The following is a 399,486-nucleotide window of genomic DNA, read 5'->3' as shown; positions in this document are numbered from 1 at the left end:
CCGCGGCGTGCTGATCCGCGATTACTAGCGATTCCGGCTTCATGTAGGCGAGTTGCAGCCTACAATCCGAACTGAGAGAAGCTTTAAGAGATTAGCTTAGCCTCGCGACTTCGCGACTCGTTGTACTTCCCATTGTAGCACGTGTGTAGCCCAGGTCATAAGGGGCATGATGATTTGACGTCATCCCCACCTTCCTCCGGTTTGTCACCGGCAGTCTCGCTAGAGTGCCCAACTAAATGATGGCAACTAACAATAAGGGTTGCGCTCGTTGCGGGACTTAACCCAACATCTCACGACACGAGCTGACGACAACCATGCACCACCTGTCACTTTGCCCCCGAAGGGGAAGCTCTATCTCTAGAGTGGTCAAAGGATGTCAAGACCTGGTAAGGTTCTTCGCGTTGCTTCGAATTAAACCACATGCTCCACCGCTTGTGCGGGCCCCCGTCAATTCCTTTGAGTTTCAACCTTGCGGTCGTACTCCCCAGGCGGAGTGCTTAATGCGTTAGCTGCAGCACTGAAGGGCGGAAACCCTCCAACACTTAGCACTCATCGTTTACGGCGTGGACTACCAGGGTATCTAATCCTGTTTGCTCCCCACGCTTTCGAGCCTCAGCGTCAGTTACAGACCAGAGAGCCGCCTTCGCCACTGGTGTTCCTCCATATATCTACGCATTTCACCGCTACACATGGAATTCCACTCTCCTCTTCTGCACTCAAGTTTCCCAGTTTCCAATGACCCTCCCCGGTTGAGCCGGGGGCTTTCACATCAGACTTAAGAAACCGCCTGCGCTCGCTTTACGCCCAATAAATCCGGACAACGCTTGCCACCTACGTATTACCGCGGCTGCTGGCACGTAGTTAGCCGTGGCTTTCTGGTTAGATACCGTCAAGGGGTGAACTTTTTACTCTCACCCTTGTTCTTCTCTAACAACAGAGTTTTACGATCCGAAAACCTTCTTCACTCACGCGGCGTTGCTCGGTCAGACTTTCGTCCATTGCCGAAGATTCCCTACTGCTGCCTCCCGTAGGAGTTTGGGCCGTGTCTCAGTCCCAATGTGGCCGATCACCCTCTCAGGTCGGCTATGCATCGTTGCCTTGGTGAGCCGTTACCTCACCAACTAGCTAATGCACCGCGGGTCCATCCTCGAGTGACGCAAAAGCGCCTTTCAAAAGAAAACCATGCGGTTTTCTTTGTTATGCGGTATTAGCACCTGTTTCCAAGTGTTATCCCCCGCTCGAGGGTAGGTTACCCACGTGTTACTCACCCGTTCGCCACTCCTTTTCTTCCGGTGGAGCAAGCTCCGGTGGAAGAAAAAGCGTTCGACTTGCATGTATTAGGCACGCCGCCAGCGTTCGTCCTGAGCCAGGATCAAACTCTCATAAAAAGTGTTTGAAACAGTCTTGCGACTGTTAAGCTCAATTTAAAAATTGATTCGCTAGCAATTGCTTGCTATGTTGTTTGCTTCTATAATAGAAGCGCCCTACACATTTGGTTTGTTTTATTCGTTCAGTTTTCAAAGGTCTACTTGATAAAATCAACTGTTTCTTGTTGCATCAGCAACTTTTAAATCTTATCAGGTTGCCAGCTCAATGTCAACAACTTTCTAAACTTTTTTTTGATGAAGATTTTTTAGATTTGTTTGAGTCATTCAGATGCGACTTTGATAGAATAACTGATTTACAGTCATCTGTCAACGACTTTTTTATCAATTTGAAATTGTTTTTATTTTTTCGAACAATGAATAATATAGCAGTTTTAAAGCGGTTGGTCAATGAAAAAGAAGAAAAAAATTTCTGCTTTTTCCAAACCCGATATATATATGTTACATAACTATTTTTGTTCGTTTTTAGTTTGATATAGGGTTGTTTATTTAAAGGTATGGGTATTTTTTTCGCAATTCGTAATCTTGATTTTTCCTAAACTCATAAAGCGTATTTTCGCCTTCAATCTATTTCTCTGGTAAAATAGATACAAGAATATATTTTTATTATGGAGGTCATTATATGAAAGTATTAGTTGCTGATGATGATAAAGAGATTGTAGAACTATTAAGTATTTACTTGCATAACGAAGGTTATGAAGTCGTAAAAGCTTATGATGGAAAGGATGCACTGAGCAAACTGAGGACATCTTCAGATATTGAATTGCTTATTTTAGATATTATGATGCCAGTAATGGATGGTATGCAGGTTGTAAAGGAATTGCGTAAAGAGTCGCAAATTCCAATAATCATGCTAACTGCAAAAACAACCGATATGGATAAAATTAAGGGATTAGTAGCTGGTGCAGATGACTATGTAACTAAACCATTCAATCCATTGGAAGTTATGGCTCGTGTAAAATCATTGTTGCGCCGAACAAAAATGCAAGTAGCTGAAGATCAACCCGACATCTTAGAGATCCAATCATTGATCATCAATAAAGATTCACATGAAGTTAAAACTGTGGATGGCAAAGAAATTCAATTGACTGCTTTAGAATTTGGGATTCTTTATTTGTTAGCCAGTCATCCAAACCGTGTATTTAGTGCTGATGAAATCTTTGAACGTGTTTGGAAGCAAGAAAGCATAGTTTCTGCAAAAACCGTTATGGTTCATGTAAGTCATTTACGTGATAAGATTGAAGAGGCAACCGATGGTGAAAAAGTCATTCAAACCGTTTGGGGAGTCGGATACAAGATTGATGCAAAATAAGGTAGAAAAAAAACGGAGAGTTACTCTTACTTCAAAGGAAATTAGCGAGCTAATTGCTGAGGGCATCGTCACTATTATCATTTTACTTCTATTAAATGTTGCTATTATGGTCGTTCTTACTCAAATGATTGAAAATTCACCCAATTTGAGTGATGCTATTTACAATTCACGAAATATCTTTGCACAAAATTTCAATACCGATATTTTTTTAAGTGCTCGAAACTTTCTTTTTCCGTTTTTTTTCGTGGTTGATGCACTAGTTGTGTTTTGGCGACTGATTCGCCGTTATCGCCAAATGCAGTTAAGACATATCATTAATGAGCTGCATTATATAGCTAATGGAAATTACGATTACCGAATTCCTTTTGAATTGCGCGGTGATTTGAGTAAAGTCGTTGCTAGCATTAATGGCTTGGTTGATAGCACTGTAGCTGCAATTGAAGATGAACGTGAAATTGAAAAATCAAAAGATGAACTGATAACTAATGTCAGTCATGACATAAGAACACCTTTAACTTCCATTATAGGTTATCTTGGTCTCATTGAAGATGGACAATATCAATCAAAAGAAGAAGTTCTCAAATATACGCATATCGCCTATATTAAGGCAAAACAGATGAAGTCACTCGTTGATGACCTATTTGAATATACCAAAGTTCGTCAACCTACTGTTCCTGTCAATGCTATGTCTTTTGACATGGTGCAATTGTTAGAACAACTGGCCGCTGATTTCGAACTAGAAGCTAATAAAAAAAATATACAGATATCTGTAGAAACTTCAGAAAATAGTTTAATTATGGACGGTGATACTGAAAAACTCGTTCGCGTATTTAATAATCTTATCACTAATGCGCTTAAGTACGGTGGTCGTGCTACACGAATTGTAATGCAACTTGAAAAGGCAAATACCGAGGCTATTATAACAGTTAAAAACAATGGTATTCCTATTCCGCGTGAATCTTTGGATCAATTATTTGATCGGTTTTACCGTGTCGATGAGTCCCGATCACAAGAAATTAGTGGTACTGGTTTAGGGTTGGCTATTTCTCAAAATATTGTTAATTTGCATGGTGGTTACATTTATGCTCAATCTAATAAACAATGGACATCCTTCATTATTCATTTGCCTTTGAAAGCTAATCTAGCAAAATAACTTAAAAATTAAAGAACATTGACTTTAATTTTCTTTTTGCTTATACTGTTTATATTCATATCAATGCAGGAAACCAAGTACATAAGTTTGTCTTTTTAGAGAGTTGGTGGACGGTGTAAACCAACAGACAGCTTAAAGAAATCCAGTTTCGGAATCTGTGCTTTTTGAAAGAAAAGCCGGTAGACAGTCGATACTTGTCAAACTAAGGAGCAACCTTTTGGGTTGAACTCGGGTGGTACCGCGAAATAACACACTATTTCGTCCCAAGATTTATGGGATGGAATGGTGTGTTTTATTTTATCTAAGGAGGAAAAAAACATGTTAGATGTAAAAATGATTCGTCACAATTTTGAAGAAGTTAAAGAAAAATTGGCAACCCGCGGGGTAAAAAGTGATATACTGGAACGCTTTATTGATCTAGACGGACTTCGTCGCCAATTGTTAGTAAAAACTGAAGAATTGAAAAAGTATCGCAATGACGTATCTGGTGACATTGCCAAATTAAAACGTGAAAAATTAGATGCTGATAACAAAATTGCTGAAATGAAAGAAGTCGGCATTAAAATAAAAGAGCTAGATGAAGAAGTTGCAGAAATTGATGCACAATTAACTGAAATAGCCACTACATTGCCCAACTTACCACATACTTCTGTTCCAGTCGGAGAAGATGAAGATGATAATGTCGAAGTACGTCGTTGGAGTGTACCACGACAATTTGATTTTGAACCAAAGCCGCACTGGGAAGTTGCAGAAGGGTTAGATATACTAGATTTTGAGCGTGGTGCAAAAGTTTCTGGAAGTCGCTTTGTTTATTACAAGGGTTTAGGCGCACGATTAGAGCGTGCTGTTTATAATTTTATGTTGGATGAACATGTTTATGAACAAGGTTATACAGAGATGATTACGCCATACTTAGTCAATAGCGAGGCAATGTTTGGTACTGGTCAATTCCCTAAATTTAAAGAAGATGTCTTTCAGATTGAAGATCGTGACCTTACATTAATACCTACAGCGGAAGTGCCGTTGACAAATTATTACAGTCATGAAATTTTGGATGGTAAAGAGTTGCCTATTTATTTCACAGCATTATCTCCTTCATTTCGTTCAGAAGCCGGAAGTGCAGGCAGAGATACCCGTGGGTTAATTCGTTTGCATCAATTTCACAAAGTAGAGATGGTAAAATTCAGCGATAAAGAACATTCTTATGACGAGCTCGAAAAAATGACTCACGATGCCGAAATTCTTTTACAGAAACTAAATTTGCCGTATCGAGTGGTCGCACTTTCTACTGGTGATATGGGTTTTTCGGCTGCTAAAACTTATGATTTGGAAGTTTGGGTCCCTGCTCAAAATACGTACCGAGAAATTAGTTCATGTTCAAATTGTGAAGATTTCCAGGCAAGACGTGCAATGATCCGTTATCGTGATGAAGACGGAAAGGTTCAATATACACATACTTTAAATGGTTCTGGTTTAGCCGTTGGTCGTACTGTTACAGCCATCTTAGAAAATTATCAAAATGAAGATGGTTCTGTTACTATTCCTGAAGTTCTGGTACCATATATGGGAAATTTGGAAGCTATCAAGTAATAGACGCAACGAAGAAAATTTAGGATGGGAGCGGCGGCCATCTTTGAATTCATTTATATATAAAAAGAGGGAAGAATTCCAGGAATTCTTCCCTCTTTTTTTCACATTTTTTATTGTTCTACAGAGTAATTTGGTGCTTCTTTAGTAATTTGAACATCGTGAGGATGCGACTCTTTTAATCCGTTTCCACTCATCTGAACAAACTGCGCTTTATCTCTCAGTTCTTTCAAATTTGGTGCCCCAACGTATCCCATGCCTGATTTTAATCCACCAATCATTTGGAAAATAATATCAGAAACACTTCCTTTGTAAGCAACACGTCCCTCAATTCCTTCAGGAACCAACTTATTTGCTTCGTTTACACCACTCTGGAAATAGCGATCACTTGAGCCTTTTTCCATTGCCCCTAATGAGCCCATTCCACGATACGTTTTGAAACGACGTCCTTGATAGATTTCAAATTCCCCCGGGGATTCATCCGTACCAGCCAACATTGAACCTAGCATTACTGCATGTCCACCGGCAGCTAACGCTTTAGCAATATCTCCTGAATACTTGATACCACCGTCGGCAATAATCGCTTTTCCATACTGTCTAGCGACAGATGCAGCATCATAAATGGCCGTAAGTTGAGGAACTCCCACACCTGCTACCACACGTGTAGTACAAATAGAACCAGGACCTATCCCCACCTTTACTACATCCACACCAGCATCATAGAGTGCTTTGGCTCCTTCTGCAGTTGCAATGTTACCTGCAATTAATGTTGCATCTGGAAAATTTGATCGAATCTCTTCAATTTTGCGAAGAACACCCGCGCTATGCCCATGGGCAGTATCAATAACAATCCCATCTACTCCAGCTTCCAGTAAAGCTTCTGTACGTTCAAAGGTATCACTTGTTACACCAACCGCTGCCGCTACTAGCAAACGTCCGTGTTCATCTTTGGCTGCATTCGGAAACTCTATTACTTTTTCAATATCTTTAATAGTAATTAGTCCACTTAAACGACCTTCATCATCGACAATCGGTAATTTTTCAATTTTATGCTTTTGTAAGATTTTTTCTGCATCCTTTAGAGAAGTTCCGATCGGTGCAACCACTAAATTTTCTTTAGTCATAACTTCTGCAATTGACGTTTGAAAATTAGTAACAAAGCGCATATCCCGATTTGTAATAATTCCAACTAATTTCCGATTCTCTAAAGTTTCAACCACGGGTACACCACTAATGCGATAACGACTCATTAGGTCTTCTGCATCTTGAACTTTATGGTCAGGTGTTAAGAAAAATGGGTCAATAATTACGCCACTTTCTGAACGTTTTACCTTACGAACTTCATCTGCTTGGGCAGCAATACTCATGTTTTTGTGAACAACACCTAGTCCACCCTGACGTGCCATTGCAATTGCCATCTTACCATCTGTAACAGTGTCCATACTTGCACTCATCAAAGGAATATTCAATTTAATATTTTTTGCTAGTTGTACACTCATGTCTACTTCATTTGGCAGTACATGACTTTCCGCTGGAATTAATAGGACATCATCAAAGGTTAGACCTTTTTTTGCAAATTTCGTTTCCCAATTAGACATTGTTCGTAACCGCTCCTCTAAATTATTTTTACTGATTAAATTAACAGATGGCTTTAAGGAAGTCAACAACCTCTAGATAAATCCTCATCTAACCTTCACTTTTGGTCCATATAGCTAATTATTCTTACATCAAAATAGCTTCATGCGTCAACTTTTTAAACTACTGCTACTTACTTTCAATGTTACTAATTAAATAATGCCGTGCTTGGTTAGAAAAATCAGCTAAACGTAAATTGACAAAATGTTTACCTAGTTAATAAATACCTTTATCTACATATTTCATCATAAACTTAGGTTTATAAGTCCCAATTTTTTGTTTTTTTCAAGGGTTATCGTAAATATACAATTCTTCATCTGAATATAGCTTTTGACCATTTCTATTTTGATAACTATTAGGAGTCTATATTTTTGATTCCTTTTCCATTATCCTCATCTATAAATAGCATACCCTTCCCTAAAAAATAGTGCATACGATATTTTTATAAATTACTTACTTCTTCTAAAACAGTGATTAAAAGTACATGCATAATATTATTTTTTTACGCACATATGTTCTTTTATTTTAATTATTATTTTTTAACAACCTCTGTTGTGAACGATTTACTAAAAAATTTAGTTATTCATGTTACTGCCCTGAACAATACTTTTCAACAAGAAAAAAGCTCGTTTAAAATAGTCATTTTAATTAGTATGCTAAGTAATTTTACAAATATCGATGTTATTTGTGATTATCTAATCTCTTTTTAGTTAGTTTAGGTTTTTATCACTACAAATAACCATTATGAAGTATTTCTGAAAATTTTCATTTGTATAAAACAACTGATCAAGCTAAAAAAACTCAAACTGTGCACGAAATATACCTGTCACTCATCATTACTACTAATAGTATTTTGCTCTGCTCCCCCAGACTGCGTTTGAATTTTAAAAATAGAATATAATGTAAATTATCAATTAAATAAAAAAACACGATCTCCCCAGTTTGGAAGATCGCATTCTTTTATTTTTGTGGTCTTGGTCCAGCTAAACTGCTGACAATACCAAAACGTTTTTTTAAGAAGTAGCGAGCAGCTAGAGCTATACCACCTAACACAGCTAATACAAGTGGATCGATAATCGGATTTAAAGATGACGGTAAGAAGACTGCTCCATTGAAAATTAAAAACCAGACTAATGTCATGGATCCTAAAATCAGAATAGTTTTCCATGTCTTAGGTTTTTTAGACTTATCTGCTCCAGGTTGTTCATATTGATAAACAAACAGATACATGAAATAAAATACTAACCCACCAGTTGCTGATGCGACAACTAGGGCTGTTAGACCGTAAGTAGCTGTTTGTGTTCCACGTGAAACAAACAGAGCCATAGCTCCTGATATAAGCGCCAATAGACCAAATAGAAACATAAAATTGTCTAACCACATTAAAACAGGTTTTGTTGCTAATTCATTTTTGACTGGTTTATTAACGATAGCCTCCAAGCGTTCTGAGACCGTGCCGAAAAGTTGGCGTGCTGTTTTTCCAGTTTTCTGTTCAGCAACTAGAGTTGGTAACATATCGTACAGTGCTTCCTCTTGTTGCTCTATTGTAAAATTTGCTGCTTCTAATGATTTTTTTAAATCAAAGATATATTGCTGATTGCGTTTCGTCAGATGTGATTCTAGCTCACGATTTTCTGTCGCTAGCTCCTGCAACTTTTCTGGTTCCATCTTCTTACCCCTTTCGGCTTAAACATTGAAACGGAATAACATAACGTCGCCATCCTGTACGACATAATCTTTTCCTTCTAATCGAACACGTCCGGCTTCCTTAGCAGTATTCATACTTCCGTATTTATCTAGGTCTTCAAAAGAGACCGTTTCAGCTCTTATGAACCCTCTTTCAAAATCAGTATGAATAATACCAGCTGCTTGTGGAGCTTTCATTCCCTTACGGAAAGTCCAAGCCCTGACTTCTTGCTCGCCAGCTGTGAAATAAGTTGCCAGTCCCAACAGATCGTAAGCAGTCCGAATTAGCTGATCCAAACCTGATTCTTCAACTCCCATTGCTTCTAAGAACTCTTCTTTGTCTTCATCATCTAATTCAGAAATCTGCTCCTCTGCTTCAGCACTAATTATAATTACTTGAGAATTTTCAGTTGTTGCAAAATTGCGTACTTCCTGAACGTAATGGTTTTTATCAGGATCTGCAACTGTTTCTTCATCAACATTCGCTACATACAAAACTGGTTTACTAGTTAGCAAAAACAGACCTTTAACAAGGTGCTGTTCTTCATCATTGAATTCAATCGTACGTGCTGATTTTCCTTCTTCTAAAACAGGTTTGATTTTATCCAGTATGGCTAGTTCAGCTACTGCATTTTTTTCTTTAGTTTTAGCAACCTTTGCAACTCGTGCATAACGTTTGTTTATAGAATCTAAATCAGCTAGCACAAGCTCCAAGTTGATTGTTTCAATATCCTCTATTGGATCTACCCGTCCTTCAACATGAGTGATGTTCTCATTGTCAAAACAGCGTACCACATGACATATCGCATCTACTTGACGAATATGGCTCAAAAACTGGTTGCCCAGCCCTTCTCCCTTGCTAGCACCTTTAACTATTCCAGCAATATCAGTAAATTCAAAAGTAGTTGGTACTGTTTTCTTAGGCTTTACTAGTTCTGTTAATCTTTCTAAACGCCAATCCGGTACTTCAACCATCCCTACGTTGGGGTCAATTGTTGCAAAGGGATAATTGGCTGCTTCAGCTCCTGCTTTCGTGATTGCATTAAATAAAGTTGACTTTCCAACATTGGGTAAGCCAACGATTCCGGCTGTTAAGGCCATTCTTTTCATCTCTTTCTATATAAGATAAGTATTGCTTTATTTCTAGCTTACTTTCTTTTCAAGTATTTTTTTCATTTTTTTCTCAAAATCACGACGAGTCATCATCACAACGTGACCACAATTAACACATTTAATTTTAATATCTGCTCCCATGCGCACAATTTCCCAACGATTAGTTTGGCAAGCATGCGGCTTTTTCATTTCAACAATATCACCTAAATCATACATAGTATTCCTCCTATGCTTCATCAAAATGAATACTTAAAATGTCTAAGATTCGTGTCAAATCATCCGGTGACAAGTACTCAATTTCAATTTTTCCCTTGCCATCCTTTTCAACGATTTCAACACTAGTTCCGAATTTATCCATTAAGCGATCTTCACTTTCTCTTAGATAATACGGTTTTTCCTTGGACAAACGAGGGCCCTTTTTCTTCTCTTTTGTTTTGCCCTCATTGTATTCTGTTACTATTTGTTCTAGTTGACGAACAGTTAAACTTTCTTTCACTGCACGATTAGCCAATTTCAATATTTGATCTTTTTTCTTTAATCCTAGAAGAGTTCTAGCTTGTCCCATTGAAAGGCGCTCATCCTGAACCATCTCTTTTACTAGTTTTGGCAGCGTCAATAAACGTAGATAATTGGCGATATAAGGACGACTCTTTCCTAATCGCACAGCAACATCTGCTTGTGTCAATTTTAAGTTCTTCATCAGCATATCGTAGGCTTCTGCTTCTTCTAAAGGATTCAGATCTTCACGTTGCAAATTTTCCAATACGGCAATTTGCATCATGGCCTCTTCATCAAATTCACGAACAATGGCTGGAATGTTTTCTTTACCTGCTAATTTTGAAGCACGAAAACGGCGTTCACCTGCAATTAATTCATAACCCTTTACTGCTGATTTTCTAACAATAATTGGTTGGAATACACCAGACTGCTCAATCGAATTAGCTAACTCCTGCAGTGATGTCTCATCAAATGACTTCCGCGGTTGATAAGGATTTGGACGTAATTCGCTGAGGGGAATTTCGATAATTTGATCATTTTTCATGTCAACCTCTTCAATTTCTGATAGGTCTTGAAATAACGCATCAATCCCTCGACCTAAACCTTTATTTTTGCTCACGATCTAACACTTCCTTTGCTAGCGTCTGATACACTTCCGCACCTTTTGAACGTGGGTCATAGTCAATAATCGGTTTGCCATGACTTGGTGCTTCAGACAACCGAACATTACGTGGGATAATCGTATCGTAAACTTTCTCTTGGAAATAGCGGCGAACCTCTTCCACTACCTCCGCACCTAAGTTAGTTCGAGCATCATACATGGTTAACAATACACCTTCAATCTCAAGTTCCGGATTAAAGTGTTTTTGAACAAGCCGAACTGTATTTAATAGTTGACTTAGTCCCTCTAATGCATAGTACTCACACTGAACTGGGATCAAAATTGCATCACTGGCTGTAAAAGCATTGATAGTTAAATGACCCAGCGACGGTGGACAGTCAATTAAGATAAAATCATAATCATCACTAACGTCTTTAAGTGCTCCTTTTAAGCGAGACTCTCTTGCCATCATGGAGGTCAATTCAATTTCTGCCCCAGCTAGTTGAAGAGTTGCCGGAACAATAGACAAGTTTTCTCTTTCAGTTTGGATGATTGTTTCCTTAATTGGAACTTCATTAACTAAGACATCGTAAATATCTTCTTTCACGTCTGGCTTTCTAATTCCCAGCCCGCTGGTTGCGTTACCTTGCGCATCGCTATCAATTAAAAGGACTTTTTTTCCAATGAAGGCTAAACAAGCTCCTAAATTAACAGTAGTAGTAGTCTTGCCGACACCGCCTTTTTGATTTGCGACAGAAATAATGCGTGCCATGTACTTTCCTCCTATTTCAATGGTTGCTTATTAGGCATTCCCGGTTTTCGCGGATACTTCTTGGGTGTTTCCTTTTTCTTTTGTATAGTCAAAATATAACGACTACCCCCATCTTTAGGCAAAGAAACATCTTGTTCATAAACTAATTTTCCACCTAAAACAGCAATTGCTTTTTTCGCTTCCTCAAGCTCTTCCTCGCTTTTGGCTGCTTTTAACGCAAAAAAATATCCCTGTTTTTTAACTAAAGGAAGACAAAGTTCAGCCAAGACATTTAGGCGTGCTACAGCACGAGCAGTGACAAAATCAAAAGATTCCCTCAACATCTCTTTTTGAGCAAATGTTTCCGCACGATCATGATATAAAAAAACATCCTCTAATCCAAGTTTCTCTACTAATTCGGTAAGGAAAGTGATTCTTTTATTTAAGGAATCTACGATAGTAACTTGCAATTGCGGACAAACAATTTTCAAAGGAATGCTTGGAAAACCCGCACCTGCTCCCACATCACATAATGATCCGTCAGCTTGAAATTCTTCAGAAAAAAGTAAAGTCAAAGAATCGTAAAAATGTTTTAAATACACTTCTTCTTTTTCCGTAATTGCTGTCAAATTCATTTTTTGATTCCACTCAACAAGGAGTCTATAATAAGCGGAAAATTGCTCCATTTGTGCACTGTTTACTTCCAGGCCATGTTTAGCTAATTCTGCTTGAAATTCTTCTGGCTTCATAGAAAATCCTCTCATATTGTGAAACAGATAAAATGTTTCACAGACTAACCTCTACTTTAACGCAAAATCCCTTTTGATGCAATGCCTTAGCTACGTTTCACAGATTGAATAAAGAAAGTTTTAACCACAAAACAACTAAGCTAGACTTATATAAAAATTCTTTATCTAACTTATCAAAATAAAGCATTAGTACTAATGTGTTCCCTACCGTAAAATGACTATGTAACTAAATATAAAGAAGTGAGGGTACTATTTATGACTGAACGATTAACCGGACACACATTATTGATTGGTTTAATGGCCTATCCAATTCGTCACAGCATGTCTCCTACAATGCATAATGAAGCATTTGCTAAACTAGGTCTTGACTATGCTTACTTAGCTTTTGAGGTTGAAAACGAGCAGCTAAAAGATGCTGTTCAAGGTATCCGTGCTTTAGGTTTGCGTGGTTCGAATGTCTCCATGCCTAACAAACAAGAAATTATCCAATATCTAGATGAAGTTTCTCCCGAAGCCCAACTAATTGGTGCAGTAAATACTGTAACTAATAAAGACGCCAAAGGGTACTTAGTAGGATATAATACTGATGGTATTGGTGCAATGGAAGCCTTGAAAGATGAAGACGTCGAAGTGAAAGATGCTATCATCACTTTGACAGGTGCTGGGGGAGCCGGAACTGCAGTAGCTGTCCAAGCCGCTTTTGAAGGAGCTAAAGAAGTTCGCATCTTCAATGTGAACGATGGTGTTTTTGAGAACGCTAAAGAAACAGCAAAGAAAATTAATGAACACACTCAATGTATTGCAACTGCAACTGACTTGGTCGATCAAGATGCATTCAAAAAGTCTATTGCCGAAAGCTCTATTTACATTGATGCAACTGGCGCCGGAATGAAACCGTTAGAGGACGTTAGCCTAATTGAAGATCCAACAATGATCAGACCAGATTTAGTAATTTTTGATGTGGTATACTCTCCAAGAGAAACAAAATTATTGAAATTTGCTAAAGAACATGGTGCTAAAAAAGCAATTAATGGTTTAGGAATGATGCTTTATCAAGGAGCTGCAGCCTTCAAATTGTTTACAGATGAAGATATGCCTGTCGCTTATATTAAAAACTTACTTTTTAATGAATAAATAACTCTAATTAGCTTTAAGTGCACAGGAATGATGATTCTTGTGTACTTTTTTATCTTTCGCAAAATAAAAATTTCCAACTTTTTTTGCATAAATATACATAATTGTTTTAATGGTCAACCCCCTGTTGTATAACAAATCTTTCGAATTGAGTTTGCCATATCAAAGTTACATAATTTTATACTTACACTCTTTTTATTCCCCTAAAAAATTTCACGATATTATCAATCAAGTACCGACAAAAGACAATTAATATAGTAGTCTCTACTTTTTTATACAAAAAAAGCCTGTCTAGCGTTATTTTGTATAAGCAAATGTTTCACATGAAACACTTTCTAATCTATATTGTTTAATACAAAATTACTAAACAGAGAACTACAGTTCAATTTTGCGAATAATAAGGCATGTGGTATATTGTTGATTTTTACTACAAGATGCTTTTCTATTAAAAACGATAAATTTCCACATATCACAGGTACAAGGAAGAGTAATTAATTAAGTAAATTGGAATTTTAAAATACAAACACTCACTACAACTTTACTACTTGAATAGCTAACAGATAATCTTCATTCCTCATGAACCCGTTCGAAGATACCCGCAAATACCGATATATAATACTTTTTTACATATTTTAATCAATCATCGTCATCCTTTCTAAAGTTAGTCCAGAAGCACCTTTGAAAAACCGGTTTTAAAATAACTCCAAACATGCATTAACATGCATTTAAATAACATTAAAACACAATATTTTCTTTGTGCTAAACTACTGAAAAATTATTGCGATTTAAGTGTTTAATAAGGCCTTCACATAAAAATCAATAGTTTTTAATTAATACTCTCGTACCAATAATTCAAACGCGCAGTTCATAATGTTAATCTTTAGTCAACTCAAGCTTTTTGATTTGAAATAATGATTAGATTAAAATTCAACTAAACTTTTTCGCTTTTTACACAATTTTTGTTTAGTGATCCTATTTTCTTTCTAATTCAACAGAAGTCTTACTATTTCTTATAATAACAAAAGATTTTAGCCTCTGTAATATATAAAATTCAAAAGAAGAATTCCTGCACAAATAACTGCTAGAAAACTCAAGCTTTAGTAACAAATGAAAGAAAAAGGTATTGTGTAAAAAAAAAATTAAGCACAGCAATTTGCTGTTACCTGAATATTCGTACCAGTAAAACTTTATCTTTTTTTTAAAATTCATTTTTAATGTTTCATGTGAAACAATTGAAGGTTTAGATAAAAGTTTAAATAACGCACTAGTTAGTGTTAAAGAACAAAAAAGTTTTGAATCACTCTCGTTTTATTCAATGATTTTTTTTATTTTGAATGCATTAGTCGTTTCTTTTGATTCTTCTTGATCGGACAAATCAAATAATATATGTTCACCCTTGACAGGGTCTTCTACAATTACTAATTTACCTGCTGACTTACGCTGATCTTTTACAATTTGGGCCTCTTTAATCAGCTCTTTAGGATCTTTTTTAGCTGCTATTGCATTTCCTAAATTAAAAAAAACAGTCTCTTCCATACACTATTCCTCCTCTGTATACTTAACATTATCAAAATATCAGCTACCTTTTTACTTAATATTCATCTTCCTTAACAAAATAGTGTCCGCTCAATATATCTATTATAACCTTTTAATTTGTGCTGATGCCAATTCAAGTCTTACCAGTAAAAGATTTATTTTGATCACTTAAATTTACAGAATAGGCATCCTTATTGTTCTCAAAAAAACTTAAGAATCAATCTTAGGCTTTTATACAAAAATAGAAAAGCTAGAAACTTCGATAAAAGATTTCTAGCTTTAGATTTTAGCTGCCCTTACAGACCTCTCCATTTGAAAAAATCTCTTACAATAGAAAATCATGCATTAAAAATCTTCTTAATCAGAACCATCGAGCATACTTTCTCCTTGTAACTGTTTATCGTAATTTTTTGCTGGAACAATGAGCCAATTTATAATGGCACACAAGATAATACCGAGTCCTGCAATGACAAATACATTTTCTACACCAATGCGATCTGCTATTGGGCCTGTGAAAATTAAACCCAATGATGCTAATAAACTCAATAAAGCCATCACTACACCCATGATTCTTCCAATCTGATTGACTGGAAAGCTCTGCTGGATCATAGCCATTAATAAGGAATCAAAAAATGGAGCAGCTATACCTGTAAAAGCACTCAAAATCATAAACCAAACCAATCCCGATTGATTTGACGGCAACAGACCACCAGCTGCGAACGTGATACCAATCACTAGATAAGAAATTAGTAAAGGCTTCATTCGATCCTTCCAGTTTCCAAACACGCCAATAATTGATCCGCCCACCAACATGCCAACTGAATAAATCATTTGAACCAATCCTGCGTTGCTGACCGTCCCATCAAAATAGCCCATGGTCATTAAAGGATACATGCTGGCTGCTGGCATAATGAAAATGGAAGACAAAGCGCCAATCAGCACAATGATCCATAAGCCATTTTTACTTCGAAGGTCTTTGATCCCTTGTTTCGTCTCTTCAAGCGCAAGCGTATTCCCAGAATGCTCCGAGGTCTTCGGTATTTTTACAAAAATCAATAACAGCAGACCTAATAATGCACCTAAAACGTCCAAAAGTAACAATAGATGCAATGGCATGAGCGCAAAAAGAAACGCCCCAATTCCTGGAGCAATGATTCGATTGGCGGATTGAACCATGCCTAATTGCCCATTCACTTTTGTCAATTCTTTTCTTGGCGCAAGGGTTGGTAGAATGGCTAGAATCGTCGGTGTTTGAAACGTTTGAGTTACCGCTCGGACAAATAGAGAGATAAAAATCAGCCAAAATGGGAATGTTCCTGTAACGATTCCTGTAACAGATAGAATAATCGCAAATAAAGCCGCAATTAAATCCGGAATAATCAACAGTCCCTTTTTATTCAAGCGATCCACATAGGGGCCTACGAAAGGACTCAAGACAATCATAGGCAGCATACCTAATAATGTCGCAAAGCTTAGCATCGTTGCAGACCTGGTTTGTTCAGTTAGATACCAGATGATTGCATACTGAACGGTCATACTCGTGATACCCGTTAAAAATTGACTCATTAAAAATAAATGAATATTTAAGAGCCATTGACGCTTCGTGTTACTTTTTTTCAAGGTGAAACCCTCCTAAAATTAAAAATCGGATTCGCCTTCACGCAAGTGTTATCAACGGTTCGATTGAAACCGTTAGTTATGGATGTCTAAAAGAGAGTAGTCAAATAAAGCACACAAAAAGCTAGGATCTCTCCTAGCCCTCAATGGTATTATTCAACTGACACTCGATATAAGCAAGTTCATATGAATGATGATTGAGAATGTAAGAATATCTATAGACACGCCAAATAAACGCTTGCTTATCGGCTATTAAATTCATCTAGTTAGACATTGTTACGCTCAAAAATACAACCCCGTTCATCTAATAAACTTTGCTCAACTCTTAAATTCTTCTCAGTAAATATACTATATTTTCTTTATTAATGTCAAGGTGCGTTATTTAGACTCTCAACTTTCTATGATTTTTAAAGTTTCTCACCGATTTTTACTAGTATTCAACCAAACTTCTCTTTGAATATTTTAGTTATTTATTGAATCCCGTAATTTACTAAGAAAGAGAACGTATCCTCGCATTATTCTCACTCTTTCTAATTTAAAGCACATCATTTACTTTGAATTGAAACCTTTCATATTTTATAACAAATAATACCCTCAGAATTTGATACATAAAACTCTTCAATCGCATATTTCATTTTCAAATAAAAATAGATTTTCAATGTCGTTCCTTAACTAAAAGAAATATCCGTCATTCCATTAGCTTTCAGAAGGTATGACTTGCGATAAAAAATAAACAGAGAAAAAAACTAGAAACCTCGATAAAAGGCTTCTAGCTTTAGATTTTATTTTTATCCAATAGACCTTTTTATATACAACGATGTTATTTAATAGATCCAAGTAGGTATTTTTATCAAGCTATTTCAATCTTTATGCGGTTATAAAATCCCGATAAACGCACATAACTCCACCTAACATCACTGACCATCAACGCCAATATCCATGTCCTCTAATTGTCCTATCTTATAGTATTTTATGTGCCAATACTATCAAACTATTATGAACTCAAACAAAAAATGTAGTGATCTTGTCCAAAAAACATTGAAAATTGTATTCTTCATGAAAAGCTACGTTTAGGCATCCGAGATAAAAATTTTAGTAAAAGTATAGTCTTTGTAATGCTGTTTTGAAAAGTGAAACCCAATACTTGTATAAATCATATGCTAACAACGTGAGGAAGAAAGTAGCAAATCACTTTTCAGACATGAAGATTATCAAAGTACATGACTTTAGAAAAACGAATACATCGCTTCTTCTTGAAAGTGGTGCTACTATCAAAGACATATCTCAATGACTTGACCACGAGCCCACAAAAATAACGACCAACATCTACATTATAGTAACTCAGACCAAGCAAGATGAAATGTCCGCTAATCTTGCTAAATATATGGTTTTTTAAAACGTATGGCATTCAATCACTTTTGAGTGTTTCACATGGAACACAGGAATAGCTTGGTATCAAGTTATTCAGGCTTTTACTTTAGCTATTTTCCCTTGTTCAATGTAGACCATTAATATACTAATATCTGCGGGATTTACGCCACTTATTCGACTAGCTTGTGCTATTGTTCTAGGTTGAATTTTTTTCAATTTTTGACGAGCTTCTGTTGCTAGACCATTAATTGCTTCATAATCAATTCGGTCAGGAATTTTTTTGGCTTCCAGACGTTTTAACTTTTCTACCTTTTCCATTGCTTTTTTAATATAACCTTCGTATTTAATTTGAATTTCTACCTGCTCAACTTCTTTAGCAGTTAATCCATCGTTAGAAGGTATAAATTGCAGAACTTCATGATAAGTGATTTCTGGACGTTTCAAAAAATCAGCTGCTAGAACACCATCTTTTAATTCAGCACTACTCTTTCCGCGTAAAAAGCTTTGAACCTCTGGTGTTGGTTTAATACGAATCTTTTGCAAACGACTAATTTCTTTTTCAACATTTGCTTTTTTGACTAAATATCGTTGGTGTTGCTCCTCATTAACCAGTCCAAATTTATATCCAAATTCTGTTAAACGAAGGTCAGCATTATCATGCCGCAATATCAAACGATATTCTGCTCTTGATGTTAATAAACGGTAAGGTTCGTTCGTACCTTTGGTTACTAGATCATCGATCATTACGCCAATATACCCATCACTACGCTTCATGATAAATGGTTCTTTGCTTTGGATTTTTAAAGCTGCGTTAATTCCTGCAATCAATCCTTGTCCAGCAGCTTCCTCATAGCCGCTGGTACCATTAGTTTGTCCAGCAGTATAAAGGTTTGCAACAACTTTTGTTTCTAATGTTGGTCGCAATTGATGAGGTGCAACCATGTCGTATTCAATTGCATAACCTGTACGCATCATTTCAGCCTGTTCCAGGCCTTCAATTGAATGCAAGACATCATTTTGTACATCTTCAGGTAATGAAGTTGAAAGTCCTTGCACGTATACTTCTTCTGTATGCAATCCTTCTGGCTCTAAAAATAATTGGTGACGGTTTTTATCAGAAAAACGAACAATTTTATCCTCGATAGAAGGGCAATATCGAGCACCTACCCCTTCCACTATTCCTGTAAACATTGGTGCTCGATAAAGATTTGCTTGAATAATTTCATGACTTTTAGGATTAGTATAAGTTAACCAACAAGGTACTTGATCTTGGTTATATGATTCATCTGGCGTTTCATAACTAAAATGATTAGGCGCTTCGTCTCCTGGTTGTATTTCAGTTTTAGTGTAGTCAATGGAACCTGATTTCACCCGAGGAGGTGTCCCTGTTTTGAAACGATGAATTTCAAAACCTAATTCCTTTAAACTATCCGCTAGCTTAATTGACGGTTGTGAATTATTGGGTCCAGAAGAATATTTCAATTCACCAATAATAATTTCACCTCGCAGGGCTGTTCCAGCTGTAATAATGACTGCTTTAGCAGAATGTATTGCACCAGTGGCTGTCACTATTCCTTTACAAATTCCATCCTCCACTACTAAGCGATCAACCACACCTTGTTTCAGAGTTAAATTTTTTTCTTTTTCAATAGTATGTTTCATTTCTTCAGCATATGCATGTTTGTCTGCTTGAGCTCTTAAAGCACGCACTGCTGGACCTTTGCCAGTATTTAGCATGCGCATTTGAATGTATGTTTTATCAATGTTTTTACCCATTTCTCCGCCTAATGCATCAATTTCACGGACAACAACTCCTTTAGCAGGACCTCCAATAGATGGATTACAAGGCATAAAAGCTACCATTTCCAAATTAATTGTAATTAACAGAGTTTTTGATCCCATACGAGAAGCAGCTAATGCTGCTTCCGAGCCAGCATGACCAGCTCCTACTACTATTACATCATAAGCTTCTGCTTGATATTCCATATCTCTCTCCTTTATTTTCCTAAACAGAATTGACTAAACAATTGAGTAATTAACTCATCTTGAACACTATCTCCGACAATCTCACCTAAATAGTCCCAACAACGCGTCATATCAATTTGAATAAGATCGACGGGCATACCAGCCTCAATTCCACTTTGAACCTCTTTAAGAGCCTGTGAGGCGTTCTCCAGCAGTGCAATGTGCCGAGTATTAGAGACATATGTTGCGTCTTTCTCACCAGTTTTTCCACCAAAAAACAAGGCAGCAATTGCTTCTTCTAATTGATCCAAACCATCTTGCTTTAAAACAGATATTGCCAATAATTCATCTTCTTCAGTTAGCCGTTTTAATTCATCACGCTCCAATTTAGAAGGAATATCTGTTTTGTTCAACAATATAATCCGTTTTAAATCTTGAGTAGTCTCCAGCAGCTTGTAATCTTCTGATGTCAGATACTCACCTTGGTTTAATACCAGCAAGATCAAGTCTGCTTCGCTTAACGCTTTACGGCTTCGCTCCACTCCAATACGTTCAACAATATCTTCTGTTTCACGAATCCCCGCTGTATCAACTAATTTAAGCGGTACACCACGGACATTGACATATTCTTCGATCACATCCCTGGTAGTTCCTGCAACGTCGGTAACAATTGCTTTTTCCTCATGCAACAAGTAATTCAATAAACTTGATTTGCCCACATTTGGACGTCCAATGATCGCCGTGCTTAATCCTTCTCGTAATATTTTTCCTTGTTTAGCATTAAGCAGTAATGCATCAAGTTGCTGACCTACTTGAGCCGCTTTTTCTACTAATAATCGCGCAGTCAATTCTTCAACATCATCATATTCAGGATAATCTATATTTACTTCAACCTGAGCTAAGGTTTCAAGGATTTCTTGACGCAATTGACGAATTAATCTAGATAAATTACCATCTAATTGATTAATAGCAACATTCATCGCCCTATCTGTTTTTGCACGGATCAAGTCCATGACTGCCTCAGCTTGAGATAAGTCTACTCTTCCATTTAGAAATGCGCGTTTGGTAAATTCTCCTGGTTCCGCCAAACGAGCTCCTTCACGCAGCATTAACTGCAGCAATTCATTAACTACCACAATACCTCCATGACAGTTAATTTCTACAACGTCTTCTCTAGTGAAAGTTTTTGGGGCTCGCATAACACTAACCATAACTTCATCAATCAGTTGTTGATTATTCGGGTCCACAATATGTCCATAGTGGAGAGTATGACTAGCTACTTTCTTCAGTGTCTTTTTACCACTCTGAAATACTTTATCGGCAATCTCCACTGCTTGATCGCCACTTAAACGAACAATGCTGATAGCCCCTTCCCCAGGAGGGGTAGAAATAGCTGCAATTGTGTCAAATTCCAAGATCTCTGCCACAAAAAATCCTCCTTAAATACACAAAAAAAGTGCCCACTCCACCCCTTTATATAGGGGTGGACTTAGCACTTTGACTGCTGTCTCTTTATACTTGTGCTAGATTAGCACATTTTATTTTCTTTTTCAAGTTGAAAAAACCCCCGCCACGACGAGGGTCATATCAAAGTAGACACAATTCTGTCGTATACCTTGATAAGAATGATTTCTACCACAATATACTTGCTTTCCAGTTCTTTGTCAATCAGTTCTGAAGGATTTAAATGAGAAACTGTTGAAATCATCTCTTTTAAGTCACAAAAAAACCGTATCACAGGGACACGGTTATCTATTATTTATTAAAAGTATTTTTTTGCAGGTTCTACCACCAGATAGCGATAAGGCTCTTCACCTTCAGAATGTGTCTTGATGTACTCATCATAACTTAATGCTGAGTGGATCATCTTGCGTTCAAAAGCCGGCATTGGTTCTAAAAATACTGGTCGTCCCGTTTCTTTGACTTTTTCTGCAGTACGTTTAGCTAATCTAACAAGTACTTCTTCACGTTTTTGGCGGTAATTGCCTACATTAACTACCACTGATAGTTTATTTTTTGCTACTCGATGAACAAATACCTGTGCTAAATACTGCAAAGCATTTAATATTTTTCCATGTTTACCAATTAACATCCCTTGCTTATCTGTTTCCAAGTTTAAAATCATTAAGCCATTGTCTCCACGATCAACCTTGACTAAAGCAGGAACCCCCATTTCTTTAGTTACCTCAGTTAAGTAAACAGCTAATTGTTTTAAAGCTTCCTCATTATCTAATTCCGTTAGAGTATCAGATAAATCGACTTCAGCAATTTTTTCTCTCACTACTGTTTCTGTCACAACTTCTTCTACAGCTTCGCTGATTTCTTCAGAAACAGTTGGTTCAATAGAAACTTGCGCATTCTTTTTACCAATTCCTAAAAAACCTTTTTTTCCTTCACCCAAGATGTTGATCTCTACTTCATCTTTTGTTAACCCTAGAACATCTAATCCATGCTTGATTGCTTCGTCAATCGTTGCACCTTCATAAACAGGCATTCACCATTACCTCCTTGTTCTATTTCTTGGCCATGTATCAAACTATTTTCTGATATAAAGGCTCTATTTCTTACGTTTTTTCTTCTTAGGATTCTTTGCCCTTTCCAATGCTCGCTCACGCTGACGAATCCGTTGTGCTTCTTCTGCTCTTTCCTGACGAATTTTAAACGGGTTGTTTAAAAGTAGTGTCTGTACCGTTTGGAAAGCATTTGATACCACCCAATAAAGTGATAATCCACTAGCCAAATTCATTCCCATAACAAAAATCATTACTGGCATGAAGAAATTCATAATTTTAGTCGTCGGATTCGATTCCAGTTGACTCATACTTGACAAGTACGTACTAGCAAAAGTAAAAATAGCCGCTAAAATAGGCAAAATAAAGTATGGATCTGGACGGCTCAAATCTAACCACATAAACTGCCCTTGTCTTAGTGCTGGGATACGCAAGATTGATTGATATAAGGCAATCATTACTGGCATCTGAACTAACAGCGGTAGACACCCTGCATAAGGATTTACATTGTGTTCAGCGTACAGTTTTTTTGTTTCTGCTTGAAGTTTGGCTTGTGTCTCTTGATCACGAGATGCGTATTTTTGTTGAAGCGCTTTGATTTTTGGTTGCAAATCTTGCGTTTTACGCATGCTTTTAGTCTGGAAGTGCATCAATGGCATTAAGATAACCCGAATAATCAGAGTAAATAATATAATACCAATCCCGACATTGCCAAAGGATAACCCCTTAATCGCCTCACCAAAATAATAGATAATGTAACGACTCCAAATGCCGGTACTCGTTGAATCTACGTCACCGGTACCACAGGCAGATAGCAAAACTACCAGCGAAAGTAATCCTGCCATTAAAAGTATTCGATTGTATTTCTTCACTTAATTCTGTTCCCTTCCTCATTCAATATTTTTGCTAACTTTAGTACGTGTATCAAATTAGAGCGCACTTCTTCATAGGAAAGACTTTTTATTGCTGGGCGAGCAATGACTATAAAATCAAGTCTAGGATCAATTGTTGGCGATAATTCTTGCAGAACTGCTCGAATAAGCCGCTTTACACGATTCCTGTTCACAGCATTCCCTACTTTTTTACCTACAGAAAGTCCCACTCTAAAATGGGTTTGATCAGAAGGTTCTAATCGATAAACTACAAATTTGCGATTGGCAAAGGAAGTTCCCTCCTGAAAAACTCTTTGAAATTCTTTCTCTTTTTTTACACGGTATGCTTTTTTCATTCAGCTTCCTTCGTTTCTTTAAATCTATACTTATCAATAATACCATACTTCAAATTAAGGATTCACCTCATTTAAATGAAAAAAGAAAAATAGATCCTTTTGCATAAAAAAAGCTCCACGAACAAGTTCGGCTTTTTCGCTTAAGATCGATAAAGCTAGTTCGTGAAGCTAGACATCTTTAAACTTACTATGTATTTAGAAGTTTATTCGGCCATTTTCATTAAAAAGAAAAAACCACTGGACCGGCAGTGGTTTAAGCAGAAAGTACTTTTCTTCCTTTACGGCGACGGCTAGCTAAAACACGGCGGCCATTTTTTGTGCTCATACGTTTGCGGAAACCATGAACTTTCTGACGTTTACGTTTATTAGGTTGATAAGTTCTTTTCATCTATTCCACCTCCATTACCAACGATACATAGACATACTTTAGTAGTATAACGACTTACATAGTAGTTTGTCAATCAGAAAAAAATAAAAAAATATTTAGTTTATCCACATTTTTTGGGGATAAGTTCTCATTGGTTGGGGATAATTTTTTCTCAAAAATATACCCTCCAGTTTTTTCTCGAATTTTTCCCCAGAATATTAAATGATGAATAAGTTTTCCACACGGTGGATAAGTGTTGTGCATAACTCCTTTAAACTTTATAAAATCAGCCTTTGTTTTCTATTCATTTTGTGGAAATACTCGTGGATAATTTTGAAATCTTTGCCTTATCCACATTCCTGTGGATATTTTTTTTCAACAAAGAGGATATCTTTTCTATTAGTTATACACGTTGTGGAAAATGAGAAGAAAAAAACGCCACAGTTTTTGCCTGTGGAAAACTTTCGTAAAAAATGATAAAGTAAGACTATCTGAATTTTATTAAAGTAGGAGGCGAATTATTTGACCTCATTAGAAGATATCTGGCAGGAATTAAAAGATAGCTACAAGAAAGAATTAAATCCTGCTAGCTACGATGCTTGGGTCGACACTGCCAAGCCTTTGTCTTTTAACAACAATCAAATAACCATTGAAGTCACCAGTGATTTGCATAAAAAGTACTGGGAAAAACATTTAGCTGCAAGAATTGTTGAAATCGGCTTTAAATTAACAGGGGATGAGATTATGCCGGCATTTGTCACTCCAGACGAAGCTCCGGTCTTTATACCTGTGACAAAACCGGCCACACCCGCAGTTGAAGTAACAAAAAAGGCCATGCTCAATCCTAAATATACCTTTGACACCTTCGTAATTGGTAAAGGAAACCAGATGGCTCATGCCGCTGCACTTGTAGTTGCTGAAGAACCAGGATCTATTTATAATCCTTTGTTCTTCTATGGAGGGGTTGGATTAGGAAAAACTCATTTGATGCATGCGATTGGTCATCAAATGCTCTCCATTAATCCACAGGCAAAGGTTAAGTATGTCTCAAGCGAAACCTTCGCTAATGATTTCATTAACTCAATCAAAAACAAAATTTCTGAAGAATTTCGGCAAGAATATCGAAATGTTGATTTGTTGCTAGTTGATGACATTCAGTTTTTTGCGGAAAAAGAAGCTACTCAAGAGGAATTCTTTCATACCTTTGAGAATTTATACAATGATAATAAACAAATCGTTTTAACTAGCGATCGTTTACCGAATGAGATACCAAAACTCCAAGAACGTTTGGTGTCGCGTTTTGCTTGGGGATTGTCAGTTGACATTACTCCACCAGACCTCGAAACACGAACAGCCATTTTACGGAAAAAGGCACAAGCAGAAAATCTTGAGATTCCTGATGATACGTTGAGCTATATTGCAGGACAAATTGATTCGAATATTCGTGAGTTAGAAGGGGCACTTGTTCGCGTACAAGCTTTTGCGACCATGAATAATGCAGATATAACTACAAGCATAGCAGCTGACGCACTGAAAAGCTTAAAAGGTACTGGCAACACGCAGTTGTCCATCACGCAAATCCAAGAAGAAGTTGCTAAATACTACCATATTCAAGTAAAAGATCTAAAAGGAAAAAAACGAGTAAAAGCCATTGTTGTACCTCGACAAATAGCTATGTATCTTTCGCGAGAAATGACCGATAGTTCGCTACCTAAAATTGGTGCAGAATTTGGCGGGAAAGATCATACGACTGTCATCCATGCTCATGAAAAAATTGCTCAATTAATAAAAAATGATACCAGTATTCAGCAAGAAGTAGCTGAAATCAAAAATTTGTTATTGAACTAGTCTGTGGAAAAACCTTGTAAAAAAAGAGAGAGTTTTCCACACCTTTTCCACAAGCAAGAAAGCCAGAAATAAAAGCTTTTCGTCTGTTTTCCACAAGATCCACAGCACCTACTACTTTTATTACTTAGTACTATAAATAAATATATATAAAAAGGAGTTTCCTTATGAAATTTACAATTAATCGCTCACGCTTTATACAAGAACTAGCAACTGTCCAAAGAGCCATTTCTACCAAAACAACTATTCCTATTTTAACTGGTGTAAAAATTGTTTTAACTGATGAAGGTTTGAACTTAACAGGGAGCAATGCAGATATCTCTATTGAAACCTTTTTAGCAGCCGATGATGAAAAAGCTCAGATTCAGATTGAATCGACGGGAATGATTGTTTTACAAGCGCGTTTCTTCAGTGAAATTATCCGTCGTTTACCTGAAAATACATTTACTTTAGAAGTGTTGGACAACTACCAGGTATCTATTACTTCTGGAGCAGCTGAATTTACGGTCAACGGATTGGATGCAGATAATTATCCACATTTGCCGATTGTGGAAGAACAAAATCAATTAAAATTACCTGTCCACATGTTAACAAAATTAATTGGCGAAACGGTCTTTGCTGTTTCTCAACATGAAAGCCGTCCGATTTTAACCGGTGTTCATTTCATGTTAGCTAATAATCAATTATTATCTGTTGCAACAGACTCGCATCGAATGAGTCAAAGAATTGTACCTGTTGAAAATGCAACTAGTGATTTTGATATCGTTATTCCTGGTAAAAGTTTAGTCGAACTTTCACGCTCATTAACGGACGAGGAAGCAGAAGTGGAAATTAGTATTATGGAAAATCAAGTACTTTTCAAAACGCCGACTATGTATTTTTACTCTCGTTTGTTAGAAGGAAACTATCCGGATACTAACCGTTTAATTCCGACCAGTTTTAATACAGAAATTACTTTTTCAGTTCCAACGCTATTAGCTGCTATCGAACGAGCATCTTTATTGTCACACGAAGGAAGAAATAATATTGTTCGTTTAGCGATTGAATCTGATTCTGTAATTCTCTATGGGAATTCACCAGAGATTGGTAAGGTAGAAGAAGAGCTTGCTTATGAGAAGGTAACAGGAGATCCATTAGAAATATCCTTCAATCCTGATTATATGAAAGACGCGTTGCGAGCGTTTGGTGACATGAGTATGACTATTCGGTTTATTTCACCAATTCGACCATTTACTTTAGAACCAAGTGAAGGCGAAGTATCATTTATTCAATTAATTACTCCTGTACGTACAAACTAAATTGAAAAGTTTCATAATTCTTTTTGAAAAATTTAGAAAGAACTAAAATGAGTGTAAAAGGTCTTAAAATCGATTTTAAGACCTTTTTTTCTTTTTGGACTAAAACTTTAAAATTAGAACAAAGCTTCTTAAAACGGAAAATACAACGAGTTCATTTGTTTTCTGACTAAAAAAAGAGTATAATATAGTAGTGTCTCTGAAATGAAAATGAGGGATGAAATGTGAAACAACAAATAGTTTTAAAAACTGAGTATATGACGCTCGGCCAGTTACTTAAAGAGATAAACTTAATCTCTAGTGGTGGGCAAGCTAAATGGTATTTAGCGGAGCAAACTGTATTCGTAGATGGTGAACCGGAGAATCGCCGTGGACGGAAACTCTATCCAGGCATGATGGTCGAGATACCTGAGATGGGTACTTTTTTTATGGCTAAAAATGGGAATACTGAAGATGAAATTGAATAAGCTTCAGCTAAAAAATTATCGGAATTATCAAGAGTTATTTTTGGAATTTCCTAATAGTCTAAATGTTTTTTTAGGCGAAAATGCACAGGGAAAGACCAATTTGTTAGAGAGTATCTATGTACTAGCCTTAACAAGGAGTCACCGTACCAACACCGAAAACGAGTTGATTGGCTGGCACGAAGAGTTTGCACAGATAAAAGGTCGTATATCTAAGGGAACTAGTGAGACAGAATTAGAGCTGTTGCTAACAAAAAAAGGTAGGAAATCAAAAGTCAATCACATTGAACAGAAACGATTAAGCAGCTACATAGGCCAACTGAATGTCATCTTATTTGCACCTGAAGACCTTTCACTAGTGAAGGGAAGTCCCCAACAAAGACGCCGTTTTATCGATATGGAATTAGGTCAGATTAGTCCGCTCTATCTTTATGACTTAGCACAATATCAAAAGACGTTGAAACAGCGAAATCTCTATCTTAAACAATTAGCCGAAAAGAAACAGAAGGATGAAATATATCTTGATGTACTGACTGAACAGTTGGTTGAATTTGGAAGCAAGGTGTTAACTAATCGTTTGCAATTTATTAAACGATTGGAACGTTGGTCGAATGAATTGCATACGCGAATAACTAATCAAAGAGAACATTTAGAGATTGAGTATGTAAGCAGCTTCTTACTTGAAAGTGGGCAATCAGACGACATCCAAAAGATATTTTACGGTGAATTGCAGAGAAACCGCAAGCGAGAAATTTTTAGAGGGACAACCTTAATTGGTCCTCATCGAGATGACTTGCGCTTTTTAGTTAACGGACAGAATGTTCAGACTTATGGTTCACAAGGACAACAGCGGACAACTGCTTTAAGTGTTAAATTAGCAGAGATAGACTTAATGAAAGAAGAAACGGGAGAATATCCTTTGTTGCTTTTGGATGATGTGATGAGCGAATTGGATGATAATCGTCAAATACACTTATTAGAAACGATTGAAGACAAGGTTCAAACTTTTTTGACAACCACCACCTTAGAACACGTAAAAGGAAAGATGACGGTACATCCGGATATCTTTTATGTCCAGCAAGGACAGATAGAAAGGAAAGAAACCTAAATGACAGAAGAAGAAAAGAGTTTACGAGAACGAGCTCAGGAATATGATGCTAGTCAAATTCAAGTACTCGAAGGTTTAGAAGCCGTTCGTAAACGTCCTGGGATGTACATTGGTTCCACAAGTACAGAAGGATTGCATCACTTAGTTTGGGAAATTGTTGATAATTCAATCGACGAAGCATTAGCTGGATTTGCTACTAGCATTTGTGTAATGGTTGAAAAGGACAATAGTATCACTGTTAGTGATGATGGACGAGGAATCCCGGTAGATATTCAAGCTAAAACAGGACGTCCAGCTCTCGAAACCGTGTATACAGTTTTGCATGCCGGAGGAAAATTTGGCGGCGGCGGGTACAAGGTTTCTGGTGGTCTGCATGGTGTAGGGGCTTCGGTGGTTAATGCCTTGTCCAGCAGTTTGGATGTACGAGTTTTCAAGAATGGTAAAATTTATTACCAAGAATATCGTCGTGGTGCTGTAGTGGATGATTTAAAAATTATCGGCGACACAGAAAAGCATGGAACGACTGTTCACTTTGTACCAGATACAGAAATCTTTACAGAAGATACGGAATTTAATTTTGAAAAATTGGCAACAAGAGTACGCGAGTTGGCGTTTCTAAATCGTGGATTAAAAATTTCAATTGAAGATTTGCGTCCAGAAAAGCCAATTTTAAGAGAATATTTTTACGAAGGCGGAATCAAGAGCTACGTTGAGCACTTGAATGCCAACAAAGCTGTTTTATTTGAAGAACCAGTTTTTGTTGAAGGAGAACAGCAAGATATTACTGTAGAAGTTGCTATGCAGTATACCGATGGCTACCACACGAATATCTTGAGTTTTGCGAACAATATTCACACGTACGAAGGCGGAACGCATGAATTTGGGTTCAAAACAGCTTTGACCCGTGTAATTAATGACTATGCTCGGAAACAAAAAATTATGAAAGATAACGATGAAAATCTTTCTGGTGAAGATGTTCGTGAAGGATTAACGGCAGTTATTTCAATCAAGCACCCAGAACCGCAGTTTGAAGGACAAACCAAGACAAAATTAGGAAACTCAGAGGTACGTACGGTAACAGATCGTTTATTCTCAGAAAGTCTATCAAAGTTCTTAATGGAGAATCCATCCGTAGGCCGTCAAATTGTTGAAAAGGGAATGCTGGCTGCTAAAGCAAGATTGGCTGCTAAACGCGCTCGAGAGGTAACACGTCGAAAAGGTGCGCTAGAGATCAGCAATCTTCCAGGTAAATTAGCCGATTGTTCTAGTAATGATCCAGAACGCTGTGAATTATTCATCGTTGAGGGGGATTCTGCTGGAGGATCTGCAAAACAAGGGCGAAGCCGAGAGTTCCAAGCAATTTTACCAATCCGTGGGAAAATCCTAAATGTCGAAAAAGCTTCGATGGATAAGATCCTAGCCAATGAAGAGATCCGTTCGTTATTTACAGCAATGGGGACAGGATTTGGTGCTGATTTTGATGTATCGAAAGCCCGCTATCACAAGTTAGTTATTATGACTGATGCCGATGTCGATGGTGCTCACATTCGTACGTTATTGTTAACTCTGTTCTATCGTTACATGCGTCCAATTGTTGAAGCAGGTTATGTGTATATTGCTCAACCACCGTTATACGGAATTAAGCAAGGTAAGAACATTACGTATATTCAACCAGGAAAAAATGCTGAGGAAGAGCTGCAGCTAAAATTATCTGAACTTCCTGCTTCGCCAAAAGCGAATATTCAACGTTACAAAGGGTTAGGTGAAATGGATGATCATCAATTGTGGGAAACAACAATGGATCCAGATAATCGTTTAATGTTGCGGGTTAGTGTAGATGATGCAATTGAAGCAGACCAAGTATTTGAAATGCTTATGGGTGATCGTGTAGAACCACGTCGAGCATTTATTGAAGAAAACGCTCATTACGTTAAGAACTTAGATATTTAGTGAGGAGGATCGATTTGGAAGATAGAAGAGAAAATATCCATGATGTCAATCTGACCAGTGAAATGCGAGAATCCTTCATCGACTACGCCATGAGTGTTATTGTGGCTCGGGCTTTGCCGGACGTTCGTGATGGCTTAAAACCTGTTCACCGAAGAATTTTATATGGAATGAATGAACTGGGGGTAACTCCAGATAAACCTCATAAAAAATCCGCTCGTATTGTAGGGGATGTGATGGGTAAATATCATCCTCATGGTGATAGTGCGATTTATGAATCAATGGTTCGGATGGCACAACCTTTCAGCTATCGTAATATGCTGGTAGATGGTCACGGGAACTTTGGTTCGGTCGATGGTGACGGTGCCGCGGCAATGCGGTATACAGAAGCAAGACTTAGCAAAATTGCTATGGAAATGCTACGGGATATTAATAAGGATACAGTAGATTATCACGGAAACTATGATGATAGTGAACAAGAACCAGATGTTTTGCCTGCTCGTTTCCCTAATTTACTTGTTAACGGTGCTACTGGTATCGCAGTTGGTATGGCGACTAATATTCCTCCACACAATTTAAGAGAAGTAATCGAGGCAATTGGCTTATTGATGGATAATCCTGATGTAACTACTCAAGAATTGATGGAAGCTATTCCTGGACCTGACTTCCCAACCGGTGGTTTAGTTATGGGTAAATCGGGTATCCGTCGAGCATATGAAACTGGAAAAGGTTCGATTACGGTTCGAGCTAAGATCGAAATTGAAGAGCAAAAAAATGGAAAAGAACGCATCATTGTGACTGAGTTGCCATACATGGTTAACAAAGCTAAATTAATTGAGCGTATTTCCGAACTTCACCGTGATAAGCGAATTGAAGGAATTACTGATTTACGAGACGAAACTTCTCGGGAAGGCATGCGGGTAGTTATCGAGGTCCGTCGTGATGTTAGTGCGTCAGTTATTTTGAATAACTTATACAAATTGACTTCATTGCAAACGTCTTTTAGTTTCAACATGCTGGCAATAGAAAATGGTGTCCCACGTATTCTGAATTTGAAACAAATTTTAGAAAACTATGTGGCGCATCAAAAAATTGTCATTACCAGACGAACTAAATTCGAGAAACGTAAAGCAGAAGCTCGTGCGCACATTTTGGAAGGTTTACGGATAGCTTTAGATCACATTGATGAAATCATTGCGATCATCCGAGGATCAGAATCCGATGAGATAGCCAAGAGCACGTTAATCGAGCGTTTTGAATTATCCGATCGACAAGCACAAGCAATCTTAGACATGCGTCTACGTCGTCTGACAGGCTTAGAGCGAGAGAAAATTGAAAATGAATACCAAGAGCTTCTAAAATTTATAGAGGACTTAGATGACATCCTAGCACGTCCTGAGCGAGTGATAGAAATCATTCGAACTGAATTAGAAGAAGTATCTTCTAAATTCGGTGATCCTCGTAGAACAGAACTACTGGTAGGTGAGGTGTTAAGCCTAGAAGATGAAGATCTAATTGAAGAAGAGGATATTGTTATCACTTTAACGAATAACGGCTATATTAAGCGAGTGGTCTCTAGCGAATTTAGAGCACAACGTCGTGGTGGTCGGGGCGTTCAAGGAATGGGAATTCACGATGATGATTTCGTTAAAAATCTGATTTCATGTTCGACGCACGATACATTGCTATTCTTTACTAACACAGGAAGAGTTTATCGTGCTAAAGGTTACGAAATTCCAGAATACGGTCGAACAGCTAAGGGAATTCCGATTATTAATCTGCTGGGCATTGATTCTAGTGAAACAATCCAAGCAGTCATTGCGGTTACTGGAGAAGCATCGGATGGACAATTTTTATTCTTCGTTACGAAGAATGGAATTGTTAAGCGAACAACTGTTACAGCTTTCTCTAATATTCGCAGTAATGGTTTAATTGCTATTGGTCTGAAGGAAAATGACGAGTTAGTTAATGTTCTATTCACAGAAGGCGAGGAAACAATTATTTTGGGAACTCACAATGGCTATTCAGTTACTTTTGCTGAAAAAGCTGTTCGTGACATGGGCCGTACAGCTAGCGGAGTACGAGGTGTACGTTTGCGAGAAGACGACTATGTCATTGGATCCGCTGTGTTGAAAGAAGATCAAGAAGTTCTAGTAATTACTGAAAAAGGCTACGGTAAACGAACTAAAGCAGCGGACTATCCTGTGAAAGGCCGAGGCGGTAAGGGTATTAAGACGGCTAATATCACTAATAAAAATGGTCAGCTTGCTGGTCTTGCTACGGTTAATGGTGATGAAGATATCCTGTTGATTACTGACAAAGGTGTCATTATTCGATTTAACGTGGCAAGTGTCTCTCAAACAGGCCGGGCAACTTTAGGTGTCCGCTTAATGAAGATGGAAGATAATACTAAGGTTGTTACTATGGCAGTTGTTGAAAATGAAGCTGAAGAAGCTGAGGACGAAACAGTTGATGTTGTAGAAACAAATACCGAAGAAACAAATGAATAAATTTCGAAAGACTGAGAATTTTCTCAGTCTTTTTACGTACTTTATGGTAAGTAACAAAGAGATTAAAAGAAACAATTGATTTTTGCTGGACGATTATGTATAATGATTATTTGTGAGTAGTCTATATTTTTTAGATCGCTCTCCTTGCTCTTAGCAAACTAAGAGCCTTATAGTCCATAGGGAGGTGAAAAATCAATGGAAAATACGAAGTATGAAATCACATACATCATTCGTCCCAACATTGATGAAGAAGCAAAATCTGCTTTAGTAGAACGTTTCGATACAATTTTGAAAGATAATGGTGCAGAAATTATCGATTCAAAAGATTGGGAAAAACGCCGTTTCGCATATGAAATGAACGGATTCCGTGAAGGTGTCTACCATATCGTCAATGCAACTGCTCCAGCATCAGCCGGTGCAATCAACGAATTTGATCGTCTAGCAAAAATCAACGACGATATCGTTCGTCACATGATCGTAAAGATTGAGGAGTAATTGTTTCACGTGAAACAATTGACGAGAAAGGAGCTGGCTTTACTTGATTAACAATGTTGTATTAGTTGGTCGCTTAACAAAAGATCCAGATTTACGTTATACTGCAAGTGGTACTGCAGTTGCTACTTTTACTTTGGCGGTGAATCGTAATTTTACCAATCAAAGTGGAAATCGCGAAGCAGATTTTATCAATTGTGTTATTTGGCGTAAATCAGCAGAAACACTAGCAAACTATGCTCGCAAAGGAACTCTATTAGGTGTTACTGGACGTATCCAGACACGTAACTATGAAAACCAGCAAGGGCAAAGAGTATACGTTACTGAAGTAGTTGCGGATAATTTCCAACTGCTTGAATCACGTAATGCAAGTGAACAGCGTCAACAAAGTCCTAACTTTGAGGGCGGTGGAGCGCAAGGATCCAATAATAGCTTTGACAACAACTTTGAACAATCTTCTCCGTCAGCTAAAAACACGATGCCTGACTTCGATCGTGATTCGGATCCATTTAGTGGATCTTCGATCGACATTTCAGATGATGATTTACCATTCTAACAATTGATAGGAGGGAAACGGAATGGCACAACAAAGAAGAGGTCGTAAACGTCGCAAAGTAGATTACATTGCAGCAAACCATATTGAATATATTGATTATAAAGATATCGAATTACTGAAACGCTTCATCAGTGAACGTGGTAAAATTTTACCTCGTCGTGTAACAGGTACAAGCGCTAAAAACCAACGCAAAATCACTGTAGCAGTTAAACGCGCACGTATCATGGGATTATTACCATTTGTTTCAGAAGAATCATAATTTAAAGACTTCCTTTGGGAGTCTTTTTTTGTTTCACGTGAAACATTCAGGAATTCGCTTGCTGGCAGTGATTGTGATAAAATTAAGTCTGTCAGGAGGAACATAGATGAGAAAGAACACGAAGTTTACGTTGTCTCTTTTCTTCTTTTTTTTATTATTGTTGATTCAACTAATGGCAATCTTTTTCTTGCCTCTTAATTATGTATCTGCTGCTATTGTTGTTTTTATCGATTTGCTATTGCTGGTTCAAATAGTATTGCAGCATCGTCGGTTACAAATTAGCAATCATCAGAAAATTATGCAAGCTTCCAGAGTAGCAGAAAAAGCTCTGGATTACGTATCAGAGGATATGCCCGTGGGGGTTGTGTCCTGGGGGACGGATTATCAGTTTGTTTGGATGAATCCTTACATTACGGATAAGGTTAAGAATCTCTCCTTTGCGGATCAACAAGACATGATTAATGAGTTAATTCAGCGAGATGAAAGAGGGAAGAATGTTTATAAGATTAAGGATACCTTGTATCATTTTCAACTGAATAAAGAGAAGCAGTTGGTCTATCTAATCGACATTACGAAAGAAGTCGAACTTGAAACGAAAGAACAAAATCTGCAAGCAGCCGTAGGACTTTTGTCAGTAGATAATTATGATGATGTAATTGATCGAAAGGATGACAAGGAAATCTCTTACTTGGATTCATTTATCACAACAGTCATTTCAGACTGGATGGATTCGTATCAAATATTTTACAAACGTATCAATGCGGAACGTTTTTTCTTTTTAGCCCGCTATGAGGACTTGGAAACGATGATTGATAATAACTTTGACTTGTTGGAAAAAATTCGTGTAGCTGCTGAAAAAGAAGGTGTTTTGATCACTATAAGCATGGGAATTAGTTATGGTAATCAATCATTGGAAGTTATTGGTGATACGGCACAGAATAATTTGGATATTGCATTAGTACGTGGTGGAGACCAAGTTGTCTTGAAAGATGCTGAGGAAAATGCGAAACCAGTATTCTACGGTGGAAATTCAACAAGTGCTGCTAAACGCACTCGAGTACGCTCTCGAGCCATGTCGACAGCATTAAGAAATGTTTTCAATGAAACGGGCAATGTATATGTGATGGGCCATCGTTTTCCAGACATGGATGCTATCGGAGCATCTTTTGGTGTTTCTTGTTTAGCTCGTTTCCATAATAAGAAGGTTCGAGTGGTTATTGATGAACAGGAGACCATTCCTGATGTAGATCGTTGTTTAGAAGAGATTCACAAAGATGGTGAATTAGAGGATTTGCTAATTTCACCTGCTGAGGCGATTAAACAGCGCAAAGCGGGTGATTTACTAGTAATGGTGGACTATCATCGTCCCTCTTTATCCATCTCACAAGATCTGTATGAGCAATTTGATAATGTTGTAATTATTGATCATCATCGACGTGGGGAAGAGTTTCCCAGTAAGCCATTACTAACTTACATTGAGTCTTCGGCTTCTTCAGCATCAGAGTTAGTTGCGGAATTGGTTCAATTTGAAAGTAAAGAAAATCGAAAAATGACAAAGATGGAAGCAACTCTATTATTAGCAGGAATAACCGTGGATACGAAGAATTTTTCTATTCGAACAACGTCACGTACTTTCGATGTTGCCAGCTATTTGAAGACTTGTGGAGCCGATGCTTCTTTAGTACAATATATTTTAAGTACAGATATTAAGTCTTATCTTGAAATTAGTCAGCTGGTTGGCGAAAGTGAATATGTGCGGGAAGACATTGTAATAACTGCTGGAAGTGAGACCAAAAAATATGATAGTGTGACTGCTGCCAAAACGGCGGATACTTTATTATCGATGGTAGATATAACGGCTGCTTTTGTTATTATCAAACGAAATGATGGTGTAATTGCTATCAGTGCTCGTAGTACTGGGACTATAAACGTCCAAAGGATTATGGAAGCAATGGGTGGTGGCGGTCATTTCACTAATGCAGCTGTTCAGTTAACGGATACAACAGTGGCTAAAGCGAGACAGCAGCTTTTAGCAACAATTAATGAACAATTGTAGGGAGGAGAAGAATAATGAAAGTAATTTTCTTAGAAGATGTAAAAGGAAAAGGAAAAAAAGGGGAAGTAAAAGAAGTTCCCACAGGTTATGCTCAAAACTATCTGCTTAAAAATAATTTGGCTAAAGAAGCGAATAAAAGCAGTATCTCGGCATTGTCAGCTCAAAAGAAAGCCCAAGCAAAGAAAGATGCTGAAGTATTAGCTGAGGCAGAAAAGTTGAAAGAATTTTTAGCTAAAGAGGATACAGTGGTGGAGTTGAAGGCCAAAGCTGGTGAAGATAGTCGCCTATTTGGTTCCATCCCATCAAAACAAATTGCTGAAGGCTTGAAAAAACAATATGACTTGAAATTGGATAAACGAAAAATTGAATTAGACAATCCGATCCGAACATTAGGATATACTAAGGTTCCTGTAAAGCTTCATACTGAGGTAAATGGAATAATCAAAGTTCACGTTAGTGAGGAATAGATGAGGCTGAGACGTATTTGTCTCAGCCTTTATTGTATTTCTCAGTTTTATTTTGTAAAATAGGTGGACGAAGAATTTTAGGAGCGAAAAACATGAGTGAAATGTTACAAGATCGGATCCCGCCACAAAGTGTTGAGGCAGAACAAGCAACATTAGGCTCGATATTTTTAGATACAGATGCATTAATTACTGCGATGGAATTTATACAACCAGAGGATTTCTATCGCCGTGGTCATCAGGTTATCTTCCAAACGATGATAAAATTGAACGACCGCAATGAAGCAATTGACGTAGTGACGGTCAAAGAGCTTTTGGAACAAGAGCATCTATTAGAAGATGCAGGTGGTTTAAGCTATTTGTCTGAATTGGCTTTAAGCGTACCAACGGCGGCTAACGTTGGCTATTATGCGAAGATTGTTGAAGAAAAATCTTTGTTGCGCAATTTAATTCAGGCCGCTACCAACATTGTTACTGAAGGTTTTGAACAGGGAGATGATGTTCAAAATATCTTAGATACCGCTGAGCGCAGTATTATGGAAGTTTCTGAGCGACGAAATAAGAGTGGTTTTTTGTCGATTGCTGAAGTGTTAAATACCGCAATCGAAAACATTGATCAGCTGGCCCGGAACGATGAAGAGATTACTGGAATTCCCACAGGTTATGCGGCATTAGATAAAATGACTGCTGGATTACAGGCAGAAGAACTAATTATCTTAGCGGCTCGCCCTGCGGTGGGTAAGACTGCCTTTGCTCTAAATATCGCCCAAAATATTGGTACGAAAACGGATCGTTCTGTTGCTATTTTCAGTTTGGAAATGGGAGCTGAGTCACTGGTTAATCGGATGCTTTGTGCAGAAGGGTCAATCGAAGCCAGTCATTTGCGAACGGGCCAATTATCAGAAGAAGAATGGCAAAATTTGATTGTAGCGATGGGCAGCTTGTCTCGAGCAAATATTTTTATTGATGATACACCAGGTATTAAGATATCGGAAATACGCGCGAAATGTCACAAGTTGGCAAAAGAGAAGGGGAACTTAGGATTAATTCTAATCGACTACCTGCAGCTGATTGAAGGAACTGGACGAGAAAATCGGCAACAAGAAGTTTCGGAAATTTCCCGACAATTGAAAAAGCTGGCCAAAGAATTGAAAGTACCAATCATTGCTTTATCACAGCTTTCCCGTGGTGTTGAGCAACGTCAAGATAAGCGACCAGTACTAAGTGATATCCGGGAATCTGGTTCGATTGAACAGGATGCGGATATTGTGGCTTTCCTGTATCGTGATGACTACTATGAACGTGAAGGTGACGAGGAAGAGGATATGAGCGCCAATCGTAATGTGATTGAGGTTATTATTGAAAAAAACCGGAGTGGAGCTCGTGGTACTGTGGAACTGCTGTTTATCAAAGAATACAATAAATTTTCGTCGCTTTCACCAAGAGATGAATTTTAAAGCACCTGTCGAAAAACAGGTGCTTTATTTTTTATGTTCTTCTAATTCGTTAGATAAATTATCCAATTCGGACTGCTTTTGTGAAAGGACTTTTTGATCTTCACGAATCATAGCTTTAATCTCTGATTTGGTTGGTTTAAAAAGAGTGTTAATCCCAACTGCTATCGTAGTGCCAATAAAGGTATCAATGATTCGACTGAGAGCAAAACCAAAGGATTCACCATAAGAAACGCTGAGTGAAATGAGTATAGTGGCTGATATGGCCGCAACTATTCCACTGTGCTCATGCAGCAACTCGCAAATCAGTACCACCAAAACAATGAAAAATGGCAGTAAAAAAATTTCGATATCGAAATTTGCATGATCAATTTCGGTAATAAAAAAATAGAGAAGAGCCATTCCCCCTCCAATTATATTACCAGCGATGGTGTTTCTTCCTGTTTTAATTGTAGCATGCAAATCGCTAGACATTAAAGGAGCCACTGCGGATAATGAGGCCACAATAGGAGCACCACGATCGCTAAAATGAAAGATAATAATACATAAGGCAACAGACACTGCAATTTTTACTGCTCGAATCAAGGTATATTTATGAATAGTTTTCATGGTTATCCTCCTCCACTATTATTGTGACAAGGTTAAGAAAAATTGGCAAGTAAAGCCCTTTATCTGGAAAAATGTTCGTGATTTGGCGATAAATAATAAAATAGAAATTTTAATATTCGAATTTACATTGAAAAATACCCCGTTTATTGGTACAATGGTTCAGGATTAAAAAAATTAAAACGAGGTGTTCAGATGTCATCTGTAGTAGTGGTAGGCACGCAATGGGGCGATGAAGGAAAAGGAAAGATTACTGATTTCTTAAGTGAAAATGCTGAAGTCATTGCTCGCTATCAAGGTGGAGACAACGCAGGACATACCATCAAATTTGATAATGAAACATACAAATTACACTTGATTCCTTCTGGTATTTTCTACAAAGAAAAAATTAGCGTAATCGGTAATGGTGTGGTAGTCAATCCAAAATCTTTGGTTGAGGAATTGGCTTATTTACATGAACGAGGAGTTACAACGGAAAATTTACGTATTTCTGACCGTGCTCATGTGATTTTGCCTTACCATATCAAGTTGGATCAATTGCAAGAGGATGCTAAGGGCGAGAATAAGATTGGTACAACCATTAAAGGTATCGGGCCAGCGTACATGGATAAAGCTGCTCGTGTGGGGATTCGAATCGCTGATCTTTTAGATAAAGAGATTTTTGAGGATCGCTTAACCATTAACTTAGAAGAGAAAAACCGCCAGTTTGTGAAAATGTTTGATTCTGAACCAATCGATTTTGATTCTATTTTTGAAGAGTACTATGAATATGGTCAACAAATTAAACAATATGTAACGGATACTTCGGTTATCCTGAATGATGCACTTGATCAAGGCAAACGCGTCCTTTTTGAAGGGGCACAAGGGGTTATGCTAGATATTGATCAAGGAACCTATCCATTTGTTACTTCATCTAATCCCGTGGCCGGTGGTGTAACCATAGGAAGCGGTGTTGGACCAGCAAAAATTGATAAAGTCGTGGGTGTATGCAAAGCTTATACTTCTCGTGTAGGTGATGGACCGTTCCCGACTGAATTATTTGACGAAGTTGGGGGACAAATCCGTGAGGTCGGCCGTGAGTACGGGACAACGACTGGACGACCTAGACGTGTCGGCTGGTTCGATTCAGTTGTTATGCGTCATTCGAAACGAGTTTCAGGAATTACTAATCTATCTTTGAATTCAATCGATGTTTTGAGCGGATTGGAAACTGTAAAGATTTGTACAGCATACGAACTGGATGGTGAATTAATTTATCATTATCCTGCAAGCTTGAAGGAATTGAATCGCTGCAAACCCGTCTATGAAGAGTTGCCAGGCTGGAGCGAAGATATTACAGGCTGCCGCGATTTGGCTGAATTGCCAGAGAACGCTCGCAATTATGTTCGTCGTGTTTCAGAATTAGTTGGTGTTCGTATTTCTACGTTCTCTGTGGGACCAGATCGTACACAAACCAATATTCTTGAGAGTGTTTGGGCGCAAATTTAAGGGTTCTATTGGAACAAACAACTAGTTATTTAGTATAATAAAACTTACTAAAGGTGTTAGGAGGATAAATAATGTATCAGATTCTAACCGATTCCTGTTGTGATGTTCCTTATAAGTTATTGAAGGAATTAAATGTTGATTTTATTTCAATGTATATTGATGTTAATGGACAAGAGATCGCTGATGACTTAGGTAAAAGTTTTGATATCAATGCCTTTTATCAGGAAATTGCAGAAGGTGCATTGCCTACAACCTCTCAGGTAAATGTAGGAAGGTATACTGAATTTTTTAAACAGTATGCACAGCAGAATATTCCAGTTTTGTATGTTTGCTTTTCATCAGGATTGAGCGGTTCTTATCAAAGTGCTCTACAGGCTGTTGAAATTGTTAAAGAAGATTTTCCTGAAGCTGAAATTCATGTGTTTGATTCCTTGGCTGCCAGTGGTGGTGAAGGTCTGATGGTATATGAAGCTGCTCAGAAGCAGCAGGAAGGCCTGTCTCTAGCAGAATTATTAGCTTGGCTTGAAAAAAATCGTCTGACTTATCAGCATTGGGTAACCGTAAATGATTTAAATCATTTACAACGGGGAGGAAGACTTTCCAAAACTAGTGCAGCAATTGGCGGCTTGATGAATATCAAACCAATTATTGACGTGGATACACAAGGCAAACTGCGAACGCTGGAAAAAATTCGAGGACGCAAAAAAGCTTTGCAGCACATTGCTGACAAAATTGTTGAGAATACAGGTACTCCCAATGAGCAGGTTATTTTCATCAATTCCAGTGGTGATTATGATAGTGCTAAGGAAGTGAAACGGCGAATTGAAGAGCAAATTCAGCCTAAAGCAATTGAAATTTTTCCATTGGGTCCAACAATTACCAGCCATACTGGTCTAGGGTGTATCGTTGCATTCACTAGAGGGCCGCTTCGACAATAGTTAATAACTTTGGCTTCACAAATGTCTTGATTACTCAAGAATTTGTGAAGCTTTTTCTACGTTTGAAAATTCGCGAACGATTCGGCTGATTTGATTGCGATAATTACTTTGCAGTAGATTGTCGCGTTGAACTAAAGAAATCAAAAAATCTGGCTGCGGCTGATCTTCAATCGGTATGCTAATTAAATGATCATCGGTATTAATCGCTAATTCAACTAAAAAACCAATTCCCACTTGTTCTCGGATCATCCCTTTCAGAATATTCAAATTACTGCTTTGGTAGATAATTTTTGGTTCAAAATGTGCTTGCTGACTGAATTTTTCAAAAGCGACTGGGTGGACATAGTGTTCATTCAATAGAACAAAAGACTCGTGTTCCAATTCGCTAAAGGCAACACTTTTGCGCTGAGCTAACGGATGCTCAGGACTAACGATAATTGTGAAATTCTTTTTAATCAGCAATTCGCTGTAAAGCTCGGGATCACGAATCGGTTCGGTGGAACCTAGCAGGGCCATGTCAATTTTTCCTCGTTTCAGCAACATATATAAATCCTTCGATCCGCCATCAATTAAATTCACATGTTCCATCAAATCATTTTTGAAGAGAAAGGATGAAAGCTTAGGAAAGTAATAATTGCCAATAATCGGCGGTAAACCAAATGCTACTGTTTCCTCTTTCAACCGATCAATTTCTCGAATCGCTACAGAGAGTTCCTTTAACATATTGCTGACATGTTTCGATAAAACCATTCCAGCTTTAGTAATGATTATGGAGCGGTGGGATTGATCTCGCAGGATTAATTCTGTACCTAGTTCCTTTTCTAATCGTTTAACGGCATAGGTGACTGTTGGCTGACTTACATGGAATGCTTTAGCAACTTTGGTAAAGCTTTTGTCATGGACTAAACGTTGGAAGTATTCTAAGTCTTTAAGATTCATCGTAAACTCCTTTAGTCATATAAATATTATTTATCATAATCCTAATTTTTGACTATGACAAGTCAGAGGGTGTACCTTGTTAATGTAATCAATAAAGATGCCGCTTCGAATCAGTCAATTCGTTTTTGAGCAAGAATTGAAACGACACAGGATACAAACTACAAGGAGGAATTCAGTTATGAAAGGGATCGAAATTTTAAACAACCCATTTTTGAATAAAGGAACGGCCTTTACCAAAGAAGAAAGAAAACAATATAGTCTAGAAGGTATGCTGCCTTCACAAGTTCAAACACTAGAACAACAATCTGTACAAGCATATGGCCAATATTTGAGCAAAACTACTGATCTTGAAAAACGTATTTTCTTGATGAATATTTTCAATACAAACCGTACCTTGTTCTACAAATTAATGAGTCAACACGTGGTTGAATTTATGCCAATTGTATATGATCCAACAGTGGCAGATTCAATTGAACAATACAATGAATTGTTTGTAGAACCTCAAGATGCTGCGTTCTTATCTATCGATGATCCAGAAGCAATTAAAGCAAGCTTGCAAAATGCAGCAGCTGGACGGGATATTCGTTTGATCGTTGCTACGGATGCAGAAGGTATTTTAGGTATTGGCGATTGGGGCGTTAACGGGGTTGACATCGCAATTGGTAAATTGATGGTCTATACTGCTGCTGCTGGGATTGACCCATCACAAGTATTGCCGGTATCAATTGATGCGGGTACTAATAACCAAGAATTAATTAATGATCCATTGTACCTAGGCAACCGCCATGAACGTGTAAGAGGCGACCGTTACTATGATTTCATTGATCAATTTGTGAATGCAACTCAAGAATTATTCCCTAAAGTATTGCTGCACTGGGAAGACTTCGGTCGTTCAAATGCTGCGAATATTTTGGAAAAATATGAAGATAAAATTACTACCTTCAACGATGATATCCAAGGAACAGGTATCGTGGTATTAGCCGGTGTGCTGGGTGCCTTGAATATTTCAGGTGAAGATTTAACTAAGCAAACCGTCATGACCTTTGGTGCTGGTACTGCGGGTGTGGGTATTGCGAACCAATTACTAGATGAAATGACTCGTCAGGGCTTATCAGAAGAAGAAGCTCGGAAACAATTCTACATGGTAGATAAACAAGGTGTTTTGTTTGAAGATACGGAAGAATTGACTAACGGACAAAAACCATTTACTCATCAACGTAGTGAATTTGCCAATGCAGATGAACTAACTAATTTAGCAGCAGCAGTTAAAGCTATCCATCCAACGATCATCATTGGAACCTCAACACAACCAGGTGCTTTTACTGAAGAAATCGTGAAAGAAATTGCGGCTCATACTGAACGCCCAATTATTTTCCCATTGTCTAACCCAACTAAATTGGCTGAAGCAACTGCAGAAGATTTGATTCATTGGACGGATGGTAAAGTCTTAGTTGGTACTGGTATCCCAGCAGCTGATGTAGAATACAACGGCGTAACTTACCAAATTGGTCAAGCCAACAATGCGTTAATGTATCCAGGCTTAGGACTTGGGATCATCGCTTCTACTGCATCTCGTTTAACCGGTGAAGTACTATCACAAGCTAGTCATGCGTTAGGTGGAATTGTTGATACGACAAAACTAGGCGCTGCAGTCTTGCCTCCAGTATCTAAGTTAACGGAGTTCTCACAAACAATTGCTGAAGTGGTAGGTCAAAGTATCTTGGATCAAAAATTAAATAAAGAAGAAATCAAAGACATTAAACAAGCAGTCGAAGACATGAAATGGTACCCAGAATACCACTCACTAGACGCTGAATAATCATTAAGAGGGGGAACCAAAGATGATCTTCTTTCAATCGATTCAAAGCGTTATTAGTATCATTCTGATGATTGCTTTGGGGTATATCTTGAAGGGCCAGGGATGGTTTGACGAAAAGTTTAGCGGAAGTATTTCATCCTTAATTACGAAGGTTGCTTTACCAGCTTCGATTTTCGTTTCAGTTTTGAAAAATTTGACAAAGGGAACATTGTTTCAATTGTCTGGTAGTTTGATTTATCCAGTGGGTGGCGTCGTGATTTCCTATATCATTGCTTATCTATTAGTGAAGATATTGAAGATTCGCCCCGGTCGACGCGGGATTTTTATGAATGCTGTGGTTAATGCCAATACAATCTTTATTGGTCTGCCATTAAACATTGCCTTGTTTGGTGACAAAGCGTTGCCTTACTTCCTGGTATACTATGTAACTAATACAGTATCTACTTGGGCTTTCGGAGTATTCCTAATCTCCAACGATGACCCAACTAAGGTAAAAGGAGAAAACAAAGCCAAGTTAAATTGGAAAAAATTGTTGCCACCGCCATTACTTGGTTTTATTGTTGCCATCATCTTCTTGTTAGTGGGGATTCCAGTACCAACATTTGTTAATTCTACGTTGACTTATGTGGGGAGTATCGTGACACCATTGTCATTGATCTATATTGGGATTGTATTGTATGATGCTGGACTAAAAAGTATTCGCTTCGACCGCGATACTGTGGTAGCTTTACTGGGTCGGTTTGTCTTATCACCAGCAATTTTGATTGGGTTATTGGTTGTCGGTCAAAATGTTTTCGGTGCAAACTTAAATCCATTATTGCAACAAACCTTAATCGTTCAATCGGCTACTCCAATGCTAGCTGTTTTGCCTATCTTGGCTAATGAAGCTCATGGTGACGTTAAATACGCAACCAACTTGGTTACGACAAGTACGCTTCTTTTCGTGATTGTCGTACCAATCTTGATGCAGATTGTACAATTTATTTAACACAAAAAAGGAAAGCTCAAGGCGAGCTTTCCTTTTTTAGTTACCTGTAAACAGGTGTTTTAATTTTTCTTGTACATCTTTGTTTTCCAAGAATTCGTCGTAAGTAGTTTCGCTGCGATCAACTACGCCGTTCTCAGAAATAGCAATGATGCGATTAGCAATTGTTTGAATAAATTGATGGTCATGAGAGGCAAACAGCATTGCACCCTTATAAGCGACCAAGCCTTCATTTAAAGCTGAAATAGATTCCAAGTCTAAATGATTAGTAGGATCATCTAAAACTAAGACGTTGGCTTTAGACAGCATCAGTTTAGACAGCATACAACGAACCTTCTCGCCACCGGAAAGTACATTGACAGGTTTCATTACTTCGTCACCTGAAAACAGCATACGGCCTAGGAAACTGCGCAGGAAGGTATTGTCATCTTCTTCTTTGCTAGCATATTGACGCAACCAATCTAAAATCGGTAATTCACTGTCAAATTCTTTGCTGGTGTCTTTTGGCAGGTAAGCCTGACTGGTAGTGACACCCCAGCGAACCGTACCGGTATCCGGCTTCAGATCACCCATAATTACGCGGAATAAAGTAGTCGTAACAATGTCGTTTTCGGCAATGAAGGCTACTTTGTCTTCGCGATTTAAGATGAAAGAGATATCATCTAGTATTTTCTTGCCATCAATCGTTACACTAACGTTTTCCACCTGCAGCAGGTCGTTTCCGATTTCGCGATCCGGTTTGAATTGCACGAATGGGTAACGGCGAGAAGAAGGCTGAATATCATCCAAAGTGATTTTATCCAACATTTTCTTCCGGGAAGTTGCTTGCTTAGATTTTGATGCATTCGCACTAAAACGGGCAATAAAGTCTTGCAGCTCTTTGATCTTTTCTTCTTTTTTAGCATTTGAGTCAGATTTTAGCCTAGAAGCCAATTGACTGGATTCCAACCAGAAATCATAATTGCCGACATACAGTTTAATTTTTCCAAAATCCAGATCGGCCATATGCGTACACACTTTGTTTAAGAAGTGGCGGTCATGGGAAACAACGATCACGGTATTGTCAAAATTAATCAGGAACTCTTCCAGCCAGTTAATTGATTGGATGTCCAAGCCGTTGGTAGGCTCATCTAACAGCAATACATCTGGTTTGCCGAAGAGTGATTGGGCCAACAGGACTTTAATTTTTTGGCCGGCAGTTAATTCACTCATTTTTTGCTGATGCAGTTCTTCCGGAATATTCAGTCCCTGGAGCAATACTGCAGCTTCAGGTTCTGCTTCCCAGCCACCTAGCTCAGCAAATTCACCTTCTAGTTCAGCTGCTCGGATACCATCTTCATCTGAAAAATCTTCCTTCATATAGACAGCATCTTTTTCTTTCATTACTTGATACAAACGTTCGTGGCCCATAATGACTGTTTCAATGACTGGAACATCTTCATAGTCAAAGTGATTTTGCTTTAACACAGCTAAGCGCTCGTTAGGGCCTAGAATGATTGAACCAGTGGACGGTTGGATTTCACCAGACAAAATCTTTAAGAAGGTCGATTTGCCGGCACCGTTCGCACCGATCAATCCGTAACAGTTGCCAGGGGTAAATTTAATATTTACGTCATCAAATAGTTTACGGTCAGAAAAATGTAAACTAACATCACTTACAGTAATCAATAGTATTCCTCGCTTTTCTTTATTGGCGTAAGCCTCTTTTGCATTATAACGAGGGGTTAAGGAAGTTTCAAGTTAATAACTGTTAATTTACTTGTGTTTTAAAATACGTTAGACTTAGATGGGAAGGAGTGAGGGTGAAATGATTGGGATAATTGTCGTTGCGCATGATCATTTAGCAGAAGGTTTGGTAGAGACAGCACAAGCAATTATGGGACAACAACAGTACGTAGATACCATCGCTGTGGAGGCTCAAGCAAAAAATCTCCAAGAGGTGTTTAATTATAAAGCGAAACAAATGCTAAAGGAAGTCGATGAAATTGTTTGGCTGGTGGACATCTTTGGTGGTACACCATTTCGCCATTCAAGCCAATGTGTTGTCAACAATGAGAACCAGCATTTAGTAACCGGTATGAATCTCCCCATGCTGCTGCAGGCGTTAACTAATCGAAATCTGCCAGCTAAAATTCTGACTAAGCAGTTAGAAGATGAAAGTAAGGAAGCAATTCGACGGATGTAAAAGCTTTGGCTGTTCGCCAAGGCTTTTTTGCTGCATATAATCAAAAAAACATGCATTTATTTTTCTATAAAGGAAAAGTAAAAGGCATGTTTTTTTATAGAAGTAAAAGGCTGATAAAAAAGAAAATACGCCCTAACTATTCGATCACTACTGATTATTAAAATTGCTTATTCGAGCATAAAAGAGTATATAGATAGAAAAAATAAAATAAATAGCGTTTACAAGCTCGTTATCGCGTGATATACTCATTTACGAGTAGAAATGAGTTTTATATCGTGCTCGAATATGAGGAGGTCGAACGATGACTGTGTTGCTTGAATCGAGAGTCTTAAGTTTAGTCAAGCCTGAAGTGATTGAAGAGGTTACGAAGGAAAGAGAAGTGAAAAAGGGCTGGGTGGCAATTGAGCCGACCTACGCTAGTATCTGCCATGCGGATTTGAGATATTTTGCCGGCTTGCGGCGACCAGAGGCATTAGCTAAGAAATTGCCAATGGCTTTATTGCATGAAGGAATTGGTGTGGTAAAGGAATCAGGTTCACCAGATTTCAAAAAAGGTGATCGGGTTGTGGTAGTGCCGAATATTCCTGGTACAGTTCTTCATTCAGAAGTGAAACAAAAAGCGAATGTTCCGCCAAACTATTCTAAAGGTAATGCTTTTTTAGGCAGCGGCTATGATGGAATGGCTCAAAGTATCTTAGTTCACCCAGCAGAGTGTCTGGTTCGGATACCTGATGAAATTCCAGCAGAAATTGCTGTGCTCTCTGAATTATCTTCTGTTTCTCACCACGCAATTAGTCATGTGAAGGACAAGTTGGTAAAAGAGGACACTCGAGTTGCCCTATTTGGAGATGGCCCCGTGGGTTACTTCACAGCGGTTATGTTGAGATATTTATATTGTGTTAAAGCAGATCGTTTCATGGTGTTTGGTGCTGCGGAAGATAAGCTGGCAAACTTTGATTTTGCCCGAACAGCCAATGTTTTAACCTATGATTTTGAGAACGAGCCAGAGAAATTTGATGTGGTGATTGAGTGTACCGGGGGGCGTTTTAGTGAGAGTGCCATTAATCAGGCGATTATGATTGCTGATTCGTTAGCAGATATCATTATTATGGGTGTAACCGAGGAATTGGTTCCGATTAATACCCGTGACATTTTAGAAAAAGGAATTACTATTCATGGCAGTAGTCGTTCATCAACGGTAGATTTTGCGGCGGTAGTTGAAGGCATGAGAAATGCGGACTATCGGGAAGCCTTGCGAAAAATTTTACCACAAAAAATTAAAGAGGTTTCTAATGGTGAGGATTTCCGCCAGTTGATGGAGAAATTTGTTGAAAATCCAGGATGGAATAAGACAGTCATGCATTTTAATTGGTAGACATAAAAAGAAAGGCGGGAAACGATGGCAGGAATTCTATTAGTCACACATGGAGAAATGGCCAACGGTATTATGGACAGTCTGTCACTCATCATGGGTGAACAGGAAAATTATTTGACCATGGGCTTAAAGCATGGCGATGACATTGGCGAATTCAACGAACAAATTCAAAAGGGAATTGTTCAATTAGATCAAGGCAATGGGGTACTAGTACTGGTGGATCTTTTTTCTGCCAGTCCATATAATCAGGCAGCGATGTGTTACAGTCAGCTGCAAGGAGCACATCAATATCGCTTGATTTCTGGTGTGAATCTGCCCATGGTGGTGGAGGCTTTCAATCAGCGCTTGATTGGTTCAGATCTGGAAACGATGTACCAAGCAGCGATGCAAACGGGACAAGAGGGCATCAAAGAGTTTTTTGAAGAAATGGAAAAAATCAATCAGAGGAGCGTTTAAAAATGGGAGAAATTGTATTAGCAAGAATCGATGATCGTTTAATTCATGGACAGGTAATGACGGCCTGGCTGCAGTTTACCGGCGGCAATCATATTGTGATCGTAGATGATGCCACAGCAGGCGATGAATTTACGAAATCAATTATGTCGATGGCTGTTCCAAACGGCATCAAGCTATCTATTTTAGGAATTGCTGACGGATCAGCATTATTAAAGAATGTTCCAGATAATGAAAAAATTATTATTTTAGCTAAAGAGCCACAAACGTATTTACAACTTATCGAAAATGGTGTGGAGCTGAATGAAGTTATTATCGGCGGTATGGGTGCTAGAAAAGACCGCAAAAGCTTCTACAAAAATATTTCAGCTACTGAAGAAGAAAAAGAAACCTTTAGAAAAATCGTTGCAAACGGTGTCAAAATGAAAATTCATGTAATTCCAGATCAAGGTTCACAAGCAATTGATAATCTATTATAAGAAGGAAGTGGAAAAATGAAAATCAACTTAGTTCAGGCGATTTTAATTGGGGTTGTTTATTATTTGGGTATTAATGGAACACCTTGGCTTTCGCTTGTGGGTACGCATGGTTGGATGCGGCCTTTAGTAAATGGAACGGTTGTTGGACTTATTTTAGGCGATCCAGTTCAAGGGTGTATCATTGGAGCGGCAATTAATCTGCCGTATTTAGCTTTTATCTCTGCCGGCGGAACAGTAGCAATGGACCCGGCTTTGGCAGGAACACTGGGAACCGCTTTGGCAATGGCTGCTAATGTTGAACCCTCTGTAGCAACAACACTTGCTGTGCCGTTAGGTTTGTTGGGTACGTTGGTATGGGTAGCTCATATGACTGTCGATATTACATTCGTCCACATGGCGGATAAAGCAGCAGAAGAAGGAAAAATTGATCGAATCAACTGGCTGCATATTGTTCCACCGCAATTGTTCTTAGTATTAATTACTGTAGTACCTGTTGCTGCAGCCGCGTATTTAGGTGCAGATGCAGTAGAAGGTGTTGTTGATGCTTTAGGTGGTAAACCATTAGCTGTCTTATCAGCAATTGGCGGAATCTTACCAGCTCTAGGGATTGCCATGAACCTGCGGGCAATGAATGGTAAAGGAACTTTGTTGTTCTTTGTACTCGGCTTTATGTTAGCTGTTTATTCAGGCTTACCATCTGTTCCAATTGCCATTTTCGCTTTAGTAATTGGCTATGTATTTACTGAGTTGTATCTAAAAGATAAAAATGGAGGTATGGCTTGATGGAACAAACTACAGTTGAACAACCAAAATTACTTTCTAAAAAGGATGTTGTAAAAGCCTTTTGGCGTTGGACCTTTTTCTCTCATGCCAACTATAACTATGAACGTTTGCAGGCGACAGGGGTCGTTCATGCTTTTAGCCCTATTCTGAAAAAGCTGTATGGCAAAGACGAAGATGAAATGAAAGCTGCGTTAGATCGTCACATGCAATTCTTTAATACAGAGCCTTCCTTTGGCGGACCAGTTTTATCAATGGTTATTGCCATGGAAGAAGAGCGGGCAAGTGGTGCGGATATCAGTGACCAAACCATCAACGGCTTGAAAACAGGCTTGATGGGACCCTTAGCTGGGATTGGTGATACCTTATGGCAAGGTACTTTGATTCCCATTTTACTTTCCTTCACTTTACCTTTTGGAGCACAAGGAAATATCTTCATGGGCCCAGTTCTTTTCTTCGCCTTGCATTGGATCATTATGACCGTACTGGCTTACTTCCTATGGATTCAAGGCTATGAACAAGGAAAAGAAGGGATTCAGAAACTAATGGCTGGCGGACGATTGTCCTATATCATGACCCTTTCGCAAACCTTGGGAGCCATCGTAATTGGCTCATTAGCAGCCAACTTTGTTAAAATTGCTACACCATTGCAGGTTCATTTGAGCGGCAAAGAATCTTTATCCATTCAAACAGATGTATTGGACAGTCTAGTAAAGGGAATCTTGCCTTTAGGTGTAACTCTGTTGACTTACTATCTGTTAAAGGTTAAAAAGTTTACACCAACGAAGGTTTTAGTGATTCAAATTATTGGCGGAGCTATCTTAGCAGCGCTAGGCTTAGTGGTTAACTCTCTTTAATCTTAATATTTAGTTATCAATGAGCAGTAACAAAGGGAATCGTAGGAACAAGCGACTTTAACCGATTCGTTGCACATTCCTCCTTAGTATCAGCGAAGAAGCTAACATGCGAATAGTTAAAACTACTGGAGTCGGCAGATTTTTATCTGTCGGCTTTATTTGTTTAGTAGTCTAGAGAGTGCTTACGAAACGTCTGACTATTTTCGTTTATTTCTTTTTCGATTCTTTTTCCCTTTGCTGCCTTTACTGGCCTTTCTTACGGCCTTTTCCACCTCAAGATTACGGTCATTTTTCGACTGGTTGTTGAGAAAATTGTCGTTTTTTAATTTTTTCATTCGATCCATTGGTTGTTTTACTGGCTTATTCTTCAGTTTAATTGGATCATTTTCTTGTGCTTGTTCCTCAACCGGATATTGACGGATGTCGTTTGGTGAAGACTCATTTCTTTTTTTATTCGATCCGGTAGATTTGACCAGTGTATCAATATTACTAAGGATATTTTCTGATTTTTCTGGAGCAGTTTTTTTAGATTTGTGCTGAAAATCTTCATCATTTCGAATATCAAAATCACGAGAACGTTCATCAATGGCAAAATCTAGCCAAACCACTTTGGTAAACTGACGCAAGCCATCTTTTTGAAAAACAGTCAACTCACCTAAGATGTTTAGAAGAGCCATATGTTTTTTAGGCGAATGCAGACAGACGACATTGCTCAAGCTCCAATTGTGCATCTTACCTGTTTCATCCAAGAAGGAGGCCTTCAAATTCCGCTTTCTATCGACTGCTTGCTCGCCAGAAATCAAAGCCGGACGTAAAGGCTCTATGAGCAAGCGAGCTTCTTCGGTAAGCTGGTCAAATTCTTGTTGGTTTTTGTATAGGTGATTGATGACAGTAGTCCATTCTTCTTCTGTTTCAAAATAGTCTTGGAAGTAAATACATAAATGACGAACGGAGGCAGGAACTTTGCCAGTTAAAAATAATTCACGAATTTGTTTTTTCGCAATAAAGGATAGATTAAGAGGACTAAAAGCGTTGCGTATCATGATCGCAACGGCATATTGAATAAATTCAGCGGTTTTGTTTGTTTCAAATAAAAAACTTTCTAACCGTTTTGTGAGCGTATCGTGTTTTTTTAGAGTGAAAACCTGTCTCTTTCCGAAAGGTTGTGCTAGTTTGGTCATATGTGATTTTTCTGTCATGTGTACATCTCCTTATGATTGTTCAATGAATTTACTTTTCAGTGTATTGAATAATTGATCGAATAATTCATTTGCTTAATCGATCGTAAGCGCTTTGATGATTAATTTTATTAAATAATACCGTAAATAAACCAGTTTTTCAATAATTTATTTTATTTAATAATTGTTCTATTTTGTTGTGAATATAAAAATTGCTATGATTGTTAAAATATTTTAATAGCTGAATAGCCAAGTATTTTTTCGGATAAAACCTAGTAAGATGCTTGTAACTAGAAAAAAGCGAAATATAAATGTCGTTATTTTAAGAAATTAATTTTGGGATTTTGAATTAAAATATTGTTTCGTTGAAGAGAATTTTTTTGTTTTGACTGGTGGAATATTGGGCTAATTTGTGCAGAATTTATATGAGAGGAGTGTCGGGAGGAAAAGGAGCAACATGAAAACAATAAAAGTATTAATTTTTCGAGAAATTAATTTTATAATACAAAAAACCTGGCCAGTTTAACTAGCCAGGTTTGATTATTCTATTGTTCCCGCAAGAGTTCACTTAAAGCAGGCATATCGTGAACTTGATATTTTTCTTGGAAAGCTTGGATTTCTTCTGCTGAAAATTTATCAGGATCCAGCTGTAATTCCTCTACTGGCAAGGGACGAGCATTTTTGATTTTTACATCGATAACGACAGGTCGTTTACTGTCTTTAGCTGCATCAAAGGCATGTTGCAATTGACTGTATTCAGTAACGGTAAAACCGTCAGCTCCCATAGCTTCAGCAGCTTTGCCAAAGTCAGCGCCACCCAAGAAAACACCAAATTTCTTTTGTTCTGTATCCTCTTGTTCCGCTTCAATAAAACCAAATGATTCATTGGAGAAGACCACGTTAATGATTGGTAGCTCGTATTTTACTTGGGTCATAATGTCTTGCATCACCATTGCAAAACCACCATCACCACTAAAAGTAAAGACTTGGCGTTCTGGAAAGCTTAATTTTGCTGCAATCCCGCCAGGTACACCATTACCCATGGTAGCGAACCAGCCTGAAGTAGTGTGTAATTGTTTACCTGTCGTTTCTAAATGACGAATAGCGTTAATGGTAGTATTGCCAACATCTGTAACGAATACAGCATCTTCTTCCGCAATTCGGTTAATCTCTTTAAAGACGGGTTCTGGACGCAAAGGCGTTTGTTCATCAGTATAGAAACTTCTGCGCCAGTTGTGCCAATTTTGACTGTTGGTTTGATTGGCTTCTAACCAATGGTCAGCTGGGCGACTCTGGCCCAGTTCCACCATTCTGCGCAAAGCAGTGTTTGCATCACCTAAAATGGCTACATCTGTATGATGGCGACGACCTAACTTAGCCATATCGATATCCACTTGAATGAATTTAGCTTCTGGGTTAAAGAAGGAAGCTGCAAATGGAAAATCACTGCCGACGAAAACAATTAAATCGGCCACAGCCAAAGCTTCATTTGCTGGCTTAGTGGCTACACGAGCCGCAAAACCTAAAAAATTTTCATAAGTATCAGGAATGATCCCTTTGGCTAAAACAGCTGCTGCAACCGGCATAGAGAAATGTTCAGCAAAGGCTTTGATTTCTTCAAAACCGCCGCGGGTTCCTTGACCCACATAAAGAACAGGTTGTTTCGCCGCTTCAATAAGAGGAATAGCAGCTTGTAAATCTTCCTCTGCTGGCATAATAACTCCTGTGCGATGATTCTTAGCAGTTGCGATTTCTTGTTCTTCAATTTCGGCAAAGCCAAAATCAACAGGAATAGTTACAACTGCAACTCCTTTATGTTCATAAGCTGCCTTAATTGCTTCATCGACTAAATGAGGCAAGCTTTCAGGAGTCATCGCAGTCCGGTTGTAAATGCTGACATCAGCAAACATCGGATTTTCGTTTAATTCTTGAAAAACGTCATAGTTCATAACAGTAGACGCAACTTGACCTAGTAAGGCAACTACGGGAACATGATCCATTTTCGCATCATATAGACCGTTGATTAGATGGCTTGCTCCAGGACCAGCTGAACCGAATACGGCACCCACTTTACCTGTCAATTTTGCATCTGCAGCAGCAGCCAGTGCGCCAACTTCTTCGTGGCGAACTTGAATATATTTGACACTTTCTTTTTCTTTGTATAAGGCATCCATAGTTGAGTTGAAAGAACCGCCAGGGATTCCATAAATATGATCGACACCCCAAGCTTCGAACACTTTGACCATTGCAGTAGCAGCATTAATTTTTGTCATGATTCTCACTCGCTTTCATAATAACTAACAAGACAAGTATAACGCTTTTAACAAAACCAACCAAAGAATGTGTTTGGCCAAAGCCTTAATTTGAGGGCAGGTTTATCTTGTGATAAACTGAAAGGGCATAAAAACGCTCTAGGAGGTTACTATGACAGAATGGTTGGTGTCTTTGTCTGCTTGGCAGCAGGCATTGGTTGGGACATTGTTTACTTGGGGAATGACTGCTTTAGGGGCAGCCATGGTTTTTTTCTTTAAAAATATTAATCGTAATGTGCTAAATACCATGTTGGGTTTTGCTTCAGGTGTCATGATTGCGGCCAGTTTTTGGTCGTTACTAGATCCGGCGATTGAAGCGGCTGAGGAGAATGGCTCGATTCCTTGGCTAGTAGTGAGCGTTGGCTTTGGCCTAGGCGGTCTTTTTTTATACATTGCTGATAAAACGATTCCACACATGCACTTTGGTCCAAATAAGGAAAAAGAAGGCTTACCCAGCCACTTGAAACGGACAATTTTGCTCGTATTTTCGATTACCTTACATAATATTCCAGAAGGATTAGCAGTTGGCGTAGCCTTCGGCGCAGCCAGCGAGGCAGCTAATCCAACAGCAGCAGTTTTGGCTGCTATCTCTGTATCTTTAGGGATTGGTATTCAAAATTTTCCCGAAGGTGCAGCAGTTTCCATCCCCTTGCGGCAAGAGGGGCTGAGCCGTTGGAAATCCTTTGTTTATGGACAGGCTTCAGGGATTGTCGAGCCGATTGCAGCAGTGATTGGCGCACTTTTAGTGATGCGGGTTCAGCCGTTACTGCCTTATGCACTCGCTTTTGCAGCAGGGGCAATGATCTATGTTGTTATTGAAGAGTTGATTCCGGAAGCGCAGGCGACAACAGACAGTAAACATCATTTTGGAGTTTTTGGAGCAATGTCAGGCTTTATTATTATGATGATTTTGGATGTTGCATTAGGTTAAACAGGAATGACCCTTATTTTATAAATGTTCTTGTTTAGCAAGGATATCAAGAATAGAAAGTTCTTTACTTCTTAAGAAAGCAGGGTGTTTCTTAATTATTATCGGATAATTTCTTGAAAATGTTCATCTTTTGTTGCAATAGATCACGGGAAGTGTTATGATAACTCTTGTAATACTTTTGATATGTGACTATTTGTTTATCTATAATTTTTTGATACAACACTTCTTTCTACACATCATTTTTTATTACAAATAAACACACTTGATGTGTATTTGGAGGTACTTAATATGAATAACGGTACAGTAAAATGGTTTAACGCAGACAAAGGTTTTGGATTTATCACTAGCGAAGATGGAAATGACGTATTTGCTCATTTTTCAGCTATCCAAGGCGACGGCTTCAAAACTTTAGAAGAAGGCCAAGCAGTTTCTTTCGACATTGAAGAAGGACAACGTGGACCTCAAGCAACTAACATTGTTAAAGCTTAATCACTTATAACAGTCAAGAGTATAGGCAGAATGCCTGTACTCTTTTTTTGTTTTTTAAAACCAGTTTAACTATATGTAAACGGCGACCTTTAAACATCTTGTGTATTCACTACGCTTTTGATTGAAAAATACTGGTTTAATATCTGTAAGAATGATGTGAATAAATAGGAGATGCGTTATAATCTATTTAATAAGACTTTCACATGCAAGGTTCTTTCCCTGTTTTTAAAGACCTGCAGCCTCGAATAAGCAAAATTCCTTTTTTACATAATCGATTTTAATGTTTTCTGCTATACATAAATGGACTTACAGAGCGTTGTCTAGCCGAGACAATTGTCTGTCAGAGTAAAACTACTTCTAATATAGATAGGAGCAAAGAGCCTTGAAAACATTGTTGTCAAACTCCGCAAATCGTCAGGTATTGATTATTGAACAGCTTAAATATTCCGATGAATGGGTACCTGTTAAGCAGATCGTAGAAAGTATCGATGCCAGTCCGAAAACAATTATTAGAGACTGTGAAGATATCGAAGAACGCTGGGGACATATTGTTAGTATCCAGAGAAGTGCTTCTTCCGCTCTTCATCTAACGGAGAAAAAAGGACATACAGTATCGGAAATCTTTTCTGAAATGATTCAAGAATCAGTAGCTTTCCAACTATTGGAGAAGATCATTTTTTTTCCTGGAAAAAGTCGTCTAGAATTACAGGAAGAGCTGTTTATCAGTTCAGCTAATTTGTACCGCCAGATTATCAAAATGAATGAAGTGCTTGCTTCGTTTGGTGTGTATATTGATCGGACCAAGGTTTGTTTAACAGGAGAAAATGAGATTCAAACGCGCATTTTTTTAGCTATTTATTTTTCAGAAGCCTATGATTACAATAATTGGCCGTTTCCAATGGTTGAACGAGCAAAGGTGGAACAGCTGGTTGAGAAGATGACCTCCATCTACCCACAAGAATTGAGTCTGCCTTTTCTGATTGGCGCAACCATCTTGAGACAAAATCAAGGGTTTGTGGTTTCTGATTCGCACATGAAAAAGAAGGAATACCACTTGGATGTTTATCATTTTTTTCTCCTGAATATCCAAGAAGTCCTACCAGAATTGGTTCAAAAGGAGTTGTATTTAGACTTTGCCAGCACTATTTTATGGCGTGATTTTTCATGGGATAATCGAGAAGAGGAGCTTCGGATTGAAAAGTTCTGTAAAGAGTCAATCCAACTGGTAGCTGAGGTATTAAATTTAAAAAATTCAGAAGCCAATCAGCAAAAGTGTATCTATGTGCTCAAAAGTTTTTATTGTTTGTTCAAAACTTATCCGCACAAGAATTATTTGATTTATAATCGTTGCTGGAGCGCCAGTAAAACGATCCATAAACGTTTTGCTGTATTCAACAAAGTATTGGAAAAAAATTTAAGAGATCTTGAAACCCATACGAAGATTCCCTGGTATTCCGTCTATTATGTATTTATTCTTTTTGAATTATTTATCGCTTGGGAAAACCTCCCTCAACAGCTTTATGCCTTGAGACAACCGGTTTCAGTTGAAATAGCTAGTAATCGTGGACTGGATCATGCACATTTACTCGGCTATTGTGTGGAGCGAAATTTGAACGATAAAGTACTGGTGAATATTAACCCTACGCTGATTAAGAGTGAAATAAGAGAGAGTCATCACGCTGATTTTGATCTTTGTGTAACGAATTTTTTGGCAAAAAGTGTCCCTAAGGAAAAATTGTTTATTGTAGAGGATATTCCTTCGGCTAAAAATTTAACCTCTTTGCAAGACTTAATTGAGAAGCATCGAATGGAAATGGTAATTGAACAACTCGCTTATCTAGAATAACAACGAAAAGAAGCCAACTCACCTGTTCCTGTTTTTAGGTGGGTTGACTTCTTTTTTTAAGGATATGTTAAAGTGTGTCTGTCTCGGGATTTTTAAGATCTGCGCCGATTACTGCGCTTAGTTAACCAGTTAACAATAAAATATGCAATTGCTAAAGGAATCCCAATGCGAAAGACTAAAGACAATACTCCAGAAATCAGTGGGCCGATAATTTGCAATGCCAGACTAGCGACTAGAAAAAAGCCGATGACCATTAAAATACGTACAGGAGTTGAATATGTTTTCATAAGTTCTTCCTTCTTCCTTTGTGTTCTTGATTATGCACAAAGTATAACAAAGGTTTTTATTGAAAACGTCCAACTTAAGACGTATTTATCGATTGGCTATTAGTAGGAGAAATTTATGGGAACGAAGCTATCCTAAGACAGATAAATATGCTAGAGTGTTAATTGAATGAATAAATGATGAGGTGAAAAGTATGTTAGAGGCAATCATTTTTGATATGGATGGGGTATTGGTAGATTCTGAATATACCTATTTTGAAAGTAAATCGACGATCTTAGAGGAAGCTGGGCATCCGGTAGAAGAGAGTTATCATTATCAGTTCATGGGAACAACCGGTGAATACATGTGGCAAAAGATGAAGGAAGAGTTCTCTTTGCCGTTAACTGCGAGTGACTACGTTGGAAAAATGAATCAATTGCGTGAAAAAATGGTTGCGACGGATGGCGTACGTCCGATTGAGGGAGCACCAGCCTTTGTTAAAAGACTGCATGAAGCAGGGTTACCTCTGGGTGTAGCCTCTTCATCGACTTTAAAGGAAATCAAAACCAACCTGCAAGCTTTAGGAATCGCGGACTGCTTCCAAATCGTTATGAGCAGCGAAGAAGTTCCAAATTCCAAACCAGCTCCTGATGTCTATTTAGAAGTTGCTCATCGCATGGGCGTAGAACCGAATAATTGTTTGGGAATTGAAGATACTAAAAATGGCAGTACAGCGGTTCACCGGGCAGGAATGGTCTGTCTAGGCTTCCACAATCCGATCTATCCGAAGCAGGACTTGCAAAAAGCGGATCGAATTGTTGAAACCTTTGAAGGACTAGATCGGGAAGCTTTGGAAAAAATCTATCAGGAAGTAAAAGGGGAGAAAGATGCAGGCAGTCATTAATCAGCAGGAATTTATTACCGAGGGCGGCTGTAATGCTTGTGGGTTTCAAAGCTGCGTCACGTACACGCTGCGATTAGAAAACGAAAAGACTCTTTTATTGGATGAGTACGACAATCCTTCGTTGATTACAGCATTAGCTCTGGAAAATGGCTGGCGGCAAGAGTATGTAACAATAGGTATTGGTGAGGATGTTTTGGTTTTCAAAAAGTCGGATCAGCAGGTTGAGGTTCATGAGACAGGCTCCATGATCACCTATCAAAAGGCTGGACACCGCTGTTCGATTCCGAAATGTGCAGCAGTTAAAGAAGAAGGATTTCAACAGGTGAATCAAGTGCTGCTGGAAATCTTCTCACTGGAAGCTTATGAATTTTTAGAAGCAGTCAACTAGAAAAGGCCGAAACCTTTGACGAATAATCAAGGGTTTCGGCCTTATTTTTGTGTCTTCAGTTTATCTTTGCAAATCTTCCCAAGTCCAGTCAGTTACATCAATTAGGTCTTTTCCTTCCGCTCGGATGTAATCATGATGACGTTGCAAAATTTCATCCATTTCTTCTGAGAAGTCGGCAGCTTTTTCGCCATAAGCGGCATTAGCTGCGGCTTGTGCTAAGTGGAAACGGTCCATTTCGCTGTAAACGCGCATGTCAAATGGTGTAGTAATGTCACCATTTTCACGATAGCCATGAATATACAAATGATGATTATGACGATCAAAGAAGAAATCACGAATCATGTTTTCATAGCCATGGAAAGCAAAGACGATCGGTTTATCCTTAGTAAACAAGTCATCGAATTCTTCATCACTTAACCCACGAGGGTCATTATCAGGATGACGCAATTTCAAAATGTCGACCACATTGATAAAACGAATCTTCATTTCTGGATAATGCTTATTTAGAATGCTGACAGCAGCTAAAGCTTCCAGATTTGGTTCAGTTCCGGCAGCAGCAATAACGATGTCTGGTTCGCTGTCACCGTCTGTGCTGGCCCAGTCAATTACTTTTAAGCCTTTATCCACTAATTCCTCTGCTTCTTCAACCGAATAGAACTGAGGACGCGGATGCTTACTAGAAACGATTAAGTTAATCACTTGTTCTTCCTGCAAGGCTTTATCCATCACTGCCATTAAAGTATTGGCATCAGCAGGCAAATATTCACGAATAAATTCGGGCTTTTTCTCAGCCAAGTGAGACAAAACACCCGGATCTTGGTGAGTGTAGCCATTATGGTCTTGCTGGAAGACCGTGGATGTTGAAATCAGATTCAAAGATGGATAATGCTTACGCCAAGGCTGATCGCTGGCTTTGCGCATCCATTTGAAATGCTGCGTCAGCATGGAATCTACTACCCGCAGGAAGGATTCGTAGCTGGCGAAGAATCCGTGACGACCAGTTAATACGTAGCCTTCCAAGAAACCTTCGGCCTGATGTTCTGATAATTGACCATCAATTACCCGACCAACAGAAGACTGCCATTCGTCTGAGCTCAACTTAGGTTCCAGCCATTGACGATTGGTTACTTCAAACACTTTGTTCAAGCGGTTGGATTTGGTTTCGTCTGGTCCAAAAATTCGGAAGTTGTCAGGGTTGTTTTTTATGATATCCCTAGCGTGACCACCGAAGACGATCATATCTTGTGCTGTAACAGCACCTGGATGTGAAGTATCTACAGCTAATGCACGCCAATCTGGCATATTCAAAGGCTTAGGATCAATTCCGCCATTGGTAATGGGATTGCTGGACATCCGTTTGATTCCCTTTGGTGAAATTTCACGAATTGAATCTATCACTGTTCCATTTTCATCAAACAATTCTTCTGGATGGTAAGATTTCAACCATTTAACCAGTTTATCGGCATGTTCCATGTGATCGGCATCTACCGGAATAGGTACTTGATGGGCCCGGAAGGTACCTTCAATTTTTTCGCCATCCCAGCTTTCAGGACCGGTCCAGCCTTTTGGTGTCCGGAAAATGATGACCGGCCATTGCGGCATGGTTGCATCTTCAGCTTTACCTTGACGAGCTTTTGTTTGAATCGCCTTAATTTCTTCAATTACTTTATCCAAGGTTTCCGCCATGATTGGATGAACCTTCTCAGGATCGGTTCCTTCAACAAAATAAGGTTTCCAGCCCATTCCCTCAAAGTATTTCACTAAGTCTTCGTTGCTTTTACGGGAAAGAATGGTAGGATTAGAAATTTTTCCGCCATTTAGATAAAGAATGGGTAAAACAGCCCCATCATTGACCGGGTTAATGAATACATTAGAAAACCAACTGCCAGCTAATGGGCCAGTTTCTGATTCGCCATCCCCGACAACAGTTGCTGCAATGACATCAGGATTATCTAAGATCGCTCCGGTTGCATGAGAGATTGAGTAGCCTAATTCGCCGCCTTCATGAATAGAACCCGGTGTTTCCGGTGCTGCATGAGAGGCAATCCCACCAGGAAATGAGAACATTTTAAATAAGCGTTTTAAGCCGGCTTCGTCTTGAGTAACTTCGGGATAAATTTCAGAATAGCTGCCATCTAAGTAAGAGTTAGAGACCATTACTTGGCCGCCATGTCCGGGACCTTCAATGTAGAACATGTTCAAATCATACTTATTAATGACCCGATTTAAATGAGCATAAATGAAGTTTTGGCCGGCAATGGTGCCCCAGTGTCCGATTGGATGAGCTTTAATGTCTTCTTTTTGAATGGAGCGCTTTAATAAAGGATTATCCTTTAAATAAATTTGGGCGACAGAAATATAATTGGCCGCACGCCACCAAGCGTTGAGTCGGTCGAGATATTCTTTGGAATCTACGTTTACTGTCATGAGTAAAAGCTCCTTTTTTAGTATTTTTTACTATAATATAGCCACTTTCACTATAGCGCGATCGCAAAAAAATGTAAAACAATCAGTCTCTTATTGCAGCATAGTATAGTTAAATAATGAGACTGTTTCATGGAAAAAATAGGAAGTCAGAGTACCAAGTTGCATAAAGGGTTGCCAAAAAAGTATATTGAAGAGATCAGCAGCTCTGATTTAGTCGATTTGTTTATAAAAGAACAAACAGATGGCAAAGGAGGCTAAGGATAAAGGTCTCATGTTGCATAAAAAACACTGAATCTTTTGGGAACAACGCTGGTAGCAATGTAAGCGATTTTATAATAAATTGTAATTGTGAGAGGGATGGCTATGAACTTAGAAAAACGAACGAATCAAATTTTTATGGAACTCATCAATAATCCACAGCTGGCTAGTAAAGCGCTGTGTGAGAAGTTTGATCTTTCCCGTGGACAATTGAATTACGCATTAAAGAAAATCAATGATTCGCTGCAAGATGAAAAATTAGCAGAGATCAAGCGAACGAAGAATGGTCGCTTTATTATTCCAAATGAGACGTTGTCCTATTTTAAAGGTGGTGATGAAACGCTGGGAGAACCACAGGAGAATTATGTGTTTTCCGGCAAGGAACGTGTCTATCTAATTGAATTGATGCTTATAAGTAAAGAAGATTATCTCTCGCTGAATCATTTTATTGATGACTTGCAGGTAAGCCGCAACACGATTTTGCGCGATTTAAAAGAAACCAATCAGGACGTCACACGGCATGATTTAGCCTTAAAGTACACGCGGCAAAAAGGCTACTTCATCGACGGAGATGAATGGAACAAAAGGCAGTTGTTATCGGATGTTTTAGGTCACTTGGCTGAGATGTATAACGGCATTAATTTCATCATTCAGTTTGCTAATCTGGAGGTAGAAATGATTGAAACCTTTCGCAAAAGGGTGGAGATGATTGAACAGGATTTAGAGGTTCGTTTCACTGATGAGCGTTTGAAGATTTTGCCGCTGCTGATCATTTTACTGATTCGACGAGCGCAAAAGGGCAAGATGATTTCCTACAGCTTTAAGGTGAATTATCGGGAGCTGGCAGATACGAAGGAATACTTGGCTGCTGACCGGGTAGTATGGGATGTAGATGGCTTAAGTGAGAACGAACGAGTGTATCTTACAATGCTGCTTTTAACGACAAATCTTTCCCGGGGCGACATCCTTTCTTTAAAGGAAATCAACAAGATGAAGGAAGCGTTGGAAGGGGTCATCGCCAACTTTGAAAAAATTGCTGGCGTGAGCTTAGAAGATAAGGAAAAACTGCTGGACCGTCTGCTGGTTCATATGCGGCCAGCCTATTATCGGATTAAGTATCATTTGAACCTGCAAACGAAATATTATCAGGAAAATAAGGATGCCAATTTATTTTCCCTGGTATATCTAGTTAAGGAAGCCAGTGGACCGTTAGAGGAGTTCTTTGGTCAGAAAATTCCAGATGCTGAACTATTCTTTATCTCCTTGTTTATCGGCAGTCACATTGTAGAAAGTACGAAAATTATTCATCCAGAAAATCGTAAAAAAGGTATTATCGTATGTCCCAATGGAGTCTCGATTGCTGTTCTATTGGAAAATACGTTGCGAAACTTGTTGCCGGAAATTGATTTTGTCGCTTTGATGTCGGCCCGAGAATTCTATCAGCAAGATTATGAGGTGGACTTCATTTTCTCAGCCGTCCCTTTAAAAACGGAGAAAAAGGTATTTGTCGTCAACAGCTTTTTAACCGAACCAGAGAAAAAGCAGCTGCGGGAACGGGTGCTGCGATCAACGGCTGCGATTCAGCCAGGAGTGGTCACTCCTGAGAAGGTGTTATCGATGGTGAAAAAATATGCGACTGTTACAGATGAAGATCAGCTGTATAGCGAATTGCTGAATTTATTCACCCCAAAGGAATCGAAAATACTGACGAAAAAAAAGCCGCATTTAATTGATTTATTGAAAGGTGAAACAATTCGAATTTTCGAAGAACCAACCGAATGGCTGACAGTTTTGGATGAACTGGCAGTACCTTTAGAAAAACACAAAGTAATCACCAAGAATTATATTGAAGCCTTGAAAAAAGAAATGCCAACCTTGCCAGCGTACACAGTTTTACGTAACCGCATCGTATTGCCACATACGGTTCCAGAGGCTGGCGCAATCGGTGTAGGTATCAGTTTAGGTATCTTGAAGCATGCACTGATCGCAGATGACGGCAGCCGAATCAAGACAGTTGTACTGTTGGGATCAAATGATAAGGATGAACACATTGATCTGATTTTTGAATTAATGAGCTTGGCAGGGGCAAAACAACTTGATCAACTTGAACAAGCTAAGAATGAAAAAGAAGTACGGGAAGCTTTAGCGAGCTTCAATAAAGATTATTGGAGGTAATGAAATGACGGCGGAAACCAAACTAAGCGGGTATTTGAAAACACCCCTGATTTTTGTACAGGAAGTTTACGATTCGCGGGATGAACTGTTGGAACAGGTTTCTCAGCGAGCACTTAATCTAGGGTGGGTTCGAGAAGACTTTCTGTCACGGATTAAAGAAAGAGAGGAGACCTTTCCAACAGGTATTCAGCTGCAAAATCTAGGTGCAGCGATCCCTCATACGGATTCGGAATGTGTCTTGAAGGAGTTTGTGGCAGTAGTAACCAATGAACGTCCGGTTGTTTTTAACAGCATGGAGGATAAAGAGGTGCAGGTAAAGGCGGATATTGTGTTTGTCTTAGGACTGAATCAGCCTCATGCACAATTGGAAATGCTGCAGTCGTTAATGGGGCTCTTACAAAATGAAACCCTGTTGTCAGAAATGTTATTGGCGTCAAACGAAGTATCACTATTGGAAGTCATTCAAAAAAATAATTTATAGGATAGGGGAAAATACAATGAAAAGAAAAGTAAAAGTATTAGTCGCATGTGGAGCAGGAATTGCAACATCAACAGTAGTTATGAAAAAGGTAGAGGACTTGTTTGCCCGCAATCAGATCCCGGTAGAAATTATGCAAATTAAAATCGCGGAAGCATCAGCAAAACAGGATGAAGCGGATATTTTGATCTCAACAACGATGCTGCCAACGGAATACAAGATTCCAGCGATCAAAGCGATGGCCTTCTTAACTGGCATTAACACGGAAAAAGTTGAGAATGAAATTTTGGAAGCTGTGAATTCATTAGATTAATAGGGTAATAGCTGAAGGTAAATAGGAATGATTTTTACTGAAGAATTATTCCTTAATATATTTAAGGAGGATTTAATTGAATGGATAGCTTAACAAACGTTGTACAAAGTATTTTGAACATGGGTTCAAGTGTTGTGCTGCCGATTATCATGTTTATTGTGGGGATTGTCTTTCGAGTTCCACTGAAAAAAGCCATTATTTCAGGTCTTACGGTTGGTATTGGGATGATTGGGATTAACTTAGTCATTAATTTATTAACAACAAGTGTTGGTCCTGCAGCACAGGCAATGGTTGAACGGTTTGGGCTAAACTTAACAATCATCGACGCAGGCTGGCCAACAGTCGCAGCTGGTACTTGGGCGCAACCAATCGCAGCTGTGATGATTCCAATTATTTTGATAGTGAACCTGATCATGTTAGCAATGAACTGGACAAAGACACTGAATATCGATATTTGGAACTATTGGCACATGAGTGCGGCTGCAGCAACCGGTTACATTGTAACAAATAATTTTCTTTTTGGCATCATCTGCGGCATTATTTATACCGTATTTGTGCAAATTATTGCTGATAAGACTGCACCAAAAATGCAAGAATACTACGGATTAGAAGGTGTCAGCTTACCAACCGGATCAGCTCAGGGCTATGCAGTTTTGGCGATTCCCATCGGATGGCTGATTGATCGTATTCCAGGAATCAACAAATTAGATGTTAAGCCAGAAACAATTCAAAAACGTTTTGGTATTTTCGGCGAACCAATGATTATGGGAATTATTATCGGGGTATTTTTAGGTTTGCTGGGTGGTTATGATATTGCTGGGATTCTTCAAATTGGGATGACCATGGGTGGTGTGATGTTCCTGATGCCGCGGATGGTGAAAATCTTGATGGAAGGATTAATTCCAATTCAAGAAAGTGCTCAAAAAATGTTGCAAAGTCGTTATGGCGATCGGGAAATTTACTTAGGAATGGATGCGGCTTTAGCAACAGGCTCTCCAGCTGCATTATCAACAGGACTGTTGATGGTGCCAATCACGTTGTTCTTAGCGGTTATTTTGCCAGGAAACCGCGTATTACCGTTTGGTGACTTGGCAACGATTCCTTTCTTTGCGGCCTTGGTTGTACCTAGTCGTAAAGGGAACATTTTGCACTCGGTTTTATCTCTAACTGTCGTAATTGCACTTGCGCTATTGATGGCGACTGACTTTGCCCCAACCTTAACGACGATGGCCGAAGGGATTGTTGAATTCCCAGAAGGTGCTGCTCAAATCAGTAATTTGGATACCGGCGGAAATATCTTGAACTGGATTTTCTTAAAATTGGCACAGTTAGTCAACTCAATCATGTAGGAGGGTTTTATAGTAATGAATAAAATGATGAAAGGTGTCTCAAAGCAGGCACCTGGTTACGATCAAATGGCATTTATCGACTTAGAAATACCAGAAGCAACTGCTGACAAGGTATTGATCAAAGTTGCGTACACCGGCATTTGTGGATCAGATATCCATACCTTTAAAGGTGAATACAAAAATCCAACAACTCCAGTTGTCTTGGGACATGAATTTTCCGGACAAGTCGTTGCAGTGGGTAATCAAGTAAAAAAGGTAAAAGTGGGAGATCGCGTAACCAGTGAAACGACTTTTACTGTCTGCAACGAATGCGACTATTGTAAGGAAAAACAATACAATCTGTGTCCCCACCGTAAAGGGATCGGTACGCAGCAAAATGGCAGCATGGCTAATTATGTTTTAGCTAGAGAAGAAAGCATTCATTTACTGCCGGATGAATTGAGTTATGAGGGGGCGGCTATGAGTGAACCGCTAGCTTGCTGCGTCCATGCCATGTATCAAAAAAGCCGTTTGGAATTGCAGGATAAAATTATCATTATGGGCCCTGGCCCAATCGGTTTATTCCTGTTGCAAATCGCTAAAGATATCGGTGCCTTCGTCATCATGACGGGGATTACCAAAGATGCGCATCGACTTGAGCTGGCAAAAAAAATGGGGGCTGATGTCGTTGTCGATACAATGAAAGAAAATCTAGCCGAGGTTGTTGAGGAAGTCACTGATGGCTATGGTGTTGATAAGGTTTATGATGCTTCAGGAGCCTTGCCGGCTGTTAATGCCAGTTTACCGCTGATGCGCAAGCAAGGAATTTTCGTTCAAGTCGGTCTATTCAGAGATAAAATGAATGAACTGGATTTAGAAACAATTATTCAACGAGAAATTGAGTATGTGGGCAGCCGCTCACAAAATCCTTACGACTGGCCGATTGCGATTCATCTGTTAGCCAAAGGAGCTATCCATATCGATGAAATGATTACTAAAAAATATCCGTTGGAAGAATGGCGTACCGCCTTTGATAAAGTCATGGAGGGCAATGAGATCAAGGTTATGATCGAGTCCAATCCGGATGAGTTTTAAGTAAAATAAGAAGATGATTCAAAATGCCGCCGGGTGTTTTGGGTCATCTTTTTTTGTGAAAATGAGTGTAAAATCAATCAGCTGATCGGTGATTAAATTGAATGATACCGTTTACTAAAATTGGATTTAAGGTTAGACTAGTTGGAAAATGACTTAGGCAGGTGAGTTTAAATGGAATTAGATAATCGCAATGTACAGCTGCTGCAGCTGATTTCTTCCAGTGTACAGATTACGTCCAAAGAGCTGATGGAGAAAAATAAGTTAACTCGGAATCAATTGGATTATTCGATTAAGAAAATCAATGAGTTTTTGAAGGACAATACCTATGAACCGATTATTCGTTCCCGCAAAGGCCATTTTGTGGTTGATGCTAAAGTGGTGGATGATTTTTCTGGTCTAGCGAATAGTGAGAGCCGCTTAAAGGCAACGGAAAGCAGTTTTTTAGATGAAGAATATCGACTGTTAGTGATTTTACTGCTGGTTTTTTCGTCAGATTATTTATCGTTGTATCATTTTTCCGACACATTGGAGGTCAGCAAAAATACGATTGTTTCAGATATTAAGAAGCTGAAGGAATTTTTAGGTAAGCACCGAATTACGATCGAGTATTCTCGTAAAAAAGGATATTATTTTAAGGGAAATGAAGAAATTATTCGCGGTGTGATTCTCTCTATCACAGATAAGGTGATGGAGTCAATTTACAATACGGTGATTTTCCATAAGTATTTGCTGATTTCGGAACAGGAAATTGAAGAAAAACGCAAGTTGATCCGTATGATTGAATCGGAACTGCAGGTACATTATACGGACAACCGGATTCAGACCGCGCCGTATTTTTTGAATTTGCTGACAAAGCGTGTGCGAAATGGACACTTATTGGATCAGCGCTTTGGATCCATTGCTAGAGAGGTAATGGATACTAAGGAGTATGCAGCCATCGTAAAGGTACTGGCTGGGCGCTATGAATTGCCAAAAAGTTACAGTGAGCACTTGTATTTGTGTCTATTTATTCTTTCTTTAAAGGTTACTGATTTAAGCAATATGTTTTCGTTAAACACGGATGCGTTGCGCAGCCATATAACAGATTTTATCGAATTGTTGGAAAAAAATATTGTAATTCAGCTAAATGATAAAGCACAATTGATTGAAAATCTAGCGTTGCATCTGGCACCGGCCTATTATCGGATTAAATATGGTTTGACTAGTGACTATACGATAACAGATTTTGTGAAGACTCAGTTGGATCCTTTATTTTTTATGGTGAAAACTTCAATCGCACCATTAGAGGAATTTTTCCAAGAACGGATTCCTAACGATGAGGTTTATTTAATCACCATGTTTGTGGGAGCTTACATGCAAAAGGAAAAGCCGATTAACGAAAGTAAAACAACGGTTAATGCGATGGTTGTTTGTCCGAATGGTATTATCAGTTCGAAGCTTTTGGAGAATACGTTGGATAATTGGTTTCCTATGATCCGTTTTCTACCAGCTTGCTCAATTCGAGAATTCTACCAACAAGAGAATGAATTGGATGTTCAGTTGATCTTTTCCACGACACCATTGACAACAGAATTGCCGGTGATTGTGGTGGGGAATGACTTATCGACTATGAATAAGAATTTGATCGTCAACGAAGTGATTCAGTTGATTTACAAAATTGACAGCTACAAGCTGCAACCGGATTATACCTTGGCAATTGTTAAGAAGTATGTTGAGCTGTCGCCGGAAATTGAAGAACGAATTCGTAAAGAGCTGCTGATATCCTACAACTCAATCTTCCAAATTCAGGATCAGGAAGTGCTGACAAACCAGAACAAACTACACCTTAGTGATGTTATAACATCGGAAAGTATCGTTTTGCTAGATGGCGAGGAAAGCTGGGAAAGTGTCTTACAGAAAACGACCCAAAACCTAATTGATCGTGATATTGTGGAGCCTCGCTACTTAACGAGTTTACGGGAGCAGTTTCCGGTAGTTGCGCCGAATATTTTACTGGGAAATAGTATCGTTATTCCTCATACTGTTCCAGAAAACGGTACGAAAAGCTTAGGTATGTGCTTTACCAAGGTCAAGCAGGGTTTTCAAAGTGAGGATCAGTGTTTCTATTATGTAGTGGTTATCTCAGCAGTTGATAGAAAGCAGCATATTCAGCCAATGATGGAGCTTTTGAAGATAGCCAGTGATAAAAAAATGCTAGAAAAATTGGCAGCCGCTGACAATAAAGCAGAAATTTTGGCTGTTGTTTCCGCTGTAAAAAAATAGGAAAGCCTCCTCTGAGAACAAAAAATTAGAGGAGCTTTCCTATTTTTTACTAGAATAATCTTTGTTAAATCAACGTTTTCAGCAATTCATACAAGTAATGCTGAATTTGTTGAGTAAAAAGTAATTCCAAAACAAATTCAAAAGAAACCGTTTCCGTGCTATCTTTTCATTAGCAAGACAAGTAAGGAGGAGATAGCGTGCTAAAAAAAGAACTTTTATTTTATAAACTGGTCCCTGATGATTACGAAACACTGGTTCGTTTTCTTGGGGGGAGAATGGAGGAGCTGGGATATGTAAAGGCTAGTTATGTACCCGCAGTCGTTGAGAGGGAAAAAGAATTTCCTACGGGATTAAGCATGGGGAATTATGGAATTGCCATTCCTCATACGGATCGAGAGCATGTGAATCAATCAGTATTGGCGATTGCAACCTTGAAGAAACCGATATATGTCTGCTCTATGATCGATCCAACCAAGGAAGTGGAAGTATCGTTGGTGATCCTGATGGCAGTGGAAGATCCTGATGGTCAGGTAAAAATGCTTAGCAAGCTAATGGGTCTTTTCCAAGACGTGGAGACCCTGAAACAATTGGAGCAATCCAACTCATGTGAAGAAATGTATCGTATTTTATCAAAATTAGAATTAGAAGTCGTTTAAAACAGACAGGAGGAAAAATAATGAAACAGTACAATGTATTATCCGTTTGCGGATCAGGCACAGTCACATCATCAATGGTGGCAGAAAAATTAAGAGAAGCGTTAGAAGAGAAAGGTTATCGTATCACGACAACTGAAGCACGACCAACCGAAGCATTGCAGCTGGCTCAAGGCGGAACCTTTGATTTTATTACCTACACTAGCCCATTACCAGAAGGAGAATATGGTGTCCCCGTGGTTAATGCGATTGGTTTTCTAACTGGCTTTGGCGATGAAGAATTTCTAGAAGAAATTGACGGTGTTTTAGCAGAGCTAGATAAGCAGTAACAGGCATAGGGGGAGACAAAAATGAAGCACTACAAAGTCTTATCGGTGTGTGGATCAGGTACAGTTACTTCGTCAATGGTTGCAGAGAAGCTGCGGGAATCGTCAGAAGAAATGGGATATTTCATTACAACAATGGAAGCACGGCCAACTGAAGCGCTGCAATTAGCTCAAGGAGGAATGTTTGATTTTATCACCTATACCAGTCCATTGCCAGAAGGAGATTATGGAGTGCCAATAGTGAATGCCATGGGATTTTTAACTGGCTTTGTTGATGAATTTTTGGAGGAAGTAGCAGGAGTTCTGGCAGAGTTGGAAAAAAATAAAAACGCGTAAAGGAGTAGTGAGATGTTAGAAACGTTAAAAAATGTGTTTGATACGTTTGGTTCGGCGGTATTTGTACCAGTCATGATTTTTGTTGTTGCAAAGGTTTTGAAGGTTAAAACACAAAAAGCCTTCCTGTCTGGTTTATACGCTGGTGTCGGATTGATGGGCTTTACATTGATTTTGAACTCATATACACCGATTATTTCAGAAGTTGTTCAGCAAATGGTGGATCAGACGGGAATTAATTTACCTGCCTTTGATGTCGGCTGGCAAGCAACCGCATTAGTCGCTTATTCAACAGAAGCGGGCATGATTTACTTAGTGATTGCTTTGGTCTTACAAACCGTTTTATTCTTGGTGAAATGGACCAACGTATTCCAACCATCGGATTTATGGAATAACTATTCTTACATGGTTTGGGGCTCAATGGTTTATCTGGCCACTCGCAACATGATTTTAGCTGTTGGTTTGATGTGTTTACTAAATATGTATAGCCTGCTTCTATCAGAAATGCTGGCGCGAAGATGGTCAACCTATTATAACTATCCTAATTGCACCATCATTGCAATGCACAATATTGAACCAGGTATTTTCGCCTTAATCATGGACCCGGTTTGGAATATGATTGGTTTACACAAGGTACGAATGAATCCGCAAGGGCTGCAAAAGAAACTTGGTTTTTTGGGAGAACCCATTTCGTTAGGTTTGTTTTTAGGGTTATTCTTAGGAATTTTAGGAAATTTCAGCCAATTAGGCAGTTTAGAATCTTGGGGCCAAATTACACAGGTAGGAATTGCTACAAGTGCAGTAATGGCAATTTTTCCGAAAGTAGCGGGAATCTTTGCGCAAGCCTTTAACCCAATTTCACAGGCTGCCAGCAAAAATGTTCGCGGTAACAATAAGGAACGTGAATGGTACCTTGGAGTGAATGATGCAACTGGTTATGGGGAACCAGCGACCTTGATTTCTGGAATTATTTTAATCCCAATTATGGTAGCCTTGGCGATGATTTTACCAGGCAATCAAACCTTGCCAGTAGTTGATTTATTAGCAATTCCGTACATGGTTCAGGCGTTAGTTTGTTTAACTAACGGAAATATTGCAAAAACCTTATTGAATGGTGCTATTTGGTTCAGCTTAGGTTTGTACATGTGTACCTATACAGCACCAATGTTTACAGAAATTGCTCAGACAGTTGGAGTTACTTTACCAGCGGGTGCATTGATGGTAACCAGCTTCAATATTTTAGGAAAACCGATTTTTGGCTTGATTTTCTTAGCGTTCTTAAGTCAAAATCCAATCTTCATTGGTTTAACCATTGTGGCATACTTTGTTGTTTACTTCTTGTTCCGTAAAAATAAGGAAGCTTTTTACGATTACCTTGAACGGGCAGCAGCAAAAAATAATGGGGAACAACCTTCAGGTGAAACAAAAGTAGCATAGGAGATGAAAGCATGGCAAAGCAAATGGAGGCAAGTGTTTTAGTGGCACCAGGAATTTTGGAATATAAAAAAGTGGGAGTTCCAGCCATTAGCGAGAATGAAGTCTTAATTAAAGTAGCTTACGCGGGAATCTGTGGGTCAGATGTGCCCCGCGCAAACTTAGAAAACGGTGCAAGAATATACCCAATCATTTTAGGTCATGAATTTAGCGGTACGGTTGATAAAGTGGGATCAAACGTAACAAAAATCAAGATCGGCGATAAGGTAGCCGTTGCACCATTAATCCCAGATCCTAATTCTGAATATACAAAAGAAGGAAATTATGGGCTTAGTGATAATTATAACATAATTGGTACTGGGAGTAATGGAGCTTTCAGCGAATACGTAGCGGTGCCTGAAGATCATGCAGTAGTCATGCCTGAGGAATTAGATTTACTTTCAGCAGCTGGTGTGGAGCCGGCGACAATCAGCTGGCATGCTTTGCGTCGTGCACAGATTGAGGTAGGAGACATTGTAGCTGTTTTAGGTTGTGGACCGATCGGCCAGTTTGCTATTCAAATTGCTAAAATATTTGGTGCGAAAACCGTGATTGCTGTGGATATTTTTGATGACAAATTAACTTTGGCCAAAGAATTGGGTGCAGATATTACAATCAACAGTAAATCGATTGATTTAGAGCAAGTCATCAAAGAACTAACTGGACTAGGTGTTGACGTAGTGATTGAGACTGCCGGCAGCAAGTTCACGCAAAAACAGTCATTGCTGATTACCCGCAAACATGGTCGGATTGTCTTTGTGGGCATTTCTCATCAGGATTTGCCGTTGTCAGAGGTAGAAGCAGAGCGAATTATGCGGGCTGAGCTGACAGTTACTGGATCATGGAATTCTTATACGGCCCCTTATCCTGGTCGAGCTTGGGAAGCCACCTTGGATGAAATGTCTAAAGGACGTATCAAATTCAAAGAAATGATTTCACATGAAATCTCTTTAAAAGAGCTGCCGGAAGTATTACCGAAGATGTTCAAACGAGAATTAAACTACAACAAGATTGTGGTAGCTGTTCATCCGGAATAAAAAGGAGTATCGATTATGTTAGAGCAATTAAAAGAAGAAGTTTTTCAAGCAAATTTAGAGCTGCCCAAACACGGGTTGATTAAATATACTTGGGGCAATGTCAGTGCGTTTGATAAAGAAACCGAATATTTTGTAATTAAACCAAGTGGTGTTAGTTACGAAAACATGACGGCTGACGACATGGTAGTAGTAGATTTAGAGAACAATGTAATTGAAGGAAAACTGAACCCTTCATCAGACACCCCAACACATGCTGTATTGTACAAAGCTTTCCCTGAAATTGGTGGAATTGTGCATACCCATTCTACTTGGGCAACAATTTGGGCGCAATCTGGATTGGATTGTCCCGCGATGGGCACCACGCATGCAGATACCTTTTATGGTTCAGTTCCTTGTACCCGTTTGCTAACTCAAGAGGAAATAGATGAGGGCTATGAGCATGAAACCGGCAATGTGATTGTCGAAACCTTCAGTCAGAGAGGCATTCAACCAATGGAGATTCCCGGCGTTTTGCTGCATGGACATGGTCCGTTTACTTGGGGCAAAGATGCCAGCAGTGCGGTAATGAATGCGGTAGTTTTGGATGAGGTATGTAAGCTGAATTTGTTTACTCGTCAATTGAATACCTATGCGGAGAATTTGCCGCAACGAGTTTTAGATAAGCATTATTTACGCAAACACGGTGCGAATGCTTATTACGGTCAGTAAGCAACTGCGAGTAACCAGCTCAAGGAGTTGGTTATTCGTCTTTTAAGATTTTTAATGAATAGGAGGGCTACACATGTTAAGTGAACTGTTTACGTTGATTGGCTTCGCTTTTTTTATCAAAATCTTTTTTGATGGTGCTAAGAAAATTATTATCGGTAGCAATGGAGACATTGTCAAAAACAAGACCTACATTATTCACGGGGTTTTAGGCTTTGCCTTTATTATCGTTAGTCGTCTGCTGCTATTGGTTTTATAGGAGGTAGAAAAAGTGAAAATTCACAATATCTTAACAGCGCCTTTTATTCAAGAAATGTGCGAAGCCACCAATCAGCTGTGGCGTTATGGCTGGGCTGAGCGTAATGGTGGAAATATCAGCTATCGGATACCTGCTGAGGAGGTCCGCTATTACTTGTCTTTGGAGCGAAAATTTCCGGTTACGCCGTTGTCTTTTCAGATTCCTGAACTAGCTGGAGAAATCTTCTTAGTTTCGGGGTCAGGCAAGTATTTTAAAAATGTACAGCATAATTCAGCGGATAGTTTGGCTTTGATCCGTATTTCAGAAAATGGTGATAGCTATGAATTATTGTGGGGGCTGGAAAACGGCGATGTGCCGACAAGTGAACTGGCTTCTCATTTGAAATGCCATCAGGTTCGCCTAGCTCAAGATTCGCAGCACCGAGTCATTTTACATACCCATGCCTCGGCTATTTCAGCGATGACCTTTGTCCATCCTTTAGAGGATCGAGCATTTACTAAAACCTTGTGGCAAATGATTACGGAATGTCTGGTAGTTTTCCCGGATGGAGTCGCTGTTTTGCCGTGGATGGTAGCAGGAACCAATGAACTAGGAGAGGCTTCGGCTGCAAAAATGGTAGATTGCCGTATTGTAGTGTGGCCCCATCATGGCATTATGAGTGCTGGTCAATCGATGGATGATGCTTTTGGGTTAATTGAAACAGCCGAAAAAGCAGCTGGGATCTATTTGAAAATCAGCTCGACTAATCAACCAGTGCTGCAAAAAATCACGGATCAGCAATTATGGGATTTGGCCGAGGCCTTTCAAGTTGTACCAAAGGCGGGTGTGTTGGAGGAAAAGGAGCATGACTAAAATTGTAGTGGTAGGGGATCCCTTTGTACCAGCGGAAAGCTTAGTAAGGGTTGCTCAAAAGTTAGACCTCCAGCGGCCCAGCGAAATCAGTGCTTTTGACTGGTATCCTGAATATTCCCGAGAAGCATTTCGTCAGATTGTTAAACAAATTGAACATGAAGGTCCCAATGAATTTCCATTGCCGGAAGGATTGGTAGATGCGATGAAAACGGCAGAGATTCTGCTGGTTCATATTGCGCCAGTTTCTCAAGTGATGCTGCAGGCAGCCGACAATTTACAATTAATCGGGACCTGTCGTGGTGGATTGGAACACATTGATCTGATTGAATGGGGAAAGCATCCCGACGTACAGCTGATTCACGTCATTCGTAATGCTGAGCCAGTGGCGGATTTTACGATTGGATTGATGTACAGTGTGGTGCGAAATATCGCCCGTTCCTTCAAAGAAGTTCAAAATGGTAACTGGCCGCAACATTTTCCCAATGATCCCTACAAAACCTCGCTGTCTAATTTAACAGTTGGACTGATTGGATTGGGCCACATTGGCAAGCGGGTAGTAAAGAAGCTTAATGGCTTAGGTATTCCAGTGATTGCTTACGATGCCTTCGCTGATCAACAAAAGCTGCAAGCTACTGGATACAATCTTCAGCTGACGGATATCAAAACAGTTTTCCGTCAAGCCGATATCGTGTCCTTACATTTGCGAGTGGTACCAGAGACGATAAACCTGATCGATCAGCAGCTCCTGCAGTTAATGAAGCCTAGCGCTTATTTGATCAATACCGCTCGACCAGATATTTTGAACAAGCAGGACTTTTATGATATTTTGGCAACGAAGAAAATTGCAGGTGCCGGAGTTGATGTTGTATGGGAGGAACCGATTTTCCCCAACGATCCATTGTTAAGCTTAGACAATCTAATTATCACCTCTCACATAGCAGGAGACACGATTGATGCCATCGAACGTTCCCCCGATTTATTGCAGCAGGAGCTGAACCATTACCTGCAAACAGGCAATTCTGAACTAAGTATTCCCCATCAAAATCAATAATCTAGTGAAAAACACCTCTTGATGTCAATAAATATTAAGAGGTGTTTCTTTGACCTCCCCACTCTTTTTTCACAAATTCACGAATTAGTTCACGTTTTTTTATCCATCACAAAAAAAGACCGTATTAATTTTGTGATCAAAGGGTTTTATACTTTGGGTGTATTAGAAATAGGAGGAACGGGCTATGACAGATTGGTTAAACATTGCAGGAAAAAAAGTAATTGTGACTGGTGGTTCGTCAGGAATCGGCGCAAGTATCGTGGCAGAATTGTTGGAGGTTGGGGTACAGGTTGCCAACTTTGACTTAAGAGAAGGCAGACAGCAGCATGAGAATCTTCGCTTTTTCGCCACTGACATTTCATCGAGAGAACAGGTGGAAGCAAATGTAGCGAAAGTAGTGGCAGAATTTGGAACGATTGACGGATTGGTGAACAATGCAGGAATCAATGTTCCAAGATTATTGGTGGATAGTAAACAACCGCATGGTGAGTTTGAATTGTCTGATGGTGTTTTCGATAAGATTTTTGCAATTAATCAAAAAGGCCTCTTCTTAATGAGTCAAGCAGTTGCTAGAATAATGGTAGGAAAGAAACAAGGTGTCATCATCAATATGTCTTCTGAAAGTGGGCTGGAAGGTTCTGAAGGACAGAGTGCCTATGCAGCAACCAAGGCAGCTGTTAACAGCTATACCCGTTCTTGGGCGAAGGAACTAGGAAAGCAAGGGATTCGGGTTGTCGGAATTGCTCCAGGAATCATGGAGGAAACGGGCTTACGAACGATCGAGTATGAAACTGCCCTAGCTTACACTCGCGGAATTACAGTTGATGATTTACGCCAAAACTATAGTAAAACCACTACCATTCCTTTAGGCAGAAGCGGCAAATTAAGTGAAGTAGCAGATTTAGTGTGCTACTACCTATCGGATCGGGCAAGTTATATCACTGGTGTTACAACCAATGTCGCAGGTGGTAAAACAAGAGGTTAAGGTGAAAGCGGGGTAATAAGATGGCGTTGGTGAATCGTTGGTATCAAGTATTGCAGCATTTTATTACTCAGGATCGGCTGACTCTGGAAGAGTTGGAGCTGATTACCGATACAACTTCACAAACAGTCAAAAAGACCATTCAACTGCTAAATGAACAGATGGAGCATGTGGCTAAAATAGTCGAAGCCTCTGGCGTTTATCAGTTAAAGGTGATTGATTCAAAGCAATTTGAGGCAGTCATGAATGGCAGCTTGAAGCAGCAGATGGATTTCAATTCCAGCAGTAAACGCATGGCCGTATTGATTGACTGTTTTATGAAACGACGGGATTACGTGGTAATTGATGATCTGTCTGAATTATTGGGGGTTAGTCGGTCAACAGTAAATAAGGACCTGCGGAATTTGAAACAGCTGCTGCAGGAATTTGATGTTTCGCTGATTGGAACCCCAAATAAGGGTTTGCTGCTGCAAGGGCAGGAAGAGAATTTACGGATGCTGTATTTGTACCATGCCTATGACTACTTGGAATATACCAGCTTAAGTGAAACGATTTTATTACTAATCGAAGAAATAGCCATAACCAAAAAACTGGATTTTCGGACTGCTGGCTTGTGGCAAAAAGTAATTGGTTTAACCTTGGATCGGATTCAAGAGGGGAGAACGTTGCCGGCAGCGGTTCCGTATTACGTAAACTATTTTGCGGAAGATGTGCAGGTTGAAGAGTTGCGGGTGACGATTGAGGAAAGCTACAGTGTCACATTGAGTCAGTTTGAATTTGATTTTCTGTGTTTTCCGTTAACTATTTTCAACAACAATGTGGTAGATGAACAAATAGCAGAAAATCCGATTGTTCGACAACTGTTTCAGACGATGATGGCAGCTATTCATGAAGCAGTAATTATCACAATTGACGAAGACGAGCTATTCAGAAATTTGCGGGCTCATTTTATGTTTTTAGTGAACCGAATTATTTTTCGTGTTCAGGCCTATGATATATTCGGTCATGATTTTCGAAATAAGCATGCTTTTGCTTATGAGCTAGCGGATATCGGAATTCGTTCGTTGGCAGACTTTTTACACAAGCCGCAGCGTACGGCAGAAATTTCCTATCTGGCAATTTATTTTGAATTGGCCTTGAAGGCAGATACTAGCGGGAATTTTAAAGAGATTGCGATTGTCTGCAATACCGGAAAGGGAACGGCTTTAATGCTGAAGCGTCAGCTAGGCAATGTATTGGGCCCTAATATTCGTATTGCTCATTATTCTGAGGAAGAATATCAAACCAAAGATCTAAATCGTTATTTTGCTATATTTACAACGATCCCGTTGAAGGAAACTAAAGTTCCGACGACATTAATTAAGCTGACGGATCTTTTTAATGACAATTGGCTTTTAGGCGAGTGGAAACGAATCATGGCTTCAAAGGCAGCTTCATTCGAAAATGTTCACTTCAGCTTTGCAGCATTAGATAGTCAGAAATCTTATGAAGAGAATCTGTTGACAATGCTAAATCAGCTTGAGCTGGAACGCTGGATTGATGCATCCTTTAAAGAATACATCCTGCAGAAATCGCAGGAGGAATCAGCAGTCATTGAAAATGGGATTGCTTTCCCTCATGGAATTAATAATCAAAGTGATCAGATTATTGCTTTTATTGGTTCGTATCCTGAGAAACCATCCATTGAAGAAATTGAATTAGTCTTTTTAGTCGCCATTCCAGTCAATTTGACGATGGAGGCTGAGGATGAGCTGTTAAGTTTTTACGACACCATTTTTACCATTTCTTCCAGTCCGAACCTGCGCAAAAAGGTGAAGGAAGTTACTTCTAAGGAAGAATACACGCAGTTATTAACGAAAGGAGAAGTCTAAGATGAATATCTTTTTTCTAGGTGCTATTGCTCTTGTTGCTTACATTATTCAGACGTTTTTAGGCTTAAAACAAATAAAAAATTTCAATACCGTATATGGTCGGATGCGCCGAAAAGGCAAGGTGGCTATCGGTAGAAGACCTGGAAAGATTGCTTCAGGAACACTTATTCTGTTTGCGGTAGATGCTGCGGGAAAAATTGGTGAGTCAGAAATGATGCAGGGAACTTCGATCCTAGCGCGATTCAAGCCCAAGATGCAATTTGTTGGACTGGATATCCACGAGCTGGCTGAAGATCATCCTGTTTTATTGAAGGAAAATAAATTGACCCGTCAAGCGGTATTGAATGCGCAAAAAGTTTATTTGGAAGTGGAAAAAGGCAATTATCAAGAAAGTCAGCCAGTCTCACCGGCTATGAATGTGGGGCTGCAATTATCAATGCTAAAACAATCAATTCAAACAAAATTTACTAAAGGGAGTGTCTAAAAATGGATTTTCTAATTAAATTCGCAGAAGGCTTTATGGGTCTTTTTCAAACAGGTGCTGAAACATTTATCAGCTGGATGACAGGAATTGTTCCAGTTGTATTACTTTTGATGGTGGCAATGAATACCTTGATTGCCTTTTTAGGGGAGGAGCGAGTAACGAAAGTAGCGCAAGCTTCTTCTAAAAATCCGTTGACCCGTTACTTAATTTTACCGTTTTTGTCAGCCTTCATGCTGGGAAATCCGATGTCCTTTACCATGGCGCGTTTCTTGCCGGAGTACTATAAACCAAGCTATTATGCTTCTCAAGCACAGTTCTGCCACACTAGTAACGGCGTATTTCCTCATATTAATCCAGGTGAGCTGTTTGTTTGGATGGGGATCGCTCAAGGAATTACAGCACTCGGTCTAAATTCAATGGAACTGGCCATTCGTTACATGCTGGTAGGGATTGTCATGAACTTTATCGGTGGTTGGGTAACAGACTTTACGACAGCCTTTGTTTGTAAGCAGCAAGGTGTTGAATTGAGTAAAGACGTTCGGACAGTAGAGTAGAGGAGGAAAAATGATGACTTACAAAAGTATTAAGATTGTTAAAGGCAACGGTGGGTTTGGCGGACCATTAGTCATTACTCCGACAGAAGAAAAACACAAGTTTATTTACGTAACTGGCGGCGGTGAAAAACCGGCGATTGTTGATAAAATTGCAGAATTAACCGGAATGGAACCAGTCAATGGCTTTAAAACCTCTATTCCTGATGAAGAAATTGCTTTAGCAATTATCGATTGCGGCGGAACCTTGCGCTGCGGGATTTATCCTAAGAAAAACATTCCTACAGTAAATATTGTTCCAACTGGCAAAAGTGGTCCTTTGGCACAATACATTACAGAAGAAATTTATGTTTCAGCAGTTGGTGTAGATCAAATTATGCTGGCAGACGAAGGTGAAGCAGCCGCTGCACCGACAGAAGCACCAAAAGAAGCACCAAAAGAAGAAAAGAAATACAAGTATTCTACTGATAAAAAGATTACCGAACAACGGGCGGAGCAGCAAAGTTTTATTGCTAAAATTGGGATGGGTGCCGGAAAAGTTGTAGCTACCTTTAACCAGTCTGCTCGTGAGGGCGTTCAAACGATGATCAACACGGTCATTCCTTTTATGGCTTTTGTATCCTTGTTGATTGGGATTATCCAAGGCTCCGGAATCGGAACGGTTTTTGCCAACATGATGAAGCCCTTGGCAGGCAATGTAATTGGTCTGATCATTATCGGTTTTATCTGTTCACTGCCATTCCTGTCACCATTGTTAGGACCAGGAGCAGTTATCAGTCAGATTTTAGGAACCTTGATCGGGGTAGAAATTGGGAAAGGAAACATTCCTCCGCAATTAGCGTTACCAGCCTTGTTTGCGATCAATACCCAAAATGCGGCTGACTTTATTCCGGTTGGTTTAGGTTTAGAGGAAGCTGAAGCGGAAACAGTTGAAGTTGGTGTACCCTCTGTCTTGTATTCTCGTTTCTTAAATGGTGTACCGCGGGTTGTTGTAGCTTGGCTGGCAAGTTTTGGTATGTACAGTTAAACTAGTAGGTAAAAGTAGTTGTTGGGAGAGATGATAAAATGATTTTTGAGACGCAAGTGACTAATATTGGACCGGAAGCTGAAATGTTCCAAGCCGAAAACATGTTGATATTTTTCGGCGATGAAGCACCAGATACGCTGGCAGATTACTGCTACAATATAGAGCTAAAGGCTTCAACCGATGAGATTCTTCCGGGTATGACTTTTTCGTTTGATGACCAGGCGTACCAAATCACTGCTGTTGGGGATGTTGTGAAGAAAAACCTAGATGATTTAGGCCACATTACCCTGCGTTTTGATGGGTCAACGGAAGCAGAATTACCAGGCACCCTTTATGTAGAAGCAAAAGAAATGCCGACGATTCAAGTCGGAACGAACATTAGTATTCAGTAAAAAGTGTTGCAAGCTCCCTCAGCTTTGAGACGATTGGCTGAGGATTCGCGAAAACGGATACTTGCTCCACACCTTAAAAAAATACCTTCTTGGAAAAGCTTTGCATTTTTGTTTAAGAAATGTAAGACTTGAACCAAGAAGGTATTTTTTATGAGGAGGAAAGTGCAAAATGAAGGTATTAATCATGCCTGACTCTTTTAAAGGGAGTCTATCGGCACCAGAGGTTGCAGCTGCTGTTCAAAAAGGGTTGACCAGAGTATGGTCAGAGGCAGAATATCTTACGTTACCTGTTGGTGATGGTGGAGAAGGTACCTTGGATGCTCTAATCAGCAGCTTGAATCTAAAGACTGCTGAGATTGAAGTGACGGGGCCATTTGGCGATAAAATTGTGATGCGCTATGGTTTTAAGGGACAGCAAGCCTTTTTTGAAATGGCTGATTTGGTTGGTCTGCCTCAAATACCTGCTGAGCAGCGGTTCCCTTTACGTTTACAGACGAACGGGTTAGGAGAACTATTGGTTTATCTAGTGCAGCAGAACTTTACAGAGATTGGGATTGGTGTGGGGGGAAGTGCCAATGTTGATGGCGGGATTGGCTTTGCTGCTGGACTAGGCTATCGTTTCTTAGATGAAGAGGGCAAAGAGCTATTGCCAATTGGCGAAAATTTGGCTAAGGTTGCCAAAATTGACGACGAGGGTGTTTTTTCTGAGCTAAATCAGGCAACGGTCAAAATTATTAATGATGTAAAGAATCCTCTTTGCGGTGAACAGGGGGCGGCTGCTGTTTTTGGTCCCCAAAAAGGATTGCGGGAAGAAGAAATAAAAGTAACCGATGAAGCCTTGCAGAGCTTTTATCAATTGGCAGCACCAGAAGTCTTGGCGTTGTCAGGGGCTGGTGCTGGCGGTGGTATCGCTGCTGGCGTGGTAGCTTTTGCTCAAGGCCAGATTGTATCAGGGATCGGTTATGTTTTGGATTTGATGGATTTTGAAGAGACCGTAAAGGACGCTGATTTAGTTATCGTTGGTGAGGGTCGTATGGATCAACAAAGTCTTTCTGGTAAAGCGCCGGTAGGAATTGCTCAGCGAGTACCAAAGGAAATTCCGGTGATTGCTCTGTGTGGAAGTGTGGACAAAGGATTGACCAATACTGCAGCGGCTGGGATCACAGCGGCGTTTCCTATTTTGCATCAGCCAGAGGAATTGTCAGCAGCTTTAGCAGATACTGAAGCTAATCTAATTCGAACGGCAGAAAGTGTCGCTAGTTTTTATCAAAAATTAGTTGAAAAATACTAAGCAATCGTTGAAGCGAAGGTTGCAATTCAAAGAAAGTAGGCGGAATTCATGCAAGTACGGCTTGCAAAAAATCCTCGTTATCAAAAACACTTTTTGATGGATCAAGCAGCAATTGCTGATTATGTAGTCAATGAACTACAGCTGTTTCCTTCAATTGAAGAGCTGAGCGTGGCTGAAATTGGTGACGGAAATATTAATTATGTCTTTCGAATTATGAATCAGAGAACTGGGGAAAGTGTGGTTATTAAACAGGCAGACAAGCTGCTGCGCTCTTCTGGCCGGCCGCTATCAATTGATCGCAGCCGGATTGAAGCAGAAATTTTGCTTTGGCAAAATGAGTTGGCGCCAGATTATGTGCCAAAGGTTTACCATTTTGATCCACAAATGTATGCTTTAATTATGGAAGATATTTCCACGTACCACAATATGCGCTATCAGCTGATTGATCAGCAGGTTTTTCCTCATTTCAGCGAAGAGATATCTGATTATCTAGCAGAGACCCTATTGCCGACGACTGACCTGATTTTAGCGCGGGATGTAAAAAAGCAAAAGGTACGGGATTTTATTAATAGTGAGATGTCGGACATTAGTGAGGATTTGGTCTTTACCGAGCCGTATAATAACTATAAGCAGCGAAATATCATCACCCCTGGTAATCAGGAATTCGTGGCGGAAAACTTGTATCAAAATGCTCCGCTGCAATCCGAGGTAGCTTGGCTGAGGAACAATTTCATGAACAATGCTCAGGCTTTGATCCACGGGGATTTGCATACCGGCTCTATCTTTATTAATCAGACGGGATTAAAGGTCATTGATCCTGAGTTTGCATTTTATGGTCCGATTGGCTATGATATCGGCAATGTGTTGGCTCATTTGTATTTTCCAATGGTCGAAAATATGTTAAAAAAACAGTCCAACAAGGCTTTTGATCAATGGAGCCAGTCGGCTATTCAAGAAGTTTATGACAAAACCAGAGCAAAATTCGAAGCGATTTATGATCAGCAGGTTCATTGTTCCTTGTACCGCAATGAAGCGTTTGAACAAAGTATGCTGGATGCCATTTTTGCCGATGCTTTAGGCTACGCTGGAACTGAAATTATCCGGCGAGTGGTTGGTGACTCAAAGGTAAAAGAATTGAGCCTGCTAACACAGACAGAAGCCCAGCTGAAAATTGAGCGCTTATTGATCAAAATTGGGATTCAATTGATTATTGATCGCCGGAAGATCACCAGCGGCCAGCAATTAATCAAACATGTGAACGAATTAAAGGAGCGATAAGTCAAATGGAACGACAAGATACAGAGATGCCTACGTTATTGCAATACGAGAACGTGGCTTGGTATGAAGCAGGCAAGGTCCGAATTTTGGACCGCCGCATCTACCCAACTCGCGTAGAATTTGTGGAATGTACCACTTATCAGGAGGTAGCTCAGGCGATTACCGATATGGTAACGCAAAGTGCCGGACCGTATACAGCTGCGGGAATGGGCATGGCTTTAGCTAGTAATCAAAGTAAGGACTTAGCTCCTGAGGAACAAATTGCTTATTTGCAGGAAGCCTCCGAAACCATTGCAACAGCTCGTCCGACTACTGCGAATCGCATGCGATTAATCACGGAAAAATGTTTACGGGTAGCGGAAGCAGCCCTAACTATTGGGCATGACCCTACTGAGTCTATCAAGCAAAATACGATTGATTCTCTAAATCGTCGGTATTTTACTATGAGCAAGGTAGCAAAATATTTAATCGACAAAATTCCTGACGAGGGTACGGTACTCACCCAATGCTTTGGTGAAACAATTATCGGAACTCTATTACGGGAAGCTAAGCAGCAGGGCAAACAGCTGCGTTTTTTCTGTGCTGAAACGCGACCTTATTTACAAGGGGCGCGCCTAACTGCCAGCTGTTGTGCTGAAATGGGCTTTGAAACGACTGTTGTTTCTGACAATATGATTGCCTATCTTATGACCCATGAAAAAATTGATATTTATACTTCTGCAGCTGATACGATTGCTCAAGACGGTTACATAGCCAATAAAGTGGGGACGTATCAGATTGCGCTGTTGGCTAATCGCTTTGGGATTCCCTATTTTGTGACGGGGATTCCTGATGCGGATAAAAAGACGCGCGAAAGCATTAAAATCGAAATGCGGAACCCGGAGCAGGTACTGGAAATGAATGGTATCAAGCATACTTTGCCTGGTGTTATAGCGATTTATCCTTCCTTTGATGTGACGCCGCCAGAATTAATTGGTGGAATTGTTACCGATCGCGGCATCTTTTCGCCTTATGATTTAGCCAGCTACATGAAAGTGAACCCAGAAAATACATTTTATTAAGGATGAGAAAAAATGAATTATTTAAAAGAACGGGAAGCGATTGTTGAATACGGCAAGAAGCTGATTACTGAAGGGTTAACGTCAGGTACTGGCGGCAACATCAGTCTCTTTTTAAGAGAGGAAGGTGTTATGCTGATCAGCCCTAGCGGCATTCCCTACTTTGATACCAAAATGGAAGATATTGTCGTGATGGATTTAGAAGGGACTATCGTTGAGGGCGACCGCAAGCCTTCGAGTGAATACGACTTGCATGCTATTTTTTACCGCAATCGTCCAGATGTTAATAGTGTGGTTCACACGCATTCTGAATATGCCACCACTTTTGCTTGTTTGCAGCAGGAAATTGAACCGCTGCATTACATCATCGGCTCGATTGGAGAAAAGGTTCGTTGTTGTGAGTATTGCACCTTTGGCAGCTATGAATTAGCCGAAGAAGCCTATAACAAAATTGGTAAAGATAAAGGAATTTTGTTAGGAAATCATGGTGTTTTGACGATTGGCAGTACGTTGTCTCAGGCTTTTGAAATCGCTAAAGATATTGAATTTATCGCAAAATTAAATTACCGTGCGCGCTGTATTGGCACCCCTGTTTTATTGAACAAGGAACAGCTGGCGGAAGCAGTGGAAAAATTCGGCACATACGGGCAGCAGTAAGAAAAGCACTTCTTAAAAGCAGGACTCTCATTAACAGAGTATTTTTGTTAATGAGGGTCTTTTTTCTATCATTTATTAAACATAAAATAACGTTGTTTGGACGTTGGGAACTGATGGAGGGTTTGCTAAAAAATCAGCAAACCAATCAGAGCGCTTACATTTTTGCACAAATATGTGGCAATAATCTCTACTTATCAAGAATTGTTGCCGCCTATATACTTTGTTTAGACGAGGGGATAAGAACATGAAAGATCGAACGATTAACATTCTAAAGCTTTTTATAACTACTGACTATCCTTTGGACTTGCCAGCACTGGAGGAGAAATTCCACATCAGTGCTCGCACCATTCGCAATGAATTGAAGGAAATCAATGCCTTTTTAGTACAGAAAAAATTTCCTGAAATTGAAAATGTTCGCAAAAAAGGATACCAGCTGGTTCTGTCAGCTGATCAGCGAAAGCAATTGAACGAATTTACTAAGAAGGTGGGAACCCCCGAGTATCTGGAAAGAGAAAATCGGATTTTTGATTTGATTTTAGCTTTTTCCTTAGGCCAACGCCCGGTTTTTCTCTATCAAAAGGAAGAGGAGTATCTCATCTCTAAAAGTACCTTGGATGAAGACATGCGGCGGGTTCGAACGACGTTGCAAACCTACGGAATTGAAGTATTAAGCATTGCTAAGCAGGGAATTGTGCTTCGTGGAGCGGAACGGTCCATCCGCACGATGATCTATGACATCATTAACGACACGGTTGGGGTGATTGATCCAGAGAAGGAACATTTATCCTCGTTAAATCGTTCGATTCTTGACCAGTATATTCCGCTGTCGCTTTTGCAGAAGCTGGATCAGCTGTACGACCAATCTATCTCATCGGTTGAAGACAATATCTACCGAAATCAGTTAATTGTTTTTACCGCTGTGTGGCTCAGCCGCTTTCTAAGGCAGGATATGATTGCCAGTACCGCTTGGGAAGTTGTAGATACACCACAAAGTGAAATTCGTGATTATGTGAATGCGATCTGTAATAAATTTGTAATTCATCCGCCGGAAATTGAAATTAAGTACATTGTGTTTATGCTGAATACCTTCAACTCGCGGGATATGAACAATTCTATCGAATGGGTGCAGGCTCAACTGCTATCGATTCAACTGATCAAATTTGTTGAAACGCAAACCAAAATTCCTTTTTCTCGCAAGGAGGAAGTCCTGCAGGAAGGCCTGTATAAGCACATCGCCGGATTAATTAATCGGGTAAAAAGCGATGTTCAAATTGTGAATCCCTTAAAAGAAAATATTCAAAAGAACTACGGCAATATTTACACAGCTATTCAGCAATTCACACCAGAAATTGAGAAATGGACCGGGAAAAAATTAAGTGAAGATGAAATCGCTTTTCTAACCATTCATTTTTCTACCTCGGTTAGTGCGATTAATCAGGATCTTCATTACGTCTACAAAGCGGTGGTGATTTGCAACCACGGAATGGCAACGGGAAAACTGCTGTCGGAAAACTTAAAGGAGCTTTTCAATATTGAAGTATTAGCAGTATTAAGCTCTCGAGAGATCGACTTGATCGATAAGCTGGATGTGGATCTAGTATTTTCCACCGTTCATGTTTCTTACGATAAGAAGCCGCTGCTAGAGCTGGACCCGATTATCAAGGAAGAAAGCAAGAAGAGGATTCAGCAATTTTTAACGGAGAACAGCAAATATAAACGTTTGATTAACAACAGCAACGATTCTACTCACTTGTTTTACACCTTGATTGACATTATTGAACGAAGCCAAGGTCAGGTGAATGGTGAAATTTATAAAGAATTGGAAATAATTTTTGATCAAAATCATTTAGTGATCAATAAAAAGGAGATTCAGCCAATGTTGAAAGATGTGTTAAAGGACAGTGCCATTCTGTTGAAGCAGCCTGTTCACGATTGGGAGGAAGCAATTGAGAATGTAGCTGAGCCTCTATTGAAGGAAGCAGTGATTGAAAAAAGTTATGTGGAGGCCATGATTCAATCGGTCAAGGAGTTCGGACCTTATATTGTGATAGGCAAGCATATCGCGTTAGCCCATGCTCGACCGGAAGATGGTGTAAATCGCTTGGGTCTTAGTGTAGCCACACTAGAAACACCAGTGGAATTTGGCAACGACAGCAATGATCCAGTCAAAATCGTTTTTTGTCTGGCGGCAGTGGATTCCTTCTCCCACTTAAATATCATGAAAAGCTTGGTGGAGTTAATTAACGACGAGGATAAGATTGATCGATTAAGCGAGTTCACCGACGTAGAAGAGTTTAAAGCAGTGTTGTTCAGTGAAGCAGGGAAATAATTTAAAAAATAGAATGGAGCGAAAATGATTATGGGTAAAAGAGTAGAGATTTTATTTGTTTGTGGTGCGGGGCTGGGCAGCAGCTTTGCGGCTCAAATGGCAGCGGAGGATGTTTTAAATGCACACAATGTCGATGCAAAATTGGATCATGTAGATATTTCAACGGCTGCTTCGGTTCAGCCGGATGTAATTATTACTGCCACTAATTTCCAATCACAGTTTGAAAAGTTTTCGATTGATGAAAGCAAAACGGCAATTGTTTTCTTAAAGAATATCGTCTCAAAAGCAGAAATCGAAGAAAAATTATTACCAGTTTTAGCAGAAAAAGGCGCTTTGTAAAAAATTAGCATAAAGGAGACAAAACAATGGGTGTAGTGAATTTTATTATTCAAAATATTTTGACACAGGCCTCAATCACAATTGCGTTAATTGCCATGTTGGGTTTGGTCCTGCAAAAGAAATCCGTGGGACAAGTCATTTCGGGTACCTTGAAAACCTTGCTGGGCTTCCAGGTGTTAAGTGCCGGCTCCAGTATTATCGTGGGCAGTTTAACCTACTTCGGTGAAATCTTCACAGCCGGCTTCAATATGCAGGGGATTATTCCTTCCATTGAAGCAATTAATGGACAGGCGATGAACGAATTAGGTTTAGGTCGCGATATTGCGTTAACCTTTTTAGCCATTTTTGTTTTTAATATTGTCATTGCTCGCTTCACTAAATGGAAATATATTTTCTTAACTGGTCAGGCAATTTTATGGATGGCTACGATGACAACTGTCTTTGGTTATTTCTCTGGTCTGCGGGGAATCGTGTTGATTCTAGTCGGCGGATTTGTTGGTGCTGTCTTTGCCGTTGCTATGCCGGCAATTGCTCAGCCGATTATTCGTAAGATTACTGGTTCCAATGATATTGCCTTAGGTCACTTTTGTACGATTGGTTACATGTTTGAAGCTGGGGTTGCTTACATTTTCGGTGAAAAAGGCGAAAACAAAAAATCAATCGAAGACATCAATCTGCCAAAATCCTTTGAATTCTTGCAAGATACTTATCTATCGGTGATGGTAGTCATGGTGCCGTTGTACATTATCACTGCTGCCTTCGCTGGAGCAGGAGCTGTAGACACTGGTTCTCAACATTACTTGATGTACGCGTTCTTGCAAGCAATCCAGTTCGTCGTTGGGGTTTATGTCCTGCTATCTGGCGTCCGTCTGTTATTAGGAGAAATCGTGCCAGCCTTCCGCGGAATCGCTATGAAGCTTGTGCCGAATGCAGTGCCAGCCCTAGATTGTCCGGTATTCTTCCCATACTCACCAAACGCAGTTATTTTAGGCTTCATTACAACAACGATTGGTACGATTATCGCCATGTTTGTTTTACCGATGTTCGGTTTAGCTATGATTCTGCCAGGAATGTTAACGAACTTCTTTGCTGGTGGTACCGCCGGAATCTTCGGAAATGCAGTTGGTGGACGACGAGGTGCAATTATCGGTGGGATCGCTCACGGGTTCTTTATCACCTTATTGCCAGCTTTATTAGTAACAATTTTCAATCAAATGGGCTTCGTCAATGCCACCGCAACCGATGTTGATACTGTTACGGTCGCTCTATTGTACGCATGGATCTTAAGCCCCATCTTAAAAGCCTTTTAGGCTGGAAAGGAGTACCTTATGTTTGGCTTTTTCAAAAAGAAAGAAAAGAAAGCAGCTGAGGTAGTAGAAACAGCTTTGACTGAAGAGGAAAAGCAAGCCTTAACAGTCAAGCTTCAGGAATTAGCCGCTCAAATTGAAGCGGCTGATCCAGCAGAAAAAGAAGAGCTGGCTCAATTACATGAACAGCTGGGTCTCACCTATGCAGAATTAGAAGAGACAGAGCAGGCCATCAAAGAATTAGAAACCAGTCTCGAGTACAAACTCACCATCAAGGACGGCTACAAAAAGTTAATGAGTCTCTACAACGCCAAGCGAGCTGAAGCTGCCCGCAACGGCGACGATGCAGGGATTGATTATTATATGGGCAAGATGGACGACATGCGCCAGATTGCCAAGAAGGTCACCATTAGCGGATAAAAAAGAAAAGAAGGTATTGTATACATGTATAAAACACTTAAAGAAGTCACTCAAACTGCCACAGAATTAAACATGACCATTGGCGCCTTTAACACTCATAATTTGGAAATGCTGCCGGAAATGATTCGGGCCGCTAAAGAAATGGGCGCACCGATTATTATCCAAACCAGTATCGATACAGCCAAGTACATCGGGTATAAGGTCATGGTGGCTGTGGTCAAGGAAATTGCAGAGGATGAAATGGTAGATGTCTGCCTGCATTTGGATCATGCACGAGACTTTGACGAAATCAAAGCGGCCATCGATGCCGGTTACTCTAGCGTAATGTACGATGGCTCCCATTTACCCTTTAAAGAAAATATTGCCAAAACCAAAGCCGTTGTTGAATATGCCCATGCCCATGGTGCTTCAGTGGAGGGGGAATTAGGCACCATCGGCGGAACCGAAGAAGGAATTTCAGTTGCAGAAGACGATAAGGTTTATACGAAACCTGCCGATGCAGTAGAATTTGTCGAACAAACCGGTGTAGATGCACTAGCAATTGCCATTGGAACCAACCATGGTCAATTCAAATCCAAAACGGAAGTCAATATTCCTTTATTAAAAGAAATCCATGCAGTTGTCGATATTCCATTAGTCGTACATGGCGGTACTGGAGTAAAAGAAGAAGATTACCCTGAACTAATCAACCACGGCATTCGCAAGTTTAATGTCGGAACCGAATTGCTGGTAAATTGGACCAAAACTGCGAAAGAATCCTTTGCAGAAACCGAAGTCAACAAATCTCTGCGCCATAATGTAATCCCGGCAAATATCAAGGTAAAAGAAATTGTTAAACACAAAATCGGACTTTTTATGAACGTAGACAGTCCGCTAACCTTGAAAAAATAAGATGAAAAAATACCTGATCTTACTGGCAGGGAGTCCAGCAACCGGCAAAACCTATTTAATTAATGAAATCAAAAAGGTGCTGCCGGAGCTGTTCGTCATTACCCCAGATGAAGGCAAAGAGATTCTAGCAGATTCAGTTGGGTTTAACAGCCTAGCAGAAAAAGCGGCATTAGAACAAAAAGTCTGGAAGTTTTATTATGGGGTATTGGATTTATATATGAAAGCAGGCAAACGGGTAATCCTTTCAGAGTATCCCTTCAGTCAAAAGCAGGCGCCTAACTTGCAGGCGTTAGCAGAGAAACATGACTATCATATCATTACCATTCGTTTAGTGGCTGATTTCGACGTTCTTTGGCAGCGGCGAAAGGTAAGAGATGTGGCGGATGATCGTCATTTAAGCCACATTATGACCCACTACCATTTTGGCGATCAGCTTGCCGAACGTACTCAAGCGGACGCATTGATTACCGAAGAAGCCTTTCGCCAGATAATCAGCGATCGGCGCTACCACCAATTTCAATTAGGGGAATTAGTCGAGTTTGATGTTTCAGACTATGAAAAAGTAGATTATCAACCATTTATTCAAGCGTTGAAGAAACGGATTGAGGAAGATCGATAAGGAATATCTAAAGTCTTTCATCATCAACGGCTCTTACTTTGAGCAGCTGTCTTAGCTTGTATACGATAGTATGATTGTTGGCTTAAAAAAGGCAACCGGCCAAGAACAAAAGGATATGGATTACCGTCACGCGAATATGGAATAAGCAAAGCAGCAGCAGGTCCCTAAAAAAGTCGGGAACATGCTGCTGTTTTTATTCATCTGGGTTATCGGAAAGCATGCGATGGGCAATGACGTCAGTAGTGATCAAATCAGTAATTAAATGATTCTTGCAGGCATAGTAAACCCCAGACCACTTGTCTTCGTGATGGGCGATAGCTACTACTTGGGGAATTTTTTTCAAATCTTCAATTCCCACCCCAATGACATTGTTATTAATATCATGATTAACTTCCTTGCCTTCTCGATCAAAGAAACGGGAATTCACATCGCCGACTACCCCCAGTTTTTCTAACTCAAGAATATCTTCCTTAGTTATATACCCAATCTCCTCCATCGTATTTACATGGTAAGGCGAGGAGATACTTACGATGGCTAAAGAGACATTTTTTGCCTCTTCTAAAATCCCCTTGATGTAAATATTATTTTCAAATTCCTTTCGCATCAAAGGATTAGAAACCAGTGCTGGTGTATACAAATACTTTGACGTACTGCGTGTTTTTCTAGCAAATTCATAACAAAGCTGATTAGAGTGAATATCAAAATGATCTGTTCCCATCCCACCGATCAAAGGAATAAAGACCTTGTCAGGATAATTCTCAAAAGGAAACTGGGTAACTAGGCTCTTGATTGATTTACCCCAGGATACCCCGATCGAATCCGCTTTTTCAATGTTATTTTTAATTGAAATCGCTGCAGTCTGACCCAAGACCTTCTCCACTTCTGAAAAGGATAAGTTACTTGTATCAATAACCACAGCGGAATTTAAGCTAAACTCTTTTTCTAATTTATTTTCCAGATCAATGGAATAGACATCTTCGCTGTTAATAAAAAATTCTATAAAACCCTTATTACGGGCGGCAATCAGCCATTTTGAAATAAGAGAGCGTGAAACACCTAGCTTTTTCGCTATCTGCACCTGCGTTAAGCCCTCTTTGTAGTAAAGTGTGGCAACCTTCAGCATATTTCTTTCCTCGGATGTACTCATAGCTCTCCTCCTCCACGCACATTCTATTTCGTTTTGCGTACTGTTAAGACAGTACCATTTTAAACCATTTTGCCGCAAAAAAAAAGTGAAAATATCATTTGACATTTTTTGTGTCACTTGATATATTGTTCTCGAAAGTATCATTCGACACATATTGTGTCATATGATACGAAAACTCGCGCGAGTGTCATATTCCAAATTTTAGGAGGAAGGTCATGGATTTTTTAGTAAAACTATCAGACGGTTTCATCGGAATGTTTCAGGCAGGAGCTGAAACATTTGTGGGGTTCCTAACCGGGATTATCCCACTGCTTATTACGTTAATTTTGTTTGTAAACGCTTTGATCAAGATTATCGGTGAAGAAAGAGTTTTCGGCTTTATGCAAGTTTGTACCAAGTTTATTGTTTTGCGCTACACCTTGATTCCGTTTCTCGCTTGTTTCTTTTTAACCAATCCGATGTGTTATACCTTTGGACGATTCTTAAAGGAAGAGCACAAGGCAGCTTACTATGACTCAACCGTATCAATGGTTCACCCAATTGTTGGTCTTTTTCCTCATGCGAATGCCGCGGAATTATTTGTTTATTTAGGAGTTGCTGCTGGTTTTGAAAAGGTCGGTAACCAGAGTGAATTGGCTCTTCGTTATCTCTTAGCTGGTTTTGTCGTCATCCTGATTCGGGGAATTGTTACGGAACGAATTGCTGCTATTTTAGCTAGTCGCGACAAGAAGAAAGCAGTAAATGCTTAACGAACGGAGGGAAAAGGATGAGTAAAACAGTAATTGTTCATAAAGGAAAAGGTGGATGGGGTGGTCCATTAACCTTGGTACCAGATGCGAAAAAACGATACGTCATTAGTGTAACTGGCGGTGGTATCCACCCCGTAGCCGAAAAAATTGCTCAATTAACCGGAACAACAGCAGTAGATGCGTTTAAGAACCCGGTAGAAAAAGAAGAAACCTTAGCAGCAGTGATCGACTGTGGAGGAACGGCTCGCTGCGGTACCTATCCACGGATGCGTATTCCAACAGTCAATGTGAAGCTGCAGGCACCTTCTGGACCACTAGCGAAATTCATGACTGAAGATATTTTTGTTTCAGGAACAACAGTAAATGATTTGGAATTAATCAATGGGAATTCCAGCAGTTTAGAAGAAACTGTTGTTCAAGAAATTAAAGAAGAACCAATTGTTAGAGAGATGGAAGAAGCGACACCGGAAGCAGCTGCGACAGCATCGGAAGAAAGCTACGAAAATAAAAAAGGGTTCATTGGACTGATTGATAAAATAGGCCGGGCAGCTGGGAGCTTTATCAATATTATGTATCAGGCGGGACGTGAAACGATCGAAACGGTTATGACCAATATTTTACCGTTTATGGCCTTTGTCGCGACCTTAATTGGGATCATCAATTATACCGGTATCGGTGATTTGATCGCAAAAGTCTTGTCACCGTTAGCTGGAAGTCTGATTGGCTTGGTAATTTTAGGCTTAATTACCAGCCTGCCATTTCTGTCGCCGCTATTGGCACCAGGAGCCGTGATTGCTTCAGTGATCGGGTTATTAATCGGTACAGAAATTGCAAACGGAACCATTCCGGCCCATTATGCATTACCAGCATTATTTGCTATCAATTCACAGGTTGGCTGTGACTTTGCACCAGTAGGGATGACCCTTGGCGAGGCTGATCCGGCAACGATTTCCTCTGGTGTACCATCGATTCTTTTCTCACGGGTGTTAACCGGCCCATTGGCAGTTGTGGTTGCTTACTTTATGTCATTCGGACTGTAAAAATAATTTAAGAGGTGAAGGGTAAATGATTCCTGAAAAAATTAAGTTTGGCTGCTTACTCGAAAAGGGAGTAGCCGAGGTGAAAGAAATGAAATTGCCAGAGCTCAAGGAGGATGAGCTTCTTGTGAAGCAGGAAGCCTGCAACATCTGTACAACCGATTACCAGCAATGGTTGGGACTGCGGGAGCATCAAGGCTATCCTATGGCAGGTGGACATGAATGTTCAGGAACAGTGATTGCTAAAGGAGCTGCTGTTGGCGACACTTACGAAGTTGGCGATAAAGTCAGCGTCGTTTATGACTATTGCGGTTATTGTGATGAATGTAAACACGGCGAGGTAACCAGCTGTGAAAACATTAAGCAGTTTGGTAAAAATTACTCAGAGGACTATTACGGGATCTTTGGCTTTGCCAACTACTTTATTCGTAAGGCAAAAAGCTTCGTGAAAATGAATCCAGACTTGCCTGCTTCAGAAGCAGCCTTCGTTGAGCCTTTATCATCTGTGATTCAAAATATGAAGAAGCTGCGGGTGAAATCCGGTACCGATACCGTAGTTGTCATTGGTGCAGGAACCATGGGACTGCTAAATGCGGAAACAGCACGGGCGTTTGGCGCTCGGGTAATTGTTTCTGAATTAATGGAGAAGAAGCTGCAGGCAGCACAAGCGATGGGCTTTGAAACCATCAACCCTAAAGAAGTAGATGCAGTTGCTAAGGTAAAGGAATTAACCAATGGCAAGGGAGCCGATATCGTAGTTGTAGCGGTAGGTGCCACTGCAGCAAACAATCAGGCCTTGGAAATGGTGAAGCCAAAGGACGGCAAAATATCTATGTACGCCGCCGGCTATCCAGCACCGGAGATGGATGTTGATCCTAACAAGATCCATTACATGCGCTTAGAATTAATCGGAACCTATGGATCAACCTTGGAAGATTTTTCTGATGCGGCTGAAATGCTGAACACAGGTCGGGTAAATGTTTCCAAATTGGTAGAAACGCACATTCCATTGGCGGAAATTCAAGCGGCCTTTGAGGCGGCAAGTACACCAGGTAACTTCCGAGTGTCAGTCACATTAAATGAAGATAGGAGTTAAGGAAATGGCAAAATGTGTAGCAATCGCAGACCTTTTCATCGATCAGGAAATGATGGAAAAGGGACTCACCCTGTTAGAAGAAAAAGGAATTACTGTTGTTGTCAAAAATTGGCAGCATGAGGATTTGGAGGCTCTGCAAAAGGACAATATTACGCTGGAAAAACAAGGCAGTGAAGCTGTTGATTTGCCAGAGGAATTACTAGCGGATATTGAAGAATATGATTATATCATTACGCAATTTGCTCCGATTGGCAAAAAAGTTATTGACCGAGCAAAAAAACTGAAATTTATCGGTGTTTTGCGAGCAGGGATTGAAAACGTCAACCGCAGCTATGCTGAAGCCAAAGGAATCACAGTCTTTAATACACCTGGTCGCAGCGAAACCAGCGTTTCAGAATACGCTGTCGGATTGATGCTGTCAGAAATCCGCAATATTGCTCGAGCAGACCGCAAGCTGCGCAATGGCGAGTGGGAAAAATACTATCCCAACGGTGTATTGGCACCAGAATTGAAAGAGTCAGTAGTTGGTTTAATCGGCTATGGGGCAATTGGACAGAAGGTAGCTAATTTAGTTCGGCCCTTTGGTGGTAAAATTATCTTCTTTGACGACTATTTCACTGGAGACACACCAGATACTCAAGTTTCCTTAGAAGAATTAGTCACTCAAGCCGACATTATTTCCATGCATTACCGACTGACACCAGAAACTAAGAACATGTTGAATCGCGAGTACTTCAAAAAGATGAAGTCTACCGCTGTAGTTATTAACAGTGCTCGTTCAGGGCTAATTAATGAACAAGATTTAATTGAAGCCCTGCAAAACAAAGAAATTACTGGAGCAGCAGTGGATGTCTTTGAGCAAGAGCCGCTGCCAGCTGACCATCCTTATTTAACGCTGGAAAATGTGACCATCACGCCACATATCGCAGGATCAACGATTGGCAATTTCGCCAATTCACCAAAGATCTTAGCGAACCGTATGGTGAAGGAGTACCTGCCAGCCGCTGTGATAGTAAACTAAATCATTCATAATAGGAGAACACAATGATCGATCTTCGCTTGGTATTCATAATTATCGCTTTACTACTGTTAAATCTCGCTACCTCAATGAGTCATGCCAGCTATTATCGGAAGACACTGCGAAGCATGATGGAACGAAATGAAGAAGGTTTTCTTGGTGTAGGTATGGCCAACAGCAAATTAAAGGCACGCATGATTACCTTGATGCTGGCAGACAAGAACGGTGTAATTACTGAATGCCAAGTGATGTCAGGTCTAACCGTTTTCGCCAAATTTAAAACCTGTCATGAATTAACCGGCTGCAGTATTCAAAACCTGTCAGCAGAAATTCAAACGAGTAAATACAAAGCATCTATCGAAGAAGCTATCAAACTAATCCAAATTGAAATGGACAATAAAAAATCGGAGGGAACAACATGACACTGTATGGAGAACTGTTAAAACGTCAACAAGAAGGAAACCCAATTCGCGTCGGAGTAATCGGGGCTGGGCAAATGGGCCGAGGCATGATCGCCCAAATTGCGACGATACCTGGCATGATCGTAACTGGAGTCAGCGATCTGTTCGTAGAAAATGCTGAAAAAGCCAAAGAAGCCTATTTAGCCTCTTCAGAAGAAAAAAATGATTTGCTGGTATCGGCGGATTTTAAGGAGATTATTCACTCTGACTTAAACGAAGTAATTGTTGATGCTACTGGTGTTCCTGAGGTGGGCGCAAAAATTGCGCTGGAAACCTTAATTGCCAAAAAACATTTAGTCCTATTAAATGTTGAAATCGATATTACCATTGGACCATTGATGCATAAATTATATGACTCAGCTGGTCTCGTTTATACTGGCTCTGATGGAGATGAACCAGCAGCGACAACTGAATTATTTGAATTCGCAAAATCAATGGGAATGGAAGTTTTAGTTGCCGGAAAAGGCAAAAACAATAAGCTGAAAACAACTGCCAATCCTGATACAGCCGCTGAAGAAGCCGCCGGCAAGCATATGGCAGCTCACATGCTGGCAGCCTTCCAGGATGGAACGAAAACAATGGCTGAGATGAACCTGCTGTCCAATGCTATCGGCTATATTCCTGATAAAGTTGGGATGCATGGCTTATCTGGTGATGTGGATTCAGTGATTAAGGATCTTGATTTGAAGGAAAAGGGCGGCGTCCTTTCACAATACGGGGTAGTAGAATATGTGGATGGCTTAGCACCTGGTGTCTTTGTCATCGTTAAGGGACAAAATGCTGATGTGACTGGTGAATTGAACTATCTGATGAAAAAAGGCGACCGAGAGCATCACATTCTGTACCGACCATATCATTTAGCCAGCTTAGAAACACCCATTACTATTGCTAAAGCCGTTCTGCAGCAGGATCATGCCATCATTCCAATGGGGGCACCAATTTCAGAAACTGTGGCCGTCACTAAAAAAGCGATCAAAGCTGGTGAAAAATTGGACGGTATCGGTGGTTACTGTGTTCGAGGCGTTTTAGAAACACATGCCGACATGGACGCACAAGGACATATTCCAATCGGTTTAATTTCGGGTGAGGTTGTAGCTAAACGCGACATCCAGCCAGAAACCTTCATTACAGAAGACGATGTAGAATTGGATCAAAGTACCTCAGTGTGGCAATTACGCAAGCTGCAGGATGATACTTTTAAAGGAGCTTAAGCATGCATCAAACAAAAATTACTGAAATTGGATCGATTGTCGAAGATTTTGCTGAAGAATTTCTGCTAGTGCTGTTTGGCCCGGAAGCGACAGCAGAGTTGCGCGACATTTGTGTCATTCACGAGACGGATCAACGCCCGGTGGATGCCTTAAAAAAAGGTGGCAAGCTGACCATTGGCTCACAGGAATACACCATTTTGGAGGTGGGCAGCGAAGCCAATCCTAATTACCAAGCACTGGGACATATTTCGATTTATTTTAGAGATGGCGCAAACAATGAAATTTTGCCAGGTGCGATTTTGGTTGAACCAAAAGTATTTCCTAAGCTGCAGGTGGGAGACGTCATTACATTTAATTAGCTGATGAGGTAAATCCTGAATCTCATATAAGGAGAAACTAGCGATGGATATAATAGAAGAAAAAAATATTGTCAAAATGGCCTGCTTATATTATGAGGAGGGATTGACCCAGGCTCAGATCGCCAAGCAGGTAGGAGTTTCTCGATCTCTGGTATCTAAATTACTGCTGGATGCTCGCGAAGAAGGCATTGTAGAAATTACCATTAACAGCAAAAACGCCTATACTTCGATGCTGGAAAGAAAGCTGGAAAAGAAATACGGTTTGGCAGCGGCCGTTATCATCGATTCCAAGGATCTTACGATTGAAGAAATCGAAAAAATGACTGCAAAAGCTGCTGCTTACTATTTAAATAAGCAAATGAAGCAGGCTAAAAGTGTCGGGATTTCTTGGGGCAAGGCAATTAGAAGAATGGTAGACTATTTTCCTTACAGCAATCATTCCGCCCTTTCAGTTGTCCCGTTAATCGGCGGCATGGGAGATGATTTCGTCAACATTCACTCTAATCAGTTAAGTCATGATTTGGCTAAAAAGGTTCGCGGCAAGTCAAAATATCTCTATGCCCCCGCGCTATTGGCAAACGAACAGCTGGCAGATGCTTTAAAAAGCAACCAAGCGATTGAATCAGTATTAAGCGATGGTTTAAACGTAGATATCGCAGTTGTTGGAATCGGTAGTCCTTACAAGCGAAGTACAATGGAAGAAATCGGCTATCTTTCCCAAGAAGATATCGAAGAACTCCGCAACAGCCAAATCGTTGGTGATATCAATTCTCGTTTTTACAATGCACGAGGAGAAGAGGCTGCCTGCAAAATCAACCGAAGCATCATCGGAGTGAACTTGCCCGCTATTAAGCAGGTTCCCCAGGTATTAACGATTGCTGCTGATGACCAGCGGATAGAAGCAATTAAAGTAGCCGTAGAAAATCAGCTAGTCAACGTACTAGTAACTACCGATGCGATTGCTTCACAATTATTGGATGACGAATAGAAATATTCTAAAAGAGCATTCCTGCTCCTAAAGCAGGGATGCTCTTTTCATATAAAAATGACAAAATTAACCGATTCTCATCGTAATTATTCAATTAACTCATCGTTTTTTAACTAAAGACCAGCTATAAATAATCAATGTGTAAACGCTCACAATGAAGGGAATAATGAAGAAGAAGATCGGCTCTAAAAGGCTTGAAAATTTTCAAATCATTTCTACTATTCACAGTAAAGGAATCAAAGCAATTCAAGTGAATAAATGATCAATCTTTTTAAAGAAACTAAAAAAAGTGATCTTTATAGTCAGTAATACTTTTAGTTTTAGTTATTTAATAAATGATTCGATTTCCATATTATATAATGGATAAAGCAAAACAAAATGGATTAAAGTGGATTGTATCAAGCTTTATCACCTTTTCTATAAGGTTTTTGGCAATAGTAACATATGTTCCAATCGATATAGAAAGTTCAAAAAAATAAAAGAAAGCGTTGACATGTGTTTGGCCCGTGTTATACTAAGGTTGTCTTAAGGCATATGACAGTTTAGTTGTCATATGACAACAATATGGAGGGGTTCACAATGACACTTTATGGAAAGCTTTTGGAGAGAGAAAGAAACAATGACCCAATTAAAGTCGGAGTAATTGGTGCAGGACAAATGGGATTTGGAATGATTGCACAAATTTCGACTATTCCTGGTATGGCAGTGACTGGAGTCAGCGACATCAATATTGATGGCGCAAAGCGAGCAGCGGATGCCTATAATGCAAGTGCGGAGAAGAAAGTCGACATCTTAACCAGTTCAGATTTTAAAGAAATTATTCATTCAGATAAAGTAGAAGTCATCGTAGATGCAACGGGTGTACCAGAGGTCGGCGCTCAAATTTCCTTAGAGACATTGTTAGCTAAAAAGCATTTAGTGTTACTGAACGTGGAAGTGGATATTACCATTGGCCCTCTAATGAAGAAAATGTATGATTCAGCGAACTTGATTTATACCGGATCTGATGGCGATGAGCCAGCAGCAACGACTGAGCTGTTCGAATTCGCTAAAAGTATGGGGATGGAAGTCTTAGTTGCTGGTAAAGGGAAGAACAACAAATTAAAGGTTGGCGCAAATCCCGATACTGCTCAAGCTGAAGCAGATGAGAAGAACATGTCCAGTCATATGCTGGCAGCCTTCCAGGATGGAACCAAGACCATGGCAGAAATGAACTTATTGTCTAATGCGATCGGCTTTGTTCCTGACAAAGTAGGAATGCATGGAATCAGCGGCGATGTAGATTCAGTAATTAAGGATCTAGATACGAAGGAAAATGGCGGTATCTTAGACAAATATGGTGTTGTAGAATACGTAGATGGTTTAGCACCTGGGGTATTTGTCATTGTAAAAGGCCAAAACGAAGGTGTACAGCACGAGTTAAGCTATTTAATGAAGAAGGGCGATCGCGATCATCATATCCTGTACCGTCCATACCATTTAGCTAGCTTAGAAACACCAATCACTATTGCGAAGGCAGTCTTAAACCATGATCATGCGATTGTTCCATTGGGGGCACCAATCTCTGAAACAGTAGCAGTAGCGAAGAAAGACATTAAAAAAGGTGAAAAAATCGATGGCATCGGCGGCTACTGTGTTCGCGGTGTTCTGGAAACCCACGAAGACATGGCTAAAAATGGCAATGTGCCAATCGGTTTAGTTGGTGGTTCATCTGTTGCAAAACGCGACATTAAGGATGGAACCTTCTTAACCTATGACGATATCGAAATCGACGAATCAACTACGGTTTATCGTTTACGTAAATTACAAGATTCTACGTTTGGCGAGTAAGCAACAACAATAAAGCAGATGGGGGGACGCCCTTGTCTGCTTTTGGAAAGGAAGAGCCTTATGGGTGGATTTGTTATACTTTTAGCTATATTGATGATGCTGCAAAGTGTTTTTAGTGTTGTTCAAGTCAAATACTATCAAAGCTTTATCCGTAAAATTACGACTGAACAGGCCGGCACGGACTATGATTTTTATACAGAAGTAGTGAAGGGCCGAATGCTGCGAACGATCGTAGCGGTCGTAATCGACAAAAACGGAAAAGTCGTTCAGTGCTATTGCTGCAGTGGGTTAACGATCTTTGCCAAGTTCAAAGAGGACCCCGCTTACCAAGGCATGCACTTAGAAGAATTTTACAGCAAGAAGCTGCAAGAAAATCAATTATCGAAGATTGAAGAAGCATTGTCAAAAATCTACTCACGGAAATTGGAAGCGGTTACCTAAAAGGAGGACATTACTATGAAATACATTGAATGGGCAGGAAAAAACTTTATTGGTTTGTTTGAAGCAGGCGGCGAACAATTTATGGGCTATATGACCGGGATTGTTCCACTATTAATTGTACTATTAACCTTTACTTATTCAGTTATTGCATTTATCGGGGAAGAACGTGTTGACCGAGCAATCCGCTATTGTTCTAAATATATGATCTTGCGCTATTCATTGATGCCGATTTTAGCTGTTTTAATGCTGACTAACCCAATGGCTTATACCTTTGGAAAATTCGTTAAGGAAGAAGAAAAACCAGCATTTTATGATGCAGCAGTATCCTTTGTTCATCCCGTTACCGGCTTGTTCCCTTATGCTAATGCAGGTGAATTATTTGTTTACCTTGGAATTGCCAATGGGGTAATGGAAGCCGGCTACAGCCAATCAAGCTTAGCCGTTCGTTACTTCTTAGTTGGGGTAGTGGTTATCTTGATGCGGGGAATTGTCACTGAGCGTTTGACCAAGTTTATGATGGCCAAAGAAGCTAAAAAAGCACAAGCATAAGAAGGAGGAAGCGGCATGTATAAAACAGTCTTTGTAAAACCGGGAAATAAAGGTTGGGGTGTTGGATTAACCTTAGTACCATCAGAGAAAAAGAATAAAGTTGTCTCAGTTACCGGCGGCGGCATCCATCCGGTAGCACAGCAGATCGCAAACTTAACAGGCTGTGAAGCTTGTGACGGCTTTAAAAATGCAATTCCCGAGGATGAAACCCTTTGTGCAGTTATTGACTGCGGCGGAACTGCACGGATCGGAGTTTATCCGATGAAACGTATCCCAACCGTGGATATTTTACCGTCCTCACCATCAGGACCTTTAGCAAAACATATTACTGAAGATATCTTCGTTTCTGGTGTACGCCCAGAAGATGTAACCTTAGTAGAAAATGCAGACTTAGAAGACCGCCAAATGGCAAGTATCGATCATGCCCATGCAACGGGCGCAGACTCTGCAGCAGCAACCGAAGCAATTATCACTAAGCAAGACGAAGGACGCGAATCAGAAGAAGAGTTCCGGGAAAGATATTCGAAAATCAAAGAAGAACACAAGCAGGAAGTAGCGAAAAAAGACAGCTTCTTAGTTAGCTTCTCTCGGGGAATCGGGAGTATTATGGGAACCTTCTACCAATCTGGTCGTGATGCAGTGGACATGCTATTGAAAAATATCATTCCATTTATGGCCTTTATCAGTATGATGGTAGGGATCATTAATTACACAGGTGTCGGCGACTGGCTGGCAAATGTTTTGTCTCCACTAGCAGGCTCACTGCCAGGAATGATTGCCTTATCGCTAATTTGTACGATTCCGATTTTGTCGCCAATCTTAGGCCCAGGTGCGGTAATTTCACAGGTAATCGGGGTGCTGATTGGTACACAAATTGCGAACGGCTCTATTCCAGTGCAATATGCATTGCCTGCCCTGTTTGCGATTAATGGACATGCTGGTTGTGACTTCATTCCGGTTGGTTTATCATTAGGAGAGGCGAAACCTGAAACCGTAGCCATCGGTGTTCCAGCGATTTTATACGGCCGGATGTTAACGGGATTCACCGCAGTAATCTTGGCTTGGCTGGCAAGTTTCGGTATGTATTAAAAAGAGATTGAATGGGAGCGAATAACTAAATGGTAAAAACGAAGATTATAGAAATTGGCAGCATGGTACCAGCTTTTGAAGAAGAACAGTTAATTATTCTTTTTGGTCCAAAAGCAACGGCTGAATTAAGAGATATCTGTTTGATTCATGACTTTGAAGATGCACCAAAGGATGCTTTAAAAGTTGGAGGCAAAATAAAATTCGGAGATCAAGAATTTACAATTGATGAAGTTGGCTCTCAAGCGAACGCAAATTTTGAAGAATTAGGTCATATTTCCATCTACTTCCGCAACGAAGTCGGGGATGTTCTACCAGGCGCAATCATTGTAAGCCCTGGTGGATTTCCAAAATTTGAAGTTGGCGATACAATTGAAGTATTGTAATTAAACGCGACCTCCCTTACACTCTAAGGGAGGCTTTTTTTTCAATATCCAGCTTCACAAAATAGGAAAAGCTTGCGAAGCTTTTACGGCGAGGGGCGTTTAGGATGGAAAAGGGTAAAAATAATAATCGAGACTTAGTAAAAGTAGCAACCATGTACCATAAGGAAAACATGAAGCAGTCGGATATTGCAAAGCGCTTGGGGATTTCACGATCATTGGTTTCCAAATATCTGATTGATGCAAAAAATCAAGGAATTGTGGAAATTTACATCAAAAGCGAAAGCGCTTACTCCGTTGAGCTAGAGCTTCAGCTGGAGCAGCTTTTCGGATTAACCAAAGCAGTGGTTCTAGATACCAGCACCCTGAGAGAAAATGAAATCGAAAAAATCATTATCCAAACAGCGATTACCGCCTATAAGAGGGACATCGCCAAAGCTGAAAAGATCGGCTTGTCATGGGGGAAAATTTTACGTCGATTTGTTGATGAATATCCTTACGAAAATCATCCGGACGCGAGTATCATTCCTTTGATTGGGGGGATGGGTTCTGATTATGTCGATATCCATTCCAATCAATTGGCCTACGATCTAGCCAGAAAGCTGCGAGCCAAGTGCAAATTCTTATACGCTCCGGCTTTGGTGGACAATCCGCTGATTAAGGACAATTTAATTAACAATGTAGCCATCAAAGATGTACTGGAAGCCGGCAGAAGTGTCGATATGGCAATTGTTGGTTTAGCTTCACCGTTCTCTGACAGCAACACTATGACCGAAATTGGGTATATCAATGAAGAAGATATTCGGATACTTGCTGATGCTCAGGTGGTTGGAGATATTAATTCCAAATTCTTTGATGCAGAAGGAAAAGAGGTTGCGTGTACGATCAACGAGAACGTCATTGGCGTTAGCTTGGAAAGTATTCGCAATATTCCTAAAGTCGCGACTATTTGTTACGAAGATACCAAGAAGGAAACATTGTATGTGGCGATGAAATCTAAGGTCTTCAACTGTGTGACCGTGACCGACGCATTAGCAGAGTATTTAATTAATCGGATACAGCAAGAAGGAAATTAAATAGTAAAAACCTCATTATCAGCAGAAGACCGCTGTGTAGTGAGGTTTTTAATTTATTATAGAAAAATTTTAAGAGACTAAGAGATGTTTCAATTGCAGCAGTTCATCTTCCGTGAAGGACAATTCTCGGAGGTAGTTGCCGATTGTCCCGTAGGCAGCATGAAATTTTTGATGAAACTGTTCCATGATTTCAGGGTAAGAGTGGTAAACATTCAGCAGTTGTTTATTCTGTAAAATGCGGGAATCATGCTTAATGTAGGTATAAGAAACCTGATAATCAGCAATAATCTCTTCAATTAATACCCCTTGCAGCAATAAAATCAAGTAAATAACAACGCCGGTACGGTCCTTCCCAGCACTGCAATGAATGACTAGCGGATAATGCTCTTTTTGCAGCAACAAACGAAACAGCCGGCCAATTTCCGTTCTCCCACCTTCAACATACTCCAAATAGCGTTCACTCATAAAGTAAGGATCAGTTGTTTGAGTGCTTAATTCAGCCGCTCGACCACGATCCTGTTGGCCGCTGAGGTTAATGGAATAATAATGGTTTATTTCATCTTTATAAGGATTGGATTCTCGTTCTAATTCAGCAGGTGCCCGCAAATCAATAATGGTTTGAAGGTTCAGCTTTTGCATAAGCTGCTGATCAGCAGGAGTGGGACCAAAGAGCATACTAGAACGATAAATGACCCCCTCTAGCGTTTGTTTTCCAAGAGCTGTATTGTATCCACCGACATCTCTAAAATTGACAATCTCCTCAAACTTGATTCGATTTCCCATATCATTCCCCCTTGCTGGAAGCTTAACATAGAACAATATTTGTTGAAAACGTTTTTTACATAATGTTTACAATCCTTTACTTAAACCTTACCTAGAGTTAACCATGAATTGAAATGAGTCCGCTAGAATAGGTGATGCTAGAAAGCAATTAATTTAAGGGGGCTATTTAAGTGAAAAGGTTTAAAAAAGTATTGTTTTTAAGTTTGGCAGTTGTTGCGTTGGCTGCATGCGGGTCGAATCCAGCCGCTAATACGAAGGAAAGCTCGTCAAAAGCTGGAAATTCGTCGGAATCCACTGATCAAAAAGCGAAGTCTGATACCGGTGAGTTCACCTTATATACCTCCCAACCAGAAGAAGATGTTGCAAAGCTGGTGGAGACATTTAATGAAGAATATCCTGACATCAAGGTAAATGTTTTTCGTTCAGGAACAGAAGAAGTTATTTCTAAAGTTTTAGCTGAAAAACAAACCGGCAAAATTCAAGCAGATGCGTTGCTGGTATCGGACAGCTTTACTTTTGAAAATCTAGCAGAGGAAGATTTATTGCAACCCTATGAATCAAAAGAGTCGGCAGAAATTCCGGAAGAGTACGTGGACGATGAAAATTTATATACAGGAACGAAATTAATCGTAACTGGCTTAGCTGTAAATACTGACATGGTAGATGCAAATGATATTAAGGGTTTCGCTGATATGACAAACAAACAAGTAAAAGGCCAAACCATGATTCCAAGTCCGCTGTATTCAGGAGCAGCTTCCCTAAATTTATCGATTTTGACGCAGCAGGAAAAGATCGGCTGGGACTTTTATAAAGCATTAAAAGACAATGAAGTATTTGTAGGGCAAGGAAACGGAACGGTTCGTGATGCATTGATTAATGGTGAACAAGGCATCGGGATGCTGGTTGACTATATGGCTAATCGTGCGAAGCAAGACGGAGCACCAATAGAGTTTGTTTATCCAGAAGAAGGTGCACTCTATGTAACTGAACCAATCGGTATTATTAAGGATACGGCCAACGCTGCGCCTGCAGAAACGTTTGTTGATTTCGTTCTTTCAAAAGAAGGCCAAACGGCTGCTTCTAAAATGGGCTATACTCCAGTACGCCAAGGTGTAGCTGCACCAGAAGGGTTAAAAGGAGTCGAAGATATTGACCCGATGCCTTTCGATGAAACCAAAGTTTTGGAAAATCGAGATGCCGATAAAGAAAAATTTGCAGAACTATTTGGTCAAAATTAAGGAAAGATAAGGAGTTTTTCATATGTCCAAACCTATAAAGGGATTCCATTCTCTGCTCTTTTTTCTGATAGGTTTGTGTGTATTTATTTTGCCGCTATTCACGTTGTTTAAAATGGCGTTTGAAGCTGAGGGTTCACTGAACCTTCAGAATTTCAACGCCGTTTTTCATTCCGTCAGAACGGTCGGAGCGATCAAAAATACACTCATTATTGCTGTGGCTTCAACAATTATATCCGGTCTGTTTGGTGGGATAATGGCAGTAATCGTTGCTTATACCAACATTCAAATGAAACGGTTAATTGAAACGATGGTTATTTTACCTTACTTGATTCCAGGCTATGTAGTGACGTTGTCTTGGACTTCGTTATTCTCAGCAAACGGGCCGATTAATCATTTATTACTAGAGTTATCGCTGTCCAAGATTAATATGTATTCAATCGGCGGAATTATTTTTGTGATGGGGCTCAGTAATGCTGCCTTGGTTTATTTGAATCTAGTAGATATTTTACGCAAGATTCCCCGAGAACAAGAATGGGCGTCTCTGATCTCCGGCTATTCGGTAAAAGCGACACTGAGAAATATCAATTTGCGCAGTGTGCTGTCGCCAATCATTAGTGGGATTGTTTTAGCTTTTTTGAGTTCAATAGATAATTTTGCCATTCCGGTTACGCTGGGAAGCTCCGCAGGGATTCAAGTATTAAGCACGTATATTTATGAAAAGGCAATCGGTTTTGGTCCCAATAGCTTTAATGAAGCTGCGGTGTTATCCATCATTTTAGCTAGCTTATCCTTTGTGACCTTGTTTATTCAGTGGCTGTTACTGAGAAGGACAAAAAGTTTAGAGACGGCCTCGCTGAACCATGAACCTCGCATATTATTATCAGAAGGAAAACGAAAAGCTTTGCAGTTTGGTCTGCTGTTGCTACTGTTTTGTATTAACATTGTTCCACTGATTTTTATGATGCTATCCTCTTTCCATTCGGGATACGTGAAATCCATTTTTGATATTTCGCATATGAGTCTGAAAAACTATCGGTTTATTTTAACCGCCCCAAGTATGTATCAGGGCTTTATTACCAGCTTTACGATCACGATTGCAGCTATCATTCTCTGTGTTCTTTTAGGTGTGTGGGTGATGCATTACAAGCAGCGGATAAATGCTAAGGCAACATTGCCTATTGAGCTGGGAGCCTCACTAACCTATTCAACGCCCGGAATTGTCCTAGCTTTGAGTATGATTTTTTACTGGAATCAGGTTCCGAATGTTTACGGTACGTTGAAAATCTTGCTGATTGCCTACGTAACTCGCTATGCCTTACTGCTGCTGCGGGGAAGTAATACCGCCTTTTTAGCTGTCGATAGTGAGTTGGAGGAGGCCGCATTAGTTTCTGGCTCTAATCATTGGGAAAAATGGCGGCGAATTCTGTTGCCTATGATTAAACATCAATTGTTTGCCAGTTCATTTTTGATGTTCGTCGGAGCGTTTACCGAGCTGACTCTGTCTTCTTTGCTGGCAGCAGCAGGAACAAAAACGGTTGGTTTGACTATTTTTAATTTACAAACGAGTGGAGACAACAGCCTGGCTCAGGCTTATTCAGTAATAGTAACCTTGTTTATCTTAGTAATTCTAAGTATTCGTTCCAGTTTGGAGAAAAAAGGGAGGGTAACGAATGACTAAGTTGATTGTAGAAAAATTGTCCAAAATTTATTCGACAGCTGCCGCATTAGAATCTATTGATTTAGCGATCGATCAAAATGAATTTATCGCAATTTTAGGACCTTCAGGTTGTGGGAAGACAACGTTGTTACGTTGTATCGCGGGTTTTGTCGAACCTACCAGTGGTTCTATTCAGTTCAATGAGCAGGCCTTTTATCAAAATGGTCGCCAAATCCCTGTAAATGAGCGGGAACTTGGGATGGTCTTCCAACAATTTGCCCTGTGGCCACACATGAATGTGCTGCAGCATTTGTTGTATCCTCTAAACAGCAGCAAGCACAAGCAGCTGCTGTCACAAAAGGAAAAAGAAGAGCGTATTGCTGAAATTTTAACTCTAGTAGAATTAACGAACTTTAAGGAACGGTTTCCCAATGAATTATCCGGTGGACAGAAGCAGCGGGTGGCTTTAGCCAGAGCAATCGTTTCAAAGCCGCAGTTGCTATTGATGGATGAGCCGTTAAGTGCACTAGATGCTCATCTGAAGGAAACCATGATCCGCGAAATCAAGAAAATCCATCAAGCAACCCAAGCTACTATTCTATATGTCACACACGACCAGAAGGAAGCAATGGCTTTGGCTGATCGAATCATTGTAATGAATCAAGGGAAGATTGAACAATTTGATACGCCTTATAATCTCTATCATTATCCGGCCTCTGAATTTGTTGCTGACTTTGTCGGCAAAGCCCAGCTCATCCAAGGAAATTGGCAAGGGTCACAGTTCTTTCCTGCGGGCACCGATACTGAATTTTTCTGGACAGGCCAGGAGGTGCACCCGCATTTCAGGCAGCAGCAAACCTATCCTGTTCATCCTGAAGATTTTGTCCTCTCAGCAGATCAGGGACTAACGGTTCAAGTAATCGACAAACAATTTTTAGGACGAGAAACACAATACACCGTTCAACTGCAGCAGCAGGAAATGGTCATTTTGTCTCAAGATGCCCAAGCAGCCGAAATTGGGGACCAAGTAAGGATCAATCGGAAAGGCTATCAACTATGCGGTTAATGTGTTCAGAAAAGAACTCAAGTAGTTTCCGTATCCTTCAATTCACTGATTTACATTTGCGAACCTGGCCGCTGGACGAAGCGGATCAGCAGACTTTGCAAATGATTCAAGCGATGAGTAAGAAAGAACAGCCTGATTTAATTTTGTTTACCGGTGATATTGTTTGGAGCACTATTGCCGGCGCTCCCTTGGCCATATTTCAAGAGTTTATTGATTTTTGCAATACTTTAGAATTTCCGATTGCTCTAACTTATGGCAATCATGATTCCAATCACCCGGCTATTACGCGAGGAATGCTGCGACAAAAAGAAATGGACATCAAATCTTTGGCTGAAAAAAAGTGTTCGTTGATTGCTAATGATCGGGAGAGCTATGTATTGGAGATTTACAATTCAAACCAACTGCAGATTGAACATCTTTTGTTTATTATTGATTCTGGTGAATATACCGACAGCCCCTACAGCCGGTATGATTGGATCCTGCCCGAGCAAATCGAGTGGTTTAAAACAACAGCTCGTTACTATCATAAACATAGCGCAGTAAAGAGTGCGTATAGTTTTTTGCACATTCCTTTGCAGGAGTTTATGGAGGCTTACCAAGTAAATCGTCCGATAAATAGTGTAGTGGGCGAGTTGCGAGTCGATAGTCCGGAGATCAATACTGGTTTCTTTGCCGCATTGTTGTTTGATCCTATAACTAAAGGAGTCTTTGCGGGTCATAACCATGATAATAATTTTCAGACGAATTATTTAGGATTAGAAGTCGTATTTGGACAAGTTTCAGGCTATGGAGCGATTAGTCAAAACAGAAGGGGCGCTCGTTTAATTGTTTTGGAGGAACAGCAGCTTCAGACCTCGATTCTATATGGTGAGAATTATTTTTAAGACGGGATAAAAAAACGAAGCGAAAACCACCTATCAATGTGGTATCGCTTCGTTTAATTTATTTTACGGATGAGCAGCCAAGAAATTCTCGACAGTCTCTTTGTATTTAGTTGGGTCTTTCGACATGGCTTGTGCATGTCCAGCCCCGGCGACAACATATTTTTCCTTTGGTGCGTCGGTGGCTGCATAGACCTCATCCAGCATATAAAATGGCACGAAGTCATCCTTGTCACCATGAATAAATAGCATTGGAGTTGTATTTTTCTTCAATTGTTTCACAGCATCTGCTTCGCCAAAGAAGTAGCCAGCGCGCACCTTAGTCACTAGACTGGTTACTGGAATTAACGGAAATGAGGGCAGGTTGAACATTTCCTTCAACTGGTAGCTTAGTTCATCCTTAGCAGAAGTATAGCCGCAATCCTCAATGATCGCTTTCACATTCTCCGGTAATTTTTCGCCGCTGGTCATCATAACGGTGGCAGCACCCATACTAACACCATGTAAGACGATCGATTCATCTGAGTTAGTCTTCTTCAATACTTCTTGAATCCACTTCACGTAATCCTTGCGTTCATCCCAACCGAATCCGATATAGTCGCCTTCACTGGACCCGTGACCTCGAGCATCTGGCACTAGCACGTTGTAGCCTAAGCTATGGTAAAGATCGGCATACTCAGCCATGTCCTCAGCTTTGCCCATATACCCATGAGCCAAAATCGCCGTCTTCTTTTCATCGTTGTCTGCAGGTAAATAGATCGCTGATAAGTCAAGACCATCGCCCGAAGTCAGTTTCCAGGTTGTCCGATTATTCTTATCGGTAAACCAAGATTCTGCTTGGAGCAGTTCTTCAGTTTTCTCACTGCTGCCATCTCCTAAAAAGCTCTTTTCAGCCGGAACGACAGCGTAATTGTAAAAATAATTACCAGCAAATACCAAGCCAATGATCAAAACGATCACAACACCAATTAAAATTTTCATACTTTTTTTCACAAAACTGCTCCTTATCTTTTCTTTCGTTCAAGCTTTTCAGCCTGTGTTCTTCACTTCGATAGCTTGTCTACTTGTTAATTATACTTGAGAATAGGAGGGACTGCCAAATGCAGAATTAGAGCTGCCTCCAAAATAAGGGAAACAAATTTATCAATGGTCTTCGGATGTCTGCCATCCAACGAAGCAGGCAGGCATGAAGAGAGCTTTAATCCAAAAAATGTGCCAAAAGCTGGACTGACACCTCTTGCAGTATAGTGAATAGTTGGGCTGCTGACAAGAGGCGGTTAGCAATAGTTAAAAATAACTAATTATACGCAAATAGATCAAGGCTATTGCTGGAAAACATGCTACAATCTGTTCTGGAAAGGACGAATGTACATATGAAACTTACTTTAGTAATTGATCTTCTAGAAAATGAATGGAACATAGTAGAACCCAATAAGCTTGTTTCACCGGAGCCGCTGATTTTTGCGACCTTCTTGATTCATAAGAAGCGGTTGACTGCTGACTCAAACAATCAGCCCCAGCTGGGTCGTAACGATGAACGAGAGTTGAAGAAAATTCTTAAGCTGCTGCGTACGAATCATCGTGAATATTTGCAGGCGCTGGATCAGGATATCCTGCTTTCAAATAATGAACACCTTTTTCAACAGCAGCTATTGATGCAGGCGATGCTCAGTGAATTACGTAAGCTGGAGGCTCCCGATGAACTGAAACTGATTCGTTTGGAGCTGACAGGCAGCTGGCCTTTGTATCAAACTGAAGAAGGATTGCTGGATTTATATTAGCCAGCTTTTGTTTGGTCAATACCTTTCATTAACGTTTTTTGGAGATTTCTTTTACAATGAAAGAAAGAGCTAGTGAAAGGAAGGAACAAAAATGGTATTAGAATATTTTGATGGACAAGAAAATTTTTTCAACGACTATAAAAAAGCCGTAAAAGAGGAAGACTTTGACGAACAAACCGTGATTGATGATGTAATGGCGCAGCTAAGCCTGCCTGCTGAGGATGGCAGGTTAAGCTATACGCTTTCCGGCAGCAAAACAAAAAGCAGCCGTCCATCAAGCTTCCCCTTTAGAAAAGAATTAGTTGCTCGTGATCCTGAGGCAACCGTTGACACCCTCTACTTTTATGAGGGCGAACCTTACGAATTTGATTTGCAAGAAGACGAACAACCGTAGCATCCGACAGTTTCTGTGAAAGCAGAGGCTGTTTTTTTTGAGTCGTTTTAGCAGACAAATTTCCAGGACTTTTATAGGCTAGGGGATGAGTTGATGCACCTGTTTTGCAGCAGGTGCATCACAACTGGTGGACAGATGTACTCGTGCCATTACTGGGCTTTGTCATTACCATTTTCTTACTGATTAAGTTCGATTGGGCGGCTCAGTTTACCCAAATGGTTAACGGTCAACGTCACCTTAATCTGTTGGCGATTGGAGCAATGATAATGGGCTTTATCATTATGCCGGCACTGTTGTATTGGTGGAACAAAAAAAGCTTAAGGTCGCGGCCTTAAGCTTTTTACTCTAATAAATTAACCCAGTAACAATGGCACTCAGAAAGCTGACCAAGGTAGCACTCAGCAAAATCTTTAAGCCATTTTTAGCAACCAGATTCCCTTTTTCTTCATTCAAGCCCTTCATTGCACCTGAAATGATGCCGATGGAAGAAAAGTTAGCAAAGGAAACCAAGAAAACTGAGACAATCGCAGTCGTCCGTCCGCTAAAATCCCAAGAACCCTTTGCCAGCTCAGTCATCGCCACAAACTCATTGGTCACCAATTTAGTAGCCATTAAGCTGCCAGCAGAAACAGCTTCATCCCATGGAATTCCCGTAATAAAAGCAAAGGGTGCAAAAATGTATCCCAAAATCTCTTGGAAGGTCAGTCCAGTTATTTTGCTAAAAATAAAGTTGATCATGGCAATCAATGCGACGAAACCAATCAGCATAGCAGCAACGGTAATAGCCACATGGAATCCATCTAAAATGTATTCTCCCAGCATTTGAAAGAAGGTTTGCTGGTCGTCTTCCGCAATCAACAGCTCGTCCTCTTGCTGATCCAATTGATAAGGATTGACCAAGGACGAAATGATAAAGCCGCCGAAGAGGTTCAACACTAGCGCAGTAATCACATAGCGAGGTTCTAGTAGCGCCATGTAAGAGCCCACGATCGACATCGAGACTGTCGACATCGCAGAAATACTCATCGTTGTTAATCGCTTTTCTGACAGGAAAGGCAGCTCCTTTTTAATCGAGATAAACACTTCTGACTGACCCAAAATAGCTGAGGCAATCCCATTGTAGGACTCAAGCTTCCCTAAGCCGTTAATCTTGCTTAGACCCAAGCCCACCCATTTCATAAAAAACGGCAGGATTTTGATGTAGCGCAGAATTCCAATAATGGCTGAAATAAAAACGATCGGCATCAGTACGGTCAAAAAGAACGGCGCACTGCCCTTGTTGGCAATTCCGCCAAAAACAAAGGTTACTCCGGAGTGAGCAAACGTTAATAAAGCCGCAAATACATTCGCTAAGCCACCGACTAAGGTAGTTCCGAAGGTTGTTCGCAGCAGAAGAAAGCCTAATAAAAATTGCAATACCAGCATCACGATCAATGGCCGCAGCTGAATTCCTTTGCGATTCGTGCTGATTCCATAGCTTAAGCCCAGCACCAATAAAAGACCGATAATCCCCATGATAAATGACAAAAAATCTCCCCCTAAAAATATAATCTGTGACAGATTACGACTTTTTGAAGCGAAAAGCGAGGCAAAACCCTCCAACTGGGCATTTTTTTAGCAAGATATTATATAGAAAGCACTAACAAATTAAGGTTTCTCTTGCGTAAAAATCCGTGGATAGGGTAAACTATGTATGCTTTTACCAAATGACGTAAAAAGGGGCACCATCATGGATAAAGATAAGAAACATGTGCGGCTGCCGCGCTATCAGCAGGTTGCGGTCGAGATTGCCGAACGAATTGCTGATCAGCGCTATGGGGTGGGCCAGAAAATTCACGCCCGTTCCACCTTGGCGAGCAACTTCAATGTATCCCCAGAAACAGCCCGCAAAGCGATCAATGTGCTAGTAGATTTAGAAATAATGGAGGTTCGTCACGGCAGTGGTGCGTACGTTCTTTCTCGTGAGAAGGCCCAAGCCTATTTAGAAAAATACAAAGATGTTCAATCCATTCAGGAAATCAAAAAGGAAATATTGGACAGTGTCGAGCAGCAAAAGCAGGAGCTGGAAAACTTCTCCCATTTGCTGGATCAGCTGGTTTCTCAAACCAAACGGGTGCATAATTTCGCGCCGTTTATTCCTTATGAGTTGAAGTTGACAGAAGAGGCCCAGCATTTGAATGCAACGGTTAACGAATTAAATCTTTGGCATGAAACTGGAGCAACCATCATCGCTATTCAAGATGAAGACGAGTTGCTTCTATCCCCAGGCCCCTACGCGAAGCTGACGAACGGCTGCACCTTGTTCTTTGTTAGCACTGAATTAGGCTTTCAACGAATGCAAAATCTTTTTTATCCTGATCAGCTGCCAGAAATCGAATAATTGACGCCAGCCCTTCAATTGAATTTGTTTAATTGAGGGGCTTTACACGTGCTTTCTGAAAATTTACACTTTCTCTTTGACAAAAGTGACCACATGGTGTTACCATATGGTGGTCACTTTTTTTAAAGGAGGAAGTTGTTTGAGTAAAGTTAAGGTAGAACATTTAACCAAAATATTCGGCAAGCGGCAGCAGCAAGCCCTAGCCATGATGAAAGAAAATAAAAGCAAAACGGAAATCTTGAAGAAAACCGGCGCAACCGTTGGGGTTTATGATGCCAGCTTTGAGGTCAACGAAGGGGAAATATTCGTAGTTATGGGTCTTTCCGGTAGTGGGAAGTCTACAATGATCCGTTTATTAAATCGTTTAATCGATCCAACATCCGGTGAGATTTTTATTGATGGACAAGACATAGCCAAAATGAATAAAGAAGAACTAAGAGAGGTTCGCCGCCATAAAATCAATATGGTCTTTCAAAATTTTGGACTCTTTCCTCACCGTACCATTTTAGAAAATGCGGAATACGGCTTAGAAGTTCGCGGCGTACCAAAGGAAGAACGCCAAAAATTAGCAGAGCAGGCCTTGGATAATTCCGGATTGCTCTCATTTAAAGATCAATACCCAAATCAACTATCCGGTGGGATGCAGCAGCGGGTTGGATTAGCGCGGGCTTTAGCCAATGATCCAGAGATTTTGTTGATGGATGAAGCTTTCTCAGCGCTTGACCCATTGATTCGCCGCGAAATGCAGGATGAATTATTGGATCTGCAATCGAATGTGCAAAAAACGATCATCTTTATTACCCATGATTTGAATGAAGCACTGCGCATCGGTGATCGCATTGCCTTGATGAAGGATGGCGAAATTATGCAAATTGGTACCGGGGAAGAAATTCTGACCAATCCAGCGAACCAATATGTTCGCGATTTCGTTGAAGATGTCGATCGTTCCAAGGTACTAACGGCAGCCAATATCATGGTGCCAGCCTTTACAACGAATATCGAAATCGATGGACCAAACGTAGCCTTGAACCGGATGCGTAAAGAAGAAGTCAGCATGCTTTTAGCTGTTGACCGCAAACGGATGCTGAAGGGCAGCCTGACAGCCGACAAAGCGCTGGAAGCACGGCAAAAGAATTTATCCTTGAAGGATGTTATTGATAAGAATGTACGCACTATTCCAAAAGATATGCTGGTAACAGACATCTTTAATCTGATTTTCGACTCTCCAACACCATTAGCAGTAGTTGAGAACAACCGTTTAGAAGGTGTAGTTATCCGCGGCAGTGTGCTGGAAGCACTAGCGGAAACAACCGATGAACAGACAGAGGAATTGGAAGGAGTGACTGCAAATGACTAATTTCCTACAACAAAGCTTACCAATTGCTGACTGGGTTGAATCCTTTACTGATTGGCTGACCAGTACCTTTGCAGGACTATTTTCTGCCCTGCAGCACGGTGGACAATTCGTCATGGATGGCATGACCGGCATTTTAACGTCTATCCCAGCTTTGCTTTTAATTGCTGTAATTACCGTTGCGGCCTTCTTTATCTCAAATAAAAAATGGGGGCTGACCTCGTTTACCTTGATTGGCTTGTTGTTTATTTACAATCAAGGCTTATGGACAGACTTGATGAGTACGGTCACTCTAGTTATTTTGTCTAGTGTCATTTCGATCGTAATTGGGGTGCCATTGGGAATTCTGATGGCTAAAAATGAAACAGCGAAGACGATTATTACACCGATTCTGGACTTTATGCAGACCATGCCTGGTTTCGTGTACTTGATTCCAGCGGTAGCCTTCTTTGGTATCGGAATGGTACCGGGGGTATTCGCCTCAGTCATTTTCGCATTACCACCAACTGTTCGTTTTACGAACTTAGGAATTCGTCAAATTCCAAAAGAACTGGTAGAAGCCTCTGATTCATTTGGTGGGACAGCTAGTCAAAAATTGTTCAAGCTAGAATTACCATTAGCGAAAAGCACAATCTTGGCGGGTGTAAATCAAACCACTATGCTTGCTTTATCAATGGTAGTAATTGCTTCAATGATCGGTGCACCCGGTCTAGGACGTGGCGTTTTGTCAGCCTTGCAACGTGCACAGGTTGGTAACGGCTTTGTGAATGGGTTGGCTTTGGTTATCCTAGCGATTATCATTGACCGCTTTACCCAAAACATCAACAAGCCTAAGCAGCAAAAAGCCAAACAAACTGCTGGCAGCAAGAAAAAAACCGGCATTTTGATAGCCGCTGCAGCGGTAGTCGTAATTATTGGTTCAGTTGCTTTTGGCGGATCAAAGGATGCAACTAAGGGCACTGTTAATTTATCCTATGTAGAATGGGATACAGAGGTCGCTTCCACTCACGTAGTCGGTGAAGTCTTAAAAGACATGGGCTACCAAGTGAACCTGACACCACTGGACAATGCGATTATGTGGGAATCAGTTGCTAAAGGCGAAACCGATGGAATGGTAGCAGCCTGGCTGCCAAACACCCATAAAGCACAATATGCTCAATACAAGGATCAAGTAGATGATCTAGGTGTGAACCTTGAAGGCGCTAAGCTGGGCTTAGTCGTTCCAGACTACATGGATGTTAATTCTATTGAAGACTTAACCGACCAAGCCAACAAAACCATCACAGGTATCGAACCTGGTGCAGGAGTAGTAAATGCAGCAGAGAAAGCATTAACAGATTATCCTAATCTAGCTGATTGGAAGGTTGCTACTTCTTCTTCTGGAGCGATGACTGTAGCGTTAGGTCAAGCGATTAAGAACAAACAGCCGATCGTGATTACTGGCTGGTCTCCACATTGGATGTTTGCCAAATATGGGTTGAAATATTTGGAAGATCCGAAGGGTTCAATGGGCCAAGCAGAATCCATTCATACGATTGCTCGCCAAGGGTTAAAGGATGACGAACCAGAGGTCTACAACGTGTTGAATAATTTCAATTGGACCAAGGATGACATGGAAAGTGTCATGCTGGCGATCAACGAAGGTCAAGATCCGACAGATGCAGCCAAGGATTGGATTGCTGCTCACCCTGAGCAAGTAGCTGATTGGAAAAAATAAGAAGGATCAGTAGTTGATTTACTAAAAAAAGAAAGGCTCTCTTTGAATTCTGATATTCAAAGAGAGTTTTTTTGTACGCTATGAAAATCACCTGCTATGCAGGTGGTTCAGGAGAGCTTCCAGCGTGGTAGTAAAAAAAACTAGAATGTTAAACTGATGCTGGTTTCCCGCCCGCTTCGCAAACAATTAGGAGGTACCCTTATGAAAAAGGCCAAAGAAAGTTTATCACATACCAGTTGGAGGTGTAAGCACCACGTTGTATTTGCCCCAAAGTATAGAAGGCAGATTACCCATGGAAAATACAAACAAAGCATTGGCGAGATTATTCGAGAATTATGCGAACGAAAGGGAGCAGAAATTCTCGAAGCAAATGCTTGTAAAGACCACATCCACCTGCTAGTTAGCATCCCGCCCAAAATAAGTATTTCTCAATTTATGGGTTATTTGAAAAGAAAAAGTAGTTTGATAATTTTCGATCGTCATTCTAATCTAAAATATCGTTATGGGAATCGAAAATTCTGGTGTCGGTTACTATGTGGACACAGTAGGACGAAATAAGGAGAAGATAGCAGAATATATTCGTAATCAATTACGAGATGATTATGCAGCAGATCAGCTAACATTATTTGAAGAATATGATCCGTTTACAGGAGAAAAAACAAAAAGAAATAACCCGAGATTCTTATAGAATCAGTGGGAAATAGTGGTGCGGGAGGAAGCTCCTTCAGAAGGCCTTTTAGGACATGGTCGGTAGAAGAGGCCTTCAGCCGAAGAGCAAACCACCCGTTACCACGGATAGTTTTGATTTTACAAGAAGAATCTTTTTCGTGTTCAATAACCCGTGTCAAAATCCATTTTCGATTAACTTAAGACAATAGAGCCCTAATTCAAATTGATAGATCTGAATTAGGGTAATTTAACATAGAAAGAAAACGTCAGTGAAATTTTAAAAGATGAACTTTTACATTTCATTTTTAATAAATGTCACACAAACCGATTGTGTGACACTCTCAAGGCTGATATAGAATATTTAGTTGACATTGCAAACTAAATATTCTATATTACTTAAAAGGAGTGATAGTGTGGAAATAAAAAAATTCGTAGATCAATTTCGTTCGTTTAATAGATTTTATGCAAATCTGTTGAGTCGATTTGACAAAACTCTTTATGGGACAATTTTTTCGTTAGTCGAGTCAAATGTGGTAACGGAAATATTTGAAAATGGACCAATAAGTTCAAAGTCAATTGTGGAAAGCTTAGATATTAATAAAAGTCAGTTAAGTAAGTTGTTGTCTAAACTTGAAAAAGAAGGTGTCCTTTGTCGTATTGATAATGTAGAGGATAATCGCTCCCAATTATTAAAGTTAACACCCAAAGGAAAAGAGATGCATCTAAAACAAGTTTCATTTGTCCAAAAAGAATTAGTTAAAGAAATGAATACTTACACTGCTCAGGAAAGAGATATTTTAAGTTCAACCATGACTAGTTTTGTGAATACCATAAAAAAGAATCAGTCTGTTAAACTTAGAAAAGCAGTTTTAAAAGATATGGGATTTATTGCAGATCTGCATTGTAAGATATACACGAGAATGGGATATAAGGAAAATTTTCAAAAATATGTTTTTTTGTCCCTTGCTAAATATATGGAAGACCATTTGAATGGAGTTAGTTGGATAGCAAATGTAAATGGTGTTGATGTAGGTAGCATTTCTTTAGTTCCTTCAGACGAAGGCTGGCAAGTTAGGTGGTTTGTAATCGATACTAACTATCAAGGGTATGGAATTGGGAAGAAACTTGTAAATGTTCTGATGGAATATGCTGGAGAAAATAATATAGATCATATGCATTTATGGACTGTCGGGGAATTAGGTGCAGCCAGATCGCTTTACGATAGAGCTGGGTTTAAACTTGTGAACTCTAAGAAGAACAAAGAGTGGAAAGATTCTACCATAATTGAAGAGAAGTGGGAATTTTAATGAAATAGCAGTTTTAATGTATAATAGATAATTTATCAGTAAATGTCACAGAATCCGATTGTGTGACATTAGCAAAATCAGCTCTGTTCCTTGCGGTTTTAGAGGGGATTCATTTTCCTTAAAGCCGCTTTTTTATTTATACGTTTTGAAGGCAACATCGTCTATTTTATAGTAGGATTGTGTTACATTCGCTTAGAGGCTAAAAAGCTGTTTGAAGTTTAGATATGTGCTCTTTTTTCTGTGTAGAATCAGAAGTAGAACCGGCTTAAAAACGAACAATGCTTAATTCTTTAAGGATTGGATTGCTGCTCACCCTGAGCAAGTAGCTGAGTGGAAGAAATAAGTATTACAAGAAATAAGAAAAATCAGTAGTTGATTTACTGAAAAAGAAAGGCTCTCTTTGAATTCTGATATTCAAGGAGAGCTTTTTTTTAACTATTGAAAGTAGGTGTTTTGAGGTATTCGAAAGTAGGAAAAGGTCAAGTTTTTATATCCTACAGTAAGGCTGCAACCCCCTTATCCTGCGCGGGATAGGGATATACAAGAAGCCATCACATTTACACAAAGCGCCACCTATTGAATAAAGGGAAGGTGCTTTGATTGTGATAGCGCACTGTTTGCCGGTTAGCGAAAAGACTAAATAATTGGGAAAGGAATAAGACATATAAGTGTCCTATTCCAATGTTATAATAGTTTGGAGGTGAGCGTATGAAAATAGACCGACTGATCGGTATCATTACAATTCTTTTGCAAAAGGAAAAAGTAACAACAGCACAATTAGCAGAGCGATTTGAAGTGTCATGCAGGACTATCCAGCGTGATATTGATAACATCTGTAAAGCCGGTATCCCTATTGTATCTATGCAAGGATATGGTGGAGGGATTTCTATTGCAGAGGGCTATAAAATTAATAAAACAATACTGACAGAAAAAGAATTGAGTGCAATTTTTATGGGACTAAAGAGTATTGATAGCATCTCAAAAGATACTTATTCTCAAAATCTCATGGAAAAACTCACTAATGAAAGAAGCACGATCCTCTCTGACCAAAATAGAGTACTTATTCATTTATCTTCCTTTCATCAAGAGAGCCTAACTGAAAAAATTGATGTGATAAAACAGGCTATTAGCAATAGAGAACTAATTTCTTTTCAATACTATTCTGAAAAGGGGGAGAGCCAACGTGTTATTGAACCCTACTACATTATGTTCAGATGGCTTGCATGGTATGTTTACGGATACTGCCTTGCTAAGCAAGATTATAGACTTTTCAAATTAAATCGATTGAGCGAATTACAAAATGCACAAACAAATTATGAGGAAAGGTTTATCTCAGAAAAACAACTCAATTTTGACGATTATATTTGGATTGATGATATAAAGTTAATCGCTCTTTTTGACACTAGCGTAAAATATAGACTGATCGATGAATATGGTCCTGAATGTATAACATTCGATAAACAATCCGGTAAGTTGCGGTTTGAGAACGTTTTTACCAACCGCAACCATTTAACCCAATGGATATTAAGCTATGGGGATGCCGTAAGGGTTATAGAACCTCTTGAACTAATTGATGAGGTTTGCAAAAATGCAAAAAACATTTTAGTTCACTATGAGTAATACGACATACAGTTGTCGTATTGCATGTGTTAGGTTAAATAAAGAGGAGGAGGAATTCATTATGAAAAAAGAAGTATCTATGTTTGATAGGCCAGAGAAACTTGCTGGATATGATATTGAGCAATACGTGGCATTTTGCGGCAACTTGTCTTGGTATGATTTTGTTACATCCATTCCACAGTCGGTGTTTATTGTTACGGGCTGGAAATCCAACGGTAAGGAAAATGCTTGTCTGCACTCTTGGTCTAGTTTTATGGGAAGTGGCTTGGACAACTTTATCTGTGTGCTAGGAAAAGTCGATAAAGAAGGACATATGTATCAATCACTAAAAGAAACAGGAGTATGTGTCTTAAACTTTCCCTCAAAAGAAATCTATGATCGCTGTATTAAAACGATTGGGAATAATCAGTTTGAAACAGATGAAATCACTGCTTCTGGTTTAACTGCGGAAAAAGCGTCAAAAGTCAATGCACCACAAATCAAAGAGTGCTTTTTGAATATCGAATGTGAATACTTATGGGAACAGGAGCTTTTTGCTGGGAGTAAAGAAGTGGTAATTGCAGTAAGAGCTGTCAATATTAGCATGGCTAACGAATACTCCGACCAAACCAAACTCGGAAGGTATGGGAAGAACGGCTATTTGTACTACATTGACCAGCCTACTAACCCAGAAACGGGAGAGATTACAACGACAATTAATTACGGAACAGTGGAACCGGGCGAACCCCTTCAATGGATTACGCATTAGCGTTAATTAGCCGGCTGGTAGAAGGAGAGTCTTCCAGTTGAAAAGCATTTCATATGCGAGCAACCTGACACCTAAGGCCAAGTTGGCATGTTGTTGGCCGAAAAGGGCAGTACCACAGCTTTGCCGCTAGTCTATTGTTCGTCTTTTTCCACTGGACCAAGGATGATATAGAAAGTATCCTGCTGGCGATCAACGAAGGACTGGATTGCTGCTCACCCTGAGCAAGTAGTTGAGTGGGAGAAATAAGCATTACAAGAAATAAGAAGAATCAGTAGTTGATTTACCGAAAAAAGAAAGGCTCTCTTTGAATTCTGATATTCAAAGAGAGTTTTTTTGACTATCGAAAGTATGTGTTTTGAGGTGTTCGAAAGTCTTACAAGGTCAGATTTTTGAGCAGGTTCTTTTCTTAAAATGAACCCCAATAATATCAAACAATCCTTCAGAGACTAAAATGAAAGCAAGGATAGCACCGATGGCAAGTAGTAGCGGGAAAATAGAAGTAGTACTATCACAAAAGAAGTTATAGTAAGAATACTTATGGAATAGCAGCGAGATCGCCATCTATGGATATCGGTTGGAAAATGGAAAGATAATTTTGTAAACTAGTTATGAAAGGCAACCTTATCAACATTTTAAAAATCATATGCTATAACGAACGTGCGAAGAGAAAAAATTGATCTGTGCTACGGCACACAAAAGCACTACTCGGCTAGGAGTAGTGCTTTTTTTCGCTTTAAACAAGATAGTTACTGGAATTAATTAAAAGAAAATTGTTAAAAACGGCGTATTCAGCAAAATAGAAAACTTCCTCAAAAGTAAGACAGCCCAGTGAAGTATCTTTCCAATTGTAGTTAATTTAGTTGGAACCCTTGTTCCTTTAAAAATTCCGCGATCTCGGGTCTTCTGATAGTTTCAAAATAATCAATATTACTGTCAAGCCATGATGTTTGTTTTTGGTTATTTTCTCTGGAACTATAATATTTCCTAGATATTTTTTCATAGTCACTTAAATCAACAAATTGTTCTTTAGGATAATAATTTTCACTAATTTGATTTTTTTCTAACAGTCTAGGTTTGACTTGATTTTTACTGGAGGGAAACCCTACTGTTAATCCAAATAAAGGAAGTGTATATTTTGGCAATTTTAACAATTGTGAAACTTTTCGTACATCATTACGAATACCGCCAATATAACAAATACCTAAATCCATGGATTCGGCAGCTATTGCCATATTTTGAGCCGCAATTGATGTATCAACTATACTTACAATTAGAGATTCCATGTTAGTTAATCCGTCTAATGATTTGTTATTCTCGATTAACAAGTTTGATTGTCTATATAGATCAGCTACAAATACAAAAAAAGTTCCTGTATTTTTTACGTAGGATGAACTTTCAGTTATTTCAGATAGTTTTTCCCTTAATACTTTATCAGTAATTTCTAAAATTGAAAAAGCTTGAACAAAATGGGAAGACGACGCACTACGCGCTGCAGTTATCAATGTTGTTCTGATTTCTGGAGATAGCGGAATGTTTTTAAAATCTCTGACAGAAACGTGGTCTTCCATTTTTTTTATACAATTATTCATTAAAAAATTCCTCCTTGATATTTACATCAAGTATACAGCCGAAGTATTATTAGGACAATACTGTCAAAAAAGATACCTGAAAGGAGCTTAAAAATGAGAAAGACATATGAACAGATGATTGAGTGTAATTGCGATATGGCAAATACTTTAGCTATTGTGAGTGGCAAATGGAAACTATTGATTCTTTATCATTTATTAAATAAAGAACACAGATTTAATGAGTTACACCGATTATTAAATCGAATTACAGCTCACACTCTAAGTAAAGAGCTAAAAGAATTAATAGGTGATGGATTAATAGAAAAAACGACATATAATATCATTCCACCAAAGACTATTTATAATATATCTGATAAAGGTAAAGAGCTAGAAATCGTTCTCGTGGAAATGAAAAAATTCGGACACAGACACCCATTAAAGATTAGTGATGATATATATAACAGCAGAAACGTTCCAGAAGACGATCAGTAAAGCGTAATATAAGTAGAAAAAACGGTTGTTCTTGATTAGCATGTATGGTATAGAAAAACGATTAAGTAGATACCCTCAACTTTATTCTAGAATCGGATTTGCACAATCTAAGTGAAGATGAAACACATCATATTATTGAATATAAGTGGTCTGGTCTTAGAATGGATCTTAAACTTGAAGAACTTTCAGATTACGAAGCTATAACTAACATCATAAAAATCACGAAAGGTAACTTTGGATTGCTACACCAATTATTTTTTCAAATCCATCGGATATTGAAGATTGATGAATTAAACACCATTACCATGGATGTAGTAGAAGCAACAAGAGATACCTCAGTCATTAGCTTGTAAGGCCGTCATTTATATTTAAAGAAAACCGCCATTTAAATCTAAAAGTAACAAAGCCGCTTTTTTATTTATACGTTTTGAAGGCAACATAATCTATCTTATAGTAGGATTGTGTTACATTCGCTTGGAGGCTAAAAAGCTGTTTGAATTCTGGATTACTGCTCACTCTGAACAAGTAGCTTAGTGAAAGAAATAATTAAAATACCACAATATATAAGATGTTTTATTTGTAAAAAATAAGAAGAATCGGCAGTTGCTTGTGTACGTTTTTGCTGAAAAAGGAAAATCTCTCTTTGGACTTTGATAGTCAAAGAGAGATTTTTTTGTTGTTTTTTAATGGAAAAGCTTTTTTGCTAAAAGCAACGTTAATATTTATACGGTTTATAGAAAATCTTTTTAAAGCTTTTGTATCAGCGTTTTTAGTGTTGGACTTCTCAATTTTACTTCGTGGTATGAAAAAAACCACGACGTTGATCGGCTGCTATCGTCGTTTTTTTAAGTGAAGCTGAATAAAGTCATCTAAATTGTAGTATGTTTTTTTAGTCAGGTCAACAGTTTTATTTATAAAATACCTATTTTTTTATAAATATTGAAATGAATTAGTCAAAATAGATGACCTAACAGGAGGGGGAACTGGTTTATCACCCGTCAGTTCCGCCGTCAAAAAGAAAGGAAGATGCTAGCAGTGAGCAAACGAGGCGAAAACATTTATAAACGTAAGGATAAACGTTGGGAAGGTCGTTATCGCAAAGGCCGAACCATTGATGGCAGGATTCAATATGGATCAATTTACGGGGAGACCTATCAAGAAGTGAAGGAAAAGCTTTATCCCTATAAAATCAAATACCAAACGATCATTCAGTTGCAGGGGGTTGGCAGTATCCCATTGTCAGAATGGGTTGCTGTTTGGCTAGCTGAGTTTCAAAGCAAATGGAAACCAGCAACCTATGCGAACTATCACCACAAGTTGACCAAATACGTTTTAACGAAAATCGGCAATCAACCCCTGAACAAATTAACACAAGAAAGCCTGCAACAGCTGGTTGATCAGCTGCAGAGCGAGCCGCTGAGCCCTTCAACCATCGAAGTCATAGTTCGTATTTTAAGCAATTGTCTGAATCAGGCGGTCCAAAAAGATTTGCTGCGCAGCAACCCCTGTCAACAGGTCCAGCTGCCGCGCAAATCTCAAAGTAAGGTTCATGCTCTAACTAAAAAGGAGCAAAAAAGTCTGGAGTGTGAAGCAAAAAAAGTTCCCGCAGCACAAGGATTACCGATACTTTTGGCTTTGCAAACCGGCATGCGGATTGGTGAAATAGCCGCTTTACAATGGAAGGATATCGATTTCGACAGCAATCTAATCCATGTAGGACATACCTATCAACGGGTGGCTGCTTTCACAGATGAAGGCCCAAAGAGCCAGCTTGTTTACGGCGAAGCTAAGACCCGTTCATCTAAACGGGTGATCCCTATCACAGATAAGCTGAAGAAGGTTTTGTTGAAAGCACAGAAACAGACGAATCATCATTTTGTCTTCTCGGTCAATGGTCATCCCTGTGAGCCGCGCCTGCTAACTCGCTATTTCCATCAACTCCGAGGGAAAGCAAGGTTGAATCAGATTCACTTTCATCAGCTGCGCCACACCTTTGCTACTCGGTGTATTGAAGCGAGGGCGGATATCGCCTCGGTAAGTGCCTTATTAGGTCATGCATCTGCCAAGATGACGCTGGATATCTATACTGATGCGATGCTCGAGCAGCGGGTTCATGCGATTCATTTAATGGCTGCCGCCTAGTAAACCGTTTTCAAAAAAACTATTCCCCGATAGGTCTCCCCTTTTTTGCTTTCTCTAGGTAAACGCTTGCAAAATTATGTAAACTAAATTAGAAACGAATCTGCTCGTTTTTCTAGTAATTTTTCTCCCTCAACAAACCTGTCACAAAATAAAAGCCGTCAAAAATGGTCAACAACCAATCTAAAGCCACCCGCAGCAAGCCTTTATTTCCCTTCCCTAGTCTTTTTCAAACTAGGAAGCGAATGAAGGAGATCTGCCGGTTTATTTCACTATTTTATTATAAATGAGCGTTATTTAAAAGCATGAAGATTCTCTTGCTTTGCACTTAAGTATTTCGCAAAAAGCACGAGCTAAAACGGCTAGATAACATTCACCAGAGCCACTGCTGGCGAATTGTTTATAAATCTAAATATGAAGTGAAGGGGCTGGTTGATGAAAAGACACTGTAGGCACCAAAAAAATGGGGGAGTTAGCGAATTTCGCTAAAGATTTTAAATGAGACTGTTTCAAAAAAAGGAGAGAAATCATTGAAAAAGACGAAACTTATTAGTTCACTTGTCGTATCTGCTACTTTGGGTTCTGTAGCTGCAGCTCCAATTGTCAGCCAGGCAGCTGAAGCAACTGACAATACGGAGAAAACACAAAAAAGCTTTGACGAAACCAAATTTGTCGAGCTAGAGCAAGCAGCCAAAGACCGAGTAGAACAGGCTAAGTCTGACTTAGCCACAGCCCAAGAAGCTTTAGCCAAATTGGAAAAAGAAACACCAGAGCAATTAGCAGCAGGCAAACAAGCCATCGAAGATAAAAAGGCTGAAATGCCAGCAGCCAAAGAAGCATTAGCAGCAGCGAAAGAAGCAGTGGCAGCTGAAGAAGAAAAAATGGAAGCCGCTCAGAAAAAATACGATGAAATCGTCGCTATGGCTCAAAATGAAATTGATACTTCACAAAAGCTGATTGACGAAAAACAAGCTATCGCTGACGAAGCGAAAGAAGCAGTCGATGCTGCGCAAGCTGAATTGGATGAAGCAATTGCTGACTGGAACGCTGAACAAGAAAAGCAGCAACCAGCTATCGATGAAGCGAAGCAAGCGATTGCCGATGCTGAGGCGAAGTTACAAGCGGCTAAAGAAGCGTTCAATGCTTCAGAAACAGCTATTCAAGAAGCAAATCTTGCATTGGAAGCAGTTATCGCGAATATTAACGATCAAGACAACGTAATTGCACAAGCAAATGCCGAAAAAGATGCTGCTCAAGCCGCAGTTGTTCAAGCACAGGTCAACGCAGCAGATGCAGTGAATAACCTTAATATCTTGGCCGCTGAATTGCCAGCAGCGCAAGCAGCTTATGATACTGCACAAGCCGAGTTAGCATCTATGACACCAATGCTGGACAATGAAATTGCTACATCTCTAGCAGCAATTGTTGCTCAAGCAGAAATTATTAAAAGTCTTGATCCAACAGACCCAGCCAATGCTGCAGCGATCGCAGCAGCGCAAGCAGAAATTGCTAATCAGCAAGAATTTTTAGACTATTCTCAAAGGGAAAAAGACACTCTTACTAATGCAGTAGCAGCTGCCCAAACACAACTAAACAACACCGCAGCTGCCTATGCCGCTGCTGAAGCTGCTATCGGTACAACTGAGGCTGAATTGCAAAATACCTTAGCTGCTCAAGAGCAAACTAATCAATTAACTGACGAAAAAATTGCTGAAGCCCAAGCAATTATCGACCAAGCCACTGAATTGATCACTGAAGCCGAAACAGCTGTTCAAGAAGCAAACTTGAATCAAGAAGACAAACTTGCTGAAATGAATGCTGCTGAGTTAGAGCAAGCAGAGGTAAATACAGTATCTCAAGCCATCATCGATGAAGCCCAAGCAGCCATTGATGCAAAACAACCAGCAATTGATGAAGCTGAAACAGCTCTACAAGAAGCAAACCTTGCTTTGGAAGCTGCCCAAGCAGAAGTAGACACCGTTACTGCTGAACAGCAACCATTTATTGATTTTGCAAAGGAAACAATCAAGGAAGCTGAAGCAGAATTACAAGTTCAAAAAGATGCCTTGACAGCTGTTCAAGCTGCTGAAGCAGAAGCACAAAAAACCGTTGATGAGTTAAAAGCAGCTATTGCAGATGCGAAGCAAGCCTACGAAGAGTTAGTAAAATCAACTACAGCAGCGATTTCAGATGCTAAAAATGCAGTCAAAGAAGAAACAGCTGCAGTCAAAGCTGCGGAAGACCGCTTAGCCGGTTTGCGCGCAGGTGCTGCCGATGCCAAAGCCGGCAATAAGAAAGCCGACGTTTCGGGCGAAAGCGAAAGCTATCAATTAGGTTACGCTGACGGCTACGCGTCAATCATTGCTCCAGATACTGTAGATGTCGACAAAGCAGAAGATGCTGCTGATGAAGCGGTCGACAAAGCAGTGAACAAAACTACTGGAACCGTTCAAACGGCTGCTGCTGTTAAAACAGTACCAGCAACAGCTGGCGGAACTTCAGACAAACAATACCCACAGACCGGTTCTGCAGAAACACTTGCAGCTTCACTAATCGGATTAGGATTAGTTTCCGCTACCGGTGCCGCAATGCTGCGTAAGAAATACCGCGTGTAAAGCACTCCAGAAGCGCACTGAAAGCCAGTCTTTTAGTGCGTTTCTCTATACATAGTGACGCAGAAAGGAATGTTTTTCGTGTCTTCGTTAGAAATCAAACTGGCCGATGGGGAAGTCTACATCATGAGCGGCGGCAAGCTGAAAAAACGACCGCCCGTCACTGCTCAGGACACTTTGGACAAGTCGGCCATTCAGTCAAAAATCGAAGCCCTCGACTTTTCCAATGAAATGACTAAAAATGCTTACCTCTATCGCCTGCAGGAATGCAAAACCGAAAGCGAACTCAACGATCTGATCGAAGTTATCGCGGTTGGCGAAGAACAGCTTTACTCAATTCAAACCGATCTCTTCCAGCTTTTGGAAAAATATGCCTGGCGCATTCAAGAGCTCCATTACCTGTCACTAATGCGCAAAAAGAGTCTGATCGAAGAATTGATCACCTGTGAATTGCAAGACGAGATGGAAGAATTATACCTCAAAGCCGTGGTGGAAGAAGAAGTTCTCAAAATCAGCCATGAACTCTAATAATGTGTTGGCTGGTTCAGTTAGGATAAACGAAAATAGTTGAACCGCATTACAATACGAAAGCCAACCCTATTGCGACTAGGATTGGCTTTTTTTGTTCACTGTAACCATAAATGTGTGGATGAAACGGACTAGTTACGCTATCGATTGTTGTCTTTGTCCTGCTAATGAGTAGTATGTCATTTTTATTGGTAAGAAATTGACTTTTAGAGCATCCAATCTACTATCGCTAATCGGTTATTTTCATCTCAAAATGCTCTGACAACCAAGTATACGTATTATTGGTAAATCGATCGATTTCTGCCAACTTTTTTTCTGTAAGGTGATCAAAATCGTCTTCGTCCGACAGTTTTCCTAAATATAGATCATTTACATCGACGAATACGCCTACACCATCAGGAAAAAGCCAATATTTGGTTAAAATCACATAACTTTGAGAAATTTCTCCCAACTCATCAGATAAACCACTTGAAGGACTAGCATTAATAACTATCCCCGTTTTTACATCGCCGATATTATTTTGTTGGTATAGGGTTAGGAAAGAGCCACTCTCTTTCATTTTCTGCATTGTTACGCTCTCGAGTAAATTACCTGTAACCCGCACAGCGGTAACCCGTTCTGTCTCAAATCCGTTCGCTTTGTCATACATATGCTTTTTCCCGTCATTGACTATTGGAAATTGGGTAATGCTATTTTTTATCATTAATAAATTGTTGACTGGATCATAATTTTTAGTTGCGATGAGAGTGGTTTCGTTCAAGTGATTTTCTATACTTGAAAAATCGTTTAGTTGAAGAGTATACCCATTGCCAAAATTAAGATTCCCTCCATTAAAGCTAAGATCATATTTTTCAACTCTCTGATAGTCAGGCGGGAATTGAATCGATAGGTTTTGTTTGAATATAGGAATTTCTGTGAAGGGTTGATCTGCTTCAATCTGATCAAGTTTTTTTTGTGAAATAGCTACGATCCCTTCAGACACCTTCATAGCGACCATAGCTGCCAAGAAGGGACTTGCAGCCGCTAAGCCAATGGCGATAATTCCCAATAGAATCATCTTTCTAAGCTTTTTTTCTTGTAGAATTTTTAATTTGGGTTTTTCAAAAAGTTGATCATACTTTTCTGAAAAATTATTCTTTTTGTCCAGATGCGTGGTCTCCTTACTTAACTGCTCCTTTTTCTATCACAGTTTCTTCTAATTCATCTTTCAAATATCTATTATAATCGGTAACAATGGATTCACTCAATTCAATAAGTATCTTGTCTAGTTCTTTTTGCGTAGTAGTAAGTTCGCTACTATCAATTGCTGTTTGTTCGAATGCCGCTCTTCTTTCTAAAGTATTCGAAAAAGCAGGCAAACTTCGGTACAGAAAGTTATCATATAGGACAATATCTTTAGGTTTATCCATCAAATATCTAAATATCTCTTTACTTGCCGTAAGAGCAGAGTCTAAATACTGCTGCTCATTTTCTATCCCAGTCATTGCTTTTTCAGCTATTCTGATTTGCGATTTTGCTTCTCCCAATGTTTCCTTGAAAATTTTTAGATCCCGATTGCTCAAGTTATGCTCTTCCTGAAAAGCATGAACTGCCAGTAACTGTGCAGCCTTCAGTTTTGAACGTTTCACTAATTCAAAGCTGATAACAAGCAAAGCGACAACTAAAATTATTACTAAAATATAGAAATACATCTTTTTACTCTCCTGACAGAAAACTTTCTCATTACGGAGAAAATTCAGTTAATTCGGTTCATTTTTTAGTTGTATAGATAACAATGCAATCCTGTAAGAAATCATCCTCACCCTGCCCCAAACTGATACTATCATAATAAACAGCATCGTATTTTTGAGCTACTTTTACTCCAATTCGCTGAGAAATATCTTTGGTATCTAAGAAATCTGACAAACCATGGATCGTATCAATGCTAAAGCAATAAATATTAATACGTTTTAAGTAATCTTCTTGAATCTCCTTTGCAAAATCCCAAAATAGATATTCAAACAAATGAAGATATTCAGGATTTCTCGTTTGTTCAGGAGTTGATAGAAAGGGTGATATCTCGTGAAGATTTGTTTCGCCATAGGTTTCATAGATCATATCAGATACATGTTGTATTTTCACTAGATATTCTTTATACATCTTTGTTCCTCGTAATACTAAAACTAGTTCGCCAACCCATCCCAATACTAAAAGAAAGATCGCAATCCACCAGGCTAAACCGTAATTAAAAAAAGAAAATCCTTTAACCTTGATTAAATAAAGGCTATAGATAGAGACTAATAAGATAAACAGCAAGGTTGATAATCGTGTTAACTGAAGAAATCTTTTTCTAATTCTTTCGTGTTTTTGCATCCGGAATATACTGCTATTTAAGTCTTTTATTGCATCCTCATATGTGATCATTTCACAAAACCCCTCTAATGTTAGATAGATCCAGTATATCCTAAATATTTTTTTTAAGGTAGACGAGTTTTCAAATTTGTGAAAAATCGTTTCATTTAGAAATATGAATGGCTTGTTTCTCTGTCTTTATTGCTTCGAGTTCCAAGCGTGCATTAAAATTTAGAGTTTTCTCTTGCCAGATATTTAGTTTGCGTCATTGCGAATTTACCGCTGATCGATAGAGGAATTTCAGTGATAAATGAAATTTAGCGATACCGTTTTTATAATTATGAGTGAAAAAGAATTCAAAAAGGCGTTTCTATAAAGCGAGGATAGTTGAAGCAGACTGAACCTTAAAATATCGGGTATGACGATTACCTCTGCTTCTATGAATAAAGGAACTAACGGTAGCTGAATCATGAACGGTAGTTATCTCTTGAGAGATGGTGCTTACGAAGAGGAAGTATTATTTTTTTGTAGATTGCCCACTAAAAGAGGGGGAGGGTATTTTTTGTAGATATCGTTCTATAAGTAATGGAAATAGAACGATGAATTATCATGATTCGCAAAGTATATAGATTGCACTTAGGTGTTAAATATTGCGAAATTTTATTTCGGTTTAATGAATTTTAGAAAATGATGTTTTATTGAACAATTAATCCACGAAATAATTTTATTTCTTTGTTATTCTTTGTTGAAAAAACAATTGACAATGTGAATGAAATATCTTAGTCTTCTCTAGACTAAGATATTTCAAACCTTATTTTAAGCTATTTTTAATTTTTCACTGATGATTGTATACGATAAATAGTGTTTTGGCAACAAAAAATCCGGAAAAACATTACTTTTCTGTATTTGAAAAAGTAATTTAAGTCACAATATCTTTATTTCGGATTAAATTCCGTTTGGAATCCGTTTTTTTTATCCGTCAAATAAGCCGTCAGAAAGGAAAGAGTTCAAATTGAGAATCGGAGAAAATATCTATAAAAGGAAAGATGGCCGATGGGAAGGTCGGTACGTGAAGGGCAGAAAGGAAAATGGTAAAACTAAGTTTGGTTATGTATATGCTAGTACACTAAATGATGTCCGAAATAAACTGTATCCATTAAAGGCAAAGTATCATAATTTGAGGGAAGAACAAGGTGAAACTATTTTATCTTTCCAAGAATGGGGAGAATACTGGCTAGCCACTATAAAGAGAGAAGTTAAAGAATCCACATACTCAAATTATTTATATAAATTGCATCATTATGTTACACCAGTTATAGGAACAAAATCTATGAATGAATTAACAACTGAGACAGGGCACGTATTACTGAAGGATTTGGAAGAAAAAGGTTTAAAGGACTCTACCATTGAAGCTATTTTTAGAATAACCATTCAATGCCTAGACTATGCACAAAAAAGAAAGATAATTAAGAGCAATTCATTTAAGCTTTTGAAAATAAATAAGCAGAAGAAAACAAAAAGAAAATCCCTCACACGAAATGAGCAACGAAGTTTGGAGGAACAAGCACTAAAAGAGAAGAATGGAAATGGAATTCCAACTATTTTAGCTTTGCATACAGGTTTAAGAATTGGAGAAATTTCTGCTCTTAAATGGGAAGATATCGATTTTGAGTCTAATGTGATCCACGTAAGACATACTTACCAACGTATCCTATCAAATCAAGAAGAACGTAAAACGACTCTTGTCTACACAAATTCTAAAACCGAAAATTCAGCACGAGTTGTGCCTATGACTAAGAAGCTTAAAACCATATTAAAGAACCACAAAAAAGAAGCATCAGGTCCCTATGTTTTTTCATGTAAATCGCTTCCTAAAGAACCAAGATTATTAACGTATCATTTTCATAAAATCACTAAGAAAGTACAGTTATCCCATGTTCATTTTCATCAATTGCGTCATACCTTTGCTACACGGTGTATTGAAATGAAGGGAGATATCTCAAGTATAAGCGCCTTATTAGGACACAGTTCAACACAATTGACTCTTGATACTTATGTGGATGCGCTGTTAGAGCAACGAGTGAAAGTAATTAGCCAAATGGAAAAAGCAATCAGATAAATCGTTTTCAAAAAAATTGAAGACATTTTCTGGGGGCTTTTTTTTCTTTTTTTTCGGTACTATTCATTTTAAATTCCAGATTTAGCAAACAATTGGATAACTGGAATAGGCTCTTTTTTTTATCTCAAAAATTTAAAAGCCGTCAAAAGCCGTCATAATTGGTCTAGATCAACTTGTCTGCTAGGAGTTGTTGGTTTTATCTTAGTCTAGAGAAGACTAAGATATCTGGCTGGAAAATTGTGAACTTAATTCCAAGGTAACGAATATGAAATTACTTATATTTTATCACGTTGTGTTTTGTTATAAAAAAGATATCCACTCTTATTAAAAAAGGGTTAGATATAAATGTGTATATTCAAAGGATAGAAAGAGGAGAAAAAAATGACTAAAAGAAAATTATTTACAGGTGTCATGAGTGCAGTAATGTTAGTAGGAGTAGTTGTTTCTTCAACAATTTATGCAGATGCAGCAACTTATTCAGGCCAATCGAATGGTTCTGTCAGCTTTAAAGCTGGGGATCTAGTTCTTCCGCCAACCACAGGACCAACTACACCACCTGCATCTGATTTTGGGTTGCTTTACATTCCGGGAGAATTCAATTTTGAAGAAACCTCAGTTCCTTCTTCAACAGTAACTGCCAATACGTTTATCAATATTGATACGAATTGGGAAGGAAGTCCTGCTGCGAATACTGGTGGAACAGGAGGGTCTAATCCAGCAACTAAACATGTGGGTATTGGTGATGTGAGAGGTACAAATGCAGGCTGGAAGCTAGAAGCAAAGCTGACAAATGATCTGATTGATACTGGAGCAAGCAAAACGTTAACTGGAGCAACTATTGAAATGTCACAAACGCTAAAAGAAATTACCAATCCTGCAACGGGAACACTTGGTACAGTTGTTTCTACCGGTTTAGCACCTACTGTTGCTGCAACGGTATCTATTGGTAGTGGTTCAACTACCTCTATCATGAATGCTCCTGCGACAAAAGGACAAGGTTATTGGAATGGGGAATTTACAAACATTCGATTAAAAATTCCAGCTGCGGCTATGAACACTGTTGCTGCAGGTGAACAATATGAAGGTACTGTTGATTGGACATTAACAGATGCTCCATAAAGGAAATGAATAAATTTTAACAAAAAAGATGGATGAAGATGTAAACATCTTCATCCATCTTTTGTAAGGAGCCCCTATGAGAGCAACTAGATGTAAACGACTATTTACCTTTTTTTTAATACTAGAGTCCTTATTTTTCTCAACAATCTCTTTCGCAACGGAAGATAGAGATGTTTCAGAAACAGAGAAAAGAGCCGGTTTTACTGTTCAGCCTGTGTTACCAGAAAATCAAATTAATTCTGAAGTCAGTTACTTTCATTTACCTATTCAGCGGGGAGAAAACCAAGTCGTATCCGTGAAATTAATGAATAATACTGACAAAGAGGAGCGATACCGTGTGCAAGTCGTTCCTGCAGCAACGAATAAAAATGGAATGATCACATATAATGAAATTGATAAATCGGTGGATTCAAGTATGGAAATATCGATTAAAGAAATAGTAAAACCTAAAGAGAGTGAAATAACTGTGCCCGCTTACGGTACAGTCGAGGCAGCTTTAGAAATTGTGCCACCTGCTGAAAAATTTTCTGGAATCCTTCTTGGGGGTATTTATATCACACCGCCATCAAAAGAAAATACTGATAAATCACAAGGTGTATCTGTTACAAATACTTACGGCTATTCAATTGGTATAGTACTAACGGAAGATCTCGCGACCCCTATTTTTGGAGAGACTGATTTACACTTATTAGATGTTTCTCCTGAGATTGATTACGGAAGTAAAATAGTCGAAGCTGTCATTCAGAACCCTTACCCAGAAGCAATGGAGCAATTAACAGTAGAAGGAAGGATCGTTCAAAAAGGGAAAGATAAAACGATTATAAACAATACTTTAAAAGATGTACGGATAGCTCCCAATTCGGTATTTCCTTTTCAACTTGATTGGGGAATGAATCAGGTTACACCTGGAGACTATACGTTCAAAGGAGCTATAAAAGGAAAAGATAAGGATTGGACGTTTGAAAAGAATTTTACAATCAGTGGAAAAACAGCTGAAAAAATGAACAAACAAACTACATTCAAGATTTTCATTCCTGATTGGTGGCTCTCAGCTTTCTATTTGATAGGTGTATTAACCTGTGTCGTTCTTCTATTATTAATTCTTCGGATAATACAAAGAAGAAAGGAGAAGAAAAAATGACAAAGAGACTGTTTGCATTGTCAGTAATCTGTATGATAATTTTTGTGCAGAATAGCACTGTAGAAGCCTCCAGCTTTGAAGAAGAGACTTCTGTTGGTGTTAGTTTCATCAAGGAGAAAGAAGTACTTCCAACTACTATTGATCAAGAAGCCATAAAAAAAATAGATAAGCAAAGTATCAAAACTCCTGTTTATTCTGGAACAACTACCAGTGGAAAAGTGCTTCCAAAAACGAATGAAATTATTGGGCAAGGGCTTAAGATGCTGGGGGCCAGTTTACTATTTATTACCGTACTTATCCATTCTTTCAATCGTAGGAGGGAAAACTATGTACAGTAAAACAAAAACAATAGTGTGCTTACTAATTACACTTTGTATCAGTGTAGGAGGTTTAGTTTTCACAACAGTAGAAGCGTATGCAGATTATACTGTAAATGGAAACTATTACGGCACAATTTATCCTAGACCTATACAATTCGAGTTTGTAGATCAAAATGGGAATGATTTTTCAGAGAATCTCACACTCAGTGTGCCGGTAACAATTTTAAAGAGGAATGAAAAAATTGATACTGTGAATGATTCTATAATGGCTACTTATCCAGGACCTAGTACGGTGTCAAAAATAGGTGGCACCAATAAATTTGTATACGGAAACTCATTGTCAAATTATTTTTTTAGGCTGTATGCAAATGTGTATATATACACTCCTCCTAGGATTGGGTTTACGGATGAAGAATGGGAAACATTATGGTATGGACCAACAAGTATCCAAATTACTTCACCCATTTCTTATGTAAAGGAATGGCGTTTAGAAGCTCCCCCGGGCTCAGGGTTACCTGAGAAAAACACTGTACAATATAATCTGAATGGCACTTTAGGGACTCATGTTCTGTCAACTAATACCAATCAAAGCACGTCATCACCCAATATCTTTGTAAAAAACAGTGATGATACCTTCGCAATTACTAGTGGAGTAGAAATTCTAAACACTTATGCTTCACATCGCGCCGATCCAACTACTGCCACGCTGATAAAAAATATTTGTACGACGGGCGGCTCATCTAGTGTTCTTAGATACTATGCCTATTATCAACAAATCAAAGAAGTATTTGAAAATACTTCCGGTGGACAAATTACACCGCCTGCAGGCTATACACAAGAGAAGTTGACAGATATTACGTCGGATCCTTTTACTTATACTATGCCGAATGGCAGCTCTTTACCACAAAGCTATGTTAACGACGGGAAGTTATATACTTACAAAGGTTGGTACAAAGGAACTGGAAATCAACCTGCGATAAATACAAGTTACCCACCAGCAATTACCATAAATGCCGAAATGGATGAGGAAAAAGATGAAATTCATATTGTTTACGACGAACAAAATTTATACCAAGTAGTCGAAGAATACATCGATACAAACGGTTCATCAATTGAAGCTGCTTGGAATATGACTACAGATGTCGGGAGTGGTGATACATTCACCGCTGCACCAGATTCTACCAAAACGGATAGTAATAATGTGGTATGGGAGTACCAAGGATGGAAACTAAGCTCAGAATTGATGGATGAAGTTAGAATTACTCCCGTTTCTCAAGTAATCTCATCTGATACTAACCTGCAATATGTCTATAGTAAAAAGCAACATACGAAAACTGAAAAATACGTAGATGAGGCCGATGGGAATACGCTAATTTCTCTTAATCCGAACCCTGCCACGGGAACGGTAGACGACAACGAGGCATTCACCGCTACACCCGATGAAACGATTGTGGACAGCACTGGTAAAGGCTGGGTCTATGTAGGCTGGGAGAATAGTACTCACGACCCTGGAGTAGTCAAAACTGGACCGGTATCCATTACTAATGTTAAAGAAAATATAGAGGTAAAGTATCACTACAGACAACAAGATACGACAGCAGCGATGGATTTGGCGCCGGGATCTCAAATCGTACAAACGGGTGACACAGTTTATTGGACATCAAAGATTACAAACACAGGTACTTCACAGCTGAACAATATCGTATTGAAATCAACAAATAATTGGTCAAGTAATTTATCAGGACCAACGAGTATTACTGTCACATCACCAGGAGGTTCTGTCCAGTCGTTTACAGAAAACTTAGTCACCGGTATTCCATTATCCAACATAGCTGTACCTGCTGGTGGAAGCAACAATTATGTGGAAGTAACATTTTCTAATACCATAACAGGAGGCTCTGCAAATCAAGTCTTACCAGCTGAAATTGACCTGTCAGCTAATATACCTTCAGCTATTCAAGCAGATAGTTTTGTACGTGTGGATGATATTAACGAACCCAATTTGAAACCAACAGGAAACTCAGGTTTTATTAATTTACCGGATTTTCGATTTGGAACGGTTTCAATTAGTCCTTTTGCTGAGAAGCACAATCTAGATGCTTCACAGTATTCAGGTGGGTATAATCCGTATATTCGCTTCAAAAGTTTAGAAAATCTAGCTAGCTCAAGAGAAGTTTCAGTTAAAATCAGTCAATTTCAAAATAATACAGGCACTGAAGTTCTTCCAGTATCCACAACCATTATGTTAAAAAATGGAACCCAAAAGAAAATTCAAAATTACAACAAGCCTAACGAAAACCTTTCAATGATGGATACGATCGCTACAAGGTCAATTGATACTTCAAATACAGATGTTTTTGTTTCATCTGCAAACAATCCAGGAATCTTTCAACTAGACTATAATCTTATGGACGTTGAATTACAAATACCCGGAAATGCTGGAAAGAAAGATGTCTCATATGAAGCCGTGATGGATTGGACTTTAACTATCGCACCGTAAAATAAGTTAAGGAGGTGCTCTATGTATGAGTATGTATGGTTAACATCTGGAATTAGCGGCATTATGCTATTTCTGTTTTTGTTTTTTCTAATTAAGGACCTAGCTTTTCATGAAAAAATGAGCAAAAAGAAGTGGTACTATCTTTTGCCAAATTGGTTACTGTTTACATTGACTCTTTGTTGGGGAGCCTTATCCATTCTTCTATACTTCAATATTCAAACACAACTCGGAGGGTAATTTCAATGGATGGTTATCTTAGTCAAAAAGGAGGCTGCCACAGGAGTGACTTGATTCATGTTTATGTTAATAAAAGGAGAATGATATGCAACCAATTTTAATACTGACTAAAAATCTAATTGTTGAACAGCCCCTGCAAAATGATTTGCAGCAGCTAGGGTATGAAGTCTTTTGCACGAAAGAACTGTTAAATAAAATAAGAATAAGTGTGAATGCACCTTACTTATTTCAACCGTATCCTATCATCATATTGAGTGGAACACTATCTAATTTTGAAATTAAAGAATTTATCCAATTTCTGAATAATGAGAATCAAATTGTTCTAAGAAAATTTCTACAGACACCTACTCTTGAGGAAGAAAATCAATTGGAAGAACTAGGAATAGATGATTGGTTTGATGCGGATCAGTCTCTAGATAGTTTACGTGAGAAATTAGGCACACATTTAAATCAACTGATGATCAATAGCAAATTGCGCGGGGAAAATTATCAGGAGTGCGGAATAGCAGAACGGCTTGAATCATTTGACAAACAACTAACCAAAAAAGAGCGGGCTCTTTTTAATCATCTCATGAAATCAAAGAATAATATTCTGTCACGTGCAGAATTATGCTCATATCTATGGCAAGATAAGCCGAACAATTCTCATTTATCCCAGCTTTCTTTAATGGTTCAACATATTAAAAGAAAATTACGAGATTGTGGTATCAATGATATCCGGATTGAAACTTCTTGGGGAAAAGGATATCAATTACATTCCACCTTCGAATATGCCCAGATAATCGAAATTCGAGAGCAGTAGACAGGAGTAGGGGCTTTCTGCATGGGAAGCCTCTTTTTGAAACTTTAGCTCCAAATAACTACGACTAAATAAAACTTCTAATTCCATTTATTCAATTATCAAAGATCGCAGTCCACCAACATACCGGCAGAAAAAAGCTGAATTTCATCCTTAATTATGTAGAACCTTTCTACTCAAAGCAGAGGTGCTGCGCGCATAACACCTCAGTAAGCACCGTTTAAGACGGTGACTGTGAGTAGAGCTTGGTACTATTTTTTGTTGTGTCGATCAAGGGTAATGATCAAGGTCGCAAAGGCAATTGCCAATGTCAACGCCTGATACACAGTCATGGCGGAAGTTCCTTTCCTAGGATGAACATGTCAGCATCACTCCTTTCTTAGAGTTCAGCCACCGCCATAAACACTGCTAAGTCATGCATCACCTCCTTTGTGACACTCAAGGTTAGGTGAGGGACTTAGCGTTTTTTCTTTTTCCCTTTTTTCTTCTTGGCTTCATGAAAGGCTCGGACTCGGTCTACTTGTGCCTTTCGCGAATTCATAGGCTTTTGGACTGTGGGACTATCGACTGATGGTGACGTTGATTCATTGGTTAGAGCTTCTAACTGCTGTGCTGAGTTGCTTGGTACAATACCAGTACTCTTGGCTTTTTCAACGACAGCTGCTAATGACTCAGAATTTGATACAGGAACAGTTAACGATGCTGCAGTTTCGGCAGGCTTCTGCTCGATTGATTTAACAGTTTCTACGGCTGCTATAGTTTTTGGTGCAACGATTTCTTCTGGAAGTACTTTTTGTACTGCAATTTCTTTTTCTTCATTAACGACTGGTTTTACAGAGACTTGGGTTGCTTCTTCAGCTACAATATGAGCTGAAAAGATATTGCTTGGATCAGCGATATAAGCTTCTGGTGTTGGCTTCGATAAATCAAAAATCGGTGTTTCAATAGTTTCAACGAATTTCGCAGAAACTACCTTAGTGAATTGTCGGATTCCGTCTTTCTGAAATAGATTTAACGTGGTGATTGTTTCTAATGCTGTTTTGATTTCCTCTGGACTCTTCGTTGGATCTGGATCATTGTAGCCCCAGCGATGGGTTCTTCCTGCGGAATTTTCAAATACGGCTGCTAGTTTAAACATAGTTTTTCTCTCCTTTAATTTTTTTATCTTTATATAGTAGTTTTATTTCAGGAACTTTCTAAAGTATCCTGTTCATTTCCTTCAACAGTTGATGGGACGACTTCCATTAATTCTGTAGTAACATGTGCAGGTGGAAAGCACCGAGCTGACAGGATTTCCCACTCTGTTTCCTCAAAATATTCTCTAAAAAAATAAAAGTAACGGCGCAAGGCACGAGTAATCCGATTGTTGGCAAAAAGATGCTTAACTAAATCCTGCAGGAATAATTCAAAATCGGTTTCGCCTAACATATGGCGAACTTTCATAGCAAGTAATAGTTGAATCGTCACAGAACTATCTTGGGTTTCTTGATAGTAATGAACAATTTGTTCTTCTAGTTTGTTGCTTTTTAAATGAAATAACTGGTATTGAGTGAATGGTTGTTCAGTCATCGGTAATTTCCTCCTTCAGCTCCCGCGGCGTTTTAGCCGCGGGGCATACTTATGTTTAAAATAGCGGGGTTTCTTTGGTAGTAACGAATTCTGCACTTTCCACTGAGAAGAACTGGCGGATGCCATCCTTCTTGAAGAGGTTTAGAGCAGTTAGTTCTTCTAAGCTTGCTTTGACTTCTGCTGGAGTCTTAGTAGTATCCGGTTCGTTATAGCTCCAGGTGTGCTTTTTGTCCGCTTCGGTTTTGAAGCGAGCGATCAGTTTTGTTTCGGGCATAGCTTCCTCCTTGGGTTTATTTAGTGACACGAGTTTGATTAGTAACAATGATGCTGTCTAGGCTGCTGCCATCTCCTGCTAAGTCAGCCATGACTTCGCCTAACTTTGTAATGTCTGATTCTGCTGGGTTTGTGACGATATTGCTGAAGTTCACTTTCTTTTGTTTGTCTTCGCCTGCTTGTTCGATTTGTACCTGTAATTTAGTGCCTAGCTGTTGGATCATTTGGTTTCCTCCTGTGAGATAATTTTTTGTTCCGGCCGGTGACTAAACAATAAACCAAAGGAAATAAAGAACAAACTGCCAATCTTCAGTGAACCCTAGGCAATGTTCACTGGTGTTTTCAGAAAAACCTTGATTTAATCGCATAGTAAAATTTACCTTATTGAATATTCTAGGGGATTCACTGAACATTGTATTTTCGCTGAAAAAGTCCTCTAAAGCCCTACCCAGCAAGGATTCCCATGAACAAGGCATCTAAGTTAACAGCAAGTACCTCACAAAAAATAACTTGTAGCTCTAATCGGAAGAGAGAATAAAATAGAGTTTCTTCTATATAAAAAGGCAAAAAAGAAGCTTCCATACGATGCCGACAATCGTATGGAAGCTTCAATCATTATGTTAGACAAGAAGCCCAGAGAAGTCCTCCAGCTCTCGATACCAATGCAAATGTTCCTCTTGCTTGTACTGATTCGCAAACTCACCTGGCGTTAACAGCCATTTCTGCAAAATCCCTTGCCTGCTTAAGGTTTGACCAAACGGTGTGGCTGGAAGAGCTACATAGTTAAGCGGCTGCCCATTTGTTAGTAAGCGTAACGAATAATCTTGGCGATAGGTAGCTAGGGAATACACCGCTTTACAAGCTAGACGAATAAAGGATTGTTTTATGATCGGAATATCCAACGTTAAGCCATTGGTTAGCAGCACAGAACACCACCCATTCTCCTCCACTACTTGAAAAATAGAGAAAGGATTCAACCAAATAGCTTCTTCCGGTTTAGTCACTGGAAACAACGCAAAATGGGCATTCACAATCGGCACCTTTTGCGAAGGAAATCCTGCTAAGGATTTGCAGGTTTGCCGCATTAAGTGGTAGTCCATCAAGCGATGCGTCGCAAAGAATTTCTCAATCATGTCTAACGGCTTCTCCTCTGCCAAATAGGGGAGGTGATTTTGTAACACAAGTGTGCCTTTCTTCCCTGGAACCGGACACACCAAGGTAATTTCTTCCATATTCAAATAATTAAACACGGAAGCTGTTTCTAGAAAAAATTCCCAATCCTCCGATCGTTCTTCAGTCAACACTCTTCCTTCAAAAATTCGCTTCTTACTCATGACAATCACTCCGATCAACAGGTATGTAATTCTTTATAGATAAATCTAAGCTGTTGCTAAACAGGGGGAAGGCGGCACAAATCTGTTCGCCATAAAAGCTGGAGAGGAACAATACTTGTCTAAGGCTCGAGGACAAACAAGGACGCTTCGTCCTCTATCAAACTTACCCCAGTCTCTTAGTAGAAGATGATCCAATCGTGGATCAAAAAGCGCCAACATCGTCAGATTACCAGAGGCCTTCAATAACGCTGTTATTCCATCTGAATCAAAAGTACTAGCTTTTTCAGTTTGATCTAATCCATTCTGCCAATGGTTGTATAGATAATGCTCACGTAGAAAATTTTTTTCAAATCCTCGGTGCAGGTGCAGTTTATTCATCAAATCCCTCCACTTCCTTTATTTAACAACGATTATAGACCACTGAAAATCCCTTGCATAGAGCAAAAAAATTTAATAACAGCAGAAAATTTCGCAAAACTCAAAACAAAATCGCGACTTTTTGCGTATAGGGAAACTTAAAAAAGGAAAGAGATGAACAGATTTTAAACTGTTATATAAAAGGTGACTAGAGAGGAATGTAGTCCAAATAGAATAAATCAAAGGAGAAGACAAAAGACTTGTCAATAAAGCAATGAAGGGAGTTGTCTAGCGGAAAGAGAAAGAGAGAGTTTGTAATTTAATCGGTGGTTTTCGTCAAATTCTATTAGATAGATACATTATTTTAAGAAAAGACAGAAATTTAGAGAGCTTAAAATTGAAACAACGAACTTCTTTCAGAAATTTTCTGTTTCACCATTATTAATCATAACTTTTGTTATTAAAATCAACTACCCGATAAGGAGACTGGAAACATCTTTTTAAAAGTCGGAGTGAAGCATTAATGGCGTAGTGTCGAACAATAAGATGGGAAATACAATAAAAATAAGCCTCTGAGAGGCGAATACGTTTAGTAAGAGGTGCTGGTTTTTTGATAATAAAAAAATAATTTTTGATTGTTCGCTTGCATAAAGAATGAATGATCGATTATTTTAAAATAAGGTAAAACTTCCTGTTTATCTTAAAAACATGAACTTTACTACTTTTAGTTGAAGAACAATAAATGATCGTCGGTGTTAAAATTCATATCTCATAAAAATTATAAGATATTATGATTAAAAAGCAATACTAGGTTTGAAAGTAGTGAAAATTATTTTTTATTACTAAACTTATTAGGGAGAAGCTTAATTAAAACTATTGTTGCCAACAGGAACTATGTTTTTTCGCGCCGTCATTTTAAATCGTCAAACACTAATTTTGGGAGGTTATTTTATGTGTCGAAAAGGTCAAAATATTTATTACCGAAAGGATGAGCGTTGGGAAGGCCGGTATCATAAAGGACGTAAAGCCAACGGTCGGATTAAGTATGGCTATGTCTATGGGAAATCCTTCGAAGACGTTCAAGAAAAATTGCGTCCCTTAAAAAAAAGTGGGGAAATTACCTTAAAACTTTACGGACAAAGTGTCGTGACCTTCAATGAATGGAGTCGTCAATGGCTAAATGAATTGCAAGCTACATTGAAACCAGCAACTTATGCTGGTTATCTGCATAAGTTGAAGAAGTATTTATGGAAGTCTTTGGGAGAACTACCCCTGTATCAACTGGATGCGAAAGCGGTTCGTGCCGCAGTGGACTCTTGGAAATTAGAAGGGCTAGCCTGCAGCAGCATCAAGGTCTTTTTTCGCTTATTAAACCAAGCGATGACGTGTGCGATCAAGCAAGGCCTCATTGAAAAGAATCCCTGTGAAGCAGTGGATCTGCCGAAAGTGATAAAAGAAAGAGTCCGAGCATTGTCTTTAAGAGAACAAAGAGAACTGGAAAAGGTGGTGGAGGAAGACCAAGATCCTCGGTCAAAGACCGTCAATTTGGCGTTGAGAACGGGTATGCGGATTGGTGAAATAGCCGCACTGAAATGGGAGGCAGTTGACTTGGAACGACGATTGATCCACATCAATCAGACCTATCAGCGCATCTGTTATGGCAATGGTGAGAAGTCTAAGCTGCAGCTGGGACCGCCGAAGAGTCAAACCTCTAAACGAGTGATTCCTATGTCCGATAAAGTCCATGCTTTACTGAAAACCTTACAGAAAAAAGTCGTGTCTGACTTTGTTTTTACGACCAAAGGCAAGCCTTGTGAGCCGCGATTACTGACGAATCATTTCCATCGACTACTTAAAAAAGCCCAACTGACAGGTATTCATTTCCATCAATTGCGTCATACCTTTGCGACTCGTTGCCTAGAGGCGAATGAAAAAGTTCTGATTGTCAGTCAACTGTTGGGCCATTACTCGGCACAACTAACCAGCGACGTTTACTATGATGCTCAATTAAAGGAACGGATGAGTGTCGTCCAATCGATGGATAAGCGAGTAGGATAAGAAAGCCTTCTCAAAAAAAGTCGATTGTATTCTTTAGCCCTCCTTTTTTTTGCTTTTTTCCAAGTAAACGCTTTCTGTAAAAGTAACTATAATTTCTCTCTCTTTTCCGCCAAATTTCCATATTTTGCTTCGTATCTGGCTTTTCTATCTAGATATCTATGTTATTTAAAAGGAAATGGTCATTTTTTTCGCCGTCAGACAGAATCGTCAGCGAAAATGAACGCTATCGGGACAGTATTTTCAAACCAAGTCGTGTTTTTAAGATAAACAGGAAGTTCAATGCACCACCTTCTTTCTATTATAGCATTCATAAACGGTATCAATCAGTTATCAATGGGAGCGCCATTTGATATAAAAAAATTATTACTAATAAAGGAGAGAAAAGGTTATGAAAAAGAAAGTATGGGCAGGATTACTAGCAAGTGCAAGTGTGTTAGGTGTTTGTATTGCGGGAGGAACAGCTTTAGCGGCAGAGGTAGATACCCATGATACGAATGTTGGTATTGGTTTCTCGGGACATACCACACCACCAGGAACAGACGATTTGACTCTAAAATGGGCACCAATCAGTTTTGACTTTGGTAGTTCTAACACAGTCAATGCGGCAGCACAAGCATTCAATGAAGATACGGGTGCGAAAAAATATGTGGTGGTTAGTGATGCACGTACAACAGGGTCAGATGAGTGGAAATTAACAGCTGAGTTATCACAATTAACCAGTGGTTCTTCTACACTGACTGGAGCAACCTTAAGCTTTGATTCCGTGAAAAAAGGCTATGTAGGAACGGCTGCCCCAGAAACAGCAGGCTCAATCATTACACCAACAGCAGCACATACGGCAACTGTTGCGGCGGCTAGCCAAACCTTAACACCTGGCGCAACTGCAGTGGTTGTAATGTCAGATGCCTCCGTTTCTTACAAAGGCGATACTGCGATGGAAATGGACAACATTAAATTGAATGTACCTGGCGGCGTAGCAGTAGAAGGAAAACAATACAGCGGCAAACTGACTTGGTCATTAAATGATGCCATCTAACAAAAAATGAAAAACGAAGGAGGAGCAGGAGATCGTCTCCTCTCCCTCTTTTTTTCCTGTAGGAGGAACCAGTCATGAAACAAATCTATAAACTTCTTCTCAGCTTCATCCTCCTAAGGTTCATCGGATGGATTGTCCCTTTGCAGGCTCAAGCAGACGAAACCGGCGACACACCCGCAGGCTTTACGGTGGAGAGTGTAATTCCGGAAAACCAAGTGGATGTCACGAAAAGCTATTACTATTTGCAAGTAGAACCAGAGATAGAACAAGTTATACAAGTCAAAGTCCGCAGCAAGCAAGAAGAGCCGGTCACCATAAAATTGGCGGTTCATGATGCGATTAGCAGTTCAGTTGGGGCGATTAATTATGCCGAAGCCAAACCCAAGTTGGATGCAAGCTTAAAGAAGCCCATCACTGAACTGGTGAAGCTTAACAACGATCTAAAGGAAATCACTGTCGCGAACTTTGAAGAAAAAATCGTGGAGTACACCATCAAAACACCAAAAGAACCATTTGCTGGTGTGAAATTGGGCTCCTTACGCTTTGTGAAAAAAGACGATACCGAAGCAGATAAGCAGCAATCCGGTGTAGTTCCTGAGTATGCCTATGTGATTGCGATGATGCTGACCGAAGATCGAGCGACCTTTAATCATGGGGCCGATCTAAAACTAAAGGCTGTTGATTTGAAGCTATCCAACGGACGAAAAGTTGTGGCGGCTAATCTTCAAAACGACCAGCCCAAAGTTTTGCAGGAGCTAAAGCTTCAAGGCCAAGTGGAACGAAAAGGTGAAAACGACGTCTTGGAAGAATACGAGATGGAAGATTTCTCCGTCGCACCGAATTCGAATTTTGATTTTGAGATTCCGTTAGGCTTGGAAAGCTTTCGACCAGGGACCTATGTGTTTACTGGTGAGGGGCAAGGCGATGGTCGAACTTGGAAGTGGGAGCAGGAGTTTACCATCGGACAGGCTAAAGCGGACAAAGTGAATCAAGAGGCAGCTTATCAATTACGCGTGCCTGAATGGGTGCCGTGGGTAGCAGCAGGATTAGTGCTTGCCTTAGCAGGAATAATTGGCGGCTTAGTTTACCGCCAGAAGCAATGGAACAAAGGGAGGAAGTGAGGGATGTGAAAGTTAAAAACTGTTTTGTATGGTTCACCATACTACTTGGTTTATCCTTCCCCAGCACCACATCTGCACAAACGCAGGAAAAAGCAACCAGTGTTGGCATCGGCTTTCGTACAGAGCAGCCAAAGCCGACACCAACACGAACTGATCCAAAACCGTCTGATCCAGCGCCAATCAACAACGTATTGCCGACGACCCTTGGACAGACTAGATATTACACACAATCCGATCAACCGCAGACAGCCAGTAAAGGAACCTTGCCGAAAACCGGAGAACAGCGGCAGGCAGTTTTCCTTCGATTGATTGGACTCGGCTGTATTACCAGTTGCTTCTGGTTGTTTCTCTTTACTCGTCTGAGAGAGGAGGAGCAAGAGAATGAAGAAAACGACACGACTGCTCTTTAGCCTCTTACTGGTAGTCCAACTGTTTCCAACTTCCCCGATCTTTGCGGAAACTGTTCAGGATGTCCCAGTCGGTGAAACCACGATTTCTTCAAAGGCCGAAGATCCATTGAAGGAGTATAAAGAAAATGCTCAAAACCAAGTTCCTATTGTGGAGAGTGTGGGTTCACAGGATGTGCCAGAAAAAACAAGCGAAACAGCCACTTCCCCAACAGAGTTAGAAGAAACAACAGGTGATTCCCTAACACCTACTAGTGAATCAAGCGAAGAGCAACCGGAAATGACCAATCAGCGGATTGAACCGCATGGCGGTATCATGCCGCTGGCTGGAAATATATTAAGAGAAGGATTACCAGGTGATCCACTTCCTTATGATATTGATAAGAATTTTGCGGATGCGATTCGGAGTATTTATCTAGCTGCACCCAATCCTATGACGGATGATTTTATGGAGAGCTTGACGTATTTGAATGTTTCAAGCAAAAACCTTACAAGTCTTAAAGGGATTGAGTATGCGACGAATTTGACTACTTTAAAATGTGAGTTCAATCAGCTAAGCGAATTGGATGTGAGCAGCAATACCGCATTAGTGAGTTTAAATTGTTATGACAATCAGCTAATCAAACTGAATGTGAGTAGCAATCCAGCAATGGAGGAATTAATATGTCAAAACAATCAGCTAAGCGAATTGGATGTGAGCAGCAGTCCCGCATTAGTGTTTTTGTATTGTAATACGAATCAGTTAAGCGAGTTGGATGTGAGTGGCAATCCAGCAATGAAAGAATTAACATGTCAAAACAACCAGCTAAGCGAATTGGATGTGAGCAGCAATTCAGTATTAAAGTATTTAAATTGTACTGCTAATGAGCTAACCGAACTGGATGTGAGTAGCAATATCGCATTGATATCATTAGAATGTAGTGCTAATGAGCTAACCGAACTGGATGTGAGTAGCAATACCGCATTAAATGATTTATCTTGTGCTGCTAATGAGCTAACCGAACTGGATGTGAGTAGTAATTCAGCATTAACATATTTAGCATGTCTGTCCAACAAACTAAGTGAATTGGATGTCAGTAACAATACATTTTTAAATACTTTAAACTGTTCTAGCAACTGCATTAGCGACATCAGTTCTGCCAACGGCTTAACTGCGTTAGCTTACCTTGATGCATCCAAACAAAAAATTACTATCTCTGTTCCTCCAGTAACCTCGACTGATGAAGCTACAGTAGATGTACTAAAAACAACTGCGCAAACTGGTCTAACTGCTACCAATGTGGATATTTTCCCATCTCCAGCAAGCATTCTCCCCAATGCTAGTAATGGAGATATAATCGAATTAACAGGAGTGACCAGAGATTCGTTAAGTGACAAGTTAATTAAGTTCGAATATGCTAGCTCTGCATTAAAAGAAGGTGCCAATTCTTATACGACTAAGGTTTTTTCAGGGACAATCACTTTTTCTGTAGTCAGTGAACTAAAAAATGATCTACAAGTTAGCTCAAATAAGACAAAAAATGGTGAAGAGCTGAATTGGACTTGGACGATTACAGGACTGACTCAAAAAAAGGCGGAGGATATCAAAGTGACCTTGACCTTACCTAATTACATTACCGGAGATATCTCAGATATTGTGATCACTAAAGGTGCAAGTAGTGTGCCAGGTGATATGAATCATCTGAATGGTACAACAAGTTTAGGTGATTTGGATGAGGGTGAATCAATAGTGATTACCTTTAAATCAATTGCCAGAGGTGATCCTGATTCATGGTACGAAGCTGTAGGTCGATTAGACTGGTCAGATACGACACCGTCGAGTCCGCATTCTAATGAATCGAAGCAGCAATTTAAAATTTTTGATGACGAACAAACCGATACACCTAAGGATTCGCAAGACATGGGGATTTTATCTGTTCCGATCTACTTTAATTTCGGTACACAAGACATTCACTCTACTTTGCAAACCTATTCGCTGCATTCACTGGATTATCAGTCCAATACCAATGTAGGAACGGATGGGTTCTACACACGAGTTAAGGATGAGCGGTCTTCGAATACAGGCTGGGAGTTAACGGCCAGTCTGTCGGAATTTGTGGATAAAGCGGGCAGCGGGATGCCGAATGGGAGTGGGACTTCGTTGAAATTGGACAATATGTTTATTGAGAAAGTGACCAATCGGGATACTCCACAAGAAGGCATTGATCCGTCACCCTCGGGTACACCGAGTACGGTGAAAACAACCGAGACTTTAGTGGCTGGTGATGCTGCGAAGACACTGGTTGATGCAGGAGCTTCTGAAGGGGATGGAACCTGGCAGCTGCGGATGCCGTTTAATAATCTTTCGTTGAATGTTCCTGCGAATGCTGGGAAAAAGGGAACGGTCTATAAAGCTAAGTTGACCTGGTCACTGAATAGTACCCCTTAATGAGAGGAGAATGTACATGACCATACCAATGTGGTTAGGCGTATTCGGCTTTCTAGCGATTGCTGGGCTGGTGAGTTTTTTGATCTTTTTTATCAAAGACAGCCGGTTGCGGATGGAGTATGAGAAGAAATCAACTGTGCTATTAGCAGATTGCGGTTTATTGTTTGTCATGCTGCTGGCGATTGCGGCGGCGATCTTCTTATACCTTGATTGGCAAGCGCAGTTAAACTACTTTTTATCTTAAGTGTACGAGGGGAGGCTTGCTCTCCCCTTAGTTTTCAAATGAAGAACGAAAGGAAGTGAGTCGATGCGCCCACTGTTACTTTTAACCAAGAACTTATTGATAGAACAACGTATGCAGGAGCAGCTGCACTATTTGAACTATGAAGTTTTCTGCTCCGTTGAATTGGTGAAGCAATTAAAAACCAGTCTGAATCGGCTGCAAACGACTCAGAGCTACCAAGGGATTATTTTTAGTGAGACCTTATCCGACGAAGAGATTCGGAAGCTGCTGGTATTTCTCGACAATAAGGAAATCGTCTTGTTTCGTAAGTTTGGCCATTTGCCTTCTGTTGAAGAGAAGGAGTCCTTATCGAAATTAGGCATGGACAGCTGGATTTATGACGGTCAGCCGGCTGATTTCTTGCGGGAGCATTTGGCTGAGACTCTGAGGAGAAGTCAAAAGAAAGAAAACAAAAATGTAGTCTTTCTTTATCAAAAGGAAAGTTCTCCTCAGACTCTCTCGGATTTCAAAGCTGGCTTAACCAAGAAAGAATGTAAAGCCTTTGACTGCTTGCTGGGCAGTGAAGGCGGCACGATTTCTCGTGAAGAACTGTGTAACTATCTATGGGGAAGTGGACCCAGTAATTCACGGATGTCTCAAATGTCTGTGTTAATGAAACGATTAAAGAAAAAGCTGCATACTGCTGGTTTTCAAGAAGAATTAATTGAAACCGTTTGGGGTTATGGCTATAAGCTGTCACCTAAGCTTTTACAATTTTATGCACAGGAAGTAGTGGAATGACTTTTCTCAGGAGAGGTCATTCTTTTTTTGCGATAGAAGGATAAAATATATTTATTGAAAAAAATCGATAAGTTAGAGAACGGTTTCGATAGGCACGGATTTTTTTTGTAAGTATTTGTTAGTAATGAAAACTTGACTACCTGACTACCTTTTTTACTTAGAAAGTAGCTGGGTATTTTCTTTTCTTCTGTAAAATCACTAGCAGGCTTCGAAAGGAACTCGGATAACTGAAGTTTGTGAATAGCTCTACTAGCAAACGAATTTCAATGTTAAAATGATATTAAGTAAGAATGAGGAAATTCGGTGAAATAGTAGGGGGAGAATGTCATGAAGGTTTCTAGGATTAATCGAGTCGAAGCTGAATTAGATTATTTAACCGAACAAGCAATGAAAGACATAGATTTTGAAAATGAAGTAACAGCAGAAAAATTGGCAAAGGATTTGAATCTATCTAGAGATAATGTCAGTCGGGATCTGAACTCCCTTGTTAGGGAGAAAAAAGCAGTTAAGAAAAAGGGGAAGCCTGTTCTATTTTTTTCATCAAAGGTATTGGAAAGAGAGCTCTCGATAAAGATTTCTACTTATGTGGTAGACAGTTTTGATGAATTATATAAGAAGGATAAAGAGAGTCATTCAAGTGATCATTTTTCATTAATTGGTTCAGAAGGTAGTCTTAAAGACCTGATAGAAATAGCTCAATCAGCTATGGTATATCCACCTCATGGGCTGCCGACCTTAATTAAAGGTGAGACCGGGGTTGGTAAGTCACTATTTGTAGAAGCTATGTATAATTTTGGACAAACGGAAGGCATTCTTTCGAAAGATTCTCCCTTAATCATCTTTAACTGTGCGGATTATGCGGATAATCCACAGCTGTTGATGTCCCAGCTGTTTGGGCACGTAAAGGGTTCCTATACAGGGGCGGAAGTTGAAAAGAGCGGATTAGTAGAAAAAGCAGAAAACGGGATTCTATTTCTAGATGAAATTCATAGATTGCCTAAAGAAGGACAAGAGATGTTGTTTCTTCTTATGGATAAAGGCGTGTATAGAAAAATGGGAGATTCCAACAGATATCAAGAATCAAACATTTTGATTATTGGTGCAACAACGGAGAATGATGACTCTTTGCTCCCGACCTTTTTGAGAAGAATCCCGCTAACAATAGAGTTGCCACCTTTGAAGAGTAGAAAGCTTTCCGAAAGATTGGAATTGATCAATCATATTTTTGATTTAGAAAGCAGGCGGTTGAAAAAGAGTGTAGTCGTACAAAAAGAAGTGATCAAAGCTCTTTTGACCTATGAGTGCAAAGGCAACATCGGACAATTAAAAAGTGATATTCAAGTGATTTGTGCTAAAGCTTTCTATAAGTCAATGCAGCTTGGTTCTGAGTGTGTTTCTGTAAAGGTATCGTATTTGGCATCATCCATCTATGAAAGCTTATTTGACATGAATAATCGAAAAGAGATAGATGATCTATTGGGTTTTTTTAGTGTGAATGAATTTAAATTCCCTCAGAATATTGGAAATGAGAATGTTCTAGAACTCAGCAAAGACGAGTTTGATTCTGAGGCACTTTATGAAAAGGTAACGTCTTTATGGAATGAATGGTCATCCTCTGATTTGGGAATAGAAGAAATGAACAAAGAATTGAATTCTGTATTGGAAAATTATACGTACAACAAGACTATGGAAGTTAGCATGATTGTACAGAATCAAATTTTGGATAACCAAATAGTAGGCAAATTGAGAAGCATTTTAAAGAAATATTTTTTGACAATGAATTCAAAAGAAATAGAAAAAAGTTGTCGAATAATAGCGATACATTTGCAGCATGTTATTAACCATCATCAGGAAAGATCTAGAAATGAGATAAGCTTTGATTTAGAAATGAAAGAGTCTTTTGCCTCCTTTGAAAATAGAGGAGAGGTAGAGATTCAGGCAGCAAGAGAGATATTAGATTCGTTATCAGCGGCTTATTCAGTACCTTTTACTTACATGGATTTTCTCTATATTGTTAATTATTTATCGATTATCCAGAGAAAGAAGCAAGATAAAGTTGGGCTTATCGTGATTATGCACGGAAAGTCTACAGCTTCGAGCATGGCTGAATTTGCGAATCGTTTGTTAGAGATTGATTTTATTAAATCAGTGGATATGGATTTGCATGATCAAATGCAGCATGTTTTGCAACAAACCATTGATAAAGTAAAAGAGGTTGATGAAGGCAAGGGAGTCGTCATTTTAGCAGATATGGGGTCAATTTTAAATTTTGAAAAGAAAATAAGAAAAGAGACCAATGTGGAGGTGTATACCGTTGATTTGGTAAGCACGCCAATTCTATTGGAGCTAGCGGTGAAATCTCATGGACACAACATGGATGCAGAAGAATTGTTCCACTATGCAGAAAAACTAAAAATTCAGTACTATCGAAACAAAGAAAAAGATACCAGCATTCAAAAGGATCACCTTAGTTATTTTGATAAAGTTCTTGTGAGGAATATTGATAACTCATTAATGTTTCTTAGTGCAATTAAAGCGTACGAGGTATTAAAACCGATCTTAAGCAAACTCAGTATAAGGTATAACTTTGTGTTGGATGACGATATTTTAGTCAAATTCATGTTCCATGGCGCAAGTATGCTAGAAAGGTGTTTAACTGAAGATTATCTGCCCTATAAAAATTATCAACGCCAATTTGACTTATACCCCAATTTTTCGAAAGAGTTAAAAAAAGAGTTCTTCAAAGTTGAACAACATTTTGGTATAAAGATCCCAGAGGAAGAAATAGCTTCTATATTAGATATTTTTATTGTACAGTCAGATGGTCAATTAGAAAAACACACATTTAACACACGTGATAAATAGCCCGACATTTTATTTTAAATGTGTGTTGATAAAAAAAGAGACAGGATAGAAAGGTAGATGAGACACTGTTTCATCTGCCTTTCTTTTTTTTGGCACGGTAATTGCTCTATTTAGGATGAAGGGTAGTGCCATAGCTGAAAGGAGGAAAAAATGAGTAATAGCGATTTTGCTTCAGTAGGAACGGTTAGATGTGATGACAGACTGATTCATGGCCAGATTATTTATAAATGGCTCAAGTTTCTAAATTTGTCAGAAATTACAATCGTATCAGACATCGTTACACAAAGCATTGATAGTCAGCGATTGATTTTACTTTCCATTCCTAAGGGAGTCAAAGTTAATTTTTGTTTAGTCAATGATTTTGTTAAGAACGTGAAAAACGAACAGTATATCAACAGCTTAGTTTTAGTTGAAAATATCAATGTTTGCTGGCAAATCACAAGTTTAGGGGTAGTAATAAAAGAATTAATCGTTGGTAGAATTCCTTCGGCAGTAGGTAGATCAAAAGTAGCAAATAATGTTTTCTTAGATGCGAATGACTTGAATAAGATCATAGAAATCATTGAAAAAGGCAGCCATGTAATTATACAAGATGTTCCAGACAGAGAAATTATTGATGTAGAAAAAGAGATTATGTGTATCAAAGAAAAAATAAACCGAGACAATTAGGAGGAAATTAAGTGAAGATTACAGATGTGACCGTTTATACAGTAAAACCGAGATGGGTTTTTTTGAAATTATCAACTGATGCAGGTATCGATGGCTGGGGGGAAGTTGTTTCAGGAGCTAAGACTGAAACAGTTGTAGCGGGTGTTTATGAACTGGGGAAAAGAATCATTGGAAGAGACCCCTTCGAGATCGAACGACTATTTCAAGAACTTCATCGATCGTTTTATCGCGGCGGTCCTGTAAATGGCACGGTAATTTCTGGTCTCGAAATTGCTATGTGGGATATCAAAGGGAAGGCCTTGAACGTTCCAGTGTACGAGCTCTTAGGGGGAGCTGCAAAGGATCGTATTAAAGTATATTCCTGGATTGGCGGGGATCGCCCAGAGGATGTCGCGAAGCAAGCCAAAGAACGTTTGGATAAAGGATTTACTGCAATTAAAATGAATGCGACCGGTGAATTGCATTACATCGACTCCTATAAACGGATTAAAGAAGTTGTGGAACGTGTAGCATCGATTCGAGAAGTTTGTGGGGATGAAATGGAAATTGGCATCGATTTTCACGGCCGTGTCCATAAAGGCTTTGCTAAAGGTCTGGCTAAGGCATTGGAACCGTATCATCCGATGTTCCTAGAAGAAGTGGTGCTTCCAGAGAATGAAGAAGCATTTGATGATATTGCTCAGCATACTACAACGCCTTTAGCAACAGGTGAACGCTTGTATACCCGTTGGCAATATAAAAATCTGTTCAAGCAAGGTGCTGTAGATATTATTCAGCCAGACGTTATTTTATGTGGTGGTATTCTCGAAATGAGAAAAATTATTGCAATGGCTGAAGCCTACGACATGGCAGCTGCTCCTCACGCTCCTTATGGACCAGTCGCATTGGCTGCCACACTTCAAGTGGATGTTTGTAGTCCGAATGTGTTTATTCAGGAGCAAAGTCTTGGAATTCATTACAATCGTGGATTTGACTTATTAGATTTTGTGAAGAATAAGGAAATGTTTGAGTACAAAGATAGCTTTGTTGAAATTCCCAAACTGCCAGGCTTAGGAATTATCATGGATGAGGAGAAAGTGAAGGAAGTTGCTGAGGAAGGACTTCAATGGTCCAACCCATCGTGGAAAACCTATGATGGATCAATTTCGGAATGGTAATACAAAATTGGGAGGTAAATAAATATGGGTGTTAGTAGTTTACAAGCAATAATTATTGCTGTATGGGTAGGATTAGTAATGTCGAGATCTCTTTTTGGTGCAGCTACACTAAGCCTTAGGTTCTCACCAATGATGACGGGATTAATAGTTGGTATTGTATTTGGAGATGTACCTTCTGCATTAAAGATTACGGCAGCAATTCAATTGATCTATATGGGTGTCTTCGCTCCGGGGGGTCAGATGCCGACAGAACCCTGTATTGCTGCAGCAATCGCTGTGCCAGTAGCATTGTTAAGTAACTTGGAACCAGAAGCAGCAATTGCAATTGCAGTTCCAGTGGGGCTTTTAGGTGGATACTTATACCAATTTAGAATTTTCTTGAATTCATTTTTGAATCGCTACACCGATAGAGGAGTAGAGAGAGTAAGTGAGAGTGAAATAACCCGAGGTGCAATTATCTTCCCTATCACCGTTTCGATGTTGTTGTTTGTTCCGTTCATGTTTATCACGTTGAAATTCGGGGCACCAGTTATAGCTAATTTTGTGCAGGCTAACTCAAGTACCATGATTTTCCACATTCTAAGTGTAATTGGCGGTGGATTAGTCGCAATTGGTATTGCTACAACCGTTTATGTTATTGGTAAGAAAACTTACTTACCATTTTTCTTAGCGGGCTATTTCTTAGCTGTTGTAACGAAGGATGTCGGATTAACGATGTTAACATTTGCAATTATCGGAACGATTATGGCTGCTGTCTGCCTTATAATTAAAAATGAAGCAATCTCAGAATCGGAAGGAGATGCCTAGTATGGAAATGAATAAAACAACTGAAAATCCGACAAAGCAAGCGTATGAAGTAACAAAAAAGGATGTCAGGCTTGCGTGGTTTAGATGGTACTTTTCAAATGCGATTTCTCATTCTTTTGATCGATATTTAGGACCAGCATTATTATGGGCATTGTTGCCTATGCTGAAAAAAATCTATCCAGATGAGGCAGAGAGACGGGCTGCTTATGAACGGCATGCCATGTTCTATAACACCCAAGTTTCTTGGGGTGGAGGTACGATCTTAGGTATCGTCGCTTCTATTGAAAATAAAAGAGCCCAAGATGTTGCTGAAGGGAAAGATAAAGAGGAAATAAATGAGTTAAGTGAATTGATTCTGAATACTAAAACCGGGCTAATGGGTGCATTGGCTGGTGTCGGAGATTCCATTGACTCAGGAACAATTCTTTATATTTTTATTGCTATTTGTTTACCTTGGGCACAAAAAGGAATGTTCATTGGAGCATTACTCCCATGCTTGTTGATGGCGTCTTATCAAGCGATTAGCGGACTCTATTTTTCTTATCTAGGTTTTAATCTTGGCCGATCTGCGGCAGCCGAAATTGTTGGAAGCCGTAAAATGAAAGGTATCATTGAGGGTCTATCCATGTTAGGTTTATTCATGATGGGCGTACTTGGTGCAAGTTACGTAAAAGTAGAATCACTACTGAAATTTACTATTTCTGGAAAAGAATTCGTACTTCAAGATATTTTTAACCAAATTTTACCAGGAATGTTACCTCTTGTAGTTATTGGAGCGGTATATCTCTATTTCATAAAAAAAGATATGCAAGTAACGAAAGCATTACTCGGGTTGACTATTATTTTAGGTCTTTTAGCAGCCATTGGATTGTTATAAAAGGAAAGGTGATACAGTATGGGTAAAGTAGTCTTAGCACGAGTGGATGAACGATTGATCCACGGCCAAGTAATGACACAATTGTCGAAAAAATCAGGAGCAAATGCCATATTCGTAGTAGACGATCAAACGATGAACGATGACTTCCTGAAACAAATTTTTTTAAGTTCTGGAACAAGAACAGGATTGAAAATTAAAATCTTCAGCGAGGACAGCTTAATAACCTACTGGAAGGAAACTAATTTTGAGAAATTTAATGTAATCCTGTTAGCTAGAACGATTGAAACTTTTTATAAGCTTATTCAAGCAGGCGTTGTAATTCCTTCACTCAATTTAGGGGCTGTTTCAAAGAAGAGTGGTACGGTTTCGGTTATCAAGACGGTTTCTATTACTCATGATCAGTTTGGATTATTGAAGGAATTAGCGGAAAAGCATCAGGTTGAAAGCTATTTTCAAGCAATTCCTTCCACAAAACGTGTATCGATGAAAGATGCTGAAAAAGCAATGAAAGGATAATTTTATGATATCTGTACTAGTAGTGACTCATGATGGGTTCGGAAACGGCATAAAAAAAACTGTAGAGGCTATCTTAGGTCCCCAAGAGCAATTCGATATTAAGGAATTCGATGAGACTCAAAGTGTGGAATCCTTTAGTGAAGAAATAGAAAGTATAATCAATGCCATGTATACCGATTTAGGGATGATGATATTTGTTGACTTATTGGGGGCTACACCAGCAAATGTTACAGCATCACTCTTGTCTAAAGATTTGGTCAAACATAAAAAGCTCTCTATCATTACTGGTGTTAACATTCCAACATTATTTGAATCACTACTAGGCAGAGAATCAGAGGATGATTTATCTTTACTCACAGAGAATGCTATCTCAAAAGGAAAAGAGGGCATTTTGAACATGGTGGACTTGTTACGATAAAAAAGTTTTAGAATTAGGAGAGGTGAATCGCTTGATTGGTGTTTTAATTGTAAGTCATAGCAACTTGTCCAAAGGGTTACGAGATAGTGTTGAGATGATTATGGGAGAAAACGATAAATTTGATGTATTAGGATTTTATGAAGATGAGAGTTTTGAAACATTAAAAGAAGATTTCTATCAAAAGGTTGTGGACTTAGATTCTGGTGAGGGAGTTTTGGTTTTCGTAGATTTGCTTGGGGCAACACCTTATAACGTTGCTGCAATGTGCTTTAAAGAATTGCAAAGTGAAAATCACAACATCAGAGTTGTCTCAGGTGTAAATCTGGCAATGGTTATTGAATCTTTAGGTGCACGCTCACAATCCGATTGCACGCTAGACTTTATTTATCAGAATGCGATTGATAGCGGAGTTGAGAATATTAAGGAAATGACGAATGTCGTTAATACCGGATACTAGATCGAAAAAGATAAGGAAGGTGTTCAATAATGAAGTGGGGATTCCGATGGTATGGAGAAAATGATGATTCAATCCCATTAAAGAATATTAAGCAGATTGCAGGGATGAATGGAATCATTGGTACCTTACTAAGCAAGATGCCAGGAGATGTCTGGGAAATTTCAGAAATACAAGCTTTAAAGGATTCGATCGAAAAAGAAAATTTAGAGCTGCTAGGTATTGAAAGTGTGGCGATTCATGATTCAATTAAAGCAGGGACAGCTGAACGGGATCATTACATCGAAAATTATATTCAAACAATTAAAAATTTATCAACATGTGAGGTCAAACTCATTTGTTATAGTTTTAAGCCGATTTTTGGCTGGGCGAAGACAGAGCTTTCTCATGAAAATGCCGATGGAAGCTTTTCGATGTTATACGATCAATCTGTTATAAAAAACATGGTTCCTCAAGATATGTATACTCTAATTCACAGTCAGTCAAGAGGCTTTCGATTGCCTGGTTGGGAAAAAGACCGTCTTGATAAATTCAATAATTTGGAAAAATTATATGAAGGGCTAACAGAGGAAGGTCTATATGAAAATCTCAAATACTTTTTATTGAAAATCATCCCTGTTTGCGAAGAAATGGATGTAAAGATGGCCATTCATCCTGATGATCCACCATGGAAGCTTTTTGATTACCCACGAATCACCAAAAATTTAGTTGATTTGAAGAGAATTATAGAGAGTGTGGATTCGCCATACAATGGTATCACTTTCTGTACAGGCTCTTTGGGAGCTTCGCCTTCGAATGATTTAATTGATATGATTGATAAAATTGGCCATCGAATTAATTTTGTTCATTTTAGAAATGTTGAGTATCTAGAGGAAGGCAAATTTAGAGAATGTGCTCATTTAAGTTCTGATGGCTCTTTGGATATGTATAAAATCATGGAAGCGCTTGTTGAGAAAGGTTTCAATGGCCCTATACGTCCAGACCACGGGAGAACTGTTTGGGGAGAAGTATCCATGCCAGGTTATGGATTATATGATCGCGCTATGGGTCATTCATATGCGCTGGGACTATATGAAGCAATCACGAAAAGCAAGCAGAGCTAAACTAAAATTTAAAAGCAGAAAGTGAGAAAAAATGTTCGCAGATATGGCGCATAAACTATATAAAGAGATTGAAGAAGCGAAGTTTTTACCTCTGTATACAGTGAACGATTTTAAATATCTGGATATACTAGAAGAAATTTTAATTGAGAACAATTGCCCTTTCATCGAAATCGCCTTTAGGAATGCTAATGCAGCTGCGGCAATAAAAAAACTGGCTGCCTCAGAAAAATTAATTGTCGGCGCAGGGACGGTTCGGACGGTGAAGGAAGCAACAATTGCAGTAGAGAATGGCGCTAAATTCATCGTATCACCGGCAATTGATCCAGAGGTTATTGAGTATTGCATTGAAAAGAAAATCCCTGTTTTTCCAGGTGTAGCAACACCTGGTGATATCCAAAGAGCTTCAAAGTATGGGATTAAGGTTGTCAAATTTTTTCCAGCAGATATTTACGGCGGGTTGAAAGCGATTCAATCATTGAGTGGACCATTTTATGATGTTAAGTTCTTACCAACCGGTGGTATTGATCAAGATAATTATGTTGACTATTTGAATCATGACCATGTAATAGCGGTAGGTGGATCATTTATCATTTCAGAGAAAGTGATAAAAAAAGACAATGGTAAAACGGCGAGTAAGATTTTAAAATTTCTTGTAAAGAATGCTGGTTAGTTCTAACAGGGATCTGCTAAAGATCTAATCAATGTTCATTAAATTGTAGAATCGCTTTTTAAGGCTAAAAGTATTTCTAGAAATTCGAATGAAACAAATGTATTAGAGATTGTCGAGCGCTACAAGTATTGCTTTCAAAAGAACCAATCTTTTTAACATGGGGCAATCGGACTTCAATGTTTCAGAATAGTTATAAAGGGATCAACCATCAGAGCGTGGATTGATCTCTTTTTGCATGATAGTAAGTTGTACTATTTCCTCTCTGCAAGTCGGCTTATAAACCACTTGTACAAGTGGTTCAACACGGCATTTTTTCACGCTTGGCTAAAAATATATACAAAAAGGAATCATCTACTTATTGCGTGGGTTTCTATTGTTTAGATTGACGTTGGTAGTATTGGATCATCAAGAAATAAGAAAAGTAAAGGACAACTATTGCTTTAAAAATTTGGGTTTTAGTTGTCTTTTTTCATCTTCAATTATCTATCTATTCAACAAGACTCTATTTTAGCTTAGATGTTTGTCTATTTTTTGATAAAATTAGAATATATAAGGTAGTCAGGTATAAAATATAATTATCACTATACTAGAAACGGAGCGAAAAGCGATGACTATGCTAAGTTCACTAATAGGAAAGAGCATCATACTCCTTCTTCAATCATTTCTTAGCTCACGTAAGGAGAAGCGATTCGGCTACCTGCTTCCAATAGTTTTTCTGTTATTAGCTGTGCTCCGGCAACTGTCACGGCTTAGTTTTTTGGGCTATCTTTTTGTGTTTGATTTGCTCTTTCCAGCATTCTTATGGCTTGAATATATCGTTGTTTCAGTATTCGTAGGTAAAAGAGAGCCGAAGCGGGTTTCTAAAAAGCTCTTAGCTGCAATCGCTCTTTCTTTCGTGCTGCTTCTTTCCGGTGTTTACTTATATGGAATGTTTTCGGTGATCAAAACTCATCAAATGATTATAAAGCAAGCGCAAAGTTATCCTGAAAAGGAAATCAATTCTCATGATGGCAAGTATCTGTTGAAGACTCGCGTAACAAAAGAGAAATCTGGTACCTATGCGACGTTTAGTATTTTTGATCCTGTATCTGGAGAAGAACTATACCAATGCCCCAAGCACTACCGGACGATGGATTTGAAAAAAATTGATTGGATGGATGATGCCTCGTACACTATTGAGATTTTCTCGGGTGACATAGGTACTGAGCGTTACTACTTTGATGCGAATACGTGGGAGCCAGCAGAAAAGAAAGTGATAAATAATGAATAGAAACAACATATCGTTTTTGTGGAAGCATAGTAATTCTTGATGTATTAGAAAGAGCAGAAGGGCGAGGAATAAGAAGAATATCAATACATAAGTTGGCTAGTTGTAAGAAGATAAATCTTACAAACGTGGGTCATTTCGAAGTAGTTGCTGAAATAACGATCAAAATCGTTAAAGGGCATAACATGAGGCTAGTTTAATAGGATATAGATAGATAAGAACGTAAAACCGTTTTTAAATCGAAAAACAAGCTGAAAATATGATACAATGTACTCGAAAGAACGAGATTTCGTTTTTTAGGAGGATAATTATGCTTATAGATGTCAAAATGAAAAATTTTTTATCGTACGGAGATGAAGAATCTTTCAGTATGGAAACTGGAGAAAGATTAAGAAAATACAATGAGACACATACGTTCTTTGCTGGGAAGACTCATCTATTAAAAAATGCTATTCTGTTTGGGTCTAATGCTTCTGGTAAAACAAATTTATTTGCTGCTCTAAAACGAATGAAGCACATGGTGATGGTACCAACTAACAAAATTGGAGACCAACTGGCGTATTCTCCGTGTAAAGTAATGTCTCCAAGTATGGATAGTACAACTTTTGAAGTGTCCTTTTATAAAGGAAGAATGTACAACTATTCTCTATCGTACAATAAAAATAAATTTTTAAGTGAAAAGTTGAAATATAAAAGTGGTAATAAGTATATAACCTATTTTGAAAGAGACGAAACAGGCTATTCGATTTTGCCAAAAGGTTTAAGGAAAATTGCAAAAGAAACGAGGGAGAACTCTTTGTTTCTATTCAATCTTCAAAATAAGAACGATGAATTTGCGGAAGATGTTTTTAGATGGTTTGATTCAGATTTACTTTTCTTTAGTCATGACATTCCAGATGAATATCTTGAGAATATTGAAAACGATGTAGAGGCTAAATCAGCCTTGTTAAGTTTTTTGGCTTTTTCAGATACAAATATCGTTGGTATTGATATCAACGATGACATACATGAATTAACCCCAGCAATGAAAAAGATGATGGAATTTCTCGAGGAAGAACTAGAAAGAAAACAAACAATTGAGAATGAGATAATAGCCAAAAAATTATATACGATCTATAAAAAATATGATAAACGGAATAAAGTGATAGGGAGGAGTAAGATTAGTCTTGGAGCTGAATCTAGAGGAAATCAAAAATTAATTTCTATCGCTCTTACTTTGGTCAATAATTTAGGCAAAGGTAAAGTTATCTTAATTGATGAATTTGATGATTCATTACACTTGCAGCTTGCTAGAGCATTGGTAAGAATTTTCAACACAAAAAGTAATGATAATCAGTTTATATTGTCTTCACATGAATTACAGCTTCTTGACTCAGATCTTCGTAAAGATCAAATTTGGTTAGTTGAAAAAGATTTCAGGGGGCTTAGCCACTTATATTCCATCTTTGATTTTAAAGAAATGACTGGCTCGTCAAGGGATGATATTTCTTTTTTCTCAAGATATATGAAAGGACAGTTCGGCGCTTTACCAAGTATCGACTACGAAGGTATGATGAGTGCATTAAACTGTCAAAAGAGCAATCAGGATGGGTAGAAAATCCAAGAATAAGCCATTGAGAAAAGAAATAAGAATTTATTGCGAAGGAACAACTGAAAAAATTTATTTCGATTTATTAAAGCAAAAATATCGGTTACCGAATATTAAAGTGAAGACCAAAGGTGATGTAGGTCAATCAGTTGAATTAGTGAATCACGTCCTTAGAACCTTAAGTAAAACGAGTTCATCGGATAGAAAAAAATTAGACAAATTGATTGTAGTTTTTGATAAGGATGAAGAATCTTGGGAATCTATAGAAAAAGCTTTTGCATTAGCTAATGCAAACAATATAGAGGTTTGTTTTTCTAATGAGTGTTTCGAAATATGGTTGTTAGCTCATTTTGAGGAGATTCAGAAAAATAAGAAATGGACAAGAAAATTGCTCTATTCAAGACTTACGCAGGTACTTGAAGTGAACTCTTATGAAAGTGAAAAAGCAAACAAAAAAACCATTCAAAAAATTTTCGCTGAGATTGATGCTACAGATTCACACTGTAACAATTTTAGTAATGATTTCAGAAAAAGGAATTATTGTGATATGCAAAAGACTATTGTAGAAGTTTTTGAAAATAACGTCTAATGAGGGCAGGTTTATTCGAAATAGCACTTGATCATGACACCTAATTTTAAAGGTCGTTAGATTTGCCCCCTTTTTTTCAACTCTTTGACTATTATTTATTTGCGATGTGGATACCTTTATGACAAATGGTGATATCCTTTCATTAAGAGAAGTAGTAGAAGAATCCGTAGATATGATGGAGTTGAGCAACTATCGCTTACTTACGTACTAGAAAGACATTAGAAGGTAAAAAAGTTAGTTATTGTGGTTGGATGAATAGGATTTCTTTGGTGGTGAGACCGAGTCGCTCAAACAAATTGTTGATCATTCTTTAGTTAAAGGGTCACCCCCCTCTAACAAGAAATGAATTGTACGGGAGAAGTGTATAATGCTAACTTTTTAGAAAAAGATTTAGCATTAAAATGATCGAAATCCGACTGTGAAAAGGTAATTTTGCCGAGTGTATGAAAGTTTGTATTGGAGGTTAGTGATTCGTTGATTGAGACATTTGTAAAAATATTGCAAAAAGAAAAAGATTATCAGATGATCATGAATTCTTTATGTTATACAGATTATATAGATGATTGGCAATTCGTTTTTTTTAGAGAGAGCAATGGTGTTCCTTTGCCGAAGAATCTCTTTTTTCAGCAAGGCAAACTTTTGACAATGGGAATCAATGGACATAGTAATATTAGTTTTCTTAATAAAGAGCAAGCTTTAGCGTTAAGCTCGGAAAATACAAGTCAATTTGCTTTCGCTAATTGTATTGACTTTGATACTAATGTAGTAAGTAACATGGAAAAATTATTTTCAACTAAATGCATTGATCAGGATAAAAATACCTATCTTTTTTTAAGAAAGCTTATGAAACAAAATAGTGGAGATAGTAGGGATTATAGTTGTATCCCTTATGGCTGGGAAAATTGCACCAAGATTGATAATCCCAAAATATTAGAAGGTATGATAAGTTCATTGCGCTCATTTTTTTGTATATGAGTTTTGATTCAGTAGAAGAATTTGATAGTTATTTTAATTCTCCAATTAGGCCAGAGAGTCTAAATAGGATTAATAATAAAACAGATGATTTCCTACACTTAATGTTTGAAATGAAAAAAAAGATTGAAGTGGGAGAAATCGAAATGGTACAGCGGCCAATCCATGCTTTACTTTTACAGGTTGTAATAATCAAGTTTTCAACCAAAAAAGGTATAAAATATAAATTAGATCAATTGTTTGATTGCTTCATAAATCAAATGGGTAAGTTTATGGAAAGAGAGCTGGCAATTTGTTACTTGTATTTAAAAAATGATAAAAGAACTGAAAAATTCTTTGGTAAAGTACAAAAAAATTCTAAGGACATTCTTCAGGTAATTGAAGGAATGTCTTGGGACTTAGCTCATATTCGGCATTTAGAAGACTCGATGAGACATTCTGTTTATGATGAAGCTAGTTTTGAAATTCATTCTTTAGCAACTTATGATAATGGATTAAAAGACATGCTGTCAGTATATCCTGTGGAGTCCTTGTCATTTCGTAAAAACTCTTTAAATGTAATTTTTACCTATGAGTTTGAAAAATTTATTGAGGAAATCGATTTTTCTAATTATTGGGACAGAAGAAAACCGGAAAAGAGACTCTTGATTTATAAAAAAACAGATTTTTCTTATCTGATCAAGGAAAAACAAAGAGAACTATTAAACATTATAAAATAGGAAAGCAGTCATTAAAAAGTGAAGGTTACTTCAGTTAAATAAAAACTCTGTTTCCAGCGATATACTTATATGCAAAATAACTTAAGCTCATCAAGGGGCGTAGGTTATTTTTTTTGTACAGTTGCCTCTTAAGGGGATCTTTATGAATAGCTGTGATACTCATTTATAGGTTGTAGAAATGGTAAAGATTCCCTTTCCAAGTGCATCTTCATGATTTTCTCGCTAATGGATAATAAAATATTTCAATAAAAAGTGAAAAACAGTGTATTTTTTTGTTTTATCCAACGAATCAATGAAGTATAATTACTCACGTGTTCTTTTTTTCTAATAAGTAACAAACTTTGAGGAAATGATAGTAGATTTGATGATTCTATACAGCGAAGACAAAATTTCTCATCACGAGAATAGAGCTGTCTTCAAGGATTACATACACGTTGAATAAAAAAAGCAGATGAACTAGGCCAATCAACAAGTACATATCGCTTCACTTTATGGTTCATCCGCAACAAGGAGATTGATGAATGGTCACGGATTTAAATAAAACAAAACCAAGCAACGAAGAACTGATTGCATTAATTCAGGAGGAGGCTGCTAAACTAGGGCGAACACCCCTCCAACGAGAGTTTCCATATAGAGAATTAGTACGCTGGCGATTTGGTTCATGGACCGCCTTTCTGCGACAGGTCGGTATGGAGCCGCCTTCCCGCAAAAGAGATATCAGCGCTGAAGAGTTAATCCAACGGGTCCAAGAAAGGGCTGCTGAATTAGGGCGAACCCCTTTTAAGAAAGAGTTTGAACTGAGTCATTTCGCCAATCGGCAATTTGGTACCTGGAGTAAGTTTATAAACAGTGCGGGATTAGAGCTGGCAGAAAATCCAAGGAGCAGAAGAGCAATTACCAATGAAGAGCTGATCGGATTGATTCAACAGGAAACCGCTAAATTAAGTCGGGTCCCTATGAGTACCGAGTTCGAGTATCGTATTTTAGTCAGGGATCGATTTGGCTCTTGGAAAGAATTCATGGATCAGGCTGGACTAGAGATGAGTAAGCTTAAAACGGGTGTAACCAATGAAGAGCTGATCGCATTAGTCCAACAGGAGGCTGCTGAAAAGGGGCGAACCCCTCTAAAGAAAGAATTCAAGTATGGTGGACTAATCACTACTAGATTTGGCAATTGGGGCAAGTTTTTGCAGCAGGCTGGTCTGGAAGCAGGAACACTAGCTATGAGCAGAAGAAAGATAAGCAATGAACAGCTGATCAAAATGATTCATGAAAAAACGGAGGAGCTAGGACGAACCCCCTTCGTAAAAGAATTTGAGTATTCATCATTAGTGGCAGGCAGATTTGGTAACTGGGGCAATTTTCTATCGGCTGCAAAGCTCGAACCATCAGAGCCTAGATGGTATAGCATTCCGGTAACGGATGAGGAACTGATTGAATTAGTGCAAAAAAAAGCGGCAGAATTGGGTCGATCCCCCAAAGCGGCAGAGTTTCATTACGGACCTTTAGCCAAAAGCAGATTTCGTGGTTGGAAAAACTTCTTAAAAAGTGCTGGATTGGATCCTAAAACACCACACAACTATAAATTCAGTGACGTAACGAATGACAGGTTAATCGAACTGGTTCAACTGCAAGCTGAAAAGTTAGATCGAACACCTGTGAAGAATCAGTTTGAGTATGGGACGTTAGCTGCAAAGCGCTATGGTACGTGGACAGGTTTCCTGAAAAGTGCTGGCTTAGAGCCGGTAAAACCCGGAAAACCAGGGGAACCTGTCGGGCCTAGAAGGAAGATCACGAATGAACAATTGATCGAACGAGTCAGAGAGCAGGCCGAACAAATGGGCCGAACACCACGTATGAGAGAGTTTGAATATGGATCATTAGTAGCAAAGAGATTTGGCGGCTGGAAGAATTTTTTACAAAATGCCAGGATGGAGCCGCATACACCGATTCATAATGTAACCAACAAAGAGCTGATCCAGCTTGTCCAGCAACAGGAGATTGATTCAGATCAAGAACCAACTGCCGAAGACTTTAAGTATAGTTCCACAGCTATCCATCGCTATGGCAGCTGGGAAAATTTTTTAGAAGCTGCGGGTCTTGGACCGCATAGACACAAGCGACTTAAAAAACGCCTCAGCAATAATCACCTGATTGCATTAGTGCAAAAACAAGCAGAGGAGTTAGGAAGAACGCCGAAGTTTAAAGAGTTCAAGCACAGCGGAACAATTGTGAAAAGGTATGGCACCTGGAACAGCTTTTTGGAAATAGCGGATTTAAAGCCGCGTAAAGGCAGAAATTTGAGAAGGCGCATAAGCAATGAGCAGCTGATTGAATTAGTACAAAAACAAGCAGAAGAATCCGGCCGAACACCAAGGGCTATTAATTTTAAGCATTACGGGATTGCGCAAGTCAGATATGGCAGTTGGAACAACTTTTTGGAAAGCGCTGGACTAGAGCCGGTGCGCTCCTTGCACGATAAGCGATACCTAAGCGACGAGGAGCTGATCGAGCTAGTACAAAAACAGGCGAAAGAACAAGGGGAAACGCCTACGTTAGCAGAGTTTGAATACAGAAGAACGGTGAAAGCTAGATATGGAAGATGGGGCAAGTTCTTAGAAAGTGCCGGCTTGGAGCCGCGAATAGGGAAATCACATAAGAGAGACATAAGTAATGAAGACCTGATTGAACGGGTACACAAGCGAGCGGAAGAATTAGGGAGAACACCCGGACTCAACGAGTTTGACCAGGGTAGACGCGCATCCACTAGGTTCGGCACCTGGAACAACTTTTTGGAAAGTGCCGGCTTAAGGCCGCGTCGAATTAAGCAAGATGTGGAGGATATATCTAATGAAGAGCTGATCGAGTTGGTACGAAAGCAGGCGAAAGAGCAAGGGGAAACACCAACAGTCAGAGAGTTTAGATATAGAAGCACAGTAACAGTCAGATATGGCAGCTGGAGCAACTTTTTGGAAAGTGCTGGTTTAGAGCCACGGCGACGCGAAGGAGCTAAGCAAAAGAAAAGTAATGAAGAGCTGATCGAATTAGTCCAAAAACAAGCGAAACAATCCGGACGACCGCCCACGTCCAACGAGTTTTATTATAGCGACCTTGCGAAAAAAAGATATGGTGGTTGGAAGAACTTTTTGGAAAGTGCTGGTCTAGACTATCAAAGTTCCCAGCAAAATAAGCGTCGCATAAGTAATGAGCAATTGATTGAATTAGTGCAAAAGCAAGCCAAAGAGTCAGGGGAAACGCCAACGTTCAAAACCTTTGACTATGGGTATCTTGTGACCAAAAGATATGGCAGCTGGGAAAAATTCTTGGCAAACGCCGGCTTAGAATTAAAAAGAGCCAAAGATTATCATCAATCTATCAGCAACGAACAGTTGATTGCCCTCGTACAAAAACAAGCGGAAGAATTGGACCGAACGCCGACGTACAATGAATTTGACTATGGGTCTCTGGCAGCAAACAGATATGGTAAGTGGAGCAAATTTTTAGAAAGTGCTGGCTTAGAATTAAGAAGATCCAAACTGAATGATGCGCGTATCACCAACGAGCAGCTGATTGAGTTAGTGCAAAAACAAGCGAAAGAGTTAGGGAAAAGGCCAATGTCCAAAGAGTTTGCTTATGGCTACCTGGTGAGAGAAAGATTTGGCAGCTGGAAGAATTTTTTGAAAAGCGCTGGCTTAGAATGGCAAAAGCCCAAACAATATACCAAACCTATCAGCAATGAGCAGCTAATTGCCTTCGTGCAAAAACAAGCGAAAGAATTGGGCCGAACGCCGACGTACGATGAATTCGACTATAGAAGCCTGGCGATTGGCAGATATGGTCGCTGGAATGAATTTATAGAAAGTGCCGGCCTAGAATCGAGAAGACACAAAAAATCTGATGCGAATATCAGCAACAAACAATTGATTGCCTTCGTGCGAAAAAAAGCAAAAGAATTGGGGAGAAACCCGACAGTCAAAGAATTTGAATATAGTAAACAGGCGTCTATGATTAATGGTAGTTGGAACAACTTTTTGTATAAAGCGGGTCTGAGGGATGAGAAACCTCAGGGAAATACCTCATTTGGAGAATGGTTGAAGCAAACGTTGAAGTGATAAGGTTGTCTATCTAAAACGGAATAGTATACTGTGGTTGGACTCCTTATACTTTTCTTTAGTCTTAAGCATAAATATGGTGAATTCCCATGGTATCCGCTATGATAAACATACAGTAAGATTATTCCTTAGGGGAGTAACCAACAACAAATGTTGTAATAATGCCAACAGTAAGTTAGTCGCAAGGCTTTCTGGTATTATTTTAAATGGTGAGACCTAAGACAAGTTCGCTTGTCTTAGGTCTCATTTTTTTATAGGAAAAATTACTGAAAAAACTAAAGGGAGCATCGTGATTGGCACAAGAAATCTATCAAAAAAAATTAAGTGATGTATTAACGGAAAATCAAACCTCGGAACAGGGCTTAACCACCTCAGAAGCGCAGCAGCGTTTAACAGAAAATGGTCCGAACCAGCTGAAGGAAGCCCCACGAAAATCCAGCTTTAAGTTGTTTTTGGAAACCTTCAAGGATGCGATGGTAGTTGTGCTGCTGATTGTTGCCACGGTGCAGCTGGTGATGGGGGCTTATGTTGAATCGATCGTCATTTTCGCGGTCTTGCTGCTGAATTCGGTAGTCAGTGTCATTCAAACGAAAAAGGCGGAAGGTTCGCTGGCTGCTTTGAAGAATCTGTCCGCACCGGATGCCAATGTAATTCGTGATGGTGCGGAGCAATCAATTTTAGCTAAGGACTTGGTAGTAGGCGATATTGTCCTTTTGGAAGCTGGAGATTACGTACCAGCGGATGGTCGTTTGCTGGAAGAAGGCTCCTTGAAGGTTGATGAGGGGATGCTGACTGGGGAATCTACACCGGCAGAAAAAGAAGTTCAGCTGATTGACGCAACGGTTCCGATTGGTGATCGTTTGAATATGGTTTACAGCGGAACAATTGTGACTTATGGTCGTGGGAAATTTGTTGTAACAGCGACGGGGAACAATACAGCCATTGGTGAGGTTGCTGATTTGCTGGAAACAACCGTTGAACAGAAGACTCCGTTACAGCGGGGCTTGGATCGCTTTAGTAAGAAATTGAGTTTGGCGATTCTAGGCTTGTCGCTAATCATCCTAGGAGTACAGGTAGCTCGAATCTTTATGGGGGATGGTACGGGTGATTTAACCGCCGACCTAGTCAATGCCTTTATGTTTGCGATTGCTGTTGCAGTTGCTGCAATTCCAGAGGCTTTGCAGTCGATTGTGACGATTGTTTTATCTTTGGGAACGAAGAAAATGGCCCGCGAGCATGCAATTATCCGCAAGTTGCCAGCCGTTGAAACGTTAGGCTCAACGAGTGTCATCTGTACGGATAAAACCGGTACGCTGACACAAAATCGGATGACAGTGGTGGATTACTTTTTACCGAATGGTCAAAGTGGCAAATTCTCGCAAACACCAGACAGCTGGACGAAGGACGAACGACGTTTAGTTGAGATTAGTGTCTTAGCCAATGATGCGGCAATTGCAGAAGATGGCGCGAAGCTTGGTGATCCAACAGAGGTTGCGTTGATCGATTTTAGTAATAAACAGGAGCAGCCTTACAAGGAACTTCGTCAAAAATATCCACGATTAAACGAGCTTCCCTTTGACTCTGATCGGAAATTAATGTCCACACAGCATGAAATTGATGGGGAGAAGCTGCTGTTAACCAAGGGCGGACCAGATATTGTCATTAACCGCAGCAGTCATATTTTGCTTGATGGCGAAGTGGTTCCTATGACAGAGGAGCACAAGCAGCTGATTCAGCAGCAGAACGAAGCTTTCTCAGAACGAGCTTTACGGGTTTTGGCCTTTGCTTACAAGTCATTAGCGGATCATGATTTAGAGTTTGAAGACGAACAAGAGTTAGTTTTTGTGGGGCTGTTAGCGATGATTGATCCTCCCCGTGAGGAAGTTTTCCAAGCCGTTAGTGATGCTAGAAACGCCGGCATGAAAACCGTGATGATCACTGGCGACCACAAAACGACCGCCGTGGCGATTGCTAAAGAGATCGGAATTTTTGCTGAGGGGGATCAGGCGTTAACGGGAACCGAGCTGGATCAATTAAGTGAGTTAGAATTAAAGGAACGCTTGGAAAAAATTACTGTTTACGCTCGAGTTTCACCAGAGAATAAAATCCGAATCATCCGTGCTTGGCAAAACAAAGGCAAGATCTCTGCCATGACTGGTGACGGTGTGAATGATGCACCAGCCTTGAAGCAAGCCGATATTGGGATTGCCATGGGTACCGGAACTGACGTAGCGAAGGATGCTGCGGCGATGGTGCTAACCGATGACAACTTTGCCTCAATTATTAGTGCTGTAAAGGTTGGGCGTAACGTTTATGACAACATCAAGAAGGCGATTGCCTACTTGTTTGCCGGTAACTTAGGGGCGATTATTGCGATTGTGTTTGCTCTAGTTATGGGTTGGAATAATCCCTTTACTGCTTTGCAGCTGTTGTTCATTAACCTAGTGAATGACTCACTGCCAGCAATTGCTTTAGGAACAGAGAAGCCAGAACCGACGATCATGCAGCGGGCACCTCGTGATCCTGATCAAGGAATTTTCACTGGCAAGACTTTAAGCTCAGTAACTTATCGCGGCATTCTGATTGCAGCTGCTGTGATTTTTGCCCAATGGCTAGGCATGCAGGAATCAGTAGAAATTGGTGTTGCTATGGCCTTCTCTACCTTGATTTGGAGCCGGACCTTGCAGACCTTGCCAGCTCGTTCTAATACCCAGACTTCTTGGCAAGCTGGATTCTTAGAAAACAAACTGGTTTGGTTGGCGATTGTCGTATGTGGGGCTTTGTATAGTGTCACGTTGATTCCAGGCGTACGCGAAATCTTTGCCATTCCTCAAAACTTTACTTTAAGTCATGTTGGTTTGAGTATGTTGTTAGCCCTAGCAGCGGTACTTTTGATGGAGATTACTAAGCTGATCCTGTTGAAGGTGCAAAAAGATCCAGCCAAGGTTGGCAAGACTGCCGATGTTAAAGGGTAAGTGAATCTAGTAAAATTAGAAACAACCAAATAGGAATCAGGGGTCTCCTGGTTCCTATTTGTCTACAGTCTGAGATCCCCACGTTGATGGGGATTTTCTTTTGCTTAATGTTCCTGTGGAGGCAAGGTTTGCATAAGCGCGTAAAAGTGTTCTGGCTTGCCAATGCTGAAATAGTCATACCATGCTTCCACAGTATTCTCTTGAAAAACATCCAGTCGCTCGATCAATTGCTTTGCCCACAGCAAACCTCCAGTAGAACTTGCTGTAATGAGGTTGTTGTCTGCTACAGAAGGCTGATCTACATAGAATTCTTGTCCTTTATAGCTAGGAACAAACATGTCAAGAAATCCTGGACCATTACTGGTATGGGGCCGATTATCTAATAGTCCAGCATTGGCTAGAGCAACGGTAGCTCCACAAATTGCGCCGACTGTCGCACCCAAGGAAAGAAGCTCACTTGTTTTTTCGATAATTGCGCTATGCTTCGGATCACTCCAAGTATCTGCTCCCGGCAGCAATAGCACACTGGTCTCGTCCATGGAAATATCTTCAATCAGGCAATCAGGTACAATAGTCATTCCACCCATTGTTTTCACGGGTTCTCTGGAATAGCCGACTGTTTTGAGGGATACAGGCTGTGCATCCTTCTTAAAAAAGCGAGCGGAATTCAACTCGGCAGTAACATACCCCAATTCCCAGTCTGCTAAAGTATCAAGAATATAAACATAAATGGTAGTCATAAATTTCCTCCGATTTCCTTTTTATACCCTTAGTATACCTGGCAATTGTTGACACCTGTATGGCAACAATTCTACAATGGAAAAAAGAAATTTCGGAAGGCGGTTCTTAGATGAAGGTTGATCGGCTGGTTAGTATGATTATGATACTCCTAGAAAAAGAGCGGGTTGGGGCGCAGGAGCTGGCGGAAATGTTTGAAGTATCACCCCGGACTATTTATCGTGACATTGATTCCATCAACATGGCGGGGATTCCAATTCGCTCAACTTCAGGAGTCGGTGGCGGCTTTGAAATCATGCAGAATTATAAGCTGGATAAGAAGGTTTTTTCCACAACGGATCTTTCTACCATTTTGATGGGGCTGTCCAGTGTTTCCAACATGGTACGCGGGGAGGAGCTGGTCAATGCGCTTGCAAAGGTAAAGAGCTTTGTTCCAGCTGAGCAGGCGAAGGATATAGAGGTAAAAGCCAATCAGCTGCATATTGATTTGAGTCCTTGGATGGGGAATCGCAATATACAAGCGTATTTGGAATTGATCCAAAAGGCTTTGCTGAAAAGCCAGCTGCTTTCCTTTGAATACGCTGACAGCCACGGAAATAAAACCAGTCGAATCGTCGAACCCTATCAGCTAGTATTGAAGGGTGGACACTGGTATTGGCAAGGGTATTGTCACGAGCGAAAGGATTACCGTTTATTCAAGCTAACCCGCATGACGAACTTGCAATTATTGGAAAAAACGTTCGTTCCACGGGAATATCAAAAGCCCCAGTTAGAATTTAATGATGTTTTGGCCACGATACAGGTGGAAATTACGCTGCGTGTTCATCGATCTGTGATGGATCAGGTACTTGAGTATTGTGCGTATGAGAACTTCTCACCGGATGGCGAAGAGTATTATATCGCTCGTTTTCCGTTTATCGAAAATGACTACAGCTACAATATCCTGCTTAGTTTTGGGAATAGATGTGAGTGTTTAGAGCCAAAGCACATTCGAGAGGGAATGCGACGACGGGTGCAGGAGATGGTTGAGTTGTATGGGGATAAAGCTGAATAACCTCTGAAAATATTCAGTGGTAATCCTTGAAAGTTAACAAAAAACCGTATATATTTAAGGTGCAAGGTAAGTTAAAACTTATCAAAAAAGACGTGACTGTAATCACGTCTTGGGAATATAGTCAGCTACCTACTTAGAAGTAGGCAATGCTCTTCATTTCCAATACAATTGCTATATTAGAATGATTTGCATCAGTTTTGCAGACGTGTGCAAATCAATTCCGCAAAAATACTCATTTTAGTTAATGGGTATTTTTTTGTCCTTCAGTTTGGCTAATTCGTGTGCTTGTCATAAATCCTCCCAATCAATATCGTCAACGGCGGTAACGCCACTACCGTCCTTTTCACGAGCTCTAACGGTACCTAAAGTACCCGTTTGCTCAAGGAAGAGTGTTTCTTGAATAGATTTCCAATCAGATAAACTCACTAAAACGGCATTGTTGCCAGCAGCCTCATCAATAATTTCGACAATCATACGGATTTCATTTACTTCCTGTATAAGCTGTTCAAGATTATTTTGTGCTATAGCGGAAGTTACTGTTTTTTTAATCATCGCAGCCGATCCTTTCCTGTTAAATACATTATACCTTGTTTAGCCGATCTTGCTGCACAAAAACAGGAACCAGTCACACTGATTCCTGTCTCTTTGCTAGTCGTATTTTTCGCAGTGATTCGACTCATTTTTCCTGTTTTTAGAAAAACGAATCTCTTTATAAAGAGTTAGCTAGCTTATGCTAAGGAATCATCAACACCTTCAATTCCTCTCCATTCATCGCTAGCTGGAAAGCTTCCTCCCATTGATCCAAGGGCAATGTTTTGGTCACAATTGGTGTGAGATCGACCTTCTGCTCCTGAAGCCAAGCCAGAGATTGCTTCCAGGAAGTTGGCTTCTGAGTCCGAGAACCAATATACTCAAGCTCTTTATGAATCAACAAACTCATATTGATTTCGTTCATATCTTTGGCAAATAAACCTTCCTGAATTAAACGACCTTTTTTCTTCAAAATTTTCATCGCCTGCAGGACAGCGATTGGACTGCCTGAGCATTCGAAGACTTGGTCAACGCCATGTTTGTCAGTGTGTTCGCTGATATAGGTTTCCAAATCTTGCTGCTGACTATCTATAATGTGCTGAACACCTATTTGAGAAGCCAAGCTGAGTCGTTTTTGGTCTTTGGTAATCCCGATGAGAAAGACCTCGGCATCTAATGAGACCAGTACAGCAGCTAATAACATCCCAATCGGTCCTGGACCAAAAACAGCAATCTTTTCGCCTGGAATAATAGTAGATTTCTCCATCACCGCATGGACACAGCAGGACAAGGGTTCCATCATAGCAGCCACCTTTGTATCAATTTCTGGGGGGACTAGGTGACAGCGAGCAGCTTTGACAATAACATATTCGGCGAAGCTGCCATCCACCTGAGTACCGATTCCTTTTCGCTGGCTGCACAGGTTGTATTCTTCGGCTAAACAGTACTCACATTTTTCACAAACTTCAAAAGTGGTCTCACTAACTAATCGGTCTCCCTGTTTAAATGCTGTTACATTTTCTCCAACCTCGACCACCTCTCCCACAAACTCATGACCTAGAGTTAAAGGGATCTGTTTGTTATATTCTCCCTTGAGTGCATGGATGTCTGACCCGCATATACCGGTGGCAAGTACCCGAATCTTCAGTTCCCCTTTAGTAGGAGATATTTCGTTTAAATCAACAATTTCCATGTTTCCATAGCCTGGTTTTATTTTTCTCAATGCTTTCATATAAATAACATCCTTAATTTATTGTAGAGGGACATGTGTTATTCTATAGAGAGAAGCATTCATTGGTTTCAGCCTAACATGGCTGGCTTTTTTTGACAATAATTGTTCTAGTACAATTTTTTTGGACGCGCAGTAAAAAGGATTGGTCTTGTGAATAATCTGGGGAAAAATATAATGAGAAGTGTAGAGGTGATAGGTGTGAATCGAAGAATCAATAAAATTTTATTGGATATTTTGCATGAGAAGAAGCAAACATTGCACAGTTACGCGAGTTTATTCAAAGTTTCCGAGCAAACGATTCGTAATGACATCAAGGAAATCAATTTTCAATTAGAGAAGGACAATGATGCCCGCATCATTTTTGATGAAGGAGGGCATTTGCAGATTTCAAAGGAGGTTGATCTGAACGAACTGCTGAAAACGTACGGTTCCTTTCAGGATTATCATTTATCTCAGGATGAGCGGCGGACGATTTTAGCTTTGTTGCTGGTTACCAGCAAGGACTATGTAACCACGTATTATTTATCAGAATATGTTTTGGTCAGTCGTAATACATTGGTCAGCGACATTGAAGAGCTGAAGCTGTGGTTTGAACGGAATAACCTCACTTTATACTCGGCAGTCGGTAAGGGCTACAAGGTTAAGGGTGATGAACAAAGGATTCGGACAGCTATGACTAAGCTGATTATCTTTAATGGATTGTTTGACAATGACTATGATTATGCCTTTAGCAGTGAGAATAATATTTTCCAAAATCTTCTGCTGGATATCATTGACAAGCAAACCCGTTATCGTGAAGTAGGGCAGCTATTGTTGGAGGTGGAAAAGCATGAGGGCGTGGAGCTATCAGACTTTTCTTATCAGGAAGTGGTTTGTTACCTGTTGATTATGTTGGAACGTTTGCAGCTGGGGTTCCAGATTGCTGATTCCAACGAACTGCACCGCTTAAGAGAGAGCTCGAAGTACGGCTTTGCTCAGGCGATTAGTAGGAAGCTAAGTGAACATTATGCAACGACAATTAATGAAGGGGAGACCGACTATTTAGTCTCAATTCTTCGCAGCAAAAGTTACATCAAGAACAACAGTCGTAAGATCGATTCGATTGAAATGCAAATTTTAATTAATGAGTTTATTTTCAATTTAACCAAAGAGCTGGGTATTAAGTATTATTTGAACAGCGATTTGTTCGAATTATTGGAAAATCACCTCAAATTACTGATTTACCGTATCAAATTAAACAGCAGCGTGAAAAATGCTCTATATGATGAAGTTTATCACTCCTACACCGATATTTTTCCGCTGGTAAAAAAGCACCTGCAAAAAATTGAAGAGTATTTAGGCAAAGAGGTAACCGACGATGAATTGTCTTTCATTGTCATGTATGTCATGGCGATTCTGGAAAATACGATCAACTCTACGTTTCAAGGTCCGATTCGGATTCGTTTGGTTTGCAACTCTGGCAGCGGAACGGCCCAGCTAATCAAAGTGAAATTATTGGCGGCCTTTCCTCATTTGGAAATTGTCTCAGTGGATTCTTCCCACACGCTGCAGAAGATTCAGCCGGAAAATCAAGACCTGATTGTTTCCACGGTTCCTTTGCAGTTTAAAAAGTCGCCAGTAGTCTTGGTTCACCCGATTTTAACGGAAGAAGATATCGTATCAATACAAAAAGCAATTTATAAAATTAAACCGCAACAATTTATTGATCAGAATTATTTGATTACTAAGGAAGAGAAATTGATACAAAGTTTTTTACCGGTGATTGAGAAGTATGTAGATGAAGAAAATCAGCAAAACTTTCTGCGGGATTTGGAACAGTTTTACCGTTTGAACGAGCAGATGACCATGGATCCTCAAGAAGTAGTGCGGCTATCTTCAATCTTGCGTTTGGACCATATTGTGTTGGATCAAACAGCAACAAATTGGCAGAAAGCGGTAAGCCAGGCAGGAGAGATTTTGCAGAAGGATCACTACATTGATCCCGAATATATTGAGGGAATGATCGATATTATTGAGGGAAATGATCCATATATCGTCATCTCACCGGGGGTTGCGATTCCTCATGCGGAGGCCGCCCAGGGAGCACGACGAATTGGTGCCAGCTTATTGCGCTTGAAGGAAGCAGTTTGTTTTAACCACAAGCAAAACGATCCGGTGAAATATGTGATTGCTTTTAGTTTGCCAGAAGGAAAATCAATAGGCACTTGTTTGTATTATTTTACTGAAATACTGGCAACTGAGAACTTTTTAGAACGAATGGATCAATGCCAAACGCCAGAAGAAATCATGCTTGAACTAAAAAAAATGGAAGACAAAGTGATGGGATTCTCTTATGAAAAAAATATTATGTGATGAAAAGCAAAAGTATCTTTATTGTACTTTTGATGAAACCGACAAAGAAATGCTATTAAAAAAAATGAGCGACGTGTTGTACGATCACGGGTTCGTTAAAGCCAGCTATCAGGAAGCAGTGATTGAACGAGAGAAAAAATTCCCTACCGGACTGCCTACAGCTGGAATCTGTGTTGCAATACCTCATACAGATTCAGATCATGTAGAAAAGGAAGGCTTCTTAGTTGGGGTATTGAAGCAGCCAGTGACTTTTGAAATCATGGCCAGTAATCATGAGTATGTAGATGTCGAGCTAGTGTTCATGTTAGCGATTAAAGAACCCGAACAACAGCTGGTTATGCTGCAGCGGCTGATTGCTTTATGTCAAGATGAGAAGAATTTACACCTGTTGAAGCAAGGGAAACAAGTAGATGAAGTAGAGCAATTGTTAGAGACAATTAATTAGGGTTGTTACTAAGAATAAAAATGCCAGTCCAACTTTTCGCAGCAGACTAAGTACGAAGTGATCACTACAAATTTAGCTAAACAATAAAACGAACCACATAGTTGGATGGTACACGGCATGAAAATAGGACTATTTTTTGGAACAAAAAATAATTCATTAATAGGAATAAGGATGCCAGTCCAACTTTTCGCAGCAGACTAAGTACGAAGTGATCACTACAAATTTAACTAAACAATAAAACGAACCACATAGTTGGATGGTACACGGCATGAAAATAGGACTATTTTTTGGAACAAAAAATAATTCATTAATAGGAATAAGGGGATGAATGAAATGCTAGATATTATCAAAGGCGGGGTTAACTATATTTTGGATTTAGGAGCAGCGGCAATGCTGCCGATTATTTTAACAGTTTTTGGGGTTGTGCTAGGCCAAAAGCTGAGCCGATCGTTTCGAGCAGGTTTAACAGTTGGTATTGGATTCACTGGGTTGAATCTAGTTATTGGCTTGCTATCCGATTCGGTTGGTCAAGCCTCAACAGCTATGATTGAACGATTGGGCTTGCACTTAGATATTTTGGACGTTGGTTGGCCGATCGGGGCGGCGATCACCTTTGCGACACCGATTGCGGTTTTGCTAATTCCAACCATTTTTATCTTTAATATGGTGCTGCTGCGTTTTAATCTAACGAAAACAATGGACGTGGATATTTGGAATTATTGGCATTTGATTTTCCCTGGAGCAATGATTTATTATGCAACAGATTCGATTGTTATTGCCGTTGTTTGTGCATTGATTAATACGTTCGTCATCTTCAAGCTGGCTGACTGGACAGCACCAGCAGTGGAGCATTTCTACGGCTTACCTGGAATCTCGCTGCCGCATGGTGAGACGGTCAATTTTGCACCGATCACATACGCGTTAAATCGGGTATGGGATAAGATTCCTGGTATTAACAAAATTGATATTAATGCGGATAACTTGAAGGATAAATTAGGTATCTTCGGCGAACCGATGATGATCGGCTTGATTCTAGGGGTTGGTATGGGCTTCTTGGCTGGGTATGATTCACAGGCAATTATTCAATTAGGGATTCAAATGTCAGCGGTTATGATTTTGATGCCAAGAATGGTAGCGCTTCTAATGGAAGGCTTGTCTCCAATTGCGGAAGCAGCAAAATCCTTCATTCAAAAACGTTTCCCAGGAAAAGAAGTATATATCGGTTTGGATGCAGCGGTTGTTACGGCTCACCCAGCGATTATCACTGTTGCTTTGATTATGGTTCCAATCACTATTTTGTTAGCAGCTACTTTACCATACAACCGGTTGTTGCCATTTGCTGATTTAGCTGTATTGCCGTTTACTGTCATTTGGTCAATTGCCGCTTCCAAAGGAAATATTTTCCGCGGCTTGTTAAATGCGATTGTCTCTGTTTGTATCGTCTTCTTCATTGCGACTAACCTAGGTGCTTTGACTACAACAATGGCTCACGCAGTAGGCTTTGCCTTCCCAGAAGGAGCAACCATGATTTCAGGGATTGATATGAGCAGTCACATTACCTTGTGGATTATGCTGAAATTAATTGATCCATCCAATGTACCTGCTTTTGCTGCGGGTGTGATTGCTCTGGTAATGTATGGAGGACTTTGGTTCTGGACAAGAAATGATATCAAAAAACAATTCAACATTGAACCAGATAAAAAGAATGTAGAAGGAGTCGAGACAAATGAATAAAAAACATGTATTAATTGCTTGTGGAACTGGGGTAGCAACATCAACAGTGGTTTGTATGCGGGTGAAAGAAGAATTAGAGAAAAATAATATCACAGCAACTGTTGAACAATGTAAGGTAGCTGAACTGCCATCAAAAATTGGCAATGCCGATCTAGTGGTAACCACGACTTCTTATGAAAGCAACGACATTCCGGTTATTCGTGCCTTATCCTTTTTGACCGGTGTTGGCATGGATGAAGACATTAAAAAGATTATTGAAATTTTGCAATAAGGACGTGGACCTAGTGGAAAATATGCAGGGAAAAGTTGCGGTTGTTACTGGAGCGGCTAAAGGAATCGGGCGATCTATTGCGGAAAAATTTGCGCAGACCGGTGCACATGCTGTTATTGTTGATTTCGATCAAGAGGCTGGCGAAGCGACTGCTGAGCAATTAAGTCAAGAGTATGCGCAAGCATTGTTTGTCAAAGCAGATGTGTCTGCTGCAGAAGATTTACAGCAGGTAAGAGAGCAGGTTTTTGCGGAATTTGGGCGAATAGATGTGTTGGTTATTAATGCTGGGATCAGTTATCGTCATTCAGTTGAAGAGATTAGTATCGAAGAGTGGCAGCGAGTTCTTCACATCAATCTGGATGGTTCCTTTTATACCATCAAAGTTTTTTATGAAGACTTCCTGTCTAATCAAGGCAAGATTATTTTCGTCACTTCTGGATCGGCTATCACTGGAACAGGTGGAGGGGCTCACTACGCCTCTTCCAAGGCCGGTCAGCATGGTTTGATGCGCACCATTTCAAAAGAGCTGGGACCAAAGGGCGTCAATGTGAATGCCATCGCACCAAGGGTAATTCAAACAGAGATTTTGGATCATTTGTATCCCGACGAGGCTAGTCGAGCTGAGCTGTTGAAGAAGATCCCGATTTCACGCATTGGACTGCCGGAGGATATTGCCAATCTGGCTCTGTTTTTAGCCAGTCCAGAGAGCTCATATATCCATGGGCAGATCATTTTAGCCGATGGCGGCAGAACATATTAATGGAAAAGGAAGAATATGCATGAAGAATATTTTAGTAGCAGCTGGAACCTCCGATAACAAACGCAACTTTGCGGTCAATTTTATCCAAGACTATTTGACTCAAAAGGGTATAGAAGCAACGGTTACCGGAAAAAGTATTTATGAAGTAGAAGCACTAGACCCTTCAACTGATGCTGTGGTCGTAATTGGTCAGCCTAAATTTGCCATTGATGTGCCCAAAGTAGACGGGACTCCTTTTATTACTAAATTTGGGATGGAAACTTGTTGTGATCAGTTGATTGCGGCAATCCAGTAATAGATAGAAAGCATTCTGCAGATAAAGCCATTGAATCCAAACGATAGTAGACTGTCTTTCTAGTCAGCTCTACTGCGTGGATTCAATGGCTTCCTCTTGTCACTTTCAATATGCTACGTAACATATGTCACTAGACAATCTCAAAACAGAACATACTGTAAACATTTACATTGGCGTCATAATAGCGTTGACAGCAGACTAAATCCGACCTACTATTAACTTGTAACATATGTCACGATATATCACATATGTTCGAAAATGCACAAAGTTGGTAAATGCTGCTTAGTAAAAAGTTTTTTGGGGGTAGGACATGAGTTATTCAGATGATCGAAGGCTGTTGACGGAAATGGCATCAATGTATTACGAAGAAGGAGCCAAACAGTCTGAGGTAGCCAAACGGTTTAACATCAGCCGCTCGCTGGTTTCTAAATATTTAGCGAAGGCTCGTGGTTTGGGATTAGTAGAGATCATTATTCATGACGATATGGCTCATCCTTACCGAGGATTAGAAGAAAAAATTGCTGAAAAATTTAAGTTGCAGGAAGTCATTTGTATTGCCCCTACTGGTGTTGAGATGTTAAGTAAGCGCATTGGAATAACGGCCGCAAAATACCTGGCAAGAATTTTACAGCCTAATCAAACGGTAGGTGTGTCAGCAGGTACAGTGGTTCACGAAGCAGCCATGAACTTCTCACCCAAGAGTCAATTGGAGTCAGTGAAATTTGTTCCATTGGTTGGTGGATTGGGCCAGCAGCACATGGCCTTACAAGCGAATGTTGTCTGTGAATTGTTCGCTAAGAAGTGTGATGGTATCGCAGTTGAACTGCATGCACCGATTACAGTAGATTCTGCAGAAGCCAAGCAAGTATTCATGGAACAGTCTTTTATCAAACAAGTATTCGAGGAAGCGAAGGAAGTCGATGTTGCCTTGGTGGGTATTGGCGGTTTGCCAGCTTACTCGACCATGACTAAAACGTATTTGCTGGCTGATTCGGATCAGCTGCAGATAGAGCTGTCGGATCGCAAAGTGGCTGGAGATATTTGTTATAACTTTATTGATGAGTCAGGAAATTTAGCTGCTTGTACTTGGAATAACCGGGTACTGGCACTTGATTTGAAAGAGTTGAAAAAGATTCCGATTCGCATTGGTGTTTCGGGTGGAAAAGAAAAAATCGGCGGTATCCAAGCAGCTTTAAAGGGCGGATTGGTAAATGTACTGATTACCGACGAAGAAACAGCAAAAACTTTACTTAAGTAGAAATACAAAGAAGTCCACTTTGATTTTACTGGAATCAGTGAAATTGGTGATAGATGAATCAAGAAAAGGAGCGTAAATTATGTCAGAGACAAGTAAAATGTCCGTACCGAATCGTGCAGGTTTGACTGACGAAGATCTCAAAAAAGTATTCAGAACAATGTGGGAAATTCGTTACTTCGATGAAAAGGTGGATCAATTGTTTGCAAAAGGGTTAATTCACGGAACAACTCACTTAGCAGTTGGGCAGGAGTCATCCTCAGCTGGGAGCGGGGCAGTATTACGTAAAACCGACTGGATTACCGCAACACACCGAGGACATGGTCAAACGATCGCTAAAGGGTGCAACATCAACGAAATGATGGCAGAACTTTTCGGTCGAACAACTGGCACAAACAACGGCAAAGGCGGATCAATGCATATCGCTGATTTAGATACAGGAAACTTGGGCGCCAACGGAATTGTTGGTGGCGGCTTCCCAATTGCTACCGGTGCTGCCTTAACAGCTAAGATGAAGGGGCAAGACAACGTAGCCTTGGCTTATGCTGGCGATGGCTCTACCAATGAAGGAAGCTTCCATGAAGCAGTAAACTTAGCAGCCATCTGGGATTTACCAGTTGTCTATTTTATTGAAAATAACCAATACGGCATGAGCGGTCCATTCAAAACGATGATGAAGGTTGATAAATTATCTGATCGATCAAAAGCTTATGGTATTGAGGGGATCACAATTGATGGCAACGACCTAATCGAAGTGATCAACACAACTTATGATGCAGTAGAAAAGGCTCGTCGTGGAGAAGGACCAACCTTGATCGAAGCCATGACGTATCGTTGGAAGGGTCATTCAAAATCAGATGCTAAGAAATACCGTACTAAGGAAGAAGAAGAAGATTGGCGCAAAAACCGTGATCCAATCAAGCTGGCAAAGGACAAATTTGTTGCCGCTGGAGTGTTCACCGAAGAAGAAGCTGAAGCGATTCGCGTTGAATCCAAACAAGCAATCGAAGACGCGGTAAAATTCGCTGAAGAAAGCCCAATGCCAGAACTCGAAAGTATGTACGAGGATGTTTATTCGGATTAATCGTGCGTTTTTGAAATCAAAAGCTACGAGCTAAATGGAATTACGGGCTATTTAGTGGAATGGTACACGTATTGAAAATCAAACTAATTTTTTCACAGAAAAATTAATACCTAATTATTGAAATAGGGTGCCAGTTCTACTATTCGCAGTAAACACTCGTTCGAGAAGAATCAAAAGTTACGAGCAAAATGAGAATACGGGTTGCTTAGTGGAATGGTATACGGCGTTAAAATCAGACTCATTTTTCAGAGAAAAATGATTACCTTAGTATTAACAAGGATGCCAGTTTCACTTTTTGCAGTAAACACTCGTTCGAGAAGAATCAAAAGCTACGAGCTAAATGGAATTACGGGCTATTTAGTGGAATGGTATACGGCGTTAAAATCAGACTCATTTTTCAGAGAAAAATGATTACCTTAGTATTAACAAGGATGCCAGTTTCACTTTTTGCAGTAAACACTCGTTCGAGAAGAATCAAAAGCTACGAGCTAAATGGAATTACGGGCTATTTAGTGGAATGGTATACGGCGTTAAAATCAGACTCATTTTTCAGAGAAAAATGATTACCTTAGTATTAACAAGGAGGAGCAAGTTGATGAGAGAAATCACTTATTCAGAAGCAGTAAGAGAAGCAATGTCTGAAGCGATGCGAGAAAACGAAGACGTTTTCTTGATGGGCGAAGATATTGGAATATATGGCGGGGCTTTTGGGGTTAGCCGAGGAATGTACGAAGAGTTTGGGGAAGAACGAGTTCGTTCAACACCGATTGCTGAGTCCGTTATTGCGGGAGCTTCTGTGGGGGCAGCCATGACGGGGATGCGCCCGATCTTTGAAATTCAGTTTTCGGATTTTATTACGATTGCTTTGGACCAAATTGTTAACCAAGCAGCCAAAATTCGTTACATGTACGGTGGTAAAGCGAAGATTCCTTTGGTTATGCGTACACCAGGCGGATCGGGAACAGGAGCAGCTGCTCAGCATTCCCAAAGCTTAGAGAACTGGACAGCTCATATCCCAGGATTGAAAGTTATCCAACCAGCAACTGCTTACGATGCGAAAGGGCTATTGCATGCGGCGATTGAAGATGATAATCCTGTGATGTTCTACGAGCATAAACTGTGCTATCGAACTACTTCTGATGTACCTGAAGGCAAATACACAATTCCAATCGGGGTAGCAGATGTGAAACGTGAGGGAGCCGATATTTCCGTCGTAGCAACAGGAATCATGGTTCATAAAGCATTGGAAGCAGCGGATATTTTAGCTGAAGAAGGTATCGATATTGAAGTAGTTGATCCAAGAACATTGGTACCGTTAGATAAAGAGACTATCGTGGCTTCTGTGATGAAAACTGGTAAAGCGGTCGTAGTTACTGAAGCAGTGAAACGCAGTGGGTTCAGTGCTGAGTTAGCCAGTGTGATTGCTGAAGGCGAATCCTTTGATTTCTTGGATGCACCGATTATTCGTTTGGCCGGCAAAGAAATTCCAATGCCATATCATCCTGAACTAGAGAAAAAAGCCGTGCCGCAGGTGGAAGATATTGTTGAAGCTTGCCGCGGATTAATGTAGGAAGGGAGAAAAACTATGGCACATGAAGTACTAATGCCCAAATTAAGTTCAACGATGGATGTGGGAACCATCACCACTTGGCTGAAGGACGAAGGCGATTCGGTTGAAGTGGGCGAAGCGATTTTCGAAGTGATGACCGATAAGATTGCCATCGAAGTAGAAGCTTACGATGAAGGTATTCTATTGAAGAAATATATTGGCGACGATGAAAGTGCGCCGGTTAACTCCGTCATTGCCTATATTGGTGAAGCTGGTGAAGAAGTACCTGATGAAATGCCAGGTGCTGAAGCAGCAGCAATCGAAGAAACAGCGACAGAACCAGAAAAAGTGGAAGAAAAAGCAGTTGAAGCAGCACCAGTTGCTGCTAAAAATATTCGTGCGACTCCTGCAGCTCGTCGAATTGCCCGAGAAAAAGGAATCGATTTACAAAAAGTAGCGGGTTCTGGTCCAAAAGGCCGTATCCAGGCACAAGATGTTGCTAAGTATCAAGAAAAACCAGCAGTACCAGAAGCATCTGCTGAGACAAGCAGTGGTGAGTTGATTCCATGGAGTGGTATGCGCAAAGTGATTGCAGATCGTATGCTTAACAGTAAAACTACGATTCCACATGTCACCATGAATGCAGAAGTAGATATGACGAAGCTGAAAGAATTACGGGGGCAATTATTACCGATGGTGGAAGAACAAACCGGTAACCGTATTTCCTTCTTAGAAATTATCATCAAAGCTTCAATGGTTGCCCTGAAATCGTACCCTGAATTCAATGCTCATGGTTTGGATGAAGGTATCCAGCGATTTGACGAAGTAAATATGGGCGTAGCAGTAGCTGTTTCTGAAGGTTTAGTGGTTCCAGTGGTGAAAAATGCCAGCCGTATGGGCCTAAGCGAGTTAACTAAATCCGTCAAAGAAGTAACACAAAAAGCTCGCGACGGTCAGTTATTACCACAAGAAATGAGCGGCGGTACCTTTACAGTCAGCTCATTAGGTCGCAGTAAAGTTCAGACCTTCAATCCAATTATCAATGCACCAGAAGTAGCGATTCTAGGAGTTGGCGGAATGTACGACAAGCTTGCTTTAGATGCTTCCGGTGAAGTGAAGACCATTTCTGCCTTGAATCTTTCACTATCCTTTGACCATCGTGTCGCTGACGGCGCACCAGCGGCAGCTTTCTTGAGCATGATTGTAGAGATGCTGGAAAATCCGATGAGCCTATTGTTATAGGAAAGAAGACGACATTATGTGAATACGAGGAGTAAGCTATGACGAAAAAAACAGATACAGTAGTAATCGGAGCTGGTCCTGGCGGCTATGTCGCTGCGATTCGCGCCGCACAAATGGGACAGAAGGTAACCGTTGTCGAAGCGGAGCATGTCGGCGGTGTATGTTTGAATGTCGGATGTATTCCATCCAAAGCCCTGATCACAGCTGGTCACCGTTACCAAGAAGCGCAGCATTCCGACTTTTTAGGCTTGAAGACCAAGGAAGTAACCTTGGATTTTGAGAAAACCCAAAAATGGAAAAACGAAAAAGTCGTCAAAACCTTGACCACAGGTGTGGCGATGCTGTTGAAGAAAAACGGCGTAGAAACGATTGATGGCCGGGCTCGATTTGTCGGTAAAAATACCCTTGAGATCGAAACGAAAAAAGGCAAAGAAAAACTGGACTTCAAGCATACGATTATTGCTACCGGCAGTCGTCCCATCGAAATTCCTGGCTTCAAATTTGGTGGTCGGATTCTGGATTCGACTGGTGGGCTGAATCTGAAAGAAATTCCGAAGCGCTTTGCGATTATCGGCGGCGGAATTGTAGGCTCTGAATTAGGTGGAGCATATGCCAACCTTGGCTCAGAAGTAACGATCATTGAAGGCACCCCAAGTATTTTGCCTAATTTCGAAGCAGATATTCAGCAAATGGTTACTAAGAAATTCAAGCAAAACGGTATCCAGGTTCACACGGGCGCCAAAGCGAAAAGAGCCATTGAAAAAGATAACAGTGTGGTTGTTGAGTTTGAGGTTAAGGGGAAGACGGAAACGGTTGAGGTCGATTATGTTATGGTAACGGTTGGCCGCAGACCAAACACGGATGATCTTGGCTTAGACAAAGCAGGCGTTCAAGTTACCGAACGTAATTTAGTGAAGGTGGATGAACAATACCGTACTACCCAAAAGAACATTTTTGCAATTGGAGATATTGTTCCCGGTTTAGCCTTGGCTCACAAAGCCAGCTATGAAGCGAAGATTGCGGCAGAAGTCATCGGCGGCAAAAACGTTGCCAAGGATTACCGGGCAATTCCGTCCATCTGCTTTACCGATCCAGAAATTGCGACTGTCGGTTATACCTTAGCCGAAGCCAAAGAACAAGGCATCAAAGCTAAATCTGTCAACTTCCCAATGCAGGCCAATGGTCGAGCGTTGTCCTTGAATGCAACGGAAGGATTTGTTCGCTTAGTCTTTGAAAAAGATACCGAGCTGGTTCTAGGTGCTCAAATCATTGGAGTAAACGCCAGCGATCTGATTGCCGAAGTAACCTTGGCAATCGAATCCTTCTTAACCTTGGAGGATATTGCTTTAACTATTCATGGACATCCAACCCTATCAGAAATGGTAATGGATGCTACTGAAGTTGGTTTAGGATTGCCGATTCACATGTAGAATACAAAAGAGCGTGGACACTGGTTCATGCTCTTTTTTTCCGCCTTGTATTGTTACAGCAATTTTGGAATAATTGTGGGAAATAGGGAAATAGGGAAATAGGGAAATAGGGAAATAGGGAAATAGGGAAATAGGGAAATAGGGAAATGAGGAAAAGGAGAAAATCCATGAAAATACGGGAAGACTATACCTGTCCTTTAGAGATCACCCACGATTTAATCAAGGGGAAATGGAAGCCAATCATTTTATGGCAGCTAAGCAAAAAAAACCACTCCCTCTCAGAATTAAAACAAGAGATTCAAGGAATCAGTGAAAAAATGCTGCTGGAACAGTTAGCAGAGTTGCAGGCTTATCGATTTATCGATAAGCAAAGCTTTGATGGCTATCCTCTTAAGGTGTTGTATTTTCTAAAAGAGCGAGGGCAGAAAATGTTAACGGCCTTGACGATCATGCAAGAAATAGGCACAGAATTGTTAGAAGAGATCCCCACAAAAAAGTAGGTACTGTACGGCTGGTAAGTCTCATGCTATTCTCAAAATAAAAATGGAGGAAACAGAATGCGACGAATGATTGAAAAGCTGGTGAAAGAACAGGGTACTTGTTTTCTAGGTTCCATTACAGAAGAGGGCTACCCAATGATTCGAGCCATGCTTCAGCCGATTAAAAATAGAAGAAAACTGTTTTTATCTTCACACGAATACTTCTTCCAACAAGGTGCAGCAATGGATTAAAAACGAAAAAGCTTGTCTTTATGTTTGTAATCCAATGACCTTTGAAGGTGTGTCGCTTTTGGGCGAAATGGACGTCTTGATGAAAGATGAAGAGAAGCGTCCGTTTTGGAAAGAAGAGTATCGAATCTATTATGCCAATGGCGAAGGCATGTCCGATTTTACGATTTTGAAATTCCGGGCTATCAAAGGAGAATACTATCAAAACTTCTCCGTTGAAATCTTCGATTATTAGGTGAATACACGAAAACATCTTCGATTTTAAGTTGAAAAGGAAAAATCATTTTAATTTTTGAAATTAAAAAGGGAATGACTAGCAATTTCGATTGCCGGGTCATTCCCTCTTTGCGTCTATTTTTGATTCAATTCTAGGTCTTTTTGGATGGTTGCATCAATGCCTTTAATGACGGTTGAAATGAAGGCATTATTTTCTAATTCGACAATACCGGCTACGGTTGTTCCACCTGGTGAGCTGACCCGGTCGATGAGAGTCCAAGGATTTTCTCCACTGGATGCTAGCATTTCAGCACTTCCCAGAATTGCCTGGGTAGCCATTTCGAGAGCAATGTCCTTTGGCATACCATTCTTAACCGCTGCTCGAGCAATCGAGTCGATGAATAGGAAAGCGTAGGCAGGTGAACTGCCGGCAATAGCGGTGAAGATAGAGAAATAATGTTCATCCAGCGGCCAAGCTTTTCCAATCGCATTGAACAAAGCAATCACTTTGTCAACGTCTTCCTTTGCGGCATATGGATTCCCGCAAACAGCAGCAGCCCCTTGACCTACCATCGCATTTACATTCGGCATCACCCGAACAATGCGAATCGGCTGATCCGTTTCAAATACGTCATAAATAGCTTCTGTACTTGTTCCGGCAGCAATTGAAACAACCAAGGGCTGGTTAGTCAAAATTTCTTCTTTGGCTTCCAACAGTGCGCCTTTGATTACATTCGGTTTCACTGCTAGGATGACCATATCAACTGCTTGGATCAATTCCTGGGGATCAGCCACAGCATGAGCCCCTAATTTTTCACAAAAGGCCTGAACCTTTTCTGTCGCAATATCATAAAGATATAAATCCTCTGCTTTACTAAAGCCGTTATCCACGACGCCTTGAGCGATCGCAGAAGCCATATTTCCAGCACCGATAAATCCAATTTTCATAAGTAATCCCTCCAAAAAGTGTTTGATTCAAATATTCCATGTTATACTGATAGAGCTATTATAAAGTCTTTTGATCCGAAGAGAAATAGTGTAGATAAAGTAAAAAGTGTTTGATTATAAGGTGGTGTAACCATGGCGTATTTCAATGAAGCTCATTATGAGGCGTTTTATCAATTTTTAGTAACCTTAGATTGTTACCTGCATGATAATAGAGCAATGGCCAAGGAAGTGTCTGACTTTGCTGATAATCCTAAGCGGGAAATTGCGGCGTTCGTTTCTCAGTATTCCCAAGGAGAAATCGAGGTTCCGCAAGGCTATACTCGGATTTTATATATTTTAGAAGGAGCTGCTCAGGTAGAAATCGATGGTATCGAGCACACCTATCAAGCAGGACATTTGTTTTTGAGCAATTCTCGTACGAAAATAACTTATAGAGAAAGTAAGGATACAGCAGTTGTTTGCTTCTATTTTAAAGACAGCTATTTTACCGATTCCCTGTTGACACAATTTGTCGAAGAACAGCGGCTCTATCGTTTTTTTGTTGAAGCGATTAGTGAAGAGTTCCAGCAGATCAGCCGCTATTTGATTTTTCATTTTGATCAGCTGACCGATGTTCATGTCTATTCGCTCCTGCTGTTGAAGCAGGTAGTTAAGATGTCTTATTTCAATAATAAAGTGACGAAGGCCGCCTTTGTTTTGTTGATTGTTGAGATCAGTCAGGGAGCAGACCAAGCCATCGTGAGAAAGGATCATTATGTTGCCAATGATCAGCTGATTGAAGAGGTGCTAGCTTATATAGATACGATGATTCGGGTCGTGAAGCTGGAGGAAACGGCGGCGTATTTCCATTTTCATCCGAATTATCTATCTGCTTTATTAAAGGAGAAAACTGGGCAGACCTTTACTGAGATTGTTTTACAAAAAAGGCTTCTGCTGGCACAGAAAAACTTGGCCCAAACCAATCTGTCTGTACAAGAAATTGTGGAACATCTAGGCTATAAGGACAAAGCCTTCTTTTATAAAAAATTCAAACAAGTGGTGGGGATGACACCTCGTATGTACCGAATAAAGTGCAAAGAACAGGAGGAAGCATAAATGTACGAAGAAATTTTCCAAGAGCTTCATTTAAGTGTGATTGAACTGCCCATTGAATGGGCGGCAGAAATTCCTGTGTATTCCGGCTATCTAAAGGAGCTGCCTTTTATTACAGGGGAAGGCCATTCGAAAAAGGAACTGTATCGGCAACTGATTCAGCAGTATCAAACGTATCGGGCGGAGCAGGAGGAAGAAGAGGATGAGGAGACGTTACTGAGTGCTAAAGACTTTCTGCGCTATTACGACGGTGAAACACCAGATGATTTCTCTTGGTTCAAGCAGGAGGAAAATGAATGACCACGATTCAATTATATGTTCATGAAACACCAACACTAACCTTTGAAAAAGCCAGCTTACCCTTATTAGGAGAGCTGTTAACAGTTGAAGTAAACAAAACCTTCCGTTTAGCTGAACGAGAAGAGCTATTTCAAGAATTAGAAAGTATCTGTGTAGAGCTGCTACAGCAAGGGCGTGAGCTTTTGGAAAGTATTGGTGAAGCTGAAGATTTTATCGATTTCGTCTATGTAAATTACGAAAATCGGCTTTCTTCACCGACCTTGGATCAATTGCTTCACTTTCCTTTTCAGCAGGTTCAAGCTATTTTGGAAGAGGTATTTAGTGAAGTAGTGGATGAGGTAGCAGATAAATTTTTTGAAGAACTGAGTAATCGTTTAGAAGAGACTACCGATGATGAGCTGGTAATGGAGGCACATGTTGGTGAAAACGAATTGCAGCTGGAGGTTTTTCTACCACGTACTTTTACTGAGACAATCCTTCTAAAAGATTTGATGAATGATTATCAAGGTATGTTAGAAGAAGTTACTCGCTGGTTTTTAGAAGAATTAATGTAAGCGAATGGTTGGACAAGGTAGGTATTTTTTATAAGCAAGCAGAATCTATGATAAATCAGTTTTACAGATTACCTATCAGTGATAGGAGCCATGGAAAGGGAGAAGATCGATGACCAGTATGGAGAAAGTCAATCAGTTCCGAGATGAGCGCAACTGGCGCCAGTTTCACAATGAAAAAGATTTAGCTTTATCTATTTCATTGGAGGCTGCTGAATTATTGGAACTGTTTCAATGGAAAACCTCCGAGGAGGCACGCAAAAAACCTGAACGTTTAAAGGAAGAGTTAGCAGATGTACTAATTTATTCTTATATGTTAGCTGATAATTTAGATTTTGATATTGATGAGATTATTACGGAGAAATTAGCTAAGAATGCACTAAAATATCCAATTTCCAAAAGTAAAAGCAGTAAACAAAAATACAATGAACTAAAGCAGTAGATGTTAGTTTGTTCGATGGTCGCAGGGAGTCCGGCTATCGAACAGACTGGGATCTGCTGATTTTTTTGTTTCAGTTTTTATTGAATGATCACTTATTCGTATAACAAGAATTCCATTATGATTGGCATGTAATATTTCAAAAATGGCGGTTTGGTAAATAATTTAGACTTTTTACACAAGTGAAATTTACAAAAATATAAAAACCTGATACTCTCAAATTGCAGGATAATTTAAAAGGGGGAGATAGGAATGGACTTTCGCGATATTCTTAGTACAGGTAATAAACGGAAGCTAAAATTGGTTGAACTCTTATATTATAAGCGAGATGGACTGCCCAGTGATCAGCTGCTGAGTGAACTGAATTGTTCACTGCCAATATTGTTAGAGGATGTCAGAATAATCAATGAACGTTTGGGCTATTTTCATATTGACAAGTATAAAGGACTTTATCGTTTAACGATGAAGGATAGGGTTAGTATCGGTAATTTGTACGCAGATATGCTTATCCGATCGCAGGAATTTCAGATTATTGAGCAGTTACTGTATGAGGAATGCGACAATATCACAACTTTAGCAGAACGACTGTATCTAAGTGTGTCAAATACACAACGTTACTTGAAAAAGGTAAAGTATACACTGGAAAAGGCAGGAATGTATCTTCAATACCGTCCTTTAAGGATTGAAGGAAAAGAAAGTGTCATAAGACATTTTTACTATCGCTATTTTATTGAAAAGCAAAATGCCTTTGAGAATATTTTGCCTATGCTGAAGGATTACCAATTCAATGCTATCGAGCAGTTCGTGGTTGAGTTCATTGAAGAAAACAACCTGTATAAAAAATATATCTTTCAAAAGCGCCTGATTTATACGATTTATGTCAGTTTATGGCGTATAAAGAATCGCCATGCGTATCCACCATCAGAGTTACGTAAAACAGGTTTTGTTGTTCCAGCTAAGCCATACTATGATGCGCTGAGCAAGACAGCCTATGAGTTATTCCGCATACGAATGACTGATGAAATTATGCAAGATTGTATGTGGCTGGTATATGCGGATGTGGTTGTTTTTAGTAATGAGCATCGAAAGCTAGCATTGTCTGACAACTTACTTTATCAGGATTTGTACGCCAAACATTATGAGTTGGCTGAAAGCTTTAACGAGCTGTCAGGTGGGAAAATGAGCAAGCAGCGGTTAATTAATATGGCTTCCGTATTATCGAATGACCATTATCTCTATGATCAAGCCGGTTCATTTATCTCGATTTTGCGTCGAAGCCGGGATACTTTCCTTGAGATGACAGCGATCATGTATCAAAAACCAATTGAGCGAGTGTCCAACATTGTTCAGGATTTTGTAGATAAATATAAAATGTATCGCGAAAAAGATTTTATCATGAATTATATCTATCTGCTTTTGACAGCAGAAGTAGATAGCTTACAGATGCTAGTCGAACAAGATCAGACCATTCGACTCCTGCTCTTATCCGATTTGACGCCGACAGAAGAATCGTTTTTAGCCAAGCATATCCGACGAATTGTTCATGGTAATTTTGACATTTCATACTTTGAGAACGTGGTCGATCATAAGCATGGAATGTACGAAGAAATGTTTCAATATGATGGACTGATTACTACGGGGTCAGTGGAGGGGATTCCTGATGATTTCCCGGTTATTGTAATGGACCCATATGTTACGCCAAAGGCTTTAGTAGTCATCCAAAATTTAGTAAATGATCTCTCCCTGGAAAAAGAATTAGGGAAGAAAATCGAATAAGGCCAGCAGCTTTTGCTGACTTTATTCATGTAATTCTAAAGGCAAGCCGTCAGGGTCGAAGAAGAAGGTCATTTTTTCACCAGTAAATGCATCGATGCGGATGGGTTCACAGGCGACTCCGCAGCTTTCTAAGTAAGCGATCGTTTCTTCAATGGCATCTGTTTTAAAAGCTAAATGACGTAAACCGCTAGCCTCAGGATAGCTTGGGCGTTTTGGTGGACCTTGCAGAGCAAAGATTTCCAATTCAGCACCATTAGCCAGCTGCAAATCCAATTTATAGTCCTGACGTTCCTCTCGATAGTTTTCTCTTAAGATGGGAAGCTTCAGAATATTCACGTAAAAGTTGCGAGCTTTTTGGTAATCAGAAACAATTATCGCAATATGATGGATTGTGGAAAATGTTGGCTCTTGCATAAAAAGCTCCTTTCTATGTGGTAAGGATAGCACAGCTTTTAGGATAAATCTGCTGAGATACCTGTTAGAATGAAAAAAACTATGCTATACTTTAACCACAATTTCATAAATAGAAACATTTGGGGTGCTGCAAAGCTGAGATTATACCCATGGAACCTGAAACAGTTAGAACTGGCGCAGGGAAATGTCATACAACCATGAATCTCGCCCGTCCATTTATTTGGTCGGGCTTTTTTTAAGACTCCTCTTGCTTCTATTTAGTGAGGAGTCTTTTTTGTTTTTGAAGATAAGGAAGGATGTTGAAGGTTGCAAAGAGAGAAGCTGCAGAAAATGATGTTGTTGGCAATGATGATTGCTCTAGATGTAGTTTTGTCGCCACTTTTCCGAGTAGAGGGGATGGCGCCGATGTCGAGTGTGATGAATGTGCTGGCAGGGGGATTACTAGGGCCTTTATATGGAACCTTGATGGCACTGTGCTGTGGAATTATCCGAATGTTGTTGTTGGGAATTCCACCATTGGCATTAACAGGTGCCGTTTTTGGGGCATTTTTAGCTGGACTATTGTATCGAATGACCAATAATTTATACGGAGCTATTTTGGGAGAAATTATCGGAACGGGAATTATTGGTTCGTTACTATCGTATCCAGTAATGGTCTTGTTTACCGGAAGTCAGCAGGGAATGTACTGGCTGATTTACACCCCTAGATTTGTCGGGGCTACCTTGATTGGATCGCTGGTCGCCTACTTTGTATGGAAGCTTTTGTATCGGGTGCCTGTATTTAAAAGATGTCAGCAATTATTTTTGAGGAGTGAGCAAGCATGAACGGATTATCTGAAATGGTCAAAACAATATTTCCTTTAGCAACATCACCGTTGGTTCAGTGCATTACCAATGAAATTACCTGTGAGTCAATGGCAAATGCTTTATTATACATCGGTGCTAAACCGGTAATGGCAGATGATGCCCGTGAATTTCCAGCCTTTTTCCAGCAAACAGACAGTTTATTGTTGAATTTAGGTCATATTTCGCCACAGCGAGAAGCCAATATTTTAGAAGCCAGCCGTTTTGCTGAGGAGAATCATAAGCCGACGGTGATTGATGTGGTTGGCTTGGCAGCCAGTCCTTTGCGAGCAGAGCTGACTCAGCAATTAATGAAAAAGCAGCCTGAGGTAGTGAAGGGGAATATCTCTGAGATGCGGGCATTATGTATGTTGGAAAGCCATGGACGAGGGGTTGACGGGAGTTCGTTGGATCAATCGGAAGCAGCGCTAAAAGAATTAACAGCAGCGCTGGAAGTCTTAGCCGCCGAGTATCCACACACGACTTTTCTTGCTACAGGCGCAGTAGATGTGGTTGTAAATCAGACGACTAATTGTTTGCTGCAAAATGGTGTGTCTGAGCTTGACTGTTTTACCGGAACTGGAGATATCGTGGGGGCTTTAATTGCGGCATTATTAGGGATAGGATTAGAAGCTTTTCCGGCGGTTGCAGCAGCAGTAAGTTATTTTAATTGCTGCGGTGAAAAGGCGAAGGAGCTGGTGCCAGAGGGCTTGGCTGATTTTCGTCAAGCCACATTGAACCAATTGTCACTATTGATGAATCAGGAATGGTACAAACAAGTGAAGGGGATAATACGATGAAAAAAGAGCTGCTAACACTCTATCTAGTTACTGGACGTTATGATTTCACAGAGGAACAGTTTTTAACTATCATTGAAGAGGCTTGCCAGAATGGAGTGACCCTTGTTCAGCTGCGGGAGAAGGAATTATCTACGTACGACTTTTATCAACTAGCTTTAAAGGTAAAAGAAGTTACGTCACGCTATCGTGTTCCTTTGATTATCAACGATCGCTTAGATATCTGTTTAGCTGTCGATGCCGATGGATTGCACATTGGGGATGACGAGCTTCCTGTGTCGGTAGCGCGCTATTTATTGGGACCAGATAAGTTTCTAGGGGTATCAGCTAAGACACTGGAACGAAGCCTAGAAGCCCAGTCAGAAGGGGCTGACTATTTAGGAGTTGGAGCAATCTTTCCTACACAGACGAAAGATTCTCAATTGACACCCATTGTTACGTTAAAAGAGATTACGAAGTCAACGGCTTTGCCAGTAGTAGCCATTGGCGGGATTAACTTAGAAAATCTTTCAGCGCTGACTGATTCAGGGATTGCTGGTATATCAATAGTCAGCGAGATTATGAAAGCAAACAATGTCCCTCAAAGGGTTCAGCAGCTGCGAACTGCGGCGGAGGCATTATAAATTAGGAGGATGTCTCATGATTAGTTATCAAAAGGATCAAGTATTCCAACAAGTAGATGAAAATACTGAGCGCTGTGTAGTAACGCATAGTGAGGAAATAATGGCTGTTCGCGTTCGTTTTACGGAAGTTGCTGAGGAGACTGCCTTGCACAGTCATCCTGAAGAACAGGTAACATATATCGTAAAAGGAAAATTCCAATTTTTTGAAGAGAATCAAGAATATTTAGTAGGTCCTGGCGATTTCCTCCGATTTGAATCGGATGTTCGTCATGGATGTATTCCATTAGAAGCTGGATCAGAATTAATCGATACCTTTACACCGATTCGCAAAGATTTTTTGTAAAACTATTAAACACAAAGCAGTGAAAAAGACGATTTTATTTGTCTTTTTCACTGCTTTTTTTCAGATACTTCATCATAAAATACGTAGAACGTACCAGTGAATAACTGCAATTTGTTTATATTTGGTCTGAAAACGTATTCAAAAGGATGCGAATTTTTATTAGACTATGGATACACAAAGGGGGAGTAAATCGTGTTGATGGAGCAGCAAAGAAAACAAATTGTAGAGTACGGTAAACGACTGATTACTAGTGGGTTAACTAAGGGTACAGGAGGGAATATCAGTATTTATGATCCAGAGTTGGATTTAATGGCCATCAGTCCAAGCGGCATTGATTATTTTGAAACTTTGCCAGAAGATGTGGTGGTGGCAAAACTATCTGGTGAAGTTGTTGACAGCGAGCGCAAGCCATCTAGTGAACTAGACATGCATCGCATTTACTACATGCGACGACCAGATATACGTTCTGTGGTTCATACACACTCACCATTTAGTACAACGATGGCTACGTTACGTTGGGATTTGCCAGCGTCCAACTATTATATTGCTATCGCAGGTGGTAAGGATATTCGTTGTGCTGATTATGCATCCTTTGGAACGTGGGAGCTGGCAGAAAATTCTTATCAAGCAATGGAAGATCGTTATGCATGCTTTTTAGCTAATCATGGATTGCTAACAGCTTCCTACGATTTGCCAAATGCTTTTTCAATTGCTGAAGAAACAGAACGAATGGCAGAAGTCTATTGGCGAACAAAATCAGTGGGCGTACCAGTAATTTTGGAAGATGATGAAGTAGCATTCATGCTGGAAAAATTTAAGTCTTACGGTCAAAAATAGTGTAGTTAGGTGGAGGATGAGTTTGAGCTTAAATAAGATTTTGAGAGAAGATCTGATTGATTTATCTGTAGAAGCAACTAGTCGGACAGATCTATTTATGCATATATCTGATCATTTGTTCAACAAAGGATATGTTGTAAAAGAATATGGGCAGCAGCTTCAAAAGAGAGAAGATTCTTTTCCTACTGGTTTAGCGACGAAAACAGTTGAAGTAGCTATTCCTCATACAGATGCGTTGTTTGTCAAAGAACCTTTTATTTATGTCTTGAAGCCAGCGGAAAAAATTGTTTTTCACCAAATGGGAACTTTCCCAGAAGACAAAGTTCTCGTCTATCCAGAGTTAATTTTTATTTTAGGATTCAGTAAAAACGATATGCAATTATCATTGTTGCAAACATTGATGAAGATTTTTAATAATGAGGCTGCCATGGATCAGTTGATGAAGGCAGATACTGAAAAGGAACTGTTTGAACTGCTAAGTAAACAAATTGGGTGTATCGGAGGAGAAGTAAAATGAAAACATTAAATATTGTCTCAGTGTGTGGGTCAGGGACTGTAACGAGTTCCATGATTGCCAACAAGGTAAAGGATTTGTTGGAGGACAATGGATTCAATGCAAAAACGGTAGAGGTGAATCCAGGGGGTGTAGATGGAGTGTTAAGCAGCGGATCATACGATATGATTGTTCACACTAGTCCGTTAATCAGCACTTATGATATTCCAACGATTAATGCGGTGGGATTTTTAACCGGGATGGGAGAAGAAGAGTTTATCGAAGAGTTGTTAGCTACTGCTAAAGATTTAGTGGGATAAGGGGGATAATTATGTTACAGGTATTATCAAATATTATGGACGCCTTTGGTGCATCGATTGTTGTTCCATTTGTGATTTTTATCATTGCAATGTTCTTAAAGGTAAAACCGAAACGAGCTTTTCAAGCTGCGTTGAATGCAGGAATTGGTTTGACAGGATTTAATATGCTGATTGGCGCGTATACCCCTATCGTTACGCCAGTAGTTAATAGAATGGTCGAGCATACAGGAGTGAACCTACGGATTCTAGATACGGGGTGGCAAGCAACGAGTGTAGTGGCTTATTCCACTCAAGTAGGAATGATCTTTTTAGGTTTTGGCCTGTTAGTCCAAGTACTTCTATTCTTATTAAAATTTACCAATATTTTTATGGCTTCTGATTTATGGAATAACTATTCATTTATGCTTTGGGGTTCTATGCTATATATCGTAACAAATAATTTAATCCTATCCATTGGATTAATGTTATTAGCGAATCTATTTACATTACTATTCACTGAGGTATTAGCAAAACGATGGAGTAATTACTATGGCTATCCAGGCACCACTATTGCAGCCCCCCATGATGTGACACAGGTTCCTTATGCAATTGTAATGGACTGGATTTTGAATAAGCTTGGAGCGAATAAAATAAAATGGAATCCTGAAAATGTTCAAAAACGTTTAGGATTTCTAGGTGAACCAGTAACACTGGGACTGGTTTTAGGTTTGCTGCTGGGCTTGGCAGGGAATTTTATGCGTTTGAGCGATCTGGCAGCCTGGGGTGAAATTGCTAGTGTAGGAATAGCAACAGCTGCTATTATGGCAATTTTTCCAAAAATTGCTGGTATCTTTGCTTCAGCATTTACCAGTATTACCGATGCGACCAAGAAATCTGCGAAGAGTTCTGGCAAAGGCAGAGAATGGTATTTGGCTATCAATGACGCAGCTGGTTATGGAGAACCAGCTACTCTTCTAACTGGTTTATTGTTAATTCCAATTATCTTGATATTGGCTATTGCATTGCCTGGGAATGAGACCTTGCCAATGGTAGATTTAATCGCCATTCCGTATATTATTCAACCGATTATCGCGATTTCAAAAGGGAATATCTTTAAATCCTTGATTTCTGGAACCATCATTCTATCTGTTAATTTATATATCATTACTGCGGTTGCACCGATATTTACTGAAGTGGCCAAAAGTGTCGGGGTGTCTATCCCTGAAGGCGCGTTATTGATTGCTAGTTTTGTTGTGTTAGGAAATTATTTCTTGGGTTCACTGTTCTTGATTTTCTTAACTCAAAATCCTTTGTTTATCGGTTTGACAGTTGTGGTGTATGTTCTTTTGTTTATCCTAGTAAAAACGAAAAAGGAAAGCATTACAGACTATCTAGAACGAGCGGGTGAACTAAACGAAACAGAAAAGCTTGACACTAAACAAGAAATATAAAGGAGCTTGTGATATGAAAGTCGTTGTAATTGGAGATGCCCTGGTTAAAAGTGAAACATTGATTGAAGCAGTTAAAGAGATGGCGTTTGCTAAAGATCAAGCATTAGATATTGTTGTATATGAATGGCATTCTGAATTAAGTAAAGATGAATTTCAAGAACACATTTTGGCAATTGAACGTGGCGGCCCTGAAGCAGTAGAAATTCCAGAAGGCATATTAGCGGATTTACCTGAAGCTGATTATCTATTTTGCCATTATGCACCAATATCTAAAGCGATGCTTGAAGCGGGGAAAAAGCTCAAGCTGATTGGTACCTGTCGAGGTGGCATCGAGAATGTTCATGTAGAGACAGTCAGAGAGTTGAAGTTGCCCTTTCTACATGTAATTCGCAATGCTGAGCCAGTGGCCGATTTCACGGTTGGTTTGATGTATGCAGAAACCCGGAATATCGCACGAGCACATGCAGCGATCAAGAATGGCAAGTGGGAAAAAAGTTTTGCCAATGATCCTTACAAAACGATTTTGCCTAACTTAACGGTTGGGATTGTAGGTGTGGGGTATATCGGAAAACAAGTCATAGAGAGATTAAACGGGTTAAAGGTTCCAGTAATCGTCTATGATCCCTTTGTAGATCAGCAGCGAGTTCAATCAGAGGGATTAATTGTGAAGTTTGTTTTAGACCTTGCAGAATTGTTCCAGCAAGCAGATATTATCTCCCTTCATATGCGAGTGACAGAAGAGACAAAAGAGATGGTGAATCAACATTATTTGAAATTAATGAAGCCTGGCAGTTATCTGATTAATACAGCACGGGCAGATTTGGTTTGCAAAGACGATTTGATAAAGGTATTAGCAGAAAAGAAAATTGCTGGAGCTGCCTTGGATGTTAGTTGGACTGAACCAATTACGGCTGATGATCCACTATTAAAATTGGATAATGTCACGTTAACGCCACATATTGCGGGAGATACAATAGATGCGATACCCCGATCTCCCTTTTTATTAAAAAAAGTCGTTAATGATTATTTAGCTAAAGGATATAGTGATATGGAAGTGCGATAAATGATAAGCTAGGATAGAGTCTATTGACTTTATCCCAGCTTGTTATTGTTTTTGGAGGCGATACGTGATGAAAGATGAAACACTTGATATGTTAGCTGAAATTGTTCGTTCACCAGGTATTGGCTTGGGTAGTTTGCAGAAAAAGCTAGTCTTAGATACAGGAAAAAGTGAAACAATATTAAAGAAAATTAATGTGCTGTTAGAGGAGCATGGATACCCGCCGATTGTCAGGAAAAACAAACGGTTATGGGTCAGCTTAGATTTAGAAGAATTAGAACAACTGGAGCATTCGGTGGAAACGGAACAGCTCTATGCATTGAGTCGGAAAACCCGGTTAATCTTAATGGCATTGATTATTTTTACACAAAAATACACTTCCTTGAACGTATTAGCAAATCAGTTGCATGTAAGTAAAAATACTGTCGTTAATGATTTGGCCTTAATTAAGGAGCAACTAGTAAAAGAAGATATTCAAGTAGGGTATTCTAGAAAAACAGGCTATCATTTTTTAGGGAAAGAGATTGCTATTCGAATTATGCTGATTCGACAGCTCCATTTATTGATTGACGGAAAAGCGCAGGAAAAATTGTTGGTAACATATACCACTATTGAATTGACTGAAATATACCAAGAAAAAGAAAAACTGCTTAAGCTGGAAAGGTTGCTGCACACGCAATTTTCAAATCGACAATTGAAGCTGCTTTGTTTACTAATCCCTCTGTTAAGAGTACGATGTTTAAACTATCAGGAAATTTCAACTGGAGAATATCGAGCAATTATCCAAATTATAGCTGCCTCAGATTATCAAAGGATTACTCAAGCGATGGCTGGTGCGAATCTTTGCAATGAAGCATCTAAGAAGGAAAAAGCTTTTTTAGTCATTCAATTATTAAGTGCGAATGTTATCAAAAGTCGCGGAGAGAAAATGCCCCAGCTAGGTGAAGTGATTGATGCGGTAATTGAACGCTTTGAAAGACGGTCAGTAATCTTTTTCGAAGATCGAAAAAGACTGAAACAAATGCTTTATCAGCATCTTGGACCAGCTATCTATCGAATAAAGTATGGAATTCCTTATGAAGATCATGACATCGAACCAATAATTAAGGAATATCAAGCTGTTTTCCCCATGGCCAAACAAGCGTTGCGTCCCCTTGAAAATTACTACCAAATTCAATTTACTGAGATAGAAACGGTTTATGTTGGATTGATTTTCCAAAGTTTTTTAACTAAAGGATACTTAATGGAGCAGCAACAAAGAGTTCGAGCAATCGTCGTATGTGAGAATGGTGTATCTGTTTCAAACTTGCTTTACCAGACACTTGGTCAATGTTTTCCCATGATTGATTTTGTCTGCAATATTTCGGCCCGTGAATTTTATGAAAATCCTTTAGTTTATGAAGACATTGAAGTTGTTTTCTCCACCATTTATTTACGAACGACTAAGAAAATCTTTGTAGTGTCCCCCTTACTTACGCAAGAGGATCGGCAGCGTTTAATACGCATGGTTAATAAAGAGCTCTACAATAGAGAGCAAGGGATAAGCGTGGAAGACATTTTAAACCTAGTTAAGAAAGAAGTTCGTTTGCCGGATGAAGAGAAACTGAGAAGCCGATTGAATGAGTATTTCAATTTGCCAAAGAAACAAGAACAGTTAATCTTGGATTCAAAATTCCATCGTTTATTACCAGAGGAACGGATTAAGGTATCGAAGCGGCAATTTTCATTTAATGAAGCAATTCAATGTGTTGCTGAACCTTTGCTTAAGAGTCGTTTTATTGAACAAGCCTTTGTTGATAAGATTATTGAAAAATATGATGAACGGTTCCCCTATTTTGTCATCGCTCCAGGTGTAGCAATTCCTCATGCTGGCTTTAATGATGGCGTAAATGAGCTGGGATTTAGTTTGCTAAAGCTGGATTACCCAGTACGATTTTCGAATAAACTCTCTGCTAAGGTTCTGCTGATGATTGCACCAGTTGATAATTATCTTCACCAGACGGCAGTACAAGCTTTTTATAACTGTATGTTGAAGGAAGAATATCGGCAAGAACTATTTGGTTTGCAAACGGCAACGGAGATCAAACAATTTTTCCTAAAGAACATTCAGTAGGGAATAAATACTTGTCTAGAATCGGACAAACAAAAAAGACTTTGCCAGCATTTCTTCTGCTGGTTTTTGGGGTTAAAAGCCTTATAGCCCATTGTTCTGGCAATTGTAGCGTATAATGATTTTACACCAACGGCTTGCAAAGGAGTAAAATTATGTTAGAAAAAAAGGTTATCAACACAGGTGGAAAATCGCGAACCTGGCTGTCTATTATTGAACCAACGGAAGAACAAATTCAGCAATACACGGTCCAGTTCGATTTGCCAAAAGATATTTTTACGTTGCATCCTTTTACGGAAGAGGTCTCAAGAGCAGAAACACTTTCATCAAATGAGCTGGGGAGCTGTGTCAGTCTGGTATTGGTCAGCTATCAGGTTGAAAAAGATGCTTCCAATTCGGTGGAGGGCGCATTGCTGCCGATCTCTTTTTTATTCTCCGATGAGCTGATAATTACGGTGTCTTCTGGAAACTTTGAACGATTGAAGATCCAACGGATGTTTGAGGAGTGTGAAGGTGAAGTAGCTCCATTTATTATTTCCTATCTCCTTTACACCTATCACAATTATTTAGTCGCATTAAATAAACAAAAACGAATGATTGACGAAGTGAATGATGTATCAAAAAATAGTACAGAAAAAGAGAATTTAATCCTGCTGCGAGATATTGAAAAAAATCTCGTTTACCTGGAGCATACTCTAGATGATCAGAAGCAGACAACGGATCATCTTTTAGAAAACGAACAGATTATCAATCAGATTTCTAAAGATGTATTGAACGATGTCCGGATTAGCTGTCGGAGGGTAGAAAAACTGGTTCATTTGTATCGAGGCTTGGTTGATTCAACTAGCGGCATGGTTTCAGCGTTAATGGATAATACGTTAAATCACCTGATGAAATATTTGGATTCGGCAGCGTTAATTATATCCATTCCAACATTAATTTTCAGCTTGTGGGGAATTAATACGGGGGGATTACTTTGGAAGGATTCAATTTTAGGATCATTAGGCGTGGTTTTACTGGCAGTAATCGTTACAGTCATTGGCGTCATATTATTGCGACGTAAAGATTATATGGGCTAAGTTCAAAAATTTTTTTAAGTAAAAAAGAGAAACTTTATTTGGTAAAACAAGGATAACGTATTGTGGTAAGATGAAAGTGAGAAACAAAACAGGGGGAGTTTACTATGCTGTGGTTAGCTGTCGGCTCATTAATCATTTTTTTTCTTATCCTTATTTTTGTGCAGGGTAAAAAAATCCAACTAGCAGATATTTCTTTTTCTAGAAAGGTAATTGCACAAAGGCAAGATGGATTGACTCGGATGTTTCTTTTCTTTACCAAACTTGGAAAAGCTTTACCCACTATTTTTCTTTGTTTATTGCTGGTTCTTTTTACACGAACCCGGGAAGCAGTTGCCTTAAATGTAGGGATTACCATTATGCTAACGACTGGACTTACTTATATAATTAAGCGAATTTTCAAACGTGAACGCCCCAGAGAAAATCGCTTAGTGGAAGAGCAAGATCATAGCTTTCCTAGCGGACACGCTTCTACAGCAGCGGCTTTTTACATGGGATTATTTCTTAATGGTTATTTATATGCGGGTGAATTTTGGTGGTTGGTTATTCCCGCTCTAGTCATAAGTTTTCTAATTGGCTTTAGTCGAGTATATCTGGGTATTCATTATTTCACTGATATTTTAGGTGGTTGGTTTTTAGGTCTTGCGATAGTCTTTTTGGTTCCGCTCTTGATGAATTAGTTTATCTAAAACTCTTTAGCAGCAATAGGTAATCCTTTTGTGAGAAGGGTTTAAGTGTTTAGAATAGATTCTTTCTACTTATAACAGAAGTAGAGGAATCTTTTTTTATTGCAAAGTATATCTTTTAAAATAGCTGGGAAATAAATCCAGCTTTTTTTCTTAAGGACAAGCACTTTTGACATTATTCAGTCGAGTTATCTTAATTGCAGCATAGAAGAAACTATCAAAAAAGTTGTTTGATTTTTAGCTGCAGAGAACGCTCTGCAGTAGCAGTGTAAAGATGTAGCCACAATAGCATAAAAGGCATTCGGATACACTTTTATCATCCGTGATCAAAAATGAAGAGCCTAACGAATCAAAGAGATCTCAGGATTTGCTTTTGAAGGTTTGCTAGTTTTTTTGACTGTTAAAATGACTCAATAACGATTCCAAAATGTAACTCTCTACGTTAGAGGAAGTCTCCTTTTTCAATTGGCAGATGGTGACTGTCCAAGGAATCGGGTCTTTCATAGGAATCATGACAATGTCATCGAATGGATATTGAGAAGCAATTGGTTTAGGCAACAAAGTAAACAATTCGCGATTAATTCGGGTGGAATTCAATAAAAAGTCCCAGGACCAAGATTGCAAGGAGACGGATAAACTCACATGGTGTCGCTCAAAGGCTTGTTTGACATAATGATGTATCATAAAAGATTCATCGAAGATAGCCATTTTTTCTTTATGCAAGTCTTGCCAAGTGATCCGTTTCTTTTTGGCCAAATGATTTTTTTTCGAAACGAAGACGGCTAGCTCAGAACTCTGAATCGTATAAGAATCAATGAGATTTTTATGAATACGTTCTGGTTTTAATAACACAGCAAGATCAACGTTGCCAATCAATAATTCTTCTCTCAATTGATGGGCTCCTAATTCTTTGATGATAAACTTGATATCAGGATTTTCTAAAATGATATCTGGTAGAAAATCTGAAAAAACGGCAGAAATGACTAATGGCGGAATACCAATGGTGATTTCTCCTTTTAGATTCACTTTTAGGTTATGTAAATTCTTTAGCATCGTATCATACTTTTCAATTACTTCTAAAGCATCTCGGTAATAAACTTCTCCTGAGTAGGTCAAACCTGAAAGCTTTCCATTTTTCCGAGTAAATAGCTTCACATCCTGATTTTTTTCAAAATCATTAATCATATAGCTTAAGGCAGGTTGAGAAATATAGAGTTCCTCTGCGGTGTGACTTAAGTTGAAATTATTGTCAATAATCGATATAAAATAACGAAGGTGCTTGATGTCCAATAGTTTTCTCCTTAACTGGAATTTACTAACATACTAAAATATCTTGAGAGAAAAAGTCAAATAACCGACTATAAAATTTTTTTATACCTTCCCAAAAAATTAGTATTTTCTTTTTCAACGAAAAAATCGTAAGCTATGCACGAGAAAGAAAACGTTTTCTTTGATAAAAATAGATTGGGAGATTGTTAATGGAAAAAGAGATTGTCATTACTACTGCATTACGAACACCGATTGGCTCTTTTGGCGGAGTGTTTAAAACAGTTTCTGCCGTAGATTTGGGAGTGACAGTAGTTCAAGGCTTGATGAAAAAAGCGGGCATAGACCCAGAGATAGTGGATGAAGTGATTTTTGGTAATGTACTTCATGCTGGATTAGGACAAAATATTGCTCGACAAGTTGCTGTTCATGCAGGGATTCCAGTAGAGAAGCCAGCATTCACAGTGGATATGGTTTGTGGTTCTGGCTTAAAAACGATCGAACTAGCGGTTCAAAGTATTCTTTGCGGTGACGCTGAAATTGTCGTAGCTGGCGGAACTGAAAATATGAGTCAAACAGCTTATGTGTTGAAGGATTATCGATGGGGCGGACGCTTAGGCGATGGAAAAGTGATCGATACATTAGTGAACGATGGCCTAACTGACAGCTTTAATCAATACCACATGGGAGTAACTGCCGAAAATATTGCCAAGCAATTCGGCATTACACGTGAAAAACAAGATGCGTTTGCTTTGCAAAGTCAAATGCGGGCAAGTGCAGCAGCACAAACAGGTAAATTTTCAGCAGAAATTGTGCCGGTAAAGGTACCACAACGCAGAAAAGAGGACTTAATCGTTTCAAAGGATGAATACATTAAGCCGGAAACCACTTTGGAGAAACTTGGTAAATTGCGTCCAGCTTTCATAAAAGAAGAAGGAACTGTAACCGCTGGTAATGCATCGGGAATTAATGATGGGGCTGCTGCAGTATTGGTGATGACGAGAGAAAAAGCAGAAAGCTTAGGATTACCAATTTTAGGAACAGTAAAAGCGTATGCGAGTGCTGGCGTTGCACCAGAAATTATGGGGACAGGACCGATTCCAGCAACGAAAAAAGCATTGGAAAAGGCAAGCTGGACGGTGGAAGATTTAGAACTAGTAGAAGCCAATGAAGCTTTTGCATCACAGGCAATTTCAGTAGTGGAGGAGCTAGGTTTAAATCCTGATTTAGTCAATGTCAACGGCGGTGCGATTGCCTTGGGACATCCGATCGGCTGCAGTGGTGCCCGTATCTTGGTTACCTTGTTGCACGAAATGGAAAAACGAGAAGCAAAACGAGGGCTGGCTACGCTGTGTATCGGTGGCGGTCAAGGAACTTCTTTGCTGATTGAAAGATAAAGGAGAGTTTAAAATGGACAAAATTGTTGCTTTGGATCAGGCAATAGATATGGTTCAAGATGGACAAACCATTATGGTCGGCGGTTTCATGGCCAATGGGACACCTGAACGAATCATTGATGCCCTTGTTGAAAAAGGAGTTAAAAATTTAACCTTGATTTGTAATGATACTGGCTTTGTTGATCGCGGCGTAGGAAAAATGGTCGTGAAAAAGCAGTTTTCTAAAATTATTGCTTCACATGTTGGTTTAAATCGAGAAACTGGACGTCAAATGAATGAAGCGGAGACCGTTGTTGATCTGGTCCCTCAAGGAACTTTGGCAGAAAGTATTCGCGCCGGCGGCTTTGGTTTGGGCGGTTTTTTAACACCGACAGGTATTGGCACGTTAGTAGAAGAAGGAAAACAAAAAATCACAGTAGATGGCAAAGAATATCTTTTAGAAAAACCGTTGAAGGCTGATGTAGCATTAATTTTAGCAAATGTTGCTGACGAATCAGGGAATTTGCAATATGCAGGTTCTGAGAATAATTTTAATCAATTGATGGCAGCCAATGCAGATGTTACGATCGTTGAGGCGAGAAAAATTGTACCGTGTGGAACACTGAATCCTAATATGGTTCACACACCAAATGTATTTGTTAATTACATTGTGGAAAGCGAGGTGCAGTAAGGATGAAAGAGCTAAGCAAAGAAGAAATGCAGGAACGAATCGCCCAAAGAGTAGCGCAAGAGCTGCCAAATCAATCTTTAGTGAATTTAGGCATCGGTTTACCAACAAAAGTGGTGAATTATTTGCCAGAAGGAGTCACAGTGACACTTCAATCTGAAAATGGTTTTATCGGATTAGGAAAACTAGGAGATACCGTAGATCCTACAATCGTCAATGCCGGAGGACAACCAGTATCCATCAATCAAGATGGAGCATTTTTTGATAGCGCTACCTCTTTTGGTATCATCCGTGGAGGACACGTTGATGCGACTGTATTAGGTGCTTTACAAATTGATGAGAAAGGCAATATTGCGAATTATCTGATTCCAGGGAAAATGGTACCAGGAATGGGAGGAGCAATGGATTTGTTAGTCGGTGCAAAAAAAGTCATTGTGGCAATGGAGCATACAAACAGGGGCAAGTGGAAAATTTTAAATCAGTGCTCTTTGCCGCTGACCGCAGTCAATGTAGTTGATACGATTGTGACTGAAATGGGCGTTTTTTCTGTGACAGATGAAGGCATTGTTGTGGAAGAAATTCATCCAGATTTTACCTTTGAGGAAGTTCAAGCAGCAACAGAAGCGAAGTTAATTAACAAATAAAATAAGAGGAGAATGACTAATGACAGAACAACAAGTAGTTTTTATTACTGGAGCAGCAAGCGGGATTGGAAGACAAATCGGAGAGACTTTTCTAAAAGAAGGCAAAGCAGTCGTGTTTTCTGATGTAAACGAGCAAGCCTTAAATGAAACTGTTGCGAATTATCGAAAAGCTGGCTTGGAGGCTCATGGAGTCGTTTGTGATGTGACGAAAGAAGAAGCTATCAATTCAGCCATTGATGAAACAGTTGAAAAATATGGCCGCTTGGATATTTTAGTCAACAATGCTGGATTGCAGCATGTAGCAATGATTGAAGACTTTCCAACTGAAAAATATGAATTTATGCTGCGCATCATGTTGATTGCACCATTTATTGCTATTAAACGAGCTCTTCCAATCATGAAGGCACAAGGTTTTGGACGAGTGATCAATATGGCTTCCATTAACGGAGTTATTGGATTTGCTGGAAAATCGGCTTACAATTCTGCCAAACATGGACTGATTGGATTGACTAAAGTTGCTGCCTTAGAAGCTGCGGACAGTGGAGTGACAGTAAACGCGATTTGTCCAGGCTATGTTGATACACCATTGGTTCGAGGACAATTTGATGACTTGTCGAAAACTCGCAACATCCCATTAGAAAGAGTATTGGAAGAAGTTTTATACCCATTAGTTCCACAAAAACGATTGATTGATGTACAAGAAATTGCTGACTATGTTTCCTTCCTGTCCTGTGAAAAGGCTAAAGGTGTGACTGGACAAGCTGTTCTTTTGGATGGCGGCTATACAGCACAATAAGCAAAGTGACTGCTGCTGCTTTCAGTTCAGCAGCAGATTTAAAGGAGCGTATGTATGAATTTACTTGCATCTTTTGGCGTTTTATTAGGTGTCGTCGCGATCATTTATTTTTCTTTGAAAGAAATTAGTATTTTAGTCGCAGCACCTTTAGCCACTGCAATTGTGGTTTTATTGAACAGCATGCCATTGATCGAGTCACTTTTGGGAAATGGCGCTAATAATTACATGGGTGCTTTATCGACTTATATACTAAACTATTTTTCTATCTTTCTGCTAGGGTCGATTTTGGCAAAATTGATGGAAAGCAGTGGGGCAACGATTTCGATTGCAGAGTTTATTTTGCAAAAAGTGGGCTACGATAATCCGTATCGTGTGCTGATTGCGATTGCCTTGATTAGTGGAATTCTGACTTATGGCGGAATTAGTCTTTTTGTTGTCATGTTTGCGGTTTTGCCGTTGGCACGCTCGTTGTTTAAAAAATTGGATCTTGCTTGGAATTTGATCCAAGTACCTTTGTGGTTGGGTATTGCGACCATTACTATGACTGTGCTTCCAGGAACACCGGCGATTCAAAATGTTATTCCGATTCAATACTTAGATACTTCTTTGACGGCAGCTAGTATTCCTAGTTTGTTGGGAAGTTTAGGCTGTGTGATTTTTGGTTTGTTTTACATGAAGCGTTGCTTAAATAGAAGCTTAGCAGCTGGAGAAAACTATAGTACGTATACGACTGGTGCAGGCGAGCAAACAGTGGAGAAGAATTTGCCACCATTTATGGTTAGTATTACGCCGTTACTTTTGTTGATTATTATTGCTATCGGAGGAAGTGTCTTCGGTAATGACTTGGTGAAAAAAAATATTATTTATGTGGCTATGTTGGCAGGGATTCTATCGGCACTGCTGCTGTTTTATCGGTACATTGAAAATAAAATTAGTGCAGTCAGTGTCGGAGCCAGTGGTGCGATCGGGCCAATTTTTTCTACTGCTTCAGCGGTTGCTTTTGGCGCAGTAGTGATGATTGCACCAGGTTTTGAAATTTTTTCTGAATTGATTTTGAATATTCCGGGAAACCCATTAATTAGTCTAACTGTTTTGACCTCAACTATGTCGGCGATTACCGGCTCTTCGTCTGGCGCTTTAGGTATTGTGATGCCGAACTTCGCTCAATATTATTTGGATAAAGGGGTAAATCCAGAGATGATTCACCGCGTGGCGGCAGTCGCTTCGAATATTCTGACGATTGTTCCGCAAAGTGGTGTCCTACTAACTTTCTTAAGTTTGACTGGGTTAAATCACAAAACTGGGTTCAAACAAACTTTTATTACAGTCGCTGGTGGTACGCTGATTGCTGAGATTATTATTATCGCTGTGGGTTCATTTATTTATTGAAAAAAGCATAGGGATCAAAATCACTTTTACGATTTTGATCCCTATTTTTGCTTACAATTTCATTCGTAACCGTAAGATAGATAAGTGATTAGGAGGTAGTATTACCTATTGTAAAAAGGATGTCTCACCAATTTGACTAAATACGTCCAAATTATCGACTACATCTGCTACTCGAGCCCCTAATTGCTGCCCGAATCAAAAGACGATAAGCAGCTGTCTATACTTACAATACTTCGAACTTAAAGGAACTGAGTTTCGATGCTTCTCGACGTCAATCAAACTCCTAATATTTTCAGCGAGTGTAGAAAGACTGATTTGTGGTACAAGACCAGATTCTTTTAACGCACTTTGATGGGGGAGAAAACGGGAACCTGCGATAGACTAGGAAACAACCAGAAGTAGAAAAATAAATCTTCAGCAGTTAAAATGATGGTTTGCAGAATTGTCATCGAAGAAAAGAAGACTATCCACAGAAGCATTCCGCGTGCGTATTATTAATAGTAAACTACTGATTTTCTTTTGTGCTATTTAAAGCAGCTGCTAATTTACGGTTGGTATAGTTAGAATAGAAATAAAAGCCGATCAAATGACCAATCAAAGTAAGCAGCAAGACAGGGAAGAAAAATGATCGGATTTGGCTAAATAGCTCGACAGAATAAAGATAAACAACGGCGAAGCCGCAAAGCGTATTAAAAAGAGTGCTAAGCAAAATAGTTGTTCGTGCTTTGAAAATGGAATACTCCCATAAGTATGGATAAACAACACCAAAAACTAATCCAAATAAACTGCCAATGGCTAACAAGCGCCAAATAAAGGAAACGGGCACGGTTGGTTGATTAGTGAAAAACAACGTGAGAAAAGCGATCCAAACAGTGCTGCCAAATGCAGCCTGCATAAAATTATTTTTTAAGTGTTTGATCATTGTAATTGCTCCTTAACTAGTTTGGCATAATGACGACTGACAATATATGTCTGCTGATTTTTTGTGAATACTTCTAACCGGGCATGCTGGCCAGCCGAGAATGCAGAGATCTGCTGAATATTTAGAATGGTTGAATTATTAATGCGATAAAAGCCGGATGATTCCAGATAGGTAAGTTCCTTTAATTTCTTTTGCAGCCAAAGAACATCGCCAGAAAGCATTTGAATTTTGCTCATATGTCCCATGGTTTCAATCGCTTCTATCTCCTGCAAAGCTACCAACAGAGTTCGCTGATTGGATGGTTGAATAGCTTGCAAGGTCGCAGCTTGCATCCACTGACTTTGCCAGCGGGTCACTATTTCATGATTGATGGGATGACTAATAATGTCGATGCAGTCTTTTCCCTTTTGGTTATTCCAGATAATATTGAGTTTCATGTGCTCCTCCTTCTGAGATAAGCATAGCAAGTCTGCCTATTTAGCAATAGTACTATTTGTTTTGTTGCAAAGGAAGCAGTGTTTGTTGCAAAAAGCAGAGAAAAGAAGAAAAAAATCGATGCTTTTATACGAAACAGTCAAAGCGTCTTTTCACTATTGAGGTCTATCATTCCAATAATAGTTTGTCTACAGATTAATTTTCCAGAGCACCGTCTATTAGGGAATGATCTGCAGGCAGCTGTTTCAAACGGACTACTATTTTTCGTTTCGCGGAATCTTGTGCTGTGGACGTGGATTGGAAGGAAGCACTGAAAAGTCAGCGAATAAAAGAGAACTATGTTGAAATAACTTAAAATAGAAAGCCAAAGAAGAGTTAGCGGAAAAATGCTAGCTCTTCTTTTTTATGGAAAAAGAGCATTGGAGTGCAAGCCGAGGGGGAGATTATTGGGTATGATAAAAGAAAAAGCAGGTGATGAAATGACTTGGAAGAAATGTTTTCCGGCTAAGACTCAGCCAACTAAGGAGCAAATAGCTGCCTTCATTGATAATCCCCTTTGGATTCAATTCAACGATTATCTTCAGCAGGCCTATGAAGTAGAACCTAAGTATAGTTACAGTGGTTGTTCCATGCAGGCGGGCTGGAATATAAAGTATGTCAAATCTGGAAAGTCTTTATGTACGCTTTATCCAATGGAGGGCTATTTTATCTCATTAGTAGTAATTGGGAAAAAGGAGATGGCGTCAGCTGAGGAGCTAATGCCGCTAGTATCTCCTTATGTTCAAAAAGTATTTACAGGAGCCAAAGTAGGGCAGGGTCAAAAATGGTTAATGCTGGACATGAAAGAGGTGGCAGTTCTAGAAGATACGCTGAAGCTGATAGCTTTGCGTCAGGAGCCGCAGCATCAAATAGAATGGAGGATAAACAATGACGAGGATTAGCAAAATCATGGTGAAGCAGCTGCCGGAAATGCAACTACTTTCTCTTCGACGAACGATTCATTTCTTTGAGGAGTACTCGGACTTTGTGGGAGAAGCTGTGACGGAGATTTCTAAACTAATTGCTGAAGCCGACAGCTTTCCTAGTAGTGGCCCGATTGTTTGCTTTCACACGATTGATTTAGAGGAGCTAGACGTTGAAATTGGTTTTCAAGTGGCTGAAAGGATTGCGGGGACAGATAGGATTACAAGTGCCAGCTTGTCAGCTCGGACAATTGTTGCAGCTATTGACTTAGGTCCTTATGAGCAGTCAGATCCTGTAGTGGAGGAATTGATGAGCTGGATACCTGCTCATGGATATCAGCCAGCTGGTGGCATATACTATTACTACCTGAATGACAATGACCGGCCTGAATCGGAGCTTTTGACCGAAATGTATATTCCTATTACACAATAGAAAGAAAAGATAAATCCCTCTGTAATAAAGAAAGAGAGGATTTGTCTTTTTGCTATCTATTCTAAAGTGAAATCTATTTTACCGCTGAATGAACAGTTGCCTTAGTTTTCTCCTACTGAAAATTCTTTTTTTGCTAACAACCCATCAATAAGCTTCTGATGGGTTGTTTTATTGTCTTCCATGTAGGACGCCATTAATTCGACTGTTTCAATAGAAGTTTGAGAGGTAATTGGTAATAAATGGCCCTTTTTATCAATTTCCATAAGATAATCAGCATCTGTTAAGAGTACTTCTTTAGGAATTTTCACATAGAGCTGACCTGCGGAATCAAGTTGAGTTTCGCAGTGGTCCACTTTAGCAGCTAGAGTAAATTGATTTTTTAAGTAGAATAGATTCGCTGCATATACACGCGTGGTAGAAGCAAGATAAGTAATTTCTTTTTCAGTTTTTTCATAAACGGTTAGATACTCTTCATTAGGTGTCCAACCTTCTTGGGATAAATATTCATTATAATGATCGGCTTGTTTAGTCAAATACTGACCATATATCACATGAACCAAAAGAAGAATAATGGCGCCAATAATGATTCGTTGATAAATCCTTCCAGCTCTCAAATTTTTCGAGAGGTGATTTGTCATCTTATGATCCTCTCTCAGCAATTGATCCAGTGAAATATCCAACAGGTCGCTAAGTTGAACAATGGTTGTCAGATCTGGATAATTCCTCCCCACCTCCCAACCAGAAATTGTTGACCGTGAGACGTGCAATCGTTCAGCCAATTCTTCTTGGGTCCACTTTTTCTCGGTTCGTTTCTCTTTAATTTTTTCACCAATAATCATTTTCTCACTCCTCAATGTTAGTGTAGATAAAAAAGGAGAAAGATACTAGATGAATTATGTGTCTGAGGGAAAAAAAGCTGACACGTATCGTATCATTGCCAATAATCAACGAAAATAGCGAAGCACCTGCTTAATAAAGCAAGTTGCTTCGCTGGTTATGCTTTAGCCTTAAGATCAAAAGGACGAGTGCACCTTAGCTTAGCCGGTTAAAAGGCTTGAAGAAGCAGTAAGCTTGAAACTAAAATTGACAGGCATAGAACGAAAGAGCCCAGTAGAAAAAAGGCTTTTGGTTGTTTAGTAGCAGCCTGACTGGACGTCGGTTGGTCAAGGAAATACTATGAATATTAAAGCTGACTAGCACGTATCGCTCATTTTTTCTTAGCCGATCCCTGTTACAAAATAGAATAATTTATCGGCATAGGTTGGATCCTTCAGATCAGTTTTAATCGTCTGATTCAACAATTCCAAATTATCTGTCACAATACCATCCACTCCATAAAACATCATCCGAGTCATGGTGTCCTCGTCATTCACTGTCCAAGCAAAAACATCTTTGCCATCATCATGGGCAGCATCAATAAAGTTGCGATTCAAGGTGGTGTATTCCATCGTAAAAAAATCCACTTTGGAAATCGGAGGACCGACAATATTGAAAGGCATGATATAGCCAACATAAAATTCCGGTGCCTTTTCCTTCAATTGCGTGGCAACATTAAAATCTAGTGTCTGTAAAATAGAATGATGATCTAAAATCGCCTGCTTGTATTTTTCAATAAAACGATCTACCATATCAGGACTGTCCTGAGGAGTTGCCTTGATCTCGATCATCAAAGGTTGATTGATTGCTTCAGCCTCTGCCATATAATCGTCAAAAGAAACCAGTGGAGCACTTTGACCATTTTCTTTTACCTCAAGTTTTTCTAGTTCATTTAAAGTCAGTTGATTGGGCCGCTTGTTGACACCTGTCAAGGCTTGCAAATTAAAATCATGCATGACGACAAATTGCTTATCCTTGGTTTCTTGAACATCCATCTCAACATAAGAAGGGTGCAATTTCGCAGTTTTGCGCAGTGCAGTTAAACTGTTCTGGACGCCATTACCGTCAGAAACACCACGATGGGAAACTGTTTGAGGCGCCTTTAAGGAATAATTGCTAAGGTAGTTAGTATTGTAAGTACCAACACCGATTCCAAAGAGTACAGCCACAACAACAAATAAAGAAACTTTCCCAAAAGACCAGACTTCCTTAGGTGTATCCTGTTGAAACCAGTCAGGCAGCGTGTTTAGCAAATTGTTGTCATCCATGTAGGAAATTGTAATGTAAAAAATACCAACTGTTGAAAGAACAATATTCGCCAAGAAAATAAATTGCATTACTGTCATGGCAACCACTGCACTAGGTAGAGCATATTCAGGCAATTTCATCTCAATTAGGCTTAATACTAAGAAGACGGCACCATAACTAAGTGAGGCCAAAAGTACAACAGATGCACTAATCAAAAGGAATTGTCCCAAGATCCTCAGGAAATTCCAACCCTTAGTAGCCTCCCAGCTTTCCTTAACGGCTTGCTTAAACCGGCGATCTCTCAGAATCATTTCCGGTAAAGCAAAAATGAAACGAATTGAAAAGTAGATCAAGACTAGATAAGCTACTACTACTGAAGCAATGATGGCCACTCGATTAGCAAAAATATAATCTAAAATGAAGGCGGGAATTTTTACCTTCGCCAGCAAATCCGAATTAAAGTTCAATCCACTAAAGGGTAAAATCAACAGGAAATACACTAAGAAAAATAAGATTGTGGATACCCGAATTTTTTTTAGCTGAATTAAAGTACCGGTTAAAAGCTGCCTCAAGGAAATGGGTTCTTTCTTTTTAATAAAGAAAACACTAATCAGCAAAAAGGTAAATTCGAAAAATACCCCAATCAAAATCGCCAACAAGACGGCAATCAAGGAAACCAATACTCCCGGATGATCTCGAAAAATAATTCCCAAAGAATCATACGATAAATAATCAATGTGCCCGCGCCTTAAAATAAACTTAATTAGGCTGGTTAAAAAGGGCAAAAGTACAAACAGCATAAAGCCGTGCAGCAGCAGAACATCCCGAAAATAGGCCGTCGTATTGCGTAGAAAACGAAATAAGTGCAGAAAACTATTCTTTACATAAACCATTCAAACATCTCCAATTGTCATAAATCCAATCCATATTCTACTAGAATCCGTAGAACAAGTCCTCTTATTATAGCAAGGAATTCGATTTTTATTGAATATTTTACTTTGAGGAACGAAATCAGTTGACAACTGTTCGGTACCGAACTATAATGAAGAACGTTAAATAGTTCGGCACCGAACTAAAAAGGAAAGAGGAATCTATTATGAGTCAATTTACCGATAATTTAATGAAACAGATGCGTTTTATTAGTTCAGCAAGTAATGCCTTCATGGGTCAAAGAAAACAACACTTAACTGGACAGCTACGGGTTTTAGCTATTTTAGAAAAAGAAGATGGATTAATCCAAAGCCAGCTGGCTGAAATTTTAGATTTGCGTCCCAGCTCGCTAGCAGAGCTGTTGAAGAAAATGGAAAAAAGTGGCGATGTTGTTCGCAAAGAAGAAGAACAGGATCGCCGTTTGAAACGGGTCTTTTTAACTGATCAAGGCAGAGAAAAAATTTCTAGTTTAGCAGGCAGTGGTAAAGATCAAAGCGAAGATTTCTTTGCTGGTCTAACTGAGGAGGAAAAACAGCAGTTCAGCGAGTATTTACAGAAGATTGCAGCTGGCTGGGATAAAAAGTTTCAAGAACAAGCCGAGCGCTTTGTTGACCCTATGGACCGTTTGCGGCAAATGCAGGATTTCCGGGAACAGTTTGGTGATTTTGATGGTGACTGGCGCAATTTATCACGGGACGATCGTCGCAAATTCCGTGATGAGATGCGTAAGGAAATGCGAAACAATCCGTTTTGTGGGGGACGTCGCGGTGGATTCCCTAATGGTTTTCCACGAGGAGGCAAGCCTGAGTTTCCACAAGATTTCTGGGGCGGCGGCTTTGGTGGCGGCCCTCGTGGACCGAAGCCTTTTGACGAAGACCATCGTACAGATGAAAACGACGAATGGAAAGATTTTTAGTAGAGAAGACTTCTGGTGAATGGCTCAGAAGAGGAGGATTCAAGATGGATCGAAGGATTGAAGAGGTAACGGAAATGACGGGGAAACCCGCCTTTAAATTAAGAGATTTTATTCGCTTAATTAACAGTGTCAACCCTAAAAAGTTTTTATTCTTTTTGGGCATTGGCTTAAGCTTAGTCACGAGTGGTGCCAGCTTAATTGTACCGCAGCTGACTAAAGGACTGATTGATACTAGTGAGTTGGCCCGAATTGACAGTAAGATGCTGGTTGTATTGATCTTAGCCTTTGCTGCGCAATTGGGATTTGGAACGATTGGCGGTTTTTTATTGCGTTATGTTGGTGAAAGTGCTGTAAAGACTTTGCGAGAAAGACTGTGGAGTCATCTATTGAAATTACCAGTGGGCTATTTTGATGATCATAAATCTGGTGAAAGCAGTTCACGGTTAGTCAATGATACATCGGTAATTAAAGAATTGGTGACTTCTCAATTTCCTAACTTTATTACCGGAGCCATTCAATTAGTTGGATCCATGATTATTTTGTTTGTAATGGATTGGAAAATGGCAGCCTTGATGTTTTTGGCGGTACCAGTGATGGTTTTAATTATGCTGCCAATTGGTCGAATCATGATGAAAATAGGCAAGCAGCTTCAGTCAGCTACGGCAGATTTTAATGCTGAAGCTAGCGAAAAGCTGTCAGAAATCCGTTTGATTAAATCCAGTAATGGTGAAGAATTTGAGAAACGCAGTGGTGGCGAGTTTATCAATCGTATTTTTCGCCTTGGGGTAAAAGACGCTAAGGTAGAAGCTGTGTTGCAGCCAATCATGATGACTGCAATGTTGGGTTTATTCGTCGGAATTCTTGGCTATGGTGCGGTTCGGGTCCAAGCTGGTACTTTAAGCAGCGGTGAATTAGTAGCTTTCCTTTTATACTTGTTCAATATCATTATGCCAGCAGCCACATTTGCTACCTTCTTTTCACAGGTACAAAAAGCTATGGGTGCTACAGAACGGATTGAACAAATTCTAGAAACGTCAGTTGAACCAGTAGGTCAAGGCAAAGAAATCGTTGTTGCAGGAAAAAACATTGGGGCTGAAAACCTCTCCTTTGGTTATACTGCTGAACGTCCTGTTTTATCTAACGTTTCTTTTGAAGCCAAACCTAATACGGTGATTGCTTTTGCTGGACCAAGTGGGGGCGGAAAATCCACGATCTTTGCTTTGCTGGAACGTTTTTATCAACCAACCAGCGGGAAAGTGCTGATTGATGGTCAGGATATTCAGGAGCTTGATTTGACTCATTGGCGTTCTCAAATAGGGTACGTCTCTCAAGACAGCGCTGTTTTTGCGGGGAGTATCCGTGACAATCTGCAGTATGGATTAGAACGAACCTTGACCGATGAAGAATTGTGGCACGGCTTGTCTTTGGCTTATGCAGACCAATTTGTACGAGACTTTCCAGAGCAGCTGGAAACTGAGTTAGGAGAACGAGGCGTCAAACTATCTGGTGGTCAGAAACAACGGATCGCCATAGCTCGGGCTTTTTTGCGAGATCCCAATGTATTAATGCTAGATGAAGCTACTGCCAGCTTAGATTCCCAGTCTGAGGAAAAGGTACAACGAGCACTGGAACAACTGATGGAGGGACGAACAACATTAGTGATTGCTCATCGTCTTTCTACTATTGTAGATGCTGATCAGATTTACTTCATCGAAAAAGGTGAGGTTACCGGACATGGCTCTCATAGTGAATTGATGCAAACCCATCCGTTGTATGCTGAGTATGTAAAAGAACAAGTAGTGAACTAAACAAAAAGACCATCGTTTTCCCGTAGGGAGCGAAGGTCTTTTAAGCTGTAATCAAACACTTACAATAATATACAGAAATAACCCGCTAATACCTAGTAGCGCAATGCCAGCATAAATTAGAAATTTGTACTCTGTATTTTTCCACCCCTGCAGGCCTAAAATCAGACACAACAGCGGTAAAATTAAAACGGCAATATTTTTGGAAAGTGTGTAGTTGACGGAACCATCTGCTGCCCATTGCATCGGAACAGAGGTCGGTAAAAAGTACCAGAAGGTTCCTGCGAGAATCAACGTGCCAAGAATAATCAGAGCAAAGATCGTTCTATAGTTGGGATTCATGTCCTAAGCCTCCAATTGAATTATTTTGTGTTGATCCTATAGAAGCAAGCATAATAAAGGAGTATCCTTGATTCGACCATCCTTTTTTTGCTAGGATCAAAAATACTGCCAGCGAGCAAACGATGGTCTATCAGCCACTGGAAATCCCCTGCAGCAGAAGCTGCATTAAGCTCTGGGAAAGACCGAAAATGTCCCTACTTAAAAAAATGATAGGTGAAACCGAGAACGGTAAAAAAACTATCGTGGTTTGAAGACATCAAAGGTGGATCCAATAATCACCGCTTTAGTTAAAAGCAAACTTAGCAGCTAATGATTTGAGTCAGCATTTCCTTAAAATCGAAGGGAAATTAAAAAGAATAGCTTCGATTTTAAGGTTTTCAACTGCTTCAGCCTTTGATTTTAAAGGTAGTTAAAATTGTGAGAAGATCAAATCATTAACACCAATAAAATTGAGTACATATAGAAAAAGCACCAGACCGTTTATAATAGTTGAGAAGAGGATCAGAGCATAGCGAATCGAAATATAGTGATAAGCCGGATTTGTTTGGATTTTGGCCGAGCGTTTTCCCTGATAGCTGAAGCTCATAACTAAAAGAATCAACGTGAACAGCACTTGGAAGACAATACCCAGTAGGTAAACACCGCTAAAGGGCAGGCGTAATTGCAGGAAATAGACAGCCGCAGTGATCAGATCAATCACGATCGCTAAAATAGGCATTCTGGAAACCTCGTTTCGTAAGTATTGACTCACAATATAGCATAAAAAGGCCGAAAAAAATACGAACAGAATTGTTCTCCTGTTTAAAGCTTAGAACTTATCCTGTGGATAAGTTGTGAATAAAATTCAGGGTTGCATCTCTTATCCTAGAATCAAAGATAATTCAACAGAAAAACTTTGATTCTAGGTCAAATTCAGCTTCTATATGTAGTTTTGCACATGTGGATAGAGAGAAAATGAGGAGGGATAGTGTGGATAGATAAGGTATTTTCCACAAGTTATTCACAGGTTATCCACAGTCGGTGGATAACCTGTGAATAAAAGGAAATCGCTTTGAATAACATACGAACGTTCCGAAGGCAAAAGCTCCAATAAATTTTTAGTATCCAATAAATTTTATCACCTAAGTGAAAATACAAATAAAGCCAATGCTAAGGCTGCTGCACCAAAAAGGCTAAATAGAACAATCAGCAAAGTTCGACCAGTTTTGTTAGGTATAGTAGTAGAAAGCTTAATGCCGCCAACAGAAAGCAGGACAATCAATCCAAACAAACTCATGCTAATGAGCGGGAAAAGTCCAACTTCCATTGAAAAATAAGCACCGACAAAAGGGAACAGACACTGAACCCCAATCAAAAATAAGATCAGGAAACTCACCAGCAGCAGATATTTAACGGTCTTATTTTTTATCGTCATGGCCGCTGCACCACCAATAAGACTTAGAACAACCGTTACGATCCCAAATAAGATTAATGAAGCAACAATTGCCAAAAGAACGAAGAGAATCAACGGCATTAGAACGAGTATGACATGAAACATCGAATCCACTCCTAGCTGAAAGATTTGTTAATAAAGATAGGTAAGCAGCAAAATAATCAGGAATCCAATGAAAAAGGGTGGGATATACTTGAGAATGAAATGGCTAAATTTTTTGCCAGCCTGTCGTTCAAGCTCATACTTTGGATCAGTGCTGTCTTTAATAAATTCATGGGGGAACCGAGCAAGAAAAAGTCCTTTGGTGATCCTTGTTAAAATAGCTAAGAGCAAGAGAATTCCCGTACAGGCAAGGCCTGCAAATACAATTTGTTGAATTGAATAGATATCCATGCTAATCACTATCCTTTATGTAGGTGAGAGATAAATGAGTTCTTTACTGATAGTATAAGAGAATAGTTGGTGAATGTATAGAGCGGGGGCGACTTTACCCGCCAGAAGATGTGGACTGCTTTTAGAAATAAGACTACTGAAAAAAACGATCTCTTTTTTAAGGCTTTGAAGTAGGGAGACTAAAGAGTGTAAAAGAGATTCTGAAATGAGAATCTAACATAAAAAAACCGATGTTGCTTTACCTGAAAAGGAATGCCTATAATAAAATGAATAGTTAGTGTCACGTAGAAGGAGGGACTGTGTTGGAGAATAATTTTTATGATCAGTTCATTAAGCGATTTGCGGCTGCTGGAAAAGAACGATCTGATTTAAATGCTGCTTATGTAATTGGTTCTCGCGCAAGAAAAGAGCATCCAGCCGATCAGTGGTCTGACTTGGATATTTTGCTGTACACGGATCAGCCAGAGTATTATTTGGAAGCAGCCGACTTTGTCTCTTCTTTTGGAACCATTTGGAGTTCTTTTTCTACTAAAACCTTAGGCAATGATGCGGAACGATTAATTCTTTTTGAAGGTGGTTATCAGGTAGATCTAGTGGTAAAAACGGCTGTAGAATTTGAACGCTACATTACCGAAGGGAAAGTTCCCTGGCTGTTTAAACGGGGAACACAAATAATTGTAGATAATACAGGGACAGCGGCTAAGCTTTTGCCAGAAAAAACAGTACTGCCGGAAAAGCAGCCGCTTAACCAGCAGAACTTCGATCAGGTTAATCAAATGTTTTGGTTTGTAACGATGTATATCGCTAAGCAATTGCTGCGAAAAGAGAATTGGTCGGCTAAGGTTCGTGAAATGGAATACAAAATGATTCTTTTGCAGGTAATTGAATGGTATGAACAGTCGTTACATGGTTTGGAGTACGATACTTGGCACGGTGGTCGGTTTCTTGAAAAGTGGGTCGAGCCAGACCTTTATCAGGCCATTGCTGGTACGTATGGAAATTTTGAATTGGCTAGTCTTTGGCAGGCTTTGATAGAATCTATGGAGTTGTTTACCCAACTGACACAGGCAATCTGTGCGAGAGAACAGCTGACTCTGGATAGTAATTTAGGTGAAAACATAACGAATTGGATAAATGGAAAAAGAGCAAAATAATTAGAAGGCTTCCTGATCAATCAAAATCAGGGAGCCTTTTTCTGAAACAGATTCCAAATACTGAAACGCATTCCTGTGTAAGCGTTATCCATATGATTTACAAAGTTTCTTCCCTATAATGAATCCATCAAAGACAAAAAAGGAGACAGTGAAATGAAAGCGAAGATAATGGATACCATGCAGAAATTTTCCAAGGCGATGTTTGTGCCCGTCTTGATTTTGCCAATTGCTGGTTTGTTAATCGCAATTGGGAATGTATTTACTAATCCGCGATTGATTGAGCAATTTTCATTTTTAGATAATCCAATCACGATGGGATTCGGCAGTATTTTATCAGCTTCTTTATTACCAATTTTAACGAATTTAGGTATTATATTTTGTGTCGGAATTGCCTTAGGTTTAGCTAATAAGAAAAAAGCAGAGGCAGCCTTTACTGCTTTATTGGGTTACCTAGTGTTTTTGTATGCTATGAATAAATTTATGGAGCTGCGAGGCATGCTGGTGGAACCAGATGTATTGCAAGGCTCTGGACAAGCGATGGTCTTAGGAATACAAGTGCTGGATATGGGGGTTTTTCTAGGAATCATTTTGGGGATTGTGGTGGCCTTAATCCATAATCGCTTTATTGATACGAAATTTAATAATGCTTTTCAGGTATACGGCGGTGCTCGTTTTGTCTTTATCGTATTGATTCCAATTTTAGTTTTGTCAGCGATTGCACTTTCTTTTATCTGGCCGATAATTCAGCAAGGAATTGACAGTTTAGGCGGAGTGATCAAAGAAACTGGCAATTTCGGAATCTTCTTATACGGTTCTTTGGAACGCTTGCTGATTCCAACAGGCTTGCATCACTTGATTTATACGCCGTTTTTGTACACTTCATTAGGTGGAGTAGCAGAAGTTGGAGGGCAGGTTTTCGAAGGTGCCCGCAACATTTACTTTGCAGAAATCGCGGATCCGGCTGTTCGGGTACTATCTGGCAGTGTGATTTGGGATGCTCGCGGAATTTCTAAAATGTTTGGTTTGATTGGTGCGTGTTTAGCAATGTATCAAACAGCCAAGCCTGAAAATAAGACGAAGGTGAAAGCAATTTTGATTCCAGCAGTAGTTACTTCCTTCGTGGCTGGAGTTACAGAACCGATTGAATTCTCCTTTATGTTTGTTGCACCGATTTTGTTTGTGATCCATTCGGCTTTAAGCGGATTAAGTATGGTAGTACTAAACATTTTTGGTTCACGAGCAATTGGTCCCAACGGCTTTATTGATTTCTTGCTTTACAATTTACCGTTGGGAGTAGAGAAGACCCGCTGGCCAATTTATATTGCGGTTGGCATTGCGTTCTTCTTTATCTACTATTTCACTTTCCGTTTGTTGATTACTAAGCTGAACTTGAAAACAGTTGGTCGAGAAGACACTGGAAAAGAAACGAAGCTGTATTCGAAAAAAGAGTACAACGAAAAAAATGCGGCAGTTCCAGCTGGGGTATCCGCTGTTGCATTAGAAGCCGCCGATACAGGAATCTCAGCAACGATCGTTGAAGGCCTAGGCGGTGAAGCCAATATTAAAACCATTGATAATTGCTACACTCGATTACGTTTGAAGCTGCAAAATCCTGAACTGGTAGATGAAGCCTTATTAAAGGATCAAACCAGTGCTAAGGGTGTCATCAAAAATGGTGAAAATGTTCATGTGGTTTATGGATTGACCGTAGCGCAAGTGCGAGAAGACTTAGAGAAATATTTAGGCAGAGACCCAGAAGGAGACGAATAAATGATGAATAAATTTTCAGTAGTAATTGCCGGTGGCGGCAGCACCTTTACACCTGGTATTGTGATGATGTTACTAGACAACAGTGATCGTTTTCCATTGAGAAAGCTGAAGCTGTACGATAATGATGGTGATCGTCAAGGGATTTTAGGTGAAGCCTTGACGATTCTCTTAAAGGAGCAGGCACCAGAAATAGAGTTTTCTTATACTACCGATCCTGAAGAGGCCTTTAGCGACATCGATTTCTGTATGGCTCACATTCGTGTCGGAAAATATGCTATGCGGGAAAAAGATGAAAAGGTGCCATTGAAGCATGGTGTCTTTGGCCAAGAAACCTGCGGACCTGGTGGGATTGCTTATGGCATGCGCAGTATTACCGGCATGCTGGAGATCATTGATTATATGGAAAAATATTCACCTGAGGCTTGGATGCTGAACTATTCCAATCCAGCAGCGATTGTAGCAGAAGCCTGTCGTGTCCTGCGTCCTGCTTCTAAAGTCCTGAATATCTGTGATATGCCAGTAGGAACGCTGCGCCGAATGTCGCAAATTGTCGGTAAAAAGCCAGAAGAATTAGAAGTTCGCTATTTCGGGCTGAATCACTTTGGCTGGTGGACCAGTGTGAAGGACATAGAAGGAAATGAGTATTTGGATCAAATTCGCGAGTATGTCGCTGAAAATGGGTACTTGACTCAGATTGAAGTAGACACGCAGCACACGGATCCAAGTTGGCAAGAAACGCACAAAAAGGCTAAAGATATATTGGCTGTGGCACCGGAATATTTACCAAATACCTATTTGAAATACTACCTATATCCTGATTACGTAACGGATCATATGCAGGAGCATCCTGAATATACTCGGGCTAACGAAGTCATGACAGGTCGGGAGAAAACTGTTTTTGATCATGCAAAAAACATTATTGAGAATGGCTCAGCAAAAGGAATTGCTTTTGATATCGATGCGCATGCGTCGTTTATTGTAGACTTAGCGCGAGCAATCGCCTACAATACTCATGAACGGATGGTTATGATCGTTGAAAATAATGGGGCAATTGCCAACTTTCCAGACGATGCAATGGTAGAAGTACCATGTATTGTAGGCGTGGATGGACCTGAGCCGTTGACACAGGGCTATATTCCAGCCTTCCAACAAGCATTAATGTTCCAACAGGTTACGGTGGAAAAATTAGTGGTTGAGGCGTATGTAGAAAAAAGCTATCAGAAAATGTGGCAGGCCTTAACGTTGTCTAAGACCGTACCAAGTGCTCAGGTTGCTAAAGAATTACTGGACGATCTCATTATTGAAAATGGCGATTTTTGGCCAGAATTAAAATAGAAGCGAAAAAGGCACGCCGCGGGCTGCCTTTTTTGAGATTGAAGGGTGAGCAAAGTGACAAAGGCTTTTTTAGGAATTGATGTAGGAACAACGGCAATTAAGTTAGGAATAATTGCTGAAAACCAACTGCTTTATCAGACGGCGATTAACTTGAAAACCTATGTAGAAGGACCGATAAAATACCAACAGTCGGCTGAGCTGGAGCAGGCGTTTGTTCAGGGGATTAAAGAGATTCCCACTGAGCTGCGGCAACAGGTTGGAATAATCAGCTTTAGTACAGCAATGCACAGTGTCATGCCGGTAGTGGATGGTGTGAAGGGAAAGATTTTTATCTGGTCTGACGAACAGGCCAGTCAGGTGATCGAGGAATTTAAGCACACTGACTTGGCGAAGCATTTTTATCAAAGAACGGGTACACCCATTCATCCTATGTCACCGTTTGCCAAAATCCTATACTTTGGTCAACAAAAAAGCTACCCGAAAAATGTTCATTGGTGGGGGATTAAGGAGCTGTTGATGGAATACTTTACGGGAAAAGCTCGAGTGGACTATTCCATCGCCTCGGCCACTGGCTTGTTTAATTTGGAAACCCAAAAATGGGATTCGGAAATATTGGCGTATCTAGAGGTAGCTCCAAAGCAATTGGCAGAACTGACGGACACAACGGCGGCCTTTCCTATTCATTCAGCAGCTGCAGCTAATTTAGGTTTGCCTGCTGAAGCAAAAGTTATTGCAGGAGCCAGTGACGGCTGCTTGACAGCCTATGCCAGCTTTTATCGTACCGGGAATACCAGCAGCTTAACCATTGGAACCAGCACGGCTGTCCGCAATATTACCGAGCAAGCTCATTTTGATGAGGAAAAGCAGAATTTCTGTTATTATCTGGATCGCAAGCATTATGTAATTGGTGCACCGTCTAATAATGGCGGCTGTGTTTTAGCTTGGGCATCTCAAGCCATCGGTGAGTCAGCTACTTTTTATCAACAGCTGCCGGAGACTTTGGCAGCAGCACCTCTTGGGGCAAAAGGTTTGCGCTTTTTCCCTTATTTGAATGGGGAACGTGCTCCTTTTTGGTCGTCGAATAAAAAGGCTGAATTTAAACATTTGACGATTGAACATACGAAGGCCGATATGATACGTGGTGTGTTAGAGGGCATGCTGATGAATGTTCGTATCCTAACTGGTATGGTAGGTGCCCGTGGTGCTTTATCAGTTAGCGGCGGATTTTTCCAAACGGCAGCTTTAACTCAGCTGACTGCGGATCTTTTAGGTCTGTCTTGTATGTATGCGGAAGAAAACGAACCCCTTTTTGGTTTGTATTATTTGATTCAGCAACCCGAGCGGATAGTAGAGGCTGGCAAGACCTTTGTGCCAGATGAGTCTCGTGCTAAGGAGTATCAGATGCTTGCAAAGGAATATTTTAAGGAGTAAAAGCAAAAACTTCCTACTGTCTTGGGGGTTCTTTCTGAAGTTGTGTACCAAAACTTCAGAAGGAACCTCTTGGGACAGCAGGAAGTTTTTTTAATAAACCAGCTCTACTTTATCATTCATAATTTCATTTACTCGATTGATGAAGTAGTCTCGTGACATGTCTTGTCCGTTATAGACATGCAGCATGTGCTGATTAGCTAATTCATCTGTATAATCCTTTAAAGCATAAACTTCATAAGTTTGATAGTTATCACCGATATAGGTAATGGTTGGCCAAAAAGTGACATCTTGGAAGCTGACCTCTTCCGTGGCTTTGTTATAGCTGATTTTCCCACGGGCCATCCCTCCTAGCATTTGGTCACTTTCGTTTTGAGAAGAAAGAAAATTACCTAAGGAATAGATTACCAAGGTTTCATTGCCGCTGCTGCCAGAGATATAATCCATCGGTTGAATTACGTGAGGGTGTCCGCCAATAATTACGTCTGCGCCTGCATCACTTAAAAGTTGTGCCAAGCGTTCTTGTTCGGCATCTTGAACAGACTGATACTCTTGGCCCCAGTGCATGCTGACTATTTGGACATCGCTGATTTGATTCAGCTCCTCCATGTCTGCTTTCATTGTTTCATCATCAATAAGATTCACCAAGTATTCTTTGCCTAAGGGCAGCGCATAGCCGTTCAAGCCATAAGTATAGGTGGTAAACCCAACTTTTACTCCGTTTATTTCTTTTACCTTCAAGCGGCTGTCCCGTGCCGATCGCTGCGAGCCGGTGACCGTCATATCCGGATAATTCTGTTCTATATAATTCAACTGACTGACAACACCGTTTTCACCGCGATCCATTGAATGGTTAGAAGCCGTTGCCAGCCAGTTAAAACCTGCGCCATGAACGGCATCCAAGATTTCTGTAGGACCATTAAAGGATGGATAGCCGGATAAACCTAGTGCTTCGCCGCCACAAATTGTTTCCTGATTAATGTAGGAAATATCAGCCTCACTGGTTAAATAGCGGGTTGGTTCGTACATATAATCGAAACGGTAAGTTCCGTCTGCGTTCTGATTGTTTTTATAAATAAAATCGTTAATCAAATTGTCCCCAACTGCTGAGAAGGATATTTCTACGGGTTTTCCGTCACTTCTACTGTCAATCTGCAAGTCTCTTTTTTCAACCTTGCCTTTGGAACACCCAGCCAAAACAATCACTAAGACAATAAATGCCAACAACTTTTTCATTTGCCAAAAACTCCTTGTTTTTTAATTAACCCAACTTCTCATTCCTGAACAAATTCCTGAACGATATATTCTAATAACAGCATCAACTTCCCAAAAAAACTGTTGTATTTTATATTTTGACTATCTAACGGTCGCTCATCTGCTACCTCAAAGCTGATAGTAGCCAATTGTTCTGCTCGTGAATGTAAATTGCCAGTAAAAAGAATATTGGGAATATTCCTTTCCTGACAGAAGGTCATCTTCTCAATCACCTTTTGAGTTTCACCTGATTTGGAAATACTGATGAGCATGCTGATATTATCGGTATTGTTGCTGATGATCCCCGAAGAATCCCCTGCACTGACAAACAATGTTTTGATCCCATTAACCAGCAGCTTCTTATGTAAGTAATCGGCAATAATACTAGAAAAGCCAGTGGCGTAGATAGTCACAAATTTATCCTTATTAAGGGCGTAAATTTCCTTCATTACGCGGATGGAAGGTTCGATCTTCTTAGTATCAATATTAAAGTCGATGGTCGCTGAAACGCCTTGGCTGCTGGGACGAAACTGATTTTTGAGAAAATAGAACAGCTCCAGATAGCCAGAAAATTCCAATTTTTGTGCCAAACGGACAATCGCTGCTGGTGAAGTGAATAAGCGTTGAGCCAGTTCACGTAAGGAAATTCCTTCCAACTGATCTACATGGCTGATCAAGTATTCAAGTATTTCCTGCTCATTGGCCGAAAGCTTTTTCCCCTTCATAATAAGGTCTAAATCCATCTTGCCCCAACTCCCTTAAAAATAAGTATAGCATAACAAGTATTATTGAATAGTAAAAAATAAGGGATCATCTGTGGATAAGAAGGATTAATTTTTTCTTAAGAAATGCCGAGACTAGCGTTATAGATAGGGCAAACTAGAGAGAAGGCGGAGGAGGAATTCCAATGATGGACTTGAAATTTGTATCTGAGAAGAAGCAGCTGCGTAAACAGCTGAAACGAAATACAGAACTGCTGACCGCGCTGCAGAGGGGAGAATAGCATGTCAAAAAAGCAACGTCCACCTACTTTTGGGAAAAATTACCGAGCTGTTTCATTCGTATACAACAGTTCTGCGAATTTTTGCACTCTTCGCAGCTGTTGGCTTCACAGCATCGCTTCTTATTCGGGCAACCATGAAACATTTAGGGAAGAAAAAGGCTGCTCAGAGCAATGAACTTCATAGAGTAGCAATGCATAAAGGAAAACAGTAGAAGGAGAGGCCTCAGAGTAAAATCTGTGGTCTTTTTTTAGGGATGAGAGTCCTAAATTCTTCAGAAACAAATTAGAAGAGAGTAAATTCAGGCTAAAAGTTACAAAATACGAAAGGAATATATTCATTTTATAAAAAATCTGAAATCTGTTTATTTTGCGTTATATTTTGTACTCAAATAAAATGGACTAAAAATTTCTGGTAAGATTATACCTAAAAAAATTGAAAACGAATAATTTTCATGTAAAATATAAATGGGAGAGAAAAAATGGAAATTGGAAAGAGGTTAATTATGAAAAAGAAAATGGTTTGTATTTTTTTTGCCACAGTAACAATGTTAAGTCTAACAGCCTGTACAGGCAACCCAAGAAGGGCATCTAGGCCCAAGCCAACGGAAGAAACTTCATCGACTGTTGTTGAGTCCACAAAGGAAACATCAAGCTCAGAATTACTAGAATCATCTAGTTCAGAGCTGCCAGAGACTGGAACTACCAGTTCATTTGGAAATTCTAGTAATTTCTCCCTAATGGTGGAAGCTGCCCAGTCGCAAGTTCCAAGTTTGATGCAGCAAGTAGGAGGCATGTATTCAGATATTGCTATTTCTGAGGGAGAAAATAGTACGCTTATCTATACGTATACCTTTGCGCAAGATCCAGGAGTTGAGGTTGATGGCGAAGCATTAAAGCCAACAATGGTAAAAGGATTGAAACCAGTAATTGATGGAATGAAGGGTATGTTCCCAGATGTCAAAGTGCAAGTAATTTATCTGAGACCTGATGGATCAGAGCTTGTGAACTTTGTTATTACTCAAGAGGATACCAATCAGCTAGCCGATGAGCCAGCATAAAGCAACTTTCTTAAATTGAGTCATACCAGATAGGAAAAGCCAGCAATATACAATAACCAGACAGATTTTCTGTCTGGTTATTTATTGTATCTAGACTACTTGTTTAAAGCTGGTTTACTTCTTTCATTAAAAAAAGTTTGTCGGATAAAACAGCTCAAATTTGAGCTAGTCGCTTATTAACTACCTGTTTATCCCATCTGCGGATAAAACAGTGAACAAAGCGAATGCAGGATAAGTCCTAGTAAAAGCATTGCAGGCATCCAAGGCAAAAGCATCATCAGCATTGCAGGTATAAGCAATCCGATAATCGCAGAACCTGCCGCAAGATTGAGTGTTGCTGAAATAATAATTTTCCAAGCTCTATTCAATTTAGTACCTTCCCAAATTAACGGATAAAGAAGCGTGAGTACACTACTAGCAATCATTCCGCAAACTACGGTTGTTAGCAGAATTCCCAACAGTTGGTCTGTTCCCCTTACTAGCACCATAATTCCCGTTAACCAACCAAATATACCTAACGCTGCCTGTCCAAATTTCACACTGTTTTTTTTCATAATGAATTCCTCCAAATAAGTTTTTCTTTTGATTGAATTTAGAATAGCACGGGAAATTTTATGAAAATATCTATTTTTGATTTGTTGCAAGATTTGATACGTTTGTTGCAAGTAAAAGTAATGCGTTTTTTTAATACTTTAAGGGGTCTATTTGATAGATTTTTATTAGATAATTAGGTTATTTAAACAAAAAGATAAGGAAATTCATTGACAAAGGTTAGGTACCTAAGTATAATTCGATTTATCAAAGGTTAGGTACCTAAGTAAATAAGGAGGAATCACTATGAGTGAGTATACAAAAGAATTATTGCAGCGGTTGTCCTATGTTGGTCAGGCTAGTCGTCGAGTGATGGATGCTGGAAAATGTGAGAAAAAAGCCCCTACACAACAGCTTATTTTAGATATTTTGGCAGAGGAAAATGGATTAACTTCAGGTGTTTTGGCAGAAATACTGGATGTTCGACCAAGCTCATTAACGGAAGTGTTAAACAAATTAGCAAGACGTGGGGAAATTGAACGACGCGAGGATGAAACAGACAAACGGATTAAGCGTGTGTATATCACAGACGAAGGTCGTAAGAAGGTCAGTCCTTCGAAGCAAAAAGAAGAACGATCAGAAAATTTCTTTGCTGGTCTAACGGTAGAGGAACAACATACATTGGATCAATTGTTGAATAAAGTAATTACTGGTTGGAGTGAAGAGTTTGGTGATGGTCCTGATTTCCCAAACAATCCTTTTGATGCCATTGAAGCCTTAAAAGAAATTCGGGTGCAGTTTGATCCAATGATGAATGATTTCGGCCGCATGACGCCCCATGAACGACGTAAATTGAAACGGGCGTGGAAAGAAAAAATGCGCAATGAATTTCGGGGTCGGGGTTTTGGTCCTAATCACTTTGGACCTTGGGACAATGATCCAAGAAACAATGCTTCTGACGATCAAGCCCCTCATGAAAATGATTGGGAAAACTGGTAAAAAGCAAGGAGGTTTAGTGGATGGAGATAAGAATTGCTGAACATTTTAGTAAAGAACATTTTGGTGCCGTGAAATTGCGAAAACAAGTACTCGGCAGCAAAATCGATTATAAACAAGAAGAAAAGTTGATTGTTTTTGTAGCAATTGAAAATGGGGAAGTCGTCGGTACAGCTTCTGTCCAGCTGTACCGCTGGCGGGTCGCCCGTGTGCGGCAGGTCGCTGTGTTACCAGAATATCAAGGCCAATCTATCGGTGATCAGCTGATGGCCAGTTGTGAAGCTTTTGCCAAGGCACACAATCATCCGAGATTGGTATTAACAGCTCGCAAGGTTTCAAGCTTGTTCTATTTGAAGAGAGATTACCATATTTTTCTATTTTCTTTCAAGCGACAAGCGATTGATTTCTTTTGGATGACGAAACGACTTGATACGCTGGAAACAATTGAAGCTTAAGGATTATTTGACTGTCAGTAAAGAATTATTCGTGCCCCTCCCAGTATTTGATCAGGAATAAAGGATATGAATGTCGATTTTTTCCGCACCCAACGATTCAAAAGCGGATTGTTTTCAACCAGAGGGCTTCGCGCTGAAAATCAAAGGTATCTTTTAGAATAAGCAGCGATTTTACTATCGGAGTAGGAGGAATTAATGATGAAAGAATTATTTGCACCAAAAAGAGAACAGCTTAAAGAAAACAAGCTGACGTTTAAAGAATTGGAAAAATTGAGGATCGAACTTGAGGCCAAATCTTGGCTCTTTGCCACCTCAATCGGATTGGTGAAATCCAATCGAGAGTATGACTTTGGATAAGAAAACATAGCGATTCGTCCAGACTTGTAAAGGTGATGGAGGGGTTGCTTTTTATTTTTTCGTACTGAAATTAATTTTCAAAGGCAAGACATCCCTATTCATCGATTTAAAGGGGCTTAAAAGTAATATGAGTTGAAATAAGTCCATATCCCATAGTAAAATCACGCAACCTTTTTTGATCTGTTTTTTTTAGTTCATCGAGGATGTACAGATATAACAGTCTATTTTCTTTCGGAAAACTCATAGGTACCATAAATTCTCATTATAGCTCTTATAAATGCGCGCACAAACACTCAGCTCATCAGAACCCTCATGCAGCATTTTTGCACTCTCCAAAAGGGTTTCCTTGTACTTTGCCGGCTGATTTGAGAGATCTTCGTTGTATGATTTATCAATCAATTCGAATAGTTTACTGTCTTTCAAATAAAAAACTTCCTTCCCAGAATTTATTTTTGACGTATACTTAGCAAGCCGCCAACAAGAGAATTGTCCCACCGATCTAAGCTTTCATTCCACGATTGGACCCAATTAACGGTACAAGTATATTTTCCGCAGTTCACTCCATTGCTACAATAGATACCACCAATGATTTTTTGTGTTTCACGGATAGTTAATTTGTGTACTTTTTTCATAGATACTCACTTTCTTTCCTGCTAGTTTTTTGATACAAGCTGATTATACGGCTTAATGTTTCCGTATAGTTAAAATAATCCTGAACCTATGAAGAATCAATCGTGAATAGTTTTTCGAATGATTGTACTTCCTGATAAATGAGTAAGATCCTTTCGGTAGATTTAGGTATAGGATGATTGATGATATAATTGTCTTGATCGATCACTGACAAGTTGCTTATCTAAAAGTGAAAGAGGAGTAGTATGAGAAAAAGGAATGGATTAATAGTTGTTGGTTTTATCGTATTTTTATTTATACTTTTTGGAATGAGCAGTATTGGAAAAGATTCTTCTGTGCCAGCCCCTAACCGATCATCTGGGTCTTCTTCAAGTAGCAGTGCTAATGGCCAGCCAGTTGAAAGCAGTTCTACATTGTCAGAAGAGAGTAGTTCTTTAGAAGGCTATTATTGGGAGGGTTACCTAGATCAGCGGGAAAAATTTCAGAATCCTTTAGAGGAAAAGGAGTACAAGGATATTCTATTTTCTAGTGAGTTAACGGATGCGATAGCAGGATCAGGGTATATGTGGTATAGAGTAGATGACGTGGTTACTGAGATTCCGGATGGTAGTTATGTGAAGGTTACTTATGAAGGACCTATATTGGAGGTATATCCAGCTATTTTTGCTAAGGTTGTAAAAGTAGAAATACTAGAATAAAAGACTGAAAAGCTGATCGTGCACTAGATCCAGCTTTTCAGTCTTTTTTGAATTTAACCAGCTAATAGGATACAACATAGTATTGAAATTTTTGGTATTGGCCGGTTGTTTCCCAAGTTTGGGAAGAAGCAGTAGATCAAAAAAACTATGTTATATGATAGAAGTAGAAAGATCTTCTACTAGGGAGAGCAAGAAGTCTCTTATAAAGAATTTTTGGATGTGAATTATGAAGAAAAAGGCAGTCGTTTACTGTGTTACTGGGCCTCACATACAATTAGCTGCAGTATCAATCGCTTCAGTTGTACACAATTATGAGGGGAAAGAACCTCTGGATATACTAGTTGTTGTTAGTGAGCTGGGAAACCAAGAAATAATAAAACTGAAAAGTATCGCTAAATTTTATGGAGAGAAAAACGTATCTATTAGTATCTGGTATCCCCCTGAAATAGTAACAGGAATAAAAAATTATAATAATTCGCGGTTTCCAGAAGTCACATTGTGGCGATTATTTCTGCCTTCATATTTCAGCAGCTACGACAGTATTCTGTATTTAGATAATGATACGATTGTTTATGATGATGCCACTACTTTTTTTGAGCTTATATCCGAAGAAAAGGCGATTGCTGCAGTTCGAGATTTTTATTTTACGGTTATTAGCGATAAAGAGGATAGTGCAGAGCATTTCGGTGTTCAGACGATGAAGAACTATTTTAATTCCGGGTTTATCCTTTTTAATGTTGCTAAGTTCAACGAGTTGATCACTCCTGAAGAAATTTTAAGTCTGATAAACAAAAACGAGTTCCTTTATTTAGATCAAACAATCCTAAATATTCTTTGTGAAAAAAGTGTTCGCTTATTGCCTTATGAGTATAACTATCAAAAAAACGATCGTTGGTTATTTAATTGGGCCCAAAGTACAAATCCAAACAAATTCTTAGAAATACATAGGGCTAGAGAACAGGTAAAAGTAAGACATTTTGTTGAATTTGAAAAACATTCGATGCCATGGGAGCATCTTTCTGCACTGGATCAGTGGGAAAGAGATTTTTGGGATTATTTGTATACAATAAAGAAAATGGATGAGGGGACAAATAAGTCAAACCTCTGAGCTGATTAGGGAGAAAGCATGAGAACGATTGAAATCACCCCGGAAATTAGGAATTATTTTAAGAGAGAAGAAATATTTTTTTCAGTATATAAGCAGGAAGGTCTGGCAGATAGTCATTATTTAACAATTGATGAGGCTTTTTTTATGGAGAGTAATTGTATTTATACAGTGAATTCATTTGATAAAACATTACCAACTATGGGAATATACAGTTATTCCTCGAGTATGTTTCCTTCAAAAACTATCATTGGACGGTATTGTTCAATTGCTTCGAATGTTAAACTGATGTCCGCACAGCATCCACTTACTCGATTTACCACGTCGCCTGTAACTATCCCTAGAGAAATTATTGGTCAATCTTGGAATTTTGACCAAAAAGCTCAAGTCGGTGGCTTTTCTCAAACATCCTTTGATCAACAAAAAAGTAACGAAACAGGAGTAACTATCGAGAACGATGTTTGGATTGGGCAAGATGTATTATTGAAGTCAGGGATTTGCATTGGAACTGGCTCAGTAGTTGCGGCTGGTTCTGTAGTAACCAAAGATGTCCCTCCATATGCAATTGTTGGAGGAGTTCCAGCTAAAATTATTCGTTATCGGTTTAGCGATGATATCTGTCACGCTCTATTGAAGTTAAGATGGTGGGAATATCCTGTCTGGAATTGCTCAGCTATTTCTGGGGATGAGCCCATTGAGTGGTTTATTGAAAAAATTTCAACCTGGGTATGTCGAGAATCAATCGAAACGATTAAACCAAGGCGTGTTGATTCGGTAGATTTGATTGGTTTAGGTCAGAGACGTTAGAAGCGAGAAGGATTTTTTTCGGACAAATGCAATCGAGTTGTTCAAAATTAAAGGAGGAAAGTAATGAACAAATTAAAAAAAATTAGTGCGGTATTTCTACTTAGTTCTATTTGTTTTATAGGCACAACTAACGTGAATGCGAAATCAGTGGACATAGCCAAAACATCTATTATTGAATATCAATATCCTGGTTTAAGTTATGGTACAACTACTAGTGTGAACGAATACGGAACTATTATTTATGATTCATCCTTATTAGGAGAAGACTATCAATTAGCTGTAAAAGAAGCTGCACAATCTTGGAATCAAGCAGTAGGAAGAATGGTGATAGTTGAAAAATCTATTGTAAATGCAACAGACAGTCAAATTGATTTGGTTTTGCAGTCAACTGAAGAAGATTCTTATGCAGATATGGGATATTCTGGAATAGGTTGGGGAAATAGTATTAGTAGAATATTTTTAAATACCATAGCTTTAAGTGATTCTTTATCTGGAAAAGGAACTGCAGGCTATGTACAGTTAGTCTCAACTGTCAGGCACGAAATGGGCCATATTTTAGGATTACAACATGATAATGGGGCAGTCATGGCTGATTTGTATGACGCTGAAACTAATAACAATCAGGAAATGTTGGTTGCAGCACAAAAAACTGCAGATTCAATTTCTAAAGGAATACTTCCTGCTGTCCCGCTATTTAATAAATATGCAATACTTAATATTCTTAATAATAGATCCCAAATTTATTATTTGAATAACCATCGCTCTAATCAAATTGCATCAATTTTTTTGGATTCCCCAGGTGGAAAAATTTCTGGAGTTACCTTTATTAACCTAACTTGTGAAATAGTAAGAAACTATAACTTATATAAACTATCCTTGTCTCCCGCTGATCCTTACATAGGAACTACTTTTAGTAGAGACTTCATGAATAAGACTGTTACAGTAACTGAAGATATTGTATCTGTTTACGGAAACCATTATTATCTATTTGAAGTAGATGGGGAAGAATACATTGTTAATAGTCGTGCTTTTGAATAAAGAATAACCTTTTCTCATCTGTGCATTTTCAGTTGATTTTTATAACATATGTTTGCGTGCTCCCCTAGCATGCTGTATCTGAACAAACTAAACACAAAGAGCAAAGCCTACTCAATCTGAGTAAGGCTTTTTCTGGAGACGTAGAACATTTTTTACTAAACAAAGGATGCTTTAAGATAAATTTCTCTGGGTTCAGGATGGTTTTTCACGCGAATAAACTAGCTGTGATAAAGTACTTTTGTGCTAAAATAACTTGAAGGAGCATACCGAAATATGCAAAACGTTAAAGAATTAAGTGCTAAAGAAATCAGAGAAATAACTGGTGGAAAATACTACGGCAACGGTCTATCCTGCGGGAAACATTCGTGCTCAGTAGATTGGGGCAAAGCGATTGGAATTATCGGGAATAATGCCGCAGCAAATTGGGCTACAGGTGGAGCTGCTGGATGGAACAAAGGATAGCTGTGTGTAATTGAGATGGTTATTTTTTATAGGGATTTTAAGTGATAAAACAGTCAGTTAGAAGGAAGTGAAAGAGTATGAGCAAATTGAAATGGTTCTCAGGCGGAAAAGATCGAGGAGAACAAGCACTAGCTATCATTACTGACTTATTGAATGAATTGGCTAACAATTCATTCAATAAGTCCCTGCAGCAGGTGTTAGGGACCTATAAAGAAGAGTTAACCAAAAAAGAATCCTCTGTGCCCTTCATTTTGAGTCGGATGAATCTAGATATTTCAAATGCACTTAAAGAAGATGGAGTTGCTTTATCGGCGAGTCAATCGAGCAAGCTGAAAAAATTATCTTCTCTATCAAACATTAGATATGGCTATTAATAAATTAGAGCTGCTAATCAGCATAAAAGCTAAACCTGAAGAAAAGAGGTTTAGCTTTTTTGTGATGTCAGCAACGAAGAATATCTTTGTTTGCAACTGTAGATGTATGTTTTTAGAACTAAATCTACTATGATTAGACGGAGTAGATTTAGTATTGGTTTGGTGAAGGGACGACAGTGATACACGACTTTTTGCTAGGAAAGTTCTTTATTTTCTAAGGGATCAATTGGATAATAAAGTTGTCGACTATTTTATTTTAATAAAATGAGCTTGATACTTTGTAGAATCAAAGATAGTACATGTTTTATGCAAAGGTAAGGCCTCTTTAGTATAAGCAAAATGAGTAACCTCAAGAAGAGGAGAGTTCAGTGAAACCTTAAGATAATTGTGCAGTTTTTCATCAGCAAGAATTGCATGTACGATTTGTTGGCTATAAACTAGGGAAAAATTCCGTTCATCCTCGATGTATTTCATTTTTGATCCTGTAAGATTGGTTATAGTAAAATCGGGAAAGTATTTTGTTGGCATATAGCCATATTCGAAGCAATAAGGTTCCTCATCCGCAAACAGAATCCTTTCGTAATAAAAAAGGGGGTCCTTTTCTTCTAGATCCAACTCTTTTGCTAATTGATTTGATGCGAAAATCAACTCAAATTTAAGAACCCGGGCTGAGGGAACTTTCTGAATGCTGAGCATTTCCTCAGAAAAGGAACGAATTTTTGAAGAACGATCCAATGTTGTTTTTACAGGAGAGTAGGTCACATGACTGCCGCTTCCCTGTATTTTTTTTACATAATCATTCTCAGCTAGCAGCTGCATCGCCTGGCGAATGGTCACTCTGGAGACATTGTACTTTTTTCCTAATTTTGCCTCTGTCGGTAAAATATCTCCCTTTGAAAAAATCCCCTCTTCAATTTGTTTACATAGATCATTAAAAATAGATTTATAGAGTGCTTCTGAAGTCATTGGTATCAACCCTTTCTTACTTTGTTAAGATGAATAGAGGGATCAAATAAGCAATTATAGGAAAATTTGTCTCATTTCTTTACAATTTGTATTATACCAAAAAAATTTATTGTATCAAAATGACCGTGACCTATTGTTATCGTTTTCACAGGGTGCTATATTTCAGGTGAAATCAAAAGAAGGAGGAAGTTTATGAATATCATTTATATTCATACCCACGATACAGGGCGGGTGATAAGTTCTTACGGTTATGGCGTGCATACGCCAAACTATCAGAGCCTATGTGAAGAGTCTCTTTTATTCCAAAATGCTTTCAGCGTTGCACCGACCTGTTCACCTAGTCGTGCGGGTTTGTTGACAGGGGTATTTCCTCATCAAAATGGCATGCTGGGACTTGCTCAGAGAGGCTTTAGCTTAGATACGGAGCTGCATCTCGCACATTTGTTAGCGGAAAATGGGTATCGTACAGCACTATGCGGCGTACAACATGAGATCGGCTACTATACAAGTCATGAAATGGCCATCGGTTCGTTGGGTTACCAAGAGGATTTGAGTGGGGATCATTCGAAATACTCTGAGAAGGATTTAATTTACTGGGATGAAGCCAATGCGGATAACTTGGTGAACTGGCTTGCTGCATATGACTCTGAAAAACCATTCTTCGTTTCTTATGGGATGCATGCAACACACCGAGCATTTCCAGATGAGATACACGAAGGGGAGGATCCTAATTACACCCAGCCACCCATTAATATTCCTAACAACGAACTGACACGAGAAGATTATGCCCGCTTTAAAACGAGTTTGAGAACGGCGGATGAAAATGTTGGAGCAGTAATAGAAGCGCTTAAGAAAAACGGCTTGTATGATGAAACAATTATTCTTTTAACTACCGATCATGGGCTGGCTTATCCGTTTGAAAAATGTACATTGAATGATAGTGGAGTGGGCGTGCTGTTAGCTATGCGTGTGCCTGATTCTAAACAGAGAATGAAGAGCTTTGACGGCCTGATTTCTCATATTGATGTACTGCCAACGTTATGTGACTTGATTGGTCTGGATAAGCCCGAATATTTAGAAGGAGAGAGCTTTGCTCCATTATTTACAGGAGAGGACTACGAGGGAGACGATGCTGTTTTTTCAGAGATTAACTTCCATACGTCTTATGAACCCGTTCGTTCTGTAAGAACAAAGAGATATAAATACATTCGTTTTTTCGATACAGAGTACCTGAAGGTCAATCGATCGAATATAGATAGCTCCCCAGTGAAAGAGTTTTATGCTGAGAATGGATTGGACGAAGTAACCAAAGACACAGAATGCCTGTACGATCTTTATTACGACGTTTATGAAAAAAATAATTTAGCAAAAGATGAGCAGCACAAAAATGAATTGCTCAAGATGAGAAAACTGTTGAAGGATTTTATGGTCCGTACGAATGATCCGCTTCTAAAAGGACCAATTGAAGTACAAAAAGAATGGAGAGTGAACAAACGAGAAGCTTATTCAGCGGGATCAAAAAATGCAAATGATTATGATAGTTTCGGGGGTTAGAAAAGGGGGAGTTATATGAGAGCAATAGTTTTTGTAGGTCATGGAGATCTGCCTAAAGGGATGAAGCATTCTATTGAGATGATCACTGGCATGAAAGAACATATCTTTGTAGTTTCGTTGTTGCCAGAAGATGGGAAAGAGGAATTTCAAAACAAATTAGCCACTCTAGATTCTCAATTGACAGAGTATACAGAAATACTGGTTTTTGCTGATTTACTTGGTGGATCACCTTGTAACGGGGTTGTTGAGAGATACTTTGACAATGAAAAAGTGCAAATAGCAGCGGGAATGAATCTTCCAATGGCGGTTACGGCTGTACTAGGAGATTTACCCATTGAACAGATTATTCAAGAAGGCAAGACTGGAATTAGTAATGTAAAAAATCCTCAGCAAACAGGACCAGTTCAAACAGAAAGACACCTTACTCAGTCAGCTCGGGCGAAAAGCGGAGAACCGTTTGAAGTTAAGAATGTCCGAATTGATGCACGGGGTATTCATGGTCAGGTTGCTACTGCTTGGACGCCTAAACTAAACATTGATCGAATTATGGTGATTGATGATTGTGCGGTGAAGGACGAGATGCAGAAGATGGCGTTAAAAATGGCTAAGCCGAATTCAGTGAAGCTGTCGATCTTATCTTCTAAAAAAGCGGTGGAGCGTTTGAGCAATAAGGATTCTTATCCTGGAGAAAAGTTATTGGTGATCCTTCAACGGGTTGAAACCTTGAAGAAGTTAGCGGAGCTGGGGTATCGCTTTGCTGATGTAAATGTGGGAAATGTACCTAACCGTCCAGGAACTACTTCTTATCGGAAGACCGTGCACCTGACGGAAGAAGAAGTAGCGATTATTAAAACGTTGATCCATGATGGCACGCATTTTACTGCTCAAATGGTTCCCAATGATGCGAAGGTCGATTTTGATGAAATTATCAATAAATAAAAAGGGATAACAGGAGGAGAAAAAATGGCATTATGGCAAGCACTTTTAATTGGGTTATTTGCTTATCTTGGACGTAATCAGGTACCGTGGTTGTTTGGTACAACGGGTGGATGGTATGGGATTGGCCGTCCGTTGGTAGCAGGACTGATTTGTGGGGTGATTTTGGGTGATGTGAAAGCTGGGGTACTTTGCGGGGTAGCCGTTCAAGCCATTTTTATTGGACAGATCACACCTGGCGGAGCAGTACCTTCTGATTTGAATCTTGCAGGCTTCATTGGGATTCCACTAGCGATAGCAGCTGGCGGTAGTGCTGAGACAGCAGTGGCTTTTGCTGTTCCACTAGGGGCACTGGGTGTAGCTTTACACAATTTTACTATGACTATCCAAGCGGCATTTTCTCATAGAGCAGACCGCTGTGCGGAGCAGGCTGATGCACGTGGGGTTCGCATCTCTAATATTATGGGAACATCGGTGTCCTTTGCTGAACGGTTTCTAATTGTATCTTTGACTTGTTACTTTGGCGCACCATTTGCTGAAAAATTATTGAATTCGCTGCCAGAGCTTGTTCTAAACTTTTTGCAAATTGGTGGACGTATGCTGCCGGCACTAGGTTTTGCCATTTTGTTGAAGCAAATTGTTGAGGAGAAGTGGATGATTTTCCTATTCATTTTTGGTTGGGTGTTTGCCTCGTCTTTCCAACTTACAACAACAGCATTAGTTTTTATAGCAATCGCAATTTCCTTAATCTATGTGATGGCTAGATACAACAAAAATGATAGCGGGACACAATCGACTTCGGCAGCCATGAATGATTCATTGCCGTTTTATCAAGACGAGGAGGGAAATTATGAAGACTAATGTGAAACTATCAAAAAAAGATGTGTCGGTTGCTTCATGGCGTTGGATGTTCTTTGCTCTAAGCTCTCATAACTATGAACGTATGATGGGAACTGGTTTTGCTCATTCACTTTCGGGGTCGTTGGAGAAATTGTACAAGGATGACAAGGATGGGCTGCGGACGGCACTTAAGAGGAATTTGGCATTCTTTAATACTGAACCGCAACTCGGTGCAATCATTCCAGGAATTTCGTTGGCATTGGAAGAAACGTATGCGAACGATGATTCCTTTGATGAAGACATTTTAACGAGTACAAAAAATGCGCTAATGGGTCCTTTGGCAGGAATCGGAGACTCAATTTTAGTTGGAACCTTGAACCCTATTTTACTGAGTATTGGAATCGGTTTGTCGGCTAATGGTTCTGCTGTAGGCCCTTTGACCTTCTTAATTTCTTGGTTAGCGATCGTCGTCACGATGAAGTATTGGCTATTTGTAAAGGGCTACTCATTAGGATTGGACGCAGTGAAGGTGCTGACTAATGAAGCAATGAAGGTCAAAATTACTACGGCTTTGACCATGATCGGGTTAATCGTAATTGGTGGAGTTGCTTCTAGCACGATTCAAGCACCTATTGCTTTTCAATACGTATCCGGCGACATGACGATCAACATTCAAGAGATCCTTGATAAAATCATGCCCAATTTAATGCCGTTAATCGTCGCACTTGTCAGCTATTTATTAGTTGATAAAAAAGGCTGGTCAACCAATAAATTGTTAGTGGGTATTTTAGTATTTGCTGCTGCCATGGTTGCGCTAGGTATTATGTAGGAGAAAGAGGATAACGAATGGACTATCAAGATTATATTACTGATTTGCACTTGAATCTTCATCCTGATCAAATTGAGCGATTGCCCAAGTGGTATGAACATAGTAAACGCGTAGTAGACTTCTTTACTCTCGCTTATTATCCGTATCATATGGTGCAGTGTCCTGGAGGCTTCAAGGCAGAAGAAGAGATTGATTCTGAGCTGATGAAAGAGCAATGGGATTTTATCAAGGACTGTCTGGGGACTAAAAATAAAACAGAAAATTATATCAGCTTTATTGGTTATGAATGGCAGGGAACTGGAGAAGATGGCGATCATAACATTTATTTTAAGAACGACCAGCAGGCGAATATCCAGTTATCCCCACGTTACCAGGATCTGGTAAAACTTTTTCAGGCTCAAGCGGTGATTGGTATTCCTCACCACTTAGCTTATTCATTAGGAAATCGCGGTAAAAATTGGCAGACACATGATGAGCATTTTTCTCCATTTGTAGAAGTCTATTCGCACCACGGCAGTTCTGAAGGAGACAGGACGAATCTAACGATGGAACGCCATATTCATATGGGACCGAGAATAGAAGACACATCGGTGGTCTCAGGCTTGAAGCAGGGCCAACATTTTGGCATCATTGCTTCTGGCGATAACCATGAAGTACCGGCAATGGTAAAAAATGGCAGAGCAGGTGTTTGGGCGGCAGAATATTCAAAAGAAGCGATCTGGGAGGCCTTTACTGAGAGAAGAACCTATGGATTTACAGATTCGAAAATTAGTGTCTGGATGCAATGTGACGATCATCCAATGGGAAGTATTTTTACTACTGATCAGAAAGAGCTGGCTCTGGACATTGCCACAGTAGCGAATGGAAAAATCGAACGAGTAGAGTTATACAAAAATGGGGAATTGGATCAGATTCATCTAGGAAAGCCAGCAACCCAGACTGATACTAATACTCCGGTTAGAGTGAAGTTTCGCCTGGAATGCGGTTGGGGACCCAATATCAAATTTTTCCCTGAATTTAATGAAAAGATTTGGCAGGGAGAACTTACGGTCGATGGCGACGTAATCTCTGTTGAGCAAGTCTATAGCAGTTTTGATAATTCGTATGAAATGCTTAATAAGCAGAAAGTCGCTTTTCAAGCAAAATCACAAAAAAATGGCGGCGATCATTGGATGAGAGATGCGGCCATGCGTAATGAAGGGTTTATCTTTGAAATTGAAGCACTCCCTTCGGCTAAGATGAGCTTAACAATCAATGGACGACAAGAAGACTATCTAATCTCTGACTTGCTTCGTACCAGTCATTTAATTGTTTTTGAAGATGAAGCGAAAGAATTGCTGAAGGAACGTGTTGGATTAGAGAAGTACTATCGTAGCGACAGTTGGTATCACAATGCGTACAAAGTAAAACTTTACCAAGCCGCTACTGAAGAACAATATGCAATCACGGATCAATTTGTAGTACCGATAAATAAAGAAGAAACCAGTTATTTTGCAAAAGTTGTTCAAAGCGATGGGCAGGTTGCCTGGGGATCACCGATCTGGATTTCCAAAGTGTAACAGGTACATTCAATTGTGAGCTACAAATAAGATGAGGCAGATTATTTATTAATAGTTAAGGTGAGGGTGCTGCACGGAACGGTGAGTACCTTTGCCTGTTTTTACAACCTTAGGGAGAATCGTACAGTCGAGTATGGAAAAGAATTAACTAGGAAGTTAGACAAGGGGAAACAAGATGAAGCACATTTCAGTTCTGATAAAGCCTGCATCATCCTTATGCAACCTGCGCTGCAGCTATTGTTTTTATGCTAATATTAGTTCGTTAAGAGAAGTACGCTCTTACGGAAGAATGAAGACGGATGTTACAGAAAGTATGATCAAAAACATCTTTGTTGATTTGGAAAATGGGGATTCTTTATCTTTGGCTTTTCAAGGAGGCGAACCCACACTGGCAGGCTTGGAGTACTTTAAGAATGTTGTGGCATTAGTGAATGCACAGGAAAAAAGAGTACAAGTTAACTATGCGATACAGACGAATGGCGTCATCATCAATCGTCAGTGGTGTCATTTTTTGAAAGAAAATAATTTTCTGGTGGGTTTATCGATTGATGGTCATCCGCTTTATCATGATATGAATCGAGTAGATCCGCGTGGACGTGGAACCTTCAGAAAGGTTATGCAGACTAAGGAACTATTCGATGAATATGGGATTGAGTACAACATCTTATGTGTATTAACGAAATCTTTGGCTAGAGAACCTCAAAAAGTTTTCCAGTTTATCAAAGAACAAACGATTAGTTTTATCCAGTTCATTCCTTGTTTAGATGATCTGAATGCGACGAAGAGAAGCACGTATGCTTTGACACCAGAAAGCTTTGCCGATTTCTATCAACAGCTTCTGTGTTTATGGTTGAAAGAATTAGAACAGGGCCATTATATTAGCATTAAGCTGTTCGACGATATTGTTAACCTGCTAGCAAGAAGTCAAGTAACGGCCTGTGGGATACTAGGAAATTGCCAGGTGCAGTATGTAATAGAAGCAGATGGCAGTGTTTACCCGTGTGATTTCTATGTATTAGATGAGTATCGAATGGGCTATATTCAAGAAAGCACATTACGAGAGTTGTTTGAAAAGGGCATCGCGCGCGAATTTTTATGTTCCCGAACAACGTTGCCGCAAAAATGCACTACCTGCCCTTTTAAGGATCTTTGTCGTGGCGGCTGCAAGCGAATGAAGGATGCAATGTATGTAGATGAAAGAACAGATTTTTGCGGTTATCAGGCTTTATTAAAAAGCTTTATTCCGCAGATTCCTAAAATAATGAAGTTAGTGGAAGGTGCTAAGCTATGATCGTTGGGTTGCTCTATTTCATTGTGATTATACTAGCCAATACAGTCGGGGCCATTTCTGGAATGGGCGGCGGTGTCATCATTAAGCCCGTCTTTGACTTTATTGGGGCTGATTCGGTAGCAACGATATCGTTCTATTCGACTGTTGCGGTATTCACCATGTCATTGGTCTCTACATTCCGACAGATAGGGAGCGGCGTCAAATTCAACTGGAGTTTGATTGGATGGATATCTGGTGGAGCAATCATTGGTGGTGTTCTAGGGAATTTAACTTTTGAATTTTTCCTGCAAATCTTTGCAGATGAAGCACTAGTAAAATTGATCCAGATTATCTTGACGATTGTGACGTTAGTTCTAGCATTTTTGTACACGAAGTACGATTGGAAAAATTTCGAATTTTCTGGTGTTTTATGGTATTTAGCTTGTGGGCTGATTTTAGGATTTTTAGCCAGTCTGCTAGGGATTGGCGGCGGCCCAATCAATGTAGCCCTCTTGATGCTGCTATTTTCATTGCCAATCAAAGATGCGACGCTTTATTCTATCGCCACAATCTTCTTTTCTCAACTGTCTAAGCTTGTGACAATTGCGGTTACTTCTGGATTTGCCCGCTATGATTTATCCATGCTGGCTTTTCTTGTCCCAGCAGCAATTATCGGAGGGCTATTAGGAAGTAAAGTTCGCACTATCCTATCACCAGAAAAAGTGACCTTGGTTTTTCAAGGAGTGATCATTTTAGTCTTGTTGATCAACTGTTACAATGGATGGCAAATTATTCATTCAATTTCTATGTGAGTATCCTAGTGATCAGTGATGTGACAGTCATGGATCGTGATAGGATTTAAGAGGTGGATCGTAACGTAATTTATTAGGCTCCTTCCGAGGACTTTATAAATAGCTCAATGATTCTCTTAAAATCCTCCTGAACCTGCAGAGGCGTTTTTCGAGGCGTCTCTTTAATCCACTGTTTGATATATTTTTCAAATCCTCCAAAGCTGAAAAGCAGCGTATTAGCGATTGTCATTTCTCCGAACTGCTCGAAGATTTCTGCTTTCTTCTTTTCGTAAATCAAAAGTATTTCTTCATACAGTCTGTCGGTTAATAAGTAAAGAAGGTTATTTCTTACCAATAACTCGATAAATAGAGCATGCTCTTCAGCCGTTGAGAACACCAATAGGACGATAGTTTCAAAGCTCAAATTTGTCGCTTCATTGATTCTTGAAATGTATGCTGCAACGATAACCTCAACTTCTACTACCAACACCTCGATTTTAGAATCAAAATTTCTATAGAAGGTTTTTCTAGAAACTTCCGCCTGATCTACTATTTCCTTAACAGATATCTTCTCAAATTCTTTATTGCGCATGTTGTCAATTAACGAAACAAGAATTTGATTTTTAGAATAGTCTGATTTCGCATTTCCTTTATTCTTCATTGGAGCCTCCTTTTAGCCTGCTAAAGTAGACACAAAATAAGCAATATGTATCTATTTCCCAATTTCCTTGAACTCACCATAAGGATACTTTATCATAATAGACACACTTGAGTCTATTTAGAGGGGGGAATACTATGTTAAGTAATTATTTGTGGTTGCCAATTTTGTTTGTCATTCATGATTTTGAAGAAATCATTACGGTTCCAAAGTGGGTGATGACTCATAAGGAACAAGTCTTTTCTAAAAAAAGACCGCTTTTTGGAGGAGTTACGGACGGCTCAGTACTGGCAATCGGAGTAGTAGAAGAACTTTTGATATTGGTTGGTGTTTCATTGTATAGCTCTTATGCAGGCACTAATTCATTGTATTTTTATGTGATGATTGTTTATACTTTGCATCTGGTCGCTCATTTGGTTTTTTGCCTGCAGTATCATACTTATGTACCGGGAGTAGTTACAGCAGTCATGCAACTTCCTTTTTTATTCGTAAGTATTCATCAATTATTTCTAGCTATCGAACCCACACTATTTTCTGTGTTCTGCAATTCTTTTCTTCTGTTTTGTCTGCTGCTTTTAAATGTTTTGGTACTCCATAAAACAATGGATAAACTAGCAAGGCGTTTATTTCTGATTTTATAACTACTTATAAGAATCTTGCAGCTACGATTTTAGATGCAGGATTCTTTTTTGTATCACACGCGTTTACCCTCTGAAAGACAATTTCCATGTTCCGATTATGACCCCACAAAAAATGAGACCGGCCAATAAAGCCGATCTCCCTCCATAAAAAGACACTTACTCTTGATTTAACAAGATATCTTTTATCTTCTGCCAATAACTTTTCTTGCCGACAACTAAGGACAGGTCGCCAGTCAATCCATAACGAGTGATTGCCTGATCTTCGATGGAGAGTTGTCCCTCCACCTGATAGAAGGCGCCGTCTTTTGTCAGATCGCTGGTTTCCGCAATTCGCGTTAGTGTGCCATCGATACTTTTTTCAGAAACCCCTTTTTTATCTAACTTAAAGTGAACAGGCATCCCTATTTTGACATGACTCATTTGGTTCGCAGGAATTTGAGCAGTAAAAGCCATCGAGTCTTTTGGCTGATTTGGGTACAGCTCTGCCACCAGACTTCCCTTTGGCAGCTCAGAGATATTTTTACTTTCTTCGTTTAAGTGAAGAACACCATCTGAGGGAGCCAGCAATTGACTGTTTTTTAATTGCTCGTTTAGGGATTGCAGGCTGCTGTTGTTGTGAGCAATTGTTTCGGTAATTTCTGATAGTTTTTGCTTTGTCTCAGAGATAGCCTGCTCTTTGCTTTGGGTATTCTTAGTGGCTTGTCCATTGATCTCGTGTTCAGCCGATGGAGGTGCTGCTAACTTTCCTTGTTCTAGCTGCAGCTGTTCGATTTCATTTTTGAGCTGACTTAGCTGTGTATCGATTGTGCTTAAGATATTGGCCTTCTGCTCTTCCTTTTGTTCATCAGGACTAGCAGCCAGCTGTGCCTGCCAAGTCTGATATTTAGACGTGATGTCTGAAGGAAAGCCTGCCAAAGCTTGCTGGCCGGCCCAAGCAGATCGAACCTGCTGCCATTGGCTTTGTTCAGCTTGTCGTTTAGCCAATTGATCCGTCAACTGAGTATTGGTTTTGTTGAAGGCATCCTGTTGCTGCTGCTGATTGGTTCGCAGCTGTTGATTGCTTTCCTGAATTTCTTCCTTTGCTGCTAAATAGGCATTTACCCGATTGGCATAACCGTAAGAATCTTCTGCCGTAAATAGATTTTTTTCCTGATTCAGACTGTCAATAAAGGTGTAAATCGCTTGCTGCTGCTCCTGTAAGGAAGTATTTTGCTGCTCCAGCTGCTGTTTTTCGATCTCGATCCCGGTTATATCAAAGGACAGCAGCAGCTCGCCTTTTTTGACTTCTTTATTTTCAGCTAAATGATTTTCTTTTATTTTTGCATTTATTGGTGTTTGCAGCTTCTTTGTTTCTAAGGAGGTAATCCGAGCCTTGGTGCGGATGACTACCTCGGTCTTGCCAAGAAACAAAAACAAGCTGCCTAATACTAAGACCCCAATTACTGGATAGAGAACCCAGCGATAGAAGGTAGAGTGGTGTTGGGCATAGACGGTGGAATGATCCAACCATTGATTGTTTTGCATCACAGAGTCCTCCTATATTTCCCACAAGCCTTGATACATTCCATGATTGCAGCGTAATTCTTCATGGGTTCCTTGTTCCACCAGCCGTCCTTTATGCATAACCAGGATTTGTTCACAGGCTTTAGCTAAGGATAGGTGATGGGCAATGAATAGAATTGTTTTATCCTCCAGCTGCAGTAAGCTTTGCATAATAGCATGCTCTAATAAGGTGTCCAATCCGCTGGTGGCTTCATCTAAAATCAGAATATCTGCATCCTGCAGCAGTGCTCGAGCAATCGCTAAACGTTGGCGTTGGCCACCAGATAAGTTCGCGCCGCCTTCCTCTAATAGAGTCTCAAAGCGTAAAGGCTGCTGATCGATAAAGGAAGTGAGCTGGACCTGCTCACATACTGCTAAAATTCGCTCAAAAGGCGGCAAAGATGCTAAGCCAAAGGTAAGATTTTCCAGGATTGTTCCGCTGAAGAAAAAAGACTCCTGGGGAACGTAGGTCACTCGCTGCCGTAGTTCTTGCGACTGAATATCCAGAATATTGACGTTGCCAAAACGAATCTGCCCCTCACTAGGAGCATAGAAATTAACCAGCAGCTTCGCTAAGGTTGATTTTCCTGAACCGCTGACACCAACAATCGCAATTTTACTATTGGGTGGAATAGTGCAGGTAATATCTATTAAGGTAGGCAGCTTCATCGTGTAGGAGAAAGAAAGCTGGTCTAGCTGAATTCCTTGCTGGAAGATAGTAGAAGAGAAGTGTTTCGCAGCACCTTGTTCTTCCTTTTCAGAAGAAATAGCAAAGATTTCGTTCAACCGTTTGTTGGCAACCTGAGCTGTTTGCATTTTCACCTGCAGATTAATGATATTTTGCAGCGGATCAGTAAAAAAGACCAGTAGTGCGTTGTATGTAATCAACTGACCAATACTAATTGAGCCATCGATAACGTAGTAAGACCCTAGCCACAAAATCAAGGCACTGCTCACCAACTGGATGGCTTGCTTGATTCCTTGTTGAACATTATCTAAAGTGACCGTCTTAAAGGAGGACTTCATCAATTGGATAAACTCCCGATCCACCCGATTATAGACTTTTTCTTCGCCGTTGTAGGCTTTAATCGTTTCAATCCCCTTTAAACTTTCAATAATACTGGAATTCAAAACTGCACCAGCCGACATTTCTGCCTGATTCGCCTTCTCGTAGCTGTGGACAAAGGCTAAGATCGCAGCCAAATAAAAAGGAAGAGAGGCCAAGGTTATCAAAAAAAGCGGTCCGTTTTGAATCGCTAAGGTCGTTCCTACAATGAAAACCATCCCGATATCCAAAAATACTGATAATGTGGCACTGGCAAGCGCATCGATAATTTTATTTGCATCTAAAAAGCGAGAAATAATTTCCCCTGATTTCCGAGTAGCAAAAAAACTCATCGGTAAAGTCAGCACATGCTTAAAATAGCGGAGCATAACTGCCATACTCATTCGCTGCCCTAAAATCACCAACAGATAATTACGGCTGTACTCAAACAATACTTTAAACAAGTACACAGCGATTAATCCTGCTGAGACGATATTTAAGGTAGACATTGCTTGATTCGGAATAAAGAAATCAAGTATTCCTTGAAAATAATAAGAGCTGGCAATACCAAACAAGGTAATAAATAAGGCTGCTAGAACAATATGAAAAATAAGTCCTCTTTGCTGCCACAAAACCGGGAGAAAAGAGGTCAGGCCAGCGACTTTTTCTTTGCTCGGCTGATACTCTGCTGCTGGAGTCATTAGCAAAAGTACTCCAGTCCACTCATGGTCGAAATCGGTAATCTTCTTTTTAAGCTTTCCTTGACCAGGATCAGCAATGAGTAAGGTATCCCCTTTTACGCCGTATACGACAACATAGTGCATATATGTATCATCAATAATCACATGAGCAATTAAGGGAAAAGGCAGCTCTTTTTCCTGCCACACGCCTTGATCAGCTTGAATCGCTTGGCAGTCGAAATTCAGCTGCTCAATGCACTTTTTCAAGCCAAAGGCGGAGGTTCCTTCTAAATCGGTTCCCGACAGCTCCCGCAGCTTATGGATCGGTATTTCGGTTTTGTATTGCTTTAGAATCATAGCGATGCAAGCAACGCCACAATCCTTTTCATCCTGTTGAGGAATAAATGAGATAGCAGTCATTTGAACAAGGCTTACTCCCTTCAATAAGTTACTTCATTTTTTCTAACCGTTCCTTTAGCTTCTTAGCTTTACCTAAAGCAAAGGTACGGCTTAACTCAGCATTGAAATGAATTGTACGGTTAGCAAAATCTATTTCTCGAGCCTTTGTTAAATTCACCAAACAAGAACGGCTGGCACGAAACAATGCGGGATAAGCTTTCTCCAAATCCTGCAGCTTGCCGTAGAATTCATAGTGGCCATTCACAGTGTACAAAACCACACGATGAGGAATAGTTGAAGGCTCTAGGAACAAAACCTCAGCCAAATTAAGGTTGAAGGTCTGAGTACCAATAGAAAAGGTAAAATTCTGACCCTGATCATTCTTAGCTGTCGCAATTCGCTCTTGAGCTACTGACAACAGCTCCATAATCTCCGTCCGATAATCCTCCAATGGTTGGTCCTTAGTAATGAAGCCTAATGCCTCCACTCGCCTTTTTAAAGTAAGGGGAGCCAGCTCCTCGTGAGTTGTAATAAAAATAATTTTCGCCTGTGCATCAGCATTACGAATGGTTTCGGCCAAGTCGATGCCATCAATCGTATGGTTCAAATCGATATCTAAAAAATAAACCCCGTTTTTTGGTTGAAATTGCTGCAGGTATTTCTTTACCTCCAGCGGATTCTGAGTCTTTAAGACTACCTCAAAGGGATCATTGTGAAACAACAAATAGTTTTGGATGATCGTATCCAGCTGCTGCAGCTGAATCAGTTGATCCTCACAAATAATAATTGGATAGCTCATGCAGCTACTTCCTTTCAAAAACGGTAATAATTTGAGTTGAGAAGGTATGTTCATCCTTTTCATACTGCACGTATAAGTTTGGATACTTTGTTTTAAGTTCTTGGATGTTTGAGAGCCCTAAGCCTAAATGATCTTGCTTGGAAGAAAATCCAGGCTGCATCAGCTGAGGAATACTTGCATCGGATTCCTGATACGTATTCTGTACCAAACATTCCAGCTGCTGATTGTCCTGGTAAAGCAAAATGGAAAGCGCAGGTTTTTCAAGCCCTCGGGCCGCTTCAATCGCATTGTCCAGTGTAATTCCTAGAATACGAATAAAATCAAATACTGGAATCGGCAGCTCTTCAATCTCTTGTCGACATTCCAAAGTACAAGCAATCTGATGCTCTTGAATGACCGACAGTTTACTAATTAGCAGACTCTTCAGATACGTGTTTTTTACGTTTTTCAAGTCATTATAGGACCAAGCAATTGAAGCAAAATACTTATCCGAATAATTCTCCAAGCTAATTACTTGTTGCAGCAGCTCCGTGTCCTGACTTGCGACAGAAGATTCTTTCAAGCTCAAGATTAGATTTTTATAGTCATGCTGAAACTTGCGCATTTTTTGCTGATTTTCTTCTAATTGATCGGCGTATTCCTTAAGATCGGTTAGCTGCTGCTTGAATAATTGCTGCTCGAAGGTTTCCTTTTGGCGAGCTGTTTCGCGAGCAAAAACAATAAGCAGGAAAATGGTCTGAACCACTAAGAAAATGACCAAACCGACAACAAACCGATCAAAGGCTTCATAATAATGAGCGGCGTAAGTAATCAGTAAAGCTACTAAAAATAAATACCCTAAGAGAATGGAAGAAAACTGAGAACTGTATTTCTTGAGCAATCGTTCTGCTGAAAAGCGGTAAAGGGCAAAGAGAAGCACTAGTAAGGCAAGAATATCAAGAAAAATCTCTCCTATCACCAATGTCCAGCCCTTTACTCCTGAAAACGAAATGAATGGAATTATTCCAGCAGAAACTAGGAGTGGAACAAAGTAGCTGAGCAGCATACTCAAAATGATTGTATTCAAAAGAATATAGTTTGTTTTGTTCTTCGATTTTAGCAGGTAGTAGCATCCAACGATTGTTAGTACATCAGAAAAATCACTGAATACTTCTACTAAAAAGGTAATTGGCAAAAGAACCAGTAACAAGATCATCTTTTTCCTAAGGGGTATTCCACGATATAGGCTGAAAAAGATGCCATAAAAATAGAACGAAGATAAAAACATCCGTAAAATGTACGCTTTCGTATCAATTTGTACCATTTGATTCACCTCTTGAATATGAGTATATCAGAGGCAGTAAAATCTAACACTTTCTAAAAAATGACCATAAACATTGTGCAGGATTACCCGAGCTTTTACCGAATTGTCCACGGTTTCCCCCTTGTACTTGCTTTAGTTGCTTTTCCGATAATTGTTGAACGTTCATAAGCTCACTCCTTTCATTGATTGAAATTAGTATGTCATAAAGCATTCCTGTATATAAAAATATGTCCTGAAGGTAGCCAAATGTTGTCTTGAACGTTTGATGAAGCAGAAAATAATCGTTTAGGATGAAAAAATATAGGTTCAGGATGTTTTTCTCAAGCTTCAAAAGAAAAGAAGTACGATGGAGGTACCAGATAAGGGGAGGTGAGAATATGGACAAGTATACACAATTATCTGCTGTGCAATTACGAGCAACTGTCGGTGGAAAAAGAACCTGGAAAAACTTTGTTAGCTACATGGGCAGCTATTACAAAGGATTGTGGGACGGCTTAGTCGGTTAAGTTTCCCAACAAGTAATTAAATCAAAAAAGGAGTGAAGAAGAGATGAACTATCAAGTACTTAATGAAAAGGATCTTCAAGCAATTACTGGTGGCGGTCAATACGATAAGACGGGTTACAAGATTGGAAAAACAGTAGGCACGATCGTAAGAAAAGGATTTGAAATCTGGAGTATTTTTAAATAATTTTCGCTTCCCCACATACTTAAACCCTAGGCAGACAATTCCCCAAGCTCTCCGTTGTCTGTCTAGAGTTTGAGCAGGACGAGCGTTTAGAAAGAGAAAACCAATGAAAAAAAGCCGCTATCTATTCGTTATCATCCAGTTTCTTTTTGCACTTATTCCCCAAATTTGGATTTATCTTTTTATTACTAAAATGGGCTACAGCTTTACCTATGGACTTAGCTCATTCTTTGCTGCTGTGATTCTAATAAATCTCTACTTGGCGATCTATTTTTTTGAACAGATAACAGCTATAAAATTAACTATTAGAGGGATTCGCTTGAAGCAGCTGCTTTATTATACTTTTTTAGCAGTAGGGTTAAAGATTCTTTTTGGTCTTCTGGCGTATTGGGCTGGTTACACAACACCAGACAATGAAGAGGCAATTCAAGGATTGTTAGGAGAAATGCCCAAAGTAATTTTTACACTATTTGCCGTAATCAGCGGTCCTATTTTAGAAGAGTTGGCTGCTCGAGGATTCATCATGGGATACATATTTAAGCAGCATAAACCACTGGGCTTTTTAGTAAGTGTTGTCCTATTTACTGCGCTTCATCGCCCAACTAGTCTAGGCCAAGTACTGATCTACTTAGGTCCATCAATAGCCTTTTGCTGGATTTATTACGCCAGTGATCGACTGGAATATTCTATTGCTGCGCATGTTATAAACAACTTGCTTGTTTTACTATAGCTCTTAGACATGAATGGCTAAAAGATAGAGAGGAGGAATTCAGATGTTTTTATTGAGAATTCTGCTATTGATTGTACTGATTGGATTAATTGTCTATATCAACAATAAAAAGCAGACTCTGCCACGAAATTATCGCTGGCTGCTTATCGCCGCTATTATTTGTATCATCATTATAGAAATTGTCACCAGCTCTGTTGCTACCAGCTTTTTACAGGGATTAATGGACGGTCTAACTCAGTAAAGAGGGAAGAAAGGTGAGGCACAATTTTATACCAAAAGATTCAGAAATACGCCACAGGAATAGTCACTTTTTTCGGGATGGTGATTATTTCACAGGTGCCGGATATGGTTGCTTTACGCGCAAAAACAACTCTTAAGGATTTGCTGGTACCGCTAATCGCTGCTTCACTTCTATGGATAATGATCCTCGTATGCCAAAGTCTTGGAATTTTTCAGCTCAGAGATTGGCGAGTTCATTTGTCTGATATAAAGCTAGTCCTAATCGGGTTTCTGATTTTTATCCTCGTAAAAGCAGCCGGTGGGGCACTTCTGTTTCTACTGGGGGAGACAACGACTCATAATCAGCAGCTGGTGGAAAGTGCTTATGCTGCTCATCCCGTTTGGCTTCAATTTTTACTGATCGCAATTGTGGGTCCGATTATGGAAGAATTTATCTTTCGAGGGTTTCTGATTCATTACTATTTTTCTGCTAATTATAAGGTGGGGATAGTAGTTAGTAGTTTGCTTTTCGGTCTGTTCCATCAACCAACTGATTTAGTCAGCTTACTTATTTATGCATCAGGTGGTTTAGTACTGGGGATAATCTATCAAAGAACGAAAAGGATTGAGATTGTTATTCTTATCCATTGCTTGAATAATTCACTGATGTTTCTTCCTTACTTGTTTGGATGGTAAAGGAATAATAGAAAGGTGAGTATCGTGAAAAAATGTTGCTCACTTTAGTAATGAGTAATGTTTTGACACTAACTAAAACAGCTTTGGAAGATTCTGATACCCAGAAAGATATAGTACTATGTAGTATTTTAGAAAGAATCAAAATGAGTGCTCTTGAGGGGGAGTTCTTTTATGATTACGAGAAAGAATTTCAATCAGCAGTTAGTAGATTTACGATTAGAAATGGATTTTCTACTCCCAAAGTGTTATTGGACTTGCTCTCTGTGATACATATGCCGAAAGCTTGGTCAGGGTTATAATCAAAAAGCTTTAAAACGTGTCTGGTAGGTGAACGGCGTTTTAAAGCTTTTTTTTTGAATTAATCTTTTTTTAGAAATAACTTATCAACTATAAAGATCTATTTTCACCTAACAGACCTTTAACTAAACAGCCGCTTTCCTGCGTAATTGACGTTTAGGGAAAACAATCAAAAAGACCATGTAGCAAACAGATAAAAGAGAGACTGCCCAGATGTTTTGCTGTAAAGAACCGCTCATAGATAATGAGGCCAAGATATTGAATGCTGCATGGAAACCGATGACTAAATAAAGTGAGCCAGTTGAATAATACATAAGCGAAAATACACCACCTAATAATAAAGCATTAATGATTTGCAGAATAATCAATATCGATGCTGTATCTGGATTCAATCCGCTAGCGATATGCAAAATACCGAAGATACTGCTAGAAAACAGCAAGTAAAACGTTGGACTTTTGTCTTTCAAAAAATAGAAAAAGATTCCCCGAAAAAGTGTTTCTTCTACAAAACCTACCAAAAGCATCTGAAGCCCAATCAATAAAATTGTTGAAGCCGATAAGGAACGATTGAAGCCCAAAATCACTGGTTGAATAAATACGATCAGTGCGATGAAGCCTATCCAATAGATGGGCACAGTCCCTTTTTTAAAGCCAAACGGTTTCAAGCTAAGCTCTTTCTTTTTCATATAAAAAATTAAAAAGAGAGCGTACAATGCAAACGCCGCTATTTGAGACAGAATAATTCCGTTAGTATCCATTGCTAAAATCACACTTGTTGCTGAAAACAAGCTGATAACCAGTGTTAATCCGATTGCTAAACCTACCAATTTAAAATATGTTTTACTCATTTTGTTCCTCCTGTAATTCGTTTTTTACACTATAGCATGGGCTTCTTAGTGAAATTCCGCTATAATTCCTGTATACAGGAATTATGAAATGGAGATAGTTATGTACGGCGAAATCATCAAGCAAATTCGGAAAGCAAAAGGATTTACGCAAAAAGAAGTTTATACCGGCATCGTTTCAAAAACCTTCTATAGTGATTTTGAGGCAGGAAAATATTCTGTGGAAATTACTAAGTTTGAAGGGTTCATCAAAAATTTGGGGATTACCTATCAAGAATTCGAGTATTTCAAGAAGCAATCACAAGAAGATGAAGCGAAAGTTTTAGAAGATAAAATTGATCGGCTTTATAAAAACGGCAAATTTGAGGCACTTTATGATATTTACGAAGAACATAAGCAGCACCAAGCGATCGAGCTGCGCTATTTAGCGCTTCAGGCCTACCTCTTAGTACTAATTACCAACACCAATTTTTACAAATTTTCCCGAGAACCCTTTAATGAAATTCTGGCTGAATTAGAAAATGCCAAGATGTGGACAATGAAAGAAATCAAGCTGAGCAAGCTGGTATTGTTGTCACTTTCTGAAAAGGACAAAGAAAAAGCTGCCGCGATCTGCCAGCGGATTGGGCAGGAATTGGAGAAATATCAGTCATTTGACAGCAAAGTTTACTATGAGGAAATGGGCGATTTGTATTTCAACAGAGTCCAAAGCTTGTTAATCACCAATGATGTTCCAACTGCTCAAACAGTTTTCAATGAGTACCAGCAAACGATCCAGCAGTCAGATAACCTGCATTTATTGATCCAGTTGAAGTTCAGTGAGAATCTGTTGCAGCTTTATGTAGATTATCCGGTTTATCAGCCTAAAATGAAAACCTTGCTGCAGCACTTAAGTGAGACCGCAACTTCGGAAACACATTTTTATGGAATCATTTTCCAGATTCATCAGGAAAAAGCTAAAAGTTATTATGCACGTTATCGGAAAAAGTAGGTCGTATGAAAAGTATCGCTTTATTATAAAAGATTTGTTAAAGTAACATGTCATAAAGATAGTACGAAATAAGCTGAGCGGATACAGGTCTAACAGCACCTCCCTTTTAGGCAACTGCCAAAGAACGTTGCTGCATTTCTTGATAGGCAGTTTCTCTGTATTGCTCGCGGTTAGTGCTCATCAAAAGGTTTTTTTAGCTCACGGATGTTGAAAGGGTGTTTAGAGGACTTTTTAAGATGTTTTTTGTGACTATCCCTTGGTTATTCTTTCGTTATTTTTGAGCATTCAATCAGTCAATATCTTCTTGACAACTACTGAACATGAATGCTAATCTTTTTGGTAGTCGAAAGCGTTTTATTTTCATTAAAAAACGCTGATAAAAACATGAAGATATGAGGTGAGAAAATGATCTTGAACGTTGATTTCAATAAAACCATTCGTTATTGCTGAACAAGCACTGAAATCTTAGCGTGCTCTAAGTCAGTATGTAAAGAAGCATTTTCTCATTTTATTCTATCCGATAGATAAACCGTTATTCTCGGGGGATTTCTTGCGCCCATTTTTTCTAATGTCTTGTTTTTGGTGACGTTCCGTGAATGCTGGCTTTTTTTGATGTGTTCGAAAACCGTTTCTACTGAACGGCTTCGTCCACTGACTGGTTATTGAGAATAGATGAGAAAGCATGCTGTTGATTTTTGGGATGCTTTTTTCGTGCGCCAATAGGCTCTTAGAAAAGTAGATATTCTTGTGAATCAATATACTATGCTTCAGTCAGAGTTGTTTTTTTGTAATCAACCAATCTTTTAAATTACTTTACTAAGAATGAAAAATCAGAGGAGATGTTAGTGTTGAAAAAGTCAGTTTGGAAATATTTAGCTGTATCATTTTGTATGCTTGTACTATTAGCCGGTTGTGGTGGTTCTGGAGGGGATAAAACCGATGGCAGCAAAGATGCAGCGTCTGCTAAAAAAGACGAGCTTCGTATTGCCGTGTCTGCGAATCCACCTTCTTTAGATGCTCAGATCGCAAACTCTAATATTACAGCCCAAATCGGGTACCACATTTTTGAACCGTTATTTGCGATGGATGGGAATTTTGAACCCCAGCCAGTACTTGCTGATTCGTATGAAGTAAGCGAGGATGGCAAAGTGTACACGATCAAACTTTTGAAGGGTGTTAAATTCCATAATGGCAAAGAAATGACTGCGGATGATGTAGTGGCATCACTAAGTCGTTGGGTGAAAGACTCACAAAAAGCAAGCACCTTGATTGGTGGATCGACATTTGAAAAAGTAGATGATTACACAGTGAAGATGACTGCCAATGAAGCGTCATCGGATGTGATTACTGTGCTTGCGAATCCAATTATGTTTGCGGCTATTTACCCTGCCGAAATCGTAGAAAAAGCAGGCGAAAAAGGTATCAGTGAATACATTGGAACCGGTCCTTATAAATTAGCCGACTGGAAGCAGGATCAATACATTGAATTGGAAAAATTTGATGATTACAAAGTCAGAGAGAATGCAACTACTGGTTTAGCTGGCAAAAAGACAGCAGCTACCGATAAGCTTGTTTTTGACATTGTAACCGATGCATCAACGCGAATTGCCGGTGCTAAGAACGGACAGTATGACATTGTAGAGGAAGTTCCTCAAGATAATTATGAAGAGTTAGAAAAAGCATCTAACCTAAAACTAGATGTTACTAAAGGCGGAACTCTGAACCTGTTCCTTAACACTACAGTAGGAATCATGGAAAAACAAGATATGAGACAGGCTGTATTGGCAGCACTTAATATGGATGATATTTTGCTTGCCAGCTATGGAAACAAGAAGCTCTTTGAAGAAAATCCAGGCTGGTTTAATCCAGAGGATACCCAATGGGGAAGCGAAGCAGGGAAAGAATACTACAATCAAAATGACCCGGATAAAGCAAAAGAGCTATTGAAAAAAGCTGGATACAACAATGAAAAATTGGTACTTGTAACGACACCAGACTATCCAGAAATGTACAATGCTACACTAGTCGTACAAGAGCAGCTTAAAAAAGTGGGAATCAATGCCGAAGTTGAAAGCTATGACTTCAGTACATTTATGGAGCACCGAGCAGATCCTAACCAATGCAGTATGTTTATCACCAGCAACAGCTACAATGTTCTTCCGATTCAATTAACGGTACTAGACAAGACGTGGGCTGGGATGGACCGACCAGAGGTTACTGACGGAATTAAAGCAATGCGCTCAGCCAATTCCCAAGAGGAAGCAAAAGCAGCATGGGATGATCTACAAGGGTTTATCTATGAATATGGCGGCGCAACTGTCCTTGGTCACTTCACTGGGGTGAATGCGGTTAGCAATAATGTAGACGGCTACGAATATATGAGATTCCCAATCTTCTGGAATGCAACAGTCTCAGAATAAGCGATCGACGCGGTGAGCTGCTACGGCGGCTCGCCGTTTTTTAACAGAAGTATAGATAGGAGCACATTATGGTTTCTTATATAGTAAAACGAATATTGTCATTGATTCCGGTCTTGTTTATCGTATCAATTATTGCCTTTCTGATCGTTTATCTCATACCAGGTGGGCCCGCTACGGCCATTCTAGGGATGGAAGCGAGTCCTGAACAGATTAGTCAAATGAATGCACAGATGGGCTTTGATCGGCCATTCCTCGTTCAATACGTGGATTGGTTAGGAGGCATTGTGCAAGGGAATTGGGGCGAATCGTTCTTTTTACGGCAATCGGTACTTTCTGCAATTGGCGAATATTTTGGACCAACACTTAGTTTAGCTATTTTTGCTCAAATTTTAGCCGTTATCATTGCCATGCCTCTTGGAATATTGGCTGCTTATAAACGGGGAACGGTCATAGATGTGGTCTCAGTATCTGTGTCGCTTTTAGGTTCAGCTCTGCCCGGATTTTTGCTGAGTATGTTTTTAATGCTGGCCTTTAGTGTGTACAATCAGTGGTTTCCAGTTGCGGGTTATGCGGATCTTTCGGCAGGAATTGGCGAGCACTTGAAATACTTATTTCTTCCAGCTTTATCACTTGGTATCGTGCAAGCAGCGTATCTAACCCGGATGATAAGATCCTCGTTGCTAGAGGTCCTACATAAGAGTTTTATTCAAACTGCTCGTGCAAAGGGATTAAAAGAGAAGCGGGTCATCTTAACCTATGGATTGAAGAATGCGGCGCCTGTCATCTTGACAGCGATCGGACAGTCTTTCGGCAGTCTAATAACTGGAACAATCGTTACAGAAACCCTTTTTAATATTCCAGGACTGGGAATGCTCACAATGTCTGCCATCAATCGTCGGGATGTCTTTGTGATCCAAGGAGTCGTTTTATTTGTGACTTTATTATATGTATTCGTTAATTTGATCGTCGATGTGCTGTATGGATTTGTTGATCCAAGGCTGCAGCCGGGACGGAAGTAGGAGGTGAGAGCATGTTTTTAACAAGAAAAAGTATGTCTGAAGCAGGTATAGCGATTGTTAAGGAACAAAAGCAACTTCGCAAGGAAAAATTACTCACGAATCCAGCTCTCATCATTGGACTGATTGGTTTTGCGGCCATTTTTGCAGCGGCGATGATTATTCCCATCATTAATACGACCGATCCTAATGCCATGGCAGTGACGGAACGTTTTAATGCTCCCAGCGCTGCTCATAGATTTGGTACGGATGAATTCGGTAGAGATATTTTGATCCGCTTAATGTATGGAGCCAGAGTTTCCCTGTGGGTAGGAGGTTCTGTAGCAGTATTTTCTTGTGTGATTGGCACGATTATTGGAATATATGCCAGCTACTTTAAGCTGTTGGATCATATTCTGATGAGAATTTGCGATGCGCTGATTGCGATTCCCGGGATTCTGTTGGCCATTTCTCTGATTACGACTTTCGGCACCTCAAGCTGGAATGTGGTCTGGGCACTGACCATCGTATATACACCAAGTGTCGCTCGTACCGTTCGAGCCAGCGCGCTGGTTATTAAAGAACAGCCCTATATAGAGGCCGCTAAGGTACAAGGCTTCAGCAATTTTAAAATTCTATGGAAACTAATTTTGCCAGGGGTTATTTCGCCGCTGACAGTTCAAGCTTCCTTCATTTTTGCTCAAGCGATCATTGCCGAAGCCTCACTAAGCTTCTTAGGGGCAGGTATACCAGCACCTGCGGCAAGCTGGGGCAATATGTTACAGGATAGCAAGCTGGTCTTCTCCAAAGCTCCTTGGACTATGATTGCTCCAGGATTGGCAGTCATCATTTGTGTGCTGAGCCTAAACCTTCTAGGTGATGGGATTAGAGATTACCTTGATCCAAGGGTAAAAGGAGGGAACAAAAAATAGTGAATAAGCCAGCTGATAAAGCAACTAAAATACTAGAAATCAAGCAACTCAAAGTAAAGTTCCCGATTCATAAAAAGTGGCTTCCAGCAGTAGATGAAGTGGATTTAACGATTCATGCTGGAGAGATTATTGGCATCGTTGGCGAATCAGGTTCAGGAAAAAGTGTGATGTCCCAATCGATTTTGCGGCTGAGAGATCATGATACAGCAGTACAATATGAAGGCGAGATTCTCTTTGAAGGCAATGATTTATTGCAGAACTCACTGTCTCAGCTTAGAGAGATTCGTGGAAACGACATCTCCATTATTTTTCAAGATCCATTGAACTCATTAAGTCCGGTGCATACGGTTGAAAAGCAGTTAAGTGAAGTGATTACGCTGCATAAGCAGGTATCCAAGGATGAAGCCAAAAAGCGCAGTATTGAAATGCTAAATTTAACTGGGATTCCTGATCCGGCAGCCTGTTTAAAAAAATATCCCTTTGAGTTGTCCGGCGGCATGCAGCAACGAGTAATGATTGCCATGGCCCTTGCCTGCGAACCAAAGTTGTTGATTGCAGACGAACCAACGACTGCCTTGGATGTAACGATCCAAGAACAAATTCTGCGGTTAATTAAAGAGTTGAACGAAAATCTGGGAATGTCGGTACTTTTTATTACCCACGATATGGGGGTTGTGTCCGAGCTCTGCCATCGGATTAAAGTAATGTATCTAGGGCAAATTGTCGAGGATGCCGCAACAGAAGAACTATTTGCAGAACCCTTGCATCCTTATACAGAGGGCCTAATTTCATGTATTCCTCATCTGGAAACAAAACGTGGAGAACCTCTTCCAACCATACCAGGAACGGTTCCGTCACTTTCAGAGATACCAAAAGGCTGTCACTTTTGTACCCGCTGCAAATATGCCGATGAACGTTGCTTCCAAGAACAACCGCCGATGATCGAAGCGCGGCCAGATCACTTTGTAAAGTGCTGGAGATATGACGAAGCTGCTAATGTAGGGGAGGGGTAGTGATGGATAATCATTTAGTAGAGATTAAAAACCTTCAAAAATCATTTCCTGTACGAAGACAAAAGGCTGCCCTTTTTGGTCCGAAAGAACAAATGCTGGCAGTGGATAACTTATCCTTCCACATAAAAGAAGGTGAAACCTACGGACTAGTAGGTGAATCAGGCTGCGGAAAAACAACGACCGGGCGAATGATTGTTGGGCTGGAAAAGCCCAGCAACGGTTCGATCATTTATGAAGGAAAAGACCTAGGCACACTTAATGACAAAGAATTTTTCCCATTGAGAAAAGATTTACAGATGGTCTTTCAGAATACCTTGTCAGCACTAAATCCAAGACAAAGAATCGGCAGTATTCTCGAGGATATTTTGAAAGTACATGGCGTATCGGATGCTGCTGAACGGCGAGATCAAGTGGTTGAAGTTTTGGAGAAAGTTGGTTTGTCTGAATATCATTATTTCAGATTCCCTCATGAATTATCCGGTGGACAAGTCCAACGATTGGGAATTGCCAGTGCCCTAGTGATCAAACCGCGATTGATTATCTGTGACGAACCAGTATCTGCGCTGGATGTTTCCATTCAGGCACAAATCTTAAATACTTTGATGGAATTACAGCAGGATCTAAACTTAAGCTTACTCTTTATTTCTCATGATATCGGAGTAATTCGCTATATCTCCGATCGAATCGGAGTAATGTATCTTGGGACTTTAGTAGAAGAAGCCGACACTGACGAACTCTTTAACAATCCTCTTCATCCTTATACCAAGGGGCTGTTTGCTTCTGTGCCAGATCCTTATATTCGAAAAGAGGAAACCCCTGACTTTAGTGGAGAACAGCCAGTTAGAACAAGTGATTTTAAGGGCTGTGCATTCTACAACAGATGTCCTTTTGCGATGGATAAATGTGTTGAGGAGGCACCGGAGTTTTTGGAGGTGTCTTCGGGACATAGGGTTGCTTGTTATTTGTATGAGGGTGAGTGAGGTATAGAAGTTTGATGTTTTGTTGAATGGTAGTTGAGTTAACTATAATGATGCTGTGAGATGTGAGAATTATGGAATCACTGCTTTAGCAGCAAACTAGATTAAACAAAAATACACTAATTTTCTACTGGAGACATTAACATGGTATAATACAAACGAAAAGAGGAGTTGCGACAACAACTCCTCGAGTGTAGACCCGTTTCAGAATGGTGGCTACAAATAATTTTATAGCTTGACCACCTAAAAACTCAGCGAAGAAGTGATTAGGTGGTTATTTTTTTTGGTTATGATTGTTTATCAGTAGTATCCATGTTGATAGCGTAATCATATGTTGCAACATTTGAGAGAAATGTGAATTGAGTAATGATATAATAATCATTGGACAGTAAAGGAATTATTTTAATGACGGTGGCTATCTTTTCGGAAGTGAGGTGGTTCGTATGAACATACTCCGAAAATCTGAAGAAAGGAGCAGCCTTTTGTCAGCATATGAGACAATTCAGGTCATTCTAGGCTTTGGTATGTTTACCATTGCCTTGGTTAGCTTGATTGTTAAGTTGCTAAACAACGACAAAAAATAGCCGTCACTTTAGCGGAGCCGACTATTTTTTGAATTTAAAGATTTAGTTTTCTGCCACCGTCTTTAACGGTGCTGTCTAAAGGGAGGTTGTTGACGCAACTTCCCTTTTCGTACTCATTATAGCATATATCCTCTATTTTTGGTGCTAAAAGTGTATCATGAAAATAAGACGTACAAACAGGGCAGTGGGAACAAGTGTAAATTCCACTACTTGTATAATGGTCAGGAAAAATTTTTCCAAGAGTTTAGGTATACTCTTCTGAGAATGCAATCACAATAAAATTTTATAGATGTTATGACTTAATGTATGTAGTTTTTTATAGTTCTAAGTTTATGATGAAAGAATAGCAATTAGGGAGAATGAATATGAAAAGATTTTTTATTTCTTTGCTACTTTTGATAGCTCTCACAGCTTGTAATAATCGTATTGATGACAGAGAAAACACAAACCTGGAAAGAGAATTTTCCAATTCTTCCAGTAACAAAACATTCATAAGCAGCAGTCAAAGTGATTCAGAAGATAATATTATTATCAACGCAAAACAAGAGCCTGATCAGATTGATCGGAGCACTATTGCTGCGAATGATTTTTGGGAGCATGTTTATCAGGACAACAGATTCTCGTGTCCTTTTGATGATTTCATTATTAATATTTATGAGAGGCAAGATACTACAGATGACTTTGCAACTTGGTATCGTAAAAATCCTGATGATACTTATGTTGACTTAGGTAATTTAAATTATCAAGTTCTTTCAACCCCTAGTTGGTTTGAATTATTTGAAGAAAGTAGTCGAGGAACAGAAACGTTCAACTCGTGGATACACAGAGTATATGACGTTCAATATTCGCAACTAAATTTTGAGGAATGGTATGAAGATAATCCGACACCTGAAAATATTTCGAGGTATCCATAGGTAGTTACTATTTGGTAAACGAACAGCATACATTTTAGTATGCTGTTTTATCTATAAGTAGTTATATTCAATATGGAAAAATATAAGCCAAAGAGAATGTACTGGTCAGGTATGTTTAATTTTCAACTTAAGTATGGTACTGGTGCTCGACATTATAATCAATTGAAATTACAGTAGCTCTAGCAATACAACAAATCCAGAAATCACGGGTTTTAAAAGCTTACTCTGGACTCTTAATTTTCGATAATTAATAAGAAGAAAAAACCAAGGAACCTAAAAAACTGATGATTATTGAAAGTAAGATAATTATATATGCATATTTTCTCAAATCTTACAAACGAATGTTTGCTCATTTAATGCTATAGTTTTAAGAGGGTTGCTTATAATACTCAATTACATCATTAACAATACTTTCAACTTGTTTTTCATATTCAGGAGAAGGTATCAGAGGAACTCCCATCATTAAAGGGTCATCTCCATAAGTTGATATACGCTTTTGATACTCTTCTATATCTGTAAAAGCCAATTTTGTATCTCCGTCATAATAGGAGAAATAAAAGGTAAATTGTTCATTTTTGTAGTCAGCAAAATCAACTTTATAATAGCTATCAGAAAGAACATTGATTGTTTGACCAGTTTTCTCTTTAAATGACTCCTCAAGAATTTGTCTAACGTCTTGTGACTCAATATTTTGAGCAGTTGGCACATAAAACCATTGGTTGGAAGAGGGTTTAAAAGTTTCCAGATCTCCATTATTGTAATTTATCAGATTAACACTAACACTGTTATTCATGTATGAAAAATAGTAGATTTCTTCTCGTCTAAAAGAAACGTAAGAAGCTAACCCTTTGGAATTTTCCAGCACATAAGCTTCACTATGGTCTTGTTTATCAAATTTATTAGTTTCTCTAATGTTGAAATATGGAGCAGTCTCAAGTAAATCTCTTTCTGTCTTTTTTTCAGAAATATCATTTGCTGCAATTGCAACACATAGTGTCATAATACCAACAAAAGATTTAGTAATAAAACTGATCATTGGTTCATTCAGTTTAAAAAAAGTATTTAGGCCAATATTCCACATCCTCTTAATCACTATTGAAAGAATTAAGATAAAGACTAGATAAAATACTAAAATAGAAACGACTTTCAAAGTACATCTCCCCCTTAACTATCTAAAGAAAATTTGCATTTTTACTTAAAACTAAGACCAGTATCATCACTGTAAATATTGTTCTTCTAAAAGCTCAGATTCTGAATCAAAGAATTTTTTATAATATAAATCAAAGACCTCAAGATTTCTGTCGTTAGATGTCTTTATCGAATATAGATTTATTGCTTTAGATAATGCATATGAAATTTCACGGTGTAAAGTGGCGTTAAAATTATTTCTAGAAATATTTGGAATAATTATGTCGTTGTAGCTATTAATAGCGATGTCTTCAATGTCAATCCCAAAGATAACTGGAAAAAGTTTAAAGCCAAAATTTTTTATTAAGATATTTTTTACATAAAATCGCAAGTCTTTATTACGGAATATTTTAGGGAATTGATAGCTTACCATATCTTCATAATTATCAGATTCATTAATAAACCGTATGAATCGTCCATCCTCAGAATAAACAACATTATATTTTCTTTTTGATATCGTAATTGAGTCACTATATTCACTGGAAATACCACAAATGTTTTGTATATCGATATATGATATATGTTGATATAGTTCTGTTGATTCAAGGATATATTCATCCATATCTTCAACCAAGGGATTAATATCAAAGCGATCTGGATGATAAAATATTTTAATTGTTTCATGTTCTACATGAGTAAGAGCGTTCTCAAAATCATCGTCAGAATATATTAAAGCTTCTTCCATATTGGTGCCTGTGATAAGAGGTACCTCGATAAAATTTATTGTTCCATTTTCAAGAATATCCAATGCACTTGTATTTTCATCGACTACACTTAGATGAATGTCGCCATTTATGTCATTTTTTACCACATAGCAAGTTTCATCGTGAAGTTCTTTTAGTGAAGTGAATACTTTGGGTGCAGATGATTTAAACTTAACATGTAGAGAAATATCAGTAAGATAGTTACTTAGATTTGAATAGCTACTTAATTTAGTCTTATCAGAGGCTTTAATCATTTCTGGACATTCTATTTCAAAAATGCGATGTTCCTTCCCATCAAGGACATTACAAATTATTATGATGTTAGTTCTTAAAAAGTTTTCTGTTATAAAATCTTCAAGTGACTTTAGAGTAGGGAAGACAGTCTTGACTTGATCTAAGTCTAAGATTATTTCTGTTCCGTGATTCTTTGGAGACTCCGTTCTAGTTAACTCAATATATTCACTATTTCTATTGAGGGATATTTCAATAGTTTGGTTTTTATAGATATAGTTACTTATGATTTTGACGTTTTCAGAGAGCATGAAACATGCTAAGAAACCAATGCCATAATTACCAATGGGTTTTACACCAGTATCTGAGTAAAAAAAATCATCAGATTTATAATACGATACACCTATGTTTAAGAAATAGTTTTTAATTATATCCTCACTCATTCCGGAACCATTATCACGAAGAGTAAACTTTTGTATATCTTCATCCCAAAAAATGGTGATCTTTGGCTGATAATCATCGTAAGAATTTCCATTATAATAAGATTCAGCAACTCTACAGGCATCAAACGAATTTTGTAATAATTCTCTAATGCCATACTCTTTACTTCCGTATATGTTCTCGCCCATAAGCAGTTCAGTCACAGCTTTATAATCTAATTTGAGTTTGAAATCAGCTACATTGAAGCCATCAGTTTTTATCGCATTTCTTATTCTTTGATCAAAATTCAATTGGTACTTTTCTTCTGCAAACATCCTCGAACAAAATTCAATCGAAAGCTCTAGCTGCTCTTCTACATAATTAATGTAGGAGAGTATTTGCCTGTATAAGTCGGCGTCATCAGTATGACCGTCAAAAAAAATGCGATATTTATTTGTTCGAGTATTCAGCTCAACTTTTTTATGATTGGTAATTATATGATGTTTGCGCCATTCAGTAATGCTTCTTCTAGGAAGATTCAATAAATTCTGAATAATAACAGGTGCTCTCCTATCGTCTATATCCAGTAAATCAGCTAACCTTAAAATTGTGGCAATGTATTGACCATTTATTATTTCTTTCCCTATCATCTGTCTATTTGTCAACTTATCTTTGATCCACTCAAGACTTTCATTGTGCGCTTCATTAATAAGACTTAATAGGTCTAAAAAGTTATGTTCTGTATGGTGAACAGAGAAAATCTTCTTATTTTCTTTACTTAAATGTTCAGTTATTATGTCTCTTGAACGTTTTGCGTGCTCAGGCCTTAAACACTCTTCCAGTGCAGAACCTTCGTCTTGTAGTCTTTCCAAAACCTTATCAAATTTTCTAGTACCAATGATCAACTCGCCATTTTTTATAGAAGCAATTTCTTCATCGCTTGCAAACATCCCAAGATCATGAGTCAAAGCAGAAGCTATTAACAATGTTAGTTCTAAATCACTTAGCTCTGAATACTTATCTACCAATGAATCCATTATTTCTAATACATTTTCAGAGTGGGTTATGTCATGCAATGTGTAATTTGGAAAAATATTTTGGAGCCTCCCTAACAAATTACTACTCATGTCATATATCATTTTAATATTTTCAATGTAGAATTTTGATGAGTCTGTATTTCTTTTTTCTAATTCATTGTATATTTCTGACTTATTTAGAGTCATTGGCTCACCTCGAATATTATTTTGTAGTACATGCTTAAAAAATTGGCTTTATGTCAAATACTTAAACAACTTCGTATCCACAGCCTCCGCCAATCGCAAATCCATCTCCACAACGTTCTGCGCTTTACCTTCTTGAGTAGGCTTGGAAAGCTGCTTAATCGTATCCTGAATAGGGGATGCTTCACCAAGATAATAAAATTCCTTGCCCTCATCATCGGACTTTTTCACAAATAGGTGGATGGTCCAACTTTTAGCATCCTGCAGGGCTTTTACTTCAGGAGAAGCCAATGTTCTAGGTGATTTGGTGAACCAGCGCATAGTGGCTTCATCAATCAGTTCATCCTCATAAGCCATCTGGGCGCCTTTAAAATCTTCACCTTTTTGTAAGGTGATAAAGATGATGAATTTCCCATCCTTATAAGTATAGCCACCAATATTTTGATCCACCATCTGCTCATGCCAGTTCAACATCCTAAGCACATCACGGCGACGATACTTCGCATAGCGAGTCAGAGCTTGATCAGTTGCGAAATCCTCCGATTTATAGAAACTAGCTGTGAGTAAGTCTTCCAGAAGTTTTCTAAAGTAGTCTTTTTGTAGGGCCTGTTGAAAAGCTGGGGATAACTGAATCAGTTGCGAATTATCCACAGAAATAAGTTCAGCACCACTATAAGTTTTCTTTTGTCCACCTGTGTAAAACTCTAGAGAAAGAGTTCTTAGGACAGATTGGATTGTCTCATCATCATCAGGCAGTTGACTTTTTGTGAATGTGTCCTTAACTTCTTTAAAAGTTAATCCACATTTTTCTTTAAGTAGCTTAGAAAGTAGGATAATTTCATGCTGACGAATGCCAGGTAGAATCTCTCTAGATAGGAACATTAAAAATTTATTCTCTTGCTCTGCTAACGTATCTTCATTGTCTTTGACCTTAGCTAAAAATGTATAATATGAATCAAACTTGTTCGCAATCAACATTGGATCAAGTACCTGCTGCTGCATGAAGTCAGTTAGGTAAGGGATTCGATTCAAACGATTCTTGAAGGAGGAGTAGATTTGTTTCAGTTCTTTCATTGAATCCAGCGCTGCATCATCAATTGATTTGAAGATTCGTTCCTTCGCCACTTCTTCAAAGTTAATCGTCGAAAGTCCACTGATATAATTAGTATCAAAGGTATCTTTTCGAAGGTTGTCCTTATTCCGAGTGATGTCCCCAGAAAGAGCCATCGGAATCATATAGTTATTCTTATAGTTCCCGATAAAATCAATGATTGTCACAAATTCCTTGGAATCATCCTTTCGCAAACCACGCCCCAACTGCTGAACGAAAATAATACTAGATTGAGTATTCCGTAGCATTACCACCTGATTAATTTTTGGAATATCGATTCCTTCGTTAAAAATATCTACAGTGAAAATGTAATTGAGTTCACCAGATTCCAACCGTTCAATCTGAGCTTCCCGTTCATCAATCGAGTGTTCACCGGTTAGATAGGTACTAGGAATTTCACGCTGATTGAAGCGTTCGGATAATTCCCGAGCTTCTTCCTTACGACTGCAGAACACTAGTCCCTTAGGATCATTTCCCGAACAGCCGTAGTAATGAATCTTTTCAATCAAAAATTTCACCCGATCATCCATGGTTAAATACTTCAAATCAGTTGTTTCTGAGATAACTACATCTTCTTTCTCAAAATCAGTGACACCGAAATAATGGAAAGGGCATAGCAGATCCTCTTCCAAAGCTTCCTGCAGACGAATTTCATAAGCAATATTGTAGTCAAACAACTCGAAAATATTGAAATTATCTGTCCGTTCAGGAGTGGCAGTCATTCCTAATAAGAACTTAGGTGTAAAATAATTCAGTGTTTGCAGGTAGGATTGAGCCCCAGCCTTGTGGACCTCATCGATCAAAATGTAGTCAAAATAATCCTGCTCAAATAATTCCTGATAAGCCGGTTTAGAAATAGTTTGAATGGTCGCAAACAAATACTTCGCATCCGTATCCTTTTGACTACCAGAGAGAATCCCGAATTGGTCGGAAGGCTCTCCCAGGACTTTTTCAAAGGATTCTTTGGTTTTATTCAAAATCTGCTCGCGATGGACAATGAATAGCATTCGCTTTGGTTGTACATTTGCTACATCGAAAGCCGCTAAATAAGTTTTCCCGGTGCCTGTAGCAGAAATGACTAATCCTTTCTTTGCTCCGGTTTCTCGTAGTTCCTTTAAGTTTTTCAACGCCACTTTTTGCATTCGATTAGCCATAACATATTGAGAAGCAACCTCAGCTACATTAACAGCATTCGCCAATTTCTGATTGTTTACAACTGGTTCATAATTTGCTCTATACTCAGTTACCCATTCTGGTGTTAAAGCTTCCGCCTGCTCCCACTCAGAGGTCAAATGATTTTGAATTTGATGAATTACTTCACCATGCTCATAGGAAGTCAATCGAATATTCCACTCGTAATTCAGTTTCAACGCACTCATAGTTAAATTCGAGCTGCCGATAATAAACGAATGATAATCCTTCTGAGAGAACAGATATCCTTTGGAATGGAAGCCGGATTTAGCTGAAATACGAACTTCCAGATTAGGAATAGCCAAAAGAGCTTTAAACATATCCGGATGATTAAAACCCAGATAAGTCGAGGTCAACAAACGACCAGAAATCCCACGATCAGCCAGATCAGAAAGATGAGACTTCAACGCATTCAATCCATCTTGTGTCACAAACGCTACCGAGAAGAAAAAGTCCTCACAGGTATCAATCTCTTCCTGCAACACATTTAGCAAAAACTCTTTTTCTTTTGGACGATTAATAATCAGTTTTGGATCATAGTGAGAGCCTTCAATCTCTTTGTTCATAAAGGCCTTTTTAAGGGACTGCTCTAAAACATCCATGGGAAACTCCTCTATAATTTATTAGTTTTTAACTTCTCAACGGTTGGAATATCGGCCGGAGCCCATTCCAATGAATCCAATGCTTCAACTGGTAACCACTTGATAGCTACATGCTCAGTTAGTTTCGGCTGACCTTCCTGAAGGTGGCAGATGAAGGTCGTTAGATGAACAATACCAAAATCATATTCGTATTTAGTTGACTCAAACATCTTATCCTCAACTGTAACAGTGATCAATAACTCTTCTCTTAATTCTCGTTTTAGTGCTTCGATCGGTGTTTCGTCCGCTTCAACCTTACCTCCAGGGAACTCCCAGAAATTAGCCAAAGACTTTTCCGACCCACGTTGGGCACATAATATTTTTCCATTGTCGACGATGATTGCGCCGACTACTTCAATTGTTTTTTTCATGATGAACTTCTTTCTATAATTAGTATATATAGTCAATTATAGAGGATTTTTGGAGAGATTGCAGCAAGGTGGAGATTATGATGGTTTCAGGGTCGTTTGTGATGGATTGCTCATTATTATTATATTAGATAAGTATAATGAATTGAGGTGTATTTTTTTATATTGATTAAAAACTTCATGTGTCGTTAAATTTTATGATCGGATTTTTTTGTTTTTAGTATAATAATGAACTGCTGCAAAACCCCAAAAATAGAGTTTAGGATATCCATCTAGTCGAATTTGTACTAAGTCTATCATTACTAATTTAATTTTTTGAAGAAGAGACAAACATTTTTAAATTAGTATTTGCTAGAGGCCATGACTTGGTTAACGCAAGTACAAAAGAGACTGATAAAAAATCTGAGTTTTTTTGTGAAATAACTAGCTTACGGTGATTCATCGGTGAGGGAAATTGAGAGTATTCAAAACAATTATTATATATTGTAGAAAGAAGGAGAAAAATGTATCTAAAAAGTTTATCTGTTAGAAATTACAGGAAATTTGGTGACACCTTACAAAGAATTGAATTTGCCCATGATGCTTGGGAGAATGAAACAACTGCAGAGGGAAATGAAAGTCTCGAACAAGAGATGATCACAGAAAAATATATATCAAAAAGTTCTACATTAATGGTTGGTAAAAATAATTCTGGTAAAACGACAGTTCTATCCTTAATGAAGTGTCTAAAGGATAAAAAATGTGGCTCATTAGATGTTTTCAAATGTACAGATTTTAATTTGAATTATTTACGTAGATGGTACCGTGATAATATTTTTCTAAAGAGTTCAGATACCATTAAGAATATTGCCTCTGAAGAATTACCAATTTTGGAGTTCAATTTAGAAATAGGTATTGATAACAAAGATGATGTAATTGGAAAATTCGAAGATATATTGATTTTGAGAGATATTAATGAAAAGGCTTTAGAAGAAAACATACAAAAAGAGAAATGTGATGTGGCAGATGTAAATATAGGTATAAGATACGAAGTCAATAATAAGACCAAATTTTTAGAATCTCTATCGAAATTGAACAAGGATAAGACAATAAAATTGTCACAACTAGAATTATCTGAAACGGAAATCAAAGAAATCTTTCCGGCAGTGTTAGTTGAGGCTGATACGGTATCTTTAAATAAATTGAGAGAATTGAAAGATAGTCACACTTCAGTCAAACAGTTCATTGAATATTACGATGAACAACGTTTTAGAAATTATCTGCAGCATTTTTGTGGAAAATATTACATTTTGAATTTTTATCCCGATGGAAATAGTGAACCAGCTAAAGATTTTTCATTATCCTCATTACTAAAAGTTAAAACGATTGATGCTAACACTGTTAAAGACGGAAAAACGTTATCAAATGCATATAATAAAATTGTTACAGCATACATCAAAAATCATAAAACCGAGGATATAGACGATTTTATCGATAAGTTGAATTACCAAGTAAAGAATACTGTGGACGAAAAGATAACAAAAATTTTACAAGATGCTATTACAAGCATTGAATCAGCTAAAAACTTGAAGATGAATTTGAAGCCGGACATTAACTTACAAACTATATTTAATCACAGTATTATTTATGAATACCAAGAAGATGGTAATTATATTCCAGAAAACCAATTTGGATTGGGCTACACTAACTTGATGGTTATAATTTCGGAAATTGTCGATTATATAGAATTGTATGGTAAAGAAGATATCAATGGTGCAATTAATATTTTATGTATCGAAGAACCTGAGTCATTTATGCATCCTCAAATGCAAGAATTATTTATTAAAAATATTTCCAAAGCGATAGCTAAACTTTTAGGGAATAAAGGTGAAGATAAATTAGATATATTCCAAATAATCATTACTACGCACTCATCAGCTATCTTGAATAGTAAAATTCACTCTGGAAACACTTTAGATAATATTGTTTATTTGGGCTATGATGAGAACAATGCAATTGTCACGCACAATATTAAAGATAAGGAATTAATATCAAAGGGGAAGATGTCCTCAGGAGTTTTTGAATATATAAAAAAATATCTAAGACTAGAAGCTACTGATATTTTCTTTGCAGATGCAGTAGTGTTAGTTGAAGGTGTGTCTGAAGAAACTTATATAAGGTACCTCGTAGATAATGATGAGATCTTAAATAAAGAGCATATAAAGATTTATAGAATTGATGGAGCATACGCACATCAGTTTACCTCTTTATTGGATTTACTCAAAATAAAAACAATTATTTTCACAGATCTGGATTTAAAGAGAAGCGCTGAAGAAAAGATCGTTAAAATTAGTGATGATGACGAGAATGATACACTACCTAAGCCAATAAGTGACTTAAGTGAAAGAGGACTCTCTGAGAGGTACATTACTACAAATGGCTCTCTACGGACATTCATATCTGAAAAGACAGATTTAAATAATGAAAAAGATAAGATGAAGAAAATGAATCAATTTATTGTAGATAATATTGACGAGAATGAATTTCTAGAAATAGATTACAAAGGTATCTCATTATTTACACAAGGAAAAATAAATGGAAATTTTGCAACAAGCTTTGAGGAAGCTGTTGTATTAACAAATTGTGTGGATAACAATGGTGATTATCAAAATAAAAAATCATTAATCGATCTTTTAAAACACGTTCATCCGAGAACGAGATATTTCAATAACATTGATGAGAACTCCGATATAGCAAAAAATTCATATATGTACCAAATCAAATTATCAGATGAAAAATCTAAGTTTTCAACAGGACTAATTTTTCTTAGTATAAAAGACTCTGACTCTGACTCTGACTCTGACTCTGACTCTGATTTTGATTTTGAAATTAAAACCCCTGATTATATTGAGAAGGGTCTCCAAAAACTTAGAGATAACTTTTCGGAGGTGACTAATGGACAAGAAAATTAATGAGGAATTTAAGCAGCAAGAAATAGAAATACAAAACCAAATAAACGAATGTATAGAGAACTTCAAGAATTTCTATTTTGATGCTGGAGCTGGAGCTGGTAAGACCTATGCATTACAGAAGTCAATTGAATACATTTTGGAGAATAAAACTGAAATATTAGTAAATGTGAGCCAAAAAATTCTATGTATAACTTATACAAATGCTGCCAAAAATGAAATTTTGGATAGAATAGGGAATAATACGCTTGTAGCAGTGTCAACTATCCATGATTTTTTATGGAGTTTTATTGGTCATCAACAACCTTTATTAATCAAAGAACATAAAAAGAAAATTGAGCAAGAAATAAAAAAAATAGAATCTGATTTATCAGATATTTCTTTCTACAATCAACTTGAAGATCAAGAGGATTTTATTCGAAAAGTTTCAAAACCAGAATTTCTCGATGTATTTTACAAGTATTATAGTGAATCTGCTAGCAACTTTAAAAAAGAAATAGAGAAAACCGGAATGATCAACGAACATGAAACAGCAAAGATACTTCGTAATGTCGCCAACTTTAAGAAAGTTGTAACATCATTAGTTAATTGGGAGGAACTTCAAATCGCATTAGCTAAGATATCTGCGAAAGAAAAGATTAAGATTCGCTATAAGCCAACTCGTAATAGAGATAAACTTAGTCGATTTGTAATTAGTCATGATACATTACTAGATTATGCTTTCTCTATTATTACGAACAACATTCTACTCAAAAGACTATTTTCGGATAAATATCCCTATGTTTTAGTTGATGAATATCAAGATACTCATAAAGAAGTGATAGATATCTTCGATGATATTTTGAATTATTCAGAAGCAAGGCATAAAAACTTTTTAATAGGATATTTTGGGGATCACATGCAAAATATTTATAGTAGCGGGATAGGAAAACTAGATGATAATGAAGATTTTGTTCCAATAAGAAAGATATACAATCGGAGGTCCGCTTCACAAATTGTTGAGCTCATTGAAAAAGTTCGAAATGATGATTTTGGTCAAGTTAGTATTTATAAAAATTTTGACGATGGTCATTATCAGTTTTATCATTGTAAATCTGAATTAGACCTTTCTAATTTTGTAGTAAAGGAAAAGATAAATAATAACTGCGCATGTCTACTTTTAAAAAATGAAGCCATTGCTAAGGAAAGAAAGTTCAGCAATTTGTGGAACACGATTAGAACTTTCCCGAGGTTTAACGGAGGCAACTATGATAATATTAGCTCAGAATTTTTAACAAGTAATCTGCAAAATATGGGCTGGTTTTTAAGGGAAATCTATACTTTTATCGACTTTATAATGAAAGTAAAAAATGACCAATCTACTGTGAGGATGATCACAAATTTCATAGATAATTCCCAAACAATAACTTATGGTGTTTTTAGTCAGTTAATTACTAAAGTCAAATCAATCAACTCTTTAAAACTAGGTGACTATATTGAAGAGTTTTGCAAAATCAAGATTTGCCGAAAGGAAAACATAGATAACCCACTGGTGATTGATTCTATTTTGAAAAATGTTTTCTCAACTGATATTACAGGTGATTACATGCAACAAATAAAGAATCAGGCTTATGACTACTTTCATTTTACCTCAACTAGTAATGCAGATGCAGATGTAGATGAAGAAAATGAACCTGAAAAAGATATAGATAGTATGGCATCTTTTTTTGAATTGGACATTGAAGAATTTTTCTGCTGGTACAAATATATTCAAGATGATGGAAAAGAACGTGGTACAAACTATTATACGCTGCATAGTTCAAAAGGATTAGAATTTGATAATGTAGTAGTGGTTATTGAAAACCAATTTGCTAAAAAAAGTGACTATTTTCAATATTTTTTCAATAATTACGGAACCTCAGTTTTAACAGGTGATGAGCTGAAAAGGTTTAACGATGTTAGAAATCTATTTTACGTTGCTTGCTCAAGGGCACGAAAAAAATTATATGTCATTTATTTGTCTGGTGAATTAGGGGAGAAAGAGCGTAACAGTCTAGAGAGTATTTTTGGAGAAATATTTCTTATTGATGAGAAAATATTGTCTGAAAACTAAATTAATAAGTCACTATAGAAGGATTCAGGATACTATATCCTTCTATTCGTTTACTTTGGTATCTGTATAATGTTGGAGCTTTGTAAAGACTATTTTCTTAAAAGGGGAATGCTTTGAAACAAAGTTCAAAAAATGTTGAACGGTCAGTTATGGAACCATCATTTTGATATAATCAGTGCAATGTTTTTAAAGCTATCATAACGAAAATTGTGACCGACTGTTGGTACTTACTACTTACTCGGCAAATGATAAAGATGTTCGTGACGAACTGCATTCTTCGGCGATTCAATACATGATCGGAGACGGTCCTATTACAAATATTGGAACTATCATCGAAAGCAAGGATTACGAATGTTACAAAGCAGTTCATCCTGCAGTTAAGCCGTTCAAATATGCCCAAGCGAAGAAGCGTGAATGGCGAAAGATATTAGGTGATAAAGTAGTTCCGTTGGAGGATGAGTTAAGATAAAAATTTTAAGAGTTATACCGTCAAGGCCAAATCGAAATAAGATTTGGTCTTTTATTTTGGTATGATAATGATCAAATATGTACCGTTTATGAATAATATTTATTTTTATAGGTAGAATCCAGTTATAATGATAGTTATGGCAATTTGCAATTACGTTAGAATTCTTATAGAGATTCCTATTCCGATAGGGCTGATAGGTTTCCGTAATTAATTGTGAGGGTTTAAACAAAAAAGGTGAAGATGTAAATATTTGAGTTTCTGTCGTTTTTAAACGTAAATTTAGGATAAAGGGTGTTGGTATGGAAAATCTGAGGGCATTTAGAGAATATTATATAAGTGTAGCACATGAAGTAGGTGAGATGAGTACTTATGAAGCTGAAAATGATAAGAAGTATTTTCATGAGAATATTTGTAAAGAAATTGATTTTTTTGATGAAACAAGTGCACTGTTTGCCTATTTAAATAGACATAATTTAGATAGAGATGGTTTGGAATCTCTATGTTTTCCATTTGGAATAAATAGTAGTCAATTCAAAGCAGTTGAACAAACATTTTTGAAGCAAGTTACCTTGATCCAAGGTCCTCCAGGAACAGGAAAAACTCAGACGATTTTGAATATTATTGCAAATGCTGTAATCCACAATAAGAGTGTAGCAGTCGTCTCTCCGAACAATTCTGCTACAGATAATGTTTTCGAAAAACTTGAAGAGTATAATTTTTCATTCATAGCTGCAAATGTAGGCAATGTAAACAAAAGGAATTCCTTTTTTGATAATGTACCTGCCATTCCAGAAGTAATTTCAAGTTGGAGCCTTGATAGGGAAGAACTTCTGTCTAAGAAAACAAAATTGGATGAAAAGGTTCGAACGTTGAAAGAGTATCTAGATGTAAGAAATGAGCTAAGTGTTTTAAAGCATCAACTAAGAGAATGGGAACAAGAGAAAAAATACTTTGACCAATATTTTAATAAAGAACTAAAAGGTAAGTTACTTGAGGAGGTTAATTTAAAAAGGATCAATCTAATAAAATTTGATGAACATAGACAAATAAAACTAATTACTGATTTGACGATGAATGAGCTTAACAATCCTTCTATTGGAAAAAAGATAGAAACCTTTTTTAAATATGGAATCTATAATTTTAAGATGTTCAAATCTGAGGAAAAAATCCAAGCTTTGATTGATAAGCTTGAGGATAACTATTACGAAACGAAAATTAGAGTAATAAGTTTGGAAATAATTAAGAAAGAGAAAATACTAGAATCTGGGAACTATAAACAATTAATGGAAGATGTTGAAAAGTTATCAATAGAAGTTTTTCAAGCAGTTTTAGCACAAAGATATACTTTTGAAGGTGAAAGGGCCACTAAAAAAAAGCTATTTCATGATCATAAATCATTTGTAGGTGATTTCCCGGTTACTTTAAGTACAAATGATGCAATTTGTACAAACATTCAGAAAGGAGAAAAGTTTGATTATGTGATAATGGATGAAGCATCAATGGGGGGAATTATGCCTAGTATTTTTCCGTTAAGCGTGGCAAAAAATATTGTCATAGTGGGAGATGCTAAGCAATTACCTAATATTGTTGGCATAAAAAGAGAAGATGTAAAAATAGAGGTTGCAAATAATGACTATGATTATTTCGAACACAGTATTTTATCCTCGATGGAAAAGGTATTTAAAGAAGATCTACCTTCCACCTTACTTAGAGAACATTATCGGTGTAATCCTATGATAATAAATTTTTGTAATAAAGAGTTTTATAATGAGGAATTGATAATCATGAAAGAAGCAAGAAATGAAAAATCACTTGTCTTACTTGAAACTTCATACGGGAATCATATGAAGTTTGATTATGATAATAGGGTTTTCAATCAAAGAGAGATTGACTCCATCTTATCTGAAGAATTCAAAAACAATTGTCCTATGATTACGAAAATGAAAAAAACAGCGATAATTACTCCTTTTAGAAGACAAGTAGAAAAAACTCGAAACACAATAAATAAACGAAACAATACTACTAATGCTGATGTGCAAACTGTTCATAAGTATCAGGGACGGTCTTGTGATGCGGTCATCTTTTCAACTGTTTTGGACAATAAGGGGAGTAAAAGAAATTTTGAGTTTGTAGAAAATGAGAATCTCGTCAATGTTGCTGTTTCAAGAGCTAAAGAGTTATTTGTTTTAAACAGTTCTGTTGAAAAATTCAATAAGAGAAATAATTGTATTGCCAGTCTGATTCGCTATATTAGATATTACGGTGATTATTCTCTTGAGTATAAAAGTGGCGTACGCTCTATTTTTGATTTACTAACTAAAGACTTTCAAGAAGAGCTAGAATCTAGAAGGAAAAAATATGAAGTTAATCATTCAAAGTTTGATTCGGAAAATCTTATGATGGATTTAATAGTGAATACCTTAAAAGAAGAAAAATATCATTCGATAGCATGTGCTACGGAATATTCAATAAAAAAATTAGGTAAGGATTTTAGTGTTTTAAATCAAGAAGAAAATCAATACGTCAAAAATGGCGCGAGATTAGATTTTTTATTTTATTTCAAAAGTGGCAATGAACCGATAGGAGCAATAGAAGTTGACGGACATACTTATCACTCAAGACCAATACAACAAAAAAAAGATATGCTGAAGGATGAAATTTTATCGAAAATAGGTATCCCTTTAGAACGCTTTTCTACAACAGAGAGTGAAGAGGAGAAAAAGTTACGTCAATTTTTAGATAGGCTTATTTATTCAATAGTGTAACCAGTTGAACAACCGATGCACGGTAACGCGCGATATTTAAAATTAAAGTTTGCCTTTCAAAAGACGAAAGATTGGCTTCTCAGTGCTGTATACATTGAGCATAACCTAAGCTACTTGAGTTTGAAATAGTCGTTAACGATTTCTTTTCGGGTGAGAAGAAATCGTTTTTTATTGTATAAATACAGATAAACAGAGAGTGTAAATATTGCCTGAAATATCCCTCTGCTTTCTTGAAGCTATATGTTATCTTCAGCTTCTTTCAAAAGTTCCTCCACAATAGTATTTTCCTTCAACTCAATCCCTGCCGTAGTATATCTCGCCTTTATGTCCTGCTTATCCCATTTTTTTGGCATTGATGTTTTTGATAATTTACTATCTTCCTCTATGGTAATGCATGCTACATAGTAATACTTTTCTAATAAATCCTTAACATGTTTTTTAGTGAGTGTTCCTTTCGCAGCTTTAGCTTTCAGAGGTTTTAGAATGTATTCATTCTTTGGTACCATGTGCTCATATCTAAAAGGTGTTTTTGAGTTGATTCGATGATTTACACCAAATTGATCAATAAGATCTCTGGCCGCGTCACTAATATAATCAGCGGTCATTCTGTGATCAAAACCATTGTGTGGTAGTTTTTTCAATTTTTTTAAATTGTCCTTACAATTTTTCGTTACCTTTCTAAACCCAATATGACTAATGAATTCGTGATCCTTATGAGACTTTAGCCAAATATCAGCGCAATCCTTGCTCTCTCTTTTTTTAATGCAGTCATAAGTTCTATATCTGGATACAAGTTCATAGTATAGCAGTGTCGACATTTCTTCTAAATCAATACTTCTCATATAAATACTCCTTTAATTTAGTAGCCTCGAAATTCTAATCATTCATTGATACATGCACCACAAGTAAATTGCGTTACAATAATTATTCGAATGAATTCTTAAGGTACACTTAGGCTTACAATTCTACATGCAAAAAAGATAATTCAAGCTTAATTTGGTAAAGGTTAACGGGCTATTCATTAAGAATCCAATTTTAAATATTTTTCTTTTATATAAGCAGCTCTTTTTTCAATATCAGGATAAATATTTCCTTGATTGATTCCAAACTCGTCTAGCTGGTTTCGAATATGTTCTTTATTGGAATAAGGAATTATGAACTGAACCGGTTGTTTTTCGGTTTTAAATCCAAATTTTTGATCCAATCGACGTTCATATCTATCATGCTCATTTTCAATTTCTGATTTAAAAGCTTCGGAAGATGTAAAACCATAGCTAATGAAAGCACCTGACTGATTCATTATCCGATCGTTATTTTTTAAAGGGAGACATATCATGAATTCAAATAGATCACTTGGGTCCAATACATTTGAAAAATAGAGTCCCGATTTTCTTGCTTCATGGATAAGTTTCTTTACGTGGTCGGACTGGTTAAATTCAATAATCCTCTCGTACTTAGGTTTTTTATCTTTGAATTTCTTTGCTAAAGCATAAATTTCTGATTTTAAATCATAGGGTAGAAATGCTAAGGAATTTTGAATTTCAACTGTATCGCTTGAAAAATTTTTAATTGCTTTTTTGTGGGCAGAAAAAACGATGATTTCTCCGTCCTTATTCACTGAATTTGGATCTGTGTTGTTAGTAGCAAAAAACAATGCTGATAGTGGGTTTGATGAAATGTCTAACAATCTTGTTGGTAAGCTAAAATGTTGCATCTCTGTCAATATTTCTAAGTGTTTCTTCGAATGGCTGAAATTTTTTGGACTTATAGTCTGCAATTCGTAATATAATTGATCCTCATTTATATAATATTCTTTAGTTCTCATTATTGACGGAACTGACCTGTAATCGGCATCCTCATGTCCTCTAAAATAATAGCTTCTATCATTTTGATCATCAAGCTTTGTTAATGAATTTTTACTTAGAGATTCTATTGCTTTTTCTATCGAATCAATTATTTGGACATTATTTTTTTTTGATATTAAGTATTTATCCTCTCGTCGAAAATCCCTATTATCGATTTCTTCTTGTAAAGAAGGGTCGGTTTTGTAGAGAATATTTAACATATCACTAATCGTGGATTTCTCTTTTTTTAGTTGTTTGGACTGGGTTATAAACTCTTTTCTAAGATGATCAATAATTGTTGGGTTTATGTTACCATTATCAGGAATTGCTTTACTTGCTTCATATTCATAATACAGTTTCTCAATATCTATAAGTTGGTCCAATTTACGAACACTAGATCTTTGTGTTTTCACTTGATTCTCTCCTTTATTACACGAAACATCAACAAATGTATTTGCGATCATTTTACATATGTTATTCAGACCAAACTTGTACTGCTGAGTATTTTATTAAAATTTTGCTGCTATAAAATACTAACCAACGAAGAGACAGAATTCCAATATTAACGCATGACTCCTAAAAGCATATTTTGTAATCTTATTACACTATACTTTATTTAAGTTCTTAAACACAATACCCTTGGTTTATTTTTATGCTCTAAAATATTTACTTTAAGCAGTATTATATAAAATTATGAAACAGTATGCTTCATAAAATGTAAATCCCCATAGTGATTAATAATGAATTTGAGCTATCATATTGCTTCTAAAAACAAGTTCAAATCTAAAACAATGGAATGTAAATGAGAAACTCCTAGGTTGATTGCGCCTTCGGTTTTTTATCCCAATCTAAAACAATGGAATACAAACCAGCATTATTCGAATCACACGATCGTTACCTCAATCCAAACTAACCACACCACTAAAAAATCCATCCACATCAAAAACACACGCCTCAGAATCCCCACTCTGAAGCGTGTGTCTCTTATCCTATTCCCCTACATACCCCGTCAACAAATCAACATACAAATCAATAAACTTCAGATACACATCTTTATTCACATATTCATCTACCTGATGGGCCATCTTGGTTTCACCAGGACCGAACATGATGAATGGGAAGTTCGCTGACTTGTCTCTTAAAAAGTTTGAGGCATCAGTTACACCGGGTGAAGCGGCGGTTTGGATTTCTTGGTTCAAGTGTTCTTGGCCTAGTTTGGCTGCGAGTGCTGATAATTTTGATTCTTTTGCGGCTAAGACACTAGGCAAGGACATGTAGATGTCCAAAGTTAACTTGGCTCCGGTTTTGTTTTGGTCTGCCACGAGCTTTTCAAGGTCTTTGGCTACTTCGTCGTTATCGAATTCTGGAATGGTGCGGATGTTCATTTCCAGCACGGCTTCTTCGGGAATCGAATTGACTTGATTACCGCCTTGGAAGATGGTGGTGTTCATGACTAAATCGCCCATAATGGCATTGGTTCTATCGGTAGTGCGGAAGAAGTTGTTGGCTTCGTGAACGAATTCGATCAATGGATCAATGGCGTTGTAACCAAGCTGAGGCATTGAGCTGTGGGCAGCTTTGCCTTTTGATTGAATGCGTGCGTCCATTGAGCCTTTGTGAGAATAGATAATCGTGTCTTGGGATGGTTCTGCAATTACTAAGGCATCAACGTCTTTCATAAAACCATCTTTGTAGAAGTGGTAAGCACCTTGGCCGCCGACTTCTTCACCAGTTGTTGCCATCAGGCGAATGGTGCCTTTTTTCAACAGCTTTTGTTCATGAATTTCGATCATAGCAATAACTAAAGCGGCTAAGCCGGATTTCATATCGGCTGATCCACGGCCGTAAAGGTTGCCGTCTCGTTCGGTTAATTGGAAAGGATCAGAGGCCCAGTTGGATTTGTCGCCGGCTGAGACGACATCCATATGACCGGATACACCAATTACTGGTGCCCCTTGGCCGATTTCAGCCACAAGGTTTGCTCGGGTGTCGGTTAATTTAATCATTTTGGCCTCAATTGAATGGGCCTTAAATAGGTCAATTAAGTATTCCGCTACGGTTACTTCATGGTCGTTCACGGATTGGATCGCAACCAAATCAGCTAAAATTTTTACTTTTTCTTCATTATTCATCATTTTGCTTCCTCCATCTTTCTTGGGATAATTACTACAACTGAGACAATCGCTAACAGACAAAATAGAATATTAACAAACAAACCGCTGGTTGCGCCAGCAGCGAAGCTTGCGCTTTGGCTAAGGCCGCTGTAAATCGAAGAAGAAATTGCTACGCCTAAGGCACCGCCTAGAGAGCTGGCCATTTTGTAAATTCCAGAGGCAACGCCGGCTTTTTCCAGCGGCACACTGGAAATGGCGGTATCAGTAGAAGGGGTGGCATAGATACCTAGACCGGTTCCGAAGAAGGAATAGCCGATAAAGACTAGTACTAAATAGGCAGTGCCTTGTACAAAGGTCAAAGACATTAGCAACACACCAAGGCCGGATAATAATGCTCCCCAAATCATTGGTTTTTTGGCACCGATGTTTTGCAGCAGCTTTTCACCGATCCGAATCGTGACTAGGACAGTGATCAGGTAACCAATGGATAAAAGGCCCGTTTTGGCGGCTGAGAGTCCTCTTCCTTGTTGAACGTAGGAGTTGATAATGATCAAGGTTCCGGCAACTGCGTTCAGTAAGAAATTGGAAATAGTTGCACCTAGATATCCTTTATTTTCAAATAAGGAGAAATCAACAAAGCTGTTGTCTCGGCTGCGTTCGATTCGATAAAACAAGAACGTTCCTATCAATACAACGGCAATTAATCCAAGCGTGATAGGATTTCCCCAGCCTAATTCGGTTCCTTTTGAGACTACGACATTCAATGACAACATCGAGATAACAAACAAAACCAGACCTAAACTGTCAAAGGCTTGCTTCTTGTTATCGGTTGAAACGGATTCTGGGGTTCCCAGCATCAGGATTGCGCTAAGGATCGAGATCACAATCGAGAACACGAAGACATAGCGCCAGCCTAGAGAGCTGTCGACTGCTCCTCCGAAGAATGAACAGAGACCTGAGCCGCCCCAAGAACCGATGGACCAATAGCTAAGTGCGCGTTGGCGATCTTTTCCATGGTAGTAGGATTTTACGATAGCCATGGTGGCTGGCATGATGCAGGCAGCAGAGAAGCCTTGCAGTACCCGGCCAACTAAGAACATAGCGGCATTGCCGGTCAGAATGAGGGCTAAAGAGCCTAGAATATTTAATAAAATGCCTAAATAGGTAACCTTCACTCGGCCGAATTTGTCAGCGAATCCGCCGGCAACGACGATGAAAATACCAGAGATTAATCCGGTAATGGAAACACCGATGCTTAAGATACCGGAGGAGATGCCCAAATCTGATTGGACATCTGGTGCCATGTTCAACAGCGATTGGGCGAACAGCCAGTAGGTTAATACACTGAAAACAATCCCGATTAATAAGCGATTGTTTCCTCTAAACGATCCTTCTTGAGTCACACTTTCGGTTCTCATTTCGCCACTCCTTCAAACAAATAGGCTAAAACGGCACTAGCCATTGATTTTGCAGCAATTGGCAAGCAGTCTTCGTCAATCTGAAAGTTCGGATTGTGGTGAGGGTAAATTGGTGTGCCTTTTTCATGAGCACCGACAAAGAAAAAGCAGCTTGGTCGTTCCAGTGCGTAATAAGAGAAATCTTCTGAAGCAGTTTGTGGCCCAGAATCTTCTACGCCTTCTACTTCCGGAATCTTCGCTTCAGTTACGGCATTTTTTACCAATTGAGTCATTTTTGGATCATTCATGCAGACAGGATAATCGTTTAAATAATTCAGCTCATAGGTAATGTTGAAGGCTTGGCAAATGCCATCGAGAATTTGCTTGAATTCTTTTTCGATCACCGGACGTAAGTTTTCATTCATCATGCGGACGTCTCCCTGCAATTCGACGGTTTCCTTAATGACGTTCGCAGAGCCTTTGCCATCAAAGGAACCAATTGTCACGGTAGCATTGTCAAACGGACTAATCCGTCGGCTGACAATGGTTTGAACCGAAGTAACAAATTGAGCAGCAGCGACAATCGCATCGTTGGCATCTTGAGGTGCTGAGCCGTGTCCGCCTTTACCGTGCATTTTAATTGAGAAGGTGGCCCGACCTGTGTGAACCGCTCCTTCATGGTAAAAGACCTTGCCTACATCCATCGTACTCATAACGTGAATGCCTAATACGTTGTCAATACCGTCCAAACAGCCGGCCTTAATCATGGTTTGTGCGCCACCGGGTGGTACTTCTTCTGCTGGTTGGTGAAGAATCCGGATGGTGCCAGGCAGTTCATCCTTAAATTCGATTAACGTATCGGCTAAAATCATCATGTAGGCGGTGTGACCATCGTGGCCGCAAGCATGCATGACACCGGGTATCTTTGAAGCAAAGGGAAGATTGGTTTCTTCTTGAATAGGCAAGGCATCAAAATCGGCCCGAATGGCTAAGTGCTTTCCTGGCTTGCCTCCTGTGATGTCTACCCAAATTCCATTTCCGCCACCAACCTGAGTATGGATCTCACAATCCTTGCCTTGGTAAAATTCAGCAATGGTTTGTGCTGTTTTTGTTTCGTGGAAAGAGAGCTCTGGGTATTGATGGAAATGGCGTCGCAGCTGGATCATTTCATCCTTACGTTCATTAATCCGCTGGAAAATTTTTTCTTTTAGTTGAGTCATTGTTCTTGCTCCTTTCTCTGATCACTTTGAATTTTAGAAGATATCGTTAGTTTTACAAGGGAGTATTTTTCAACTATTCAAACTATTCTTTTAATTGTCAATTTAAGAAAGAAAAGGATAGTAAAACGAACAATATTTTCAATAAAATGATAAACTAGGTGAAATAGGAGGGCTTATGGAGACCAAAACAACTTATTCTATCCGTTATCAACGACTGGCAGCGGCGGATCATTATTTCGCTGACTGTTTTACACTGCTGATGCCGTTAAAAGGGGAAATGATGATCGAAGACGATGGACAGCCGGTTCAGCTGCATGCCGGCACAATATATTGTGTCAATTTGCATCATTTGCTCTCAATTGTGTCTGCGGAGGAAGACAATGTTGTGCTTCTTCTGCGGATTGACTCGATTTATTTTGCCTCGCAGTATCCGGCCTTCTTCAACAGTCTGTTTGCTTGTCCCTTTGAGCATAATCTGCAGGGAAAGCAGCAGGCAGTCGCTGAATTGAAAGCTGTGATGACCGAACTGTGTATCAATGAATTCAATACCCAAGCGGAACACACGATTTATGAAACGATCAAATTAGAGATGATCTTGTTGTTGCTGGTGCAGCATTTTATGACTAGCAAGCACCAAGGAACCGTTCATTCTGACAAGCATCAAATAAAAGAAATTATTGAATTTATTGCTGAGAATTGTACTAAGGGAATCACAGTGAAGCAGATCGCGGATCATTTCTTTTTTGCTGAATCGACTCTGTCGAAGCTCTTTAAGGAAGAAACCGGCGAGTATTTGTCTCAATATTTGAAAAAAATCCAGCTGCGCAAAAGTATGGATGATTTGACCCATTCCAAGAAAAGTATCGAACAAATTGCACTGGACAACGGGTTTAAAAGCGCAAAGGTTTATCGCGACCAATTTAAGCGATTATACACGATGACTCCAACTGCCTACCGCAACAAGGGCGATCTGGAGGAACATCCTGTAAGAATGGCGTTGAATCCTGCGATGGACCTGACGTCTGGACAAATTATTCAGCTGCTGTACAGTGTGCTGCAGGAAAGTCCGTCGGAACATGCACCTACTCATTTGTTCCGGCAAACAAAGGAGCTGTTGATTCAGGAGGTCTCAGAAATCAGACCTCGCTCGGCTGCCAAGGTGATCATTCAAATTGGCAATCTAACTGATCTGGCTAAGCAGAATATTCAAGCAGAGCTGCTGGAATTAAAGCAGATTCATGCATTGGATTCTATCAGCTGCTTCCATCTTTTTCCTGAGCTGCCGCTTAGCTATACCTTAGCCAAGCAGGCCAAGCTGAATTCTTTTCCAGCCTTTGCTGAGCTGGATCAGGCAATGGAGTTCATTTGTCAAAACAACTTGCAGCTGATGCTGACGCTGTCTAAAGAACGCTATGACAAATACGGCCCTCTGATCTATCTGCAGGTCATGCAGCGAATGATTAATAAATTTGGCCAGCAGATTTTTTCGTTGCTGTCGGTTAATTTCGAGTGGAGCGCCAAATATAGCGAACAGGAACAAGCCCACTATTTCGCACTGCGGAAAAAAATCCAAAGCTTCTCAGCACAGTTTCGAGTAGGCTTTTGTTTTCCTTTGCCTGATCCTTATGAAGAAGAGGCTGTTCGGCAAACGGCTCAAGTATTTTTAAAGCAGATGGCCGGTCAGGCTGATTTCGTTACCTTTACGGTGGAGCCGAATGTTGTGCTGCATCAAAAGCACGACTTTTCAGAAGAAACCGCCTTTTACCACCAGTACGTTCAAGCCAAAACCCGATTTGTTTTGCAACTGCTGAAGGAAGCGAAAATGAATGTGCCGCTTTATTTAATGGAATGGAACACTCTGACGGGTACGACAATCAACTTCAATGGGTTGTTCTTTCGTGGAGCGCTGATTGTACAGGAATTGCTGCAGCTGGATCAATTAGTGGATGGCTACGGCTTTTGGCTGGATTTCTACCTCCATGAACAGAACCGGAATTTCGGTTCGACCGACAGCTCCGGATTGGATCTTTTTCACTTTCACGGCCATCGCCGACCGTCCTTTTTCTGCTTACAGCTGACACGGCGGGTGACCGGCACCATTTTGTCCGAAGGGCCAGAGCATCTTCTAACCAAACAGGGGAGAAAATACCAGCTGCTAGTATGGAATACTAACTATTTCGATCCGCAGCTGTCTTCAGAAGAAGCGTTTTTAGCCAGCCAATCACTGGATCTCAGTGTACAGCTTCGGCAGGTGCTGAACGGCCGCTTTCAAGTAAAACGATTGGTTTTGGATCGAAATCATGGAGCTCTCTTTTATGCCTATTCAAAATTCCAAGAAGCCCAGGAGCTGGACGAGGAAACGGAAGCTTATATTCACAAGACAAATAAACCAAGCTTGCGCGTTTTTGACACCAAGATTACCGATACCTTTTCCTATTCCTTCCACTTGGATACAAACGCAGTGGTTCTCTTTGAATTTACACCGATTGTTTATTTGAACTAGGGTGTGTCTGAAAATTCAATAGAGATAGGGTAAGCTCTGATAAAAACGATTGAAGCAGGGTAATTAATGACACAGCCACGATGATATGAATTGAATGATGAGCAATGGGATCAGATTGTTGGATAAACTCACGATGCTGTTGCGATGATCCCAATGCTGGACCAATTTAAAATTGTAGTAACCCATATTTTGGGCGATAAAGCCTACGGATCAGAAACGATTCGTGACTGGATTTCTGCACAAGGCGGCGCCTATACAATCCTCTCAACAGAAAATGTCGAGAATCCGTGGAAAGTAGATTGGTTCTTGTACAAAGAGCCCCATTTAATAGAGTGCTTTTTCAACAAGATAAAACACTCTACTAAATGGCGTTACACGGTATGATAAATTGGCAAAGTCGTTTTTATCGTTTGTTTATGTGGCTGTCCTCTTTAAATTAACTCAGTAACAAGTTTTCAGACACGTTCGGTTTGTTGATCTTGGATAAGTCGTCCTAGATTCAGTATAAAAGACTTTTTTGTACATCAATAGTCATAGAACAAGGAAGTATACCGATTTGAATCTTTGAAATACTAATGAGATATTATATACTTAATAAATGCGTATTGAATGGAATGACTTAATTTTTAGGGAGGGACTGCATGGCGCAGCTTGAAATAATTTTTTTAGGAAACTTCTTTAACTTAATGCTAATTAACTTTTTTTCTTTGTTTCTAACCAATATGTTTTTAGGGCAAGTGTTTCTTTGGAAAAAACATAAGTGGCATTTCTTTTGTAACAGTCTGTTATTCTCTCTCCTAATTTTTTTAGTTTCTCTGCTGGACCTGAGTGATCGAAATCAGGTTGGCTTTTTAATATACAGTATTATTTTAGCTATGCAATTTATCAGTGGTTATTTATTGATCCGTTCATTTTATCCAATGATAAATTATGCTCAGAATGTAATGATTCAAACAATTTCAGCTGCTATTTTAGCTGTTTTCGAGTATGTACTACTAAGTCTCTTTCTTGGATATATCCAAAGTTTGCCTCGATTAGCGATTCTGTTCGTAAGTATTCCGATATCTTTCGTTCAAGTAGGAGCGGCAACTCTTTTTTGTTATATGGCACGAAGAAGTCAGGTGTTAATGGCAGTCAAAGGGATTCTAGACTATCCCACATTTATGTTGCTATTTGCCGGTTCATTTTACTTTAGTGACCTAATTGTCTATTTTCGCTTTTTTTTAAACAATGATGATCGACAGGTTAATTCATGGTTGTTATCATTAGCCTATTTGATTCTATTAATTATTTTTGGACTATGGAATCTCACAATTGACCAGAAAAAGAAATGGGAAAATACCCAGCTTATGCTAATTCAACAGCAAAATTATCTGAGACAAATGGAAGAGGTTCAAAAGGAAATCAAAAGCGTTCACCATGATTATAAAAACATGCTTGCTGGTATTTATATGCATGCGAGCGAAGGAAATACTAAGGAAATTCAAAAATTTTTAACAGACAAATTTTTTCAACTTGATCATCGAATAGAAGAAAAATTAAAATGTCAGAATCAGTTATTGCTTATTGAGAACCCGGAGATTAAAGGATTACTAATTAGCAAACTAGCAAAAGCAGAGTCACAAGGAATTACTATACAGCTAGAGATATCGGATATCTTTAGAAATTTACCAATGGATGTTAGCGATCTGTTAAGGATTTTGGGTATCTTTTTGGATAATGCTATCGAAGCTGTAGCTGATCTTACCCAATCCATGAAGAAGATATCGATAGTGGTTATGCAAGACGATAAATATGTTGTTATCCGTATAAAAAATCCAAATGAACTTAAGATTTTGTTGCATGAGTTGATGCAGCCGAATTTTTCAACGAAAGGAAAAAATCGTGGGTTTGGACTTGCAAATGTTAGAAAGATATTGGTGAAATACCCCCACATTTTAAATGATATAGATACACAAAATGATCAATTTATTCAAACATTAACGATCAAAAAGGAGTGATCGTCTGTGGTTCCAATTTATATTTGTGAAGATCAGTCGGAAATATTGAAACAACTAGAAAAGAATATTCGAAATGTTAGTATGATCGAAGAATTTGATTTTGCTATCGCATTGGTGACAACATCTCCTGAAGAGTTACTTCGTTGTTTGAAAGAACAACGAACTCAAGGTATTTATTTTTTAGATATTGAATTTCCCAAAGAATCGATGAATGGCTTTGAATTAGGGAAAGAGATTCGAAAGTTAGATTCTAGAGGATTTTTGATTTATGTTACTACTCATAGTGAATTATTACCGGAAACTTTTACTTATCAATTGGAAGCACTAGATTATATTTTAAAGGATGATCCGGCCCAATTGATGCATCGTATCAGAAAGGCGCTGTTAACGATTCAAGGTTTATTAAATAATGAGTCATCTGAAGTGAAAGAACTATTTACTGTGGAGAGTGCCGCGCGTATCTTACATATACCAGTAGACACAATTGACTATTTTGAGACTACGTACAAAAAGCATAATGTCGCATTAATCACTTCTAATCAATATATTGAGTTTCATGGGAACTTGACTCAAATTGAGAAACGTTTATCTCCCAATTTCATCCGAACTCATCAATCTTATTTAGTTAATCGATCAAAGATACAAACTATTGATAAAAGGCATCGCACGGTATTGCTAAAAAATGGCAGCACCTGTTTGGTTTCTCGCAGTAAGATAAAAGAGCTTAAACAGCTTTATTAACCGAATAGGACAGAAAAAGTACTAAATAGTTTATAATTCTCATTCTTTTCATTTTATTGGTTATAGTAATAAAAAATGTGAAAAGGAAGATGATGATGGCTAAAGAAATCAAGATTTTAGAAAATTTGAAAGAGTTAGGTTTTCAACCAGTCAGTAATACAGCGATTTTGGTGAAGTACGATGCACCTAATTTAAGTGCAAAAATTGTTGATTTTTTCAATTTTGAGTATTATGTTTTACAGATTTGTGCGACTGAATTAGTACTAATCCCATTTAGTAAGATGACTGGTTTGCTAAAAAAAGAGGTGACATTAGAGATCCCATTAGTTACCATCTCATCAGTTGAAGTTGAGACTAAAGGTTTAGATTATAAAATCACCATTCGTTCTCAGGAAGGGGATATCCGACTAACAACGCAGCAAAAAGAGTTGGCGGATTTTCGTATAAGCAGCAGTTATGCAAACGATAGTTTTTTAAGCCTTGGATCAAAGAACTGGCATAAAGAAAATCTTGAAAATACGTTAAGTAAACTGAAAGAAATCTAAGTAATAAACCAATTTTTTATAGACAATCGCTCTCTCCAACAGAATTTTATGCTGGAGAGGGTTTCTTTTTTATAAACGATCACTAGGACAGGTCTGAAAACTTGTTACTGAATCAAATGGAAGATGGCAGCCACATAAACAAACGATAAAAACGACTTTGCCAATTTATCATACCGTGTAGTGACACGACGAAAGTGTTTTATCTTGTTGAAAAAGCACTCTGCGAAATGCCACTCTTTGTACAAGAACCAATCTACTTTTCGTTATGTATGGCTAGACGTGAAGGCGCAGCAAAGCCGATATTCAATTGTCAATGGACACAGGAGACAACCTGCGAATGGGCCCGATTCGCAAGCGTCAATTTTGATTGCTTCGTCATGGATCATGATCGTCTAGCCAGTGATTAACCACAGCGACAATCACCCCAACCAGAATTGGAGCTAAAATATACTGCACAAGAGGATGCATATTCATCACCTCCTTTCAGTGCTTGATCATGACCCAGACAAAGTTTATCTACCTACGCTGGTAAATGATCAGATAATCAAGAAGGGGTGTCAGGCGGATCTTTTCGCTTCTGACGCTCTTTTTCTTTGGCTTTCCTCCGCTTTCTCCGCAGGATCATTTCCTTCACTACATCGTAAGGACTTCCAGCAGGAGAAGAAGCAGTTGTTTCTTTCTCTAAACTGGCCTTCAATTCAACAGAAGGACAGTTGGTAGCAGTGCCCTCCACAGCCACACACTTTTCAGAGACAGCACGCAGAGTATCGTGTACCTCACTTCTGATTGTTGAATCTAAGGATACTTCTGGAACTTTAGGTGCTTCCTGCCAGGTACAGCGAAGTGCTGTCAGCTGCTCCGGTTTTTCACCTCCTTCAGGTTTATCTTCTGGAGCAGGTCCTCCAAACAGTTCATCGCCTTCGAAGATCGGCGTTTCAATCGTTTCGACATATTTTGCTTTTACGAGTTCTCTAAATAAGCCCACACCGTCTTTTTCAAAGAGGTTCAAGCTGGTTAATAAGGCCAGCGTTTCTTTGATCTCTTCCGGACTTTTCGCGGTATCAGGATCTTTAAAAGAAAAATTGTGCTTCTTGCCTTCACTAGTTAAGAAGGTGGAAACTAGTCTGATCATTTTATTCTTCCTTTCATTCATTTATTTGCGTAGGTGAGACAGACTGTAAGTATCATTTTCAGGTGGCTTCAGTGTCAGCTTCTATATGGAACAGCTTGGCAATTTGTATCTTGATAAAAGACTTGGCAGCTTTAAGAAAATTGCGGACAGGATCGAGTTTTAAACCCAATATCCGCAATTCACTGGTTTCAAAATAATCGGCAAAATACCAAAAGAAACGCTTCATGGTTTTCGTTGCTTTGGTATTCATAAATAAGTAACGAACTAAATCCTGCAATACCAGAGCGAACTCCTTTGCCCCAAGTTGATAACGTACACGTAAAGCAAGTAGTAGTTTGATGGTCATGGTGCCATTTTGGGTCTCCTGATAGTATTCCATGAGTCTTTGCTCGATGGTTTCGAGTTTGAGATGAAACAGTTGTTGGTGCGTAAAGGGTTGCTCTGACATTGTGATTCTCTCCTTGTAGTAGTTTTTTTACTTTAGGCGGGAATAGGTTCATTAAAGAAACTAGCCCAGATCCAGCTTAAGTATAGTAGCGAGAGAAGAGCGGCACGTCTGCCGCAGCTTCTCAGGAATTGATTAACGTGTAACAGGTTCTTCTTCAAAGATCGTTGTTTCAATCGTTTCAACATATTTTGCACTAACAACCGTTTCAAATAAACGAATGCCATCTTTCTGGAACAAATTCAATTGAGCCAAATCTCCTAATAGCCCTTTAATCTGTGAGGGAGTCTTAGTAGTATCTGGATTACTCAAGCTCCACGTCTGCGATTTGCCTGCACCATTTCTAAAAATAGAAACTAATTTAACGACTCGATTCATCCTTATTCAACCTCCTTCGTAATACGCGATTGGACAGTCATGATCACACTATCTAATGAGCTGCCTTGCTGGGATAGCTCTGCCATGATCTCTCCTAATTTCACCACATCTGCTTCTGGCGGATTATCAATCACGTTTGAAAAGTTCACTTTCTTCTGTTTGTCTTCCCCTGCTTGTTCGATTTGTACCTGTAATTTTGTGCCCAATTTCTGAATCATTTTTCAAATTCCTCCGTTTTCTGTTTTTGGTTTGTAATTTTTGTTGTTTCTTTTGTTTCCCGGCCGGTGACTAAAAGATAAAGCATTTTTTTCAAAAAGAAAAATGAGCTAATTTGTAAAAATACCCGCTACTTTGCAAGCGAAAAATAGAGAAGGCTGTTAAATCAACCTTTCCAAATTTCTCCTTGCAAAGTAGCGGGGGATTAGGAAATTTTTCTTTGCAAGAAGAAAAACATAAAAAAAGCCCTTGTATTCGGCAGAAATGCCTAGAATACAAGGGTTCAAACAGTTTTAGTAAGTTAAGTTTTTCTCATTTTATTTTAATAATTTAGAGAGGGTATCGTAGGATAAGGCGCCAGATTGTATTACTTTGCTGACGTTTAACACGTTTTTCAAGAATCGTTCATTATCATAATGGCGTTCAAAGGCTCCTAAAGGCAGAGTGAACTCTTGTAAGAGCGGCTTCTGACAGATGGAACGAATGAAAGGTGTATCTGGTAGAGACAGATAGTCTAAAGGAGTCTGTCCAGCCCCTTCTCTATGCAAGCGATCCTGACGATAAGCAGCCAAAATAGCCAATGCATTCGTCGCATGATGCTCAACGGTGCGTTTCCCGGTCTGAGTACAATAGATTATCCCACTCATCATTTTTATCTCGGTACAGGCTTTCGTTGTCTGAATTTCTTTAATTTCGACTGGATTGATCCAAACGGCATGCTGAGTGGAGCCGCCAAAGGGAAACAAGCAAGTCGTGGAGCTAACCATTGGAAACAATTTTTTACCAAAGCAGTTAAAGCGTTTAAGAGTTTGTGATAGGCAGGCGTAATCCAAAAACTTTTCTTCCTGAACATGTTTCTTCAAAGTAGGTAAGGTTTTTTTGGTGTAATGAACGCCTTTATCACGGTAAATAATCAGTGTCTCATCATGATCTGGAATCGGCAGAACCATGGAGAGGAGCTGCTTGTCCTGTGGTGAATCGGAGGTGTCTTTCTTCCAAATCCTTTCCCATTGACTTGAAAAAATTTCGGAATCTAACATAATAACGTTTTCAATTCTTTCTGCAACTATACTACTTTCACTTTTCATTCATTTCGTTCTCCTTTTTGTGCCAATGCCACCTAGACACTGTGGAAATATTCTGAAAATGACACACTGGCTGCCTCCTTTTAAGGCCTTTAAAAGCGGCGGCTCTTCCTAGCCTACAGAAAGATGATTAGGGGGACCCTCTTCAATAACTAAACACTATAAACATGTAGGGGAAGTTTACTATGTATCTTTTGCTCATTTCGAAGTATTTCCATACCAATAGCATTGACGAAATCATTCAGCCAAGCTAATAATCACTCTGATATCGAAATAATTATTATGATGGCCTGATACCAGTTTACTATATTAGGAAAGATTTTTCCTGATATAACTAAAATTTATTTTTCGAGCAAATTAGTTTATGTTTTTTCTTAATAAAAATTATGTTATAATTGTTTTTCCAAGATAGGCTATTTTCCACTTAAGATTAAGGTTTATTAATGGATTTGTCAGAAAAAGGTCAAAAGAAATGGGTATTATAACAGGTGTTATTCTAAAAAGTGAATTTAAAGTAATTTTCTTGGTCTTACCTAGACTAGGTAGATTCCTTTAGGTTGAGGTTATATATTTTATTTCGTTGCATCCAATATTTATTTTCATTATAAGATAAGTAGAATAAATACGCAATATCTTTTAAAAAAATAACTAAAATGATAAATTGCATTTTCCTTCTATAATAGGACGCAATTTTCACCGGAATTAGGCATAAAAAAGTGGGAAAATTGAATGGTTCCAGAGACCGTCAAATTTTCCGTCAGACAGAAGGGACGAGAATAGATGCGCAGAGGCGAAAATATTTATTACCGGAAAGACAAACGCTGGGAGGGGAGATACCCCAGAGGCAAAAAAGCTAATGGTAAAACTAAGTATGGTTCAGTGTACGGCAAGACATTACAAGAAGTTCGTGAAAAGTTATATCCATTGAAATTGAAATATCAAATTTGTCAATCTACCCAAGGAGAATCAGCGATGTCATTGAATGAATGGGGGTATCGTTGGCTAAAGGAGGTTCAATCAGGGATTAAACAATCGACTTATGCAAACTACGAACATAAATTAGTTCATTATGTTTTGTCGACTATAGGCAAATACGGATTGAATGAATTGGATGAAGATGTCGCAGAAAAATTATTGGTTTCATTAGTAGAGCAGACTTTGAATCCATCGACGATCCAAGTAATCTTTCGCATTACAAAACAGTGTGTGAATGAAGCGATCCGAAAAAAATTAATCAAAGAAAATCCTTTTGTATTGATTCAATTGCCCAAGGTTTTGAAAAACAAAAATCAGGCACTAACTAAGCAAGAGCAAAAACAGTTGGAAACAGTGGCTTTAAAAGAAGAGAATGGCAAGGGATTACCTACTATACTGGCTCTTCGGGCAGGCATGCGAATTGGTGAGATTTCGGCTTTGATGTGGAAAGATATTGATTTTGACACGAATATGATCCATGTTAAATCCACTTTCCAACGTGTGCTTGGCTTGTACAATGGGAAGAGAACAGAGTTAATTTATTCCAGTTCTAAAACAACCTCTTCAATGCGTTCAATTCCAATGAGCCAGACCTTAAAGCAGCTGTTACTGTACCAAAAAGAACAGTCTTCTGGGGATTTTGTCCTTTGTAGAGAAAGTAAACCATTAGAACCAAGGCTTTTAACTGCACATTTTCATAAAATTCGTGAGAAAGCTGGATTAATCCAAACACACTTCCATCAATTACGACATACTTTTGCGACGCGTTGCCTAGAGAGCCAAGGTGATATTGTGAGTGTCAGTGCTTTAATGGGACACAGCTCGACTCAAATGACATTGGATACATATGCCAGTGCATTAGTTGAACAAAAGATACAAGTCGTCACACAAATGGAAAAAACAATAGTGTAAAACGTTTTCAAAAATGTCAAATACGTTTTTGGAGGGGTTTTTTTATTTTTTTGTTCACTGAGTAACTACTCAGTTATTAAAAGGTTTTAAAAGATTTCCAAGGATTTTTAAGCTTTTTTTATTTTAAGCACTACAAATGTTATTTAATAAAAAAAGTTTCACATAATCATTTCTGCCAATTTTCCACCTGTTTTTAGACCTATACACCGTCTTATACCGTCGCAAGATGATTCCTTTTTGTTGTTATGACGGGGTTTTTAGACGTTTTCCTAGTCTAGGTAAGACCAAGATGAAGCAAACGGCACATTTGCTTGTTAAAAGTATAGAGGAATAAACAATATTTATCAAAGTATAGATAAATTGATAGAGGAATAGCATAGAGGAGGAAAGCCATATGTTCGGTTTTGGCAAGCAAAAGAGGGACGCCTATCAGGAATCAACCCAAGATGATTACTATTACGATGAATACGACAACGAAGGATATGAAGAAGACTACGGGTATGACTCGTATCAAAATGAAGGCTATGAACAGCGTCCAATGGATAACTATAGTGAGTACGATCGTGAAGAGCGACGATCTAGACGCCGAACGGCGGCACCTGTTGAAGAACGACAGGATGCCAGATACGAAGAGGACATGGAGTCCTTTCCAGCACAAAAAACTGAAAAAGAATCTCGGAAAGAACCAGATACTCAGCTGCAACAAGAAGTGGAACGCTTGGAAGAAACAGTTGCTCAGTTAAAGCATCAACTGGAAGTCAAACAAGCTGAAATGACTGGGATGGCTGCTACCTTAACAGAAAAGGATCAAGCACTTCAGGAGTATCAGACCAAGGCGGATCAACAATTAGAAGCTTTACGTGAAGAAAAAGAAGATGAGCAGAAGAAACTGCAGGCAGAAAAAGATCGTCAGATTCAAGAATTGACAGATCAAGTGGCCCAGATGAACAAGGAGCTGCAAGACGATCGAACCAATCAAACCGAAGCCTTAGTGCAAGCGCAACGACAAATTGAGTCACTGAAACAAACACAAAAAGAAAACGAAGAAATGAAGGCAGAATTGGCAACGATCCTGATCGAAACGAAAAAACAGGAACGGGCGACGTTGGAACGAGCAGAATACGAAGCCAAAGGGATTCGCAGCCAGGCTGAACAGGAAGCACATCAGGTGATTCACGATGCTTCCTTAGAGTTACGCGTAATGAAACAGGAAATAAGAAATTACCGAAAACGTCTGCGTTCGGTGCAAGAAGAAACGACCCAGTTTTTTGTACGTTTGTTAGCGACAAGCGACAACTTATTGGATGACGAATAGAAGAGGGGATGATTTTTGGTGAAGCAAGCACAGAATCAACTTGCCCTATATCCCACTCCAGCTCCGCTTATGCAGGAGGAGTTGCTCAAACAGCCAGTATTGGAAGAAATTGAACGTGCTTGTGAGTACCTATATGCGCCCCACGGCACCTTAAACGAAGACCAGCGAAAGAAAATTTATCAGCACTTTGAACAATTATTTCATTTCATGAACAGCAGCTATCATGTGGAGCTGTTGTTGCCAACTGGCTATTTTGACTGGTCTGGGTTCTGGCAGTCGCTGCATCAATTTTTTCCACAATTTGCTTGGATTAAAGCGCAAACGGAAGAACCAAAATATGGACGACGGATCTATCGCTTTGACTTCATTCCGTTGACCTTTCGCGAAGTTGGTTTTCCATTTGCGATCCACTTGGAGGACAGTCTGATGCAACAATTTCCATTGTCTGCCGAAGAAGCTTTGGAACGGGCGGAACAGTTATTACTGGAATTAGCTGGTCAACACTTGTCAGATGTGCCGCCTAAGTCGAAGGAAGCACCAGAAAAGCTCGCGACCGTTCCAGTTAAACAAGCAGAAGAACAGGTCAAGGAAGCGGAAGTATCTGTTGCAAGAGTCCAACAAGAAGACGTGAAACAGGAGAGTCAAAGCAAAGCCCGTTTGCGAGCTGTAAATCAAAAACTAGAGATGGTGATTGAAAAATTGGAGTTATCCATGCTCTACAGCGGGATTCAATATTTTGAACGGGAAAACAAAGAAGAGAACGATTGGGATAAACGAATCAAGATCAGTTTGCGGGAATATACGTACCTGTTTCAGAAGGCACGCTTTTTGGAGCAGATGTGGAACCTCAATGGCGAACTAGTAAATAAAACCGAAAAAATGACTGTATCTGGCAACAAGCTGGTGTATGAACGGGATCAAGTCAAACAAATCAAGGCCAATCTTTCAACCAGAGACATTCACTTTGTTTTATATGAATGCCAAGTAATTGAATCCCGAGCAAAGGTACATGCCCAGCCGTGGTTTAGAAAACCTTATGTCAAGTTGATGAAGATGGATTATGACAATTTATTGAGTAAATCTGCTTACTTTGATCTTTTGCAAGGAGAAAGTGCCTTGTTGGAACGAATGGTACGCGAACAAAAAGATGCACCAGTCAAAGAAGCTCAGGAGGTTGGCTGAGGTCGCAGATTCTCTCCTTTTTATCACTGGACACTTCCAGCAAAGGCTGGAGTTATCTTTGTCCTATGCTATCTGATTTTTTTCAGTTCTTTCCGTATGTACCACTGGATGTATCCAAAGTATTCAGTCAGTGGCGAATCAATGAATCCAACATTTAAGGAGCAGGAGGTGATTCAGATCATATCACATCGTAAACCCAAACGCTTTGATGTCGTGGTGCTGCATCCGCCAGAAAATCCAGAGGGTCTTTATTTGAAACGAATCATTGGACTGCCCAATGAACGAATTACTTATCGGGATGGGCAATTATACGTAAATAAGAAACTTGTTTCGGATGAATTTGCTAAAGAAACGGAAGACTTTGACTGGAAGGAGTTCTCCAGAGACAAGATTCCAGAAGGCTATTACTTTATTTTAGGTGATAATCGCGCCATTTCTAAAGATAGCCGCCATTTCGGTTTGATTACCGAAAAACAAATTTTAGGCGTCGTCAAAGAAGGAGTACGAATTGAATGAAGACATTGCAGGAAAAACTTGAATGGTACACCTTCTGGTATTGGGTCTATTGGCTTTTTTCATTGATAGTACTGCTAGGTGTGTTGATACTAGGCATTTTTTTCTATTTTACTGATTTTCAAGAAGTAGTCACAGTCAGCCAACTCTTCCTTTTGATGCTGCTGATGGTCTTGGCTTTGTATTTGCGAGTGACCGCATTGCATTACCACACGATTCTATTGAAACTGAAGCAGTCAGCAGCCAGACCAAGAAGACCGAGGGAACGTCCTCAGCCACGGCCGCAGAATAGGCGGAAGCAAGATGAAGGTTAAAGTCCTGATGGTAGGTGTACTTATTGCTGGAGGATTGGTAGTTGGTTACCAATCACAGGGAAAACAAACGGTATCCGCTGAAACTAAAGAGACGATTTCTTCTCAACAAGAAGCAACACCAATGCTAGAAAGTAGTTCAACCACTGCTAACCAAGCAAGTGAGGTACTTGAAGATGTAGAGTCCACAATGACTAAAGAATCGTTTTCTTCTATAGAAGAAAGCAAGAGTAGTGAAGCTATTGCTTCAACTGCATCAACTATTAAACAGAGTGAATCAGAAGAAACAACAGCAGAGTCGACAACAGAATCTACTGTTCCTGCCTCGGAAATTCCAGCAGCAGTTACGGTTCAAACAACCTTGCCAGCAGCGAAGGTGGAAGAAAACTATCAGTTCTCCGTGGTAAAAAATCAAACGACGGAAGAGTTTATCCAATCTATTGGAAAAGATGCTCAAGAAATTGCTTGGAATGAGGGAATTTATGCTTCAGTCATGATTGCACAAGCAATTTTAGAAACAGGTTCGGGCAATAGCAAATTGGCTCGACCTCCTCATCATAATTTATTTGGAATTAAAGGAAGTTATCACGGGAAAAAAGTGTCGTTTAACACGCAAGAGGATAAAGGAAATGGTCAGTTGTACACGATTCAGTCCGCTTTCCGTCAATATCCTAGCTACAAAGAATCATTGGAGGATTATGCAGCCTTATTGAAAAAAGGATTATGCGGCAATCCAAGTTTTTATCAAGGAACTTGGAAAGACTATGCAGGAACCTATCAGGAAGCTACAAAAGTACTAACAGGGAAATATGCGACAGATACTTCTTACGACAAGAAACTGAATGCATTAATTGAGACCTATCAATTGACCTCCTTTGATCAGCAACTTGAAGAAGAACACATGGAAAAAGAAAAGCTGGCGAATGTCATTGAGAACCAGCCAGAAGTACAACCGGTCAATGAAAACTCAACTGACACTAGTTCAACCAACGAGTCAAAAAAATCAGAAAGCACGACCTATCAAACAACACAAAAGGTACAACAAATCCAGCCGATTCCTCAACGCCCAGCAAAACAGGTAGCGGGAAATCGAATCGCGCAATGAAAGAAGGGGAATAATGTCGAGACCACGTGACTATCGAGATCGAGAATACCATTTCGATGAAGAACCACCTTATCGAGAACATCCCCCTTCCAATCGGCGACCAGATAGAAGGGATTCTTACGAAGACCGGCGGTATCGAGACAGTGTTCGTGAATCAGTTCCTCGGCCAAAATCCAATCGAGGGGAACGAGATTATTCTCCGCGTTACCGTGAATCAGTGAGTAGAGAGCGATATGGACAAAGATATCCACCAGATCCGCAATACAGGGAGCAGCATCGTCCGAAACGACCAATGAGACCTGTTGCTCCGCCATATCGTAATTCACAGCCATTGCAACAAGCTAAAAAATCAACGAATAGGAAGATTTTTCTATTCATTTACAACTTGTTTTTTTACACGCTGACGATTGGTATTTTGCTGAGTTCGCTGATGTTTGCCTTTAGTGAGAAGTCTGATGCAGCTATTTTTGGCTATCGGTTCTATCAAGTGTTGACCGATTCCATGGCTCCCCAGCCGGATTCACCTTCAAAAGGATTCTATTCTGGGGACATTGTCCTGGTGAAAATGGCAGATGGCAGTCAGGTGAAGGAAGGAGATATTGTAACCTTTCAGGTAGGCGAAGGAGATCGCTACTTAACGCATCGAATGATCGAACGCCTAGAAGAGCTTAACGGTAAACCAGGGGATTACATTGTGACCAAGGGAGATGCCAATAATACCGCTGATCCACCGATTGAGGCCAGTCGTATTTACGGCAAAGTCACTTTTGTGATCCCTAAAATGGGCAGTGTTTTAAACTTCGTTCAAGAAAATCTGTGGCTGTGTCTCGTATGTATACTATCGACTTTTGGCTTCTTCTTAGTGCTCAAAGCGTACTTTTTACAACCGGAATCGGTCAATAATTCAAGCAAAAGAAATGGTTATCCAAAAAGGATATAACCGCTTGTTTCACAAGTGTTTATATAAAAAAAAGAAAAAAGGATGTATAGGAGGAAAAGAAATGAAAAAGAACAACAAGAAGAAAAAGCTGATGGCTGCCGCAGCAGCTTTAGCGTTAATCGCAGCCATCTCCGGGACGTTTGCCTGGATTACTGCGCAGGACCAACGGATCAATAGAGCCGAATCGGCGGCGGTAGATGACAACAGCGTAACGATTGTGGAAAAATGGGAACCAAAACCCTTGGTTCCAGGAACAGAAGCAACAAAAGAAGTAAAAGTTACGAATACTGGTACTGCCAATGTGTACGTTCGGGTCTCTTATGAAGAAGTGTTGAAGCATTTGACAGAAAAGGGTGCTGTAAAATATGATCCTTCAACTGTTTCAGGTGCGAAATACACCAATGTTGCCAATGATCCTGGTTTGGCAAAAAATATGCCAGTGAGTGTAAACGGCACCCAACTTTTAAGTCCTGCAGGTGGATTTGTGGAAGTTCCGGCGGGCCAAATTACTGGATTAGAAGCTGATACGAAGTTGGTTGTTAAAGGAGGAAAAACCGTTCATCCGACGACTGGTGTAGTGACGAAAAGCTATGAAGCGAAAATGGTCCATGAATATGCACCAGGTAAATACCAATCCATGAAATTTGCTATTAGTGACGATTATCTAAATGAAACAAGCTTAGATGCGAAGGATTGGACCTTTACGGTTTCTAGCCTACAATACGGCTACTACGAAAACGGCTATAAAAATACGGTAGTGAACTGGGCGAAATCTTCACTACCAGATGAAGCAGGTACAGTAACTGGCAATGCCATATTGGGAACAAACGGCTCACGTCATGGCGTGAACTACGACTATCGACTTGCGGCATTAGGCTTAACGGCTATCCCAGGCGAAACTCCTGCAACGGCTGCGGTTCAAATTCCGACAGCTGCTGGCGAAAAAAATGTCCAAGCAGATACGAATGGTTTAGGAAAAACTAGTATTCATATCAAGTATAACGGCTCAGTAGTCGATGGTACTGGCTTAGCTGCCGCAACGGATAACTGGATTTACAACAAAGAAGATGGCTGGTTCTACTACACCCAACCATTATTGGCAGGTCAAACAACAGCGAACTTGTTAGACAGTTTGGTATTCGACAGTACAATGGGTGTTGAGTATACCAATGCATCGTATGATTTAGTGGTGAAAATGGAAGCTGTTCAAGGAACTAAGGAAGCACTTACGGATAGTACTGGCTGGGGCATTACGTTGGACCCGACTACCAAACCAGAAACCAAAGCAATTTACGATAAATTAACCAACTAATCGGTAGGAATGAATATCCATGAGAAAGGGAGGAGTGGAGACGATTGCGCAAGTTTAGACTAGTACTCTGCAGTTGGCTGTGCTTGTGGTTTTTCTTTGCAAGCACACCCGCTGCTGCGGCTGCCGATGCACTCCCTCCCGGCATGGTGATTGGTGATTCTGAGGGGCTGTATGCCACATCAGATGGCGAATATTACATTGACTTAGTCGATCTCCTACCGGGAGAAAAATATGAAAAAGAAATTACGATCCGCAGCTTGGACTTAGAGGAGCCTTTTTCATTGGGGTTACTGGTGGAAGAGGTGGAGAGTAAAGGTTCGATTGATTGGAAGCAGCACATTGAGGTACGACTGGTATTGGATGGGAAGGAAATCTATCAGGGACCACTATTAGGTGATGGACGTTTTGATTGGACACAAACGCCATTGGAATTAGGGGGTTGTGACTATGGAACAGACAAGGTCTTAAAAGCTACCTTTACTGTAGATTCCGGTTTAACCAATGAGGATTACAAGGATAATAGTCATTTGTATTTTTATTGGACGTTTGTTGGAACTAAGGATCAGCCGATCAAACCGACTGACCCAACCGAACCGACAAAGCCGACCGAACCAACAAAACCGCAAGAGCCAATAGCACCTGGTTCGTCAAACTCAGAGGAGTTGCCAAAGACAGGAACAGAACCAACTGTCGAGGACAACGGGAAACGTCTTCCGCAAACAGGCGAACAATTGGTGTATCAATTTCTTTCCGGGTTATTGTTGGTATTGATTGCTTTGTTTCTATGGCGAAAACGACGAGAGGAGGAGCAGGAATGAGTCAAAAAGAGAAGCTGCGTCACTTATTCCGCATCTTTGTTCGAAGCAAGAGCTTGTTTGCCTGCTTTTCCCTGTTGTTGAGTCTGCTTTTAGTCGTTGGTAGTACGTATGCTTGGATTACCTCTTCGGATGAACGGATTAATCAGGCAGAAAAGAATACCCGCAGGCTTTCTGCAGTCATTGAAGAAGACTTCACAGAGGTGTTTCATTGGGCACCAGGAACGGAACAAGAAAAGAATATACGCGTCAAGAATAATGGTGAGTTTCCTGCAATTGTTCGTGTATCTTTAAAAGAGTTTTTCTTGGGATTTGAAACGGATGTTACAGACAATCATGGTATTGGTGATGGCAATGGGAATCTGAAAATTTACGGGCAATCCAGTACAACACCAGTTGATGTAAAAAATACGTCAACCTGGGTAATCGGAAATACCTATGGAAGAAATGCCACTACGTATTATAAAGCAAATTTAGCGCTTTTGGATCAAAGCTATGCGTATAAAGGCACTCGCACCAAACCATTACCAGCGATTGTATTGAATTTCCAGGCAGGAAAGGTGTTTGATCAAATCGCACCACCTAGTGCTAGTGAGAAAGATTACTGGTATTACGAGGATGGGTACTTTTACTATTCTGAAACATTGCCACCTAATGACGTGACTGAAAACCTGCTGGATAGTGTTTCATTGGATGCTGCTTATGCTAACCGCTATAAAGGCGCGTTGTATAAGCTGGTTCCAGAAATGGATGCGCATGATCAGTCTCAATCGTTGTTTTCAGATTGGGGTATTCCAGCGGGAAGTCCTATTCGTACGATGTACACACTTTATTAATCGAGGAGGAACGAGATGAATTTGCACAAGAAAGTAAAACGAGGAATGTTTTATCTCATCGTTGCTGTCTGCTCAATCCTCCTGTTGATTGGTGGTGGTTATTGGGTGTACGCGGCGATGACAGCGACAGACAGGAAGGAAAATGATTTTCAGATCGGACAAGTGGAAACGGAAATCATCGAGGTGTTTGATGATACCCGTACCGAAGTAAAGCTGGACGAAGTGGTTCAGAAAGATGTCCTGATCAAAAATACCGGAACTATCAACCAATTTATTCGTGTCATGGTACTTGCAGAAGTACGGGCACCCATTACAGGAGATCCAGTGAATCAACAGGTTCTTCCTTTGCTTATTGGGACGGACTTGCTTCTGGAGAACGGTGCAACTGCGGACTGGACTAATGGTCAAGACGGTTATTACTATTACAAAAAAGAAGCAGTAGAACCGAACAAAAAAACGAGTAAGTTGTTTGAATCAGTCAGGCTTTCGGATCAATTGGCTGCACGGTATCAACAAGCAGAACTGTCGATTACCTTGAAAGTCGAAACAATCAATTGTTCAGAATTTTCTTACCGTGATGCTTGGTGGCAAGGCACTACACCTGCTCAAGCGCCTCTAAAGGATGTTGATGATCATTTAAACGGAATGACTGACAATTAGGGATACAGACATTCTGTGTCCCTTTACTTAAAAGAATCAACACTCATGAGATGAGTGTTTTATGACTAAAGCATTGATTTGATGAGGGCTGAAAAAAAGGAGTCGATAAGAATGAAAAAGAATCTACCAAACCGATGGTTCAATAAGCGGTGGCTAAAAATTGCAGGAGTGGGTTGTTTAGCTATGCTTGTAATAGTGAGCATCGTTATGAATTTCAACACAGTTCAACAAAAAGACAGCGTAGCAGCGCACCCTACTAATAAAATTAAGCTGGATGAAGGCACCTCTAATGAATATGAAATACCCGAAGATGCAACAAGGCTGACAGAGGATCGCTTAATTAGTGATGTATCTTTTAATGGCTATAAACAAAATGATGGCTTTCTGCTAAATCCAACAAAGATCAATGTCAAGGCTTTCAGCACGGTACAACCTAAACAACATTATGGATTCTCTGAGAAAACAGATAAGGGTCGAGTGCTGGCAGCTGGTCTGGTATCAACGTGGGGATCCGGGGCTTCTTATCCATTCTCCACGACATTCTTATTTTTGTTAGATGAGAATAACAATCTACTTGACAGTCGTCAATTGGAAGGTACGTCGATAAATCAAAACACTGGTGGTTATAATACTGAAATTACGTATTTACAAAAAAAGCCAGATGGAACCTTCCTCATTTTGTCAGGAAATAAAACTGTCACTGTCAAATTGAATGCAGCTGAGACAAGCATTGCATCAGTCACACATGGTTCTTTAGCCTTTACAGGCACGGCTCCGAATGAAATGCATTACAATTCTGTTCAAATTGGTCTTGATAATAAGATTTATTACTCAGGACATTGGCTTCAAACGGAGGAAACAACAAGTACTATAAACAATGGAAGAATGATGGGCATTTTAAATAGCAACGGAAATGAGGAAAGGCGAGTAAGACTGAAGTATACAGCAGGTTCGTCTATTTTCCCTGATTCTAACTATATACGAATTCAACAATTATCAGGTATGAAAAAATCACCGAATAATCAAGAATTACTTGGTTTAATGACCTATACGGCATCTAGCGGGACGGAATATAGCAAAATAGTTGCTTGGGATGCTAGTGGAAATATGCTAAGGCAATACGTTCCTGCTGTAGGATCAGTGGTGATTAAGCCGCTAAACAAAATTTCTTCTACTGATGAAAGGTATTTTCTGGTAAAGGCTAGTTCAAAAAGTGAGATTGTCAAGTATACTGCTGCAACAGGATATTTTACAAAATTAGCTGAGTTTCCAGCAAAAACAGATATGCAGATTATTCGCCTAGGGGATGGATCGTATAGTGCTATTGGATATTTAGCTACTGTTACAGGCGTATTTTCGCCTTTTGATGAGTTTCTAAAAGCTGATTCAACGTTTGTAGCCAATCTTTCAAGCAGCTTCGCTATTAATTCTGTCGTTGGTATGGAAACTGGACTAAACAGAACTTTGGATATAAGGACTGCTACTTTTCTAGATAACTCACGGTACTTTTTTAGTGGAACTTTTTATGAATTGAATGCAAGCAGTATTCCAGCCACAAGTTTCATTGATAGCTTTTCAACTGCTTTAGGAGCTAACGCTGCTTGGACCAATAAATCACCTGGGGCAACACAAGGAGAACATAATATTTTCGGTATTTTGGAGACGAAACAAGATCATAAACCAGCGATGTATGCGCCAGACAACATTATTTACAATGTTGAAGATCGAACCTTGAATCAAGCAAGTACTGTAAATACCCAGTACAAGTGGACTGTACGAGATAACTGGTTAATCACAGGAACGAAGAATGGCGCATTAACTAGTCCGACGAGTATCAGAGTTTATGATGTTTATGACACTGAATTAAGCTTGAGCCCACAACCTAATTCATTACATTATAGTCGGATAAATCGAAATCCCTTAAATCTGACTAAAGCAATGGAATGGACAAAGTTGGGATTTAATGAAAGTAACTCAGGCCCACAACAGGTGACCTATTTCGTCACTGATACTCAACGGCAGACGACAACTCGATCGCGATGGATAAATAAAATTACCGATGAAACGCGTAAAACAGATGAGTATGCTCTAGACGCTCGGAATTTCCATGTGCCCTTGGATGGAATAGGAAGTACCATTCCCGATGAAGCAACGTTCAAAAAATTCGCTAAAACAATGGCTTGGAACTTAAAGAAGCATGAAATAGGCGACGGTGACCAAGGGTATGGGGTGGATGAAGATGGGACAGATGGCTCCAAGCTATCGGGGAAGGTTACAGTAGACGCTGCTCAGCTGAAAGCTCTGCGCGAAGCAACCGTTGCGAAACCCTATCCTGTAGATGTCATTTATCGACCAGCATCTGGAGTCAAGATTACGAACCGGGTTTGGGTATTCGCTACAGTGAAAAATACCTTGCCAAACAGTAAAACAACCCCTGCAGTGGGTCCAGATAAAACAAATGGTGTGGTTTATTATGCAGATGATTATGCTATGCCGTTTCGTCTGCGTCATGGACACACGGACGACGACGTGAGAACTCGTGGTAATATTCGCGTCTATGATTATTATGATTATACGCATGAAACAGCTGCTGAGCTGCCGACTTTAGCAGATATGAGTAAGCCATCTGATCGTCAAAAGCTGAAAATTCAAAATATCAATCAGGTAAGGAATGCACCGCAGCCTGGAATAATTTCCCCACCAGTTAAAGTGAGCTACGCTTGGGAAAAAAATACGGATAATCATCATACCAAAGGGGTAAATACGATAGGTTCGTTAGATATCAATTTATTCAGTGACGTGCTGCTCCATGTTCGGCAGATCATTCGAGACCCATCTGACGAAATTGTGGTACCTGACGAAGGATATCTTACGATTAGAAACACGGTGAATAGAGGTGGTCTCATTGTTGATCCGGATTATCACTCACAGGTAGTTGTGAAGTCTGGGAAAACAGAGAATACGCTAGACTTTACTACTTTTGCGGTAGAAACAGATCATCTAAAAAATGCTTCAGAGGAAGTCAATTTAAGTGCAGTGATACCAGAATTTTATCAATACGAGGGTTTTCGTATGACAGATCAGGCAGCTGATCCAAATGGTACTTCTCACAAGACGGGAACACCGTCAGCAACGTCTGGAAAAATTTCATTGAATCGTTCAACGATTGATAATAAAGAAGAATTCTGGCTGACTATTTATCTGAAACCAGTGAAAGAAAGCGGAAAGAGTACCAACAAAACTCCACAACCGTATAGTTGGGACTACAAACATAACGATTTAGGAAAGATTCAGCCTAAATAAGGGAAGGAAGAAATAGTTAGTGATTTATCTCTTATTTCTCGTGTTCGGACTAATTTTGTTGGTTCACAGCTATTTGATGGTAACAATTCTCCGTACGCAAAAAGTACAGACAAGTTTGTTAAAACAGATAACACGCGATAAAGGACGAAGTCAAAATCAAACAAGCACGAAAAAGACAGGACCATATCCAATCAATCATCCTAAAATTCAAAGAGAAAGAGGTCGCAAACGATGAATCTTGGCTACGCACGCGGCTATCAAATTACGCAACAATTGGATATGCTGGAGGATTACCCAGTGGATGAACTCTTTTCCGATGGGCATCAAGAAGTGGAAGCATTAACTTCACCCACGAGTGAATTTCAGGCATTACTAAACTTTGCCCAGCCAGGCGATCATCTAGTCATTTCCTCGTGGGAAGTCATTTCACGAGACTATCGACAATTGTTAGCTTGCTTAGATCAATTGGAAGGTTCAGAAATTACTTTGGATGTTCTGAATTTGCCTCAATTAAGTATTGAAGAGTGGCGTCAGATTTTCCGCTGGTCTTTGCGCAACGATCGCTTATTGCATCCTTTTTTAGTCAAAGCTGGCAAAGAACGGAACCGCAGTAAGGGTGCATATTCTTTATTTAGCAAAGAACCTGAGGCCCGCAAGCTCTATCGGGAAATCATTTGGCTGCTGGTAGAAAAGAATTCAGTCCGCCAAGTAGCTCAACAGAAACGGGTACCGATTGAAACAGCCTACCGTATCCAACAGGAATTGCGGCAGCTTCAATTAGCAATCGTCTTAGTGATCTGTTTCCTGTTGGCGATTTTTAGTATCAAGCTGGCAGAATCCTATTTTGATCAGTTATGGATTCAAATTGCGATTTGTATTGTTGTGACATTGATTATTTTATGGAATGTGCTGATTGATACGGAAGAATCAGAGGCGAAATCGTCCAACAAAGAGAAGAAAGTATCAAAAACCTAAAGAGAAGGTGAATCCCTATGAAACATGTACTTATTTTAACCAAAAATCCCCTGACAGAGGAAGCCATTGTCAATAAATTACAGCGAATGAACTGCGAGATTCTTTGCTCGACGGATCTATTAAATCACCTGCAAAAAGGCACGATCAATCCTTTTGTTTTTTATTTCCGCTGGGTGATATTAAGTGAAAGTCTTTGTCATACAGAAGTAGAGCAACTCCTGAACCTACTGCAGAATCAACCGCTGACGGTGCTGCGAGTTGTCGAGAATTTTCCTAACGAAGAGGAACAAAATTACTGGAATGAATTGGGTCTTGCAGATTGGCTGCATAAAGACATAGGCTACGAAGACTTACGAGAGAAAGTCAATGAATTGTTGCAACAGCAGCAACAAAAAGAATTCGCCGATCAACAAATTCTTTCGTTCCCTTATGCAGAAGAGCAGACGGAGCCAACCGAATGGAAGCTGTTGTGGAAGAGCCTGTCTAAAACTGAAAAAAAAGTGTTTGAGAGCCTCATTAATGCGTATACAAAGACCGAGGCGTTGTCCCGAAAAGAGCTGTGTGATCAATTATGGAGCGATGGAGATACCGCTTCTAATATGAGTCAACTGTCCTGTTTGATCAATAAACTGAAACGTAAATTTGAGCAGCATGGACTGACAGGAGAAACCATCACCACTTTATGGGGAAGAGGCTACCGATTCAGTGATGAATTGTATGAATATTGGTTAAAGGGTGCGCAACAACAAGAAAATTTGAAGTATGCGATGAATTAAAAAAGGCAGCAGTGCCTAATTAACATGAAAAGTTTTAGAGATGATTCACTATAATTATCTTTTATTATAGTTGGGACGAGTGATACATACGTATGATGCAGTACTATTTTATGCGTTATATGTCGATCAATGGGAGTGAATACATGAAATTTTTTAAAATTTTGATTTAAATGATAAATTCACTATGTAGGATAAAATCAGTAGGGAATAAAGATCAAAAAAGGAGAAGTAAATGAAAAAATTTATTGGAATGATATTGGTTCTAATGGTTTTACTTACCGGATGTGGTGGAGCAACAGCCGACAAGCAAGAAAAGGAAGAAAAACCAGCTAAGACTGCAGAAGCTGAAAAAAAGGGAAGTACTCAGGCTAAAAAGAGTGCTAAAGAAACAGAAGAACGTCTGTCATTTCCTCTGAGTACCAGCCAAAATGATACTAGCGAATTTGTAAAAGAAGATGAAATTACCAAGGATACATTTAAGCCGAAAGCTTATTTTCATTTAGGAAGTGATCTGGAAGTTGGTAATCCTCAGTGGATTTATTTTGATACGGAGGAGAATAAGCCAAAAAAATACACAAAAACAGGTGGATTGCTTGGATCAAAAGCAGCTATTGAAGAACTGGAGGCCATCCCTTCATCTTATATGTTTTTAGTAAACGATAAAAAGGAAGGTTTTGGGGGATACATCTACATGTATGATGTAAAAGCGGAGAATGACTTTGAGAAAAACTTCCCTGAATACGATGGTCTGTACATGACAAAAGGTAATGTGGAAATTAGCAAGAAACTTCCGGATTTGAAGGATCAGTTTAACTGGGAAGTAAAAGATATTGATAGTGGAGAAGGCAAGGTAGATGGCGTTCCTTATAAGTATGCGTACATCAACTTTACAGGGGAATATAGTACAGATGATGCAAAAATGTATATTGTTTTCGAGATAGATGAGGAAACAAAAGTATTTGTAGAAGTAACGGATTATGGTGGAAAGATGAAAGTAAATAATAATGTAGAAAAAGCAGTAGAACGATTTACAGATGGCTTTGAGCTTGTCCAATAATAATATAATATAACCTGAAAATTCGTTTTATTAGAGAATGTTTAAAGGGATGAAGAAATTTTTGATAGTAAGGCATTCGTGTTGCACAAAGAAGTTGTCAGAACAAACAACAACTTCTTTGTGCAAAAAAAATTTCTAAAAGCTGCCTCAGATGAACAAATGTAATATCCATTCAAGTAAAATAGTTCCAAAATAACGGCAAGTATAAATGAAAGGATAAAACAAGAATGAAAAAACGACTAATTATTCTAAGCGGCCTGTGCCTAATTATTTTAAGTGGATGTGGGAAGGAAGAAAAATCAGCAGCAAGTAAAAATAGCTATAGTGTGCAAAGTGTTTCAAAAGAGTCTTATCAAGAGACAACAGAGGACACACGTCAAGTTGTGGAAGATTCTATTGCTAGAGAGCAGGAAAAAGAAGCAAAAAAGAAAGAAAAAGAACAAAAATCATCAGAAGGGCAAGTGATGACTTATTCGGAAACAGACGAAGGAATGATTGTTAGTGTTTATTTGGGAGAGAAAAAAGACGTGAAAATTCCGAAAATGGTGAGAGGAAAACCAGTCATCGGGATAAATGGTTCGTTTAAAGGGCAATCCAGAATAAGAAGTGTAGAAATTCCAGAAACGGTTCGTTTTATAGGAAAAGAATCATTTATGTATTGCGACAATCTGGAAACCGTAACCATAAAGGGCGAAGGGTTGGAAGAAATAGATGAATGGGCCTTTTATTATTGTGAATCGTTAAAGAAAATTAACTTGCCGGATACTGTGACTAAAATAGAAATGGTAGCGTTTGAGGGATGCCAAGCGTTACAAGAGATTAAGTTGCCAGCCAATATGAAAGAAGTAGGTGAAGGTATTTTTGGAGAAACAGGGCTGGAAAAGGTAGATATTCCTGATGGCGTAACCAAAATTCATAATATGGCATTTTATAAATGTACTTCGCTAGAAGAAGTCACTATTCCAGAGTCCGTAACGGATATTCATGGTGGGAGCAATGGCAGCTTTATAGACAGTCCTAATGTGACTATCGTGACACCAAAAGGTTCGTATGCTGAAACGTACGCTAAAGAAGAAGGAATACCGGTAAAACATTAAGGGATGGAAGCTGTAAAAAATAAGTATAGAGACTGTCTGATTGCGTAGCCTAACATGGGTAAACACTAATTTAGTGCAAGTATACCATGATACAAAATTTCTAAAGTAACATCAGAATTGGTAGGCGACATCTAAGACTCACAGAAATAGCTAAAAGGAATTTTGTTTGTTAATCTCCTGGTGAAAATTGGATGTCAGAAAAGAAAAAGCCAATGATTTTGACTATAAGTATGTAGTGGTTACTACTGATGCAGAAAACATAGATCGAAAAAAATTTTTATTGTATCAGTGAGTGATATGGTTCGAGTGAAGCACGAAGTATTTGCCATCAGTAAGGACTTTGATAAGGACAAGGAAATGAAAAATATCAACTAGGCACCTTCGTTGAAAAATATGACAAAAAAATTCGGCACCGATCTGAAAAAAGTGACAGGCGATGATTAAAGCAATTCAAGTTCTCTTATCGTTTTCAATTATCGGATATTATTTGTGTTGTGGTTTTTAGTCGTCCGAAAAGGACTGGGATACAAAAAGATGGAACGAGAAGAAAGTAAAATTAGGGTGAAGTGGTACACAGAAAAGAAGTATTGAGATACTTCATCTAAAAGAAACTAATCGCAATGCCCATTGTTATTAGTTTCTGTCTTATATTCAAATATAGTGATTAGGATTTGTTCTGTTATTTCGTCGATTATAAATTAGTCTAATTCCACCGTAAAAAGGCAGCATTTTCTCCGCTGATGACAAGGATAGAAATATTCAGCTGAATCAATCCTTTCAACAACACATGATGCTGTTCTTGTATATGTTTGAATAATAGAAACAGCTTTGAAAATACCTCAATATAATGGATGGAATATGCTTATAGGTTATAGTTTTACACAAAAATAAAATAGAATTAGTTATAGAAAAGACCACAGGGCATTACACAGGATTGAAACGACTTGCTTGATCTGACACAGGAATTAAAACTTTGTACGGGTTATCACTCCTATGAGGGCGTCTAATTTGGACTTGTTTTAGTTGAATACAAACTGATATAGGAGAGATTATAGTGATTGTATTATGGAATTGACATAAAGATTTAAGGAGAACCATGTGGATAAACAAATAGAAAAATATTCAACATTAAAATTACTGGTTTTACATCTGGTCCCTGGAGTTATGATTACTTTTATGTATGCAATACTCGTTCCTTACGTACTTAGTGAAGGTTTTCCAAATGATTTTGCTATGTCAATTACAGATATTATGGGTGTGATGTTGTTGGAAATAGGTTATTTGCTGTATATCACAAAAAAAGAAACAAGAACTTACAACATAAAAACACAATTGTTTTATCTTGAAAAAACGAGAGTTAAAGAGTATTTCATTTTCCTGCTAATTGTATCAGTGTGGGCATTAGATATTAGCATGTTGTTAGGACCAATTGAAGAGCTGATAAAAAATAGTTTTTTTTCATTCGTACCGACAGAATATATAATGGGCTCTTATCATGTTTATGACTTCTCTAAAGATAAAGTGATGATGACTGCTGTAATTGGAATAATAGCTAACGGAATTATTGCACCTATTAGTGAAGAACTTTATTTTCGTGGATATTTATTGCCTCACATACAGCTAACTGATTTTAAATCAGCTCTACTAAGTTCTGTTTTATTTTCTGCTTATCATTTTTACTCACCATGGTACTTTTTTAGTAGAGTACTAATGATGATACCATTATATTATTGGGTAATAAAAAGAAGAAATATCCGGTTCTCCATATTCGCGCACCTTATTGCAAATATGATAACTTCTACTGTCTTTCTAACTCATGTATTACATTGAAAAAATCTAAACTAATATTAATTATTTGCCGATATTGGTAATAAATACCGATTTGTTTTGATTATTTTTTATCTTTCGGGTTAGTTGATGCGAAAGTTATGTAAGTTAATTTTGTGATATTTAATGCAAAAGGGATTCTATAACTATTGGTTTAAATGATAGCCATACTATATGGGCTAAAACCAGTAGTGAATAAAAACCAAATGAAAAGATTATGGATAAAAAGGAGAAGAAAATAAGAAAGTTTATCGGAATGGCCTTGGTCCTAATAGCTTTGCTTGTAAGATGTGGCGGAACAGTTCTGTTCTTTGTTGAGGTCGGAGGTGCGTAGCTCAAAAGGTCATAATAAGTAGAGCAATCGTGCGAGTGGTACTTATTGATGAAATTGTTTTGCATTTATAACATGATGTAGTCAGTTAAAAACTACGAAACAAAAGAGGAATGTTATGATTTTGAAAAATGTAATAAGAAGGGAAAAGAAAGTGATAGTTGTTATTGCTGCAATAGTGTTATGCATCGTTATTGTTGTATGTATTATTCTGCCACCTAGCACAGGTAAGACGGAGCCATATCTAGATGACGATGAAAACGTGATTGCTGGTAGCATATCAGAAAAAATATCCGTAGATATCAACGGAACCTCTCTTGGAATGTTTATCATGGCAAAGGATAATACCAAACCAGTTCTTTTGTTTTTAGGCGGTGGGCCCGGTATACCAGAATATTTTCTAGAACAAAGCTATCCAAGTAAACTTGAAGATGAATTTGTGGTCTGTTACTTAGATTATCGAGGAACCGCACTTTCGTATGACCCAGAGCTTACTACTGAAACTATGACAACAGAGCAATATGTATCTGATGCAGCCCAAGTGACAAAATACCTATCTGAACGATTTGGACAAGAAAAAATATATTTAATGGGGCATTCATTTGGTACATATATTGGCTTAAAAGTTGTACACCAATATCCTAATATGTATCACGCATATATAGCAATGTCTCAGATCACCAATTCGCCGAAATCAGAGAAGTTGGCATATAGCTATATGCGGGAGCAATACGAGATTGCTGGAAACACAAAGATGGTTCAGAAGTTTGACGATTATCCAATTCTGACATCAGAAAAAGCCTATGAACGTTATACCGCCTCATCATTACGTGATACTGCGATGCACGAGCTTGGTGTAGGAACTATGCGTAATATGAAATCCGTCATATCAGGAATTTTCTTTCCTAGCTTGCGTTGTACTGCTTATACGCAAGCAGAACGTATTAATATTTGGAAAGGAAAGGATTTTTCTCAATCAACGCCTATTTTTGAGGAAAGTAGGCAATATGACTCATTTAATGAGGTTTCCTCCATTGAAGTACCAATTTACTTTTTCGCAGGAATTCATGATTATACTGTTTGTTATTCTCTACAGCAAGAATATTATGAGAAGATAAATGCACCGATTAAAGCATTTTATACTTTTCATAATTCTGCGCACAGCCCATTATTTGAGGAATCAGAGAAAGCACTCGCCATCCTGGCACAGAATGTTTTAACTAGAAAAACGACATTATCAGACCAACCTAGATAGAACTAAAAACTAAAGTAAAAAGCATGCGAGCATCTCGAGCCGATTTAACTCAAGGTGCGTGTTGCAACTTCTGGATAAAATTCCACCACTTATGCAGCCATATGTGACGCTCACGAAAATAACAGCTTTTTCAATTTTTAAATGTTGTTTTTAGTGATCTGAAAAAGACAGAATACAGAAGGAAAACGGACTATCGTGAAGTTGGTATACGAACAAATATTATATTGGGAATAGTGATCCGAGGCCCACAGGGATAAATTCTGAGAAAAATTTGTTGCAAAACAATCAATATATTGTTCAATGATCTCTTTGGATTGCTCTTGGGCTGATAGGTTATGTATAGAAAAAGTTAAATGAAGAAAGCAGGTAAGTACTTGATTCAGGATAAAGAAGTTTCCTCAGTTGAGTTTTTGTGGATGGGATTGTACGCATTTGCAGGATTTAGTTTGGAATTGATTCTTAGTTTCGTTACAAATGACCTGGGGCTTGCTACACTGAGTGTATCAATGAATGCGCTGCTTACTGCCTGTCTTTGGTTTTGTTTGGTTATTAATCACTCACTCTAAAAAAACAGTTGGTTTTGATCCTCTGGCGAATCGACAAACGATTGAAAAAAGAGCTCTTTATGTTTCTCTGCTGTCGTATCTCATGATTATTATTGTTTCTACCATAGGATTTGGAGGATTTAAACCTTTAGTAGAATTTAATGGAAGCTTGAATAGGAGTATTCTTGCTCTTTTCTCTCGGATCGTTTATTATTTTGCTGAAACAGCGTTGATTGTATTGACGATTATTTTTGGTCAAGAATTTTGTGAGCGGCAATTTTCTATTCGTACTAATATTCCCGGTGGAAGATTTTTTCTTGCGTTAACTTGGGGATTGATGCACTTTCTTTTGCAAGGCGTTGCAGGCAGTTTTTATACGATTTTCTTTTCTATTGTTTCGGGAATCATTTTCATCTTTTTTAGAAAAAATTCGTTTATCAGCTATTTGGTTATTTCTGTTGCGTTTATTTTGTAGGGTATGGATGAATTTAAAAAAGGAGAAATATGTGTGGAGATAAATAAAGTAGAACAACTTACTGATAATCACAATCAATTACTATTGCTCGCTGATCCCAATCAACTGCTAGTGGATGATTATGCTCAGAGAGGAATAGTTTATGAAGCAACTGAAGATGAAACATTAGTTGGTATCATGGTCTTATTACCTACTCGACCAGAAACTATTGAATTGGTGAATATTGCTGTTGCTGAACCCTTTCAAGGCAAAGGGATTGCTCAGGAAATGATTGCATTTGCTTTGGAAATAGTTAAAAAAAATGGCTTTCAAACCATAGAGGTTGGAACAGGGAGTATTGGCTTTGAGCAACTATACCTCTACCAAAAATGTGGGTTTCGAATGGTTGCTATTGATCGGGATTTTTTTGTCAGACATTACGAAGAACCAATTATTATTGAAAACGGTATGGTACTTCAAGATATGGTGAGGTTAAGCCAAGACTTATAAGGTAGTTCTTGGATACAGGCGATCTAGTGCTATTTTATAAATAAGTCCGTTAATAGTGTGCTAATGTTAATAGAATAACTCAGAAACTTATTGCTGCTAAAATTGACAAAAACGGTGAATGCGTACGCAGAGTGTACTTTTTTAGAAAATTTGGCTGCTATTTAAGTAAAGTCATGGAAGACAGTCGTTTCTGAAAAGATGTTTTTGATTTAAACTTATTCATAGTGATACTTTCATCGGTTTTGGATAAGTCATCTAGTTTAAAAAAGAGCAAAACAGCAAATTTGTAAAATAAGCGTTTTCAGCGTATAACCGACGTAGAAACGCTTATTTTTTTTGCACCAAAAAAGACTTTATTACAGGAAAAAGGAGAATGATCGGTCATGGAAAAAGAATACAATGTTGTGTTTATCGGCAGCGGTCATGCGGCTTGGCATGCAGCAATGACCTTGCGGGAAGCAAACAAAACAGTAGCGATTATTGAAAAAGAAAAGATCGCAGGGACATGTACCAACTTTGGATGTAATCCGAAGATTTTACTCGATTCACCTTTTGAATTAATTGAACGTTTGGAGCTGTACAAGGGTATTGGTATTAACGAAGTGCCGCAGGTTCAATGGAGGGATCTGATGAACTATAAGCATGGCGTCATTGATCCGCTAACAGAGCTGATGGAACAAACCTTCAAAAAAGCGCAAATTGATATTTACAAAGGCAGCGGAAAATTCATAGATGCCCACGCTATTCAGGTCAATGATGAAGTAATCAAAGGTGAAACCATCGTGATTGCTACTGGTCAACGCTCCAATCGTTTGCCGATTCCTGGGAAGGATTATTTGCATACGAGTCAGGACTTTTTAGATTCGATTGAGATGCCAAAGAGAATTGTCTTTATCGGTGCCGGGCTGATTTCCTTGGAATTTGTTTCAATGGCAGCGAAGATGGGCAGTGAAATTCATGTAGTCGAATTTTCAGACAAGGCGCTGCCGGCTTATTACGACAAATATGCTGAAAAAATTGTTGAAGGCTTGAAGCAAGAACAGGTACAGTTTCATTTTAATACGGAAGTCGTTGAAGTGACGAAGGATGAAACAGAGTACCGTGTCAAAACGAAAAATGGTCAAATTATCAAGACGGATTATGTCTTGGATGCGACCGGCAGAATTCCGAATGTGGAAGATCTGGGCTTAGAAGATATTGGTGTCATTTTTAATAAAAAAGGGATCGAAGTCGATGACTATTTGCGTACCTCTGTACCGAATATTTATGCTAGCGGAGACGTGATTGACAAAGCCATTCCACGCTTGACTCCAACTGCTACCTTTGAATCGAATTACTTAGCCGGCCAGTTTTTAGGCCATACAGAAAAGATTGCGTACCCTGTAATTCCTTCTGTAATATACACTTTGCCGCGTATCGCTCAAGTAGGCGTTAGTCAAAAAGAAGCACAGGAATCAGACCGTTATCATACTGCAACCTTGGCTTACGGCAAGATGTTTGTGTTTGAAACCAAAAACGAAACAGAAGCCGAAGCAACAATTGTATTAGATGAAGAAAACTATTTAGTAGGTGCGGATTTGTACAGCAACGATGCCGCGGATTTAATCAACTTATTTACTTTAGTGATTAATCAACGAATGACTGCTTCACAGCTGAATCAGATGATCTTTGCCTTTCCGACAGTGTCCATTGCTTTGATTCAACTGATGGTGCCAATGCTTCATCAGTAATAATGATTATGAGCGCAGAACGGCATCCTGTGCTCTTTTTTTGTATCTATTTCAGGATTGAACTGAAAGAACTCAGTATATAATAATGAACCACAAAAACATTTAGCCAATTGAACAGAGAAATGTCGGCGATTGTAGTGGAGAAAGAAGGATGAGAGAAAGAAGGATGAGAGAAAGATCCAATGTTTCGACGCATAATGAGGCATACAGACAATTTCTGTTTAAAAGGGGATGAAGAGTGGACTAAAATGCAAGGAATAGTAAATAAAGGAAAAGAGGCATCTGCAAATGAAAAACTTGCAGATGCCTCTTTTGCATGTAGACAAAAAAGTCAAACAGTAAATGACTTAGTTCTGTCGAAAAATAACTTTCATCAATTTTTTTGCTATACCTAATAAAAATTATGTTTTTATAGGCCGATAGAAATATATAATGTATAGGAACGTTAGTATTGTTCGTAAGTTTAGAAAATCGTTAGAAAAATGTTCTTAGTTAGAAAAATTGTTTTTATTTCTTAGTCTAATGAAGACTAAGAGATTCTTTTGTTAAGATAGCTGTATTTTTTAATTTGTTGTTTATTAACAATTCTAATTATAGATTACGAAGAATAAATACGCAATATATTTTAAAAAAATAATTAAAATGACTTCTTGTTTCGTTCTCGTAACGATCGAAGCTGGATGATGTGCTGAAAAAAGTCGGAATAAAAGGCAGTTCTATTTACCGTCAAAAAATCCGTCACTATATAGAAAGGAATTGATAGTATGCGTAGAGGTGAAAATATTTATTGGCGTAAAGACAAACGCTGGGAGGGGAGATATCCCAAAGGAAAAAAAGCGAATGGAACAACAAAGTATGGTTCGGTATATGGCAAATCGCTGCGGGAAGTACGAGAAAAGCTTTATCCCTTGAAAGTAAAATATCAGATGATTCAACAGGATCAGGGAGAGTCCGCTATCTCTTTACGAGAATGGGTTTATCGATGGCTTCACGGTGTCCAACCAACAATTAAGCAATCGACCTATGCAAATTATGAACATAAATTGGTTCATTATGTTTTGCCAGAGATTGGAGAGTATGGGTTAAATGAACTGAATGAGCAAGCTGCAGGAGAGCTGCTGGAATCTTTGCAGCTAAAAAAATTGAAGCCCTCCACTATTCAGGTCATCTTTCGGATTACAACTCAGTGTATAAATTTTGCCATTCGCAAAAAGATGATGAAGGAGAATCCATTTAAGTTGATACAGCTGCCGAAAGTGGTAAAGAAGAGGAATCAGGCACTTACTAGACAAGAGCAAAAACGCTTAGAGGCAGCAGTGACAAGTGAAGAAAATGGGAACGGACTGCCTGTTTTGTTGGCTCTTTATGCGGGATTACGGATTGGAGAGATAGCAGCACTTGCTTGGAAAGACATTGATTTTGAAAACAATTTGATCCATGTTCATTCGACGTTTCAACGAGTTTTTGGCGTTGTAGCAGGTAAGAAAACGGAGTTGATTTATACTAGTTCTAAAACAACTTCCTCGATTCGATCTATCCCGATGAGCAAGAGACTCAAGCAAGTTTTGATACGTCAAAGAAAAAAAGCAACGGGCGAATTTGTTGTATCTAAGAGAGAGCAGCCTTTAGAACCACGGCTTTTGACGTATCATTTTCATCGGATCAGAGAGAAAGCGAAGTTAAAAACTACCCATTTTCATCAGCTTCGTCATACCTTTGCGACGCGCTGCTTGGAAAGTAAAGGGGATATTGTGAGTGTTAGTGCGATAATGGGGCATGGATCGACACAGATGACCCTAGATACTTATGCGAGTTCTTTGATGGAGCAACAATTCCATGTTGTTGCGCAAATGGAGAAAGCAGTCGTGTAAAACGCTTTCAAAAAAAACGATTCTCACGCTTTGGAGGAGTTTTTTTGCCTTTTTAATAGTAAGCGCTTACTGTGAAGAGCGGTAAGTTAGTCAGCACTTTTTTCTTTATTTTGGTAGTGAATCAAGTGATCGAGAGGTTGCTTTTGCTGCTTACAAACGCTTATTCCGTCAAAGGCCGTCAAAGGACAGTCTTTTTTTATTGTCTGAATAGGCTTCTCAAAAGCTTTCTTAGTCTTCATTAGACCAAGAAAAAAGAGGAATTTTTTGTGCTTTCTAAAAGTATAGATGAAATCAATCAAATATTCAAAATTCAAACTTATGAACTAGGCAAATAGAGGAGGAGTAGGCATGTTCGGGTTCGGAAAACAAAAGAAGGATGTATATCAGGAATCAAACCAAGATGATTATTATTACGACGAATACGACAACGAAGGATATGAAAAGAATTACGGCTATGAGCCGTATCAAGAGGAAGGCTACGAACGTCCGACGGAGAATTACAGCGAGTATGATCGTGGAGATCGCCGATCCAGACGGCGAATGGCAGCGCCTATGGATGAACGTGCTAGATATGAAGAAGATGCTGAGCCATTCCAGGCATCAAAAACAGAAGAGGATTCTAGGCAGCAGCAAGAGTCCCTGTTGCAGCAAGAAGTCGACCGTTTGAAGGAAACAGTTGCCCAACTAAAACATCAGCTGGAAGTGAAGCAAGCGGAAATGACTACGATGGCAACAACTTTGACTGAAAAAGAACAAAGCCTTCAGGAGCAGAAGGCCCAATCAGAGCAACAAATACAAGTGCTGCAAACAAAAAATCAACAGAAAATACAGGAGCAGCTGGCGGATAAGGATCAACAAATCAAAGAGTTAAAGGAACAAGCTTCTCAACTGAAAGGTGACTTACAAAGAGATCAAACCAGTCAAAGCGAGGCCTTGGCTCAAGCCCAACGGCAGATTGAGGCATTGAAACAAACGAAAAGAGAGAACGAAGAAATGAAGGCGGAACTGGCTACGATCCTGATTGATACAAAAAAACAGGAGCGAGCTATTTTAGAACGAGCAGAGTATGAAGCCAAAGGCATTCGCAGTCAAGCCGAACAGGAGGCTCATCAGGTCATTCATGATGCTTCGTTGGAGCTGCGAGTAATGAAGCAGGAAATTAAAAATTATCGTAAACGGTTGCGTTCGGTACAAGAAGAAACGACCCAATTTTTTGTACGTTTGTTGGCAACGAGCGACAACTTATTGGATGACGAATAGAAGAGGGGTGTCTTTTGGTGAAGCAATCTCAGAATCAACTCGCCTTGTACCCTACACCAGCTCCTACCATGCAGGAGGAATTGATGACACAGCCTCTGCTAGAGGAAATCGAACGAGCTTGTGAGTATCTGTATGCGCCGCATGGAACGTTGAGCGAAGAGCAGCGGAAAAAGATTTACCAGCATTTTGAACAATTATTTCGTCTGATGAACAGCAGCTATCACATTGAATTATTAATGGTGCCGGGAACATTGAATCTAACTGCTTTTTGGCAGTCGTTGCATCAGTTTTTTCCTCAATTTGCTTGGCTGAAGGGGCAAACAGAAGAGCCTAAGTACGGAAGACAGGTCTATCGATTTGACTTTGTTCCATTAGTTTTTAGAGAATCTGGCTTCCCGTTTGCGATTCATTTAGAAGATAGTCTGATGCAACAATTTCCAGCAGCAGATGATGGAGCGTTGGAGAGAGCAGAACAGCTGTTGCTTGAGTTAGCAGAACAACATTTTTCTGAAGGTATTGTGAAGGAACCGCGATTAACTTCGATCGAGGAAACGAAAACCCCAGCACAAGAATCTGCGGTATCCGTAGATCGAGTGCAGAAAGAAGAAGTGAAACAAGAAAGTCAAAGCAAAGCACGTCTTCGAGCAGTCAACCAAAAGCTGGAGCTGGTGATTGAAAAACTGGAGCTTTCAATGCTTTATAGCGGCATTCAGTATTTTGATCAGGAGAGCAAGGAAGAAAGCGATTGGGACAGACGAATCAAAATCAGCCTTCGTGAGTATACTTACCTGCTCCAGAAAGCGCGTTTTTTGGAACAAATGTGGCACTTGAATGGTGAGTTGGTGAATAAAACTGAAAAGATGACGGTAACTGGCAATAAGTTAGTTTATGAGCGAGATCAGGTGAAACAAATTAAGGACAATTTGTCTGCTCGTGATATTCACTTTGTACTGTATGAGTGCCAGGTGATTGAGTCTCGAGCGAAAGTACATGCTCGGCCTTGGTTCAGAAAGCCTTATGTGAAATTGATGAAGATGGACTATGACAACTTATTAAGCAAGTCGGCTTACTTTGATTTACTGCAGGGGGAAAGCGCCTTGTTGGAAAGAATGGTGCGGGAACAACGGGACACACCGGTCAAAGAAGCTCAGGAGGTTGGTTGAGGTCGCAGACGATGGAATCAATTACCAGTTATTTCAAAACTAATTGGCGCCTTTATCCTGACGTACTTATTGTTTTTAGGCTTATTTCGCGGCTATTACTGGCTTTATCCCAAATATTTTGTTAGCGGCGAGTCCATGAATCCGACCTTCTGGGAACAAGAAATTGTTCAAGTGAAGGCACATCACGATCCAAAACGCTTCGATGTCGTGGTCCTCCATCCACCAGATGATCCGCAAAGCTTGTACCTTAAGCGTGTGATTGGATTACCGGAAGAGCGAATCGACTATCAGAATGGTTGTTTGTTTGTAAATGGGAGACCGATTAAGGATACCTTTGCTGATCAGACCGAAGATTTTGTTTGGACGCAGATTACTAGCAAGCCAATTCCCAAAGGTTATTACTTCGTATTAGGGGACAACCGAATGATCTCGAAGGATAGCCGCAGCTTTGGGCTGGTTTCGGAAAAACAAATTTTAGGCATCGTCAAAGAGGGGAACACAAATAAATGAAGACACTGCAAGAAAAAATCGAATGGTACACCTTTTGGTATTGGGTTTATTGGCTCTTCTCTTTGGTCATACTACTGGGAGTACTGATACTGGGCATTTTTTTCTATTTTACTGATTTTCAAGAGGTTGTGACAGTGAGTCAATTGTTTCTTTTGATGTTGCTGATGGTATTAGCGATATATCTGAAAATGACTGCTTTGCACTATCACAATGTTCTTATGAAGTTGAAGCAAGCGGCAGCTCGATCAAAAAGGCCAAGAGGACGCCCGCAGGAAAGGCGGAAGCAAGATGTTAAGTAAATTCTTGCTGGGCTGTCTGGTTCTAGGTGGAGGTCTAATTACTAGTTATCAAGTACAAGTGAAACCATCTGTTTTAGCTGAAACGAAGGAGTCAATAGTTTCTCAACAGGAAATGACTTCAAGTGTAGCAGCTAGTTCTACTGGTAGCAGCATGGAAAGTGAAGAGTCAACTATACCTTCAGAATCTTCTTTCCTAGAAGAAATCACGAGTAATGAAACAGGACATTCGGCTTCGTCGGTGACTGAATTCGTTGAACCAATAAAGGCAACAGAGGAAGCAACAGAAGGTTCCGCAGAAAAAGCTATTGTTTTTGAAGCAACCGTGCCGGAAGTAGTTTCTCAGGTCCAAACCCCTGTGCCGGCTGCGAAAGCAGAGGAAAATTATCAGTTTTCGGTAGTAAAGAATCAAACCACCGAAGCATTTATACAAACAATCGGAGCCGATGCTCAGACGATTGCCTGGAATGAAGGACTCTATGCCTCGGTAATGATCGCTCAAGCAATTCTGGAAACGGGGTCGGGCAACAGTCAGCTAGCACAACCGCCGCATCATAATTTGTTTGGTATTAAAGGGAGCTATCAAGGAAAAAATGTGTCATTCAATACCCAAGAAGACAAAGGAAACGGTCAGTTGTATACGATCCAATCCGCTTTCCGACAGTATCCTGGCTACAGAGAATCCTTAGAAGATTATGCAGCTTTGTTGAAGAAAGGTATTTCGAGTCATGCTGGTTTTTATCAAGCAACTTGGAAAGAAAAGGCGCCAACCTATCAAGCAGCAACTAAAGCATTAACAGGAAAATATGCCACAGATACTTCCTATGACAAAAAGCTGAATGCATTGATCAAAACTTATGGCTTGGATGCTTGGGATCAAGAACCGAAGAAGGAAACTATTGAACCCTCTGTTGAAGGTCAAGCCGCTACTGTCGATTCAACTACCGATTTCGGTGAAGATAAGCAATCAATTACTTTCAATTCTGAAGCACTCGAAAAACAAGTGAAGATAAATAAAACGAAGCAAAGTGTGCAAAAAATTCCTGAAGCAGCACAACGACCTGCCAAGCAGTTAGCTGGCAATCGAACCACACAATGAAAGGAGGGGAACCATGACGAGATCGCGGGAATATCGGCAACGAAATGATGATTTCGATCAGCAACCACCTTATCGTGGGCGTGCCCCCTCAAACCGGCGACCACCGCAGAGATACGACGATTGGGAGGAGGAACGATCTGTTCGGTACCGAGAATCTAATCGTCCACCACAACAACGAGGGTACGATCCGCACTACGATCACCCGCCACAGCGTTCGCGTGATTCAAGAGAGGGGCACTATCAGAGGCCATTACCTAATAATCAAAGAATGGCAAGGCCGGAAGCATCATATGGTGGTGAGAATCGGGAGTGGATGCCACCACCACGACAACGTCCCCCTCGGCCAGTGTCCGGTTATGGAACACAACCATTACAGCAAGCGAAGCAGTCGACCAATCGAAAAATCTTTCTATTTGTCTATAACTTGTTTTTCTACACGTTAACGATTGGGATCTTGCTTAGCTCCTTGATGTTTGCTTTCAGTGAGAAATCTGATGCCGCGATAATGGGGCATCGTTTTTATCAGGTTTTAACCGATTCCATGGCACCGCAGCCGGATTCTCCTTCGGGCGGATTTTATGCGGGGGACATTGTATTGGTAAAAATGATCGATGGCTCACAGGCAAAACCTGGGGATATCGTTACTTTCCAAGTTGGTGAAGGCGATCGTTACCTTACCCATAGAATGGTGGAACGGTTGGATCAATTGAATGGACAAGCAGGGGATTATATTGTCACCAAAGGAGATGCCAATAAAAGCAATGATCCGCCGATTCTTGCTGAACGTGTGCGAGGAAAAGTGATGTTCGTTGTCCCTAAAATGGGTAGTTTCTTGAACTTCATTCAAGAGAATCTCTGGCTATGTATTGTGTGTGTGTTGTCGACCTTTGGCTTCTTTCTAGTGCTGAAAGCTTATTTTCTGCAACCAGAACCAGCTAAACGACCAATGAAAAGAAATGGGTATCCAACTGGGTATAACCGCTCGTAAGTTTGAGTGTTTATATAAAAAAGAATAAAAGGATGTATAGGAGGAAAAAGGAATGAAGAAGAACAGCAAAAAGAAAAAGCTGATGGCTGCAGCGGCAGCTTTGGCGTTAATCGCAGCCATCTCAGGGACGTTTGCCTGGATTACTGCACAGGACCAACGGATCAACCGAGCAGAATCAGCAGCGGTCAATGATGACAGCGTGGTATTGAAGGAACAATGGGAACCAATGCCATTAGTTGCAGGGACGGAAGCGAAGAAAGAAGTATCCGTTTCTAATACTGGGAATGCCAGTGTATTTGTACGGATTTCTTATGAAGAAGTACTGAAGCATTTAACTGAAAAAGGGGATGTTAAGTATGATGCAGTAACTGTAGCTAATGCAAAATATACCCATGTGACTAATGATCCTGGTTTAGGCAAACACATGCCAGTGAACGCCAACGCAGCATCAATGTTTAATGATGGGTATGAAATTGTTCCAACCGCACAAGTGACTGGTTTGACTGCACAAGACACTAATGTGAAATTCTTAGCTAAAGGTGGAAAAGTAACGGATCCATTGACGGGATCTATCAGCAATAACTTAGAAACAAAAATAGTTCATGAGTACTACTCCGATCCTTCCAACGCTGGTTTGAATCCTGGAGATGTAGGATTTGATGCAACAAAAAATAAATACCAAGCAATGACTTGCGATATTAATGTAACCAATGAAAACGGCAGTAATGATGGAATGGATTGGGATTTCACAGTATCAAACGTGAAATACGGCTACTACGAAAATGGCTACAAACATACCGTAGCGAACTGGGCAAAATCTACTTTACCAGATGAAGCAGGAGCTGCTTCTGGGAATGCTTTGCTAGGAACTAACGGTGTACGTTACAGCGTAGACTACAACTACACGAATACAGCAGCTGGTTTGGGTGCTGGATTTACGATTCCTGGACCAACTCCAGCAACCGTTGCCGACCAAAAACCAATTGCTTCAACTACTAATTACGGCTTACAAGCAGATACGACTGGTTTAGGTAAAAACCATATCCGTGTAGGCTATGGTGCAGACATCACGGATGTTGGGACTTTAGCAAACAGCAAATGGGTATACAACGAAGAAGATGGCTGGTTCTACTACACTGTTCCGTTGAAATCTGGTGAAACAACTCCAGACCTATTGAAGAAATTGGTCTTCGAAAGTGCATTAGGTGTTGAATACACGAATGCTTCCTTCGATTTAGTTGTGAAAATGGAAGCTGTACAGGCAACTAAAGATGCCTTAACAGACAGTGCCGGCTGGAACTTAGGTAATGGTGCTGCACCAACAGGTGACACCGCAGCAATCGTGACTAAACTAGTTGCTGGTATTTAACTTGATGAGCTTTTAAGCAAGGAGGGAGTGAATGAACATGCGCAGAATACTTATTGGAATACTCAGTCTCTTCATTCTGTTCAGCGGTTCTCTAGCTGCTGAGGCAGCCAAAACACTTCCTCCTGGCTTGGTGATTGGTGATTCTGAAGGCATGTATGCTACTTCCGAGGGAGACTATTACATTGATTTAATGGGTATTCTCCCAGGAGAGGTGTATGAAAAGGAAATTACCATCCGCGGCTTAGACCTGGAAGACCCCTTTTCTCTAGGCCTGTTAGTGGAAGAAGTGGGCTCTAACGGATCTATTTTTTGGAAAGAGCATATCACCTTAACCCTCATTTTGGATGAAAAAGAAATCTATCAAGGACCTATTTTAGGCGATGGCAGTTTTGATTGGTCAAAAACCCCGTTGGAACTGGGCGTATGCAAGTACGGAACAGATAAACTATTGTTAGCACGCTTCACGATGGATGCACATCTTACCAATGAAGATTTGCGGGAACAAAGTAAGCTGGAGTTTTATTGGACCTTTGTGGGTACTAGGGATCAACCGAAAGAACCAACGAAGCCAACAGAACCCACAACACCAACACAAACGTCTGAATCGACAATCCCAAGTTCGCCTGGCGGATCAGGTAATTTACCATCCACTGGTCAAGGAATACCTTCTAACCGGAAGCTGTTGCCGCAAACCGGTGAGCAAATAGTTTATATGTTCTTAAGTGGTTTATTACTGGTAATGATCGCGTTGTTCTTATGGAAAAAACGGCAAGAGGAGGAGCAGGAATGAACCAAAAAGAAAAACGGCAACATCTTTTTCGTGTATTTCTCAAAAGCAAGCTGCTTTTTGCCTGCTTCTCGCTTGCTTTGAGTCTACTTTTGATTGTAGGCAGTACGTATGCTTGGATTACATCCGCAGATGAACGAGTGAACCGCGCCAACGCAAATCACAAAACCTTGTCTGCAATGATTGAGGAAGACTTTAATCGAGTTTACGATTGGGCACCCGGAGTAACGAAAACAAAAAAGATAAAGGTAACCAATAATGGAGAGATTCCGACAATTGTTCGTTTATCTTTGACGGAATTCTTTGTCAGTTTTGAAGTAGATACTTCAGATAATCATCGTCTGGATGCCAATCCACAAAACAATCTGAATGGTAATGGGAATCTGAAAATTTTTGACAGCTTTACAACTCTGATTGATGTAAAAAGAACTGAAACATGGGTAGTGGGTAACACTTATGAAGTAAATTCCAATACTTACTACAAGGCAAATACGGCGTTAATCGATCAACCTTATGCATATGGTGGAGCGCGTACGCTGCCTCTATCCGCATTTAAATTGAACTTTACTGCGAATAAGGTTTTTGATACACCGGGTGCAACGAGTGGGAAAGACAACTATTGGTATTACGAAGATGGGTATTTTTACTACTCAGAAATTCTGCAGCCAAAGGAATCCACTACTGATCTGATGGAAAGTGTTTCACTGAATGCAGGATATGCCAATCAATACAAAGGGGCATTGTATAAGCTGGTTCCGGAAATGGAAGCCCATGATCTTTCTAAGGATTTGATTGCTGATTGGGGAATCAATCCTGCAAGTGATCATGCCTACAATCTTTATAAAGATAAATTAGCCAAGTAAAGGAGGAGCAAGATGAAGCAGCGAAGAAAAGCTCGTCGCACGTTATACCTTGTTATTGCATTCAGCTGTCTCCTCCTACTAATTGGTGGAAGTTATCTAGTGTATGCAGCAATGACAGCAACGGATCGCGAAGAAAACGATTTTCGCGTTGGTCAGGTAGAAACAAAGATCATAGAAGATTTCGAATTCCGAACGGAAATACCTAAAGATGTTTCGATAAAAAAAGAAGTCTCAATCAAAAATACCGGAACTATTAATCAGTTCATTCGAGTAATGGTTTCTCCACAGGTACAAGCAGAAATAGCTGGTGATATCCAAAACAAGCAGATTCTACCATTGAAAATTGGAACAGATTTGATTCTAGAAGAAATGACTGCATCGGATTGGCTAGATGGTGGAGACGGTTATTACTATTACATTAAGGAAGCCGTTAAACCTGGAAAAGAAACCAGCGAGTTATTCAAGAAAGTAAAGCTTTCAGATCAATTAAGAGATCAGTACCACGGTTCCAAATTGATGATCATTTTGAAGGCCGAAACGATTAATTGTGCAGAGTTTGCTTACCGTGATTCATGGTGGCAAGGAAACACACCCACCACAGGTTCACTAAAAGATGTAGATGATGCACTAAAAACAAAGGTTGATAAATAGGGATACAGTTTTCTGTGTCCCTTCATACAAAAGTGCAGCACTCATGAGATGAGTGTTTTATCAAGTAGAACATTGATTTGATAAGTGTTGAAGGGAAAGGGATTGATAAGAAATGAAAAATAGGGCGAAAAAAAGAACGAATTATCATTCTCGAATTGTTTTGGGAGTTTTGGTAGCAATGATGGCTCTAGCTGGACTGTTTGCATTTTTTATTAGTAAAGATGCGCCTAAAAAAGAAACGATCGAAGCCTCTGAAGTAGTAACTGCTGGAGATTTCCGATTAACGGCAGACAATCGATGGGATGGGACTGATAAAAAAAGCTATGCTGAGTTGAAATGGGATGATGTTCCTGATTTGAGTTCAGAAGGGTATCGCCTGTATCAATCAGAGGATGGAACTACTTGGGATATGCGTTCTACTAGGTATGGGGATGCGATTAAGGTGTTGAATATTTATCCGGATATTTATCCTAATAATATTCGGAATTGGATGAACGATCCAACTGTAGGTATGGGATTAATTGATGTTACACCGGTTTCCCTCACAGATTTTAACAATAATTCTAAAACTGATCCCACCGGTTTTTTAAAAAATGTCCAGGGAGAGTATCAATATGATGTTGTTTTTGTGGGAACAGCTGATGCTAATAATAATATATCTTTTAATAAAGAAGCTGTGGATAGACTTATTGAGTTTATTGAAGCGGGAAGAGGTTTGCTGGTTGGTCATGATGTTCTATCTGGTAATACAAGGGGGTGGATGGGATTAACTGCCGATTTGACTAAAAATAATCGTTTAGCTCCCTATTTAGGAATTGGACTCAGAAATCAAGCGGTCCTAGGAGAAAATTTTCCTTTTTCTGAGAAAGTAGTCGTTAGAAATAACGGGTATCTGATGAAATATCCTCACGAACTAGAAAATGATATGGAACTTAGTATTCCAACAACCCATTCTTTTGGGCAAGTTGCTGGGAGTTCACACAAAGGGACTGTCTGGTTAAGCTTTAAGGATCCATATGTTAACGGAGGTGGTACTTTCTATGATTCACCCACTTCTACAACCAATTTCTATTTAGTAACAAACGGAAATGCGGGGATGATTCAAACAGGACATATGAACGGGAGTTCAACTGTTGATGAACGAAAAATAATTGCCAATACTTTATACAACTTGGCACAGATTACATTGGAATCCAAAGCCAATGATTATACTGTGCTAGATAATGAAAAACCTGAAAAACCAAAATTTGTCATTCGATGTGGAGACGAAAAAAACGTAAATGTTCAAGTGGATGCTACGGACAAAGGAAAAGAATATCAATGGTACATTGAAGCAAATACGAAAAGTAGTGGAGTAAAAACTTCAGATAAAGTAAAAGAAACGGTTACTAGTAACATTGCAGGCTATTTCTATGAAGTTTCAAACTCTTCTGTTTCGACTTTAGCCGCCCAAGTAGAATCTAAAAAGGATGCTTTTGGCCGAATAGATCCCAGTGAATTCGATTTATATGTAGCTCCAAATGATGACTCAGTGAAGTATGAAACGGCAACAAGTTTTACACTATCAGAGAAAAATACTTCTGGAAAATATGTCCATGTACTTGCAGTAGATCGTGCCAACAATGTGGGAACTGTTTCCAGCCAGCAAATCAAAGATATGATTCAACCAGTTGACTTTGAAATCGAACGAACTGGTAATGAAGCAAAATTAGTGGAGATGGCTGTCGATCCTACAATGGATAACAAGATGAAATCAATTGAAGTTCAAATTCCGAAAAATACAGAGATCAAAGATTTCTCTTCGCTAGCTTTGCCAACGGATTGGTATTCTTTCGAGAACAGTGAAACTACGGACTACTACTCCTTCAGCTTTGCGATGGAAACAAATAATAGTGCAGCAACTATTCAAACATTTCTTGAAGGGTTACGATTTACGATAAAAAGTCCTGTCAATTCTTCTGGAAATATTAAAATAATTCTCCATGAAGAAGCTTATACGTATTGGATTGATCCTAGTGGAAAGCGGCATTACTATGCATTTATTCCTGAGGTGCATACTTGGATGGAGGCCTATAATCGAGCCAAAACGATGTCTTATCGCGGGTTAACAGGCTATCTTGCTACTTTGTCCTCAGAACAAGAACATGATTTTGTTTATGATAACATCGGAAAAACCTTTGGCTGGTTGGGAGGTACTAGGCTGAGAATGACCACACCTACAGCTAAACGGATTGATGATGAATCCTATCTCTCTCCTAATATCGCTCACTACACTTTTGCAGCTGGTACAGCAAGTGATTGGTATTGGGCGAATGGGCCGGAGAAAGGGTTGGTTTTCTTTGATAAAGTAAGATTTACTGAAGGTGGGAAATCTCCTGTAGGTACGTATAATGGATTCAATAATGTAGATAATAATCCGGGAACTCCCAGAACTGAACCAAATAGTGGGGGAACAGGAGAATACGTCTTGCAGTTTGCCCAAGCAAACGAGACAAAGTATTGGAATGACATACCGCATGATGGAACTAATCATGTTGCCGGCTTCTATATCGAATTCTCTGAATATGGTGGTCAAACAGAAGGGGACGAAATTACAGATGTTTGCTGGAATGCAGCAATTCCACAAAAAATCTCTTTAAAAGCTTATGATGAGCAAGGGACGGCTTTAACTGATGGAGATATTATTTTTGATCAGCGATTGAGACTTGAACAAGCGGTCACTGTTCAACCAAAAAGCTTAGAATTTTATAGTTTTATTGAAGCACAGGAACTAGATAATACACCTAGAGGGTTGAACTATACGGTTTCTAAAACATACCAAGAAGGAAAACTTATATACTCCTTGCGCAAAGCTATTTTACATGTTCGTCAGGTAATTAATGGTCCACTGAACGAACTAGTTGTTCCTAGTGAAGGCTATGTTACGGTACAGAACAATTTGTACAATAGCGGATCACCTAGCTTGGATGCCAATTATAAAGCAGATATGACTGTTCCTTCAGGAAAACAGGGCGACAATCCTAATTTTAGCAACTGGGTCATTTCTACGAATCACCTGACGAGTGTTCAAGATGAGGTTCATTTATCTGTTACTGTTCCGGAGTTTTATCAGTATGAGGGCTTCTATTTAACGGATGAGGCCAGTGATCCAAATGGTGCAAGTCATGTTAGCAATAGTTCAAAAACGACTGGAATTGTATCGTTGGGGCGTGGAACCATTGATGCTCAAAAAGAATTTTGGCTGACGTTGTATCTTAAACCGACGGAAGAAAATCAAGGAAAGCCTCAGCCCTATAGTTGGGATTATAGCCATAATGACTTAGGAAAAATTAAAACCAAATAAGTGAAAGAGGCGAGGCATAGAATGGTCTATCTGTTATTACTTATCTTAGGCCTGATCGTATTAGTCCAAAGCTATTTATTGTTCTCGCTGATGAAAGATCAACGAGACTTGCAAGGGAAAGTTAATCGACTATTAAGAAAACAGCCACGGTCAGCAACGACTGTGGGGAAAACTCCAATAGAAAGAGGAAGGACACGATGAATCTTGGCTATGCACGTGGGTACCAGATTACCCAACAACTGGATATGCTGGAAGACTATCCGGTGGACGAACTCTTTTCTGACGGGCATCAAGAGGTCGAAGCCCTAGATTCGCCAACAAGTGAGTTTCAGGCGCTGTTGAATTTTGCTCAACCTGGAGATCATTTGATTGTTGCTTCATGGGAAGTAATTTCCAGAGATTACCGTCAGTTATTGGCCTGTCTTGGTCAGCTGGAAACCTTAGAAATGACCTTAGATGTGTTGAACTTACCGCAGTTGAGCATTAAAGAGTGGCGACAGATTTTTCGCTGGTCACTGAAGAATGATCGTTTGCTGCATCCGGTCCTAGTTAAGGCGGGCAAGGAACGCGACCGCAGCAAGGATGCGTATTCTTTGTTTAGTAAAGAACCGGAGGCACGCAAATTGTATCGTGAGATTATCTGGCTGCTGGTGGAAAAAAATTCTGTTCGAAAAGTGGCTCAGCAGAAGCGGATACCGATTGAAACAGCTTATCGTATCCAGCAGGAATTAAAACAGATTCAACTAGCGATCATCCTAGTTATTTGTTTCCTACTGGCGATTTTTAGTATTAAATTAGCAGAATCGTATTTTGATCAGCTATGGATACAAATTGCTATTTGTGTAGTTGTGACGTTGGTTATTTTGTGGAATGTCTTAATCGATACTGAAGAAATTGAAGACAAACCACCAATTAAAGAGAAAAAAACTTCAAAAACCTAAAGAGAAGGTGAATCCAATGCAACATGTACTTATTTTGACGAAAAACTCATTGGCAGAAGAAACTATAATTAGTAAATTACAACGGATGAATTGTGAAATTTTGTGTTCGACCGATATGCTTTATCGACTGCAGCAAGGCTCCGTTAGCCCTTTTTTATCTTATTTTCAATGGGTTATCTTAAGTGAAAGTCTTTGTCATTCAGAGGTTGAGCAAATTCTAGGTCTGCTGAAAAACCATCAGTTGATGATTTTACGGATGGTGGAGAATTATCCTAATGAAGAAGAACAAGCTTATTGGCAAGAGCAAGGAATTTCGGAATGGCTGGGCAAAGACATCAGCTACGAAACCTTACGGGAAAAAGTAAATGAATTAAATAAACAGCTGGAATCAAAAGCGTCTGTAGGAAATCAAATTCTTTCTTTTCCTCACCAGAGCGAGCTAGTTGAACAGAATGATTTGAAGCTGCTGCTGAAGAGTTTCTCGAAGACCGAACTAAAAGTGTTTGAACACTTGATTGAAGCCTATCCGAGGAGTGGAGTGCTTTCCCGCAAAGAATTGTGTGAACATCTTTGGCGAGATGGCGACACCCCATCAAATATGAGTCAATTGTCTTGTCTAATTAACAAACTAAAACGCAAATTTGAATTGCATGGGATTTCTGGTGAAACGATCACTACACTCTGGGGAAGAGGTTATAAATTAAGTAGTGGCTTTTATGACTATTGGCTGCTAGGATCACAGCAACTAGAAAATTTACGCTACGCAACGATTTAAGGCTGTGGGACGCTCAATCTACATTTGATTGAGCTTCTTTTCTAATTAGTGAATATGTAACATATACATAGCATGTCTTTTTATTTTCAGTCGTTATTGGTTATCCTACCCAATAATTTGTGCGAAGTGGAAAGAGTAAATAGACGTTTGTTCAAAATGGAACTGTTTTACAACGGGGTAATCAAACAACTGCCGATTTTTGAGTTTGCTTATTAACTTTTCAGCGGATTCCATGTATAGTAACAGTATTAAAGGATACAAAGGAGTCCCTCCATGAAAAAACGCGAATTCATTGTGCAAGATTTGCTTAGTAAAATATATCAAGAAGAGTTTAAAAACGGTAAGCTGCCGAATCAGCGGGATTTAGCACAGATTTATGGAGTGTCGCGCTTTACTATTCAGCAAGCCGTAAAAAATTTGGAGGAAATCGGGATTGTGCGGGTAGTTCAAGGCTCGGGGATCTTTGTCCATGAGAAATGGGTCAAGAATCCGTTGATTTTTAACTCGTTGACTCGGACACCCTATGATCGAATTGACTCTAAAATGATTGAGTTGAAAAGGGCACCAGCAACCTTGGAGGAGCAAAAAATTTTCCAGATTGATGCAGAAGATGAAATCTGGACTTTTGAGCGGATTCGAATTGTCAATTATAAGATTGAGCAGCTGGAAATCTCTAAGCTGCCGGTTTCAATGTTTCCTGAGTTTTCCCAAGAGGCTGTGGAGCATTCGATTCAAAATTACGTAGAAAAACAAGGATATCGTATCTCTCATTACATCACCAGCTATGATCCGATTACTACCAATAAGGAACAGTCGCGCCTGCTTTTATGCAAGCGCGGAACACCAGCGATGCAGATCACGAATCGGGCAATCTTAGAAGATGGTCAGGTCTACGAATACAGCAGTATTATTGCGATTGATTACTCAGTGACCTATATCCGACCTTTTGACCGGGAAATTCATCGTTCACGAATAGACTAAACCTCACGAATCTCAAGTCATTTACTTGAGATTCGTGAGGTTCCTTTTTGTTATGGCGTTACAATTGTTCCGTCAGGTGTCCGGCTTTGTGTCCATTCATGAGGACGGTAAACGACTGGGTGCTCTTCAGCTAATTCTTCATTAAAGGTTACACCGATTCCGCTTTGTTCAATCGGGTAGAAGAATCCTTTTTCTGGTGCTGGAATATTGCCGAACAGGTTGCGAGTATTTTCGGGAATATCAATGTTTTCCTGAATCGCTGCATTGTGCAGGTGAATGTTCAAATGAGTATTCACCGCTAAACCAACTGGGCTGATATCGGATGGCGTATGCCAAGCAATTCGGACGCCCATTGCCTCACAGAAATGAGCCAGTTTCAATGCGGGTGTAATCCCGCCAATTTGAGAAACGTGTGCCCGCATAAAGTCGATTTGACGGTTACGTACAAGTTCTTTCCATTCCATCGGGTTGTTGAACAGCTCGCCAGTAGCAATTGGCGTTGCCGATTGGTTGCGTAATTGAGCCAACCATTCATTTTGATTTGGCGGTAAAATATCCTCTAAAAAGAATAGATTGTATGGCTCAGTTGCTTTAGCAAATTGAATCGCTTGATTCGGATGCAGACGTTCGTGCACATCATGCAGCATTTGAAACTGATTGCCATATTTTTCTTTCACAGCTTTAAACATTTTTAAGGTTGTTTGCATATAATCCTCTTGGTCGAAGTAAGAACCTTTAATTGGCTGCTCTGGTGTTTGAAGATTCTCAGGATTGCCGCCGTAGAATCCTAATTGACAACGGATATAACGATAACCTTCTGCTAGAAATTTATCGATTTCTCCATAAAGATCGTCCAAATTGTCTGCAACTGCATGAGTATAAGCAGGAATAGCAGTACGAGCTTTTCCACCTAATAGTTGGTACAATGGCATATCAGCCAATTTGCCTTTGATATCCCACAAAGCCATATCCACACCAGAGATTGCATTGTTGGTGATAGGCCCATTGCGCCAGTAAGAATTCACGTTCATTACTTGCCAGATGTCTTCGATTTGGTTGGCATCGCGACCGATTAGCAGCGGCTTCAAGTATTCTTCTACCACTGTTTGAACGGCTAACGGTCGGAACTGAAAGGTACCGCAGCCAAGGCCTGATACCCCTTTGTCGGTTTCAACTTTGACCACTAATAGATTGTGGCGATCTGGTTTGATTGCAAAGCTTTTTATATCAGTAATAATAGTTGGTGTCATTTTAATCACTCCAATTTTGTAATACGAATCATTTCCACACTCATTGAAACATGGATACCCAAGCGGTGTCAATTTGGTCTAAAAAATACCAGCTTGACAGTATAAAACCAGTCCAATTTTTCTTAAAAATATTTTGAAACGTTGACATATAGCGGTTTCTGATATAAAAATAGTAAAAAGGACTGGTTTTACAAGTTGGGAATACCATGCTACTATGTGAGGGTGAAAACGGAATCACAATTCTCAGGCGAAGTTGACTAGTCCGAGCCTGAATCACTTGTTCCGTAAGAACTAAGGAGGGCTACTAAAAATGAAACATGAAGATATTGCAAAACAGATTATAAAAGATGTCGGCGGAGCAGATAACATCAATAATGCTTGGCATTGTATGACCCGCTTACGCTTTAACCTAAAGGATGAGAAGAAGGTCGATTATGCGGCTTTAGAAAAGATTCCTAAAGTAGTAGGAACCAAATATCAAAGTGATCAATTACAGGTAGTTATTGGAACGGACGTAGCTGATTACTTTGCACCGCTTGCTAAAGAATTAGGCTTGGATGAGAATAGCCAGCAAGAAAATACTGAGAAAAAAGGCGCAGTTTCCTTGTTTATGGATACTGTATCAGGGGTATTCGGACCAATCGTGCCTGCGATTGCCGGTGCTGGAATGATCAAAGGATTGATGGCAGGGTTAGTTGCGTTAAATGTCATCTCGAACCAAACAGATACTTATTTAGTGATTGATATGATTGCCAGCGGCGTATTTACATTCTTGCCATTTTTCGTTGCCGCTTCTGCTGCCCGAATTTTCAAAACGAACCAATATTTGGCGATTGCGATTGCAGCAACTTTACAGTTTCCAACGATGACTAATGCGGTCGCTGAAGGAAATGTTTCAGCTTTCCAATTATTCGGGTTAGTCCCAGTTCCGGTCTTTAACTATGCAGGAACAGTTATTCCGATTATCTTTGCAGTGTTGGCTTTAAGCTACATTTATCGTTGGGTAGACAAGATCTTGCCACAAGTTTTACGAACGGTATTTACCCCAACAATTTCCTTGTTCGTGGCTGGTTTAGTTACGTTAACAGTTATTGGACCAATTAGTATCCATTTAGGAAATCTGTTGGCTGCAGGTGTTGCTGGTCTGTTCACGATTTCACCAGTGTTAGCAGGGATTGTCGTAGGTGCGATTCGACCAATTGCCATCTTTACTGGTTTACACCATGCCATGACACCAATTGCTTTGCAGAACTTTGCGAACCAAGGTTATGATATGTTAATGCCTATGATGTTTATGGCAAATATGGCGATTACTGGTGCCACAGCAGCTATTTATACAAAAGTAAAAACCAAAGAAGAAAAATCAATCGTTTTATCTTCTGCAGTATCAGGAATTTTAGGAATTACCGAGCCAGCTCTATTCGGTATTTTATCAAAATACAAAAAAGCCTTTATCGCGGCCACTATCGGAAGCTCAGTTGCATCAGCATTTATCAGCTTCTTCGGGGTTCGGATTTATGGCTACATTTTATCAAGTATTTTCAGCTTGCCAGCTTATATTGGGCAATATTTCATCTTTGCAGTGTTAGGAATCATCATTGCATTGGTTCTGTCTTTTGCCCTAACTTACATGATGGTACCAAAGGAAATGGATGAAGATGCTGAGTTAACCAATGAAGTTGATCTACATGCCGTTTCAAAAGGTGCATATGTTCCTTTAGAAGATGTACCAGATGAAGTTTTTTCAACTAAAATGATGGGTGAAGGTTTTGCTATTAAGTCAACTGATGGTGCGGTGTTCTCACCAGTTTCCGGTACAGTGACTACCGTTTTTCCTTCAAAACATGCAATTGGAATCAAAACCAGCAATGGTGTAGAGGTTTTAGTTCACATGGGAATTGATACAGTTGCTTTAAATGGTCAAGGCTTTGAGGTATTTGTCAAAGAAGGCGACCAAGTATCGGTTGAAACAAAACTGGCACAAATGGATTTAGATTATATTCGCAATCAAGGAAAAGAAACAATGATCATTGTTGTGATTACCAATATGGATCGTGTCCTGTCATTTTCAGGTATGCGGGATCTAGAAGGCCAACATCCAGCAGGAACTTTGTTGGAACGGGCAGTTCTTAATTAATAGACTGGAGACGTTTGAGTATGAAACGAGTAGAAATTTTATCACGTTTAGAAAAAGCTGGAGTCATTGCTGTCGTACGAGGAAAAGATCAGGCTGAAGCTGTAAAAGCTAGTCATGCGATTATTGAAGGTGGCGTAATCGGAATCGAAGTAACATTCACGGTGCCGAACGCTCAAGCAGCAATTCAGGAGTTAGCGGATGCGTATCGTGGACAAGAGGTTGTGATCGGAGCAGGAACAGTATTGGATGTTGTGACTGCCCGTTTGGCTATCATGGCGGGGGCGGAATTTATTGTCAGCCCTAGCTTTAACGCTGAAACTGCTGAGCTATGCAACCTTTACCAAATTCCATATCTGCCAGGCTGTATGACGATTACTGAAATGCAAACAGCTTTAAAGAGCGGTGCGGACATTATTAAGCTGTTCCCAGGTAGTGCTTATGGTCCAAGTATTGTGTCAGCAGTCAAAGCACCATTGCCGCATATTAACCTGATGCCAACAGGCGGCGTTAGTCTGGAAAATATGGCTACCTGGTTTGAAGCTGGTGTAGTGGCTGTGGGAGTTGGCGGCAATTTGTTGGCACCAGCAGCTGAAGGTGACTTTGCCAAGGTAACGGAGATTGCTCAGCAATATGCTGCAAAGCTGGCTGAAATTAGAGGAATTACTCATGGCTAGAATCGTTTGTCTAGGGGAAATTATGATGCGCTTATCCGCTGAGGTCGGCACACGCTTGAATCAAACCAATCAGCTAGATGTTTTCTATGGTGGTGGTGAGGCAAACGTAGCCGTTTCTCTGGCAAACTATGGTCATCACGTCCAATATGCCAGCAAGGTAGCAGATAATGCCTTCGGACAAGCTGTAGAAAGGCATTTGCACAGCTCCGGTGTTGCTACTGACTTTTTATTAAAAGGATCTGGTCGGCTGGGTACTTATTATGTGGAGCAAGGGATTGGTCAGAAGGCGACTAAAGTAGTGTACGATCGTCAAGGTTCAGCTTTTGCTTTGATGGATAAACTTGAATGGGCTGTGCATGATTTGTTTGCGGATGCGGATGTCTTCCATGTTTCAGGCATTACACCAGCTCTTTCTGAAGACTGGAGCAAGTTGACAATTCAATTGATGCAAGCAGCTAAAGCAGCCGATTGTAAGGTCAGCTTTGACAGCAATTATCGTCAAACATTGTGGACACAACAAGCAGCAGGTGAGTTTTTACAAAAGGCTTTGCCTTATGTAGATTATTGCTCAACTGGCCACATGGATGCGATTCATTTGTTGGGAATTGAAGAGAAAACAGAAGCTGATGTAACACACTATTATCAAGCGATGCAAAAGCTTTTCCCAAACATCGAAGTCTTCTTTTCGACTAAGCGGACAGTTCATTCGACTAGTGTAAATGAATTACAGGGAAACTTGTGGATCAAGGACCAGTGTTACACGTCGAAAAACTATGTCATTGATCCTATTGTTGATCGAATCGGTGGTGGAGATGCCTTTACTGGTGGAATCCTTCACGGTCTATTAACCGAAATGAATCCGCAGGAAACGATTGAGTTTGCGACGGCTGCTGCTGTCCTGAAGCACTTTATTAAAGGTGATTGCAACCAGTACAGTGAAGATGAAGTACGACAGTTTATGAACAGCGAAAGTGCGAAGATTAGTAGATAAAAAAACAGCAACCAGTTACTTTCGATTGAGAGTAACTGGTTGCTGTTTTTAGTAACAAATCTTGCAAGGTGTAAGATTGCCTACGCTATCAAGTGAGACTTCTTCAACCGAATTGGCATTGCTTAAGCCTCGGCAGCCTGAATTTGAATGGTATTTCGTTCCAGATTGAGGTGCAATGAAAACCGTTTGAACCTGTGGCTGCGCTTGAGCTTGAGCAGCCGCTTGTTGGGCTTCTGCTTCGGCCTGCTGTTGGGCAGCGAGAGCTGCTTGTTGCTGGGCCGCAGCCGCCTCTTGAGCGATTCGTTCTTGCTCCGCTTTTTGTGCTGCTTCCCGAGCTTGTTGTTGTTCTAAAGCAACGCGCTCTGCTTCAGCCTTTTGCTGTTCTTCAATCTTTTGCGCCTCTTCAGCTTTTCGTTGTTCCTCGGCTATTTTTTTCTGTTCTTCTTTTCTTTTAGCCTCCGCTTGTTTTTCTGCTTCCAGTTTTGCTTTGCTAGAGGAAGCGGTGGTCTTTTTGCTTTCTTTGGTTGTTTGACTAGTTGATTCTGAAGTGGAAGAATCACTTGTTTCTTTTGTACTTTTATCCACTGCGGCTATCTGTTCCTTAGTTGCAGAATTCTCGCTGGCAGGAAGCATTGCGAAACCAGCGATGGTTACCGCAAAGGCAACAGCTGCGGTGACAATTGCTTTTTTAGCCTTACGATTATCTTTTTTTATCAGGAATAAAATCATCGCACCAACTGCTCCGATAAAAGCAGCTAGACCTGCTAATATGATAAAGACACTCCCTAAAGCGAAACACAATCCAATCAGAATAACTCCTGCAACTATTTTCCCCGTATTCTTTTTCATCTTCTTTCCTTTCTTTGAACAAAAATTCTCGTTAAATAGTTCAGCATTTCCCCAAATGCGTACTTAGTAAAATAATACTATATTTAATAATAAAAGATAAAGTAGAATTTGTTTAAGCAAATAACGGATTGGGATTATTTAGAAGTTAAGACTAAGAAAGAAATGAAATTATTAAGCATGACTTTTAGATGAAAATCACTAATTCTTAGCTGATTTATTTGTTTGAATTGCCAGGAATCATTAAGAATTCGGGATTTTTTTATGATCTTTTTGAATGAACTGCTTTTATAGGCTGATTTTATGGCATACTAATCAGAAAATGTCGCAGAGGAGAGACAAAGATGACGAAGCTATTGATTGTAGATGATGAGGCAGATATTCGGGAGCTGGAAAGAATGCTGCTGACATCTTATGTAGATGAAATTATTGAGGCGGAAAATGGCCAAGAAGCTTTGTCTATGATGGATCAAGAGGTGGCTCTGATTATTATGGATTATATGATGCCTAAGATGAACGGTGTGGATGCGGTAAAGAAAATCCGCAAGTCGTATTCTGTTCCAATTCTTTTTATCTCTGCCAAGGGTCAAGAATACGATAAAATTGTCGGCTACTCTGCGGGGGCAGATGATTATTTAGTTAAACCCTTTTCTCCTCAGGAATTGCAGTTGAAGGTTCAGGCAATGCTGCGGCGTTACTTAAATTATAGTAGTTCGCAAACTCAAACGAATCAGTCAATTAATATTCGAGATATGGTATTGCATCCGAAAACACGCAAGGTTATTTTGGCTGATCAGGAAGTTACCTTAACAGGAAAAGAATTTGATATTCTACAGCTGCTGGCAGAGTCGCCAGCACATGTTTTTTCAGCGGAAGCGATCTATGAGGCTGTGTGGCAGGAACCCTATTTTTACAGTTCCAGCAGTACGATTATGACTCATATAAAAAAACTGCGGCAAAAAATTGAAAAGGACCCGAAAAAACCTCAGTATATTTTAACCGTGTGGGGAGTGGGGTATAAGATTGAACAATAAAAAAACCACCTTTCCTAAAGAAATTTTTCGCTATCTGATTCTAAGTATCTTGAGCGGTGCAATCCTATTCTTCTTGCTGTTTTTAAGCAATCAAGCGTTGTACCACCAGGTGATTCAACCACAAATGGAAAAGAAGGATTTTTCAGAAGCGACCACCGAGTTTCAAGAATTTGTAAGTCAGCAGGAGGCGGACAGCTTAGGCCGGTTTACTTGGCAATCCTCAGACGGAACGGTCTTTTACTTGCGCAATGACTCCGAAAATAGAAATGAACCGAAATTCCATAAAGAACCAGCAGGGCCAATGGAGGAGCGGCGGCCATTAGGGACAGAAAAATCCGCTGCAATTACTTATTCGGATGGGGAAACAAAAACCACCTTTTTAGTAGTTGAGAATCGTTGGCCGATGTATATCGGGATTGTAGCAGCAGTAGTTTTGGGGCTGCTCTTTGCGATCGTCTTGTTTTATCACCAATTATTGAATAAGGCGAAATACATGCACCAAATTGAAAAGGGAACAATTATTTTGGAGGCGGGTGATCTGGACTATCGAATTGCCGAAGAAGGGCATGATGAACTGACACAGATTGCGGCCAGCATTAATCGAATGAGTGAATCTCTTAGCGAGAAGATCGTTCTGGAAGCGAAAGCTACCCAAGCGTCACGAGAAATTATCAGTGACCTAAGTCATGATATCCGTACTCCGCTTACCATTTTAAGCGGTTATCTGCCGGTGCTGCTAGAAACCGACTTAACTGAAGAGCAGCGAAAATATTTGAATTTGATTCATAAAAAGACCCAACAGATGAATACTCGGGTGAATGATCTGCTGGAGTATGCAACGATTTTTTCTGGTCAACGTCCATTAGAGCTGCAAACGATCGACAGTCGAATGCTGTTTGAACAATTCATTACGGAGCTGCTGCCGATTGCAGAGGTCAGCTACGAACTGACTATTCCCCCACAGGTTAAATTGGTGGGAGATATGAGCTTGCTAGAGCGCTTGTTCGACAATCTTATTTCTAACATTAACCAGCATGCTGATCTTGAGAAGGAGGTCAATATCCAGATTTGTGTTCAGAATGAACAGCTTTTGATGACAATCAGAAATGCCATTGGCGGATCAGATTCAAGTATTGGAAAGTCCTTAGGGGTGAAAATTTCTACGATGATCGTAGAACTGCATCAAGGGTGCATGACCAGTAAAACACTTGGGGAAATCTATCAAACGGAGATCATTCTTCCTGTAAAGTGGACGAACTAACTGAACAGGAATTTGAATAATGTTAATTACCTAGTAAGAGCAGTCAGTAAATGGCTGTTCTTTTTTTGTTCCTTTTCAAGCTTCAGATTTGTTCAGATTTACTTCAGAAGGAGTTCAGATTCATTGGTTATGATACATACATCGCTAATAAATGGACCTGCAAGGAGGAATACCCGTATGGCAAAAGCAAAAGTTAAGAGCGGCGAAATATTTGAGCGCCGAGAGAAGAAATATCTACTGACACCAGAGAAGTATGATCTGCTGCTAACTCGTTTGCAAGAATATATGACGATTGATGAGTATGGGCTGCATACCATACACACGATTTATTACGATACAGAAGATTTGGCAGTCATTCGTCATTCGGTAGACCAACCCAAATTTAAAGAAAAAATGCGGCTGCGCAGCTATGGCTTAGCAACCAATCAATCCACTGTCTATCTAGAATTAAAAAAGAAGGTAGCAGGTGTGACCTACAAACGCAGAACGGCTATGACGTATCAGGAGGCGAAAAATTTTCTGAATTATGATGTGAAGCCGCAAGTACAAAAGCAAATCTTCAAAGAGCTTAATTGGTACACCCAGCAACAAAAGCTTCAGCCAACAGTTCTAATTAGTTATGACCGCATTGCTTTGAAATCTAAGAAGGACGAAAATTTTCGTATCACCTTTGATCAGAATATTCGTTACTCTTTGGAGCATTTCGAATTGGATCAGGTGGATCAACATCCGCAAAAACTATTAACAATTGAACCGACTGTCTTAATGGAGGTCAAAATTTTTGAGGCTTTTCCGTTAGAAATCAGCCGACTCTTCTCTGAATTACAAATTTTTCAAGGGAAGTTCACGAAATATGGCAATGTTTATCATTGGGTGTTGTTCCCTGAATGGGAACAACAGCATATTCGTCAAAGAAAACAAACGATCAAAACAATTGAGCGAGGGGAATCAATTTATGCTTGATAGTATTCTTAGCAACAACGTCAGTGAGATGACTGTTACGTTGACTCAAATCTTATTAACTATTTCATCTAGTCTTATTTTAGGCTTTATCATTGCGATGGTTCACAAATATCATAACAGCTACTCAAAAAATTTTATGTTCACTATCGCACTGCTGCCGGTTTTGGTTTCTTCGGTCATTATGATGGTCAATGGGAACTTAGGGGCAGGGATTACGGTAGCCGGCGCCTTTAGTCTCGTACGTTTTCGCTCTGCTCCGGGAAATGCTCGTGAGATTACCACTATCTTTTTCTCGATGGCCGTTGGGTTAGCGATTGGGATGGGGTATATCGTTTATGCGACGATCTTCAGCCTATTTGTCAGCTTAGCAATGATTGTTTATACCAATTTGAAGTTTGGCGAGGCTACGGAGAATGCTCGCCAAGTACGTATTACAGTTCCTGAGTACACCAATTATATGAAGGATTTTGATCCGGTGTTGAAAAAATTTACCAGTTATCATCAGCTGGATCAGATCAAGACGACCAACTTAGGCAGTTTGTTTGAAGTATCCTTCACGGTTCATGAGAAAAATCCTTATCAGGAAAAGGAATTCTTAGATGAGCTGCGTTTAGTAAATAGTAATTTACCTATTGTTGTCCAGCCAGCAGGAAGTGGGAAAGACTTGTAGTCCACAGAAAGAAGGGGGCTCTTATGCTGATCTGTTTAACCGCCTTATTGGGCTTAGTATGGATGTTAATACCTGAGAAACAATAAATTAAAGTTTGCCACAAAGCAAAGAGAGCCAGCAGATAAAAAACAGGAAATTTGCTGCTCTTCTCATGCCACAGCTTCAGCGAAGGTATAAAAATGTCAGACTACAAATTACTATCTATGCTGAATGCTTAAAGTTGAAGAAAAGAGAGGAAGAAACTGATGAAAAAGAGATTATCCATTGCATCGCTGCTATTAGCGCTAGCATTAACCGGCGGCATCGTCTACAAAGTAACTGCTAGTCAGACTGAGGAGGCCAGTACTACCACCAGTTTGACTGGTTCTTCTACCAGTAATAAAACCAATTCTACCGTTTTGGCAACAACTGGTGAGTATGATGAAGAGGATAAGGCTACGACCTATTCTGAAAGCACAGCTACACAGATCACCTTAAAAGATGCGGGATCCATTGTTAATGGGGAGGGAGCAGAAGTTTCAGACAATACTGTCACAATAACTAAGGGGGGCACCTATGTAATTTCTGGCACACTGACCAATGGACAAATTTCCATTAACAGCACCGATTCAGAAACAGTCCGAATCGTACTTAATAATGCAAAAATCACTAATGAAACAACTGCTGCAATTTCAGTTGCAAAAGCTGAAAAAACAGTAGTAACCACGGTAGAAAATACTTCGAATCTGGTAGCTGCAACGGCTGAAAGCTTTGCGGAGACCGAGGAAGCGCAGGCTGCAATCTACAGCAAGGATGACTTAACCCTAAACGGTTCTGGCACATTGGATGTGCAAGCAACGGCGGGACACGGAATTCAAAGCAAAAATGATTTAAAGATAACTAGTGGGACGTATACCATTGATAGTGGCAATGAAGGGCTCAAAGGAAAGGATTCTGTTCAAATTTTAGATGGAGATTTTACGATCAATGCAGCGAATGATGGGATTCAATCCACTAATGCTGAAGAGTCAGATAAGGGCTACATTGTTTTAGATGGCGGGACCTATACAATTAGTAGTGAGAATGATGGAATTCAGGCCGAGACATACTTAATTGCTAACAATCCAACCATTGATATCACCACGAATGCTAGCGGAACATCTGACTCTACTCAAAGCTATAAAGGGCTGAAGGCTGGTGGTGATCTGACAATCAATGGTGGAACTTACACAATTGATTCAGTAGATGACAGTGTTCATTCCAACAGCAATGTAACCATTGCCGGAGGAACTTTAAATCTAACGACTGAGGATGATGGGATTCATGCCGATGCTACTACAACGGTTTCTTCTGGAGAAGTAAACATTTTAAATTCTTATGAAGGAATTGAAGGAGCAAACGTTGTTCTATCAGGCGGTAATATAAACGTTGTTTCTACGGATGACGGCATTAATGCTGCGGGAGGCTCGACTACAGATGAAGGAACTGATGCTGCTGAGCCAAATTCATTTGGTTCCGATTCCTTTAAGGAAAACAGCAGCGGTGATTATACCATCACCATTGAGGGTGGAACTATTCAGGTCGATGCAGAAGGGGATGGATTGGATTCCAATGGCGACATTACTATGACAGGTGGCCAGATGACAGTTTATGGTCCAGTCAGCGGCGGAAATGGTGCCCTTGATTACGATGGCACCTTCGATATAACTGGTGGAACTCTTTACAGCTTTGGTTCTTCGGATATGGCACAGTCGACTAGTGCTACTTCTACCCAGCCAAGTATTCAGATTTGGTTGGACAATGAGCTGCAGGCTGGCGAAGTAGTTACGTTAAAAGACAACCAAGGTAATGTAATTAGCGAAGCAGCTTCAAGTAAAACTTTTGCTAACGTAGTGATTAGCGATCCAGCAATTCAAACTGGTAAAACCTATACTGTTGACTTTTCTAGTGGAATTTCAACGACTGTTGCCGTTGATTCCGCAGTAACATCGGTTGATTCATCAGGTACCGCCGTAGAAGCTAACCAGGGAATGATGGGCGGTGGAGGCCCCGACGGAAATCCTGGAGGCAACGAAAACGGTCGGAAATAGCAGGTAAAGAAGGTGTTTTCCTTCTTTACCTTTTCAGAAAGGAGCAAATTCTATGACAGTAAGTATTGTAATTCCAGCCTACGAACCTGAGTCTCGCTTTTTGACTTTTTTAACGACTTTGCTCTGCCAAACAGATCGACCAATCATTGTGATTGATGATGGATCGGGAGCTGCGTATCAAGCTGTTTTTCAAGAGGCTAAACGAAAAGGAGCCATTCTGTTGAATCACTCGCAAAATTTGGGCAAAGGAGCAGCGTTAAAAACCGCCATGCGTTTCCAGTTGCTGCATCTGCCAGAGATCGAAGGATTGGTGACTGCTGATAGTGATGGGCAACATCGAGTAAATGATATTTTAAAAATTGCCAGTTTAGTTGAGAAGAATCAGGATACGCTTTTCTTAGGAACACGCCAATTTGATCAAGACCAGATACCTTTCAAAAGCCGTTTTGGGAATAAGCTGACTGCGTTGATGTTTCGCTTTTCCACTGGGATACCTTTATCGGATACTCAGACTGGTTTGCGGGGAATTCCCCAAAGTCATTTAGAACAAATGCTGGAGATTCCTGGAAAACGATTTGACTATGAAATGAATATGCTCATTCAGGCTAAGGACATCAACCTTTCACTAGAAGAAGTACCAATCGAGACAGTCTATTTTGGTAACAATGAACATTCTCATTTTCGAAGTGTAATCGATTCAATGCTGGTTTATATGCCCTTTTTTAAATTTATTGCCAGTTCTGTTTTATCGGCTGTAGTTGATATCTTATTTTTTGTTATTCTGCTGAAGCTGGTTTTTCCAAGGGCCTCTAATGCCTTATTTGCCGCCACTGCAATAGCTAGAATCAGCAGCGGGTTTCTAAATTATCAGCTAAATCGACATCTTGTTTTTAAAACTGACCATAAACAAATCAGTGAAGCGGCAAAATATGCCTTACTTTTTATGAGTCAATTGCTATTAAGCAGCTTACTAGTTCAAGGTCTGGCAGAAATATTTCAACATATTGTCTTAATTAAAGTGGTCGTTGATTGTGGAATCTTCATTCTTAGCTTTTATATTCAGCGACGTTTTGTTTTTAAAAGAGGGGGAATCGAAAGTTGATCAAACATAGAAAATTTCCTTGGTTTTTTGCAACGTTATTCTTGTTAGCCTGCTTTACTGGTTTCATACTTTTAGATACGTTTGTTGTTCCTAAAACTTATTCGGCTATTGCCACCAATAAGACAATAGAAACGACTGAAGCAACAAGAGATTCCAACGAAAGTTCCGAAGCAGTCATTACAGAAAATAGTTATCAAGACGACGACATGACGATCACTATCTCGACGGAAAAAACAGCAGATACCACCTATTATGTTGCTGATATTCAGGTAACAAGCAGCGATCAATTGAAAACCGCCTTTGCTAATGGTACCTATGGCCGTAACATTAAGGAAACGACTTCTGCTATGGCCTCTGATAATCAGGCAATATTAGCAATCAATGGTGATTACTATGGTTTCCGAGACACCGGTTATGTGATTCGCAATGGGAGTTTGTACCGAGATATAGCGGAGGAAAGTACGGACGCTTTAGTCATAGATGCAAATGGGAACTTCTCAATTGTTAATCAGTCGGAGGTATCGGCTGAGGAGTTACTGAAGGAAGGTGCCACGCAAGTTTTTTCTTTTGGACCTGCGTTAGTTGAAAAGAGTGAGATAGCGGTGTCCAGTGAAGAAGAGGTTGCCCAATCGATGTCCAGCAATCCCAGAACAGCAATCGGGCAGATTGGTGAAAACCATTATATGATCATTGTGTCGGATGGTCGGACAGCTGAAAGTGCTGGCTTGTCCTTATATCAATTAGCTGAGATTTTTGAGAGCAAAGGAGCAACCGTTGCTTATAATCTTGATGGTGGGGGGTCTTCCACCATGGTGTTTAACGGGCAAGTGGTGAATACTCCGGTCGCTGGAGCAAAAGGTGATTCGGGCAGCGAACGTTCGGTCAGTGATATCATTTATTTTTAGAAAAGGGTGGTTTTATGCAGGTCAAACGATGGTTAGTTAGCTTAGCGTCAGGTTCAGTGTTTCTTTATAGTTTCAAAACGATCTATAATTACTTTGGTCACGGTGTAACCAGTGAAGCATTAGACAGTATCTGGTGCTGGCCGTTGATTTTAATCGTTTTCCTGTTAGTCATCAGAACAGGAAAACCGGCGATAATTAAGACGCACCGTATGAGAAACTGTAGCAGCTGCTATTTATTGGCAGTGATTAGTATCGTAATTGGACGAGCCTTGACGGGTATTTTTGAAATTGCCGGGACTTCCTCTGAGTATGTATGCATTTACTATTGGGCAGCGATAGTTTTTATACTTTTAGGCAGCTTCCATTTCGTAGCTGCAATGAGAGTTCAGAGCTTAAAACAGTCGAATACGTAAAGAAAAAGCGATCCTTTTATGCAAAGGATCGCTTTTTTGGGAATTACTTAGTGCTGCTTCTTTCTAAATAATGGTTCATCTTTACTTTTGTAATAATCGGGGTTGAATTCTTCATCATACTTAACACCTAACAAAGATCCAAACATAGGACTGAAGCCAAAGATACCTAAAATAATCGAAAGAGGAACATAAACTATTTTTTTATAATACCATTTTTGCTTTTTTTGACTAGACATTCTTAATCCCCCTCTTCATACTAAGTATAACAGATGTTTTTTGTGGATAAGAGAGAGCGGTTGAAGTTTTTCCACAGGTGGGTAAATGGAAGATCTGGCAATTAGTATGTTGGAGGGGGAGTTGAACAAATGAAAAGACAGTGGAGAAATGGCTTGATTAGTGCTGGGGTGGTACTAATCTGTTTAGTTGCAGGCATGCTTATTTTCCTTGGATCTAGGGATATGGAAGATGTCGAGTTGGGTGTGCCAGAAATTGAGGTGCGATCTACTTCGATCACTCAGAAAGGGAAGCTGTTGTTAACTTGTGGATCAGATAAAAGAAAAAATGATCCAGCTGGGGATAATCAAAGTCCTCAAGTTAGTTGGAATCAGGTGATGGGCGCCAAAAATTATGTGGTAGTGATGGTGGATGAGGATGCCAGTTGGATTCACTGGTATGTGGATAATTTAACCGCAACCGAGTTACCGATGGGAACGTATAATCAAGAATACGTGGGGCCCTATCCCCCTGCGCTTTTAGGCAATCGACATAACTATCGAATTGAAGTGTTTGCCTTGCGCCAGAAGCCGGATATTGTGACAGTAAAGCTGGATAAAAGAAATTCGTATCCTGAAATCATCAACGATCTGGACACAGCCAAAGGAGAAAGGCGAAATATTTTGGCTCGTGGACATATTGTGGGAAGTTATCAACATGGGGATAAAACGGAATAAAATATACTGGGTGTGGATTGTTTCCTACTTCAAAAAGTCAAATAAGCACCACTAAAATTGCTTATTTCAAGGTATAAGCTTGCTAAACCGAATGCATTGTTCAATTATACTACGATACATATTTTTCCTGAAAAAATTTAGAAATTCAAGGATAAGTTGTTTAGTATCAGAAGTAATTGATAGCTTTTTAGTTGGGAGGATCGGCTATGCGGAAAAAATTCGATTAAAGTAATAACATCGAATGTCCACATAATCAACTATATGTTTAAAAGTTAGTTCAAGGCTATGTATGTATTTCTAACAACTGAATTATAAATTGATCAAAACTGCTTTAGGGCCTATTAATAGGGTACTGGAGTAGTTTTTTCTATTTCCAGTCAGAGATAGTTAGCTTAAGAAATTAAGCGATACGAATTTTTATTAAAGCTAGGATGGGGAGATATAAAATGCTGATTGATGATTTATTGAGATATGTTTCTGAAAATCGAAAAAAATAATCTTTGTTTATTTTTAATGTCGATTTATCCGGAAGAAATAATAATATTCAGATATAATCTCTATTTTTTTGTTTTAATCAAAAAAAATAGGACAAAACTTGAAAACTATTGTATGAAAAAAGGTGACAAAAAGTTATAATGGAGTTAATTTGATTGAGAAAGGAACGAATGATGTTATCGAATGATTTTTTAATGGAGGAGGATCGCTATAAATTATACTTGCTTCAATATCTAGAATTAAATAAAAGTTTTTATTGTTCAATTGAACAGATTAGTGATTTGTTGGAACTTTCTCGCTATAAGGTGGAAAAATACCTGAATGAACTGAAAGATGATTTAAGAGAGCAAGCTCTTCCCGGAGAAATTGAAGTAATTGAGAGCGGTGAAATTCGAATTAGTGAATTGTCTCATATGATTGTAAAAAAAATGCGCTTGTTCTTTATTGAAAAAAGTCGGTCTTTTCAAATCTTTCATCAATACGTAACGAAAGAAAAAAGTCTTGATCTACAGATCGAAGAACTTCATTTGAGTCGATCTAGTACTTATCGATTATATAAGAAGCTGAAAATATTACTTAAAGAAGAAGGTATACAAATAAGAAAAAATCAGTTGGTTGGTTCTGAATTTGTTATTCGTAGTTTTTTATTGAATGTTTATTACGAAATTTTCAACGGCCTACATAATCCATTTGATGAAATAATTCAGAATCAAACTAAGGAACTTATTCACTACCTATATCACTATTTAAATCTTTCTTTACCCAAAACCCAGGAACATAAATTGCTGTTTTTTATTAGTATATGGCTAATCCGAATAAAGAATGGTCATTGTATTGATGAGGTTTTTATTGAATATCAGGATAATTCATTGACTAGATATCTATATAAGTGGCTAAACAATCATACTGAGTTAACTAAAGAAAATCAACAGAAAGAAATTGCGGGATTACTTTTATTTCTCCAAACAATTGAAGTAGTTTTAGACCCACCTATTTGCTTTGTTGAGCGGAAGGAAGATCAGCAGGCTCGAAAGTTAGCTGATGACTTTTTGCAGCATTTAGCAAATCACTCCGTGTTTACGTTTTCCTATTTATTCCAAAATAACAAATTAAATTTGGGGTTGTTGACAATTAACCGAAGGTGGTTGATTTACCATTTTCGAGAGACCACTTTCGTAACCAAGGTTCAACGACGTTATTTTCAAGAGATTAATCCAAAACTGGATCGAATTATTCAGCAGTTTATTGAAAAAGTAGATCGACAAGAGTTATTCCACACAGAACTAGAGAAGAATAAATTGTATTATGATTATTTGTTTTTTTTAATGGGAGAAATTTCTGTGGAAGAGTTGGAAGATCCTGTTTTTGTGTGTATTGATTTTTCTCATGGGAGTAATTACAACCAGTATATACAAAAAATTCTTTCCTCGTTGCAAAGCATGAATATTTGTTACGAACAAAAATTAAGCGCAAAAACTCAAATTTATTTATCCGATTTTTTGATTAATAAATTACCTTGTCATCAAATGATTTGGAGACGCCCTCCAACTCCAGAAGATTGGTCAGAATTTGGTCAGTTATTATTAGATGTTAAAGGAGAAGGCAATGAATAAGCATTTAATAATAGCATTTGCACTTCCGTCTATGTTGTTTTATCAATCCAATGTACCAATATTATACAGTGAGGTTCTATTGATTCATCAAGTCACTGAGGAACAAAGTATCCTTGAATTTGATTTGGGAGAATCTGGTAATGAAGTAGTTGTTTTCAATGAGCCTAAAGAGACTAGCAATTTTGAAGAAACCATGGAATCTGGAAAATCAAATGATCCAGAAAAAACAACTGTCGAGGCAGAAGGCGAGAAGCCTTCAACAAAAAAGGATGAAAAGCTTAATGAAAAATTTTCTGAAAACGTTAAGCATGAAGCTAGTTTCTTTTCTAACATTGAGCAAAAGTTTGTTGATTTGCCATCCAATCTATCTACAAAAAACAAGAGCGACAGTGAATTGGCCAGAATGCTGGGAAACATGTCTGGCACCATTGTTTATGGAATAAAGATTAACACTGTTAATAGAGAAGATTTTATATTTTTTTAAGGGGATGAACAAAAATGAAAGAGTTAAAAAAATTTTGGTCATTTGCAGCGATTATCAGTATTTTAGTAGGAATGATTCCACTGCAAGTGTTTGCTGAAACAAATAATGAAGTAGGAATAGCTATCGAGAATATCGAATTTGATAACATGGAAGGTCAAAAGATTACTGCTGAAAATTGTATTAAAGAAAAAGATTTGATTCAAGTTAAGATTGATTGGAAGTTGTCTAAAGCGACCTTGATAGAAACAGGAGCGATGGCGATTGTTCAACTACCCTCCAATCTTTCCTATAACAATCAAACTGGGACAATTCCTGATGTAGGAGATTATCAAGTAAGTAATAATCAACTAATTTTCACTTTTAAACAAAATTATGTATTAGATGAACGCAATCAAGCACCAGATTTTCATAGTGCTAGGCTATATCAAGGAACGATCTCTTTAGAAGCACAAACGAATAGTGAAGATGCAGAGAAAGAGACTGTTGATTTTGGCAACGGCATGGTAAAGACCTTGTACTATGATAACCAAGCTGATTCAGCAAAAGCTGCATTAAATAGAATTGACAATGAAGTAGTTGTTCATGAACCAAGTCTAAATACTCGTGGGATTGATCTTTTCACAAACATATCAATTACTGATTTCGATGGGAATTCATTCACAGATACGAATCCTGCATTGAAAGATGCCAATATTAAGATTCATTTTGATTGGGTTTTGGCTGATGATGAAGTGATTAATAATGGGGATTATTATACGTATCAATTGCCAGATTATTTTTCTATTCATAATACAGTCACTGATACGCTGAAAAACGATGGTGGGGATATTTTAGGTTCCTTCACTTTGGACTTAGATGGCACTCTGACAGTTACGTTTAATGGCAAAGCTGAGAATTTAAATGAACGTCAGGGAACAATTGATTTGAAAACAGAGTTGAATCTTACCACTGAAAGTGAAATAGTAGAAATTCCAACAAACATCAAAGATGATTCAGGAAATGAAATCACGATAGTTTTACCAATTGTTAAAGCTGATATCAGCAAAAAAGGTATAATTGAAGCAGATAATTCAGTGACCTGGACCATTGTTTTAAATGAAGAGAGACGAAACTTACGAAACGTAGTAGTAAGAGATACCCTTCCGGAAGGGATGAGTTTTTTGGATTCTTCTTGCTATGTTATGAATGACGAAGAAGAATGGGAATCAGCCTCTAGTGGATTTGTTAGTGCCTGGATGGAATCTGCTGGAACCTATGTCTACAAGTTTACGTCAGACATTATGAATCAACCAGTGAAGATTGTTATTAGGATGAAAGTAGAGGATAAAGAGAAAAAAGATTTTGTAAATAATGTAACTATTACGGGCAATAATTTTTTACAAAATTCTTCAGAATCTAGCGTGTCTTTCAATGAAAAGGACAATTATAAATATTGTACAGATTACGATGTGAATACTGGTATCTTCAACTGGGAAATCAAAGCGACCTACAAAAATAAAAATGGTGTGTTTAAGGATTGGATGTATACTAAAAATGATAATCCTAACACTGCGAAACATTATCTCTTGAAAGATACAATTAAGGTTTATGATAAAAATGGTGCCTTGGTTCCAGCAGCTAAATGGTCATTTTCGATAAATGATACAGACTTTGAGCAAAAAGATGGGAAGTATGTTCACTTTACCTTGAAATTTGAGGAAGCAGGAGTTTATCGAATTACTTACTCCACTCAATCTTTCGAAGTGCCCGTACCTATCAAATCAGAGCTAGTAAATACAGCTACAATTATAGATGGAACTAACAGCGAAAATATTTCTGGAGGAGAAACAACCAATATTGATAGCTCCTTAGGGGTAGATAAAGATATTTTAAATAAAGATTCTTCGAAGAATACTTTTACCTGGCAAGTAAGAGTTAATAAAAATCGAATCTTAATGAAGGGTGCGGTCATTACCGATTCGTATACTAATCTAGCTGGAAATAACCAGAGTGCATTACAATTAATTGAGTCCTCGTTGATAGTCACTGCGAATGATGGAATTATGAATACTACTCTAAATAAGGGTGTCGATTATGTATTAGAAAAGTTAGAAGGGGATTCTGATTATTCAACTGGTTTTAGAATAAAGCTGATTGGAAGCTATGCCGCAACAGACAATCAAATTACTCTAAAATATTCAACAAATTATTTTGTTGATAAGCAGCCGCAAACTTCTACGGGCGCTTTGCGACGATTTACTAATAGTTCAGTAGTAACCTATACGGGAGAAGATGGTAAATCACGTACGGATGGTGCTGAGAGAGCAACGTGGGTTGAAACAAATTATGCATATAATGGGATAAAATATGGAAAGTATCTCGCCAAGGAAACAAATATTTCTTCTGCTTTTTCACACGACAACCCATTTACGGAATCTTCGGCTTCAGAAAGTGGTGTTTACTGGACAGCGCTGTTTAATACGTGGAAAACGAAAATTCCTAAAAATACGACAATTACAGAAGCTTTAGGTGAGGGACAGGTACTGAAAGAGCTTGTCATCTATGATGTGACGCTAGCAACCTCCAAAATAGATGTTGCTAGCTTGGGAACCAAATGGGTAGAAAATACTGATTATAAATACGAACTAGTTGATGGGGTTCCAGTCATTACTTTACTAAAAGATAAGACCGATACGTTTGCGGTTTTTGTTTCAGCTGAGGCATCTGATGAGCTACCTAAGTACAAAAATGTAGCAACTATGAAAGCTGAGAATATGGATCCTTTGAAGGTTGAAGGAACTGTTGAGAAGAGCGCTAAGGATTCTTGGATTACAAAAAACGGAAAGCAGGGAGCCGGTGATGACTACCGATTAGTTAATTGGTCAGTTGTTTTGAATACGGATGGACGAAAAATAGTTAATCCGGTAGTTACTGATACGGTTAGCATCAACGAACAATCGTTTATTTATGATGAAGCTGGCAACGTCATGGTCGACGTGTATAAGGCCAAAGATGATGGAACGGGAACGTTTATAAAAGATGGAGAAGCCATTGAATTTTCGGAGGAGAATAAGCCAGTAGTGAGTCTAAATTCTGTTGAAGGGACGCAGACTTTAACTATTGATCTTGGTGATTCAATAGAGACATCGTATATTATTGAATATCAGACACTCTTAGATCCGGGAATTCAAAACAATGAGGTAATTAGCAATAATGCTTCACTTTATGGAAAGGATATCCAATATCATGAAACGACAACCGAAGTAATCATTAAATCTACTGATGGTGAAGGAACCTCTAGTGGTAAAAATGGAAGCCTGAAATTCAGAAAATTGGATGAGAATGAGGAACTAATTACATCAGCTTCTGCCTTCTTTGATTTGTATCGTCGTGATACTGTTGGAAATTTAACCCTGTTGATGCAAGATATCGAAGTAAAGGGTGATAAAATTATTCAGAACGGTACAGCGGTTGAACAGTTGTCTAATCTTCGTTATGGCAACTATACAATTATTGAAAGTAAAGCACCTGCTGGTTATATCAAAGACGAAGCTCAACATGATTTTACTATTTCTAAGAATGCCATTGAACATGTATTCAGTTTAAAGAACAAAAAAGAAACACTTATAACCGCTATCGATCTGAAAGCAGAGAAAATTCTAAGTGGTCGTAAATTAATTGTTGATGAGTTTGAATTCAGGCTAATAGGCAAGGATGATAATGTTGAACAAAGAAAGAAAAATACAGCGGATGGTGAAATAACCTTTGATCCGATTAGCTATGATAAGGCGGGAGTGTATACTTACACAATTTCTGAAGTAATTCCAACAGAAAAAGCAATGGGGATTACCTACGATAAAAACGTCTATGAAGTAACTGTAAAAGTAGAGGAGAAAGATAGTAAGTTAACCGCTAGTGTTGTTTATCAGGGATTGGCAAAAGGAGAGATTCCTACTTTCGAGAATACCTATCAGACTCCTAAAGAAGAAGTGATCTTAAAAGCGAAGAAAAACTTAACCGGCCGTGAATTGGTAGCTGATGAATTTGAATTTGAGTTAACAGGTAAAGAAGACGGGGTTAATCAAAGAAAGAAAAATACAGCGGATGGTGAAATAATCTTTGATCCGATCAGCTATGATAAGGCAGGAATTTATAAGTATGAGATTTCTGAAATAATCCCTTTCAATCAGGCAGTAGGAATGACTTACGATAAGACAGTTTATGAAGCAACCGTGATCGTAGCTGAAAAAAATGGGAAGTTAATTGCTGAGGCAACCTATGAAGGTGTGGCTGCAGCTGAAGTTCCTGAATTTACTAATTCGTACACTCGAACACAAGAGCCAGCTAAGGCAAAAATCGATTTGGCGGCTAAGAAGATAGTAAAGGGTCGTAAACTGAGGGCTGATGAATTTGAGTTTAAGCTTCAGGGGAAAGCAGACAAGGTAGAACAAACCCAAAAGAATGAAGCTAATGGAGAGATTCACTTTGACGAAATCAGTTACGACAAAGCAGGTGTTTATACGTATACAATTTCTGAAGTAGTTCCTTCAAGAAAAGTTACCGGCATGATGTATGATACAACGGTTTATGACGTAACAGTTTTAGTTGAAGAAAAATCAGGGGAACTGAAAGCTGTCCCAACCTATAAAAACATATCTGAAGGAGAGCTTCCAGTTTTTACAAATGTTTATACTCCGAAAGAGAAGGCTAAACTTGGTGAAATTCTTTTGAAAAAAGTAGACAGTCAATCAGGGGAAACATTGGCGAATGCTAAATTTAAGGTGATGGACGATAGTGGAAAAATTGTCCAAAAGGGTATCATTACAGGAGAAGATGGAACTGTTTTAATTACTGGTTTATCTGATGGAGCCTATCAGTTGATTGAAACCAAAGCTCCTGAAGGATATCAATTGGATGAAACACCGATCCGTTTTACAGTGATAAACAGTCAAGCGGATAAACAAGAAGTTGAAAAGCGAAATATCCGAGTAGGACTACCAACAACAGAAGGTAGTGCTTCAAGCAAGTTAGACAGCCATACAGTAAGCAGCAATAGGGGACGACTGCCTAAGACTGGAAGTTCTAATAATACTAGTTTGGTAGTTCTAGGATTATTTTTCTTAGTTATAATTGCCTTTGTATTGATAAAAAGAGAGTCTATTTAGATGAGCAAGCCTGCATCAAGAGTTTGAAAACAGCTCTTGACGCAGGTTTTTTGTCTCGTTGATGAATTAAAAAGATTTAAACGTCTAACTTTTCAAAAGTCTTTCTGTTCATTCTTCACGAATCTCTTTCAGCAGCTTGACATAGTTAAACACTGCCATAGCAATGATTTTAAAAATACAAATAACTATAATTATTACAATAGGTGTTGATCTTATCACTTTACTGAGAGGTATCGACGTAAGATTGAGAGAAAAACCATAGGGATGGTTAGTTTTTTTCTTGAAAGGTTTCTTTAGTATAAGTATACTAGGGCCTTAAGTAGATAACTATTATTAATGATAGAGCTGTAATTAAAATGAGAATGTTTAGGTGAATAAATGACGAGAATACATAATTTTTTGAAGAAGGATCTGCTTTTCACGCTTTCGGGTTTGTTGGCGCTGGCGGCTTGTTTAATTGGAAGAGGATCAGCGGGTTTTATTGACTTTCATGTAATCTTTACACTTCTAGGTTTGATGGGGGTCATAAAGGTTTTTGAGCGTCTAGGTGTATTGGATTATTTTGCTGAAAAACTGATTCGGATATCTGATACCAATCGAAGCTTGATCCGAAATTTGACCTTTCTGGCTTTTTTTTCCTCCATGATTTTAACTAATGACATTGCGATTTTGACTCTGCTGCCGGTATTTTTGAAGATTGTGCAAAAGACACCGCAATTTAAGGCAAAAATTGCTGGGAGTACGTTACTTATTGTTGCCGCCAATCTAGGCAGCAGCTGTCTGCCTTTTGGCAATCCGCAAAATCTATATTTATTTGAACATTATCAGCTGAGCTTCATTGACTTCTGTGTCTTAATGCTGCCTTTTTTCTGTCTTTCGGTTGCAGCGCTCGTGTTGGCCTGTCAGTTTATTCCAGCTGAACGATTAATGATTAAAGTGGAAAATAATCCATCATTGAATATGAAAAATTTGGTGCTGCCAATTGCAGCTATGCTGGTGATGATTTTATCGGTTTTACATGTTCTTCCTTACGAAGCAGCTGTAGTAATTGCAGTTGGTTTAACGTTTATTGCGGATAAGGGTGCATTAAAAGAGATTGACTATCGCCTGTTAGGTACCTTTGTGTTCTTCTTTTTGATTGTTGGGAATCTTAGTGAAGTCCCTGCTTTTATTGCAGTAATCCAACAAACGATGGGTAATTTTTTATCAGTATTGCTTAGTTCAGCGGTACTTAGCCAGTTCATCAGCAATGTTCCGGCAGCCTTGCTGCTGGCTCCTTTTACGGATCAGGGTAGTGCGTTGATTTTAGGGACAAATATTGGTGGGTTGGGTACTTTACTGGCTTCTTTAGCCAATTTAATTGGTTACAAAGTATTCGCGAGCTATTTTCCCCAAGAGAAGAAACGGCTGTTTCAGCTGTTCACGTTAATTAATCTAGTTTTTTTAGCAGCCTTTATCGTATTTTTTTATTTATGGTATAGGGTTGGCAGCTAAATTAAAAAAGGCAATGGTAACCTGTGAATTTTTCAAAAATAAATTGTTTGTCTTTGTTTTACTGACAGCCTTTCTGCTGTACTCTACACAATCGGCGTATACCTTGAATGCTTTTTCTTTCTTTATGGTAAAGGTCTATCCTGTAGGTTTGGATTCTTTATCCCAACATGCCTGGCTGTAGCCTTAGTTGAGAGTGTTCACCATTTTTGCTAGAGAACAGTTGAAAGCAGAACATTAGTCTAGGGAGCATTCCTGCATTTTTCAGGAGTGTTTTTTCGTTTCAAGCAAAACAAGAGCTGCGATCAAAAAAGGATCACAGCTCTTGTCGAGTCTACACAAAGAAATCAGAGTAGTTTTTTTTCAAAAAGTCGGCCAGCTGTTCAGAAGGTATAGAGGCAATTTCTCTGGTAAACGCTTTGCTGATAAGCTTTCGCTGGGAGTTCAGTGAAAAATTCAGCTTCATCAGATATTTCCGGTCCTCTTCGTGAAGATAGTAATTCAACTTGATATTAGGGTAGCTGCTTTCAGTGAGAATGGAAGAAATCCGATTAGAAAAAGTAATTAAATGATCAAATTTGAAACCACTTAATCGATGGATTTCATGTAAATTTAGGTAGCCAACTACTTCAGTATCAAAATAATAACTGAGCTGCTGGGCGAAGAAATCACTTTTTTCTTTGGCCGAATTAGTGACAATCATGATTTTCTTTCGGTTGCGTCCCGCAATCTTATTTTTTAGTACATGTTCCCTAAACAATAGAGTTAGTGTACTCAGCTGGTACTCATCTAGGCGAAAGCTGGCAGCTAGCTGGGTTTCGTAAAAGTATTCTACTAATTGAAACAAAAAAGAGAATTCCAGCTTCACATCGTCTAATTTATTGTCATAAAAATCAAAATTCAAGCGGTTGCGAAAAAGACATTTGGATAAATAATGCTCCAGCTCCTGAATCAGACTTTCTTTTGTGTAAAAGGTAGTCAAAATACGTTCTTCTACATAGTCTGCCAATTGAGTAGCGAGCTGATGAATAAAGGAATTGGTCTGGTAAATCGCTTGCCCATCATTGTCCAAGCTGGCTAACACACAGCTGAAGGCTTGATCCTCCAGCTGGGTTTGGAAAAAGTGATAAACCGGCGGAGCAACGATAAATTCGTGTATTTCTTCAATGGTGTGCTCTCTAGTTAATCGCTCAGTGCTCAAATAAGTGTAAGTAAACAAAAATTTTGTTGCTGTATAATTAAATTGAAGCTGCTGCTCCTTTAGGAAAGTTGTTAAGGGACTAGCGTTATCCTGCCAAAGTTTTTGAGCTTCTGCGAAAATAAGATTTTGCAGCGGCGTATTCGCCTGTCTTGGGATAATTTCGCTTTGAGCGTTGATTTCAATTGTCTTGCTTAAAATTTTGGTCACTAAAATACGGAAAGCCAGCTCATCACCAACAATTGTGGTTCCTTTTCCCCGTAAGGCTTCTAATTGCAAGCCGTGTTTGTCCAAGGTCTCTTTAAAAAAGATGCGGTCCTTTTTCTTAGTGGACTGACTAACCTGGATTTTTTCGTAAAGATTGGAAAGATTGACTGAAGGATACAAAATACTCAAGGTTAGGAAGTACTCAAAGCGTTCTTCGACACTGGCAGCAAAGTCCATCAGCTCCAGGGATTGAATAAACTGAATTAAGGTATGGTAGCTAAGCTGGCTGACTACTGTCGAATCAGTAATCAGAAATTGATCCTCTTTTGGTAAATACTCATTGATAGATTGAACGGATCGCCGAATAGTAGCAGGTGAACGTTCTAATTTTTTTACCAGTTGATCAATAGTCATACGCTGCTTTTCTTGGATACGATTGGCCAAATATAAATCAAATGAGTTAATGGTCATAGTTGGACCTTCTTTGTCGTCACTGCCAGTATAGCATGGTCAATTCTTGAAAAAAACTAGAAGCAGATGATGACCTTGTTGCATAATTGGTTACCGCTTACACTATGTTTGTAAAGGAAATACCTGAGGAGGAAAAGAAAATGAAAGATCAGATGAAGAAGGGGATTCAAAAGTTTGGCCGATCCTTGCTGCTGCCGATTGCGGTAATGGCACCAATCGGAATGGTAATGGGATTAACCAATGCCTTATCGCAAAGTTATATGATTGAGCAGGTTGCTTTTTTAGGAGATCCTGCAGTACAAGCCATTATTAATAGTTTAAAAACCATAACCAGTGTTGTTTTTGAAAATATTCCGTTGCTGTTTGCGATGGGTGTCGCGTATGGAATGTCAAAAGTGGACAAAGGGATTGCAATTTTTTCAGCTGTGTTAGGCTATGTGACACTATTGGTTGTTGTAAATGTTTATCTGACTTTAACGGGCGCGTTAGCTGATGCTGAAAATATGGCAGCCGTTGGTCAGGGAATGGTTTTAGGCGTTCAAACCTTGAAGCTGGATGCAGCTGGCGGGATTATTGCCGGCTTGGTTGCAGCCAAGTGTACCGATAAATTTTACAAAACCCAGCTGCCTTTGGCTTTTGCCTTTTTCGGCGGCAAGAAATTTGTACCGATTGCGACGTTTTTCTTCATGATTCCGTTGGGTTTTGTTATTCCGGTTATTTGGGGGTTGTTCACAAAATTCCTGATTATGATCTCACCAATCTTTATGAATGATGTGTTCGGGGTGGGTGCCTACTGGGTAGCGCATCGTGCGTTGATCCCTTTTGGTTTGCATCATGTGTTAGCCTCGATTGTTCGTTTTACTGAAGCAGGTGGGGTGTATATGATTGATGGTCAGCAGTACATCGGAATTTTAAATGCTGCCAATAAAGTCTTGTTTGATCTTGGACCCGATAATCCGGCGTGGAGTCTGGCACCTGATTTGTTTAAATATTTAGCCACAGGTCAAATGCTGACCACGCTGTTCCGCGTACCGGCGATTGGTTTGGCAATGTATCACACAGCGTTTGCTGACAACAAAAAGATTGCTAAAGGGGCAATTCTGACCGTTGTATTGACGGCTTTTCTAGGGAATATTACGGAACCACTAGAATTCTCCTTCCTGTTTATTGCACCGCAGCTGTTCGCAGTTTATGCGTTGTTGTGCGGCGTGATGGCGATTCCGTTGAATTTCTTAAATATAGGAATCGGTTATATCCGCGGAACGATTTTTGACTTTGGAATTTTTGGCTTGATGTATGAGAATACTAACTGGATCAATTTGATTATTTTAGGAGTCATCAACTTTGTGGTCTTCTACTTTGTCTTTAAATTTGCTATTAAGAAATTTAATTTAGAAACCTTGGGTCGAGAAAAAGGACTGAAGGACAACAACTTATTAGCTGAGAAGAAATTTGATGAAATCGCCGGTATTGTGCTGCCCGCACTTGGCGGCAAAGCCAATATTAAAAACGTTGACAATTGTGTGTCTCGTTTACGAATTGACTTGGTTGATCAATCCAAGGTGAATGTGGAGGAGTTGAAAAATTCAGGTACCTCTGGGGTTTTCTTCCCACAGGAAAATCATATTCATGTTGTTTTTGGACCGTATGTTGAATTCGTCAGAAATGCCGTAGACGAAGCGTTGAAAAAAGGATAGGTGACTGTTGATGAGAGCACTCTACGATTCAAAAAGTAAAACCCTAGATGATAAGGGAATCAAGCAATTGTTTAGTCAAGAGGAAAAATATCAGGCGTGGCTTCAGGTGGAAGCGGCGCTGGCCCAAGCTCAAGGAGAGTTAGGGGTTATTCCAAAAGAAGCTGCTGAGCAAATTAATGCTAAGGCGCGAATTGAAAATATTGATCTAGAAAAGATGGATACAATCTATCAAAGAGTTGGACATGGCTTTGTTCCCTTTTTAAAAGTTTTCGTAATGGCCTGTGATGAAGAAAGTGGAAAATATATCCATTATGGAGCGACAACGCAAAATATCCAGCAGACTGCACAGAATGTATTAATGAAAAAAATTCATCAAAAATTTCTAGCCTATGTGGTTGAAATTGTGGAAAATCTAAGCAGCTTAGCGGAAAAGTATGCTGACACGGTAATGGCTGGCAGAACCCACGGAAAACATGCGATTCCCATTACTTATGGTTATAAGGTATCTGTTTGGGTTTCTGAATTGCTGATGTCTTTGGAACGGATGCAGGAAGTCGAAAAACGTGTTTTCACCGCGATGATGGGAGGAGCAGTAGGGGCCTTTAATTCTACAGGTGAGGTCGGTATTGCTGTCCAAAAACGAGTAGCAGAAATTTTGGGCCTGGAGCCAATGCTGATTCCGTCACGTACGATCAGTTCACCAAAAATTGAGTATATTAATACGCTTCAGCTGCTGGCAAATAATCTTCATAAGGTTGCCGAAGAGGTTTTCCAAACTTCTATTGAAGAGTTCGGTGAAGTAGCAGAAGGATTTACTAATGGAACGGTCGGCAGCAGCACGATGCCCCACAAAATCAATCCTAAACTGTCGAAGGGGATAATTGCCAATGCACAAATGCTTTACTCTCTTTCTACCGTAGCTTATTGTTCGTCTGCCCGGCCTTTTGAAGCAGATAGCACCTCTAATATGTTGTTTGATGGTGTGATGAATCAGGCATTAGAGCTGATGACGGAGATTCTAATGCGAGCCGAAGAATTATCCCGTACCTTGACTATCAATGAAGAACGGATGAAGGCCAATGCAGCGTTGAATCAAGGCTTAGACAATAGTGAATATATCATGATGCAGCTTGCTCCGCATATTGGTAAAGATCAAGCTCACGAGCTGATTTACGAGCTGGCGATTGAAGCTGAGCTGACTAATACAAGCTATCGAGAGATGTTGTTAGGCAATGAGTTGATCCGCAGTTTCTTTTCTGAGAAAGCAATTGAAGAGCTGCTGCAGCCGAGCAATTATACTGGACTATCTGCCCAGCTAGCTCGCCAGATGGTGAATCAAGCCGCAGCAGTGATTCAGCAATACAAAGCTAAAAGCAAGGAGAAGGTTTATGTTTAAGAGATTCAAGAAAAATAAAAAAGAAATCTATTGTCCGGTAAATGGTGAAGTGATTGCAATTGGAGCAGTTAGCGATCCAGTCTTTGCTTCCAAGGCAATGGGAGACGGTTTTGCAGTAGAGCCATTAGATGGCGCTATCTACGCCCCGATGACCGGCAAGGTAACTTCTATTTTTCCTACGAAGCATGCAATTGGTTTAGTGACAGATGATGGATTGGAATTATTGATTCATATCGGCATTGACACGGTTGCTTTAAATGGGGAAGGCTTTGACATTCTGGTAGCAGAGGGGGATGTTGTGACTGCAGATACGCAATTGGCTAAAGTGGATTTGGAGCATTTACGTCAGAAACAGAAACCGACGACAACCATGGTAATTTTTACTAATTTGGCAAATCAACCTTTTAAGGTTCAAACAGGAACAAACGCAGCCAAGGCTGTGATTGGAAATCTATAAAAATAAGAGCCTCTCTGTTGAAATTCTAGCAGAGAGGCTCTTCACCCTTAATTGTTGTCAAAGAAATCTATTAAATGAGGATAAAGCAAATCCTGATTGATAATATAGCTGGCATGGTCGTGACCATTCATAATTTTCAAGGTCGCATTTGGTAAAGTTGCCAATAAATTGATATAGGTTTCTGGTTTGAAAATATCATCATCAGCTCTTACCAGTAGAGTTGGCGTGTGGACTGTACGAACCTCCTCTAATTCAATATTGGGCTGTTCCAGCATTAATTTGAAGAGCGGGTCTTTAGTTTCTTCATAGGTTTCTTTTACAAATTGATAGCTTTCTTCAGTAAAATCTTCCGGCTTCAGATTAACTCCCAGCAGGGCCAGCTTCTTAATTATCGTTGGGTCCTTCATGGCCAACATCAATCCAATAATTGCTCCATCACTAAAGCCAACTAAATTCACTTGACCTAAATCCAACTCCTTAATGAAGCTGTAGATATCCTCAACCATCGTTTCATAAGCATAATTCTCGGTTTTCTGACTTTGTCCATGATTGCGGCTGTCAATCGCATAGAGTGTATAGTGTTCGGAAAGCTTTGCGGCTAGTTCAGTAAATATTTGATGATCTTCACCATTTCCGTGGAGCAAAAGCATCGGTTCGCCGCTGCCGCTTACTTGGTAGAAAAGGGAGATGCCGTTTATTTGAATCTGCATGTGGAGGCTCCTTTCTGAGGTGTCGCTGGATTCAATTATAGAGGAATTTTTCAGGAAAAGGAATAGGATCAAAAAAGTAGCAGCAGAGTTTTACCGGACTTGCTGTATGGTAAACATGAGAGTTGACGAAAATCGTAAGAAGCCTAAGCTGAATTGAGAAGTGTCTTCTTGATTCAGCTTAGGCCTGTTAGCCGTACTATTTAATTAGATGCTTTCTTCATTAATTATTTTATTTTCCACGAGGGTGCTTTTTATCTTTTTTTCCTCATTGCTCTGTTTTTCAGGTGGCATATTGCCCTTCAAGGTCAACAAGTAAGAAGACTGGCGGAAAAGCTCAATGAAGCACCAAGCAGTTGGAATAGTCATGAGAATACCTCCGATGTTCAGCAACCCCTTCACTGAGTCCATGCCTCCAGAAGAAACCAACAGGTAAGCGATAGATGTAACAATTACCCCCATCAAAATCTTAATATTTTTGGGTGGTTCATCGTCAATTTGCATCGTGCAGACACATAGGGAGGATAAAACAGAGCACATGGGATCCGCTAAAGTACAGAAAGAACAGATGACGGCGATCAGAAAAATAAAGATGGCAATCTGTCCAAAAGGCAAGGTAGTCAATACTTGATAAACAGTGGTTTGCATGCCGCTTGTATGAATCATTTCCCAAATATCCAGCTGTCCAGAGGTTTGAACGTGCATGGCCATTCCGCCAAATACACCAATCCAAACAATACAGAAGATCGATGGCACTAGGATATTAACCAGCAAAAATTGACGAACCGTTCGTCCCTTAGCCATGCGCGCCAGAAACATACCGATGACAGGCGCATAGATAAAGAAAGAATTCCAAATAGTAATGCTCCACTCATTGGCCCATTGGTCTTGAGGGGCTAACGTATTGTTGCGGGTGATCATGGTGAAGAAGTTGTCGAACATGTAACCGACCGATTCAGTGCTTATTTTGCCAATAAACTGAGCATCACCAGCAAATAGGATATAAACCAGCAAGCAGGCAAAAATAACCATGGTGACATTGGACAGGTTTTTTAAGCCTTTTGACATGCCGGCAATACAAGTTAAAATGAAAAACATACCTACTCCAACAGCTAGAATCAACCAAATCACGGGACCTTGCTGAATGTTAAAAATACTTTCAAAGCCAGCTCCTAATTGCAGCAAACCTGCTCCCATCGAATTAGAAACAGCACTAGCAAGACAAAAGATAGCGATGATGCGAACGAGCGCATTTAACCATGGGATGCGACGCTTGAAGGTACACTCAATTAATGAACCAAAGGAGAGATTCATTTTTAAATTATAGGAGATCAGTGCAAAGACGACTCCACATAAAGAATAGAGACAATATTGAACAAAGGTCCAATCAAACATAGCCTGACTGACCGCAAAAATTGCCGCTCCTCTTGAACCGACCTCCACTCCAGCAGATACAGGCGGAGTCATAAAGTGGAACATTGGCTCACCAAGTGCCCAGAATAGAACACCACAGCCGATGCCGCCGCAGATAGCCATAAAGCACCAGTTATGAAATTTGAAATCGGGTTTGGCCTCAGGTCCGCCAATTTTGATATCGCCGAATTTGAACAGAATGAACGCTAATGCAGTGAAGATGGAGACCACTGACAAAGTGTTGATAAACCAGCCAAAGTTGTCACCGACAAAATAGATGGCATTGTTTAGCAGAGAACCGAACTGCTCCTGAAAGAAAATGCCGAAAATAATTTCGACTAGCAAAATGGCCATCGCTGGGAAAAAGGCTACCTTGTATAATGTGTATTTAGGTTTCTTATCCATATGTACCTCATTTCAATTTCTTGTATTTTATTTCACATGAGCGAATAGACAGAGTTGAGGATGTGGACAGTACTTTGATATGCAGTGCTCTTTTCAACCTAGCTTAAAGAAGGGATAATTGCTTAAAAGTGCAAGGCAACGCTTTGCGAAACCTTGCACCTATTAGTATATCCGATTTTGTCTTAAAAAAAGTGGAAAAAATGAATTATAATTTACCCAAGTTTTTCGCTTGAGCGACACACGCTTTGATTCCTTCAGACCAAGTATCGTCAAAGCCTAGTTCAACCATTTTGTTGATGGCAGCAAGGGTAGCTGCGCCTGGCAGCAATAATTTTTTCTCTAAATCTTTTGGACTCTCCTCTGAAGTCATCAGCATTTCAGCACTGCCCTTCATTGTTTGAGCAAAGATTTGTAAAGCTGTGTTGCCGTCGATCCCCATGCTGACTGCTTCTTTGACGATCACATCAGCAATATGATAGAAGTACGCAGGAGCTGCGCCGCCAAATGGAATGATGTCATCAATCAAATCCGTGGGCATTTCTTCAACAATTCCGCTGCTAGTTAAGAAGCGGTAAGCTTTTTGATAGTCTTCCTCAGTTAAGGCTTTTCCGCGTGCGACTGCGTAAGCCCCCATTCCAACCTGAGCGGTTAGCGTTGGTACGCATTGAACAACCTTGGCATCTTCTCCTAAGTTTTCGCTGAACCATTCAGTACTAATACCAGCGGCTAAGGTAATAAACACGTTTTTATCTGAATAAACGGGTTTGACCTGCGGCATAATGGAACGAATGATTTGCGGCAAGACGGCCACCACTACAACTTCGGAGTTCTCCACTAATTCTTCAATAGAGTCATAGGTTTGATATCCTTTTGAACGATAGTCTGCTAAAACATCGGCATTGATATCAAAAATTCCAATTTCATTTGCTTGGTAGTTTTTACTCAAAGCTGTTCCTGATAGAATGGCTCTGACAATATTTCCTCCACCAATACATCCAACTTTTGTTCCCATACATAAATCATCCCTTCTTTATAAATACTGGGAGAACCAGCTCCCAATAATCCCCAAATTATTGTGTAATATCTTTTACAATCGGTGTAACAACTTCTTTGTTTCTTTTTGATAAATTGTTCATGCTGGCTGCGTCGCTTAAGTTCATGTCCTTGGTTTCAGGAGCCATCACAATCGACAGGATTAATCCTGCCACTGAAATCCCAGCACAAATATATAAAGAGGTTTGCAGTCCTAAGTTTTCTAAAACGACGGGTGTAAAGAATGTCGAAACAGCTGATAATATTCGGGTCAATCCGGTAACAAAGCCAACGGCAGTCGCTCGGATCTGCGTAGGGAAGAGCTCGTTAGGATAAACGAATTCGTGAGAGCCGCCTGCTGTATTGGAAGCACCAAACATGACGAACAATCCCAATACCATCCAGAACGGCAAATTGGTATTAGCTGTAAAACCAAGAACAGTTAAGGCAATTGTACAAATTAAGAATGAAGCAATTAAGGTTGGGCGTCGGCCGGCTTTATCCATGTACAAGAAAATTGGAACCAAACCAATCAAATATAAGCAGTTGATAATTGCAGAACCTAAATACTGCAGATTACCGTCAGCAAAACCCATTTGTTCCATAATCGTCGGCAGGTAAGTGCCAATCGCGAAGACGGGAATGATTTGCATTGTCCAGAAAGCAGCCACGAAGAAAACCCATTTGCCATAGCCGTTTTTGAAAATATCTGTAAAGGAAGATTTTTCTGGTTCGATGGTGGGATCGCAGTCCAAAATGACATTATCGCCGAGCTTAGCCAAAATCGCTGGTACTTCATCGTCGCGCCCTTTATTAGTCAACCAACGAGGTGATTCAGGCATATTGCGAATAGCGACTGACCAGCCAAAAGTTAATAGTGCACTGCTGATCAGCATCCAACGCCAAGCCCCATCTCCCAGCGGTAACATGAGGTAGCAGACGACATTTGATAATGCGTAGCCGATAAACCATAAAGCGTTTAAGAAGCCGACAACATTCCCACGATTTTTTTGCGGTGCGAATTCAGCTAGATAAGGGCCAGCGATGGAGAAGGTTGCTCCAACCCCTAATCCTAAAACCAGGCGCAGGATAAAGGCCTGCATAGAGTTAGTGATAAAAAATTGCAAAAGAGCAGCGACTGTTAAAAATATGAAATCATACATGTAGATTTTTTTGCGTCCGATTAAATCGGTTAGGTAACCACCGATGATACTTCCGAAAACCATGCCGAGCAGTGTGCCCATCCCAATCAAGCCAGACATAACCGGTGTCATTGAGATTTGTGTGCCCATTACTGATAAAGCGATGGTTACTGATCCAATCACATAGCCAGTTACCAGCGGGCAGCCCGAACAGTAGGCGATTAATTTGAGATGGTACTTATTAAAAGGTACTGCATCCATTGTTACTTCATTGGTGTTCATAGTGTCCTCCTATTGATTACTTGATTTTCCAACGAGCGCTTGTTACAAGACAGTATCTACATAGTTTCGCAGGATCGATAGGCAATGCGTCATATGCTCAGCAGATGGCGGCATCAAATCAGCTAAGGGATAGGTGCGGCCTAAGCGTTTGTAGGTTTCAGTCCCCAATCGATGATACGGAAGCAGTTGAACATGGTGAAGATGCTTCAGCTTAGTACAAAAGCTACCGATACCTTTCAATTCTTCATCTGAATCGTTGATTCCCGGAATAATTGGAATACGCACGATCAGGCGAAATTGGTGTTCCAGCTCATTGGTTTTCAGCAGATTATCAAAAATCCGGCTGTTGTCGCCGCCGATGTATTTTTTATGTCCTTCTTTTGAGAACATTTTTAAGTCAACAAAAGCGGTATCGACATAAGGCATAAGGGAGTTGACAGCCTCCCAAGGTGCATAAAAGGTGGTTTCAATTGCTGTGTTGATGCATTCTTCCCAGGCTGCTTTTAACAATTCACGAGAAAAATCTGGCTGAGAAAGCATCTCACCGCCGGAAATGGTCAAGCCGCCACCGGAATGGAAGTAGCAGCAGGAGTCTTTGCGGATTTCCTTCATGACATCTTCAACGGACATCACTTGACCATAGGTACAATTTTGTGCGTGCTCAACTTTAAATGATTGGCTTTCTGGGGTAGAGCACCAGAGACAACGCAGCGGACATCCTTTAAGAAAGACAACTGTACGAAAGCCGTCGCCGTCATAAACTGATCCGCGTTCGATTCGCAACACCATTCCGGTTGTGTTTGCCTGTTCTTTAGTCCTTTTTCCTGCTAGTTGTTCAATCATGATGATGTCCCCTTTAAATAAATTTAGCTAACCCAACCGCCAATAGCTGTCCGGCCGATAATTTCGTCTTGGACCTCTTTTCCGAGTTCAATGTAAAAGGCAGTATAGCCTGCTACACGGATTAATAATCCCCGGTGATTTTCAGGATGCTTTTGTGCATCGATTAGAACTTCTCGGTCCACTACATTAAACTGCACGTGGTAAACATCTAAGGTACACAACGTTTTCAGCAAGTTCATCATGTGTGAAATGCCCCGTTGCCCTTCTAAAATCGATGGTTCTAGCTTCATGTTTAACTGAGTTCCCTGCGTGTAACGAGCATGTGGAATATGACTCACCGATTTCAGCAAAGCGGAAGGACCGTTTTTATCGGTTCCGCCAGTTGCGCCAATCCCATCTGTTAATGGTTTCCATGCTTTACGGCCGGAAGGTAAGGCACCCACCCAAGCCCCAATTGGCGTATTTCCTGATACCGGCAGCATGCCAGTGGTCATTTTGCCAAATTTTGTATCGTATTTTTCAAATTCGTCAACAACATAGGTGAAGACTTCACCTACGATCCAGTCAGCACGTTCGTCGTCGTTTCCGTACTTAGGAGCTTCTAGGCACAACTCTTGAATTTCTTCGTAGCCTTCAAAGTTTGCTGCTAGTGCTTGGCACAACTCGTCCATAGAAACTTTCTTTTCATCAAAAACCAGATTGCGAACCGCTGCTAAGGAATTGATGATGTCAGCTTGACCAACTGTGATAACACCACCGCCGCAGTTGTATTTTGCGCCGCCCATGCTGTAGTCAGTTGCTGATTCTAAACAGTCAGGGAATCCTAGTGATAGAACAGGAACTGGGCGATAATTCATGCTCAGATAATCCAGTAATTGATTCCCTGAAACAATTACATCAACGAAATAGCGAATATGGGATTTAATGGCTTCAAAGAAATCATCAAAGGTCTTAAAGCTTTTCGCATCCCCCGTTGAAACCGAAACGCGTGCTCCTGTTTTACGACTAACTCCGTCGTTTAACGCCATTTCGATAATACCGCCCATATTCACATCGGCCATGTCAGTGTATTGCTTCATCCGGCCAGAAAGGTTTGTTTCTACACAACCGCAGGGGTTCCAGTCCCATGCTTCGCTCAATGGCACACCTTTATTCAACATCATACGAATACCAGCGTCGTCATGATAAACAGCTGGCATGGTAAGACCCATCCGGTTGGCTTCGCAGGCTTTTTGCAGGAAGGAATCTGGATTTTTCGCAATGCTGTAACGGACAGACATGTTTGGTTCTTTTAACTTCACATCCATGGTTGCTTGAATGACCATGTAAGATAATTCATTTACCGCATCATTACCGTATTGATCAATACCACCAGCAGTAACTTGAATGGTTACACAATACCCAGCTGCAAATTGTGCAGTCACTTCGTCTTGGAATAGGCTTAATTCAGCGATCTTGATCCATAAGCAGTCCAATAATTCTTGCGCTTCGTCTTTGGTTATTACTCCGTTGTCGATATCGGCTCTGAAGTAAGGGTACAAGTATTGATCGATCCGTCCTAAGTTATAAGATGAAGCATTTTGCTCCATGTAAATCGCGTATTCATAAAATAAAATGCTTTGCAAAGCCTCATGATAAGAAGTTGCTGGATGCTCGGGTACACAACGGCAAACGGCCGCAATTTTTTCTAATTCAGCCTTACGAATAGGGTCTTCACAATCAGAAGCCATCAACTCAGCTAAATCTGCATGACGATTAGCTAAGGTGATAATCCCGTCGCAGACAATAATTTCTGATTTCAAGAACTGAATTTTTTCTAAATCGCCAACCTTGGCATCATCCAGCTGGGCCAAAGCAGCTACCGCTTTTTCGCGAATGCCGCCAATTCCTTCAGAGAGAATCAAGTCCCAGGCAGGAGTTGTTTCGCCGTACCCGCGAACAGCTTTACGGTCGATGTAGATCATGCCGTTATCTCGCAATAATTTCATGTCATCAGGAGCCATCGCTTGCCAACGATCTAAGACACAACGGTTTTTCCAGTAATCAGAAACTTCTTCTTTAAAGACCTTTTTGCCTTCTTCGCTAAGATAAAACGGGTCAAATTCTCGGGTACTGATGGTATCCAGTTCCCGATCCAAAATGGAACATGAACTGTCTGCACATAAAATTCCGGCCCGTGGTTTGAAGCCAGCACCGCCGACCAATAGCTCGTCGTCTAAAATATAAATATTTTTCTTCTGGCATTGATGTAAGTAGCCTGTCGCCTTTTGAATAATCCAAGGCTGACCTTCTGTTTCCTTGAAGCCTTCTGTTAAGTACTTGGCATTGTAGACATCCATGTCTACTCGTGTATTTAAATAGCGTTCCCGCAGTCGATCGATCCGATCCATATAATTACTCACGGTTAAAACTCCTTTTTATTGTTTTTTTCCTTAGGTTTCTCACAGATCAGCTAATCTGTGAGAAACAAAGGATGAAATATATACGGTTGTTGCTTGGGACAACAACGCTGTTACGCTTTTGCGTGAACAGGTTGGTTTACTTCACGCACACCAACTTTTAAGGTATTGCGCAGATAATCGATACTATCCAGACACGCTTGCATTTCTTTTTCGCGAGCTACTTCTAGCGTTTCGTCGCCGATTTCGTACTCTACTTCAAAGGTGATCCGATCAAGCGGTGCATTTTCTCTTAATGTACGCAAGATTTTCGCACAGTCTAAATCGCCTTTACCAATGGAGGTACCATAAGAATGGACACCATCAGGATCGACAACCAATTCGATATCACAGAAGTGGCAGCAGTTAGCATACGGAGCCATTTTTTCAATGCAGGCTTCTGGTCCTTCAAGAACGTTCATAGCGTTCATGGTATCTACACAAGCACCAACCTGTGGGTGATTCAATTGTTTCACTAGCCAGATTACTTCATCCGCATAAGCATCACAGTGATTTTCGATCGATAAGGTTAAGCCTAGTTCTTCTAATAATGGTAGGTTTTCTTTGAATTCGTCGTAACGAACAGCCAATTGGCGCATTACATCAGGATGCATACATGTGCCGTAAAGTGGACGAGGACGTTCGATATCCAAGCTGAATTTCACTAAGTCAGCACCCATTGCTTTTGCGTTAAGCAATGCATCCTTGACTGTTGAGTTAACACGAGGATCACAGGGTGCATCAAAGGAAACGTTGTATTCTAAGTAAAGATCATGATCTTCTGCAGCCGCTTTTACTTCAGCTAAACGTTCTGGGTCCAAAGTAACCAAGTCAACGTTGGTAATATGCAGGCCGTCTAACCCCCATTCAACCGCCAAATCCATCAATTCTAATAAGTTAATGGATTGTTCAAACGCGTGGTCTTCTTGGAAGCCCCAGCTTTCACCTAATCCGCTTAAGTGAAGTGTGTACGTGTGCATTCCTAATTTGATTGGTCTGTTTGTGTCTTTCATTGTTTGTAGCCCCTTTTTAATTTTTTTATTTTTTCAGGCTGTTTACTTCTTTTCCTATTTAAAAGGAAAACAAAATTGCCTGAATTTGCGTAACTTAGATTTGAAACAATTTCACAAGTACAGGTGGTAATAGTTGATGGGAAAAAATTGGCACACTTGTTTTCTTTTCACTTGATTAAGGAACTTGTTCCTAGTAAATAATTAATTTGAAACTATTTCACAAATGAACGTTTAAGTGTTTTGGTAATTTTCTTTTCAATTTAATTAAAAGCAAGTAGCGTGCCAGTTTTATAAAATGATCCGATTTGCTGTTAAATCAACGTTATCATAAGTGGATTTAATGAGTTATAAGAAATAAGGTGCAAAAAGTGCAAAAAAGAAGTGCCAATTTTTTTGCTTAAACAGAAAAAGTGCAAAAAAATTTGCTTTACTTTGTGATGTAATGTCTGTAATATGGTTTGTGAAAGAGACAGGATGTAGGAGCGATTGAAAAAAATTGGTCTATTAGATAAAAAAAGAAAGGATGGAGGAATCTGAATGAATTGTGAGGAAGCACTACGTGTTATTTCTCAGTGTGGATTAGGTGCGGTGCTGGTGTCTAAAGACAGAACAATCCTGGCAATTAACGAAATGGGGGATCGTTTATTGCATGGGGAGGGAAAGCTTTTAGGGCGGACTCTGCCAGAAAAAGCAGCAATTTTATATGAAGAAACTGAGTCACCGAGTTACGCTAATATTGCTTTTGGCGAGTATTTATGCCGCTGTACAACGCCAGTATTGGCAGACCTGCCAATCGACAGTGAACTAATTGTTTTTCGAGTGGCAACCAATGATGCCTGCCATGATATGTTGATTACAGTATTGAACGGTATTAGTGAATCAGTTATTCTATTTGATGCTGATGGGCGAATTTATCTATTGAATGATGCGGCAGTCGAGTTGGATTCAATCGTCACTTCGGATGTTTTAGGAAAGCATGTTACAGAGATTTATCAGGTGGAGGAAGGACAGTATCTCAAGATTCCGCAAGTAATTGAGGAAAGGCAGCCAGCCATGAACTTTCGCCAGCGTTACAAAACTTGCTTCGGCAAAAAGGTGGATATTGTTGCGAATGTCATACCGATTGTGCAAAATAGTCAAACATTGGGTGCCTTCAATGTTATGGAAGATTGGTCTGCTACCAATGAGCTTCATAAGCAAATTATTGATTTACAAGATAAGCTGCTGGTCAAGCCAAAGCTTTCTAAGAGCAAAGATAAGCAAACCTTAACTGCTAAGTTTCATTTTAAGGACATCATTCATATTAGTCATGTAATGAATAAGATGGTATCGCGCTGTAAACAAATTGCGCATTCGGATTCTTCGGTGATGATCTATGGTGAAACTGGAACAGGGAAAGAACTTTTGGCCCAGAGTATTCATAATGCCAGTAAACGTGCGCAAGGACCATTTTTGGCAATCAATTGTGCGGCAATTCCCGAGAATTTGTTGGAGGGATTGCTGTTTGGAACAGAGGAAGGGGCCTATACAGGGGCTGAATCACGATCGGGACTCTTTGAACAAGCCAATGGCGGAACGTTGTTACTTGATGAGATCAACTCCATGAGTATTATCCTGCAGGCTAAATTGCTGCGAGTGCTGCAGGATGGAATGGTTAGACGAGTAGGAGGAATTGAGGAGACTCACGTAGATGTGCGAGTGCTGTCTAATATCAATATTCCGCCTTATCAGGCAGTGGAGCAAAATATCATTCGTCAGGATTTATTCTATCGTTTGGGCGTAATCAATATTAGTATTCCTCCGCTGCGGGAACACAAGGAGGATATTCCGCTGCTATCGAAAAACTTCATTCACCGCTTTAATAAGAAATTGGAGCGTAATGTCCGCAATATTGATCAAGCGACTCTGGATTATTTCAATGCCTATGATTGGCCGGGAAATATTCGCGAGCTGCAGCATGCTATTGAATCCGCGATGAATATTTTGCCTAACGATCAATCGTTGATCACGGTCGAATATATTCCTGAGCATATTGTCCAGTCCGCTAAAGTAGCGCCGCATGCTGAACATAAAATAGAAGCGGCCGGCAGTTTACTGAATCATACGCTGCAAAACATTGAATTTCAGATGTTTCGTAATGCATTGCTGGCTAATAAAGGCAATATTTCAAGAACTGCCCGTGCGTTGGGCGTCAGCCGGCAAACGTTGCAATACCGAATCAAGCGTAGTGGTATTGACGTGAAGGAGCTGTTGAGAGAAGAACTGGAGAAATCGTAGAGTGGATTAATAAAAGCGAATAGGTAAAATTTAGAGGAACGATTTTCTTTTGGGTGAGGAAACATCGTTCTTTTTTTGCGTATATTAGGCGGAAGGAGATTTCAAATAGAGGGTGATTTAAATGGAGCAATAGAGAATTCATGAAATATGGAGCAATCTTTCACTTATTATATTCTCCAAAAATATATACTTTTGGAGAATTGAAATTCATTATGAACGCTTGTATAATAGTGCTTATAATGATTTTGTTTTAGGAGGTATATACATGGATGTGAAAGATAAAATAAAAAATCGAGTTAGGGTTGCTCCTAGAGGAAAAGTTTTTGTACTGTCTGATTTCGCCACACTAGGAAACTATAAAACAATTCAAAAACAAGTCAATTTATTGGTCCAAGAAGGAGAATTGCGCCAGCTGCACCGAGGGATTTATCAGAAACCTAAGTATAACGAATTGGTTCAACGAATTGTTCCAGCTTCTGCCGAAGAAATTGCAGCAGCATATGCTCGAAAAAATCGCTGGAAAATTAGTCCAGCGGGTGATCTAGCATTGAATAAAATAGGCCTTTCAACTCAAGTTCCGGTTCAATATCATTATGTCAGCAGTGGACCTAGCAAAGAAATTGAACTTGAAAATGGACGTAAAATTACTTTTCGCCACGTAACACAGCGAGAAAGTGACATGCATCCAGTATCCGCAACCGTAATTGAAGCATTGAAAACGCTAGGAAAAGAAAATGTGACAAATAGAACAATGAAAAAAATTTCTAGCCGATTGGATGCTAAACAATATGAAAAACTAAAAAGAGACAGCGTAAATGCCCGAAGCTGGATCAGAGATTTAGTTAATACAATGGAGAAGTATAGATGATCAAATTTTTGAGTCTTTCAGAAAATGAACAAGCGGACTTGTTTCGGATTGTGGCGGAAGATATGAGTATAAGCGAAGCGGTCATTGAAAAGGATTTTTGGGTGGTGCTAATGTTGGATATCTTATTCCGTCATTCAAAATTTGGGCCTTATTTGGCATTCAAGGGTGGAACTTCTCTATCGAAAGCATATCAGGTGATTTATCGTTTTTCTGAGGATATTGATTTGATTTTAGATTGGCGTTTGCTAGGGTACGATAAGGATGAACCTTGGTTGCAGCGCAGTAAAACAGCTCAACGGAAATTTAATGATCAAGCAAATCAAAAGGCTGCTGAATGGATTAAGAATGAATTGATTCCTGAGCTTCAGCTTCAGTTTCAACTATTAAATATTCCCACTATTGAATTCCAAGTTGCTGTAGATGACGCTCAAACAGTTGAAATATTTTATCCGCGATATCAAGAGGACCAGAGTCTCTTGCAAGTGATTCGTTTAGAGATTGGTCCTTTAGCAGCATGGACACCATGTGAAAACAAAGAAATTTTAACTTATACGGCAGGGCAGTTCCCTCAGCTTTTCGAGCGTCCAAGTACAGAGATACCTACTGTGGCAGTAAAGCGTACTTTCTGGGAGAAAGCAACCATTCTTCATAAGGAGGCAAACCGAAAAAATAGCCGAGTGCCGGAAAGATATTCTCGACATTATTATGATTTATATGAAATGAGCCATACTGGGATTAAAGATCAAGCTTTCAATGATCTTGAGTTATTGCAACAAGTAATTTCCTTTAAGGAGAAGTTTTATGCGGACAACTCGGCTAGATATGAAGAAGTTTTTACGGGAGGTTTGAAACTCGTGCCTTCACAAGAGCAAAAGGAATTACTGAAAGAAGATTATCAAAAGACACAGGATATGCTGTTTGGTGATTTTCCCAGCTTTGCTGAAATTTTGACAGGATTGGAGCAGCTAGAGAATGAATTTCGAAAAGCAAATGATGGACAATTATCCTAGCTAAAATGAGTACTTTGAGTGGAAATGAGGATTTAGAAATTAGTCTAAAGATACCATTTTTTGGATTACTTATACTTGGTCATTCAGTAAACTGTATGCTCAGTATTTTATAAACCTGAAACACCCCCTCAACAGGTACCTTGCCAGAATAACTGTGGTATGATAAATGAAGTAAAAACTCTGAATAAAGCCAATATGTTGATGAAGACAGGAGGTCAACGATGAATGAGCAGCAAGCTTTAGAAACTATTATGGGATTAATTATTTATAGTGGAAATGCGAAAAGCGATGCCATGGAAGCTATCGCAGCGGCGAAGAAGGGAGATTTCGCTCAGGCAGAGGAGAAGATTATTCGTGCGGAGGAATCTTTAGTACAAGCTCACCGCACTCAAACCGATCAGCTGACAGAAGAGGCCAATGGGAATCATATGGAGGTCACTTTGTTAGCGGTGCATAGTCAGGATCATTTAATGACAGCGATGACATTTATTGACTTAGCGAAAGAGATTATTGATTTGTATAAGCGAATCAATTAAAGGAGCATGGAGATGGATCACTGTCTCCAGGTTCTTTTTGTGTGTTTAGATTCTATACTGGAAAGTGATAAAAACTGGGAGGTTGGCAAATGAAGGTGACTATTCGCAATGAAGAAGAAAAAGATTATCGGATTGTAGAGGAGATTACTCGGGAGGCCTTTTGGAATTTATATGCACCAGGAGCTGTGGAACATTTTATTGCTTACAGCATTAGAAAGCATCCAGATTATCTTCCTGAATTATCTTTTGTGATTGAGTTGGACGGTAAAATTATCGGAAGCATTATATACACAAAAGCTAAGGTTGTTGATTCAAAGGGCGTCGAGCATCCGTTAGTATCGTTTGGTCCTGTCAGTATTTTGCCGGAGTATCATCGTCAAGGCTTTGGGCGGAAGCTGATTGAACATTCGATCAATGAGGCGAAAAAGCTTGGCCATAAGGCAATCATTTTAGGTGGGTTCACCTATCATTACCATCCTTATGGGTTTGTCGGTTCGAAAAAATACAACCTAGCGATGCCTGACGGAAAGTTCTACACTGGAATTATGGTGCTTCCTTTGTATGAGGGTGCTTTAGATGGAATCAGCGGCACGATCCATTTTTCTGAAGCGATGTACCCTGATGAAGCAGCCTTTGCAGAATACGATGCGACGTTTCCTGAAAAAGAGAAAAAGGTATTGCCTTGCCAAGCCAAGTTTGAAAAGGCGGTTAGTGAGATTGATACGACTAGTTATGAATAGAATATTCGAGAAGAGACAAGAATCAATCAGGATTCTTGTCTCTTCTTTTGGAGTAAATATAAAAGTAATCCCTAATCTCCCAATCCTTCCTTCACACTCTGGAGCCATTTCTCGATAGCCTCAGCTAGAATAATCTGCTGCTGCAAAACGGCTAGCCCAGTTTCAGGAATTTCGGTGCTATGCTCTTTGGCAGCTTGGTTTTCGGCTAGGTAATTCTTCAGATTAACAATATTTTCTTCGATATTAGCGATACATTTCTTTTGTTCTTCAGGAGCTAGGCTGGTTAGGTTGACCATGACGGCATTAAAGTCTAAAAAGATTTGAATCGGCTGCTGGGAAATTTCCTGCATTAGCCGCTGGAATTCGCTCTGTCCAGCATCGGTTAAGTCATAAATCGCTTTTTCAACTTTGTTGCCTTCTTTAATCAAAGTGCTTTTAATATAGCCTTTGTTTTCCAGCTGAATAACCTTTTTATAAATAGAGGGAGTACTGATTTTTACCCAGCGGGAAATGTTGCGGTATTCGACTAGTTTTTGAATATCATAGGCACTTAAGGGCTGCTGCTTGACCATGCCTAAGACAATTAAATCGATGGTGGCCATAAAATCCTCCTTTGAGCTGTTTGACAACTACTATAAATTATAGTAATATTCTCTCATTGCTATAATTTATAGTAAAGTTGTTTGTCTGCTGTGTCAATAGTAAGGAGTGTGTGAAATGAATAAAAAGATGGAATTGTTAGCGAATGTCCCTGTGCCTAAGGCCTTGTTGGCGATGGGGATTCCGACGATGATCGGAATGATGATTAATGCCTTGTATAATATAGTTGATGCTTACTTTGTAGGCGGCTTAGGAAGCAGCCAGATGGGCGCTATTTCGGTGGCTTTTCCACTAGGACAAGTAGTTGTGGGATTGGGTTTGTTGTTTGGTAATGGGGCAGCCTCGTATATTTCTCGTTTGCTAGGCAATGGCGACAAGGAGAAAGCGAATCAGGTAGCGAGCACGGCTTTATACAGTAGTATAACTGTAGGAGCGATCGCAATTGTTCTAGCAGTGATTTTTCTGCGACCGTTACTGGTGTTTCTTGGCGCAACGGAAAGCATCTTGCCCTATGCCTTAAGCTACACAAGTATTTATGTGGTATTTTCGATCTTCAATGTGTTCAATGTTACCATGAACAATCTTGTGACCAGTGAAGGTGCTGCTAAAACGACCATGGGTGCTTTGCTGATTGGGGCATTTCTGAATATCTTGCTGGACCCAATCTTTATTTACACCCTTGGATTGGGCGTAGCAGGAGCTGCGATTGCGACAGCTATTTCACAAATTGTTTCTACCGGTATCTACTTCATCTACATTCTTCGAAAGAAAAGTGTTTTTACCTTCAGTCCACGTTTGTGCCGCTGGTCTAAGGAAAATATGGCAGAAATTCTAAAAATCGGCATTCCTACGTTAATTTTTCAGGTATTGACCAGCCTTTCGATTTCTTTGGTTAATATGGAGGCTCGGGAATACGGCGACTCGGCGATAGCTGGTATGGGCGCTGTAACTAGAATTGTTTCCTTAGGCAGCATGATGATTTTTGGGTTTATCAAAGGATTCCAGCCGATTGCTGGCTACAGCTATGGTGCCAAGAAATATGCGAGGCTGCAGGAGGCAATCAAAACCTCAATTCTTTGGTCAACTGCCTTTTGTGCCTTCTTTGGACTAGTGATGATCCTGTTTCCTGGGGAGATCATTCGTCAGTTTACCAGTGGGGACTATCAACTGATTCAGATTGGTGAACAGGCGTTGCGGGCGAATGGTTTTTCCTTTCTGTTGTTTGGGTTTTATACAGTTTATTCTTCATTGTTTCTAGCTTTAGGAAAAGCGCAAGAAGGATTTATTTTAGGCGCTTGTCGTCAGGGAATTTGTTTCATTCCGATGATTTTGCTGCTGCCCGTTTTTTTCGGTTTAAGCGGGATTATCTATGCTCAACCAGTAGCAGATGTTCTTTCTGGAGGGATCGCTTTAGTGATGGCACTTCATTTGCATAAAGTGTTGGCAATGGAACAAACGGAAACTGTTTCAATAAAAGAATCATAAACTAGTTCAGAAACGCTCACTTTTTGGTGGGCGTATTTTTTGTAGTTTTATAAAGATAAAAAAAATGCTTAAAGTTCATAAAGCAGCCCGAAAAGTTTAATACGGTGGTAAGCGAACGAAAATTGACGAGCTCTCGAAAAGGTTAGCTATCGGGGATGTACTTCCTTATTTTTGTCTGTTGGTTATAATTGAGAGACACCGTTCAATTTTTTGTCCGTTGCAACGGTCAAAAACGAGTGAAGCGTTTTCTAAAATGTCAGGTATGATAAAATCAACAAAGGAGGGGATAGCCATGGGTTCAAAAGCGGATCGCCAACAACGGCTGTTGCTGCTTCTATCGAAAAGACAAGATTACGTAACCTCGGATGAATTGGCTGAGTTTTTGGGTTTATCACAAAAAACCATCTATCGGTTAATAAAAAAAATTAACGATGAGCATGCTGCAGGGGATTTAATTGAGTCTGAGAAGGGGCGAGGCTATAAGCTGAATTATGAAAAATACATTGGTCAGCAGGCGGCCCAGCCTAATCAAAGAAGCCAGTATTCACCTACGGAACGTCGCAATCGTGTGGTAGAAGAACTGCTGCTTTCTTCACCCCATACCAAAAATGTCTACGATCTGTTTGAAGAATATTACGTAGGAGATTCGGTAATATTTAGTGATGAACAGCTGATAGCCGAATACCTGCAGACGTACAATTTGACGCTGGAGCGAAAAAAACGTACTTTAGCTGTGAAAGGTAAGGAGTCAAATATTCGGCGAGCCATTGCCGAGCTGATTCAAATGCATGACATTGTGGATATTAATGATTTGAAGCATGATCAGGAATTGAATTTCAATCATTATGATGTGCTGTTCATCCTAGATCAAATCAAGATCATTGAGAAGCAGCTAGAGAGTGATATTCCTTATCCCTACAATGTAAATATTTTCTCTCATCTATATATTTTAATTAGTCGTTTACGTAAAGTAGGGAAAATTTCAGCTGCTGAGTTGAATCATCTGACTGCCAAGGAAGAAAGTGAGCTGCAGCAGGACCAACAGTTGTATCAAGTGGCTAAAGCGGCCATTGCCAATGTGGAAAATTACCTGCATGATCCGTTGCCTGAAATAGAAGTCTACTATTTATATCAATATTTGACCTCCTCAAGAGCACAGCGTGCCATCAGCAAGGTCACTAAATTCTCTCCGGAAGTAGCGGCCATTACCCAAGCATATTTGGACGGCATGAGTCAGCGACTGAACATTCCGATAAAAGGGGAGTTGATTTTCCTAGATTTAGCGAATCATATTAAGCCGATGCTGAATCGTTTGGAGCATCAAATTCGAGTGAAAAACAGCTTGTTGAATCAGATTAAAATGACCTATGATGAAATTTTTTCCTTTGTAACGGAGGTCTCTCAGGATGTTTGCCAAGAGTACAAATTATCGCCGATTAACGAGGATGAAAATGGCTTTATTACTTTGTATTTTGCTCGTATTATTGAGACTAATCAGCTGCCGATTCGTACGGTAATTATGTGTACTACTGGTTTGGGAACTTCAGAGCTTTTGAAGGTTAAAGTAGAGAAAAAATTTCCGGAGCTGGAAATTGTTGACGTAATCGCTTCACGGGATTCCAAGGAATTTCTGAAAAAGTATCCTGATGTGGATTTGATTTTGTCAACGATTCAGCTAAAAGAAGAGTTGCCGCTTCAATTTTTGCTGGTGAGCGCGATATTCACAGCCGATGATCAGAATCGATTGCAAAAGAAGATAGAGGAGATTTATGATGAACGATAAGTTAATTCGGGTCTTTTTTGATAGTTCGTTGACTAGCAAGGCAGAAATGTTTGAACTGATTGCTGAGCAGGCCAATCCGGAAAAAAAGGCAGAACTGTACAAATTATTGCAAAACCGTGAAGCTGTGGGCAGCACACTGATTGCAGAAAAGGTCATCCTACCCCATTTGGAAAGTGAAGAGGTGCTGGAAAGTCAGATTCTCTTTATCAAGCTGCGTCAGGAAATTGACTGGGATGAACAAACTGGACCCGTTCAACTGTCGATTGTGATTATCCTGAAAAAAAATGAGGAACAGGCAATCAAAGTAGCGATCAGTCAATTTACTCGAACCTTGGCGGATGAGGAATATTTAGCGCAACTGCTTTTAGAAAAAGAAGCAGGCCAATTTGAACAAATGATAAGGAGAAACAATTTGTCGAAGGACAACCAGACGGATAATCAAAACAGATAAAAGCGAGAAGCTCTTTTCGTTTTAACTTGAAAACTTCGGATCGTTAAGGTCCGTTTTTTTTTTTTACACAAAGCCCTTCGCTGCCGCAAGAGATCATAATGTAATCAATGCCTTCAAAATATAGTGGCAGTCACTGAAAAAGGCAGCTTTGTTAAAAAGCTGGAAGACAAGCGGAATGGCTTTGAGATGGGTGAAATTTAAAGATGCTGCAAAAGCTGAACGGCCCTTCGCAAGAAGCGGCTGTTCAGCTTATTTTATAGCTAAATGGACTATTAATAGGAGAAAACGGTATGATAGAATAAGCTCAAGGGTGATATTCCGAAAACAGGTCTACCTTGCTGGCTAAGTAAGGGTTTGCTGAAGAAAGGGAGAGTATTATGAATATTCAGTTGAACAGTGCAAGCTCAACGCCTTTGTATATACAATTGAAGCTTTCTATCCGGGAAAAAATTTTGACTGGTGAACTGCCGGAGCAGTTTAAACTCCCCTCTGAACGGCAACTGGCTCAGCGACTTCAGATACACAGAAATACTGTAGTAAAGGCCTATGAAGCCTTAATCTCCGAGGGGCTGGTCGCTTCTTCTCAGAAGCCGCGAGGTTACTTTGTGCTAAACCCCTTCAATGAGCAGGGAACAAAAAATAATGAACCGACTTTCTTTTCTTCTGCTGACAAAAATTTCAATTATCGGTTTACCAATGAGCAGAACAGCTTTGAGGTATTGTATCGTTCTTCGCATACAAATGAAGGAATTTCTTTTGGCGGTGTATTAATTAATCGTGAAGTCATTCCAGTAAAGTATCTGAAGGAGATTATGCAGGAAATTATTGACGGTGAAAATTTGGAACCGTTTTGGTTTTGTGATTCTCAGGGTACTGAAGTGCTGCGCCAAAACATTGCAGAAATGCTTTTTTCCCGTAATATTTATGTCAAGCCTCGGAACATTCAGGTTATCGGTGAAACCTATGAAGCAATCCATAACATCGCTTTGATGTATTTAAACCCGGGCGATCATGTAGTTATTGAAGAGCCGGCTCTTCCAGCAATAGTAAACATTTTTCTACATGTTGGGGCCAAACCGCTTTTTGTTCCGATTAAGCAAGATGGGATTCAAATAGATGTACTGGAAAAGCTTGTCTGTCAATATAAGCCTAAATTGATTTATACGATGCCTAATTATCAGAATCCCTCGACTTGTACGATGGACATCGATACGAGGAAGCGCCTGTTGAAATGTGCTCGTAGTTATAATATTCCCATTATTGAAGATGACTCGCTGCATGAATTCAATTATAAGGATGCAAGAATTCCTAGTCTTTTTTTCATGGACAATAGCAACTCAGTGATTTATTTGGATACTGCCGGTTTATCCTTTTATCCGGGGGCGCGGTTAGGTTATTTGGTTGCGCCGGATAATGTCATCAAGACCTATCAGCGGATTGTGAATAAGAATCAGCTTTTCTTAAACAGTACCAGCCAATATTTATGGGCGAAGTTTTTTGAAAAAGGCTTCTATGAACAGCATGCTGTATTTTTAAAAGAGTATTATCAGAAAAAACGGGACTTGATGTGTCGTTGTTTGCAGGAAGTACCTGAGATAACCTTTACAACACCAGAGGGCGGGCTGTGCGTCTGGGGGGAATTGGAAAGAGAGCTGAATGATACCCAATTTGCAGCACTTTGTGAAAAGATGGGGCTTCAAATAATGCCAGGCAGTTTTTTCTTTTCCCAAGGCAATGTAGGTAAAAATTACTTGAGATTATCTTTTTCTTCTGCTCCTGATGAAGAAATTGTGGAAGGGGTTAGTTTACTGAAGAAGGCCATCGCAGCTTTCAAATTCAGAAATGGCCCATCAGCTTAAGATAGGTTTTGAACAAAATCGAAGAAAATGGTACACTTCTTAATTTTAAAATGGCCTCTAAAATACGCTGGAAAATCATGATAAAAATAAAATTACAGTCTTTTCTTGCCTTAAAACGGTAAGAAAGGACTTTTTTTGTGCTCAAACGAAAAAAATGGCCTAATCCAATGAACAGCTTTGGAACTTTGTTCAACCAAATTTGTGGTTTAAATTATAGGCAGACAAAAGGAAGGAGTTTTTTTATGGAAACAGTGGGAACAGAGGTTAAGTTAAAGAAAAATTTAGTGACGTTATTGGTCTTAACGCTATCGGGGTCATTTATTTACACGTTGCCTTATTTTCGCTCTTATTATTATGACGGATTTATGAAAGCGTTTAATTTGACGAATGCTCAAATGGGACTTTGCAGTGTTTGTTTTGGTGGGATCGGGGCAATCTCTTATTTGTTTGGGGGGATTATTTCCGACCGATTTTCCATTAAATTATTGATTCCGACTTCGATGATTTTGACGGGAACATTAGGCTTTTGTTTATTATTTTCACCGCCGCCTGCTATTGTGATATTGATTCACGCCTTATGGGGACTGACTTCCTTGATGATGTTTTATCCAGCATTGATGAAAAGTATTCGTGCCTTGGCAGGTTCCACTGAACAAGGAAAAGCCTTTGGAATTTTCGAAGGTGGTCGAGGGATTTTTAATGCAGGGTATTTAACCATTGCGGCGGTGATTTTTGCCAGAATGGTTGCAGCTGGCAGTGAAAGTTTAGGGATACGTCGAATTATTCTATTTTATGCGACGGTAACAACTTTACTTGGGGTTCTGACTATCTTTTTATTACGGGATTTGCCGGAAGAAAATTCTGGAGAAAAGAAAAGCTTTCAATTAAAACTGATTGCAAAACCAGCTAAAATTCCGGAAGTCTGGCTAATGATCGGCATTATTTTTTCGACCCTTACTGTTAGTCAAGGCTATTATTATATTTCACCTTATGTAACCAATACTTTTACGGTGAGTGCAGTCGTAGGAGTTATCTTAACCTCGGCCTCTCAATACATCCGACCCTTTGCTTCGATGGGGGCAGGTTTTTTAGGAGATCGAATCAACAGTTCAAAAGTCATGCTCATTGGACAGGTGGGCCTTTTTATTGGGGTAGCAACAATTCTAGTCTGTAATTCCATGGGTATTATCCCGGTATTGATTGCCTCATTGATTATTTTTGTCTGTATGTATTTTTGTGTGAGTATGCATTTTGCCATCATGGAAGAATTTGACTGTCCACCTGAGTGGGAAGGTGCAGCGATCGGCCTGATTTGCTGTTTAGGATATATGCCGGAAGTAACTAACCATTTCATTGCTGGTCAGCTTTTGGACCATTTTCCTGGAAATACCGGCTATCGCTTGTTCTTCATCTATATGCTGGTGGTGGTAGCAATCGGCATCGGGTTAACATTGATTTGGTTTAAACGGACGAAGCAAAAACGAATGAGTATGTTGAAAAATAATCAAAAGCTAAAGGGACTAAAGGAATAGTCGGTCATTCATTATTTGCAACAGACCTAGGAAGGAATGGAAGCTAATGAAAAAAAGAAATCTTAAATACAAAAGTGCCTTCGACATTATCGGTCCAATTATGATTGGTCCCTCCAGCTCCCATACTGCTGGGGCTGTACGTATAGGCAAGGCAGCTGGGGAACTGCTACAAGATCAAGTAGAAAAACTGATTGTCACCTTTTATGGCTCTTTTGCTGAAACTTATAAGGGACATGGAACGGCGGTCGCAATTGTTGCCGGGATTTTAGGTTATGAACCATCTGATGAACGAATTCCACAAGCTCTTGTATTGGCTGAGAAAAACGGCATGACAATTGAATTTCTGACTAGTCAAAAAAAGATGCCGCATGCGAATACTGTTAATTTGGAATTAATTGGTCAAGTCAATCTGCTAAACTTGACTGGGGTATCTATCGGTGGTGGAAATATCCAGATTACAGAACTGAATCATTGCTCGATGGACTTGCTGGATGATCGGCTGAATCCATTAGCAATTTTAAGCAATGACAAAGAGGTAATTCAGAGTTTAAAAGAAGAGTTGAGGGATTTTCATGTTGTGACAACCCAGCAATCAAGAGAAAGTACATTATTCATTATTGAGACCATGCAGGAAATAACCCAACGAATATTAAAAAGGATTCGAAAAATTCCTGGCATTGCCGCTGCTGTTCCAATTAGAGGTTAGGAGGAGACCTATGTTTGAATCAATTGAGGAACTGCTTGCTTTGACGGATGCCAAATGCAGTAAGATTTCAACGATCATGATTGATCAGGAGATCCGTTTTTCGGAAAGAAGCTACACTGAAGTCATGCAACAAATGGAACTGAACCTAATTACGATGGAAACAGCAGCTGAAAAAGGGATGCAGGGAGTTCGGTCATACTCTGGATTAACAGGCTATGATGCAAAACGTTTAGTAGAGTATCAAAAAAGAGGAATAATTCTAACGGACCCAACCTTTGTGGAGGCCTTAACCATTTCGATTGCTACAAACGAAGTGAATGCTGCAATGGGAATGATTTGTGCAACGCCCACTGCCGGCTCTGCTGGAATAGTTCCTGGAGTTTTACTGGCCTTTGCCAAAAAAATGTCAGTATCAAGACAAGAACTATTGGAAGCATTGTTTACAGCGGCGGCGTTTGGCTTTATAACAGCCAACAACGCCTTCATCTCTGGAGCAGAAGGCGGCTGTCAGGCTGAGATTGGTTCTGCTGCAGGAATGGCTGCTGCTGCACTAGTAGAGCTTGTTGGAGGGACACCTTTGCAAGCAAGTCATGCCTTTGCTATTGCATTGAACAATATGATAGGGCTAGCCTGTGATCCGGTGGCTGGGTTGGTGGAAATTCCCTGCATTAAGCGGAATGCGGGTGGAACAGCTAATGCGATATCTGCTGCAGAGCTAGCTTTAGCAGGAGTAATAAGCGAGATTCCTCCTGATGAGGTAGTTGAAGCGATGTATCAGGTTGGCAAAAAAATGCCAATAGAAATTAGAGAAACTGGAATCGGCGGACTGGCCGGAACGAAGACGGCTCACCGGCTGGTTAAGGAACTGTTTGAGAGTGAAAGGTAAAAGGAAAGAGGACGAAAAATGAATGCCAAAGACGAAATCGTAAAGATTATTGAAGAAAAACGACAACTATTTATTAGTGCTGCAGATCGAATTTGGTCGACGCCAGAAACCCGCTTTGCCACAGAAAAATCCGTTGCTAACTTTTATCCTATTTTAGAAGAAGAGGGCTTCTGTATTGAAAAGGGTTTGGCTAATATGGAGCATGCATTTGCAGCAACCTATGGCCATGGAAATCCGGTGATTGGAATTCTGGCAGAGTATGATGCCTTAAGCAATTTGAGTCAGGTAGCTGACTTAGGAAAGCAGCAAGCGGAAGTGGAAGGCGCTAACGGGCATGGCTGTGGGCATAATTTGTTGGGGATGGGGTCCTTAGCTGGGGCAGTTGGCATTAAAACTTATATGGAGCGTCACAATATCCAAGGAACGATTAAATTATTTGGATGTCCAGCAGAAGAAAGTGGGTATGGCAAAGCATTTATGGCTCGAGATGGTGTATTCGACGATCTAGATGTAGCTCTTTCCTGGCATCCCATGGATACCAATTCTGCTTGGGCCTTGAGCAGTTTGGCAGTTTATCAAGTTTATTACAATTTCAAAGGAATCCCTGCCCATGCTGCAGCTGCTCCTGAAAAAGGGCGAAGTGCACTAGATGCTGCGGAGTTGATGAACATTGGTGTGCAATTTTTACGGGAACATATTGTTGATGAAGGGCGTGTCCATTACGCTTTTATGGATGTGGGTGGAGAGTCAGCTAATGTTGTTCAATCAACAGCCAGTCTCTATTATTTTATCCGAGCGTTAAAGATTGAACAGGCGGAAGAAATTTACAAACGGGTAAACAAAATTGCGGAAGGTGCTGCCTTGATGACAGAAACGGAAGTAGAAATCGTTCTGGATTCAGCTTGTGCCAACTATCTGCCGAATCAAGCTGCCACGACAGCTATGTATGAAAATCTAAAAGAATACGGGACACTAAATCTAACTGAAGAGGATCAAGCGTATTGTCGACGGTATTATGATAGTTTACCTGCTGTGGTGAAGGAGGGATTTGCTAAAAGAGCGAGACTTTCTCACCCAGAGGCCAGTGAAGAAGAGATTCAGCGGCTGGCTTCTCTGCCGATTTTAGATAGTGTTGAACCGTTAAGATTCTCTGAGGATACTTCGGGCTCAACCGATGTTGGAGATGTTAGTTGGGTCTGTCCAACCGCTCAGGTGATGATCGCCTGCGAACCTCAAGGTACACCAGCACATTCCTGGCAATGGGTGGCAAATGGGAAATCTGCTGTAGCCCACAAAGGACTGCTTTCAGGTGGAAAGGTAATTGCTGCTACCGCTTATGACTTATTAACGAAGCCAGAATTAGTAAGGCAGGCTAAAAAAGAGCATCTGGAAACAGTTGGGGGAGCAAAGTATAAGTCAGCGATTCCTAACGATGTTTTCCCGAAATAAAAAGATTATAAATGAGCAAAAGCGTAACCGCCTTTTATAAAAAGGGGCAGTTACGCTTATTTTTTTATGATCATATTGATGGCCTGTTCCATTTTTTCGGCCTGTTCGGTTGGGTTGTCACTAGGATTCTCTAAGCAATGCTTGAGGTTATCGGCAACGATCATGCCCATTACCCGATCAATGCTGGAACGGATGGCACTTAGCTGGGTGATGACATCAATACATTCTTTTTCCTCTTCGATCATTTTCTGAACCCCGCGGATTTGACCTTCGGCACGTCGTAAACGATTGGTAATTCTCTTTTGTTCCTCTTCCATGGGACACCTTCTTCTCTGTCTGTTGAACAAAATATACCACGGGAGGTATTTATGGTTCAAGTAAAATGTTTGGTTTAATGAAGCTAACTTAGTTGACAATCCTGTTACAATGCTTTTTAATATACCCCATAAGGTATATTATGGATAGGAGAGAAGTCATGTTCAAGTTTTTAAAAGGAGTATCAGCTATTTCAACAACGGAGTTATCAGAGCGTTTATCAGGAGAAATTGAGCTTTTAGATGTTCGCTCACCTGCAGAATACCGGTCGGGGCATATAACTAAAGCAGTGAACATACCGTTGGATAAAATTAATACCTATGATGGTAAAGAAAAGCAAGTATATGTAATTTGCCAATCAGGGATGCGCAGTAAGAAGGCTGCTAAGCTTTTGAGGAAAAAAGGGTACGAAGCAACAAATGTCCGTGGGGGTATGTCTCAATGGAGTGGAAAGATCAGAGGAGGTAGATAGGATGAAGATTGTAATCGTTGGTGGTGTAGCTGGTGGAATGTCGGCGGCTACCCGTTTGCGTCGTTTGATGGAGGATGCTGAAATTGTGGTATTTGAAAAAGGACCATTTGTTTCTTTTGCCAACTGCGGACTGCCTTATTACGTTTCTGGTGAAATTGCCGAAAGAGATCAGCTGCTGGTTCAAACGCCTGAAGCTTTGCAAGCGCGTTTTAATTTAGATGTTCGGCCAATGCACGAGGTAATTGAAATTATCCCTCAAGAGCGCAAAGTGAAGGTGCAGCATGGGAGTGTGGTATTGGAAGAAAGTTACGATAAGCTGATTCTGTCACCTGGTGCCAAACCGTTTATCCCAGCAATTAAGGGAATGGATCAAGCGGAGAATGTTTTTAGTTTGCGTAATTTGCCAGATTTGGATCGGATCATGGCGGCCATTACGGATCAGGCGAAAGAAGCTGTAGTGATCGGGGCTGGTTTTATAGGTTTGGAAATGGCGGAAAATTTGAGTAAACGTGGCTTAAAAGTAACCATCGTTGAAAAGGCGCCGCATGTTTTGCCGCCACTGGATGAAGAAATGGCGGCCGCTGTGCAAAATGAATTATTAAAACAAGGAGTAAAGGTGATCAATTCTCAATCAGCTGTGGCTTTTGAATCTCAAGGGAAAAACGTTGTTCTGGAGGATGGCACAGAGCTGGTCTCGGATTTAACGATTTTATCAGTAGGTGTGCAGCCGGAAAATACATTGGCTGAGCAGGCTGGTTTGGAATTGGGTTTGCGCGGCGGCATCGTTGTGAATGAAAACTATCAAACCAGTAATCCGGATGTTTACGCGGTTGGAGATGCCATCGTAGTCAAGCAGCAAATCTCCGGCGAAGATGCCCTGATTTCGTTGGCATCGCCAGCTAATCGTCAGGGTCGCCAAGCAGCGGATGCTATTGCTGGTCTTAACCGAAAGAATAAAGGCAGTATCGGTACAGCAATTGTTCGAGTGTTTGATTTGTCGGCAGCTTCAACCGGCTTAAGTGAACGAGCAGCTAGGCAAGCAGGTTTGGATGTATCGGTTGTACATGTTATTGGCAAAGACCACACTGGTTATTATCCTGGCGCGACAGATATTAGTTTAAAAATGATTTTCAATGCCGTGACTGGTGATATTTATGGTGCACAAGGTGTTGGTGCTAAAGGAGTAGACAAACGGATTGATATTTTGGCGACAGCGATCAAGGGCGGGCTAACCATTTTTGATTTGCCGGAATTGGAATTTACCTATGCACCGCCTTTTGGTTCGGCCAAGGACCCAGTAAACATGCTAGGCTATGCAGCGATGAATGTAGCAGAAGGGTTGAGTCATTCTATCCAATGGCATGAGTTGAAGCAAGAGTTGGCTAGTGGAAAAATGTTGCTGGATGTGCGGAATGAAGCAGAATTAAGCAATGGACGTTTCAAGCAATCTGTGAATATTCCGTTGAATCAATTGCGGGAACGAATTGGCGAATTAGATTCGAATCAAGAGTATATTGTCAGCTGTCACAGTGGCTTGCGTAGCTATATAGCCGAAAGAATTTTGGTGCA

The 399,486-nt window shown here is 39.4% G+C and carries 376 protein-coding genes, 1 rRNA gene, 4 pseudogenes and 1 riboswitch (2 of these 382 cut by a window edge); of the genes and pseudogenes, 286 read left to right on the top strand and 95 right to left on the bottom strand.

Features of this window, described 5'->3' with window-relative positions; all coding sequences use genetic code 11:
- Nucleotides 1–1,388, bottom strand: a 16S ribosomal RNA gene (locus tag IGI46_RS04225) (it extends 171 nt beyond the left edge of the window).
- Nucleotides 1,389–2,007: 619 nt separating this feature from the next.
- On the opposite strand from IGI46_RS04225, the gene IGI46_RS04220 reads away from it, so the two are divergent.
- The 3 genes from IGI46_RS04220 to serS all read left to right on the top strand — a co-directional run bounded on the left by IGI46_RS04220 (nt 2,008) and on the right by serS (nt 5,440).
- Nucleotides 2,008–2,697 (top strand): response regulator transcription factor, encoded by a 690-nt coding sequence (locus IGI46_RS04220; RefSeq protein ID WP_010758780.1) that lies wholly within the window; start codon nt 2,008–2,010, stop codon nt 2,695–2,697.
- Entirely contained in the window at nt 2,687–3,850 is a 1,164-nt protein-coding gene (locus IGI46_RS04215) for a sensor histidine kinase (protein ID WP_429964924.1), read from the top strand. The genes IGI46_RS04220 and IGI46_RS04215 overlap by 11 nt, the downstream gene beginning before the upstream one ends.
- A gap of 318 nt (nt 3,851–4,168) precedes the next feature.
- Complete coding sequence (gene serS / locus IGI46_RS04210) at nt 4,169–5,440, top strand: serine--tRNA ligase (protein ID WP_429962221.1); 1,272 nt, start codon at nt 4,169–4,171, stop codon at nt 5,438–5,440.
- 110 nt (nt 5,441–5,550) lie between these two features.
- Here serS and guaB read toward each other — a convergent pair whose 3' ends face one another.
- The 7 genes from guaB to rsmG form a co-directional block, all read right to left on the bottom strand.
- Entirely contained in the window at nt 5,551–7,035 is a 1,485-nt protein-coding gene (gene guaB, locus IGI46_RS04205; RefSeq protein ID WP_429962220.1) for an IMP dehydrogenase, read from the bottom strand.
- A gap of 997 nt (nt 7,036–8,032) precedes the next feature.
- Nucleotides 8,033–8,740 (bottom strand): DUF1129 domain-containing protein, encoded by a 708-nt coding sequence (locus IGI46_RS04200; RefSeq protein WP_429962219.1) that lies wholly within the window; start codon nt 8,738–8,740, stop codon nt 8,033–8,035.
- Between the two features lie 18 nt (nt 8,741–8,758).
- Nucleotides 8,759–9,859 (bottom strand): redox-regulated ATPase YchF, encoded by a 1,101-nt coding sequence (gene ychF, locus IGI46_RS04195; protein ID WP_429962218.1) that lies wholly within the window; start codon nt 9,857–9,859, stop codon nt 8,759–8,761.
- Between the two features lie 42 nt (nt 9,860–9,901).
- Nucleotides 9,902–10,087 carry a DUF951 domain-containing protein gene (locus IGI46_RS04190; RefSeq protein ID WP_207705331.1) on the bottom strand — a complete coding sequence of 62 codons (186 nt, stop codon included), beginning with the start codon at nt 10,085–10,087 and terminating at the stop codon, nt 9,902–9,904.
- A gap of 10 nt (nt 10,088–10,097) precedes the next feature.
- On the bottom strand, nt 10,098–10,988 hold the full coding sequence (locus IGI46_RS04185) for a ParB/RepB/Spo0J family partition protein (protein WP_207705330.1): 891 nt from the start codon (nt 10,986–10,988) through the stop codon (nt 10,098–10,100).
- Nucleotides 10,975–11,742, bottom strand: coding sequence for a ParA family protein (locus IGI46_RS04180; RefSeq protein WP_207705329.1), 768 nt, complete (start codon nt 11,740–11,742; stop codon nt 10,975–10,977). Before IGI46_RS04180 ends, IGI46_RS04185 begins: the two co-directional genes overlap by 14 nt.
- Before the next feature lie 11 nt (nt 11,743–11,753).
- Entirely contained in the window at nt 11,754–12,470 is a 717-nt protein-coding gene (gene rsmG, locus IGI46_RS04175) for a 16S rRNA (guanine(527)-N(7))-methyltransferase RsmG (protein ID WP_207705328.1), read from the bottom strand.
- Nucleotides 12,471–12,725: 255 nt separating this feature from the next.
- On the opposite strand from rsmG, the gene IGI46_RS04170 reads away from it, so the two are divergent.
- Nucleotides 12,726–13,604: a shikimate dehydrogenase gene (locus tag IGI46_RS04170; protein WP_429962217.1), complete on the top strand. Its 879-nt coding sequence runs from the start codon at nt 12,726–12,728 to the stop codon at nt 13,602–13,604.
- A gap of 1,308 nt (nt 13,605–14,912) precedes the next feature.
- Here IGI46_RS04170 and IGI46_RS04165 read toward each other — a convergent pair.
- The 8 genes from IGI46_RS04165 to rpmH form a co-directional block, all read right to left on the bottom strand.
- Nucleotides 14,913–15,140, bottom strand: coding sequence for a hypothetical protein (locus IGI46_RS04165; protein WP_429962216.1), 228 nt, complete (start codon nt 15,138–15,140; stop codon nt 14,913–14,915).
- 357 nt (nt 15,141–15,497) lie between these two features.
- Nucleotides 15,498–16,706, bottom strand: a complete 1,209-nt coding sequence (locus IGI46_RS04160; RefSeq protein ID WP_429964923.1) for an MFS transporter — start codon at nt 16,704–16,706, stop codon at nt 15,498–15,500.
- A 1,515-nt stretch (nt 16,707–18,221) separates the two neighbouring features.
- A complete protein-coding gene (gene mnmG / locus IGI46_RS04155; RefSeq protein WP_429962215.1) occupies nt 18,222–20,114 on the bottom strand; it encodes a tRNA uridine-5-carboxymethylaminomethyl(34) synthesis enzyme MnmG in 1,893 nt (630 codons plus the stop codon).
- An 11-nt stretch (nt 20,115–20,125) separates the two neighbouring features.
- A complete protein-coding gene (mnmE, locus tag IGI46_RS04150) occupies nt 20,126–21,520 on the bottom strand; it encodes a tRNA uridine-5-carboxymethylaminomethyl(34) synthesis GTPase MnmE (RefSeq protein WP_429962214.1) in 1,395 nt (464 codons plus the stop codon).
- 335 nt (nt 21,521–21,855) lie between these two features.
- Nucleotides 21,856–22,587 carry an RNA-binding cell elongation regulator Jag/EloR gene (gene jag / locus IGI46_RS04145; protein WP_207702401.1) on the bottom strand — a complete coding sequence of 244 codons (732 nt, stop codon included), beginning with the start codon at nt 22,585–22,587 and terminating at the stop codon, nt 21,856–21,858.
- A 63-nt stretch (nt 22,588–22,650) separates the two neighbouring features.
- Complete coding sequence (locus IGI46_RS04140) at nt 22,651–23,475, bottom strand: membrane protein insertase YidC (protein WP_207702400.1); 825 nt, start codon at nt 23,473–23,475, stop codon at nt 22,651–22,653.
- A complete protein-coding gene (gene rnpA, locus IGI46_RS04135; RefSeq protein ID WP_207702399.1) occupies nt 23,472–23,831 on the bottom strand; it encodes a ribonuclease P protein component in 360 nt (119 codons plus the stop codon). Before rnpA ends, IGI46_RS04140 begins: the two co-directional genes overlap by 4 nt.
- Before the next feature lie 253 nt (nt 23,832–24,084).
- A complete protein-coding gene (gene rpmH / locus IGI46_RS04130; protein WP_002293121.1) occupies nt 24,085–24,219 on the bottom strand; it encodes a 50S ribosomal protein L34 in 135 nt (44 codons plus the stop codon).
- Between the two features lie 519 nt (nt 24,220–24,738).
- On the opposite strand from rpmH, the gene dnaA reads away from it, so the two are divergent.
- The 12 genes from dnaA to dnaB all read left to right on the top strand — a co-directional run bounded on the left by dnaA (nt 24,739) and on the right by dnaB (nt 38,651).
- The gene (dnaA, locus tag IGI46_RS04125; protein WP_429964922.1) at nt 24,739–26,046 is read left to right on the top strand and encodes a chromosomal replication initiator protein DnaA; all 1,308 of its coding nucleotides are present in this window, start codon (nt 24,739–24,741) and stop codon (nt 26,044–26,046) included.
- A gap of 164 nt (nt 26,047–26,210) precedes the next feature.
- On the top strand, nt 26,211–27,341 hold the full coding sequence (dnaN, locus tag IGI46_RS04120; RefSeq protein WP_429962213.1) for a DNA polymerase III subunit beta: 1,131 nt from the start codon (nt 26,211–26,213) through the stop codon (nt 27,339–27,341).
- 221 nt (nt 27,342–27,562) lie between these two features.
- On the top strand, nt 27,563–27,805 hold the full coding sequence (gene yaaA / locus IGI46_RS04115; protein ID WP_207702396.1) for a S4 domain-containing protein YaaA: 243 nt from the start codon (nt 27,563–27,565) through the stop codon (nt 27,803–27,805).
- A complete protein-coding gene (gene recF, locus IGI46_RS04110) occupies nt 27,792–28,910 on the top strand; it encodes a DNA replication/repair protein RecF (RefSeq protein WP_429962212.1) in 1,119 nt (372 codons plus the stop codon). Before yaaA ends, recF begins: the two co-directional genes overlap by 14 nt.
- Nucleotides 28,911–30,860 carry a DNA topoisomerase (ATP-hydrolyzing) subunit B gene (gene gyrB / locus IGI46_RS04105; RefSeq protein ID WP_429962211.1) on the top strand — a complete coding sequence of 650 codons (1,950 nt, stop codon included), beginning with the start codon at nt 28,911–28,913 and terminating at the stop codon, nt 30,858–30,860.
- Between the two features lie 14 nt (nt 30,861–30,874).
- The gene (gene gyrA, locus IGI46_RS04100) at nt 30,875–33,367 is read left to right on the top strand and encodes a DNA gyrase subunit A (protein ID WP_429962210.1); all 2,493 of its coding nucleotides are present in this window, start codon (nt 30,875–30,877) and stop codon (nt 33,365–33,367) included.
- A gap of 195 nt (nt 33,368–33,562) precedes the next feature.
- Nucleotides 33,563–33,862 carry a 30S ribosomal protein S6 gene (rpsF, locus tag IGI46_RS04095; protein ID WP_429962209.1) on the top strand — a complete coding sequence of 100 codons (300 nt, stop codon included), beginning with the start codon at nt 33,563–33,565 and terminating at the stop codon, nt 33,860–33,862.
- A 43-nt stretch (nt 33,863–33,905) separates the two neighbouring features.
- Nucleotides 33,906–34,415: a single-stranded DNA-binding protein gene (gene ssb / locus IGI46_RS04090; RefSeq protein ID WP_207702392.1), complete on the top strand. Its 510-nt coding sequence runs from the start codon at nt 33,906–33,908 to the stop codon at nt 34,413–34,415.
- A gap of 22 nt (nt 34,416–34,437) precedes the next feature.
- Nucleotides 34,438–34,674, top strand: a complete 237-nt coding sequence (rpsR, locus tag IGI46_RS04085; RefSeq protein ID WP_429962208.1) for a 30S ribosomal protein S18 — start codon at nt 34,438–34,440, stop codon at nt 34,672–34,674.
- Between the two features lie 106 nt (nt 34,675–34,780).
- Nucleotides 34,781–36,730 (top strand): DHH family phosphoesterase, encoded by a 1,950-nt coding sequence (locus IGI46_RS04080; RefSeq protein ID WP_429972960.1) that lies wholly within the window; start codon nt 34,781–34,783, stop codon nt 36,728–36,730.
- A 14-nt stretch (nt 36,731–36,744) separates the two neighbouring features.
- Nucleotides 36,745–37,197, top strand: coding sequence for a 50S ribosomal protein L9 (gene rplI / locus IGI46_RS04075; RefSeq protein WP_207702389.1), 453 nt, complete (start codon nt 36,745–36,747; stop codon nt 37,195–37,197).
- Between the two features lie 92 nt (nt 37,198–37,289).
- A complete protein-coding gene (gene dnaB / locus IGI46_RS04070; RefSeq protein WP_429962206.1) occupies nt 37,290–38,651 on the top strand; it encodes a replicative DNA helicase in 1,362 nt (453 codons plus the stop codon).
- A gap of 24 nt (nt 38,652–38,675) precedes the next feature.
- Here the strand turns inward: dnaB and IGI46_RS04065 are convergent, their stop codons facing one another.
- A complete protein-coding gene (locus IGI46_RS04065) occupies nt 38,676–39,257 on the bottom strand; it encodes an FUSC family protein (RefSeq protein WP_207702387.1) in 582 nt (193 codons plus the stop codon).
- A gap of 192 nt (nt 39,258–39,449) precedes the next feature.
- On the opposite strand from IGI46_RS04065, the gene IGI46_RS04060 reads away from it, so the two are divergent.
- Nucleotides 39,450–40,742 (top strand): adenylosuccinate synthase, encoded by a 1,293-nt coding sequence (locus IGI46_RS04060; protein ID WP_429962204.1) that lies wholly within the window; start codon nt 39,450–39,452, stop codon nt 40,740–40,742.
- Nucleotides 40,743–40,813: 71 nt separating this feature from the next.
- Nucleotides 40,814–41,680, top strand: coding sequence for a DegV family protein (locus IGI46_RS04055; RefSeq protein ID WP_429972959.1), 867 nt, complete (start codon nt 40,814–40,816; stop codon nt 41,678–41,680).
- 30 nt (nt 41,681–41,710) lie between these two features.
- Here IGI46_RS04055 and IGI46_RS04050 read toward each other — a convergent pair whose 3' ends face one another.
- Entirely contained in the window at nt 41,711–42,619 is a 909-nt protein-coding gene (locus IGI46_RS04050) for a LysR family transcriptional regulator (protein ID WP_429972958.1), read from the bottom strand.
- 97 nt (nt 42,620–42,716) lie between these two features.
- Here IGI46_RS04050 and IGI46_RS04045 point away from each other — a divergent pair, with 97 nt between their 5' ends.
- Nucleotides 42,717–44,438, top strand: coding sequence for a malolactic enzyme (locus tag IGI46_RS04045; protein ID WP_429972957.1), 1,722 nt, complete (start codon nt 42,717–42,719; stop codon nt 44,436–44,438).
- 22 nt (nt 44,439–44,460) lie between these two features.
- Nucleotides 44,461–45,426 carry an AEC family transporter gene (locus IGI46_RS04040; RefSeq protein WP_429962201.1) on the top strand — a complete coding sequence of 322 codons (966 nt, stop codon included), beginning with the start codon at nt 44,461–44,463 and terminating at the stop codon, nt 45,424–45,426.
- A gap of 36 nt (nt 45,427–45,462) precedes the next feature.
- Here IGI46_RS04040 and IGI46_RS04035 read toward each other — a convergent pair whose 3' ends face one another.
- Nucleotides 45,463–47,091, bottom strand: a complete 1,629-nt coding sequence (locus tag IGI46_RS04035) for an ABC-F family ATP-binding cassette domain-containing protein (RefSeq protein WP_429962200.1) — start codon at nt 47,089–47,091, stop codon at nt 45,463–45,465.
- 139 nt (nt 47,092–47,230) lie between these two features.
- On the opposite strand from IGI46_RS04035, the gene IGI46_RS04030 reads away from it, so the two are divergent.
- The 6 genes from IGI46_RS04030 to IGI46_RS04005 all read left to right on the top strand — a co-directional run bounded on the left by IGI46_RS04030 (nt 47,231) and on the right by IGI46_RS04005 (nt 51,552).
- Entirely contained in the window at nt 47,231–47,608 is a 378-nt protein-coding gene (locus IGI46_RS04030) for a PTS sugar transporter subunit IIA (RefSeq protein ID WP_207702380.1), read from the top strand.
- Between the two features lie 301 nt (nt 47,609–47,909).
- A complete protein-coding gene (locus IGI46_RS04025) occupies nt 47,910–48,983 on the top strand; it encodes an alcohol dehydrogenase catalytic domain-containing protein (RefSeq protein ID WP_429972956.1) in 1,074 nt (357 codons plus the stop codon).
- A 24-nt stretch (nt 48,984–49,007) separates the two neighbouring features.
- A complete protein-coding gene (locus IGI46_RS04020) occupies nt 49,008–49,439 on the top strand; it encodes a PTS sugar transporter subunit IIA (protein ID WP_429962198.1) in 432 nt (143 codons plus the stop codon).
- 2 nt (nt 49,440–49,441) lie between these two features.
- Entirely contained in the window at nt 49,442–49,915 is a 474-nt protein-coding gene (locus IGI46_RS04015; protein ID WP_429962197.1) for a PTS sugar transporter subunit IIB, read from the top strand.
- A 15-nt stretch (nt 49,916–49,930) separates the two neighbouring features.
- Nucleotides 49,931–50,698: a PTS mannose/fructose/sorbose/N-acetylgalactosamine transporter subunit IIC gene (locus IGI46_RS04010; RefSeq protein WP_207702376.1), complete on the top strand. Its 768-nt coding sequence runs from the start codon at nt 49,931–49,933 to the stop codon at nt 50,696–50,698.
- Entirely contained in the window at nt 50,698–51,552 is an 855-nt protein-coding gene (locus IGI46_RS04005; RefSeq protein WP_429972955.1) for a PTS system mannose/fructose/sorbose family transporter subunit IID, read from the top strand. Before IGI46_RS04010 ends, IGI46_RS04005 begins: the two co-directional genes overlap by 1 nt.
- Nucleotides 51,553–51,749: 197 nt before the next feature.
- On the opposite strand, the gene IGI46_RS04000 is transcribed toward IGI46_RS04005, so the two are convergent.
- Both IGI46_RS04000 and spxB read right to left on the bottom strand, forming a co-directional pair.
- The gene (locus IGI46_RS04000) at nt 51,750–52,751 is read right to left on the bottom strand and encodes a hypothetical protein (RefSeq protein WP_429972954.1); all 1,002 of its coding nucleotides are present in this window, start codon (nt 52,749–52,751) and stop codon (nt 51,750–51,752) included.
- A 524-nt stretch (nt 52,752–53,275) separates the two neighbouring features.
- Nucleotides 53,276–55,003, bottom strand: a complete 1,728-nt coding sequence (gene spxB, locus IGI46_RS03995; RefSeq protein ID WP_429972953.1) for a pyruvate oxidase — start codon at nt 55,001–55,003, stop codon at nt 53,276–53,278.
- A 151-nt stretch (nt 55,004–55,154) separates the two neighbouring features.
- On the opposite strand from spxB, the gene IGI46_RS03990 reads away from it, so the two are divergent.
- From IGI46_RS03990 to IGI46_RS03980, 3 genes are all read left to right on the top strand, one after another.
- Nucleotides 55,155–55,973: a ZIP family metal transporter gene (locus IGI46_RS03990; RefSeq protein ID WP_207702372.1), complete on the top strand. Its 819-nt coding sequence runs from the start codon at nt 55,155–55,157 to the stop codon at nt 55,971–55,973.
- Between the two features lie 288 nt (nt 55,974–56,261).
- Entirely contained in the window at nt 56,262–56,462 is a 201-nt protein-coding gene (locus IGI46_RS03985) for a cold-shock protein (RefSeq protein WP_207702371.1), read from the top strand.
- Between the two features lie 382 nt (nt 56,463–56,844).
- A complete protein-coding gene (locus IGI46_RS03980) occupies nt 56,845–58,308 on the top strand; it encodes a helix-turn-helix domain-containing protein (RefSeq protein WP_429962192.1) in 1,464 nt (487 codons plus the stop codon).
- 92 nt (nt 58,309–58,400) lie between these two features.
- On the opposite strand, the gene IGI46_RS03975 is transcribed toward IGI46_RS03980, so the two are convergent.
- Nucleotides 58,401–58,595 (bottom strand): hypothetical protein, encoded by a 195-nt coding sequence (locus IGI46_RS03975; protein ID WP_429962191.1) that lies wholly within the window; start codon nt 58,593–58,595, stop codon nt 58,401–58,403.
- A gap of 191 nt (nt 58,596–58,786) precedes the next feature.
- Between IGI46_RS03975 and IGI46_RS03970 the strand changes: the two genes are divergently transcribed.
- On the top strand, nt 58,787–59,476 hold the full coding sequence (locus IGI46_RS03970; RefSeq protein WP_429962190.1) for an HAD family hydrolase: 690 nt from the start codon (nt 58,787–58,789) through the stop codon (nt 59,474–59,476).
- Entirely contained in the window at nt 59,460–59,864 is a 405-nt protein-coding gene (locus IGI46_RS03965) for a DUF4809 family protein (RefSeq protein ID WP_429962189.1), read from the top strand. Before IGI46_RS03970 ends, IGI46_RS03965 begins: the two co-directional genes overlap by 17 nt.
- Before the next feature lie 60 nt (nt 59,865–59,924).
- Here the strand turns inward: IGI46_RS03965 and IGI46_RS03960 are convergent, their stop codons facing one another.
- On the bottom strand, nt 59,925–62,291 hold the full coding sequence (locus tag IGI46_RS03960) for a phosphoketolase family protein (protein ID WP_429962188.1): 2,367 nt from the start codon (nt 62,289–62,291) through the stop codon (nt 59,925–59,927).
- Nucleotides 62,292–62,420: 129 nt separating this feature from the next.
- Between IGI46_RS03960 and IGI46_RS03955 the strand changes: the two genes are divergently transcribed.
- The 32 genes from IGI46_RS03955 (at nt 62,421) to IGI46_RS03800 (ending at nt 92,385) form a co-directional block, all read left to right on the top strand.
- Nucleotides 62,421–62,549, top strand: a complete 129-nt coding sequence (locus tag IGI46_RS03955) for a hypothetical protein (RefSeq protein WP_278253138.1) — start codon at nt 62,421–62,423, stop codon at nt 62,547–62,549.
- A gap of 105 nt (nt 62,550–62,654) precedes the next feature.
- On the top strand, nt 62,655–64,724 hold the full coding sequence (locus tag IGI46_RS03950; RefSeq protein ID WP_429962187.1) for a BglG family transcription antiterminator: 2,070 nt from the start codon (nt 62,655–62,657) through the stop codon (nt 64,722–64,724).
- A 4-nt stretch (nt 64,725–64,728) separates the two neighbouring features.
- On the top strand, nt 64,729–65,205 hold the full coding sequence (locus IGI46_RS03945) for a PTS sugar transporter subunit IIA (protein WP_429962186.1): 477 nt from the start codon (nt 64,729–64,731) through the stop codon (nt 65,203–65,205).
- Between the two features lie 16 nt (nt 65,206–65,221).
- On the top strand, nt 65,222–65,515 hold the full coding sequence (locus IGI46_RS03940; RefSeq protein WP_207703911.1) for a PTS sugar transporter subunit IIB: 294 nt from the start codon (nt 65,222–65,224) through the stop codon (nt 65,513–65,515).
- 80 nt (nt 65,516–65,595) lie between these two features.
- Nucleotides 65,596–66,864 (top strand): PTS galactitol transporter subunit IIC, encoded by a 1,269-nt coding sequence (locus IGI46_RS03935; RefSeq protein WP_429962185.1) that lies wholly within the window; start codon nt 65,596–65,598, stop codon nt 66,862–66,864.
- Nucleotides 66,865–66,879: 15 nt separating this feature from the next.
- The gene (locus IGI46_RS03930) at nt 66,880–67,938 is read left to right on the top strand and encodes a zinc-binding dehydrogenase (protein ID WP_429962184.1); all 1,059 of its coding nucleotides are present in this window, start codon (nt 66,880–66,882) and stop codon (nt 67,936–67,938) included.
- 171 nt (nt 67,939–68,109) lie between these two features.
- A complete protein-coding gene (locus IGI46_RS03925) occupies nt 68,110–70,200 on the top strand; it encodes a PRD domain-containing protein (RefSeq protein ID WP_429972952.1) in 2,091 nt (696 codons plus the stop codon).
- Between the two features lie 197 nt (nt 70,201–70,397).
- The gene (locus IGI46_RS03920; protein WP_429972951.1) at nt 70,398–70,856 is read left to right on the top strand and encodes a PTS sugar transporter subunit IIA; all 459 of its coding nucleotides are present in this window, start codon (nt 70,398–70,400) and stop codon (nt 70,854–70,856) included.
- Nucleotides 70,857–70,876: 20 nt separating this feature from the next.
- A complete protein-coding gene (locus IGI46_RS03915; protein ID WP_207703916.1) occupies nt 70,877–71,182 on the top strand; it encodes a PTS sugar transporter subunit IIB in 306 nt (101 codons plus the stop codon).
- 21 nt (nt 71,183–71,203) lie between these two features.
- Entirely contained in the window at nt 71,204–71,515 is a 312-nt protein-coding gene (locus IGI46_RS03910; protein WP_429962180.1) for a PTS fructose transporter subunit IIB, read from the top strand.
- 12 nt (nt 71,516–71,527) lie between these two features.
- Nucleotides 71,528–72,949, top strand: a complete 1,422-nt coding sequence (locus tag IGI46_RS03905; protein ID WP_429962179.1) for a PTS galactitol transporter subunit IIC — start codon at nt 71,528–71,530, stop codon at nt 72,947–72,949.
- Nucleotides 72,950–72,960: 11 nt separating this feature from the next.
- A complete protein-coding gene (locus IGI46_RS03900; RefSeq protein WP_429972950.1) occupies nt 72,961–74,022 on the top strand; it encodes a galactitol-1-phosphate 5-dehydrogenase in 1,062 nt (353 codons plus the stop codon).
- A 15-nt stretch (nt 74,023–74,037) separates the two neighbouring features.
- Nucleotides 74,038–74,730 carry an L-ribulose-5-phosphate 4-epimerase gene (locus IGI46_RS03895; RefSeq protein ID WP_429972949.1) on the top strand — a complete coding sequence of 231 codons (693 nt, stop codon included), beginning with the start codon at nt 74,038–74,040 and terminating at the stop codon, nt 74,728–74,730.
- A 73-nt stretch (nt 74,731–74,803) separates the two neighbouring features.
- Nucleotides 74,804–74,986 (top strand): hypothetical protein, encoded by a 183-nt coding sequence (locus IGI46_RS03890; RefSeq protein WP_429962176.1) that lies wholly within the window; start codon nt 74,804–74,806, stop codon nt 74,984–74,986.
- 12 nt (nt 74,987–74,998) lie between these two features.
- Entirely contained in the window at nt 74,999–75,838 is an 840-nt protein-coding gene (gene rhaD, locus IGI46_RS03885) for a rhamnulose-1-phosphate aldolase (protein ID WP_429972948.1), read from the top strand.
- A complete protein-coding gene (locus tag IGI46_RS03880; RefSeq protein WP_429962174.1) occupies nt 75,831–76,889 on the top strand; it encodes an NAD(P)-dependent oxidoreductase in 1,059 nt (352 codons plus the stop codon). Before rhaD ends, IGI46_RS03880 begins: the two co-directional genes overlap by 8 nt.
- Before the next feature lie 184 nt (nt 76,890–77,073).
- On the top strand, nt 77,074–77,874 hold the full coding sequence (locus IGI46_RS03875; RefSeq protein WP_429972947.1) for an SDR family oxidoreductase: 801 nt from the start codon (nt 77,074–77,076) through the stop codon (nt 77,872–77,874).
- 20 nt (nt 77,875–77,894) lie between these two features.
- The gene (locus tag IGI46_RS03870) at nt 77,895–79,742 is read left to right on the top strand and encodes a BglG family transcription antiterminator (RefSeq protein WP_429972946.1); all 1,848 of its coding nucleotides are present in this window, start codon (nt 77,895–77,897) and stop codon (nt 79,740–79,742) included.
- A 1-nt stretch (nt 79,743) separates the two neighbouring features.
- Nucleotides 79,744–80,226 (top strand): transcriptional regulator GutM, encoded by a 483-nt coding sequence (locus IGI46_RS03865; protein WP_207703925.1) that lies wholly within the window; start codon nt 79,744–79,746, stop codon nt 80,224–80,226.
- A 2-nt stretch (nt 80,227–80,228) separates the two neighbouring features.
- A complete protein-coding gene (gene srlA, locus IGI46_RS03860) occupies nt 80,229–80,780 on the top strand; it encodes a PTS glucitol/sorbitol transporter subunit IIC (RefSeq protein ID WP_207703926.1) in 552 nt (183 codons plus the stop codon).
- Between the two features lie 13 nt (nt 80,781–80,793).
- On the top strand, nt 80,794–81,804 hold the full coding sequence (gene srlE, locus IGI46_RS03855; RefSeq protein ID WP_429972945.1) for a PTS glucitol/sorbitol transporter subunit IIB: 1,011 nt from the start codon (nt 80,794–80,796) through the stop codon (nt 81,802–81,804).
- 38 nt (nt 81,805–81,842) lie between these two features.
- On the top strand, nt 81,843–82,196 hold the full coding sequence (locus tag IGI46_RS03850; protein ID WP_207703928.1) for a PTS glucitol/sorbitol transporter subunit IIA: 354 nt from the start codon (nt 81,843–81,845) through the stop codon (nt 82,194–82,196).
- 169 nt (nt 82,197–82,365) lie between these two features.
- Entirely contained in the window at nt 82,366–83,487 is a 1,122-nt protein-coding gene (locus IGI46_RS03845) for a glycerate kinase family protein (RefSeq protein WP_429972944.1), read from the top strand.
- A 48-nt stretch (nt 83,488–83,535) separates the two neighbouring features.
- A complete protein-coding gene (gene mtnK / locus IGI46_RS03840; RefSeq protein WP_429972943.1) occupies nt 83,536–84,765 on the top strand; it encodes an S-methyl-5-thioribose kinase in 1,230 nt (409 codons plus the stop codon).
- A 5-nt stretch (nt 84,766–84,770) separates the two neighbouring features.
- Complete coding sequence (locus IGI46_RS03835) at nt 84,771–85,826, top strand: S-methyl-5-thioribose-1-phosphate isomerase (protein WP_207703931.1); 1,056 nt, start codon at nt 84,771–84,773, stop codon at nt 85,824–85,826.
- Between the two features lie 12 nt (nt 85,827–85,838).
- Nucleotides 85,839–86,480 (top strand): L-fuculose-phosphate aldolase, encoded by a 642-nt coding sequence (locus IGI46_RS03830; RefSeq protein ID WP_429972942.1) that lies wholly within the window; start codon nt 85,839–85,841, stop codon nt 86,478–86,480.
- A 244-nt stretch (nt 86,481–86,724) separates the two neighbouring features.
- A complete protein-coding gene (locus IGI46_RS03825; RefSeq protein WP_429972941.1) occupies nt 86,725–88,809 on the top strand; it encodes a BglG family transcription antiterminator in 2,085 nt (694 codons plus the stop codon).
- Nucleotides 88,810–88,839: 30 nt separating this feature from the next.
- A complete protein-coding gene (locus IGI46_RS03820; RefSeq protein WP_429962165.1) occupies nt 88,840–89,148 on the top strand; it encodes a PTS sugar transporter subunit IIB in 309 nt (102 codons plus the stop codon).
- A 26-nt stretch (nt 89,149–89,174) separates the two neighbouring features.
- Nucleotides 89,175–90,458 (top strand): PTS sugar transporter subunit IIC, encoded by a 1,284-nt coding sequence (locus IGI46_RS03815; RefSeq protein WP_207703935.1) that lies wholly within the window; start codon nt 89,175–89,177, stop codon nt 90,456–90,458.
- An 18-nt stretch (nt 90,459–90,476) separates the two neighbouring features.
- Complete coding sequence (locus IGI46_RS03810; RefSeq protein WP_429972940.1) at nt 90,477–90,875, top strand: tetratricopeptide repeat protein; 399 nt, start codon at nt 90,477–90,479, stop codon at nt 90,873–90,875.
- 24 nt (nt 90,876–90,899) lie between these two features.
- Nucleotides 90,900–91,766, top strand: coding sequence for a class II fructose-bisphosphate aldolase (locus IGI46_RS03805; RefSeq protein WP_207703937.1), 867 nt, complete (start codon nt 90,900–90,902; stop codon nt 91,764–91,766).
- Between the two features lies 1 nt (nt 91,767).
- Nucleotides 91,768–92,385 (top strand): AAA family ATPase, encoded by a 618-nt coding sequence (locus IGI46_RS03800; protein ID WP_429972939.1) that lies wholly within the window; start codon nt 91,768–91,770, stop codon nt 92,383–92,385.
- A 193-nt stretch (nt 92,386–92,578) separates the two neighbouring features.
- On the opposite strand, the gene IGI46_RS03795 is transcribed toward IGI46_RS03800, so the two are convergent.
- Nucleotides 92,579–93,532, bottom strand: a complete 954-nt coding sequence (locus IGI46_RS03795) for a sugar-binding transcriptional regulator (protein WP_429972938.1) — start codon at nt 93,530–93,532, stop codon at nt 92,579–92,581.
- 215 nt (nt 93,533–93,747) lie between these two features.
- Here IGI46_RS03795 and srlA (IGI46_RS03790) point away from each other — a divergent pair, with 215 nt between their 5' ends.
- The 14 genes from srlA (IGI46_RS03790) to IGI46_RS03725 all read left to right on the top strand — a co-directional run bounded on the left by srlA (IGI46_RS03790) (nt 93,748) and on the right by IGI46_RS03725 (nt 105,816).
- Nucleotides 93,748–94,281: a PTS glucitol/sorbitol transporter subunit IIC gene (gene srlA / locus IGI46_RS03790; protein WP_010758692.1), complete on the top strand. Its 534-nt coding sequence runs from the start codon at nt 93,748–93,750 to the stop codon at nt 94,279–94,281.
- 17 nt (nt 94,282–94,298) lie between these two features.
- Nucleotides 94,299–95,321, top strand: coding sequence for a PTS glucitol/sorbitol transporter subunit IIB (gene srlE / locus IGI46_RS03785; RefSeq protein WP_429972937.1), 1,023 nt, complete (start codon nt 94,299–94,301; stop codon nt 95,319–95,321).
- A gap of 25 nt (nt 95,322–95,346) precedes the next feature.
- Nucleotides 95,347–96,414 (top strand): zinc-binding dehydrogenase, encoded by a 1,068-nt coding sequence (locus IGI46_RS03780; protein ID WP_429972936.1) that lies wholly within the window; start codon nt 95,347–95,349, stop codon nt 96,412–96,414.
- A gap of 4 nt (nt 96,415–96,418) precedes the next feature.
- Complete coding sequence (locus IGI46_RS03775) at nt 96,419–97,435, top strand: 2-hydroxyacid dehydrogenase (RefSeq protein ID WP_429972935.1); 1,017 nt, start codon at nt 96,419–96,421, stop codon at nt 97,433–97,435.
- Between the two features lie 23 nt (nt 97,436–97,458).
- Nucleotides 97,459–97,854, top strand: a complete 396-nt coding sequence (locus tag IGI46_RS03770; protein ID WP_429972934.1) for a transcriptional regulator GutM — start codon at nt 97,459–97,461, stop codon at nt 97,852–97,854.
- Nucleotides 97,851–99,104 carry an NAD(P)H-dependent oxidoreductase gene (locus tag IGI46_RS03765; protein WP_429972933.1) on the top strand — a complete coding sequence of 418 codons (1,254 nt, stop codon included), beginning with the start codon at nt 97,851–97,853 and terminating at the stop codon, nt 99,102–99,104. Before IGI46_RS03770 ends, IGI46_RS03765 begins: the two co-directional genes overlap by 4 nt.
- A gap of 2 nt (nt 99,105–99,106) precedes the next feature.
- Nucleotides 99,107–99,463: a PTS glucitol/sorbitol transporter subunit IIA gene (locus IGI46_RS03760; protein ID WP_429972932.1), complete on the top strand. Its 357-nt coding sequence runs from the start codon at nt 99,107–99,109 to the stop codon at nt 99,461–99,463.
- A gap of 43 nt (nt 99,464–99,506) precedes the next feature.
- Entirely contained in the window at nt 99,507–100,451 is a 945-nt protein-coding gene (locus tag IGI46_RS03755; RefSeq protein WP_429972931.1) for a sugar-binding transcriptional regulator, read from the top strand.
- A 579-nt stretch (nt 100,452–101,030) separates the two neighbouring features.
- On the top strand, nt 101,031–102,281 hold the full coding sequence (locus IGI46_RS03750) for an NAD(P)H-dependent oxidoreductase (protein ID WP_207703957.1): 1,251 nt from the start codon (nt 101,031–101,033) through the stop codon (nt 102,279–102,281).
- Between the two features lie 60 nt (nt 102,282–102,341).
- Complete coding sequence (locus IGI46_RS03745; protein ID WP_207703958.1) at nt 102,342–102,722, top strand: transcriptional regulator GutM; 381 nt, start codon at nt 102,342–102,344, stop codon at nt 102,720–102,722.
- 15 nt (nt 102,723–102,737) lie between these two features.
- Nucleotides 102,738–103,271 carry a PTS glucitol/sorbitol transporter subunit IIC gene (gene srlA, locus IGI46_RS03740; RefSeq protein WP_207703959.1) on the top strand — a complete coding sequence of 178 codons (534 nt, stop codon included), beginning with the start codon at nt 102,738–102,740 and terminating at the stop codon, nt 103,269–103,271.
- Nucleotides 103,272–103,286: 15 nt separating this feature from the next.
- Nucleotides 103,287–104,360, top strand: coding sequence for a PTS glucitol/sorbitol transporter subunit IIB (gene srlE, locus IGI46_RS03735; RefSeq protein ID WP_429972930.1), 1,074 nt, complete (start codon nt 103,287–103,289; stop codon nt 104,358–104,360).
- A gap of 29 nt (nt 104,361–104,389) precedes the next feature.
- The gene (locus tag IGI46_RS03730) at nt 104,390–104,743 is read left to right on the top strand and encodes a PTS glucitol/sorbitol transporter subunit IIA (RefSeq protein WP_429972929.1); all 354 of its coding nucleotides are present in this window, start codon (nt 104,390–104,392) and stop codon (nt 104,741–104,743) included.
- 104 nt (nt 104,744–104,847) lie between these two features.
- Nucleotides 104,848–105,816, top strand: coding sequence for a sugar-binding transcriptional regulator (locus IGI46_RS03725; RefSeq protein WP_429972928.1), 969 nt, complete (start codon nt 104,848–104,850; stop codon nt 105,814–105,816).
- Nucleotides 105,817–105,885: 69 nt separating this feature from the next.
- Here the strand turns inward: IGI46_RS03725 and IGI46_RS03720 are convergent, their stop codons facing one another.
- Nucleotides 105,886–106,599, bottom strand: a complete 714-nt coding sequence (locus tag IGI46_RS03720) for a tyrosine-protein phosphatase (RefSeq protein ID WP_429972927.1) — start codon at nt 106,597–106,599, stop codon at nt 105,886–105,888.
- Nucleotides 106,600–106,769: 170 nt separating this feature from the next.
- Between IGI46_RS03720 and IGI46_RS03715 the strand changes: the two genes are divergently transcribed.
- The 4 genes from IGI46_RS03715 to IGI46_RS03700 are packed head-to-tail and all read left to right on the top strand — an operon-like array spanning nt 106,770 to nt 111,444.
- On the top strand, nt 106,770–107,837 hold the full coding sequence (locus IGI46_RS03715) for an ABC transporter substrate-binding protein (protein WP_429962137.1): 1,068 nt from the start codon (nt 106,770–106,772) through the stop codon (nt 107,835–107,837).
- A gap of 22 nt (nt 107,838–107,859) precedes the next feature.
- Nucleotides 107,860–109,515, top strand: a complete 1,656-nt coding sequence (locus IGI46_RS03710) for an ABC transporter permease (protein WP_429972926.1) — start codon at nt 107,860–107,862, stop codon at nt 109,513–109,515.
- Complete coding sequence (locus IGI46_RS03705) at nt 109,508–110,560, top strand: ABC transporter ATP-binding protein (RefSeq protein ID WP_429972925.1); 1,053 nt, start codon at nt 109,508–109,510, stop codon at nt 110,558–110,560. The genes IGI46_RS03710 and IGI46_RS03705 overlap by 8 nt, the downstream gene beginning before the upstream one ends.
- On the top strand, nt 110,551–111,444 hold the full coding sequence (locus IGI46_RS03700) for a metallophosphoesterase (RefSeq protein ID WP_429972924.1): 894 nt from the start codon (nt 110,551–110,553) through the stop codon (nt 111,442–111,444). Before IGI46_RS03705 ends, IGI46_RS03700 begins: the two co-directional genes overlap by 10 nt.
- A gap of 63 nt (nt 111,445–111,507) precedes the next feature.
- On the opposite strand, the gene IGI46_RS03695 is transcribed toward IGI46_RS03700, so the two are convergent.
- The gene (locus IGI46_RS03695) at nt 111,508–112,434 is read right to left on the bottom strand and encodes an alpha/beta hydrolase (protein WP_429972923.1); all 927 of its coding nucleotides are present in this window, start codon (nt 112,432–112,434) and stop codon (nt 111,508–111,510) included.
- 380 nt (nt 112,435–112,814) lie between these two features.
- Between IGI46_RS03695 and IGI46_RS03690 the strand changes: the two genes are divergently transcribed.
- From IGI46_RS03690 to IGI46_RS03680, 3 genes are all read left to right on the top strand, one after another.
- Nucleotides 112,815–113,222, top strand: a complete 408-nt coding sequence (locus IGI46_RS03690) for a hypothetical protein (protein ID WP_429972922.1) — start codon at nt 112,815–112,817, stop codon at nt 113,220–113,222.
- Nucleotides 113,223–113,313: 91 nt separating this feature from the next.
- The gene (locus tag IGI46_RS03685; protein WP_207703970.1) at nt 113,314–113,616 is read left to right on the top strand and encodes a hypothetical protein; all 303 of its coding nucleotides are present in this window, start codon (nt 113,314–113,316) and stop codon (nt 113,614–113,616) included.
- A 113-nt stretch (nt 113,617–113,729) separates the two neighbouring features.
- Entirely contained in the window at nt 113,730–113,951 is a 222-nt protein-coding gene (locus IGI46_RS03680) for a hypothetical protein (RefSeq protein ID WP_429972921.1), read from the top strand.
- Nucleotides 113,952–113,961: 10 nt separating this feature from the next.
- Here IGI46_RS03680 and IGI46_RS03675 read toward each other — a convergent pair whose 3' ends face one another.
- Entirely contained in the window at nt 113,962–115,143 is a 1,182-nt protein-coding gene (locus tag IGI46_RS03675) for a NupC/NupG family nucleoside CNT transporter (RefSeq protein WP_429972920.1), read from the bottom strand.
- Between the two features lie 202 nt (nt 115,144–115,345).
- Here IGI46_RS03675 and IGI46_RS03670 point away from each other — a divergent pair, with 202 nt between their 5' ends.
- The 7 genes and pseudogenes from IGI46_RS03670 to IGI46_RS03640 all read left to right on the top strand — a co-directional run bounded on the left by IGI46_RS03670 (nt 115,346) and on the right by IGI46_RS03640 (nt 123,411).
- The gene (locus tag IGI46_RS03670) at nt 115,346–115,996 is read left to right on the top strand and encodes a GntR family transcriptional regulator (protein WP_429972919.1); all 651 of its coding nucleotides are present in this window, start codon (nt 115,346–115,348) and stop codon (nt 115,994–115,996) included.
- A 139-nt stretch (nt 115,997–116,135) separates the two neighbouring features.
- On the top strand, nt 116,136–117,353 hold the full coding sequence (locus tag IGI46_RS03665) for a quaternary amine ABC transporter ATP-binding protein (RefSeq protein WP_278253139.1): 1,218 nt from the start codon (nt 116,136–116,138) through the stop codon (nt 117,351–117,353).
- Nucleotides 117,346–119,067 (top strand): ABC transporter permease/substrate binding protein, encoded by a 1,722-nt coding sequence (locus tag IGI46_RS03660; RefSeq protein ID WP_429972918.1) that lies wholly within the window; start codon nt 117,346–117,348, stop codon nt 119,065–119,067. The genes IGI46_RS03665 and IGI46_RS03660 overlap by 8 nt, the downstream gene beginning before the upstream one ends.
- A gap of 201 nt (nt 119,068–119,268) precedes the next feature.
- Nucleotides 119,269–119,755 (top strand): annotated as a pseudogene (tnpA, locus tag IGI46_RS03655) (IS200/IS605 family transposase).
- Nucleotides 119,756–120,149: 394 nt separating this feature from the next.
- Nucleotides 120,150–121,043, top strand: coding sequence for a bifunctional helix-turn-helix transcriptional regulator/GNAT family N-acetyltransferase (locus IGI46_RS03650; RefSeq protein ID WP_429972917.1), 894 nt, complete (start codon nt 120,150–120,152; stop codon nt 121,041–121,043).
- Nucleotides 121,044–121,751: 708 nt separating this feature from the next.
- Nucleotides 121,752–122,663: a helix-turn-helix transcriptional regulator gene (locus IGI46_RS03645; RefSeq protein ID WP_207703976.1), complete on the top strand. Its 912-nt coding sequence runs from the start codon at nt 121,752–121,754 to the stop codon at nt 122,661–122,663.
- A gap of 61 nt (nt 122,664–122,724) precedes the next feature.
- Nucleotides 122,725–123,411 carry a flavin reductase family protein gene (locus IGI46_RS03640; RefSeq protein WP_429972916.1) on the top strand — a complete coding sequence of 229 codons (687 nt, stop codon included), beginning with the start codon at nt 122,725–122,727 and terminating at the stop codon, nt 123,409–123,411.
- Nucleotides 123,412–124,262: 851 nt separating this feature from the next.
- Here the strand turns inward: IGI46_RS03640 and IGI46_RS03635 are convergent.
- A complete protein-coding gene (locus IGI46_RS03635) occupies nt 124,263–125,000 on the bottom strand; it encodes an NADPH-dependent oxidoreductase (RefSeq protein ID WP_429969598.1) in 738 nt (245 codons plus the stop codon).
- A gap of 93 nt (nt 125,001–125,093) precedes the next feature.
- Between IGI46_RS03635 and IGI46_RS03630 the strand changes: the two genes are divergently transcribed.
- From IGI46_RS03630 to IGI46_RS03610, 5 genes and pseudogenes are all read left to right on the top strand, one after another.
- Nucleotides 125,094–125,471: a winged helix-turn-helix transcriptional regulator gene (locus tag IGI46_RS03630; protein ID WP_429972915.1), complete on the top strand. Its 378-nt coding sequence runs from the start codon at nt 125,094–125,096 to the stop codon at nt 125,469–125,471.
- A gap of 25 nt (nt 125,472–125,496) precedes the next feature.
- Nucleotides 125,497–125,824 (top strand): annotated as a pseudogene (locus IGI46_RS03625) (AAA family ATPase); the annotation flags it as partial.
- A gap of 673 nt (nt 125,825–126,497) precedes the next feature.
- Entirely contained in the window at nt 126,498–127,613 is a 1,116-nt protein-coding gene (locus tag IGI46_RS03620) for a tyrosine-type recombinase/integrase (RefSeq protein ID WP_429972914.1), read from the top strand.
- Between the two features lie 527 nt (nt 127,614–128,140).
- Entirely contained in the window at nt 128,141–130,225 is a 2,085-nt protein-coding gene (locus tag IGI46_RS03615; RefSeq protein ID WP_429972913.1) for an LPXTG cell wall anchor domain-containing protein, read from the top strand.
- 78 nt (nt 130,226–130,303) lie between these two features.
- Nucleotides 130,304–130,750 carry a hypothetical protein gene (locus IGI46_RS03610; RefSeq protein WP_429964916.1) on the top strand — a complete coding sequence of 149 codons (447 nt, stop codon included), beginning with the start codon at nt 130,304–130,306 and terminating at the stop codon, nt 130,748–130,750.
- 229 nt (nt 130,751–130,979) lie between these two features.
- Here the strand turns inward: IGI46_RS03610 and IGI46_RS03605 are convergent, their stop codons facing one another.
- From IGI46_RS03605 to IGI46_RS03595, 3 genes are all read right to left on the bottom strand, one after another.
- Nucleotides 130,980–131,807, bottom strand: coding sequence for a hypothetical protein (locus IGI46_RS03605; protein ID WP_429972912.1), 828 nt, complete (start codon nt 131,805–131,807; stop codon nt 130,980–130,982).
- Nucleotides 131,808–131,910: 103 nt separating this feature from the next.
- The gene (locus IGI46_RS03600) at nt 131,911–132,441 is read right to left on the bottom strand and encodes a 5-bromo-4-chloroindolyl phosphate hydrolysis family protein (RefSeq protein ID WP_429972911.1); all 531 of its coding nucleotides are present in this window, start codon (nt 132,439–132,441) and stop codon (nt 131,911–131,913) included.
- Nucleotides 132,442–132,499: 58 nt separating this feature from the next.
- Nucleotides 132,500–133,153 carry a hypothetical protein gene (locus tag IGI46_RS03595; RefSeq protein WP_429972910.1) on the bottom strand — a complete coding sequence of 218 codons (654 nt, stop codon included), beginning with the start codon at nt 133,151–133,153 and terminating at the stop codon, nt 132,500–132,502.
- 997 nt (nt 133,154–134,150) lie between these two features.
- Between IGI46_RS03595 and IGI46_RS03590 the strand changes: the two genes are divergently transcribed.
- The 7 genes from IGI46_RS03590 to IGI46_RS03560 all read left to right on the top strand — a co-directional run bounded on the left by IGI46_RS03590 (nt 134,151) and on the right by IGI46_RS03560 (nt 141,319).
- Entirely contained in the window at nt 134,151–135,200 is a 1,050-nt protein-coding gene (locus IGI46_RS03590; RefSeq protein WP_429972909.1) for a tyrosine-type recombinase/integrase, read from the top strand.
- Nucleotides 135,201–135,581: 381 nt separating this feature from the next.
- Entirely contained in the window at nt 135,582–136,319 is a 738-nt protein-coding gene (locus IGI46_RS03585) for a WxL domain-containing protein (protein WP_429972908.1), read from the top strand.
- 76 nt (nt 136,320–136,395) lie between these two features.
- Nucleotides 136,396–137,460, top strand: a complete 1,065-nt coding sequence (locus IGI46_RS03580; RefSeq protein ID WP_429964910.1) for a DUF916 and DUF3324 domain-containing protein — start codon at nt 136,396–136,398, stop codon at nt 137,458–137,460.
- The gene (locus tag IGI46_RS03575) at nt 137,457–137,798 is read left to right on the top strand and encodes a hypothetical protein (RefSeq protein ID WP_429972907.1); all 342 of its coding nucleotides are present in this window, start codon (nt 137,457–137,459) and stop codon (nt 137,796–137,798) included. The genes IGI46_RS03580 and IGI46_RS03575 overlap by 4 nt, the downstream gene beginning before the upstream one ends.
- Nucleotides 137,788–140,280, top strand: a complete 2,493-nt coding sequence (locus tag IGI46_RS03570; RefSeq protein WP_429972906.1) for a WxL domain-containing protein — start codon at nt 137,788–137,790, stop codon at nt 140,278–140,280. The genes IGI46_RS03575 and IGI46_RS03570 overlap by 11 nt, the downstream gene beginning before the upstream one ends.
- A gap of 21 nt (nt 140,281–140,301) precedes the next feature.
- A complete protein-coding gene (locus IGI46_RS03565; protein ID WP_429972905.1) occupies nt 140,302–140,517 on the top strand; it encodes a hypothetical protein in 216 nt (71 codons plus the stop codon).
- 85 nt (nt 140,518–140,602) lie between these two features.
- Complete coding sequence (locus IGI46_RS03560; RefSeq protein WP_429972904.1) at nt 140,603–141,319, top strand: winged helix-turn-helix domain-containing protein; 717 nt, start codon at nt 140,603–140,605, stop codon at nt 141,317–141,319.
- A 248-nt stretch (nt 141,320–141,567) separates the two neighbouring features.
- Here IGI46_RS03560 and IGI46_RS03555 read toward each other — a convergent pair whose 3' ends face one another.
- The 7 genes from IGI46_RS03555 to IGI46_RS03525 form a co-directional block, all read right to left on the bottom strand.
- Nucleotides 141,568–141,648: a putative holin-like toxin gene (locus tag IGI46_RS03555; protein WP_242704509.1), complete on the bottom strand. Its 81-nt coding sequence runs from the start codon at nt 141,646–141,648 to the stop codon at nt 141,568–141,570.
- Nucleotides 141,649–141,773: 125 nt separating this feature from the next.
- Nucleotides 141,774–142,454, bottom strand: a complete 681-nt coding sequence (locus IGI46_RS03550) for a DUF2922 family protein (protein WP_429972903.1) — start codon at nt 142,452–142,454, stop codon at nt 141,774–141,776.
- A gap of 47 nt (nt 142,455–142,501) precedes the next feature.
- Nucleotides 142,502–142,885, bottom strand: a complete 384-nt coding sequence (locus IGI46_RS03545; RefSeq protein ID WP_429972902.1) for a hypothetical protein — start codon at nt 142,883–142,885, stop codon at nt 142,502–142,504.
- Between the two features lie 55 nt (nt 142,886–142,940).
- Nucleotides 142,941–143,159: a DUF2922 domain-containing protein gene (locus IGI46_RS03540; RefSeq protein ID WP_429972901.1), complete on the bottom strand. Its 219-nt coding sequence runs from the start codon at nt 143,157–143,159 to the stop codon at nt 142,941–142,943.
- A gap of 16 nt (nt 143,160–143,175) precedes the next feature.
- Nucleotides 143,176–143,382, bottom strand: coding sequence for a hypothetical protein (locus tag IGI46_RS03535; protein WP_429964903.1), 207 nt, complete (start codon nt 143,380–143,382; stop codon nt 143,176–143,178).
- A 396-nt stretch (nt 143,383–143,778) separates the two neighbouring features.
- Nucleotides 143,779–144,492, bottom strand: a complete 714-nt coding sequence (locus tag IGI46_RS03530) for a competence protein ComK (RefSeq protein WP_429972900.1) — start codon at nt 144,490–144,492, stop codon at nt 143,779–143,781.
- A 45-nt stretch (nt 144,493–144,537) separates the two neighbouring features.
- The gene (locus tag IGI46_RS03525) at nt 144,538–144,870 is read right to left on the bottom strand and encodes a hypothetical protein (protein ID WP_429972899.1); all 333 of its coding nucleotides are present in this window, start codon (nt 144,868–144,870) and stop codon (nt 144,538–144,540) included.
- 930 nt (nt 144,871–145,800) lie between these two features.
- Here IGI46_RS03525 and IGI46_RS03520 point away from each other — a divergent pair.
- From IGI46_RS03520 to IGI46_RS03405, 24 genes are all read left to right on the top strand, one after another.
- Nucleotides 145,801–146,907: a tyrosine-type recombinase/integrase gene (locus tag IGI46_RS03520; RefSeq protein ID WP_429972898.1), complete on the top strand. Its 1,107-nt coding sequence runs from the start codon at nt 145,801–145,803 to the stop codon at nt 146,905–146,907.
- 388 nt (nt 146,908–147,295) lie between these two features.
- Nucleotides 147,296–147,943, top strand: a complete 648-nt coding sequence (locus tag IGI46_RS03515) for a WxL domain-containing protein (RefSeq protein WP_429972897.1) — start codon at nt 147,296–147,298, stop codon at nt 147,941–147,943.
- A gap of 74 nt (nt 147,944–148,017) precedes the next feature.
- Nucleotides 148,018–149,064: a DUF916 and DUF3324 domain-containing protein gene (locus IGI46_RS03510; protein WP_429972896.1), complete on the top strand. Its 1,047-nt coding sequence runs from the start codon at nt 148,018–148,020 to the stop codon at nt 149,062–149,064.
- A gap of 5 nt (nt 149,065–149,069) precedes the next feature.
- Nucleotides 149,070–149,474, top strand: a complete 405-nt coding sequence (locus IGI46_RS03505) for an LPXTG cell wall anchor domain-containing protein (RefSeq protein WP_429972895.1) — start codon at nt 149,070–149,072, stop codon at nt 149,472–149,474.
- Nucleotides 149,446–151,899, top strand: coding sequence for a WxL domain-containing protein (locus IGI46_RS03500; RefSeq protein ID WP_429972894.1), 2,454 nt, complete (start codon nt 149,446–149,448; stop codon nt 151,897–151,899). The genes IGI46_RS03505 and IGI46_RS03500 overlap by 29 nt, the downstream gene beginning before the upstream one ends.
- A gap of 16 nt (nt 151,900–151,915) precedes the next feature.
- Nucleotides 151,916–152,143, top strand: coding sequence for a hypothetical protein (locus IGI46_RS03495; protein WP_429972893.1), 228 nt, complete (start codon nt 151,916–151,918; stop codon nt 152,141–152,143).
- A 63-nt stretch (nt 152,144–152,206) separates the two neighbouring features.
- Complete coding sequence (locus tag IGI46_RS03490; protein ID WP_429972892.1) at nt 152,207–152,923, top strand: helix-turn-helix domain-containing protein; 717 nt, start codon at nt 152,207–152,209, stop codon at nt 152,921–152,923.
- Nucleotides 152,924–153,310: 387 nt separating this feature from the next.
- Nucleotides 153,311–155,788, top strand: coding sequence for a sigma 54-interacting transcriptional regulator (locus IGI46_RS03485; RefSeq protein ID WP_429972891.1), 2,478 nt, complete (start codon nt 153,311–153,313; stop codon nt 155,786–155,788).
- A gap of 150 nt (nt 155,789–155,938) precedes the next feature.
- On the top strand, nt 155,939–156,457 hold the full coding sequence (locus IGI46_RS03480; protein ID WP_429972890.1) for a PTS sugar transporter subunit IIB: 519 nt from the start codon (nt 155,939–155,941) through the stop codon (nt 156,455–156,457).
- Between the two features lie 11 nt (nt 156,458–156,468).
- Nucleotides 156,469–157,614, top strand: a complete 1,146-nt coding sequence (gene dgoD / locus IGI46_RS03475) for a galactonate dehydratase (protein ID WP_429964892.1) — start codon at nt 156,469–156,471, stop codon at nt 157,612–157,614.
- Between the two features lie 24 nt (nt 157,615–157,638).
- Complete coding sequence (locus tag IGI46_RS03470; RefSeq protein WP_429964891.1) at nt 157,639–158,421, top strand: PTS mannose/fructose/sorbose/N-acetylgalactosamine transporter subunit IIC; 783 nt, start codon at nt 157,639–157,641, stop codon at nt 158,419–158,421.
- 7 nt (nt 158,422–158,428) lie between these two features.
- A complete protein-coding gene (locus IGI46_RS03465; RefSeq protein WP_429973943.1) occupies nt 158,429–159,298 on the top strand; it encodes a PTS system mannose/fructose/sorbose family transporter subunit IID in 870 nt (289 codons plus the stop codon).
- Between the two features lie 18 nt (nt 159,299–159,316).
- On the top strand, nt 159,317–159,814 hold the full coding sequence (locus IGI46_RS03460) for a PTS system mannose/fructose/N-acetylgalactosamine-transporter subunit IIB (RefSeq protein WP_429972889.1): 498 nt from the start codon (nt 159,317–159,319) through the stop codon (nt 159,812–159,814).
- 4 nt (nt 159,815–159,818) lie between these two features.
- On the top strand, nt 159,819–160,232 hold the full coding sequence (locus tag IGI46_RS03455; protein WP_429964889.1) for a PTS sugar transporter subunit IIA: 414 nt from the start codon (nt 159,819–159,821) through the stop codon (nt 160,230–160,232).
- A gap of 31 nt (nt 160,233–160,263) precedes the next feature.
- On the top strand, nt 160,264–160,689 hold the full coding sequence (locus IGI46_RS03450) for a PTS sugar transporter subunit IIA (protein ID WP_429972888.1): 426 nt from the start codon (nt 160,264–160,266) through the stop codon (nt 160,687–160,689).
- A gap of 29 nt (nt 160,690–160,718) precedes the next feature.
- Nucleotides 160,719–161,789 carry a mannonate dehydratase gene (locus tag IGI46_RS03445; RefSeq protein WP_429972887.1) on the top strand — a complete coding sequence of 357 codons (1,071 nt, stop codon included), beginning with the start codon at nt 160,719–160,721 and terminating at the stop codon, nt 161,787–161,789.
- Nucleotides 161,790–161,820: 31 nt separating this feature from the next.
- Nucleotides 161,821–162,459 (top strand): bifunctional 4-hydroxy-2-oxoglutarate aldolase/2-dehydro-3-deoxy-phosphogluconate aldolase, encoded by a 639-nt coding sequence (locus tag IGI46_RS03440; protein ID WP_429964886.1) that lies wholly within the window; start codon nt 161,821–161,823, stop codon nt 162,457–162,459.
- Between the two features lie 607 nt (nt 162,460–163,066).
- Entirely contained in the window at nt 163,067–163,729 is a 663-nt protein-coding gene (locus tag IGI46_RS03435) for a hypothetical protein (RefSeq protein ID WP_429972886.1), read from the top strand.
- Between the two features lie 307 nt (nt 163,730–164,036).
- A complete protein-coding gene (locus IGI46_RS03430) occupies nt 164,037–165,320 on the top strand; it encodes an AAA family ATPase (RefSeq protein WP_429972885.1) in 1,284 nt (427 codons plus the stop codon).
- Nucleotides 165,313–165,903 carry an RloB family protein gene (locus tag IGI46_RS03425; RefSeq protein ID WP_429972884.1) on the top strand — a complete coding sequence of 197 codons (591 nt, stop codon included), beginning with the start codon at nt 165,313–165,315 and terminating at the stop codon, nt 165,901–165,903. The genes IGI46_RS03430 and IGI46_RS03425 overlap by 8 nt, the downstream gene beginning before the upstream one ends.
- A 474-nt stretch (nt 165,904–166,377) precedes the next feature.
- A complete protein-coding gene (locus IGI46_RS03420) occupies nt 166,378–166,878 on the top strand; it encodes a hypothetical protein (RefSeq protein ID WP_429972883.1) in 501 nt (166 codons plus the stop codon).
- Nucleotides 166,875–167,594: a hypothetical protein gene (locus IGI46_RS03415; RefSeq protein WP_429972882.1), complete on the top strand. Its 720-nt coding sequence runs from the start codon at nt 166,875–166,877 to the stop codon at nt 167,592–167,594. The genes IGI46_RS03420 and IGI46_RS03415 overlap by 4 nt, the downstream gene beginning before the upstream one ends.
- Before the next feature lie 521 nt (nt 167,595–168,115).
- Nucleotides 168,116–171,706 (top strand): homing endonuclease associated repeat-containing protein, encoded by a 3,591-nt coding sequence (locus IGI46_RS03410; RefSeq protein WP_429972881.1) that lies wholly within the window; start codon nt 168,116–168,118, stop codon nt 171,704–171,706.
- A gap of 293 nt (nt 171,707–171,999) precedes the next feature.
- Entirely contained in the window at nt 172,000–174,681 is a 2,682-nt protein-coding gene (locus IGI46_RS03405; RefSeq protein ID WP_429972880.1) for a cation-translocating P-type ATPase, read from the top strand.
- 104 nt (nt 174,682–174,785) lie between these two features.
- On the opposite strand, the gene IGI46_RS03400 is transcribed toward IGI46_RS03405, so the two are convergent.
- Complete coding sequence (locus IGI46_RS03400; protein WP_429964882.1) at nt 174,786–175,421, bottom strand: type 1 glutamine amidotransferase family protein; 636 nt, start codon at nt 175,419–175,421, stop codon at nt 174,786–174,788.
- Nucleotides 175,422–175,531: 110 nt separating this feature from the next.
- Here IGI46_RS03400 and IGI46_RS03395 point away from each other — a divergent pair, with 110 nt between their 5' ends.
- A complete protein-coding gene (locus tag IGI46_RS03395) occupies nt 175,532–176,473 on the top strand; it encodes a helix-turn-helix transcriptional regulator (RefSeq protein ID WP_429972879.1) in 942 nt (313 codons plus the stop codon).
- 288 nt (nt 176,474–176,761) lie between these two features.
- On the opposite strand, the gene IGI46_RS03390 is transcribed toward IGI46_RS03395, so the two are convergent.
- Together IGI46_RS03390 and IGI46_RS03385 are read right to left on the bottom strand one after the other, a co-directional pair.
- Nucleotides 176,762–177,025, bottom strand: coding sequence for a type II toxin-antitoxin system prevent-host-death family antitoxin (locus IGI46_RS03390; protein ID WP_429964880.1), 264 nt, complete (start codon nt 177,023–177,025; stop codon nt 176,762–176,764).
- Nucleotides 177,026–177,206: 181 nt separating this feature from the next.
- Nucleotides 177,207–178,235 carry a zinc-binding dehydrogenase gene (locus IGI46_RS03385; RefSeq protein WP_429964879.1) on the bottom strand — a complete coding sequence of 343 codons (1,029 nt, stop codon included), beginning with the start codon at nt 178,233–178,235 and terminating at the stop codon, nt 177,207–177,209.
- A 174-nt stretch (nt 178,236–178,409) separates the two neighbouring features.
- On the opposite strand from IGI46_RS03385, the gene IGI46_RS03380 reads away from it, so the two are divergent.
- From IGI46_RS03380 to IGI46_RS03315, 14 genes are all read left to right on the top strand, one after another.
- A complete protein-coding gene (locus IGI46_RS03380) occupies nt 178,410–180,587 on the top strand; it encodes a BglG family transcription antiterminator (protein WP_429964878.1) in 2,178 nt (725 codons plus the stop codon).
- Nucleotides 180,568–181,032: a PTS sugar transporter subunit IIA gene (locus IGI46_RS03375; protein WP_429964877.1), complete on the top strand. Its 465-nt coding sequence runs from the start codon at nt 180,568–180,570 to the stop codon at nt 181,030–181,032. The genes IGI46_RS03380 and IGI46_RS03375 overlap by 20 nt, the downstream gene beginning before the upstream one ends.
- 324 nt (nt 181,033–181,356) lie before the next feature.
- Nucleotides 181,357–182,766 carry a PTS galactitol transporter subunit IIC gene (locus IGI46_RS03370; protein WP_429964876.1) on the top strand — a complete coding sequence of 470 codons (1,410 nt, stop codon included), beginning with the start codon at nt 181,357–181,359 and terminating at the stop codon, nt 182,764–182,766.
- A complete protein-coding gene (locus IGI46_RS03365) occupies nt 182,759–183,037 on the top strand; it encodes a PTS sugar transporter subunit IIB (RefSeq protein ID WP_207700749.1) in 279 nt (92 codons plus the stop codon). The genes IGI46_RS03370 and IGI46_RS03365 overlap by 8 nt, the downstream gene beginning before the upstream one ends.
- Nucleotides 183,038–183,059: 22 nt before the next feature.
- Nucleotides 183,060–183,797 carry an SDR family NAD(P)-dependent oxidoreductase gene (locus IGI46_RS03360; protein ID WP_429973942.1) on the top strand — a complete coding sequence of 246 codons (738 nt, stop codon included), beginning with the start codon at nt 183,060–183,062 and terminating at the stop codon, nt 183,795–183,797.
- 19 nt (nt 183,798–183,816) lie between these two features.
- Nucleotides 183,817–184,092: a hypothetical protein gene (locus IGI46_RS03355; RefSeq protein WP_429972878.1), complete on the top strand. Its 276-nt coding sequence runs from the start codon at nt 183,817–183,819 to the stop codon at nt 184,090–184,092.
- A gap of 310 nt (nt 184,093–184,402) precedes the next feature.
- A complete protein-coding gene (locus IGI46_RS03350) occupies nt 184,403–185,350 on the top strand; it encodes a sugar-binding transcriptional regulator (protein ID WP_429972877.1) in 948 nt (315 codons plus the stop codon).
- A 79-nt stretch (nt 185,351–185,429) separates the two neighbouring features.
- A complete protein-coding gene (locus tag IGI46_RS03345) occupies nt 185,430–186,431 on the top strand; it encodes a thiamine pyrophosphate-dependent dehydrogenase E1 component subunit alpha (protein WP_429964873.1) in 1,002 nt (333 codons plus the stop codon).
- A 595-nt stretch (nt 186,432–187,026) separates the two neighbouring features.
- Nucleotides 187,027–188,001: an alpha-ketoacid dehydrogenase subunit beta gene (locus tag IGI46_RS03340; protein WP_429972876.1), complete on the top strand. Its 975-nt coding sequence runs from the start codon at nt 187,027–187,029 to the stop codon at nt 187,999–188,001.
- A gap of 15 nt (nt 188,002–188,016) precedes the next feature.
- Nucleotides 188,017–189,222 (top strand): dihydrolipoamide acetyltransferase family protein, encoded by a 1,206-nt coding sequence (locus IGI46_RS03335; RefSeq protein WP_429972875.1) that lies wholly within the window; start codon nt 188,017–188,019, stop codon nt 189,220–189,222.
- A gap of 38 nt (nt 189,223–189,260) precedes the next feature.
- Nucleotides 189,261–190,652: a dihydrolipoyl dehydrogenase gene (gene lpdA, locus IGI46_RS03330; protein WP_429964870.1), complete on the top strand. Its 1,392-nt coding sequence runs from the start codon at nt 189,261–189,263 to the stop codon at nt 190,650–190,652.
- Between the two features lie 167 nt (nt 190,653–190,819).
- Nucleotides 190,820–191,152, top strand: coding sequence for a winged helix-turn-helix transcriptional regulator (locus tag IGI46_RS03325; protein ID WP_429972874.1), 333 nt, complete (start codon nt 190,820–190,822; stop codon nt 191,150–191,152).
- A 57-nt stretch (nt 191,153–191,209) separates the two neighbouring features.
- Nucleotides 191,210–191,383 carry a pyridoxamine 5'-phosphate oxidase family protein gene (locus IGI46_RS03320; protein ID WP_429972873.1) on the top strand — a complete coding sequence of 58 codons (174 nt, stop codon included), beginning with the start codon at nt 191,210–191,212 and terminating at the stop codon, nt 191,381–191,383.
- Nucleotides 191,367–191,615, top strand: coding sequence for a hypothetical protein (locus tag IGI46_RS03315; protein ID WP_429972872.1), 249 nt, complete (start codon nt 191,367–191,369; stop codon nt 191,613–191,615). Before IGI46_RS03320 ends, IGI46_RS03315 begins: the two co-directional genes overlap by 17 nt.
- Before the next feature lie 116 nt (nt 191,616–191,731).
- Here the strand turns inward: IGI46_RS03315 and proC are convergent, their stop codons facing one another.
- Nucleotides 191,732–192,544, bottom strand: a complete 813-nt coding sequence (gene proC, locus IGI46_RS03310) for a pyrroline-5-carboxylate reductase (protein WP_429972871.1) — start codon at nt 192,542–192,544, stop codon at nt 191,732–191,734.
- Nucleotides 192,545–192,676: 132 nt separating this feature from the next.
- Between proC and IGI46_RS03305 the strand changes: the two genes are divergently transcribed.
- From IGI46_RS03305 to IGI46_RS03285, 5 genes are all read left to right on the top strand, one after another.
- Entirely contained in the window at nt 192,677–193,639 is a 963-nt protein-coding gene (locus IGI46_RS03305) for an AraC family transcriptional regulator (protein WP_429964866.1), read from the top strand.
- Entirely contained in the window at nt 193,640–193,936 is a 297-nt protein-coding gene (locus IGI46_RS03300) for a hypothetical protein (protein ID WP_429972870.1), read from the top strand. It begins immediately after the preceding gene.
- Nucleotides 193,933–194,490, top strand: a complete 558-nt coding sequence (locus tag IGI46_RS03295) for a hypothetical protein (protein ID WP_429972869.1) — start codon at nt 193,933–193,935, stop codon at nt 194,488–194,490. Before IGI46_RS03300 ends, IGI46_RS03295 begins: the two co-directional genes overlap by 4 nt.
- 109 nt (nt 194,491–194,599) lie before the next feature.
- Nucleotides 194,600–194,929 (top strand): nucleotide pyrophosphohydrolase, encoded by a 330-nt coding sequence (locus IGI46_RS03290; protein ID WP_429964863.1) that lies wholly within the window; start codon nt 194,600–194,602, stop codon nt 194,927–194,929.
- A 249-nt stretch (nt 194,930–195,178) separates the two neighbouring features.
- Complete coding sequence (locus tag IGI46_RS03285; protein ID WP_429972868.1) at nt 195,179–196,702, top strand: helix-turn-helix domain-containing protein; 1,524 nt, start codon at nt 195,179–195,181, stop codon at nt 196,700–196,702.
- Nucleotides 196,703–196,723: 21 nt separating this feature from the next.
- On the opposite strand, the gene gloA2 is transcribed toward IGI46_RS03285, so the two are convergent.
- Nucleotides 196,724–197,116, bottom strand: coding sequence for an SMU1112c/YaeR family gloxylase I-like metalloprotein (gloA2, locus tag IGI46_RS03280; RefSeq protein WP_429964861.1), 393 nt, complete (start codon nt 197,114–197,116; stop codon nt 196,724–196,726).
- A 110-nt stretch (nt 197,117–197,226) separates the two neighbouring features.
- Nucleotides 197,227–197,316: riboswitch (TPP riboswitch) on the top strand.
- A 106-nt stretch (nt 197,317–197,422) separates the two neighbouring features.
- On the opposite strand from gloA2, the gene thiW reads away from it, so the two are divergent.
- The 12 genes from thiW (at nt 197,423) to IGI46_RS03220 (ending at nt 207,728) form a co-directional block, all read left to right on the top strand.
- On the top strand, nt 197,423–197,941 hold the full coding sequence (thiW, locus tag IGI46_RS03275; RefSeq protein ID WP_429972867.1) for an energy coupling factor transporter S component ThiW: 519 nt from the start codon (nt 197,423–197,425) through the stop codon (nt 197,939–197,941).
- Entirely contained in the window at nt 197,938–198,759 is an 822-nt protein-coding gene (locus tag IGI46_RS03270) for a hydroxyethylthiazole kinase (protein ID WP_429972866.1), read from the top strand. The genes thiW and IGI46_RS03270 overlap by 4 nt, the downstream gene beginning before the upstream one ends.
- The gene (thiE, locus tag IGI46_RS03265; RefSeq protein ID WP_429972865.1) at nt 198,756–199,379 is read left to right on the top strand and encodes a thiamine phosphate synthase; all 624 of its coding nucleotides are present in this window, start codon (nt 198,756–198,758) and stop codon (nt 199,377–199,379) included. Before IGI46_RS03270 ends, thiE begins: the two co-directional genes overlap by 4 nt.
- A 16-nt stretch (nt 199,380–199,395) precedes the next feature.
- Complete coding sequence (locus IGI46_RS03260) at nt 199,396–199,722, top strand: cupin domain-containing protein (protein WP_429972864.1); 327 nt, start codon at nt 199,396–199,398, stop codon at nt 199,720–199,722.
- A gap of 192 nt (nt 199,723–199,914) precedes the next feature.
- On the top strand, nt 199,915–200,559 hold the full coding sequence (locus tag IGI46_RS03255; protein ID WP_207700730.1) for an L-fuculose-phosphate aldolase: 645 nt from the start codon (nt 199,915–199,917) through the stop codon (nt 200,557–200,559).
- A gap of 22 nt (nt 200,560–200,581) precedes the next feature.
- Nucleotides 200,582–201,076: a PTS sugar transporter subunit IIA gene (locus tag IGI46_RS03250; RefSeq protein WP_429972863.1), complete on the top strand. Its 495-nt coding sequence runs from the start codon at nt 200,582–200,584 to the stop codon at nt 201,074–201,076.
- Nucleotides 201,073–201,372, top strand: a complete 300-nt coding sequence (locus tag IGI46_RS03245; protein WP_207700728.1) for a PTS sugar transporter subunit IIB — start codon at nt 201,073–201,075, stop codon at nt 201,370–201,372. The genes IGI46_RS03250 and IGI46_RS03245 overlap by 4 nt, the downstream gene beginning before the upstream one ends.
- Nucleotides 201,373–201,383: 11 nt before the next feature.
- Nucleotides 201,384–202,802 (top strand): PTS galactitol transporter subunit IIC, encoded by a 1,419-nt coding sequence (locus IGI46_RS03240; RefSeq protein ID WP_429972862.1) that lies wholly within the window; start codon nt 201,384–201,386, stop codon nt 202,800–202,802.
- 13 nt (nt 202,803–202,815) lie between these two features.
- Complete coding sequence (locus IGI46_RS03235; RefSeq protein ID WP_429972861.1) at nt 202,816–203,865, top strand: 2-hydroxyacid dehydrogenase; 1,050 nt, start codon at nt 202,816–202,818, stop codon at nt 203,863–203,865.
- Nucleotides 203,866–203,932: 67 nt separating this feature from the next.
- Complete coding sequence (locus IGI46_RS03230) at nt 203,933–205,975, top strand: BglG family transcription antiterminator (protein WP_429972860.1); 2,043 nt, start codon at nt 203,933–203,935, stop codon at nt 205,973–205,975.
- A gap of 152 nt (nt 205,976–206,127) precedes the next feature.
- Nucleotides 206,128–207,051: a magnesium transporter CorA family protein gene (locus IGI46_RS03225; protein ID WP_429964852.1), complete on the top strand. Its 924-nt coding sequence runs from the start codon at nt 206,128–206,130 to the stop codon at nt 207,049–207,051.
- Nucleotides 207,052–207,155: 104 nt separating this feature from the next.
- Complete coding sequence (locus IGI46_RS03220; protein WP_429972859.1) at nt 207,156–207,728, top strand: phosphatase PAP2 family protein; 573 nt, start codon at nt 207,156–207,158, stop codon at nt 207,726–207,728.
- Between the two features lie 390 nt (nt 207,729–208,118).
- Here IGI46_RS03220 and IGI46_RS03215 read toward each other — a convergent pair whose 3' ends face one another.
- Entirely contained in the window at nt 208,119–209,024 is a 906-nt protein-coding gene (locus tag IGI46_RS03215) for a LysR family transcriptional regulator (protein ID WP_429972858.1), read from the bottom strand.
- A gap of 188 nt (nt 209,025–209,212) precedes the next feature.
- Here IGI46_RS03215 and IGI46_RS03210 point away from each other — a divergent pair, with 188 nt between their 5' ends.
- Genes IGI46_RS03210 through IGI46_RS03190 form a run of 5 tightly spaced genes read left to right on the top strand, consistent with a single transcriptional unit; the run spans nt 209,213 to nt 213,893 of the window.
- Nucleotides 209,213–210,397 carry an acetyl-CoA C-acetyltransferase gene (locus IGI46_RS03210; RefSeq protein ID WP_429972857.1) on the top strand — a complete coding sequence of 395 codons (1,185 nt, stop codon included), beginning with the start codon at nt 209,213–209,215 and terminating at the stop codon, nt 210,395–210,397.
- Between the two features lie 13 nt (nt 210,398–210,410).
- The gene (locus tag IGI46_RS03205) at nt 210,411–211,067 is read left to right on the top strand and encodes a CoA transferase subunit A (protein WP_429972855.1); all 657 of its coding nucleotides are present in this window, start codon (nt 210,411–210,413) and stop codon (nt 211,065–211,067) included.
- A gap of 2 nt (nt 211,068–211,069) precedes the next feature.
- The gene (locus tag IGI46_RS03200; protein WP_429972854.1) at nt 211,070–211,708 is read left to right on the top strand and encodes a 3-oxoacid CoA-transferase subunit B; all 639 of its coding nucleotides are present in this window, start codon (nt 211,070–211,072) and stop codon (nt 211,706–211,708) included.
- 19 nt (nt 211,709–211,727) lie between these two features.
- Nucleotides 211,728–212,504: a 3-hydroxybutyrate dehydrogenase gene (locus IGI46_RS03195; RefSeq protein ID WP_207700718.1), complete on the top strand. Its 777-nt coding sequence runs from the start codon at nt 211,728–211,730 to the stop codon at nt 212,502–212,504.
- Between the two features lie 54 nt (nt 212,505–212,558).
- A complete protein-coding gene (locus tag IGI46_RS03190; protein WP_207700717.1) occupies nt 212,559–213,893 on the top strand; it encodes a GntP family permease in 1,335 nt (444 codons plus the stop codon).
- 505 nt (nt 213,894–214,398) lie between these two features.
- Here the strand turns inward: IGI46_RS03190 and IGI46_RS03185 are convergent.
- Both IGI46_RS03185 and IGI46_RS03180 read right to left on the bottom strand, forming a co-directional pair.
- The gene (locus IGI46_RS03185; RefSeq protein WP_429972853.1) at nt 214,399–214,815 is read right to left on the bottom strand and encodes a hypothetical protein; all 417 of its coding nucleotides are present in this window, start codon (nt 214,813–214,815) and stop codon (nt 214,399–214,401) included.
- On the bottom strand, nt 214,812–215,252 hold the full coding sequence (locus tag IGI46_RS03180) for a LytTR family DNA-binding domain-containing protein (protein WP_429972852.1): 441 nt from the start codon (nt 215,250–215,252) through the stop codon (nt 214,812–214,814). The genes IGI46_RS03185 and IGI46_RS03180 overlap by 4 nt, the downstream gene beginning before the upstream one ends.
- A 450-nt stretch (nt 215,253–215,702) precedes the next feature.
- Here IGI46_RS03180 and IGI46_RS03175 point away from each other — a divergent pair, with 450 nt between their 5' ends.
- Together IGI46_RS03175 and IGI46_RS03170 are read left to right on the top strand one after the other, a co-directional pair.
- Nucleotides 215,703–216,191 (top strand): DUF3788 domain-containing protein, encoded by a 489-nt coding sequence (locus IGI46_RS03175; RefSeq protein WP_429972851.1) that lies wholly within the window; start codon nt 215,703–215,705, stop codon nt 216,189–216,191.
- On the top strand, nt 216,178–216,645 hold the full coding sequence (locus IGI46_RS03170) for a GyrI-like domain-containing protein (RefSeq protein WP_429964848.1): 468 nt from the start codon (nt 216,178–216,180) through the stop codon (nt 216,643–216,645). The genes IGI46_RS03175 and IGI46_RS03170 overlap by 14 nt, the downstream gene beginning before the upstream one ends.
- A 101-nt stretch (nt 216,646–216,746) precedes the next feature.
- Here IGI46_RS03170 and IGI46_RS03165 read toward each other — a convergent pair whose 3' ends face one another.
- Complete coding sequence (locus IGI46_RS03165) at nt 216,747–217,484, bottom strand: helix-turn-helix domain-containing protein (RefSeq protein ID WP_429964847.1); 738 nt, start codon at nt 217,482–217,484, stop codon at nt 216,747–216,749.
- A 378-nt stretch (nt 217,485–217,862) separates the two neighbouring features.
- Nucleotides 217,863–219,662, bottom strand: coding sequence for a glycerophosphoryl diester phosphodiesterase membrane domain-containing protein (locus tag IGI46_RS03160; RefSeq protein WP_429964846.1), 1,800 nt, complete (start codon nt 219,660–219,662; stop codon nt 217,863–217,865).
- Between the two features lie 203 nt (nt 219,663–219,865).
- Between IGI46_RS03160 and IGI46_RS03155 the strand changes: the two genes are divergently transcribed.
- Entirely contained in the window at nt 219,866–220,615 is a 750-nt protein-coding gene (locus tag IGI46_RS03155) for a MarR family winged helix-turn-helix transcriptional regulator (RefSeq protein ID WP_429964845.1), read from the top strand.
- Between the two features lie 44 nt (nt 220,616–220,659).
- Nucleotides 220,660–222,423, top strand: coding sequence for an ABC transporter ATP-binding protein (locus IGI46_RS03150; protein ID WP_429964844.1), 1,764 nt, complete (start codon nt 220,660–220,662; stop codon nt 222,421–222,423).
- Between the two features lie 51 nt (nt 222,424–222,474).
- On the opposite strand, the gene IGI46_RS03145 is transcribed toward IGI46_RS03150, so the two are convergent.
- The 4 genes from IGI46_RS03145 to IGI46_RS03130 all read right to left on the bottom strand — a co-directional run bounded on the left by IGI46_RS03145 (nt 222,475) and on the right by IGI46_RS03130 (nt 224,587).
- Nucleotides 222,475–222,762: a DUF1648 domain-containing protein gene (locus tag IGI46_RS03145; RefSeq protein ID WP_429964843.1), complete on the bottom strand. Its 288-nt coding sequence runs from the start codon at nt 222,760–222,762 to the stop codon at nt 222,475–222,477.
- A gap of 409 nt (nt 222,763–223,171) precedes the next feature.
- Nucleotides 223,172–223,480: a hypothetical protein gene (locus IGI46_RS03140; protein WP_429972850.1), complete on the bottom strand. Its 309-nt coding sequence runs from the start codon at nt 223,478–223,480 to the stop codon at nt 223,172–223,174.
- A 399-nt stretch (nt 223,481–223,879) separates the two neighbouring features.
- Entirely contained in the window at nt 223,880–224,299 is a 420-nt protein-coding gene (locus IGI46_RS03135; RefSeq protein WP_429964841.1) for a hypothetical protein, read from the bottom strand.
- Between the two features lie 27 nt (nt 224,300–224,326).
- Nucleotides 224,327–224,587, bottom strand: a complete 261-nt coding sequence (locus IGI46_RS03130) for a hypothetical protein (protein ID WP_429964840.1) — start codon at nt 224,585–224,587, stop codon at nt 224,327–224,329.
- Nucleotides 224,588–224,889: 302 nt separating this feature from the next.
- Here IGI46_RS03130 and IGI46_RS03125 point away from each other — a divergent pair, with 302 nt between their 5' ends.
- The 4 genes from IGI46_RS03125 (at nt 224,890) to IGI46_RS03110 (ending at nt 230,277) form a co-directional block, all read left to right on the top strand.
- Nucleotides 224,890–225,741: an aminoglycoside 6-adenylyltransferase gene (locus IGI46_RS03125; RefSeq protein WP_429964839.1), complete on the top strand. Its 852-nt coding sequence runs from the start codon at nt 224,890–224,892 to the stop codon at nt 225,739–225,741.
- A gap of 153 nt (nt 225,742–225,894) precedes the next feature.
- Nucleotides 225,895–227,511, top strand: coding sequence for a PTS transporter subunit EIIC (locus IGI46_RS03120; RefSeq protein WP_429972849.1), 1,617 nt, complete (start codon nt 225,895–225,897; stop codon nt 227,509–227,511).
- 3 nt (nt 227,512–227,514) lie between these two features.
- Nucleotides 227,515–228,846: a 6-phospho-alpha-glucosidase gene (locus IGI46_RS03115; protein ID WP_429973941.1), complete on the top strand. Its 1,332-nt coding sequence runs from the start codon at nt 227,515–227,517 to the stop codon at nt 228,844–228,846.
- 45 nt (nt 228,847–228,891) lie between these two features.
- Nucleotides 228,892–230,277, top strand: coding sequence for a gluconokinase (locus IGI46_RS03110; RefSeq protein ID WP_429972848.1), 1,386 nt, complete (start codon nt 228,892–228,894; stop codon nt 230,275–230,277).
- A gap of 90 nt (nt 230,278–230,367) precedes the next feature.
- Here IGI46_RS03110 and IGI46_RS03105 read toward each other — a convergent pair whose 3' ends face one another.
- Both IGI46_RS03105 and IGI46_RS03100 read right to left on the bottom strand, forming a co-directional pair.
- On the bottom strand, nt 230,368–231,510 hold the full coding sequence (locus IGI46_RS03105; RefSeq protein ID WP_429972847.1) for a CapA family protein: 1,143 nt from the start codon (nt 231,508–231,510) through the stop codon (nt 230,368–230,370).
- 38 nt (nt 231,511–231,548) lie between these two features.
- Entirely contained in the window at nt 231,549–232,271 is a 723-nt protein-coding gene (locus IGI46_RS03100) for a MurR/RpiR family transcriptional regulator (RefSeq protein WP_207700692.1), read from the bottom strand.
- 763 nt (nt 232,272–233,034) lie between these two features.
- On the opposite strand from IGI46_RS03100, the gene IGI46_RS03095 reads away from it, so the two are divergent.
- Complete coding sequence (locus tag IGI46_RS03095; protein ID WP_429964835.1) at nt 233,035–233,589, top strand: hypothetical protein; 555 nt, start codon at nt 233,035–233,037, stop codon at nt 233,587–233,589.
- Nucleotides 233,590–233,777: 188 nt separating this feature from the next.
- Here the strand turns inward: IGI46_RS03095 and IGI46_RS03090 are convergent, their stop codons facing one another.
- A complete protein-coding gene (locus tag IGI46_RS03090; RefSeq protein ID WP_207700690.1) occupies nt 233,778–234,143 on the bottom strand; it encodes a hypothetical protein in 366 nt (121 codons plus the stop codon).
- Nucleotides 234,144–234,426: 283 nt separating this feature from the next.
- On the opposite strand from IGI46_RS03090, the gene IGI46_RS03085 reads away from it, so the two are divergent.
- From IGI46_RS03085 to IGI46_RS03075, 3 genes are all read left to right on the top strand, one after another.
- A complete protein-coding gene (locus IGI46_RS03085) occupies nt 234,427–235,119 on the top strand; it encodes a MarR family winged helix-turn-helix transcriptional regulator (protein ID WP_207700689.1) in 693 nt (230 codons plus the stop codon).
- A gap of 20 nt (nt 235,120–235,139) precedes the next feature.
- Nucleotides 235,140–235,571 (top strand): GNAT family N-acetyltransferase, encoded by a 432-nt coding sequence (locus IGI46_RS03080; protein ID WP_207700688.1) that lies wholly within the window; start codon nt 235,140–235,142, stop codon nt 235,569–235,571.
- Between the two features lie 198 nt (nt 235,572–235,769).
- Nucleotides 235,770–235,928, top strand: a complete 159-nt coding sequence (locus IGI46_RS03075) for a hypothetical protein (RefSeq protein WP_207700687.1) — start codon at nt 235,770–235,772, stop codon at nt 235,926–235,928.
- Nucleotides 235,929–236,168: 240 nt separating this feature from the next.
- Here IGI46_RS03075 and IGI46_RS03070 read toward each other — a convergent pair whose 3' ends face one another.
- Nucleotides 236,169–236,351, bottom strand: a complete 183-nt coding sequence (locus IGI46_RS03070; RefSeq protein WP_429964833.1) for a hypothetical protein — start codon at nt 236,349–236,351, stop codon at nt 236,169–236,171.
- 23 nt (nt 236,352–236,374) lie between these two features.
- The gene (locus tag IGI46_RS03065; RefSeq protein ID WP_429972846.1) at nt 236,375–236,560 is read right to left on the bottom strand and encodes a leucocin A/sakacin P family class II bacteriocin; all 186 of its coding nucleotides are present in this window, start codon (nt 236,558–236,560) and stop codon (nt 236,375–236,377) included.
- A gap of 243 nt (nt 236,561–236,803) precedes the next feature.
- Between IGI46_RS03065 and IGI46_RS03060 the strand changes: the two genes are divergently transcribed.
- The 6 genes from IGI46_RS03060 to IGI46_RS03035 all read left to right on the top strand — a co-directional run bounded on the left by IGI46_RS03060 (nt 236,804) and on the right by IGI46_RS03035 (nt 241,042).
- Complete coding sequence (locus IGI46_RS03060) at nt 236,804–237,256, top strand: hypothetical protein (protein ID WP_429964832.1); 453 nt, start codon at nt 236,804–236,806, stop codon at nt 237,254–237,256.
- Between the two features lie 226 nt (nt 237,257–237,482).
- A complete protein-coding gene (locus tag IGI46_RS03055; protein ID WP_429972845.1) occupies nt 237,483–238,364 on the top strand; it encodes a glycosyltransferase family 8 protein in 882 nt (293 codons plus the stop codon).
- A gap of 18 nt (nt 238,365–238,382) precedes the next feature.
- Complete coding sequence (locus tag IGI46_RS03050; RefSeq protein ID WP_429972844.1) at nt 238,383–239,168, top strand: CatB-related O-acetyltransferase; 786 nt, start codon at nt 238,383–238,385, stop codon at nt 239,166–239,168.
- Between the two features lie 63 nt (nt 239,169–239,231).
- A complete protein-coding gene (locus tag IGI46_RS03045; protein ID WP_429972843.1) occupies nt 239,232–240,206 on the top strand; it encodes a matrixin family metalloprotease in 975 nt (324 codons plus the stop codon).
- Nucleotides 240,207–240,479: 273 nt separating this feature from the next.
- Nucleotides 240,480–240,668 (top strand): leucocin A/sakacin P family class II bacteriocin, encoded by a 189-nt coding sequence (locus tag IGI46_RS03040; protein ID WP_429972842.1) that lies wholly within the window; start codon nt 240,480–240,482, stop codon nt 240,666–240,668.
- A gap of 77 nt (nt 240,669–240,745) precedes the next feature.
- The gene (locus IGI46_RS03035; protein ID WP_429972841.1) at nt 240,746–241,042 is read left to right on the top strand and encodes a bacteriocin immunity protein; all 297 of its coding nucleotides are present in this window, start codon (nt 240,746–240,748) and stop codon (nt 241,040–241,042) included.
- 246 nt (nt 241,043–241,288) lie between these two features.
- Here the strand turns inward: IGI46_RS03035 and IGI46_RS03030 are convergent, their stop codons facing one another.
- A complete protein-coding gene (locus IGI46_RS03030) occupies nt 241,289–242,008 on the bottom strand; it encodes a GntR family transcriptional regulator (RefSeq protein WP_429972840.1) in 720 nt (239 codons plus the stop codon).
- A gap of 192 nt (nt 242,009–242,200) precedes the next feature.
- On the opposite strand from IGI46_RS03030, the gene IGI46_RS03025 reads away from it, so the two are divergent.
- From IGI46_RS03025 to IGI46_RS02995, 7 genes are all read left to right on the top strand, one after another.
- The gene (locus IGI46_RS03025; RefSeq protein WP_429972839.1) at nt 242,201–243,562 is read left to right on the top strand and encodes a sulfatase family protein; all 1,362 of its coding nucleotides are present in this window, start codon (nt 242,201–242,203) and stop codon (nt 243,560–243,562) included.
- Between the two features lie 15 nt (nt 243,563–243,577).
- Nucleotides 243,578–244,501: a PTS mannose/fructose/sorbose transporter subunit IIAB gene (locus IGI46_RS03020; protein ID WP_429972838.1), complete on the top strand. Its 924-nt coding sequence runs from the start codon at nt 243,578–243,580 to the stop codon at nt 244,499–244,501.
- A 24-nt stretch (nt 244,502–244,525) separates the two neighbouring features.
- On the top strand, nt 244,526–245,359 hold the full coding sequence (locus IGI46_RS03015; protein WP_429972837.1) for a PTS mannose/fructose/sorbose/N-acetylgalactosamine transporter subunit IIC: 834 nt from the start codon (nt 244,526–244,528) through the stop codon (nt 245,357–245,359).
- Nucleotides 245,349–246,167 (top strand): PTS system mannose/fructose/sorbose family transporter subunit IID, encoded by an 819-nt coding sequence (locus tag IGI46_RS03010; protein ID WP_429964824.1) that lies wholly within the window; start codon nt 245,349–245,351, stop codon nt 246,165–246,167. Before IGI46_RS03015 ends, IGI46_RS03010 begins: the two co-directional genes overlap by 11 nt.
- 17 nt (nt 246,168–246,184) lie before the next feature.
- The gene (locus tag IGI46_RS03005) at nt 246,185–247,726 is read left to right on the top strand and encodes a hypothetical protein (RefSeq protein ID WP_429972836.1); all 1,542 of its coding nucleotides are present in this window, start codon (nt 246,185–246,187) and stop codon (nt 247,724–247,726) included.
- 175 nt (nt 247,727–247,901) lie between these two features.
- Nucleotides 247,902–249,017 (top strand): SPASM domain-containing protein, encoded by a 1,116-nt coding sequence (locus IGI46_RS03000; RefSeq protein WP_429972835.1) that lies wholly within the window; start codon nt 247,902–247,904, stop codon nt 249,015–249,017.
- Nucleotides 249,017–249,808, top strand: a complete 792-nt coding sequence (locus tag IGI46_RS02995) for a sulfite exporter TauE/SafE family protein (RefSeq protein WP_429973940.1) — start codon at nt 249,017–249,019, stop codon at nt 249,806–249,808. The genes IGI46_RS03000 and IGI46_RS02995 overlap by 1 nt, the downstream gene beginning before the upstream one ends.
- Nucleotides 249,809–249,881: 73 nt before the next feature.
- Here IGI46_RS02995 and IGI46_RS02990 read toward each other — a convergent pair whose 3' ends face one another.
- Nucleotides 249,882–250,448 (bottom strand): TetR/AcrR family transcriptional regulator, encoded by a 567-nt coding sequence (locus tag IGI46_RS02990; RefSeq protein ID WP_429972834.1) that lies wholly within the window; start codon nt 250,446–250,448, stop codon nt 249,882–249,884.
- A gap of 134 nt (nt 250,449–250,582) precedes the next feature.
- Between IGI46_RS02990 and IGI46_RS02985 the strand changes: the two genes are divergently transcribed.
- Nucleotides 250,583–251,086 (top strand): HXXEE domain-containing protein, encoded by a 504-nt coding sequence (locus tag IGI46_RS02985; protein ID WP_429972833.1) that lies wholly within the window; start codon nt 250,583–250,585, stop codon nt 251,084–251,086.
- Between the two features lie 156 nt (nt 251,087–251,242).
- Here IGI46_RS02985 and IGI46_RS02980 read toward each other — a convergent pair whose 3' ends face one another.
- Genes IGI46_RS02980 through IGI46_RS02960 form a run of 5 tightly spaced genes read right to left on the bottom strand, consistent with a single transcriptional unit; the run spans nt 251,243 to nt 257,020 of the window.
- Entirely contained in the window at nt 251,243–252,610 is a 1,368-nt protein-coding gene (locus IGI46_RS02980; RefSeq protein ID WP_429972832.1) for a bacteriocin secretion accessory protein, read from the bottom strand.
- A gap of 12 nt (nt 252,611–252,622) precedes the next feature.
- Nucleotides 252,623–254,773 carry a peptide cleavage/export ABC transporter gene (locus tag IGI46_RS02975; protein ID WP_429972831.1) on the bottom strand — a complete coding sequence of 717 codons (2,151 nt, stop codon included), beginning with the start codon at nt 254,771–254,773 and terminating at the stop codon, nt 252,623–252,625.
- A gap of 28 nt (nt 254,774–254,801) precedes the next feature.
- Nucleotides 254,802–255,551 carry a response regulator transcription factor gene (locus tag IGI46_RS02970; protein ID WP_207700658.1) on the bottom strand — a complete coding sequence of 250 codons (750 nt, stop codon included), beginning with the start codon at nt 255,549–255,551 and terminating at the stop codon, nt 254,802–254,804.
- 4 nt (nt 255,552–255,555) lie between these two features.
- On the bottom strand, nt 255,556–256,854 hold the full coding sequence (locus IGI46_RS02965; RefSeq protein ID WP_429972830.1) for a sensor histidine kinase: 1,299 nt from the start codon (nt 256,852–256,854) through the stop codon (nt 255,556–255,558).
- Nucleotides 256,855–256,897: 43 nt separating this feature from the next.
- Nucleotides 256,898–257,020, bottom strand: coding sequence for an EntF family bacteriocin induction factor (locus IGI46_RS02960; RefSeq protein ID WP_207700656.1), 123 nt, complete (start codon nt 257,018–257,020; stop codon nt 256,898–256,900).
- Between the two features lie 211 nt (nt 257,021–257,231).
- Between IGI46_RS02960 and IGI46_RS02955 the strand changes: the two genes are divergently transcribed.
- From IGI46_RS02955 to IGI46_RS02930, 6 genes are all read left to right on the top strand, one after another.
- A complete protein-coding gene (locus tag IGI46_RS02955) occupies nt 257,232–257,360 on the top strand; it encodes a hypothetical protein (RefSeq protein ID WP_010758554.1) in 129 nt (42 codons plus the stop codon).
- A 43-nt stretch (nt 257,361–257,403) separates the two neighbouring features.
- Nucleotides 257,404–257,544 carry a bacteriocin gene (locus tag IGI46_RS02950; RefSeq protein ID WP_010758553.1) on the top strand — a complete coding sequence of 47 codons (141 nt, stop codon included), beginning with the start codon at nt 257,404–257,406 and terminating at the stop codon, nt 257,542–257,544.
- A 103-nt stretch (nt 257,545–257,647) separates the two neighbouring features.
- Entirely contained in the window at nt 257,648–258,271 is a 624-nt protein-coding gene (locus IGI46_RS02945) for a CPBP family intramembrane glutamic endopeptidase (RefSeq protein ID WP_429972829.1), read from the top strand.
- 43 nt (nt 258,272–258,314) lie between these two features.
- On the top strand, nt 258,315–258,512 hold the full coding sequence (locus IGI46_RS02940) for a hypothetical protein (protein ID WP_010758551.1): 198 nt from the start codon (nt 258,315–258,317) through the stop codon (nt 258,510–258,512).
- A 77-nt stretch (nt 258,513–258,589) separates the two neighbouring features.
- Nucleotides 258,590–259,186: a CPBP family intramembrane glutamic endopeptidase gene (locus IGI46_RS02935; RefSeq protein ID WP_429972828.1), complete on the top strand. Its 597-nt coding sequence runs from the start codon at nt 258,590–258,592 to the stop codon at nt 259,184–259,186.
- A 50-nt stretch (nt 259,187–259,236) separates the two neighbouring features.
- Entirely contained in the window at nt 259,237–259,485 is a 249-nt protein-coding gene (locus IGI46_RS02930) for a bacteriocin immunity protein (protein ID WP_429972827.1), read from the top strand.
- A 123-nt stretch (nt 259,486–259,608) separates the two neighbouring features.
- Here IGI46_RS02930 and IGI46_RS02925 read toward each other — a convergent pair whose 3' ends face one another.
- Nucleotides 259,609–260,331 (bottom strand): CPBP family intramembrane glutamic endopeptidase, encoded by a 723-nt coding sequence (locus IGI46_RS02925; protein WP_429972826.1) that lies wholly within the window; start codon nt 260,329–260,331, stop codon nt 259,609–259,611.
- Nucleotides 260,332–260,419: 88 nt separating this feature from the next.
- On the opposite strand from IGI46_RS02925, the gene IGI46_RS02920 reads away from it, so the two are divergent.
- From IGI46_RS02920 to IGI46_RS02885, 8 genes are all read left to right on the top strand, one after another.
- Nucleotides 260,420–261,319, top strand: coding sequence for a helix-turn-helix domain-containing protein (locus IGI46_RS02920; RefSeq protein WP_429972825.1), 900 nt, complete (start codon nt 260,420–260,422; stop codon nt 261,317–261,319).
- A gap of 839 nt (nt 261,320–262,158) precedes the next feature.
- Nucleotides 262,159–263,739, top strand: coding sequence for an ABC transporter substrate-binding protein (locus IGI46_RS02915; protein WP_429972824.1), 1,581 nt, complete (start codon nt 262,159–262,161; stop codon nt 263,737–263,739).
- Nucleotides 263,740–263,807: 68 nt separating this feature from the next.
- Nucleotides 263,808–264,758 carry an ABC transporter permease gene (locus IGI46_RS02910; RefSeq protein ID WP_429972823.1) on the top strand — a complete coding sequence of 317 codons (951 nt, stop codon included), beginning with the start codon at nt 263,808–263,810 and terminating at the stop codon, nt 264,756–264,758.
- Between the two features lie 11 nt (nt 264,759–264,769).
- Nucleotides 264,770–265,666 carry an ABC transporter permease gene (locus tag IGI46_RS02905; protein WP_429972822.1) on the top strand — a complete coding sequence of 299 codons (897 nt, stop codon included), beginning with the start codon at nt 264,770–264,772 and terminating at the stop codon, nt 265,664–265,666.
- The gene (locus tag IGI46_RS02900; RefSeq protein ID WP_429972821.1) at nt 265,666–266,679 is read left to right on the top strand and encodes an ABC transporter ATP-binding protein; all 1,014 of its coding nucleotides are present in this window, start codon (nt 265,666–265,668) and stop codon (nt 266,677–266,679) included. Before IGI46_RS02905 ends, IGI46_RS02900 begins: the two co-directional genes overlap by 1 nt.
- A 2-nt stretch (nt 266,680–266,681) precedes the next feature.
- On the top strand, nt 266,682–267,659 hold the full coding sequence (locus IGI46_RS02895) for an ABC transporter ATP-binding protein (protein ID WP_429964809.1): 978 nt from the start codon (nt 266,682–266,684) through the stop codon (nt 267,657–267,659).
- A gap of 440 nt (nt 267,660–268,099) precedes the next feature.
- The gene (gene pepG1 / locus IGI46_RS02890; RefSeq protein ID WP_429964808.1) at nt 268,100–268,240 is read left to right on the top strand and encodes a type I toxin-antitoxin system toxin PepG1; all 141 of its coding nucleotides are present in this window, start codon (nt 268,100–268,102) and stop codon (nt 268,238–268,240) included.
- Nucleotides 268,241–268,605: 365 nt separating this feature from the next.
- Nucleotides 268,606–269,154, top strand: coding sequence for a hypothetical protein (locus tag IGI46_RS02885; protein ID WP_429972820.1), 549 nt, complete (start codon nt 268,606–268,608; stop codon nt 269,152–269,154).
- A 367-nt stretch (nt 269,155–269,521) separates the two neighbouring features.
- On the opposite strand, the gene IGI46_RS02880 is transcribed toward IGI46_RS02885, so the two are convergent.
- From IGI46_RS02880 to IGI46_RS02865, 4 genes are all read right to left on the bottom strand, one after another.
- On the bottom strand, nt 269,522–270,304 hold the full coding sequence (locus IGI46_RS02880; RefSeq protein ID WP_429972819.1) for a hypothetical protein: 783 nt from the start codon (nt 270,302–270,304) through the stop codon (nt 269,522–269,524).
- Between the two features lie 66 nt (nt 270,305–270,370).
- On the bottom strand, nt 270,371–272,920 hold the full coding sequence (locus tag IGI46_RS02875; RefSeq protein WP_429972818.1) for an HD domain-containing protein: 2,550 nt from the start codon (nt 272,918–272,920) through the stop codon (nt 270,371–270,373).
- Between the two features lie 48 nt (nt 272,921–272,968).
- Complete coding sequence (locus IGI46_RS02870; RefSeq protein WP_429972817.1) at nt 272,969–275,821, bottom strand: DUF3427 domain-containing protein; 2,853 nt, start codon at nt 275,819–275,821, stop codon at nt 272,969–272,971.
- Between the two features lie 11 nt (nt 275,822–275,832).
- Nucleotides 275,833–276,231 (bottom strand): (deoxy)nucleoside triphosphate pyrophosphohydrolase, encoded by a 399-nt coding sequence (locus IGI46_RS02865; RefSeq protein WP_429972816.1) that lies wholly within the window; start codon nt 276,229–276,231, stop codon nt 275,833–275,835.
- 500 nt (nt 276,232–276,731) lie between these two features.
- Between IGI46_RS02865 and IGI46_RS02860 the strand changes: the two genes are divergently transcribed.
- The 4 genes from IGI46_RS02860 (at nt 276,732) to IGI46_RS02845 (ending at nt 284,502) form a co-directional block, all read left to right on the top strand.
- Nucleotides 276,732–279,179, top strand: a complete 2,448-nt coding sequence (locus IGI46_RS02860) for an ATP-dependent nuclease (RefSeq protein WP_429972815.1) — start codon at nt 276,732–276,734, stop codon at nt 279,177–279,179.
- Nucleotides 279,163–281,268 (top strand): UvrD-helicase domain-containing protein, encoded by a 2,106-nt coding sequence (locus tag IGI46_RS02855; protein ID WP_429972814.1) that lies wholly within the window; start codon nt 279,163–279,165, stop codon nt 281,266–281,268. The genes IGI46_RS02860 and IGI46_RS02855 overlap by 17 nt, the downstream gene beginning before the upstream one ends.
- 220 nt (nt 281,269–281,488) lie before the next feature.
- Nucleotides 281,489–281,737 (top strand): type I restriction endonuclease subunit S, encoded by a 249-nt coding sequence (locus IGI46_RS02850; RefSeq protein ID WP_429972813.1) that lies wholly within the window; start codon nt 281,489–281,491, stop codon nt 281,735–281,737.
- A 299-nt stretch (nt 281,738–282,036) separates the two neighbouring features.
- Nucleotides 282,037–284,502 carry an AAA domain-containing protein gene (locus IGI46_RS02845; protein ID WP_429972812.1) on the top strand — a complete coding sequence of 822 codons (2,466 nt, stop codon included), beginning with the start codon at nt 282,037–282,039 and terminating at the stop codon, nt 284,500–284,502.
- Between the two features lie 236 nt (nt 284,503–284,738).
- Here the strand turns inward: IGI46_RS02845 and IGI46_RS02840 are convergent, their stop codons facing one another.
- From IGI46_RS02840 to IGI46_RS02820, 5 genes are all read right to left on the bottom strand, one after another.
- Nucleotides 284,739–285,344, bottom strand: coding sequence for a hypothetical protein (locus IGI46_RS02840; protein ID WP_429972811.1), 606 nt, complete (start codon nt 285,342–285,344; stop codon nt 284,739–284,741).
- A 179-nt stretch (nt 285,345–285,523) separates the two neighbouring features.
- Entirely contained in the window at nt 285,524–286,759 is a 1,236-nt protein-coding gene (locus tag IGI46_RS02835) for an FRG domain-containing protein (RefSeq protein ID WP_429972810.1), read from the bottom strand.
- 576 nt (nt 286,760–287,335) lie between these two features.
- On the bottom strand, nt 287,336–288,481 hold the full coding sequence (locus IGI46_RS02830) for an ArgE/DapE family deacylase (RefSeq protein ID WP_429972809.1): 1,146 nt from the start codon (nt 288,479–288,481) through the stop codon (nt 287,336–287,338).
- Nucleotides 288,478–289,878: an MFS transporter gene (locus IGI46_RS02825; RefSeq protein WP_207700628.1), complete on the bottom strand. Its 1,401-nt coding sequence runs from the start codon at nt 289,876–289,878 to the stop codon at nt 288,478–288,480. The genes IGI46_RS02830 and IGI46_RS02825 overlap by 4 nt, the downstream gene beginning before the upstream one ends.
- The gene (locus IGI46_RS02820) at nt 289,875–291,077 is read right to left on the bottom strand and encodes a M20 family metallopeptidase (RefSeq protein WP_429972808.1); all 1,203 of its coding nucleotides are present in this window, start codon (nt 291,075–291,077) and stop codon (nt 289,875–289,877) included. Before IGI46_RS02820 ends, IGI46_RS02825 begins: the two co-directional genes overlap by 4 nt.
- 175 nt (nt 291,078–291,252) lie before the next feature.
- On the opposite strand from IGI46_RS02820, the gene IGI46_RS02815 reads away from it, so the two are divergent.
- The 5 genes and pseudogenes from IGI46_RS02815 to IGI46_RS02795 all read left to right on the top strand — a co-directional run bounded on the left by IGI46_RS02815 (nt 291,253) and on the right by IGI46_RS02795 (nt 296,866).
- On the top strand, nt 291,253–293,580 hold the full coding sequence (locus IGI46_RS02815; RefSeq protein WP_429972807.1) for a helix-turn-helix domain-containing protein: 2,328 nt from the start codon (nt 291,253–291,255) through the stop codon (nt 293,578–293,580).
- A 138-nt stretch (nt 293,581–293,718) separates the two neighbouring features.
- Nucleotides 293,719–293,964: pseudogene (locus IGI46_RS02810) on the top strand (hypothetical protein); the annotation flags it as partial.
- Nucleotides 293,965–294,455: 491 nt separating this feature from the next.
- On the top strand, nt 294,456–295,580 hold the full coding sequence (locus tag IGI46_RS02805) for a sensor histidine kinase (protein WP_429972806.1): 1,125 nt from the start codon (nt 294,456–294,458) through the stop codon (nt 295,578–295,580).
- A 6-nt stretch (nt 295,581–295,586) separates the two neighbouring features.
- The gene (locus tag IGI46_RS02800; RefSeq protein WP_429972805.1) at nt 295,587–296,321 is read left to right on the top strand and encodes a LytR/AlgR family response regulator transcription factor; all 735 of its coding nucleotides are present in this window, start codon (nt 295,587–295,589) and stop codon (nt 296,319–296,321) included.
- A 95-nt stretch (nt 296,322–296,416) separates the two neighbouring features.
- Nucleotides 296,417–296,866, top strand: a complete 450-nt coding sequence (locus tag IGI46_RS02795; RefSeq protein WP_429972804.1) for a hypothetical protein — start codon at nt 296,417–296,419, stop codon at nt 296,864–296,866.
- 104 nt (nt 296,867–296,970) lie between these two features.
- Here IGI46_RS02795 and IGI46_RS02790 read toward each other — a convergent pair.
- Nucleotides 296,971–297,120 (bottom strand): annotated as a pseudogene (locus tag IGI46_RS02790) (IS5-like element ISSoc13 family transposase); the annotation flags it as partial.
- A 15-nt stretch (nt 297,121–297,135) separates the two neighbouring features.
- Between IGI46_RS02790 and IGI46_RS02785 the strand changes: the two are divergent.
- Nucleotides 297,136–297,273 carry a hypothetical protein gene (locus IGI46_RS02785; RefSeq protein ID WP_429973980.1) on the top strand — a complete coding sequence of 46 codons (138 nt, stop codon included), beginning with the start codon at nt 297,136–297,138 and terminating at the stop codon, nt 297,271–297,273.
- On the opposite strand, the gene IGI46_RS02780 is transcribed toward IGI46_RS02785, so the two are convergent.
- From IGI46_RS02780 to IGI46_RS02755, 6 genes are all read right to left on the bottom strand, one after another.
- Nucleotides 297,242–297,334, bottom strand: coding sequence for a type I toxin-antitoxin system Fst family toxin (locus tag IGI46_RS02780; RefSeq protein ID WP_207701418.1), 93 nt, complete (start codon nt 297,332–297,334; stop codon nt 297,242–297,244). The two genes, IGI46_RS02785 and IGI46_RS02780, sit on opposite strands and share 32 nt — an antisense overlap.
- A 76-nt stretch (nt 297,335–297,410) precedes the next feature.
- Nucleotides 297,411–297,998: a DUF2922 domain-containing protein gene (locus IGI46_RS02775; protein WP_429972803.1), complete on the bottom strand. Its 588-nt coding sequence runs from the start codon at nt 297,996–297,998 to the stop codon at nt 297,411–297,413.
- A 58-nt stretch (nt 297,999–298,056) separates the two neighbouring features.
- Nucleotides 298,057–298,446: a hypothetical protein gene (locus IGI46_RS02770; protein ID WP_429964786.1), complete on the bottom strand. Its 390-nt coding sequence runs from the start codon at nt 298,444–298,446 to the stop codon at nt 298,057–298,059.
- 132 nt (nt 298,447–298,578) lie between these two features.
- Nucleotides 298,579–298,821, bottom strand: a complete 243-nt coding sequence (locus tag IGI46_RS02765) for a DUF2922 domain-containing protein (RefSeq protein ID WP_429964785.1) — start codon at nt 298,819–298,821, stop codon at nt 298,579–298,581.
- A gap of 2 nt (nt 298,822–298,823) precedes the next feature.
- A complete protein-coding gene (locus tag IGI46_RS02760) occupies nt 298,824–299,039 on the bottom strand; it encodes a hypothetical protein (protein WP_429964784.1) in 216 nt (71 codons plus the stop codon).
- Nucleotides 299,040–299,354: 315 nt separating this feature from the next.
- Nucleotides 299,355–300,125: a hypothetical protein gene (locus tag IGI46_RS02755; protein ID WP_429964783.1), complete on the bottom strand. Its 771-nt coding sequence runs from the start codon at nt 300,123–300,125 to the stop codon at nt 299,355–299,357.
- Nucleotides 300,126–300,902: 777 nt separating this feature from the next.
- On the opposite strand from IGI46_RS02755, the gene IGI46_RS02750 reads away from it, so the two are divergent.
- The 22 genes from IGI46_RS02750 to IGI46_RS02645 all read left to right on the top strand — a co-directional run bounded on the left by IGI46_RS02750 (nt 300,903) and on the right by IGI46_RS02645 (nt 326,729).
- The gene (locus tag IGI46_RS02750; protein ID WP_429964782.1) at nt 300,903–302,009 is read left to right on the top strand and encodes a tyrosine-type recombinase/integrase; all 1,107 of its coding nucleotides are present in this window, start codon (nt 300,903–300,905) and stop codon (nt 302,007–302,009) included.
- A 394-nt stretch (nt 302,010–302,403) separates the two neighbouring features.
- Nucleotides 302,404–303,324, top strand: a complete 921-nt coding sequence (locus tag IGI46_RS02745) for a hypothetical protein (RefSeq protein WP_429964781.1) — start codon at nt 302,404–302,406, stop codon at nt 303,322–303,324.
- 18 nt (nt 303,325–303,342) lie between these two features.
- Nucleotides 303,343–304,506: a hypothetical protein gene (locus IGI46_RS02740; protein WP_429972802.1), complete on the top strand. Its 1,164-nt coding sequence runs from the start codon at nt 303,343–303,345 to the stop codon at nt 304,504–304,506.
- 72 nt (nt 304,507–304,578) lie between these two features.
- Complete coding sequence (gene lepB, locus IGI46_RS02735) at nt 304,579–305,022, top strand: signal peptidase I (protein WP_429965001.1); 444 nt, start codon at nt 304,579–304,581, stop codon at nt 305,020–305,022.
- Nucleotides 305,019–305,333, top strand: coding sequence for a hypothetical protein (locus IGI46_RS02730; RefSeq protein WP_429964779.1), 315 nt, complete (start codon nt 305,019–305,021; stop codon nt 305,331–305,333). Before lepB (IGI46_RS02735) ends, IGI46_RS02730 begins: the two co-directional genes overlap by 4 nt.
- The gene (locus IGI46_RS02725) at nt 305,323–306,435 is read left to right on the top strand and encodes a glucosaminidase domain-containing protein (protein WP_429972801.1); all 1,113 of its coding nucleotides are present in this window, start codon (nt 305,323–305,325) and stop codon (nt 306,433–306,435) included. Before IGI46_RS02730 ends, IGI46_RS02725 begins: the two co-directional genes overlap by 11 nt.
- 13 nt (nt 306,436–306,448) lie before the next feature.
- The gene (locus tag IGI46_RS02720; RefSeq protein ID WP_429972800.1) at nt 306,449–307,375 is read left to right on the top strand and encodes a signal peptidase I; all 927 of its coding nucleotides are present in this window, start codon (nt 306,449–306,451) and stop codon (nt 307,373–307,375) included.
- Nucleotides 307,376–307,436: 61 nt separating this feature from the next.
- The gene (locus IGI46_RS02715; RefSeq protein WP_429972799.1) at nt 307,437–308,687 is read left to right on the top strand and encodes a hypothetical protein; all 1,251 of its coding nucleotides are present in this window, start codon (nt 307,437–307,439) and stop codon (nt 308,685–308,687) included.
- A gap of 44 nt (nt 308,688–308,731) precedes the next feature.
- A complete protein-coding gene (locus IGI46_RS02710) occupies nt 308,732–309,505 on the top strand; it encodes an LPXTG cell wall anchor domain-containing protein (RefSeq protein WP_429972798.1) in 774 nt (257 codons plus the stop codon).
- Nucleotides 309,502–310,338 carry a BsaA family SipW-dependent biofilm matrix protein gene (locus tag IGI46_RS02705; protein ID WP_429972797.1) on the top strand — a complete coding sequence of 279 codons (837 nt, stop codon included), beginning with the start codon at nt 309,502–309,504 and terminating at the stop codon, nt 310,336–310,338. The genes IGI46_RS02710 and IGI46_RS02705 overlap by 4 nt, the downstream gene beginning before the upstream one ends.
- 15 nt (nt 310,339–310,353) lie before the next feature.
- Entirely contained in the window at nt 310,354–310,998 is a 645-nt protein-coding gene (locus IGI46_RS02700; protein ID WP_429972796.1) for a hypothetical protein, read from the top strand.
- Between the two features lie 111 nt (nt 310,999–311,109).
- Nucleotides 311,110–314,301 carry a hypothetical protein gene (locus tag IGI46_RS02695; RefSeq protein ID WP_429972795.1) on the top strand — a complete coding sequence of 1,064 codons (3,192 nt, stop codon included), beginning with the start codon at nt 311,110–311,112 and terminating at the stop codon, nt 314,299–314,301.
- Nucleotides 314,302–314,532: 231 nt separating this feature from the next.
- The gene (locus IGI46_RS02690; RefSeq protein WP_429972794.1) at nt 314,533–315,276 is read left to right on the top strand and encodes a recombinase family protein; all 744 of its coding nucleotides are present in this window, start codon (nt 314,533–314,535) and stop codon (nt 315,274–315,276) included.
- A 17-nt stretch (nt 315,277–315,293) separates the two neighbouring features.
- Nucleotides 315,294–316,052: a winged helix-turn-helix domain-containing protein gene (locus IGI46_RS02685; RefSeq protein WP_429972793.1), complete on the top strand. Its 759-nt coding sequence runs from the start codon at nt 315,294–315,296 to the stop codon at nt 316,050–316,052.
- A 232-nt stretch (nt 316,053–316,284) separates the two neighbouring features.
- On the top strand, nt 316,285–317,109 hold the full coding sequence (locus tag IGI46_RS02680) for a hypothetical protein (protein ID WP_429972792.1): 825 nt from the start codon (nt 316,285–316,287) through the stop codon (nt 317,107–317,109).
- A gap of 227 nt (nt 317,110–317,336) precedes the next feature.
- Nucleotides 317,337–318,206: a leucine-rich repeat domain-containing protein gene (locus tag IGI46_RS02675; protein ID WP_429972791.1), complete on the top strand. Its 870-nt coding sequence runs from the start codon at nt 317,337–317,339 to the stop codon at nt 318,204–318,206.
- A gap of 1,098 nt (nt 318,207–319,304) precedes the next feature.
- Complete coding sequence (locus IGI46_RS02670; protein ID WP_429972790.1) at nt 319,305–320,036, top strand: CPBP family intramembrane glutamic endopeptidase; 732 nt, start codon at nt 319,305–319,307, stop codon at nt 320,034–320,036.
- Between the two features lie 446 nt (nt 320,037–320,482).
- Nucleotides 320,483–321,619, top strand: coding sequence for an alpha/beta fold hydrolase (locus tag IGI46_RS02665; RefSeq protein WP_429972789.1), 1,137 nt, complete (start codon nt 320,483–320,485; stop codon nt 321,617–321,619).
- Between the two features lie 510 nt (nt 321,620–322,129).
- Nucleotides 322,130–322,639 (top strand): hypothetical protein, encoded by a 510-nt coding sequence (locus IGI46_RS02660; RefSeq protein WP_429972788.1) that lies wholly within the window; start codon nt 322,130–322,132, stop codon nt 322,637–322,639.
- Between the two features lie 33 nt (nt 322,640–322,672).
- Nucleotides 322,673–323,128 (top strand): GNAT family N-acetyltransferase, encoded by a 456-nt coding sequence (locus IGI46_RS02655; protein ID WP_429972787.1) that lies wholly within the window; start codon nt 322,673–322,675, stop codon nt 323,126–323,128.
- A gap of 383 nt (nt 323,129–323,511) precedes the next feature.
- The gene (locus tag IGI46_RS02650; RefSeq protein WP_429972786.1) at nt 323,512–324,858 is read left to right on the top strand and encodes a dihydrolipoyl dehydrogenase family protein; all 1,347 of its coding nucleotides are present in this window, start codon (nt 323,512–323,514) and stop codon (nt 324,856–324,858) included.
- 764 nt (nt 324,859–325,622) lie between these two features.
- Nucleotides 325,623–326,729 (top strand): tyrosine-type recombinase/integrase, encoded by a 1,107-nt coding sequence (locus tag IGI46_RS02645; RefSeq protein WP_429972785.1) that lies wholly within the window; start codon nt 325,623–325,625, stop codon nt 326,727–326,729.
- An 86-nt stretch (nt 326,730–326,815) separates the two neighbouring features.
- Here the strand turns inward: IGI46_RS02645 and IGI46_RS02640 are convergent, their stop codons facing one another.
- Entirely contained in the window at nt 326,816–326,968 is a 153-nt protein-coding gene (locus tag IGI46_RS02640; protein WP_429972784.1) for a hypothetical protein, read from the bottom strand.
- 109 nt (nt 326,969–327,077) lie between these two features.
- On the opposite strand from IGI46_RS02640, the gene IGI46_RS02635 reads away from it, so the two are divergent.
- From IGI46_RS02635 to IGI46_RS02565, 15 genes are all read left to right on the top strand, one after another.
- On the top strand, nt 327,078–327,989 hold the full coding sequence (locus tag IGI46_RS02635) for a hypothetical protein (protein ID WP_429972783.1): 912 nt from the start codon (nt 327,078–327,080) through the stop codon (nt 327,987–327,989).
- Nucleotides 327,990–328,006: 17 nt separating this feature from the next.
- A complete protein-coding gene (locus IGI46_RS02630) occupies nt 328,007–329,152 on the top strand; it encodes a hypothetical protein (RefSeq protein WP_429972782.1) in 1,146 nt (381 codons plus the stop codon).
- A 69-nt stretch (nt 329,153–329,221) separates the two neighbouring features.
- A complete protein-coding gene (gene lepB, locus IGI46_RS02625) occupies nt 329,222–329,662 on the top strand; it encodes a signal peptidase I (protein WP_429964756.1) in 441 nt (146 codons plus the stop codon).
- A complete protein-coding gene (locus IGI46_RS02620) occupies nt 329,659–329,961 on the top strand; it encodes a hypothetical protein (RefSeq protein WP_429964755.1) in 303 nt (100 codons plus the stop codon). The genes lepB (IGI46_RS02625) and IGI46_RS02620 overlap by 4 nt, the downstream gene beginning before the upstream one ends.
- Nucleotides 329,951–331,057, top strand: coding sequence for a glucosaminidase domain-containing protein (locus IGI46_RS02615; RefSeq protein WP_429964754.1), 1,107 nt, complete (start codon nt 329,951–329,953; stop codon nt 331,055–331,057). The genes IGI46_RS02620 and IGI46_RS02615 overlap by 11 nt, the downstream gene beginning before the upstream one ends.
- 13 nt (nt 331,058–331,070) lie before the next feature.
- On the top strand, nt 331,071–332,045 hold the full coding sequence (locus IGI46_RS02610) for a signal peptidase I (RefSeq protein WP_429972781.1): 975 nt from the start codon (nt 331,071–331,073) through the stop codon (nt 332,043–332,045).
- 52 nt (nt 332,046–332,097) lie between these two features.
- Nucleotides 332,098–333,414 (top strand): hypothetical protein, encoded by a 1,317-nt coding sequence (locus tag IGI46_RS02605; RefSeq protein ID WP_429972780.1) that lies wholly within the window; start codon nt 332,098–332,100, stop codon nt 333,412–333,414.
- Between the two features lie 31 nt (nt 333,415–333,445).
- A complete protein-coding gene (locus tag IGI46_RS02600) occupies nt 333,446–334,204 on the top strand; it encodes an LPXTG cell wall anchor domain-containing protein (protein ID WP_429972779.1) in 759 nt (252 codons plus the stop codon).
- Entirely contained in the window at nt 334,201–335,064 is an 864-nt protein-coding gene (locus IGI46_RS02595) for a BsaA family SipW-dependent biofilm matrix protein (RefSeq protein WP_429972778.1), read from the top strand. The genes IGI46_RS02600 and IGI46_RS02595 overlap by 4 nt, the downstream gene beginning before the upstream one ends.
- Before the next feature lie 12 nt (nt 335,065–335,076).
- The gene (locus IGI46_RS02590) at nt 335,077–335,715 is read left to right on the top strand and encodes a hypothetical protein (RefSeq protein ID WP_207701447.1); all 639 of its coding nucleotides are present in this window, start codon (nt 335,077–335,079) and stop codon (nt 335,713–335,715) included.
- Between the two features lie 112 nt (nt 335,716–335,827).
- Entirely contained in the window at nt 335,828–339,058 is a 3,231-nt protein-coding gene (locus IGI46_RS02585; RefSeq protein ID WP_429972777.1) for a hypothetical protein, read from the top strand.
- A gap of 197 nt (nt 339,059–339,255) precedes the next feature.
- Entirely contained in the window at nt 339,256–339,999 is a 744-nt protein-coding gene (locus IGI46_RS02580) for a recombinase family protein (protein WP_429972776.1), read from the top strand.
- Between the two features lie 16 nt (nt 340,000–340,015).
- The gene (locus tag IGI46_RS02575; RefSeq protein ID WP_429972775.1) at nt 340,016–340,774 is read left to right on the top strand and encodes a winged helix-turn-helix domain-containing protein; all 759 of its coding nucleotides are present in this window, start codon (nt 340,016–340,018) and stop codon (nt 340,772–340,774) included.
- A gap of 72 nt (nt 340,775–340,846) precedes the next feature.
- Nucleotides 340,847–340,990 carry a hypothetical protein gene (locus IGI46_RS02570; RefSeq protein ID WP_429972774.1) on the top strand — a complete coding sequence of 48 codons (144 nt, stop codon included), beginning with the start codon at nt 340,847–340,849 and terminating at the stop codon, nt 340,988–340,990.
- 57 nt (nt 340,991–341,047) lie between these two features.
- Nucleotides 341,048–341,755 carry a GntR family transcriptional regulator gene (locus tag IGI46_RS02565; protein ID WP_429972773.1) on the top strand — a complete coding sequence of 236 codons (708 nt, stop codon included), beginning with the start codon at nt 341,048–341,050 and terminating at the stop codon, nt 341,753–341,755.
- Nucleotides 341,756–341,805: 50 nt separating this feature from the next.
- Here the strand turns inward: IGI46_RS02565 and IGI46_RS02560 are convergent, their stop codons facing one another.
- A complete protein-coding gene (locus tag IGI46_RS02560) occupies nt 341,806–343,005 on the bottom strand; it encodes an enolase C-terminal domain-like protein (RefSeq protein ID WP_429972772.1) in 1,200 nt (399 codons plus the stop codon).
- A gap of 310 nt (nt 343,006–343,315) precedes the next feature.
- Here IGI46_RS02560 and IGI46_RS02555 point away from each other — a divergent pair, with 310 nt between their 5' ends.
- From IGI46_RS02555 to IGI46_RS02545, 3 genes are read left to right on the top strand one after another with little or no spacing between them, the layout of a single operon-like run.
- Nucleotides 343,316–345,142 carry a glucose PTS transporter subunit IIA gene (locus tag IGI46_RS02555; RefSeq protein ID WP_429972771.1) on the top strand — a complete coding sequence of 609 codons (1,827 nt, stop codon included), beginning with the start codon at nt 343,316–343,318 and terminating at the stop codon, nt 345,140–345,142.
- A 20-nt stretch (nt 345,143–345,162) separates the two neighbouring features.
- Nucleotides 345,163–345,816: a bifunctional 2-keto-4-hydroxyglutarate aldolase/2-keto-3-deoxy-6-phosphogluconate aldolase gene (locus tag IGI46_RS02550; RefSeq protein WP_207700916.1), complete on the top strand. Its 654-nt coding sequence runs from the start codon at nt 345,163–345,165 to the stop codon at nt 345,814–345,816.
- On the top strand, nt 345,809–346,807 hold the full coding sequence (locus IGI46_RS02545) for a sugar kinase (protein ID WP_429972770.1): 999 nt from the start codon (nt 345,809–345,811) through the stop codon (nt 346,805–346,807). Before IGI46_RS02550 ends, IGI46_RS02545 begins: the two co-directional genes overlap by 8 nt.
- A 48-nt stretch (nt 346,808–346,855) precedes the next feature.
- On the opposite strand, the gene IGI46_RS02540 is transcribed toward IGI46_RS02545, so the two are convergent.
- Nucleotides 346,856–347,656, bottom strand: a complete 801-nt coding sequence (locus tag IGI46_RS02540) for a hypothetical protein (protein WP_429972769.1) — start codon at nt 347,654–347,656, stop codon at nt 346,856–346,858.
- A gap of 341 nt (nt 347,657–347,997) precedes the next feature.
- Here IGI46_RS02540 and IGI46_RS02535 point away from each other — a divergent pair, with 341 nt between their 5' ends.
- The 8 genes from IGI46_RS02535 (at nt 347,998) to IGI46_RS02500 (ending at nt 356,070) form a co-directional block, all read left to right on the top strand.
- Nucleotides 347,998–348,687 (top strand): response regulator transcription factor, encoded by a 690-nt coding sequence (locus IGI46_RS02535; RefSeq protein ID WP_429972768.1) that lies wholly within the window; start codon nt 347,998–348,000, stop codon nt 348,685–348,687.
- Nucleotides 348,677–349,948, top strand: a complete 1,272-nt coding sequence (locus tag IGI46_RS02530; RefSeq protein ID WP_429972767.1) for a HAMP domain-containing sensor histidine kinase — start codon at nt 348,677–348,679, stop codon at nt 349,946–349,948. The genes IGI46_RS02535 and IGI46_RS02530 overlap by 11 nt, the downstream gene beginning before the upstream one ends.
- 177 nt (nt 349,949–350,125) lie before the next feature.
- Nucleotides 350,126–350,911: a polyphosphate polymerase domain-containing protein gene (locus IGI46_RS02525; protein ID WP_207700911.1), complete on the top strand. Its 786-nt coding sequence runs from the start codon at nt 350,126–350,128 to the stop codon at nt 350,909–350,911.
- The gene (locus IGI46_RS02520; RefSeq protein ID WP_429964726.1) at nt 350,904–351,581 is read left to right on the top strand and encodes a DUF4956 domain-containing protein; all 678 of its coding nucleotides are present in this window, start codon (nt 350,904–350,906) and stop codon (nt 351,579–351,581) included. The genes IGI46_RS02525 and IGI46_RS02520 overlap by 8 nt, the downstream gene beginning before the upstream one ends.
- Before the next feature lie 245 nt (nt 351,582–351,826).
- Nucleotides 351,827–353,650 carry a carbohydrate-binding domain-containing protein gene (locus tag IGI46_RS02515; protein ID WP_429972766.1) on the top strand — a complete coding sequence of 608 codons (1,824 nt, stop codon included), beginning with the start codon at nt 351,827–351,829 and terminating at the stop codon, nt 353,648–353,650.
- Between the two features lie 52 nt (nt 353,651–353,702).
- Nucleotides 353,703–354,752 carry a GtrA family protein gene (locus IGI46_RS02510; RefSeq protein ID WP_429972765.1) on the top strand — a complete coding sequence of 350 codons (1,050 nt, stop codon included), beginning with the start codon at nt 353,703–353,705 and terminating at the stop codon, nt 354,750–354,752.
- The gene (locus tag IGI46_RS02505; RefSeq protein WP_429973939.1) at nt 354,752–355,657 is read left to right on the top strand and encodes a phosphodiester glycosidase family protein; all 906 of its coding nucleotides are present in this window, start codon (nt 354,752–354,754) and stop codon (nt 355,655–355,657) included. The genes IGI46_RS02510 and IGI46_RS02505 overlap by 1 nt, the downstream gene beginning before the upstream one ends.
- Before the next feature lie 14 nt (nt 355,658–355,671).
- A complete protein-coding gene (locus tag IGI46_RS02500; protein WP_429972764.1) occupies nt 355,672–356,070 on the top strand; it encodes a hypothetical protein in 399 nt (132 codons plus the stop codon).
- Nucleotides 356,071–356,117: 47 nt separating this feature from the next.
- On the opposite strand, the gene IGI46_RS02495 is transcribed toward IGI46_RS02500, so the two are convergent.
- Nucleotides 356,118–356,306, bottom strand: coding sequence for a hypothetical protein (locus tag IGI46_RS02495; RefSeq protein WP_429972763.1), 189 nt, complete (start codon nt 356,304–356,306; stop codon nt 356,118–356,120).
- A gap of 129 nt (nt 356,307–356,435) precedes the next feature.
- Between IGI46_RS02495 and IGI46_RS02490 the strand changes: the two genes are divergently transcribed.
- The 6 genes from IGI46_RS02490 (at nt 356,436) to IGI46_RS02465 (ending at nt 366,431) form a co-directional block, all read left to right on the top strand.
- A complete protein-coding gene (locus IGI46_RS02490; RefSeq protein ID WP_429972762.1) occupies nt 356,436–357,020 on the top strand; it encodes a hypothetical protein in 585 nt (194 codons plus the stop codon).
- Between the two features lie 650 nt (nt 357,021–357,670).
- Entirely contained in the window at nt 357,671–359,128 is a 1,458-nt protein-coding gene (locus IGI46_RS02485) for a helix-turn-helix domain-containing protein (protein WP_429972761.1), read from the top strand.
- The gene (locus IGI46_RS02480) at nt 359,121–359,612 is read left to right on the top strand and encodes a hypothetical protein (protein ID WP_429972760.1); all 492 of its coding nucleotides are present in this window, start codon (nt 359,121–359,123) and stop codon (nt 359,610–359,612) included. Before IGI46_RS02485 ends, IGI46_RS02480 begins: the two co-directional genes overlap by 8 nt.
- A gap of 14 nt (nt 359,613–359,626) precedes the next feature.
- Nucleotides 359,627–364,756 (top strand): Spy0128 family protein, encoded by a 5,130-nt coding sequence (locus IGI46_RS02475; RefSeq protein WP_429972759.1) that lies wholly within the window; start codon nt 359,627–359,629, stop codon nt 364,754–364,756.
- Nucleotides 364,757–365,134: 378 nt separating this feature from the next.
- The gene (locus IGI46_RS02470) at nt 365,135–366,250 is read left to right on the top strand and encodes an SLC13 family permease (protein ID WP_429972758.1); all 1,116 of its coding nucleotides are present in this window, start codon (nt 365,135–365,137) and stop codon (nt 366,248–366,250) included.
- A complete protein-coding gene (locus tag IGI46_RS02465) occupies nt 366,240–366,431 on the top strand; it encodes a hypothetical protein (protein ID WP_429972757.1) in 192 nt (63 codons plus the stop codon). The genes IGI46_RS02470 and IGI46_RS02465 overlap by 11 nt, the downstream gene beginning before the upstream one ends.
- 150 nt (nt 366,432–366,581) lie before the next feature.
- On the opposite strand, the gene IGI46_RS02460 is transcribed toward IGI46_RS02465, so the two are convergent.
- On the bottom strand, nt 366,582–368,123 hold the full coding sequence (locus tag IGI46_RS02460) for a hypothetical protein (protein ID WP_429972756.1): 1,542 nt from the start codon (nt 368,121–368,123) through the stop codon (nt 366,582–366,584).
- Nucleotides 368,124–368,263: 140 nt separating this feature from the next.
- Between IGI46_RS02460 and IGI46_RS02455 the strand changes: the two genes are divergently transcribed.
- From IGI46_RS02455 to IGI46_RS02445, 3 genes are read left to right on the top strand one after another with little or no spacing between them, the layout of a single operon-like run.
- The gene (locus IGI46_RS02455) at nt 368,264–369,820 is read left to right on the top strand and encodes a PTS transporter subunit EIIC (protein WP_429972755.1); all 1,557 of its coding nucleotides are present in this window, start codon (nt 368,264–368,266) and stop codon (nt 369,818–369,820) included.
- A 10-nt stretch (nt 369,821–369,830) separates the two neighbouring features.
- Nucleotides 369,831–371,216 carry a class-II fumarase/aspartase family protein gene (locus IGI46_RS02450; RefSeq protein ID WP_429972754.1) on the top strand — a complete coding sequence of 462 codons (1,386 nt, stop codon included), beginning with the start codon at nt 369,831–369,833 and terminating at the stop codon, nt 371,214–371,216.
- Entirely contained in the window at nt 371,209–371,673 is a 465-nt protein-coding gene (locus IGI46_RS02445; RefSeq protein ID WP_429972753.1) for a PTS sugar transporter subunit IIA, read from the top strand. Before IGI46_RS02450 ends, IGI46_RS02445 begins: the two co-directional genes overlap by 8 nt.
- 47 nt (nt 371,674–371,720) lie before the next feature.
- Here the strand turns inward: IGI46_RS02445 and IGI46_RS02440 are convergent, their stop codons facing one another.
- The 7 genes from IGI46_RS02440 to IGI46_RS02410 form a co-directional block, all read right to left on the bottom strand.
- Nucleotides 371,721–372,383, bottom strand: a complete 663-nt coding sequence (locus IGI46_RS02440; protein ID WP_429964714.1) for an alpha/beta fold hydrolase — start codon at nt 372,381–372,383, stop codon at nt 371,721–371,723.
- 204 nt (nt 372,384–372,587) lie between these two features.
- Nucleotides 372,588–374,198, bottom strand: a complete 1,611-nt coding sequence (locus IGI46_RS02435) for a BCCT family transporter (protein ID WP_429972752.1) — start codon at nt 374,196–374,198, stop codon at nt 372,588–372,590.
- A 205-nt stretch (nt 374,199–374,403) separates the two neighbouring features.
- Nucleotides 374,404–375,210 (bottom strand): pyrroline-5-carboxylate reductase family protein, encoded by an 807-nt coding sequence (locus tag IGI46_RS02430; protein ID WP_429964712.1) that lies wholly within the window; start codon nt 375,208–375,210, stop codon nt 374,404–374,406.
- Nucleotides 375,211–375,268: 58 nt separating this feature from the next.
- On the bottom strand, nt 375,269–376,654 hold the full coding sequence (locus tag IGI46_RS02425; RefSeq protein WP_429972751.1) for an MFS transporter: 1,386 nt from the start codon (nt 376,652–376,654) through the stop codon (nt 375,269–375,271).
- 42 nt (nt 376,655–376,696) lie between these two features.
- Nucleotides 376,697–377,497 (bottom strand): glycyl-radical enzyme activating protein, encoded by an 801-nt coding sequence (locus IGI46_RS02420; protein WP_429972750.1) that lies wholly within the window; start codon nt 377,495–377,497, stop codon nt 376,697–376,699.
- A gap of 23 nt (nt 377,498–377,520) precedes the next feature.
- Complete coding sequence (locus IGI46_RS02415; RefSeq protein WP_429972749.1) at nt 377,521–379,899, bottom strand: glycyl radical protein; 2,379 nt, start codon at nt 379,897–379,899, stop codon at nt 377,521–377,523.
- Between the two features lie 110 nt (nt 379,900–380,009).
- Nucleotides 380,010–380,948 carry a sugar phosphate isomerase/epimerase family protein gene (locus tag IGI46_RS02410; RefSeq protein WP_207700892.1) on the bottom strand — a complete coding sequence of 313 codons (939 nt, stop codon included), beginning with the start codon at nt 380,946–380,948 and terminating at the stop codon, nt 380,010–380,012.
- A 537-nt stretch (nt 380,949–381,485) separates the two neighbouring features.
- Here IGI46_RS02410 and IGI46_RS02405 point away from each other — a divergent pair.
- The 5 genes from IGI46_RS02405 (at nt 381,486) to IGI46_RS02385 (ending at nt 386,379) form a co-directional block, all read left to right on the top strand.
- Complete coding sequence (locus IGI46_RS02405) at nt 381,486–383,225, top strand: sigma-54 interaction domain-containing protein (protein WP_429972748.1); 1,740 nt, start codon at nt 381,486–381,488, stop codon at nt 383,223–383,225.
- A gap of 265 nt (nt 383,226–383,490) precedes the next feature.
- A complete protein-coding gene (locus IGI46_RS02400) occupies nt 383,491–384,093 on the top strand; it encodes a DUF6088 family protein (RefSeq protein ID WP_429972747.1) in 603 nt (200 codons plus the stop codon).
- On the top strand, nt 384,090–385,103 hold the full coding sequence (locus tag IGI46_RS02395; protein ID WP_429972746.1) for a nucleotidyl transferase AbiEii/AbiGii toxin family protein: 1,014 nt from the start codon (nt 384,090–384,092) through the stop codon (nt 385,101–385,103). The genes IGI46_RS02400 and IGI46_RS02395 overlap by 4 nt, the downstream gene beginning before the upstream one ends.
- 221 nt (nt 385,104–385,324) lie before the next feature.
- Complete coding sequence (locus IGI46_RS02390; protein WP_429964704.1) at nt 385,325–385,639, top strand: PTS lactose/cellobiose transporter subunit IIA; 315 nt, start codon at nt 385,325–385,327, stop codon at nt 385,637–385,639.
- Between the two features lie 89 nt (nt 385,640–385,728).
- Nucleotides 385,729–386,379, top strand: a complete 651-nt coding sequence (locus tag IGI46_RS02385) for a GNAT family N-acetyltransferase (RefSeq protein ID WP_429972745.1) — start codon at nt 385,729–385,731, stop codon at nt 386,377–386,379.
- A 71-nt stretch (nt 386,380–386,450) separates the two neighbouring features.
- Here IGI46_RS02385 and IGI46_RS02380 read toward each other — a convergent pair whose 3' ends face one another.
- Nucleotides 386,451–386,981, bottom strand: coding sequence for a PadR family transcriptional regulator (locus IGI46_RS02380; protein WP_429972744.1), 531 nt, complete (start codon nt 386,979–386,981; stop codon nt 386,451–386,453).
- Nucleotides 386,982–387,096: 115 nt separating this feature from the next.
- On the opposite strand from IGI46_RS02380, the gene IGI46_RS02375 reads away from it, so the two are divergent.
- From IGI46_RS02375 to IGI46_RS02340, 8 genes are all read left to right on the top strand, one after another.
- Nucleotides 387,097–388,464 carry an MATE family efflux transporter gene (locus tag IGI46_RS02375; protein ID WP_429972743.1) on the top strand — a complete coding sequence of 456 codons (1,368 nt, stop codon included), beginning with the start codon at nt 387,097–387,099 and terminating at the stop codon, nt 388,462–388,464.
- Nucleotides 388,465–388,756: 292 nt separating this feature from the next.
- Nucleotides 388,757–390,247: a BglG family transcription antiterminator gene (locus tag IGI46_RS02370; protein WP_429972742.1), complete on the top strand. Its 1,491-nt coding sequence runs from the start codon at nt 388,757–388,759 to the stop codon at nt 390,245–390,247.
- On the top strand, nt 390,237–390,698 hold the full coding sequence (locus tag IGI46_RS02365) for a PTS sugar transporter subunit IIA (protein WP_429972741.1): 462 nt from the start codon (nt 390,237–390,239) through the stop codon (nt 390,696–390,698). The genes IGI46_RS02370 and IGI46_RS02365 overlap by 11 nt, the downstream gene beginning before the upstream one ends.
- A gap of 377 nt (nt 390,699–391,075) precedes the next feature.
- Entirely contained in the window at nt 391,076–392,557 is a 1,482-nt protein-coding gene (locus IGI46_RS02360; protein ID WP_429972740.1) for a PLP-dependent aminotransferase family protein, read from the top strand.
- 242 nt (nt 392,558–392,799) lie between these two features.
- Nucleotides 392,800–394,089 carry an MFS transporter gene (locus tag IGI46_RS02355; RefSeq protein ID WP_207700874.1) on the top strand — a complete coding sequence of 430 codons (1,290 nt, stop codon included), beginning with the start codon at nt 392,800–392,802 and terminating at the stop codon, nt 394,087–394,089.
- A 46-nt stretch (nt 394,090–394,135) separates the two neighbouring features.
- Entirely contained in the window at nt 394,136–394,795 is a 660-nt protein-coding gene (gene sdaAB / locus IGI46_RS02350; RefSeq protein ID WP_429972739.1) for an L-serine ammonia-lyase, iron-sulfur-dependent subunit beta, read from the top strand.
- Between the two features lie 10 nt (nt 394,796–394,805).
- Nucleotides 394,806–395,681, top strand: a complete 876-nt coding sequence (gene sdaAA / locus IGI46_RS02345) for an L-serine ammonia-lyase, iron-sulfur-dependent, subunit alpha (RefSeq protein ID WP_429972738.1) — start codon at nt 394,806–394,808, stop codon at nt 395,679–395,681.
- A gap of 18 nt (nt 395,682–395,699) precedes the next feature.
- Entirely contained in the window at nt 395,700–397,130 is a 1,431-nt protein-coding gene (locus tag IGI46_RS02340) for an amidohydrolase (protein ID WP_429972737.1), read from the top strand.
- A 56-nt stretch (nt 397,131–397,186) separates the two neighbouring features.
- Here the strand turns inward: IGI46_RS02340 and IGI46_RS02335 are convergent, their stop codons facing one another.
- On the bottom strand, nt 397,187–397,447 hold the full coding sequence (locus IGI46_RS02335; RefSeq protein WP_207700870.1) for a metal-sensitive transcriptional regulator: 261 nt from the start codon (nt 397,445–397,447) through the stop codon (nt 397,187–397,189).
- Between the two features lie 158 nt (nt 397,448–397,605).
- On the opposite strand from IGI46_RS02335, the gene IGI46_RS02330 reads away from it, so the two are divergent.
- Nucleotides 397,606–397,917 carry a rhodanese-like domain-containing protein gene (locus IGI46_RS02330; RefSeq protein WP_429972736.1) on the top strand — a complete coding sequence of 104 codons (312 nt, stop codon included), beginning with the start codon at nt 397,606–397,608 and terminating at the stop codon, nt 397,915–397,917.
- A gap of 1 nt (nt 397,918) precedes the next feature.
- A protein-coding gene (locus IGI46_RS02325; protein ID WP_429972735.1) for an FAD-dependent oxidoreductase crosses the window boundary here: on the top strand, nt 397,919–399,486 show its 5' portion. 82 nt of this gene lie beyond the right edge of the window; only the first 1,568 of its 1,650 coding nucleotides appear in the window; the start codon lies at nt 397,919–397,921; the stop codon falls past the right edge of the window.

It is taken from the genome of Enterococcus sp. AZ163, from assembly GCF_050498925.1.
Lineage (GTDB): Bacteria > Bacillota > Bacilli > Lactobacillales > Enterococcaceae > Enterococcus_A > Enterococcus_A ferrettii.
Note: the sequence above shows the minus strand (reverse complement) of the source record. Positions and strands in the feature narration are given on the sequence as shown.

Excerpts from the sequence above, each read along its gene's own strand:
- IGI46_RS03935 (WP_429962185.1), top strand. The coding sequence starts at position 65,596 with ATGGATAGCTTAACAAACGTTGTACAAAGTATTTTGAACATGGGTTCA.
- IGI46_RS03175 (WP_429972851.1), top strand. The coding sequence starts at position 215,703 with ATGATAAAAGAAAAAGCAGGTGATGAAATGACTTGGAAGAAATGTTTT.
- IGI46_RS02840 (WP_429972811.1), bottom strand. The coding sequence starts at position 285,344 with ATGAGAAGTATTGATTTAGAAGAAATGTCGACACTGCTATACTATGAA.
- IGI46_RS03170 (WP_429964848.1), top strand. The coding sequence starts at position 216,178 with ATGACGAGGATTAGCAAAATCATGGTGAAGCAGCTGCCGGAAATGCAA.
- IGI46_RS02450 (WP_429972754.1), top strand. The coding sequence starts at position 369,831 with ATGAGAGCACTCTACGATTCAAAAAGTAAAACCCTAGATGATAAGGGA.
- IGI46_RS02780 (WP_207701418.1), bottom strand. The coding sequence starts at position 297,334 with ATGCATCCTCTTGTGCAGTATATTTTAGCTCCAATTCTGGTTGGGGTG.
- IGI46_RS03075 (WP_207700687.1), top strand. The coding sequence starts at position 235,770 with ATGAAAGAATTATTTGCACCAAAAAGAGAACAGCTTAAAGAAAACAAG.
- IGI46_RS03600 (WP_429972911.1), bottom strand. The coding sequence starts at position 132,441 with ATGTATTTCTATATTTTAGTAATAATTTTAGTTGTCGCTTTGCTTGTT.
- IGI46_RS02400 (WP_429972747.1), top strand. The coding sequence starts at position 383,491 with ATGGATGTGAAAGATAAAATAAAAAATCGAGTTAGGGTTGCTCCTAGA.
- IGI46_RS03230 (WP_429972860.1), top strand. The coding sequence starts at position 203,933 with ATGAAAGATGAAACACTTGATATGTTAGCTGAAATTGTTCGTTCACCA.
- IGI46_RS03370 (WP_429964876.1), top strand. The coding sequence starts at position 181,357 with ATGAATGAAATGCTAGATATTATCAAAGGCGGGGTTAACTATATTTTG.
- IGI46_RS02960 (WP_207700656.1), bottom strand. The coding sequence starts at position 257,020 with ATGAACGTTCAACAATTATCGGAAAAGCAACTAAAGCAAGTACAAGGG.
- IGI46_RS03500 (WP_429972894.1), top strand. The coding sequence starts at position 149,446 with ATGAAGAAAACGACACGACTGCTCTTTAGCCTCTTACTGGTAGTCCAA.
- IGI46_RS02665 (WP_429972789.1), top strand. The coding sequence starts at position 320,483 with ATGATTTTGAAAAATGTAATAAGAAGGGAAAAGAAAGTGATAGTTGTT.
- IGI46_RS02935 (WP_429972828.1), top strand. The coding sequence starts at position 258,590 with ATGGTGATTATTTCACAGGTGCCGGATATGGTTGCTTTACGCGCAAAA.
- IGI46_RS02405 (WP_429972748.1), top strand. The coding sequence starts at position 381,486 with ATGAATTGTGAGGAAGCACTACGTGTTATTTCTCAGTGTGGATTAGGT.
- IGI46_RS03955 (WP_278253138.1), top strand. The coding sequence starts at position 62,421 with ATGGAAAAAATAGGAAGTCAGAGTACCAAGTTGCATAAAGGGTTGCCA.
- IGI46_RS03065 (WP_429972846.1), bottom strand. The coding sequence starts at position 236,560 with ATGAAAAAAGTACACAAATTAACTATCCGTGAAACACAAAAAATCATT.
- IGI46_RS03595 (WP_429972910.1), bottom strand. The coding sequence starts at position 133,153 with ATGATCACATATGAGGATGCAATAAAAGACTTAAATAGCAGTATATTC.
- IGI46_RS02480 (WP_429972760.1), top strand. The coding sequence starts at position 359,121 with ATGAATAAGCATTTAATAATAGCATTTGCACTTCCGTCTATGTTGTTT.
- IGI46_RS03670 (WP_429972919.1), top strand. The coding sequence starts at position 115,346 with ATGGATAAAGATAAGAAACATGTGCGGCTGCCGCGCTATCAGCAGGTT.
- IGI46_RS03090 (WP_207700690.1), bottom strand. The coding sequence starts at position 234,143 with ATGAAAAAAAACAGTGTGAAATTTGGACAGGCAGCGTTAGGTATATTT.
- IGI46_RS02520 (WP_429964726.1), top strand. The coding sequence starts at position 350,904 with ATGCTTGATAGTATTCTTAGCAACAACGTCAGTGAGATGACTGTTACG.
- mnmG (WP_429962215.1), bottom strand. The coding sequence starts at position 20,114 with ATGGAATATCAAGCAGAAGCTTATGATGTAATAGTAGTAGGAGCTGGT.
- rpsR (WP_429962208.1), top strand. The coding sequence starts at position 34,438 with ATGGCACAACAAAGAAGAGGTCGTAAACGTCGCAAAGTAGATTACATT.
- IGI46_RS02490 (WP_429972762.1), top strand. The coding sequence starts at position 356,436 with ATGAAAAGACAGTGGAGAAATGGCTTGATTAGTGCTGGGGTGGTACTA.
- IGI46_RS03870 (WP_429972946.1), top strand. The coding sequence starts at position 77,895 with ATGGCGTTGGTGAATCGTTGGTATCAAGTATTGCAGCATTTTATTACT.
- pepG1 (WP_429964808.1), top strand. The coding sequence starts at position 268,100 with ATGAACATACTCCGAAAATCTGAAGAAAGGAGCAGCCTTTTGTCAGCA.
- rpmH (WP_002293121.1), bottom strand. The coding sequence starts at position 24,219 with ATGAAAAGAACTTATCAACCTAATAAACGTAAACGTCAGAAAGTTCAT.
- IGI46_RS02650 (WP_429972786.1), top strand. The coding sequence starts at position 323,512 with ATGGAAAAAGAATACAATGTTGTGTTTATCGGCAGCGGTCATGCGGCT.
- lpdA (WP_429964870.1), top strand. The coding sequence starts at position 189,261 with ATGACGAAAAAAACAGATACAGTAGTAATCGGAGCTGGTCCTGGCGGC.
- IGI46_RS02525 (WP_207700911.1), top strand. The coding sequence starts at position 350,126 with ATGGCAAAAGCAAAAGTTAAGAGCGGCGAAATATTTGAGCGCCGAGAG.
- IGI46_RS02590 (WP_207701447.1), top strand. The coding sequence starts at position 335,077 with ATGAAGCAGCGAAGAAAAGCTCGTCGCACGTTATACCTTGTTATTGCA.
- IGI46_RS02535 (WP_429972768.1), top strand. The coding sequence starts at position 347,998 with ATGACGAAGCTATTGATTGTAGATGATGAGGCAGATATTCGGGAGCTG.
- IGI46_RS04020 (WP_429962198.1), top strand. The coding sequence starts at position 49,008 with ATGGCAGGAATTCTATTAGTCACACATGGAGAAATGGCCAACGGTATT.
- spxB (WP_429972953.1), bottom strand. The coding sequence starts at position 55,003 with ATGACAAAAATTAATGCTGCTACTGCAATGGTCAAAGTGTTCGAAGCT.
- IGI46_RS02690 (WP_429972794.1), top strand. The coding sequence starts at position 314,533 with ATGAATCTTGGCTACGCACGCGGCTATCAAATTACGCAACAATTGGAT.
- IGI46_RS03570 (WP_429972906.1), top strand. The coding sequence starts at position 137,788 with ATGTACAGTAAAACAAAAACAATAGTGTGCTTACTAATTACACTTTGT.
- IGI46_RS02340 (WP_429972737.1), top strand. The coding sequence starts at position 395,700 with ATGAATGCCAAAGACGAAATCGTAAAGATTATTGAAGAAAAACGACAA.
- IGI46_RS03950 (WP_429962187.1), top strand. The coding sequence starts at position 62,655 with ATGAACTTAGAAAAACGAACGAATCAAATTTTTATGGAACTCATCAAT.
- IGI46_RS03240 (WP_429972862.1), top strand. The coding sequence starts at position 201,384 with ATGTTACAGGTATTATCAAATATTATGGACGCCTTTGGTGCATCGATT.
- IGI46_RS02620 (WP_429964755.1), top strand. The coding sequence starts at position 329,659 with ATGAAGACACTGCAAGAAAAAATCGAATGGTACACCTTTTGGTATTGG.
- IGI46_RS03755 (WP_429972931.1), top strand. The coding sequence starts at position 99,507 with ATGGATATAATAGAAGAAAAAAATATTGTCAAAATGGCCTGCTTATAT.
- IGI46_RS04030 (WP_207702380.1), top strand. The coding sequence starts at position 47,231 with ATGATTGGGATAATTGTCGTTGCGCATGATCATTTAGCAGAAGGTTTG.
- IGI46_RS03085 (WP_207700689.1), top strand. The coding sequence starts at position 234,427 with ATGAGTGAGTATACAAAAGAATTATTGCAGCGGTTGTCCTATGTTGGT.
- IGI46_RS03295 (WP_429972869.1), top strand. The coding sequence starts at position 193,933 with ATGACCACGATTCAATTATATGTTCATGAAACACCAACACTAACCTTT.
- IGI46_RS03045 (WP_429972843.1), top strand. The coding sequence starts at position 239,232 with ATGAACAAATTAAAAAAAATTAGTGCGGTATTTCTACTTAGTTCTATT.
- sdaAB (WP_429972739.1), top strand. The coding sequence starts at position 394,136 with ATGAAAAAAAGAAATCTTAAATACAAAAGTGCCTTCGACATTATCGGT.
- IGI46_RS02955 (WP_010758554.1), top strand. The coding sequence starts at position 257,232 with ATGGACAAGTATACACAATTATCTGCTGTGCAATTACGAGCAACTGTC.
- IGI46_RS03430 (WP_429972885.1), top strand. The coding sequence starts at position 164,037 with ATGCTTATAGATGTCAAAATGAAAAATTTTTTATCGTACGGAGATGAA.
- IGI46_RS02580 (WP_429972776.1), top strand. The coding sequence starts at position 339,256 with ATGAATCTTGGCTATGCACGTGGGTACCAGATTACCCAACAACTGGAT.
- IGI46_RS02875 (WP_429972818.1), bottom strand. The coding sequence starts at position 272,920 with ATGACTCTAAATAAGTCAGAAATATACAATGAATTAGAAAAAAGAAAT.
- srlE (WP_429972930.1), top strand. The coding sequence starts at position 103,287 with ATGTATAAAACAGTCTTTGTAAAACCGGGAAATAAAGGTTGGGGTGTT.
- IGI46_RS03260 (WP_429972864.1), top strand. The coding sequence starts at position 199,396 with ATGATTAGTTATCAAAAGGATCAAGTATTCCAACAAGTAGATGAAAAT.
- IGI46_RS02355 (WP_207700874.1), top strand. The coding sequence starts at position 392,800 with ATGGAAACAGTGGGAACAGAGGTTAAGTTAAAGAAAAATTTAGTGACG.
- srlE (WP_429972937.1), top strand. The coding sequence starts at position 94,299 with ATGAGTAAAACAGTAATTGTTCATAAAGGAAAAGGTGGATGGGGTGGT.
- IGI46_RS02885 (WP_429972820.1), top strand. The coding sequence starts at position 268,606 with ATGAAAAGATTTTTTATTTCTTTGCTACTTTTGATAGCTCTCACAGCT.
- IGI46_RS02575 (WP_429972775.1), top strand. The coding sequence starts at position 340,016 with ATGCAACATGTACTTATTTTGACGAAAAACTCATTGGCAGAAGAAACT.
- IGI46_RS04045 (WP_429972957.1), top strand. The coding sequence starts at position 42,717 with ATGCCGCTTCGAATCAGTCAATTCGTTTTTGAGCAAGAATTGAAACGA.
- IGI46_RS03645 (WP_207703976.1), top strand. The coding sequence starts at position 121,752 with ATGAAAATAGACCGACTGATCGGTATCATTACAATTCTTTTGCAAAAG.
- serS (WP_429962221.1), top strand. The coding sequence starts at position 4,169 with ATGTTAGATGTAAAAATGATTCGTCACAATTTTGAAGAAGTTAAAGAA.
- IGI46_RS03660 (WP_429972918.1), top strand. The coding sequence starts at position 117,346 with ATGACTAATTTCCTACAACAAAGCTTACCAATTGCTGACTGGGTTGAA.
- mtnK (WP_429972943.1), top strand. The coding sequence starts at position 83,536 with ATGCAAGTACGGCTTGCAAAAAATCCTCGTTATCAAAAACACTTTTTG.
- IGI46_RS03915 (WP_207703916.1), top strand. The coding sequence starts at position 70,877 with ATGAAACAGTACAATGTATTATCCGTTTGCGGATCAGGCACAGTCACA.
- IGI46_RS03720 (WP_429972927.1), bottom strand. The coding sequence starts at position 106,599 with ATGGGAAATCGAATCAAGTTTGAGGAGATTGTCAATTTTAGAGATGTC.
- IGI46_RS03010 (WP_429964824.1), top strand. The coding sequence starts at position 245,349 with ATGAAGACTAATGTGAAACTATCAAAAAAAGATGTGTCGGTTGCTTCA.
- IGI46_RS03815 (WP_207703935.1), top strand. The coding sequence starts at position 89,175 with ATGGGTGTAGTGAATTTTATTATTCAAAATATTTTGACACAGGCCTCA.
- IGI46_RS03130 (WP_429964840.1), bottom strand. The coding sequence starts at position 224,587 with ATGGATATCTATTCAATTCAACAAATTGTATTTGCAGGCCTTGCCTGT.
- IGI46_RS03390 (WP_429964880.1), bottom strand. The coding sequence starts at position 177,025 with ATGATTAAAAAAACAGTAACTTCCGCTATAGCACAAAATAATCTTGAA.
- IGI46_RS03025 (WP_429972839.1), top strand. The coding sequence starts at position 242,201 with ATGAATATCATTTATATTCATACCCACGATACAGGGCGGGTGATAAGT.
- IGI46_RS02500 (WP_429972764.1), top strand. The coding sequence starts at position 355,672 with ATGCAGGTCAAACGATGGTTAGTTAGCTTAGCGTCAGGTTCAGTGTTT.
- IGI46_RS02420 (WP_429972750.1), bottom strand. The coding sequence starts at position 377,497 with ATGATTGAACAACTAGCAGGAAAAAGGACTAAAGAACAGGCAAACACA.
- IGI46_RS03900 (WP_429972950.1), top strand. The coding sequence starts at position 72,961 with ATGGCAAAGCAAATGGAGGCAAGTGTTTTAGTGGCACCAGGAATTTTG.
- IGI46_RS03320 (WP_429972873.1), top strand. The coding sequence starts at position 191,210 with ATGCGACGAATGATTGAAAAGCTGGTGAAAGAACAGGGTACTTGTTTT.
- IGI46_RS03495 (WP_429972893.1), top strand. The coding sequence starts at position 151,916 with ATGACCATACCAATGTGGTTAGGCGTATTCGGCTTTCTAGCGATTGCT.
- IGI46_RS02705 (WP_429972797.1), top strand. The coding sequence starts at position 309,502 with ATGAGTCAAAAAGAGAAGCTGCGTCACTTATTCCGCATCTTTGTTCGA.
- IGI46_RS03325 (WP_429972874.1), top strand. The coding sequence starts at position 190,820 with ATGAAAATACGGGAAGACTATACCTGTCCTTTAGAGATCACCCACGAT.
- guaB (WP_429962220.1), bottom strand. The coding sequence starts at position 7,035 with ATGTCTAATTGGGAAACGAAATTTGCAAAAAAAGGTCTAACCTTTGAT.
- IGI46_RS03335 (WP_429972875.1), top strand. The coding sequence starts at position 188,017 with ATGGCACATGAAGTACTAATGCCCAAATTAAGTTCAACGATGGATGTG.
- IGI46_RS03710 (WP_429972926.1), top strand. The coding sequence starts at position 107,860 with ATGTCCAAACCTATAAAGGGATTCCATTCTCTGCTCTTTTTTCTGATA.
- IGI46_RS02370 (WP_429972742.1), top strand. The coding sequence starts at position 388,757 with ATGGGTTCAAAAGCGGATCGCCAACAACGGCTGTTGCTGCTTCTATCG.
- IGI46_RS04060 (WP_429962204.1), top strand. The coding sequence starts at position 39,450 with ATGTCATCTGTAGTAGTGGTAGGCACGCAATGGGGCGATGAAGGAAAA.
- IGI46_RS03850 (WP_207703928.1), top strand. The coding sequence starts at position 81,843 with ATGATTTTTGAGACGCAAGTGACTAATATTGGACCGGAAGCTGAAATG.
- IGI46_RS03165 (WP_429964847.1), bottom strand. The coding sequence starts at position 217,484 with ATGATTATTGGTGAAAAAATTAAAGAGAAACGAACCGAGAAAAAGTGG.
- IGI46_RS03300 (WP_429972870.1), top strand. The coding sequence starts at position 193,640 with ATGTACGAAGAAATTTTCCAAGAGCTTCATTTAAGTGTGATTGAACTG.
- IGI46_RS02765 (WP_429964785.1), bottom strand. The coding sequence starts at position 298,821 with ATGAATCGAGTCGTTAAATTAGTTTCTATTTTTAGAAATGGTGCAGGC.
- IGI46_RS03185 (WP_429972853.1), bottom strand. The coding sequence starts at position 214,815 with ATGATCAAACACTTAAAAAATAATTTTATGCAGGCTGCATTTGGCAGC.
- IGI46_RS02895 (WP_429964809.1), top strand. The coding sequence starts at position 266,682 with ATGGATAATCATTTAGTAGAGATTAAAAACCTTCAAAAATCATTTCCT.
- IGI46_RS03780 (WP_429972936.1), top strand. The coding sequence starts at position 95,347 with ATGATTCCTGAAAAAATTAAGTTTGGCTGCTTACTCGAAAAGGGAGTA.
- IGI46_RS03690 (WP_429972922.1), top strand. The coding sequence starts at position 112,815 with ATGAAACTTACTTTAGTAATTGATCTTCTAGAAAATGAATGGAACATA.
- IGI46_RS03640 (WP_429972916.1), top strand. The coding sequence starts at position 122,725 with ATGAAAAAAGAAGTATCTATGTTTGATAGGCCAGAGAAACTTGCTGGA.
- IGI46_RS03480 (WP_429972890.1), top strand. The coding sequence starts at position 155,939 with ATGAGTAATAGCGATTTTGCTTCAGTAGGAACGGTTAGATGTGATGAC.
- IGI46_RS03460 (WP_429972889.1), top strand. The coding sequence starts at position 159,317 with ATGGGTAAAGTAGTCTTAGCACGAGTGGATGAACGATTGATCCACGGC.
- IGI46_RS03360 (WP_429973942.1), top strand. The coding sequence starts at position 183,060 with ATGCAGGGAAAAGTTGCGGTTGTTACTGGAGCGGCTAAAGGAATCGGG.
- IGI46_RS02695 (WP_429972795.1), top strand. The coding sequence starts at position 311,110 with ATGAAAAAGAATCTACCAAACCGATGGTTCAATAAGCGGTGGCTAAAA.
- IGI46_RS02870 (WP_429972817.1), bottom strand. The coding sequence starts at position 275,821 with ATGGATGTTTTAGAGCAGTCCCTTAAAAAGGCCTTTATGAACAAAGAG.
- IGI46_RS03965 (WP_429962189.1), top strand. The coding sequence starts at position 59,460 with ATGCAGGCAGTCATTAATCAGCAGGAATTTATTACCGAGGGCGGCTGT.
- IGI46_RS02585 (WP_429972777.1), top strand. The coding sequence starts at position 335,828 with ATGAAAAATAGGGCGAAAAAAAGAACGAATTATCATTCTCGAATTGTT.
- rnpA (WP_207702399.1), bottom strand. The coding sequence starts at position 23,831 with ATGAAAAAAGCATACCGTGTAAAAAAAGAGAAAGAATTTCAAAGAGTT.
- IGI46_RS03375 (WP_429964877.1), top strand. The coding sequence starts at position 180,568 with ATGAAAAAAATATTATGTGATGAAAAGCAAAAGTATCTTTATTGTACT.
- IGI46_RS03220 (WP_429972859.1), top strand. The coding sequence starts at position 207,156 with ATGCTGTGGTTAGCTGTCGGCTCATTAATCATTTTTTTTCTTATCCTT.
- IGI46_RS02425 (WP_429972751.1), bottom strand. The coding sequence starts at position 376,654 with ATGAACACCAATGAAGTAACAATGGATGCAGTACCTTTTAATAAGTAC.
- IGI46_RS03465 (WP_429973943.1), top strand. The coding sequence starts at position 158,429 with ATGAATAAAACAACTGAAAATCCGACAAAGCAAGCGTATGAAGTAACA.
- IGI46_RS03510 (WP_429972896.1), top strand. The coding sequence starts at position 148,018 with ATGAAACAAATCTATAAACTTCTTCTCAGCTTCATCCTCCTAAGGTTC.
- IGI46_RS02925 (WP_429972826.1), bottom strand. The coding sequence starts at position 260,331 with ATGAGTAAAACATATTTTAAATTGGTAGGTTTAGCAATCGGATTAACA.
- IGI46_RS02375 (WP_429972743.1), top strand. The coding sequence starts at position 387,097 with ATGAATAAAAAGATGGAATTGTTAGCGAATGTCCCTGTGCCTAAGGCC.
- IGI46_RS03080 (WP_207700688.1), top strand. The coding sequence starts at position 235,140 with ATGGAGATAAGAATTGCTGAACATTTTAGTAAAGAACATTTTGGTGCC.
- IGI46_RS03020 (WP_429972838.1), top strand. The coding sequence starts at position 243,578 with ATGAGAGCAATAGTTTTTGTAGGTCATGGAGATCTGCCTAAAGGGATG.
- IGI46_RS02515 (WP_429972766.1), top strand. The coding sequence starts at position 351,827 with ATGAAAAAGAGATTATCCATTGCATCGCTGCTATTAGCGCTAGCATTA.
- IGI46_RS02745 (WP_429964781.1), top strand. The coding sequence starts at position 302,404 with ATGTTCGGTTTTGGCAAGCAAAAGAGGGACGCCTATCAGGAATCAACC.
- IGI46_RS02390 (WP_429964704.1), top strand. The coding sequence starts at position 385,325 with ATGAATGAGCAGCAAGCTTTAGAAACTATTATGGGATTAATTATTTAT.
- IGI46_RS02395 (WP_429972746.1), top strand. The coding sequence starts at position 384,090 with ATGATCAAATTTTTGAGTCTTTCAGAAAATGAACAAGCGGACTTGTTT.
- IGI46_RS02725 (WP_429972801.1), top strand. The coding sequence starts at position 305,323 with ATGAAGGTTAAAGTCCTGATGGTAGGTGTACTTATTGCTGGAGGATTG.
- gloA2 (WP_429964861.1), bottom strand. The coding sequence starts at position 197,116 with ATGCAAGAGCCAACATTTTCCACAATCCATCATATTGCGATAATTGTT.
- IGI46_RS02990 (WP_429972834.1), bottom strand. The coding sequence starts at position 250,448 with ATGAAGAATAAAGGAAATGCGAAATCAGACTATTCTAAAAATCAAATT.
- IGI46_RS03380 (WP_429964878.1), top strand. The coding sequence starts at position 178,410 with ATGAGAAGTGTAGAGGTGATAGGTGTGAATCGAAGAATCAATAAAATT.
- IGI46_RS02430 (WP_429964712.1), bottom strand. The coding sequence starts at position 375,210 with ATGGGAACAAAAGTTGGATGTATTGGTGGAGGAAATATTGTCAGAGCC.
- IGI46_RS02940 (WP_010758551.1), top strand. The coding sequence starts at position 258,315 with ATGTTTTTATTGAGAATTCTGCTATTGATTGTACTGATTGGATTAATT.
- IGI46_RS03750 (WP_207703957.1), top strand. The coding sequence starts at position 101,031 with ATGACACTTTATGGAAAGCTTTTGGAGAGAGAAAGAAACAATGACCCA.
- srlA (WP_010758692.1), top strand. The coding sequence starts at position 93,748 with ATGGATTTTTTAGTAAAACTATCAGACGGTTTCATCGGAATGTTTCAG.
- IGI46_RS03875 (WP_429972947.1), top strand. The coding sequence starts at position 77,074 with ATGACAGATTGGTTAAACATTGCAGGAAAAAAAGTAATTGTGACTGGT.
- IGI46_RS03550 (WP_429972903.1), bottom strand. The coding sequence starts at position 142,454 with ATGTTTAAACTAGCAGCCGTATTTGAAAATTCCGCAGGAAGAACCCAT.
- IGI46_RS02460 (WP_429972756.1), bottom strand. The coding sequence starts at position 368,123 with ATGACCATTAACTCATTTGATTTATATTTGGCCAATCGTATCCAAGAA.
- IGI46_RS03970 (WP_429962190.1), top strand. The coding sequence starts at position 58,787 with ATGTTAGAGGCAATCATTTTTGATATGGATGGGGTATTGGTAGATTCT.
- rpsF (WP_429962209.1), top strand. The coding sequence starts at position 33,563 with ATGGAAAATACGAAGTATGAAATCACATACATCATTCGTCCCAACATT.
- IGI46_RS04180 (WP_207705329.1), bottom strand. The coding sequence starts at position 11,742 with ATGGCACGCATTATTTCTGTCGCAAATCAAAAAGGCGGTGTCGGCAAG.
- IGI46_RS02945 (WP_429972829.1), top strand. The coding sequence starts at position 257,648 with ATGAAAAAAAGCCGCTATCTATTCGTTATCATCCAGTTTCTTTTTGCA.
- IGI46_RS02980 (WP_429972832.1), bottom strand. The coding sequence starts at position 252,610 with ATGCAAAACAATCAATGGTTGGATCATTCCACCGTCTATGCCCAACAC.
- IGI46_RS03630 (WP_429972915.1), top strand. The coding sequence starts at position 125,094 with ATGAGAAAGACATATGAACAGATGATTGAGTGTAATTGCGATATGGCA.
- IGI46_RS03145 (WP_429964843.1), bottom strand. The coding sequence starts at position 222,762 with ATGAATCCCAACTATAGAACGATCTTTGCTCTGATTATTCTTGGCACG.
- IGI46_RS02855 (WP_429972814.1), top strand. The coding sequence starts at position 279,163 with ATGGACAAGAAAATTAATGAGGAATTTAAGCAGCAAGAAATAGAAATA.
- IGI46_RS02730 (WP_429964779.1), top strand. The coding sequence starts at position 305,019 with ATGAAGACATTGCAGGAAAAACTTGAATGGTACACCTTCTGGTATTGG.
- IGI46_RS03205 (WP_429972855.1), top strand. The coding sequence starts at position 210,411 with ATGGACAAAATTGTTGCTTTGGATCAGGCAATAGATATGGTTCAAGAT.
- IGI46_RS03055 (WP_429972845.1), top strand. The coding sequence starts at position 237,483 with ATGAAGAAAAAGGCAGTCGTTTACTGTGTTACTGGGCCTCACATACAA.
- IGI46_RS03845 (WP_429972944.1), top strand. The coding sequence starts at position 82,366 with ATGAAGGTATTAATCATGCCTGACTCTTTTAAAGGGAGTCTATCGGCA.
- IGI46_RS04200 (WP_429962219.1), bottom strand. The coding sequence starts at position 8,740 with ATGGAACCAGAAAAGTTGCAGGAGCTAGCGACAGAAAATCGTGAGCTA.
- IGI46_RS02975 (WP_429972831.1), bottom strand. The coding sequence starts at position 254,773 with ATGACTGCTATCTCATTTATTCCTCAACAGGATGAAAAGGATTGTGGC.
- IGI46_RS03345 (WP_429964873.1), top strand. The coding sequence starts at position 185,430 with ATGTCAGAGACAAGTAAAATGTCCGTACCGAATCGTGCAGGTTTGACT.
- IGI46_RS02965 (WP_429972830.1), bottom strand. The coding sequence starts at position 256,854 with ATGGTACAAATTGATACGAAAGCGTACATTTTACGGATGTTTTTATCT.
- IGI46_RS02510 (WP_429972765.1), top strand. The coding sequence starts at position 353,703 with ATGACAGTAAGTATTGTAATTCCAGCCTACGAACCTGAGTCTCGCTTT.
- IGI46_RS02550 (WP_207700916.1), top strand. The coding sequence starts at position 345,163 with ATGAAACGAGTAGAAATTTTATCACGTTTAGAAAAAGCTGGAGTCATT.
- IGI46_RS02700 (WP_429972796.1), top strand. The coding sequence starts at position 310,354 with ATGAATTTGCACAAGAAAGTAAAACGAGGAATGTTTTATCTCATCGTT.
- IGI46_RS03905 (WP_429962179.1), top strand. The coding sequence starts at position 71,528 with ATGTTAGAAACGTTAAAAAATGTGTTTGATACGTTTGGTTCGGCGGTA.
- srlA (WP_207703959.1), top strand. The coding sequence starts at position 102,738 with ATGAAATACATTGAATGGGCAGGAAAAAACTTTATTGGTTTGTTTGAA.
- IGI46_RS02675 (WP_429972791.1), top strand. The coding sequence starts at position 317,337 with ATGAAAAAACGACTAATTATTCTAAGCGGCCTGTGCCTAATTATTTTA.
- IGI46_RS02495 (WP_429972763.1), bottom strand. The coding sequence starts at position 356,306 with ATGTCTAGTCAAAAAAAGCAAAAATGGTATTATAAAAAAATAGTTTAT.
- IGI46_RS03030 (WP_429972840.1), bottom strand. The coding sequence starts at position 242,008 with ATGACTTCAGAAGCACTCTATAAATCTATTTTTAATGATCTATGTAAA.
- IGI46_RS03435 (WP_429972886.1), top strand. The coding sequence starts at position 163,067 with ATGACTATGCTAAGTTCACTAATAGGAAAGAGCATCATACTCCTTCTT.
- IGI46_RS03120 (WP_429972849.1), top strand. The coding sequence starts at position 225,895 with ATGAAAGCGAAGATAATGGATACCATGCAGAAATTTTCCAAGGCGATG.
- IGI46_RS03225 (WP_429964852.1), top strand. The coding sequence starts at position 206,128 with ATGTTAGAAAAAAAGGTTATCAACACAGGTGGAAAATCGCGAACCTGG.
- IGI46_RS02805 (WP_429972806.1), top strand. The coding sequence starts at position 294,456 with ATGCAATTTATCAGTGGTTATTTATTGATCCGTTCATTTTATCCAATG.
- dnaN (WP_429962213.1), top strand. The coding sequence starts at position 26,211 with ATGAAATTTACAATTAATCGCTCACGCTTTATACAAGAACTAGCAACT.
- IGI46_RS04220 (WP_010758780.1), top strand. The coding sequence starts at position 2,008 with ATGAAAGTATTAGTTGCTGATGATGATAAAGAGATTGTAGAACTATTA.
- IGI46_RS04065 (WP_207702387.1), bottom strand. The coding sequence starts at position 39,257 with ATGAAAACTATTCATAAATATACCTTGATTCGAGCAGTAAAAATTGCA.
- IGI46_RS03700 (WP_429972924.1), top strand. The coding sequence starts at position 110,551 with ATGCGGTTAATGTGTTCAGAAAAGAACTCAAGTAGTTTCCGTATCCTT.
- gyrB (WP_429962211.1), top strand. The coding sequence starts at position 28,911 with ATGACAGAAGAAGAAAAGAGTTTACGAGAACGAGCTCAGGAATATGAT.
- IGI46_RS03415 (WP_429972882.1), top strand. The coding sequence starts at position 166,875 with ATGAGTTTTGATTCAGTAGAAGAATTTGATAGTTATTTTAATTCTCCA.
- IGI46_RS02915 (WP_429972824.1), top strand. The coding sequence starts at position 262,159 with ATGTTAGTGTTGAAAAAGTCAGTTTGGAAATATTTAGCTGTATCATTT.
- IGI46_RS03580 (WP_429964910.1), top strand. The coding sequence starts at position 136,396 with ATGAGAGCAACTAGATGTAAACGACTATTTACCTTTTTTTTAATACTA.
- IGI46_RS03180 (WP_429972852.1), bottom strand. The coding sequence starts at position 215,252 with ATGAAACTCAATATTATCTGGAATAACCAAAAGGGAAAAGACTGCATC.
- IGI46_RS03115 (WP_429973941.1), top strand. The coding sequence starts at position 227,515 with ATGAATAAATTTTCAGTAGTAATTGCCGGTGGCGGCAGCACCTTTACA.
- IGI46_RS03190 (WP_207700717.1), top strand. The coding sequence starts at position 212,559 with ATGAATTTACTTGCATCTTTTGGCGTTTTATTAGGTGTCGTCGCGATC.
- IGI46_RS02685 (WP_429972793.1), top strand. The coding sequence starts at position 315,294 with ATGAAACATGTACTTATTTTAACCAAAAATCCCCTGACAGAGGAAGCC.
- IGI46_RS03060 (WP_429964832.1), top strand. The coding sequence starts at position 236,804 with ATGAGAAAAAGGAATGGATTAATAGTTGTTGGTTTTATCGTATTTTTA.
- IGI46_RS03530 (WP_429972900.1), bottom strand. The coding sequence starts at position 144,492 with ATGAGTAAGAAGCGAATTTTTGAAGGAAGAGTGTTGACTGAAGAACGA.
- IGI46_RS03560 (WP_429972904.1), top strand. The coding sequence starts at position 140,603 with ATGCAACCAATTTTAATACTGACTAAAAATCTAATTGTTGAACAGCCC.
- IGI46_RS03395 (WP_429972879.1), top strand. The coding sequence starts at position 175,532 with ATGAAGGTTGATCGGCTGGTTAGTATGATTATGATACTCCTAGAAAAA.
- IGI46_RS03340 (WP_429972876.1), top strand. The coding sequence starts at position 187,027 with ATGAGAGAAATCACTTATTCAGAAGCAGTAAGAGAAGCAATGTCTGAA.
- IGI46_RS02785 (WP_429973980.1), top strand. The coding sequence starts at position 297,136 with ATGGCTAGACGTGAAGGCGCAGCAAAGCCGATATTCAATTGTCAATGG.
- IGI46_RS03635 (WP_429969598.1), bottom strand. The coding sequence starts at position 125,000 with ATGAATAATTGTATAAAAAAAATGGAAGACCACGTTTCTGTCAGAGAT.
- IGI46_RS02560 (WP_429972772.1), bottom strand. The coding sequence starts at position 343,005 with ATGACACCAACTATTATTACTGATATAAAAAGCTTTGCAATCAAACCA.
- IGI46_RS02470 (WP_429972758.1), top strand. The coding sequence starts at position 365,135 with ATGACGAGAATACATAATTTTTTGAAGAAGGATCTGCTTTTCACGCTT.
- IGI46_RS02380 (WP_429972744.1), bottom strand. The coding sequence starts at position 386,981 with ATGGCCACCATCGATTTAATTGTCTTAGGCATGGTCAAGCAGCAGCCC.
- recF (WP_429962212.1), top strand. The coding sequence starts at position 27,792 with ATGAAATTGAATAAGCTTCAGCTAAAAAATTATCGGAATTATCAAGAG.
- IGI46_RS03605 (WP_429972912.1), bottom strand. The coding sequence starts at position 131,807 with ATGATTCTATTGGGAATTATCGCCATTGGCTTAGCGGCTGCAAGTCCC.
- IGI46_RS02860 (WP_429972815.1), top strand. The coding sequence starts at position 276,732 with ATGTATCTAAAAAGTTTATCTGTTAGAAATTACAGGAAATTTGGTGAC.
- IGI46_RS03245 (WP_207700728.1), top strand. The coding sequence starts at position 201,073 with ATGAAAACATTAAATATTGTCTCAGTGTGTGGGTCAGGGACTGTAACG.
- dnaB (WP_429962206.1), top strand. The coding sequence starts at position 37,290 with ATGAGTGAAATGTTACAAGATCGGATCCCGCCACAAAGTGTTGAGGCA.
- IGI46_RS03705 (WP_429972925.1), top strand. The coding sequence starts at position 109,508 with ATGACTAAGTTGATTGTAGAAAAATTGTCCAAAATTTATTCGACAGCT.
- IGI46_RS03930 (WP_429962184.1), top strand. The coding sequence starts at position 66,880 with ATGAATAAAATGATGAAAGGTGTCTCAAAGCAGGCACCTGGTTACGAT.
- IGI46_RS04160 (WP_429964923.1), bottom strand. The coding sequence starts at position 16,706 with ATGAGTCAATTTTTAACGGGTATCACGAGTATGACCGTTCAGTATGCA.
- IGI46_RS03350 (WP_429972877.1), top strand. The coding sequence starts at position 184,403 with ATGAGTTATTCAGATGATCGAAGGCTGTTGACGGAAATGGCATCAATG.
- IGI46_RS03140 (WP_429972850.1), bottom strand. The coding sequence starts at position 223,480 with ATGCCTATTTTAGCGATCGTGATTGATCTGATCACTGCGGCTGTCTAT.
- IGI46_RS03985 (WP_207702371.1), top strand. The coding sequence starts at position 56,262 with ATGAATAACGGTACAGTAAAATGGTTTAACGCAGACAAAGGTTTTGGA.
- IGI46_RS03620 (WP_429972914.1), top strand. The coding sequence starts at position 126,498 with ATGCTAGCAGTGAGCAAACGAGGCGAAAACATTTATAAACGTAAGGAT.
- IGI46_RS03890 (WP_429962176.1), top strand. The coding sequence starts at position 74,804 with ATGTTAAGTGAACTGTTTACGTTGATTGGCTTCGCTTTTTTTATCAAA.
- IGI46_RS04170 (WP_429962217.1), top strand. The coding sequence starts at position 12,726 with ATGACTGAACGATTAACCGGACACACATTATTGATTGGTTTAATGGCC.
- IGI46_RS02570 (WP_429972774.1), top strand. The coding sequence starts at position 340,847 with ATGTCTTTTTATTTTCAGTCGTTATTGGTTATCCTACCCAATAATTTG.
- IGI46_RS03100 (WP_207700692.1), bottom strand. The coding sequence starts at position 232,271 with ATGGATTTAGACCTTATTATGAAGGGGAAAAAGCTTTCGGCCAATGAG.
- IGI46_RS02545 (WP_429972770.1), top strand. The coding sequence starts at position 345,809 with ATGGCTAGAATCGTTTGTCTAGGGGAAATTATGATGCGCTTATCCGCT.
- IGI46_RS02335 (WP_207700870.1), bottom strand. The coding sequence starts at position 397,447 with ATGGAAGAGGAACAAAAGAGAATTACCAATCGTTTACGACGTGCCGAA.
- IGI46_RS04040 (WP_429962201.1), top strand. The coding sequence starts at position 44,461 with ATGATCTTCTTTCAATCGATTCAAAGCGTTATTAGTATCATTCTGATG.
- IGI46_RS03795 (WP_429972938.1), bottom strand. The coding sequence starts at position 93,532 with ATGAGTACATCCGAGGAAAGAAATATGCTGAAGGTTGCCACACTTTAC.
- IGI46_RS03365 (WP_207700749.1), top strand. The coding sequence starts at position 182,759 with ATGAATAAAAAACATGTATTAATTGCTTGTGGAACTGGGGTAGCAACA.
- IGI46_RS03035 (WP_429972841.1), top strand. The coding sequence starts at position 240,746 with ATGAGCAAATTGAAATGGTTCTCAGGCGGAAAAGATCGAGGAGAACAA.
- IGI46_RS03990 (WP_207702372.1), top strand. The coding sequence starts at position 55,155 with ATGACAGAATGGTTGGTGTCTTTGTCTGCTTGGCAGCAGGCATTGGTT.
- IGI46_RS03470 (WP_429964891.1), top strand. The coding sequence starts at position 157,639 with ATGGGTGTTAGTAGTTTACAAGCAATAATTATTGCTGTATGGGTAGGA.
- IGI46_RS03515 (WP_429972897.1), top strand. The coding sequence starts at position 147,296 with ATGAAAAAGAAAGTATGGGCAGGATTACTAGCAAGTGCAAGTGTGTTA.
- IGI46_RS02760 (WP_429964784.1), bottom strand. The coding sequence starts at position 299,039 with ATGATTCAGAAATTGGGCACAAAATTACAGGTACAAATCGAACAAGCA.
- srlA (WP_207703926.1), top strand. The coding sequence starts at position 80,229 with ATGGATTTTCTAATTAAATTCGCAGAAGGCTTTATGGGTCTTTTTCAA.
- IGI46_RS02920 (WP_429972825.1), top strand. The coding sequence starts at position 260,420 with ATGGAGATAGTTATGTACGGCGAAATCATCAAGCAAATTCGGAAAGCA.
- IGI46_RS03800 (WP_429972939.1), top strand. The coding sequence starts at position 91,768 with ATGAAAAAATACCTGATCTTACTGGCAGGGAGTCCAGCAACCGGCAAA.
- IGI46_RS03865 (WP_207703925.1), top strand. The coding sequence starts at position 79,744 with ATGAATATCTTTTTTCTAGGTGCTATTGCTCTTGTTGCTTACATTATT.
- IGI46_RS04005 (WP_429972955.1), top strand. The coding sequence starts at position 50,698 with ATGGAACAAACTACAGTTGAACAACCAAAATTACTTTCTAAAAAGGAT.
- IGI46_RS03355 (WP_429972878.1), top strand. The coding sequence starts at position 183,817 with ATGAAGAATATTTTAGTAGCAGCTGGAACCTCCGATAACAAACGCAAC.
- IGI46_RS03525 (WP_429972899.1), bottom strand. The coding sequence starts at position 144,870 with ATGAATAAACTGCACCTGCACCGAGGATTTGAAAAAAATTTTCTACGT.
- IGI46_RS03925 (WP_429972952.1), top strand. The coding sequence starts at position 68,110 with ATGGAATTAGATAATCGCAATGTACAGCTGCTGCAGCTGATTTCTTCC.
- IGI46_RS03535 (WP_429964903.1), bottom strand. The coding sequence starts at position 143,382 with ATGATCCAACAGCTAGGCACTAAATTACAGGTACAAATCGAACAAGCA.
- IGI46_RS02680 (WP_429972792.1), top strand. The coding sequence starts at position 316,285 with ATGAAAAAATTTATTGGAATGATATTGGTTCTAATGGTTTTACTTACC.
- IGI46_RS02610 (WP_429972781.1), top strand. The coding sequence starts at position 331,071 with ATGACGAGATCGCGGGAATATCGGCAACGAAATGATGATTTCGATCAG.
- IGI46_RS03050 (WP_429972844.1), top strand. The coding sequence starts at position 238,383 with ATGAGAACGATTGAAATCACCCCGGAAATTAGGAATTATTTTAAGAGA.
- IGI46_RS03410 (WP_429972881.1), top strand. The coding sequence starts at position 168,116 with ATGGTCACGGATTTAAATAAAACAAAACCAAGCAACGAAGAACTGATT.
- IGI46_RS03565 (WP_429972905.1), top strand. The coding sequence starts at position 140,302 with ATGTATGAGTATGTATGGTTAACATCTGGAATTAGCGGCATTATGCTA.
- IGI46_RS03400 (WP_429964882.1), bottom strand. The coding sequence starts at position 175,421 with ATGACTACCATTTATGTTTATATTCTTGATACTTTAGCAGACTGGGAA.
- IGI46_RS02750 (WP_429964782.1), top strand. The coding sequence starts at position 300,903 with ATGCGCAGAGGCGAAAATATTTATTACCGGAAAGACAAACGCTGGGAG.
- IGI46_RS03425 (WP_429972884.1), top strand. The coding sequence starts at position 165,313 with ATGGGTAGAAAATCCAAGAATAAGCCATTGAGAAAAGAAATAAGAATT.
- IGI46_RS03210 (WP_429972857.1), top strand. The coding sequence starts at position 209,213 with ATGGAAAAAGAGATTGTCATTACTACTGCATTACGAACACCGATTGGC.
- IGI46_RS02715 (WP_429972799.1), top strand. The coding sequence starts at position 307,437 with ATGAAAAAGAACAACAAGAAGAAAAAGCTGATGGCTGCCGCAGCAGCT.
- IGI46_RS03835 (WP_207703931.1), top strand. The coding sequence starts at position 84,771 with ATGGAACGACAAGATACAGAGATGCCTACGTTATTGCAATACGAGAAC.
- IGI46_RS03945 (WP_429962186.1), top strand. The coding sequence starts at position 64,729 with ATGACGGCGGAAACCAAACTAAGCGGGTATTTGAAAACACCCCTGATT.
- IGI46_RS03235 (WP_429972861.1), top strand. The coding sequence starts at position 202,816 with ATGAAAGTCGTTGTAATTGGAGATGCCCTGGTTAAAAGTGAAACATTG.
- rsmG (WP_207705328.1), bottom strand. The coding sequence starts at position 12,470 with ATGAAGCCAGAAGAATTTCAAGCAGAATTAGCTAAACATGGCCTGGAA.
- IGI46_RS03195 (WP_207700718.1), top strand. The coding sequence starts at position 211,728 with ATGACAGAACAACAAGTAGTTTTTATTACTGGAGCAGCAAGCGGGATT.
- IGI46_RS02360 (WP_429972740.1), top strand. The coding sequence starts at position 391,076 with ATGAATATTCAGTTGAACAGTGCAAGCTCAACGCCTTTGTATATACAA.
- IGI46_RS03685 (WP_207703970.1), top strand. The coding sequence starts at position 113,314 with ATGGTATTAGAATATTTTGATGGACAAGAAAATTTTTTCAACGACTAT.
- IGI46_RS03285 (WP_429972868.1), top strand. The coding sequence starts at position 195,179 with ATGGACTTTCGCGATATTCTTAGTACAGGTAATAAACGGAAGCTAAAA.
- IGI46_RS03745 (WP_207703958.1), top strand. The coding sequence starts at position 102,342 with ATGGGTGGATTTGTTATACTTTTAGCTATATTGATGATGCTGCAAAGT.
- IGI46_RS04015 (WP_429962197.1), top strand. The coding sequence starts at position 49,442 with ATGGGAGAAATTGTATTAGCAAGAATCGATGATCGTTTAATTCATGGA.
- ychF (WP_429962218.1), bottom strand. The coding sequence starts at position 9,859 with ATGGCCTTAACAGCCGGAATCGTTGGCTTACCCAATGTTGGAAAGTCA.
- IGI46_RS02950 (WP_010758553.1), top strand. The coding sequence starts at position 257,404 with ATGAACTATCAAGTACTTAATGAAAAGGATCTTCAAGCAATTACTGGT.
- IGI46_RS03105 (WP_429972847.1), bottom strand. The coding sequence starts at position 231,510 with ATGAAAAAGTTGTTGGCATTTATTGTCTTAGTGATTGTTTTGGCTGGG.
- IGI46_RS02640 (WP_429972784.1), bottom strand. The coding sequence starts at position 326,968 with ATGAAGACTAAGAAAGCTTTTGAGAAGCCTATTCAGACAATAAAAAAA.
- IGI46_RS02820 (WP_429972808.1), bottom strand. The coding sequence starts at position 291,077 with ATGACTCAACTAAAAGAAAAAATTTTCCAGCGGATTAATGAACGTAAG.
- IGI46_RS02605 (WP_429972780.1), top strand. The coding sequence starts at position 332,098 with ATGAAGAAGAACAGCAAAAAGAAAAAGCTGATGGCTGCAGCGGCAGCT.
- IGI46_RS04010 (WP_207702376.1), top strand. The coding sequence starts at position 49,931 with ATGAAAATCAACTTAGTTCAGGCGATTTTAATTGGGGTTGTTTATTAT.
- IGI46_RS02595 (WP_429972778.1), top strand. The coding sequence starts at position 334,201 with ATGAACCAAAAAGAAAAACGGCAACATCTTTTTCGTGTATTTCTCAAA.
- IGI46_RS03440 (WP_429964886.1), top strand. The coding sequence starts at position 161,821 with ATGTTCGCAGATATGGCGCATAAACTATATAAAGAGATTGAAGAAGCG.
- IGI46_RS03765 (WP_429972933.1), top strand. The coding sequence starts at position 97,851 with ATGACACTGTATGGAGAACTGTTAAAACGTCAACAAGAAGGAAACCCA.
- IGI46_RS03725 (WP_429972928.1), top strand. The coding sequence starts at position 104,848 with ATGGAAAAGGGTAAAAATAATAATCGAGACTTAGTAAAAGTAGCAACC.
- IGI46_RS02770 (WP_429964786.1), bottom strand. The coding sequence starts at position 298,446 with ATGTCAGAGCAACCCTTTACGCACCAACAACTGTTTCATCTCAAACTC.
- IGI46_RS02410 (WP_207700892.1), bottom strand. The coding sequence starts at position 380,948 with ATGAAAGACACAAACAGACCAATCAAATTAGGAATGCACACGTACACA.
- IGI46_RS02435 (WP_429972752.1), bottom strand. The coding sequence starts at position 374,198 with ATGGATAAGAAACCTAAATACACATTATACAAGGTAGCCTTTTTCCCA.
- IGI46_RS03575 (WP_429972907.1), top strand. The coding sequence starts at position 137,457 with ATGACAAAGAGACTGTTTGCATTGTCAGTAATCTGTATGATAATTTTT.
- proC (WP_429972871.1), bottom strand. The coding sequence starts at position 192,544 with ATGAAAATTGGATTTATCGGTGCTGGAAATATGGCTTCTGCGATCGCT.
- IGI46_RS04215 (WP_429964924.1), top strand. The coding sequence starts at position 2,687 with ATGCAAAATAAGGTAGAAAAAAAACGGAGAGTTACTCTTACTTCAAAG.
- IGI46_RS03820 (WP_429962165.1), top strand. The coding sequence starts at position 88,840 with ATGGGTAAAAGAGTAGAGATTTTATTTGTTTGTGGTGCGGGGCTGGGC.
- IGI46_RS03770 (WP_429972934.1), top strand. The coding sequence starts at position 97,459 with ATGATCGATCTTCGCTTGGTATTCATAATTATCGCTTTACTACTGTTA.
- IGI46_RS03445 (WP_429972887.1), top strand. The coding sequence starts at position 160,719 with ATGAAGTGGGGATTCCGATGGTATGGAGAAAATGATGATTCAATCCCA.
- IGI46_RS03000 (WP_429972835.1), top strand. The coding sequence starts at position 247,902 with ATGAAGCACATTTCAGTTCTGATAAAGCCTGCATCATCCTTATGCAAC.
- IGI46_RS02845 (WP_429972812.1), top strand. The coding sequence starts at position 282,037 with ATGGAAAATCTGAGGGCATTTAGAGAATATTATATAAGTGTAGCACAT.
- sdaAA (WP_429972738.1), top strand. The coding sequence starts at position 394,806 with ATGTTTGAATCAATTGAGGAACTGCTTGCTTTGACGGATGCCAAATGC.
- IGI46_RS03135 (WP_429964841.1), bottom strand. The coding sequence starts at position 224,299 with ATGTTTCATGTCATACTCGTTCTAATGCCGTTGATTCTCTTCGTTCTT.
- IGI46_RS03760 (WP_429972932.1), top strand. The coding sequence starts at position 99,107 with ATGCATCAAACAAAAATTACTGAAATTGGATCGATTGTCGAAGATTTT.
- IGI46_RS02825 (WP_207700628.1), bottom strand. The coding sequence starts at position 289,878 with ATGAGAACCGAAAGTGTGACTCAAGAAGGATCGTTTAGAGGAAACAAT.
- IGI46_RS04055 (WP_429972959.1), top strand. The coding sequence starts at position 40,814 with ATGTATCAGATTCTAACCGATTCCTGTTGTGATGTTCCTTATAAGTTA.
- IGI46_RS02440 (WP_429964714.1), bottom strand. The coding sequence starts at position 372,383 with ATGCAGATTCAAATAAACGGCATCTCCCTTTTCTACCAAGTAAGCGGC.
- IGI46_RS03160 (WP_429964846.1), bottom strand. The coding sequence starts at position 219,662 with ATGGTTTATGTAAAGAATAGTTTTCTGCACTTATTTCGTTTTCTACGC.
- IGI46_RS03960 (WP_429962188.1), bottom strand. The coding sequence starts at position 62,291 with ATGACAGTAAACGTAGATTCCAAAGAATATCTCGACCGACTCAACGCT.
- IGI46_RS03555 (WP_242704509.1), bottom strand. The coding sequence starts at position 141,648 with ATGACTGTGTATCAGGCGTTGACATTGGCAATTGCCTTTGCGACCTTG.
- IGI46_RS02720 (WP_429972800.1), top strand. The coding sequence starts at position 306,449 with ATGTCGAGACCACGTGACTATCGAGATCGAGAATACCATTTCGATGAA.
- IGI46_RS02475 (WP_429972759.1), top strand. The coding sequence starts at position 359,627 with ATGAAAGAGTTAAAAAAATTTTGGTCATTTGCAGCGATTATCAGTATT.
- IGI46_RS02910 (WP_429972823.1), top strand. The coding sequence starts at position 263,808 with ATGGTTTCTTATATAGTAAAACGAATATTGTCATTGATTCCGGTCTTG.
- IGI46_RS02775 (WP_429972803.1), bottom strand. The coding sequence starts at position 297,998 with ATGATCAGACTAGTTTCCACCTTCTTAACTAGTGAAGGCAAGAAGCAC.
- IGI46_RS02930 (WP_429972827.1), top strand. The coding sequence starts at position 259,237 with ATGAGTAATGTTTTGACACTAACTAAAACAGCTTTGGAAGATTCTGAT.
- IGI46_RS03485 (WP_429972891.1), top strand. The coding sequence starts at position 153,311 with ATGAAAGACATAGATTTTGAAAATGAAGTAACAGCAGAAAAATTGGCA.
- IGI46_RS03455 (WP_429964889.1), top strand. The coding sequence starts at position 159,819 with ATGATATCTGTACTAGTAGTGACTCATGATGGGTTCGGAAACGGCATA.
- IGI46_RS02755 (WP_429964783.1), bottom strand. The coding sequence starts at position 300,125 with ATGAAAAGTGAAAGTAGTATAGTTGCAGAAAGAATTGAAAACGTTATT.
- rplI (WP_207702389.1), top strand. The coding sequence starts at position 36,745 with ATGAAAGTAATTTTCTTAGAAGATGTAAAAGGAAAAGGAAAAAAAGGG.
- IGI46_RS03385 (WP_429964879.1), bottom strand. The coding sequence starts at position 178,235 with ATGAAAGCATTGAGAAAAATAAAACCAGGCTATGGAAACATGGAAATT.
- IGI46_RS03270 (WP_429972866.1), top strand. The coding sequence starts at position 197,938 with ATGAACGGATTATCTGAAATGGTCAAAACAATATTTCCTTTAGCAACA.
- IGI46_RS02365 (WP_429972741.1), top strand. The coding sequence starts at position 390,237 with ATGAACGATAAGTTAATTCGGGTCTTTTTTGATAGTTCGTTGACTAGC.
- IGI46_RS03825 (WP_429972941.1), top strand. The coding sequence starts at position 86,725 with ATGAAAGATCGAACGATTAACATTCTAAAGCTTTTTATAACTACTGAC.
- srlE (WP_429972945.1), top strand. The coding sequence starts at position 80,794 with ATGACTTACAAAAGTATTAAGATTGTTAAAGGCAACGGTGGGTTTGGC.
- IGI46_RS02830 (WP_429972809.1), bottom strand. The coding sequence starts at position 288,481 with ATGATGAATAATGAAGAAAAAGTAAAAATTTTAGCTGATTTGGTTGCG.
- IGI46_RS03585 (WP_429972908.1), top strand. The coding sequence starts at position 135,582 with ATGACTAAAAGAAAATTATTTACAGGTGTCATGAGTGCAGTAATGTTA.
- IGI46_RS04050 (WP_429972958.1), bottom strand. The coding sequence starts at position 42,619 with ATGAATCTTAAAGACTTAGAATACTTCCAACGTTTAGTCCATGACAAA.
- IGI46_RS02600 (WP_429972779.1), top strand. The coding sequence starts at position 333,446 with ATGAACATGCGCAGAATACTTATTGGAATACTCAGTCTCTTCATTCTG.
- IGI46_RS02445 (WP_429972753.1), top strand. The coding sequence starts at position 371,209 with ATGTTTAAGAGATTCAAGAAAAATAAAAAAGAAATCTATTGTCCGGTA.
- IGI46_RS03545 (WP_429972902.1), bottom strand. The coding sequence starts at position 142,885 with ATGACTGAACAACCATTCACTCAATACCAGTTATTTCATTTAAAAAGC.
- IGI46_RS03520 (WP_429972898.1), top strand. The coding sequence starts at position 145,801 with ATGTGTCGAAAAGGTCAAAATATTTATTACCGAAAGGATGAGCGTTGG.
- IGI46_RS02385 (WP_429972745.1), top strand. The coding sequence starts at position 385,729 with ATGAAGGTGACTATTCGCAATGAAGAAGAAAAAGATTATCGGATTGTA.
- IGI46_RS03290 (WP_429964863.1), top strand. The coding sequence starts at position 194,600 with ATGACCAGTATGGAGAAAGTCAATCAGTTCCGAGATGAGCGCAACTGG.
- IGI46_RS03490 (WP_429972892.1), top strand. The coding sequence starts at position 152,207 with ATGCGCCCACTGTTACTTTTAACCAAGAACTTATTGATAGAACAACGT.
- IGI46_RS03150 (WP_429964844.1), top strand. The coding sequence starts at position 220,660 with ATGGATCGAAGGATTGAAGAGGTAACGGAAATGACGGGGAAACCCGCC.
- IGI46_RS04025 (WP_429972956.1), top strand. The coding sequence starts at position 47,910 with ATGACTGTGTTGCTTGAATCGAGAGTCTTAAGTTTAGTCAAGCCTGAA.
- IGI46_RS04165 (WP_429962216.1), bottom strand. The coding sequence starts at position 15,140 with ATGGAAGAGACTGTTTTTTTTAATTTAGGAAATGCAATAGCAGCTAAA.
- IGI46_RS02330 (WP_429972736.1), top strand. The coding sequence starts at position 397,606 with ATGTTCAAGTTTTTAAAAGGAGTATCAGCTATTTCAACAACGGAGTTA.
- IGI46_RS03540 (WP_429972901.1), bottom strand. The coding sequence starts at position 143,159 with ATGCCCGAAACAAAACTGATCGCTCGCTTCAAAACCGAAGCGGACAAA.
- IGI46_RS03810 (WP_429972940.1), top strand. The coding sequence starts at position 90,477 with ATGTTTGGCTTTTTCAAAAAGAAAGAAAAGAAAGCAGCTGAGGTAGTA.
- IGI46_RS03895 (WP_429972949.1), top strand. The coding sequence starts at position 74,038 with ATGTTAGAGCAATTAAAAGAAGAAGTTTTTCAAGCAAATTTAGAGCTG.
- IGI46_RS03015 (WP_429972837.1), top strand. The coding sequence starts at position 244,526 with ATGGCATTATGGCAAGCACTTTTAATTGGGTTATTTGCTTATCTTGGA.
- IGI46_RS02645 (WP_429972785.1), top strand. The coding sequence starts at position 325,623 with ATGCGTAGAGGTGAAAATATTTATTGGCGTAAAGACAAACGCTGGGAG.
- IGI46_RS04080 (WP_429972960.1), top strand. The coding sequence starts at position 34,781 with ATGAGAAAGAACACGAAGTTTACGTTGTCTCTTTTCTTCTTTTTTTTA.
- IGI46_RS03040 (WP_429972842.1), top strand. The coding sequence starts at position 240,480 with ATGCAAAACGTTAAAGAATTAAGTGCTAAAGAAATCAGAGAAATAACT.
- jag (WP_207702401.1), bottom strand. The coding sequence starts at position 22,587 with ATGCCTGTTTATGAAGGTGCAACGATTGACGAAGCAATCAAGCATGGA.
- IGI46_RS03975 (WP_429962191.1), bottom strand. The coding sequence starts at position 58,595 with ATGAAAACATATTCAACTCCTGTACGTATTTTAATGGTCATCGGCTTT.
- IGI46_RS02905 (WP_429972822.1), top strand. The coding sequence starts at position 264,770 with ATGTTTTTAACAAGAAAAAGTATGTCTGAAGCAGGTATAGCGATTGTT.
- IGI46_RS03805 (WP_207703937.1), top strand. The coding sequence starts at position 90,900 with ATGTATAAAACACTTAAAGAAGTCACTCAAACTGCCACAGAATTAAAC.
- IGI46_RS02985 (WP_429972833.1), top strand. The coding sequence starts at position 250,583 with ATGTTAAGTAATTATTTGTGGTTGCCAATTTTGTTTGTCATTCATGAT.
- IGI46_RS03830 (WP_429972942.1), top strand. The coding sequence starts at position 85,839 with ATGAATTATTTAAAAGAACGGGAAGCGATTGTTGAATACGGCAAGAAG.
- IGI46_RS04000 (WP_429972954.1), bottom strand. The coding sequence starts at position 52,751 with ATGACAGAAAAATCACATATGACCAAACTAGCACAACCTTTCGGAAAG.
- thiE (WP_429972865.1), top strand. The coding sequence starts at position 198,756 with ATGAAAAAAGAGCTGCTAACACTCTATCTAGTTACTGGACGTTATGAT.
- IGI46_RS02660 (WP_429972788.1), top strand. The coding sequence starts at position 322,130 with ATGCGCTGCTTACTGCCTGTCTTTGGTTTTGTTTGGTTATTAATCACT.
- IGI46_RS02635 (WP_429972783.1), top strand. The coding sequence starts at position 327,078 with ATGTTCGGGTTCGGAAAACAAAAGAAGGATGTATATCAGGAATCAAAC.
- IGI46_RS03880 (WP_429962174.1), top strand. The coding sequence starts at position 75,831 with ATGACTAAAATTGTAGTGGTAGGGGATCCCTTTGTACCAGCGGAAAGC.
- IGI46_RS02970 (WP_207700658.1), bottom strand. The coding sequence starts at position 255,551 with ATGAGCTATCCAATTATTATTTGTGAGGATCAACTGATTCAGCTGCAG.
- IGI46_RS02455 (WP_429972755.1), top strand. The coding sequence starts at position 368,264 with ATGAAAGATCAGATGAAGAAGGGGATTCAAAAGTTTGGCCGATCCTTG.
- IGI46_RS04190 (WP_207705331.1), bottom strand. The coding sequence starts at position 10,087 with ATGTATGATTTAGGTGATATTGTTGAAATGAAAAAGCCGCATGCTTGC.
- IGI46_RS02565 (WP_429972773.1), top strand. The coding sequence starts at position 341,048 with ATGAAAAAACGCGAATTCATTGTGCAAGATTTGCTTAGTAAAATATAT.
- IGI46_RS02615 (WP_429964754.1), top strand. The coding sequence starts at position 329,951 with ATGTTAAGTAAATTCTTGCTGGGCTGTCTGGTTCTAGGTGGAGGTCTA.
- IGI46_RS03095 (WP_429964835.1), top strand. The coding sequence starts at position 233,035 with ATGAAAAAGAAAATGGTTTGTATTTTTTTTGCCACAGTAACAATGTTA.
- IGI46_RS02555 (WP_429972771.1), top strand. The coding sequence starts at position 343,316 with ATGAAACATGAAGATATTGCAAAACAGATTATAAAAGATGTCGGCGGA.
- IGI46_RS02815 (WP_429972807.1), top strand. The coding sequence starts at position 291,253 with ATGGAGACCAAAACAACTTATTCTATCCGTTATCAACGACTGGCAGCG.
- IGI46_RS03200 (WP_429972854.1), top strand. The coding sequence starts at position 211,070 with ATGAAAGAGCTAAGCAAAGAAGAAATGCAGGAACGAATCGCCCAAAGA.
- IGI46_RS02865 (WP_429972816.1), bottom strand. The coding sequence starts at position 276,231 with ATGAAAAAAACAATTGAAGTAGTCGGCGCAATCATCGTCGACAATGGA.
- IGI46_RS03775 (WP_429972935.1), top strand. The coding sequence starts at position 96,419 with ATGGCAAAATGTGTAGCAATCGCAGACCTTTTCATCGATCAGGAAATG.
- IGI46_RS03305 (WP_429964866.1), top strand. The coding sequence starts at position 192,677 with ATGGCGTATTTCAATGAAGCTCATTATGAGGCGTTTTATCAATTTTTA.
- IGI46_RS03940 (WP_207703911.1), top strand. The coding sequence starts at position 65,222 with ATGAAAAGAAAAGTAAAAGTATTAGTCGCATGTGGAGCAGGAATTGCA.
- IGI46_RS03910 (WP_429962180.1), top strand. The coding sequence starts at position 71,204 with ATGAAGCACTACAAAGTCTTATCGGTGTGTGGATCAGGTACAGTTACT.
- IGI46_RS03730 (WP_429972929.1), top strand. The coding sequence starts at position 104,390 with ATGGTAAAAACGAAGATTATAGAAATTGGCAGCATGGTACCAGCTTTT.
- IGI46_RS02540 (WP_429972769.1), bottom strand. The coding sequence starts at position 347,656 with ATGAAAAAGAATACGGGGAAAATAGTTGCAGGAGTTATTCTGATTGGA.
- IGI46_RS02795 (WP_429972804.1), top strand. The coding sequence starts at position 296,417 with ATGGCTAAAGAAATCAAGATTTTAGAAAATTTGAAAGAGTTAGGTTTT.
- IGI46_RS03155 (WP_429964845.1), top strand. The coding sequence starts at position 219,866 with ATGAGTCAATTTACCGATAATTTAATGAAACAGATGCGTTTTATTAGT.
- IGI46_RS03005 (WP_429972836.1), top strand. The coding sequence starts at position 246,185 with ATGGACTATCAAGATTATATTACTGATTTGCACTTGAATCTTCATCCT.